402 protein-coding genes, 41 pseudogenes and 1 riboswitch (2 of these 444 only partly in view) are annotated in these 461373 nt (G+C 60.2%); of the genes and pseudogenes, 158 read left to right on the forward strand and 285 right to left on the reverse strand.

Going from position 1 to position 461373, the window contains the following annotated elements; all coding sequences use genetic code 11:
• Window positions 1–375, reverse strand: the 5' portion of a protein-coding gene (locus tag JO965_RS26295) for an aspartate aminotransferase family protein (RefSeq protein WP_203445057.1). 963 nt of this gene lie to the left of the window's left edge; the window shows 375 of its 1338 coding nt (coding positions 1–375); it begins with the start codon at window positions 373–375; its stop codon lies off the left edge, out of view.
• A 153-nt stretch (window positions 376–528) separates the two neighbouring features.
• Here JO965_RS26295 and JO965_RS26300 point away from each other — a divergent pair, with 153 nt between their 5' ends.
• Entirely contained in the window at window positions 529–1077 is a 549-nt protein-coding gene (locus JO965_RS26300) for a cupin domain-containing protein (protein ID WP_203445058.1), read from the forward strand.
• A 180-nt stretch (window positions 1078–1257) separates the two neighbouring features.
• Here the strand turns inward: JO965_RS26300 and JO965_RS26305 are convergent, their stop codons facing one another.
• The 24 genes from JO965_RS26305 to JO965_RS26420 all read right to left on the reverse strand — a co-directional run bounded on the left by JO965_RS26305 (window position 1258) and on the right by JO965_RS26420 (window position 26996).
• Window positions 1258–1398, reverse strand: coding sequence for a hypothetical protein (locus tag JO965_RS26305; protein ID WP_203445059.1), 141 nt, complete (start codon window positions 1396–1398; stop codon window positions 1258–1260).
• A complete protein-coding gene (locus JO965_RS26310; RefSeq protein WP_203445060.1) occupies window positions 1379–1843 on the reverse strand; it encodes a helix-turn-helix domain-containing protein in 465 nt (154 codons plus the stop codon). Before JO965_RS26310 ends, JO965_RS26305 begins: the two co-directional genes overlap by 20 nt.
• Window positions 1844–2245: 402 nt before the next feature.
• Window positions 2246–3229 (reverse strand): beta-ketoacyl-ACP synthase III, encoded by a 984-nt coding sequence (locus tag JO965_RS26315; protein WP_203445061.1) that lies wholly within the window; start codon window positions 3227–3229, stop codon window positions 2246–2248.
• Window positions 3226–4491: an adenosylmethionine--8-amino-7-oxononanoate transaminase gene (locus JO965_RS26320; protein ID WP_203445062.1), complete on the reverse strand. Its 1266-nt coding sequence runs from the start codon at window positions 4489–4491 to the stop codon at window positions 3226–3228. Before JO965_RS26320 ends, JO965_RS26315 begins: the two co-directional genes overlap by 4 nt.
• On the reverse strand, window positions 4488–5126 hold the full coding sequence (gene bioD / locus JO965_RS26325; protein ID WP_203445063.1) for a dethiobiotin synthase: 639 nt from the start codon (window positions 5124–5126) through the stop codon (window positions 4488–4490). Before bioD ends, JO965_RS26320 begins: the two co-directional genes overlap by 4 nt.
• Window positions 5123–6268 carry an 8-amino-7-oxononanoate synthase gene (locus JO965_RS26330; protein WP_203445487.1) on the reverse strand — a complete coding sequence of 382 codons (1146 nt, stop codon included), beginning with the start codon at window positions 6266–6268 and terminating at the stop codon, window positions 5123–5125. The genes bioD and JO965_RS26330 overlap by 4 nt, the downstream gene beginning before the upstream one ends.
• Window positions 6268–7275 (reverse strand): biotin synthase BioB, encoded by a 1008-nt coding sequence (bioB, locus tag JO965_RS26335; RefSeq protein ID WP_203445064.1) that lies wholly within the window; start codon window positions 7273–7275, stop codon window positions 6268–6270. The genes JO965_RS26330 and bioB overlap by 1 nt, the downstream gene beginning before the upstream one ends.
• A gap of 186 nt (window positions 7276–7461) precedes the next feature.
• Complete coding sequence (locus JO965_RS26340) at window positions 7462–8055, reverse strand: hypothetical protein (protein ID WP_203445065.1); 594 nt, start codon at window positions 8053–8055, stop codon at window positions 7462–7464.
• On the reverse strand, window positions 8052–8987 hold the full coding sequence (gene panC / locus JO965_RS26345; RefSeq protein WP_203445066.1) for a pantoate--beta-alanine ligase: 936 nt from the start codon (window positions 8985–8987) through the stop codon (window positions 8052–8054). The genes JO965_RS26340 and panC (JO965_RS26345) overlap by 4 nt, the downstream gene beginning before the upstream one ends.
• Window positions 8988–8996: 9 nt before the next feature.
• Complete coding sequence (gene panB, locus JO965_RS26350) at window positions 8997–9878, reverse strand: 3-methyl-2-oxobutanoate hydroxymethyltransferase (RefSeq protein ID WP_203445067.1); 882 nt, start codon at window positions 9876–9878, stop codon at window positions 8997–8999.
• Window positions 9879–10197: 319 nt separating this feature from the next.
• On the reverse strand, window positions 10198–10449 hold the full coding sequence (locus JO965_RS26355; RefSeq protein WP_203445068.1) for a hypothetical protein: 252 nt from the start codon (window positions 10447–10449) through the stop codon (window positions 10198–10200).
• Between the two features lie 101 nt (window positions 10450–10550).
• Window positions 10551–13271 carry a pyruvate, phosphate dikinase gene (ppdK, locus tag JO965_RS26360; protein ID WP_203445069.1) on the reverse strand — a complete coding sequence of 907 codons (2721 nt, stop codon included), beginning with the start codon at window positions 13269–13271 and terminating at the stop codon, window positions 10551–10553.
• Window positions 13264–14556, reverse strand: a complete 1293-nt coding sequence (gene gltA / locus JO965_RS26365; RefSeq protein WP_203445070.1) for a citrate synthase — start codon at window positions 14554–14556, stop codon at window positions 13264–13266. The genes ppdK (JO965_RS26360) and gltA overlap by 8 nt, the downstream gene beginning before the upstream one ends.
• A 636-nt stretch (window positions 14557–15192) precedes the next feature.
• Window positions 15193–15624 carry a hypothetical protein gene (locus tag JO965_RS26370; protein ID WP_203445071.1) on the reverse strand — a complete coding sequence of 144 codons (432 nt, stop codon included), beginning with the start codon at window positions 15622–15624 and terminating at the stop codon, window positions 15193–15195.
• A gap of 136 nt (window positions 15625–15760) precedes the next feature.
• The gene (locus JO965_RS26375) at window positions 15761–17248 is read right to left on the reverse strand and encodes an NAD-dependent succinate-semialdehyde dehydrogenase (protein ID WP_203445072.1); all 1488 of its coding nucleotides are present in this window, start codon (window positions 17246–17248) and stop codon (window positions 15761–15763) included.
• A gap of 119 nt (window positions 17249–17367) precedes the next feature.
• Entirely contained in the window at window positions 17368–18645 is a 1278-nt protein-coding gene (gene gabT, locus JO965_RS26380) for a 4-aminobutyrate--2-oxoglutarate transaminase (protein WP_203445073.1), read from the reverse strand.
• Window positions 18646–18703: 58 nt separating this feature from the next.
• A complete protein-coding gene (locus tag JO965_RS26385) occupies window positions 18704–19630 on the reverse strand; it encodes a LysR substrate-binding domain-containing protein (RefSeq protein ID WP_371826924.1) in 927 nt (308 codons plus the stop codon).
• A 284-nt stretch (window positions 19631–19914) separates the two neighbouring features.
• Window positions 19915–21189 carry an aspartate aminotransferase family protein gene (locus JO965_RS26390; protein ID WP_203445075.1) on the reverse strand — a complete coding sequence of 425 codons (1275 nt, stop codon included), beginning with the start codon at window positions 21187–21189 and terminating at the stop codon, window positions 19915–19917.
• A gap of 76 nt (window positions 21190–21265) precedes the next feature.
• The gene (locus JO965_RS26395; protein ID WP_203445076.1) at window positions 21266–22642 is read right to left on the reverse strand and encodes an amidase family protein; all 1377 of its coding nucleotides are present in this window, start codon (window positions 22640–22642) and stop codon (window positions 21266–21268) included.
• Between the two features lie 152 nt (window positions 22643–22794).
• Window positions 22795–23760 (reverse strand): agmatinase, encoded by a 966-nt coding sequence (gene speB / locus JO965_RS26400; RefSeq protein ID WP_203445077.1) that lies wholly within the window; start codon window positions 23758–23760, stop codon window positions 22795–22797.
• A 100-nt stretch (window positions 23761–23860) separates the two neighbouring features.
• A complete protein-coding gene (locus JO965_RS26405) occupies window positions 23861–24628 on the reverse strand; it encodes an amino acid ABC transporter permease (protein WP_203445078.1) in 768 nt (255 codons plus the stop codon).
• 2 nt (window positions 24629–24630) lie between these two features.
• Window positions 24631–25317 (reverse strand): amino acid ABC transporter permease, encoded by a 687-nt coding sequence (locus JO965_RS26410; protein ID WP_203445079.1) that lies wholly within the window; start codon window positions 25315–25317, stop codon window positions 24631–24633.
• Window positions 25318–25339: 22 nt separating this feature from the next.
• Complete coding sequence (locus tag JO965_RS26415; protein ID WP_203445080.1) at window positions 25340–26119, reverse strand: transporter substrate-binding domain-containing protein; 780 nt, start codon at window positions 26117–26119, stop codon at window positions 25340–25342.
• Window positions 26120–26183: 64 nt separating this feature from the next.
• A complete protein-coding gene (locus tag JO965_RS26420) occupies window positions 26184–26996 on the reverse strand; it encodes an amino acid ABC transporter ATP-binding protein (protein WP_305846605.1) in 813 nt (270 codons plus the stop codon).
• Window positions 26997–27242: 246 nt separating this feature from the next.
• Here JO965_RS26420 and JO965_RS26425 point away from each other — a divergent pair, with 246 nt between their 5' ends.
• On the forward strand, window positions 27243–27893 hold the full coding sequence (locus JO965_RS26425) for a GntR family transcriptional regulator (protein ID WP_246777008.1): 651 nt from the start codon (window positions 27243–27245) through the stop codon (window positions 27891–27893).
• A 242-nt stretch (window positions 27894–28135) separates the two neighbouring features.
• Here JO965_RS26425 and JO965_RS48110 read toward each other — a convergent pair.
• From JO965_RS48110 to JO965_RS26445, 4 genes and pseudogenes are all read right to left on the reverse strand, one after another.
• Window positions 28136–28410: pseudogene (locus JO965_RS48110) on the reverse strand (aldehyde dehydrogenase family protein); the annotation flags it as partial.
• 134 nt (window positions 28411–28544) lie between these two features.
• Complete coding sequence (locus tag JO965_RS26435; protein WP_203445082.1) at window positions 28545–28715, reverse strand: transporter substrate-binding domain-containing protein; 171 nt, start codon at window positions 28713–28715, stop codon at window positions 28545–28547.
• 382 nt (window positions 28716–29097) lie between these two features.
• The gene (locus JO965_RS49460; RefSeq protein WP_203445083.1) at window positions 29098–29328 is read right to left on the reverse strand and encodes a transporter substrate-binding domain-containing protein; all 231 of its coding nucleotides are present in this window, start codon (window positions 29326–29328) and stop codon (window positions 29098–29100) included.
• A gap of 851 nt (window positions 29329–30179) precedes the next feature.
• Window positions 30180–30863: a GntR family transcriptional regulator gene (locus JO965_RS26445; RefSeq protein ID WP_203445084.1), complete on the reverse strand. Its 684-nt coding sequence runs from the start codon at window positions 30861–30863 to the stop codon at window positions 30180–30182.
• A gap of 92 nt (window positions 30864–30955) precedes the next feature.
• Between JO965_RS26445 and JO965_RS26450 the strand changes: the two genes are divergently transcribed.
• From JO965_RS26450 to JO965_RS49465, 3 genes are all read left to right on the forward strand, one after another.
• Window positions 30956–32200 (forward strand): aminotransferase class V-fold PLP-dependent enzyme, encoded by a 1245-nt coding sequence (locus tag JO965_RS26450; RefSeq protein ID WP_203445085.1) that lies wholly within the window; start codon window positions 30956–30958, stop codon window positions 32198–32200.
• Window positions 32201–32551: 351 nt separating this feature from the next.
• Window positions 32552–33520, forward strand: coding sequence for an agmatinase (speB, locus tag JO965_RS26455; RefSeq protein WP_203445086.1), 969 nt, complete (start codon window positions 32552–32554; stop codon window positions 33518–33520).
• Window positions 33521–34236: 716 nt separating this feature from the next.
• Window positions 34237–34647: an amidase family protein gene (locus JO965_RS49465; protein ID WP_371826925.1), complete on the forward strand. Its 411-nt coding sequence runs from the start codon at window positions 34237–34239 to the stop codon at window positions 34645–34647.
• Window positions 34648–34856: 209 nt separating this feature from the next.
• On the opposite strand, the gene JO965_RS26465 is transcribed toward JO965_RS49465, so the two are convergent.
• Window positions 34857–35657, reverse strand: coding sequence for a transporter substrate-binding domain-containing protein (locus tag JO965_RS26465; RefSeq protein ID WP_203445088.1), 801 nt, complete (start codon window positions 35655–35657; stop codon window positions 34857–34859).
• A 564-nt stretch (window positions 35658–36221) separates the two neighbouring features.
• Window positions 36222–37634 (reverse strand): alanine racemase, encoded by a 1413-nt coding sequence (locus JO965_RS26470; protein WP_203445089.1) that lies wholly within the window; start codon window positions 37632–37634, stop codon window positions 36222–36224.
• A gap of 625 nt (window positions 37635–38259) precedes the next feature.
• Here JO965_RS26470 and JO965_RS26475 point away from each other — a divergent pair.
• On the forward strand, window positions 38260–38556 hold the full coding sequence (locus tag JO965_RS26475; protein WP_246777080.1) for a GntR family transcriptional regulator: 297 nt from the start codon (window positions 38260–38262) through the stop codon (window positions 38554–38556).
• A 360-nt stretch (window positions 38557–38916) separates the two neighbouring features.
• Here the strand turns inward: JO965_RS26475 and JO965_RS26480 are convergent, their stop codons facing one another.
• Window positions 38917–39726 carry a MerR family transcriptional regulator gene (locus tag JO965_RS26480; RefSeq protein ID WP_203445490.1) on the reverse strand — a complete coding sequence of 270 codons (810 nt, stop codon included), beginning with the start codon at window positions 39724–39726 and terminating at the stop codon, window positions 38917–38919.
• Window positions 39727–39961: 235 nt separating this feature from the next.
• On the opposite strand from JO965_RS26480, the gene JO965_RS26485 reads away from it, so the two are divergent.
• The 4 genes from JO965_RS26485 (at window position 39962) to JO965_RS26500 (ending at window position 44648) form a co-directional block, all read left to right on the forward strand.
• Window positions 39962–40990, forward strand: coding sequence for a transporter substrate-binding domain-containing protein (locus tag JO965_RS26485; protein WP_203445090.1), 1029 nt, complete (start codon window positions 39962–39964; stop codon window positions 40988–40990).
• 67 nt (window positions 40991–41057) lie between these two features.
• Complete coding sequence (locus JO965_RS26490) at window positions 41058–42173, forward strand: ABC transporter permease subunit (protein WP_203445091.1); 1116 nt, start codon at window positions 41058–41060, stop codon at window positions 42171–42173.
• A 41-nt stretch (window positions 42174–42214) separates the two neighbouring features.
• Window positions 42215–43258: an amino acid ABC transporter permease gene (locus tag JO965_RS26495; RefSeq protein WP_203445092.1), complete on the forward strand. Its 1044-nt coding sequence runs from the start codon at window positions 42215–42217 to the stop codon at window positions 43256–43258.
• Window positions 43259–43844: 586 nt separating this feature from the next.
• Window positions 43845–44648 carry an amino acid ABC transporter ATP-binding protein gene (locus JO965_RS26500; protein ID WP_203445093.1) on the forward strand — a complete coding sequence of 268 codons (804 nt, stop codon included), beginning with the start codon at window positions 43845–43847 and terminating at the stop codon, window positions 44646–44648.
• Between the two features lie 146 nt (window positions 44649–44794).
• Here JO965_RS26500 and JO965_RS49470 read toward each other — a convergent pair whose 3' ends face one another.
• The gene (locus JO965_RS49470; protein ID WP_371826926.1) at window positions 44795–45193 is read right to left on the reverse strand and encodes an IS630 transposase-related protein; all 399 of its coding nucleotides are present in this window, start codon (window positions 45191–45193) and stop codon (window positions 44795–44797) included.
• 352 nt (window positions 45194–45545) lie between these two features.
• Window positions 45546–46181, reverse strand: coding sequence for a TetR/AcrR family transcriptional regulator (locus JO965_RS26510; protein WP_203445095.1), 636 nt, complete (start codon window positions 46179–46181; stop codon window positions 45546–45548).
• Between the two features lie 202 nt (window positions 46182–46383).
• Here JO965_RS26510 and JO965_RS26515 point away from each other — a divergent pair, with 202 nt between their 5' ends.
• The 3 genes from JO965_RS26515 (at window position 46384) to JO965_RS26525 (ending at window position 50988) form a co-directional block, all read left to right on the forward strand.
• Entirely contained in the window at window positions 46384–48021 is a 1638-nt protein-coding gene (locus JO965_RS26515) for an electron transfer flavoprotein-ubiquinone oxidoreductase (protein WP_203445491.1), read from the forward strand.
• Window positions 48022–48070: 49 nt separating this feature from the next.
• Complete coding sequence (locus tag JO965_RS26520) at window positions 48071–48940, forward strand: 3-hydroxybutyryl-CoA dehydrogenase (protein ID WP_203445096.1); 870 nt, start codon at window positions 48071–48073, stop codon at window positions 48938–48940.
• 287 nt (window positions 48941–49227) lie between these two features.
• Entirely contained in the window at window positions 49228–50988 is a 1761-nt protein-coding gene (locus tag JO965_RS26525; RefSeq protein ID WP_203445097.1) for an acyl-CoA dehydrogenase C-terminal domain-containing protein, read from the forward strand.
• 759 nt (window positions 50989–51747) lie between these two features.
• Here JO965_RS26525 and JO965_RS26530 read toward each other — a convergent pair.
• A complete protein-coding gene (locus JO965_RS26530; protein WP_203445098.1) occupies window positions 51748–53103 on the reverse strand; it encodes a transposase in 1356 nt (451 codons plus the stop codon).
• 45 nt (window positions 53104–53148) lie between these two features.
• Between JO965_RS26530 and JO965_RS26535 the strand changes: the two genes are divergently transcribed.
• Entirely contained in the window at window positions 53149–53808 is a 660-nt protein-coding gene (locus JO965_RS26535) for a hypothetical protein (protein WP_203445099.1), read from the forward strand.
• Window positions 53809–53960: 152 nt separating this feature from the next.
• On the opposite strand, the gene JO965_RS26540 is transcribed toward JO965_RS26535, so the two are convergent.
• The gene (locus JO965_RS26540; protein WP_203445100.1) at window positions 53961–55472 is read right to left on the reverse strand and encodes a CoA-acylating methylmalonate-semialdehyde dehydrogenase; all 1512 of its coding nucleotides are present in this window, start codon (window positions 55470–55472) and stop codon (window positions 53961–53963) included.
• Window positions 55473–56091: 619 nt separating this feature from the next.
• Between JO965_RS26540 and JO965_RS26545 the strand changes: the two genes are divergently transcribed.
• Window positions 56092–56997: a LysR family transcriptional regulator gene (locus JO965_RS26545; RefSeq protein ID WP_203445101.1), complete on the forward strand. Its 906-nt coding sequence runs from the start codon at window positions 56092–56094 to the stop codon at window positions 56995–56997.
• A gap of 78 nt (window positions 56998–57075) precedes the next feature.
• Here JO965_RS26545 and JO965_RS26550 read toward each other — a convergent pair whose 3' ends face one another.
• The 3 genes and pseudogenes from JO965_RS26550 to JO965_RS26560 all read right to left on the reverse strand — a co-directional run bounded on the left by JO965_RS26550 (window position 57076) and on the right by JO965_RS26560 (window position 59614).
• Window positions 57076–57315 (reverse strand): hypothetical protein, encoded by a 240-nt coding sequence (locus JO965_RS26550; protein ID WP_203445102.1) that lies wholly within the window; start codon window positions 57313–57315, stop codon window positions 57076–57078.
• Between the two features lie 164 nt (window positions 57316–57479).
• A pseudogene (locus JO965_RS26555) lies at window positions 57480–58559 on the reverse strand (IS630 family transposase).
• Window positions 58560–58714: 155 nt separating this feature from the next.
• Window positions 58715–59614 carry a LysR family transcriptional regulator gene (locus tag JO965_RS26560; protein ID WP_203445103.1) on the reverse strand — a complete coding sequence of 300 codons (900 nt, stop codon included), beginning with the start codon at window positions 59612–59614 and terminating at the stop codon, window positions 58715–58717.
• Window positions 59615–59734: 120 nt separating this feature from the next.
• On the opposite strand from JO965_RS26560, the gene JO965_RS26565 reads away from it, so the two are divergent.
• Window positions 59735–61231 (forward strand): CoA-acylating methylmalonate-semialdehyde dehydrogenase, encoded by a 1497-nt coding sequence (locus JO965_RS26565; RefSeq protein ID WP_203445104.1) that lies wholly within the window; start codon window positions 59735–59737, stop codon window positions 61229–61231.
• 514 nt (window positions 61232–61745) lie between these two features.
• Here the strand turns inward: JO965_RS26565 and JO965_RS26570 are convergent.
• The 8 genes from JO965_RS26570 to JO965_RS26605 all read right to left on the reverse strand — a co-directional run bounded on the left by JO965_RS26570 (window position 61746) and on the right by JO965_RS26605 (window position 72315).
• The gene (locus JO965_RS26570; RefSeq protein WP_203445105.1) at window positions 61746–63053 is read right to left on the reverse strand and encodes an NAD(P)/FAD-dependent oxidoreductase; all 1308 of its coding nucleotides are present in this window, start codon (window positions 63051–63053) and stop codon (window positions 61746–61748) included.
• 139 nt (window positions 63054–63192) lie between these two features.
• Window positions 63193–63615 carry a methylmalonyl-CoA epimerase gene (gene mce, locus JO965_RS26575; protein ID WP_203445106.1) on the reverse strand — a complete coding sequence of 141 codons (423 nt, stop codon included), beginning with the start codon at window positions 63613–63615 and terminating at the stop codon, window positions 63193–63195.
• A gap of 30 nt (window positions 63616–63645) precedes the next feature.
• Window positions 63646–65811, reverse strand: coding sequence for a methylmalonyl-CoA mutase (gene scpA / locus JO965_RS26580; protein WP_203445107.1), 2166 nt, complete (start codon window positions 65809–65811; stop codon window positions 63646–63648).
• 11 nt (window positions 65812–65822) lie between these two features.
• Window positions 65823–67850 (reverse strand): methylmalonyl-CoA mutase subunit beta, encoded by a 2028-nt coding sequence (locus tag JO965_RS26585; protein WP_203445108.1) that lies wholly within the window; start codon window positions 67848–67850, stop codon window positions 65823–65825.
• Window positions 67850–69850, reverse strand: coding sequence for an acetyl/propionyl/methylcrotonyl-CoA carboxylase subunit alpha (locus tag JO965_RS26590; protein WP_203445109.1), 2001 nt, complete (start codon window positions 69848–69850; stop codon window positions 67850–67852). The genes JO965_RS26585 and JO965_RS26590 overlap by 1 nt, the downstream gene beginning before the upstream one ends.
• A 68-nt stretch (window positions 69851–69918) precedes the next feature.
• On the reverse strand, window positions 69919–70491 hold the full coding sequence (locus JO965_RS26595; protein WP_203445110.1) for a biotin transporter BioY: 573 nt from the start codon (window positions 70489–70491) through the stop codon (window positions 69919–69921).
• Window positions 70492–70545: 54 nt separating this feature from the next.
• Window positions 70546–70770 (reverse strand): hypothetical protein, encoded by a 225-nt coding sequence (locus JO965_RS26600; RefSeq protein ID WP_203445111.1) that lies wholly within the window; start codon window positions 70768–70770, stop codon window positions 70546–70548.
• 12 nt (window positions 70771–70782) lie between these two features.
• Window positions 70783–72315 (reverse strand): acyl-CoA carboxylase subunit beta, encoded by a 1533-nt coding sequence (locus tag JO965_RS26605; protein ID WP_203445112.1) that lies wholly within the window; start codon window positions 72313–72315, stop codon window positions 70783–70785.
• Window positions 72316–72446: 131 nt separating this feature from the next.
• Here JO965_RS26605 and JO965_RS26610 point away from each other — a divergent pair, with 131 nt between their 5' ends.
• On the forward strand, window positions 72447–73868 hold the full coding sequence (locus tag JO965_RS26610; protein WP_203445113.1) for a short-chain fatty acyl-CoA regulator family protein: 1422 nt from the start codon (window positions 72447–72449) through the stop codon (window positions 73866–73868).
• A 404-nt stretch (window positions 73869–74272) separates the two neighbouring features.
• Here JO965_RS26610 and JO965_RS26615 read toward each other — a convergent pair whose 3' ends face one another.
• Window positions 74273–75169 (reverse strand): DMT family transporter, encoded by an 897-nt coding sequence (locus JO965_RS26615; protein ID WP_203445114.1) that lies wholly within the window; start codon window positions 75167–75169, stop codon window positions 74273–74275.
• Between the two features lie 341 nt (window positions 75170–75510).
• On the opposite strand from JO965_RS26615, the gene JO965_RS26620 reads away from it, so the two are divergent.
• A complete protein-coding gene (locus tag JO965_RS26620) occupies window positions 75511–75933 on the forward strand; it encodes a helix-turn-helix domain-containing protein (protein ID WP_203445115.1) in 423 nt (140 codons plus the stop codon).
• On the forward strand, window positions 75897–76472 hold the full coding sequence (locus JO965_RS26625; RefSeq protein ID WP_203445492.1) for an IS630 family transposase: 576 nt from the start codon (window positions 75897–75899) through the stop codon (window positions 76470–76472). The genes JO965_RS26620 and JO965_RS26625 overlap by 37 nt, the downstream gene beginning before the upstream one ends.
• Before the next feature lie 386 nt (window positions 76473–76858).
• Here the strand turns inward: JO965_RS26625 and JO965_RS26630 are convergent, their stop codons facing one another.
• The 7 genes from JO965_RS26630 to JO965_RS26660 are packed head-to-tail and all read right to left on the reverse strand — an operon-like array spanning window position 76859 to window position 85217.
• Window positions 76859–77860 carry an ABC transporter ATP-binding protein gene (locus JO965_RS26630; protein ID WP_203445116.1) on the reverse strand — a complete coding sequence of 334 codons (1002 nt, stop codon included), beginning with the start codon at window positions 77858–77860 and terminating at the stop codon, window positions 76859–76861.
• Complete coding sequence (locus JO965_RS26635; protein WP_371826927.1) at window positions 77857–78867, reverse strand: ABC transporter ATP-binding protein; 1011 nt, start codon at window positions 78865–78867, stop codon at window positions 77857–77859. Before JO965_RS26635 ends, JO965_RS26630 begins: the two co-directional genes overlap by 4 nt.
• Window positions 78864–80363: a M81 family metallopeptidase gene (locus tag JO965_RS26640; protein ID WP_203445117.1), complete on the reverse strand. Its 1500-nt coding sequence runs from the start codon at window positions 80361–80363 to the stop codon at window positions 78864–78866. The genes JO965_RS26635 and JO965_RS26640 overlap by 4 nt, the downstream gene beginning before the upstream one ends.
• Window positions 80363–81295 carry an ABC transporter permease gene (locus JO965_RS26645; protein ID WP_203445118.1) on the reverse strand — a complete coding sequence of 311 codons (933 nt, stop codon included), beginning with the start codon at window positions 81293–81295 and terminating at the stop codon, window positions 80363–80365. Before JO965_RS26645 ends, JO965_RS26640 begins: the two co-directional genes overlap by 1 nt.
• A complete protein-coding gene (locus JO965_RS26650; protein ID WP_203445119.1) occupies window positions 81288–82229 on the reverse strand; it encodes an ABC transporter permease in 942 nt (313 codons plus the stop codon). Before JO965_RS26650 ends, JO965_RS26645 begins: the two co-directional genes overlap by 8 nt.
• Window positions 82230–82248: 19 nt before the next feature.
• Window positions 82249–83820, reverse strand: a complete 1572-nt coding sequence (locus JO965_RS26655; protein ID WP_203445120.1) for an ABC transporter substrate-binding protein — start codon at window positions 83818–83820, stop codon at window positions 82249–82251.
• A gap of 53 nt (window positions 83821–83873) precedes the next feature.
• Complete coding sequence (locus tag JO965_RS26660) at window positions 83874–85217, reverse strand: aspartate aminotransferase family protein (protein WP_203445121.1); 1344 nt, start codon at window positions 85215–85217, stop codon at window positions 83874–83876.
• A gap of 676 nt (window positions 85218–85893) precedes the next feature.
• On the opposite strand from JO965_RS26660, the gene JO965_RS26665 reads away from it, so the two are divergent.
• Complete coding sequence (locus tag JO965_RS26665; protein ID WP_203445122.1) at window positions 85894–86844, forward strand: MurR/RpiR family transcriptional regulator; 951 nt, start codon at window positions 85894–85896, stop codon at window positions 86842–86844.
• 123 nt (window positions 86845–86967) lie between these two features.
• Here the strand turns inward: JO965_RS26665 and JO965_RS26670 are convergent, their stop codons facing one another.
• Together JO965_RS26670 and JO965_RS26675 are read right to left on the reverse strand one after the other, a co-directional pair.
• Window positions 86968–87810, reverse strand: a complete 843-nt coding sequence (locus JO965_RS26670; RefSeq protein WP_203445123.1) for a 3-keto-5-aminohexanoate cleavage protein — start codon at window positions 87808–87810, stop codon at window positions 86968–86970.
• Between the two features lie 504 nt (window positions 87811–88314).
• Window positions 88315–88707, reverse strand: coding sequence for an HAD-IA family hydrolase (locus tag JO965_RS26675; RefSeq protein WP_371826928.1), 393 nt, complete (start codon window positions 88705–88707; stop codon window positions 88315–88317).
• A 284-nt stretch (window positions 88708–88991) separates the two neighbouring features.
• Between JO965_RS26675 and JO965_RS26680 the strand changes: the two genes are divergently transcribed.
• Window positions 88992–89147 (forward strand): DUF1127 domain-containing protein, encoded by a 156-nt coding sequence (locus JO965_RS26680; protein WP_203445124.1) that lies wholly within the window; start codon window positions 88992–88994, stop codon window positions 89145–89147.
• A 101-nt stretch (window positions 89148–89248) separates the two neighbouring features.
• Here the strand turns inward: JO965_RS26680 and JO965_RS26685 are convergent, their stop codons facing one another.
• The 4 genes from JO965_RS26685 to JO965_RS26700 form a co-directional block, all read right to left on the reverse strand.
• On the reverse strand, window positions 89249–90433 hold the full coding sequence (locus tag JO965_RS26685; RefSeq protein WP_203445125.1) for an MFS transporter: 1185 nt from the start codon (window positions 90431–90433) through the stop codon (window positions 89249–89251).
• A 345-nt stretch (window positions 90434–90778) separates the two neighbouring features.
• Window positions 90779–91897 (reverse strand): 1-aminocyclopropane-1-carboxylate deaminase/D-cysteine desulfhydrase, encoded by a 1119-nt coding sequence (locus JO965_RS26690; protein ID WP_203445126.1) that lies wholly within the window; start codon window positions 91895–91897, stop codon window positions 90779–90781.
• 2 nt (window positions 91898–91899) lie between these two features.
• A complete protein-coding gene (locus tag JO965_RS26695; RefSeq protein ID WP_203445127.1) occupies window positions 91900–92685 on the reverse strand; it encodes a YggS family pyridoxal phosphate-dependent enzyme in 786 nt (261 codons plus the stop codon).
• A gap of 28 nt (window positions 92686–92713) precedes the next feature.
• Window positions 92714–94282: a PLP-dependent aminotransferase family protein gene (locus tag JO965_RS26700; RefSeq protein WP_371826929.1), complete on the reverse strand. Its 1569-nt coding sequence runs from the start codon at window positions 94280–94282 to the stop codon at window positions 92714–92716.
• A gap of 75 nt (window positions 94283–94357) precedes the next feature.
• On the opposite strand from JO965_RS26700, the gene JO965_RS26705 reads away from it, so the two are divergent.
• The 3 genes from JO965_RS26705 to JO965_RS26715 are packed head-to-tail and all read left to right on the forward strand — an operon-like array spanning window position 94358 to window position 96547.
• Entirely contained in the window at window positions 94358–94990 is a 633-nt protein-coding gene (locus JO965_RS26705) for an FMN-binding negative transcriptional regulator (RefSeq protein WP_203444374.1), read from the forward strand.
• Complete coding sequence (locus JO965_RS26710) at window positions 94987–95622, forward strand: LysE family translocator (protein ID WP_203444373.1); 636 nt, start codon at window positions 94987–94989, stop codon at window positions 95620–95622. The genes JO965_RS26705 and JO965_RS26710 overlap by 4 nt, the downstream gene beginning before the upstream one ends.
• A 22-nt stretch (window positions 95623–95644) precedes the next feature.
• Window positions 95645–96547 (forward strand): dihydrodipicolinate synthase family protein, encoded by a 903-nt coding sequence (locus JO965_RS26715; protein ID WP_203445128.1) that lies wholly within the window; start codon window positions 95645–95647, stop codon window positions 96545–96547.
• Between the two features lie 1708 nt (window positions 96548–98255).
• Here the strand turns inward: JO965_RS26715 and JO965_RS26720 are convergent.
• The 3 genes from JO965_RS26720 to JO965_RS26730 all read right to left on the reverse strand — a co-directional run bounded on the left by JO965_RS26720 (window position 98256) and on the right by JO965_RS26730 (window position 99791).
• Window positions 98256–98645 carry a type II toxin-antitoxin system VapC family toxin gene (locus JO965_RS26720; RefSeq protein WP_203445129.1) on the reverse strand — a complete coding sequence of 130 codons (390 nt, stop codon included), beginning with the start codon at window positions 98643–98645 and terminating at the stop codon, window positions 98256–98258.
• Window positions 98645–98893: a type II toxin-antitoxin system VapB family antitoxin gene (locus JO965_RS26725; protein WP_203445130.1), complete on the reverse strand. Its 249-nt coding sequence runs from the start codon at window positions 98891–98893 to the stop codon at window positions 98645–98647. The genes JO965_RS26720 and JO965_RS26725 overlap by 1 nt, the downstream gene beginning before the upstream one ends.
• Before the next feature lie 535 nt (window positions 98894–99428).
• A complete protein-coding gene (locus tag JO965_RS26730; protein WP_246777009.1) occupies window positions 99429–99791 on the reverse strand; it encodes a DUF2958 domain-containing protein in 363 nt (120 codons plus the stop codon).
• A gap of 31 nt (window positions 99792–99822) precedes the next feature.
• On the opposite strand from JO965_RS26730, the pseudogene JO965_RS26735 reads away from it, so the two are divergent.
• Window positions 99823–100038: pseudogene (locus JO965_RS26735) on the forward strand (tyrosine-type recombinase/integrase); the annotation flags it as partial.
• 39 nt (window positions 100039–100077) lie between these two features.
• On the opposite strand, the gene JO965_RS26740 reads toward JO965_RS26735, so the two are convergent.
• Window positions 100078–100722 (reverse strand): ArdC family protein, encoded by a 645-nt coding sequence (locus tag JO965_RS26740; protein WP_203445131.1) that lies wholly within the window; start codon window positions 100720–100722, stop codon window positions 100078–100080.
• Window positions 100723–101180: 458 nt separating this feature from the next.
• On the opposite strand from JO965_RS26740, the gene JO965_RS26745 reads away from it, so the two are divergent.
• The 5 genes and pseudogenes from JO965_RS26745 to JO965_RS26760 all read left to right on the forward strand — a co-directional run bounded on the left by JO965_RS26745 (window position 101181) and on the right by JO965_RS26760 (window position 104401).
• Window positions 101181–101603 (forward strand): LexA family transcriptional regulator, encoded by a 423-nt coding sequence (locus JO965_RS26745; protein ID WP_246777010.1) that lies wholly within the window; start codon window positions 101181–101183, stop codon window positions 101601–101603.
• A gap of 111 nt (window positions 101604–101714) precedes the next feature.
• Entirely contained in the window at window positions 101715–101912 is a 198-nt protein-coding gene (locus tag JO965_RS26750; RefSeq protein WP_203445132.1) for a hypothetical protein, read from the forward strand.
• Window positions 101905–102189 (forward strand): recombinase family protein, encoded by a 285-nt coding sequence (locus tag JO965_RS48115; RefSeq protein ID WP_246777011.1) that lies wholly within the window; start codon window positions 101905–101907, stop codon window positions 102187–102189. Before JO965_RS26750 ends, JO965_RS48115 begins: the two co-directional genes overlap by 8 nt.
• Window positions 102096–103313, forward strand: a complete 1218-nt coding sequence (locus tag JO965_RS26755; RefSeq protein ID WP_246777012.1) for a recombinase family protein — start codon at window positions 102096–102098, stop codon at window positions 103311–103313. The genes JO965_RS48115 and JO965_RS26755 overlap by 94 nt, the downstream gene beginning before the upstream one ends.
• 294 nt (window positions 103314–103607) lie before the next feature.
• Window positions 103608–104401 (forward strand): annotated as a pseudogene (locus tag JO965_RS26760) (DUF4113 domain-containing protein).
• Here the strand turns inward: JO965_RS26760 and JO965_RS26765 are convergent.
• The 3 genes from JO965_RS26765 to JO965_RS26775 form a co-directional block, all read right to left on the reverse strand.
• The gene (locus JO965_RS26765; protein WP_203445133.1) at window positions 104388–104651 is read right to left on the reverse strand and encodes a hypothetical protein; all 264 of its coding nucleotides are present in this window, start codon (window positions 104649–104651) and stop codon (window positions 104388–104390) included. The pseudogene JO965_RS26760 and the gene JO965_RS26765 sit on opposite strands and share 14 nt — an antisense overlap.
• 154 nt (window positions 104652–104805) lie before the next feature.
• Entirely contained in the window at window positions 104806–105180 is a 375-nt protein-coding gene (locus JO965_RS26770) for a helix-turn-helix domain-containing protein (protein ID WP_203445134.1), read from the reverse strand.
• Window positions 105181–105189: 9 nt separating this feature from the next.
• Window positions 105190–105441, reverse strand: coding sequence for a type II toxin-antitoxin system RelE/ParE family toxin (locus JO965_RS26775; RefSeq protein WP_203445135.1), 252 nt, complete (start codon window positions 105439–105441; stop codon window positions 105190–105192).
• Between the two features lie 187 nt (window positions 105442–105628).
• On the opposite strand from JO965_RS26775, the gene JO965_RS26780 reads away from it, so the two are divergent.
• Together JO965_RS26780 and JO965_RS26785 are read left to right on the forward strand one after the other, a co-directional pair.
• On the forward strand, window positions 105629–106849 hold the full coding sequence (locus JO965_RS26780) for an IS4 family transposase (RefSeq protein WP_203445136.1): 1221 nt from the start codon (window positions 105629–105631) through the stop codon (window positions 106847–106849).
• A complete protein-coding gene (locus tag JO965_RS26785) occupies window positions 106842–107201 on the forward strand; it encodes a hypothetical protein (protein ID WP_203445137.1) in 360 nt (119 codons plus the stop codon). The genes JO965_RS26780 and JO965_RS26785 overlap by 8 nt, the downstream gene beginning before the upstream one ends.
• Before the next feature lie 77 nt (window positions 107202–107278).
• Here the strand turns inward: JO965_RS26785 and JO965_RS26790 are convergent, their stop codons facing one another.
• The 10 genes from JO965_RS26790 to JO965_RS26835 all read right to left on the reverse strand — a co-directional run bounded on the left by JO965_RS26790 (window position 107279) and on the right by JO965_RS26835 (window position 115755).
• The gene (locus JO965_RS26790) at window positions 107279–108616 is read right to left on the reverse strand and encodes a hypothetical protein (protein ID WP_203445138.1); all 1338 of its coding nucleotides are present in this window, start codon (window positions 108614–108616) and stop codon (window positions 107279–107281) included.
• Window positions 108511–109248 carry a ParB/RepB/Spo0J family partition protein gene (locus tag JO965_RS26795; RefSeq protein ID WP_203445139.1) on the reverse strand — a complete coding sequence of 246 codons (738 nt, stop codon included), beginning with the start codon at window positions 109246–109248 and terminating at the stop codon, window positions 108511–108513. The genes JO965_RS26790 and JO965_RS26795 overlap by 106 nt, the downstream gene beginning before the upstream one ends.
• Window positions 109249–110132: 884 nt before the next feature.
• Window positions 110133–110852 carry a hypothetical protein gene (locus tag JO965_RS26800; protein WP_246777013.1) on the reverse strand — a complete coding sequence of 240 codons (720 nt, stop codon included), beginning with the start codon at window positions 110850–110852 and terminating at the stop codon, window positions 110133–110135.
• Window positions 110853–111137: 285 nt separating this feature from the next.
• Window positions 111138–111581: a hypothetical protein gene (locus JO965_RS26805; RefSeq protein WP_203445140.1), complete on the reverse strand. Its 444-nt coding sequence runs from the start codon at window positions 111579–111581 to the stop codon at window positions 111138–111140.
• A 66-nt stretch (window positions 111582–111647) separates the two neighbouring features.
• Window positions 111648–111956 carry a DUF736 domain-containing protein gene (locus JO965_RS26810; RefSeq protein ID WP_203445141.1) on the reverse strand — a complete coding sequence of 103 codons (309 nt, stop codon included), beginning with the start codon at window positions 111954–111956 and terminating at the stop codon, window positions 111648–111650.
• 552 nt (window positions 111957–112508) lie between these two features.
• On the reverse strand, window positions 112509–112910 hold the full coding sequence (locus JO965_RS26815; protein ID WP_203445142.1) for a response regulator: 402 nt from the start codon (window positions 112908–112910) through the stop codon (window positions 112509–112511).
• Between the two features lie 509 nt (window positions 112911–113419).
• Window positions 113420–113671, reverse strand: a complete 252-nt coding sequence (locus tag JO965_RS26820; RefSeq protein ID WP_203445143.1) for a WGR domain-containing protein — start codon at window positions 113669–113671, stop codon at window positions 113420–113422.
• Window positions 113672–113843: 172 nt separating this feature from the next.
• Complete coding sequence (locus JO965_RS26825) at window positions 113844–114095, reverse strand: hypothetical protein (protein ID WP_203445144.1); 252 nt, start codon at window positions 114093–114095, stop codon at window positions 113844–113846.
• A 118-nt stretch (window positions 114096–114213) separates the two neighbouring features.
• Complete coding sequence (repC, locus tag JO965_RS26830; protein ID WP_203445145.1) at window positions 114214–115368, reverse strand: plasmid replication protein RepC; 1155 nt, start codon at window positions 115366–115368, stop codon at window positions 114214–114216.
• 174 nt (window positions 115369–115542) lie between these two features.
• Window positions 115543–115755 (reverse strand): hypothetical protein, encoded by a 213-nt coding sequence (locus JO965_RS26835; RefSeq protein ID WP_203445583.1) that lies wholly within the window; start codon window positions 115753–115755, stop codon window positions 115543–115545.
• Between the two features lie 664 nt (window positions 115756–116419).
• Here JO965_RS26835 and JO965_RS26840 point away from each other — a divergent pair.
• Window positions 116420–117667: a DNA repair exonuclease gene (locus JO965_RS26840; protein WP_203445146.1), complete on the forward strand. Its 1248-nt coding sequence runs from the start codon at window positions 116420–116422 to the stop codon at window positions 117665–117667.
• Window positions 117664–121242 carry a YhaN family protein gene (locus JO965_RS26845; protein WP_203445147.1) on the forward strand — a complete coding sequence of 1193 codons (3579 nt, stop codon included), beginning with the start codon at window positions 117664–117666 and terminating at the stop codon, window positions 121240–121242. Before JO965_RS26840 ends, JO965_RS26845 begins: the two co-directional genes overlap by 4 nt.
• Window positions 121243–121456: 214 nt before the next feature.
• Here JO965_RS26845 and JO965_RS26850 read toward each other — a convergent pair.
• Together JO965_RS26850 and JO965_RS26855 are read right to left on the reverse strand one after the other, a co-directional pair.
• Window positions 121457–121932 (reverse strand): annotated as a pseudogene (locus JO965_RS26850) (transposase); the annotation flags it as partial.
• A gap of 289 nt (window positions 121933–122221) precedes the next feature.
• Entirely contained in the window at window positions 122222–123379 is a 1158-nt protein-coding gene (locus tag JO965_RS26855; protein ID WP_203445148.1) for an IS110 family transposase, read from the reverse strand.
• 223 nt (window positions 123380–123602) lie between these two features.
• On the opposite strand from JO965_RS26855, the gene JO965_RS26860 reads away from it, so the two are divergent.
• Window positions 123603–125669, forward strand: a complete 2067-nt coding sequence (locus JO965_RS26860; protein ID WP_203445149.1) for an ATP-dependent endonuclease — start codon at window positions 123603–123605, stop codon at window positions 125667–125669.
• 397 nt (window positions 125670–126066) lie between these two features.
• A pseudogene (locus tag JO965_RS26865) lies at window positions 126067–127382 on the forward strand (IS5 family transposase).
• Between the two features lie 438 nt (window positions 127383–127820).
• On the opposite strand, the pseudogene JO965_RS26870 reads toward JO965_RS26865, so the two are convergent.
• The 4 genes and pseudogenes from JO965_RS26870 to JO965_RS26885 form a co-directional block, all read right to left on the reverse strand.
• A pseudogene (locus tag JO965_RS26870) lies at window positions 127821–128027 on the reverse strand (IS5/IS1182 family transposase); the annotation flags it as partial.
• Between the two features lie 186 nt (window positions 128028–128213).
• Complete coding sequence (locus JO965_RS26875; RefSeq protein ID WP_203445151.1) at window positions 128214–128510, reverse strand: hypothetical protein; 297 nt, start codon at window positions 128508–128510, stop codon at window positions 128214–128216.
• Window positions 128511–128669: 159 nt separating this feature from the next.
• On the reverse strand, window positions 128670–128921 hold the full coding sequence (locus tag JO965_RS26880) for a hypothetical protein (protein ID WP_203445152.1): 252 nt from the start codon (window positions 128919–128921) through the stop codon (window positions 128670–128672).
• A 142-nt stretch (window positions 128922–129063) separates the two neighbouring features.
• On the reverse strand, window positions 129064–130653 hold the full coding sequence (locus JO965_RS26885; RefSeq protein ID WP_203445153.1) for an isocitrate lyase: 1590 nt from the start codon (window positions 130651–130653) through the stop codon (window positions 129064–129066).
• Between the two features lie 1385 nt (window positions 130654–132038).
• Between JO965_RS26885 and JO965_RS49475 the strand changes: the two genes are divergently transcribed.
• Window positions 132039–132335: a LuxR C-terminal-related transcriptional regulator gene (locus JO965_RS49475; RefSeq protein WP_203445154.1), complete on the forward strand. Its 297-nt coding sequence runs from the start codon at window positions 132039–132041 to the stop codon at window positions 132333–132335.
• A gap of 449 nt (window positions 132336–132784) precedes the next feature.
• Here JO965_RS49475 and JO965_RS26895 read toward each other — a convergent pair whose 3' ends face one another.
• The 4 genes from JO965_RS26895 to JO965_RS26905 all read right to left on the reverse strand — a co-directional run bounded on the left by JO965_RS26895 (window position 132785) and on the right by JO965_RS26905 (window position 134589).
• Window positions 132785–133039 carry a WGR domain-containing protein gene (locus tag JO965_RS26895; RefSeq protein ID WP_203445155.1) on the reverse strand — a complete coding sequence of 85 codons (255 nt, stop codon included), beginning with the start codon at window positions 133037–133039 and terminating at the stop codon, window positions 132785–132787.
• 14 nt (window positions 133040–133053) lie between these two features.
• Complete coding sequence (locus JO965_RS26900) at window positions 133054–133743, reverse strand: hypothetical protein (protein ID WP_203445156.1); 690 nt, start codon at window positions 133741–133743, stop codon at window positions 133054–133056.
• Window positions 133744–134035: 292 nt separating this feature from the next.
• Window positions 134036–134167, reverse strand: coding sequence for a hypothetical protein (locus JO965_RS48980; RefSeq protein WP_256451927.1), 132 nt, complete (start codon window positions 134165–134167; stop codon window positions 134036–134038).
• A 125-nt stretch (window positions 134168–134292) separates the two neighbouring features.
• Window positions 134293–134589 carry a hypothetical protein gene (locus JO965_RS26905; RefSeq protein ID WP_203445157.1) on the reverse strand — a complete coding sequence of 99 codons (297 nt, stop codon included), beginning with the start codon at window positions 134587–134589 and terminating at the stop codon, window positions 134293–134295.
• A gap of 587 nt (window positions 134590–135176) precedes the next feature.
• Between JO965_RS26905 and JO965_RS26910 the strand changes: the two are divergent.
• Window positions 135177–136193, forward strand: a pseudogene (locus tag JO965_RS26910) (IS110 family transposase).
• 318 nt (window positions 136194–136511) lie between these two features.
• Here the strand turns inward: JO965_RS26910 and JO965_RS26915 are convergent.
• A complete protein-coding gene (locus JO965_RS26915; protein ID WP_203445158.1) occupies window positions 136512–136685 on the reverse strand; it encodes a hypothetical protein in 174 nt (57 codons plus the stop codon).
• On the opposite strand from JO965_RS26915, the gene JO965_RS26920 reads away from it, so the two are divergent.
• Entirely contained in the window at window positions 136684–136878 is a 195-nt protein-coding gene (locus tag JO965_RS26920) for a hypothetical protein (protein ID WP_203445159.1), read from the forward strand. The genes JO965_RS26915 and JO965_RS26920 overlap by 2 nt on opposite strands.
• Window positions 136879–136919: 41 nt before the next feature.
• Here JO965_RS26920 and JO965_RS26925 read toward each other — a convergent pair whose 3' ends face one another.
• From JO965_RS26925 to JO965_RS26965, 11 genes are all read right to left on the reverse strand, one after another.
• Window positions 136920–137375, reverse strand: a complete 456-nt coding sequence (locus JO965_RS26925; protein WP_203445160.1) for an aspartate 1-decarboxylase — start codon at window positions 137373–137375, stop codon at window positions 136920–136922.
• A gap of 26 nt (window positions 137376–137401) precedes the next feature.
• Window positions 137402–137542 carry a hypothetical protein gene (locus JO965_RS49480; protein ID WP_371826930.1) on the reverse strand — a complete coding sequence of 47 codons (141 nt, stop codon included), beginning with the start codon at window positions 137540–137542 and terminating at the stop codon, window positions 137402–137404.
• On the reverse strand, window positions 137535–137747 hold the full coding sequence (locus tag JO965_RS49485; RefSeq protein ID WP_371826931.1) for a pantoate--beta-alanine ligase: 213 nt from the start codon (window positions 137745–137747) through the stop codon (window positions 137535–137537). The genes JO965_RS49480 and JO965_RS49485 overlap by 8 nt, the downstream gene beginning before the upstream one ends.
• Window positions 137744–138268 (reverse strand): pantoate--beta-alanine ligase, encoded by a 525-nt coding sequence (gene panC / locus JO965_RS49490; RefSeq protein ID WP_371826932.1) that lies wholly within the window; start codon window positions 138266–138268, stop codon window positions 137744–137746. Before panC (JO965_RS49490) ends, JO965_RS49485 begins: the two co-directional genes overlap by 4 nt.
• Window positions 138269–138276: 8 nt before the next feature.
• Window positions 138277–139155, reverse strand: coding sequence for a 3-methyl-2-oxobutanoate hydroxymethyltransferase (gene panB / locus JO965_RS26935; protein WP_203445161.1), 879 nt, complete (start codon window positions 139153–139155; stop codon window positions 138277–138279).
• Window positions 139156–139623: 468 nt separating this feature from the next.
• Window positions 139624–140514: a LysR family transcriptional regulator gene (locus JO965_RS26940; RefSeq protein ID WP_203445162.1), complete on the reverse strand. Its 891-nt coding sequence runs from the start codon at window positions 140512–140514 to the stop codon at window positions 139624–139626.
• A gap of 155 nt (window positions 140515–140669) precedes the next feature.
• Window positions 140670–140900, reverse strand: coding sequence for a hypothetical protein (locus tag JO965_RS26945; RefSeq protein WP_203445163.1), 231 nt, complete (start codon window positions 140898–140900; stop codon window positions 140670–140672).
• A gap of 133 nt (window positions 140901–141033) precedes the next feature.
• On the reverse strand, window positions 141034–141453 hold the full coding sequence (locus JO965_RS26950) for a response regulator (protein ID WP_371826933.1): 420 nt from the start codon (window positions 141451–141453) through the stop codon (window positions 141034–141036).
• A 98-nt stretch (window positions 141454–141551) separates the two neighbouring features.
• Window positions 141552–141923 (reverse strand): PilZ domain-containing protein, encoded by a 372-nt coding sequence (locus tag JO965_RS26955; RefSeq protein ID WP_371826934.1) that lies wholly within the window; start codon window positions 141921–141923, stop codon window positions 141552–141554.
• Window positions 141924–141939: 16 nt separating this feature from the next.
• A complete protein-coding gene (locus JO965_RS26960; protein ID WP_203445164.1) occupies window positions 141940–142182 on the reverse strand; it encodes a hypothetical protein in 243 nt (80 codons plus the stop codon).
• Window positions 142166–142531 carry an integration host factor subunit alpha gene (locus JO965_RS26965; protein ID WP_203445165.1) on the reverse strand — a complete coding sequence of 122 codons (366 nt, stop codon included), beginning with the start codon at window positions 142529–142531 and terminating at the stop codon, window positions 142166–142168. The genes JO965_RS26960 and JO965_RS26965 overlap by 17 nt, the downstream gene beginning before the upstream one ends.
• Window positions 142532–143253: 722 nt before the next feature.
• Between JO965_RS26965 and panD (JO965_RS26970) the strand changes: the two genes are divergently transcribed.
• From panD (JO965_RS26970) to JO965_RS27005, 8 genes and pseudogenes are all read left to right on the forward strand, one after another.
• Window positions 143254–143706 carry an aspartate 1-decarboxylase gene (gene panD, locus JO965_RS26970; protein WP_203445166.1) on the forward strand — a complete coding sequence of 151 codons (453 nt, stop codon included), beginning with the start codon at window positions 143254–143256 and terminating at the stop codon, window positions 143704–143706.
• 32 nt (window positions 143707–143738) lie between these two features.
• Entirely contained in the window at window positions 143739–144470 is a 732-nt protein-coding gene (locus JO965_RS26975; RefSeq protein WP_203445167.1) for an energy-coupling factor ABC transporter ATP-binding protein, read from the forward strand.
• The gene (locus JO965_RS26980; protein WP_203445168.1) at window positions 144467–145099 is read left to right on the forward strand and encodes an energy-coupling factor transporter transmembrane protein EcfT; all 633 of its coding nucleotides are present in this window, start codon (window positions 144467–144469) and stop codon (window positions 145097–145099) included. The genes JO965_RS26975 and JO965_RS26980 overlap by 4 nt, the downstream gene beginning before the upstream one ends.
• Entirely contained in the window at window positions 145096–145653 is a 558-nt protein-coding gene (locus tag JO965_RS26985) for a biotin transporter BioY (RefSeq protein ID WP_203445169.1), read from the forward strand. The genes JO965_RS26980 and JO965_RS26985 overlap by 4 nt, the downstream gene beginning before the upstream one ends.
• The gene (locus tag JO965_RS26990; RefSeq protein WP_203445170.1) at window positions 145650–147128 is read left to right on the forward strand and encodes an AMP-binding protein; all 1479 of its coding nucleotides are present in this window, start codon (window positions 145650–145652) and stop codon (window positions 147126–147128) included. The genes JO965_RS26985 and JO965_RS26990 overlap by 4 nt, the downstream gene beginning before the upstream one ends.
• Complete coding sequence (locus JO965_RS26995; protein ID WP_203445171.1) at window positions 147125–148264, forward strand: thiolase family protein; 1140 nt, start codon at window positions 147125–147127, stop codon at window positions 148262–148264. The genes JO965_RS26990 and JO965_RS26995 overlap by 4 nt, the downstream gene beginning before the upstream one ends.
• On the forward strand, window positions 148257–148718 hold the full coding sequence (locus JO965_RS27000) for a MaoC/PaaZ C-terminal domain-containing protein (RefSeq protein WP_203445172.1): 462 nt from the start codon (window positions 148257–148259) through the stop codon (window positions 148716–148718). Before JO965_RS26995 ends, JO965_RS27000 begins: the two co-directional genes overlap by 8 nt.
• Window positions 148719–149024: 306 nt before the next feature.
• Window positions 149025–150056 (forward strand): annotated as a pseudogene (locus JO965_RS27005) (ABC transporter substrate-binding protein).
• 485 nt (window positions 150057–150541) lie between these two features.
• Here JO965_RS27005 and JO965_RS27010 read toward each other — a convergent pair.
• Together JO965_RS27010 and JO965_RS27015 are read right to left on the reverse strand one after the other, a co-directional pair.
• On the reverse strand, window positions 150542–150817 hold the full coding sequence (locus tag JO965_RS27010) for a hypothetical protein (RefSeq protein WP_203445173.1): 276 nt from the start codon (window positions 150815–150817) through the stop codon (window positions 150542–150544).
• Window positions 150814–151026 carry a hypothetical protein gene (locus JO965_RS27015; protein ID WP_203445174.1) on the reverse strand — a complete coding sequence of 71 codons (213 nt, stop codon included), beginning with the start codon at window positions 151024–151026 and terminating at the stop codon, window positions 150814–150816. Before JO965_RS27015 ends, JO965_RS27010 begins: the two co-directional genes overlap by 4 nt.
• A 618-nt stretch (window positions 151027–151644) precedes the next feature.
• On the opposite strand from JO965_RS27015, the gene JO965_RS27020 reads away from it, so the two are divergent.
• Complete coding sequence (locus tag JO965_RS27020; RefSeq protein ID WP_203445175.1) at window positions 151645–153075, forward strand: aldehyde dehydrogenase family protein; 1431 nt, start codon at window positions 151645–151647, stop codon at window positions 153073–153075.
• A gap of 355 nt (window positions 153076–153430) precedes the next feature.
• On the opposite strand, the gene JO965_RS27025 is transcribed toward JO965_RS27020, so the two are convergent.
• The 4 genes from JO965_RS27025 to JO965_RS27040 form a co-directional block, all read right to left on the reverse strand.
• Window positions 153431–153880 (reverse strand): aminotransferase class IV, encoded by a 450-nt coding sequence (locus JO965_RS27025; RefSeq protein WP_203445176.1) that lies wholly within the window; start codon window positions 153878–153880, stop codon window positions 153431–153433.
• Entirely contained in the window at window positions 153867–154466 is a 600-nt protein-coding gene (locus JO965_RS27030; RefSeq protein WP_203445177.1) for an aminodeoxychorismate/anthranilate synthase component II, read from the reverse strand. Before JO965_RS27030 ends, JO965_RS27025 begins: the two co-directional genes overlap by 14 nt.
• Window positions 154467–154475: 9 nt before the next feature.
• Complete coding sequence (pabB, locus tag JO965_RS27035; RefSeq protein ID WP_203445178.1) at window positions 154476–155858, reverse strand: aminodeoxychorismate synthase component I; 1383 nt, start codon at window positions 155856–155858, stop codon at window positions 154476–154478.
• A 496-nt stretch (window positions 155859–156354) separates the two neighbouring features.
• Entirely contained in the window at window positions 156355–156567 is a 213-nt protein-coding gene (locus JO965_RS27040; RefSeq protein WP_203445179.1) for a hypothetical protein, read from the reverse strand.
• A 479-nt stretch (window positions 156568–157046) separates the two neighbouring features.
• Between JO965_RS27040 and JO965_RS27045 the strand changes: the two genes are divergently transcribed.
• Entirely contained in the window at window positions 157047–157202 is a 156-nt protein-coding gene (locus JO965_RS27045; protein WP_203445180.1) for a DUF1127 domain-containing protein, read from the forward strand.
• Window positions 157203–157778: 576 nt separating this feature from the next.
• Window positions 157779–159458, forward strand: coding sequence for an MFS transporter (locus JO965_RS27050; RefSeq protein ID WP_203445181.1), 1680 nt, complete (start codon window positions 157779–157781; stop codon window positions 159456–159458).
• 125 nt (window positions 159459–159583) lie between these two features.
• Here the strand turns inward: JO965_RS27050 and JO965_RS27055 are convergent, their stop codons facing one another.
• From JO965_RS27055 to putA, 12 genes and pseudogenes are all read right to left on the reverse strand, one after another.
• Complete coding sequence (locus JO965_RS27055; protein ID WP_203445182.1) at window positions 159584–160465, reverse strand: 3-hydroxybutyryl-CoA dehydrogenase; 882 nt, start codon at window positions 160463–160465, stop codon at window positions 159584–159586.
• 139 nt (window positions 160466–160604) lie between these two features.
• Window positions 160605–160952, reverse strand: a complete 348-nt coding sequence (locus JO965_RS27060) for a hypothetical protein (RefSeq protein ID WP_203445183.1) — start codon at window positions 160950–160952, stop codon at window positions 160605–160607.
• Window positions 160949–161155, reverse strand: a complete 207-nt coding sequence (locus JO965_RS27065) for a hypothetical protein (RefSeq protein WP_203445184.1) — start codon at window positions 161153–161155, stop codon at window positions 160949–160951. The genes JO965_RS27060 and JO965_RS27065 overlap by 4 nt, the downstream gene beginning before the upstream one ends.
• A 286-nt stretch (window positions 161156–161441) precedes the next feature.
• A complete protein-coding gene (locus JO965_RS27070; protein ID WP_203445185.1) occupies window positions 161442–162083 on the reverse strand; it encodes a hypothetical protein in 642 nt (213 codons plus the stop codon).
• On the reverse strand, window positions 162080–163015 hold the full coding sequence (gene panC, locus JO965_RS27075; protein WP_371826935.1) for a pantoate--beta-alanine ligase: 936 nt from the start codon (window positions 163013–163015) through the stop codon (window positions 162080–162082). The genes JO965_RS27070 and panC (JO965_RS27075) overlap by 4 nt, the downstream gene beginning before the upstream one ends.
• 8 nt (window positions 163016–163023) lie before the next feature.
• Window positions 163024–163902 (reverse strand): 3-methyl-2-oxobutanoate hydroxymethyltransferase, encoded by an 879-nt coding sequence (gene panB / locus JO965_RS27080; protein ID WP_203445187.1) that lies wholly within the window; start codon window positions 163900–163902, stop codon window positions 163024–163026.
• 69 nt (window positions 163903–163971) lie between these two features.
• Window positions 163972–165402: an NAD(P)(+) transhydrogenase (Re/Si-specific) subunit beta gene (locus JO965_RS27085; RefSeq protein ID WP_203445188.1), complete on the reverse strand. Its 1431-nt coding sequence runs from the start codon at window positions 165400–165402 to the stop codon at window positions 163972–163974.
• 10 nt (window positions 165403–165412) lie between these two features.
• Window positions 165413–166984, reverse strand: coding sequence for a Re/Si-specific NAD(P)(+) transhydrogenase subunit alpha (locus tag JO965_RS27090; protein ID WP_203445189.1), 1572 nt, complete (start codon window positions 166982–166984; stop codon window positions 165413–165415).
• Between the two features lie 450 nt (window positions 166985–167434).
• The gene (locus JO965_RS48130) at window positions 167435–167629 is read right to left on the reverse strand and encodes a putative PEP-binding protein (protein ID WP_246777087.1); all 195 of its coding nucleotides are present in this window, start codon (window positions 167627–167629) and stop codon (window positions 167435–167437) included.
• Between the two features lie 3 nt (window positions 167630–167632).
• Window positions 167633–167926, reverse strand: a pseudogene (locus JO965_RS48135) (PEP/pyruvate-binding domain-containing protein); the annotation flags it as partial.
• A 154-nt stretch (window positions 167927–168080) separates the two neighbouring features.
• The gene (locus JO965_RS27100) at window positions 168081–168407 is read right to left on the reverse strand and encodes an ATPase inhibitor subunit zeta (RefSeq protein ID WP_203445191.1); all 327 of its coding nucleotides are present in this window, start codon (window positions 168405–168407) and stop codon (window positions 168081–168083) included.
• 179 nt (window positions 168408–168586) lie between these two features.
• Window positions 168587–172309 carry a trifunctional transcriptional regulator/proline dehydrogenase/L-glutamate gamma-semialdehyde dehydrogenase gene (gene putA, locus JO965_RS27105; RefSeq protein ID WP_371826968.1) on the reverse strand — a complete coding sequence of 1241 codons (3723 nt, stop codon included), beginning with the start codon at window positions 172307–172309 and terminating at the stop codon, window positions 168587–168589.
• 186 nt (window positions 172310–172495) lie between these two features.
• On the opposite strand from putA, the gene JO965_RS27110 reads away from it, so the two are divergent.
• Complete coding sequence (locus JO965_RS27110) at window positions 172496–172957, forward strand: Lrp/AsnC ligand binding domain-containing protein (RefSeq protein ID WP_203445192.1); 462 nt, start codon at window positions 172496–172498, stop codon at window positions 172955–172957.
• A 66-nt stretch (window positions 172958–173023) separates the two neighbouring features.
• Here JO965_RS27110 and JO965_RS27115 read toward each other — a convergent pair whose 3' ends face one another.
• The 10 genes from JO965_RS27115 to JO965_RS27160 all read right to left on the reverse strand — a co-directional run bounded on the left by JO965_RS27115 (window position 173024) and on the right by JO965_RS27160 (window position 184709).
• On the reverse strand, window positions 173024–174283 hold the full coding sequence (locus JO965_RS27115; protein ID WP_203445193.1) for a Glu/Leu/Phe/Val dehydrogenase: 1260 nt from the start codon (window positions 174281–174283) through the stop codon (window positions 173024–173026).
• 937 nt (window positions 174284–175220) lie between these two features.
• Entirely contained in the window at window positions 175221–176507 is a 1287-nt protein-coding gene (locus tag JO965_RS27120; RefSeq protein WP_203445194.1) for an FAD-dependent oxidoreductase, read from the reverse strand.
• Between the two features lie 187 nt (window positions 176508–176694).
• Window positions 176695–177318: a helix-turn-helix domain-containing protein gene (locus JO965_RS27125; RefSeq protein WP_203445195.1), complete on the reverse strand. Its 624-nt coding sequence runs from the start codon at window positions 177316–177318 to the stop codon at window positions 176695–176697.
• Between the two features lie 2 nt (window positions 177319–177320).
• Window positions 177321–178340, reverse strand: a complete 1020-nt coding sequence (locus JO965_RS27130; protein ID WP_203445196.1) for an Ldh family oxidoreductase — start codon at window positions 178338–178340, stop codon at window positions 177321–177323.
• 30 nt (window positions 178341–178370) lie between these two features.
• Window positions 178371–179234: an ATP-binding cassette domain-containing protein gene (locus JO965_RS27135; RefSeq protein ID WP_203445197.1), complete on the reverse strand. Its 864-nt coding sequence runs from the start codon at window positions 179232–179234 to the stop codon at window positions 178371–178373.
• Entirely contained in the window at window positions 179231–180217 is a 987-nt protein-coding gene (locus JO965_RS27140; protein ID WP_203445198.1) for an ABC transporter ATP-binding protein, read from the reverse strand. The genes JO965_RS27135 and JO965_RS27140 overlap by 4 nt, the downstream gene beginning before the upstream one ends.
• Before the next feature lie 9 nt (window positions 180218–180226).
• Window positions 180227–181123: an ABC transporter permease gene (locus JO965_RS27145; RefSeq protein WP_203445199.1), complete on the reverse strand. Its 897-nt coding sequence runs from the start codon at window positions 181121–181123 to the stop codon at window positions 180227–180229.
• On the reverse strand, window positions 181120–182037 hold the full coding sequence (locus tag JO965_RS27150; RefSeq protein ID WP_203445200.1) for an ABC transporter permease: 918 nt from the start codon (window positions 182035–182037) through the stop codon (window positions 181120–181122). The genes JO965_RS27145 and JO965_RS27150 overlap by 4 nt, the downstream gene beginning before the upstream one ends.
• Before the next feature lie 65 nt (window positions 182038–182102).
• A complete protein-coding gene (locus tag JO965_RS27155) occupies window positions 182103–183623 on the reverse strand; it encodes an ABC transporter substrate-binding protein (RefSeq protein WP_203445201.1) in 1521 nt (506 codons plus the stop codon).
• Between the two features lie 78 nt (window positions 183624–183701).
• Window positions 183702–184709: a dipeptidase gene (locus tag JO965_RS27160; protein ID WP_203445202.1), complete on the reverse strand. Its 1008-nt coding sequence runs from the start codon at window positions 184707–184709 to the stop codon at window positions 183702–183704.
• 436 nt (window positions 184710–185145) lie between these two features.
• Here JO965_RS27160 and JO965_RS27165 point away from each other — a divergent pair, with 436 nt between their 5' ends.
• The gene (locus tag JO965_RS27165; protein WP_203445203.1) at window positions 185146–186006 is read left to right on the forward strand and encodes a tyrosine-type recombinase/integrase; all 861 of its coding nucleotides are present in this window, start codon (window positions 185146–185148) and stop codon (window positions 186004–186006) included.
• A gap of 12 nt (window positions 186007–186018) precedes the next feature.
• Window positions 186019–187218: an IS91 family transposase gene (locus JO965_RS27170; RefSeq protein ID WP_203445204.1), complete on the forward strand. Its 1200-nt coding sequence runs from the start codon at window positions 186019–186021 to the stop codon at window positions 187216–187218.
• 5 nt (window positions 187219–187223) lie between these two features.
• On the opposite strand, the gene JO965_RS27175 is transcribed toward JO965_RS27170, so the two are convergent.
• The gene (locus JO965_RS27175) at window positions 187224–187442 is read right to left on the reverse strand and encodes a hypothetical protein (RefSeq protein ID WP_203445205.1); all 219 of its coding nucleotides are present in this window, start codon (window positions 187440–187442) and stop codon (window positions 187224–187226) included.
• Window positions 187443–187616: 174 nt separating this feature from the next.
• Here JO965_RS27175 and JO965_RS27180 point away from each other — a divergent pair, with 174 nt between their 5' ends.
• Both JO965_RS27180 and JO965_RS27185 read left to right on the forward strand, forming a co-directional pair.
• Window positions 187617–189227, forward strand: a complete 1611-nt coding sequence (locus tag JO965_RS27180) for a transposase (protein ID WP_203444369.1) — start codon at window positions 187617–187619, stop codon at window positions 189225–189227.
• A 69-nt stretch (window positions 189228–189296) separates the two neighbouring features.
• Window positions 189297–189917 (forward strand): C39 family peptidase, encoded by a 621-nt coding sequence (locus JO965_RS27185; RefSeq protein ID WP_203445206.1) that lies wholly within the window; start codon window positions 189297–189299, stop codon window positions 189915–189917.
• Here JO965_RS27185 and JO965_RS49495 read toward each other — a convergent pair.
• From JO965_RS49495 to JO965_RS27215, 5 genes and pseudogenes are all read right to left on the reverse strand, one after another.
• Window positions 189914–190593: pseudogene (locus JO965_RS49495) on the reverse strand (SDR family NAD(P)-dependent oxidoreductase). The gene JO965_RS27185 and the pseudogene JO965_RS49495 sit on opposite strands and share 4 nt — an antisense overlap.
• Window positions 190594–190711: 118 nt before the next feature.
• Window positions 190712–191572, reverse strand: coding sequence for a DUF1989 domain-containing protein (locus tag JO965_RS27200; protein WP_203445209.1), 861 nt, complete (start codon window positions 191570–191572; stop codon window positions 190712–190714).
• A 79-nt stretch (window positions 191573–191651) separates the two neighbouring features.
• A complete protein-coding gene (locus JO965_RS27205) occupies window positions 191652–193361 on the reverse strand; it encodes a biotin carboxylase N-terminal domain-containing protein (RefSeq protein ID WP_203445210.1) in 1710 nt (569 codons plus the stop codon).
• Window positions 193358–194956 (reverse strand): urea amidolyase family protein, encoded by a 1599-nt coding sequence (locus JO965_RS27210; RefSeq protein WP_203445211.1) that lies wholly within the window; start codon window positions 194954–194956, stop codon window positions 193358–193360. Before JO965_RS27210 ends, JO965_RS27205 begins: the two co-directional genes overlap by 4 nt.
• On the reverse strand, window positions 194949–195713 hold the full coding sequence (locus tag JO965_RS27215; protein ID WP_203445212.1) for a LamB/YcsF family protein: 765 nt from the start codon (window positions 195711–195713) through the stop codon (window positions 194949–194951). Before JO965_RS27215 ends, JO965_RS27210 begins: the two co-directional genes overlap by 8 nt.
• 101 nt (window positions 195714–195814) lie before the next feature.
• Between JO965_RS27215 and JO965_RS27220 the strand changes: the two genes are divergently transcribed.
• Window positions 195815–196483 (forward strand): GntR family transcriptional regulator, encoded by a 669-nt coding sequence (locus tag JO965_RS27220; protein ID WP_203445501.1) that lies wholly within the window; start codon window positions 195815–195817, stop codon window positions 196481–196483.
• A gap of 329 nt (window positions 196484–196812) precedes the next feature.
• Here JO965_RS27220 and JO965_RS27225 read toward each other — a convergent pair whose 3' ends face one another.
• Genes JO965_RS27225 through phnA form a run of 6 tightly spaced genes read right to left on the reverse strand, consistent with a single transcriptional unit; the run spans window position 196813 to window position 204403 of the window.
• Window positions 196813–198408, reverse strand: coding sequence for an ABC transporter ATP-binding protein (locus JO965_RS27225; RefSeq protein ID WP_246777016.1), 1596 nt, complete (start codon window positions 198406–198408; stop codon window positions 196813–196815).
• A complete protein-coding gene (locus JO965_RS27230; RefSeq protein WP_246777017.1) occupies window positions 198408–199316 on the reverse strand; it encodes an ABC transporter permease in 909 nt (302 codons plus the stop codon). Before JO965_RS27230 ends, JO965_RS27225 begins: the two co-directional genes overlap by 1 nt.
• Entirely contained in the window at window positions 199313–200233 is a 921-nt protein-coding gene (locus JO965_RS27235) for an ABC transporter permease (RefSeq protein WP_246777018.1), read from the reverse strand. The genes JO965_RS27230 and JO965_RS27235 overlap by 4 nt, the downstream gene beginning before the upstream one ends.
• An 11-nt stretch (window positions 200234–200244) precedes the next feature.
• Window positions 200245–201792, reverse strand: a complete 1548-nt coding sequence (locus tag JO965_RS27240) for an ABC transporter substrate-binding protein (protein ID WP_203445213.1) — start codon at window positions 201790–201792, stop codon at window positions 200245–200247.
• 20 nt (window positions 201793–201812) lie between these two features.
• The gene (locus tag JO965_RS27245) at window positions 201813–203108 is read right to left on the reverse strand and encodes an alkaline phosphatase family protein (RefSeq protein ID WP_203445214.1); all 1296 of its coding nucleotides are present in this window, start codon (window positions 203106–203108) and stop codon (window positions 201813–201815) included.
• Window positions 203108–204403, reverse strand: coding sequence for a phosphonoacetate hydrolase (gene phnA, locus JO965_RS27250; protein WP_203445215.1), 1296 nt, complete (start codon window positions 204401–204403; stop codon window positions 203108–203110). Before phnA ends, JO965_RS27245 begins: the two co-directional genes overlap by 1 nt.
• A 222-nt stretch (window positions 204404–204625) precedes the next feature.
• Here phnA and JO965_RS27255 point away from each other — a divergent pair, with 222 nt between their 5' ends.
• Window positions 204626–205513: a LysR substrate-binding domain-containing protein gene (locus JO965_RS27255; RefSeq protein WP_203445216.1), complete on the forward strand. Its 888-nt coding sequence runs from the start codon at window positions 204626–204628 to the stop codon at window positions 205511–205513.
• Between the two features lie 217 nt (window positions 205514–205730).
• Window positions 205731–206834 (forward strand): IS110 family transposase, encoded by a 1104-nt coding sequence (locus tag JO965_RS27260; protein ID WP_246777019.1) that lies wholly within the window; start codon window positions 205731–205733, stop codon window positions 206832–206834.
• Between the two features lie 274 nt (window positions 206835–207108).
• Here the strand turns inward: JO965_RS27260 and JO965_RS27265 are convergent, their stop codons facing one another.
• From JO965_RS27265 to JO965_RS27290, 6 genes are read right to left on the reverse strand one after another with little or no spacing between them, the layout of a single operon-like run.
• Window positions 207109–207621 carry a hypothetical protein gene (locus tag JO965_RS27265; protein ID WP_203445217.1) on the reverse strand — a complete coding sequence of 171 codons (513 nt, stop codon included), beginning with the start codon at window positions 207619–207621 and terminating at the stop codon, window positions 207109–207111.
• Complete coding sequence (locus tag JO965_RS27270) at window positions 207618–208229, reverse strand: hypothetical protein (RefSeq protein WP_203445505.1); 612 nt, start codon at window positions 208227–208229, stop codon at window positions 207618–207620. Before JO965_RS27270 ends, JO965_RS27265 begins: the two co-directional genes overlap by 4 nt.
• Window positions 208230–208231: 2 nt before the next feature.
• Window positions 208232–208840: a hypothetical protein gene (locus JO965_RS27275; RefSeq protein WP_203445218.1), complete on the reverse strand. Its 609-nt coding sequence runs from the start codon at window positions 208838–208840 to the stop codon at window positions 208232–208234.
• Window positions 208837–209601 (reverse strand): ABC transporter ATP-binding protein, encoded by a 765-nt coding sequence (locus JO965_RS27280; RefSeq protein WP_203445219.1) that lies wholly within the window; start codon window positions 209599–209601, stop codon window positions 208837–208839. Before JO965_RS27280 ends, JO965_RS27275 begins: the two co-directional genes overlap by 4 nt.
• Window positions 209598–210656, reverse strand: a complete 1059-nt coding sequence (locus JO965_RS27285) for a FecCD family ABC transporter permease (protein ID WP_371826936.1) — start codon at window positions 210654–210656, stop codon at window positions 209598–209600. The genes JO965_RS27280 and JO965_RS27285 overlap by 4 nt, the downstream gene beginning before the upstream one ends.
• A 3-nt stretch (window positions 210657–210659) precedes the next feature.
• Complete coding sequence (locus JO965_RS27290) at window positions 210660–211796, reverse strand: ABC transporter substrate-binding protein (RefSeq protein ID WP_246777020.1); 1137 nt, start codon at window positions 211794–211796, stop codon at window positions 210660–210662.
• A 228-nt stretch (window positions 211797–212024) separates the two neighbouring features.
• Here JO965_RS27290 and JO965_RS27295 point away from each other — a divergent pair.
• Window positions 212025–212536: pseudogene (locus tag JO965_RS27295) on the forward strand (IS6 family transposase).
• Between the two features lie 5 nt (window positions 212537–212541).
• Here the strand turns inward: JO965_RS27295 and JO965_RS27300 are convergent.
• Window positions 212542–214101 (reverse strand): MFS transporter, encoded by a 1560-nt coding sequence (locus tag JO965_RS27300; RefSeq protein ID WP_246777089.1) that lies wholly within the window; start codon window positions 214099–214101, stop codon window positions 212542–212544.
• Window positions 214102–214544: 443 nt separating this feature from the next.
• Here JO965_RS27300 and JO965_RS48140 point away from each other — a divergent pair.
• Window positions 214545–214728: pseudogene (locus JO965_RS48140) on the forward strand (ISKra4 family transposase); the annotation flags it as partial.
• A gap of 154 nt (window positions 214729–214882) precedes the next feature.
• Here JO965_RS48140 and JO965_RS27305 read toward each other — a convergent pair.
• From JO965_RS27305 to JO965_RS27365, 13 genes are all read right to left on the reverse strand, one after another.
• A complete protein-coding gene (locus tag JO965_RS27305; protein ID WP_203445221.1) occupies window positions 214883–216295 on the reverse strand; it encodes a Glu/Leu/Phe/Val dehydrogenase in 1413 nt (470 codons plus the stop codon).
• A gap of 233 nt (window positions 216296–216528) precedes the next feature.
• Window positions 216529–217938 carry an aldehyde dehydrogenase family protein gene (locus JO965_RS27310; RefSeq protein ID WP_203445222.1) on the reverse strand — a complete coding sequence of 470 codons (1410 nt, stop codon included), beginning with the start codon at window positions 217936–217938 and terminating at the stop codon, window positions 216529–216531.
• A 264-nt stretch (window positions 217939–218202) separates the two neighbouring features.
• The gene (locus JO965_RS27315) at window positions 218203–219606 is read right to left on the reverse strand and encodes an aspartate aminotransferase family protein (RefSeq protein WP_203445223.1); all 1404 of its coding nucleotides are present in this window, start codon (window positions 219604–219606) and stop codon (window positions 218203–218205) included.
• Window positions 219607–219704: 98 nt separating this feature from the next.
• The gene (locus tag JO965_RS27320; protein ID WP_203445224.1) at window positions 219705–221093 is read right to left on the reverse strand and encodes a CapA family protein; all 1389 of its coding nucleotides are present in this window, start codon (window positions 221091–221093) and stop codon (window positions 219705–219707) included.
• Between the two features lie 152 nt (window positions 221094–221245).
• Complete coding sequence (locus JO965_RS27325; RefSeq protein ID WP_203445225.1) at window positions 221246–222610, reverse strand: M20/M25/M40 family metallo-hydrolase; 1365 nt, start codon at window positions 222608–222610, stop codon at window positions 221246–221248.
• Window positions 222611–222686: 76 nt separating this feature from the next.
• Window positions 222687–223682 carry an ABC transporter ATP-binding protein gene (locus JO965_RS27330; protein ID WP_203445226.1) on the reverse strand — a complete coding sequence of 332 codons (996 nt, stop codon included), beginning with the start codon at window positions 223680–223682 and terminating at the stop codon, window positions 222687–222689.
• Window positions 223679–224659, reverse strand: coding sequence for an ABC transporter ATP-binding protein (locus JO965_RS27335; protein ID WP_203445227.1), 981 nt, complete (start codon window positions 224657–224659; stop codon window positions 223679–223681). Before JO965_RS27335 ends, JO965_RS27330 begins: the two co-directional genes overlap by 4 nt.
• Window positions 224660–224870: 211 nt before the next feature.
• Complete coding sequence (locus JO965_RS27340) at window positions 224871–225773, reverse strand: ABC transporter permease (protein ID WP_203445228.1); 903 nt, start codon at window positions 225771–225773, stop codon at window positions 224871–224873.
• Window positions 225770–226747 carry an ABC transporter permease gene (locus JO965_RS27345; protein WP_203445229.1) on the reverse strand — a complete coding sequence of 326 codons (978 nt, stop codon included), beginning with the start codon at window positions 226745–226747 and terminating at the stop codon, window positions 225770–225772. Before JO965_RS27345 ends, JO965_RS27340 begins: the two co-directional genes overlap by 4 nt.
• 73 nt (window positions 226748–226820) lie before the next feature.
• A complete protein-coding gene (locus JO965_RS27350) occupies window positions 226821–228458 on the reverse strand; it encodes an ABC transporter substrate-binding protein (RefSeq protein ID WP_203445230.1) in 1638 nt (545 codons plus the stop codon).
• Between the two features lie 44 nt (window positions 228459–228502).
• Entirely contained in the window at window positions 228503–229633 is a 1131-nt protein-coding gene (locus JO965_RS27355; protein ID WP_203445231.1) for a nickel/cobalt transporter, read from the reverse strand.
• A gap of 4 nt (window positions 229634–229637) precedes the next feature.
• Complete coding sequence (locus JO965_RS27360; RefSeq protein WP_203445508.1) at window positions 229638–230297, reverse strand: DUF1007 family protein; 660 nt, start codon at window positions 230295–230297, stop codon at window positions 229638–229640.
• Between the two features lie 66 nt (window positions 230298–230363).
• Window positions 230364–232088: an amidohydrolase gene (locus JO965_RS27365; protein ID WP_203445232.1), complete on the reverse strand. Its 1725-nt coding sequence runs from the start codon at window positions 232086–232088 to the stop codon at window positions 230364–230366.
• Between the two features lie 363 nt (window positions 232089–232451).
• Between JO965_RS27365 and JO965_RS27370 the strand changes: the two genes are divergently transcribed.
• Both JO965_RS27370 and JO965_RS49500 read left to right on the forward strand, forming a co-directional pair.
• Window positions 232452–233396: a LysR substrate-binding domain-containing protein gene (locus JO965_RS27370; protein ID WP_203445233.1), complete on the forward strand. Its 945-nt coding sequence runs from the start codon at window positions 232452–232454 to the stop codon at window positions 233394–233396.
• Window positions 233397–233610: 214 nt separating this feature from the next.
• Window positions 233611–233943, forward strand: a pseudogene (locus tag JO965_RS49500) (transposase); the annotation flags it as partial.
• A gap of 117 nt (window positions 233944–234060) precedes the next feature.
• On the opposite strand, the pseudogene JO965_RS27380 reads toward JO965_RS49500, so the two are convergent.
• From JO965_RS27380 to JO965_RS27405, 7 genes and pseudogenes are all read right to left on the reverse strand, one after another.
• Window positions 234061–234285 (reverse strand): annotated as a pseudogene (locus JO965_RS27380) (pantoate--beta-alanine ligase); the annotation flags it as partial.
• An 8-nt stretch (window positions 234286–234293) separates the two neighbouring features.
• Window positions 234294–235138, reverse strand: a pseudogene (gene panB, locus JO965_RS27385) (3-methyl-2-oxobutanoate hydroxymethyltransferase).
• Window positions 235139–235235: 97 nt separating this feature from the next.
• Window positions 235236–235454, reverse strand: a complete 219-nt coding sequence (locus tag JO965_RS48150) for a helix-turn-helix domain-containing protein (RefSeq protein ID WP_246777022.1) — start codon at window positions 235452–235454, stop codon at window positions 235236–235238.
• Between the two features lie 101 nt (window positions 235455–235555).
• Window positions 235556–235963 (reverse strand): hypothetical protein, encoded by a 408-nt coding sequence (locus JO965_RS48155; RefSeq protein WP_246777023.1) that lies wholly within the window; start codon window positions 235961–235963, stop codon window positions 235556–235558.
• A gap of 460 nt (window positions 235964–236423) precedes the next feature.
• Window positions 236424–236843: a hypothetical protein gene (locus JO965_RS27395; RefSeq protein WP_203445235.1), complete on the reverse strand. Its 420-nt coding sequence runs from the start codon at window positions 236841–236843 to the stop codon at window positions 236424–236426.
• Between the two features lie 92 nt (window positions 236844–236935).
• Window positions 236936–237271 (reverse strand): annotated as a pseudogene (locus JO965_RS27400) (3-methyl-2-oxobutanoate hydroxymethyltransferase); the annotation flags it as partial.
• A gap of 798 nt (window positions 237272–238069) precedes the next feature.
• Window positions 238070–238945 carry a MurR/RpiR family transcriptional regulator gene (locus tag JO965_RS27405; RefSeq protein ID WP_203445237.1) on the reverse strand — a complete coding sequence of 292 codons (876 nt, stop codon included), beginning with the start codon at window positions 238943–238945 and terminating at the stop codon, window positions 238070–238072.
• A gap of 380 nt (window positions 238946–239325) precedes the next feature.
• Here JO965_RS27405 and JO965_RS27410 point away from each other — a divergent pair, with 380 nt between their 5' ends.
• Both JO965_RS27410 and JO965_RS27415 read left to right on the forward strand, forming a co-directional pair.
• Window positions 239326–240162: a transporter substrate-binding domain-containing protein gene (locus tag JO965_RS27410; protein ID WP_203445238.1), complete on the forward strand. Its 837-nt coding sequence runs from the start codon at window positions 239326–239328 to the stop codon at window positions 240160–240162.
• A gap of 66 nt (window positions 240163–240228) precedes the next feature.
• The gene (locus tag JO965_RS27415) at window positions 240229–241446 is read left to right on the forward strand and encodes a M20 family metallopeptidase (protein WP_203445239.1); all 1218 of its coding nucleotides are present in this window, start codon (window positions 240229–240231) and stop codon (window positions 241444–241446) included.
• Window positions 241447–241645: 199 nt separating this feature from the next.
• Here JO965_RS27415 and JO965_RS27420 read toward each other — a convergent pair.
• A pseudogene (locus tag JO965_RS27420) lies at window positions 241646–241828 on the reverse strand (IS6 family transposase); the annotation flags it as partial.
• A gap of 270 nt (window positions 241829–242098) precedes the next feature.
• On the opposite strand from JO965_RS27420, the gene JO965_RS27425 reads away from it, so the two are divergent.
• Window positions 242099–243565: a transposase gene (locus JO965_RS27425; protein ID WP_246777024.1), complete on the forward strand. Its 1467-nt coding sequence runs from the start codon at window positions 242099–242101 to the stop codon at window positions 243563–243565.
• A gap of 223 nt (window positions 243566–243788) precedes the next feature.
• Window positions 243789–243977 (forward strand): annotated as a pseudogene (locus JO965_RS48160) (IS110 family transposase); the annotation flags it as partial.
• Here JO965_RS48160 and JO965_RS27430 read toward each other — a convergent pair.
• The 16 genes and pseudogenes from JO965_RS27430 to JO965_RS27500 form a co-directional block, all read right to left on the reverse strand.
• Window positions 243959–244863 (reverse strand): annotated as a pseudogene (locus tag JO965_RS27430) (3-hydroxybutyryl-CoA dehydrogenase). The pseudogenes JO965_RS48160 and JO965_RS27430 overlap by 19 nt on opposite strands.
• An 82-nt stretch (window positions 244864–244945) precedes the next feature.
• A pseudogene (locus JO965_RS48165) lies at window positions 244946–245116 on the reverse strand (succinyl-CoA--3-ketoacid-CoA transferase); the annotation flags it as partial.
• Window positions 245094–245435, reverse strand: a pseudogene (locus JO965_RS27435) (3-methyl-2-oxobutanoate hydroxymethyltransferase); the annotation flags it as partial. The pseudogenes JO965_RS27435 and JO965_RS48165, both read right to left, overlap by 23 nt.
• 166 nt (window positions 245436–245601) lie before the next feature.
• Complete coding sequence (locus tag JO965_RS27440; protein WP_203445242.1) at window positions 245602–246957, reverse strand: IS1380 family transposase; 1356 nt, start codon at window positions 246955–246957, stop codon at window positions 245602–245604.
• 180 nt (window positions 246958–247137) lie between these two features.
• Entirely contained in the window at window positions 247138–248568 is a 1431-nt protein-coding gene (locus tag JO965_RS27445; protein WP_203445243.1) for an NAD(P)(+) transhydrogenase (Re/Si-specific) subunit beta, read from the reverse strand.
• A gap of 10 nt (window positions 248569–248578) precedes the next feature.
• On the reverse strand, window positions 248579–250150 hold the full coding sequence (locus tag JO965_RS27450; RefSeq protein WP_203445244.1) for a Re/Si-specific NAD(P)(+) transhydrogenase subunit alpha: 1572 nt from the start codon (window positions 250148–250150) through the stop codon (window positions 248579–248581).
• Window positions 250151–250226: 76 nt separating this feature from the next.
• Window positions 250227–251891, reverse strand: a complete 1665-nt coding sequence (locus JO965_RS27455) for an electron transfer flavoprotein-ubiquinone oxidoreductase (protein WP_203445245.1) — start codon at window positions 251889–251891, stop codon at window positions 250227–250229.
• Between the two features lie 17 nt (window positions 251892–251908).
• Window positions 251909–252865 (reverse strand): electron transfer flavoprotein subunit alpha/FixB family protein, encoded by a 957-nt coding sequence (locus tag JO965_RS27460; RefSeq protein WP_203445246.1) that lies wholly within the window; start codon window positions 252863–252865, stop codon window positions 251909–251911.
• Window positions 252866–252879: 14 nt separating this feature from the next.
• Complete coding sequence (locus tag JO965_RS27465) at window positions 252880–253629, reverse strand: electron transfer flavoprotein subunit beta/FixA family protein (RefSeq protein WP_203445247.1); 750 nt, start codon at window positions 253627–253629, stop codon at window positions 252880–252882.
• Between the two features lie 42 nt (window positions 253630–253671).
• Complete coding sequence (locus JO965_RS27470) at window positions 253672–255144, reverse strand: amidase (protein WP_203445248.1); 1473 nt, start codon at window positions 255142–255144, stop codon at window positions 253672–253674.
• Window positions 255145–255159: 15 nt separating this feature from the next.
• On the reverse strand, window positions 255160–256404 hold the full coding sequence (locus JO965_RS27475; RefSeq protein WP_203445249.1) for an ArgE/DapE family deacylase: 1245 nt from the start codon (window positions 256402–256404) through the stop codon (window positions 255160–255162).
• A 54-nt stretch (window positions 256405–256458) separates the two neighbouring features.
• Complete coding sequence (locus tag JO965_RS27480) at window positions 256459–257241, reverse strand: ABC transporter permease (protein WP_203445250.1); 783 nt, start codon at window positions 257239–257241, stop codon at window positions 256459–256461.
• 8 nt (window positions 257242–257249) lie between these two features.
• Window positions 257250–258095, reverse strand: coding sequence for an ABC transporter permease (locus JO965_RS27485; protein ID WP_203445251.1), 846 nt, complete (start codon window positions 258093–258095; stop codon window positions 257250–257252).
• A gap of 29 nt (window positions 258096–258124) precedes the next feature.
• Entirely contained in the window at window positions 258125–259237 is a 1113-nt protein-coding gene (locus JO965_RS27490) for an ABC transporter ATP-binding protein (protein ID WP_246777025.1), read from the reverse strand.
• A gap of 39 nt (window positions 259238–259276) precedes the next feature.
• Window positions 259277–260329: an ABC transporter substrate-binding protein gene (locus JO965_RS27495; RefSeq protein WP_203445253.1), complete on the reverse strand. Its 1053-nt coding sequence runs from the start codon at window positions 260327–260329 to the stop codon at window positions 259277–259279.
• A gap of 52 nt (window positions 260330–260381) precedes the next feature.
• On the reverse strand, window positions 260382–261332 hold the full coding sequence (locus JO965_RS27500; RefSeq protein ID WP_203445254.1) for a glyoxylate/hydroxypyruvate reductase A: 951 nt from the start codon (window positions 261330–261332) through the stop codon (window positions 260382–260384).
• 162 nt (window positions 261333–261494) lie between these two features.
• Between JO965_RS27500 and JO965_RS27505 the strand changes: the two genes are divergently transcribed.
• From JO965_RS27505 to JO965_RS27525, 5 genes are all read left to right on the forward strand, one after another.
• Window positions 261495–262946, forward strand: a complete 1452-nt coding sequence (locus tag JO965_RS27505) for an FAD-binding oxidoreductase (protein WP_203445255.1) — start codon at window positions 261495–261497, stop codon at window positions 262944–262946.
• A gap of 316 nt (window positions 262947–263262) precedes the next feature.
• Window positions 263263–263652: a hypothetical protein gene (locus JO965_RS27510; protein ID WP_203445256.1), complete on the forward strand. Its 390-nt coding sequence runs from the start codon at window positions 263263–263265 to the stop codon at window positions 263650–263652.
• Window positions 263653–263911: 259 nt separating this feature from the next.
• A complete protein-coding gene (locus JO965_RS27515; protein ID WP_203445257.1) occupies window positions 263912–264454 on the forward strand; it encodes a helix-turn-helix domain-containing protein in 543 nt (180 codons plus the stop codon).
• A gap of 14 nt (window positions 264455–264468) precedes the next feature.
• Complete coding sequence (locus JO965_RS27520; protein WP_203445258.1) at window positions 264469–265026, forward strand: transposase; 558 nt, start codon at window positions 264469–264471, stop codon at window positions 265024–265026.
• Window positions 265023–265697 carry a hypothetical protein gene (locus tag JO965_RS27525; protein ID WP_203445259.1) on the forward strand — a complete coding sequence of 225 codons (675 nt, stop codon included), beginning with the start codon at window positions 265023–265025 and terminating at the stop codon, window positions 265695–265697. The genes JO965_RS27520 and JO965_RS27525 overlap by 4 nt, the downstream gene beginning before the upstream one ends.
• Before the next feature lie 352 nt (window positions 265698–266049).
• Here the strand turns inward: JO965_RS27525 and JO965_RS27530 are convergent, their stop codons facing one another.
• Window positions 266050–266268 carry a hypothetical protein gene (locus JO965_RS27530; RefSeq protein WP_203445260.1) on the reverse strand — a complete coding sequence of 73 codons (219 nt, stop codon included), beginning with the start codon at window positions 266266–266268 and terminating at the stop codon, window positions 266050–266052.
• 136 nt (window positions 266269–266404) lie between these two features.
• Here JO965_RS27530 and JO965_RS27535 point away from each other — a divergent pair, with 136 nt between their 5' ends.
• The 3 genes and pseudogenes from JO965_RS27535 to JO965_RS27545 all read left to right on the forward strand — a co-directional run bounded on the left by JO965_RS27535 (window position 266405) and on the right by JO965_RS27545 (window position 269588).
• Window positions 266405–267121, forward strand: coding sequence for a FadR/GntR family transcriptional regulator (locus JO965_RS27535; RefSeq protein WP_203445261.1), 717 nt, complete (start codon window positions 266405–266407; stop codon window positions 267119–267121).
• A gap of 659 nt (window positions 267122–267780) precedes the next feature.
• Window positions 267781–268550 (forward strand): annotated as a pseudogene (locus JO965_RS27540) (IS5 family transposase).
• Window positions 268551–268630: 80 nt separating this feature from the next.
• Window positions 268631–269588, forward strand: a protein-coding gene (locus tag JO965_RS27545) for an IS630 family transposase (protein WP_203445262.1) whose coding sequence is annotated in 2 segments (ribosomal slippage) — window positions 268631–268972 and window positions 268974–269588 — 957 coding nt in all. Because the reading frame shifts where the segments join, the coding sequence is not laid out codon by codon here.
• 133 nt (window positions 269589–269721) lie between these two features.
• Here JO965_RS27545 and JO965_RS27550 read toward each other — a convergent pair.
• A complete protein-coding gene (locus JO965_RS27550; protein WP_371826937.1) occupies window positions 269722–270621 on the reverse strand; it encodes a 4-hydroxy-tetrahydrodipicolinate synthase in 900 nt (299 codons plus the stop codon).
• Between the two features lie 802 nt (window positions 270622–271423).
• On the opposite strand from JO965_RS27550, the pseudogene JO965_RS49505 reads away from it, so the two are divergent.
• The 17 genes and pseudogenes from JO965_RS49505 to JO965_RS27630 form a co-directional block, all read left to right on the forward strand.
• A pseudogene (locus tag JO965_RS49505) lies at window positions 271424–271585 on the forward strand (hypothetical protein); the annotation flags it as partial.
• A gap of 132 nt (window positions 271586–271717) precedes the next feature.
• Window positions 271718–272341 (forward strand): MurR/RpiR family transcriptional regulator, encoded by a 624-nt coding sequence (locus tag JO965_RS27555; RefSeq protein WP_246777026.1) that lies wholly within the window; start codon window positions 271718–271720, stop codon window positions 272339–272341.
• Window positions 272342–272363: 22 nt separating this feature from the next.
• On the forward strand, window positions 272364–273458 hold the full coding sequence (locus JO965_RS27560) for an ABC transporter substrate-binding protein (RefSeq protein ID WP_203445265.1): 1095 nt from the start codon (window positions 272364–272366) through the stop codon (window positions 273456–273458).
• Window positions 273455–274579 (forward strand): ABC transporter ATP-binding protein, encoded by a 1125-nt coding sequence (locus tag JO965_RS27565; protein WP_203445266.1) that lies wholly within the window; start codon window positions 273455–273457, stop codon window positions 274577–274579. The genes JO965_RS27560 and JO965_RS27565 overlap by 4 nt, the downstream gene beginning before the upstream one ends.
• Entirely contained in the window at window positions 274576–275421 is an 846-nt protein-coding gene (locus tag JO965_RS27570; protein WP_203445267.1) for an ABC transporter permease, read from the forward strand. Before JO965_RS27565 ends, JO965_RS27570 begins: the two co-directional genes overlap by 4 nt.
• Complete coding sequence (locus tag JO965_RS27575; protein ID WP_203445268.1) at window positions 275418–276209, forward strand: ABC transporter permease; 792 nt, start codon at window positions 275418–275420, stop codon at window positions 276207–276209. Before JO965_RS27570 ends, JO965_RS27575 begins: the two co-directional genes overlap by 4 nt.
• A gap of 20 nt (window positions 276210–276229) precedes the next feature.
• Window positions 276230–277348, forward strand: a complete 1119-nt coding sequence (locus tag JO965_RS27580; RefSeq protein WP_203445269.1) for a Xaa-Pro peptidase family protein — start codon at window positions 276230–276232, stop codon at window positions 277346–277348.
• Window position 277349: 1 nt separating this feature from the next.
• Window positions 277350–278849, forward strand: a complete 1500-nt coding sequence (locus JO965_RS27585; RefSeq protein ID WP_203445270.1) for a M81 family metallopeptidase — start codon at window positions 277350–277352, stop codon at window positions 278847–278849.
• A gap of 120 nt (window positions 278850–278969) precedes the next feature.
• Window positions 278970–279308 carry a transposase gene (locus tag JO965_RS27590; RefSeq protein ID WP_246777027.1) on the forward strand — a complete coding sequence of 113 codons (339 nt, stop codon included), beginning with the start codon at window positions 278970–278972 and terminating at the stop codon, window positions 279306–279308.
• A gap of 151 nt (window positions 279309–279459) precedes the next feature.
• Window positions 279460–279550: riboswitch (glycine riboswitch) on the forward strand.
• 159 nt (window positions 279551–279709) lie between these two features.
• Window positions 279710–280858 (forward strand): glycine cleavage system aminomethyltransferase GcvT, encoded by a 1149-nt coding sequence (gcvT, locus tag JO965_RS27595; RefSeq protein ID WP_203445271.1) that lies wholly within the window; start codon window positions 279710–279712, stop codon window positions 280856–280858.
• A 23-nt stretch (window positions 280859–280881) separates the two neighbouring features.
• The gene (gene gcvH / locus JO965_RS27600; protein WP_203445272.1) at window positions 280882–281256 is read left to right on the forward strand and encodes a glycine cleavage system protein GcvH; all 375 of its coding nucleotides are present in this window, start codon (window positions 280882–280884) and stop codon (window positions 281254–281256) included.
• 16 nt (window positions 281257–281272) lie between these two features.
• Entirely contained in the window at window positions 281273–281749 is a 477-nt protein-coding gene (locus JO965_RS27605; RefSeq protein WP_203445273.1) for an OsmC family protein, read from the forward strand.
• 21 nt (window positions 281750–281770) lie between these two features.
• Entirely contained in the window at window positions 281771–283111 is a 1341-nt protein-coding gene (gene gcvPA, locus JO965_RS27610) for an aminomethyl-transferring glycine dehydrogenase subunit GcvPA (protein ID WP_203445274.1), read from the forward strand.
• Window positions 283111–284778: an aminomethyl-transferring glycine dehydrogenase subunit GcvPB gene (gene gcvPB / locus JO965_RS27615; protein WP_246777028.1), complete on the forward strand. Its 1668-nt coding sequence runs from the start codon at window positions 283111–283113 to the stop codon at window positions 284776–284778. The genes gcvPA and gcvPB overlap by 1 nt, the downstream gene beginning before the upstream one ends.
• Before the next feature lie 66 nt (window positions 284779–284844).
• A complete protein-coding gene (locus JO965_RS27620; protein WP_203445275.1) occupies window positions 284845–286206 on the forward strand; it encodes an L-serine ammonia-lyase in 1362 nt (453 codons plus the stop codon).
• A gap of 13 nt (window positions 286207–286219) precedes the next feature.
• A complete protein-coding gene (gene glyA, locus JO965_RS27625) occupies window positions 286220–287527 on the forward strand; it encodes a serine hydroxymethyltransferase (protein ID WP_203445276.1) in 1308 nt (435 codons plus the stop codon).
• A gap of 133 nt (window positions 287528–287660) precedes the next feature.
• Window positions 287661–288590: a glutaminase gene (locus JO965_RS27630; RefSeq protein WP_203445277.1), complete on the forward strand. Its 930-nt coding sequence runs from the start codon at window positions 287661–287663 to the stop codon at window positions 288588–288590.
• 274 nt (window positions 288591–288864) lie between these two features.
• On the opposite strand, the gene JO965_RS27635 is transcribed toward JO965_RS27630, so the two are convergent.
• Window positions 288865–290493 carry an MFS transporter gene (locus tag JO965_RS27635; RefSeq protein ID WP_203445509.1) on the reverse strand — a complete coding sequence of 543 codons (1629 nt, stop codon included), beginning with the start codon at window positions 290491–290493 and terminating at the stop codon, window positions 288865–288867.
• A 644-nt stretch (window positions 290494–291137) separates the two neighbouring features.
• Here JO965_RS27635 and JO965_RS27640 point away from each other — a divergent pair.
• A complete protein-coding gene (locus tag JO965_RS27640; RefSeq protein ID WP_203445278.1) occupies window positions 291138–291296 on the forward strand; it encodes a hypothetical protein in 159 nt (52 codons plus the stop codon).
• Window positions 291297–292213: 917 nt separating this feature from the next.
• On the opposite strand, the gene JO965_RS27645 is transcribed toward JO965_RS27640, so the two are convergent.
• The 8 genes from JO965_RS27645 to JO965_RS27680 form a co-directional block, all read right to left on the reverse strand.
• Window positions 292214–292936 carry a Crp/Fnr family transcriptional regulator gene (locus tag JO965_RS27645; protein WP_203445279.1) on the reverse strand — a complete coding sequence of 241 codons (723 nt, stop codon included), beginning with the start codon at window positions 292934–292936 and terminating at the stop codon, window positions 292214–292216.
• Between the two features lie 26 nt (window positions 292937–292962).
• Window positions 292963–295647, reverse strand: a complete 2685-nt coding sequence (gene ppdK, locus JO965_RS27650) for a pyruvate, phosphate dikinase (protein WP_203445280.1) — start codon at window positions 295645–295647, stop codon at window positions 292963–292965.
• Between the two features lie 592 nt (window positions 295648–296239).
• The gene (locus tag JO965_RS27655; protein WP_203445281.1) at window positions 296240–296620 is read right to left on the reverse strand and encodes a hypothetical protein; all 381 of its coding nucleotides are present in this window, start codon (window positions 296618–296620) and stop codon (window positions 296240–296242) included.
• Between the two features lie 12 nt (window positions 296621–296632).
• Window positions 296633–297568, reverse strand: a complete 936-nt coding sequence (panC, locus tag JO965_RS27660; protein ID WP_371826938.1) for a pantoate--beta-alanine ligase — start codon at window positions 297566–297568, stop codon at window positions 296633–296635.
• Window positions 297569–297850: 282 nt separating this feature from the next.
• Window positions 297851–299053: a M20 aminoacylase family protein gene (locus JO965_RS27665; RefSeq protein ID WP_203445511.1), complete on the reverse strand. Its 1203-nt coding sequence runs from the start codon at window positions 299051–299053 to the stop codon at window positions 297851–297853.
• 174 nt (window positions 299054–299227) lie between these two features.
• The gene (locus JO965_RS27670; protein WP_203445282.1) at window positions 299228–299971 is read right to left on the reverse strand and encodes an amino acid ABC transporter ATP-binding protein; all 744 of its coding nucleotides are present in this window, start codon (window positions 299969–299971) and stop codon (window positions 299228–299230) included.
• Window positions 299968–300942 (reverse strand): amino acid ABC transporter permease, encoded by a 975-nt coding sequence (locus JO965_RS27675; protein WP_203445283.1) that lies wholly within the window; start codon window positions 300940–300942, stop codon window positions 299968–299970. Before JO965_RS27675 ends, JO965_RS27670 begins: the two co-directional genes overlap by 4 nt.
• 57 nt (window positions 300943–300999) lie before the next feature.
• Window positions 301000–301890: a transporter substrate-binding domain-containing protein gene (locus tag JO965_RS27680; protein ID WP_371826939.1), complete on the reverse strand. Its 891-nt coding sequence runs from the start codon at window positions 301888–301890 to the stop codon at window positions 301000–301002.
• 369 nt (window positions 301891–302259) lie between these two features.
• Between JO965_RS27680 and JO965_RS27685 the strand changes: the two genes are divergently transcribed.
• The 5 genes and pseudogenes from JO965_RS27685 to JO965_RS27705 all read left to right on the forward strand — a co-directional run.
• Window positions 302260–303138 (forward strand): MurR/RpiR family transcriptional regulator, encoded by an 879-nt coding sequence (locus JO965_RS27685; RefSeq protein ID WP_203445284.1) that lies wholly within the window; start codon window positions 302260–302262, stop codon window positions 303136–303138.
• 217 nt (window positions 303139–303355) lie between these two features.
• Window positions 303356–304603 (forward strand): ArgE/DapE family deacylase, encoded by a 1248-nt coding sequence (locus JO965_RS27690; RefSeq protein ID WP_203445285.1) that lies wholly within the window; start codon window positions 303356–303358, stop codon window positions 304601–304603.
• A gap of 455 nt (window positions 304604–305058) precedes the next feature.
• Window positions 305059–306414: a Glu/Leu/Phe/Val dehydrogenase gene (locus JO965_RS27695; protein ID WP_203445513.1), complete on the forward strand. Its 1356-nt coding sequence runs from the start codon at window positions 305059–305061 to the stop codon at window positions 306412–306414.
• Window positions 306415–306490: 76 nt separating this feature from the next.
• Window positions 306491–306779 (forward strand): annotated as a pseudogene (locus tag JO965_RS27700) (transposase); the annotation flags it as partial.
• A 45-nt stretch (window positions 306780–306824) separates the two neighbouring features.
• Window positions 306825–307349: pseudogene (locus JO965_RS27705) on the forward strand (IS630 family transposase); the annotation flags it as partial.
• 454 nt (window positions 307350–307803) lie between these two features.
• Here JO965_RS27705 and JO965_RS27710 read toward each other — a convergent pair.
• Entirely contained in the window at window positions 307804–308352 is a 549-nt protein-coding gene (locus tag JO965_RS27710) for a cupin domain-containing protein (RefSeq protein WP_203445286.1), read from the reverse strand.
• A gap of 181 nt (window positions 308353–308533) precedes the next feature.
• Here JO965_RS27710 and hisD point away from each other — a divergent pair, with 181 nt between their 5' ends.
• From hisD to JO965_RS27740, 7 genes and pseudogenes are all read left to right on the forward strand, one after another.
• The gene (gene hisD / locus JO965_RS27715) at window positions 308534–309832 is read left to right on the forward strand and encodes a histidinol dehydrogenase (protein WP_203445287.1); all 1299 of its coding nucleotides are present in this window, start codon (window positions 308534–308536) and stop codon (window positions 309830–309832) included.
• A gap of 196 nt (window positions 309833–310028) precedes the next feature.
• The gene (locus JO965_RS27720; RefSeq protein WP_203445288.1) at window positions 310029–311234 is read left to right on the forward strand and encodes a DUF3422 domain-containing protein; all 1206 of its coding nucleotides are present in this window, start codon (window positions 310029–310031) and stop codon (window positions 311232–311234) included.
• A gap of 304 nt (window positions 311235–311538) precedes the next feature.
• A complete protein-coding gene (locus JO965_RS49510; RefSeq protein WP_371826940.1) occupies window positions 311539–312069 on the forward strand; it encodes a pantoate--beta-alanine ligase in 531 nt (176 codons plus the stop codon).
• Complete coding sequence (locus tag JO965_RS49515; RefSeq protein WP_371826949.1) at window positions 311991–312377, forward strand: pantoate--beta-alanine ligase; 387 nt, start codon at window positions 311991–311993, stop codon at window positions 312375–312377. The genes JO965_RS49510 and JO965_RS49515 overlap by 79 nt, the downstream gene beginning before the upstream one ends.
• A 253-nt stretch (window positions 312378–312630) precedes the next feature.
• Window positions 312631–312819 (forward strand): annotated as a pseudogene (locus tag JO965_RS27730) (type IV secretory system conjugative DNA transfer family protein); the annotation flags it as partial.
• Window positions 312820–313353: 534 nt separating this feature from the next.
• On the forward strand, window positions 313354–314679 hold the full coding sequence (gene ltrA, locus JO965_RS27735; protein WP_246777029.1) for a group II intron reverse transcriptase/maturase: 1326 nt from the start codon (window positions 313354–313356) through the stop codon (window positions 314677–314679).
• A 367-nt stretch (window positions 314680–315046) separates the two neighbouring features.
• Window positions 315047–315625, forward strand: a pseudogene (locus tag JO965_RS27740) (transposase); the annotation flags it as partial.
• A 261-nt stretch (window positions 315626–315886) separates the two neighbouring features.
• On the opposite strand, the gene JO965_RS27745 reads toward JO965_RS27740, so the two are convergent.
• Window positions 315887–317083 (reverse strand): Xaa-Pro peptidase family protein, encoded by a 1197-nt coding sequence (locus JO965_RS27745; protein WP_203445289.1) that lies wholly within the window; start codon window positions 317081–317083, stop codon window positions 315887–315889.
• Between the two features lie 371 nt (window positions 317084–317454).
• Here JO965_RS27745 and JO965_RS27750 point away from each other — a divergent pair, with 371 nt between their 5' ends.
• The 3 genes from JO965_RS27750 (at window position 317455) to JO965_RS27760 (ending at window position 321686) form a co-directional block, all read left to right on the forward strand.
• Window positions 317455–318129 (forward strand): transposase, encoded by a 675-nt coding sequence (locus JO965_RS27750; RefSeq protein WP_203445290.1) that lies wholly within the window; start codon window positions 317455–317457, stop codon window positions 318127–318129.
• Between the two features lie 507 nt (window positions 318130–318636).
• Window positions 318637–319989 (forward strand): transposase, encoded by a 1353-nt coding sequence (locus JO965_RS27755; protein ID WP_203445291.1) that lies wholly within the window; start codon window positions 318637–318639, stop codon window positions 319987–319989.
• Window positions 319990–320324: 335 nt separating this feature from the next.
• The gene (locus tag JO965_RS27760; RefSeq protein WP_203445292.1) at window positions 320325–321686 is read left to right on the forward strand and encodes a CapA family protein; all 1362 of its coding nucleotides are present in this window, start codon (window positions 320325–320327) and stop codon (window positions 321684–321686) included.
• Window positions 321687–321799: 113 nt separating this feature from the next.
• Here JO965_RS27760 and JO965_RS27765 read toward each other — a convergent pair.
• Window positions 321800–322142, reverse strand: a pseudogene (locus JO965_RS27765) (transposase); the annotation flags it as partial.
• 143 nt (window positions 322143–322285) lie between these two features.
• Between JO965_RS27765 and JO965_RS27770 the strand changes: the two are divergent.
• Complete coding sequence (locus JO965_RS27770; protein WP_203445294.1) at window positions 322286–322435, forward strand: transposase; 150 nt, start codon at window positions 322286–322288, stop codon at window positions 322433–322435.
• 165 nt (window positions 322436–322600) lie between these two features.
• A pseudogene (locus JO965_RS27775) lies at window positions 322601–323111 on the forward strand (IS6 family transposase); the annotation flags it as partial.
• A gap of 276 nt (window positions 323112–323387) precedes the next feature.
• Here the strand turns inward: JO965_RS27775 and JO965_RS27780 are convergent.
• The gene (locus tag JO965_RS27780; RefSeq protein WP_203445295.1) at window positions 323388–324620 is read right to left on the reverse strand and encodes an IS110 family transposase; all 1233 of its coding nucleotides are present in this window, start codon (window positions 324618–324620) and stop codon (window positions 323388–323390) included.
• 249 nt (window positions 324621–324869) lie between these two features.
• Here JO965_RS27780 and JO965_RS27785 point away from each other — a divergent pair.
• A pseudogene (locus tag JO965_RS27785) lies at window positions 324870–325064 on the forward strand (DDE-type integrase/transposase/recombinase); the annotation flags it as partial.
• A gap of 200 nt (window positions 325065–325264) precedes the next feature.
• Here JO965_RS27785 and JO965_RS27790 read toward each other — a convergent pair.
• Window positions 325265–326689 carry an MmgE/PrpD family protein gene (locus tag JO965_RS27790; RefSeq protein WP_203445296.1) on the reverse strand — a complete coding sequence of 475 codons (1425 nt, stop codon included), beginning with the start codon at window positions 326687–326689 and terminating at the stop codon, window positions 325265–325267.
• Window positions 326690–327029: 340 nt separating this feature from the next.
• On the opposite strand from JO965_RS27790, the gene JO965_RS27795 reads away from it, so the two are divergent.
• A complete protein-coding gene (locus JO965_RS27795) occupies window positions 327030–327416 on the forward strand; it encodes a transposase (RefSeq protein ID WP_203445297.1) in 387 nt (128 codons plus the stop codon).
• A gap of 50 nt (window positions 327417–327466) precedes the next feature.
• Window positions 327467–327655 (forward strand): hypothetical protein, encoded by a 189-nt coding sequence (locus JO965_RS27800; protein WP_246777047.1) that lies wholly within the window; start codon window positions 327467–327469, stop codon window positions 327653–327655.
• On the opposite strand, the gene JO965_RS27805 is transcribed toward JO965_RS27800, so the two are convergent.
• On the reverse strand, window positions 327612–327812 hold the full coding sequence (locus JO965_RS27805) for a hypothetical protein (protein ID WP_203445299.1): 201 nt from the start codon (window positions 327810–327812) through the stop codon (window positions 327612–327614). The two genes, JO965_RS27800 and JO965_RS27805, sit on opposite strands and share 44 nt — an antisense overlap.
• 204 nt (window positions 327813–328016) lie before the next feature.
• Here JO965_RS27805 and JO965_RS27810 point away from each other — a divergent pair, with 204 nt between their 5' ends.
• The 6 genes and pseudogenes from JO965_RS27810 to JO965_RS27830 all read left to right on the forward strand — a co-directional run bounded on the left by JO965_RS27810 (window position 328017) and on the right by JO965_RS27830 (window position 333763).
• Complete coding sequence (locus JO965_RS27810; protein WP_203445300.1) at window positions 328017–328898, forward strand: tyrosine-type recombinase/integrase; 882 nt, start codon at window positions 328017–328019, stop codon at window positions 328896–328898.
• Between the two features lie 10 nt (window positions 328899–328908).
• Window positions 328909–330105, forward strand: coding sequence for an IS91 family transposase (locus JO965_RS27815; RefSeq protein WP_203445301.1), 1197 nt, complete (start codon window positions 328909–328911; stop codon window positions 330103–330105).
• A 626-nt stretch (window positions 330106–330731) separates the two neighbouring features.
• Window positions 330732–331133, forward strand: a pseudogene (locus JO965_RS48180) (site-specific integrase); the annotation flags it as partial.
• Between the two features lie 194 nt (window positions 331134–331327).
• The gene (locus JO965_RS48185) at window positions 331328–331828 is read left to right on the forward strand and encodes a site-specific integrase (protein WP_246777030.1); all 501 of its coding nucleotides are present in this window, start codon (window positions 331328–331330) and stop codon (window positions 331826–331828) included.
• Between the two features lie 268 nt (window positions 331829–332096).
• Window positions 332097–332768, forward strand: a complete 672-nt coding sequence (locus tag JO965_RS27825) for a tyrosine-type recombinase/integrase (protein ID WP_371826941.1) — start codon at window positions 332097–332099, stop codon at window positions 332766–332768.
• Entirely contained in the window at window positions 332765–333763 is a 999-nt protein-coding gene (locus tag JO965_RS27830; protein WP_203445302.1) for a site-specific integrase, read from the forward strand. Before JO965_RS27825 ends, JO965_RS27830 begins: the two co-directional genes overlap by 4 nt.
• On the opposite strand, the gene JO965_RS27835 is transcribed toward JO965_RS27830, so the two are convergent.
• From JO965_RS27835 to JO965_RS48205, 5 genes and pseudogenes are all read right to left on the reverse strand, one after another.
• A complete protein-coding gene (locus tag JO965_RS27835) occupies window positions 333749–334672 on the reverse strand; it encodes a tyrosine-type recombinase/integrase (RefSeq protein WP_203445303.1) in 924 nt (307 codons plus the stop codon). The genes JO965_RS27830 and JO965_RS27835 overlap by 15 nt on opposite strands.
• Window positions 334669–335256 (reverse strand): tyrosine-type recombinase/integrase, encoded by a 588-nt coding sequence (locus tag JO965_RS48190; protein ID WP_246777031.1) that lies wholly within the window; start codon window positions 335254–335256, stop codon window positions 334669–334671. Before JO965_RS48190 ends, JO965_RS27835 begins: the two co-directional genes overlap by 4 nt.
• Window positions 335257–335620: 364 nt before the next feature.
• Window positions 335621–335920 (reverse strand): tyrosine-type recombinase/integrase, encoded by a 300-nt coding sequence (locus tag JO965_RS48195; protein ID WP_246777048.1) that lies wholly within the window; start codon window positions 335918–335920, stop codon window positions 335621–335623.
• Window positions 335869–336228, reverse strand: a pseudogene (locus JO965_RS48200) (tyrosine-type recombinase/integrase); the annotation flags it as partial. The pseudogene JO965_RS48200 and the gene JO965_RS48195, both read right to left, overlap by 52 nt.
• A gap of 63 nt (window positions 336229–336291) precedes the next feature.
• A complete protein-coding gene (locus JO965_RS48205; RefSeq protein WP_246777032.1) occupies window positions 336292–336798 on the reverse strand; it encodes a hypothetical protein in 507 nt (168 codons plus the stop codon).
• A 250-nt stretch (window positions 336799–337048) separates the two neighbouring features.
• Here JO965_RS48205 and JO965_RS27850 point away from each other — a divergent pair, with 250 nt between their 5' ends.
• A complete protein-coding gene (locus tag JO965_RS27850) occupies window positions 337049–338083 on the forward strand; it encodes an IS630 family transposase (RefSeq protein WP_203445516.1) in 1035 nt (344 codons plus the stop codon).
• Between the two features lie 122 nt (window positions 338084–338205).
• Here the strand turns inward: JO965_RS27850 and JO965_RS27855 are convergent, their stop codons facing one another.
• The 10 genes and pseudogenes from JO965_RS27855 to JO965_RS27900 form a co-directional block, all read right to left on the reverse strand.
• Window positions 338206–338631: a transposase gene (locus JO965_RS27855; RefSeq protein WP_203445304.1), complete on the reverse strand. Its 426-nt coding sequence runs from the start codon at window positions 338629–338631 to the stop codon at window positions 338206–338208.
• A 401-nt stretch (window positions 338632–339032) separates the two neighbouring features.
• Window positions 339033–340451, reverse strand: a complete 1419-nt coding sequence (locus JO965_RS27860; protein WP_371826942.1) for an amidohydrolase — start codon at window positions 340449–340451, stop codon at window positions 339033–339035.
• Between the two features lie 59 nt (window positions 340452–340510).
• Window positions 340511–340950: pseudogene (locus JO965_RS48210) on the reverse strand (IS110 family transposase); the annotation flags it as partial.
• A 105-nt stretch (window positions 340951–341055) separates the two neighbouring features.
• Window positions 341056–342750, reverse strand: coding sequence for an ABC transporter ATP-binding protein (locus JO965_RS27870; RefSeq protein ID WP_203445306.1), 1695 nt, complete (start codon window positions 342748–342750; stop codon window positions 341056–341058).
• The gene (locus JO965_RS27875) at window positions 342743–343633 is read right to left on the reverse strand and encodes an ABC transporter permease (protein ID WP_203445307.1); all 891 of its coding nucleotides are present in this window, start codon (window positions 343631–343633) and stop codon (window positions 342743–342745) included. The genes JO965_RS27870 and JO965_RS27875 overlap by 8 nt, the downstream gene beginning before the upstream one ends.
• Window positions 343634–343635: 2 nt before the next feature.
• On the reverse strand, window positions 343636–344622 hold the full coding sequence (locus tag JO965_RS27880) for an ABC transporter permease (protein WP_203445308.1): 987 nt from the start codon (window positions 344620–344622) through the stop codon (window positions 343636–343638).
• Window positions 344619–346133: an ABC transporter substrate-binding protein gene (locus tag JO965_RS27885; RefSeq protein WP_203445309.1), complete on the reverse strand. Its 1515-nt coding sequence runs from the start codon at window positions 346131–346133 to the stop codon at window positions 344619–344621. Before JO965_RS27885 ends, JO965_RS27880 begins: the two co-directional genes overlap by 4 nt.
• A 366-nt stretch (window positions 346134–346499) precedes the next feature.
• Window positions 346500–347654: a Xaa-Pro peptidase family protein gene (locus JO965_RS27890; protein WP_203445310.1), complete on the reverse strand. Its 1155-nt coding sequence runs from the start codon at window positions 347652–347654 to the stop codon at window positions 346500–346502.
• A gap of 880 nt (window positions 347655–348534) precedes the next feature.
• Window positions 348535–349245: an IS6 family transposase gene (locus JO965_RS27895; RefSeq protein ID WP_203445311.1), complete on the reverse strand. Its 711-nt coding sequence runs from the start codon at window positions 349243–349245 to the stop codon at window positions 348535–348537.
• Window positions 349246–349308: 63 nt separating this feature from the next.
• A complete protein-coding gene (locus JO965_RS27900; RefSeq protein ID WP_203445312.1) occupies window positions 349309–355974 on the reverse strand; it encodes a putative Ig domain-containing protein in 6666 nt (2221 codons plus the stop codon).
• 367 nt (window positions 355975–356341) lie between these two features.
• Between JO965_RS27900 and JO965_RS27905 the strand changes: the two genes are divergently transcribed.
• Window positions 356342–358657, forward strand: coding sequence for an ATP-binding protein (locus tag JO965_RS27905; RefSeq protein WP_203445313.1), 2316 nt, complete (start codon window positions 356342–356344; stop codon window positions 358655–358657).
• A 6-nt stretch (window positions 358658–358663) separates the two neighbouring features.
• Window positions 358664–359041: a response regulator gene (locus tag JO965_RS27910; RefSeq protein WP_203445314.1), complete on the forward strand. Its 378-nt coding sequence runs from the start codon at window positions 358664–358666 to the stop codon at window positions 359039–359041.
• On the opposite strand, the gene JO965_RS27915 is transcribed toward JO965_RS27910, so the two are convergent.
• The 4 genes from JO965_RS27915 to JO965_RS27930 all read right to left on the reverse strand — a co-directional run bounded on the left by JO965_RS27915 (window position 359038) and on the right by JO965_RS27930 (window position 361021).
• Entirely contained in the window at window positions 359038–359490 is a 453-nt protein-coding gene (locus JO965_RS27915; RefSeq protein ID WP_203445315.1) for a MarR family winged helix-turn-helix transcriptional regulator, read from the reverse strand. The genes JO965_RS27910 and JO965_RS27915 overlap by 4 nt on opposite strands.
• Before the next feature lie 291 nt (window positions 359491–359781).
• On the reverse strand, window positions 359782–360021 hold the full coding sequence (locus tag JO965_RS27920) for a hypothetical protein (RefSeq protein ID WP_371826950.1): 240 nt from the start codon (window positions 360019–360021) through the stop codon (window positions 359782–359784).
• A gap of 127 nt (window positions 360022–360148) precedes the next feature.
• Window positions 360149–360325, reverse strand: coding sequence for a hypothetical protein (locus JO965_RS27925; RefSeq protein ID WP_203445316.1), 177 nt, complete (start codon window positions 360323–360325; stop codon window positions 360149–360151).
• Between the two features lie 453 nt (window positions 360326–360778).
• Complete coding sequence (locus JO965_RS27930) at window positions 360779–361021, reverse strand: hypothetical protein (protein WP_203445317.1); 243 nt, start codon at window positions 361019–361021, stop codon at window positions 360779–360781.
• A gap of 163 nt (window positions 361022–361184) precedes the next feature.
• Between JO965_RS27930 and JO965_RS27935 the strand changes: the two are divergent.
• The 4 genes and pseudogenes from JO965_RS27935 to JO965_RS48215 form a co-directional block, all read left to right on the forward strand.
• Window positions 361185–361434: pseudogene (locus JO965_RS27935) on the forward strand (ParB N-terminal domain-containing protein).
• Window positions 361435–361828: 394 nt separating this feature from the next.
• Window positions 361829–362038, forward strand: a complete 210-nt coding sequence (locus JO965_RS27940; RefSeq protein ID WP_203445318.1) for a cold-shock protein — start codon at window positions 361829–361831, stop codon at window positions 362036–362038.
• Between the two features lie 112 nt (window positions 362039–362150).
• Window positions 362151–362378, forward strand: coding sequence for a hypothetical protein (locus JO965_RS27945; RefSeq protein WP_203445319.1), 228 nt, complete (start codon window positions 362151–362153; stop codon window positions 362376–362378).
• 378 nt (window positions 362379–362756) lie between these two features.
• A pseudogene (locus JO965_RS48215) lies at window positions 362757–362930 on the forward strand (cold-shock protein); the annotation flags it as partial.
• On the opposite strand, the gene JO965_RS49520 reads toward JO965_RS48215, so the two are convergent.
• Window positions 362911–362976, reverse strand: a complete 66-nt coding sequence (locus tag JO965_RS49520; protein ID WP_371826951.1) for a hypothetical protein — start codon at window positions 362974–362976, stop codon at window positions 362911–362913. The pseudogene JO965_RS48215 and the gene JO965_RS49520 sit on opposite strands and share 20 nt — an antisense overlap.
• 83 nt (window positions 362977–363059) lie before the next feature.
• Between JO965_RS49520 and JO965_RS27955 the strand changes: the two genes are divergently transcribed.
• Together JO965_RS27955 and JO965_RS27960 are read left to right on the forward strand one after the other, a co-directional pair.
• A complete protein-coding gene (locus JO965_RS27955) occupies window positions 363060–363248 on the forward strand; it encodes a hypothetical protein (protein WP_203445321.1) in 189 nt (62 codons plus the stop codon).
• Window positions 363245–363784 (forward strand): sigma-70 family RNA polymerase sigma factor, encoded by a 540-nt coding sequence (locus JO965_RS27960; RefSeq protein ID WP_203445322.1) that lies wholly within the window; start codon window positions 363245–363247, stop codon window positions 363782–363784. The genes JO965_RS27955 and JO965_RS27960 overlap by 4 nt, the downstream gene beginning before the upstream one ends.
• A gap of 122 nt (window positions 363785–363906) precedes the next feature.
• Here the strand turns inward: JO965_RS27960 and JO965_RS27965 are convergent, their stop codons facing one another.
• Complete coding sequence (locus JO965_RS27965) at window positions 363907–364146, reverse strand: hypothetical protein (RefSeq protein ID WP_203445323.1); 240 nt, start codon at window positions 364144–364146, stop codon at window positions 363907–363909.
• A gap of 113 nt (window positions 364147–364259) precedes the next feature.
• Here JO965_RS27965 and JO965_RS27970 point away from each other — a divergent pair, with 113 nt between their 5' ends.
• Complete coding sequence (locus JO965_RS27970; protein ID WP_371826943.1) at window positions 364260–365408, forward strand: IS30 family transposase; 1149 nt, start codon at window positions 364260–364262, stop codon at window positions 365406–365408.
• A 111-nt stretch (window positions 365409–365519) separates the two neighbouring features.
• Here JO965_RS27970 and JO965_RS27975 read toward each other — a convergent pair whose 3' ends face one another.
• The 3 genes from JO965_RS27975 to JO965_RS27985 all read right to left on the reverse strand — a co-directional run bounded on the left by JO965_RS27975 (window position 365520) and on the right by JO965_RS27985 (window position 367020).
• Entirely contained in the window at window positions 365520–365672 is a 153-nt protein-coding gene (locus JO965_RS27975; RefSeq protein WP_246777033.1) for a hypothetical protein, read from the reverse strand.
• 111 nt (window positions 365673–365783) lie between these two features.
• Window positions 365784–366107: a hypothetical protein gene (locus tag JO965_RS27980; protein ID WP_203445324.1), complete on the reverse strand. Its 324-nt coding sequence runs from the start codon at window positions 366105–366107 to the stop codon at window positions 365784–365786.
• A gap of 70 nt (window positions 366108–366177) precedes the next feature.
• Window positions 366178–367020 (reverse strand): LysR family transcriptional regulator, encoded by an 843-nt coding sequence (locus JO965_RS27985; RefSeq protein ID WP_371826944.1) that lies wholly within the window; start codon window positions 367018–367020, stop codon window positions 366178–366180.
• A 101-nt stretch (window positions 367021–367121) separates the two neighbouring features.
• Between JO965_RS27985 and JO965_RS27990 the strand changes: the two genes are divergently transcribed.
• The 12 genes from JO965_RS27990 to JO965_RS28045 all read left to right on the forward strand — a co-directional run bounded on the left by JO965_RS27990 (window position 367122) and on the right by JO965_RS28045 (window position 377562).
• Window positions 367122–368135, forward strand: a complete 1014-nt coding sequence (locus tag JO965_RS27990) for a zinc-binding alcohol dehydrogenase family protein (protein ID WP_203445325.1) — start codon at window positions 367122–367124, stop codon at window positions 368133–368135.
• 31 nt (window positions 368136–368166) lie between these two features.
• Entirely contained in the window at window positions 368167–368565 is a 399-nt protein-coding gene (locus JO965_RS27995) for a nuclear transport factor 2 family protein (protein WP_203445326.1), read from the forward strand.
• Window positions 368566–368862: 297 nt separating this feature from the next.
• Window positions 368863–369252: a hypothetical protein gene (locus JO965_RS28000; protein WP_246777034.1), complete on the forward strand. Its 390-nt coding sequence runs from the start codon at window positions 368863–368865 to the stop codon at window positions 369250–369252.
• Window positions 369253–369591: 339 nt separating this feature from the next.
• Window positions 369592–371102 (forward strand): transposase gene (locus tag JO965_RS28005; RefSeq protein WP_203445519.1). Its coding sequence is split into 2 segments (ribosomal slippage): window positions 369592–370477 and window positions 370477–371102, totalling 1512 coding nucleotides; the frame shifts between segments, so codons are not numbered across the junction.
• Between the two features lie 407 nt (window positions 371103–371509).
• Entirely contained in the window at window positions 371510–371962 is a 453-nt protein-coding gene (panD, locus tag JO965_RS28010) for an aspartate 1-decarboxylase (RefSeq protein WP_203445327.1), read from the forward strand.
• A 32-nt stretch (window positions 371963–371994) separates the two neighbouring features.
• Window positions 371995–372729 (forward strand): energy-coupling factor ABC transporter ATP-binding protein, encoded by a 735-nt coding sequence (locus JO965_RS28015; RefSeq protein WP_203445328.1) that lies wholly within the window; start codon window positions 371995–371997, stop codon window positions 372727–372729.
• On the forward strand, window positions 372726–373358 hold the full coding sequence (locus tag JO965_RS28020; protein ID WP_203445329.1) for an energy-coupling factor transporter transmembrane protein EcfT: 633 nt from the start codon (window positions 372726–372728) through the stop codon (window positions 373356–373358). The genes JO965_RS28015 and JO965_RS28020 overlap by 4 nt, the downstream gene beginning before the upstream one ends.
• Entirely contained in the window at window positions 373355–373912 is a 558-nt protein-coding gene (locus tag JO965_RS28025) for a biotin transporter BioY (RefSeq protein WP_203445330.1), read from the forward strand. The genes JO965_RS28020 and JO965_RS28025 overlap by 4 nt, the downstream gene beginning before the upstream one ends.
• Complete coding sequence (locus JO965_RS28030) at window positions 373909–375387, forward strand: AMP-binding protein (protein WP_203445331.1); 1479 nt, start codon at window positions 373909–373911, stop codon at window positions 375385–375387. The genes JO965_RS28025 and JO965_RS28030 overlap by 4 nt, the downstream gene beginning before the upstream one ends.
• A complete protein-coding gene (locus JO965_RS28035; protein ID WP_203445332.1) occupies window positions 375384–376523 on the forward strand; it encodes an acetyl-CoA C-acyltransferase in 1140 nt (379 codons plus the stop codon). Before JO965_RS28030 ends, JO965_RS28035 begins: the two co-directional genes overlap by 4 nt.
• Window positions 376516–376977: a MaoC/PaaZ C-terminal domain-containing protein gene (locus JO965_RS28040; protein ID WP_203445333.1), complete on the forward strand. Its 462-nt coding sequence runs from the start codon at window positions 376516–376518 to the stop codon at window positions 376975–376977. Before JO965_RS28035 ends, JO965_RS28040 begins: the two co-directional genes overlap by 8 nt.
• A 252-nt stretch (window positions 376978–377229) precedes the next feature.
• Window positions 377230–377562, forward strand: a complete 333-nt coding sequence (locus JO965_RS28045) for a dihydropteroate synthase (RefSeq protein WP_371826945.1) — start codon at window positions 377230–377232, stop codon at window positions 377560–377562.
• 20 nt (window positions 377563–377582) lie between these two features.
• On the opposite strand, the gene JO965_RS28050 is transcribed toward JO965_RS28045, so the two are convergent.
• Window positions 377583–378083 (reverse strand): IS630 transposase-related protein, encoded by a 501-nt coding sequence (locus JO965_RS28050; protein WP_246777035.1) that lies wholly within the window; start codon window positions 378081–378083, stop codon window positions 377583–377585.
• A 204-nt stretch (window positions 378084–378287) separates the two neighbouring features.
• Here JO965_RS28050 and JO965_RS28055 point away from each other — a divergent pair.
• A pseudogene (locus JO965_RS28055) lies at window positions 378288–379363 on the forward strand (DDE-type integrase/transposase/recombinase).
• Between the two features lie 113 nt (window positions 379364–379476).
• Here the strand turns inward: JO965_RS28055 and JO965_RS28060 are convergent.
• The 6 genes from JO965_RS28060 to JO965_RS28085 form a co-directional block, all read right to left on the reverse strand.
• Complete coding sequence (locus JO965_RS28060; RefSeq protein ID WP_203445334.1) at window positions 379477–380349, reverse strand: LysR substrate-binding domain-containing protein; 873 nt, start codon at window positions 380347–380349, stop codon at window positions 379477–379479.
• 70 nt (window positions 380350–380419) lie between these two features.
• Window positions 380420–381793 (reverse strand): amidase, encoded by a 1374-nt coding sequence (locus tag JO965_RS28065; protein ID WP_203445335.1) that lies wholly within the window; start codon window positions 381791–381793, stop codon window positions 380420–380422.
• Window positions 381768–382232, reverse strand: a complete 465-nt coding sequence (locus JO965_RS28070) for a RidA family protein (protein ID WP_203445520.1) — start codon at window positions 382230–382232, stop codon at window positions 381768–381770. The genes JO965_RS28065 and JO965_RS28070 overlap by 26 nt, the downstream gene beginning before the upstream one ends.
• A 5-nt stretch (window positions 382233–382237) precedes the next feature.
• Window positions 382238–383383: a M20 family metallopeptidase gene (locus JO965_RS28075; RefSeq protein ID WP_246777036.1), complete on the reverse strand. Its 1146-nt coding sequence runs from the start codon at window positions 383381–383383 to the stop codon at window positions 382238–382240.
• Window positions 383384–383397: 14 nt separating this feature from the next.
• A complete protein-coding gene (locus JO965_RS28080; RefSeq protein WP_203445337.1) occupies window positions 383398–384186 on the reverse strand; it encodes an aspartate/glutamate racemase family protein in 789 nt (262 codons plus the stop codon).
• Window positions 384187–384203: 17 nt separating this feature from the next.
• Window positions 384204–385547 (reverse strand): amino acid aldolase, encoded by a 1344-nt coding sequence (locus JO965_RS28085; protein ID WP_203445338.1) that lies wholly within the window; start codon window positions 385545–385547, stop codon window positions 384204–384206.
• A gap of 410 nt (window positions 385548–385957) precedes the next feature.
• On the opposite strand from JO965_RS28085, the gene JO965_RS28090 reads away from it, so the two are divergent.
• Together JO965_RS28090 and JO965_RS28095 are read left to right on the forward strand one after the other, a co-directional pair.
• The gene (locus JO965_RS28090) at window positions 385958–386755 is read left to right on the forward strand and encodes an ABC transporter substrate-binding protein (RefSeq protein ID WP_203445339.1); all 798 of its coding nucleotides are present in this window, start codon (window positions 385958–385960) and stop codon (window positions 386753–386755) included.
• A 103-nt stretch (window positions 386756–386858) separates the two neighbouring features.
• Window positions 386859–388370 (forward strand): amino acid ABC transporter permease/ATP-binding protein, encoded by a 1512-nt coding sequence (locus JO965_RS28095; RefSeq protein WP_203445340.1) that lies wholly within the window; start codon window positions 386859–386861, stop codon window positions 388368–388370.
• Window positions 388371–388675: 305 nt separating this feature from the next.
• Here JO965_RS28095 and JO965_RS28100 read toward each other — a convergent pair whose 3' ends face one another.
• Window positions 388676–390016, reverse strand: a complete 1341-nt coding sequence (locus JO965_RS28100) for an IS1380 family transposase (protein ID WP_203445341.1) — start codon at window positions 390014–390016, stop codon at window positions 388676–388678.
• 308 nt (window positions 390017–390324) lie between these two features.
• Here JO965_RS28100 and JO965_RS28105 point away from each other — a divergent pair, with 308 nt between their 5' ends.
• From JO965_RS28105 to JO965_RS28115, 3 genes are read left to right on the forward strand one after another with little or no spacing between them, the layout of a single operon-like run.
• Window positions 390325–391314: an ABC transporter substrate-binding protein gene (locus JO965_RS28105; protein ID WP_203445342.1), complete on the forward strand. Its 990-nt coding sequence runs from the start codon at window positions 390325–390327 to the stop codon at window positions 391312–391314.
• Window positions 391315–391344: 30 nt separating this feature from the next.
• The gene (locus JO965_RS28110) at window positions 391345–392232 is read left to right on the forward strand and encodes an ABC transporter permease (RefSeq protein ID WP_246777037.1); all 888 of its coding nucleotides are present in this window, start codon (window positions 391345–391347) and stop codon (window positions 392230–392232) included.
• A gap of 16 nt (window positions 392233–392248) precedes the next feature.
• Entirely contained in the window at window positions 392249–393022 is a 774-nt protein-coding gene (locus JO965_RS28115; RefSeq protein ID WP_203445343.1) for an ABC transporter ATP-binding protein, read from the forward strand.
• Window positions 393023–393027: 5 nt separating this feature from the next.
• Here JO965_RS28115 and JO965_RS28120 read toward each other — a convergent pair whose 3' ends face one another.
• Window positions 393028–393885 carry a LysR family transcriptional regulator gene (locus JO965_RS28120; RefSeq protein ID WP_246777051.1) on the reverse strand — a complete coding sequence of 286 codons (858 nt, stop codon included), beginning with the start codon at window positions 393883–393885 and terminating at the stop codon, window positions 393028–393030.
• 201 nt (window positions 393886–394086) lie between these two features.
• On the opposite strand from JO965_RS28120, the gene JO965_RS28125 reads away from it, so the two are divergent.
• The gene (locus JO965_RS28125; RefSeq protein WP_203445345.1) at window positions 394087–394872 is read left to right on the forward strand and encodes an aspartate/glutamate racemase family protein; all 786 of its coding nucleotides are present in this window, start codon (window positions 394087–394089) and stop codon (window positions 394870–394872) included.
• Window positions 394873–395187: 315 nt separating this feature from the next.
• Here JO965_RS28125 and JO965_RS28130 read toward each other — a convergent pair.
• The 7 genes and pseudogenes from JO965_RS28130 to JO965_RS28160 form a co-directional block, all read right to left on the reverse strand.
• A pseudogene (locus JO965_RS28130) lies at window positions 395188–395913 on the reverse strand (MFS transporter); the annotation flags it as partial.
• 957 nt (window positions 395914–396870) lie between these two features.
• Window positions 396871–397593, reverse strand: coding sequence for a Crp/Fnr family transcriptional regulator (locus JO965_RS28135; protein ID WP_203445346.1), 723 nt, complete (start codon window positions 397591–397593; stop codon window positions 396871–396873).
• A gap of 26 nt (window positions 397594–397619) precedes the next feature.
• Window positions 397620–400298: a pyruvate, phosphate dikinase gene (ppdK, locus tag JO965_RS28140; RefSeq protein ID WP_203445347.1), complete on the reverse strand. Its 2679-nt coding sequence runs from the start codon at window positions 400296–400298 to the stop codon at window positions 397620–397622.
• Between the two features lie 286 nt (window positions 400299–400584).
• Complete coding sequence (locus JO965_RS28145) at window positions 400585–401643, reverse strand: 3-carboxy-cis,cis-muconate cycloisomerase (RefSeq protein WP_203445348.1); 1059 nt, start codon at window positions 401641–401643, stop codon at window positions 400585–400587.
• Window positions 401644–401654: 11 nt separating this feature from the next.
• Window positions 401655–402668: a beta-ketoacyl synthase N-terminal-like domain-containing protein gene (locus tag JO965_RS28150; protein ID WP_203445349.1), complete on the reverse strand. Its 1014-nt coding sequence runs from the start codon at window positions 402666–402668 to the stop codon at window positions 401655–401657.
• Window position 402669: 1 nt separating this feature from the next.
• Window positions 402670–403341, reverse strand: a complete 672-nt coding sequence (locus JO965_RS28155; protein WP_203445350.1) for a 3-oxoacid CoA-transferase subunit B — start codon at window positions 403339–403341, stop codon at window positions 402670–402672.
• Entirely contained in the window at window positions 403338–404060 is a 723-nt protein-coding gene (locus JO965_RS28160; RefSeq protein ID WP_203445351.1) for a 3-oxoacid CoA-transferase subunit A, read from the reverse strand. The genes JO965_RS28155 and JO965_RS28160 overlap by 4 nt, the downstream gene beginning before the upstream one ends.
• 134 nt (window positions 404061–404194) lie before the next feature.
• Between JO965_RS28160 and JO965_RS28165 the strand changes: the two genes are divergently transcribed.
• Entirely contained in the window at window positions 404195–404953 is a 759-nt protein-coding gene (locus JO965_RS28165) for an IclR family transcriptional regulator (protein WP_203445352.1), read from the forward strand.
• Window positions 404954–405169: 216 nt separating this feature from the next.
• On the opposite strand, the gene pcaD is transcribed toward JO965_RS28165, so the two are convergent.
• From pcaD to JO965_RS28230, 14 genes and pseudogenes are all read right to left on the reverse strand, one after another.
• Entirely contained in the window at window positions 405170–406348 is a 1179-nt protein-coding gene (pcaD, locus tag JO965_RS28170; protein WP_203445353.1) for a 3-oxoadipate enol-lactonase, read from the reverse strand.
• Between the two features lie 12 nt (window positions 406349–406360).
• Window positions 406361–406512: pseudogene (locus JO965_RS48220) on the reverse strand (3-keto-5-aminohexanoate cleavage protein); the annotation flags it as partial.
• Window positions 406513–406534: 22 nt separating this feature from the next.
• Window positions 406535–407161, reverse strand: coding sequence for a protocatechuate 3,4-dioxygenase subunit alpha (pcaG, locus tag JO965_RS28175; protein WP_203445354.1), 627 nt, complete (start codon window positions 407159–407161; stop codon window positions 406535–406537).
• Entirely contained in the window at window positions 407161–407883 is a 723-nt protein-coding gene (gene pcaH, locus JO965_RS28180; protein ID WP_203445355.1) for a protocatechuate 3,4-dioxygenase subunit beta, read from the reverse strand. Before pcaH ends, pcaG begins: the two co-directional genes overlap by 1 nt.
• A gap of 136 nt (window positions 407884–408019) precedes the next feature.
• Window positions 408020–408982, reverse strand: coding sequence for a LysR family transcriptional regulator (locus tag JO965_RS28185; protein WP_203445356.1), 963 nt, complete (start codon window positions 408980–408982; stop codon window positions 408020–408022).
• Between the two features lie 210 nt (window positions 408983–409192).
• A complete protein-coding gene (locus JO965_RS28190) occupies window positions 409193–410056 on the reverse strand; it encodes a sugar phosphate isomerase/epimerase (RefSeq protein ID WP_203445357.1) in 864 nt (287 codons plus the stop codon).
• The gene (locus JO965_RS28195; protein ID WP_203445358.1) at window positions 410037–410957 is read right to left on the reverse strand and encodes an NAD(P)-dependent oxidoreductase; all 921 of its coding nucleotides are present in this window, start codon (window positions 410955–410957) and stop codon (window positions 410037–410039) included. Before JO965_RS28195 ends, JO965_RS28190 begins: the two co-directional genes overlap by 20 nt.
• 193 nt (window positions 410958–411150) lie before the next feature.
• A complete protein-coding gene (locus JO965_RS28200; RefSeq protein WP_203445522.1) occupies window positions 411151–411900 on the reverse strand; it encodes an amino acid ABC transporter ATP-binding protein in 750 nt (249 codons plus the stop codon).
• 54 nt (window positions 411901–411954) lie between these two features.
• Entirely contained in the window at window positions 411955–413010 is a 1056-nt protein-coding gene (locus tag JO965_RS28205) for an amino acid ABC transporter permease (protein WP_203445359.1), read from the reverse strand.
• Window positions 413010–414104, reverse strand: a complete 1095-nt coding sequence (locus JO965_RS28210) for an ABC transporter permease subunit (protein ID WP_203445360.1) — start codon at window positions 414102–414104, stop codon at window positions 413010–413012. The genes JO965_RS28205 and JO965_RS28210 overlap by 1 nt, the downstream gene beginning before the upstream one ends.
• A gap of 28 nt (window positions 414105–414132) precedes the next feature.
• Complete coding sequence (locus tag JO965_RS28215) at window positions 414133–415080, reverse strand: amino acid ABC transporter substrate-binding protein (RefSeq protein ID WP_203445361.1); 948 nt, start codon at window positions 415078–415080, stop codon at window positions 414133–414135.
• Between the two features lie 1074 nt (window positions 415081–416154).
• Window positions 416155–417270 (reverse strand): amino acid ABC transporter permease, encoded by a 1116-nt coding sequence (locus JO965_RS28220; protein ID WP_203445362.1) that lies wholly within the window; start codon window positions 417268–417270, stop codon window positions 416155–416157.
• A complete protein-coding gene (locus tag JO965_RS28225; RefSeq protein WP_203445363.1) occupies window positions 417270–418442 on the reverse strand; it encodes an amino acid ABC transporter permease in 1173 nt (390 codons plus the stop codon). The genes JO965_RS28220 and JO965_RS28225 overlap by 1 nt, the downstream gene beginning before the upstream one ends.
• A gap of 30 nt (window positions 418443–418472) precedes the next feature.
• A complete protein-coding gene (locus JO965_RS28230; RefSeq protein WP_203445364.1) occupies window positions 418473–419501 on the reverse strand; it encodes an amino acid ABC transporter substrate-binding protein in 1029 nt (342 codons plus the stop codon).
• Between the two features lie 454 nt (window positions 419502–419955).
• On the opposite strand from JO965_RS28230, the gene JO965_RS28235 reads away from it, so the two are divergent.
• On the forward strand, window positions 419956–421278 hold the full coding sequence (locus tag JO965_RS28235; RefSeq protein WP_203445365.1) for an FAD-dependent oxidoreductase: 1323 nt from the start codon (window positions 419956–419958) through the stop codon (window positions 421276–421278).
• A gap of 2 nt (window positions 421279–421280) precedes the next feature.
• Here the strand turns inward: JO965_RS28235 and JO965_RS28240 are convergent, their stop codons facing one another.
• Window positions 421281–422162 carry a LysR family transcriptional regulator gene (locus JO965_RS28240; protein WP_203445366.1) on the reverse strand — a complete coding sequence of 294 codons (882 nt, stop codon included), beginning with the start codon at window positions 422160–422162 and terminating at the stop codon, window positions 421281–421283.
• Window positions 422163–422318: 156 nt separating this feature from the next.
• On the opposite strand from JO965_RS28240, the gene JO965_RS28245 reads away from it, so the two are divergent.
• Genes JO965_RS28245 through JO965_RS28255 form a run of 3 tightly spaced genes read left to right on the forward strand, consistent with a single transcriptional unit; the run spans window position 422319 to window position 425283 of the window.
• Complete coding sequence (locus JO965_RS28245) at window positions 422319–423662, forward strand: chorismate-binding protein (RefSeq protein ID WP_203445367.1); 1344 nt, start codon at window positions 422319–422321, stop codon at window positions 423660–423662.
• 17 nt (window positions 423663–423679) lie between these two features.
• Window positions 423680–424450 (forward strand): amino acid ABC transporter ATP-binding protein, encoded by a 771-nt coding sequence (locus tag JO965_RS28250; protein ID WP_305846606.1) that lies wholly within the window; start codon window positions 423680–423682, stop codon window positions 424448–424450.
• A 32-nt stretch (window positions 424451–424482) separates the two neighbouring features.
• The gene (locus tag JO965_RS28255; protein WP_203445368.1) at window positions 424483–425283 is read left to right on the forward strand and encodes a shikimate dehydrogenase; all 801 of its coding nucleotides are present in this window, start codon (window positions 424483–424485) and stop codon (window positions 425281–425283) included.
• 24 nt (window positions 425284–425307) lie between these two features.
• On the opposite strand, the gene JO965_RS28260 is transcribed toward JO965_RS28255, so the two are convergent.
• The 10 genes from JO965_RS28260 to JO965_RS28305 form a co-directional block, all read right to left on the reverse strand.
• Entirely contained in the window at window positions 425308–427500 is a 2193-nt protein-coding gene (locus JO965_RS28260; protein WP_203445369.1) for an anthranilate synthase, read from the reverse strand.
• 335 nt (window positions 427501–427835) lie between these two features.
• Window positions 427836–428072, reverse strand: coding sequence for a hypothetical protein (locus JO965_RS28265; protein WP_203445370.1), 237 nt, complete (start codon window positions 428070–428072; stop codon window positions 427836–427838).
• On the reverse strand, window positions 428069–428725 hold the full coding sequence (locus JO965_RS28270; RefSeq protein ID WP_203445371.1) for a DUF4286 family protein: 657 nt from the start codon (window positions 428723–428725) through the stop codon (window positions 428069–428071). Before JO965_RS28270 ends, JO965_RS28265 begins: the two co-directional genes overlap by 4 nt.
• Before the next feature lie 326 nt (window positions 428726–429051).
• Entirely contained in the window at window positions 429052–429762 is a 711-nt protein-coding gene (locus tag JO965_RS28275) for a hypothetical protein (RefSeq protein WP_203445372.1), read from the reverse strand.
• An 80-nt stretch (window positions 429763–429842) separates the two neighbouring features.
• A complete protein-coding gene (locus JO965_RS28280; RefSeq protein WP_203445373.1) occupies window positions 429843–431528 on the reverse strand; it encodes an FAD-dependent oxidoreductase in 1686 nt (561 codons plus the stop codon).
• Window positions 431529–431532: 4 nt separating this feature from the next.
• On the reverse strand, window positions 431533–432384 hold the full coding sequence (locus tag JO965_RS28285; RefSeq protein ID WP_203445374.1) for a sugar phosphate isomerase/epimerase: 852 nt from the start codon (window positions 432382–432384) through the stop codon (window positions 431533–431535).
• 55 nt (window positions 432385–432439) lie between these two features.
• Window positions 432440–433510 carry an ABC transporter substrate-binding protein gene (locus JO965_RS28290; protein WP_203445375.1) on the reverse strand — a complete coding sequence of 357 codons (1071 nt, stop codon included), beginning with the start codon at window positions 433508–433510 and terminating at the stop codon, window positions 432440–432442.
• An 88-nt stretch (window positions 433511–433598) separates the two neighbouring features.
• Window positions 433599–434672 (reverse strand): ABC transporter ATP-binding protein, encoded by a 1074-nt coding sequence (locus tag JO965_RS28295; protein WP_203445524.1) that lies wholly within the window; start codon window positions 434670–434672, stop codon window positions 433599–433601.
• A gap of 26 nt (window positions 434673–434698) precedes the next feature.
• Window positions 434699–436432, reverse strand: coding sequence for an iron ABC transporter permease (locus JO965_RS28300; protein ID WP_246777038.1), 1734 nt, complete (start codon window positions 436430–436432; stop codon window positions 434699–434701).
• 77 nt (window positions 436433–436509) lie between these two features.
• Window positions 436510–437265, reverse strand: coding sequence for an SDR family NAD(P)-dependent oxidoreductase (locus JO965_RS28305; RefSeq protein WP_203445376.1), 756 nt, complete (start codon window positions 437263–437265; stop codon window positions 436510–436512).
• A gap of 290 nt (window positions 437266–437555) precedes the next feature.
• Here JO965_RS28305 and JO965_RS28310 point away from each other — a divergent pair, with 290 nt between their 5' ends.
• Window positions 437556–438698 (forward strand): LacI family DNA-binding transcriptional regulator, encoded by a 1143-nt coding sequence (locus JO965_RS28310; protein ID WP_203445377.1) that lies wholly within the window; start codon window positions 437556–437558, stop codon window positions 438696–438698.
• A 446-nt stretch (window positions 438699–439144) separates the two neighbouring features.
• Here JO965_RS28310 and JO965_RS28315 read toward each other — a convergent pair.
• A pseudogene (locus JO965_RS28315) lies at window positions 439145–439339 on the reverse strand (transposase); the annotation flags it as partial.
• 88 nt (window positions 439340–439427) lie between these two features.
• The gene (locus JO965_RS28320) at window positions 439428–440444 is read right to left on the reverse strand and encodes a 3'-5' exonuclease (protein WP_203445378.1); all 1017 of its coding nucleotides are present in this window, start codon (window positions 440442–440444) and stop codon (window positions 439428–439430) included.
• 270 nt (window positions 440445–440714) lie between these two features.
• Here JO965_RS28320 and JO965_RS28325 point away from each other — a divergent pair, with 270 nt between their 5' ends.
• Entirely contained in the window at window positions 440715–440924 is a 210-nt protein-coding gene (locus JO965_RS28325) for a cold-shock protein (RefSeq protein WP_203445379.1), read from the forward strand.
• On the opposite strand, the gene JO965_RS49525 is transcribed toward JO965_RS28325, so the two are convergent.
• Complete coding sequence (locus JO965_RS49525) at window positions 440870–441199, reverse strand: hypothetical protein (RefSeq protein WP_371826946.1); 330 nt, start codon at window positions 441197–441199, stop codon at window positions 440870–440872. The two genes, JO965_RS28325 and JO965_RS49525, sit on opposite strands and share 55 nt — an antisense overlap.
• Window positions 441200–441275: 76 nt before the next feature.
• Here JO965_RS49525 and JO965_RS28335 point away from each other — a divergent pair, with 76 nt between their 5' ends.
• Window positions 441276–441752 (forward strand): hypothetical protein, encoded by a 477-nt coding sequence (locus JO965_RS28335; protein ID WP_203445381.1) that lies wholly within the window; start codon window positions 441276–441278, stop codon window positions 441750–441752.
• A gap of 420 nt (window positions 441753–442172) precedes the next feature.
• Here the strand turns inward: JO965_RS28335 and JO965_RS28340 are convergent, their stop codons facing one another.
• The 6 genes and pseudogenes from JO965_RS28340 to JO965_RS28365 form a co-directional block, all read right to left on the reverse strand.
• The gene (locus JO965_RS28340) at window positions 442173–443885 is read right to left on the reverse strand and encodes a phospholipase D-like domain-containing protein (RefSeq protein ID WP_203445382.1); all 1713 of its coding nucleotides are present in this window, start codon (window positions 443883–443885) and stop codon (window positions 442173–442175) included.
• A 202-nt stretch (window positions 443886–444087) separates the two neighbouring features.
• Window positions 444088–445137: a DUF2278 family protein gene (locus JO965_RS28345; protein WP_203445383.1), complete on the reverse strand. Its 1050-nt coding sequence runs from the start codon at window positions 445135–445137 to the stop codon at window positions 444088–444090.
• Between the two features lie 312 nt (window positions 445138–445449).
• Window positions 445450–447660, reverse strand: a complete 2211-nt coding sequence (locus tag JO965_RS28350) for a tetratricopeptide repeat protein (protein ID WP_203445384.1) — start codon at window positions 447658–447660, stop codon at window positions 445450–445452.
• Between the two features lie 45 nt (window positions 447661–447705).
• Window positions 447706–447924: a hypothetical protein gene (locus JO965_RS28355; protein WP_203445385.1), complete on the reverse strand. Its 219-nt coding sequence runs from the start codon at window positions 447922–447924 to the stop codon at window positions 447706–447708.
• A 282-nt stretch (window positions 447925–448206) separates the two neighbouring features.
• Window positions 448207–448608: pseudogene (locus tag JO965_RS28360) on the reverse strand (transposase); the annotation flags it as partial.
• 74 nt (window positions 448609–448682) lie between these two features.
• Window positions 448683–449648, reverse strand: coding sequence for an IS5 family transposase (locus tag JO965_RS28365; protein ID WP_203445387.1), 966 nt, complete (start codon window positions 449646–449648; stop codon window positions 448683–448685).
• A 434-nt stretch (window positions 449649–450082) separates the two neighbouring features.
• Between JO965_RS28365 and JO965_RS28370 the strand changes: the two genes are divergently transcribed.
• Together JO965_RS28370 and JO965_RS28375 are read left to right on the forward strand one after the other, a co-directional pair.
• The gene (locus tag JO965_RS28370) at window positions 450083–450277 is read left to right on the forward strand and encodes a hypothetical protein (protein WP_203445388.1); all 195 of its coding nucleotides are present in this window, start codon (window positions 450083–450085) and stop codon (window positions 450275–450277) included.
• Window positions 450278–450399: 122 nt separating this feature from the next.
• On the forward strand, window positions 450400–450555 hold the full coding sequence (locus JO965_RS28375) for a hypothetical protein (protein ID WP_246777039.1): 156 nt from the start codon (window positions 450400–450402) through the stop codon (window positions 450553–450555).
• A gap of 89 nt (window positions 450556–450644) precedes the next feature.
• On the opposite strand, the gene JO965_RS28380 is transcribed toward JO965_RS28375, so the two are convergent.
• From JO965_RS28380 to JO965_RS28395, 4 genes are all read right to left on the reverse strand, one after another.
• Window positions 450645–450869: a hypothetical protein gene (locus tag JO965_RS28380; RefSeq protein WP_203445390.1), complete on the reverse strand. Its 225-nt coding sequence runs from the start codon at window positions 450867–450869 to the stop codon at window positions 450645–450647.
• A gap of 146 nt (window positions 450870–451015) precedes the next feature.
• The gene (locus tag JO965_RS28385) at window positions 451016–451288 is read right to left on the reverse strand and encodes a PilZ domain-containing protein (protein ID WP_203445391.1); all 273 of its coding nucleotides are present in this window, start codon (window positions 451286–451288) and stop codon (window positions 451016–451018) included.
• Entirely contained in the window at window positions 451285–451563 is a 279-nt protein-coding gene (locus JO965_RS28390) for a hypothetical protein (RefSeq protein ID WP_371826952.1), read from the reverse strand. Before JO965_RS28390 ends, JO965_RS28385 begins: the two co-directional genes overlap by 4 nt.
• 356 nt (window positions 451564–451919) lie before the next feature.
• Entirely contained in the window at window positions 451920–452189 is a 270-nt protein-coding gene (locus JO965_RS28395; protein WP_203445393.1) for a hypothetical protein, read from the reverse strand.
• A 909-nt stretch (window positions 452190–453098) separates the two neighbouring features.
• On the opposite strand from JO965_RS28395, the gene JO965_RS28400 reads away from it, so the two are divergent.
• Window positions 453099–454082, forward strand: coding sequence for a hypothetical protein (locus JO965_RS28400; RefSeq protein WP_371826947.1), 984 nt, complete (start codon window positions 453099–453101; stop codon window positions 454080–454082).
• A 296-nt stretch (window positions 454083–454378) separates the two neighbouring features.
• Here the strand turns inward: JO965_RS28400 and JO965_RS28405 are convergent, their stop codons facing one another.
• From JO965_RS28405 to JO965_RS28430, 6 genes are all read right to left on the reverse strand, one after another.
• The gene (locus tag JO965_RS28405) at window positions 454379–455035 is read right to left on the reverse strand and encodes a DUF1007 family protein (RefSeq protein ID WP_203445395.1); all 657 of its coding nucleotides are present in this window, start codon (window positions 455033–455035) and stop codon (window positions 454379–454381) included.
• 549 nt (window positions 455036–455584) lie between these two features.
• Window positions 455585–456991 carry an ABC transporter ATP-binding protein gene (locus JO965_RS28410; RefSeq protein WP_203445396.1) on the reverse strand — a complete coding sequence of 469 codons (1407 nt, stop codon included), beginning with the start codon at window positions 456989–456991 and terminating at the stop codon, window positions 455585–455587.
• Complete coding sequence (locus JO965_RS28415) at window positions 456988–457806, reverse strand: ABC transporter permease (protein WP_371826953.1); 819 nt, start codon at window positions 457804–457806, stop codon at window positions 456988–456990. Before JO965_RS28415 ends, JO965_RS28410 begins: the two co-directional genes overlap by 4 nt.
• A 2-nt stretch (window positions 457807–457808) precedes the next feature.
• The gene (locus JO965_RS28420; RefSeq protein ID WP_203445398.1) at window positions 457809–458762 is read right to left on the reverse strand and encodes an ABC transporter permease; all 954 of its coding nucleotides are present in this window, start codon (window positions 458760–458762) and stop codon (window positions 457809–457811) included.
• On the reverse strand, window positions 458759–460279 hold the full coding sequence (locus JO965_RS28425; protein WP_203445399.1) for an ABC transporter substrate-binding protein: 1521 nt from the start codon (window positions 460277–460279) through the stop codon (window positions 458759–458761). The genes JO965_RS28420 and JO965_RS28425 overlap by 4 nt, the downstream gene beginning before the upstream one ends.
• 110 nt (window positions 460280–460389) lie before the next feature.
• Window positions 460390–461373: the 3' portion of a hypothetical protein gene (locus JO965_RS28430; protein ID WP_203445400.1), read on the reverse strand. 327 nt of this gene lie beyond the right edge of the window; the window shows 984 of its 1311 coding nt (coding positions 328–1311); its start codon lies off the right edge, out of view — the gene reads right to left on this strand; its stop codon occupies window positions 460390–460392.

Consider the following 461373-nt stretch of genomic DNA (forward strand, 5'->3'; position numbering starts at 1 on the left):
CGTGTCGACGGATTCCGAACCAGAGCCGGTAAAGAACACGCGGTCGAGACCGGCACTCGGCCCACCCGGTGCAATGGCGGCTAGACGCTCGGCGAACTCGAAGGCGATCGGATGTCCCATCTGGAATGAGGGGGCGTAGTCCATGGTGAAGAGTTGCCGCCCCACCGCGTCTGCAATCTCGCGACGACCGTGACCGGCGTTCACGCACCACAAGCCTGCGGTGCCATCGAGGATCTGACGGTTGTCATCGCTCCTGTAGTACATCCCTTCCGCTCTCGTGAGCAGGCGGGGCGCTGCCTTGAACTGGCGGTTTGCCGTGAAGGGCATCCAGTAACTGTCGAGCCGGAAGCTGTTGTGCCGTTGAGGAGCGTTCATGACCGAGATCCTTTCGATGGAGGATCATGGCCATGATCGAAGGAGGCCAACAAGTCCTTTTCTTCTCTTTGCTAAGTGATTGATATTGCTCGGCGCAAAGCAGTGTGTTTGTCTTATCTCGAACAACTGAAACACACGGGTCACAGTGCTGCGATGGAATTCGATCTAGGCGGACGGCTTCGTTATGTTCGGGGGCTGCATAACCTGTCTCAGCGCGAGCTTGCCAAGCGCGCAGGCATCACCAACTCCACGATCTCGTTGATCGAGTCCAACCAGACCAATCCATCAGTCGGAGCGCTGAAACGCATTCTGGACGGCATCCCGATCGGGTTGGCGGAATTCTTTGCCCTGGAACCGGAGAAGCCGAAGCAGGCCTTTTATCGCTCCGACGAACTGGTCGAGATCGGGAAGGGCAAGATCTCCTTCCGCCAGGTCGGCAACAACCTGTTCGGCCGCGCCCTTCAGATCCTGAAGGAGCGCTATGAACCTAGCGCGGACACCGGCAAAGTTCCTCTGACGCATCAGGGCGAAGAGGGCGGCATCATCCTGAGCGGTCGGCTCGAGGTCACAGTCGAGGGCGAGCGGCGCATCCTTGGGCCGGGGGATGCCTATTACTTCGAGAGCTGGAGACCGCATCGCTTCCGATGCGTCGGCCCGGTGCCTTGTGAGGTTGTCAGCGCCTGTACACCGCCGACCTTCTGACTGTGTGAGGAATGTTTGGCCTTGAAGCGGCTGGCGTCAGGTGGGTTTACGCAGCTTGGAAGCGCCACTCGTCCCTGTAACGATCGACCGCGAGATCCTTGTGCGAAATCTGCGGTACCTGGCCGGTGATCAGATCGGCAAGGACACACCCGGAGCCGCAGGCCATGGTCCAACCGAGGGTTACTCGTAGTCCACCCGCGCGGAGCGGCCGGGCGCCACCGTTTGGGGAGCGCGTGTGTCGGCGAGCAGCTGGAACGGCAACTCGTCAAAGCAGACGACGGGCCGGTCCGTGCTGTAGGGCTTAGCATACAGATCCAGCACGTCCTCCATGCGCCAGACAAAGTCCGCTCCCACCGACGCGATGCACCACTGCTTGCGTTGCCACGACTTCAGTGTGTTTTTTAAGCGCCCGGCGCACTGTCTCGTCGCTGATGGTCTCCACCACCCCGAGTTCGACCAGGCGATCGGCCAGCAGTTGCAGGGTCCAGTGGCCCCGCCCTGACGGGGCATCGCTGCAGGCCAGCGCCACCAGGAAAGCCTGCTGCTTGGGATCGAGCTTGGGCCGGCCGCCGGGCCGCGGCTTCTCGTGCAGGGCACAGGCGGCGCGGCCCTCGACAAACCGATGGCGGGTACGCTCGACCGTGGCAGGGTGCACATGCAGGCTGGCCGCGATCTGGGCATCGGTCTTGCGCTCATCGGCGGCGAGCAGGATGCGAGCGCGGGTGAGCGTGCGGGCTGGGGCGATGCCCTTGTTGAGCAGGCCCAACAGTTCGGTGCGTTCGCGGCGGGTGAGAGGTCGACGAGATAGCGCTTCAGCATGGGAGAGCCCTCCCTCAGATTGGCTCAGTCTACACCTGCCCGATCAATCCCCCAGCTCTCCTGTGGCCTAGGACTAACAGTTATTGATCCGGCTTGGGTGCAGTTGAAACACCGGCGGTCATGGATAAGATCGGATAGCCCAGTCAGGCTCCGGGACTGTTCAAGTTCACCCTAGCCGTCTCTATAGTATGGACCATTGACCCAACCACTCTCATGTGAGGCCGTCGGGGGCGTCTACCATCACATCTTGCGCTGACTCCTACTGGCATCCATGTCATGGCTGCCAGGCAGCTTGCCGGCGATGAATTTGCGCACTCTCCCTCCGCTCTTCGATGGACGACCCGCGCGGCTACAGGCCCACCACGAGCGCACCGCCGGTCAGCCCGGCGCCGGCCGCGGCGAGGAGCAGCGTCTCGCCCCGCCGTAGCGGCTCGGCCTGGTGAGACAGGGAGAGCGACAGCGGGATCGTGGCAGCCGACGAATTGCCGTATTCCGTGACAGTGGTCATCGTCTTGCTTTTATCTATGGCGAGCTTGTCGGCCACGGCCTCGAGAATGCGGGCATTGGCTTGGTGCGGAACAAAGCGATCCACGGCCTGAACCGGAACCTCCGCTGCCGCCAGCGCCTCGGCTGAACAGCGCGCCATCATCGCAACCGCCTTGGTGAACACGGCACGTCCGTCCGCGATGGTCATGCGGGTTGCGGCAACGTCGAGATCTCCGGCAAACGGCCAGTGGCTGCCGCCCGCCGGAATCTGGATCAGGCCGTAGCCTGCTCCGTCGGAGTCCAGCGCGGCACCGAGGACGCCGTGGCCGGGATCGGACGATGGGGCCAGAAGGACGGCGCCGGCGGCGTCGGCGAACAGCACGGCGCTGGCGCGCTCGGAGGGGTTGATGCGGCGGCTGAGGATATTGGCGGCGATGACCAGCGCCGGTTTGCCCTGCAGGCGAACGAAGGCGTCGGCGAAGGTCAAGGCATAGATGAAGCCGGCGCAAGCGCCGGCGAGATCGACCGCACCGGCACGAGCCAGGCCGAGGCGGTGGGCGACCAGCGGTGCGCTGGGCGGCAGCAGATGATCGGGCGTCGAGGTTGCCAGCAGCAGCAGGCCGACCGTGGCGCGGTCAAGGTCTGCCATCGCAAGCGCCCTCTCGCCTGCCTTTGCAGCCAGCCCGGACAGGGTGTCGGACGGCTCCGCCCATCGGCGCGACAGGATGCCGGTCCGCCTCTCGATCCAGCCGGGGTCCAGGCCGAGGGAGGCCTCGATCTCGGCGTTGGGTACGGTCCGCGCCGGCGCGTGATGGCCGAGGCCGATGATCCTGGCGCCGCGGGTCACAGGGCCTGCCCCGCGAGGTCGGCGGCCCTGTCGACCGCGTCATGGAGCCGGTCGAGCTCGCTGGCGCTCACGCAGTACGGCGGCAAGAGATAGATCACATTGCCGAGCGGGCGCACCAGAAGGTCGCGCTCGAGGAAGAAGGCGCGCAGCTTCGGGCCAATCCCGGCGAGATAGCCGGGATTGGCGACCGCCAGTTCGAAGGCCGCGATCGTTCCGCTAACCCGGACCTCGGCGAAGCGGGGATCGCCCGCAAAGCGGCCGGCGCCTTCGGCCTGCAGGCGCGAGAGCGCTGCAATCCGTTCCATGACCGGCTCGTCTTGCCAGATCCGGACATTGGCCAACGCCGCGGCGCAGGCGATGGGGTTGGCGGTATAAGAGCTCGAATGAAAGAACGTCCGGCTGCGGTCCGGCGCATAATGCGCCTGGAAGATCGCATCGGTGGCAAGCGTCGCGGCAAGCGGGATCGCGCCACCGGTCAGGCCCTTCGACGTGCACAAAATGTCCGGCGAGATGCCGGCCTGCTCGCAGGCAAACAGCGAGCCGGTCCGGCCCCAGCCGGTCATGACCTCGTCGGCAATGAACAGCGTTCCCGACGCCTCGGCAATCCGCTTCAGCTCCGTGAGCACGCGGGCCGGATACATCCGCATGCCGCCCGCACCGAGCACCAGCGGCTCGACGATCAGCGCCGCCGCGTTGCAGTCGCGCGTGAACAACTCGAAGGCGTCGAGCGTCTCCTGCTCCCGGCCGGAGGCCGGAAACGGAATGGTGTCGACCTCAAAGAGCAGCGGCTCATAGGCCGCGTTGAAGACGCCGCGCGTGCCGACACTCATCGCCCCGATGGTGTCACCGTGGTAACTGTGCTCCATCACAATGACGCGCGAGCGAGGCCGGTCGGTATGGCGGAAGTAGCCGAGCGCCATCTTGAGCGCGACCTCGACGCTGGTCGACCCGCTGTCGGAATAAAAAACCCAGTCGAGGCCGGCCGGGGCCATGGCGACGAGGGCAGCGGCGAGTTCCACAGCCGGCTCGTGCGTGAAGCCGGCGAAGATGATCTGGTCGAGTTGCTCCGCGGTCGACCGAATGGCCTCAACGATTGCCGGGTGCCGATGGCGATGGGTCACCACCCACCAGGACGAGATAGCATCGAGGATCTGGCGGTCATCGATGCTTTCCAGGTAGGCCCCGTCGGTGCGCACGATCGTCGGCAGGGCCGGTTCAAGGGCGTGCTGCGTGAACGGGTGCCAAACCGCCGATCGACTCATGAGAGGACCTCATCAAACAAAGTTGCGTCGAAGCTGTCTCTCATGGCCGATCGCAACGCCTCCGGCGTCAAGGGATTAAGCCGCGGCAAGCAACCGAGAACCCGCACCCTCGCCAATTCCGCGATCATGCGCTGAGTGTCCTCCCTCTCGTCGCCGATGAAGACGACGCCCAGGATCGGGATCGCGCGCCGGCGCAGCGCCTCGATCGAGAGAAGCGTGTGATTGATCGTGCCGAGCGCGGTCCGAGCACACAGCACCACCGGCGCACCCCAGCAGGCAAAGACGTCGATGAAGAGCGTCGCGCGAGTCAGCGGCACCAGCAGCCCCCCTGCCCCCTCGACGACGAGCGGCCGATCCGTCTGAGGCAGGACGAGCGCATCGGGGTCGATCACGACGCCGTCGAGCGCAGCGGCAAGGTGCGGCGAGGCCGGTGTTGTCAGCCGCCACGCCTCCGGAAGGATCCGAGACGCGGGAAGGCCAGACAGACGTGCGACCGTCTCGGAGTCGGTCTCGTCCCCAAGGCCGGCCTGGACCGGCTTCCAGTAGAGGCCGTCGAGGAGCGCTGTGAGTCCTGCGGCGAAGACGGTCTTGCCGATACCGGTGTCGGTCCCTGAGACGACGATCTTGAGCGTCATGCGGCGAGCCCTCCGAGCTCTTCTGCGAGCGCTTCGGTCATGGCCGATACGGCGGCATGATCAACATTGAGCGTGAGCGAGATGCGCAACCGTGCCGTGCCTTCCGGGACGGTCGGGGGCCGCACCCCGCGGAGATCGAATCCGCGTGCCTGCAAGGCCGCGGCGAGCGCCATCGTGCGGCCATTGTCGCCGATGACGACCGGCAGGATCTGGGAGCCGCTCGGCATGCGACCGCAGCGGTCGACAAGTTGCTGCCCGGCGAAGGCGACGAGCTCCGCCAGGCGCTCGCGCCGTTCGGGCTCCTCGCGCAGGATCGCGAGTGCCTCCAGCGCGGCAATCGCCATCAAGGGCGGCGGTGCGGTCGCATAGATGAAGGGCCGGCAGCGATTGATCAGGAAATCGGCGAGCGTCCGCGGGGCCGTGAGGAGCGCGCCCGAGCCGCCGAGCGCCTTGCCGCAGGTATGAAGGACGACGACATTGTCGCGGCCCTCGAATTCGGCCGCAAGGCCTCGCCCGTCCGGCCCATAGAGACCGGTCGCATGGGCCTCGTCAACGAAGAGGAAGGCTTCGCAACGGTCGGCGAGCGCGACGAGATCGCCGAGCGGGGCGCGGTCACCGTCCATGCTGTAGAGACTTTCGACGACGATCCAGGCACGCCCCGTGCCGCCGGCCGCGCGATAGGCGCGGATCGCATCCTCAATTGCCGAAACGTCATTGTGCGGGGCCGCGACCACCTCGGCCCGGCCGGCCCGTGCTCCCTCATGCGCGCTCGCGTGGACGAGTTCGTCGAGGACGATGAGGTCGCCCTTCTGCGGAAGGGTCGTCAGAACGGCGAAGTTCGCCACGTAGCCGCCGCCGAAATAAAGCGCGCGCTCAGCGCCGAAGAAGGCGGCCGCCCTCTCCTCGAGCGCCTCGTGCTCGGGACAGTTGCCGCGCAGGAGCCGCGAACCACCGGCGCCGACCGGCGTGCCTTCGGCGAGCGCCTCCGCCAGCCTTGCCCTGAGCCGCTGCGCGGTCGCCAGGCCAAGATAGTCATTTGATGCAAAGTCAAACCCGACCCGCGGCAGGAGACCTCGGAGCCGGTTCTTGCGTGCAAGGCCCCTAAGCGTCGCCTCGTAGCGGTCGAGGAGTGCTGCGCCCATCATGAATGGCCGGGCTCCGCGGCTTCAATCGCCATCGGCTTGATGCCGAGGCGGCGGAAGAGGGTAGCATCCTTGTGCTGGCCCGGATTGTCTGCCGTGAGCAGCGTGTCGCCGATGAAGATCGAATTGGTGCCGGCGAAGAAGCAGAGCGCCTGCATCTCGTCGGTCATCGCCGTGCGGCCGGCGGACAGGCGCACATGCGACATCGGCATCATGATGCGGGCAAGCGCGATCGTGCGCACGAACTCGATCGGATCGATGGGGTCGGCGTCGGCCAGCGGCGTACTGGGGATCGGGATCAGCATGTTGATCGGGACGCTCTCAGGCGGCTCCGGTAGGTTGGCGAGTGTCACCAGCAGGTCAATCCGGTCGAGCGCAGTTTCGCCCATTCCGACGATGCCACCGCAGCACACCTTGATGCCGGCCTCGCGCACATGGGCGAGCGTGTCCAGCCGGTCTGAAAAGCCACGCGTCGTGATGATCTCGCTGTAGTAGCGCTCGGACGTGTCGATGTTGTGGTTATAGTAATCGAGGCCCGCCTCCTTCAGCTGTTCGGCCTGATGCCGGTCGAGCATGCCGAGGGTCATGCAGGTCTCCATGCCGAGCGCTTTCACGCCCTCGATCATGGCCGCGATCGCGACCATGTCACGGGCCTTCGGGCCGCGCCAGGCCGCGCCCATGCAATAGCGGGTCGCGCCGGCATCGCGCGCCTTTTTCGCCTCGTCAATGACCGTGTCCACATCCATCAGCTTCGACGCCTTGATACCGGACGCGTAGTGCGCCGACTGACTGCAATAGCCGCAATCCTCGGGGCAGCCGCCGGTCTTGATGCTGAGAAGGCGGCTGAGCTGCACGCGGTTAGGGTCGAAGTTCTGGCGATGGACGGCATGGGCCTGGAACAGGAGATCGTTGAACGGGGCATCATAAAATTCGCGTGCTTTTTTGCGTGTCCAAGACGCGCTTTCGCCGACACGCACGGGTTGGATGGGGGCAGTTTGCGCCGACATAGGGTCTCCTTTTAATGATCGCCGAGGGCAGGTTGCGGCAGATTCTGAAGTTGCCATGCGATCCCTACGGCAGCTGAGAGCATAAGTAGATGGCCGTGAACGCCGATGACGCGGCAGAGGCCACGAGACAAAGATCGATGGTTGCTCGTGGCCAATAGTTCACAATGCTGTTCAACATGACATCTCTCAAAAGATCCGGGTTATCAGATGCTTTCTCCGTGAAAACGGCAGTACGAGCTTGGAGAAAAACCTCACCTGCACGAGCGCGAGCGCTGTCCCGGTCGCGCTGCAGATCACAGCTTGATGCTCCAGGATGACATCTGATCGCGACCGGTTATCTGAGGCGCTGAGCCGCAACAGATCCTCGCGGGGATCAGCCGCGCGGGGCCGAACGTGCGCTACGAGGGCGCGACGGAAGGGACGGAACGAAGCAACGACGGTTCCAAACGGCACATCGGTGGCTTGCAGAACATCGTTCATGCCCGCCGCCAGGCGTCTGGGCACGGACCAATTCTCCGCCATCGCGAGCGGCAGAGGGCCACGCCTTAGTTGAACCTGCCGGAAATGGACGGTTTCCCGTGCGGCGGGAGCTAAAGCAACTCTAACCTCCTCCGACACGGCCGCGAGCACTTGTCGCGGACGGCACGCAATGCTGATCGGTCCCTGCGAAAGGCCATGCTCGTCGCACCAGGAGAGAAGGGTTTCAGTCGCCGTTGCCCCAGCGATCAGGCGGGTGCTCAGCTCCTGAATGAGAGCATCGGTGTCGGATCGTGCCGTCATAATGCTTGAGGCCCTTCCGCGGCGACCGTGGCCTGCCGACCGATCGCACGCGAGACCAACTCTAGCTCGTGATCGGACAGAGCTGTCGGCGGAGGGGTCAGGAGCACGTTGTCGATCAGGCGCGTGGTCCCGACATAGGCGGCAACACACAGCACCGCCGGCCGCTCAACTAGCTCTGGGATCGCCTCCAGCGTCTCGGCATTCCTCAACTCGAGATACTGCAGCCGGTTGACTTCCGTCATGGCGGCACGGGCAAGATCAACCAGTCGCTGGCTGTCGCGCTCTCCGGCTTGAAAGGCCGCGTGGGCCGCGAACAGGCCGCGGCTGAGGCAGCGGGCGCGCGCGCGATCGGCGGCGCTCAGGTAGCTGTTGCGGCTGCTGAGCGCCAGCCCATCGGCCTCGCGCACGGTGGGCACCGTCACGATCTCGACATTCAGGTTGAGGTCGCGCACCAGCTGCCGGATCACGGCGCATTGCTGAAAATCCTTCTGGCCGAAGAAGGCGACCTCCGGTTGCACGATGGCGAACAGCTTGCTCACCACGGTGGCCACGCCGCGGAAGTGCCCGGGCCGAACGGCGCCGCACAGCGGCTCGGCCACAGGTCCCGGCTCGACGTAGGTCTGGAAGCCGGGTGGGTAGATCTCGCTCGCGTCGGGCACGAAGATCAGGTTCACGCCGGCCGTGCGGCAGAGATCGTGATCGGCTTCCAGGGCACGGGGATAGCGGTCGAGATCCTCGTTCGGGCCGAACTGGGTCGGATTGACGAAGATGCTCACCACGGTGATGTCACAGCGGGCGACGCTCTCAGCAATGAGCGCGCGATGGCCCGCGTGCAGGAAACCCATGGTCGGCACGAAGCCGACCCGCAGGCCTGCGGTGCGGTAGCCTTTCAGGCACTGAGTCAGTGCTTTGATCGTGCGGAAGGTTTGCATCGGCGGGCCTCAGGCGCTGGCGGTGGAGGAGTTTGGTGCCCAGGCGGCGACCGCCTCGTGGGCCTCGGCCGGCAGGGCATAGGCCTCCGCCTGCGCTGGAAAGGCGCCGCGGCGCACGTCCTCGGCCCAGTGCGCCAAAGCCTGCTGCAGCAGATCAAAGCCATCGATGTAGGTGCGGACAAACTTGGGCCTGTGCTCCTGCGTCAATCCGAGTACATCGTGCAGGACCAGCACCTGGCCCGAGCAGTGTGGCCCGGCCCCGATGCCGACGGTCGGGATGCTGAGGGTGTGGGTGATCCGCGCCGCCAGCTCGGACGGGATGCCCTCGAGCACGAGCGCAAAGCAGCCAGCCTCCTGGAGCCGATGCGCATCCTCGAGGATTTGGACAGCGTCGTGGGCTCCCCTGCCCTGCACCTTGAAGCCGCCCATGGCATGCACGCTCTGCGGCGTCAGGCCCAAGTGCCCCATCACCGGGATCTCGCATTCCACGAGCGCCTGGACCGTCTCGACACGCTTGGCGCCGCCCTCCAGCTTCACCGCCGCCGCCCCGCGCTGGAGAAAGCCGCCGGCATTGCACAAGGTGTCGTCGAGGCTGAGGTGATAGCTGAGATAGGGCATGTCGGCGACGAGCAAGGCCCGGGGCTTGGTGCGGGCCACCGCTTCGAGATGATGGTTCATCATCGCCATGCTCACCGGCAGCGTGTTGTCGAAGCCGAGACACACGTTGCCAACGCTGTCACCGACTAGGAGCATGTCGACAACAGGATCGGCCAGGCGGGCCGTGACGGCATCATAGGCGGTGCTCATCACAAGCCGCCGACCGTCGCGAGCCTGCTCCTGAAGCAACGGGATGGTGACCGCTGGTGCATTCGATGAGGAGAAATGACTCATCAAGTTACCCTTTGCTCGATCAGCTGAACCAATCAGAAGCCACATTCTTGATCTCGATCACATCAAGGCAGCATCCGTCCCATCATCACCTTCATGAATCGAATTCACGTCTGCATCTGCCTAGCGCGGGAAAGACAGCGCGACATCGCTCGTAAGCCTGATTGACCCTGCCGTTGCAGCGAATGTCCGTACAGCAATTAAGTCAACGCACTCGCAGGGCGCTGGAAAGCCAGTAGTAAGGCATATTTAGTCGCCTGACTTACTACCGTAGCAGCCAATCAAACTTCAAGAGATATGTATTCTATAATTCCTCTCCGGCTTAGTGCTTTCTTCTCTTATCGGCCGTGACAAAGAATGCAGCCCAATCTGGCTTAGCGCCATGAGACGAGAGCGACTGAACTGACTTCGAGGTGCGACTGTGCTTGTCATGTTTATCGAGGACAGCAATGGCTGCTCGGGCCTCCTCGCGAAACTTCTCCTTGAGCCGCTCGGGTTCGCGATGCCAGCCCCATCCCTCCACTTGGATCTCGTAGAGGGCTCGGGCCACGGCTTCTACCTCCTGCAGGTTCATGGCTCCAGGTCTCCCTTGCTTTGATCGAGGACAGGTCAGTCTGCTCTCGCTTCAGATGAGTGCACCGCAAGCGCTTGAGGCGTCACGCGCTGTTCCACCGATCAGGCCTGACTCGCGGCCTTGTCGCCGAGCGCTGCCTGCGCGGCGGCCAAGCGGGCGATCGGCACGCGGTAGGGCGAGCAGGACACGTAGTCGAGTCCGACCGACTGACAGAAATGGATCGACGCCGGATCGCCGCCGTGCTCACCGCAGATTCCGAGCTTGATGTTGCTACGGGTTTTCTTGCCGCGCTCCACTGCCAGCTTCACCAACTCGCCGACCCCCTCCTGATCGATGGTCACGAACGGATCCGCCAGCAGCAGCCCTTTTTGCGTGTACGGGCCGAGGAAGGAGGCGGCGTCGTCGCGCGAGATGCCGAGCGTCGTCTGCGTCAGATCGTTGGTGCCAAACGAGAAGAACTCCGCCGATTCCGCGATCTCAGCCGCACGCAGGGCCGCACGCGGCAGCTCGATCATGGTGCCGACCTGATACTCGACGGCGACACCGCTTTCCTTGGCCACGGCTTCCGCCATGGCGACGATGCGCTCCTTCACAAGGTCGAGTTCCGCCTTCGTCATCACCAGCGGCACCATGACCTCCGGCACGACCGGCCGGCCCGTCGTCTTGCCGGCTTCCACCGCCGCCTCGAAGATCGCGCGCGCCTGCATCTCGGCGATCTCAGGGTAAGCGACGGCCAGACGGCAGCCGCGGAAGCCGAGCATCGGGTTGAACTCGTGCAGCTCGCGGGCGCGGTGCTTGAGCTTGTCGACGGAGGCGTTCATGGCCCTTGCCACCTCCTCCATCTCCTCTTCCGAATGCGGCAGGAACTCGTGCAGCGGCGGATCGAGCAGGCGGATCGTGACGGGCAGACCGCTCATGATCGAAAACAGCTCGACGAAGTCCTGGCGTTGCATCGGCAGCAGCTTGGCAAGCGCCGCCCGGCGGCCAGCCTCGTCGTCGGAGAGGATCATCTCGCGCACAGCAACGATGCGGTCGCCCTCGAAGAACATGTGCTCCGTGCGGCAGAGCCCGATGCCCTCCGCGCCGAAGTTGCGCGCGGTCTTGGCATCGAGCGGCGTTTCCGCATTGGCGCGCACCTTCATGTGGGGCACCTTGTCGGCCCAGCCCATGAGCGTGGCGAACTCGCCAGAGAGTTCCGGCTCCAGCATTTTCACCTGCCCCAGCAGCACCTGGCCGTTGGAACCGTCAATGGTCAGCACATCACCCTTCTTCAGCGTCTGCCCCGCCACCGTCAGCGTCTGCTTGGCATAATCGACGCGGATCGATCCGGCGCCCGAGACGCAGGGTTTGCCCATGCCGCGGGCCACCACGGCGGCGTGCGAGGTCATGCCACCGCGGGTGGTCAGAATGCCTTCCGCCGCGTGCATGCCGTGGATGTCCTCAGGCGAAGTCTCGACGCGCACCAGAATGACCTTGTGACCGGCCTTCTTGGCCGCTTCCGCATCGTCCGAGTTGAACACGATCTCGCCGGACGCAGCACCCGGCGAGGCCGGCAGGCCGCTGGCGAGGATCTTGCGCTCGGCCTTGGGATCGATGGTGGGATGCAGCAATTGGTCGAGGGCCGCCGGCTCGACGCGGGTGATCGCCTCCTCCTGCGTGATCAGGCCCTCGGAGGCGAGTTCCACGGCGATGCGCAAGGCGGCTTTCGCCGTGCGCTTGCCGTTGCGGGTCTGGAGCATCCAGAGCTTGCCCGTTTCGACCGTGAATTCCATGTCCTGCATGTCACGGTAGTGCTTTTCGAGAATGCCGTAGATGCGCACCAGCTCGCCATAGGCGTCCGGCATCGCGCCTTCCATCGAAGGCTTGTCGGAACCGGACGCAATGCGGGCCTTCTCGGTGATGTCCTGCGGCGTGCGGATGCCCGCCACCACGTCCTCGCCCTGCGCGTTGATCAGGAACTCGCCGTAGAGCTCCTTCTCGCCTGTCGAGGGATTGCGGGTGAAGGCGACGCCGGTGGCCGAGGTCTCGCCCATGTTGCCGAACACCATGGCCTGCACGTTCACCGCCGTGCCCCAGCTCGCCGGAATGCTGTGCAGCTCACGGTACTTGATGGCGCGGTTGTTCATCCAGGAGCCGAACACGGCGCCGATGGCGCCCCAGAGCTGCTCGTGCGGCTCCTGCGGGAAGGGCTTGCCGAGCTCCTTCTCGACCAGCGCCTTATAGCGCGGGAGAATGGCTTTCCAGTCCGCGGCGGTCATGTCGGTGTCGAGCGAGTAGCCCTTGCGGTCCTTGTACTCGTCGAGGATCTCTTCGAAGTGGTGATGCTCGATGTCGAGCACCACGTTGGAATACATGGTGATGAAGCGGCGGTAGGAGTCATAGGCGAAGCGCTCGTCGCCCGCGCCCCTGGCCAGCGCCTCGACGGTGACGTCGTTGAGGCCGAGATTGAGCACCGTGTCCATCATGCCGGGCATGGAGACCCGGGCGCCAGAGCGGACGGAGACGAGGAGCGGATTGGCGGCATCGCCGAAGGTGCGGCCGGTGAGCTTGCCGACATAGGTGAGCGCCTGCTCGACCTGGGCCTTCAGCTCCGGCGGATAGGAGCGGCCGTGGTCGTAGTAATAGGTGCAGACTTCCGTCGTGATGGTGAAGCCCGGAGGCACCGGCAGGCCTAAGTTGGACATCTCGGCCAGATTGGCCCCCTTGCCACCGAGCAGGTTCTTCACCCCCGCCTGGCCCTCAGCCTTGCCGTCCCCGAAGGTATAGACCCACTGGGTTGTTGTGCGGCTATCCTGCCAAGAAAAGAGATTTTGATTATCCACGAAGGGTCTCCAGAATGTACGGGCGCTGAGATGATCCGGTGTAGAGCTGGCGCGGGCGGCCGATGCGCTGGGACGGGTCTTCGATCATCTCGCTCCACTGGGCGATCCAGCCGACCGTGCGGGCCAGTGCGAACAGCACCGTGAACATCGAGGTCGGGAAGCCCATCGCCTTCAGCGTGATGCCGGAATAGAAGTCGATGTTCGGGTAGAGCTTCTTCTCGACGAAGTACTCGTCCTTGAGCGCGATCTGCTCGAGCTCCACGGCCACATCGAGGAGCGGATCGTCCTTGATGCCGAGTTCGTTCAGCACCTCATGGGTGGTCTTCTGCATGATGCGGGCGCGCGGGTCGTAGTTCTTGTAGACCCGGTGGCCGAAGCCCATGAGACGGAACGGGTCGTTCTTGTCCTTCGCCTTGGCGATGTATTCCGGAATGCGATCCGGCGTGCCGATTTCCTCCAGCATCTTCAGCGCCGCTTCGTTGGCGCCGCCGTGAGCCGGTCCCCACAGGCAGGCGATGCCGGCCGCAATGCAGGCAAACGGGTTGGCACCCGAGGAGCCAGCCAGACGCACGGTCGAGGTCGAGGCGTTCTGCTCGTGATCGGCGTGCAGAATGAAGATCCGGTCGAGAGCGCGCGAGAGCACCGGGTTGACCTTGTACTCTTCCGCCGGCACCGCGAAGCACATGCGCAGGAAGTTGGACGAATAGTCCAGATCGTTCTGCGGATACACGAAGGGCTGGCCGATGGAGTACTTGTAGGCCATCGCAGCGAGCGTCGGCATCTTGGCGATCATGCGCATGGACGCGATCATGCGCTGGTGCGGATCCGAGATGTCGGTGGAGTCGTGGTAGAAGGCCGAAAGGGCGCCGACGCAGGCGACCATGATCGCCATCGGGTGCGCATCGCGGCGGAAGCCGGTGAAGAACCGGTTCATCTGGTCGTGCACCATGGTGTGGCGCGTGACGCGGTAGTCGAAATCGGCCTTCTGGGCCGCGGTCGGCAGCTCTCCGTAGAGCAGCAGATAGCAGGTCTCGAGGAAGTCACCGTGCTCGGCGAGCTGGTCGATCGGATAACCGCGATAGAGCAGGATGCCCTTGTCGCCATCGATATAGGTGATCTTCGACTCGGTCGCCGCCGTCGAGGTGAAGCCGGGATCGTAAGTGAACATCCCGGTCTGGCCGTAGAGTTTCGAGATGTCGATGACGCTCGGGCCAATGGTGCCTTCTTTGACCGGCAGTTCCACGGACTTGTTGTCGACTGTGAGTGTGCTGGCAGTGTCAAGCATGGATCAGTCCTGTATGGATCGAGGGTCAACCGTGGCGACAAGGAGACTGGAATAGGCTCGTTGAACTCAAGGGTAACCACAGCCGTCATCGAATGGGCACTTCACCAGTCCGGCTGCGCGGTGCCGTGTAGGTGAGATAACCGTCTGCGTGCTCTGGGCCGAGATTTGTCATTGAGTCAGGGTCGAAGCTCGTGCGGATATCGCTGACACTGCCGCATACTGAGACATGTCGATGGCAGGATCATCCTAGCGGACGGTCTCAATGCCATAGGCGGCGGCCATCACGAACTGGAGGTCTTGAGGGCGCCAATGCTGCAGTCCCGCGAGATGATCCGGTCCGGAAGGAGTTTGGTCAGGAAGCCCAAGGTACCGACCCCCTGCCAGGAGCAGCCTGCGCCTGGGGTTGTATTGCGCGACGCGTGACACTCCTCTGAATCCGAAAAAGGGGCTCGCTGCGGCGATGCCGAGCGAGCCTAAGTTTGGGAGGACCGTCCCAGAGGACATCTCCCTGCCAGAGGGAGACAAGATGGCCGGAACGGAGGCCACCTCCTCCGCTGCCGGCGTGGCCGACAGGGAGACCGGCGCAAGCCCCTGGCCTGCGATTCACAAGATTGAAGACAATTCCGCCAGACATGCTCAAGCGCGCATCCCTCGGTCGCCGTGAGGTCTGAGGCGAGTCGCCGCAGCTACGGCATCAGCCTTTAGTGCTGTCTCATCTATCCTTTTGGCTTCGCAGATGAGCTCGGCAGCAGCGGCCAGTTCAGCTTCGTTGAACTCGAAGCACCCGCAGCTATCGATGATTGTGTGGGCGGTATGGGAGTATACCTCCAGCCAAAATGAAGGGATATGACGCCGCGTGTCTTCCATCTGCGTCAGCTCTGTCAGACGCACCTCCACTGATCCGAAGTTCGCCACCGTTGCTGTTCTCGCGCCGTTGACCTGGTCCGGCATAGCGGCCAGCTGCACGTAAGCGAGGAGGATGTTTTGTTCGAGCTGATCTGGCTCAAGGAGCAGGGCATTGGAGAGGCTGGGAGAGAACATTGGATAGAACGATTTGCGCCGCGCCATTGGAGTCTCCTTCAAGCCGCGTTGGAGCGGCCGCCGTTCAGAGCGATCTTGAACTCGGCCTAAGTCTTGGCCACGATCTCTTCGACCGCCACTCCATCAACCAGATTGATCAGGGCATGCCTTTTGTGACTGGTGCCTATATTCCACTAAGGCAGATGTACTTGATTTCGAGGAAGCCCTCGATGCCATACTTGGAGCCTTCCCGACCGAGACCGGATTGCTTGACCCCGCCAAACGGTGCCATCTCAGTGGTCATAAGACCTGTGTTCACCCCAACCATGCCGCTCTCGAGCGCCTCCGCCACGCGCCAGACGCGCGCCATGTCCCGGGCATAGAAATACGCCGCCAGCCCGAACTCCGAGTCGTTCGCCATCGCGATCACCTCCGCCTCGTCCGTGAACGATATGATCGGCGCCAGCGGCGCAAACGTCTCCTCCTTGGTCACCGTCATCGCTTGCGTCACCCCGGTCATCACCGTCGGCTCGAAGAACGTGCTGCCGAGGTCCGAGCGCTTGCCGCCCACCACCAGCGTGCCGCCCTTGGCCAACACGTCGGCGACATGCTCCTCCATCTTGGCCACGGCGCGCTCGTCGATCAGCGGCCCCATGCTCACCCCGGCCTCGGTGCCGCGGCCGAGCTTGAGCGCCTTGGCCTTGGCGGCAAGCTTGGCGGCGAAGGCCTCGGCCACGCCTGCCTGCACGTAGATGCGGTTGGCGCAGACGCAGGTCTGGCCGGCATTGCGGAACTTCGACGCCATCGCGCCCTCGACCGCCGCGTCGAGATCGGCATCGTCGAACACGATGAACGGCGCGTTGCCGCCGAGCTCGAGCGACAGCCGCTTGATGCCGTCGGCCGCCTCCTTCATCAGCCAGCGCCCGACCCCGGTCGAGCCGGTGAACGTGATCTTGGCCACCTTCGGGTTGTGGCAGAACTCCTCGCCGATCGGCTTGGCCTCGCCGGTGATCACCGAGAACGCGCCCTTCGGCACCCCGGCCCGCTCGGCCAGCACGGCGAGCGCCAGGGCCGAGAGCGGGGTTTGCGCGGCGGGCTTCAGCACCATGGTGCAGCCGGCGGCGAGCGCCGGGCCGACCTTGCGGGTGATCATGCCATTGGGGAAGTTCCACGGCGTGATCGCGGCGCAGACCCCGACCGGCTGCTTCAAGACCACGATGCGCTGGGACGGTGTGGCGCCGGGAATGACGTCGCCGTCGATGCGCTTGGCCTCTTCGGCAAACCACTCGATATAGGCCGCATTCGAGATCACCTCGGCCTTGGCCTCAGGGAGCGGCTTGCCCTGCTCGGTGGTGAGGATCAGCGCCAGATCGTCGGCATGGGCGAGGATCAGATCGTACCACTTGCGCAGGATCTGGCTGCGCTCCTTGGCCGTGCGCTTCGCCCAGTCCTTCTGCACCGCATGGGCCTTGTCGATGGCGCGCCGCGCCGCCTCGGGACCAAGGTCGGGCACGCTCAGGATCAGCGCGCCGTCGAAGGGATCGGTGACGGGAATGGTCCGGCCGTCCGGGGCATCGATCCACTCCCCTGCCACATAGGCTTGCCCTACCAGAAGCGACGGATCCTTTAGCCCGATAGTGCGGCGATCGGTTGGTTTATGGTGGGCTGTCATCGGAAGGCTCCACGAATAGTACGAAATAGGTGTAACGACGTGCCGACGGCTCTGCTGAACCGATGCTCAGGGTTAGCTGCGCGACGAAGCTCGGAAGTAGCCGCCCCTATACCAGCGCTTTAGGCTGCGAGAGCCTGCTCCAAAATTGCAAGCCCCTCATCGACAATCGTGTCCTCTGCGGTCAGCGGCACCAGAATCCGGATAGTGTTCGCATTGGTACCGCACGACAGAAGGATCAACCCGCTCTCGTAAGCGCGCTGCACCACGCGCTTTGTAGCTGCGGCATCAGGCTCGCTACTGACGCTGTCCTTCACGATGTCGAACGCCACCATCGCACCAGGGCCGCGAACATCGGCAATCGGTAGCAGATCATTCCTTCCCTGAAGCCGCTCCAGCCAATTACGCAGGCGCTGGCCGATCAACTCGGCACGCTCGAGCAACCGCTCCTCTTCGAATACGTCAAGAACAGCCAAAGCGGCGGCGCAGGCGAGCGGGTTGCCCGCATAGGTGCCGCCCAGACCGCCTGGGTCGGCCGCATCCATGATCGGAGCCTTACCAATGACGCCAGAGAGAGGGAAACCGCCTGCCAGGCTCTTAGCCACACAGATCAGGTCGGGAGATACATCGTAGTGTTCCATCGCGAACATCTTGCCGGTCCGGCCAAAGCCCGTCTGCACCTCATCGGCAATGAGAACAATGCCATTCTCGTCACAAACGCGTCGTAAGGCACGCATGAGCGCGGGGGGGACCTGGTGGAAGCCGCCCTCCCCCTGCACGGGTTCAACAATGATCGCAGCAATCCGCGACGGATCGGCATCGGCCTTAAAGATGAAGTTCAAGTACTTCAGCGCATCTTCAATAGAAACGCCATTCTGGACAGTCGGGAACGGCACATGCCAGACCTCTGGCATCGCCGGCCCTAGTCCCTTCTTGTAAGGCACGACCTTGCCTGTCAGAGCCGAGGCCATGATCGTGCGGCCATGGAAGCCGCCGGTGAAGGCGATTACACCCGAGCGACCTGTTGCGGCGCGAGCGATCTTCACGGCGTTCTCGGTCGCCTCAGCGCCAGTGGTGAAAAAAACCGACTTGAGCGGACCCGAGATCGGAGCCAGGGCATTGAGCCGTTCGGCTAAGGCAATGTAAGGCTCGTACATGACCACCTGAAAACAGGTATGAGTAAAGCGCTCCATCTGCTGCTGGACTGCAGCGATGATCTTGGGGTGACAATGACCGGTGTTCACTACGGCAATGCCGCCAGCGAAGTCGACATAGCGCTTGCCCTCGACATCCCACAGCTCCGAATTGCGCGCGCGCGTGGCTGAGAGGGGTGTTGAGTGCCCGACACCGCGAACAACAGCGGCATTGCGGCGAGTTAGAAGATCGGCGTTCGTTGTCATGGGGCTATCTCAAGTGTTGATGACACCGAAACTAAATCAATGCCGCCCCACCAAACCATCAGCTATTTGTCAGCATTGATGCATTTGAGGCATCAGTCCCGCCATCCTCGCGTAATATGCTTTTGAGCCAGGTGTGCAACACCTTCATCGCTGGGTCTCGCCAATGCCCCTGAGGCGCAATCAGGTAATATCCACCTAGCCGGACATCAGACGCTATGACCTCCACAAGACGGCCCGCTCGTAGATCGTCCTCCACTAAGAGTCTATTCGCAAGCGCTACACCCTGGCCGAGGCGGGCCGCCTCAATGGCCAGATGCGCATGCCACAAGCGTGGCCCGCGGAGGGGAGGTATTTCCCCAAGGCCCATTTGCCGGAGATAACGCTCCCATTGCTGGGTAGACTCTTCATGCAGCAGTGGGAGGCTAAGCAGGTCGCACGGGCCGGTGATGGCAGGGTATCGAACTCGAAGTGAAGGACTGGCGACTGCAAGGACTTGAGGCCGCGCGAGCAGCTCAGCCCTCACACTCGATTTTTCTTCAAGCTCGTCTATATAAACAATCTCAGCGTCTGCTTCCGCACGCGTGAAGTCTGGCCGCGAAAGCGTCGGTTGTAAGATAATCTCAGAGGTCTTGAGGTGTCTCTGCAATTCAGGCAGGCGGGGCAAGAGGCACCGGTTCGCAATGCCCGGGATACACCAAATGTGCAGACTTTCACGTTGGATGGGTCTGGCGTCGTGAACAGCTTGGCGTAAAAGATCGAACGCCCGGGTGAGTTGGGCATGAAACGCTTCACCGGACTTTGTAAGAGCTAATCCACGCCCGTGAGGTTCGACCAGATCGATGCCAATATCGCTCTGCAGGTTTTGCAGATGCCGCGATATCACGGTCGGGCTGACGGCTAACTCCTCTCCGGCAGCCCGCACACTGCGGGTTCGTCCCACGACTTCGAAGGCTCGCAGCGCACTCAGGGAAGGCAGACGTGTCATAATCACTGGCCCAACACTGTACGATGCTCCCGCCTTCCGTGATGGCCCGATCTCATTCGCACGGAGCAGGCAAGACTGTGGCGCTTCTGAGCATCATTGATTAACCGGCCAAAGTGTGTCGATGCGCACTAATCGTCTCACTAGCGCTGACGGCGGACACTAGAGTCGTGCGACCCATCAACGGCTAATGAAACGCCGTCGGCTCGACCCTTATCCAGTTCATACCCGGCGACCGCCCAGTTTACTTCCAGGCCGCAGGATATGCCCGGGATGCTCTGAATGGATCATCCACCATAATAATCTTCGGTGAATGTCTTGGGAGAGTTCCCAGTTTTTACATCATCGATCGCATTCCTCAGATCAGTGATGAAGGCCTCAACATGCTCACCGTGAGTGTAGTTGAGCAAGATATTGATACCTACAACGGGTTTTGCCAATGAGGCGAATCGCCAGCCTCGATCCATCAGGCCCTGACGCACCGCTCGCATGTCGATACCTTTTGCCGCCCCGATTCCAACGATTCCAGCGTGCGGCTCGCCAAGAAGGCAGACCTCATCCATTTGTGCTACCGCTCCAATGATAGCGCGGCGTGCTTCGATGATCTTTTGAGTTCGCTGCCGGTAGCCCGCCCGACCCATATAATTCATGACAGCCCATGCGGAAGCAACCGCTCCGCCTGGTCGGGATCCTGAGATTGTCGGTGTACCAAATTGGCCTGTGGGCCAATCCTCAACCACGAAGCGATGGTATTGCTCATGCTGCTTGTCCGACAGAAGAACAAGCGACGCGCCACGACTTGTGTAGCCGTATTTGTGAAGATCGACGGACATGGACCGTACGCCTTTCACAGAAAAGTCGAACGCCGGAATATCCTCAATCTCTCTAGCGAAAGGCAGGAAAAAGCCTCCAACACACGCATCAACATGGAGCCAAAGGTTATAAGCCTGAGCAAGCTCCGCAAGCTGCGTGATGGGATCGATGCACCCGACCGGATAGGCCGGCGCCGATCCGACAATCATGATCGTATTCTCCGTGATATGCTTGCGCATCGTCTCAACGTCAACCTGAAAGGACGAGGTTGGTGGCAGTCGTACCACCTTCAAACCCATCAGGTCGGCTGCCTTGTTGAAGGCGGGATGACATGTATACCCGACGACGATTTCGGGTACCGACTTGGTGGGCCGCTCCGACCGCGCCCAACCTCGAGCGGCCTTCACTGCCAAAATGATACTTTCTGTGCCGCCTGAGGTGATTGTCCCTCCCGCACCGCTCGGCGCTCTAAGCAATTCAAGCGCCATTGCGACGACGCCGGCCGACATTTGCGCAAGGCTAGGATAAAGCAGCTTTTGATAGAGCAGATTGTCGCCATGGAATGCCGCATAAGTCTCTCGGGCGATCCTAAAGACATCGTCACCGGCATAATACGCCGCCTTCATATTATGCGGATCATTCCAGACAAAATCGTTCTTTCGCAACTCGCCAAGGCGGTGGACGAGCTCCGATTCGGCCAAGCCATTTTCCGCGAAACGCAAATTGTCAGCAGCCTCAACTACCATCATCACCCTCCCTCGCATGCAATTACTGTAACTATGTAACTATCTTCGATCGAGCCAAACGGAGATAAACCGTCCGTGCTTATCCAAGCCCTCGCGCTCTGAACGTATTCTCAACGGCATGTGCGATAGCGAGGACCCGCCGGTCTTCACCGTTCTTCGCCATCATTAAGAAGCCGACTGGAAGCTCTCCCATGGGCTGGCACGGAACGGTTGCCGCGCAGCAATCGAAGAAGTTCGCCGGTTCATTATTCCGGCCAATCATCTGCTCGACCCGTGCCGCTTGCTCTGGATCCGAAAGCGTTGAAATTAGAGGTGCAACTACGGGAACCGTCGGCATTACCACTGCATGAAACCGGGATATGATATCGTGCGCGTCGAGCACTACTTTACGTCGGAATGCCAAGGCCTCAGTACGGTCCTGCGGCGAAATCGAGCGACCCGATAGTATGACCTCCAACGGTCTTGGCTCGATCAACTGACCGTTTTCCTCCGCGAAACGCCCGTGATTGGCGTACATTTCGCTGCGCGTGAATATCGTATAGACTTTCCGCCAATCCCGACGCTGAAGCTCGGCCCATGTGAATTCTGTAACCGTTGCTCCAGCCTCTCTTAAGACCCGAAGAGCATTCTCGAAGGCCGACGCGACCGAAGGATCCAGGTCGTCGAGCACGAGATCCTGAAGAACACCCAACGAAACCCCTTGAAGCGGATATTCGGGGAGTGGCCGCCATGTTTCGGCAGCGAGAACCGCATCCATGATCGCGCAACATTCGACAGAACGAGCAATCGGACCGAGTGTGTCAAGTGTCGTTGAAAGCGGTAGGACGCCTCTCGTAGAAACCCGTCCTTCTGAAGGTTTGAAGCCAACTAGGCCGCACAGAGCAGCTGGACCTCTGATTGACCCGCCAGTGTCTGAGCCAAGTGCAGCCACCATAGAGCCATCGGCAACCGCAGCTGCGGCGCCCGAGGACGATCCTCCAACGAGGCGAGACGGGTCACGCGGATTGGTCGGCGTGCCAAAAACCTCGTTGAACCCAGTGTTTGCGCACGCAAACTCTGACATATTCGATTTTCCGACGATGATCGCTCCGGCTGCTCGCAGGTGCGCCACGCAGTCTGCATCTCGTTGAGCAGGCAGCGCATTGCTAAGTGATCCTGAGCCGGCCTGCGTGATGTCGCCTCGAACGTCACAATTGTCCTTTACGACGATCGGCATGCCAGCAAGCAAGGACGGCGCAAGCACACCCTGGTCCTGCAACCGGTCTTCGTAGCGGGCAGCAGCAAGTGCCTCTTCGCGCCACACTCTTGTAAGCGCGTGGCTACCGGCACTTCTTAAGGCTTCGGCGCGATTAAGTGCCCGCTCGACCAGGTCTGCTGATTTCAGAGTATCCGAGCTACGTGCCTGTGCGAGCGCAGCTATCGTGTCGGATGGCCGGAGGGGCGTCTGAATCGTCATCGAGTTCTTCCGTCAAATAAAAAGTTCACCCAGCCCAGGCAATCGATTTGGACCGCATTGCTGAACCCGGACCTTGGCGGGGCGCAGCCCGCCCCTCATCCATTTCGGATATGCCGGCAGGCGATTTCTCCTCCTGCCGGCCTTCCTAGCTGTTAAGAGCGATTCCGAGATGCCACTGCGAGAAGGCACAGCAATTCGAAACCAAGATAAGCGGCATTGCGGGCTGTCATGTCCCCAACGTCGAGGGGCGGGCAAACCTCGACGACGTCGGCGCCGATGACGTCAATCCCTTGTAGCCCCCGAAGGATGACCAGAGCATCACGCATCGAGAACCCAGCCGGTTCGGGAACGCCCGTGCCGGGACAATGCGAATGGTCTAAGCCGTCAATGTCGAACGTGATATAGGTAGGCAGGTCGCCGACAACGGCCCGAGCTTCCGCAATGACAGCGTCGCGTCCCTTTGCTTCGAAGTCATCCATCGTGACCATGGTGATGCCGACCTCCCGGGCCCACTCGTTGTCGTCGGATGAATACGCCGTACCCCTTAGCCCGATCTGGATCACCCGTTTGGGGTCGATTAGGCCTTCCTCGACGGCCCGGCGGAATGGCGTTCCATGGCTGATTTTCATGCCTCGCGTCTCGTCGCTCGTATCGCTGTGAGCGTCGAACTGAATCATCCCGACTGCCCCATCGCGAGCTAACCCGCGCAGCACAGGGAGAGAAAGCGTGTGATCCCCACCCAACACGAGCGGCCTCACGCTACAATCACGGATCTGGTTAAACCAATCCGTGATGATCTCAAGACTCGCGTCAGTGCTCAAGGGGTGAACTGGTGTATCACCCAGGTCCGCAATTCGCGCGATTTCGAAGGGGGCGACTTTCGTATGGAAATTGACCGGTTTGATTGGCCGCGATTGCTCTCTGATGCTCGCCGGCCCATGCCGGCTACCGACACGGTATACCGTTCCAAGATCGAACGGAACGCCAACAATACCGACATTAATATCGCCTGCGTGCTCCAGCGGGAGGGCTTTCGATCGCATGAAAGTCGCAACATCTGCGAACCGCGGTGTGCGGTTGGCGTCGGCCGGAGCAAAGTCACTAATTGGTCTTTCCATTGCTGATTTTCCTTTTCAAGGTGTAAGGTGCAAGGCTGGCCGTGTGGGTGCCGACAATGGTGTGATCGCCGGAGACTTGAGGCAGAGCCCAATATTTTGCTCAGAGTTCAGTGAGTTTCGGGTTTTCCGGTACCGGTGAAATTTGAAGGTTGCTGACACTCTTGGGGTCGCTAGCGCCCGACTTCGACACGCCATGCATGTATGACCGCAAGAACCTGGCGCCCCATTCAACGATCTGAACGAGCACCACATAGAATATCCCGGCGGCAATCAGAGGTGTTAGGTTGTCGGAATAGACAGTGCCAATGCGCTGCGCTTCGCTAAACAGGTCGCGAACGGTGATGATACTGGCCACTGCCGATGCTTTGATCGTGAAGATGACCTCGTTCGCGATACCGGACAGGCAGTTGCGTAAACCCAATGGCAGTACGATGCGTTGAAGAACCTTTCGTCCAGACAGACCAAGGGCGTGTCCCGCCTCGATCTCACCCGGTTTGATCGCTCGGATGCCTCCCCTTACAACCTCGGCTAAGTAAGCCGCGTTGTTAAGGCTGAACGCTAGCACACAGGTCGCAAATGGCGAGCTGAACACATAAGTCCAAAGAGGTCCACTGCGTAGCAACGAAATCTGCGGAACGCCGAAGTATAGGAAGTACAGCAGGATCAGCAGCGGTACGCCTCGGAAGAAGAACACGTATGTCCGTGCAAACCAGCGCGCTGCGCTTCCGCCAAAGTGGTTCATCAGCGCGATAACAATGCCCCCGATCAGGCCGAACACAGTCGAGAGGATCGTGATAGCGATTGTAATCTGAACACCGCGAAGCATTCCGAGCCAGAGGTCAGGCGAAAGAAAAACATCGGTCGTCATGACTACGCAAGACCTCGTCCAAAATGGGTGCGTCGCTCGATGTAATGCTGCACAGCAGTCGCAATCGCGGTTACGATTAAGAAGCAGATTGCAGCCACGGCAAAGGCACCGAACGGCTCTCTTGTCGCCCCCGCTACGACTTTTGCGCGGCGTGTAACTTCCTCGAGTCCAATAACGGAAGCGAGAGCGGATACTTTCAAGATGACGAGGAAAATGTTGCCTAACGCAGGGGTTGCGTTGATGAACATCAGCGGAAGAACGATGCGCGTTCTAACCCTCGCTTCCGAAAGGCCAATGGCCTCACCTGCCTCAATCAGGCCAATAGGTATCGCCGTCCTGGCATCTCGAAAAATCTCTGCGCAATATGCCCCGAACTGGACCGCTAGAGCGATGGTCACCGCGACAAAAGGGGAAATTTCTAGCGGTGTGATGCCAATGCGCGCCGACAGTGCGCGCATTGCGATATCTAGTCCGTAGTAGACAACAAAAACGAAGAGCAGCTCCGGCAAAGCACGGAATACCGTGACGTAACCATTCGCCACCAAAGTCGGCAACTTGGTTGACCCAGAGACCAACGTCGAGAGAGCAGCACCGATGAGCATCGCTCCAAGAAAACCCACGAGTGTCGCGCCAACCGTTACCGTGAGCCCCTCAACGATGTAACCAAGGAATGGAATAGTAGCGAGCATACCTGTGTTCCCAAGAGTCCTTTTACTTGGCAGGCATCTCGGCACCGAACCACTTTTTGGTCAGCTGTGCATGAGTGCCGTCGGCGATGATGGCTGCCAGGCCCTTGTCGAAGGTAGAGGACAACGTTTTATCGTCCTTACGGATCGCCAACCCCTTTCCGCGGCCGGAGTATGTGGGGTCGGAAATTGGCTCTCCTACAATTTTGTATGCGCCTGGCTTCGCATTGATGTATGCCACCTGCAGCGAGACAAGTTCGCCGAGAACCGCATCGAGACGTCCTGAATCGAGATCCAGCACTGCTGCGTCCCAACTATCATACGTCGATACGTTCACCCCTGGGATCTTTTTGGCGTTGAGATACTTCTCAATCGCTGACGCTGCGACAGTTCCAACCGTTTTACCTGACAGTCCTTCATTTGTCCCATCGAGCGTAGAGGATGCAGTGACGATATATGCGAATGGGCTATTGAGATAAGGCCCTGGCATCGCGTATTTCTTCTGCCGCTCTTCGGTGATGTTCAGCCCTGCTGCGACAACATTGAGCTTGCCTGAGTCGAGCGCTGCAAAGATACCGTCCCATGGGATGTTCCGAAGTTCGCATTTCAGCTTCTCTACAGCGCAAATTGCGTTGACTAAGTCGACATCAAAGCCTTGAAGCTTGCCGCCTGCCCCGACAGAGGCGAACGGTGGATTCGATGCATCTAGACCAACAACAACATTTTCTTGAGCACTTGCTGGTCCATACAGAATCGCGGTCAGACCCACAGCGGCAAGTAGGACCTTGTAAGATGAGTTTTTCATGTCTTGTTCCCTCTTTTATTGTGACAGGTTTCGCCGGCTAGCGTCGGCAGCACGCCATCGGGCATCAAGCCCGAATTTCATTCCGCTCAAAGCGAGCAAGGAAGCTTCGGAGGCTATCTGAACGCGCGTCGCCTGAGAGGACCTCTTCAGGAGACCCGATCTTTTCAATCTGCCCCTGGTTCATAAAGATGACTTTATCCGCGACATCACGCGCGAAAGCGATTTCGTGCGTCACGACCAGCATAGTTCGTCCCTCTTGTGCAAGCGACTTCATGACAGCGAGAACTTCACCGACGAGTTCCGGATCAAGTGCGGAAGTCGGTTCATCAAAAAGCAGGACTTCCGGTTCGGTCGCCAGCATCCGCGCGATTGCAACGCGTTGTTGCTGCCCGCCAGATAACGCAGCAGGATAAACGTGCGCTCGGTGAGATAGCCCTACTCTCGCCAACAATTCCAGGGCGCGGGCCTCAGCTTCCTTCTTGCTACGACCCAGCACATGGATCGGCCCTTCCATAACATTCTCTAGTGCGCTTCGGTGCGGCCATAGGTTGAAGGACTGAAAGACCATCCCCATCCGGCGGCGTAGGCCCATAAGTCTTGTCCGAGAGCGAGTATTGGGACTAGCGAAATCAGCTGCCTCGAAGACGTCATTGCCGAGGGATACTTTTCCTGAGGTAGGCTTTTCTAGAAAGTTTAGGCACCGGAGAAGCGTACTCTTTCCGGATCCCGACGCGCCGATGATGCTGATAACCTCACCTGGCGCGGCAGCGAACGACACACCCTTCAAGACTTCCAATGTGCCGAAGGACTTGCGGATTTCTGTAACTGCAAGCGCAGGTTGGGAAGAATGAGACACAGCTTTCATCGAAAAATCCATTGATCCCCCATCCATTTTTTGAGATGCTATCCGTATACAGGGGCTGTGTACAGCTGTTTTTTCGGATTTTGAGCTTTTTGCGTAATTGTGGAAAGAAGCAGCAATGGCCCGCACGCTGGATATGACGGGATCTGAAGGAGCGGATTGTTGAAGCAGGATGGGAACCACGAGAATCTGGGGGGCTCAGAGAACCGGAGGGCCGGTGCCCCTGAAATTGCAAACACGTTGCTGCTTAGGATATGCAGTTTGCGCTACTTGCCCTCACAAAGGTTGAGTGAATCCGCACTGGCTGAGGAGTTCGGTGTAAGCCGCACCCCGATCCGCCAAGTGCTTCAACAACTTGCACTTTTCGGTCTCGTCGAGAGCCGCAACGGCGTCGGCACAGTGGTTACCGAGGTCAACTATGAGCGCGCTATGGACCTGCTGGCAATTCGGAGGCACATGGCGCTGCTCATGAGCGAGACGGTCGACCCCTCACGCTTCCCACGGGCGAATCGGCGGATGTCTGAACTTGAAAAGGTTGCGGTCGCTCGCAGTCACGAGCGAGACGTTCAGCAATACGCCACAATCGGGCTTAGGATTCACAAAATCATACTCGACACGATGTCATCGGCTGAATACCGGCGACTTTGGGAGGAATGCTATTACCGCACCTGCCGGCTTACTTACAGCATCGTCGAACATGATTGGGTGTCTACAAATCAGCTTCAACTGGAAGAAATTCGTGAATTGGTTGCCGTATTCGATGGCGGGGAGCCTAAGCAGTTGGCAAGCTTCTGCCATCGAAAGCTTGGCGAATGGATGGCTTTCATCCAGCGGATGCATGCTGCTCAAAACACAAGCAGGATCGATGAAAGCTTCAAGGAGCTTCTCCACGAGTTCAGTGCCCAAAATTGACCACCGCGTTGCGCGGGTGCTCGCGACGTCGTGATACGCGTCGTTTGTAGTTTCGTAGCCGAATGACCGGAGGTGCCGAAAGCGGCGCTGATCTCGTTGCTCCGCGTGGCGGCCGTGCAGTCGCATCGTCCATAGATAAGCTCTGATGCGCTTGTAACTGTCGAATAAAGCTGCCAGCCATTGCTTTCGAACGACTGAGCTGGTGCCGCGAAAAGCAGCATCAGCTGCACTGGGCACGGTGATCTCGTGGTTCGAGTAACGAACTTTGCGTAAACCTTAACACCGGATAGCCAGCGCGATGTAACTGCCTCGTTTCGGGATAGAATCGGAACGCATCAGGACTGTGCTGTCTCAGATCGCTGAAACCGGACGCCTTCTTCCCACCGAAGGTGTAGTATGCGACCAAATCTGGGATTGACGCATTCACACCGATCATGCCGACCTTCACCCTCAATGCGAAGTCTCTCACCGCACCGGCGTCCCGAGTAAAGATCGAAACGCCGTTGCCGAATTCGTGCACGTGGGAAGCCTTATTGCATACCGCCCGCGAAGATCGCGAGCGGTGCACCAGCGGGCGCCGTAACTCCTTCGACAGCACATGCCAAGTAAGTAGGAGTAGCCTTTCGGGAAACGGATTCCTCATGTGCCCCTTTACTTTGCGGGCATCTCGGTCCCAAACCACTTCTTGGTAAGTTCAGCGTGCGTGCCATTTGCGATGAGCACCGCTAGACCATCAACAAGGGCCTTTGCTAGAGTATTGTCGTCGAGCCGCACGGCGAATGCTTTGCCCTGACCGGCGTAGATCGGGTCGTTGATGGGCACTCCAACGATCTTGTATGCCTTGGTTTGGCTTGAATGTATGCTGGTTGAATTTGCGCCACTTCTCCAAAAGCACCATCGACGCGGCCGGAACTAAGTCTAAGACCGCGGCATCCATGCTGTCGTAGGTCGCCACTTTGATTTTGGATCCCATGGTGCCATTGAGGAAACGCTCAAAACTTGAAGCCGCGACAGTTCCTACGATTTTATCGGTGAGGGCATCACCCGCGCCATCGATGGGTGAAGACGCAAGAGTCATATATGCGAACGGGCTCTTCATATATAGCCCTGGCATCGCATACTTCTACTTTCGCTCATCCGTAATGTTGAGACCAGCTGCGACAACATCGATCTTGCGGGCGTCGAGAGCTGCAAAGATACCATCCTATGGGATATTCCGGAGCTCGCACTGCAGCTTTTCGGCAGCACAGACCCCTTTGACGAGTTCAACCTCAAATCCTTTGAGCACTCCATCAGCACCAACTGATGCGAATGGCGGGTAGGAACCATCAAACCCCACGACAAACTTCTGCTGAGGCTGAGCGTGCGCGGGCTGTACCAATGCTGTGACCAGAGCAGCCGTAGCGAAAAGGAGTGAGCAGTTCAAAGCTTTCATAATTTTTTCCCTCTGTTTGTTGGTTTCTGCGCCTGTTTGCGTCGGCGCACCACGCTCCCATGGCGTAGATTGCCAGGATTGATCGCCCCGAAGTGAATCTGACGCCGGCTCCTTCAAGGCTAGTCAGGAGGTCAAGACCCATTTCGACAGGTTGACACGCAAGTCCTGCTCCATTTTGAAGACTTTCTTAGGACCCTGCTCCCACGAAGGACTCGATCTGGGCGTTTTTCGCCAAAGACATCTTGCTCCAGTCGCTGGATTGAAATTCATATCAAAACCAATCCGACTCATCGGATTAGTGTGATTTTATAGCAGAGTGTCCCGGCTGGTTCCACATATAGAATTCTGTCCACCTTAGGGCTCTGAACGTCCACCGTTGGCATTTACCACAATTTTGTACTGGGAAATTTGAGGCCACAAATTAGCCTACTCAAGCAGCTTGTTACCTCAAGTTGGCGAACGGAGCCGGCTCACTCCGGTTTGTCTCGACATTCACGCACCGTCGGCGGCTCCATTGGGGTTCAGGAAGTGTATATTCCGGGCCCTCTGGAGGCGGCACCGCTTTGCATTGGTCGTAAACACAAGACGGCGGAGGAGCGATCCTCGGGAGCATGACTCTCCAGGGAAGCGACGCAATTTGGTTCTAATCTCTTTCGATTGGATCGCGTGATGGTCCGCCCGGTAGCAGTTCAGCGCTTTAGAAGCTTGCGGGGCCCCGAACCTCTATCTGTTCTGCCTTTGAGTGACGGACTATTGCGCGGCAGACGGATCCTCACTCAGTGTTGCAATATGCGCAGGTGCGACGACGGCAGGCTTGGTGGCTCGTCCGCTGTCAACAATCATTTGGAACACTACAGCGGACCTGATCTTTGAAGGCGGTCAACCATATAGCCTAATGCGTTGCGCAGGTCTGTCTCCACTGCCTCGGCAACTGCCATCGCATCACGCATCCGAAGTGCTTTACAAATGATGGTGCGAAGCTGCGGGCCACTAGAGTAAGGCAGATAATCAGGTATGAGATAATTGAGGTAAGGGCCAGATTGAAGCCATAAGCCCTCAATCACTCGCAAGGCTGTTGGTCGAGCAGCAGCTCTATAAATGCTGAAGTGAAATTCGACGAGATCAGCCTTGTGCTTAGCCAGGTCAGATGGGCTCTTGGTGTCTAATCTACGTGCAATTTCTGCAACTCTGTCAATTTCATCGAGAGTTATCTTCGAGGTCGCATAGGCGGCTTGCCGTCCTTCCAGCAGTATCCGAAGTCCCCTCACCTCTGAATAGGTTTCCCAGTTCGCCGGTGGGACGCTGATCGATCGCTGATGGCTATGTGTTAATGCTCCAGCTGCAACGAGTTGCAGTAGAGCCTCTCTTACGGGCGTAACACTCGTGTCTAAGGCCTCGGCCAAAGACCGCAGCTTAATTTTCTCCCCCGGCCCGTACTCCCCACAAATCAACCTCCAGCGGACCGCCTCAAAGACCCTCCAACGGCTGCGATTGTCGTCCATCTCCACGCTTTGACCTGAGTGAAATTCATCCATGGAAGGTCCTCTCGCATTTATTACATCTTGGACTTGACGTCGCCAATTTGAGGCCTCAAAGTGAGGCCTCAAACGATTGTAAGGATCCCATCATGGAATTGTCAAAAGGGCGCCCCTGGGAAGAAATTCGTGCACAGATGGAAGGATTCAAGCGCGAAGACTTCGCTTGGCGCGAAGGCAAGCTCCCTTCCTACATCTATTACTATGACGAACATCTGCTCTCGGTGCAGCGCGAGGCCTACGGCATGTACCTCGTAGAAAATGGTCTCGGCAAAAATCGTGCCTTCCCCAGCTTGAAGCGGATGGAGAGCGAGGTGGTCTCCATGGGGTTAAGCTTACTCGGTGGGAACGAGAACAGCGCTGGGATATTTGCCTCCGGAGGGACCGAAAGCATTATGCTTGCCGTGAAGGCCGCTCGAGAGCGCGCAAAATCGGTCGGCAAGGCCCAAAAACCATATCGCATCCTACTCTCTGAGACTGCGCATCCAGCCTTCAACCGGGCTGCGCAACTCATGGAAATAGAAGTGACGCGTCTGCCCATGCGTCCAAACGACTTCCGCTTCGATCTTGATGCACTGCGAGCAGCCATCGATGAGCATACCATCATGATCGTAGGTTCTGCGCCTAGCTATCCAGGCGGCACCTTCGATCCCATCGTAGAGATGGGCAAGATCGCACTTGAGAACGAGCTGTGGCTTCATGTTGATGCTTGCGTTGGCGGTTTCCTGGCGCCATTCGCCCGAAAGAACGGGCGCCCGATCCCCGATTTCGACCTGCGTGTCCCTGGCGTCGTGAGCCTTTCCGCTGACGTTCACAAGTATGGTTTCGCAGCAAAAGGCGCATCATTGCTTCTATTCGCTTCGGAGGACGATAAGCCTTATGCAGGCTTCACTTTCAGCTGGGCGCGTGGAACTTACACCAGTGAGAGTATGCAGGGAACGCGGGCAGGTGGCTCTATTGCATGCGCTTGGGCGATCATGAATCATCTTGGCGACGATGGCTACCGTCACTTGGCTAAGGTCACCACAGATACCATCGATCGATTCACTGATGGCATTGATCGTATCGCCGGATTAAAGGTAATCCGCCCTTATGAGCTTTGCATTTTCTCTTATGAGAGCACAGATCCAGCCGTCGAGATAAACGCTGTTGGCGACGCAATGGAAGAATACGGATGGTTCATCGGACGATCCCAGCGACCCGTCCCATCAATTCAAATGGCGGTTAATCCGGTGCATGAAAAGGTCGTTGACCAATATCTCAAAGAACTAGCAGCCAGTGTGGAAAAGGTCCGCAGGCTCGGATTGAGAGGAAAGTTCAATGATCGCACATACTGATGTGTTACGGGTCAAGTGTTCCTCGGGATTTCATCCTTGTTCCCAAGGGGCGTTCTGACGAGCCCTCGAGTCGGTTCGTACATGAAGAGATCGATCACGCGCCTTGAGTGAGCAAAAAATGAGAACGGTCAATTGAAGAAGGAATGCTTTATGGTTCATTATCGCTCCATTAGGTGCCACGATGAATCAGAATGCAACGTCACTGTGTTTGGTAGCTTCGCGGTAAGATGAATCCTTCGCACCTTACGTGGGTGAGTGGATCGTACTGCGGGCCGGCAGCGAGGGCCTAGCTACTACTCTCTTTCCATTTCACCTCTCATTTCTAGACGCACATCCGGAAGGAACCTTTGTATGGCCAAACCGATTACTGATTTCGCGCCGGCAGACGCGAGCCTAACGCCGCGTTTCGCAGAAGTTGCGACATTCATGCGAACACGCTCTCTGCCCATGGGGCAGGCGGGCGACGTAGATGTTGGTATCGTTGGTGTCCCCTTCGACCTAGGCACATCCTACCGCGCCGGGAGCCGACATGGACCAGCCAGCATCCGAGAGCAGTCTCGCGCGCTTAGGTTGATCAACGGTCACACAGGAACTGCTCCATTCGAGATTGCGCGTATCGCAGACCTCGGAGACACTCCAATTCATCCGCTGAACTTTGACGAGAGTCTCAAGATAATCACCGACTCTTTCCGCGACTTGGGCGAAAAGGGTGTTCGCCCGCTTGCGCTTGGCGGCGATCACACGATTTCGCTGCCAATCCTAAGAGGCTTGGTGCGCAACGGTGACGTAGGAATGGTCCACTTCGACGCCCATAGCGACACCAGCGACGAGACGCGTGGGATGAAGATCAGCCACTCTACGCCGTTCCGCAGAGCAGTGGAAGAAGGATTGCTTGATCCGAGGCGAGTGATTCAGATTGGCCTCAGAGGCCAGATGTACTCTAACGACGATTACGGGTGGGCGCGCGACGTCGGCATGACCATCATCACCATGGATGATTTCGAGACGCGTGGCCGCGCTGCGGTGATCGATGAAGCCCGAAGGGTTGTAGGAAACGCACCAACTTACCTGTCGTTCGATATCGATGGACTCGACTCCATTTATTGCCCCGGTACCGGTGTGCCTGAACCCGGTGGCTTCTCTATGCGTGATGCTATGGTTGTTTTCCGGGGCCTTCGCGGCATTGACCTGATCGGCGCAGATATCTGCGAAGTCGCTCCGCACCTCGATGTTGGCGGCATCACTTCGATCCATGCCGCTCATCTTGGCTTCGAGTTGCTTTGCCTCTTGGCTGAGGCAGCGCGTAGCCGCACGAAGTAAGAGCGTAGCCCTTGCCTCTTTCAGCTTCCGGGAAAGCGTTAGCGGAGGCGAAGCGAACTTTCCCGCGGGCGTCCCCCGCTCGCGGGTATTAATCAATCTTAATTGGATTTTCCTGAATCGATGCGATGGGGCAGATACTGCCTATTCGAATCTCACTATATCGATCGTTCTGTCCGCAGACATCCTGCTACGTGCAAAGGAAGCTAGGTGTTGGCAGGTATTTCTCGGTGGCCTTTTCGAAAGCGGATTTGGGCTTTCCTAAGGCCGGCTTGGAGCTCTTTGCGCCACTAACGAAAGCCGACGTCGATCGTTCCCTCGGGGCTGCCGAGGACGCCCTTGTTCCTACTCGCGTGAGGTTTCTTCAATGAACTTCGAAGACAGTGTCTTCGGAGCTGAGGACACAGTTGAGAATCTCGCAGCAGCCCGCACTCGGGGTTCTATCTGTTCTGCTAAGCTCGTTCGCCGCTCTCTCGCTCACGCGGCTTCGGTGCGCAAGCATGTCGGTGTCAGCCTGTTTGTGGCCTGAAGAAGCAATCGAGTTCGGTGAGCAGGAAGACAGCTTGGCAGCCGCAGGTACGCCGGCACCGTCCCCGCTTGCGGGCCTCCCGATTACTGTGAAGGATAACTGCGACGTTCTTAGGGATCACCCAGGCCGGCTCGATGGCATTTGCGACTTTGCTACCAGCCTCGCGTGATGCTACTTGTGTAGCCCGGCTATGGGTAGCGGGAGCAGGAATCATAGGCAAGTCGTCTGTGTGGGCATTGGCTTAGCTAACACCGGAGAGAATCCTACTTTCGGCACTCCGCGCAAACCCGTCGATCCGTCCCGCCTTGTTGATGGCTCCTCGTCCGGCGCCGCCGCTAGCGTGGCGGAAGGGTCCGTGATTGCGGCGCTTGGGACAGACACTGGCGGATCGATCCGACAACCGGCCGCACGTTATGGGCTCGCTGGCTTCAAACCGCTGGAGGGACGGATCTCAACTCAAGGCGTCACACCTCTGTCAACGACATTGGATACATTGGTCAATTCGCACGTACGATTAGCTGCTGCGCGATCATGGATGCCGCGATTGCAGATGAGCCATGATCGACCCTTGCTCACCATGTCTAATAGCCCATGCGACTGAACCGACCAATGCTGATCAATGAGACTTGGTAGTCTACACCGTCGCGATGAGAGAGAAATCTCCCAGATCGCCTGAGGCACCTTGTTGGCCGATAAGCATAACGCCCGCGAAGATCGCGAGCGTTACACTGATTGCTCCTATAAGTCCCTCAATGATACTTGCAAAGTAGAGAGGGGTGGCGTTCAGGGACGTCATTCCTCACGTACCCCTTATTGAGGGGGCATCTCGACCCCAAACCACTTCTTAGTAAATTCAGCGTGACTACCATTTTTGATGAGCGCCTCGATACCGCTGTCAATCGCCTTTACCAAAGCCTTGTCATCGAGCCGCACGGCGAGACCTTGGCCTTGACCGGTGTAGGTCGGATCGGTGAAGGGCTCTCCAACGATCTTGTATGTGCCTGGTTTGGCCTGAATATAGGCTGGTTGTATTTGCGTTGCTTCCCCGAGAATAGCATCGACGCGGCCGGAGTCGAGGTCTAAGACCGCGGCATCCATGCTGTCGTACGTCGACACTTTCACTTTGGAACCCATTTTGCCATTGAGGAAACGCTCCAGGCTCGAGGCCGCAACAGTACCGATGACTTTACCGGTCAGGGCGTCGCCCGATCCATTGATGGATGAGGACGCAAGAGTCATATAGGCCCATGGGCTTTTCAAATAGGGGCGTGAGAACGCAGCTCTTTTCTTTCGCTCATCGGTGATGGCCACGGTTGCAATTACATCGATCTTGCGGGTATCGAGAGCTGTAAAGATACCGTCCCACGGCATGTTTCTCAGCTCGCACCGCAACTTTTCAGCAGAACAAACTCCCTTGACGATGTCGACATCAAAGCCCTTGAGCTCTCCATCGGCACCGACTGAAGCGAATGGCGGATAGGAACCATCGAAACCTATGACAACCTTTTGCTGAGGCTGTGCATGCGCCGGCTGTGCCAAGGCTGCGACCAGAGCGGCGGTCGAGAGAAGAAGTGAGCAGTTCGAAGCCTTCATAATCGTTGTTCCCTTCATTTGCTGGTTTCTGCGCCTGTTTGCGTCGACGCAACACGCCCCCGTGGCGATGACTGCCAGGATTGCTCCCCCAAGAAGTGACGTTTCCGCTGGCTTCCTGACTGTTCAGGTGGCCAAGAGGCATGTTGATGACTTAATGCTCAGGTCACGATGCACGTTGGAGTAGTTTTCTTTGGAGTCCGTTCTCCACGAAACACGCGGTCTAGTGGACTTTCTACATGCGGAAGAGATCCTCCTTGAGCGAATAGACATAAGGTGATAGCCCTCCTGACTCCCGACGACGGTCATCTTTAACGAGCCTTAGATCCGTTTTGAGGCCTTCCAAGGGATTCTGTTTTTTGGAAGCACTTTCATGCCGCGCTCCTTCGTGCACCCCTTGGGAAGCTCAAATGTTGCAACTCGCCATTGAAATCCTTCAGTACTTGCGCCGAAGCCTCGGCGCTTGAGGTCAAGTACGGCAGGGCTACAGCGCTCGCGCGGCATGGTTCATGCGCTTTTGATCAGCGCAGAGGTGTTCACCTGAGAAAACTGGCAGCAAGAACCATGCAACACCGAGCACGAGTCCTATTCTCCCCGTAGTCGCTCAGGGATTTGGTGCAGGCGAAACACATCCTCAACTGTCTCTCGGGCCTTGATAAGTTCTGCGTCACCGTCATTGACCAGAACCGTTGCGGGCCTGGGCACGCCATTGAACTGCGTCGACGTCGTTTCAGAATACATTCCAGTGTCGAGGATAGCGAGTACATCCCCTGCTGCAAGATCCGGGATAGATTGATTGGCCGAAAAGACCGAGGGTATACACGTTAGGCCGACAATCAACGCGGGTTCCTTGAAAGAGCGGGTCATGCCAGTCGCGGGGAGTATGTGGTACCGGCTAGCGCTAGTATCGATTCGCATAAGAAGATTTGTGCTCGAATCGACATTCACCCAGATGCGGCCGAGATCACGTTTGATTGTCCCGATAGTGGTGAGTAAGACGCTGGCGTTGCCGATGATGTAGCGACCCGGCTCAAGCCATAAGGCAGGTGTCGGCAATCCGGTTGTCTTAAGATTGCTGAGCAATGCGCCGCATACAGTTTCGGCGTAATCGTCAATTTTGAGTTGATTCAGTGCAAGCTGTCGCGACTCGGGATCTCGTTCACGCGGTATCCCTCCGCCAATATCGACAATCCGCGGCCAGAACCCGGTTTGTTCATGAAGCCGCACTACGGCTTGAGCGAAACCCGAATACAGTTCCGTGATCACGTCCTTGCGTAACGAATAGCGGCCCACGTGATAATGAAAGCCTACATGATCAAGTTCTGGCAGATCTGCTAACCGTCGAGTAAGAGCTGCAGCCATGTCGGGCCCGAAACCGAACTTTATCGCTTCAATTCGATCGTAGATACCCGCTTCGTCCGAAATACCCATGTAGTCGCTGCCGACATTCCGAAGGTAGTCATTCAATATTTTTAGTCGCAGCATTACCTTCGCGCGGACGCCATACTTGCGTGCTGCAGCACAAACTTTGTCAATCTCGTCTTCGGCATCGATATTGATCGTGACCCCTCTGCGTACGGCTTCATCGATTTCCTGTGCCGTCTTGAGGCTGCCGTTCATGGCAATGAGTGCGGGATCAGCGCCGCCTTGAAACGTGGCGTAAAGCTCTCCCATCCCGAAACAATCGCCACCGCCGCCCTCTGCGCTCACGATAGCGCGTACGGCCAAGTTGTTGTTGGCCTTGATGGCGTACATGACATTGACGGGGGCGGGCCAGCGCTCCGAAAACGCTCGACGCACCGCTCGGAAATTTTGGCGCACCGTGCTCTCGGAAATGACGAATAAAGGAGAGCCGAATTCGGCTACAAGTCGATCCGCAGCAACGCCGCCAATAGTTAAGATGCCGCGCTGATCGACGTCCAAACAATCACTTCCAATTTGTACCGACTTTAAGTATTCAGCCCCATTTGCCGTCTTCTTGATGGACACACTGTTCATACCCAATCTCCAAGATGAGTGATGATTTACAACCGCATGAGAATGTAAATCATCTGTTCAACATGGTGTAGTGAAGCGTTGAAGATAAGATTAAGCTTACAACTACGTTCCTATACCTGCGAATGATTTACGGTTGGCCGCAATCGCGTTTACGACTGCTCTTTTGCGCGGTGAGTATTCTTGACCCCCACTCTCGCTGAAGACGCCTGAAGCTATCAGTGCGTCTACTTCGGCCTCGGTGTATTTCGGTTTCTGCGGAACCCGCCGAGTCGGCGGGCCGAATTTTCCACTGGCGACAAGGCGTAGATCCTTTGCTGCCGGACGAACCGCAAACGAGAGCAGCTTTCATTGGAAAATGATTGATCCCTCTCTACATTTCTGAGATGCTAGCCGTATACAGAGGCTGTGTACAGCTATTTTTCGGGCTTTCGCTTCTTTTGCGGATCTGTGGAGAACAGGTGGCCCACTCGCTGGATATGACGGGATCTGAAGGAGCGGATTGTTGAAGCAGGATGGGAACCACGAGAATCTGGGGGGCTCAGAGAACCGGAGGGCCGGTGCCCCTGAAATTGCAAACACGTTGCTGCTTAGGATATGCAGTTTGCGCTACTTGCCCTCACAAAGGTTGAGTGAATCCGCACTGGCTGAGGAGTTCGGTGTAAGCCGCACCCCGATCCGCCAAGTGCTTCAACAACTTGCACTTTTCGGTCTCGTCGAGAGCCGCAACGGCGTCGGCACAGTGGTTACCGAGGTCAACTATGAGCGCGCTATGGACCTGCTGGCAATTCGGAGGCACATGGCGCTGCTCATGAGCGAGACGGTCGACCCCTCACGCTTCCCACGGGCGAATAGCCACTTTGCTACAACTATTCGCAACATCACTCGACTCAGGGCAGTAACTAGACATTTGAGGTTGTCATGATAACGGTCTTTCGCCAGTGGGGTGCCTCACTTGATGAGATTGACCAGGCGTTCGTAGACCAAGGTTATATTACGATCTATGGTGGAGGTATGTCGCTCGTCGTTCCAGCCGGGCCGCGGCCACAGAACCGCAGAACGCGTCTTTCACTAGCTGCGCTGCTCCAGCAGCTTTTTAGGCAGGAGCAAAGCGACTCAGTTGAGGCAATTCTCCGTAGATATCCAGAGCAATCAAAAATAGTGTGCCGCGTCGCACCTTAGGCCGAATGGACACATTGGATCGAGCTTTGGGTGAGCGAGTTCCTAAACAATCGGGACCTTCAGTGCCCTTAAACGATGCTTACTGTGAGGTGTTGCTTAAGAGCTAGAACGTTGGTGGCGTATTGATCCACAGTAGCACCGTTTCACCGTCATGCCGGTTGCGCCACGAATGATAGCGGGAGCTTTCGAAATAGAGCGAGTCGCCAGGACCGAGATCGAATAACTGATCGGGCTCGAGGAAAATTTCCAGACGACCTGATAGAACATGCATGAACTCTTCACCCTCATGGCGATAGGCTCCCTCGCTGGTGGCGCCAGGCGCCAGCACGAAGCGGTGGCAATCCATCATTCTCGGACCTTCTGCCAACAATTGGACGGTTACGCCGGGCGAAGTATTGGGCCAACTGTGCCATTCCCCGGAGCGCACGACGGTGGTCGCGCCTTCGGTCTCTTCGCCGGACAGCCGCGAAACCGTGGTGCCGTAATATTTGGCGAGGTCGTGCAGTGTTTTGAAGCTAACACCGTGGGATGTACGCTCGAGCGTCGATAGCGTCGACGAGGCAACGCCTACGTTCCTGGCAACCTGTTCCAGCGTTTTGCCAGCCGCGTTGCGAAGACTGCGAAGCCTGCGGCCGATACTCGATGCGGCGCTGGTTTCGGGGTTATCGGCTGAATGGTCCTCGCTTTCTAGGGCCTCGCGAATGGCTGCCGGATTGAGCCCACGCTCGACGCGGTACCAGGAAATCCTCTTCAGGCGGGCTATATCATCAGCGCTATATTGCCGGTGGCCAGTTGCTGAACGGTCGGGCACCAGCAATCCCTGGCTTTCCCAGAGCCTGACGGTGGAGGGAGAGATGCCTGCCAGCCGTGCCGCTTCAGCTACCTTATAGCGCACCTGGCTTTTAGTGTTCATTTGCGAATAAATTCCCTGCTTCCGAAGTACCTGCTCAACTCGGCGCAACAGTATCCCCTAGCATGAGCACATGTCAAAAGGCCGACTCCGGTAAGCCGAAAAGCCGCTTGCAGTCTTTCAGAAAATATGTAGGGTTTTTTGTAATAACAAAAAAGCGAGAACTGCGGTGCATATTTGCTTCGACGCACCGCATGACTTCACCCCGACATTTACCAACCGAGAGCGGGAACGGAAGATGAGCCCTAAATTTCTCAAAGCTGTATTATGCGTGGCTGGTGTCACCATGGTGGCTGGCGCTGCCCATGCCGGAGCTATCCTGGACGGCATCAAATCGAGAGGTGAAATCAGATGCGGTGTCGGCGGCACATCACTTGCTTTTTCGCGCGTCGACGGAAAGGGCGAATGGCACGGCCTCGACGTAGACTATTGCAAGGCGCTGAACGCGGCTGTCTTCGGCGATCCGACCAAGCTCAAATTCAAGCCCGTCTCCCTCGAGCAGAGATTCATTGCGTTGAGGAATGGCGAGTTCGACGTGCTGGCACGCGACTCCGGGCTTTTTCTGACCCGCGACACTACGCTTGGCGTGTCGGTCGTTTTCCCGAACTTCTACACTCCGACTGGCTTCACCGTGCTCGGCGATACCAACATCAAATCGCCCGACCAGCTCAACGGCGCCACCTTTTGTCAGTCGCGCGGCGACGGCAACGCTGAAATTCTGGCGACCTATATGAAGCAGAGGGGGTTCAAATATAAGATCGTGCAGCATGAGCGGTTGGAGGAAGGCTTTAAGGCGCTGGAAGCGGGGCGGTGCGACGCAATGCTGGCATCGCTGGCTGACATCGCCGGCATCAAGACGACGCTGTCCAAAAATCCCGACAATATCGTTTTCCTGAAAGAGGTCCTGGGCAGCATTCCCTACAGCCCCTACGTCGCGAAGGGCGACGACGAATGGCTAGCCATCGCGCGTTGGGTGCTGATCGGACTCATACGCGCTGAAGAACTTGGCATCACAAAGGACAATGTAGAGCAACTCGCCGCCTCATCGGAAAACCTCAAGATCCGCGAGTTCCTTGGCGTCGACGGCAAGCTCGGCGAGAAGCTCGGTCTGCCTCGAGATTTCATGCGCAAGGCGATCGCTGCGACCGGGAACTACGGTGAGATCTATGAGCGTAATCTTGGTGCCAAAAGTGGCATCAATCTTCCGCGAGGCCAGAACGAACTCGCTGCAAAAGGCGGGCTCATGTACGCTTGGCCATTTCAGTAACATGACGCTCAAGCGGGCGGGACGCGTGTCCCGCCCTTCCAGACTCCATAACGAAAGCATACCGTAGATGCATGCCGCCGCACCGTCTGATGGTTATCGCCAGTACTGGCTTTATGCCGGCCTGCCTCTTCTTGCCTGCGCTGCAGTGCTGGCTTCGCAATCAACCGGTGTAGCCCTTGCTCGCTTTGAGCGTATCGTCAGCTTCTTTGGCGATCCCGCCTTCATAGCGATCGGCGAGACTTTCCTGCCCTATTCGCCGGAAGACAGTATCGCCTATGCCATCCTCGTGGGTATGGCCAACTCGATCGGCGTGACGATCGCCGGCATCGTACTCTCGACCGTCCTCGGCACGCTGATCGCATTCGGCATCTTGTCTTCCTCGACGCCACTCTCGCTGATCTGCCGCACCTATGTGCTGGTAATCCGCAGCGTGCCGCTTTTGGTGCAACTCCTGCTCCTCTATGCGCTCACGCAATACCTGCCGCAATTGCGGAATGCCGCATCGATCGGCGACGCCGTGCTCATCTCCAATCGCGGTATCATCATTCCCTCGGTAACGGTCGAGGGTTGGGCTTGGCTGCTAATCTGTGCAGGCATGGCCGCCGCAATGTTAGGCCGGCGCCTGCTGCACTTGGCTGTCCTGCGCGAGCGGATGCCTCGAGCAGCGGCGTGGGCTCCGATCGCGATATTAGTAGTAACTTTCGGCATCTCTATTGTCTTGGGCGTCTCGGTGGAAGTACCCGTGCGGGCTGGCTTCGGCTATCGTGGCGGATTCAGCCTGTCGCCAGAGATGGCCTCGCTCATCTTCGGCTTAACAATCTACTTTGCTGCCTACATCGCCGAGATCGTTCGGGGCGGTATCATCGCGGTGCCCCGCGGGCAGTGGGAGGGGGCAGCGTCCCTTGGCCTACCGAAGCTTCACACAACACTGTTCGTTATCACGCCTCAGGCAGTGCGGTTAATTCTGCCGCCGCTGATCAGCCAATTCCTCAACCAATTCAAGGCCTCTACCCTGGCTATCGCCATCGGCTTTCCCGACCTTAGCTCCATCGTCAACGCGCTCATCAGCCGTACTGGCCAGGCGCTGCTGCTAGTACTCGTGATGATGCTGATCTACTCGGCAATCAGCCTGCTCATCTCTTTCTCAGTTCAGAGATTAGAAGCGCGCCTTAGGCGCTACTGAGACAAAGCTCTTCTCCCGAAGGAAACCTACGGAGCAAATCCTTGACCAAACCGCCCCGTGCTAGGACCCGACTCAGCCCATTCAACCTCGCCTTATCAGCGCTGGCGCTTATCGTCATCGTGCTGGTGGGTACAAAGCTTGCAAACTGGGCCGTGATCAACGCAGTCTGGGGCAGTGGCGCTGATGCTTCGGAGCGCTGCCGCGACGCCCGCGGTGTCGGTGCCTGCTGGGCGCTGATCGGCCAGAAATATCGCTTCTTGCTCTTCTCGTCTTATCCCTATGCCGAGCAATGGCGACCGGCAGTCGCCTGCGCTATCCTTCTCGCGCTGGTGCTTGCGACGACCGTGCGGCGCTTCTGGACGCCGCGCTTGGCACTGGCCTGGGCGGTCGGGGGCGGCTTGTCAGTAGCGTTGTTGCGCGGAGGTTTCGCAGAGTTGCCGGCGGTAGCAGCGGATCAGTGGGGAGGTCTCGCTATCACCCTGATCCTGGCGCTTTCCGTTGCCGCGTTTTCTCTGCCTTGGGGCGTCGCGCTGGCGCTTGGCCGCCAGTCGAGCGGGTATCCCATCATCAGCCGCGCCTGCATTGCTTATGTTGAATTCATACGCAGCATCCCGCTGGTATCACTGTTTTTCATGGGAATTGTGCTCTTCCCGATCCTTATTCCCTCGGAGCTTGGCCTTGGACAGGTCGGACGTGCTCTCATTATCCTGACAATCTTCTACGGTGCCTATGTCGCCGAAGCCGTGCGCGGCAATCTTCAGAGTCTCGACGCGGGCCAGGCGGAAGCTGCAATCTCGCTCGGCCTCGGCTACTGGACGCGAACGCTACTTGTCATCCTTCCGCAGGTGCTTCGCGCCTCTGTACCGGCGCTGGTCGGCACCTTCATCGGGCTTGTCAAGGATACCTCCTTGGTATTTCTACTCGGAGTGTTCGACATCCTCAACACCGCCAAGTTAGCGACCGTCGACCCGCTCTGGCAGGCCTATTCCGTTGAGGCGTTGCTGTTTGCCGCCGCTCTCTACTTTTTCATCTGCGCCTCCATCTCGGCGATCGGCGGCAAGGCCGAGACGCAGCAGGCCCGCTAGATGCGTCTTAAACCCGCAACCTATAGGATGATGACAACTCAGCAGCGACGCATTCTCAGCCGCTGGCTAGAGTACCTTAATCCAGTCATGATCACCGTCTCCTGCCCTTCTAAGGCTCAGAATCCGGACAGCACAGAGTGCCGCGTATTCTTGCGGCTCGGCCTTGAAACAACGCTTGCTGCGGCCGCGCTGGCGCAACGGTCACCCGGAAGCGCAGCTGCTCTTCCGAGTATTCCTGTATCATTCATGACTACTATCGAGGTCGCGAACCTTGTAGCAAGGGCTGTAGCCCAAACCTACGAATTGAGCCGGCCAAAAGGCGCAGACGGACCGCTAGGTGCAAAATTCGCAGATGCCGGCGCACTCATTATTGGATACACCAAGTCGTTCGGGATGGCCCATTCTTCCAGCAGATTCAACCTGACCTGCGGCCTCACGTCCACACACGTGGTCGTGCCGCGGTCAGTCGCACTCCATTCCGTGAGCGTTATGGAAAGTTTGGCGACTGCCGGGCATGGGGCTCTCGTGCTGCCGCGGAGAGCGCTTCGGCACTAGTGTTTTGCATCAGGCGAAAAAGGATGTGGTGATGGCGATTGGGAATGCGTTTAGCGCCGAGAAGATCAGGGTGAATACAGGCAGGATGAACATCTCTGCGACGGACGTGGCCATCGAGATTGTGGCCATGCACAAATGGTACGGCGACTTCAACGTGTTGAAAGGTATAGATCTGAAGGTGATGCGGGGCGAGCGTATCGTCATCTGCGGACCTTCCGGTTCAGGCAAGTCAACAATGATCCGTTGCATTAATCGCTTAGAGGAACACCAGAAGGGGAAGATCATCGTCGACGGCAAAGAACTGACCGGCGATCTCAGGAAGATTGACGAGGTGCGACGTGAGGTCGGCATGGTATTCCAACACTTCAACTTGTTTCCGCATCTAACCATTCTCCAGAACTGCACACTCGCACCGATCTGGGTGCGCAAGATGCCGGCGAAGCAGGCTGAGGAGACGGCCATGCACTTCCTCGAGCGCGTTAAGATCCGTGATCAGGCACACAAATATCCGGGTCAGTTGTCCGGCGGTCAGCAGCAGCGCGTGGCGATTGCCCGCTCGCTCTGCATGAACCCGCGCATAATGCTTTTCGACGAGCCGACATCGGCGCTCGATCCGGAGATGATCAAGGAAGTGCTGGAAACCATGGTCGACTTGGCCGAGGAAGGCATGACCATGCTGTGCGTGACCCACGAAATGGGCTTTGCCCGCAGGGTCGCCAACCGCGTCATTTTCATGGACCAAGGCCAGATCGTCGAACAGAACTCGCCAGCGGAGTTCTTTGATCATCCCAAGCACGAACGTACAAAACTCTTCCTCAGTCAAATTCTCCGATGAGAATTGCAGGGCGAACCTTCTTCTCATAGTGAAGCTGCGCCGGCGCAGGAAACGCGAGAGCATCGCCGGAGCCGCCGCTCCGTGTTCCTCCAGCAGCTTTTTGGCGAGTTCAGGCATGATGACAGGCTCTGCCTCGACGGCCTGGTTCAAGAGAACCTCATACGCCGCCAGCTTGCCGCCTCCCGAGCGTGGTCTTGCCTAGCCGTCGTGAATGAGGCGGACTGTCGCTGGCGCTGCATCAGCTTGATGGCATGGTTGTCGCTCACCTTGAAGTGGCGGACCGCCGCCCGGCATGAACGGCCGGCCTCGACAAAGACCCCAACCTGCAGACGCAGATCCATGGAGAAGCTCTGGGTTGTGATCCACCTCCTGTTCTCAGAAGGGGATCTCACGTCAGTCCGAGCCGGAACCTCTTGAATCCGTTTTGGCGTTCGATGCTCTTGGCACCGCATCACAATTGTCTCTCCCCCGATGGTGTCTCTGTCTATTGCTCTCGCCCTCGCTGCTTTCGTGATCGGTCTCGATTGAATCTGCGATGGCCTCATTCCGGCATACTCCGACGAACGCGCGACCGGACGTCTGCGCCACTGTCGAGATACATGATTTCGGGCAATCCGGCTTGGCTAATGATCTTCACGAAAGCGGTGTAACATAGGGCGGTGTCGATACTTATGAGATGCGCGAGATCATCAGCTTCTTTCGCCACGCAAGCCTCTCCGTTTCAGGACTTCCGTGAAGATCTTAGGCGCTTTCGCTTCTGCTGAGCTTTACTTGGGCCGTTTCAGAGAGGGAATTCTCGGAGAGCATCATCCTCAATATCTACGTCATTGATTTCCCGATTGACGCCGGGTTCGGCCACACCCGCTGTAGATCAGGCTGTCATTTCCGCTGTTAGCCTCATTCTCTTCTGTTAACATTATGGCGAAATATTAGTGCGATCTGGCGACCGATCTCTTCCGGACTCATACCACCCTGCCGATACCAGCCACTAACATTGTTGAGTAGCGTTAGAAGCAGAAGGCGATAGACACCGCGGTCAAGTGACGGATCAAGAGGCAAATCTGCGATCAGTTCACGGAAGTTGACCTCGAAAGCGTCGCGCTTGACGATAAGGCGCTCGCGAATTTCCGGAGGGACCGAGCCGAAATCACTCATCAAAGGCATCGTCAGAGAGTGCGGATCAAGCTGGATTTCCATCATGGCGATACAGGCGGCCTCTAGCCTCTCCCAAGGAGCTACTTTCCCAGCGATGGCAGCACGGAGCCGAGTCTCGGCTACCTGTAAAGCCATGTCGTGAATCCTAACGAACAGCGCCTCCTTCGATTTGATGTAATGATAGAGTGAACCGCCTAGCAACCCGACCTTTTCACCAATGTCACGTACAGAGGTTGCTGCATATCCTCGCTGTGCAAACAAAGCCGCAGCGGCAGCCAGAATCTCAAGGTGCCGATCGCTCAAATCGCCACCAACGTGCGCGCCCGCAAGACGCTCCCGTACCGATTGCTCGACCCCTACGGCTTGGTTGTTGCTCATCGTGTCTCCTGGATACCTTTTAGGGGCTAGCGGACTTCCGTAATTCCTTCCGGAACTGAGCCTTACTCTACCCTTGTCTCGTCGGTAAAGTTTGTCATTGCCTATTGTAACGAACATTTGATATAGGTATTGTAACAATCATTAGGTACACAGTGCGGGCTGACACAAGGAGGCGTGTTTGAATGATAGTTCTCGCGAGTCGATGGAGTTCGACGTCGTCATCGTCGGCGCCGGCCCGGCCGGTCTCGCGACGGCGATCCGGCTCAAACAGCAGGCGGCGCAAGCCGGGGCGGACCTCTCCGTGGTGGTGGTCGAGAAGGGCTCCGAGATCGGCGCCCACATCCTCTCCGGCGCAGTGGTCGACCCGATCGGCCTCGACGGCCTCCTGCCGGAGTGGCGCTCCGATCCCGATCGCCCGCTCAAGACGGAAGTGACGGCCGACGAATTCATGTATCTGGGCCATGCCGGCGGCGTGAAGTTCCCCAACGTGTTCATGCCCAAGCTCATGAACAACCATGGCAATTTCGTCGGCTCGCTCGGCAACGTCGCTCGCTATCTCGGCCGCAAGGCAGAAGAACTCGGCGTCGAGATCTATCCCGGCTTTCCGGCCTCCGAAGTGCTGGTCGAGGACGGCAAGGTCGTGGGCGTCGCCACCGGGGACATGGGCGTCAGCCGCAACGGCGAGCCCAACGCCAACTTCACCCGCGGCATGGAGCTGCGCGCCAAATACACGATCCTCAGTGAGGGCGCCCGCGGCTCGCTGACCAAGCAGATGGTCGAGCGCTTCGGCCTCAATGCCGGCCGTGACCACCAGAAATACGGCATCGGCATCAAGGAGCTCTGGCAGGTCAAGCCGGAGAAGTTTCAAGCAGGCCTCGTGCGCCATTCCATGGGCTGGCCGTTGCCGAGCAATGCCGGCGGCGGCTCCTGGCTCTACCATTTCGACGACAATCTCGTCTCGGTCGGCTTCGTGGTGCACCTGAACTACAAGAACCCGACCCTGTCGCCTTTCGACGAGTTCCAACGCTTCAAGACGCACCCGATGGTGCGCGACGTGTTCGAGGGCGGCAAGCGCATCGGCTACGGGGCGCGGGCGATCATGGAGGGCGGCTGGCAGTCGGTGCCGCGCCTGAGCTTCCCGGGCGGCTGCCTGGTCGGCGATTCGGCCGGCTTCGTGAACGTGCCGCGCATCAAGGGCAGCCACAACGCGATTCTCTCCGGCATGCTCTGCGCCGACCATGTCTTCGCGGCGCTGCAGGCGGGCCGGGCCCATGACGAGGTCTCGGCCTACGAGGAGGCCTGGCGTTCCTCGCCGATCGGGTACGACCTCAAGCGGGTGCGCAACGTGAAGCCACTCTGGTCGCGCTACGGCACCGCGATCGGCGTGGCCTTGGGCGGACTCGACATGTGGCTGACCGAGATCTTCAACTGGTCGCCCTTCGGCACCATGAAGCACGGCAAGCCGGACCACGAGTGCCTGCTGCCGCTCTCTGAGGTGACGCCGATCAAGTACGACAGGCCGGACGGCGTGCTGACCTTCGACAGGCTGTCCTCGGTGTTTTTGTCCAACACCAACCACGAGGAGGACCAGCCGGTCCATCTCAAGGTCAAGGATCTAAGCCTGCAGAAGGTCTCCGAGTTTGAGGTCTATGGCGGCCCCTCGCAGCGCTACTGCCCGGCCGGCGTGTACGAGTGGGTCGAAGGCGAGGGCGGCCCCCGCTACCAAATCAACGCCCAGAACTGCGTTCACTGCAAGACCTGTGACATCAAGGATCCGAACCAGAACATCAACTGGGTCACGCCCGAGGGCGGCGGCGGGCCGAACTACGTCAATATGTGAAGACAGCACCCCGCTCGAGTGGCGGGAAGCGTGAGCTTAGGAGGATGGTATGCAGCAGATCGGAGTGGTCGGAGCCGGTCAAATGGGTACGGGTATCTCTCAGATATGCGCGATCTCTGGCTTTGACGTTGTATTGCTTGATCGAGAACCAGAAGTTCTCACTCGAGCAAGAGCATCAATCGAAAAAGCGTTCGACAAGATGATCGCGAAGAACGCACTTCGCGAGGACGAGCGAGCTGCTGTACTCGCTCGCGTCCGTCTAACGACTGATGTCAACAACATGTCATCCTGTGACCTCATCATTGAGGCGGCAACAGAAAACGAACGCGTCAAGCATTCAATTTTCAAGCAGCTCTGCCCGATCATGAAGACTGAGGCGATCCTGGCGACCAACACATCGTCGATTCCGATCACACGGCTTGCCGCCGCCACCGACCGGCCGGAACGGTTCATCGGCATTCACTTCATGAATCCGGTGCCGGTGATGCAGCTCGTCGAGCTGATCCGCGGGATTGTGACTGACGACCCAACGTACGAGGCTGCTAAGGAGTTCATCGCCAAGCTCGGCAAGACGTCGACGGCCGCCGAGGACTTCCCGGCCTTCATCGTCAATCGTATCCTGCTGCCGATGATCAACGAGGCGATCTACACCCTCTACGAGGGAGTAGGCTCAGTGGAAGCCATCGACACGGCCATGCGGCTTGGCGCGAACCATCCCATGGGTCCGCTCCAGCTGGCGGATTTCATCGGTCTCGATACCTGCCTCTCGATCATGCAGGTGCTGCACGAGGGCCTCGCCGATTCCAAATACCGCCCCTGCCCGCTCCTCGTGAAATACGTGGAGGCCGGCTGGCTCGGACGAAAAACGAAGCGCGGCTTCTACGATTATCGCGGTGAAAAGCCAGTGCCCACCCGCTAGTGATAGGCAGCGATCGCTCTGCGAACTCGAGCACCGAGTCAAAAGAGTGATCTTACGAGCACAGCTTCTCATCTCAGCGGCTGCCGGGCTTAGAGCGCATGAAAGTAGGGCATCTATGGGGATGATATCGGGTTCTCTGATGCCGCTGACTAAAGATCACCTCGTCACACTAGAACTGAAAGCTTTCATCAAACTCCTCGGAACGCCAGCAACTTTCAAATGCGTCCAGCATATGTTCGCGACAGGATAGCTGCTGGGCGTCTGACAACTGAGAAGAACCAAAACCAATGCCCGCCTACAACCCGCCCATCGGCGACATCGCCTTCCTTCTGACGGAAGTTTTTGACTTCGACGCAGTAATGCAATCTCTCCCAGGCCATGAAGAGGTTGACACCGAATTCGCCCTTTCGATTCTTGAAGAGGGCGGCCGGTTCTGTGCCCGTGTGCTCGAACCTTTGAACCGCTCCGCGGACGAACAGGGTTGCAAGCTCGAAAATGGCGTTGTTTCAACTCCTGAAGGCATCGCGGAGGCGTACAGATCCTTCGTAGCAGCAGGCTGGGGCGGGCTTTCTGGTGACGTTGAATTCGGCGGACAAGGCCTACCTCGCGTGCTGCAGATACTGTTCGACGAAATGCTATCATCAGCTAACATGTCCTTCGGTCTTTTCCCCGGACTGACCCGCGGTGCGGTTGAGGCGATCGCACATCACGCCAGTAAAGACCTCAAGGAAAAATATTTACCGAATATGACTTCCGGTGAGTGGACTGGCGCCATGGCACTGACCGAAGCCTCGGCAGGCACTGACCTCAGCCTGCTTTCAACCCGCGCAGAGCCGATCGGAGACGGATCTTACAGGTTACAGGGTACTAAAATTTTCATTTCGTCCGGCGATCACGACTTCGGCGGGAACGTCATCCATCTCGTCCTCGCCCGTCTCCCAGATGCGCCGAAGGGCATCAAGGGCATCAGCCTCTTCCTAGCTCCGAAGTTCCTTGTCAATGACGACGGCAGCCTGGGCGAACGCAACAGCATATCAGTAGGCTCGTTGGAACATAAAATGGGCATCCATGGCCAGCCGACTTGTGTAATGAACTATGACGGCGCGACCGGTTGGGTAGTCGGTGAGCCTGGCCGTGGCCTGAACGCCATGTTCACCATGATGAATGCAGAACGTCTGTTCGTCGGCATCCAGGCTCTCGGCATCGCCGAGGCTGCTAACCAGAAGGCTGCTAATTACGCCCGAGAGAGATTGCAAGGCCGCTCACTTGATGGCATCCAGACTCCGGTACCGATCATAGAACATCCCGACGTTCGCAAGATGCTGCTGTCCGGCCGTTCCTTCATCGAAGCCGCCCGCGCACTATCCATCTGGACGGCCATACAGATGGATAGTGCAGCACGGCACCCTGACCCGAAAATGCGCGAGAGGGCGGATGGTTTCGTTGCCTTACTGACACCGGTCGTGAAGGGCGCCTTCACCGATTTCGGGTTGGAGACAGCTGTTCTCTCCCAGCAGGTCTTTGGTGGGCACGGGTATATCCGGGAATGGGGTATGGAGCAGTTCGTCCGCGATGTCCGCATCACCCAGATCTACGAGGGCACAAACGGTGTTCAGGCAATGGATCTGGTTAGTCGCAAACTACCCATGGAAGATGGCGCACTTGTTCTGCGCTTCTTCGAGTTGATCAAACAGGAACTGCAAGCTACGTCGGTGGTGCCAGCTTCCGAACGGATCACAAAGGCGACGGAAGAGGCCCTAAGCCGTCTTGAGCGGAGCACTCGTGCCATTCTTGCCGGCAGCGCAGACCCAACTGTGGCTGGCTCCGCGGCAACCGACTATTTGCGCCTATTTGCATTAACCAGCTTCGGCTGGATGTGGGCCAAGATGGTTAGTAAAGCGGACAACATGGATGCCCCTATCAAATGCCGAAAGGTGGCTTTGGCAAATTTCTTTGCCGATCGGATGCTGCCGCAGACGCTTGCGCTCGAATCTGCCCTTAATCGAGGACCTAGATCTGTGATGGAATTGGATTCAGCCCTTTTCTGAGCAATGGCCGCGGGGATGTGGATTCAGGTGAACATGATGGTCCTGGCTTCCATCCGCATCACACTGTAACGCGGTATCACGAATTTATGTACTTTGATCTGGGTCTTTCAGATCGGAGAGGTGACCCGTGGATTGCACCGCCTCTTGGTGAAACTCACTGATCCGTGGAAACGTCCAACAAGAAGTTTGGTCGAGCACAGTTAAGTAAGCCGCGGATGCTCTAGGCTACGTGTAACAGCGCTCGCTCAACTTTGGGGGCTATTCTACCGCAAGGGTGTTCTGTAGAGGAGTGGTAGCTTGCACGCCAATCTTCCGATCGCGACCCCTATGAGACAGCTACAATAACCTGCAAGTGGACAAAGCCCAAGTGAATGTGGTTCAGCGGAGATAAAGCCCTCGCGCCAACGGCGCTCGCCATACCCTCGCTCAAGGCGGAGTGACCGCTCTGGCTCACCGTAGACAGGTGAACAGGCTGTCATCTCTCGCAGAACCGATCCACTAACTTTTCTTCAGGCTTTCTTACTGGAAGATAAAGGTCGCGACCTGCTTAAGGGTATTTCGCTCCTGGCGCAGGATCTTACTCTCCCGCTGGCGTTGCCTCGATTCAGCGGCCATATCTTCATCGCGCTCTCAAGATGGACCGACTATCTCGCGATCTCATCGGCGCACCACAAATTGGATCACGTGCGACGCTTTAATAACGGATTGTGCGGCAACCACACGTCAGCTGCGGGTGCACCTCAGCTCGAGTTTGGCCATTTATGCCGGGTAGCAGAGTGTCGCTGTCAATCGCTTCAGAACATCGATTTGGGATTTTGTCATGTTGGCGGGCCGGCGTGACGCATTGGAAACTACGGCGGCCCAGAGCGAGCGTCGGACGGCCGCCAGAGCATCGCTGAAGGTGATGGTGCGCTTGTCGTACCAGGCGGCACACCGCGGGCGCGCCAAGCGCCGAATGGCGGGATCATCGCTCCAGAGGCTGACCAGCGAGAACAGCCCCAGCAGGGCTGGTGTCGTGCGGGCGATCGCCTTGTCCGACCATTGGCGTTGCGTCTCCATCCCCAGGTGTCGGCGAGCCTCGGCAAAGGTCACCTCAGTGCTCCAGCGCCGCACGAACCAGCGCACGATCTTAAGAGGATCGGCCTCGAGGTCCGTGCACAGAAACGCCTGAGGCTTCAGCAAGCCGGTCACGTCCCGCACCAGAACATAGCGGATCGGCACATGCTTGCCGGGATGGTGCCAGATCGCCGTGCCGGAGATGAACTCGATCAGGCGTTCGCCACCGCCGTACCAGCCGTCGACCCAGACACGCCGCCAGGCCGTTTTGGGATTGGCTAGGCGTTCAGCCAGGCTCGGAAGACGGTGCCCGACAATGCGGGGGCGCCCTCGGGCTCCGGGCCGACGGCGCGGAGCCGGCGTGAACAGGCGCGCATCCAGACGCAGACGTGTGATCATGCACAGGCGATGCCGAACCGCGTTCAACAGGTCAATCGCCGCGTAACTCTGATCGGCCACCGCTACGATGCGCCGGTCCGGCAGCCAGCGGGCGACGTGGAGAAGAGCTTGCCGGGCCCAGTCCGTGAGCGCCTTGTGACGCTGGCGATGCTCGCGCGAGAAGCGCTCGGAGGGAGCCAACACGGTCAGGAAGGGCAAGGCCCATATGCGACCGGCCCACGGGATCGGGACGAGCAGCATGACGGACAGCCAGCGTAATCCCGAGGCTTTGACGAAATGGCCATGGGAGGAGCGGACCGGATCCCGGTCAATGCCACGAGCCTTGATCCGGCCACCCCAGCGGCGTTCGAGAGTGTCATCCAGCGCGATAATGACGGGCCCGGCCGGCACGAAGCTCGTCACCAGCAGGCCGAGCAGGCGACGCGCCACCTCGCGGCTGGACCACTGGTTGCGGTTGAGCACGCGGTGATAGTTCGTGAAGCTGCGGGTGCGGGCAAGGCCGACAACGGTGAGCATGGCCGTGACGGTGCGGCGCCCCGGGGTGAGAAGGGCGCCCAGAACGAGCACGAGGGCATGGCGGAAGGTTGGCCCGGTCAGGCCGGACCGGAACGGAGCCAGCCAGGTGGACAGGAGGTCAGGAACATGGGGCTGGACGGGCATGGCCACGATCTCCCACAATCAGGCTCAAGAGCCTGGGAGGTCGCCATGGCCGAAATGGGTCGGACCGAGATCCTGACGCGCTACCGTCATCTGCGCGCGATCAGCACCCACCATCACAACGAGGCCCTCCGCTTTGTGCCGGATTCGGCTCTGATGGAGCAGGCGCGTCGCTTAGGCCTCACGGTCGGCAAGATGCTGGTGGCCGAGAGCCTGGACGAGGTGACGTTGGCGTACGACCTGGCCCTCTACACCGCGCCGCCGGGCCGCTCGCGCGGGATGGACCGCTATGTCCGCCACGCTGCCGCGGCGCCCGGCTCGGATGAGGACGTGATGTTGCAGGCCCTGCTGCGGGCCCGCTTCTCGGTCTGGCGGGTTGAGCGCCGGCATGAGACGGCCGGCTTGGTGATGCTGGATCTCATGCGCCAGGACGAGGTTTGGCTGGTTGACGAGCATCTGCAGGAGACGGCTCATCCTGGCACCTCGCTCGCGATGCGACTGAGCACACCGGAAGCTTTTGCGATGACGTGCGGGATTGTCGTGCCCGTGGATGCGGAGATGATGGAGGAGGTGTTCGATACCATGCTGGAGCGCGTGCATGGTGATGCCGACGCGATTGCCAATGACCGCCGGTTCGCCACCGCGATCTACCGGATCGCCGTGATGGACGCGCTCATGAGCCTGGTGAGATTTGCCGATCCGGACTGACCCGCAGATGGCCTATAGGCCCGCCAGAAATGGCCAAACTCGAGCTCAGAACAAATTGCAATACTCTGTCCCGAAACTCGCTGCTAGACGGGGGTGGGTTAGAGACCCCTCCGGGTAATAGAAGGGTCTCCATTTTCTCGCACTAGAGACGACTAGCTGTTGCTTGGAAAATCAAGTGATAGCTTCGCGCTGGATACAACACCGATATCTGGTGCTGGCCAACGTTGCGAAACCGTCTTCATCTTGGTGTAGAACCGTGCTGCATCGGGTCCGAACATGTGAGCATCACCGAACTTTGACCGCCGCAAGCCACCGAAGTTATGATGCCCGACAGGAACAGGTACAGGTACATTGACACCCAGCATTCCTGCCTCGACCTCCGCACAGAAGATCTGCGCCGCGCCACCCGAGCGAGTAAAAATCACTGCTCCATTTCCATACTCATGGGCGTTGACGAGTTCGATCGCCTCGTTCAGGCCCCCAACGCGCATGATGCCGCGCACTGGTCCGAAGATCTCATCGCGCCAAAGCTGCATATCGCGTGTCACGTGATCGACGAGTGAAGGTCCGGTATAGAAGCCGTCTTCATGCCCTTTGAGCTTGAAGTTACGTCCATCAACAACCAGATCACCTCCCTCATCTACCGCCTGCTGAACGGCAGCTTCAACCGCGTCACGAGCAGCCTTTGTCACCACTGGTCCAAAATCAGCATCACCATCGTTATAGGGGCCGACCTTCAGTCGAGAAACTAGATCTGTGACGCGAATACGCATTTCATCGGCAGTATCATCGCCAACGCAGACCAGAAGAGATACCGCCATACAGCGTTGCGCCGCAGAACCGTAAGCCGCACTAACAAATGCTGACGCAGCGGCGTCGAAGTCGGCATCCGGCATCACAATCATGTGGTTCTTACCACCGGTGTAAGCGGCGACCCGTTTATTGTGCTTACAACCGTGCTGGTAGATGTATTCGCCGACGCGTGTCGATCCTACGAATGAAATCGCTGGAATACCCGGATGCTCCAGGATAGCGTTTACTGCTTCAACGTCGCCATTCACGACATTCCACACACCCGACGGCAGGCCAGCCTCGGCCCAAAGCTCGCTGAGTAGTGCAGACGCACCTGGCACGCGCTCTGACGGCTTCACTATAACTGCATTGCCTGTTGCCACTGCCATGGATGCCATCATTAGCGGCACCATGACCGGAAAGTTGAAGGGCGCGATGCAGCCAACAACTCCCACAGGCATGCGAATCGAGAATGTATCAATTCCGCCGCCTACGTTGCGAGAGTATTCGCCTTTGGTCACCTGCGGGGCATTGGTGGCAAACTCAACGGCTTCCAGCGCACGGCCGATCTCGCCTTTCGCGTCTGAAATCGTCTTTCCGTTTTCCAAGCCACAGATGTTGGCGAGGCGATCGGTATTCTGGACCAGCAGTTCCCGCATCCGGAAAATGACAGCTAGGCGTCGAGCTTGAGAGGCGTTGCCCCAATCGCGGCCCGCCTTTCGCGCAATGGAAACCGCTTCATCCACGAGCGCTCGGTCAGCATAGGCACATTGATAGATTTCATCCCCATTGGAAGGGTTGAAAACTGGGCCGCGACGGCCCGAGTCGTTGGTTATGAAGCTTCCGCCGATAAAATGCTTTGAGCCGTACATGTCTATCTCCTTGATACGAGTTACGGTGTGATGTCGGAGCCGGCCCTTGGATGGCGCGATGGACATCGTCACACTGAGTTCCTTGAGGGGCGCATCTGGCCTCGATTGCAGCGGCACCGGGTCTGGTGAGGGACGGTGCCCTAAAAATGCAGGGCGCTGGCTATCGCGTGCCCTATTCAACGCCATCATCAGACTTGTGCATGAGTTGCATTTAGAAGCCCTTGTCATACTCACAGATCGGCAGCTCCCGAGTTACAGTGCCGGAATGCAGCAGGCCCAGCAAAAACTCTGCATCTTCTAGCGCAGCCGCAGAGCTAGCACGGGTCCATGCTCGGCTCGATGCAGCCGAGGGTCCTGAAGGCATCCAGAGGGTGTAACTACTTTGCTAAATCCCAACATCTACGATGTTGCGAGCTATCGGCTGGCCGGCTGTACCAAGGCCGATCAAGCCAATCCTGGCCATTGTTCCTCCCGGAAATCCAGTCTGGGTGGCTCTGATTCCGCCCGAGCAGAGGGAATTTAGCTTCAGATCAGGCTTGGAGTAGAGTCCCAAGTTTCGTACATTCGCTGTGCAAAAATCGACAGCCGTCCCATCAGGGCGCACCAAGGGGGAGCCTATATGGACTGGGACGACCTAAAGTATTTCATCGAACTGGCACGGACCGGTACATTGACAGTCACAGCCCGCCGCCTGGGGGTGCAGCATTCCACAGTAGCACGCCGCATCGCGCGGCTGGAACGCGAACAGGGAAGGCCATTGTTCGTGCGCGATCCGGATGGCTACCACCTGAACCGCGCTGGGAAGAGCTTGTTGGTTCAGGCTGAAGAGATCTCGGCTGCCTTTGACCGGCTGCGCCCTAATCGGGGGCCGCAAACTGACCAGTTATCCGGAGTGGTTCGCATCGGATGTACCGAGGGATTTGGCACCTATCTTTTCGCTCCCTGTCTCGCCCGGCTGCGCGCAGCCTATCCGGAAATTGTCATCGATCTCTTAGTTAAGCAGCGCCCCGTGCACCTGTCGCGTAACGAAGCCGATATTGTCATCAACGTTGACCGCCCAGGGCGTGGGCCCTACCTGCTTTCGAAGCTGTTGGAGTACAAATTGGGACTTTTTGCTTCCAGCCAATATTTGGCCACGCATCCGGCGCCGAGTTGCACTGCTGAACTGCACGAACACCATTTCATCAGCTATATGGCCGAGATGGAGCCCGCTAAAGACTTAGCGACTATTGAGGCTGTACCTTATACCCGCCCAGCACAAATTCGGTCGACCTCATTGCTGGCACAAAAGGCAGCAGTGCTGGCGGGCTGCGGGATAGCAGTTCTCCCACACTATATGGCCGCAGGGGAGCCCGATCTGCACCCGCTCCTAGCGGATCAGATTGTCTTTCGGAAAGCCTACTACATGTCCATCGCCGAGGAGACCCGCTATGTACCCTGGATCGCGGCGGTTTGGAAGTTTCTGAAGGCAGATTTCTCAGTCTTGTCACGGCAAATGCAAACGGGCTCGGTAGAGGTGCGCTAGAGGAAGGAAATGCCAATGGTCACAGGCAGCATTTGGTAATGCTGTGGGATGCCAGTTGCGCCCCCTCGCCTGCTGCTCTTACAACGGAACTGTCGCAGCTTTGAAGCTCGCTCTGCCTGCGGCTTCAACCGCGGCAGGCGTTACCGTAAACGGAATTTCGAGCTCATTTTCTGCCGATCCATTCCTGGAAAGGGAGAGGCCCGCTGAACCGGTTTCGTCCATGGCTATGATCGCAAGTCGCAGCGCCGCATCATTGATGACCTGCGTCGACGGGGCGTTCAGGAAGAACAGGATCTGAGTGTTGTCCCAAAACGGCATTAGAGGTCCACATCCTTGCTGAGCGGATCAGCCCACGCAGCGAGTACGTGCTCGACTGGTTCCACATCACAATGCGTATTAGGGTTATGTGCCGGTTTGCTCAGGGTGTGGTGCACCAACACCCCTCACTCACAGACACGTCCATCGCGATCTGCCGCTCCTACCTAGCAGATGGAATCTAACGCTTGGTGCCCACGCCTGACGACAGCGATCATTTCATCCGGATCAGCCGTCCACGTGAAGGGCTTGGGGCGGGCATTGGTCTCGGCAACGTACCGGTTGATGGCCGCCTGAAGGTCAACCACTGAGTGGAAGATGCCTCGCTTGAGTCTCTGCCGGGTCAGTTTGGCAAAGAAGCCCTCAACCGCGTTGAGCCACGAGCATGAGGTTGGGGTGAAGTGGAAAGTGAAGCGCTCGTGGCGGTCGAGCCAAGCGCGAACCTCCGGGTGCTTGTGAGCCGCATAGTTGTCAAGGATCACATGCACGGCCTTTCCCGCTGACACTTAGGCCTCGATGGTGTTCAGAAAGCGGATGAACTCCTGATGCCAGTGGCGCTGCATGTTGCGACCAATCACGGTGCCGTCCAGCACGTTCAGGGCGGCAAACAGCGTGGTGATGCCATGGCGCTTGTCGTCGTGCGTCATGGTTCCAAGCCGGCCCTTCTTCAGCGGCAGCCCCGGCTGGGTGCGGTCGAGCGCCTGGATCTGAGACTTCTCGTCGACGGAGAGCACGATGGCATGAGCAGGCGGGTCGACGTAGAGCCCGACCACGTCCCGCAGTTTCTCGGCGAACCGGGGATCGTTGGAGAGCTTGAACTGGCGATAGCGATGCGGCTGGAGGCCATGCGCTCGCCAGATGCGCCGGACGGCACTGGCGCTGATGCCAGTCTCCTTGGCCATCATGGCGGCGGCCCAGTGGGTCGCCTCGACCGGCGGGTCGGCCAGTGTCAGGTTGACCACCCGCTCAGCAATGTCAGGGCCGAGCGGCTTGATCCGGGAGGGGCGCGTCTTGTCGCGCAGCAGGCCGTTGACGCCCTCATGCATGAAGCGCTCTTGCCAGCGCCAGACACAGGTCTTGGAGGTGCCGGTCCGACGCATGATTTCGGTGGTGCCGACGCCATCGGCGCTCAGCAGCACGATAACTGCCCGCCAGACGTGTTTCTGGGCCGAGTTCCGGTTGCGGGTGACAGCCTCAAGACAAAGTCGGTCGGACGGTGTAAGGGTAATCGAGATGCCAGGGCGCATGCCACAGCTTCGCATGCACACCGGCCAAGGGGAATCCACGGCCGGACTCTTCCGTTAGGCGCAGACCACTAGAGGCTACATCCCATTTCAGAACACCGTCTCCGCATCGAGTTCTACCAGCACCATCGCGATCAGCTCGGCGGCAAGACCAAGCTCTACTTCCCTCCTATGAAAAGCCTTCGGCGGGCATTGACCCGGTCGAGCATGAATGCATGCACTTCAGCAACGCGACGCAGGTTGCGTATCTCGGCGTGGGTGACGATCCAGTAGGAGCGAAGAAAGGAAATTTCAGGCAAAACGACCTGCAGCTCTGGATAATTTCGCGCTGCATAGTCGTGAAGGATCCCGGGGCCAACGCCCGCGCGCACAGCCTCCAGCTGGGCTACCACGCTGGCGCACTCGTAGTGACGAGGTCCATACTTTTCCAACCCCACGAAGTACTCCAGTGCTGGACTATAAATTAGATCCGCCACATAGGTGACCATGAGGCGTCCGGCCAGATCCTCTGGTAGCGCAGGAGCACCGTGCCGATCGATATAATCCTTCGAGGCATAGAGCCGGAGCCGGTAATCGGTGAGCTTGCGCGATACCACGCGCCCCTCGGTCGGCTGCTCCAATGTCACAGCTATGTCGACTTCGCGCTTGGAAAGCGAGAAGGTGCGCGGCAAAGCCACTAGTTGAAGCGTCAAACTCGGATGGCGCTCAGCCAAGGTGCCGAGTTCCGGGGCGAGGAAGTAGGTCCCGAAACCATCCGGTACGCCGATACGCACTGTGCCAGATAGGGAGAGGTCCGCACCGCCGAGCTCGCTTGCCACCGCTAGGGCTTGGCTCTCTATGTTCTCTGCATGGGCAAGTAACTGCTCGCCCTGCTCAGTCAAAGTGTAGCCTTGCGGGCTGCGCTCGAAGAACTTGGTTTTCAGTGCCGCTTCGAGCGCTAAAATGCGCCGGGAGACGGTGGTGTGGTCGGCTTCCAGCTGCCGCGCCGCCACGGTGAGGCGACCGGTCCGGGCTACCGCCAGGAAGAAGCGGAGATCATCCCAATTAAAGATGCCCATTAGCTCTCCAGATATTGGGGTTTCCGCACAATGGTGGTTCGGTTTCTCCCATACACGCGCGGCTTTCACAATGATAGGAGGATGGCACGAGAAACACCCCTACAGGAGGAGAGAGACGCCATGCGCGAGGTCGGACATTTCATCGGCGGCAAGCAGGTTCCCGGCAAATCGGGCCGTACCACCGAATTCTTCCAGCCCATGACCGGCGAGGTTCTCGGCCGGGTGGCGCTCGCCTCCAAGGACGAGCTGCGTCAGGCAGTCGAGAACGCCAAGGCCGCGCAGCCGGCCTGGGCGGCCACCAACCCGCAGCGCCGCGCCCGCGTGATGATGAAGTTCCTCGAACTCATCGCCAAGGAAACCGATACGCTCGCCGATATGCTCGCCCGCGAGCACGGCAAGACCATCCCTGACGCCAAGGGCGATATCCAGCGCGGCGTCGAGGTGGCCGAGTTCTGCACCGGCATTCCGCACCTCCTGAAGGGCGAGTTCACGGAAGGCGCCGGCCCCGGCATCGACATGTATTCGATCCGCCAGCCTCTCGGTGTGGTCGCCGGCATCACGCCGTTCAACTTCCCGGCCATGATCCCGCTGTGGAAGCTGTCGCCGGCCATCGCCTGTGGCAATGCCTTCATCCTGAAACCCTCCGAGCGCGATCCGGGCGTGCCGATGCGCCTCGCCGAGATCATGATGGAGGCGGGCCTTCCCGCCGGCATCCTCAACGTGGTCAACGGCGACAAGGAAGTGGTGGACGCGATCCTCGACGATCCGGACATCAAGGCGGTGGGCTTCGTCGGCTCCTCGCCGATCGCGCAATATGTCTATTCCCGCGCCACGGCGCATGGGAAGCGCGCGCAGTGCTTCGGCGGCGCCAAGAACCACATGATCATCATGCCCGATGCTGATCTCGATCAGGCGGCCGATGCGCTCATCGGCGCCGGCTACGGCTCGGCGGGCGAGCGCTGCATGGCGGTCTCGGTGGCGGTCCCTGTCGGCAAGGCGACGGCCGATGCGCTCATGGACAAGCTGATCCCGCGCGTCGAGAGCCTTAAAGTGGGCCCCTCCACCGATCCTTCCGCCGATTTCGGCCCCATGATCACCAGGGCGCATATGGAGAAGGTGCGTTCCTATGTCGATCTCGGCGTGCAGGAAGGCGCCAAGCTCGTGGTCGATGGCCGTGACTTCAAGATGCAGGGCTACGAGAACGGCTTCTACATGGGCGGCTGCCTCTTCGACGAGGTCACGTCCGACATGCGCATCTACAAGGAAGAAATTTTTGGGCCCGTCCTTTCGGTCGTGCGCGCCAAGAACTATGACGAAGCGTTGCGCCTGCCCTCCGAGCACGAATATGGCAACGGCGTCACGATCTACACCCGCGACGGCGACGCCGCCCGCGATTTCGCCTCCCGCGTGAATGTGGGCATGGTGGGCATTAACGTGCCGATCCCGGTGCCGCTCGCCTATTACACCTTCGGCGGCTGGAAGGCCTCGGGCTTCGGCGATCTCAACCAGCACGGCCCGGATGCGGTGCGCTTCTACACCAAGACGAAAACCGTCACCTCCCGCTGGCCGTCGGGCATTAAGGAAGGCGCGGAATTCTCCATTCCGACCATGAAGTAAGTCATCTGAGACATGGCCGGGGCTCGCTCCCGGCCATTTTCGTCGCCCCAGGTGCGCTGTTGAGCGCGCCGATACTTCCCTCTTGACCTCTCGCCGTTCTGGACCACCAGTCCGACCCCAGTCCCAATCTCCTGTTGATACTTTCCGATTTGGTCGAGCAATGATGGTGCGTCTGTTGGGGGACGACGCAACTGCTATATGGCGTGAGAGCACCGGCCCTAAGGACCAGCCGCTTGCCCAAGAGACAAGGCTCGTCGCGGAGGCCTTCTGCGCTACCCCTAATCGCTCTTCCCACGACGACCCTAACGAGTGGCAACCTCCTATCCGCGTATGGCTCAGCTATCCTGTTGGGCATGGGCAAGGTAGGAGCAGATATGCCGATCAATCCACAGACGTTACCTGCGCGAACGTCACCGCCACGCTCGCGCAGATCCTTGAGCGGTGATTGGTCAGCTGCGCTGTCGTCGGAGGCACAGGCAATGCACACTCTCGGCCCACTGTGAATTTGCGCCTGCTAATGGAACTTGAGCTTGGGTCGCACCACCCGGTTCACGTGCCCGACTAGAATGAGAGCCAGTCCCTTGAGCCATCCGTGGACCCCAATGAGGTGAATCCGATAGAGCGACAGGTAAACCATGCGGGCGATCCGACCCTCGACCGCCAAACGCCCGCCGACCAAATTGCCCATCAAACTGCCAACCGTCGAGTACCGGCTAAGGGACACTAACGATCCATGGTCGCGGTAGACGAATGTTTCCAGCGGCCTTTCACCAATCAGGGCGAGAATATTGCGATAGGCAGTCCTCGCCATCTGGTGAGCTGCCTGAGCCCGTGGCGGCACCGGCCGGTCGGCGTCATGCGGCGTGAAGGAGCAGCAATCACCAATGGCGAGGATGCGGTCGTCCCGCGTCGTCTGAAGGGTGAGACGCACGACAAGCTGGTTGTTGCGGGTTGTCTCCAGACCAGAGATGTCGTGCAGGACCTCTGGAGCCCGTACGCCGGCTGCCCAGACCTTCAGGTCAGCTGGGATAATCTCACCGGTGCGGGTCGCTATGCCCGTCGCGGTCGCTTCTACGATTGCGGTGTTGACGAGCACGCGTACGCCAAGCGCCTCCAGTTCTTTGTGAGCGGCTTCGGCCAAATCCTCGGGCAGAGCAGGAAGAATCCGAGGCCCTGCCTCGACGAGTGTCACGCGCAAGCGACTCTCGTCAAAGACTTCCAGTCCATAGTGCTTCAAAGCGGAGGCTGAATTGAAGAGTTCTGCAGCGAGCTCGACGCCGGTGGCGCCACCTCCAACGATGGTTACATCGACTGAGGCATTTGCACCGGGATCAACGCTCATCGTTCGTGAGACCCGCAGACAATGGTTCAGCAGTTTCTGCCGAAAGCGATCAGCCTGCTCTCGGCTGTCCAGGAAGAGACAGTGCTCTCGCACACCGGGGGTGCCAAAGTCATTGGACACGGCGCCGATGCACAGGATCAAATAGTCGTAGCGAATGCTGTGGCGCCCGATAATCTCGATGCCATCTTCATCGAGGATTGGCGCGACCACGACCTGACGTGCCTCCCGATCAATTGCCTCGAGGCTGCCGAGAAAGAAGCGGTATCGCCACCGATGCCCGTGACTGCGATAGCCGACCTCATCCAGGTTGGCATCGAGCGATCCGGCTGCGACCTCGTGCAGGAGCGGTTTCCAGATGTGGGTCTGGCCTCGTTCGATGAGGATCACGTCGAAAGCGTCCCGACCCAGCTTGGCACCAAGCCGCCGCACGAGCTCGAGTCCGCCAGCTCCGCCTCCGACAACAACAATCTGGGTCTTCATAGCTGTGCCTCACCTGCTTCATGATCCGTGGTGATGGAACTCTATTCGTTCAGATGAGCATCCATGCCATGCATGCCGCACCGGCCCGCGGTCGGTACTGTATCCAAGGCCGATCCTCGCGGTTCATCCGAGCATGGCACTACGAACTTGCTATCTGTTTGACTTCTTCAAGCTCAATCAACGTTCCGTCGAAGTCTTTTGGATGCAAGAACAGGACAGGAAGACCATGAGCTCCGATTTTAGGTTCTCCTGTTCCTAACACACGGGCTCCGCCCGCCACGAGTGCGTCACGGGCAGTGCGGATATCTTCCACTTCGTAGCAAACGTGATGCATGCCGCCGGAAGGATTGCGATCCAAGAAAGTAGCCACCGGTGAGCTCGATCCCAACGGGGTCATCAACTCAACCTTGCTATTTGGGAGCTGAACAAAACAGACAGTTACACCATGCTCATGCAGGTCGACTGGTAAGGAGACGTCCGCTCCAAGCAGCGTCATGTACCTCTCTCTGCTAATCGTCAGATCGGGCACGACGATAGCCACATGGTTCAGCTTTCCAATCACAAGATTGCTCCCGGCAAACACTCAACCTACTCAACTGGCCACATCTTCTGGCTTGAAGCCGAAGCGGGCATTCAGTTCTGCAATCAGGCTCACGGCCGCCTCGGCGATCACCGTGCCGGGCGGGAAGATCGCCGAGGCACCGGCTTCGTAAAGCGCGTCGAAATCCTGCGGCGGGATCACGCCGCCGACCACGATCATGATGTCCTCGCGGTTATACTTCGCGAGTTCGGCTTTCAGCTCCGGCACCAGCGTCAGGTGGCCTGCCGCCAGCGACGATACGCCGATGATGTGCACATCGTTCTCAATCGCCTGACGGGCCGCCTCCGCCGGTGTCGCGAAGAGCGGGCCGATATCCACGTCGAAGCCGAGATCGGCAAAGGCGGAGGCGATCACCTTCTGGCCGCGATCGTGCCCGTCCTGGCCCATCTTGGCGACGAGAATGCGCGGACGGCGACCGTCGTCATGCTCGAACTCTTCCACCAGATGGCGGACTTTCTCTATGGCTGGCGACGTCACGCCTATCTCCCGCTTGTACACGCCCGAGATCGACTTGATCTCGGCCCGGTGGCGGCCCCAGACTTGTTCCAGCGCGTCGGAAATCTCGCCGACTGTCGCCTTGGCGCGGGCTGCCTTCACGGCCAGATCGAGCAAGTTGCCTTCGCCGGACGCGGCCACCTGTGACAGGGCGTTGAGAGCGGCCTCCACATCGGTCTGATTGCGTTCGGCTTTGAGACGATTGAGCTTCTCGATCTGGCTTGTGCGCACGGCGACGTTGTCGACTTTCAGAATGTCGATGGAGGCTTCATCCGTCGTGCGGAAGGCGTTGACGCCGACGATCTTCTGATGGCCGGAATCGATGCGGGCCTGCGTGCGGGCGGCAGCCTCCTCGATCTTCAGCTTCGGAATGCCGGCTTCGATGGCCTTCGCCATGCCGCCCAGTTCCTCGACCTCCTGGATATGCGCCCAGGCCTTCTGCGCGAGCTCATAGGTGAGGCGCTCGACATAATAGGAGCCGCCCCAGGGATCGATGATGCGCGTCGTGCCGCTTTCCTGCTGCAGGAAAAGCTGCGTGTTGCGCGCGATGCGGGCCGAGAAGTCGGTCGGCAGTGCCAGCGCCTCGTCGAGCGCGTTGGTGTGCAGCGATTGCGTGTGGCCTTGCGTTGCCGCCATCGCCTCGATGCAGGTACGGGTGACGTTGTTGAACACGTCCTGCGCGGTGAGCGACCAGCCCGAGGTCTGTGAGTGCGTGCGTAAGGGAAGCGACTTCTCGCTCTGCGGATTGAAACCCTTCACGAGCTTGGCCCAGATGAGGCGCGCGGCACGCATCTTGGCCACTTCCATGAAGAAGTTCATGCCGACCGCCCAGAAGAACGACAGGCGCGGCGCGAACCGGTCGATGGTCAGCCCCGCCGCGATGCCGGCGCGGATGTATTCGACACCGTCCGCGAGGGTATAGGCCAGTTCGAGATCCTGCGTCGCGCCAGCCTCCTGCATGTGGTAGCCGGAGATCGAGATCGAGTTGAATTTCGGCATGTTCTGCGAGGTATAGCCGAAGATATCCGAGATGATGCGCATCGACCCTTTCGGCGGGTAGATATAGGTGTTGCGCACCATGAACTCTTTCAGGATGTCGTTCTGGATCGTGCCGGAGAGCTTTTGCGGCGGCACGCCCTGTTCTTCCGCCGCGACGATGTAGAGGGCGAGCACCGGCAGCACCGCGCCGTTCATGGTCATCGACACGCTCATCTGGTCGAGCGGGATGCCGGCAAACAGCGTGCGCATGTCGTAGATGGAATCGATGGCAACACCCGCCATGCCGACATCGCCCGCCACGCGTGGATGATCGGAATCGTAGCCGCGATGGGTGGCAAGGTCGAAGGCGACCGACAGCCCCTTCTGGCCGGCGGCGAGGTTGCGGCGGTAGAAGGCGTTGGAGTCCTCAGCCGTGGAGAAGCCCGCGTACTGGCGCACGGTCCAGGGCTGGTTGACATACATGGTCGGGTAGGGACCGCGCAGGAACGGCGCGAGGCCCGGATAGGTGTCGAGGAAATCGAGCCCGGAGCGATCCTCAGGGCCATAGGCTCCCTTGACCGCAATGCCTTCCGGCGTCAGCCACGGCTCGGAGGTGGCTTGAGAGGAGGATGCCAGGGGAGCGTCCGTGAAAGCGACGCTTGAAAAGTCCGGGATGCTGGTCATGAGGATTGTTCCTACTCGATATCTGAGGAGCGGACGTCCAGAGCCGAATAGATGCTGCCCATGATCGCTGGCAGGTCGCATCCGATGTAGATGAACTCCCGAATGCCAGCCGAGCGGAGTGCGTCCTCACTCATGATCGGACGCCCGGCCATATACACGAGTGATCCCCCTGCCCTCTCAATCCACCGAGCAACCTCTTCGACTGTGGTTTCATTTGGCGTGACCGCCGCCTCGGCAGGTCCAAAGTAGACCTCATCGGATGAACAGATGCAGGCGATCTGAGCACCCGATGCCGAGAACGCATCCGTGAGGGCATGAAGTGATGGAAACCCATTGTTCGTGACGGCTTCGATGCCACCCGCCTCGAAGAAGTTCTTGGCGAAGGTCGCCCGGGCCGTGAACGCCGCGATCGGCCCGAGATTGGCCAGGAACACCTTCTGGCGCTTGCCGGTCTTGGCCAGATAGGCATCCGACAGGTCCCGCAGGCGCTCGAAGGGTTCGGCCGTGCGGATAGACGGCAGGGGCGCGATGGCGACCGGCGACGGGCCGGCCGCGGTGCCGGCCAGCTGCTGCAGGGTCGCGCCCTGTCCGGCCATCCGCACAAGGACGCCGAAGGCCGTCTCAGTGGCCGTGGGGGACGGGGCCGGCGCGGCAGGAGCAGGGCTCGCATCGGCCGCTGGCATTGGCAGCAGCACGGCCACATCCGCCTCATTGATGTTCGGGAACTCGCTCGTGCCGGTGATCGGCTCCCGGCGGGTGGCGACGGCCTTCTCCCGCTGGGCGCGCACGGCGGCGATGCGGGACTGAAGCCGGTCGGCCTTGAGGCTCTCCAGGATTCCGCCCTCGCGCTCGATCTCCTGGAACAGCCCCCAGGCTTTGTCGCACAACGCATCGGTGAGCGCTTCGAACCCGCCGGCGCCGCCCGCCGGATCCGCCACGCGGGCCAAGTTCGACTCGTCGAGCAGGATCAGTTGCGTGTTGCGGGCGATCCGGCGGGCGAAGGCGTCCGGCAGGCCCAACGCCGCCGTGAAGGGCAGCACAGTGACCGCGTCCGCCCCGCTGATCCCAGCCGAGAATGCCGCCACGGTGGCGCGCAGCACGTTCACCCATGGGTCGCGCCTTGTGGTCATGCGCCAGGCGGTCTCCGCATGCAGGCGGATCGGTCTTGGTTCGAGGCCGCAGGCCTGCTCGACCCGCGCCCAGAGGCGCCGCAGCGCCCGCAGCTTCGCGACGGTGAGGAACTCGTCCGCATCGGCCACGAGGAGGAAGGACAGCGCCCGGCGTGCCGCATCGAGCGAATGGCCGTGTGCTTCGAGCGCTCGCAGGGTGGCGATGCCCGTGGCCAGCACGGCCGCGAGTTCCTGCGCCTCGCTGGCGCCGGCCTCGTGGTAGACGCGCCCGTCCGCCAGGAAGGCGCGGCCGGCAAAGCCCTGCGCATTCAGATGCGCGAGCGTATCGCCCATGCGCTGGGCCATGGCGTCCCAGGACGCGGACATCTTGCCTTGCGCGGCCATGGCCCCGACGGGGTCGAGACCGAGATCGAGCGAAAGGTCGGAGAGCCGGTGCCCGCGCCGCTCGGCGAGGGCGAGGATGAGCGCTGCCATCGGACGGCCGTGACCGCCCGCATCGACGCGCAGATGAATGAGGTCGAGCATCACGCCCGACAGCGCCCGGTCGAGATCGTCGAGGCTGTCGATCCGCAGGCCGAAGCCGTGGGCCGCAGGAGCCCGCTGGGCGACGAGCGTCAGCGCATCGGCGCCGCCTTTGAGATCGAGAAGAGCCAGCTCGGCGGCCTTGGCGGGATCGGGATGGTCGATCCGCTGCGACACAAGCCAGCGGCCGGCCTGCTCACGCGCGACGGGCGTCGATCCTTCCGCCTTCGGGTAGAGCGGCTGGATGGCGATGCCGTCATGGCTGCGGGAGACGAGCTTCCTCTCGAAGTCGACGCCCTTCAGCACGCCTTCGACCAGCCCGAGCCATTGCTCGCGGGTGGCTTCAGGGAAATCGGCGGCGAGGGTGACGTCGTCGACTGCCGCCATCAGCCAAACTCCATGATGGTAGCATCGACGGCGAGGCTGTCGCCTTCCTTGGCGTGGATCTTGGCGATGGTGCCGTCGCGCTCGGCGCGCAGCACGTTCTCCATCTTCATCGCCTCGACGATGCACAGCGCCTCGCCCGCCTTGATCTCCTGGCCGACGGAAACGCTGATCGCCTTCACCAGCCCTGGCATCGGGCAGAGCAGCTGCTTGCCCGTATCGGCCTCCAACCGTTCCGGCATCAGGGCCGCCAGTTCAGCCTCGCGCCTGGTATAGACCCGCACCTCGGCCGAGGCCCCGGCATGGGCCAGCACCACGCCGTTGAGGATCGTGCGCACCTGCACGGCGACCTCTTCACCGCCGACCGTGCCGGTCCAAACCGGCTGGCCGGGCACCCAGCCCGAGACGATGGGCCAGGCCTGACCGTCGATGACGACCGCAAAGCCGCCCTCGATGTCCTCGATCACGACCTCGTGTCTCTGGCTCCCCAGCAGCACCACGCGCTCGCGGTCGAACTTTACGCTGGAAACCTGGCGCATCTGGCCCGAGATGTGGCGCTTGCGCTCGTTGAGCAGATGGTCGATGGCGGCCCCCACGGCCGCCATGCGCAAGGCCACCTCGCCCTCCGGTGCCGGCGCCTTGAACCCTTGCGGGAACTCCTCGGCGATGAAACCGGTGGAGAGTTTTCCGCTTTGCCAGCGCGGATGCTGCATCAGGGCCGAGAGGAACGGGATGTTGTGGCGGATGCCATCGATGGCGAAGGCATCGAGCGCGGTGGCCTGCGCCTCGATCGCCTGTTCGCGCGTCGGAGCGTGCGTCACGAGCTTGGCGATCATCGGATCGTAATAGATCGAGATCTCACCGCCTTCGTACACGCCGGTGTCGTTGCGCACCGTGACGCCGTGATGCTCGCCTTCCTGCGGCGGGCGGTAGGTGACGAGGCGGCCCGTCGAGGGCAGGAAGTTGCGCACCGGGTCTTCGGCATAGATGCGGCTTTCCACCGACCAGCCGTTAAGCTTCACGTCGCTCTGGGACAGTCGCAGCTTCTCGCCGGCGGCGACCCGGATCATCTCCTCCACGAGGTCGATGCCAGTGATCATCTCGGTGACCGGATGTTCCACCTGCAGGCGGGTGTTCATCTCGAGGAAGTAGAACGACTTGTCCTGGCCGGCGACGAACTCCACCGTGCCGGCGGAATCGTAGCCGACAGCCTTGGCCAAGGCGACCGCCTGCTCGCCCATGAGGCGGCGGGTGGCTTCGTCGAGCAGCGGCGACGGCGCCTCCTCGATGACCTTCTGGTTGCGGCGCTGGATCGAGCATTCGCGCTCGCCCAGGTAGATCACATTGCCATGCTTGTCGCCGAGCACCTGGATCTCGATATGGCGCGGATCGGTGATGAACTTCTCGATGAAGACGCGGTCATCGCCGAAGGAGGACGCCGCCTCCGACTTGGCGCGGGCGAAACCCTCGGCGACCTCGCCGGCGGAATAGGCGATGCGCATGCCCTTGCCGCCGCCGCCGGCGGAGGCCTTGATCATGACCGGGTAGCCGATCTCGTCGGCGATCTGCACCGCCTGCTCCGGGCCCTCGATCACGCCGAGATAGCCGGGCACGGTCGAGACCTTGGCGGCGGCCGCCGCCTTCTTCGACTCGATCTTGTCGCCCATGGCCGCGATGGCGCCCGGGTTCGGGCCGATGAAGACGATGCCGGCTTCGGCGAGCGCCTTCGGGAAGGCCTCGCGCTCGGACAGGAAGCCGTAGCCCGGATGGACGGCCTGGGCGCCGGTGGCCTTACAGGCCTCGATGATCTTCTCGATCACGAGATAGGATTGGGCGGCGGCGGCCGGACCGATATGGACGGCCTCGTCGGCCATCTCCACGTGGAGGGCATCCCGGTCGGCATCGGAATAGACGGCCACGGTCTTGATGCCCATGCGCCGGGCGGTCTTGATGACCCGGCACGCGATCTCGCCCCGGTTCGCAATCAGGATCTTGGAAAACATTGCTTGGTCTTCGTCTTGGCCCTCCAATCTCGCTGAACTGGAGGGCGTTCCTCAGAAAGGGGTGGCGGCTAGAGGGCGCGGGCGGTCACCCTCGTCAGAGCCGTTGCCAGAGTGACTTTAAGAGCTTCCGCAGGAAGGAAGATCAGGAAGCCTGCAAAGAGAGCTTTCTCGAAGCCGATCAGGGTTGCGAGCCACGCTGTGCCAAGAACCATGATGATTGCATCGCCCAAGAGCAGCACTCCGAAAGCCGAGAGCATCGAGCGCATTGCGCTGCGCTCGCTCAAGGAGCCCACGACCCAGGTCGCGAGAACGAAGCCTGCAAGGTAGCCAGCCGTCGGGCCGCTGAAAGCCGTAAGACCTCCACCACTTTGGAACACCGGCAAGCCGACCGCTCCCTCGAGGAGGTACGCCACAACTGTAACAAGTCCGAGACAACTGCCGTAAGCCGTTGCCAGGGCGAGCACCATGAAGGATTGCATGGACATCTTCACGGGCCAGAACGGCACTTGAACATGAGCCGAGATTGCCAGCAGCACTGTTCCAAGGAGTGCGAGGGCTACAAAGCGCACGCGTGCATTAGCTGGAGTTCGCGTCCAAAGCCTATCCGCAAACGTCCGGGCGACAGTCTGAGCTGCAATCATGGTGCCTCTTTCCTTTCAGCGTCTTCGATTCCAGTGTGTCATTCGAACTGGGCTTCAGTCTGGGGTACGGGCAGCCAGATTAGCTACATAGTCGGAGTGTTTCAGAAGGTGTTCAGCCTCAGGATCAAGGCCGCTGACGGCCCACAGCAGCTGCGAAATCTCGTCAGTAAGATCCTCCGCCTGTCGGGACCTCATATCGGCATCGGCGACTTGGGAGTGGAGCTGAGCGATGTCATCGCTACGCGTCGCCTTCGAGACTGATTTGCGTGTGGTGGGCATCGACTGCTCCTCTCAAATCGGAATGTTGTCGTGCTTCTTCCAGGGCCGCTCGCTCTCCTTGTGGCGCAGCATTGCCAGCGCCCGGGCGATCCGCCGACGCGTCGAATGTGGCATGATCACCTCGTCGATGTAGCCGCGCTCGGCCGCCACGAAGGGCGACATGAAGCGGTCTTCGTATTCCTTGGTGCGCGCCGCGATCTTGTCGGCATCGCCGATGTCGGCCCGGAAGATGATCTCGACCGCGCCCTTGGCGCCCATCACGGCGATCTGCGCGGTCGGCCAGGCGTAGTTGATGTCGCCGCCGATATGCTTTGAAGCCATCACGTCATAGGCGCCGCCGAAGGCCTTTCGCGTGATCACGGTGACCAGTGGCACGGTCGCTTCGGAATAGGCAAACAGCAGCTTGGCGCCATGCTTGATCAGGCCGCCATATTCCTGCGCGGTCCCCGGCAGGAAGCCCGGCACGTCCTCGAAGGTGACGATCGGAATGCCGAAGGCATCGCAGAAGCGCACGAAGCGCGCGGCCTTGCGGGAGGCATCCGAGTCGAGCACGCCCGCCAGCACCATCGGCTGGTTGGCCACGAAGCCGACCGTGCGACCCTCGATGCGGCCGAAGCCGGTGATGATGTTCTTCGCGTAAGCTTCCTGGATCTCGAAGAAGTCGCCCTCGTCCACGACCTTCAGGATCAGCTCCTTCATGTCGTAGGGCTTGTTCGGGCTGTCCGGGATCAGGGTGTCGAGGCTGTCGTCGGTGCGGTTGGGATCGTCGAAGCTCGGGATTTCCGGCACGCCGTCCATGTTGTTGGCCGGCAGGAAATCGATCAGGCGGCGCACCTGCAGCAGCGCCTCGACATCGTTGTCATAGGCGCCATCGGCCACCGACGACTTGGTGGTGTGCACCTTGGCCCCGCCGAGTTCCTCCGAGGTCACGGTCTCGTTGGTGACGGTCTTCACCACGTCGGGACCGGTGACGAACATGTAGGAACGGTCGCGCACCATGAAGATGAAGTCGGTCATGGCCGGCGAATAGACGTCGCCGCCGGCGCACGGCCCCATGATCACCGAGATCTGCGGGATCACGCCGGAGGCGATGACGTTGCGCTTGAACACCTCGCCATAGCCGCCGAGCGCCGCCACGCCCTCCTGGATGCGGGCGCCGCCGGCATCGAACAGGCCGACGATGGGCGCGCGCATCTTGAGCGCCATGTCCTGGATCTTGATGATCTTCTGGGCATGCGCCTCCGAGAGCGAGCCGCCAAGGACGGTGAAGTCCTTGGCGAAGACGAAGACGGTGCGACCGTTGACGGTGCCCCAACCGGTGACGACGCCGTCGCCGGGGATCTTGACCTTCTCCATGCCGAAATCGGTGGAGCGGTGCTCGACGAACATGTCGAACTCCTCGAACGAGCCCTTGTCGAGCAGGAGCTCGATGCGCTCGCGGGCGGTGAGCTTGCCGCGGCCGTGCTGCGCCTCGATGCGCTTTTCGCCGCCGCCCAGGCGCGCCTGGGCACGCCGCTCCTCAAGCCGTTCGACAATTTTATGCATGAGCCCGGGCCCTCAACTTTGCCCACCACAGGTAAAGGTGGAAATAGTGAAGGTGTGGTGATCTCAAACTAACCTTGCAGGCTCAAGCGTTTTCGTGCCAATTTGTGAACTTGTGAATGTAGCAAATTAACATGAAGCGAAAAATTTTTGCCGGGTTGGCGATCCGCGAGTTGCGGGAGGCGAGAGGACTCACACAGCTTGACCTTGCGAGGCGGATCGGTGTGTCCCCGAGTTACATGAGTCAGATCGAGGCCAACCAACGGAGCCTCTCGGGAACCGTGATCATCGAGCTCGCGCGTGTTCTTCGTGTCGATGTGTCAGCGTTCTCGAGCGATGACGGAGTTCGGCTAGCCGCAACGTTGCGGGAGGTGCTCGGAGACCCTACGTTCGGCGGCCTCGACATGACCCAGCAGGAACTCAAGAACGCCGCCCTTCATGCCCCAAAGATGGCACGTGCGCTGGTTGACCTCCACCGGATCTACCGTCGCGTCGAGGAGCGATATCGCTCATTGGATGATGCGCTTCGAGCCAGTGACGGAACCGTTGGCAGCCACCAGTCAGCGTTCGAGGAGGTTCGGGACTATTTTCATTTTATCGGGAACTACGTCGATCCTCTCGACCGGGCTGCGGAAAGCTTGGCTGATCGGATCGGCGCCAGGTCCGAAGACTCGCTCAGTCGCCTTTCTCATCATCTTGAGACCATCCATGGCATTTCCGTGTCCCGTCACTCCACCGCGGATGGCGGTGGATTCGTCAGTACCTTGGACCGCGCTCGCCGGACGCTGTTGCTGAACGACAGTCTTCCCCAGGCAACGCTCGCATTCGCGGTCGCGCGCCATTTAGCGACCCTGACGCTGTCGGACGAGATTGATGCCGTCGTTCAAGCGGCCTCGTTTCGGGGCAGTGATGCGAGCGCCGTCTGTGCAGCCACTCTGGCGAACTACTTTGCGGGCTCTCTGCTCATGCCTTACCAGCAATTCGCCGAAGAGGCCCGCAGGATGCAACATGACATAGAGCGGCTGGCGACACAGTTCGGTGTCAGCATCGAGCAGGTCTGCCATCGGTTGTCCACGCTTCAGCGGCCTGGCAACGAGGGCATCCCGATCTACTTCCTGCGCGTCGATCGAGCAGGTAACATCACCAAGCGCCATAGTGCAACGCGGCTGCAATTCGCGAGGTATGGTGGTGCGTGCCCAATCTGGAACATCCATGAAGCCTTCGAGACGCCAGATCGCTTCCTAGTCCAAGTGGCCGAGATGCCGGATGGTGACCAGTATCTATCAGTCGCGCATGCGATCACAAAAGGAGGTGGGCGCTTCGATGCGGCCCGTCTCCGTTATGCGATTGGGTTCGGATGCGAATTGGCCTACGCAAACGAGTTTGTCTACTCAGACGTTATTGACACACGCAAGTCCTCCGCGGCGGTCAAAATCGGCGTCAGCTGTCGCCTCTGCGATCGATCTGATTGCCGTCAGCGCGCGACGCCTCCGTTTGATAGGAGGGTCACCGTTGACCCAGATCAACGGAACATTGTGCCTTACCAACTGGGATAAAGCTACGCGTTACACCAGGGGATAACGGATGCTGGCGAGGCCCGTTAAGCACCTTCAATGTTCCGTCATGTCAACGAGAGCGATGGCGAGTGAGCTGGACCATAAGCCCATGGCAGCTGATGAGCCCGGTCCACACCAATTGCGGTCAGCGCAATATACGTTGCGGTTTTGTATTTTGTGAGGAAGGGTCATTCACGCCTCCGCATGAATGGCCTTTCGGTTCTCCGTTCATGACATCGAAAGGCATGGCTTCGACGGCGCTCATACAACCACCAGCTGCTAGATGTAGCGAGACAAGCTTTGAGTGTGCCTAGACTTCTGCCGGATGGAAGACACACACCAAATGGAGGTTGAACACCCTCACCTGTTTCTGACGACGATGAGCACGGGCCTGTATGGCTGCTCTATTTGATAAGGGCAGATGTCACCCGAATTGTCCGCTCGCGATGGGCTGTGTAGAGTCCACTGGCGATGATTACTGTGGCGCCAATCAGGGTCCAGCGATCCGGCACATTGCCAAAGATCACATAACCCAACATCCCCGACCAAATGAGTTGGCTATACGAGAATGGCGCCAGCACCGAGGCGCGCGCCTGCTGGAAAGCCAGCACAACAAGCCATTGCGCGATGGTAGACGCCCCCCCGGTGATAAGCCCGAGCCAGATTTCACGCCACTCCGGCGTTACCCACGTGAACGGCACAAGAGCTGAGGTGATGAGCAAACCGATACCCGCTGCATAGACAAGGGAGACGAGAGTTCCGTCCGATCCGCTCATCTTACGCGTCACCACCAAGGCGACGGCCCAACTCGCAGCTGAGAGCAGGGGAAAGATCGCTGCTATGTCGAACGCTCCAACTCCAGGCCGCACAATAACGAGGACGCCGATGAGGCCGACCGCAACCGCACTCCACCGCCTCCACCCGACGGTTTCACCTAGGATTGGGATCGACAGGGCGGTCACAATCATAGGTGAGATGAAGGAGACAGCCGTAGCTTCCGCCATCGGCAGGAAAGCCAATCCCATGATGAAGAAGATTGATGAACCCAGCACAGCGAGAGCTCGGAGCGCCTGCAGGAAAGGTCGCTTGGAACGGAGTTCCTGCATCTGCCCCGTGAACGCTGCGGTTGCGAGCATCAAGAGCGTGAAAACGCAAAAGCGCAGCCACGCCACCTCAAGGGCCGGGAGGCCTGCGGTCAGGAGTTTAGAGGCTGCGTCTGAACAGGAGAAGAAAGCTAGCGCAGCCAGCATGAGGGCGATGCCTCGCAGCGGGCGGTCACGAGCGATGGAAAGATCAGTCATCGAAATTGTCGCCCGTCCCGCGCATCTTGCGTTTTCCCCGGTGGTGAGATCGGTGTTCTCGCAAAGGGAGTTATATACGCAGTCTAACTTCGCAGATCCAGGCATATAGGATGAAGGCAAAAGCAGCAATGGATCGGGGACGATCGCGAGCCGAGCTGCGGCATGATTCTCGGGCGAGTTGGAGCCGAGGTACTTACCGTGGGTCTATCCCAGAGTTGGCTTGGCCAAGACAGCGGCTTCAACATGGACGTCCACCTTGAGAACTAAAGCGCTTTTGATCTGGGCTTGAATCCATTCGGGTAGTCTGTGCGTTGATTGGGATATGGCCCGGGAGGCAAGTTATGCCCCAGCCCTATTCTCCCGATTTGCGCGAACGTGTTCTGATCGCCTGCGAGCGTGGCGACCTTCCTCAGGTCGAGATTGCCCACCGCTTCCAGGTCTGTCCCGCCACCGTGTCAAACTGGCGCCGCCAAGAGCGCGAGGAAGGCCGACGCTGCCCCAAGCCGCACAGCGGCGGTGTGCCCTCGCGCCTGGATGCAGCGGCTCTGGCGGTGCTGCGTCAGCTCGTCATCGAGGACAATGACGCGCTGCTGCGTGAGTACCGTGAGCGCCTGGCCGAGCGAACGGGCGTGACAGTGTGTCTGGCGGTGATCTGTGAGGCGCTCAAGCAGCTCAAGCTGCGTCCGAAAAAAAGACGCTTCGGGCGGCCGAGCAGGAGCGGCCCGAGATTGCCGCTGAGCGCGAGGCGTATCGCCAGCAGATGAGCGCGCTTCCTGTGGAACGCTTGGTGTTCCTCGATGAAAGCGGCGTGACGACCAAGATGGCCCGCACCCATGCGCGAGCGCCGTGTGGGCAACGCGCCTATGGATCCATTCCCCTTGGCTCCTGGCAACGGCTGACGGTGTTAGGCGCGCTTGCCTGTGAGGGCCTGGTGGCCACGATGAGCATCGAGGCATCCACCTCTACCCCGGTGCTGCTGGGCTATCTCGAGCAGGTGCTGGTGCCCAAACTCCGGCAGGTGAAGCCGGATGCGATCCTGGTGATGGACAACCTGCGCCCGCATCGCGCGACGGAAGTCGGTGAGATTCTCGCTCAGGCCGGGATCGGGGTGTTGTACCTGCCTCGCTACTCCCCTGAGTTCAACCCGATCGAGCAGGCCTGGGCCAAGATGAAAGAGCGGCTTAAGGCGAAAGCCGCACGCACTCTCGAAGCCCTGGAGGCGGAACTCAAACCAGCCCTCGACACCATCACCGCAAAAGATGCCAAAGGTTGGATCAGGCATGCCGGCTATGCCCTACACTGAGACCAAAAGCGCTTTAGCGCAGTTCTGTAGAGCAAGAACATCGACGGTCATACGGGATGGCTTCGGAAGCGCGTGCTTTGTAGCGCATTGAGGCCTCTTGCGGCATAGGAGCGTCGAGTTGTTCGAGGCGGTGGACTACCTTTACTCTGCATTCTTGGAGGACGGTTTTAGAACATATCCGGCCAACCTCTCAAGCTGAACCGGACTGCCATTATGGACCGTCGAATGACGCCGGACCAGGTTAGGACGAGCGCGTGATCATGGGACTCCTGCAGATTCCCTTTTGAGGGCTACAGTCGCCGAGCGAACGGCCCGCGCCGAGGCGTTGTCAGTGCACCACAAATCTAGGTCGATCACTAACCCCAGCGTGTAGATTAGGGCTCAACTCAAGTGGGCGGCATGAGTTTCGCGGTCGGTGCGAAATGGCACGCCGCCTGATGGTTAGGCAGCTTTTCGATCAAGGCAGGCTCCTCATCGGCGCATCTCTGTTGCGCCAGCGGACAGCGTGTGCGGAACCGACAACCACTAGGTGGATCAAGAGGTGTCGGCAGGTCTCCTGCGAGGATCACACGATTTCTTGCTGCACCTGGAATTGGCCGAGGTACCGCAGAAAGCAGCGCCTGCGTATAGGGGTGTAGTGGGCTATCGTAGAGATCTTTCTTGTGCGCGTGCTCAACGATTTTTCCCAGATACATAACCGCCACCCTGTCGGAGATCTGACGGACCACGCCGAGGTCGTGAGCGACAAAGAGATAGCTTACACCAAGATCCCGCTGGATGTCACGCAACAGGTTAATGATCTGCGCCTGAACCGAAACGTCCAATGCGGAAACTGGCTCATCGCAGATGACCAGCTGCGGAGAAAGCGCGAGAGCGCGTGCAATCACGATGCGTTGCTTTTGGCCACCAGAAAATTCGTGTGGGAACCGGTTCTTCACCTGCGGCCGAAGTCCAACCAGGCCGAGGAGCTCATCGATCCGCGCATTGATGCGATCTCGGCTCCAGCCTGATATTTCCATCGGCTCTGCTAGAACTGAGGCTATGCTCATGCGAGGGTCCAGCGAGCTCGCTGGATCTTGGAAGACCATCTGTACCTTTTTGCGTCGCTTTCGCAGCGCAGAAGGTCGCAAAGTAGCTATGTTCTCACCGTCCAGAATGATCGCACCCTCAGTAGGCGAGTTGAGTCTGATGATCGCGCGAGCAACGGTCGATTTTCCGCAGCCGGATTCACCGACGAGGCCGAGCGTCTCGCCAGGCCCGATTGCTAACGAAACGCCATCAACAGCCTTGACCGTGCCCGACTTTTGCCAAGGACTCTTTGCCTTGATCGGAAAATGAACCTTCAGGTCGCTGACCTTAAGCAGCATCTTGCCGGCATCGTCCGTCATGTGTGTGCCTCCGCAGCCTGCGCTGTCTGATAATTGACCTCTCTGATGCAGGCTGTCTGATGACCTCCCTCCACGCTAATCAATGGAGGATCGAATGTTCTGCATGGCGCACGGACATCCGGACACCGATCCGCAAAACGGCAGCCGGTCGGCATCGCATACGGCAAGGGCACCGTACCGGGAATGGTCGAAAGCCGCTCCACGTCAGTGTTGAGAGGGGGGACACTACGCAGAAGACCTTCGGTATAGGGATGACGCGGCCGTCGAAAGAGGTCGGCTGCAGATGAACGTTCGATGACACGCCCAGCGTACATGATGATCACATCATCAGCAATGTCAGCAACGACGCCGAGATCATGCGTAACGAGTATGATCGCCATACCGAACTCGCGCCCAAGCCGGCGAAGCAGCTCGATAATCTGAGCTTGGATCGTGACGTCGAGCGCAGTCGTTGGTTCATCTGCGATCAGGAGTTTTGGCTTGCATGCTAAAGCCATTGCGATCATGACACGCTGCCGCATACCACCCGACATCTGATGAGGGAAAGCGTCCATGCGCTGCGCAGGAGACGGGATGCCAACATGATCTAGCATCTCGATTGCTGCAGCGCGTGCAGCCTTCTTGCCAATCTGCTGGTGCGCCTGCATCGCTTCGATGATCTGGTCGCCGACGGTGAACACGGGATTGAGTGACGTCATCGGTTCCTGAAAGATCATCGCAATCTCGCCGCCACGTATTTGACGCATGCGGCGTGCATCTGCCTTGAGAATATCCTCGCCGTTAAAAAGGATTTCTCCTGCACTCGGCGCAATTGATGGATGGGTTATCCGCAACAGGGACAGCGCCGTCACGCTTTTGCCGCAGCCCGATTCTCCGACCACGCCCAAGACCTTTCCGTGGCCAACGTCAAAACTGACATCGCTGACCAGCGTGATCTCCTTAGGTCGCAACGTTAGTGTCAGACCGCGGACAGAAAGCAAGGGCACCTTCACTATCGATCCATTCACGTTCTATCCTCCGTGAAGGGATAGACCCGATCAAGCGGAACGTTCTTATAAGGCAAAGTCTGTAGATTTGCTGGTCCCCAGTCCGGAGTGTCAATAATGAAGATCGCAGCGCTTACGGGCTCGAAGAATGCGCGGAAATGCGTCTTCGAGCGTAGGACAACGAAATCAAACTCGTCCAGCGTGCGTCCAAACTGAGTGAGACAGTCATCGTCAAGAGCAGTAAGAGGCAGAGACGTCAAGGATACCATTGCTGATCCGGTGTCGATCACAGCAGTATCACCTAGTTCTACTATGCTCCCGGTGCCGACCGGCCCTGTCGCGCGATAGGTTACAGATTTGGCATGAGTCACCTTACCTTGAAGCGTGACTGGCCCACCCGCCCGCTCGTTGCTCTTACCGCCAACCTTCAGGTTGACTATCGCGCCGACACCGGCAGACACTGCCTCGGCAGCTGCGTGGGGATCCCACAAGTATGGAACGGCCGTCCGTGGCAGCTTCTGCCTCAGGACCTCACGGAGAATATAAGTCGAGTCATTCATCCGATCGGCATGTTCCAGTAGAACAATGGGACGTCTGCCTTCTAATACTAACTGTTTCGCAGCATTGATCCCGCTCTCTACCGAGTGGACCAGCTCCCGATGATTAAGGGCTTCCCGGTGCGCCCAGATTTGGGATGATAAATGATTAGCGACGTCGAGTGCCGCAGACCGATCGCCATCCGCCACCACGACTACAGAGAAGCCGCAATTCGGAACATCCGCGTAAGAAAAACCGGCGAATATTGAGACGTCGAGATATCGGTCACTCCGCTCGCCGACTGCGATTGACTCAAGAACGATCGACTTCAGGGGCTCCAGGTTGGTCGCACTGAAAATACTTGGAACCATAACACCAGGCTTCACGAGGATGCAGACAGGTGCAATCTCTCCTCGCAGGGTGCGAAACAGACACTCTGCTGCCCGCTCTCCGGTCGAGCCCATATCGGTATGAGGTGAGAAATGATAACCAAAGACGGCGTCGGCCGCCGCAATTGACTTCTCGTCGAGGTTTGCGTGATAGTCCAAAGCAACCATTATGGGGACGTCTGACCCGACAGCGGCCCGGACACGCTCCAGCGTCTCTCGATCGGCATCCAAGCGTGTCGGCGTCACCATCGCGCCGTGAAGATCCAGAACCACACCGTCAAGCGGGCCCGCTGATCTCAGGCCGTCAATAAGCCGGTTGACATAATGATTATACGCCTCATCGCTGGTTGGGCCGGCAGCCCCCCCCGAGGTGTAAAACAGTGGGATGATGTCAGCGTCTTCGCGCTCACAGACACGGATTATTCCCCCAAGAACTGTGTCGGTCTCTCTGAAACCTTCGAGTAGAGCCGGGCCCGACGTCTCCACAAGCCTGAAATCTTCGAGCGTTGTTTGCCCATCAATGAAGGTTACCGACTCCTGTTGGAATCCTGCGATGGCAACGCGACGCCTCGTATGACTGCTCGGAAGCATTATTTCTTTCCTTTTTCAGAAGCCGAGGACGCTAAGTCTCGAGGGTCGAGAAGGTCCCGAAGTGTATCGCCAACGATGTTAAAGGCTAAGACACTAACGGTCAGGCAAAGTCCGGGGATCAATGCTAGCCATGGCGCTTCGAGGATTGCGTTTACGCCGTCACGAATGAGATTGCCCCAGCTCGGCGTGGGTGGCTGAATGCCCAGGCCGAGAAAGCTCAGCGACGCTTCCGTGGTGATTGCTCCAGATATACTGAGCGTGGCCATTACGATTAGGGGACTGACGATGTTCGGCAGAATGTGCTTCATCACGATGCGAAAATCGCTAGCGCCAAAGGTTCGGCTCGCGGCAACATAATCGAGTTCCCGGACCAGAAGCGTCGAAGACCGAGCCAATCGCACGTAAATAGGAACGCTCGAGATGCCGATCGCACAGATCAAAACGGGAAGGCTAGTACCAATCAGCGTCACCACAAAAAGGGCCATCAGTATAGCGGGAAAAGACAGCATTGTGTCGACGATGGCAGTCACGGCCGTGTCAAGCCAACCTCCTTTGAACCCTGCCAACATCCCGAGTGGCACGCCGATCGCCATCGAGACGCCGACGGACAGCAAACCGACGATCAAGGCAGGGCGTGCGCCATACACGGCACGGCTGAAGACGTCGCGACCGAACTCGTCAGTACCAAACCAGTGCTCCAGGCTGGGTGGCAGGAGCGCGTTGACGACACTTTGTTCGGTCGGGTCATGACCGGCGATGAACGGCGCAAGCGCCGCCACGGCGATGATAAACAGAATAAAGCCAAGGCCGACGCATGCTCCCGGATCATAGAGCAGCATCCTAATCCCTGAGAGGCTGGGCCGTTCACCTGTGACTTCAGGCGTCTCGGCATTCACTGCCGTCGCTATCAAACTCGTGCGGGGATCAGGCATTTTTCACCCTCGGGTCCAGGAGTCCGTAGCTCAGGTCTACCAGAAGGTTGACCAGCGTGATCATAACAGCGAAGACGATCAATCCTGCTTGGATGAGATTGTAGTCGCGCTGTGCGATCGCACCGACCAGCAGCTTGCCTAATCCAGGCCGATTGAACACGGTTTCCGTCAAGATAGCACCCCCGAGAATGGTCCCCGTATAGAGAGCGGTGGCTGTCACGACTGGAATCAGGGCATTCCGCAGCGCGTGCCTAAAGTAAACTTCAGAGGGTTTCAGTCCCTTTGCGACCGCGGTCCGCACAAAGTCTTGGCTCAGCGTCTCAAGCATTGTCGAACGTGTCAGACGTGTGATGTAGGCCGCCTGCACGATACCAAGACTGAGTGACGGGAGGACAAGCTTTTGCAAATGCTCATTCAGCGAGGTTCCACGCGGGGTATGAATGATCGGAAACCAGCCCAGCCAGACCGAAAAGATCAATAACAGCACGATAGCCAGGTAAAACGCTGGAAAAGAGAATCCGAGCAGCGCCAGTATCCGACCGCTGAAATCGATCCAGCTGTTGCGGTGAACGGCGGTTAGCACGCCGGTCGGAATTCCTATGACGACGCCGACGAGCAGCGAGCCCAGAGCCAGCGACACAGTGTACGGGAAGAGATCGCCAATTTGTCTTCCGATCGGGGCACCGGTCACGAGAGACCTACCCAAGTCGCCGCGTCCAAGCGCGGTGACAAACTCTTGATATTGAACGAGCAGCGGCCTGTCGAGGCCGGCCTGCTGACGAAAGGCCGCTATCGACTCCGCCGAAGCCTGATCGCCTAAAACAACCTCAGCTGGATCAGCAGGAACAAGGCGCATCGCGAAGAACACGATCGTCGCGACCGCCCACACGACGAGGAGTGCGGTAAGCACCCTTCGAGTAATGAACATTGCCATAGTCTTAGCCCGTTCGATTTCACTTCGCGAGGAGGCGCGTCTTTTCGGTGATCAAATAGAAATTGCTGCGCTGCACGTGACCAAGCTCGATCAAGGTTGAACGTGCCATGGCAGCGTTCTGAGTATAGAGCGGGATTGAAACGGCAGCGTCTGCGATCTTTTTCTGCGCCTGTTCCCACAATCTGATCTGTTCGGCAGCGTCTGCGGAGGACTCCGCCTTCGTTAGCTCGTCATCTGCCCCAGGAATGACATCTCCGAAGTGACTGAAGTTAGTAACTGCGGTGGGTTTGCCTATAGCGGAACTGCCTTTGTAGAACTGATTGAGGTAGATTCGGCCCGTAAGCGGATAACGAAATGCGCCATAGATCACCACTGGGTTAGCGTCTTCGCGGATCAGCCGATGGTAGGTCGGATGATCGACAACCTTGAGGTCGATACTAATGCCCACTTTCTTCCACTGCTCCTGAAGCACTTGCATGATGGGCAGATAGATTTCGTTGTTACTCATGTTGACGGACATTGAGAAGCCGTTGGCAAGTCCGGCCTCTTTCAAGAGCATTTTCGCCTTGGCAATATCGTATCGGTACTGTGTAACATCATCGGTGTGCCCAACATAGCCTTTCGGGAGAGCCGATCGCTCTGGCTTGGCGATGTCGGCACCGATGTACTTGATCAGGCCTGCTGCGTCGGTCGCATGTGCAAGTGCTTGGCGCACCTGGATATTGTCGAATGGCGCCTTTTTAACATTTATGAATAAGTAGTAGGTGTTCGCCGGCGCCGTCAGGTTCACCTCCGCGAAGCGACGAACACGGTCTACAACATTTTGTCGCGCTTGCAGTGAAATTGCGTGTACCTCTCCTGTCTTCAGCGCTAGTTCGCGAGTGCTTGCCTCCGACATGAAGAGGTAGGAAATCTGCTCGATAATCGGTTTTCCGTTCCAGTAGCTTTCGTTCCCTATAAGGCTGACACGTTCTCGAACTTTGTACTCTGAGAACTTGAATGGCCCCGTGCCGACTGGCGATAGCTTGATTTTTCCCGCCTCACCCGCCTTCTTGCTGACGATATTGCCTGCATGGTAGTTGACCATCAGTTGGGGAAAGTTGGGGTCAGGTTCTTTCAGGGCGATCTTCACCACTCCAGGCAAGGCTTCCACGTTATCGATATTTGCTACTGCCGTGCGGAACGGCGATCCAAATTTAGGGTCAAGCACGCGCTCCAGCGAGTACTTGACGTCGTCCGATGTAAAATCACTGCCATCGTGCCACTTGACGTTCTTCCGGAGCGTGAAAGTCCAAATCTTTTTGTCTGGGCTCGCCTCCCACCTTTCAGCCAAACCCGGCTGGAGGTCTGTCACATCCATTGTGCCGTCCTTGAAAGCGACGAGCCCTTCGTAGATCTGCTGGAAAATTTCCGCCTCGCCCGCGACCGAAATATGCGGATCAAACGTGGCAATATCGTTTATGTCGAGGCCAATGCGCAACGTCTGCTCCGCAGCGAGCTCCTGTGTCCTTCCAAGGGTTGGGATAGTTGTGGCAAGGCCTGCTGCCAACACTCCACAGCCGAACGTTCTACGGTTCATCCACTTATTCATTATAGTACCCTCTTTCGTTATTCGGGCTATTGCCCATTGTTTGACCTTGGATGTTATCTTTGTGGGACAACGGTGCCTGCTACAGCGGCATCCAGAGCATCGCCCAGCCGATCAACGATTGTATCGACTTGGCCCGAGTTGATGATGAAGGGAGGAGCAAGTAGAATGTGATCGCCCTGCACACCGTCGATCGTGCCGCCCATTGGGTAAACCATCAACCCGCGTGCCATCGCTTCACGCTTCACCACAGTATTCAGCTTGAGCCTTGGGTCGAACGGAGACTTATCGGAACGGTCCGCTACGATCTCGATACCGCGAAACAGGCCACGACCGCGAATGTCGCCAACATGATGGTGATTGGCGAAGCGCTCGCGCAACCGCCGGTCAAGAAGTTCACCCATCTGTGTGACGTTGTCGAGAAGGCGTTGCTCACGAATTACATCCTGTACGGCCAGGCCAGCTGCTGCCGCCATCGGGTGCCCCATATAAGTGTGGCCGTGCTGGAAGAAGCCGGATCCCGAGGCGAAAGCGTCGTAAATATGGCTTCCCAACAGCACGGCTCCAATTGGTTGGTAACCGCCACCGAGGCCTTTTGCGATTGCCATGATATCCGGCACAACGCCTTCCTGCTCAAAAGCATGGAGCGTGCCGGTGCGCCCCATGCCGCACATGACCTCATCGAGGATTAACAGGACTCCATACCGATCACAGATCTCGCGGACTTTCTTGAAATATTTATCTACTGGCGGCACGGCGCCGGCTGTCGCACCGACGACAGTTTCGGCGACGAAAGCGATTACCTCGTCGGGTCCGAGTTCAAGGATCTTGGCTTCGAGCTCGCCGGCGACGCGCTGGCCATATTGATACTCGCTCTCGCTAGATAAGCGGCCGCGATATGCATAGCACGGTGCGATGTGATGAGTCTCAATCAGCAGTGGCCTGAACTGGGCTCGACGCCATTCATTGCCTCCGGCAGCAAGCGCCCCTAGAGTATTGCCATGGTAACTCTGCCGGCGCGCGATGACGTGTCGCCGCCGGGTTTCTCCCTTTTCAACGAAGTACTGCCGCGCCATCTTCAGCGCCGCTTCCATCGCTTCCGATCCGCCGCTTACGAGATAAACGCGATCAATTCCTTCTGGAGAGTCGGCGACGAGACGATCCGCCAACCGTTCGGCGATCTCCGTCGTGAAGAAACCCGTATGAGCGTAGGCGAGTTTGTCGAGCTGAGCGTGCAGCGCTGCGAGCACCTCCGGATGGCCATGGCCGAGACATGAGACGGCGGCGCCGCCGGAGGCGTCAATATATGCCTTGCCGTCGGCATCGAACAACTCGACTCCGCACCCGGCTACAGCCATCGGCAAATGTGCATGAATAGAGCGGTGCAGAATGTTGCTCATGATCATCTCTTGCAGGCGCTGCATACAGTATCTGCCCCGGATTACTGAGAAGCAGCGCAACGTCTACATCGTTATAACAGGGCTTAACAGGTCTTTACGAAGACGATAAGCACAGTTTAGCACATATGCAACACCTGTTTCAAAATTTAATTGGTAGACCGTTTGGTTCAAAAATAGGCAAGCACGCATCAATTGAAGGCAGTCGCCGACCGGATAGCCCACTTGAAATGAGTGAAATGGTGATCCAAAGCCTTAATCGTATCGAAAATGATCCGGATACCGTGGCTGATCTTCTGAAAACGTTGAGCCCGATCGAAGTCGGCTCGGACCAAACACTGTATCGCCGTGAGCCATACTGCGGGCCAGTTGACTGCGACTCGCCAGCGATGCTTGTGGTAAGATGCTGCTCTCGTGCTTCCAGTTTTTGTAAGTCGTCGCGGGCAAAACTGCCGCACCACTTGACCTGATCGGCTCTCCGCAGGACATCTCAATTAGGGTTAGCTGGGTGAACTCGTTGCGGACGTCGCGATAGCGGCCCTAATCTGCCAAAGTGGCTTTAGAGTGAGGAGTTGGCTAATGTTACATCCTTGAAACTGATCTAGCTTACCGGGACAAAGAGTTATAAATTATTCCTATCCAATCGCCTCTCTAGCTCAAGTATAGGATAAATATCGCAATGGAATTGCCCATAGCAACTGTCATCAAGGACAGCTATGAGCGCATGCCGCGGCAAATGAAAGCCGGCGCACGTTGGTTACTCGATCATCCAACGGAGGTCGCGTTATTATCGATGAGGGAGCAGGCGCGCCGTGCGGGCGTGCCTGCAGCGACGCTCACGCGGCTGGCGAAGCGGCTCGGCTTCGATGGATTTGACAGTTTGAAGGAGATATTCGCCGGCGCCATTAGAGAACGGCCAGAAAGTTTCGCTGGGCGTGCAGAGGAACTTTTAGCACGACGGGAAGCCGAGGGCGACGTCGCTCTTATTGGTGATACGATTGAATTTTTACACGGCCATCTAAGGGAGCTCGCACAGCCCTCAACGATTGCTGCGCTCGCAGCCGCCGCCGATGTCATGACGGACGCGCGACACATTTTTTGTCTTGGTCTCCGCTCAAGTTTTCCTGCAGCTTATCTCATGCATTATGTCGGTTCATTACTCGGCTCAAGTACAGTACTGGTCGATGGAGTGGGGGGAACAGCGAATGATGCGCTCCAAACTGTCGGTCCTCGAGATGTGCTGCTAGCGGTCACAGTTAGTCCTTACACGCGCCACACGTTGCAGGCCGCTGAGTTTGCAGTATCGCGCGGTGCGAAGTTGGTGGCCCTGACTGATAGTGAATTGTCTCCAGTCGCCAGGCTTGCCGAGGTCCTGATTCGCGTTCACACTGAAACGCCCTCGTTTTTCCACACCATGACTCCCGCGTTCGCGGCGGTAGAGTGCCTTGTTGAATTGATCGCAGCCAAGCGCGGCCGTTCCGCGCTTGAAGCATTGGCGAGGAACGAAGCACATCTCGCGGCGTTCGATACCTATGTCTTGAAGACACCGCGCAATAGCGAACTATTATCGATTGTGACAGAACCACCAATTCAGAAGGCGCCACGCCGATCAAGACGGCGAGGCACTTGAGAGCTGCAGCGACCTAGCGGCACAACAACGCAGCGATCAAAAAACATCGCAAGGAGCTGGCCGGAGATGCGTCCATGAGCACTCCGGCCGCGCCGCGTCATGGTGCATTGATAGCGTTCATCGCTAAGCGCTAGTCAAACAGGCTGTCCAAGCATGGCGCAACTCAGCCGCATTGGCGCGTTGGAGACCGAGTCCTGTAAGGCTCTTCGATACGGCAGCGACCAAGTCAGCATTGGAGGTGGCCCATTCTCCGCTGGGGAGATGACGATTGTTCTCGAAACCGACGCGCACGTGCCCACCAAATAGAGCTGCCGCAGTGACACAGGCGGCTTCCCTCGCGCCGAAGGCGCAAACGCTCCAATGGGCAAAACTGGGCTTTGATCGATTGAGAAACGGCAATAAGTCGGCTGGTGTCGATCTCTGCCCTTCCGTGTAACGTCCAAGCACGTAAAGAACCGGAACCTGATCCCAGGGGACAAGTCCACGGCGGCAATAATCTTCCAGACGCAATGTCTCATCCGTATCGTAAAGGATTATCTGAGGCGCAATTGCCTCCGCTCTGAGCCACCACAAGAATGACGCGAACTCAGTCTCGTGAGCTTCTGTTGGCACCAATTCCCGCAGCGCCAGCGAGACTGCCTCCGGCCGAGTTTCCTTTACAACTGCTATCTGTTCCTGTGGTGTGTAGATACCAAGAGACTCGCTCGTAATCTGAACAATCATCTCATCGCTAACTTCCCGGCCGATGGCTTCGATGACTTCCCGGTATCCGCTAGCGTCGAGCAGGTGGCGGCCGTGCCGATCTCGGATATGGACGTGAATAAGGCATGCCCCCGCATCAAGGCACTCGCGGGCAGCCCGGGCAATTTCCGCCGACCCAAGCGGCAAACCAGGATGGTCGGCCTTTGTCAGCCGTCCGCCATTTGGCGCAACGCAAATTGCGGTCGGCTGTTGGATGTCGATCATCTTTCACCTTCTGCTGAGCCACTCGTCTCGACTTGGATTGTAAGACCTTTAAGCCATGCATTGCTCTTACTTCACGCCTTGGATCCCACCGCCAACCCCACTTGTTTCATTCAGACCAAAACTACATTAATAAAACACATGTTGCAAACTCAAGCGAGTTCATTATTCTGCGCAAGGGCGCAGTCATCCCGCCTGACTGTCTCGCAACAAGAAAAGGCTGCTTCAATGGGTCCTCTACGGGATCTGGAACGGTATCGCCAAAGCTTGCTTGAACCAATGCCGCCAGCTAAGCGCAATGGTGCAGCAAATTGCATGTCGACTCCCGTCAAGCCATCGAGTCTCTCAAAGTCTAGGATCCTGTGCCAACACTTCCGCAAGATCTGAGGCGCGAAGCTCGCCGGTCGCAAGGAGCCGCCGGAGATCAGCGAGGGGTAGTTTTCGGACGCCTTGGCGTTCGGTGTGTCTCCGCGCGCGTCTCAATGAATTATGTGACAACCCCCGTCCTCAGTGGGGAAGGACAGGCTGTCGCGTCAGAGACGATGTAAGTTCGGTTGCCGAGCGCACTATGGTCGATGTACCGACTGCAAGAAGCCTGTCACTATGGCCTGTGATCCAGTGATCTCCAGCCCTGAATCCGATGACCTTCATTCGTGCGGCAACATCTGCCTTGACGCCGGCGATGCTGTCCTCCACGACCAAACAATGCGCGGGCTTAACGACCATCTGGGCTGCGGCGTCTAGGAAGAGATCCGGAGCGGGCCTGCCGGCGGCGACCGTGACGGTGCTATTTATGTGGTGTTCGAAGTACCGCCACAGACCCGTCAATCCGAGGGCGGGCCTGAACTTGTTGGGGTATTTGCTCAGACTAGCGTAACGCCGAAGCAGAAGCTCACGCAACAGGTCGCAGATCGTAAATCACCTCTCTCGCCTAAAGCCTGCCCATCCTTCTTCCTCACTCTCTTCCAGGGAAGGAGGCAGGAAAACTCCTCTACTGAATGCTCCGAACACGACACCGTCACACCCCCATTAAGTGTCTATGACGGCCGCATGCAATGTGAGCATGCCTGCCTCAATTTTAGCACGACTGCTAATTTTTGCGCCGCACAACTATGTAGGTTGCACGGCACACGCAAGAGCAAGAGCCGCCGGCGCTCATGCCGGCTAACTGACAGGAGTTCCTGATGTTTGTGCCCTACATCCTCGCGAAGATCCGCGCGTACGTGAACTATCGGAAAACGTTCAACGAGCTGTCCACGCTCTCGGATCGTGAGCTCAACGACCTCGGCATCAAGCGCTTCCAGATCGACAGCATCGCTCGCCAGGTCAAAGCCGGCTGAATTCTTGCCGCATGAGAGCGCCCGTACGCCTGCTCATATGGCCCTAAGGTCGAGTCGCTTATGGGCGCTCGTCGGCTGCTCCACCGGCAGCGGTTTAGACCTTACTGCGATGGGCTTGCCGCTTCTACTCCGACCACCAATGTAACTGCGGCCATCAAGCTCGTGACGACGATGAGCGACATGGACAGTGAAACCACAGTCAGGACCGCACTGGCGAAGATAACGCCGAGCGCGTTCGCGGTGCGCAGCAGGGCGAATACTTCAGGCCGCTTCTGCGGAGGGGCCAGCGTGTCAAGGATTAGCGAGTAGTACGTCCCCAAGGGGGCCAGGACGAACCCCACCAGGACGGCTCCGAGAATGGTCGTCTCGATCGATAGCTGGAGAGCGGTCAGGACGGAACCCAGCGACATGACGGTCAATTGGGCCAGCACGATCGTCCGCGTCGCCATGCGGTTGCGAATGCTCACCCACAGTCCTCCGACCACCGAGGCCAGGCACAGGGGCACCGTGAACAGGATTGCCAGGGCTGGTTGATACCCAAAGCTCAGTGCCAGCGCGACGGCGCCGATCTCAATTGCCGCAACGGTGGATCCACCCGCGGCGGCACACATAAGCCACAGCAGAATGGAGGGGCTGAGAACCGAGCCATCGGCAGGTGGCACGCCGTCAATGTGGGTTGAGCGGGTGCGTGGGACCAACAATGCCGGAATGGCGCTGAAGACTGTGAGCGCCAGGATGGCGAAGACCGGTGAGATGGTGCCCAGACCTGACGCTACCACGGGAGCCAATACGAAGATCAGCTCGTTGAGCGTGGCCGCAATGCCAAGCGCTCGCGGCAATCGCGAAACGGGTGCCAAATGGTTGAGCACGGAGCGAAGATATCCGAACGCCGCACCGTTGACGATTCCAGCGAAAGCCGCAAACAAGATGAGCCAAACGAAGGATGCTTCGTAAGCAACGCACAGCGCGATCGACGCCAAGGCCAAGGTGCGAAAGGCGACCAGCAGCTTCAGGAACAGCGCCGAAGGCAGGTTTCTGCCCAGCCGGGCTATTGGGATAACCCCAATCACTTGGGCAAGTGTCATGGCCAGGATCATGGCAGCGCCGCCACTGGTTTCGCCCGTGAGACTCAAGGCAACGAGCGAGAACGCGACCGGCCCGGCCGCCTGCGGTACGTTCAAGGTCGCAGACGAGATAAACCAGCGAATGAGCAGCCATAGGTCAGGGCGGCTCTCAGCGATCGGTGCATCTGAGCCGTTGGCGCGGGCGTGAGTTAGACTGGTCATCGGGATCAGATCTTCCTGCGAGCAAATCAAAAGCTCTCCCTATCGATACGATAAGACAGAAGCGATAGCCTTTTAAAAACTTCCCGACTGGTCGGGCCGAAGGCGAGCATGTCCGCTCGTTTCAACTCGCGTTGTCGTGGCGGGTTACCAACCGGGCGCACCGGCTCGCCGTCCACTAGCCAATTCGCCGCCTATGCGCATGAGAAATACGTGAACGCCGTCCTGCTTGTGAGCCGGCAGGCCCCTCAACCTTGTGCGCAAGCTCGTGGACGGGAACGGCGATCAGAGCCGGGTGCCGATCCGGCTTCCGACGGCCGGATAACAGCCCGCAGGTTCGAGGCAGCTCTATCCTGCGATTGCTCCGGTGATGCGCGGATCCTCGAACAGATTGCTGGTGTCACCCGTGTGGAGAAAGACGACCTTGCTCCCGGCCGGAACCTTCCCTTCGCGGATGTGGGTGAGCAGTCCTGCAAAGCCCTTGGCGGTATAGACCGGGCCGAGGAAGATAGCTTCGCTCATGGCGAGTTCCCTTATTGCCGCAGTTCCCTCCGTGGATGGCACCGCGTAGTCTTCCCCGATGAAGCGTTGGTCGATGTCAATCTCGGCCATGATGTCGCCCTCGGTCGGAGGGATCTGCCTGAGGCTACCGTAGATGGCCTTGACGCGATCGACAATGATGCCGTGATGGATGTAGTTGTCGGGGCGATACGAACTGATGGCGATCGACCTGACACGCGAGGCCCCTCCCGTCAGCAGATTGCCGGCAACGAACGCGGGCAGGACGCCACCGGTGCCGGTCGTGTGATACAGGTAGTCCGGCGTGAACCCAAGCGCATGGCTCTGCTCGCTGATCTCCTTGTAGGTCAGGAGATGGGCGGCAAGGCCGGAGGGGTGGATCGCGCCGGCCGCGGCGACCAGCACCTTGTTTCCTTCGGCCTCGAGCTGGGCCTTGCGAACTTCGACAGCCGGATAGAGCGTCTGGTCCCAAACCTTCTCCTGCGACTCGTCCGGCTTGCGGGGAAAGCAATGAACCTCGATCCCCATCACCTTGTTGAGCAGCAGGTTGCCGCGCCAGGCCGCTGGATAGCCCTCTCCCAGGTTGTCGTAGAGAAAGACAATCGGGGTGATCCCCGCCTGGATCGCCGCCGAGGCGAGCTGCGTCGCCGAATTGGAGAGGTAGGCCCCGACCGTCAGGATGTGGGTGACGCCTTGCTCGAGGGCTTCGCCGATGATGAACTCGGCGGGCCGCACCTTGCTGCCACTGATCGTTCCCGGGCCGGCCATGTCCTCGCGCTTGAAGTAGATGTCCACTCCGTACTTGCGGGAGATGTTCTCCGCCTTGTGCAAAGGGGTCGGATAGAAGCCGATGCGCCGCCTGGGGAAGCGTTCGATTGCGCATTCGATCTCGTCGAGGGTCATGTGGCGGGTCCTGATATCGGTGCGGGAATTAGGCTTGGGATCCATGGTCAAGTCGGTGCCAGCCCCGGCCAGTAATGACCGTCAGGCGTCGGCCGCTTGCCGAAGATCGCCTGGCCGACGCGTACGACATCGGCGCCTTCCTCGATCGCCACCTCGAAATCGCCCGACATGCCCATCGAAAGCTCGGCGAGTGCGGGATTGCGTTTGGAAGCTTCGTCGCGCAAACGGCGCAGCAGGCGAAAGCAGGGCCGGACCTTGTCCATGTCGGGACTGAACAGTGCCAGCGTCATCAGCCCCCGCGGCCGCAGGCGAGGAAACCGTTCGAGCGCGTCGACAAACGATGGCAGGGCGTCCGGAGGAAGGCCAAACTTACTTTCCTCCCCGGACGTGTTGACCTGGACATACACGTCGAGAAAGCGGTCCTCCCGCGCTAGACGTTCGTTGAGCAGATCGGCAAGGCGCAGGCTGTCGAGCGCATGGAATTCGTGGGCAAAGCGGGTCAGGAGTTTCACCTTGTTGGTCTGGAGGTGCCCGACAATGCTCCATCCGATCGGCAGATCCGCGAGCGTCGCGTGCTTGCCCTGTGCTTCCTGAACCCTGTTCTCCCCGAAGGAGTGAATGCCGGCTTGATAAGCGAAGCGCAGGACATGGGCGGGGACGGTCTTGGTAATCGGCAACAACCGCACCGACGCGCGCGGGCGACCCGCGCGTTCGCAGGCAAGGGCGATGCGCTCCTCGACGTTGGCAAGGTTGGCCTTGAACAAACCCAATGGATCACGACCGAACCGTTCGACATCTTCAGTGGTCAGCTCGGAGGGCAGCATGGGACTCATGATATGTCTGGCCGTGTGTCCCGAGGCATCACCTGTCGGCATCGTCCGTCCACTGTCGGCTCCTTTGGTCATTCCCCTCGCGACGTCCTCTTGCGTTGGACCCTGAATGGCTTCGGACACGCTCTCTGGAAACGTCCAGTTTCAAGGAATTGGACTGGGCCAGTACGTCAAGCACACTCGCCAGGCGCTCGACCCCCTGTTCAATCTCCCGTTCGCCGAGGCTGGCGTAGCCCATCACCAGACCGACGATGCCCGGATGGCTGGCGGGAACTGCCGGATCATAGAGGGGGCTGACCGGGTACAGGCCGAGGCCGGCGGCGGCTCTGGCGAGAAGCTCGTCCTCCCGCTCTTTGGGCACACGGTTCAGCCATGCGACAACGTGCAGGCCCGCGTCGGCACCGACAACGGCTACGTCGTCCCCGAACGTCTTCGACAGGGATGCCAGCAGCACGGCCCGGCGTTCGCGGTTCCTGCGCCGGGCGCTGCGGACATGGCGCTCATAGGCACCGCTCACGATGAGATCAGCCAGCGCATCCTGTTCGAGGGCAGGCGAGTGCCGGTCCGACAGCCGCTTCGCGCTGACGAACGCGTCCCGCAGCCCGGGCGGCACGACGAGGTAGCCGAGGCGGAGGGTCGGCGAGAGGGTCTTCGAGACGGTGCCGAGATAGAGGACGGTCTCGGCCCCGTCCAACGCCTGCAACGCCGGGATCGGCGCGATGTCGTAGCGGTACTCGCTGTCGTAATCGTCCTCGATCACGTAGGCGCCGCTCCGGCGTGCCCAGGACAAGAGCTCCCGCCGGCGAGCCGCCGACATCACGCCGCCGAGCGGAAACTGATGCGACGGCGTCACATAGGCCAGCCGCGCATCCCCGAGCCCGTCCGTCCGCATGCCCTCGCCGTCGACGTCGACCGGGATCGGCACCGCACCGACAGCGCTGAAGGTCTGGCGGGCCAGCCCATAGCAGGGGTTCTCCACGAGAACACGGTCACCGGGATCGAGCAGCAACCGGGCGCAGAGATCGAGCCCCTGCTGCGATCCGTTCACGATCACAATCTGGTCGGGATCGCAGCGCAGGCCCCGGGCCCGCCAAAGATAGCCTTGCAGCGCGGCCCGCAGCTCGAGCGACCCGGCCGGATCGCCATAGCCCAGACGCGCCGGGCGGCGCAGGATGGCGGCGCTGATCGCCTTCCTCCATGCCAGCGTCGGGAAGTCGGCGGCGGCCACGTCGCCGTACCGGAAATCGGCAATGAGCCGTCCCGGGAGCGGTGGGGACGGGATCGGAAGATCGAGAACTCTCTGGCCATAGGACGAGAGCCGGACCGTCACCGGCGCGGGCACTTCCCGCAGCTTTGGCACATCGAGGCCCAGCCCCTGCACCACGGTTGCCCGAGCACCCTGACGGGTCTCGAGATATCCTTCGGCGATGAGTTGCCCGTACGCGGCGGTGACCGTGGTGCGCGACACACCCCATTCGGCGGCGAGCGCCCGCGTCGAGGGCAAGCGGGCTCCCGGTCCATGAACGCCCCGCCGGATCTGGTCCTTGATCGCCTCGCAGATCTGGCGCGTGACGGTCATGTCTTCGGATAACTGGCCCACCAAATTGCTCTCGAACTGGCTATTCCCTGCGGGCCAGATTGCAGGCACTCCTCTGTGCAGGCAAGGAGACCCGCCGTGTACATTCCACCCGCCTTCCGCGACGACGATCCCGCCAGCCTGCATGCCACCATGCGGGCATCGCGGCTGTCCAACCTGGTCAGCGCGACCCAGCACGGCCTGATCGCCACGCCCCTACCCTTCGTCCTCGACGAGACGGAGGGAGAGCATGGCGTCCTCTACGGGCACGTCGCCAAGGCCAATCCGCAATGGAAGACCCCTCCCATCGGCGAGGCCATGGCGATCTTCATGGGACCGGACGCTTACATCACGCCCTCTTGGTATGCAACGAAGCAGGAAACCGGCAAGGTCGTGCCGACCTGGAACTACGTCGCGGTTCATGCCTATGGTCCGGTCGAGTTCTTCGAGGATCCCGAGCGGCTGCTCGACGTGGTGACCCGGCTGACGCGGCTGCACGAGGAGCCGCGGGCTTTTCCCTGGGCGGTCAGCGACGCGCCGGCCGACTTCATCGGCTCGCAGTTGCGCGGCATCGTCGGGGTGCGCCTGCCGATCACGCGCCTCGAGGGCAAGCGCAAGATGAGCCAGAACCGCTCGGAGGCCGATCGCCATGGCGTTGCCGCCGGCCTGGCCGAGAGCGAACGGCCCTTGGACCGTGACGTCGTGAAACTCATTCCGGTGGGGATGCCATGACTACGGATCTGCACCAGATCGGTCTCGTCTACACCGCGTACGTGATCGCGGCAGCCAGTCCCGGCCCCAGCAACATGGCGATCATGAGCATGGCCATGCGCCAGGGCCGTACGGCCGCCCTGGTTCTCGCGGCGGGTGTCGTCACGGGCTCTCTGTTCTGGGGTGTGCTGGCGGCAACCGGCATCTCCGCGCTCCTGGCACGCTATGCGCATGTGCTGGTGATCCTCAAGGTCCTGGGCGGTGTCTATCTGCTCTACCTTGCCGTCAGGGCGGCCCGGTCAGCCCTGACACCCGATGGCACCGGCTCCCCGTCCGCCGATCACGAGAAGGAATTGAGGTCCGCCCTGCTCTACCGCCGCGGGCTTCTGCTCCACCTGACGAACCCGAAGTCGGTGCTGGCCTGGATCGCCCTCATGACCCTTGGTCTCGGCCCGGGAGCGACCGGGCCCACGGTGGCGCTCATCCTGAGCGGCTGCGCCACCCTCAGCGTCACCATCTTCTGCGGCTACGCGGTGATGTTCTCGACCAGGCCGATGGTCAAGCTCTACGGCAGGGCGCGACGCTGGATCGAGGGAACCCTGGCGGCCTTCTTCGGCATCGCCGGCCTGCGCCTGCTGCTGTCCCGCTCCTGAACCAACTCGCCTGAGGTCTCATATGACACCATTTCAAGGATTGTCCGCCTTCCCGATCACGCCGACCGACGCCCGCGGTAGGGTCGACACGGACGCCCTGGGTCGCCTGCTGGAGCGGCTCCATGCGGCTGGGGTCGACTCGATCGGCCTGCTCGGCAGCACCGGCGGCTACATGTATCTCACCCGGGAGGAGCGGCGGCGGGCCATCGTGGCTGCCGTCGGCAGTGTCGGAGGCAGAACCCCTCTCATCGTCGGCGTGGGGGCGCTGCGGACGGACGAGGCGGAGACCCTGGCGCGGGATGCGGCATCCGAGGGCGCCGATGCGCTGCTGCTGGCGCCCGTCTCCTACACGCCCCTGACTGAGGAAGAGGCTTACCAGCATTATTGCGCCGTGGCGCGGGCAACGGACCTGCCGCTGTGCCTCTACAACAATCCAGGGACGACCCACTTCACGTTCAGCGATGCCCTTCTGAGGCGGCTCGCTGCTGTTCCGAACATCAAGGCGGTAAAGATGCCGCTGCCGAAGGACATGGAGTTCAAGGCGGAGTTGGACCGTCTGCGGCCAGACAGCTCTGGCGACTTCGCCATCGGCTACAGCGGTGACTGGGGCGCGGCCGACGCGCTGCTTGCCGGCGCGGACGCCTGGTACAGCGTCGTCGGCGGCCTGCTCCCGGACCCTGCCCTCAGGCTGGTTCGGGCTGCACAGGCCGGAGATGTGGCCGAGGTGCGCCGCATCAACAGCCACTTCCAGCCGTTGTGGGACTTGTTCAAGGAGTTCGGCAGCATCCGTGTGGTGTATGCCGCCGCCAACATCCTCTCATTGTGCGAAGCCCTTCCGCCGCGGCCCATCCTGCCCCTCACCGATGCCGATTGTCGGCGCGTGGCATCAGCGCTGGATGCCTTGTCAGGACTGATGCAGCGATGAACAGTTGAGCGTGCTCCTTGAGCGGTATGGGCTGGCTGTGCGGCCTTGAAAGTCTAGTGAGGCTGAGCTGACTTTGAACGGTGATGGCGCATGTATGCTCGTCGAGGACGGCAATGGCTGCTCGGGCCCTCCCGGAACCGTCTCTCTCGCCGCTCGGGTTCTCGCTCCCAATCTCATGCTCCCACCTGGATCTCATAAAGGGCTTGAGCTGCGCGTTTCGCGTGATCGTGAGCAGCGATTTCACCGCATCGTGAGCACGGATTTCAGGGGATCTTGAGCGACGGCTTCAATGTCCTAGTGCAAAGGTTTGCAGGCGGCGCGTCCACCTTTGCGGCTGCCTCGTCGGGGTCAGCACAAGATCTGTTCCCAATGATACGTTTCGGCATTATAAACCAAACACAGCAATCCTGGAGACAGGATCGCTTTCTCGGATCTTGGTCCGACGCATTTCGTGCTCAACCGCCTGAAGAGACGCACCGGCGGTGCGATGGAGCGGCAATAGCCGAAGGTGAGGCAAATCTGCCTTACGCCAGACCATCGCCGCAAGCAGATGCCAGCAATGGTCCTTATCTTGGAACGCCCTAGCCATGTCCGACATGGTAGTGATGCTCGCCACCGCCGACCACGAGGTCAGAGCCTCGCGCAAAGCCATAGTTCCCAAGGAAAAGCGGTCTTTGGTTTATAATGCCGATACGTTTAGCTAGAACGGAGCAGAAACCTTCTCAAGGTGGGCTTGCGGACTGATCCTGACTGCGAAGCCAGATGATACTCGCGTTGATCTGGTACCTATTTGAAACTGTTGCCTTAACTGCTTTGTCAAACCTGTGTCGGCAGCGCTACCCTCTCACCGACGTAACGTCGTAGAGCAGTAACCTCCTCCATTGGTTGATTAACCTTGGAATGATGGTTCGAACACCTTATTCGGCGCAAATGCAGCCCTCGCTGAGCACTCACCGTTAGGTCAAGAGCCTGTGTTCTTGCTACGCACTTCGTTACCGTGTCATTGGGAACAGATCTTGCGCTGGCCCCAAGAGCGCGTCCGATGGGAGACGCTCGTTCGGCCTGATCTCCTGTTGCAGACTCGGACGCTGGCGCTCCATCGCTCGGTCTCTCCCTACGATGTGCTTGAAGACGCCTTGAGCGTCTACTTGCGAGACGCCTTCCCCAAACGGTAACAGCCGGAAGAGAGACTGCTTCCCCACGTTATCTTCTTGTCAATGGAGCTTACCTTGTCGCGTCCCGCGTGACCCAACCCACGCCTGCACCCAAACGGACAGGCCGCCCGCCTCGGACAGATGAGGCCGAACGCGAGAAATGGGGAGCAAAGATCAGGCCCGATCTGCTCTTGGGCCTGCGCAAGCTCGCGTTGGATCGGGACATGTCCCCTTATGCCGTCCTCGATGATGCGGTTGAGGCTTATTTGCAAAAGGCGGCCTCGTCGCGATAGGACCGCGATCTGTGAATGAGATCTTCCTTACCCGCCACGAGCAAGAGTGAAACATGGCACGGCTCTCCGTGATGCGCCTAGAACCCGACTTGTTCGGGCCGATCGTGCTGGTGTGAGAATGGGAAAGGATCGGCGGCGTATGCCGCGCTTTGCGGGGGCCTTTCGCGACTGCAGAAGCCGCCGACAAAGCCCGCGCCGTTCCACAGTGCGGCAAGATCCGGCGTGTTGACCTTGAGGCCGGTCTAGCTCATGAGTGGTGCGCTAGCCCAAATCGGTATGCGGAAAGTCCTTCCCCTTATACAGCAAGGGGATGTTGTAGTTCTTCGCGCAGGCATAGGCGAACGTATCGCCCATGTTCAACTGAGCCGGATGCGGCTTGCCATACTGAACGCGTGCCCGGATCGCGCGCTTTCCGATCTCCGGCGTGAGGCTGACGTTCCGAACCTTCAACGCAGTCATGAACTCCGTCACAAGCTCCTCGGCAACGTCAATGCTGATGTTCTTCGCCTTGCTGACAGCAAGGACGCTTTCCATCATCGCAATGGGCGAGGTGGTGAGCGGGGTTGTTGCCGCGTCCAGCTTAGCGAGCAGAATTTCCTTGTCCTCTTCGTTCGCGAGAATACCGCACACAGCGGACGCATCCAAAAACATTACTCCTCCCCCCATTCCTCGTCAGAGGCGCGTTTGTGCTCTTCCCACGTCATAATGCTGCTAGTGCCGAGCCGCGCTGCCTTGTCGAGGACAGGGGCAAGCAACTCCCGAACGCTCTTCTTGCTGTTTTCCTTTTCCATGGCCCCATTCAGGGCATCCCTGATCACGTCCATTTTCTTGACCCGGCGCACCCGCGCCAAATGTTCAATCTGGCTGAGCAATTCGGGGTCTTTGATGTTTAGCGCCATTTTGGTACCCTTTTAAGGCCTTCTTGGTACCGTATAAAAGGTACCTTTTCAACATAAAGGTGACGCTCCCGTTGCCTTGGCGGTGGTCAGTCGACCAAAAGGAAAGCGGGAGTGCTGGTTGAGCCACGCAAAGCGCGATCGCTTGTGAAACCAGAACAGGATGACAAGTCTTGGATCAGGGCGCAGCTTGCGCGATATTGAAGCTCGGGGTTGGGGAAGGGTTTTCCCCTCTCTCCCGTTTCCTAGATCCAGAATTGGACCCGGATTGACAGCTGCCAGGCCGTTCGGGTCCTTTTCCATTCTAGGGCCAAGCTAATGGGTAGAAACCACATTGCTTTGTCCTCCGTTTGAGGGCGGAGCCGTCCGCCTCTGTCCAGGTGGCTCATCCTCCTGGATCGCGCCGCTGGCTCGGCGCTGCTGCTTTCGCCCTCAAAACTTGCTGTCTGGTCTACGCCACCTTCCGTTGTAGTTCGGTAAACCGAGTGGCCACAGCTTATGGAAGAATGAGGAATTGGGCGGCGGTGGCCGCCCATCGTCAGACCGCGATCTGCCTCGCAGCTCGCGCCTCGGCCGCCAGTTCGGAGAGCGTCTTGAAGCTGCGGAAATTCAGATCCTTGTAGACCGGCAGTATCGGATGGTTGGTGATCTCTGTCAGGCTCACCGAACCGATTTCGGGTTCACCCATGCCGAGATCGCACAGGCCAAAGGCTGTATTACCGTCCTCCGGATCAATCTCCGTCAGCAGCCAGACACAATCGGCATGCGGCGTCAACAGCGTCACGACCGGAACGGGATCGGCGCGTTCGCGGGTGGCCGGATCGGCGTTCTTGAGCAACTGGCTCCATTCGGTCTCGGTGAACAGCTTCGCGATCAGCGGGGTAGCGGCGGCAATGGTCATAGTGTGCCGCCTATGACTTGATCGATATAGTAGGCATAGCACGGCGATGGAACTGCTCCATCACGGCGTCGACCAATCCGTGATCGCGCTCTGGCTTGGACATGAATCCGTGGAAACGACCCAGATCTACATCCACGCCGACATGCGGTTGAAGGAGAAGGCGCTGTCTCAGGTCGTCAGACCGGAAGCCAATCCAGGGCGGTATCGTCCCAACGACGAACTGCTCGCATTCCTTGAATCGCTTTGATTATGCCGACCGCCGCATGGCCGAACCCCGGCAAGCCAGTCACCGCAATCGTCCATGCGGCATAATCCCGCTCACGGCATAATGGCCGAGTTCATGGAAGAGGGTTGCATAGTAGTGATCGGCGCTTTTGAACGTGACGAAATCCGGCATCATCACAAAGTCGGCGCTCGGACGGTAATAGGCTTGGCCCTCACCATGGCGAACGTCGGCGCGGGTCGCCTTCACAAAGTCCTCGGCAACCTCAATCCGCTGCTCGGGGTTCTGTGCCGGGATCTGGCTGCCAATGAAGGTCTCAGGCAGGTTCTCGATCTGATCGAGGTTGAAGACGGTAAACTCGCGCAGGAAGGGAATGCGGCGGGTCTCAGATTCTCCGCTGTCGGTGGCCTCCTCCTTCTCGAAGGCGTTCACATAAACGATCTTGTGGCCCTTCTCGCCCTTGCGCACGTTGCCGCCGAGTTCCTGCGCCTGTTTGAAGGTCATGAAACGGGGGCTTGTGAAATTGCCTGCGGCTTGCGCGATCCACAACAGGACGACATTGCAGCCGGAATAGGCGCGGCCCGTCGCGGCGTTGTGCGGCATCTGGGACCCGGTGTAGCCGCTCCACGGCTTCACCCAGGGCAGCGCGCCCTTTTCCATCTCTCCAAGAATGCGGTCGGTGACATCGCGATAAAGGTTCCGGTTCATGCTCTCTCTCTCTCTCTCTCTCTCTCTCTCTCTCTCTCTCTCCTGTTTGGGCGCAGCGCCAGCGCCTGCGCCCCTGCCTTCGTGGCGAACAGCGGGGGGAGAGGGGGGCAAGGCCGAAAACCGGAGGGATCACCCACCCGCAGGCCGCATTGCGGCTGGAGGGCCGCGTCAGCGGTCATGCAGGGCTGGCAGGCCCGCAGCCTGCCAGGCCGAATGATGGGGAGACCGGTTTTCGGGGTTGCTGGGGAGAGGGGGCCGCGCGCCCCTCTTCCCTCCCCTCAAGCAAGGTCATGGCAACCGTCGGCGCCGGCAACGGCGGCGGCGGCGGCTTTGTGAAGTCGGGAGGCATCGCCTCCCCCAAAGCGGTTGAGTGCTTGTCCATACTACTCCACAGGACCGATTTGACCAAGCAACGCTCTTGTATGTTCTCTATTTGTTCCTATAGTGATTTGGAGCGGTTGGGTGCTTGCGGACGTCGGGACGGTTCGGATTCCTCCGATGGGAGCCGCGCGCTCTGCGCTGGCTTTCCCTCCCCGGCCGACGACTATCTCGACGGCGGCCTCGATTTCCCGCTCTGGCTGGTACCGAACCCGCCAGCAACCGTCGCCTGGCGGGTGTCAGGCTCGTCGATGATCGAAGCCGGCATCCTCGATGGCGATATAGCCCTTATCGATCGCAGCCTGCGTCCTCGCAATACATCTGTCGTGGCCGTGGTGAACGGCGAACCCTCGCTCAAGCGGGTGAGCCGGATCCAGGGTCGCCTTTTCCTCACCTTCGAGAATCGAGACTTGCCGCCCTACGAGCTGCCGGACCTCGCTGACGTCACCATTTGGGGCGTGATCGCCCGTACAATGGTGCCAACAGCCGGTTTGACTGGTTGATCCTCTTGGACCGCTGTGACCTGCGTCCGGCGAGACGCATGGACGGGAGTTGTGGCAGGCTAACGCCGCGTCAGGCGGCGGGCGTCGGGAGCGCCGCTCAGGGAGGCGCCCATGACCCGGCAGACACGGCGTCCGCTCCTGCAGGTGCAGGAGGCCTTCGAGATCACGCGGTTCAGCCCCGAATGCCTGATCGAGGCCTACCGCCGCCTCGTGCCACCTCAGACAAAAGCTGCCCGGAGAAGCGCCGAGCATCCCCGATCGCAAATTCCCGTCCACACCACCCGAAGTCAGGGAGGTAAGCATGTTTGATCATCGCATCGCTCTCTACGCCCGGGTCTCCACCGAACAACAGGTTCGGGACCACACCATCGCAAGCCAGTTGGCCGCCCTGCACGAGCGGATTGCCGCCGACGAGCAAGCCCTGGCACCGGAGGATGCCTATGTGATGAGGGCTACAGCGGCTCCGTCCTGGTCCGTCCGGGCCTGGAGCGCTTGCGGGATGCGGTCGCCACCGGAGAGATCGAGCGGGTGTATGTTCTCGCTCCGGATCGGCTGGCGCGCCGCTATGCCCATCAGGTGCTCCTGATGGAGGAGTTCCACCGGGCTGGAGCGGAGGTAATCTTCCTCAACCATGCCATCGGGGGCACCGCCGAGGACGATCTGCTGCTGCAGATCCAGGGCGTGATCGCCGAATACGAGCGCTCCAAAATCCTCGAGCGCAGCCGCCGCGGGCGACGCCACGCGGCGCAATCTGGCCTGGTCAGCGCCTTCACCACCAGCCCCTATAGCTACCGCTACGTGCCCAAGGCCCTTGGCGCGGGTGTGGCACGCTTTGACGTGGTTCCGGAGGAGGCCCGTGTGGTCCGATTGATCTTTGCCTGGGTCGGACTGGAGCGGGTCAGCCTGCGGGAGGTCTGCCGCCGGTTGCAGCAGGCCGGTGTCATGACCCGCCGTGGATCAACCCGTTGGTATGCCGCGACGCTTGGCGGGATGCTCACGAACACCGCCTACATTGGACGCGCCATCTACGGGCATGCCCGCTATGTCTCAGGACCACCCAAGCTCCTGCGGCCCCTGCGGGGGCATCCCGATCCATGTCGCCGGCCGAGTGTGCGGGTGAAGGTGCCGCGGGAGGAGTGGATCGAGGTTCCGGTACCAGCCCTGGTGGACGCGGCGGTGTTCGAGGCCGCTCAGATGCAGTTGCAGGAGAACCGCCAGCGCAAGCGGGCGTCGTGGACGGGGCCGCGCTGGCTGCTGCAGGGTCTGACGGTGTGCCGCCGCTGCGGCTATGCCTATTATGGCAAGACAGCCCCGCAGTCGAAGCGGGATCCAGCCAAGGGGGTGTATTGCTACTATCGCTGCAGTGGCACCGATGGATATCGGTTTGACGGTCACGCGGTGTGCGACAATCTCCAGATCCGCGGCGATTATCTGGAGCAGGCCGTCTGGGATCGGGTGCGTGCGCTTCTGCAACATCCCGATCGCGTGGCCGGAGAATATCACCGGCGCCTGGCACAAACCCAGGCTCACGCCAACAGATCTGAGGATGTGCTGCAACTGGAGCGCCAGATCGCGCGTCTTGAGCGCGGCATCGGGCGGTTGATCGACAGCTATGCGGAGGGGGTGATCGAGCCTGACGAGTTCCAGCCGCGCATCACAGGCCTGAAGCGCGCCGAGCCCGGCTCGAAGAGCAGCGTCGGACGGCAGTAGAGGCAGCTGACGCTGAACGTGAATTGACGCTGATGATCGGTCGCCTCGAAGAGTTTGCCGCCCGGGTGAGGGACGGGCTGGACGATCTGGATTGGGCGGGCAAGCAAGCCCTGATCCGAACCTTGGTGCGACGGATCGAGATCGACCGCAACCACGTTGAAGTCGTCTTCCGCGTGCCACCGGCGACTCCTGCAACCTCAAGCTCGTCAGAACTTCCCCCAGACGGCGATTTTCGGCACCATTGTACGAGCGAGAGTCATGCACAGTCTGGTACGGATGGTCCAGCCATGAGTCATGGTGCTCGCCCTGATCGATGGCAACAGCTTCTACTGCTCCTGCGAGCGGGTCTTTGATCCTCGGTTGGAGGGGCGGCCCGTCATTGTGCTGTCGAACAATGATGGCTGCGCCGTGGCCAGGACGCCGGAAGCCAAAGCTCTCGGAATCAGAATGGGTGCTTCCTTCTTCCAAATCCGTGATCTCTGCAAGCGGGAGAAGGTATCGGTCTTCTCCAGCAACTATGCGCTCTATGGCGACATGAGCGCACGCATGAACCAGATCTACCGGCAATTCTCGCCGGATGTCGAAACCTACTCGATCGATGAAAGCTTTCTCGACCTGACAGTCGTGGCGCACGATCTGCGCTCCACCGTCCGCACCTGGACCGGCGTTCCGACCTGTGTTGGTCTTGGTCCGACCAAGACGTTGGCGAAGCTGGCGAACCATATTGCCAAGAAAATCCCTGAACTCGGCGGGGTGTGTGATCTGACCAATGAAGCGGAGCGGGATCATTGGCTGATCCGCGTTCCGTTCGAGGACGTATGGGGGATTACCGCTATGCCAAAGCCGGAGTCATGACGGCAGACCTGGTGCCGGATAGCAGAACGCAACTCGCGCTTTTCGAGGTGCGGGACCATGAACGATCCAAACGGCTCATGACGGCCATGGATGCCTGCAACCGCCGCTATGGGCGAGGGATTGTGAGACCGGGGTCAGTGGGTGTGGCGCGAACCTGGGCGACGAAGTTTGAACGGCGCTCGCCGCGCTACACGACCCGGCTCGACGAACTGCCAACCGTCAGGGCTGGATGATTCCGCCGTCCTCCAGTTTGTCCAACAGGCTATGGGCAGCCTCGTGGACCATCGTGGGCCAGTAGAGCTCGACATCCTGGGCAATCCGCTCGGCGCGTTCCTCCTCGGACAAGCCGGGAAACCATCCCAGGCGCTCGATCCTGCGCCACAGGATGGCCCTCGCCTCTGCCTCGATCTGTTCCGGTCCCAAGCTCGCCATGCCGCCGAAGTTAAGAAAAAGAGGGTGCGTGAGCACCTCGTCTTTCGGCAATGGGGGTCTGCGAAAAGTGGCCGCCGGTCGCGGCGGCGGCTGTGTGGATGTGGGGAGGCCTGCCCTCCCCTGCCGGTCTCAGGTCGCTGGTTCGGTTGTGCGCCATCTACCGGCCGACAATCCACCTTTGCGCCCTAGCTCGACTTCAGGGCGATCACGCAAGGTCGTCGAGCGACACCGACAAGGCTTGCGCGATCTTCTTCATGGTCTCGAAACTGCCGTCGCGATCACCAGTCTCAATTTGACTAATATAAGCCGGGCTGAGACCGGTCTTGGCGGCAAGGTCTTTTGCGCTCATGCCGCGATACTCGCGCCAAACCCGAACCGGGCTCTCGCCGTCGAGAATGCGGTTGGCGAACTCGCTCGGAACAAGCTCGTCTTCGCCGCTGGCGATCCGCCGCTTTGCCTCATCGTAGGCGCGCACGTCGGCAGACTGCTCCGCCGAGGCGACCAGGCTTTCATAATCCGCAAGCGGCATGATCGCCAAACGGTCGCCACTCGGGGTCGTAATAATGTCAGGCTTATTCATGCTCATCTCCTAGCCGTAAATTCCGCCCCTGGGGCCGATTTCCAGGATGGCCAGAACAGTGCCGTCCTCATCAAAGATCACGCGCCAATCCCCGACCCGTAACCGATAGCCCTCGCGCCCTTGTAGCTTCGTCACGTTGGCCGAGAGCGAGGCTGGATCGGAGGCATATTGCTCGATCTTACCTCTGATCGTGGCTGAGACATTTGCTGGAATCCGACGCAGGGTCTTCAGGGCCGATTTGCTGTAAGCAATCTTCTTCATAAGATTATATTAGCATATAGCTAATAGATGTCAACGGTGAAATAGCAAACCGCTAACCCAAACCCCTCGCACCGGGAGAGAGACGGCGCGAGGGCTTCGTGTGAGAGGCGGCCTTAGGCGCAATACCGTTGACTTAGGGGGTGTTCCGGGCGGATGCTCGGGGTGGGGGCGTGCGAAGGAGGCCCCGATGGCCCGCACTGCGGCACGTCTGCCGGACGGCACCCGGATCAGCGACCACGTCACCCTGGGCGTGCTCACCACCACCGTGCCGGCCGCTCTGATCGATGCGGTGCTCGCCGAGACCGGTCGGCAGAGCCAGCGCTACCGCCGGCTGCCGGCGCGTCTGGTGGTCTACTACGTCATGGCCCTCGCCCTCTATGCCCAGGCCTCCTATGCCGAGGTGCTGCGCTGCCTTGTCGAGGGCGTGCGCTGGCTGCGCCTGTCCGGCACGGACCCCGCCTTGGCCGACAAGTCCGCCATCTGCCGGGCCCGCACCCGGCTCGGTCCCGCCCCGCTCAAGGCGCTGTATGCGCGCATTGCCGCGCCGTTTGCCACCCCCGACACGCCCGGCGCCTGGTATGGCGGGCGCCGACTGGTCAGCCTGGACGGCACCACGATCGATCTGCCCGACACGCCCGAACTCGTGGAGCGCTTCGGCCGTCCGCCAGCCTCGCGCGGCCAGAGTGGCTTTCCACAGCTGCGCCTGTTGACCCTCGCCGAGACCGGCACGCATGCGCTGTTTGCGGTGGCGCTCGACCGCTACACCACCAGCGAGGTCGGGCTGGCGCCGCCGCTGCTCGCGCGCTTGCAGCCGGGCATGCTGTGCCTGGCCGACCGCGCCTTCGCAGGCTTTGAGCTGTGGCGCACGGCCGCCGCGTCCGGAGCCGATCTGTTGTGGCGGGTGCGTCGGAACCAGGTGCTGCCCTGCTGCGAGCGTCTGCCGGACGGCTCCTATCTGAGCCGGCTTTACGCCTCGCCCAAGCAGCGGCGGCACGATGAGGGTGGACAGGTCGTGCGCGTCATCGACTATCGCTTGGAGGGCATCGTGGACGCGGAACCGCTCTACCGGCTGGTCACCACGCTGCTCGACCCGGGCGCCGCGCCGGCGCCGGAATTGGCGGCGCTCTACCACAAGCGCTGGGAAAGCGAGAGTACGTTTGCCGAACTGAAGGTGACGTTGCCGGGGGAGCGCCTGATGCTGCGCTCGCGCCGGGCCGATCTTGTGGAGCAGGAGCTCTATGGCCTGCTGCTCGTGCACTTCGCGCTGCGGCGGCTGATGCACGAGGCCAGTCAGCGGGCCGGCTGCGATCCGGATCAGCTCTCCTTCGTGCATGCGGTGCGGATCGTGAGGCGGCATCTGCCGTTCCACGCCGCGTTTCCCCCCTCGGCAACGCCAGCGCATGACTGAGTGCGTGCTGATCGAGTTGATCGCGCTGCCGGCCGAGCAGAGCCGGGGGCGACACAACCCACGCGTGGTCAAGCGCAAGATGAGCGGCTTTCCGACCAAAGCCCGCGCCGCACCGGCCGTCACAGGCCGGATCATCGCGGCCGACCACATTCGGATTGTCGCGCCACCGCCTGACCCCGTGCTCTTGCCCGCAGTCGTGCCTCTTGCGGCCGGGCCCAAAGCCGCCGCGACGCCCTGCTCCGGCACCCAAGCCGGAGACGGTCTGGCGCGCCCACATTCGCTCTTGGCAGACGAGTGGGCTGTCACGACCCGCCTACTGCCAGAGCCAGGGTCTAGCGCTGCGCTCCTTTAACGCTTGGGTCGCCCGCCTGCGCAACATCCGCCGACACTCCAGAACGGCAACTCAGACCTAAGTCAACGGTATTGGCCTTAGGCGGCCTCCTCCATCTGCTGCTCCGGGGCGCTGATGGGCGCGACGTTCTCAGGCGTCCTGAGCACCGTCGGCAGCCAACTGCGGCCGGACACGGCGGCAACGGTGGCCTCAATGGCGTCCGCCTTCCCCAGCTTCGGCAGGCCCTTGGCGACGGCGCTGTAGCTATCGCCGGAAGCCTCGGTGATGGCGTCGGCCATGAAGGCTTTGCTGCGGCGGCGGAAGAAGGCCGCGTCCGGCTGCCAGTGCAGCGTCATGTCGCAGTTGATCGCCCGGGCGATCTGGTCGGCGTTGTCGTGGCGGGTGTGTCGCTTCTCGTGGCGCTGCTGCGTCGCGTTGAGGCTCAAGCCGGTCAGGACGGTCAGGAGGTTCAACAGCGTCTCAGGCGTTGCTGACGCGCACCAGTCCCAGAGGTCGGCGGCTGTCTTGGGCAGGCGCTCTTTCCACTCCGCTTCAAGGGATGCCAGGGCGAGGATGGCCGGGGTTTGCGCCATCTCATCGGAGGCGCGCGGCGGTGCCTCGCGCTTGATTTGAACCGCACTGATCGGTTTCGACGCATCGTAATAGCCGGAATAGAAATGCTGCAGGGCAAGGCTGTAGGTTGTCGCGAGAATGGCCACATCGGGACGCTTGGCGAGTTCCACGGCGAGCGCTGCGGTGCGCTGCACGGTCAGATCCTCGGTCAAGGCCGCCGACAGGGTGCTGGTCTCAACCTCCTTGGTAGCAACCGTTTCACCATCGATCTGTGTTACCTTCCCGGTGTCTTTCGTCCTGGTTTCGGCGGCGCGGTCCTGCGGCGCGATCAAGCCGCGCTCGATCCTGATCTCTCCGACGTGATCCAGGGTGATGACAGCTCCCGATGTCGCCTTCTGTTCATCGGTGTAGGCGTCCTCGCGGTCCTGGATAGCCTCGATGGCGCTGTTGACCCGCTTGTAGCTTTCGACAAGGGCCGCCTGCGCCTCTGTCAGGTCCTCAGCGTCCTCATCGCCGTAAAGGTCCTGCTCCTCCAACTGAGCGGTGAGCGTCTCAAGCTCGGTGTTGAACCGGTCCAGTTCGGCTTGATCCCCGGCCGGCAGTTCAACCTTCTCCGGATACACGCGGCCATAGTGGTGGCTGGTCTGGTAGGAGAAATCCGGAGTAACCGTAATCCATTTCCAGCCCTCGGCGGCAATGGCTTCGCGCTTTCCCTCGAGCTTCTGCTCTGCGAGGGTATAGGCAAGCTCCTTGTCGATCAGATAGACCTGCTCTCTGGTGGCAAACAGGTCGCTCTCGTAGGCTCCTCCGGCAGCCAGATACTCCTCGCGAATAAAGTGCGAGAGCTTGTCGGTTGGGTGCAACCGCTCCTCGGACAGACGCCGCTTGAGATGCTGCGGCTCCCGGTTCCACGCGTGCTGCGCTCCAAACCATGCCCCTCCTGGCGGTCGTGGTCGGACGTGAGGGTCAGTGCCTGAGCTTGTTCCAGGCTCATGGAATCCTGACGCAACTCCTCCAGGATGCGTGGCGAGAGGTCGGCAAGAGCTAGGCGGCGGCGAACGGTCATCCGGGAAATGCCGAACCGGGCTGCAATCTCCTCCGCCGAGAGGCTCTCTTCCTTGTTGAGTTTACCGAAGGCGGCGATCTCTTCGGCGGGGTGCATGGCTGAGCGCTGGAAGTTTTCAGCCAGCGAGATCTCCGTTTCGGTCACGCCCTCGGCAAGCCCCTGCAGAACGGAAACCGGAAAGTCCTTGGTCACCTTCTGCCCGAGGATGGAGCCGCCCTCGCTTTGCAGGTGCTTGAGCGCGCGCAGGCGGCGTCCGCCTGCCAGCACTTCGAACTTGCCCTTTGCAGCCGGTTTGACGTTGAGGCTCTGGATCAGGCCATGCGCGGCAATATCGGCAGCCAGGGCCTCGATCCCGGCGACGGACTTGAAGCGGCGAACGTTGGCCTCGCTCGGGATCAGCTTGGACAGGGCGATGGTTCCGATGGTCATGGTGTCTCTCCTTTGATGTCGGGCGCAAGCGTCTGCGCCTGCGCCCCTGCCACGTGGCGAACAGCGGGGAGAGAGGGGAGCCACCTGAAAATCCGGAGGGATCGCCCACCCGCCAGACGCCCTCTGCGGCAGGCAGGCCGCGGCAGCGGTCATGCAGGGCTGGCAGGCGACACGCCTGCCAGACCGAATGATGGGGAAACCGGATTTTCCGGTTGCTGGGGAGAGAGGGCCGTGCGCCTCTCTCCCCTCAAGCATGGATGGCAAAGTGTCGGCGCCGGCTACGGCGTCAACCTTGTGGATGGGGAGGCTAGGCCTCCCGCAAAACCTGTCCAGGTGCGAGAAGCGGTAGCCGCGCCCCGGAGCGTCAGCGGAGCAGGCCCGAAACCGCCGCGCTGTCATCTTGCGCTGTAGGAGAGCTGAGGGCCTCGTAGGTAGGTTTTAACCAGGCCAGCGGAGCGTTTCAGGAAAGTCTTTTGGCCAAACGACAGGACTCAAGCCCTACGGCTCTGCCAACTGGCATCGCGTCGCGATCCTTCCAAACACTTCACCATGAAAGTTAATCCAGTTCCATGGAGCGTCTTCGGAGCAATTTCGCCTATGAGGTGACCGAGATCACGTGTGTGCTATCGCACAGAGTCACACACGTCCTGATGATTATCTTCCCAGGCTCGGTACAACATCAGATGCGGGCGATCCGGGAAGAAATATGGCCTCCGAGCATGAAACTGAACGCGAGCTCGAAACCATCAGGGCCACGCTGGCGCTTCAAGGGCAGTGGCACAGTCTTATCCTAGTGCTCACGACAATTGTGGCTGTGGCTGTCCTCGGATTCCTTCTGCTGGAAATCTTGGACATGAGGCATCCAGAGCCCTATTAAGGCGGTCTCAAACCGCTCGGTAGCTGCTGCGAGGCTCATAAGGCTCTGTCTGCACGCCCCACCGACCTGGCGACCGCTCAGGAGCCTGCGTCGAGTCCTTTCGACCTGCGAGAACCCACGTCGCGCCGTAGCTGTCGTACGGCTCGGGCCCATTGGCGATCCGTTCGACCGCCGCAAGATGATCCAGCATCTCCTCCGTGCTTGCGATCAGAGCATGATCGGCCGCTTCAGAGTGCCAATCCGCCAGCACGTTAAAAGCCCACAGGAGCGTGGTCGCCACACTGCCGATCATGAGCCATGTCAGAACCGAATAGGTTACCCCCACACAAAACAGGCAGACCGCAGCAAACATTGTCAGGAGAAGAGCAGTTCCCGGCAGGGAATAACGCTCGATGCCTTTCATGAGGTCGACGAAGGGGGACGGCCTCAAGCGGATTGGAACATAGCCCTGCGGTATGGCGCAATGCTGGTCGCTGGTATGGTCGAGCACCCCAACGAGAGCACCGTTGTTGAACCCGGATCGTCGCAAGTAGACGAGCGACACTTCATGACCTGCCTCAATACGGATCCTCGGCTGCACGGTGATGCTGCGCCGTGTTCCGTTTCGTGCCTGGATCAGGATCTCACACGTGCGGCTAGTCCGGCCAAAGGACCGGACGGCACGAACACTTCCGCGCCAAGTGAAGAAGGTGAATTCCTGATCGGCAATGAGTGTTGCAATTTGCACTATACGTCCCGCTTCATCCAGCTGACTTATGGAGCCGGGGTCACTGCTATTAAAGGTTTGTTAAGGGTTTTCCACCGGGAATGGGAAGGCTCGCTCAGGCCAGCGAAGGGGGTCAGGCGCAGTGTGCAGGGATGGCGGGCCCTTCAGCTTGACGGACCAAATGACGAGAGGCCGGATTTTCTGGTTGCGGGGGAGAGGCGTGTCGGCTCGCGGGTCGTGGTCCTTGTCTCCGGTACGAGATGAAAAAAGGACCCCACCGGGAGGGCGGGGCCAAGTTGGGCGACGTCAGTGCGCTGGTGCCGGGATCCGGTCATCAATGCCCCAGGGGGCGGCCTCGTAGCCGTTGAGGTGCTTGTTGAGCGCCTTCGCCATCCGACAGGTGAAGGCATAGGCGAGGCTCGTCTCGTAGGTGTCGGTCTCACAAGACTGGTAGTCGAAGCAATCCAGGGCCTTGGCGGCCACGCCGGCCCGGATGCAAGGACGGTACCGAAACTCGTAGGTCTCCACGAGCTCGGTGTAATCAGAGGCCTCGGCACTGCCGGTCAGACGGTAGCGGTGGACGACGGAGCGGACGTTCTCGGCCAAGAGCATCTTGCCGAAGGCAATCGCCGTCTCGTGGCAGACCCGCTCGAGGGTGCCGTGGTCGGTGCGGGCGGCGAAGAGTTCCAGGTCGATGGCGGCGGAGACGATGGTGTCGATATGGGCGGCAGAGACAACGAAGGCGGACATGAGCGCTCTTTCAGGTACGAGGCTGAAGGGTGTGATGCCCCCGCTCGTGAGGCGGGGGCCTGAGGGTCATTCGCCAGAGCGGCGCGACCAGATGAGGCTGAACTCGTTGCCGTCGCCCTCGACCAGGGAGGCGAAGATCGGAGCAGGAAAGCTCGGATCGTCCATTCTGACCGAGAGATACTCGCGGCCGTCGCGGGAGGTTTTCAGCCAGGCGGCGCCGAATTCGGTCGGGCCAACGAAGATCCGGTAATCGGGAGCCTGATCGTTCGTCTTCGGGCTCTTGGTGATGTGGGTCTTGACCGTGAGGGTGAGGGTCTTGAGGGTACCGGTGTAGGAGCCTTTGTCGGTTTTCCTGAAGGTGCCGATGGTCGCCATAGGGATGTTCCTTTTTCCGTTGGTCGGGCCGCACCGCGCGGCCTCGATGGCGGTCGAAGGATCGTCAGGTGATCACGCCGCAGCCGCAGGCCCGCAACGCATGTGGAGGACGGCGCGGGGAGAGCTTTTTTGTCTCGCGAGGAAGGCCGAAAGGCCGGGGAAAAAGGCGCTCAGGACCGAGAGGTCCGGACCCGCTGTTGCGGGCAAGGGATCGAGGCGCAGCCGCCCTGCGATCAGACCAGCCCGTTGAGAGGCCGCATGCGACGCCCGAAGTCGCGACGGAAAAAGGTTGCATCTCTATCAGGGTGGCTCTTGCCAGCTGACACCGGGAGAAGAAAGGCGGTCGAGACAGGTGCACCATGACTGAAGACGCCGCATGCCAGGATCCTAAGGCACGACATCGGAATATGGCGTGATCAACTCCTCACGCTTCCGCTTCGCCTTGGCCGACACCGGCTGCGCGCTTGGGATGACGGTTTACCCGCCAGGGCAACTGAGCGATGGCTGTCCTTTGCGATCAATTATCTCCAAAGCGTCTGCGCTGTAGGCTTGTCAGGCTGCGTGCATTTCATACTCATCAAGACAGTGTCGGCTCGAGATTTGTCCGATGACCCCGACGAGTTGATGCGGATGATATGGCGTACGCATGCAAGGCGCGCCGCTAACCTTGTGCCGCTCATGAAGCTTGTAGGGCGCTCCACTGGTATAGATCACATGAATGCTCGGATCGGATCGGCGGGCAGTTTGCGCCAGTGCGATTCCGCCAGAATCCTTCTCGGGTTGGACGTCGACGACCAGGACGCTGACCCTCTGATGTACACGGAGGAGATCAAGCGCCTCGTCAGCGGTGCCCGCCACCAGGACATCGTAACCATACCCCTCGAGACCAGCTTGTGTGAGGGTACCGGTGCGGCGATCTGCTGGAATGAGAAGCACGAGCGGTCGTCTGGCCATCGCTAAGTCTCCCAAAGAAAGCATCATTGGGCCGCATGGTTAACAGTCGCTTAATTCCGGCGTGATGCCCTGACGCCATAGGCCCGTATCCTTGTAAAAGTCGCACAGAATCCAGGTCGGAGCGCAAGTGACAGTTTACGCGCTGTCCTCGAAGAGACGGTCCCATTCCGCAATGAATCAACACCCCGCCCCTATCGTGCGACAGGATGGCATGCCAGTCCGCCGGCTCCACTCGCTATGTCCCATCGCATCCCGTGCCGGTCACCACGGCGGCGGCTGTGTCAGGGGGAGACTCGCCCTTTCGAAAAAGTGGTCCAGGCGCGAAAGCAGTAGCCGCGCCCGGCGCGGAGCAGGTCGGAAACCTGCGCGCTCCTCATCAAACGCCGTAAGTGCGCTCTTCGATCCAAGATCAGTCAATTTGTAACCGCGTACAGGAACGTTAGCGCGTCGGGTCTCGCTTCCTCACTGTGTGACGTTTGAGACCGGGAGTTTCCCTGGCCCCCTTTGTCCTACCCGTCCCTGAGCAGATAGCCTCGTCGCCGCTTGCGCTGGAGCCAGGTCTCGAGGGCTTCTATTGCACCTGACTGGTTTTCGTAGAGTTCAACCCTGCGCTGGCCTAGTCGACCAATACGGCCCCACTCACGGATCAGTGTCGCATCACCAAACAGGCTGGGCTCGATTGAAAGGACATAGTAGCGCGCCATGTTGCAGGTGGGATCACACCGGTCGAGCACAAGGTACTGGATCGTGTCTTCGGACATGGCCCCATGGTGCGCAGAGCATGAAGCGAGGTCCAATCAAAGTCCTGAATCCATCGACCATGAACGATTCACATCAGTGATGCACCCGACCATCGAAATGTCAGCGTTAGCAATCTCGAGGCCTTGTTCGCTCGTATAGGGCCGTGCTTCTCCCCTACCCTCATCCACGTCGTTACTCTCTCCCCTGAGGAAGATTTCGCGCAACCTTTTCGAGCGCCATGACACGCACTTCAAGAGCATCGATCGAACTCAGTGTGTAGGCCAAGCTGCCGGCCGCAAGGACTACGGCAACAATGGCGGTGATCAGCGTGCCCGTCTCAATCGCCTTGTGCTGGACTTGGCTCCGATGCAGAGCCTTCCTCAGGTACCGCTCGAAGATCACGTAGAGAACGAGCCCACCCACGACGGTTGAAATCAACACCATACCTTTGCCTCTTCCTTGCCCGTCCCACGCCTCCAGCTTGAGCGAACGGAACATTCCAAACCTGCCGATCAGACACTCAGCCCGCCGACAAGTCAGTTGGAGCGCGCATGATCTCCCCTCATGTCATTCGTCGCCTCCGCATGGCGAGGAGCTCGACAGCGAGGTCGATCTTGCCGGATTTCACCATGCGGGTGAGCGCGCGGAAGTAGCCGCCCGGGTTCTTGATCCGGCTCTCCCCACCGTTCCGAGCCACATCATCCTCGTAGAGCTGCAGCACGTAGATCACTGCAATCGCCGCCCTGACGGTGCCGATGTCCTCCACCGCCTCGGACCAGGCGCTCTCATGCGCCCCCAGCGAAGCCCGCAGGTAGCGGCCGGCCGAGACGATGTCGGCCAGATCCTGCACCGGCTCGCCGTAGTCGCTTAAGGTGGGGCAGGCCTCAAGGATCAATTCCGGTGATAGGTGCTCCGAGGGTTGTTCGGTTGAACGAACCGCCTCAGCTTTCTTTGGAAAGCTCTTGTTACAAGACTCACTGGGAGATCCGTTGTTGTTATTATTGTGACGGACTCCGAGTCCGGCATTGCCCATTTCATAGAAGGTCTCTTCTGCCTCAGTTCTCAACAACTGCCAGGCGTCGAGAAGGTCCGCCGGCAGCGTGACCTGCGATCGGGTCGGCGTGGCGGCCTGCAGGCTCTTCAGGCGGGCTTCCAACTCCGAGCGGTCGAGGTCCGGGAAATGCTCCGCCAGCGCGTTCAGAGCCTCCTCGGTCGCCCGCCGGCAGATCGTAACCTCGTCAAAGGCGCGCTTGCGCACCTCACGCAACTGCTTCTGCTCCAGGAGCATCACCGCCCAATCGCCGCGGCGGGCATAGACCGGGGTCAGATCGAACCCGAAGGCGTCGACCACCTGCCCTGCCAGGTCCTTGACGGCATAGCGCTTGCCGTTGGGCGAGTCCTTTGGCGCGATCAGCTGCAGATCGACCAGCTGGCGCAGGATGCGCCGGATCGCCCGCTCGGTCAGGCCGGTGCGGCTGATCAGGTAGTCGTTGGACGGCCAGACCAGCAGCCGCTCCCACTCCTGCTCGCCCCAGCAGGCGACGAGCTCGGACAGCACCGCCCGCTGGGCCGGTCTGAGGTCGAGGGCCTTGCCGGCCTCCCGGGCTGCCGCAGATAGTTCTTTTCGTGTCACCGTGCGCCCGGTGTCGAGCGCAAGCTTCCTTGCGGCCAGAGCGGCATGTCTCAGCCGCCGGCCTCCAGACGATGCGAGTTGCATCGTACCCTCCATGTTGAGGGCAAAGCGGAAGCGTTCACCGAAACCGATGCTCTTGACAGTCAGTTTGTCGGGATGGCATAAGGAAGGTGCTTAATCTTTCCGAATGCCCACCCCTCGGTGGACTCCAAAGGCCCTCGAAGTTTCCAGCTTCGTGGGCCTTTTGCTTTGCCTGGTTTACGTCACGACATTTCGATCCTTTTGAGCGAACATGGTCTCAAGAGCATGGGTAATGACCTCTTGGCGTGTCTTGAACTGACCGCTCTCGACAGCGTGGTCGATGGCAGCCCCTAAGAGCCCAGGTATCCAGACATTCAATTCCCGATCGCCACGTTCACGACGAGACTTGCGGAAGCGTTGGACCCGCTCGATCCCTTTCACGTCAGGCATGGCACTCCACCCACTGCACCTGTGACGTATCGAGAAATGACCGATTCTGAGTTGGCTGTGGAGTCGCGCGTCAAGAATCCATTCACAATAGATCGATTCAGCAGTGGGAAACTTCTTTGCCAAGAATCATTTAGCTGGAAAGGCCGAATCAATTCGCATGTAAATCCCTGGTTCCGGGCTATTTCAAGTTACGCACTTGATTCGCAGCGACGTAGTATTCGCCCTGAAGTTCGATTCGCGATCCGGGATTATGATTCCAGGATGGGACGCATCTATGGTTAATGACTATTAACTGCGTCGATACAGCCTCTGGATATTTGAAATCGATTCTAGCACCAGAGTGAACAGGCGGAACGCCCCAGCAAGCCGAATGGCGCCTGCTTCTCGACTGGCGTCGATCAGATCCCAAACGGCGTTCGCGCTGATGCGCTGAATACGCGCTCGTCCAACTTGCTCGCCAGCTGAATCCGATAACGCATAGATACATCGAGCGGCCTCAAACCGTGCTGCGGCAAGACGGTGTCACCATTTGAGCACTCTCTAGAAGTTAGCGGTTGGGCGGGAGCACGGTTCCGTCTTTGTTCACTTGTCGCTGATATGTCCCCTGCCTCAAGCTGATCGTTGGGGCGGTAACAGTAAGCATCATGCCCCAGTGCGGGGGCACATGCGTTTCATTCATGCAGCAGATCTCCACCTCGATAGCCCGCTGTCGGGCCTGAGGGAGCGAGCCGGCGAGCAGGCGGAAAAGCTCATTGGCGCAACCAGGCGCGCGTTCGAGAAGCTGGTCGATTTCGCCCTCGATGAGCGCGTCGACTTGGTGGTGATTGCCGGTGATGTGTTCGACGGCGATTGGCCCGATCACGGCACGGGCCTGTTCTTCGTGAAAATGCTCGCCCGCCTCAACACCGCCGGAATCCCAGTCGCCATGATCCGGGGCAATCACGATGCCGCCAGCGTCATCAGCCGCAGATTGAGCTGGCCGAGCAACGTCCGGGAGTTCTCCAGCCGGGCACCTGAGACCTGGACGCCCCCCGACCTCGGTGTGGCCATCCACGGGCAGAGCTTTGCCGACCGCGCGATTCCGCACAATCTGGCGGCCACTTACCCTGAGCCGGTTGCCGGCCTTTTCAATATTGGTGTCCTGCACACGTCTGCGACGGGCCGCCCGGGGCACGACACCTACGCGCCCTGCGAGCTGCGCGATCTCGTCTCCAAAGGCTATGACTACTGGGCCCTCGGCCACGTGCACACGCGCGAGGTGCTGTGCGAGGCACCGCACGTGATCTTTCCGGGAAATCTGCAGGGGAGGCATGTCAACGAGCCGGGAGCCAAGGGCTTTACCCTCGTGACCATTGAGGGCGGGCGCGTTCGCCAGATCGAGCCGATCCCGGTCGACGTGGTGCGCTGGGCCCGCGTCGCGGTTGATGTGTCGTCCGCATCGACATTGGACGAGACTTGCCCCTTGATCGGACGGGCCTTGAAGGCGGCGGTTGACCAAGCCGATGGCCGGATGCTCGCGGTCCGCCTTGTCCTAACCGGCGCCAGCCCGGCCCACCGGGTTCTCGCCGGCGACCCGGAGCGCCTGGAGGCCGAGTGTTCCTCGCTTGCCCTCCAGGCACAGGGCGACGTCTGGATAGAGCGCGTTGAGGTTGAGACAGTTCTCCCTGAGACAGCTCAGGCCCCAAGCGAGGGATTCCACGACCTCGTCCAACTTCTGCGCGACGTCAGGACCGATCCTGACGAGTGCGCCGTGATCCGGGAGGCGCTCGAACAGGGCCTTGGCAAGCTTCCCACTGGCGCTCGTGTGAAATCGCGCCTTGACGACCTTGCTCCCGATCAGATGGAGCGCATCCTCGCCGATGCGGAAGCGCTGCTACTGCACCACCTCACGACCGAGCCGATTCAGCCATGAAACTCGAGACGCTTTCCCTCGAGCGATATGGGCGCTTCGAAGACCTGACCCTTGATCTGAACGGAAGCGACGTACGGCTGCACATCGTCTTCGGTCCGAATGAGGCGGGCAAGTCGACCCTGCTGTCCTCGGTCGCTGACCTGCTGTTCGGCATCCCGATGCGATCGCCTTACGGCTTTCACTTCGATTACAGCCAGATGCGCGTTGGGGCGACCATTACCAACGATGCCGGCGACCGCCTCTCGTTCAAACGCCGCAAAGGCAAAGGCACCTCCGGGACGCTCCTGTCGGACCAGGAGGCGGCTCTTCCGGACAATGCTCTCACCCGCTTCCTCGGAGCTGCCGATCGAGAGCTGTTCGAGCGGATGTTCGGTCTCGACCATCAGCGGCTGCGCCTGGGCGGCAAGAAGATGTTGGAGAACGGCGGTGATCTGACCACCAGTCTCTTCGAGGCCGGCAGCGGCCTCACAAGGGTCGGCGATGCCCTCCGGCGGATTGAGGACGAGATCGGCAAGCTCGGAGCCCTCGACCAGCGCAAGTCGGCGAGCAAGCCGATCTGGCAGCAGATCGACCGGTTCACGAAGGCGCAGCAGGCCATGCGGTTGGACGCCCTCAAGACCGACGAGTGGCGTCAGGCGGAGGCCAACCTGGAGACGGCGCGCGAGAGGCGCCGCAGTCTCGACGAGGCCATGACCCAGTTGCGGCGCAAAAGATCCCGGCTGGAGCGCATCCGTCGCGTCAATCCGATCCTGGCGGCGATCCTGCAGCGGGAAAGCCGGCTGACGGCATTCAGCCCGACAGCAGCAACCTTGCCGGAGACCTTCGAGCGAGAATGGCGCAGTCTTGACAGTGCCGTACGCGAGGCTGCCGCGGGAGCAAAGCGGGCAGAGGATCTCCTGCGGCAGCTTGAAACCGAGATCGCTGCAGAGCCGAAGCCCAACGGTCTTGCGGCGCGTACCGCCGAGATAACCGCTCTCAACGAGGCGTTGGGCGATTACCGCAAGAAGGTCGCAGATGAGCCGAAGCTCATGCGCGACAAGGCCAATGACGACAGCCAAATTGCCGGGCATCTGCAACAACTCGGGCTGGCATTGGACCCTGCCGCGGTTGAGGCACAGATGCCATCGGTGCCGCTGATCTCGAGGCTGCGCGAACTGGCTCGCGGCGGGCAAGCCGTCCTGAGCAAACTGGCAGTGCTGCAAGCTGACCTCAAAGAGGCCCGGGAGGCATTCGAGGCGGCACAGCACAAGCTCCAGGCTCTTTCCGGATCGACAGCGGATCCGGCTGGCGCAACTGAGTTGTTGAACGAGATCCTGCAGTTCGGTGATGTCTCGAGCTTGCTTGCCCAGGCGGAAGCGGCCAATGCGAACGCCAAACGGGATCTCGCCGAGGCCTTGAGCAGGGTTCCACGCTGGACCGGGACGGCCGAGGATCTGGCGGCACGACCCGTTCCAGGAATCGAACTCGTGTCGCAGTATGACCAGGCTTGGCGCAAGGTCGTGGACAGCCATGAGACTGCCGAGCGCAAGCTGATTGAAACCGACAACGAGCTGGAGCAGGTCAAGGCCGAGATCATCGGCCTGGCGGCGACTGGCGAAGTGCCCTCGCCGGCTGCCGTCAAAGCCGCTCGCGACCATCGTGACATGGGCTGGCGGCTGGTTCGTACGCGCCTTATCGATGCCCATGAGTCCATCGATGAGCTGACCGTTTTTGCCCCGAGTGGCGATCTTGCCGGCTCCTTCGAGACTGCGCTGCGCCACGCGGATGAGCTCGTGGACCGCCGTGAACATGAGGGGCACCGTGTCGCACGCCTCACCGACCTTTCCGCACAGAAGGAACGGCTTGCCGCCGCGTTGGACGCCGCGCGGTTAGCCGAGGAGCGTGCACAGACGGAACTGCGCTCGCTCCAGGACCGCTGGATTGCACTCTGGGCCGACTGCGGCACCGACCCGGGCACTCCCACCGAGATGCTGATCTGGCTCAGACAGCGGGATGAGGTTGTCCGCCTGCTGACAGCCTCCCGAAGGAGCGAGGAGGCTCTCGATCAGAGCCACGCCATCGCCGCCAATGCGCGCCGTCTCGCGACCGAGGCAGCGGGACTGCTCAGCGTATCGACTGATCATGACGAGACATTCTCCGTGCTCCTCCGCAGGGTGCAACAGGCTTATTCGGCAGCTCTGAAGACATGGACAGAGCGCCAAGCCCTGGCCGCGTCTTTGCAGGACATGCAGCACCGCGATGCCCGTCTGGAGAAAGATGTGGCCCGCGCAGCTGCCGAGCGAACGGGCTGGCTTGATCAATGGGCGGACGCCGTCACCCGCCTGCAACTCCCTGCCGACGCTTTGCCCGCGGAGGCGGAAGCCGCGTTGTCGATCTGGGATGCGATACGAGACCGCTCCACGAACCGGTCCCAAACGATGCGTCGACTCGACGGGCTGCGGAAGGACCTGCAGCAGTTCCGAACCGACGTGCTCGCCCTGCACGCCTCGCTCGGTGCGATGGCGGCTGACTTTGATACGACCGACCCGGAGAAGGCAGTCCGGATGCTGTACGAGCAGCTGCGGGATGACATGCTTCAGACCGAAAAGCTCGCAGAACTTGCCCGCCGCGTCGAGAAAGCGCGCAACTCCCATACCGATGCTCTTGCGTCCGCTCGTGTCGCGAGCGAGCGAATGGAACATCTCTTGCGGCAGTCTGGGTTGGTTGCGAATGCCGATCCGCTTGCCGTCGCCGCGGAGGCGCAGGAATATCGCACGATCGCGAGCGAATTGGCCGAGAAGCGCAACGAACTCGCAAAGGCCGGTGACGGACTTGATGAGGATGCATTGCGCCAGGAGGCAGGCTCTATCTCGCCCGATGAAAACGCTGCGGAACTGTCGGCGCTGGAGAACGACGAGGAGCGCCTCGTTGGCGAGAGCCAGGCCGCGGCCCAAGCCGAAACTGAGGCGGAACGGTTGCTTCGCGATCTCGCCGGGCGAAAGGGCGCTGCTGAGGCGGCTCAAGAAGCTCAAAACGCCGCCCTCGGGATCGGCATCTGCGCCGAGCGCTGGATGCGCCTGGAGGCAGCCCGGCGCATTCTCGAACGGGCCATGGAGCGCTACCGTGCCGCCAACGAGCACCCGCTGGTCCGCCGGGCGAGCGAGATCTTTGGGCTGATTGCCGGGACCGGCCCCAATCCGTTGGCGCGGCTGGCTGTCCGCTACCGGGATGGTGATGCGCCAACCCTGATTGGCCTGCGGGCTGACGGATCCGAGTGCGACGTCGAAGGGATGAGCGAGGGCACCCGTGACCAGCTCTACCTGGCTCTTCGCATTGCGACCATTGAGCGCCACGTGGCCGAGAACGAGGCGCTTCCCTTCCTGGCGGATGATCTTTTCATCACCAGCGATGACGAGCGCGTTGTACCGGGTCTTGCAGCCCTGGCTGAGCTCGGGCGGTCAACACAGGTCATCCTGTTCACCCATCATCGGCATGTGCTGGATGCGGCGTTCGGCTCTCTTCCGTCCGGGAGCGTGATGGTGCACCGGCTGCAGTCGCATGGCAGGCCAGTGAAGCTGCGGGCGGTCGCGAGTTGAGGAGCTGTCCGGTCGAGAGCGGAGCGTTGCCAACATCTGGGAGCCACCAGCCAATCCGACGACAGCGCCCTATGCAGCGCGTCAAGGCAGCCGGCCTTTCGATCCGCGGTCGTCACCTTGCCGTGTCACAACGCGGCAACCAGTCGGCCGTCGGTTAAACCATCACGACTACGAAGAAGGCACCGTGATCTTCGCACCCAAATCAGGATCCGCTTCGAATCTTAGCCTGAAGCTGCTTGCGAGCCATGCGCAGCATCCCTACCTCCTGCGCCGGCGGCGACTTGCAGTGGACAGAGCGGAACCAGCCCATGCGCAGCAGTTGGGCGATGCCGCGCGCATCGCGCCGGTCTGTCTTGACGATCATAGCCGAGAGCGCCGCCTTCACGTGTCGGGTCTCCAGCAGCACGACCTCGAACCCGGCTTGCAGACGGTCGGCATGCAGCCACTGCGAGAGTGGCCCGACCTCCAAACCGACGCGGGTGAGCGGCAGGTTCAGGCTGGCGAAAAAGATGGCAAGCGCCTCGGGCTCGCTGGCGACCTTCGCCTCGCGGAAAATCTGTCCGCAACCATCGAGAATACAGACGCTGCTCAGTTCCAACGAGACATCAATTCCGGCATAGTAGTCCATGGCTGTCCCTCATGATGCTTGGGGCCGATCCACTCGAACCCCGATCCAACACCATCACTCACATGGGCAGTTTCGGTTCAAGGGACTTGGATCAAAGCGTCATCTGCGGTCCTCCATGGGCTGTTCTGGCATCCGAGGTCTGAGCCCGATTGCATGACCCGACCGCTCCCGGCTCGTGTCAAACTCACATGCGGTCGCCGCATCACGGCTGCACCAATATCCCGCGTGCGGCGGGCAGGGCTCAGGAGGACGAAACCCTTCTCTGAGACGGCTGTTTAGGCCCTATGATGTGCTCGGTTCGTCCACCCGGATCCGCCGGGCTGATCAGGCCCAGGGAAGGCTGACCAATTCTCAGGCGGCTTTGATGACGGCTCCCTCAATCACAACTCCAGCCGTCATGTACTTCCATAAAGCAATGAGAAGCTTGCGGGCCAGCGCCACAATCATGGGCTTTTTGAGACGCCCACCGACCATCTTGACCCGCTCCTGGAACCACCGGCTCAGGGCCGAGCCCGGCTGGTGCCTGAGCCACAACCAAGCCAGCTGAACCATCGTGGTCCGTAGCCGCGGATTGCCAGCCTTGGACACGCCCTGCTCGCGATCAATGGTGCCGCTCTTCCATGGCGTCGGCGCAAGACCTGCATAGGCAGCCACCTGCCGTCGATTGTCGAAATGCCGGTAGAGCCCTTCGGACCACAGCACATTGGCGAATTCCGGACCGATCCCTTTCAGCTCCAGGAGCCGTACCGGCGCGGCTGTCGGGCTGGCGGCGGCGAGCAGGATGTTCCGTTCGGCCTCGACCGCCTCGATCTGCTCAAGGAGGAGCTCGAGGCGGTCGAGTTCTCGGATGAGCTGCGCCTTGAGGTGGCGGGGGAATGGGCGACCATCACCAGTCCGAAGCTCCTCAAGCCGTGCCCGGCGGCAGCGGTGCATCGGCTCGTAGTCGGAGACCCCTTGCGCGAACAGCAGCCCCTTGATCCGGTTGACATGCTCGACCCGCTCAGCCGTGAGCGTCTTGCGTTCACGCGAAACGCGGCGCTGGTCCTCCTCCTCCGGCGTGGGGGCTTTAACCATTGCACAGACCCGAGGCTCACCACGCTTGTAAGCGAGGAGCGCCCGCACCAAAGCTTCGCCATCGATCTTATCGGTCTTGGCCCGGCGGCGGCGGCGCGATGTCGCGATGGACGCTGGGTCGACGACATGGCTCTCGATTCCTTCGCTTTGCAGCACGCGATGGAGCCAGAAGCCATCCAATCCAGCCTCCTGAATGACGATGAGCGGAAAGTGCTTGCCGGTCCTCGCATGCGCTTTCGCCTGCAGGGTAGCAAAGCAGACCAGGAGACCAGCGACATCACCGCCGCGCACCTGATGCTTCGACATCTTCTCGGCTTGACCTGGGGATAAGGACGTTATCAGCCAAACCGAGCGGGAGAGTTCCAATGAGACGAAGATCGCTCCAAGGTTGGTGCGAATGGCAGCTTGTTGGAAGTTGGTAGCAGCGACTGGCATGACTGTCTCCAGAGCGGGTGATAGCCGACTCACTCTGCCAGAGGGTGGTCTGCTATCGATACCCATAGGATCTCTGGGGGACAGCCACCCCGCTCCGCTAGCTCGTGAGCGGCAGGCCCATTACGGCAACTAGGAATATCCGATAGTTAGGAATTTTTCGTCAATCCTTTGACAGTAAGTTGCCGCCGAACACCGGGCTGCGATCCGGATCTGTGGGGGCACAATGACCAATCGCTCAAAGTTGACAAAGATATTCATTCGCAACATCGGCTGCATAGGCGACGAGGGGCTCTCGGTCGATCTCGATAACATCGTTTGTCTTGTTGGTCGCAACAATGCAGGCAAATCGACGATCTTAAAGGCATACGAACTTGCCTGTGGAAAGGCATCCTTCGACGCCAGCGTCGACAGATGCCAATGGAGCCCTTCCGATGCTCCTTCAGAAATCATTCTGGATGTCCATATCCCTGAAGGAATCGGCAACGTCGATGCAAAATGGAAACAAGATCAAGATGGGCTCTTAATCGTTCGAAGCCGATGGCAATGGGCCTTGCCCACCTTCTCAAAGGTGCGCACTACCTGGGATCCGGACGCAAAGGATTGGGCGGTAGACGGCAAGGCAGGCGGCGCTGACCCCGTGTTCAATTCACGTCTTCCACGTCCTCTCAGGATTGGCTCGCTAGATGATGCGAAGACTTCAGAAGAGACCTTGCTTCAATTGGCGCTCAGTCCTTTTGTCCGGGAATTGAAGGCACTTGAAGGAGACCTTGGTTCTCCGTTGTCAAACGCGGTCGCAGAATTAGTTAATCTAGTAAACAAGCTTACAAATGGCCATGGCGATCGGTTCAACGAGATTGCTGACAAAGTAGGAAAGGGATTCCAGGGTGTATTCCCACGCTTGGGCGTGCGCCTTGACGTCAACATGGCGCGTCCATCGTTCAAGCTCGGAGATCTTCTCAAGGAAGGGTCAGGACTGAGGATCTCAGATGGAAAAACGGAAACGAGCCTGATCCAGCAAGGCACAGGCACACGTCGAGCACTCTTCTGGTCCATGCTCCAGGTTCATAACGAAATAAGCCGTGCGTCAGAGCTTGCTGAAGTCCGCCGCAAGGAACTGGATCGGCTTCAGAAAGATCTTGAGAAGGAGCAGAAGAAAGCCAAGCCAGATGAGACCAAGCTTATCGAGATCAATGCGCGCATCGAGGGTTTTGAGTCCACCGAAGGAAAATCAGATGCCGACGATCCTGCGCTCCCTGGATATCTCTTGCTGATTGATGAGCCCGAGAACGCGCTTCATCCTATGGCAGCGCGAGCAGCACAAAAACATCTCTACCGCCTTGCGGACGACCCGGACTGGCAAATCATCCTCACGACCCACTCGCCGTACTTTATTAACCCGCTCGCGGACCATACGACCATTGTTAGGCTAGAGCGAGCTTCCGAGGATGAAACCGCACCTGTCACGCCTCGGATTTTCCGAAGTGATACAATCGGCTTCGATGCGGATACAAAGCGCCGCCTACAGGCGCTTCAGCAGATGGACTCCAGTCTCGCTGAAATATTCTTTGGGTCGTACCCTGTCCTCGTTGAAGGTGACACGGAACATGCCGCATTCCTTGCAGCCGTATTGGAGACGAACCACGACCTTGCAGATCGGATCACGGTCGTTCGCGCCCGAGGAAAAGCAATCCTCGTACCGTTGATCCGCATCATGAACCATTTCCGCGTGCCGTTCGGCATTATCCATGATGCCGATACCCCCTTTAAGCTAGATGGGGTCAAGAATGGAATGTGGACTGAGAACGACAAGATTCGCTCGGCAATTACAGACTGCCGTGCCAATGGAATTCGCGTATATCATCGAGTGAGCATTCCTGATTTCGAGCGCTTCTTGGGCGGGGAGTCGCTCGGGAAGGACAAGCCGCTAGCGGCTTATGAGATGATTGCGGCCGAAGAGAAATTGAAGGTCCAAGTCCAAAGTCTTCTGTCCTCGCTGATGGAGGGCGAAGCAGTCGATCCTTTCGACGAGAACATCATGGCCTCCGGGGTATATCTTGACGTCCTGAAGGAGCAGTCGATCGTCTGGGCTAAGACCAACGGTGCCTATGATGACCCAAGGTACCAAGGCAAAACCCTAAAGGCTGCTGGAAATCTAATGAGTGCAATTCCGGAGAGCGACATTATTGTCCCCGAATTGTCGCAGGCCGTGGTGGACGTCGGGTTGGTTCACACAAGCGTGTCCCCGGGCCTAGTTCTCAAAGGGCGTGACGGCAGTCCTGAAGGGGCGTGACGGCCAAACTGCCGTCACGAGGAGCCTAGCTAGTTTCCGTCCACAAACGCCAAACTGTTGATTTGATTGGCTGAATTGCGGGTTTATACAAGCAAGGCCCGGCGGTTTCAGGTATCTTGGATCATGCCACTGAGTCCAAATCCTGCCACCGCCGGAGCCGACAATGCGCCAGGAACGCACCGTCCAACCCAGCATATTCGATCTTTTCGCCACGCGCACGAGATCGGCTGCGAGTTAACCGCTCTTATTCATGATGTGGTTGAAGAGGGTTGCGGGTGTAGCTTAGTCGGCCCTGAATAACCCACAACTTGTTGGGACAGAAGAATTCTTCGTCGTCACGAAGCATTGTAGAATGCCAGCATCTGGGGACGGCCCCGCTCAAACCTGGTGTTTTGCTATGGGACCCAAGCCGACGCTGCCGAGTTCCGGCGATCTCTACCGCAGCCGTCTCGACCAGATCCTCGACCACCGTCACGAGTTGTATCGGCTGGCCGGGCTGATCGACTGGGACAGGTTCGATCACGAGTTTGGCCGCTTCTATCGTCCGCTCGGACGGCCCGCGAAGCCGACGCGCCTGATGGTGGGCCTGTCCTATCTCCAGCATACCTTCAACCTGTCCGATGAGGCGGTGGTGCAGCGCTGGATCGAGAACCCGTATTACCAGTGGTTCTGTGGCTGCGAGTATTTCCAGCATGAGCTGCCGTGCGATCCGAGCTCGCTCACGCGCTGGCGCAAGCGGCTCGGACCAGACGGACTGGAGACGCTGCTGGCCGCCACCATCCAGGCCGGGCTGGAGAGCGGCACTGTGCGGCCCTCCAGTCTGGAGCGGATCAGCGTCGACACGACGGTGCAGCCCAAGGCGATTACCCATCCCACCGATGCAAAGCTCTATCTGAAGGCGCTGCAGGCTTTGGTCCGTCAGGCCAAGCGGCACGGCCTCGAGCTGCGTCAGGCCCACACGCGTCTGGCCAAACGCGCCGCCGTGCAGGTCGGCCGCTATGCCCATGCCCGCCAGATGCGCCGCGAACTGAAGCGGCTGAAGACCTATCTCGGACGTGTGTACCGCGATGTCGCCAGGAAAGTCGCCGGTGATGAGGTTCTCTCACGCCGGTTTGCTCCTCTGCTCGGCCTGACAGAGCGCCTCCTGATGCAGGAACGCACGAGCAAGAACAAGGTGTACAGCCTGCACGCGCCCGAGGTGGTGTGCATTGCCAAGGGCAAAGTGCATCGGCCGTACGAGTTCGGCTCGAAGGTCGCGCTGGCAGTGACCAACCGCGAAGGGTTCGTGCTCGCCAAGGCGCTGGAGGGCAATCCGTATGACGGCCACACGCTCGGCACGACGATCGATCAGGTCGTGGCCATGACGGGCGTCGAGCCGGAGCGGACTTATGTCGATCAGGGCTATCGTGGGCATGACTACGCCAAGACGGATCGGGTTTTCATCACCCGGCAGCGGCGGGGCCTGACGCCGACGATCAAGCGGGAACTGCGACGCCGGTCCGCGATCGAGCCGATGATCGGGCCATGAAGGCGGACGGGCGGCTGGGACGCAATCACCTGCTCGGAGCGGCCGGCGATGCGATCAATGCGCTCCTCGTGGCGGCCGGGCACAATCTGCGGCTGGTCCTGAACTGGCTCAGGCTTTTTGTCGCTTGGCTCATCGCAGCCCTGCTGGGTTCATCCGCGCAATCGGATACTTCTCAGGTCGCCTGAAATCCAGTGCGAGCCACGTGCAGCCGCATTATTCAGGGCCGACTATGATACGGGGATCAGTCTTCTCCAGGCATCCTCCGCCGCCCTAGGCGAGGCCCTGCAGAGAAAGAACACGGATCCGACCTCGATCCTCGTCACTCCTCTCGAATGGTGGTCATTTCAACCTCTCCAGGACAATCAGGTTCTCTTGTCCCTCCGGCAGCCCGGAGGCCTGGAGGTCCACCATATTGTCCAGAGAGACGCAATCGCTCACATGAGAGACGTACTGAATTCAGTTTTGGAGGACGTACCCATCGGGCTCCAGGTCAACTGAAAAACTAATTGCGCGCGAAGTATATCGGTCTCGACTTTCCAGTACGGTCATGGATCCCTCGCAATGTGGATGTGAAAAGGCCGCTCGAAAGCGGCCTGGTAGGGGATCCAAGTGGCGTGGAAAGTGTGCTGGAGATAGGACAGCCCGACCATCAGGCGCGTCGGCTTCGCGGGCCGTCCGAGCGGACGATAGAAGCGGCCAAACTCGTGATCGAACCTGTCCCAGTCGATCAGCCCGGCCAGCCGATACAACTCGTGACGGTGGTCGAGGATCTGGTCGAGACGGCTGCGGTAGAGATCGCCGGAACTCGGCAGCGTCGGCTTGGGTCCCATAGCAAAACACCAGGTTTGAGCGGGGCCGTCCCCAGATGCTGGCATTCTACAATGCTTCGTGACGACGAAGAATTCTTCTGTCCCAACAAGTTGTGGGTTATTCAGGGCTGCCTAATTACTTCTGTTGATTGTCCATTCATGGAGTGCGACGGTCATCTTTCTCTAATAGCAGGCAACGGATTTCGGTTATTTCACAGCTGAAACGACAGCCAGCACCTCTCCCATTGTGATTTCCGGCTCTCCGTTGATGACATCAACAAGACTTCCCCTGATCCAGGCGAGAGCCTTCTCGTTGGCCGCCAGAGCGGCCTCCTTGCTCTCGAACAGGGTCACAGAGCCACCGACTCCATCACCAGCATCAAACACGTAGTAGCCTAGAAACCCAGGAGACTGCTTGAGCAGTTGGCCAAGACCGCTTTCGGCCCGCCGAGCCGCCTCAGCGACGGAGCTCATGTGGGTGAACTTGCGGATGACCAGATACATGGCCGCCTCCAGCCGTTCCAAGGGGCCGCAATGCCACAAATAGGTCACGTCGTTGACAGACGCCGACGAGCAGGCAAGCGACGTCCCAGTCAGATCCGGATCGCAGCGGCGCGGACAGTTTTGCCTTTGACACCTGCCCGCGGCCAAGGAGCGGGGCACTTAGCCCCGCTCGTTGCTCTGCTTGACGATGACCGGCACGATCATATCGCCCCAGTACCCTGTCTCGGAATGGCAGCGCTTGACTCTCTGCAGCTCGATCGACAAGCCATGATTGACGCAGTTCATCACGGCCTCGTTCACCCGATGAAGTTCGTTCGCGAGGATGCGGATGGCCGCATCCTGGTCGGCAGACATCGAGCTGGCGTGGTCTTCAAAGCGGCTCTTCAGGTGCGGCTTGTCCGATAAGGTCATTTGCTTCACTCCCGTTCAAAAGGTCGACCGCATCATCTGCTTGACAGGAAGGCTGGCGGCCCGGTTTTAGACTGCGATGAGCCGCGGGCAAGAAGTACGAGCCTGTGGCGTCATGGTTCGTGGCCTTGCCCGCGGCAGATCTTCAGCCGAACTGATTCATGGTGTTGTGAGCGCCGCCTGCCTTGAGGGCAGCCTCGCCCGCAAAGTACTCCTTGTGATCATCGCCGATGTCGGAGCCGGCCATGTTCTGGTGCTTGACGCAGGCGATGCCCTGGCGGATCTCCTGACGCTGGACGTTGCGCACATAGCCCAGCATGCCCTCACTACCGAAGTACTCCCTTGCCAGGTTGTCGGTGGAGAGCGCCGCCGTGTGGTAGGTCGGCAGGGTGATGAGGTGATGAAAGATGCCCGCCCGCTTCGCACCATCCGCCTGGAAAGTCCGAATGCGCTCGTCAGCTTCCCGGGCCAGTTCGGTGTCGTCGTAGTCCACGCTCATCAGCTTGGCGCGGTCATACGGAGACACGTCCTTGCCGGCCTTCTCCCAGGCGTCAAAGACCTGCTGGCGGAAGTTGATGGTCCAGTTGAAGGACGGCGAGTTGTTGTAGACGAGCTTGGCGTTCGGAATGACCGCGCGGATGCGGTCGACCATGCCGGCGATCTGCTCGACATGCGGCTTCTCGGTTTCGATCCACAACAGGTCGGCGCCGTTCTGCAGGGCTGTGATGCAGTCGAGCACGCAGCGATCCTGGCCCGTGCCGGACCGGAACTGGAACAGGTTGCTCGGCAGCCGCTTCGGGCGCAGCAGCTTGCCGTTGCGGTTGATCACCACGTCGCCGTTGACACAGTTCTCCGGCGTGATCTCCTCGCAATCGAGGAAGCTGTTGTAGAGATCGCCGATATCGCCTGGTGTGCGGCTGAAGGCGATCTGCTTGGTGAGGCCTGCGCCGAGCGAGTCGGTGCGGGCGACAATCAGGCCGTCGTCGACGCCGAGCTCGAGGAAGGCGTAGCGGATGGCGCGGATCTTGGCGAGGAAGTCCTCGTGCGGAACGGTGACCTTGCCATCCTGGTGGCCGCACTGCTTCTCGTCCGAGACCTGGTTCTCGATCTGGAGGCAGCAGGCGCCGGCCTCGATCATCTTCTTGGCGAGGAGATAGGTGGCCTCGGCATTGCCGAAGCCGGCATCGATGTCGGCGATGATCGGCACGACATGCGTCTGGTAATTGTCGATGGTGTTCTGGATCTCCCGCTCCTTGACCGAGTTGGCGCTCTTGCGCGCAGTGTCGAGATCGCGGAACAGGAGCCCGAGCTCGCGAGCATCAGCCTGGCGCAAGAAGGTGTAAAGCTCTTCGATCAGGGCTGGAACGCTGGTCTTCTCGTGCATGGACTGGTCGGGCAGCGGGCCGAACTCAGAGCGCAGGGCGGCCACCATCCAGCCGGAGAGATAAAGATAGCGGCGCTTGGTCGAGCCGAAATGCTTCTTGATTGAAATCATCTTCTGCTGGCCGATGAAGCCATGCCAGCAGCCGAGCGACTGGGTGTAGAGCGAGGGGTCGGCATCATAGGCCGCCATGTCCTCGCGCATGATCCGGGCGGTGTAGCGGGCGATGTCGAGACCGGTCTGGAAGCGGTTCTGCAGCCGCATGCGGGCGACGGATTCAGGGTCGATGCCGTTCCAGGTGCTCTGGCCCTCGATGAGCTGCTGAGCTTGTGTGAGCTGATCTTGGTACGCCACGGTCGTATTCCTCGTTCTGTGAAGGTTGAACGATGAAGTACCGCGTGTGTTCGGAGCCGAGAAGGCAAGTTAAGGTTCAGGTGAAAAGTTTTACAACTTGTCACGTGTAAATCTGTAAAATATTTACAAGCATTAAGCGTTGATCCGGTTGCCAGCAATGCACTGGGACCATTGGTGAAAGGCCTCGAAGCCGTATCGATAGCGGCTATTCTACTGATATGCCTCGACAAAGGATTATCCCAAAGGCGAAGTGGTTCAGACGGGTTATAGTTGACGAAACTGTTGTGAGATCGTGACAAACGACATGTCACCAGCTTTACAGGTCGGTCTGATGTGCTGACATGGTTTTGAATACAAGACCTCACCGGCATGAGGCGCGCCTTCTCCAAGACGAGACAGGGAGAACGGTAGCGCCACACATTGTGGTTTTCTACGCAATCAACACGCGAACATACCGTGATGCAGGAAAGCCTCGGTTCTGTGCAAAGTCGAGCCGTCTATAGAATTTCCCTTGTTCGGTTCCCGGCTCACTGCACCTATGCAGCAGTTCTTCAATGGTGTTTTTCCGATGGTATCCCTGTCTGTTGCTTTTGCTGTCGCGTCGCTCACGGCTGGATTTGCAGTCGCCTTTGCGCTCGGGATCGACAGCTTCCGCAGCATTCGCTCGAGACTGAGCAAACGCATGTGATCCTCCTGACACAGCCGGCAAGCCGCTGCGAGGAGCGCCGTTGAGGACTCAGGTGGTTGGCTTTCGGGTTGCTCCATGAAATAGCGATGGTTAGCCAGATTAGTGTGTTCCTGCGGTGTCAGCTCCTGGGAGCCGCTCGCGCCCCAGCTGAGAGTCCCTGAACCCGATTCCTCAGCTGGGGCGCCGCAGCGCAATACCGGTTGTTTACCTCGTCCGGGCAGAATTCTCTTGCCGGGCGCGTTGCGTATCAGCCCGGACGAGGTGCGGAGCTCAACCCTCCGCTCAACGCCCGGGGTGAGGTTTCAGACAGCCCTCAGCCAGAGCGTTTTCCGTTCCCGCCTTTGGGGCGCCGATCGTGCGCCATGCTGCCGCGCCCCCCTCGTGCCGCTTGTCTCGTCCGGAAAATCACCTCACTCTGGCGTCAGCTGCCGATCGACGACAGCTATCGACGAGCCCCGGGAGCTGGCACGGATGGATTGCCCTTCCGGGCTCCTCGTCGGACGCCAGCGCCCGCTGCAGGATCGGCACCGGGCAAGCTAAGGATCCGTCCCTTCATTCCTCCCTGCTCTAACCCTCGGCATCACTTGCGCTTTCTCGGAAGAGTGAGCCGAGCGGATGCCTTACCTCCGAAGCACTATGGCGTTTTATCCTGCTCCACGGCAAAGTGTTACCAAAGGGTTGATCCGCAGGGGTAACAATGACGAGGGCCATTATTCAGTACCCTGGCGCAGAGGGGCTGCCATCAGCGGCCAATCTCAACCACTCCCGGAGCCGTTCCCTGACAGATCCTGAAGCTCACATTCTTCTGTTGTTGAAGGCCGGTAAGGCGAGAGCCGAGATTGCGACTGAAGTCGGCGCTGGCGAGGCGGCTGTGAAAGAGCACATCAAGGCCATCCTGCGAAAGGCTGTCGGTCCACATAGCCAGAGGCAGGATCCGAAGAGAATTGTCTACCTCGTACCGGAAGCAGGCCGTCCCGTTGTGGAACAATCTTAGCACCACACTGGGTGACAGAGGCTGAATGGGCTTCCCATTTCGAGCAAGACGCGAGGTTTCCTCCCCTTCGTGTCGTTCTCTCTGGAAGTTGAGACCTCCCACCTCAGGGCTACTGTTCCTAATAGCGGCCCTTTTTGTTGCCGAGCCATGGGGATCCTCCTGAGGGTAAGTGTTCGGTAAGCATGCCGAACTACTCAGGTCTGACCGAAGGCCGCTGCGTTGCCCCCTGTTTCTTGCATGCGGCTGAAGGGTTCCAAACTTCGGCCGCTGGTCCCAACAGCGGCCGCTGTGGCGCGTGCGGGCTCGTCTTCAGAATCTGTCGGATGCCCCGGCTCTCGCGGTTGCCGATCAGCACACTGCCACGCGCGGCAGGTTGCTCAGTAGGTACGCCGTCTTCAGCCGATTTGCGAACCGGGAATTTTGAACCCACAGGACGGCCCGAGGTCGTGTCAGAGGTCCGCAAAGCCCTTCTGTCGCTGGATGTCCGCCCAACGTTCCAACGCGTCCGCAGCCTTGGCCTCATTGGGAAAGATCTCGACCTTCTCCTGGCCTTTGGCGCCCACGAAGCCCCAGTGGCGCACCAGCCGGATCGTGCCGAACAGGTCACGCTCGATCATCAGGCTGAAGAACTTTGCCCGGCCCTGTTCCGGATCACGCCGATAGAGCACCAGATGGTGCCGTACGGGCGAATGGACCTCCGGCATTCCGGCAGCCGCTCCTACTCGGATCTGCTCTTCTGCAGCGTCTTCTCCATCTCGCGCATCATCGCCTCCTCGATCTCGTCGAGGTTGACCTTGACGGTCTCACCGCCGCTTTGTGCCCTGGCCCGGGTCACCGGCACCTGCTTGGCCTTGGGCCGGCTGATCGCCACCCGCGCCTGGGCCGGGGAGCGGCCGTCCAAGGTGTCGATCAGGCTGTTGAGGGCCGCATCGGACAGCGGGATCTCCGCAGCCTCATCGAGCCCTCGAAGCGCGATAGCCTGGTTGGTGTAGCGGGGATCTCCCGTCACCTCAGGCCCGAACCATTCCAGCGGCCGGAAGGCCTCCGCATCCGTCTTGGCCTCGAATTCCACGGAAACACGGTGAAGGACACGGGGCCGGATGATCTCGTCAACCAGAGCGTGACTCTCGCCGATCGGCAGGGCTGTGCGGGTGTAGTCGACCTCGCCGGCGCAGACCTCGAGCAGCGCATGGGCATGCCCCACCGGGATCTCAATCTCGTCCTCGGCCTCACTATCAGGGCCGTCCGTCTGGAGGATCAGCAGGCCCCTCTCCTCTTCCAGGCGAACCCAGGCGAAGCGATCCCGCTGCTCGAGGAAGAAGCCCTCGACGTGGCGCAGGCCGCCTCTCTCCCGCCGGATCAGACGGGCCAGGGACGAGGCGAGGAGAAAGCGGCGGCGGATGGTCATGACACCCTACGATCGAGCACACCGAAACCTGCTTCTGACGCCGTACAGGCCATGCGAAGGCAAGCCGGGAAGCGGGCTTCCATGGGGCACAGGGTTAAGGGCCTCATCGACATCGCTGCATCAACGCGTTTGACTTGCCTGTTCTGCCAAAGAGAAGCGCCTCGCGTGTGCAGAGGCGCTTGAGTTCCAGGGAGGACTGCCCGCCAGCCGCTCCTCGTGGACCGGATCAGAATGCCTGATGAATGAGGAGGTGGCTGTATCGCAAAGGACACAGGGGCCGAAAGATGCTCTCTCAGAGGCTGGCCAACAGGAGGCTCAGGCCGATCAACGCCGCGAAGGAGACGACGAACCGGACGGCGGCTTGCGTGAACGTCGGGGTGGCAGCAGGAGGAAAGTTAGAGGCTGCGACTTCTGTCTGCGGCATGGTGAGGACCTTCAATGAATTCAGCTGGTTCTGGACAATTGGCGAGAGGCGATCGATCGTGCCGCGCGGCCGGAGTTCATCTGCTCGATTGGCGCGCTGATGTCTGTAGCCTGCGGGACACAGGGCTAACCTTGATGCTGGTGGTGTGGGCCGTCTCGTCGCATCGATAGCCGCAAGGGTCGCAGCAGGACAAAGCGGTCCAACAGACCACGGCGCGGCCAATCCTTCGCGGCATCAACTTGTTTGGGGACTGTCGGCTGCCTTCGTGACTTGCGCGTGTAGGAGTTCGGCCGGGTCATCGGCTCGGGCGGATCTGCGGGTTTGGCCGAGTTCGGTTTCCGACCGCTGAAGAACACCATGCCGCAGGTCAGGACGAGCAGGAACGGCAGCACCAGGAAGGCGAAGATCTGAGTGTCCGTCATTCCAATCGATCGCGGCGTACTATGGGTCAAGGCTGTGTCCTTTCGCGCGCTGGTGTCATGGCGCTACGCCGGCCGGCGCCCGACTGGCATGCGAGTGTCAACCCCTGTGGGCGGCCTCCATTCAAGATGGGCGTCATTGCCTTGGCACACGGGCGCCCCGGTTGCGGTTTTCAGACAGCGCCTCAGCCGGGGCGCTGTCACAAGGTAGTGCGCACGGCTGAGCTGATGGCGTGATCAGGCGTGACGGGTCACCAAGCTCGCCTCAAAGTTGCTTTTCACCTCTGGCTCGCCAAGCCAGACGCGGAGCTCTTCCAGGGAGGGAAAGCTGTGCTCAATCTTAATGAACGGAGCCGGTCTCCTGCTTCGCGGCAGATCCTCGAGCAGCTCGGCCGTCCACGTGTAGGGCCGATGGGAGCTATGCCTTACCACGCTTCCCATGACGTCTCCATTCAAGAGCAGGTCATAGGCGCCCGGTGCGAGTTGAAGCAGATGGGATGGTTGCCGCTCTCCCCAGACGGCATCGCAGTGTGCCAAGAATGTGGTGGTTTCAGCCACCAAGCGGAGAGGACGGCAAAGTGAAAGATACAATGATCGGAGTGGATCTAGCAAAACATGTGTTCCAGCTCCATGGCGCATCAATGGCGGGGCACTTGAAGTTTCGAAAGAAGCTGTCACGTCCTCAGTTTCAGAAGTTTGTGACCGAGCATCCGTCGGCAGTCGTGGTGATGGAAGCCTGCGGCAGCGCCCATTATTGGGCACGGGAGATGGTCAAACTCGGCCATGAGGTGAAGCTGATCGCGCCGCAGTATGTGAAACCTTTCGGAACGCGCCAGAAGAACGATGCGGCCGATGCCGAGGCCATCGTGGTCGCAGCACAGCGCCCGGACATGCGCTTCGTCGAACCGAAATCGGAAGAACAGCAGGCCAAGGCAGTGCTGTTTCGGGCTCGGCAGCGCCTTGTCCGTCAGCGCACCGATCTGGTGAACGCGCTGCGTGCAGTTCTCTACGAATACGGCCACATCGTCCCCCAAGGGATCGTCCATCTCAAATGAATCGAGGCGATTCTCAAGACGCCAAACAGCGACCTTCCCGAGTTGGTCTGCCAGGAATGTCAGGATCTTATCGACCAGATTGGCCGGAAGACGGAGCGGATCGAGGCTAAGACAGAGCAACTCAAGAAGCTGGCAGAGCAGACCGGACCAGCGCGACGGTTGCAAACGATGCCAGGGGTCGGGCCGCTGACCGCGCTGGCAGTTGAAGCATTCGCACCCGACATGGCCAGCTTCAAGCGTGGCCGAGACTTTGCGGCTTGGCTAGGCCTTGTTCCACGTCAGCATTCCTCAGGCGGCAAGGAACGTCTTGGGCGTGTATCAAAGGAGGGGCAGGCCGACATTCGCCAGTTACTCATCGTTGGGGCGATGTCGCGGCTGAACTGGTTAGGTCGCAAATCGATTCGCGAGGGTTCGTGGCTGGCACAGATGCTGGCGAGAAAGCCGCGGATGCTCGTGGCGATAGCTTTGGCAAACAAGATGGCGCGGACGGTCTGGGCCATGCTCACCAAAAGAGAGGATTATCGGAATCCGGCGCCGGCTGTGGCTGCGTGATTGACCTGCAGCAAACAGCCTGTTGTCGGTGGGGGGTGTGAGAAGGCGACGACCTGAATGGGCACATTGATCGAACAGATCGGGATTAGGAAAACCAGCTATAGCCTAAGAGTCCGCGAACTCGCGAATCAGTTTTGGACCTAATCCGCGGATCACCATACCGGCCAGCGGCTTCTGCAAGCGCCGCAAGCAAAGGCCTGACAGAAGACCGCACTCGATCACACGTCCAAAGGGTCAGAAAATTCTTGCATCACGGGCGGCACCCACAGAAGGCTATAGGTCATGAGGGCTCATACCAGACCTCAGCTGAAGCTCAATTCACTCATGGGCCTTTGCGACGACAGACGTGCGATCTGGAGCCATGATCAGCGTTGGACGCTGCTTGGGGCGGGCCACGAAGGCCAGCCATTCCAGGCCACTCGGGCTGAGGCGGATCTGGTAGCCGTTGGATTCGACGAGGTCGGCTGTCTCAGGATGATGGGAATCAGGCATGGCTGTGATGGCAGGTGTTGGCTGTCTAGCGGCAGACATCAGCGGTCGTCTCGGCCTCATGCTTGGATGGGCCAGTGAGTGGTCGGCCTGGAGGGACTTGATCCTCAACCAGACCATTGAGCGGCCGGCCCTCACCCGTGAGCGACAGGCCCATGCCGCCTCCACCATGGCTGCGTCCAACGCCCTTCGCTAGGTCCAGAAAGCCACAGCCTCTCAGAAACCGCTCAGCACCTGCTAACGGCCAATCGCCGTGACGAGCGAAATGAGCTGGCTGACGTTGGCCTCATCGACGAGCGAGCAGCGGGATCGTCCCTGTGCATCCCGGAAAGTCGCATAGGTGAGACGCTCGATCACATGGTTGTCGCGGTCGAAGGTGAGGATCCTCGGGACTATGTCGGTGATATGGCTGTCGCGACTGGCGACGGGATTGCAGATGATCAGCGGATCGCCCGGCTGGCAGGTTCGCGCCGCGGCGCCGTCCACGATGCAGCAGCGGGATCCGCGCTCGCCCAGGAGCACATAGGCCGAGGTCCGGGCGCCGGTGGTCTTGTTCCAGATCTCCACGAATTCCATGGGGGCAAAGCCAACCGGCTCGCAGTGCTCGGGATCCAGCGTGATCGAACCTTGGCCGTTAACGGTTGCTTCCGTGACATGGACGCCATGGAGTTTGCCGGCAACAAGCGTCGTCATGGTCCTGCTCCGCCCAACCAGCGCCGTCAGGCCTCGTGCCGGCGTGCGACGGTCGCCGCCTCGGCGGGATCGAGAATGCCATTGTCGCTCAGGCGCGTGGGTCCGCCACAAGCCGCGACACAGAGCATGGCCGCTGACGCAACGGCTCCCCTCACCGCCTCAAGCATCCCGGCCTCCCGCACCTCGAGGCACTGCAGCTGATCGCCCACGGTCATGGGGCTCCAGGCTGTCTCGACCAGCCGCTGGCGGCCTGGGCCACCACCAGCCGCGGCCGCCCTCGCGCTCGGCGAGGCTCAGGAAGCGGTTGCGGCTGCTCAGCGCCAGCCGGTCGGCCTCATGCACGGTCGGCACCGTCACGATCGCGACGGTCAAGTCGAGATCCTGCCGATTCCGACGCGCTGCCGGCCATGCACCCACTGCCGGATCACGGCGCATTGCTGGAAGTCCTTCTGGCCGAAGAAGGCGACCTCCGGCTGCACGAGGTTAAACAGCTTGGCAACCACGGTGGCCACGCCGCGGAAGTGCCCGGGCCGGACGGCCCCGCAGAGCGGCTCGGCCACGGGGCCGGGCTCGACGGTGGTCTGGAAGCCGGGCGGGTAGATCTCGCCGGCATCCGGCACGAAGATCAGGTTCACGCCCGCCGTGCGGCAGAGCGCGTGGTCGGCCTCCAGGGCACGGGGATAGCGGTCGAGATCCTCGTTCGGGCCGAACTGGGTCGGATTGACGAAGATGCTGACCACAGTGACGTCACAGTGGGCAACGCTCTCCTCGATCAGCGCGCGATGGCCCGCGTGCAGGAAGCCCATGGTCGGCACGAAGCCGACCCGCAGGCCTGCGGCGCGGGAGCCTTTCAGGCACTGGGTCAGCGACTTGATCGTGCGGAAGGTCAGCATCGATGGCCTCACGAGCGGGTGGAGGGATCCGGCGTCCAGGCGGATACCGCCGCCCGGGCCTCGGCCGGCAGGGCATAGGCCTCTGCGGGTGACGGAAAGGCGCCGCGGCGCACGTCCTCGGCCCAGTGTGTGAGGGCCTGCTGCAGCAGACCAAAGCCATCGACATAGCTGCGCACGAACTTCGGCCGGTGGCCTTGGCTTAGCCCGAGCACGTCGTGCAGGACCAGCACCTGGCCCGAGCAGTGTGGCCCGGCCCCGATGCCGATGGTGGGAATCCTGAGGGTGTGGGTGATCCGGGCGGCGAGCTCGGACGGGATGCCCTCGAGCACGAGCGCACAGCAACCGGCTTCTTGCAGCCGGTGCGCGTCCTCCAGGATTTGGACAGCGTCGTGAACTCCCCTGCTCTGCACCTTGAAGCCGCCCATGGCATGCACGCTTTGCGGCGTCAGGCCCAAGTGCCCCATCACGGGGATCTCGCATTCCACGAGCGCCTGGATCGTCTCGACGCGCTTTTCTCCGCCCTCCAGCTTGACGGCGGCTGCCCCGCGCTGGAGAAAGCCGCCGGCGTTGCACAAGGTGTCATCGAGGCTGAGATGATAGCTGAGATAGGGCATATCGGCCACGAGCAGGCTCCGTGGCCTGGCCCGAGCGATGGCTTCGAGATGATGGTTCATCATCGCCATGCTGACCGGCAGGGTGTTGTCGAAGCCGAGACAGACATTACAAACGCTGTCGCCGACCAGGATCATGTCCACGACGGGATCAACCAGGCGTGCCGTCACGGCATCATAGGCTGTGGTCATCACCAGTCGCTGGCCATCGCGCACCCGTTGCTGCAGCCGAGGAATGGTGATAGCCGATGCATCGGCTGGGAGGTGATGGCTCATGCGTACCTGCGCAGCATTGCGGCCGGAAAGGCAGTCCGACTACGTCCTTAATCAGGTCAAAGGTAGGCTACTGTCACCAGCAGCCTGAGCTTGGGAGGAACGATTGTCCTCCGAAGAGCGATGTCACGGGTAGAAGTGAACCGCGCAAGCTGATTACCATTTATCGTGCTTGGTTGGAGTCCTGCTTCGTTCGTGTAATCGATTTCGCAGTTTTGTTTTACTAATCCGTACGTGAGCTGTGACTGAGGAGACACAGTTTGCTGAGATGTGTGACGCGAGCCTTCACGATGTTATGGATCTCAAAGCAAAGGCAACAATACGATCAGCGAAGGACAGACCTGACTGCTCTCTTGGCTCCTGATTGCGAGCTGCTCTCAATCGGCAAGGGACGCGCTCGTTGACGGTCCTGACCGATGCAGCCATCCAGCACTGGGCAGCGGGCAGATCGCTGAAAAGAGCGGCTCGCGCTCAATAGGTCCACCGCTGGGCCTTGGTGACGAGGAAATCCCGGAACACCTGAGCCCGGGCGACAGAGCGCAGCTCTTCCGGGTAAACCAGATAGCTGTCGAGCGTGGGCATCTCGATGTCCCGCAGAACCTGCGTCACCTTGGGATTGCCGGCCATGGCATAATCCGGCGCCACCCCGATCCCGGCTCCGGTCTCGATCGTGTGGCGAAGGGCCAGGCTGTCATTGGTCACAAGCCGGTTCGGGCGCGGGTCCTTCGGATCACGGCCCCAGCCTGTCAGCTGGTGCGGTTCCAGGATGAAGTCTGGCTGATCGCCACCCAGGGTGACGATGCGGTGGTGGTCGAGATCCTCCAGGGTCTCGGGCTCGCCGAAGCGTTCGACGTAGCTGAGCGCGGCATAGGCATGATAATGGATCGTGAAGAGACGGCGCTGAACCAGATCCGGCTGGGCGGGGCGGCGCAGGCGGATCGCCACGTCAGCCTCGCGCATGGCAAGGTCCAGCTCATCGTTGGTCAGGATCAGCTCGATGCGCACCTCGGGATAAAGGTCCATGAATTCCGTGATGCGCCGGGCGAGCCAGATACCGCCGATCCCAATGGTCGCCGTGACCTTGAGGCTTCCGGCCGGGCGCTCGCTGGTCTCAGTCAGGCGGTGGGGCGTTGCCTCCAGACGCTGACGGATCTCCCGCGCCGCTCGGAAGAGCACGTCCCCGTGCTCGGTCAGGATGAGGCCGCGGGCATGGCGATGAAAGAGCGGCACCTTCAAGTCGCGCTCGAGGGCGCTGATCTGGCGGCTGACGGACGACTGGTTCACGCCCAGTTTTGCACCGGCCCGGGTGAAGCTCTGGGTTTGCGCAACCTCATAGAACAGCCTGATCTTGTCCCAGTCCACGGCGGGTCCTCAATAGGATGGAGGTTTCGAAGATCTTACGTGAGCAGGCCTCTGGTCTTGTGTGTCAGCCCAGGATGTCTTCACCTTTGTGAAGCGACGATGACCAAGCTCCTGAACATGCTGTGCTCCTGATCAAGGTCTTACGTGTTATCTGATCAGGATCGTTTCTGATGGGGGTCGATTGTGATCACGATCCCATCATGGGGGCGAGCAGCGCTTCGGGAGGCGCGACTGCGGTGCTCAGCCTTGTCGAGTGCCGCAATCGCAGCCTGTACCTCCCTGCGAAACCGCGTCTTGAGCCGGAGCGGCTCCCGATGCCATCCGCGTGCGCCCTCCTGGATTTCGTACAGCGCTCGCGCTACGGCTTCGATTTCCGACTGGTTCATGGCTTTCAACCCTTCCCTGGAATGGTCTGTCCCGTCTGAAGCGTCTCGATAGGTTCAGCTCATTGTCTGCGGTTACCGCTGCTGCCTTAGGTCCTGCAGCCAAACGGCTCTTGATGTGGGCACGTCATAGCCTTCAGCGCGACGATCGGGCACAGCTGGGACCGTCATCTGTCTGCAGCGTCGATAAGTGCTGGACCATCTGAATGACGGTCTCGGGACGATAAGGCTTGGCCAGAAACGCAGCCCCGCCGGCAAGATCGTCAGGCCCCGGCCGAGCCCGGCCTGACGTCACCACGATGCCGATCCCGGGCCATCGCAGGTGGACGATCCTGGCCAGTTCAAGGCCGTTCATGGAGCCCGGCATCTCGATGTCAGTAATCACCGTCTGCACATCGGGGCGGGCTTGCAGGACCGTGATCGCCTCGTCGGCATTGACAGCCTCGAAGACCTTGAACCCGGCCTCCTCCAGAAAATCGGCCATGAAGATGCGCACCAGCGGTTCATCCTCGACTACAAGGATCGCTGTGCGTGTCGGGTGATTGGGTGCGTCCACACTGTCTCCAATCCAGAAGGTTAGTGCTTGGATCCCCGCTGCCAAGGCACGTGAGGGGTGAGAGAAACAACGCACGGAACAAAACGAGCGATATGCAATCAAACGCTACGAGCGAGAGGACCATCTGCCAAAGCGATGTTGGGTTTGGCCCTCGCGGAGCCGCAGCGCCTGTGCTGCGGCCAGAGGAACTTGACACCATGGCGGGTGCCGCCACTCCATGCCAAACGGACGTCCGCCCGCACAGAAAGACTGCGGATTTCCAGAACAAACTCCCGTGGGAGAGCGACAGTGCCCGCAAATCTGATGCAAGCGCCGCCGGCAGAGAGGTTGTCGACGGTGCACGTCAGGTCTGACATTCGGTCATTGACGATGACCCTGGCATGACAAGCCAGTGGCTGTCGGCGATGCCAGCGGCGATCACGTTCGCTCGCCAAAGTCTCCTCGATCGCCATTGACATCCTTTGTTCCATTGTGCCAATGACCCTCTCAGCCGCTGCCTGGAGTTTTCAGCCAGTTTCTGAAGGCTGCGACGCCTGTGAACAGGATGGCGCCACCCACAACGCTCGCCACCATCTCGCCAATGACATGCGTGTAGATGTCGTCCGGGATGTTGTTGAAGACGACGTGATGAACTTGGTGGAACGCCGCAACAGCAAGGCCCGCCAAGCCGCCGTAGATGGCGCTGCTCCTGAGGCTCCATTTCGGCGTCGGCTCAACACTCCGCTTCACAACGCTCGTCCTTGCGACGTCGACGGCCTTCCTCAAGAGAATTGCTTGACCGCGACGATGCGCGGTTGACGTGCGCTTTGAGGACCGGTGAGGCACTGAATGAAAGGGCACGACTGGGTGCGATGGGCACTTCCACGTTGGTCTTGGGATTGCGGCCGATGCGGCTGCCTTTGGTTCGCACAGCGGAAACCCCGAATGAGGATAGCTTTACGGGATCCCCTGCCTCGAGTGCGGAGCACATCGCCTCAAGAACCTGACCAACGAGATCTGAGGCAAACTCCTTCGTCACGGGTGCTTGCTGGTACACCGCCTCGGCCAGATCAGCTCGGGTTACGCTTTTCGGTGCCATGACGACAATCCAGGCAGTTCAAAGAACGGGCTGCCGTTGCCAGCAGTCCTAGTTTGGGAGGAACGACTTTCCTCAGAGGAGCGACCGCGGGGAGATGCAAGTCGCGCAACGCCATTAGCATTTCGCATCACATGTTGAAATCCCGTGTCGTGCATGTAATCGTTTGCGACATGCAATTGTTTGCCAGGAGCTCACGTTGTGTCGGGCAGAACACAAAACGCAGGTGCTCTATGGTTGCGCTATAAAGTCTTCGCGGTCATTCTCGTTGACCTGATTGCACTCGTTGCGCGTGCGCCTGATCGAGGCAGCATCGTCGCGAGGCCATCCACGTCATCACCGAGCACACCGCTCCTTCGCGAGGCGAGCAAGCGCACGCAATCCGGAGCTGGCGTTCGTGACGCGTTCCTGCGCTTGCGATCATCAGCGCAAGAAGAACAAACTGATTGCGTTTGGTCGCAGGACAGCAAGAATGATCTCAATCAAAGGCCAAATTTGGAAGATCTAACTCTTGAACCCAGGCTCGCTGCCGCGATAGAAGCTCGTGTGGAATAAGGGCTTTGCGATCGTTCACCTGAAGCCCATGGGCGGCTTTGATGTCGACACTTCCTGTCAGACCTGACGTCAACTCTCGCCGCACGCGTCTGATGACAACTGGCTTGCTGAAGCGGTGACGGTGCTGTGCCTGCGCCGTGGGCTCGACAGCTGGCACGAAGGATTGCCCCATGAGGAAAGTTGTTGCGGCCAAGTTGCACGGCCTTCATGTGACCGGCGCAAACCTGAACTATCATGGCTCGATCACCTTGGATCCGGATCATTGCGAGCAGGCCGGGATCGTCCCACTCGAGTTCGTGGAGATCTGGAACAAGAACTCGGGCGCCCGGATCTCGACCTATGTGATTCTGGGCGAGCGCGGATCCCGGTGTTGCATCCTGAACGGTGCGGCGGCGCGAACCTGCCAGCCGGGCGATCAGGTGATCATCTGTAATGCGATCTACATTCCCGAGAAGCAAATCAGCGACATGACTCCGAGGGTCTTGACCTTCGATCACGAGAACAATGTCATCGAACGCTTGAGCTATCAGGTCCGGGTCGATCCAACAGGACGCTATCAGTTTTCGATTCTCGATGAATCCGGTGTCCAGCAACCAATTCCCCTTCTCGCCAGCGCCGGATGATCTCGCACCCATGCTGGATGAGTCGATGACCGATGACTGAAGCAGCGCGGCCCGTGCTCCCTGACCCTCACATCATCTTCGACCAGGTGACCTACGCTCACGGGGAACACGTTGTTTTCGACGGCTTCTCGCTCGCGCTGCAAGAGTGGCGCGTGGGCCTTATCGGCGCCAATGGCTCGGGCAAGAGCTCGCTGCTGCGGCTGGCGCACGGCTTGGCTCTGCCGAGGGCCGGAACCGTCGCAACCGTTGGCCTGCACACCACGGCTCAGCGAAAGCAGATCCCCTCCCGCGTCGGCTTTCTGTTTCAGAGTCCCGACCGCCAGATCATCTTTCCGACGGTCGGCGAGGAGATTGCTTTCGGGTTTCAGGAACGAGGGGACACCCGCCGGGAAGCCATGCGCCAAGCCCTGGTTTGGCTCGACCGGTTCGGCCGAGCTGATTGGGCTGACCGGGTCGTGCACGAGCTGTCGGAGGGGCAAAAGCAGCTGGTCTGCCTGATCTCTGTCCTGGCGCTGGAGCCAAGTCTCATTCTGCTCGATGAGCCCTTCGCCAGCCTGGACCTTGCAACCCGGCTTGCCTTTGCGGATCAGCTGCAGGCCCTCGATCAGCCGATCGTCATGGCCAGCCACGATCTCGACTTTCTGGTTTCCTTCGATCGCATCGTGTGGCTGGAGCAGGGGCGGGTTCGGGCCGATGGATCGCCTCGTGAGGTCCTGGATGCCTACAGAGCCCAGGCGCACGGGGCGATGAGGGAGCTCGCATGATCGCGGGCTATCTCGCCGCTCCCACCTGGCTTCACCGTGTTCCGGCGGGTCTCAAGCTGGGAGCCGTCGCGGCCGTGAGCCTTCTCGTGCTGCCGGTGACGGATTGGCGGGTGCTCGGAACCGGACTGGTCCTGGTGCTGGGGCTCTACGCCAGCCTCGGGCGAGAGGCCCTGCGCCGCGTGGCCTTGCTCAAGCCCTTGATGCCGCTTCTGCTGGCAATCGCGCTGCTCCAGGGCTGGCTCGAGACGTGGCCCGCGGCCGCGGCCTCGATCACACGCATCCTCCTGATGGTGCTGGCGGCCAGTCTTGTGACTTTCACCACGTCGATGCAGAGCATGATTGACGCCGTGGCTCCTGTTCTGGCGCCGCTCAGACGGGTGGGGCTCAATCCCCGCGTGCCTGCTCTCGCCATTGCCCTGGTGCTCCGCTTCGTGCCGGTCCTGCTGTCCGCCTGGCAGCAGCGGGAGGAGGCGTGGCGCGCCCGCACCGGCCGCCGCGCCTCGCTCAGGCTCGTCCCGTCCTTCATCGCCGAAGCCCTGCGCATGGCCGACCAGATGGCCGAAGCTCTCGACGCGCGCGGCTTCAACACCCGTTCCTCCGCTCAACCCCATCCAGGAGACCAGCGATGACCACCCGTGAGTTCGTTCGCATTGCGCTGTTTGCAGCGATCATTGCCGCCCTCGGGCTTCTGCCCAAGATCGACCTGCCCTTTGCGGCCGGCGTCCCCGTGACCGCCCAGACCCTTGGCGTGATGCTGGCGGGGGTTCTGCTCGGTCCGCGCTCCGGGGCGGCGGCCGTTGTGCTCTTTCTCGCCGTCGTGGCGCTTGGAGCCCCGCTCCTGGCCGGCGGGCGCGGGGGGCTCGGGGTCTTCTTCGGCCCGACGGTCGGCTTCCTGCTGGGCTGGGTGCCTGGCGTGATGGTGACAGGGTTGGTCTTCCGGGCCCTGCCTCAGCGGCCCGCTGGCGTCTCGGCCGCCGCAGCGTCCATTCTGGGCGGCATCGGTGTCATCTATGCCTGCGGCATTGCCGGTCTTGCCCTGATGACCGGAATGCCGCTGGCGAAAGCGGCTCTGGCCAGCCTCACGTTCCTGCCCGGCGACCTGCTGAAAGCGATTGCCACGGGTGCTGTCGTGGCGGCCATGCCGGCATCCATGCGCTTGAGAGCCTCCGTCCCGCAGCCATGAACGTGACCGCGGCCCTCACGGACCATGCCCGGGCAGCCCCGGATCGCCTCGCGCTGATCGTTGAGGATGAGACGCTGACCTATGCGCAGTTGGAGGAAGCCGTCTCCCGTCTGGCCGCAGCGCTGTGCCAGGAGCCGGCGGGTGGCATTGCGCTGCATCTGCCCAACGGCCTGCCTCTGGCGCTGCTGAGTCTGGCCGCGGCCCGCGCGGGTCGCGAAGCCCAGATCCTGGATCCGGACTGGCCTGCTGAGATGGTGCAGAGAGTTCTCACGATTGTGCGCCCTGCCCGCGTGTTCACCGTCAGCCCAAGCGTCATGGGCGATCGGGCTGTTCTCGTTGATCCCTTAGCGCCGGTCCAACGTCTCGGCGTGTCTCTGACTCCACCTCGTCCCGGAGCGGTCCCAGAGACGGATCCCGGCACAGCCTTCTATGTCGGCTTCACGTCTGGATCGACCGGAGAGCCCAAAGGATACCGCCGCTCGCATCGCTCCTGGCTCGAGAGCTTCAAGGGCGATGCGATCGAATTTGGTCTTGGACCCTCCGATGTCGTGCTCGCGCCTGGGACGCTCACCCACTCCCTGTTTCTCTATGCCTGCATGAATGGCCTGCATGCCGGTGCAACCGTCATTTTGAGCCGCCGCTTCAAGCCAACCCAGGTTCTGCGCCTCATCACACAGCATCGCGCGACGGTGCTGTATGGGGTCCCCACCCAGCTCACCATGCTGGTTGAGGTGGCCGAGGAGAGGCCGCAAGAGCCGTTATCATCCCTGCGCTGGATCCTGAGCTCAGGCGCCAAGTGGGTCTCGGAGGCCCTGCCGCGCCTCAAAGTTCTGGCGCCCCATGCCCGCTTTGCCGAGTTCTATGGCGCATCCGAACTGAGCTTCGTGACCGTGGCGAAGGAGGGTGAAGCTGTGCCGGCGACGTCAGTCGGCCGGGCTTTTCCGGGGGTGACCATCACCATCCGCGATGAGGCTGGGCGGGTCCTGCCGGCGCGCCAGCCGGGACGCGTGTTCGTCGAAAGCCCCCTGGTGTTCATGAACTATGCCTATGGCGGGAGCGGCGGCTGCTGGCGCGCGGGGGCGGCGGTGTCGGTCGGCGATGTCGGCTTTCTTGATACCGACGGCTTTCTGCATCTCGTCGGCCGCGCCAACCGCATGATCGTCTCGTCCGGCAAGAACATCTATCCCGAGGAGATCGAGCGCGTGTTCGAACGGCATCCAAGCCTTGCCGCCGTGGCCGTGCTGGGCTTGCCCGATGCCCGGCGGGGCGAGCGGATCGTTGCGATGGTGGCTCTGCGCGATCACAGCGTCACCCGGTCGGCTCTCATCGCCCATGCCCGCCAGGCCTTGCCGCTGTTCAAGGTGCCCCGGCTTTATGGAGTCGTCCCCGACTGGCCGCTGACGCGCTCGGGCAAGGCGGATTTCGAAGCCTTGCGGCATGCCTGGCATCAGGGCCGCTACAGGGCGCTGGGATGAGTCGCGCCTTCCTGATTGCGGCCCGGCGCCTCGCCGTCGTTCCGCGCGGGGGCGCGTTTGCACGCTTTGAGGCGCATGAACTGGCAGCCGGGCCCATCCGCGCGGCGCTCGACGACGTCGGCCTCGCGGCCGCAGGGGTCGATGAGGTCATTCTGGGCAACGCTCTGTATGGCGGCGGCAACCCGGCTCGCCTCGCCGCGCTCGCCGCAGGCCTGCCCGAGACTGTCCCCGCCATGACGCTGGACACCCAATGCTGCGCCGGCCTGGACGCGATCCTGGCCGCAGCGGCCCGTGTTCGCGCCGGCGAGGCCGATCTCATTGTGGCCGGGGGTGTGGAGAGCTACAGCCGCGCGCCGATGCGGATCAGGCCTGCCAAGGGTCATGATGGTCAGCCCCGACCGTATGACCGACCTCCCTTCACGCCGTGGCCGGACCGGGACCCGGACATGATTCCGGCGGCAGCCGCCCTGGCAGGCGAGTTCGGGATCCGGCGGGCCGATCAGGAAGCATTCGCCGTGGCAAGCCACGCCAAAGCTCTGTCCGCACCGCCATCCGACGAGATCGTGCCTCTTGCGGGTGTCACACGCGACGCCTTTGCGCGCGCCCTCTCCCCCGCCCTTTGTCAGCGTTTGCCGGTGCTGGCCGGCGACCGTGAGCATGCCGTGACGGCGGCAACAGTGGCTATTGAGGCCGACAGCGCTGCGGTTGTCCTTGTCGCCTCCGCGTCCATCGCTCAGCACATGGACCGCACGGCTCTCGAAATTGTCGGTACAGCGCGGGTGGGCGGTGACCCAGGACGTCCCGGTCTTGCGCTCATCCCGGCGGTCCGCAGGCTGCTTGACCGCCAGGAGATGAACGTATCTGGGCTGTGGCGCGCGGAGATCATGGAAGCGTTCGCCGTGCAGGCGATGGCCGGGATCGCGGCCCTGGGCCTCGACCCAGCTCTGGTCAACCGGGGCGGTGGTGCCCTCGCGCGAGGGCATCCGATCGGCGCGTCGGGCGCAATCCTCGCTGTCAGGTTGTGGCACGATCTGATGCGCTCAAAACAGGACGGGTTTGGACTGGCGGCGATTGCAGCCGCTGGTGGGCTCGGCAGCGCCCTCCTCCTGCGCTCACCGGGAGATCATCATGGGTAACGCACTGCATGTCAGGCGCGCGTCGGAACTCAGCCACTATCTGCATCAGCCGCTTGGCCCCACCCGATGGTGTCAGGTGGACCAGGAGAGGATCGATGCCTTCGCAGCCCTGACCGACGATCCGCAGTGGATTCACGTTGATCCGCATCGCGCCGCTGAGGAACTTCCAGGCGGGCGAACGATCGTTCCAGGTCACCTGCTGCTTGCGCTCCTGCCCTCGTTGGTGCGTGAGACCTATCTGGTCACCAAGGCGCGGAGCAGTCGCCTCGCCGCCTTGCGGAATGTGCGCTTTCGACGGGCGATTGGATGCGATGTGCCATTCCGGCTTTCGGGCTGCATCCAGAGCGTGAAGACGCGAGGGGTCATCACCTTCGTTGAGATGCGGTGCATGTTGACGGTAGAACACGAAGACACTGTGGTTGAAGTCAGCCGAACCGATGCGTTCCAAGATTGACATCGTTCCACAAGAACCGAGAGGCGCCCTTTGTCGAGCAGGAACCGGAATGGATCTCGCGCGATCAAGCGTGCGAAAGCGATGCCGTTGCATTCACGATCTTGCGCAGCTGTCTACGATTTTCGGGCAATCCCGCGCAGCCAGTTATCTCTTCCCGAGCCGTTTTCTGAACTGGGCGGCTCCGCTCTTCCTCCTCGACCGCTCGGCACCAGCGGCCGCTTTCGTTTCACGACTGAATTTCTAGCAGGACATCTCATGACAGGCACACAGATGAATCGAGCAAACCTTACGAAAGCGACTACGTGGATGCGGCAATGGGCTCATAGGATGGGATTTCTGGCGGCTGCTCTCACCTGGGGCGCGGGAAGCGCCGTGGCGCAGCAGCCGCTCACGGAAGTGACCTTCGGCACCAACTGGCTCGCGCAAGGCGAACACGGCGGCTACTATCAGGCGCTTGCCGACGGAACTTACGAGAAGTACGGCCTGAAGGTCACCATCGTGCCGGGCGGCCCGCGCGCCGGCAACCGCATGCTCATGACCGTCGGCAAGCTCGACTTCTACATGGGCGGCAGCATGATCCAGGCTTTCTCGGCGGTGGAGAAGGACATCCCGACCATCGTGGTGGCGGCCCATTTCCAGAAGGACCCGCAGGTGCTCATGAGCCATCCCGGCCAGGGACTCGACACCTTCGCGGATCTGAAGGCATCCAACGATATTCTGCTCTCCAAAGATGCGGCCGCCACCTTCTTCCAGTGGATGAAGGCCGAGCACGGCTTCAGGGACGAGCAGGTGAAGCCCTTTGGCTTCAATCCGGCGCCCTTCATCGCCAACAAGCGAGCGGTGCAGCAGGGCTATGTCACGTCGGAGCCTCTCACCATCGAGAAGACCGCGGGCTTCAAGCCCAACGTGTTCCTGCTGGCTGATCATGGCTTCAGCACCTATTCCACCACGGTCGAAACGCGCCGCGAGGTGGTGGAGAAAAACCCCGACCTCGTGCAGCGCTTCGTCGATGCCTCGACCATCGGCTAGTACAATTACCTCTATCGCGACAACACGAAGGCCAAGGCTCTCATCAAGCGCGACAACCCGGAGATGACCGACGAGCTTCTGGCCTATTCCCACGCCAAGATGAAGGAACACGGCATCATCGATTCCGGCGACGCGCAGACGCTCGGCATCGGGGCCATGACGGATGCGCGGATGAAGAACTTCTTCGACAAGATGGTGAAGGCCGGGCTCTTCAAGCCGGATCTCGACTACCGCAAAGCCTATACGCTCCAGTTCGTGAATAAGGGCGTGGGCTTGGATTTGAGAAAGGAAACTGATGGAGTGAGGTAGCGACAAGCGTGGGCACAACGGACATCATCGCAGCTGGCGCCACGCCTGAGGCCTGAAGTGGCATCAAACGTCTTTGATACGGTCATGAAGACGATGTTCACTACGACAGTCGAGGACGTGGCACATCGCAAGGGCGAGGATTTCGGCGTGCCGGATCGTTGCGGGAAATCGACATCCTCGCGCAACGCCTGCAGTTCCCGCACTTTAATGACAGCATCAATTTTCGACAGCGCCCCGGCCTGGAGTTTCCGTTTCGGCGGGAGCGCTTTCTCGGCGGGAACCGACCGGCGGAGCACTGCGCCACGGTGCAGCGCCCTTTTGGTGCTGCTTGTCACGGGGGTCCGATCAGCTCGGTCTCCCAAAGTTGCCGATCACCAACAGCTGTCGACGGGCTCCGGGTTGGGCACGGATGCCCCGCCCTCACGGGCTCGTCGTGGGGCCTGAACTGGCGCTCAAGGTCCGGCCTCGGCCGCAAACCCTCCGGATCAGAGCCCTCGGGTCGAGCTCTGGGCAGCGCCATGCCGGTTGTTGGTCTTCACCCTTGGGTGGCCGAGCCAGGCGCACACCTCTTCCAGGGACGAGAAGTCGTGCTCGATCTCCCGGAAGGGCGAGGGCCTCTTGCTCCGCGGCAGGTCTTCGAGCAACTCGGCCGTCCAGGCGTAGGGCTGGCGCGAGCCGTTCCTGACCACGCTGGCGATGACGGTGTCATGCAGCAGGAGATCAAAGGCGCCGGGCGCCAGCTGGATCAGGCGGTACGTCATCGTGCCTGCTTCCCGGAGCGATCCTGCTCCTTGATCCACTCATAGGCCTTAGCGAGAGCCGCCTCGCGATCCGGAGCCAGGATCAGGGTGGGACGCTGCCTGGGCAGCGCGACAAAGGCCATCCAGTCCAGACCGCTCGGGCTGAGGCGGATCTGGTAGCCGTTGTGCTCCAGGAGGTCGGGTGCTGGACGGTGGTGAGGATCAGTCATGGCTGTGATGCAGGTTTGGCTCTCACGCGGAACGCACCAGGCGGGTGTCGCGATTAGTGTTTGCACGGCCAGTCTCTGGTGAACCTGAAGGAGCTTGAACCCTCAACAAGGCGGGTATGAGTGGTTGCCCCTAACCGTAGAGCGACAGGCCCGAGCAGGAGGATCTATGCCTGAATTCCACAACTATGGCTAGATCATCATCCAAGACAATGGCGCCTTTGTCGCACATCGCCTGTCAGAGACCCGGTGCTGGATCCACGAGTGCTTCGGTAGGAAGCTTTCAGACGATGCATCAATCCCAAAACTTACCCTCAACAATTCAGTTGTGTGTGCTAGCCGACCGTTCGGCACATGGCGTGCCCTCAAGCCGGAGCATCGCCCCGGTACGGGATCACGGTCCTCCAATTCAACGTCGCTCGTGTTGCAGCCTTTGGTCTGCTGGCGCTTGAGGCCAATGCACTCTTCGCTCTTGACGGCGGCGCGTTGCATGCGGGAAAGGTGCTCTGTCAAACGTCAGCCGCATCTCGTTCGGGTCGCATGACACCGGTGCCTCTCGCGCCTGGGGCTGACCCGGATCAACGGAGGTGCCGCTGCCGACGCAGCAAAGGGCGCAGGCCGGTGCAGCATCTTCACCAGCTCTACATCGACGGGCAGTGGGTTCCTCCAAACAACCCACATCTCGTCGACCTTATCAACCCAGCCACCGAGGCTGTGTTCGCAACCTTCGCGCCGGGCGACGCCACTGACATGGACCGTGCCGTCGCCGCAGCACAGCAGGCCTTTGCCGCCTATTCTCAAACGCCACGACCGGAGCGGCTCGACCTCCTGTGCGCCATCATCGACCGCTATCGGCAGCGCAGCGACGACCTCATCGACGCGGTGCGGCTGGAAATGGGAGCCCCGCTCATCCTGGCCCGCGAGCGCCAGGTGCCCGCCGGGCTGCGTCATCTGCAGCAGAGCCTCGCTGCCCTTCGCAGCTACCCGTTCGACACCCGGAACGGCGCAACCCTGGTCACGCGCGAGCCGGTGGGGGTCTGCGGCCTGATCACGCCGTGGAACTGGCCTCTGCTGCAGATCGCCTGCAAGATCGGACCGGCTCTCGCGGCCGGCTGCACCATGGTCCTCAAGCCGAGCGAGTGCGCGCCGGTCTCCGCCTCGATCCTGGCCGAGATCCTGCACGAAGCGGGAGTGCCGCCGGGAGTGTTCAATCTGGTTCACGGGGACGGTCCGACCGTCGGGCAGGCTTTGGCCTCCCATTCCGGCGTGGACATGGTGTCGTTCACCGGCTCCACCCGGGCCGGCATCCTGGTGGCCACGGCCGCGGCGGCCACGGTCAAGCGGGTGCATCAGGAACTCGGAGGCAAGTCGCCCAACATCCTGCTCGATGATGCGGATTTCGCCGCGGGCGTGGCTCACGGCACCGCAGCCTGCTTTGCCAACAGCGGGCAGTCCTGCAATGCGCCGACCCGTCTGCTCGTCCCGGCCAACCGGCACAGGGAAGCTGCCGAAATCGCCAGGCGGATCGCTCAGGAGACGGTGGTCGGCGACCCGCGCGCGCTCAGCACGCAGCTTGGTCCGGTCGCCAACCGCGCCCAGTTCGAGCGGGTGCAGGTCCTGATCGCCTCCGGTCTGCAGGAGGGTGCGACGCTGGTGGCGGGCGGTGCCGGCCGCCCGGCCCGCCTGGACCGGGGCTTTTATGTCCGCCCTACGGTGTTTGCGGACGTGCACAACCGGATGCGGATCGCGCGGGAGGAGATCTTCGGGGCGGTGCTGGCCATCCTGCCGTATGGCGACGAGGAGGAGGCGATTGCGATCGCCAACGACACTCCCTTTGGTCTCTCGAGCTACATCACGGCGGCGGATCCTGAGCGGGCCCGGCGGATGGCCCGGCGCCTGCGGGCCGGCATGGTGCATCTGAATGGCGTCGCGAGTGACCCGGCCGCACCGTTTGGCGGCTACAAGCAGTCAGGCAACGGGCGCGAACGCGGGGTGTTCGGCCTTGCGGAATTCCTCGAGGTCAAATCGATCTTCGGCTATGGGCCAGACTGACTGTCACTTTGCCTTTAACTTTGAGATTCGTCGCGTTGGGTGTCGAAAAGCGACATTCTTTGCCCTTAAAGGCGAGATGCCGATCAGGTTTGTTCACGGCTCTTTGATCCCTGCGTGTGAACGCGGTGCTGTATCTGGCGCGATACGATCGACGGTGGCGAGCAAACGGGCTTCCTTGTGATAGGTCCGGAGCAAGGCGACCTTGGCGAACTCTGTCAGGTTCCGATCCATCTGCATCGCAGCCAGCCGCACACCCCTGTAAACGCTGTCTCACATTAAGGGGGATAAATCTCGATCTTAAAGGCAAAATCTCGCATTTTGCAGCAAAGGATTGCCATTGATTTTGTTGAATTCCTTATCTCGCCTTTAGGGGCAAAGCGACATATCTCGAGGTTGGGGAAGAGGGATTGCGCCGGATCCGTGACGTCGCCATGCGCACCTCCGCAGCCGTCGGATTGGGCGACCATGGTGCGGACGCAGCCGCAAAGACGGTGGGCTGTTGGTGAGCCGGAGGCCGTAAGCCGCGGGGTCCCGCCCCTCGGGTCAGGGTCAGGCGGATGATGCCTCCGTCGGGGAGAGCGGCGGTCAGATCATCAACCGGCCGTCGCAGAGACTCTCGGTCCACGGGTATGTTCAAGGTAGCCGCGCCGGCGAGAAGACGATCGAGGTGCGCGTCCAGCATGAAGGCTCGGCCATTCGTGACAACCAGCGTTTCGAACAAGCCGTCGCCCAGCAGAAGCCCCCGGTTGCGCAAATCGAAACCGGTTCGCGGATCATCCGAGATGCTTCCATCAAACCACAGCATGGCGACTCCTCTCGGCTTGTGCAGCGATATCGAGGAAGTTGGACAGCAGCGTGTGTCCGTGCTCGGTTAGAATGGACTCCGGATGAAACTGCACGCCATAGGTTGGATGGCGCCGATGCTGCAGGGCCATGATCTCGCCCTCCTCAGAGCGCGCGGTCACCTCCAGCTCCGTCGAGATCCGATCCTCCTCGACAATCAGCGAATGATACCGCCCTGCCCGCAGCGGGTTGGGCAGGCCGTTGAAGAGGCCTTGACCGCTGTGATGGATGGCAGAGGAGCGCCCATGCATGGGCCTGCGCGCCCGTGTGACCCGCCACCCGTAGACCTGTCCGATGCATTGATGGCCGAGGCAGATCCCAAGCAGCGGCAGCGATCCCGAGAGCTGCCGGATGATCTCGCAGGACACGCCGGCCTCCGACGGAGAGCACGGCCCCGGCGAGAGCACGACCGCTCGCGGCGACAGGTGCCGGATGGCGCCGACATCGATCGAGTCGTTGCGGACTACCTTCACCGTCTCGCCCAATTCAGAGAAGTACCGCGCGACGTTGAAGACGAAGGAGTCATAGTTGTCGATGATCAGGATCATTCTGGTCGTCTATGCTTCAAAGGCTGCAAAAATGCACTGAGCTTTCGTCAAAGTTTCCTCGTACTCGGCCCGCGGCTCGGACAGCGCCGTAATCCCACTGCCGGCGTGAAACACCGCGGATCGGTCTTTCAGCATGACCGTCCGGATCGCGATGTTCGTATCGGCTGTCCCGTCGAAGCCAAAGTAGCCGATGGAGCCACAATAGACCTGCCGGGCACAGTGTTCGATCTGCGTGATGATCTCCATGGCCCGGATCTTCGGAGCGCCCGTGATTGATCCCCCAGGGAAACAGGCCGCCATCGCGTCGGTCGCCGTAAAGCCTGAATCGAGTTGACCCTCGACGACGGAGACGAGATGGTGGACGGCCGCATAGCTCTCCAGACCGCACAGCAGCGGGGCGCGCACGGTGTGGGGCTTGCACACCCGCGACAGGTCATTGCGCAAGAGATCGACGATCATGAGGTTCTCGGCCCGATCCTTGTCGGAGCGCAGCAGCGCCTCCGCCAAGTTTTGGTCGCGGCGCTGATCAGACGAGCGGGCAGTCGTGCCTTTGATCGGGCGGGTTTCGACACAGCCCCGGTCAACCTTCACAAAGCGTTCGGGAGAGCTCGAGGCAATCGTACTCTCGTCAAAGTTGAGAAAAGCGCTGAATGGCGCAGGATTCTTGCGGCGGAGGTGGCCGTAGAAGGCAAGCGCATCGAACTCATCGGAGACCCGAGCGGTAAAGCGCTGGGCAATGTTCGCCTGGAAGATATCTCCGGCCAAGATGGCGTCGATCACGGCCTCGACGGCCTCCCCGTAGCCACTGGCCGAGAAGTTCGACGTCCATGGACTCACCAGTTTGAAGCCACGGAGATAGCGCGGCATATGCGCGAGAAGCCTCCGAAAGTATTGAGCGCGCGCTGCGGCACGCTTCTGGCGTCTGTCGGGATCCTGCTCTGGCCAACCGGTTGAAAGCAGCCATGCGTCGCCGCTCCAGTGATCGAAGCTCACGACGACATCGTAGAATGGGAGCACGGCCTCCGGGCACGGGACGTCGACCGGCGCCGGTGTGAGCCTCTCGAGGGTGTGCCGGAAATCATAGGCCAGATAGCCTGCAGCACCACCTTGGAAGGGCGGCAGCCTGTCGACTCTCGATTGGTGGTATTGATCTAACAGTGAACGCAGTGCGGATAGTGGCGGTTGAGGTAAGGGGGCACCGTTCCAAAATGCTCGGCTACCCTGCACGAGGAACCGGCCGAACGGGTCCGCGGCGACGAAGGAGTAGCGTCCAAGCCCGGGATGGCGCAGAGCGCTGTCCAGGAACAGCAGATCGGGCAGATGCGACAACGTCTGCGCGCAGGTGAATGCGTCAAGGCTGCCAAGATGTTCAAGATGGATCGGGAGTCGCATGACCTCAGCCGTCGAAAGCAGATCAGGGTTGGCATTCTTGAAGAGCAGACCTCATCCAACAAGCAATGCCGAAAAGCAACGGCATGGGAAGCTGAGGCTGAGCTACGTTCTGTGTTACTTTACATAGCGTAGTGACGGATACGTTTTCATCTCGGATTTGTTGGTCCAATGCTCCAAGCCCTAAGGGCCGGACTGGATTTCGGTGTGACTTTATGACCAGGGACGATGGGCCACTAAGCTTTTCCCGAAATCGCTTTGCACCTCTGGTTCGCCAAGCCAGGTGGTTCGCCAAGCCAGGCGCGGAGTTCGTCCAGTGTGGGAAAGTCATGTTCGACCTGCTTGAACGGAGCAGGTCTCCTGCTCCGCGGCAAATCCCCAAGCAGTTCCGCAGTCCACGTGGAGGGCTGTCGTGACCCGCTTCTCACGACGCTTTCCATGAGCTCACCATTCAGCAGGAAATCATAGGCGCCCGGGGCGAGTTGGATCAGGCGGTAGGTCATGTCCGAGCCTCAGCTGAGGCGAGCTGCGCCTCGATCCATTCGCAGGTCTTTGCAAGAGCGGCCTCACGATCCGCAGCCATGATCCGGGTCGGGCGCTGCTTGGGCAGAGCCACGAAGGCCATCCATTCCAGGCCGCTTGGGCTAAGGCGGATCTGGTAGCCCTTGTGTTCGACGAGGTCGGCTGTCTCACGGTGATGGGGATCAGTCATGGCTGTGATGGCCGGTCTTGGGTCTCAGGCAGCATACATCAGGCGATTGACTTGGCCCTTGCTTGGATGGGCCAGTGTGAGAGTAGAGCATGAGGAAGAGCAAGGCAATAATGTCGCTGTGGCCTCGGCTCGGCTTGCACGGCTGGTGGTTGGGTTTACCCGCAGCCTTACGGAGGCGACCGTCGCTCGATGCCGACCGAGCTCGTGCTCCCGCAGCGCCTCCTCTGAGGCCTGGGCGCCTCCCCTTCTGCTCGCTCTCAGGAACGAAGAGCGGGCCGAAAAACCTTCTCCAGAATGCCCTATATATGTGACGTGAGCAGTCCGGTTAATGATTTGTGACAGCTGCATGCATCGTGAGCATGCCGGCCTCGGTGAGAGCACCCCTGCTCATTTGTGCGCCGCACAAGTATGTATGGTGCGCCGCACACGCCAGCACGCAAGCCACCAGCCCTCGGCTGGCGAACTGACAGGAGTTTCAGATGATTGTGACCCAAATCCTCGCGACACTCCGGGCCTACTTCCGATACCGCGCCACCGTCACCGAGCTGTCCCGGCTCTCCGATCGGGAACTCGATGACCTCGGCATCCGGCGCTTTCAGATCGACAGCATTGCGCGACAGGACATCGCGGCCTGACATCGTGCTGCACCGCGTCCCGTCGGCGCCCGCTCGTCAGCGGGCGTTTGCGTTCGAGGCGACATGCGGCGCATGAACGTCCCTCCCCTGCTCCTCAAGCCCGTCACCAGCCGGATTTTCGCAAAGCGCCAGAGTGTTTCCTCACGCGTCAGAGCTCTCGCCACGATTGGATCAGCGGCATTCTTGCAACCGTGATCGTCTGCCCGGTTGAATAAGCCCGGATCCAGCGAAACAGAGTCGTGTGGTCCACTTGCACGCCAGGATCAGAGGGCATGCGTTCGAGATCGCGATTGCTGAGTGCGAACTGCAGATTCCAACGCACCGCCCACAGAATGATCTCCGCTGTGAATGGCCGACGTGCGAACTGACTCTTAGCCCTCCTCACGTTACACCCCCTCCAGCCTCATCCGAGGTAGCTCACGCGCAATACGCTTCAAAACAGCAACAGATCCACGCCAAGTGGGGAACGTCGACGAGGGTGGAAAAAGCGCTTGCCCCCTGGCTAGCGGCCCAGTATCCCGGACTATCCCTGATCTGGTCCAGAATCAAGCCATCGCCGGCAAGGCAGGAGCCGAATTGACCGATCCGCTCAAGCCCCAGACGATCAGCGGCGACGGCGTCACCGCGCCGCTGCGCTATCCCGCCTTTCGGCGCATCTGGCTGGCGAGCCTGTTGTCCAATCTCGGCATCCTGATCCAGGGCGTCGGTGCGGCGTGGGCGATGACGCAGATCACGTCGTCGGCCGACAAGGTCGCGCTGGTGCAGACGGCCTTGCTGCTGCCGGTGATGCTGATTGCGCTACCCGCCGGCGCCATTGCCGACATGCATGATCGCCGCATCGTGGCGCTGGTGGCGCTGGCGATTGAGATTTGCGGCGCAACCGCGCTGACCGGACTCGAGTGGCTGGGGCTCACCACGCCGGATCTGTTGCTGGGCCTGTGCTTTGTGGTTGGCAGCGGCATGGCGTTGATGGGCCCGGCCTGGCAAGCCTCTGTGAGCGAGCAGGTCCCGGCAGACACGCTGCCAGCAGCCATCGCGCTCAACGGGATCAGCTACAACATCGCGCGCAGCTTTGGGCCGGCGATCGGCGGCGTTGTGGTGGCGACCGCGGGCGCCGTCGCGGCCTTTGCATTGAATGCGCTGCTTTATCTGCCGCTGATGCTCGCGCTTGTCCTCTGGAAACGCGTCGCCGCGCCCTCGCGGCTGCCCCGCGAACAGCTGCGCCGCGCCATCGTGTCCGGCGTGCGCTACATCACCAATTCACCGTCGATCAAGATCGTGCTGACCCGCACCGTGGCCACGGGCATGATCGGAGGCTCGCTCTCGGCGCTGATGCCGCTGGTGGCGCGCGATCTCTTGCAGGGCGGCGCGCAGACGTACGGCATCCTCCTTGGCGCCTTTGGCCTTGGTGCTGTTATCGGGGCGCTCGGCATGGGCGAGATGCGCCAGCGCCTGAGCGGCGAGGCCGCAGTGCGCGCCTGCACGCTGGCGATGGGGGGCGCGATGGCCGCGGTGGCGCTGAGCCACGAGCTCGTTGTGACCGCGGCGGCGCTGGTGGTGGCGGGCGCAGCGTGGATGCTGGCGGTCGCGCTGTTCAATATTGGGGTCCAGCTTTCGGCGCCGCGCTGGGTCGCGGGCCGCGCGCTGGCGGCCTACCAAGCGGCGATCTCCGGCGGCATGGCCCTCGGCAGCTGGGGCTGGGGCCGGCTTACCGATGCCGCTGGCGTCGAGACCGCACTGCTGGTGTCGGCCGCGCTCATGCTGCTCTCGCCGCTGCTTGGGTCCTGGCTGCCCATGCCGCGCATCAGCGCGCGCGGCGACGAGGCCGAGGGGCTGGCCGATCCCGAGGTGCGGCTACCGCTGACTGGGCGCAGCGGGCCGCTGGTGGTGGAGATCGAATATCGCGTCGCGTCGGAGAAGGCGCGGGTGTTTCACGCTCTGATGCAGGACGTCCAGCTGTTCCGTCAGCGCAACGGCGCCTATGGCTGGTCGCTGGCGCGCGACATCGCCGATCCTGAACTGTGGACTGAGCGTTATCGCTGCCCGACGTGGCTCGATTATTTGCGCCAGCGCAACCGCGCGACGCCATCGGAGCGCGCATTGGATCAGCAGGCGACGGCGTTCCACATCGGCCCTGAGCCGGTGCGCGTCCGCCGAATGCTGGAGCGCCCGTTCGGATCAGTGCGCCGGAAGGAACCCGACCGGGCCGCGAACGAGGTCCTGCCCGGTCATTACACGCGCGGCGGGAGGCAATAGCACTCGTCCGTTCAGAACCAGAAGATCCGACGTTTCTGATTGAAGCGGACGTCGCACATGCCGCGTGTCAAGGCACTGTTCTCTTATTCCGGCACTTGAGCGTGGAGCATGACCATTGTCGATCCCTAGCGGGTCGGAACCGGGTGCTCGCCGCGATAATCGTAGAAGCCGCGCTCGCTCTTGCGGCCGAGCCAGCCGGCCTCGACGTATTTCACCAGCAGCGGACAAGGACGGTATTTGGAATCGGCCAGGCCCTCGTGAATGCCCTGCATGATCGACAGGCAGGTATCGAGGCCGATGAAATCGGCCAGCTGCAGCGGGCCCATCGGGTGGTTCGTGCCGAGCCGCATGGCCGTATCGATGCCTTCCACCGAGCCGACGCCCTCGTAGAGAGTGTAGATCGCCTCGTTGATCATCGATAACAGGATGTGATGAACAATAAAGGCCGGGAAATCCTCGGAAACCGTCACAGTCTTACCGAGCTTAGTGATGAACTCCTTGGCGGATTCGTAGGTCGTTTCTGCCGTCGCAATGCCGCGGGTCAGCTCGACAAGCTGCATCACCGGCACCGGATTCATGAAATGAATGCCGATGAACTTCTCAGGCCGGTCGGTGGCGGCGGCCAGGCGCGTGATCGAAATCGAGGAGGTGTTGGTGGCCAGCAGCGCGTCGGGGCGCAGCGACGGGCTGAGAGTGATGAAGATCTTGCGCTTCACCGCCTCGGTCTCGGTCGCCGCCTCGACGGCGAGATCGCACAGGGAGAGGTCATCGTAGCTGAGGGCCGGGCGAATGCGCGCGAGCGCCGCCTGGCGCTCGGCGTCGGAGATCGCCCCCTTTGCAACCTGACGCGTGATGTTCTCGTTGATGGTGGCGAGCCCGGCATTGATCCGATCCTCCGAGAGGTCGTGGAGCCAGACGTTGAAGCCTGCGAGCGCGCAGACATGAGCGATGCCGCTGCCCATCTGCCCTGCGCCGATGACGCCAACCGTTGTGATGGAAACGGTCATCTTGACACCTCACGTGTTTCGCTGTGCCTCATCGTGCGCGGACATTGCAAAGCAACGAACTCAGAACCACGCTGGCCCCTCTCGGGGGACCACGCACCATAACCGTTCAGGAGGAGGGGGATCCGCATCAGGCCGTCCCTCAGGCGGCTTTCCGTCTGGCGTCACAGACGAGGTCGACAGCGGCAGCCAGTTCGGGTTCATCGAAGTCGAAGCAGCCACAGCTGTCGAGGGTTGTGCCGGTGGCATGGCAGTAAACCTCCAGCCATAAGGGCGGAATATCACGCGACTTATGTTCCGGCTGGGTCAGCTCTGTCAGGCGCACCTCCACCGGTCCAAACCTTGCCAACGTGGCGGTTTTAACGCCGCTGGCCTGATCCGGCATCGCGGCGAGCTGAACATAGGCGCGAAGGACGGCTTGTTCGAGCGCGTCAGGATCGGGGGCCATCGCGTCAGAGCGCGCGCGAGAGGACCATCGGGGCTGCGTCATTGAAGTCTCCATAAAGCCGCGTCGGACTGACCGCTGTTCGGGGCAACCTTGAAATCCGCCGCCGTCTTGGCCTTGATCCCGCCGACGGCGACGCCGTCGGCGGGATCAATCAGGCTCATGCCGGAGCCGCCCTTCCTGTCGATGGTGAGAGCGCTGCGGCTCCGCTCCACGTCATCCTTCGGTCTGCCATGGGAGGCTGGCATGCCGCAGCTCAACCTATGGCAGTTGCGAGCACAAGTAGACAACGGTGAATGCCGATGAAGTGGCAGAGATCATAAGACAAAGATCAATGACCATTCGTCGCCAATAGGTCAAAAAGTGGTTCACCATGGCATCTCTCGGAAGGTAAGGGGTCATCGGATGTTCACTCAGTGGCACCAACCGTTCAGCGGTGAAGTGCTAGCCCGCGCTCGACGTGAATGTCGCCTCATCTCTCGTGCGTGCTCTTGCAAGCATGGAAGGCGTGAGACGTCAGGTCAGGCTGGATTGTCATGGCTCAAGCCTCACAGACTGCGTCGCAGATCCCGCTTGCGGCCTTCCATCGTGGCTTGTGCTCAAAGGTGGCTTTGAGGCCGCAACCGCGATGAGGTCGGAGAAAAACCTTTCCGTCACGAGCGCGAGCGCCGTCCCGGTCTCGCTGAGGATCACAGTGGTGTGCTCGAGGATGACCTCAGGTTGGGAGTGGTGCCCTGAGGCGCTGAGCCGCGATGGATCCTCAGACGGATCAGCCGTGAGGGGCCTGATTTGCACAGCGAGCGTGCGCCGGGAGGGACGGAGCCGAGCAATGACGGTGCCGAACGGCAGATCGGTCGTTTGCAGAACATCCTCCATGCCCGCCGCCAGGCGTTGCGGCACGAACCAATTCTCGGCCGTCGCAAGCGGCAAAGGGCCTCGCAGGATTTGAACCTGCCGGAACTGGACGGTTTCAGACGCGAGGGGGGCTAACGCAGCTTTGACGTCGTCCGGCACGGCTGCCAGCACGTGCCGCTGACGGCACGCGACGCTGATCGGTCCCTGCGAGAGGCCATGCTCGTCGCACCAGGCCAGGAGCGTTTCCGTCGCCGTTGCTCCGGCGATCAGGCGGGCGTTCAGGTCCTGAATGAGAGCCTCAATCTCGGATCGTGCCATCATGACGGTCGTGGCTCGTTCGCGCTGGCCGTGGCCTGCCGATCAAGCGCATGCGAGACCAGCTCCAGTTCGTGATCGGACAGAGCTGTCGGCGGGGGGATCAGGAGCACATTGTCGATCAGGCGCGTAGCCCCCACAGAGGCGGCCACGCACAGCGCGGCCGGCTGCTCGACGATCCCATGAGCGGCTTCCAGCGTGCGAGCGTCCCGCAGCTCGAGATACTGCAGCTGGTCGACCTCGGTCATCTGGGCCCGCGCGATCGCGATCAACCTGCCGCTGTCGCGCTCGCCCTGCCCGTACGCCGCCTGGGCGGCCAACAAACCCTGGCTGAGGCAGCGGGCGCGTTGCCGATCGACTGGGCTCAGATAGCTGTTGCGGCTGCTGAGCGCCAGCCCGTCCGGCTCGCGTACGGTCGGCACCGTGACGATCTCGACCGGTAGGTTCAGGTCGCGCACCAGCTGCCGGATCACAGTACATTGCTGAAAATCCTTCTGGCCGAAGAAGGCGACCTCCGGCTGCACGATGTGGAACAGCTTGGTTACCACGGTGGCCACGCCGCGGAAGTGCCCGGGCCGGATGGCGCCGCACAGTGGCTCGGCCACAGGTCCGGGCTCGATCGTGGTCTGGAAGCCGGGCGGGTAGATTTCGCCCGCATCGGGCACGAAGATCAGGCTCACACCGGCGTTGCGGCAGAGCGCATGATCCTGCTCCAGGGCACGCGGGTAGCGGTCAAGATCCTCGTTCGGGCCGAACTGGGTCGGATTGACGAAGATGCTCACCACGGTGATGTCGCAGCGGGCGACGCTCTCAACAATGAGCGCCCGATGACCCGCGTGCAGAAAGCCCATGGTCGGCACGAAGCCGACCCGCAGGCCTGCGGCGCGATAACCACGCAGGGACTCGGTCAGGGACTTGATCGTGCGGAAGGTCAGCACCGATGGCCTCATGTAGTGGTGGAGGAGCGTGGCACCCAGGCGGACACCGCGTCCCGGGCATCGGCCGGCAGGGCATAGGCCTCGGCCGGCGCTGGAAAGGCGCCGCGGCGCACATCCTCGGTCCAATGGGCAAGAGCCTGTTGCAACAGATCGAATCCATCGACGTAGGTGCGCACGAACTTCGGCCGGTGGCCTTGGGTCAGCCCGAGCACGTCGTGCAGGACCAGCACCTGGCCCGAGCAGAGTGGCCCGGCCCCGATGCCGATGGTCGGGATATTCAGGGTCTGGGTGATCCGCGCCGCCAGCTCGGAGGGAATGCCCTCGAGCACGAGGGCAAAGCAGCCCGCCTCCTGCAGCCGATGCGCGTCCTCGAGGATCTCGACGGCATCTTCAGCCCCCCTGCCCTGCACCTTGAAGCCGCCCATCGCATGCACGCTCTGCGGCGTCAGGCCCAAGTGCCCCATCACCGGGATCTCGCACTCCACGAGAGCGCGGATCGTCTCGACCCGCTTGGCGCCGCCTTCCAGCTTCACCGCCGCCGCGCCGCGCTGGAGGAAGCCGCCGGCATTGCACAAGGTGTCGTCGACGCTGAGGTGGTAGCTCAGATAAGGCATGTCGGCGACGAGCAGGGCTCTTGGCTTGATCCGGGCCACGGCTTCGAGATGATGGTTCATCATCGCCATGCTGACCGGGAGCGTGTTGTCGAAGCCGAGGCACACATTGCCGACGCTGTCACCGACCAAGAGCATGTCGACAACAGGATCGGCCAAACGCGCCGTGACGGCATCATAGGCTGTGGTCATCACAAGCCGTCGACCGTCACAAACCCACTGCTGAAGCAGCGGAATGGTGATGGTCGGCTTATCGGGAGAAGGCACATGGCTCATGGCAGTTCTCTCGTTCCATGTGGCGCCAGAAGCCGAGAATTCAGCGTCGAATGCCCCACATCAGACGCTTCAGATGGCCTGCACCAGTTGATCGATGCTGGCTTTGGCATCGCCGTAGAACATGCGGGTGTTGTGCTTGTAGAACAGCGGGTTCTCGATGCCGGAATAGCCGGTCCCCTGCCCGCGCTTCGACACGAACACCTGCTTGGCCTTCCACACCTCCAGCACCGGCATGCCGGCGATCGGGCTGTTCGGGTCCTCCTGCGCGGCCGGGTTGACGATATCGTTCGAGCCGATGACGATCACCACGTCGGTGTCGGCGAAGTCCGCGTTGATCTCGTCCATCTCGAGCACGATGTCGTACGGCACCTTGGCTTCCGCCAGCAGCACGTTCATGTGCCCCGGCAGGCGCCCGGCCACCGGATGGATGGCAAAGCGCACGTCCTTGCCCTTGGCGCGCAGGCGGCGGGTCAGCTCCGACACCGATTGCTGCGCCTGCGCCACCGCCATGCCGTAGCCCGGCACGATCACGATGCTGTCGGCCTCCTCCAGAGCCGTGGCCACCCCGTCGGCATCGATGGCGATCTGCTCGCCGGCGATCGCCATCACCGGACCCGTGGTGTTGCCAAAGCCGCCGAGGATCACGCTGATGAAGCTGCGGTTCATGGCCTGGCACATGATGTAGGACAGGATCGCACCCGAGGAGCCGACGAGCGCCCCGGTGACGATCAGGAGGTCGTTGCCGAGCGTGAAGCCGATCGCCGCCGCGGCCCAGCCCGAGTACGAGTTGAGCATCGACACCACCACCGGCATGTCGGCCCCGCCGATGCCTAAGATCAGGTGATAGCCGATGAAGAACGCCAGCAGGGTCATCGCCACCAGGGCCCAGATGCCGGCCCCCTGCACGTACAGCACCAGCAGGATGAGCGAAGCCAAGGCCGCTGCCGCATTGAGCCCATGGCCGCCCGGCAGCTTCTTCGCCTTGCCGTCGACCTTGCCGGCGAGCTTGCCGAAGGCGATCACCGAGCCGGTGAACGTCACCGCGCCGATGAACACGCCGAGAAAGACCTCGACCCGCAGGATGGCGATCTCCACCCCGCTCTTGTGCGCCAGCACCCCGGCAAAGCCGGTGAGCCCACTCCGCGCGGCCTCGTCGAGGGCGAGCACGCGGGTGAGTTCGAGATCGGCGTTGACGCCGATGAACACGGCGGCCAGACCCACGAAGGAGTGCAGCGCCGCCACCAGCTGCGGCATCTCGGTCATCGCGACCGTCCTGGCCACGTACCAGCCGAGGGCGGAGCCGATCACCAGCATCACCGCGATCACCGCGTAGTTGCCGATGCCGGGGCCGAGCACGGTGGCCCCGACGGCGAGCGCCATGCCGGCCATGCCGTACCAGACCGCCCGCTTGGCGCTCTCCTGGCCCGACAGACCGCCGAGCGCCAGGATGAACAGGATGGCGGCCGCCACGTAGACGGCGGAGACAAGACCAAAGCTCATCTTCAGCTCCTTACGACTTCTGGAACATGGCCAGCATCCGGCGCGTGACCAGGAAGCCGCCGACGATGTTGATGGTGGCGATCAGGAATGACAGGGATGCCAGGCTGACCACCAGCCAGTGGCTCGAGCCGACCTGCAAGAGGGCGCCGAGCACCACGATGCCCGAGATGGCATTGGTCACCGCCATCAGCGGCGTGTGCAGGGAATGGCTGACGCCCCAGATCACCTGGAAGCCGACAAAGCACGCCAGTGCAAAGACGATGAAGTGGGCCATGAAGCTCGCCGGCGCATAGGCGCCCACCAGCGCGATCAGCAGGCCGCCGGCCATGAGCAGGCCGACCTGGGTGCGGGTCTGCGCCTTGAAGGCCGCCGCTTCTTTAGCCCGCCTCTCCTCCGGCGTCAGTTCCTTGGGCTTGTCCTTCGGCTTGGCGGCCGCGATCGCCGGCACCTTGGGCGGCGGCGGCGGATAGGTGATCGCGCCCGCATGCGTGACCGTGGCGCCACGGATCACGTCATCGTCCATGTTGTGGACGATCACCCCGTCCTTGTTGGGGGTCAGGTCGGTGAGGAAGTGGCGGATGTTGTTGGCGTACAGCGTCGAGGCCTGGGCGGCCATGCGGCTCGGGAAGTCGGTGGTGCCGATGATGGTGACGCTGTTGTCGGTGACGATCGTCTGATCCGGCACGGTCAGGTCGCAGTTGCCGCCGCGCTCGGCCGCCAGATCGACGATCACCGAGCCCGGCTTCATGGCCTGGACCATGTCGGCCGTCCACAGCTTCGGCGCTGGCCGTCCCGGGATCAGGGCCGTGGTGATGACGATGTCGATCTCGGGGGCGAGCTCGCGGAACTTGGCGAGCTGCTTCTCGCGGAACGCGGGGCTCGAGGGCGCGGCATAGCCGCCGGTGGCAGCGCCGTCCTGCGTCTCTTCGAACGCGAGGAAGACGAACTGCGCACCCATGGACTCGATCTGCTCGGCCACCTCGGGCCGCACGTCGAAGGCATAGGTGATGGCGCCGAGCGCGGTGGCGGTGCCGATGGCCGCGAGCCCCGCCACGCCGGCCCCGACGACCAGGACCTTGGCGGGCGGCACCTTGCCGGCGGCGGTGACCTGGCCGGTGAAGAAGCGGCCGAAGGCGTGGCCGGCCTCGATCACGGCGCGGTAGCCGGCGATGTTGGCCATGGAGGAGAGCGCGTCCATCTTCTGGGCGCGCGAGATGCGCGGCACCATGTCCATCGCAATGACGGTGGCGCCCTGCGCCCTCGCCTGCTCCAGAAGCTCAGAGTTCTGCGCCGGCCAGATGAACGCGATCAGGGTCTGGCCGGCTTTGAGACTCCTCGTTTCCGAAATCGAGGGCGGGCGCACTTTAGCGAGGACATCGACCGCATCGAACAGTTCGGCTGCGGTATTAATGAGTGTCACGCCGGCTGCTTCATAGGCTGCATCGGGAAAACCGGCCGCAAGACCGGCGCCAGATTCGATAAAGCATTTGTGCCCAATCTTTCGCAGCTGCAGCGCGGATTCCGGTGTCATCGCCACACGCGCCTCGCCCGAGTACGTCTCCTTTGGCGCTCCAATTTTCATCGCGCTACTCCAATTCAATTAGCAGATCTGGGCATCGAACCGGCTCTGTCGGAACGTCAATGACCTTTTTCAAGGCACACACACTTTTCAGAACTGGCAGTAGGACATCATGAGCCTTGATGGTGTCGAAGGGCGAGTTGACCACAGCTACTCTCACCAAGTCTGAGCGAAGGCTGCATGGCACACTGCCGCGGCGACGAAGCAGCTCCAAGCAGCACTCCAATTATTCCAATGAGACCTGTGCAATCGCATTCTTGCGTAGCTGAGGAGGAGTTTCTCATGCAAGAGTTCCAAATTCTAAATATCCGTCCAGCAATAGTGAATTCTTCTATTTCATGGATAAAGAACAGTAGCTCAGCTCCAAGCAGACGACATTTATACTATTAAGCGTCCGAACGGCAGCGGGAACGCAGTTCTCGTGACGGACCTCTTCACCTATCGCGATTTGCATCAGGCGGTCTTTCCGGTTCGCTGTCTAAGGCCCGCCTGCGCAGCGGCCGGGCGCGCGATCGGCACGCGGTAGGGCGAGCAGGACACGTAGTCGAGCCCGACCGCCTGGCAGAAGTGGATCGAGGCCGGATCGCCGCCGTGCTCGCCGCAGATCCCGAGCTTGATGGTGCTCCTCGTCTTCTTGCCGCGCTCCACCGTACCGGAGCGGACGGAGACCTGCAGCGGGTTGGCGCCATCGCCGAAGGTGCGGCCGGTGAGGCGGCCGACGAAAGCGAGAGCGTTCTCGACTTGGTCTTTCAGCGCCTGTGGATAGGAGCGGCCGTGATCGTAGTAATAGGTGCAGACTTCCGTCGTGATGGTGAAGCCCGGAGGCACCGGCAGGCCTAAGTTGGACATCTCGGCCAGATTGGCCCCCTTGCCGCCGAGCAGGTTCTTCATCCCCGCCTGGCCCTCGGCCTTACCGTCTCCGAAGGTATAGACCCAGTGTGACATCCTGTTAGCTCCCATCCAATGCGGAAGTGGTTCTTCAAGTGAGGTGTTCGGCATGGTCTCGGGAGCTGGTCAACGGCCTTCCTCAGTCAGCTGTCCGCGTCGACCTGGCGAAAGTGGTGATTGATCCCTGATGCCCGGATTGAGGTCGAGAGCTCTAGTCGGTGACAGCCAACTGCCGGAGCGCTTCCTGGTGGAAGTAGGAGACACGCTCAGACACTATGGCTTCGGCACGGCCGACGCCGAAGGAAGTTAAATCGGCGACAAGCCGCGAGACGAGCCTCTCATTGTCGCCGGATTGCTCACTCGTATCGAGGATGGTCTGCACGTAACGAGAAAGTGCCGCACCTTCTAAACCAATCTTCCCGCCGACCCAAAGACAGGCGAGCACATTGCGGCGCCTCACCGGGCTGTCGGATCCATCCCAATCTTCTATGTGACCGCTACCTGCGTCGAGGCTGTCCGATGCGTGAGGCTTCATCATTACCATTCTCAGTGTTGGATTGTAGACAAGTGTGCAGCGGCTTGTCCGCAGTGTCTGCTATCGGCCGAGTTGCTGCCCATCCGATGTCTTGATTGTCCTACCGACGCAGGCGATCCGCGTGCTTTCGGCAGTGCGAGAAAGCTGGCGCTGCCGAGATGACTTGCGGGCCAAGTCAGATTTCACCCGATCGTCATGAGACTTGCGTTTCCTCCGGCCGCTGCTGTGTTGATGCTCGTCGCAGACTCCTCAATGAGCCAATCCAGACAGTACTCCTCCTCGGATGTGGCGAGACCTGTGCTGGAAGCACCCTGGACAATGACGATCGGGCCATCGAATGCCGCAACACGGCAGTTCACCTGCCTCAGCTTTTCCGGATCTCCCTCGACCAGCACCGCGGCAATCGGGCCCACCTTCTCCCAGTCAGCTGTGACCGTCATCCGCTTGGCAAGATCAGGCGGCAGATTGGATACGGCCTCGGCCGCTTTGGACGCCGCATCGACCACAGGAGAGTTGCCGGTGGCCAGGGCCGCGCCGATCTGGAGGAACAGGCCGGCCTCGGTCTGCGGCACAAGCAAAACTTGGCCGCGCCGGCGTACCGCATACACGTTGTCCTCCCCGACAGGGCCAGGCAGCCGCATGCACCCGCCCAAAGGAGAGCGAACCAGATAGCTGCGGGTCCGCTCCGCTTCGCTCATGCGGCCGCTGGCGGCGAGCCAGTCACAATACGCCTTTGCCGGGGCGAGATCCTGCTCGGACGATTGAATGCGAAGACCGACATCGGGTCGGACGCTCAGGAGGCGCAGGAGGTACAGGCGCCCGCCAGCCTTCGGTCCTGTGCCCGACAGGCTGCGGCCGCCAAACGGCTGGACACCGACGATGGCCCCGATCACGTTGCGGTTGACATAGATGTTGCCGACCTCGATGCGCTTCGTCACCCGATTGACCGTCTCGTCGATGCGCGTGTGAAGGCCGAACGTCAGGCCATAGCCCGTGGCGTTGATATCATCGATGAGCTGATCGAGGTTCTCGCGCCGATAACGGATCACATGAAGGACAGGTCCGAACACTTCGCGCTTCAGTTCGGAGATGCTGCCAATCTCGATGATCGTCGGAGCCACGAAGGTCCCGTGCTCCGTCCCGGCGGGAAGTGGCAGAACGTGGGTTTTGTTGCCGCGTGCCACCATAGCCCGAACATGGTCGGTGATCGTGCGCTGCGCCTCCTCGCTGATGACAGGACCAACGTCGGTGGACAATTGATCAGGGTTGCCGATCCGTAGCTCCCGCACGGCGCCTTTCAGCATCGTGAGGGTACGATCGGCAATTTCCTCCTGCAGGCAGAGGATGCGCAAGGCCGAGCAGCGCTGACCGGCGCTGTCGAAGGCCGACGAGATGACATCGGCCACGACCTGTTCGGCCAGGGCCGAGGAGTCCACGATCATCGCGTTTTGACCGCCTGTCTCGGCGATGAGCGGAATCGGTTGGCCATTCGACAGAAGCCGCTCCGCGAGCTGGCGCTGGATGAGACGCGCCACTTCAGTCGAGCCTGTAAACATCACACCCCGCGTAGCGGCATGGGCCACCATGGCGGCTCCGACCTCGCCGGCGCCCAGCAGAAGCTGCAGCACATCCGCCGGGATGCCCGCTTCCCGCAGGATCCGCACGCCTTCGGCGGCAATCAGGGGGGTCTCCTCTGCCGGCTTGGCGAGAACCGGGTTGCCGGCCGCCAAGGCTGCCGCGACCTGCCCTGTGAAGATCGCCAGCGGGAAGTTCCAGGGACTGATGCAAACGACCGGCCCGAGCGGCTGGTGCGTCGCCGGGTCGAAGTCTTTCCGGACCTGAGCTGCATAGTAGCGCAGGAAGTCGATGGCCTCGCGCACCTCGGCGATGGCGTTCGACACGGACTTGCCGGCTTCGCGGACGATCAGGCCGAGCAGTGTCGGCATCCGGGCCTGCATCAGGTCGGCGGCGCGCAGCAGGCAGGCAGCCCGCTCGGATGGCGGAGTTGCAGCCCATTGGGGCGCGGCTGCTTCGGCCAGGCGGAAGGCAGCCTCGACAGTTTCCAGGCTCGCTTCCACAACGGTCCCAACCTGATCGCGGTGGTCCGCGGGATTGAGAACCGGTCTCGGCGTCCCCTGCCCTTCGCCGCTGCCGAGCAGCGGAACCGCCGTCCAGGAGACTTCGGCACTCGCACGCATCGCTTCGGAGAGCATCGCCAGCTCCCGCTCATTGGAGAGGTCAATGCCCGATGAGTTCAGACGCTCCGCCCCATACAGATCACGTGACAGGGATATCTTCGGATGGGGCGCTCCCAAAGGCGTGATGCCCTTTGCAACCGCGACCGGATCGGCGATGAGCTCGCTGACCGGAACGGACGCGTCGGCAATCTGGTTCACGAAAGAGCTGTTGGCACCATTCTCGAGCAAGCGCCGCACGAGATAAGCGAGCAAGGTCTCGTGTGTGCCGACCGGGGCGTAGATGCGGCACGGCCGGTTGAGCTTGGAGGCGCCCACCACTTCCTCGTAAAGCGGTTCGCCCATGCCATGGAGGCACTGGAACTCGTACTGTTCCGGACGATAGTTGTCACCGGCCATCTTCAGGATCGTCGCAAGCGTGTGAGCGTTGTGGGTCGCGAACTGCGGCAAGACCGCATCAGGGGCCGCGAGCAGTTTCCTGGCGCAGGCGATATAGGACACATCGGTGTACACTTTCCGCGTGTAGACCGGGAAGTCCTCAAGCCCGTCGACCTGGGCCCGCTTGATTTCGGCATCCCAATAGGCGCCCTTGACCAGACGGATCATCAGACGGTGTCCGCTGCGGCGGCCGAGGTCGACCAGGAAGTCGATCACGGCCGGGCAACGCTTGCCGTAGGTCTGCACCACGAAGCCGATGCCGTTCCAGCCGGCGAGCTCCGGGGCGAAGCAAAGCTCTTCCAGGAGATCGAGCGAGAGCTCAAGGCGATCGGCTTCCTCGGCATCAATGTTAAGTCCGATGTCGTAGCGACGCGCCAGCGCCGCGAGCGCCTTCACCTTCGGCAGCAGCTCTCCCATCACGCGGTCGGCCTGCGAGCGGGCATAGCGCGGATGCAGGGCCGACAGCTTGATCGAAATGCCCGGACCCGCATAGATCCCGCGGCCGGCCGCAGCCTTGCCGATGGCATGAATGGCCTGCTCATAATCCCGGTAATAACGGGCGGCATCCTCCGCCGTTGTCGCTGCTTCGCCGAGCATATCGTACGAGTACGAAAAGCCCTGCCCTTCCCGCTTCCTGCTCTTCTCAAGGGCCTCGTCAATGGTCTGACCCCTGACGAACTCCTCGCCCATCAGGCGCATGGCTGTGTCCACGCCCTTGCGGATCACCGGCTCTCCCAACCGCGCGACAAGGCGCGTAAGCGCGGAAGAGAGGTCCTCCTCGTTCGAGGCGCCGGTCAGCCTTCCGGTAACGATGAGACCCCATGTGGCGGCATTCACGAAGAGCGACGGGCTATTCCCGACGTGAGACTGCCAGTTCCCGGGTGCGATCTTGTCCCGGATCAACGCATTCCGTGTGGCCTTGTCGGGAATGCGCAGCAGTGCCTCGGCGAGGCACATCAGCGCCACGCCCTCCTGGGTGGAGAGGGAGTATTCATGGACCAGGCCCTGAACGCCTTTGCCGCTTTGCTTCTTCCGCAGGGCCAGCACCAGCGTCTCGGCCACCGTCGCGGTGGCATCGACGGTGACGCTGGGCAGCGTGGCCGCCGCGATCAGGCCCGGCAGGCACTCGGGCTCGGGACGGCGGTAGGCTTCCGTGATTTTTGCTCTGAGCTCGCTCTGTTCGCGGATCGGCGGCGCGAACCGGGCGAAGGGACGGTCCGCTCCGTCGCCGTGAGACACGATCGTTGCACCAGACTGCTGAGCCACACTTATTGGTCAAACTCTTTCATAACGAATGTCGCGCCCACGAATGCCTCATCGTTCCAGGTGTTAAGCTGGCGGCCGGAGCCAGTGGGCGGGCGAGTAGCAGGATTCTAAGGCCAGGTCAGCCGTATATCTATAGTTGATTTCACGCCTTTGCCGGATAAAATCAGGCTGATGTAGCTTGTAGACGTGCTTATGACGGATCTGGACAAAATCGACCGACGTATCCTCGCAGTCATGCAGGTGGAAGGACGCATACCCAACAACGAGCTTGCGGATCGCATCGGCCTCTCACCGACCTCGACCAGTGACCGGGTAAAACGCCTCCAGAAGGACGGCTATATCTCCGGGTTCAGCGCTCGGGTGGATCCTCATCGGCTCGGTTTTGGACTGTTGGTGTTCGTGGAGGTTCTCCTCGATAAAACCACGCCCGACGTGTTCGACAAGTTCGCCCAAGCGGTTCGTCGTGCGCCTGAGGTTCTGGAGTGTCATATGGTGGCTGGCGGCTTCGACTATCTGATCAAAACCCGCTTGGCCGACATGACCGCGTACCGTCGGTTCCTGGGCGACGTCCTGCTGTCGTTCCCGGGCGTCAAGGAGACGCGCACCTACGCAGTCATGGAGGAGGTCAAAAACGATGGACCTCTTCCAATCTGAAATGCTCTGGCGCCTCGTGAGGCAACGCTGCTATCTCCGAGCAAGCCGCATCAGCCCCCTTTGATCCTAAGGGAAGAGCCCTCGTGTTTGCTTGGCGCCGCGGACTTTCTCGACCCCAATGGCCATTGCGGCTTCGCGATTGGAGATGCCATCGCGAACAGCGCGGTCTGCAACGTGCTGGAACGACCGGTCAAGGATGCTGTAAAGGCGGTCGACAACCTCAGCCCGTCCCCAGAAAAGCTGCTGCAGATCCTGCACCCATTCAAAGTAGCTGACGATCACGCCACCCGAGTTGCACAGAATGTCAGGGATGATGAAGATCTCATCGCCGCGCTCAGCAAGGATCTTGTCTGCATCCGGCGTCGTCGGCCCGTTTGCGGCTTCAGCAAGGATTCGACACTTGAGCGAGCCGGCGTTTTGACCCGTGATCACCTGCTCCATCGCTGCCGGAACGAGGATGTCGCATGGCTGCAGCAGGAGCTCGTCCGGGTCGATGAGGACCTCAGTCGAGAATCCCGCAAGCGAGCCATGATGGGCAACGTGGTTCATCAGAGCCGTGACATTGAGGCCAGCAGGATCGTAGTAAGCTGCCGTATGATCGCTCGCACCGACGACACGGACACCTCGGCTGTGAAGGTTCTCCGCTGTGACGCTGCCAACATTCCCAAAGCCCTGCACGATGGCCGTCGCGCCGCTCGGAGAGACTCCCAGCCGATCAAGCGTTTTACCGATCAGGTGAGCGACACCAAGCCCGGTTGCCTCGCGTCGACCTTCCGTCCCACCGGACACGACTGGCTTTCCTGTGACGACCTCAGGAAATGTACGCCCCTGATACATGGAATAGGTGTCCATGAACCAAGCCATCACCTGCTCGTTGGTTCCCATATCGGGCGCCATCACGTCTGTATGTGGCCCAACAAACGGGATCATTTCCTGCATGTACCGGCGTGAGAGCCCCTCGAGCTCTCGCTTGGATAGGGCGGCGGGATCCACCGTGACACCACCCTTAGCCCCACCATAGGGCAATCCAGCCAAGGCGCATTTCCGGCTCATCCAAACAGCCAGTGCAGCAACCTCGCCGATGTCCACGTTCTTTGAGAAGCGCGTGCCGCCCTTTGTCGGCCCGAGCGTCAGATGATGCTGGACCCTGTAGCCTTGGAACACCGCAATCGATCCATCATCGCGGTGGATGGGGCACGACACTGTGACAGCCCGCTTTGGATATAGGATACGCGCGCGCTCAACCTCAGGAATATCCAAGTGATCCGCAATAGCAGCGAACTGCTGGCGGCACATCTCGAATACGGGTCCGGTATAAATCGTCACGACATCGCTCGCATTTTGTCAGGAGAAGTGTGGCTTGCCAGAGCCAATTTGGGTGGCCTTGGACCGGTGAGCAAGTTAATTGAGAGTGATCCGAACTTCGATAGCCGATTCCGCCGTTGCGCCGGATATAATGCGGTGTTTTGCGACAATTCCGAAAATTGCAACGGTCACCAGCCAATGACATTGGCCGATCTCAGCGTTCGCACCGCGATTAGAAGCATACAATGACGGCAGTGATCTGCATGCAAGCCCAATAAGAGAGGCCTACCTTCCCAAGGATAATAACGAGCACCTCACGCTGGCCTTTGAAATGACGAAGCTCGCAGCAGGCGAGATGGTGCACATCAGCGACTAGCGCATCGTGCGGAAAAGTGGACCCAGTTTTCCGCACCGAACGATGCTCTAAGCTGGGCAGCCCATCTGCCATGGCCGTTCGACCAGAGCCGTGCATTGCTCGGCGGAGACGAGCTCCGATGCATAGGAAGGCAGATAGAGAACTGCAAAATTCAGCGGGTGCGCCATGATGAACGTTGTGGCCGCTCTTCCGCATCAGATCTACTTTTATTGGCTGATCAACTTAGATCATCCCGGACGACTAGGCGATAACCACCACTCGGCTTGGAAGCAGATATATCTACTAAGTTTGATCAAAACGAATTGCGCTTACATATACGATATTTGCCGTGGCAGCTCGCTTGAAGTTTGGAGCACTGGGTGAGTTACTGGATTGGTGGAGGTGCTTCCGCGACCTCGTTCTCGTCCCTCTCTGCCGCATGCCGCCACTCCTGGACGGCAAGGGTGCTCTCTCGGTCGGGACAACGGCTGCCATCTTCGCGTGAGTAGCCAAGATCGGTGAACGACCGCAGACGTGACGGAACTGGCGAGAACCTATTAGTCTCCGTTACGAGAGAAGCTATGAACACCCGCATTAGCTATCTCAGACGTGCAGGAGCCAAGGGGCGTTGGCCGACACGTCAGTCAGTGACGGCTGTTCCCCCGTGATCCTCTGCGCTAGAAGCTCACCGCACCCCAGGGACATCGTCCAGCCGAGCTGCCCGTGCCCCGCGTTGATCCAGAGATTGTCGAACTTTCGTACTCGGCCCAGATAAGGAGGGCCTGCCGCGGTGGTGGGGCGGAGACCCGCCCAGAATTCAGGACTCTCTAAATCCACCGCATTCCCAAAGGAACGGCGCACATAATCGGCTATCTTCGAGGTGCGTGCTTCGGAAACAGAATAATCGCGCGTCGCAAACTCGGCAATCGCTGTCACGCGAAGCTTCCCGTTGTACGTGGCTACTGCCAACAATTTTGTCTCGTCAACATATGGCAGCGACGGAACTCCGAAAGGATCCGTGACCTTCCAGGTACCGGAATATCCCTTCACCGGGTATATATTGGTGAGGAAACCAAGAGAGCGGGTTATATCGGACGTTTCTACACCCGTTGCTAGGATTACTGCCTTGCAGGGTATGTCACCACGATTCGTGACGACCGCCTGAATAGTGCCGTTGGCGCGGCGGAAACCTGTGACACGGGTGTCGAAGCGCAGGGCTACGTTATGCGTCTCCTGCAAATAGGCAGCTGTGCGTCGGGTAAACAGCCGGCAATCACCCACCGCGTCTGATGCACTGAACAGCCCGCCAACCAAACGGTCAGACATCGCCGATAATCCCGGTTCGCGGACGACCAACTCGTCACGGCTAAGAATCTCGACTGAATCGTCACCATGGTCCCGGATCGATGTGACGTAGGCGGTGAACTGCGCTTTGTCCTGGAACAGATAGAGGCCCCCCTGATGGCGGGTTTCCTTCGGCAGGTTCATCGCGAACTCAGCCGCGGCAACGAGCTCGCGGCTATACCGGCTCAAACGCTGAAGCTTGCTGGTATTTTTTTGATGGGCCGAGGGAAGGCAGTTGAGTAGGAACTCCGTTCCCCAGCGCCAGAGTGCCGGATCCATGAGGCGCGTTACTTTCACTGAGGGGTCACGCCCGGCAATCGCCTTGATCATGGCCCCGAGTGCTCCCGGTCCCGCCCATGCCTTTGCGTGACCAACAGCGATGATACCTGCATTCGCACGGCTACACATTTCGGCCGGACCGGATAATGCGTCAACGACGGCCACGTTGAGGCCACGCCGCGCTAGGGCATATGCCGTCATAACCCCGGCCACGCCGGCGCCGATTACGACGATGGGCTCGCTGCCACTCCGAACTGCGTCACTCATGCGACAACCTTCAAGTTTCCGACACCACAGTCATTGGCGCTTGCCCAACCAGCACACGCGTTGCCGCGGTCCTTCAATCAAGACCGGACAACTTGCCTCCTCGATTGGGAAAATGCGCCTTCTCCTCAGCTTGCGGGAAACGCCTCCCACCGCGATCTAGTCCCTCTGCCGTCCCTGAACGCCGCTCTCAGCGGCTGGGGGGATTCTCCTGAACAAGGATCCCATGAACACGGGTGGCAATCCACAAGATCAATGCATCTTCGTCGCTTACCGAGACCAGTGCGTGTCCCATAGTTGAATCGAAGTAGCTGCTGTCGCCCGGAGAAAGACGAACAGGCGCATAATGTTGAGTATACAGCAGCACGTCACCCGACAACACATAGAAGAATTCTTCGCCCAGATGCCCCTCAATTTTGGGAAACTCTTTGATCGAGTGCGCACGCACACGCGTCAGCAGAGGAGTAAACTGCTTGGTTGAAAGCTCAGCGCCGAGCATCTCGTATTCGTAATGAGGGGTCTTTTGCAGAATGCCCTCGCCTGCCCTGGTCACGACCAAGCGCCCCGCTGCACCAGCCTTGGTGGTACTGCCGAAAAGCTCCGTCACATCGACGTCAAGGCCGGCAGCAAGCCGCAAGATGGTGTCGTAAGTCGGTGAAACTTGACCGTTTTCGATTTTCGATAATGCCGAAACGGACAGTCCCGATTGCTGCGCCAGATCATTCAGAGTGAACCCGAATTGCTTGCGCAGTCTTTGCACGGTAACGCCAATCGGTGGATATTTGTTCTCGTTCACATAATCCAATTGCGCCATCTTTATTTCGCTTTCATCGCATGGTCTGTCAGCCTTTCGAGAACGGCTGAGGATATCGATATGTGTGTTTTGCCTTGGATGCGCCACCGGCGCATTCCTGGATAGCTTTGCATTCCTGCCTCTCGAAGCATGACAATGAATTGACTGCTGCGATCGGAAAATCCGTCTGGCTCGGAAATAGCAGGATCGATTCCGATGATGATCTGTCCTGTATGCGGCGTCTGAGCGCCAGGATGAGCAGACCAGTCTACCTCTGAGGAGAACTTCCCCCCCGTCAATCCCGCGACCAATAGTTCGATCATCAGGGAAATTGCCGACCCCTTGTGCCCGCCGAAAGGCACGAGCGCTCCACCATTGAGGATCTTGTTCGGGTCAGTCGTGGCCTCGCCATTGCTGTCAACCCCCATACCAGGTGGCAACGTACGACCCTCGCGAGCCGCGAGCTGCACGTCACCATTGGCCATGGAGGTCGTTGCGAAGTCGAAGACCAGCGGAGCCTCTCCCCTAATGGGTGCAGCAAAAGCAAAAGGGTTGGTCCCGAGAAGTGGTTTCTTCGCCCCTACCGGGATTGAACAACCGAAACTGTTGACCATCGAGATCGCAATCAGCCCCTCTTGTGCGAAGGGCGTTACATCCGGCCAGAGTGCGGCGAGATGATGCGATCCACGTATTGACAGCAGCGCAATGCCACTTTCGCGGATGCGCTGAACGAAAAGGGCCCGTGCCGCATGCAGAGCGACCTGCGCGAAACCGTTCTTTGCGTCGACAAAAACATGGCCAGCTGCTTTCAGGTGAACCTCGGGCACGGCCGCACCATCAACCCAACCCGAACGCAGAGAGGAGACGTAGCCGTCGACACGGAATACGCCATGGCTGAACGAACCGGCCGCCTCAGCGCTGGCGCAATTGGCGGCGAGGATCGCAGCGGTTGTGGAAGAGCAGCCGTGGCTTTCAAAAATACGCGTCAGAAGTCCCTCTAACGCCTCCAGAGAAACGTCGACGGTGCCAGACTGAAGGTTCAATGCATTGTTCCTTATTCCAGATTATGGAGATCACTGGCAGACATAGGATGGATGCTCACGCATCGCCTCGCGGGCGGCAGTGTCGACCCTTAGATCGGGGACGCCGGCGCCTGGCGCGACCGTTAGGGTTGAGTTGAGCAAAAGCTGTGTATAGGGATGGCGCGGTTCTTCGAAGACACGCTCGGAAGCATTCATTTCCACAATCCGGCCAAGGTACATAACGGCCACGCTGGTCGTCATATGCTGTATCACGCTCATATTGTGGCTGATGATGACATACGTCAGGTTGAATTCCTCGCGCAGCTCCAAGAGCAGGTTAAGGACCTGAGCCTGGACCGATACATCGAGCGCAGAAGTTGGCTCATCACATATAAGCAACTTGGGACGCGTGATCAGTGCCCGGGCGATAGCAACACGCTGCCGCTGGCCACCCGACATCTGGTTGGGATAGGCATCGAAGAAACGCGATGGAAGCCCCACAACGTCGAGGATCTTTCGCGCGCGTTCTTCCCGCTCCGCCGACGTACCCTGGCCACGCAAATAGAGTGGATAGGCCACGATCTTGCCCACCGTCTGGCGTGGGTTCAAAGACGAATAGGGATCCTGGAAGATGAACCCAACGCGCTCCGCGATTTGCCGCCGTGTTAGGCCCGCGATCCGTTGGCCATCCAGAAGGACATCTCCTTCTGCGGGTGTGAGGAGACCGAGCATAATCTTCGCGAGCGTGCTTTTGCCGGAGCCGGACTCTCCCACGAGGCCGAGAATGTCGCCTTTGTCCACACGGATAGATACATTATCCGCTGCACGCACCGGCGCGCTTCGGCCGAAGATACCTCTTCGCCCAGTATATGCGTGCGAGACGTTACGCAATTCGAGAACGGGTTCGTCGCTCATGCCACAACCTTTCGCCGGAATTCGCCTTCGCCAATCCTTATGCAACGGGCCTCATGGTCGCTGTCGATCTTCTCAAGTTGAACCGGCTTACGGCAGGCTTCACAGGCGAGAGGACACCGATCAAAGAAATGGCATCCCTCCATGCGGTTCAGGAGCGACGGCACCGTGCCAGAGATGGAGGGCAGGGGCTTCATTCGCGGATGAGACGGGTCTGGTACCGAGCTGAGCAATGCACGGGTATAAGGGTGGGACGGATTGGTGAAGAGTTCTGCGGCAGGCGCCGTCTCTACCACTTGGCCAGCGTACATCACGATCACCCTGTCGGCGATGCGCGAGACAAGCCCTAAGTCGTGGGTGATCATGATCAATCCCATGCCGAATTTCTTTTGCAGGTCTATGAGCAGGCGCAACAGTTCAGCTTGGATCGTCACATCGAGCGCGGTGGTCGGCTCATCCGCCACGATCAACTCCGGTTCGCACATGAGTGCCATGGCGATCACCACGCGCTGACGCAGGCCGCCCGAGAGCTCGTGCGGGTATTGGTTCAGTCGCTGAGCTGCGTTCGCGATCCCGACCTGTTCGAGCAAATAGATTGCTCGCTCTTTGGCCTCTCCCCGGGAAGCATTGCGATGAGCACGATAGACATCCGACAGTTGGCGTCCGACCCTGTGCAGGGGATTGAGCGCCGTCATCGGCTCTTGGAAGATCATCGACATCCGGTTGCCTCGCAAAGCGCGAAGTTCGGATTTCGAAATCCTTTGCATGTCGACGCCACCAAAGGTCAATTGACGCGCCGTTCGCGTCGCCGCTTTCGGCAGAAGTCCCAGAAGTGACAGTGCCGTGATCGACTTCCCGCACCCGGATTCGCCGACGATGCATAGGGTCTCGCCCTTTGACACGCTGAAGCTGACGTCCTGCACAGCGGAAAGAGTTCCCGTTGCCGTAGCGATGTCGATGTTCAGGTTTTGGACATTGAGTAGCATTGGCTTTCCTTAGTTCCGTCCATGCGGCGACATCACATCGCGGAGGCCGTCACCGAGAAGATTCGTGCCAAGAACAAGGGTGAACAGAAACACTCCCGGAATGGTGATGAGCCAAGGCTCGAAGAGAATTGAGGCTTTGCCTTCAGAGATCATCAGCCCCCAAGAAGGAAGAGGTGCCGGCACGCCGAGACCGAGGAACGAGAGCGCCGCCTCGAGGATCATCGCCTGTGCCATTTCGAGCGTGGCCACCACGACGAGATTATTGACGAGGTTTGGCAGGATCTCGTGGCGGATGATCTGCGGCACCGTTGCGCCCTGCAACTCCGCGGCGGTCACGAACTCGGATGTCCGGAGCTGGATCGTTGTAGCCCTGGTCACGAGCGCGAAACGGTCCCAAAGCAAGAGTCCGAGCGTCAACATGACCACCGTAAGCGAGGATCCAACGAGCGCTACGACGGCCAATGCGACGAGAATAACAGGCATCGCCAGGCGCGCCGTGATGATGAACATCAGGACACTGTCGACCTTACCGCCGAAATAGCCGGCGCAGACCCCGATTGCAGTTCCGATAACACCTGACACGACGGCCGTCCCGAGCCCGATCACAAGCGAGATTTGGGCCCCATAGACAATCCGCGAAAGATAGTCGCGACCCAAATGATCCGTGCCAAGTAGGTGCTCCCAACCGCCGCCAGGCAGCCAGAGCGGCGGCGTGAACCGGCCTGTAAGCGACTGCAGATAGGGGTCATACGGTGCCAGCAGCGGCGCGAGTACGGCCATCATGATGACGACGCAAAAGATGAGGAGGCCGAGCATCAGGCCAATGTGAGATAGCCAGCGAGGCACGTGGACCTTCCCCACGAACGCCTGCGGGTTTCCTGCGGAATGTGCGGAGACTTCGGTCATTTCGTGCGCATCCTTGGATCCAGCATAGCATTAAGCATGTCGGCTAGAAGGGTTAGAAAGACATAGAAGAGCGAGAAGCAGAGCACGAGCGCCTGGACGGTCGGAAGATCGGCTCGCCCTATGCTTTCCCAAGCGAGAGCTCCGGCTCCATGAATGGCGAACACGTTTTCGACAACAACAGAGCCTGCCAGCATGAACCCGAATTGGGCCGAGGCGAGGCTGATAATGGGAAGCGCCGCATTGCGCAGTGCGTAGTCAAAAAGCACCCGGGTTTCGGAGAGACCCATGGCGCGAGCCGTGCGGGTATAATCTGCCTCCAGCGCCGTTATCATGCCCGAGCGGGTCAGGCGCATGATCGCGGGCATCGCAAAATAGCCCAGGACGATTGTTGGCATGATGTAGCCTTGCCAAGACGCGGTGCCTGAGGCGGGCAGGATCGCCAAGTTGACGGAGAACAGGATTATCAGCAGCAAGGCAAACCAGAAGCTTGGCATCGCCTGCCCCACGACGGCCAGGAGGAGAGCCAAGCGATCGGCGATGCTGTTGGGCCAACGGCCAGCCACCACGCCCAGAGGCACAGCAACGACGATCGCAAGAATGAGAGCAAAGAACCCGAGCTTCGCTGTCGTTGCGAAGCGCTCGAGAAGCAGCGTAGCGACTGGTTGGCCGAAGTAAAGGCTCGTCCCGAGATCACCACGGAGAACACCAGACAGCCAGTGCAGATATTGAACAACGATCGGCTGATCTAAGCCATAGAGCGCGCGAAGGCGATCTGCGTCGGCCGCACTGGAGGCTGCGCCAGCTAAGGCAGCAGCTGGATCACCGGCCGCAAAGATCAGCGCATAGGCAACGAAAGATACGAAAAGCGCAAGCAGGCACGCCATCAAAATCCGGCGGATTGCGTAATACAACATATCAATGCCCTTCGGCAAAATCCACAGACCGTCCAGCCGCCACCAGGCGGCTGGACAGCAGATGACTACTTCCATTGCGCGTCGTAGAACGGAATGAACTCGTCGGGATTGATGCTAAGGTCGAGATCCTTCGACATCGCGGTGTTCATGTTCCACACCCACAGCGGAACCCAGTAAGCCTTGTCGGCGATCAGCTTCAGAGATTTCGAATAGAGTGCCTTACGACGCTCTGGATCGATGATGTTGGAGGCTTCAGTGACCAGCGGGACGATCTCACGATCGTTGACAACGTCGTCGCCAGTACCTGCAAAGAAGGCACCGGTGCTCAGCGCGACATCGCCTATTCCATAAGAGCCCCAGTCGGCGGAATAGAGATCTTGTTTGTGGTTGCGCCACTGTTCCACGCCTGCGGCATATTGAAGATTGTTGATCGTGAGATCGATTCCAATCGCAGCAAGATTCGCCTTCACCGCCTCTGCCACTGCTACTCCATCTGGAGAGATGACCATGCTCAGCCTGAAGCCCTTTTCGTGTCCGGCTTCTTTCAACAATGCTTTCGCCTTCTGCGGATCGAAGTCATAGCTGGTGACATTCGTTTCACAGCCGAATTGCACTGGGTTGCAGGCGGAGTTGATGATTGGAGAACTCTCTCCTTTGAACGCGTTGCGGATCTCTTTCCGATTGATTGCATGGTTGATTGCTTTGCGGACGCGTACATCAGCCAGAGGGGAATTTGGAACGTTGGGATCCATGGCGATGTAGTCGAAGCGCATGATCGGCGTGCTCTGGACCGTTACGTTGGGACGCGTCGAGAGGCGCGCGACATCGTCTTTTGGAACGCGCCAGATCCAATCGATATTGCCTCCTAACAGTTCGGCGTATTGGGTATTGCGCTCAGGCAGAACCCGGAAATTGAGCGTCTTGATCTGAGGATTTTCCTTTTGGCCGCCTTTATAATAATCGGCAAATCGCTCAAGCTTGACGCCAACACCTGGAGTTAGTTCTACGAGTTTATAAGGTCCCGTCCCCACTGGCTTTGTCGCCATACCCTGCGCACCGACCTTTTCATAGTACGCCTTTGAATAGATCGGCAGATTGCCTGCAAGCATTTCAAGCGCCAGAGGGTAAGGCGCTTTCATCGTTAGCCGAACTGTGTCGTCATCGAGCTTCTCGGCCTTGTCAATCCAGTTAACCGCGATGGCATAGCGAGCGCCGAAATCAGGTCGAGATACGAGGTTGAGCGTGAAAACAACATCGTCCACTATAAGATTGGCGCCGTTGTGGAACTTGACGCCCTTACGGATTTTGAATTCCATCTGGGTGTCGGAAAGGAACTTGTAAGACTCTGCTAACTCAGGCACGAACTGACCTGTTTTGAAGTCTTTCGATACAAGGCCATCATAAAGGACACGGGCGACGGAGAGCGCCTCGCGACTTGTTGCCTTATAGTTCTCGAGAGTCTCGATTTCGCTACCGAACGCAACATTGAGTGTGTCGTTCGCCTTGCCGGCCATCGCTGGCTGGCTGAGTGCGGTGAGGGCGAGGAGCCCGAGAGCGACTTTGTATTTGGTGCCGGTGTTTTTCATGGCTGTTCCCTTCTCGTTGAATAGTTGTGGCGGATTCTCTGAATCACGCTGTTTCTGGCTGTCGGTGTGGCTTCGTCTTCAGTCCCCCCAAACGGTTTCGTAGATACGCAACAGATTCTCGCCGTAGATTTTTCGAATATCCGCTTCTGTGAATCCCCGCTCGAGAAGGCGTTTTGTGAGCGCTGGCATGGTCTTTGGGGTTTCTATGCCTGCGGGGTAGTAGTGCGGCGGTTCCGGATAGGCCTTGGCGGTCCAGATTCCCTCGGCAAGGTATTGCTGGTACTGTTTCATCGCGATAGCGTCGTCAACATACGGGAACTGTCCGGTGTAGTAGTCGATGCCGAGAGTGACGTGCTGCGTGCCGACAAGGTCACCCATATAAGCGATATGATCGATGAACTGATCGAGTGTCGGACGCTTGTCACTGGAAACGAAGCCGGGAAAGCCCACGACGCCGATAGTACCACCGTTCTCTGCGATTGCCTTGATCAGCTCATCGGAAATGTTGCGCGGTGATGGATGAACAGATTTCGCGTTTGCGTGAGAAATGATAACTGGAGCCGACGAGTGCTTGATCGCGTCCAGCGTGGTTTGCACTCCGGTATGGGCGCAATCTACGATGATGCGAGCCGAGTTCATGCGCTCGACGACCTGGACCCCGAATCGACTGAGGCCTGCATCGGTACGCTCTTCACAGCCGTCGCCAATCAGATTCTTCAGGTTGTAAGCAAGTTGAATAATGCCGACGCCGAGTACCTTATAGGCGTCTATCAGATCGACGCTGTCCTCAATTGCTCCCGGTCCTTGGAAGTGCATGATAATGCCCGTCTTGCCGGCCGCCTTGGCCCTCCGGATATCAGCGGCAGTCCGGATCAGCATCAGGTCATCGCGCTCACGCAGTAGCTTATGCCAAGCCCCGATTGTGCGGAGAGTGGTTTCAGCGTTCTCCAACGAGCTGACAGTCGGCGCGATGACGGTCACTCCGCCCGCCTGGTAATCTGCGATGCGCTCTCGGTCATCCAAGAGTGGGCATACAGCGTCGATGATGATTGCACTGTTATGAAGTTCCGTTGCGCTTTGGCTCATTTGAGCACCCGTCCCTTTTGTTCTTGAACTTGGCAATCAGCCAGGCGCTCTCGAGAGATGCCTTATGAGAGCATCGCCCGCCCAACCGAGCACCCATGGCTTCCTGTGAAAAATTATCTTAAAGGAAAAATTTTATCCGGCAATCGTAATTTTTCATTTTTTGGAGAAAGGAATGGTATGAGCCCCAGCGAGACAGCTTTTTGCCGAGGTGCCAGCGACTGACCTGTCGGTGGAGGGACGCCGGTTCATCATTCCGAAGCGGCCCAACGGCTGAGGCTGACATCTGTCGCACGGCCGGAAGCGTAACTGGGGCATTTTGGGGGGCAGGGATTGAACGAAGCCGCTGACGCGGCATTTGGTGCCCGGGGATGCGGATGATGCTTCTGTTTTGAAGGATTGCGGCTGTTGAAGCGCAATTCCAGAACAGGAGATCAAGATGGTCGAGATGAGCCCTCTGCGCCGTCGTATGATCGAGGACATGACGGTCCGCAATCTGTCGCCCGCCACGCAGCGATCCTACATCCACGCGGTAGCGAAGTTTTCGCGCTATTTCGGCCGGTCCCCGGCTCGGCTTGGCCTGGAAGATGTCCGCGCCTTCCAGGTGCATCTGGTGGCGAAGGGGATCTCATGGTCGGCGCTGAACCAGACGGTCTGCGCGCTGCGGTTCTTTTACGGCGTGACACTGGGCCATGCCGAGATTCCAGAACGGATTGCCTATGCGCGCTTGCCCCGCAAGCTGCCCGTGGTGCTGAGCGCGGATGAGGTTGTCCGGTTCCTCGAGGCGGTGCCCAGCCTGAAGACGCGCACCGCGCTGACCACGGCCTATGCCGCGGGCCTCCGTGCCTCCGAGACCGTCGGCCTGAAGGTCGGCGACATCGACAGCGAACGCGGTGTCATCCTGATCGCGCACGGCAAGGGCGGCAAGGACCGATACGTCATGCTGTCGGCGCAGCTTCTGCGCATCCTCCGGGTCTATTGGCGGCTGGCAAAGCCCAACGACTGGCTGTTTCCCGGTCGTGACGCAACCGCGCCAATCGATGTGCAGGTTCTCTATTCGGCATGCCGCTCGGCGTGTACCGCCGCCGGCATCGACAAACGCGTGACGGTCCACACGCTGCGGCACAGCTTCGCCACGCATCTGCTGGAGAACGGAACCGACATTCGCATCATCCAGGTTTTGCTCGGTCACAACAATCTGTCGAGCACGGCGCGCTATACGAAGGTCTCGAACGGCCTAATTCGCCGCACGGAGAGCCCGCTCGACCGTCTGAGGCTGGAGGTTGTTCCCCCAAACTGAGCCGGCGTCGTCATGTCGGCAAGACTGGAGGTGGCGGACATCATGCGTCGCCACGGCGAGGCCTATCGGCAGGCCCATGAGGGTCATCTCGGACGGGTCGAGCGCCGCACGATGAGCGCGATCGAGCTGTGCCGGACAGCCGCTCTCGGTGGCCATCTGGAGGGATGCCCCTCATGCAGGACAATCCGCATCTCCTACAATTCCTGCCGCAATCGGCATTGCCCGAAGTGCCAAGGACAGGCCTGTCGGGATTGGCTCGCCGCGCGGCAGGGTGACCTCCTGCCGGTTCCCTACTTCCACGTGGTCTTCACGCTGCCAGCGCCGATGGCCGGCATCGCGTTTCAGAACAAGGCCGCCGTCTATTCCATCCTGTTCAAGGCCGCTGCCGAGACGCTGCTCACCATCGCCGCTGACCCCAAACATCTGGGGGCGGAGATCGGTCTCGTCGCGGTCCTGCACAGTTGGGGGCAGAACCTGCATTATCATCCGCACGTCCATTGCATCGTGCCGGGCGGTGGCCTGTCGTCAACCCGCTTCGGGAGTCGATCCGGGGCCGTGCAGTGGATCGCGTGCCGGCCCGGCTTCTTCCTGCCCGTGCGGGTCCTATCGCGCCTGTTTCGCCGGCTGTTTCTGCAGGACCTGCAAGCCGCCTATGACGCGGGCAAACTGAGCTTCTTTGGCGACCTCGCCGGGCTGATGGCGCCCGCCGCGTTCCGCCGCCGGCTGGCAGAGGTCCGTCGTGTCGAATGGATCGTCTACGCCAAGCCGCCCTTCGGTGGCCCCGGGCAGATGCTGACCTATCTCGGCCGCTACACCCATCGCGTCGCCATCGCCAATTCCCGTCTTGTCAGTCTGGCCGACGGCAGGGTCGCGTTCCGCTGGAAGGACTATCGTCATCGCGGCAAGGCCAAGGTCATGACGCTCGATGCCCACGAGTTCATCCGGCGCTTCCTGCTGCACACCCTGCCGGACGGCTTCCACCGCATCCGACATTACGGCTTTCTCGCGAATGGCCATCGCGCCCAAAAGCTGGAACTGTGTCGCAGACTGCTGACCATCACGGCGCAAGAGAGCGCCGCCGACACCACGCATGATCGGCCCGCCGCAACTCCGGCCAGCCGGTGCTCCTGGTGCGGCCGACAGATGGTCACGTTCGGCATCTGGCGATGTGGGGAGGTGCCCCGCCGTCCCTTCTGGAGCGACAGTTCATGAGAGGATCAACCGCTTGCAGCATGGCCATAACCGAGCCGGCCGCCATGCGCGCCGCCCTGCATTTGTTTGCACCGCGTCCCGGGGTGAGAAAGATCCGGGTGCTCTACGGTGACCACCGTGCCGGCCGTATTCAACGCGATCATCGGCACCGAGCCGTCGCCGTCGGCACCATCAGGCACACGGATTGCGTTCCACATGCTGTCCGTCCGGCCCTCGTCGAGCAACTCACCTCACCAACCAGCCTACAATCCCCATAGCGCCATCCCCGTCTCGCGGCGTCGCTCAATCCGGCTTCAATGAGGTCCTTCCGGATGAGGGCCTTCACACGTTCCGTCGCGACCGGACCTCACAGAACCCTCCAGATTCCTCCAAACGGGCATTCATGATTCAATCCCGGCATGACATCGCCGCCCGGTAGGTCCAGCAAGCCTCTGTCCTCGACGGCCCTGCGCCAGTTGGTCTCGGATCTGGCCGGCAAGATCGATCGACTGGAGCAAGAAGTCGAGCAGCTGCGCCTCGACAACAGCAACCTGCGCCGCGACAACCAGGCCCTGAAGGATGAGATCGCAAGGCTCAAGCACCTGCCGCCACGCCCGCCGTTCAAACCGTCCGGTATGGAGAAAGCCACCGAGCCGCGGCCCACGGGTTCGGGACGGCGTCCAGGCCGCGGCGCCAAACGGGATCGGGTCACCCGCGAGGTCACGCTGCAGGTCGAGGTGCCACCTGGCTCGCGCTTCAAAGGCTACAAGACGGTGGTGCAGCGGGATCTAATCCTGACCGCGGAGGTCGTGCGCTACAAGCGGGAACGCTGGGTGACGCCCGAAGGCCAGACCATCATCGCGCCATTGCCAGTTGGCGTCACTGGCGGGTATGGGCCCGGCGTGCGCCGGTTCTGCCTCGCCCTGCACACGCAAGGTCAGGTCACCACCGAGCGCCTGACCGATCTGCTGAACGGCATCGGCCTGTCGATCTCCAAGCGGGAGGTGGTGCGTCTGCTGACCACCGATCTGGAGCTGTTCGAACAGGAGGACCGCGCGGTCCTGCAGACGGGCCTGACTTCCTCGCCGTACATCACGGTTGACGACACCGGTGCACGGCATGCCCGCCGCCCGGGTGTCACCACCCAGATCGGCGGCGAGCGCTTTTGCGTCTTCCGCACCAGCCGATCGAAATCGCGCCTGAACTTCCTGTCGCTGCTGCGGGCCGGTCATGAGGACTATGTCGTCAACGAGGCCGCGCTGGACTATCTGCGCGCACAATCTGTCGAGGCTGCCGTGGTCGCTCGGTTGTCCAAGCTCCAGGGCCAAGTGTTCCGCTCGGATCTGGAATGGCTGGAACAGTTGGCGCGGTGCTCAATCAACATCTTCGACCGGCCCTTGCTCCAGACGCTGAACGAAGCCGCCACCTGGGGGGCGATCCGGCATCACGGACTGATGGACAACACCGTCGTTGTCTCCGACGATGCCGGCCAGTTCCGCGTTGCCCAGCACGCCCTGTGCTGGGTTCACGCCGAGCGCCACCTGCAAAAGCTGATGCCGGCCTCGCCCAAGCAGGCCAAAGCGGTGGAATTGGTCCGCGAGACCATCTGGTGCTTCTATCGTAGCCTGAAGCTGTGGAAGCAGAGCCCCACAGCGGGCGCCGAGGCGTTATTCCGGCGCCAGTTCAACCGGATCTTTAATCAGCGCACGGGCTACAAGGAACTCGACGAACTGCTCGCCCGCCTGGCGCGGCGCAAGAGCGAACTGCTGCGGGTGCTTGAGCGTCCGGAAATCCCACTGCACACCAATGCGTCCGAGAACGATCTGCGGGCCTGGGTGACCAAGCGCAAGGTCTCCGGCGGCACGATGAGCGTGGATGGCCGACTGGCACGGGATGTGATGCTGGGGCTCTCGAAAACCTGCCGGAAGCTTGGACTGTCCTTCTTCGACTATCTCGGGGATCGACTTGGGCTGAATGGGGCTCAGCCAAAGATCCCACCCCTCGCCAATCTCGTAATCCGGTCCGCCTGAGGCCCCGGCCCCCCAAATTGCCCCGATTACCCGGAAGCGCTTGTGGGAAAAACAGGAGGAGTGGGCGGTATGGCCCTAAATACATCCAAGGTGCCCTACTTCAGCCAGTGGGAAACGCCGGACATGACGCTACCTGTCTACGCTGAGGGATCCTCAGCATTGAGGCGCGATCCACTCTGGCGACACTCTGGTGCAGAGACGATCGAGGAATATGCGCGTTGGGCGGTCAATGTTTGCGGGATGGCCTGCCTCAAGATGATCCTTGCGACGAGAGGCGAAGTTCACCCGACACTCTGTCTCGCCCGCGCTTGTAGCGCCTACGGCGGCTATGTCGTAAATGAGATTGATGCCTCGATCAAGGGCCTAATCTATGCGCCCTTCGTCACCTTCGTTAAGGACCGCTTCGGCTTAGTGGCTGAAACTGTGACCAAGGTCGACACGGCCAGCATTCCCGCCCTTCTTTCGAAGCGGGAGTTCTTCATTGCTTCCGTGAACAGCGACATTCGCTGGCCGGATCGGACGCCCCCATCGAAGGGTGGGCATCTGGTGCTGGTGACAGCGGCGACTGAAGACCAGATTTGCTTTCACAATCCGTCCGGCCATGATGCCGCCAGCCAAGTGGATGTAACCCTGCCGCTCGATGTCTTCGATCGATTCTTTGCCAATCGCGGCATCGCCGTCGGCTTTTAAGCATAAAGGAAATGCACCCGCGCGGTCTCCTCAAATGGGAGTTTAAGCTCTGCCGCTTCAACCTCGACCTGCCGCGCGACCAACGGTATAAGAACCCAGGCAGGGGATATCGCGTTGCAAGTTATTCCGAGTTGGGCGCCTTCCAGGGCGACTTCACGGGAAAGGCCGAGTACACCATGCTTAGCAGCAACGTATACGGCTTTGCGCATTTCCGCGGTCAGAGCGAGCGCCGAGGCCGTATTGATGATGCGGCCCCATCCTCGCGCCTTCATCTGAGGCCACACTGCTTTGATCGTCGCGAACGCTGCGGAAAGATTAACCGCTAGCAGACAGTTCCACTCGGTGTCTGGGAATGCATCAATGTCTACCACATGCTGTACGCCTGCGTTGTTGACCAGGTGTCGACTCTTCCGAAAGCAGCGGTCACGTCTGTAACGAGCTGACTGGCCTGTACCATGTCGGAAAGGTCATGATCGAAGTATCTTGCGGTTCTCCCAAACTCTCGGGTGATACCAGCGAGAATTTGTTCGATCTCGTCGGCTGAGGCAAAGCCATGAAGTGCAACATCGGCACCGTTGGACGCAAGTAGTCGAGCGGTTGCAAGTCCAATGCCGCTAGTCGAGCCGGTCACCAGCGCGACCTTGCCGTGCAACGGTACGGAGATGTCGATTGCCATGTTTCCCTCTTACATAAAGGAGTTTGCAGGTCATGAGAACGATCCAGCCCATGGCTGCTTCGCACTCACAGTGTGGTACGGAGCCAAGCAAGCGGTCCTTCGCTGCCCAATGTCGTCGTTACAAGCCGTGGGTGCCGTCGTAGCCGTTGATAGCCGGCGGGGTCCAGCCTTCGGGCAGGCGCTTGGCCTTGTAGATCTCGACAACCAGCGGATAGCAGGCCGCCGTATCGGACGAGTGCTCCGAACTGCAATCGCCGCCCGGGCAGGCGGAGAGCGCGCCCAGGAGATCGATCTCGGCGAAGAACTCCAGGTAGTCGCCCGGCCGAACCGGACTTGCCTTCATGAAGTACTGTCCCGTGTTGCGGGTGAAGCCGGTGCACATGAACACGTTCAGCACGTCGTGGATATAGGTCTCGGCCTCGCGCACCGGCTTCCCGGTCTTTTTGGCGAAAGCACGGGTCAGGTTCGAGTGGCAGCAATGATGGTACTGCCCACCGTGGCTGAGCAGGTTGTGGGTATACGGATCGCAGCGCGTGCCGATCACGTCATGCACGGAACCGCCGAATTCGTCGAAGCCGTACCAGTCCAGGGTATCGTGCGTGATCGTGGCGATGGAGCGGAGATAGGGGAAGTTGGAGAAAAGCTGGTCACCAAGACCGACATGGGTGCCGTTCAGCGCCCGTGTTTTGCCGCTGTAGAACTTTTCATTGAGGTCGTTGAGATTGAAGAGATTAAGGTCACCCACCTGCGATCCCTCGCTGCAGACGATGCGGAAGAAATGACCCGCCGGCACGGTCCATGTCGCGGCGTCCCGTGGTGGCACGATCACGGTCTCGGTGAGTTCAAGGTCGTCGCGCAGCGCACGGTAGGCAGAGAGATCCGGGCGCGGCAGGGTGTCGACCGGATAACAGACGATCGGCTTGATCGCCTTGCGGTTCACTGCATCCGCAGGCGCCTCGGTTATCGGGTTCGGTCTCATGTGCTCTCTCCATTTCGTTCTGCCGCCAGCGGCAGCGTTTGTTGTCGGGACTGTCCGGCCGGCTCTCTCATCCGCCGCCTCAATCGATCACCGCCAGTTCCACTCCGAGGCCGACCGCGTCGCCGGGTTTCGCCTTGATGTGAATGCAGCCAGCCTTTGGCGCGAGGACGCGCGTTTCCATCTTCATGGCCTCGATCAGCGCCACGCTTTCTCCCTCGGCCACAGTTGCTCCATCCTCGACCAGCCATTGCTGGAGCGTCCCGGGGATCGGGGCCGTCACCGCACCCTCGCTGGCCGGTGGGCTTGCAGCCGAAGCGGGCTGCGGTGCGGACACACCGGAGAACAGCGCGGCCGGCAGGCCGAGCGCATGACGCTTGCCGTCGATCTCGATGAAGGTGCGCAGGAATCCCCCCTCGACCGAATCCACCCGCGGCGCCGGCTCGAGGCCGCGGAAGGCCGTCTCGATCCAGTTGGTGTAGACACCAAAGCCGTCCTCGCCGGTGAAGTCGCGCTCCGCCAGCACGGCACGGTGGAACGGCAGCACCGAGGCGACGCCCTCGATCCGGAATTCGGCCAGGGCCCGGCGGGCGCGGATCAGCGCCTCCTCTCGCGTCGCGCCGGTGACGATCAGCTTCGCCATCATCGAGTCGTAGAGGCCCGGGATCTCCGAGCCGGTCTCCACGCCGGCATCGAGCCGCACGCCCGGACCGGACGGTGCGCGGAACCGGGTGATCAGTCCCGGCGTCGGCAGGAAGCCACGGCCGGGATCCTCGGCATTGATGCGGAATTCGAAGGCATGGCCACGCGGGACAGGCGTCTGCGTCACCGACAGCGGCAGGCCGTCGGCAATGCGCAGCTGCTCGATCACGATGTCGACACCAGTCGTTTCCTCCGTCACCGGATGCTCAACCTGCAGGCGCGTGTTGACCTCAAGGAACGAGATCACGCCGTTCTGCGACAGCAGGAACTCCACGGTGCCGGCGCCGGTGTAGCCGGCTTTCGCACAAATGGCGCGGGCGGCCTCATGGATGCGGGCGCGCTGGTCCTCCGAGATGAAGGGAGCGGGCGCCTCCTCGACGAGCTTCTGGTTGCGCCGCTGCAGCGAGCAGTCGCGTGTGCCCAGCACCACGGTGTGGCCGTGGCGGTCGGCGATGACCTGCGCCTCGATATGGCGCGGCTTGTCGAGGAACTGTTCGGCGTAGCACTCACCGCGGCCGAAGGCCTCGGTGGCCTCCCGCACGGCAGACTCGAAGAGCTCGCCGACCTCCTCCAGCTTGCGGGCCACCTTCATGCCACGTCCGCCGCCGCCGAAAGCAGCCTTGATGGCGAGCGGCAGACCCGCCTCCTTGGCAAAGGCAACGGCTTCCACTGCCGAGGCGAGCGGCCCGTCGGATCCCTTGACGAGCGGCGCGCCGACCTGGGCCGCAATCCGGCGGGCCTCGACCTTGTCGCCGAGAGCCGTGATCACCGCCGGCGCTGGCCCGACCCAGACGAGGCCGGCGTCAATGACCGCCTGCGCGAACTCCGCGCGCTCGGACAGGAAGCCATAGCCGGGATGAACGGCGTCCGCGCCGGCGCGACGGGCGATGTCGAGGATCTTTGGAATGTTCAGATAGGTGTCCGCCGGCCGGCCGGGGCCGAGGCCATAGGCTTCGTCGGCCAGCTCGGCGTGGAGCGAGTGGGCATCGGCATCGGAATAGATCGCCACAGAGACGACGCCATAGTCGCGTGCGGCACGGGCAATGCGAATGGCGATTTCGCCGCGATTGGCGATGAGCAGCTTTTTCATCGGTCGGTTTCTCTGACGAGCGGGTCGAAGGCAGCGGTGGCGTTGAAGCGGATGGTCGCGCCGATCGGGATCTGGCCGGCGAGGTCGAGGTGGTGGCGCGCGACAACCGCGATCACCGGATAGCCGCCGGTCAGGGGATGGTCGGCAAGGAAGAGCACCGGCTGCCCGCTGTGCGGCACCTGGATGGACCCAAGCACAGCGCCCTCGGACGGCAGCTCCGCCGTATCGCGTCGCTCCAGCGGCTCAGTACCAGAAAGGCGCATGCCAACCCGGCTCGACTCCGCCGTCACCTGCCAGTCCTGGGAAAGCAGGGTGGCGACGCCCTTTTCAGTGAACCAGTCCGTACGAGGCCCAAGCACCACATCAAGTGTCACGGTGCCGCCTGCCCTTGGCATGGTCTTGAGCACAGGCCGGAGAGGATCGACAGCGGCAGCCGGTTCGTTTGCCGGTACCAGGATGTCACCCGTCGTGATTGCCGGCGGGCCGACCTTTGCCAGGGTGTCGGTGGCCGCTGAGCCAAGGACGGGGTCGACGGCAAAACTGCCGCGCAGGGCCAGATAGCTGCGCATGCCGTCCGGTGGGAAGCCGAGCGTCAACTCGTCCCCTGTGTCGAGCGCGAAAGGCCGACCGAGAGGAGCCGGGACAATTCGGCCGTCTGCCGTGAGGATCGTAAGGGGTGCGGGCGCACCTGTGACCGCTAGCGTAACCGGCCGGTCAGCCTTCAGCGCAAAGCCGCCGAAGGTGATCTCAAGGGCTGCCGCTTCGCGTGGATTGCCAACGCAGAGGTTCGCCTCAATGAGGCTTGCGCGATCAACCGCGCCGGATTCCGAGATGCCCTGGTCAGCCCGACCGGGGCGCCCGAGATCCTGGTAGAGTGCCGGGCGGTCGGCCCGGGTGACCAGAAGGCCTGCGGCGGGAGTGACGGCTTTCGTCGTCTCCTCCGGGCTTGCCGAAACGGAGACAATGGCTCCCTTCGCCATCTCGCGGAAGCGGACGCGATCACCGGGAGCCAGGAGGGCCGCGCGGGGGCGGCTGGTGTCCCACATGGTAAGCGGTGTGTGGCCGAGAAGCTGCCAGCCGCCGGGGCTGTCGGAGGGATAGATGCCGCCGAATGGGCCAGCGAGCGCCACCGAGCCGGCTGGAATGCGCACGCGCGGGCTCTTGCGGCGCGGCACGTCGAAGGCCGGATCGTCGCAGGTCATGTAGGCGAAGCCCGGCGCAAAGCCCGTGAAGGCAACGGTATAGGTCGCCTCCGTATGGCGGCGGATCAGGTCCTCCACCGTCCAGCCGAGGATCTCGGCGACATCGCTGAGGTCCTCGCCGTCATAGACGACAGGGATCTCGAAGGTTTCTCCCTGGCGTGAGCTGTGGACCGACAGGTCGATCTTGGCGATAACCTCAACGAGATGCTCATAGCCCGTCAGCAGCGGATCGAAGCGGACCATCAGCGTGCGGGCGGCCGGCACCAGGTCGATGACGCCCGCCGGCCGGGCGGCGAGCAGGCTGTCGAGCAGGGTCAGTGTCGTGGCGAGATCCTCGAGCTCGACCAGGAAGGCGTCGGAGCCAGCGGGCAGGAAGCGCAGGCGCTCAGCCATTGGTAAAGGCCTTGAGCTCGATGCCCTGGCTGATCAGTGTGTCGCGCAGCGTGCGGGCGACAGCGACAGCCGACGGCGTGTCGCCGTGAACGCAGATCGATTGGGCCTCGAGCGCGATGTCCGTGCCATCGATGGCGGTGATGCAGCCCTCCGCGACCAGGCGCAGCATCCGCTCGGCGATTGCCTGCGGGTCGTGGATAACAGAGCCCGGCAAGCGCCGGCTGACGAGGCTGCCGTCAGCGTTGTAGGCGCGATCGGCAAAAGCCTCGCAGACGACCGTAAGTCCCGCCGCGCGAGCCTGGATGACGATCGGCGCGCCAGCGAGCGCCATCAGCACAAGTGAAGGGTCGATGGCCCTGATGCCTTCGATCACATCGGCCGCCTGGCGGGCGTCGTGCGCCATCGTGTTGTAGAGCGCGCCATGCGGCTTGACGTAACGCACCCTTGTCCCGGCCGCTCTCGCGAGGCCTCGGAGCGCCCCGATCTGATAGATCGTATCCGCTACCAGCTCCGCGCTGGTCGGCTCCATGTTGCGGCGGCCGAAGCCGACAAGATCGCGATAGCCGACATGCGCGCCGACCGAGACGCCCCGGTGCGCGGCGTCCTTGAGCACAGACAGGATCCCTGCCGGGTCACCGGCATGGAAGCCGCAGGCGATGTTGGCACTGGTGACGATCGCGAGCATCGACACATCGTCACCCATCGGCCACGGGCCGAAACTTTCGCCGAGATCGCTATTGAGGTCGATGGGTGTCATGTCATAGCCTGTCTCGACGAGGACGTATTTTGTTGAATAACATGATATAGATTGTTCAACAATAAGAATGTAGACCCAATAAAGCTGAGCTTGCAGGCATGATGGCAGATGACAGAACCATAGCGGCAGATGACCAATCGCTCGCCGAGATGGTGGCCGCTCGCATGCGCGAGCTGGTGATCGCGGGCGAGTTCGCGCCCGGCCAGAAGCTCTCGGAGCAGCAGGTTGCCGCCGGGTTCGGCATCTCGCGCAATACGCTCCGGGAGGTCTTCCGCCTACTCACAAGCCAAAGGCTGTTGCAGTACATTCCCAATCGTGGGGTCTTTGTTGCGGCACCGGACGAAGCCGCGGTCATCGACATCTATCGCGTGCGTTCGGTGATTCAGAAGGGCGCTGTTCAAGCCGCCACTTGGGGGCATCCGGCTCTAACCCGAATGCGCCAGCTGGCCGAGCAGGGGCGCGAGGTGGGCGCTGACGGCGATTGGCGGCAGGTCGGAACGATCAACATGGAATTCCACCGCGCCATGGTGGAGCTCTGTGACAGCCCTCGGCTCAGCGCCTGCTTTGACCTGATACTCGCCGAACTCCGGCTCGTCTTCGGGCAGCTGGAAGACACAGCTCATCTCCACGAGCCCTATACCGCCCTGAATGCCTCTCTTGTCGACGCGCTTGAGAAAGGCGACGTTCCGGCCGCGGGTTCGCAGCTGGAAGCCTATCTCCTCAAGTCGGAAAGAGCGGTGCTTGCAGCACTCCAGCGCAGACGAGGCTGAGATGAGTTGTTCGTGCCTATTGCACTCTGCATCATCGCTGGAACTGCCACACCTCAATGACACGCCACATGAAGGCAGGGTTGTGGCCAAGCGAGAGAAGGCGTGAGGTCGAGGGGCGCAGATGGCTCCCATGCGGCCCGGCTCTCGCTTCGCCTGAGCAGGGGGCGCGTCTTGACCTGGAGGACTTTCGCAGGGCTCTCCCGCTCTGAGGCAATTGCCGCCTGGCGGGCCGAACCGCGCCCAATCTGGCCGACTGAATCAACACAATCTGCCATTTACGGACATTCTAGCGCGACCTCAAAGCCAGCGTTGTGCGCCGTGAGGCGGCCTCACCGCGACAGTCCCGCCGCGAAAGGACGCGGCATCGCAGCCATGAAGGCGCGGGTGTAGTTTTCGCGTGGGGCTTCGACGATCTGGGAGGCCGGGCCCTGCTCGACGATCCTGCCGCCTCGCATGACTGCGATGCGGTCGGAAACCCAGCGCACGATTTCGATATCGTGGCCGATGAACAGCATGGCGAAGCCACGCTTCGCCTGTAGGTCCTTTAGCATCCTCAACACCTGCATCTGCACGGTCGCGTCAAGCGCCGAGACGATTTCGTCGCAAATCAGGAGGTCGGGCTCGGACAGGAGAGCGCGAGCGATGCAGACGCGCTGACGCTGGCCGCCCGAGAGTTGATGTGGGTAGCGGCCGAGATGCTCGGGCCCAAGCTTTACATCATGGAGCACCGCTTCAAGTCGGGCGCGGTCGTCCGCCCGTGAAAGCCCGAGCAGGTCCAGAGGCTCGCGCATTGCCTGCTCAATCGTGAGGCGAGGATTGAGGGCGCCGAAAGGGTTCTGGAAAACGATCTGGCAGCGACGACGCTGCTCGCGCGTCAGTCGGAAGCAATTGCGGGAAAGCAGTTCGCCGAAAAGCGTGATCTCGCCCGACATGGGCGCAGCGAGACCGACCACCAGCTTGGCGAGGGTCGACTTCCCGGAGCCCGACTCGCCAAGAACCCCGAGGGTCTCGCCCGCCTTGATCTTGGTCGAGACGCCATGCAGGGCCCGGAAAGGCCGTGCGAAGAGGCTTTTGACCGAGTAGTCATAGACGACGTTCTCGATAGCCAGCACCGTCTGTGATCCATGCGGCGGCTCGGGCGGTTGCGTCGTCAACATGGTGCGGGTGGAGACGAGGGTGCGGGTATAGGCGTCCGTCGGAGAGCGCAGGATGCGGGCCACAGACCCCTGCTCCACGGCCCGGCCCCTCTGCATCACGATGATACGCTCTGCGAGGTTGGCTGCTGCCGCGAGATCGTGCGTGATGAATATCATCGCATTGCCGAGCTTAGCCTGTAGGCGTTTCAAGAGAGCCAGGATCTCAGCCTGGACGGTCGCATCGAGCGCGCTCGTCGGCTCGTCAGCGATCAGCAGCTCCGGCTCTGCCGCGAGTGCCATCGCGATCATAATACGCTGCTGCTGCCCACCCGAGAGTTGGTGCGGGTAGCGGGCCGCAAGTCTGGGAGGTTCAGGAAGCTCGACGAGGCGCATCAGTTCGAAAATCCGGGCGCGGCGTGCGGTGGTACCCCGCATACCAATGCGGCGCAGCGACTCGTCAATCTGAGCGCCGACCGTCATGAAGGGGTTGAGACAGCTCATCGGATCCTGAAACACGATGCTCATCGTGCGGCCCCGGTGAGGGGCCATGGTCGCTTCGTCAAACGGACTGATCCGCTCACCCTTGAGCACGATCTTGGAGGTCTGCCCGATCGTCATGCCGGGCGGCAGCAGACCGAGGATCGCGGCCGCCGTTATCGACTTGCCGGAACCGGATTCGCCGATCAGCGCCACAGTCGCACCGGGCGCGAGAGAAAAGGACAAGCCATCGACGATCCTGCGTGAGCCGAACAGGATCTCGAGGTTTTGGACGTCAAGAAGGGAAGTCATCAGGAGCGCCTTGGATCGATCAGGCGGTGCAGGATATCGATCACGATGTTGATCAAAACGAGGACGAGGGCGATCACCGTCACGGCCGCCAGGATGACCGGATAATCGCGGCCGTGAATTGCGTTGAGCGTGAGGCTGCCGATCCCCGGCAGCCCGAACAGCACCTCCATGGTGAGCGAGCCGGCGACGAGACCGCCAAGGACGAGGCCTGACAGCGCCAGCATGATCGGGACCGCCGCCGGCAGCACATGCGCGGCGGCGATGCGCCAGCGCGACAGGCCCTTGGCGCGGGCGGTGCGCACATGCGGCAGCATGACGGCCTCCTTCAGCTCTTCGCGGAGGGATTTTACGATCTGCCCGGCGTTGTCGAGGCCGATGATGAACACGGGCAGGAGCAGACTGCCGATCACCGGCAACCAGCCGAGCCAGATCGAAAAAACCAGGATACCGGCGAAACCGGCGCAGAAGGTTGGTACCGCGATCGACCAAATATTGACCGTGTCGATGATGCCATCGAGCAGGCGTGACCTGAACGCCGTCGCTGCGACGGCGAGCAGCAGCGCGAGGCCCATCCCGAATGCGAAGCTCAAACCAGCGAGCTTCAGTGTCTCCGGCAGGGCCGTCGCCAGCATGTCGGCCACAGGCTGGTCGAAGCGCAGAGAATGACCGAAGTCACCGGCGAATGCGTTGCCGACCCATGTGACGAACTGCACGATCAACGGCTGATCGAGGCCGAGCTGACGGCGCATTTCGACCTGCTGTTCGTCCGGGAGACCGCCCTCGAGTCCCAGAACATCGACAACATCGCCCGGCATGACGCGACACAGGAAGAAGGTGAGCGCCACGATGCAGGCCGCCTGGACGAGGCCCCCCAGAATGGGCCAGAGGATGGAAAGAACACGCCTCACGGCACCACCTGCGGCAGCATTTTGAGTTGCGGATCGACCTCGGTCGTCTTCTCCGGCTCGCGTGACTCAGTCCGCAATGGATCGAGCCACCGGCGAAGATGACTGCCGATAACAGAGAGGCTGAGTGTCAGAAGCACGAGGGCGAAGACCGGCACAATGACATGGGGAGCACGTTCGATGAACTTGGTCGAGTCAGCGATCATGCGACCCCAGGTCGGCGCGTCGGGCGAAGATCCAACGCCGAGGAAACTCAGCACCGACTCCGTCACGATGCAGCGCGGCAGGATGATCGCGAGTTGCGTCACCAATGCGCCCGCAATGTTGGGCAGGATGTGCCGCCACAGGATGTGCAGCGGTCCACCGCCGAAGCTGGAGGCGGCTTGCACATAGTCGCGCGAGGCTTCGCGGTGATAGGCGGCGCGCGCCACATAGGCAACGAGCGGCGCGAATGAAATGCCGAGCGCAACCATGAGAGGGACCGTGCCGCTGCCGAGGCCAACGATCAGGAGCAAGGCCAGGAGAGTCCCCGGGAGAGCGCGGATGAGGTCGATCCCGGCATAAAGCGTCGCCTCGGCCCAGCGGCCAAGCGAGAGAGCAAGGAGTCCGAGTCCGGCACCGATCGCAAAAGCGAGGGCGGCGCCGACGAGCGAGATGCCAATCGTTGAGCGGGCCCCATAGAGCAGCCTCGCATAGATGTCGCGCCCGAGATGGTCGGTTCCGAGCAGGAAAACCGCGCTGGGCGCCTGGTTGATCGCGAGGAGGTCCTGGTCGAGCGGAGAATTCTCCGTCAGCCAGGGGGCTGCAACGGCCCCCGCCGCGATCAGCGCGACGACGAATATCGCCAGGATGAGGCCTACTGGCCAGCGGCGGTGATACCGCCGCACGGCCATGCCCGTCATGGTAGTGAGGAAAGCCACGATCCGGCACCTCAGGGAGAAACGGACGTCTGGGCGATGCCGCCACTCGCCCAATGAGAGGCCCAGGTAAAGCCCGGCTCGTAGCCCGAGACGCCCCTGCGAACCGCGATCAGGCTCGGCGCGTGACCGAGGACGTAGAAATAGCCCTTCGCCTCGATGCGCTTCATGGCTTCGAGATACTTGGCCTTGCGCTTTGCGGCGTCGGGTTCCTGCACCCCTGCCTCGATGAGGTTGTCGAGTTCAGAGTCCTGAATGCCGCCCCAGAGCGTCGGGTTGGGGCCGTCGCTCATCAGCCGCACAAAGCGCAGGAAGATATCGGATCGGGGCCCGGAGCCCATCGCGTTCATATCCCAGTCGTATTGACCCAGCCGCTTCTGAGCGCCGATGTCATCAAGCGCGACGTGATTCACCTTGAAACCAAGCTTGCGGACCATCTGGACAACGACCTGGGCATAGGCATCCTGCCAGGACACGAACTCGATGGTGTGCTCGACAGGGTTCACGCCGGCCTCGGCGAGAAGCCTTTTCGCTGTGTCGAGATCGGCCTTCTTGAACCCATCGGCATCGTGAAAGGCCTGGTCGAAATAGACATTGCCCGGCGCGACGATTTGATTGGTGACGACGCCCTTGTCGCCCCCCACGAATTTCATGAAGGCCGCCTTGTCGACCGCGAGAGCCAGAGCCTGACGCACCCGGATATCATCGAAAGGCTTGCGAGGCTTTCTGTTGTTGAAGGCGATGGAGTACCACGTCGTGTCCTTGAGGACCGTGATTTCAGCGGCGCCGGCCCCCTTCAGCGTCTCAACCTCATCGCGTTCGACAGAGATGATGTGCAGATCACCGGCGCGAAGGGCAAGACTCTTGTCACTGTCGTCCCGGAGGTTGAATTCGACCTGCTTGACCTTTGGCTGCCCGCTTTTCCAATAGTCCGCGAACGCAGGCGCCGTGAGCTTCACCTTCGGTTGCCAGGTTCCGAAAGTGAACGGTCCGGTGCCAAGCGGGGTCTTGATCGTCTCGTCCCAGCCCTCCGATTTCGGCGACAGGATCCAGAGTTCGGAGAGGAGGTTCAGGAAGGGGGAATACGGCGCGCTCAACCTGACGACGACCGTCCGGTCGTCGGGCGTTTCGATTGCGGTGACAAGCTTCATCGCGGTGACGAGCCATCCGCCTTTCACCTTCGACTTCACCCGCTCGAAGTTGGCCGCCACGTCGGCCGCGGTCATCACGTCGTCATTGTGGAACTTGACGTTCGGCCGGAGTTTGAAGGTATAGACGAGACCATCCGGCGAAACATCGAAGCTCTCGGCCAGGAACGGCTCCACGGCACCGTTGGCGGCAATCGAGGTCAGAGCCTCCACATAAGCCTGCTGGACCGCGATGCTGCCGGTATGGCGGTGCGGATCAGAGGTATCGAGGCCGAGAGTGGCATATTTCAGCACGCCTTTGCGGGTCGATTCAGTCGCCATGCCAGGAGACGCAACCGCGATCCCGATGACAAGGCTGGCGGCACCCGCCAGCAGTGCCCGGCGGCTGGCAGTCGAAGTGATGCGGTAGGTCATAAGTTGCTCCTTGCGAATGCTCAGAATTTCGATTGCAGCGGGCGGCCGTCGAGCGCGTCGGCCGGTTGCCCGAGATGGGTCAGAACGGTTGGGGCGATATCGATCGCTGAGGTCACGTCAGCGATGATGCGGCCCGGCGCAAAGCCGGCGCCGTCAAGGATCAGGAAGGGGGATTGCTCATAGCGGCCGAGCCCCCCGTGCTGGCCACAGCCCAAGCGATCCGCCTTGCCCTCGACCGGCTTCACGGCAAGGCTAAGCCCCGGTATGCCGAATTCGTTGGTTCCATCGTCGTCGGCCGCCATCGCGATGGCCAGGGTGAGCCCATCGGCTTCCGGAATGCCATGGATGGCGAAATCCGACCGCCGGATGACCTCGCCGACCCAGGTCTGTGCCTCGAGAAAGGCACGAATGGCCTCCGCCCGCTCAGCATGGCGGCGGTCGACATAGATCAACGCGGCAGTGCCATTCGGAGCGACGACCACATCGGCAGATTCCGGCGATGCTTTGAGTCCGGCCGCGACCAACTCGGCCGCGATATCGACAATGCCGGTCACTGTTTGGTGGCCATGGTCAGAACCGACGATCAGAAGGATGTCTTCGCCCGCGGCACGCGCATCGTCGACCGCCGCGATCACTTGGCCGGCATGGCCATCGACGATGTTCAAGGCTTTGAGGTGTTCGGGCGAGCCGAGCGGGCATTCATGCTGGGATGTGTCTGGATGGCCGAGCCAAGCGAGTGCGAGGGCAGGCTTTCTGGCATGCACGATCTCGTCAACGAAACGGTCGATGGTGACGCGGTCGCCAGCGATATCGCTGCCGACCTTCAGCGCGTCCTGCCCATCGATGGGAGTGCGGCCAGGGCCATAGGAGCCGGCACGGTGATAGACGTGTCCATGGCCGAGCGGGTCGTGCATGTACGCGGCCCCCGGCGAGACGTTGTTGAACACGATCACGCCGCCGTGCTCGGCAAGCCTCTCAGCCAGCGTCGGCTTTGCCAGCACATGGCCAGTGAGCCGCTGTTTATGCTCAAGGAATTCGGGCTTGCCAACATCATACAGATCGAGATCGTCGCCGTTCAGCAACGCGACCATGTTTCCAGCAAGGCCATGACGGGCAGGCAGACAGCCCGTCGCCATGCACGAGGAGACGACCCGCGTCACAGAGGGAAAAACCGAGCGGTGGCTGTTGCACCAGGTGGCGCGCGCTTTTAGCGCCACGAGGTTCGGCGTCAGGTCGGGCCGGATGAAATCACGGCGCAGACCGTCGAGAATGAGGACGACAACGCGCCGCCGGCTGCCCTGGACCGCGGCACTCATCACGCCTCTCCCCGCGTGCCGTTCAGCACGAAGTCAAAGATGTCGTAGTTGTAGAGTTGGTGATGGCGCGCTGTCTGGCGATAGTCGGCCTTAAGGGGATGCGAGACAATGAAGGGAACATCCCGTTCGGCGAGGCTCCCATGCGAGCGCAACCGCGTGCCGGCTAGCTCGCCGAGCGCATGCGCTCCCTTTTTGGTACCGAGCGCGACACCTTTGTTGGCGATGACGGTGACGTCACCCTCGCGCTCCATCGGTAAGTCGAAGCGGCGGCAAGCCTCCTCACGCAGGAGCGCATGCTGAATGCCAGGAATGCCGCTCAGGAACTCGCGCACCTCGTCATGATCCACATCGCCGAGAGCATGAATGCGCACGAAGCCGCCAAGCGCCCCGTGATGGCGCACGAAGGGATCGGTAATCGGGCAGATGACCTTGAGTTGTCCCTCGCCGAAGCGTTCATCCAGAAGATCGCCGAGGTAGAGAATGCTCGGCGTGCCGTCGGCGAGCGAGAGATCAGTCATCCCGTGATCGGCCACGATCCCGACGAGGGCACCGGCATCGAGCAGCGCCCCAATGCGGGCATCGACCGCCTGCATGAAGGCGTCGGATTCGGGCGCTCCGGGCGCATGGGCATGCTGCACGAAGTCCGACAGGGACAGATATAGCAGTTCGGCCCGGCCTGCCTTCAGGAGGCGGATCCCGGCATCGAGCACGAAGAGCGACAGCTCGGGCGAATATTGATCCGGCACAGGGGCCCCGCCCTGCGCCTCATCGCCCAGAATCCCGTGCTCGGCAAGTGTGCAGTACTTGGCCTTCTCGGCGGAGAAGGCGATCCCCTCGCATCCATCTCCGGCAAGTCCGACGGCCAGCGCCTTGCGCAGCTTGTCTTTGGCTGTGACGGCTGCGACCTTCACTCCTGCCTGAGAGAGCCGGGCCAGGATCGTCGGGGCGCTCAGTGGCCCCGCATCCGTCATCATGACCTCGGTCTTGGTGTCGCGATCGTACCAGTAGTTTCCGGAGATGCCGTGCACCTTTGGCGGAGCGCCGCAGATAATCGAGACGTTGTTCGGATTGGTGAAGCTTGGCATTGCAGAATGCGCATTGGCGTAGAAGCCTGTGCGGACCATGGCGGTGAGGCGCGGTGAGACGCCCCGAATGAGCCCATCGGCCACATACTCCGGATCGCAGCCGTCGAAGCAGACGACCACGGTCGGCTGTCGTGGCCATTGATAGTGCCGGCCGTTCACCAAAACCGGTTGATGCCTCGAGCTCTGACCGGTGCCTTGCGGATGATGCATCGTCTCCCCTTGTAATATTCATGTCATATGCATGCAGTATGATCTATAAATTTAAAGTATTTATTCTTTATAGATCAGTATATGGCAATAATACGCATTGATGAGAAGAATAAAAGTGAATATAAGCCACACTCAGTGTGAGCCAGAGGAACAGAACTTATGTCTCGATTGCCGCCGCCGAAGGCGATCATAGCGCTCGAGGCGGTGGTCAGGACCGGAAGCGTGACGGCGGCGGCCGAAGAGCTTTGCGTGACCCATAGCGCCGTCAGCAAGCAGATCCGCCAGATCGAGGACTGGATCGGCCAGCCGATGTTCGAGCCCAATCGGCGCCAGATGAACCCGACACCGGCGGCGCGGCGGATTTCCGAGGCTGCGGGCATGGCTTGGGCGCTCATAGCCGCCGCCATCGATCATGTTTCGCGCAGCCGGCAGGAGACCGAACTCAAGGTCATCGCGCCGGCAACATTCGCCATGCGCTGGCTGTTGCCGCGGCTGCCGGATTTCAACAGCAGCACGCCGTCGACGAAGATCCAGATCCGGCAAACGCACACGCCGGAGGACTGGCTGACAATGCCGTTCGATGTCACCATCCGCCGCGGCGGCCGTTGTCCGGCGCAGTTCGAACCCGTAACCTTGCTGAGCGAGCAGCTCGCGCTCGTGGCCGCGCCATCCGTTGTCGAAGACCTGGATGCCTCTGATCCGAAAGCGCTCGCCAACCTGGTCTATGTCGAGGCGGAAACCAGGCCCGGGGAGTTGCCGTCTTGGCTGCGCCATGCGGACGTCACGCCAGCCCACGGCATATTGAGGTTCCCGCATTTCTACATCGCGCTTGAGGCCGCTCTTGCAGGACAAGGTGCCATAGTGGCACCCATGCTTGTAGTCGAAGAACTATTGCACAAGGACTTGTTGTGCGATCTCACCCCTGCGCATCGCGTGCCTGGCCCCACCTATTGGGCGGCGGTCAATCCGGCGAGCCGGAATGCAGTCGCCGGTCGAGTGTTCATTTCCTGGCTAGAGCGGATGGCGAAAATTGCAATCTCAGACAGACAGTTACTTTCAGCTTCCAGCGCCTCGGATTCGGTGATCTTGGAAAGACAGCTACGCCAGTAGGCTTGACCGGTGATGACACGTTAACGGGGAATACTGCCGATACTCGTCAAGGGAACTTCCGTGCGGAAGGAAGCCAGCCACTTGGGCTATGCAAAAGCTGGCGTGGTCGGGCGTCTCAATGATTATACTCAATTAACGTGATGTCGTGGATGGCGCCCTCCACCAGCGTCGGACGTGCCAAAATGAGCAAGTCCAAGAACCGGAGAGGATCACTTCCATGCCTGAGATTGCCACGATCGGCCTTGATATCACAAAGAACGTCTTCCAGCTGCACGCGGTGGACAGGGGTGGAAAGATCGTCCTGCGCAAGGCGCTGCGTCGCAGCCAAGTCCAGGGGTTCTTCAGCAGGCTGCCGCCTCGCCTGATCGGGATGGAGGCCTGCGCGACCGCTCATCACTGGGCCCGCACGCTCGTGGGCTTCGGGCATGACGTCCGTCTGATCCAGCCCGCCAATGTCAAACCCTATCTGCGCCGGCAGAAGAACGATGCCGCAGACGCGGCGGCGATTTGTGAGGCCGTCACACGGCCGTCGATGCGCCTCGTCCCGGTCAAAAGTCCACAGCAGCAGAGCACCCTCATGGTGCACGGCGCCCGTGATCTTTTGATTGGGCAGCGGACGGCCCTGATCAATGCCCTGCGCGGTCACTTCGCCGAGTTGGGCATCGTGGTGGCGCAAGGGGCTCGCAACACGCGCCAGCTGACTGCTTTCCTCTACGGGGAGGCCAATCCAGACTTCCCCGCGGCAGCTCGAACTGCGCTTCAGCCTTTGGCTACGATGCTGCTCGGGATCGAGACGCAGATTGCCAGGCTAGACAAAGCCATTCTGGCGGCCCATCGCAGCGATCCAGTCAGCACGAGGCTCGCTGGCATTCCGGGCATCGGCCCGATTGTGGCTTCCTGCCTCTCGGCCAGTGTTCCAGACGCCAGGCTGTTCCAGGGCAGTCGGGAGTTTGCAGCCTCTCTCGGCCTCGTGCCCCGGCAGCATTCAACCGGCGGCAAGGCGAGGCTCGGCTCCATCTCCAAGATGGGCAATCGGCACCTGCGCAAGCTGCTCGTCGTCGGCGCACACGCGGCGCTCTACAGCATGAAGTCGGGGAAGACCAGGACGGCCCTGGCTGACCGGGCCCGGGGCCTCCTGGCCGAGAAACCGTTCAAGGTGGTGGCCGTCGCCTTGGCCAACAAGATGGCCCGGATCGCCTGGGCGGTCATGGCCAGGAGCACGGCTTACGAGCCCGGGACACTGGAGCTGCCGCGCCGGCGGCCTCATAGACGACCAGCTCAAAACCATTCGCCCCTTGGGGCAACCCAGTTGGCACGGTGACGATGAGATGATGTGAAGCCACCAGCGGACATGGACCGCCGGAACTGGAAAACCCGTGGTGTCGTCTTGCGTCAGTCGAGCGCGATAATGTGAGAGGGACCAGCTCCAGCGTAAAACATCAGGGCCCGCGGTCATGTAGCACCGCGTTCAAAGGCCGGAGACATGACTGCACCCGCCCCGCTAGGCCCAAACGTCAACAACAATCACATTGCCAAACGGGCGCCATCCAGACATGGCAGAGCCAACGCGCCTTCCCCCGATCTCGGCGACGCGATCAATCTGCGACCTCATAAATCTCGGATGCAGGTAGTGCGAGAAGCCGTTGGGTCATTTCGTTTTTGAGGAGAACCAGATGGGCCTCCTCATCAGGCGTCCGGTCCGCCTTTTGGCCGAGGGCTATGAAGTCTTCACGCACATGCCCGGGTTTGATCAGCACCGCGATGGCGCGATCACGATACGACAGGCTGAAGTAATATCCCTTGAGAACATCGCCCCGATGGGTCTGCGAAAGCATCGGGTCGACCGTAAAGCGGCCGTCTGTCACGGCTCGCGTCACCATCTCGAAAGCATCGCGGGCGCCCGGACCCGGGAACGGGGTGGTAATGCGGATTTCCCGCCGCTCGATCAACTTACCGCCGTCGAGAAGGGGGAACGCGAGTTCCATCACCTTGAGGGCATGAGCGACGCCGCCCGGATAATGCGGACCGTGATACTTCAGCAAGTCGTTGAAGCTGAAGGATATCGCAACTCCGGATTCGAGCACCGTGATGAGGGAAGATTCGCTCACATGACCTCCGCCCAATCACGAAGGTTAGGAAGAAATCGGTCGAGAAACCGCGTTGTTGCGGGCATGAAATGCGAGCCGTGATGATAGCAGGGATCGAGGCTGGTGATAACTAGGTGTCCGCCAAACGATATCCTGTCGGCATACATATGGGCGCGCCCTTCTGCATCGGCGATGAGCACATCGCTTCCAGCCGGTGTCTCGTACCAGCCATGCACGTGCCATGTAACCTCACGCTTACCGCATCCAAGCATGAGCGGATGACCGTTATTCGCCACAGCCATGCCGAGATCAGCGCCGGGCTCAAGCCACCACCAGAAGTTCGTCTCCAGCGGATGCATCGTGACACCGGGTATCCAGGTGCCCTGAAAGGTCTCCCCCATCGCGACAACGATGCCGCCGTTGCGAAGGAAGCGGATCAGCCGCTCGACAGAGGGACGCAGGCGCTCAGGGTTCGTGCGCGACGGGATGAGTAGGGCCTTCGTCCTGTCAAGAACACCGTTGTCGAGCTCTTCCGGCCGAACCAGAGAATCGAACAGGGACGCATAGCGCGGCCCTTCCAGCGTTTCGCAGAGATAGGCGGCTCCCGGGTGCAGGGCGATAAGTGTCATTTTCACGGTTCAAGCTCTCCCGCCGCCCAGGCGATCAGATTGTCAACGACCTTGGCGCCCTTACCCTCGCTCTCCGACATTCCCCAGAGGTCATTGCCCGCGTGCGAAAACACCACACCGCCTCCGGACCGATGCCAGACCCAGTCGATTGGTCTGTGCCCGGGTCCGATGCCGGTCAGCGCGATACCGCCCTCCGGCATCGGGTTGTGCCCGCGTCCGTAGAACCCGGCGACACCCTTTGATGTGCGCCACTCCAGCCGGTCAATGCCCGCAAAAATCGAATGAGGAGCGAGGACGTCGAAGCGTAGGTCAGCGAGCGATTGATGGGGAAGCGGCACATAAGACTCAAGGCCCACAATGAAGGGACGCGCCACATGTCCGTTGATGCCGACGCGCCCGCCCGCATTGAGGAGCACCTCGAACGCGTCGCGCCACCCCAGTGCTCGGATCTGGTCGAGATGCATCGTAGTGAGAACGCCCGAGGCTTCGCGGATATGACCCGGTTCGACCTCCCACTCGTTACGCGTAATCACGCGCCCTTCGGCGATCAGCTCGCGCACGCGTTTAGGCGGCTCTCCGAAGTGGGAGCGGATGAGAAGCGGTGGTCTCATGAGGGGAGCCGTTGCAGTTCGGGCATAAATTTGGGGACAACAATGCGGCGCGAGGTTTCGTCGCCCGCAAGTGAGCCGACCCGCATCGAGACATCGTAGAGCGCCTCGAGAGTTTCGGGCAGGATGACCGTGTCGACCGGACCCGTCAACGTCTTCCCGTCCGGCATCATCAGAACCGCCTCGTCGGCGATGGACAGCGCATGGTTTGGATCATGGGTCGTGAAGATAATCGCGTGTCCTTCTTCGCGGCGCAATTCAGTGAGGAGGGAAAGAAGGTTAATCTGGTTGCGAAGATCGAGCGCTGCCGTCGGTTCGTCGAGAATGAGGGCCCGCGATCCGGTCGCGAGCGCACGCGCCAGCAGCACCATCTGCTTTTCGCCTCCCGATAACCGGTCGAAGCTGGAATCCACGAGATGCGAAACCCCTGTGCGCCGCATGGCAGCAGCGGCCTTGTCGCGATCACCCCGGCCCGGCTGGCTCAGCCATCCGCGATGTGCGGCGCTGCCCATCACGACCACGTCGATGGCACGATAGGGATGCGCCAGGTTGATCGTTTGGGGCACATAACCGACGATCTCGGGCGCCGTGACGCTGCCGCCGCTCAGGCGTTGCTGACCGAGGAGAGCCCGCAAGGCAGTAGTCTTGCCGCGCCCGTTGGGTCCGAGGATGGCGAGCGTGCGCCCCTGCACGACCGAGAAGCTTACGTCCCTCAACACGTCGCGCGTGCCGAACTTAACAAATGCATGGGTGAGCGAGATCATTTGTGACGCTCTTTATAATGCTGTCGCAACAGGGTTGCGAAGGCGGGCGCACCGACGAGAGCGGTGAGAATACCGATCGGGATCTCAGTGGTCGTGACCGTGCGGGCCAACGTGTCAGCTAGGCCGAGGAAGGCCGCACCGAAAAGTGCGCAAGCGGGCAGCAGGCGCCGGTTGTCCGAGCCGACGATAAAGCGTGCGGTGTGCGGAATGACGAGGCCGACCCAGCCGACGACGCCGCTCACCGCGACCTGACTGCCGACGAGGACCGTCACCAGCAGGAACACGATCCAGCGCTCCCGATCAGGCTTCGCCCCGAGGCTGCGTGCCTCCGCCTCGTCAAGGGAAAGGATGTTAAGGCGAAACCGCATGGCAATCAGCATCAAGGTGGCGAGCGCGAGGCCTGGCGCCGCGAGCCCCAACCTTTCCCACGTGGCTGTCCCGAAGGAGCCCATCAGCCAGTAGACGATGGCTGGCAGCGAGCCGTTGGGATCGGCCATGAGTTGGATCACCGACACGAGGGCACCGAACAGGGCGCCGACGACAAGGCCGGCGAGAATAACGGTGACGATTTCGGTGCGACCGTCGATCCGCGCCAGAAGACCCACCACCGCGAGGGCAGCGAGGCCGAACGCAAACGACATCGACAGGAGCGCGAGCCCCCACCAGCCGAGCGCGATCGCGAGGGTGCCACCGAAGGCAGCGCCCGGCGAAATTCCCAGCACCTGCGCCGAGACGAGCGGATTGCGAAACACGCTCTGCAACGCAGCGCCCGCCACCGCGAGCCCGGCGCCTGCGGCCATCGCGAGGATGATGCGTGGCAGGCGCACCAGCAGCACGATTCGCTCGTCGAGAGCGTCGACTGTTGCTGCCGGTTGGGTGAGACCCCACCACAGGATCTCGAATGCTCGTGCTGGCGGCACGTGGAATCGCCCGGCACAAAGCCCGAACAGAGCGGAGACTACAACCAAGCCAACGAGACCCGTGAAGGCGATGCGGACCCGCCCGTGGTCTCGCCGGGACGCGGCAGGTGCCGTCATGGCAGCAGAGTGGGCCAAGGTTCAGCGGGCCCTGAACTGGGCGTAGTTGGTCGATCCTGCCTGCATGCCGATGCGCAGGATCTCATCCGTATCGGCATCGGTCAGGTCGTAGTTGTAGAGGGACTTGTAGGCTCGAGCCATTTCGGACCGCAGATCGTACTTGAAAACATCTGGGTGCAGGAGGTTCGCGAGCCACATCCAGGTCAGCGGCGACTCCTGGTTCGGTGGGTCCCAGCGATAGCCGCCAAGCGGCAGCTTGTAGACTCGCTTGTTCCGGGCAGCCTTCGTCAGCGAAAGGATCGGGTCCTTGTAGATGTCATCGACGGACAATTGTGGCTCGAAGCTCGTCAGCAGGATGACCTCCGGGTCCCATGCTGCCACCTGCTCGCGATCGACGGGCTTCGTCGACGTGAGGCCTTTTGCGGCATGCCGTCCGCCCGCGAGGGAGATAGTGAAGGCGGTGTAATCGGCTGGCCCTTCGCCCGCGGCCTGAAGGCCCGAGAGGACGCGGGCGAGATACAGCACGCTTGGGCGCTTCTCGATCGGAACCGCGGCGAGCCTCGACTCAATGTCCTTCTGGACGTCCTGCCGCCATGCCACCAGTGGCGCAATGCGGTCGGGACGGCCGAGCGCGGTCGCAGTCTTCTGCAGGAATTCGCGCCCCTTCTCCTCGGTCCCATAGAGAACCAGCATAGCGTTCATCCCTGCATTGACGATGGGTTGAACCACGTCGTTGCCAAGATCGCCCCACTGGATGACGAGATCGGGTCGGGTTGCCGCCAGCGCCTCGACATTGGGGACGAAGTTCGCACCCGCGATATCTGATGGGATGGTTTTCGCGTCAGGGAAGATACGCCCGAGGATACCCTCCTCGATTGCCTTCTTGGCGGACAGGTTCATGCCCGACAGCTTCGATGGGTTGCCCTCGATGGCGATGACCGTGGAGGCGAGAGGAATCACGAGGGACGAGACGCGGTCAGCGGGCTTGTCGAGATGAACTTGACGGCCGGTCATGTCCTTGAAGACGATGGGCTCTGCCAGCGACTTGGCGGACGTCAGGACGGTAATCGCTGCGGCGGCAAGAGCCATTGCGGTGAAATTTGCCCGAAATCTGGCGCGCCCAATCGCAGCTTTCTGCCCATCCACTGACACGCCCATTGCAAGCTCCTGTTGATCGGGCATTCGAATACTACGGAGCACAGAATAGTCAACAAGTAACGCAGATTATAAACTCTCTAATCAGGGATACTATTGGAAGTACTATAATCTAGCTTGCATTTGAACAATTCTAGGCTGACGAGTTCTGCAAGGATGCTGGCATCTTCGGATCTGCTGCAAACCGTTCAGAACTCAGTTCTGTACGGGCCTCCCGCGTGCCGGGGGATGATTTTCGAGGGCCACTACATTGACCGCTCGGTGATCCTGCTCTGCGTCCGGTGGTACTTGGCTTATAATCTGAGCCTGCGGAACCTGGAGGAGATGAGAGGGAATGCGGCATCTCCGTCGATCACGCGACCATTCATCGATGGATTGTGCGCTACTCGCCTGACTTGCTGGAGCGGTTCAATTCACGCAAGTGAACCCTCACAGCGGCAGGTGGCACGTCGACGAAACATCAAGATCCGCGCTCCGTGGACGTATCTGTACCGCGCCATTGACAGCAATGACGACACTGTTGAGCTCTGGCTCAGCGAGCGGCAGCAATCTGGCTGCCGCCAAGCGGTTCTTATGCAAGGCGCTCAAGCGGCATGGCCGCGCCGCTAGGACTGATGCTTGGCTTCCAGTCTCTGACCAGCGCTCGGGCTCTCCTGGGCGGGATTGAGGTAATCCGCATGATGCGAAGGACAGGCGCAATACGCCGACCCCTCGCACAGCAGGTTGATCTGCTCGCTGCATGAGCGCTTCACAGAGCATCAGCCACGTTCCCGCCCATATTTCGGACTTGCGGCACAACCGTCTGACGCTCGATCATGCGATGCACGCGGGGCCAATCCGGCCCCTGGTGGAGCGCCCGGAGCCTGTCACTGACGGCCGCGTCAGCATGGGTCATGCGCTGGTTGTGCCGGACATACTCCAGCCAAGTGGGAGTATGATAACGCTCGATCCACAGCTCAGGGTTCTCCAGGTCGCGCAGCAGGGTCCAGTGGCGCGCCCCGTCGCGGCGCCGGATCCGCCTACGTTCCGCCATAACTGCAAGGAACGCCACCACATCCGGCTCGCTGATAACGTATTCGATGGTGATCACGATCGGGCCGCTGCGGGGGCGAATATCGACCGCGACGGCGGGCTCGGTCCAGCGGTTGAGGGGATCAAGGTTTAGGGGCTTCATCTCCGGCAAGGCAAAGCGCAGGCCGAGCGCGGCTCCGGCGACCAGCACGGCAGCCGCGATCAGAAGAGCCTCGCCTGTGCCATACCGCTCTGCCGCCTCGCCCCAGATCCAGCTGCCAAAGGCCATCCCGCCGAAGGTCGCCATCTGATAGAGCGCAAGAGCCCGACCGACGACCCAGCGCGGTGACGACAGCTGGACGGTCGCATTGAAGCTCGCAAGTGCCAGGACCCAGCTGGCCCCTCCAATCGCCATCCCGGCCGTGGTCAGGGGCAGGAGAGAGCTCATCCCTGCCACCGCCGCGCAGATGGCGAAGCTGATGAATGTCAGGCGCACAAGCACCTCCAGCGACAGGGCCTGCCTCAGCCGGGTGCTAAGAAAGGCGCCGCCAACCGCCCCGGCGCCGAACGCGCCGAACAGCAGGCCATAGGTGAAAGGACCGCCGCCGACCAGATCGCGAGCCACGAGCGGCATCAGCGCCTGAACGGCAATGGCGGCAAGGCCGAAGACGGCCCCACGCAGCAGCACGACCCCGAGCTTCGGCGACATCGCCACATAGCGGATGCCTGCGGCCATGGCGCTGCCGAGGCTTTCGGGCGGAAGAACTCTGGGCGGACGTGCAGGCCGCCAGCGCGCAAGCACCGCGATCAGCCCGACCGAGCTGAGGGCATTGACGGCAAAGGCGCCGATGGTTGCCACGATCAGACCGCCGATCGCCGGTCCGACGCTGCGGGCGAGATTGAAGCCCATGCTGTTGAGGGCGATCGCAGCGGGAAGGTCCGTTCGCGGTACCATCTCGCCGACCAGCGCCTGCCAGGCCGGACCCTCGAAGGCAGCTCCGCAGCCGACCAGAAAGGTGAAGGCGAGCAGAAGCCCGGGCGTCATCAAGCCAAAATAGGTGCACAAGGTGAGAGCGACCGCGACAGTGAGCAGGAAGACCTGCGCGGCGAGCACCTGTCTGCGCCGGTCGAAGTTGTCGGCGATGGCTCCGGCCGCCAGTGAGAACAGCATGATCGGGAGCGTGGTCGAGGCCTGGACCAGAGCCACGAGATCGGCGGATGCGCCAAGCGCCATCATCAGCCAGGCCGCGCCGACCGACTGGATCAGCCCGCCAAAGCTGGAGACGAGGCTCGTCATCCAGGCGGACAGGAAAATGCGATGCCGGAACGGCGCCAGCGGAGACGCATCATTGACTAAAGTCGTGGTGTCCTGTTTCGGCACGGGCGGTTGAGTATGGCGAGCCAATCGGGATGGGAGGAGTGCGGCGATCAGGATGGTGATGAGCTGTCGCGATGGGGTCATGATTGTCGCGCCACGACAGAGATGCAAGAGCTTTCTTGGTTGTCGTTCCGCGCATCAATCCGGATGATATCTTGGTTTCCGCGCGGGTAGGCAAGAAAGCGGCTGGCGACGACAGTGTTACATGGATCAGTGGGTGAGTGTCCTCAGCCCACCTGTCAAGAGGTCCAAGAGAGTGCCGCGGGAGATCTGCTGGTGCGCAGAGCTGGTAGGGAAGGCCGTTCTCCCAGAAATCCGTCAACGCTCGGCTAAGCAACGCCGAGTGTCTCGACCTCATGCACTACTGGTCTTGTGAGCGGATCTCCTCGGCCTTTGTCGTGGCGACGGTGAACGCGGTCGCCAGCAAGCGCTTTGCCAAGAAGCAGCAGATGCATTGGAGTCGACGCGGGGCTCATCTGCTCCTGCAGATCCGAACCATCGGATGGCACGCTCCGTGCCACATTCGAGCACTGGTATCCTAGCATAATGAACGGCAATGTTAGGCGCGATAGCCGGGCAGTCGACCAGCTGTACCATACTTCCACATGCTCTCCTGGCTGGGATTTCGCAAGCGAACGCCGTAGGAATTGGCGAGTGTTAGCCATTGTAACGGCGTTCGCATAGCGGCTCGGACTAAGGTTCAAATCCCAATTGCCTCGTAAGCGTCAGCAATCTGTCGGATGGACACGACATAGGCGGCTGTCCTGTAGTCACCTAATTCCGGCTGTGCCTCAAGAATATCGGCGATGCGTGTCCAGGTGCTGCGCATAACATCTTCCAGACCAGATCGCACGAGATCAATCTCAGCGCCCCCTTCCAGAAATTCGTCACGGATATCGGCAGGAAACGGCTTCCCCGTCATCCGCTCGAGTGCTGCAGCGATCGTGTGGTTGCGTCGTTCGCGCCGCCGCCGTTCCATCAAGCCGAAGGGAATGTGCGTCAGGTTTTTTACCCATTCGAAATAGCTCACGACGACGCCACCGGCGTTGACATAAAGATCAGGCAGGATCGTCGCTCCCCGGGAGCGCAGGATTTTGTCGGCCTCGAATGTGACGGGGCCGTTGGCGGCTTCTACGACGAGATGCGTGTTGATACGCCCTGCGTTCTCCAGGTGAATAGCGTTCTCCATTGCCGCTGGGATAAGGACATCGCAGCGCTCCTCGATCCCCGTCATGTCGCCCGCAAACGACTGGGCGTTCGCAAAGCCGAGGATGCTGCCGGTGCGCAGTTGGTGCTCCTTCAGCGCCTCAATGGGCAGACCCTCGGGATTGGTGACATATCCATCGCGTTCAGCCACAATCGTGACTCGTGCGCCGTCCTCCTCGGAAAGAAACTTAGCCGCATGATAGCCCACGTTGCCGAACCCTTGGAGGGTCACCGAGGCGCCGTTGAGATCGCGCCGGCCGTTTAAGCCTGTCGTGCGGGCATCCCGGAGGTAGCTCTGGATGGCAAACTGTACGCCTCGCCCTGTGGCTTCCGTGCGTCCAGCAATGCCGCCCTTCGACAGCGGTTTTCCCGTCACACAAGCGCGCGCATTGACCACATCGGTGGGATTGGCGCGGCGGAACTCGTCCACCATCCAAGCCATTTCTCGCTCACCTGTGCCGACATCCGGGGCAGGAACATTGAGGCCGGGGCCGATCAGACCACGCTTGTTGAGTTCCTGAGTGAACCGCCGGGTGATACGCTCAAGCTCCTGAGGGGTCCACTCGCGTGGATCAATCTTGAGCGCGCCTTTCGAACCGCCGAACGGCACATCGACGAGCGAGCATTTGAGCGTCATCAGAGCGGCAAGTGCTTCAACCTCCTCAGCATCGGCATTGGGCGCATAGCGGATACCACCCTTCACGGGCTCGCAGTGCTCGCTGTGGACGGATCGCCAGCCGATAAAGCTGTACATGCGCCCGCGCAGTCTTACGCCAAATCGTACTGTGTAGGTCGAGTTGCACTGGATGATCCGCTCTGCCAACCCTTCGGGTAGGTCGAGAAACGACATAGCGTGGCGGAAATTTTGGTCAACGCTCTTCAGAAAGCCAGCGGATATAGCTTGCATTATTCACTTCCTATCGTTCAAACTACTACTGCGGCAGTTACAACCGCCCGTACTTCCTCACACAACTGCAATGTCCTCCCTCTACTCGTGGGAATGTCCCGATGGGACGTCGGAGCGAGACGCCTTCCTCACAGATTGCTTGCGCTGCGGCCAATTTTTCGCGGGCCGGAGCACATCCGACGTGAGGGAGTTATTCGGTACCGATCCTCGAAGTCGAAAGTTGAGAGCGGCCCTCACCTACGATTGATGCAGACCACCTTGGGTTGGGTCATGTCCTCGTAAGCGAAGCGCACGCCTTCTCTGCCCATGCTACCGTATTTGAAGCCTCCGAAGGGCATGGCATCGAACCGGTAATCTGACGAGTCGTTGATCATTACCCCTCCAGCATCGATCCGGCCTGCCGCTTCCAGCGCAGCAACCAGATTGTTGGTAAAGATGCCCGCATGCAGACTGTATTCCGGATCATTGGCCATCCCGATTGCTTCGTCGAGCGTACTGAACGAAGCAAGCATGGCCACAGGGGCGAAGACTTCCTCGCGCCAAAGGCAGCAGGTATGTGGGGTCCCCTCAAGTACCGTAGGGTGATAAAGAGATCCGTCACGGCGGTGTCCGCACAACAATTTGGCACCGGCGGCAATGGCGCCATTGACCGCTACTTCGGCTCGCTCTGCCGCTTGCTGTGAGATCATCGGACCGACGTCGGTATCTTGGCGGGAAGGATCCCCGGCTTTCAGCTTCTTTGTTGCTTCGACGAAGGCATCGCGAAAGCGGCCGTAGAGTTCAGCTTGCACTAAGATACGTTGGGCACCGATGCAGTTCTGGCCGGCGGCCCAATAGGCCCCAGAAACGCAGCTCTCTACCGCTTTATCGAAGTCGCAATCGTTCATGACGATGACTGGTGCGTTGCCTCCGAGCTCCATGGCCAGCTTCTTGAGCCCGGCCGCGCGGCTGATAGCCTCCCCGGTCGCAAACCCGCCGGTGAAGGACACCATGCGGACCTCGCGTGCAGAGACCAGGGCTTTACCGAGATCTGTCCCGCCGATCGCGACGGTTATGATCTCTTGCGGCAAACCGGCCTCAATAATTGCTTTGACGAGCCTGATTGCCGACAGCGGTGTCAGCTCCGAAGGTTTCAGCAGCACAGCATTGCCACCGGCAATTGCCGGGCCCAGCTTGTGGGCCACGAGGTTAAGCGGGTCGTTATATGGCGTGATGGCGGTGATGATGCCGAGCGGTTCGCGTGTGAACCAGCCCTGGCGCTGTTCCGATCCCGCATAGGAGTCGAAGGGCACAATCTCACCCGCATTGCGCTTTGCCTCTTCCGCCGACAGCTTCAGCGTGTTGACGCAGCGAAGCACTTCCTTTCGAGCCTGAACGATTGTCTTCCCCGCCTCAAGCATGATCGTTTCGGCGAAGGCATCACGGCGATTGTCAACAATCTGGGCAGCGTTGTCGAGAATGCTCGAACGCTGATGCCTTGGAAGGTTCCGCGAAAGAAGTGCACCACGCCGCGCTCGTGCGATAAGCTCATCGATTTCACTTGAATCGGTCAAGTCGACCGAGTCTATGAGAGACCCATCATGGGGACTGTACACGGGCATCGTGTCCGAGCCCTTTGCGACGCGAAGTTTGGCAGCGGTCATTCGGCAGTTTCCTCTTTATCGGTTTAGCGCACTGCGGGCGCGGCGGCCACCAATAGGTCAGTTAAGGCGCGGCTCGTTTGGCCACGCCCTACTCGGCTTCGTCAGAAACTCGGGCATCCAGAACTGTGTTCATGTCTTCGGCTAGCGCTAGCGCGCGCCTAGACGGAGGAGTTGGCGCGCCAATCACCGCTTCAACTCGGCACGCTCGCGACGCACGGCAGCGGCGGGCGGCGAGGCGACCCAAACTCTTTGGTTCCCAGTCGCTCAGGCCTTCTGGCCGTCACGGACGAGTTCATCCATGACTGAGCGAACGGCACCCTCCGCGATGGAGACGATCTCATCGACTTCCGCCTTGGTGGTGACCAGTGGCGGGGCAAACCCGAGAATGTCGCCATGCGGCATGGCGCGGGCGATCAGTCCGCGGTCGCGAGCCGCCTTGGAGATCCGGGGGCCAACCTTAAGCGACGGATCGAAGCGCTTCTTGCTCTCGCGGTCACCGACGAATTCGATGGCGCCCATCAGTCCAACGCCACGCACCTCACCGACGATCGGCAGCTGCGCGAACTTCTCCTTGAGCTGAGCCTGGAAGTAAGCGCCAACCTCGCGGGCGTTGCCGGGAAGGTTCTCCTTTTCGACGATATCGAGAACGGCATTGGCAGCAGCGGCGCCGATTGGATGGCCGGAATAGGTGTAGCCGTGCGAGAAAGCGCCGACCTTGTCGGCCCCCTCCTCCATCACCTTGTAGACCTTCTCGCCAACGATCGAGGCCGACAATGGGAAGTAGGCGGAGGTCAGGCCCTTGGCGACCGTGATCAGGTCGGGTTCGATCCCATAGTGCTGCGAGCCGAACATCGAGCCGGTACGGCCAAAACCGGTGATCACTTCGTCGGCGATCAGCAGGACGTCGTGCTTCTTGAGCACCGCCTGGACCGCCTCCCAATAGCCGTCCGGCGGCGGCGTAATGCCGCCCGTGCCCAACACTGGCTCAGCGATAAAGGCGCCGACATTGTCGGGACCGAGGTGCTCGATCAGCTGATCGAGCTCGGCAGCGCGGCGGGCAGAGAATTCTCGCTCGGTCTCACCGGGATTGGCGCCCCAGTAATGATGCGGAACACCAGTATGGACGATCTGCGGCAGCGGCAGGTCCATATGATCGTGGTAGAAGCTCATGCCGGTCATCGAGCCGGAGACGACGCTGCAGCCGTGATAGCCACGCTCACGCGAGATGATCGTCTTCTTCGTCGGCTTGCCGCGCAGGTTGTTGTAGTACCAGACGACCTTGGCCTGGGTCTCGTTGGCGTCCGAGCCGGACATGCCATAGAACACCTTGCTCATCTTGCCCGGCGCCATCTTGACGAGGCGATCGGAAAGGATTGCAAGCTCGTCCGTCGTGTGTGCGGCATAGGAGTGGTAATAGGCCAGGCGATAGGCCTGACGCGAGATCGCCTCGGCGACTTCGCTGCGACCGTAGCCGACGTTGACGCAATAGAGGCCGGCAAAACCGTCGATCAACTGGTTGCCATGGGCATCCTGGATGCGGATCCCATTTCCGGTCTCGACGATCGTCGGCTCTCCAAGCTTCCCGGTGGCAAAGTCTTTGAGCTGCGTGAAGGGATGCAGGACCGTGTTGCGGTCCTTCTTGCTGATTTCGTTGATATTGATGGTCATAAGATATTCTTTCGACCTGCTGCGTTAGGGCAGGCATTGTTGTGTGGAGGTGATCACCTCACAGCTCGCAAATTAAGTTTTTTGGCGCGCGGAGTCGTTCATAGGGATGAACTGGGCTGCAATCGGATAACGCCGATGGCATCCTCGACGTCAATTTGAGTCCCAAATGGCTTCGAGAGCTTTTGTAGCCGCTCCAGAATGGCAGTTGCTTGCGGCGGAGGAGCGAGCCGCGGCACGCCCCGGTTGGCAAACCTCTTCGAGAAACCGAGCTCGATTGGACAGAGCCGCAGCTCCGCAAGCTGGTTCTCCTCAAATCGGCTAACCGCCACGATGCTCTCATAGATAACCGGATCGTTAAATCCCTTTGCCTCTTCCGCGACTGTCACTTCGGCATCTGTGTCGATCCGTGGATCCTTACCGTAAACCTCGAACATATCAGCCCCCACGGGGGTTCGGAGGTCGTCATAGATGAAATTCCCCAAGCTATAAAAGATCGGCCGGCCCTTATAGATTTCGATGCCTCGCAATTGGTGCGGTCCGTGCCCGACATATGCGTCGGCTCCGGCATCAATTAGCTGGTGGGCAAACGACTGTTCGTAGTCAGGGGGCTGCTGGCTCCAGTTTCCGGGCTGATGACAGTGGCTGGTTGCGATGCAAAAGTCCGAGAACTGCTTGCCCCGACGGATGTTTCGGAGAATGTCGGTGACATCGCGCGGGTTGGGCTCGTAGCTGTACCCGGGCTTGTCGCCCGTTTCATACGTTACTCCTCCAAAGTAGGGATCGGGGGTGAATACGACCCGTTTTGGATCTTCGCGGGCCGGATTCGGAGCGGGCAAACTATCGCGTAGCTTCTTCAAGCTCTCAAGCATCGCCGGCGGGACCAATATTCTAACCGCTAGGCGAAGGGCGTTGATTCCCGGTCTGCCAGGCGCTTCTCCAGCGGGATCGCACGCTCGCGACATGGGTGTGTACCTTGCTGCAAATGACACCAATGCCACGCGACCACGTGCGGTCTCTAGAAAGCGGGCAGCGCTGGCTTGTGCGAGATTTTCGCCCGCACCTGCATGAACGATACCGTTCTGATCAAGCAAATGGCTCGTTTCGCGCATGCCTTCAAGCCCCCAGTCAAGGGTATGATTGTTCGCGCGACTGACAATGTTGAATCCCATCGCCTTCAGGTCTGGTCCGACCTCTGGTAGACTGGCAATATATGCACCGCCGTATTCAGCCTGCGGACTTCCTTTGAACGATCGGATATCGAAGATGTTGGTTTCCAAATTGCCAAACGTCACATCGGCGTCATGAAGGATCTTGAGGATGTCGCTGAATCCGGGATGCTGGCCTTTGGTCAGCGACCGCGACACGATAAGGTCGCCGACAGCAACCATCGTGAAGCCGTCCGCAACATTCGTCGCAATCGAACCGACTGTATCATAGCTACCTTGCCGGGCGGGATCATCGCCGGCTACGGGTGGATTGCTCTCCATAGCATTCTCCATTTGCTGACAGTGTTGTTATTAGCCAGACGAGCCACCACACAGCTAAGCGCTCAATCGCTCGACAAACTCATCTGCACAGGCTGTGCCTGCATGCCTACTTTGAGACGGGGCAAGTTGTATTGATCACGGTACTCACTAAGTCATATCGAGCCGAGCTCGTGCAATAATGCGGCGCCTGTGCGGATTCCGCTGTAAAAGCAGCTGAGCTCCAAGTTTTCATTCGGCGCATGATTTGCTTCATCATGGTTCGCATAGGGAGTGACAAAAGCCGGAATCCCGAGAATTTTGGTGAAAACGTAGCCAGGCAGACTGCCGAATCCGGCCGGGATCAGCAGAGGTTCCTCGCCTTGCGCGGCTACGAAGGCGCGCACGAGAGGCGCGGTAAAAGGCGAGGCAATGGACGTTTTCGACGGGTACATGTCCCCTAGAGGGATAAGCTGCACATCAGGCGCGTATTTATCGACGTGGGCAGCTATCTTGTCGAAGACGTCCTTGGGATTCTGCTCTTCTACGAGTCTGATATCACACTTGACGACAGCTTCGCTGGGCAAAACGGTCTTGCCACCGGGGCCGCCATAGCCGCCATGGAAGCCATTGATCGTCAATGTCGGCTGGAAGCAAAGGCGGTCGTAGAAGGGCCTTCTCTCCGGCGCGTCCAGCCGGGAAATATCGAGCTTTCGCTTCAAGGCCTCGATATCGATCGGCAGGCGCTCGACCGCGATCAAATCTTCTTGTGAAGGCGGTTCGATGTCGTCGTGAAAGCCATTGATCGTGATGTCTCCCTCGGCATTCTTCATGGTGCCGAGCAGATGCACTAACGTCCAGATCGGATTGGGCACAACGCCGCCGTAGTTTCCCGAATGCAGATCGCTGTTTGCGTGGCGGCAGCGCAATTCAAATGAAACCTCTCCACGCGAGCCGAATTTGATGACAGGTGCGCCACTGGCATGGCGCGGACCATCGGCCGTGACCGCAAGATCAGCTCTTAGCGTATCCTTGTTGGCCCGCACGAAATCGGCAATGTGCGGGCTCCCGATCTCCTCTTCGCCTTCCAGAAACAGAATGACGTTGCATGGTAATGTGCCATGCACTTTGAGGTGGGACTCGATCGCAAGGACTTGCGCGAAATGCTGGCCCTTGTTGTCGCCAACACCGCGCGCGTAGAGCCGTCCGTCACGAATGGTTGGCTCGAAGGGTGGCGAGAGCCATTGATCGATCGGGTCGGCCGGCTGCACGTCGTAATGACCGTAAAGCAGCACCGTTGGCTTGCCCGGCGCCTTTTCCCAGCGCGCAACCACCATCGGGTGCCCCGCTGTCGGTATCAGACTGGTCTCGAGACCAATATCCGTCAGCATTTCCACCAGCAGAGCGGCAACTTCGGCGATACCGACATTCTCGGCGCTGATGCTTGGATGCCGAAGGTAGTCCATCAGACGGTCGAGGAAGGGGGTGCGGTTCACCTCGATATGCTCGAAGACAGCGTTCAACGGATCAGAAGAAGACATTTTGTACCTGTAAAAAGAATGAAGGTCGGAGGATGCAGGGAGTTGTTGAGTGGCATGCCGCCATCGTGAGGGCATGCTACCTGTCATTCAGATGGCAGGCGCTCAGTCGCCCAGGTCCTACCTCCCGCAGGGCCGGTCGGTCCGTCTTGCAACGAGCAAAGGCGTGCGGGCATCGCGTATGGAAGCTACAGCCGGGCGGCGGCTTCAGAGGCGAAGGAATCTCGCTGTTGAGCGCGGAGAACTTCTTTTTCTTCGGCTCAAGCTGTGGGACTTCTGACAGAAGCGCCTGCGTGTAGGGGTGGTTTGGCGACGCAAACATCGCCTCGGTCGCCCCCAACTCAACGATGCGGCCGAGATACATGACGGCCACCCGGTCAGCGACATGGGCAATGACTCCGAGGTCGTGGCTGACAAACAGATACGTCAGGCCGAACTCCTCGCGCAATTCAACAAACAGATTGATGATCTGCGCCTGGATAGAGACATCAAGAGCGGCCGTGGCCTCGTCGCACACCAGCATGGTTGGATTGACGGCTAGCGCACGCGCAATGCCGATACGCGCACGCTGCCCACCAGAGAACTGGTGCGGGTAACGCCGTATGGCGGATGCGTCGAGACCAACACGGCCAAGAAGATCAGACACGCATCTTTCTTTTTGTCGCGCTGGGATTATTCCGTGTACGACAGGCGCCTCCCCAACGATGTCGAGCACCTTCATACGAGGATTGAGCGATCCCATTGGATCCTGAAACACCATTTGCACGGCAAGATTCGCGTGACGCCGTTCCACTTTGTTCATGCACGCGATGTCCTGGTCCTTGAATGCCACGACACCTTCTGACGGGTCCTGTATGCCCGCAACAATCCGGCCGAGGGTCGATTTTCCGCAGCCAGACTCGCCAACAAGACCGACGACCTCTCCTGGCATGATCGTCAGATCGACACAGTCGACGGCGCGTACGATTTGAGGTTCACGATGCGCACCCAGAAGATTGGCGATCCTCTCAGAGGCGTCGAGAGGCTTTACGAAGCGCTTTGAAACATTCGCAAGTGACAGAATTGGCGTGCTCATGCCCCGCCCCCCAGGTTTGACGACGGATGAAAACAACGCACGCGACGGCCACCGACGTGTTCCGTGAGGCCCGGAGCATCAAGACAAGTTTCTGTCGCTCTGGAGCATCGTGGTCTGAAGGCGCAGCCTTCAGGCAGGTACGCCAGCGATGGCGTCACACCGGGTATCTGTGCAAGCGGTGACCCGCGGCGATTGCGGCTCGGCACCGACTCGATTAGGCCCTTCGTATAAGGGTGTAATGGTTGCGTTAAGACATCGGCCACCTGCCCTTCCTCTACGAGGCGGCCAGCGTACATCACAGCGACGCGATCGGCCAATGAAGCGACGACGGACAAATCGTGGGTAATCCAGACCAGAGCAGTACCCGTTTCGGCTGCGAGCGTCTGCACCTCGGAGAGAATTTGCGCTTGAATGGTCACGTCGAGCGCGGTCGTCGGCTCGTCAGCAATGATCAGCGAAGGACCGTGCAGAAGTGCAATTGCGATAGCCACTCGTTGGCGCATGCCGCCGGAGAATTGGTGGGGGTAAGCGAGTAGTCGCTCGTCAGGGGAAGGAATGCCGACTTTGGCAAGGGCGTCGCGGGCGCGGGTACGGGCCGCCTTTTCGCTGACCTTCTCATGTGCCCGGATCGTTTCGATCATCTGCGTGTCGATGCGCAGTACCGGATTGAGCGTTGACATCGGATCCTGAAAGATCATCGCCATACGGTGTCCACGCAGCGCTCGCAACGTATCCTCGCCTTCGCCGACCAACTCCTGCCCTTCAAACTTGACAGAACCCCGCGCAATGAGGCCCGGAGCGTCGATCAGCCCCATGATCGCCAGCCCGGTGATGGATTTTCCAGACCCCGATTCACCGACGAGCCCCAGGACTTCACCGCGTGATACAGAAAAGCTCACGCCGTCGATGGCCTTCACAAGGCCATCGCGTGTCCCGAACGCTACCGCGAGATCCGATACTTCAAGAACCGCACTCATCGTTGGACAATCTCGTTCCTAAAAGGGTGTAGCGGTGTTCCATGACCTTGTTTGGTAATACTCGCCGGGACAGGCGCTTTCCTTTGGTAACTCATTGGCATTGAACAGCCTCCCAAATTTCATGTTCTTTTTTGACGGATGTACGACTTCATTTCGCGATCAGCGTTTTGTCATAACCCGTTTACCGGTACGTCAGGGTTTCAGCTGGCGCTCAGTGCGCCAGCCGCGGATTGAGCACATCGCGCAATCGGTCGCCGATGAGGTTGAGTGCGACAATGGCGACAACCAGTGCAATGCCTGGAAAGGTGGACATCCAGTAGGTTCCCGACAGGAGATACTGATATCCATTGGCAATCAGCATGCCGAGCGAAGGCTCGGTCACCGGCACCCCCACACCGAGAAATGACAATGTTGATTCAAGCGCGATTGCGTGCGCGACCTGCACGGTGGCGACCACGATTAGCGGCGGCAGGCAGTTCGGTAGCAGGTGTCGAAATACAATTCGATGCTTCGGCAGCGCCAGGCATCGCGCTGCCTCAATATATTCACGCCGTCGTTCAACGAGTGCGGATCCCCGCACCGTACGGGCATAGTAAGCCCATTGCACGATCACGAGCGCAACGATCACCTTGTCGGCACCGCGGCCGAACACGGCTAATAGGATGAGGGCGACCAGGATGGAGGGAAAGGAGAGTTGCAGATCGACGATGCGCATGACGATCGCATCGACCTTGCCACCGGCGTAAGCAGCGAGAACCCCGACCGTCGCGCCGATCATGCAGGCAAAAACGACGGAAACCGCGCCGACGCCGAGCGAGATACGCATGCCGTAGATGATAGCGGATAGCATATCCCGGCCCTGCTCATCGGTGCCAAGCCATGCCGTGAAGCCGGACGTAAGGCTTTCGCCTGGCGCCAACATGCCGTCCATGACGTCGAGTTGGCTGAGGTCATATGGGTTCTGCGGCGTAACCCACGGTGCAAGCAGCGCGAGCAGGAGTAGGACCGATAGCATTGCTAAACCAATAATGGCTGACGGACTTGCCAAAAATCCGGCGAGATGCTGGCGCCAGGGAGCTTCACTGCGATCCGAATCGGGAACTGGTTTATTCATCCCTTCGCCTCCACAAGTGAGACGCGCGGATCGATCACGGCGTAGATCAGATCGACAACGAAGTTGATCATAACGAACAGAAATGCCGTAAACATAAGATACGCAACGACCACCGGTCGATCGAGATGGGTGATCGAATCGATCAGTAGTTTGCCCATGCCCGGATAGGCGAAGACGCTCTCGGTCACGACGGCAAAGGCCAGGATCGAACCGAACTCGAGGCCGAGCACTGTAACAACGGGAAGCATGATATTTGTCAGGATGTGCACGAGAACAATACGCTGGCGCGAGAGACCTTTTGCTCTGGCGAAGCGTATATACTCCTGCATCACTGTCTCGCGCGTTGCGGCGCGCACTAGACGGATAATCAGCGCTGCCTTGTAGATCGACATCGTCAGAGCCGGCAAAAGCAGATGGCGCAATCCGTCCCAGGTCAGGAATGACAGGGGCACTCCGAGCATATTGACTGTCTCACCGCGGCCGCTTGCTGGCAACCATTTCAGCTGGACTGAAAAAAACAGGATTAGCATCATCCCGATCCAGAAATTCGGCAGCGAAAAACCGAGGATCGATCCCGACATGATAGTGCGAGAAAGCCAAGATTCCGATTTCAGCCCGGCATACAAGCCGAGTGGAAGTCCGATCGCGATGGCCAGCGTCAACGCCGCTACGGCGAGTTCGAGCGTTGCAGGCAGGCGCTGCAAGACGAGTTGCAGCGTCGGTTCATTATAGACAAAACTCTTACCAAGATCACCGTGCAATGCATTTCCGATGAAAATGAAAAACTGATCCCACAGCGGCTTATCGAGGCCGAGTTCGCGTGCAATCAGCAATTTTTCTGCGTCGGTGGCGTCCGGCGGCGCGAGAACGTCGACCGGATTACCCACGGCATACATTGCCAGAAAGACAACGCTGGCCATCACCGAGACCACAAGCGCGCCCTGCCCCAGGCGTCTGATTATATAGACAAGCATTTCCTCACCACTTCAGTAAAAGCTGCAACAAGCTCTGCAGAATAGTTGCAGAGCTTATCGCTGAGATTGATGATCAGTTTGCCGTCTCAGGCTTCACACTCATCGCGCGGGTCTGTTCGTCCGAACGAGCAGAATACGTAAATCCTTTGCGAAGGGCCCACGGACGGACTTCAAAGTAGAGCGGCAGTAGCGCCACATCATCCATGGCCGTCTTGGTCGCCTGCTGAAGCAGTTGCTCGCGATTTTGGTCGTCGACGGTCTGTTTGGCTCGGGTCACAAGCTCGTCTACCGTCGGATTCGAATAATGCGACAGATTGAGTGTTCCAGTTGCTTTGTCGGGGTTGCGCGTAAGCACAAGCGCATCTATTTTCTCGGACATTTCGCCGGTGGTCGATCCGTAACCAGCAAGGAAGGCGGAAAACTCATATTTATTGCGGCGCCCGAAGAAGGTTCCGGCCGTCATGGCATCGACATTGGTCTCGATGCCGATGCGCGCCCACATCTGACCTACTGCCTGTGCGACCTTATCAGCATTGATATAGCGGTCGTTAGGCGTTGCCAAAGTGATTTCAAAACCCTTCGGATAGCCGGCTTCAGCGAGGAGTTTCTTGGCTGCCTCAGGGTGGTGATCAGCAACCGGGAAGTCTTTCGTAGAGCCGAACATGGGATAAGGCAGGAGTTCGCCCGCTGGCGCCGCAAGTCCACCCATGATCCGCTCAGCGATCGCCTTACGATTAATTGCCATCGACATCGCCTGCCGTACCCGCCGATCACTCATTGGATTGTTGTCGGCACCTTTGACTGTCGGTGATTTCCAGGTTGGATCATTGTTCTGGTCAAGTTGGATATAGAGCAGGCGAGGAGTTAACGCCCGAGCGATGGTAAACCCCGCACTCGTGAGGCGCTCGAAATCCTGCGCCGAAGGCGCTTCGATCATGTCAACGTCGCCCGCGATCAGGCCAGCTACACGGGCGCCAGCGTTCGTCAGAGGCTTCATGATCACACGCTTCCAATGAGGCGCTTCACCCCAATAGTTCTCATTACGTTCGAGCACGATCTGCGAACCAGGAGTAAACTCCGCCAGCTTGTAAGGGCCAGCGCCTCTGGAGTTCGCCGGATTATTGAAGTCCGCGGGCTTCGGATTGTCGCCAAAATCCTCACAGCCGTCCTTTTTGTATTTGATGTTCTTGCCGCCACCAGACGCATCGGCATTGATAATAAACGCCGATATGAGCCTATTTGGTAGGATCGGGTCCGGCTTGCCGGTTTTGATAACTACGGTCTCCTCGTCGGGCGCTTCAATAGAGACGATAGTTTTCACCAAGTCGCTGAACGTACCAGGCGATCCTTCAACAAAAGGGATCCGGCAATAAGAATAGACGACGTCCCGCGGCGTCAGCTTTTCACCGTTGGCGAAAGTCGCTTTCGGCTGCAGTTTGAACTCCCATGTCGTGTCATCGAGCATCTTCCAGGACCGCGCCAGACCAGGAAGTAACTTTCGGTTCTCATCAGCGCTGACCAGCGATCCAAACAAATGCGCTGCGAGCGCGCTGTTCGGCGCGGAATCGAAGAACTGTGGGTCGGCTGATGTCGGCTCGGCAGAAAGTCCTATCCGCAGTTCCTGCGCGTGACTGACGCCAACCACTGACCCCACGAGCATGAGGGCAGACACCGTGCTTTTGAAGAAGTTCCTATAAGATTTCCAGATCATTTTCGTTCCCTTGTTTTAATCCTAAAGTCCCTGAAGAAGGCTTCCTATTGAGCGCTCAGCTTCGGGAGCCTATCGCCTCCATTAGCCAAGTCGCCGAAGCCGCCGGGCTTCGCCTCTAAGCTCGCCGTCAGCAGCAGAAGTCCCATGATCAGCACGAAGACTGCGCCTCCAATCTCGATTGTGCGATGGATGGGATCGCTTATGCGGCTGTCACCGGCCAGCACCACAGCCCAGTTCTTAGCCGTCACCGCGATCGTGGCGAGGATTGAGACAGTGACGCCCGTCCCGATCGCTATGCCGATCACCGATGATATGCCGCCCATCCAGAGCCCGTTGAGGAAGGCGAAGGTAAGCACAATTAGTCCACCGGAACATGGCCGCAGTCCCACGGCCGCGACGACCGACCATGCTGTGCGCCAGTCGAAATGATCGCCGGAGAGCAGTTTGGGGTCGGGGGCATGCGAGTGACCACAAGCCTCACAGACCTCGCCGTCGGCATGCGTGTGGCCGTGATGATCGTGCGCGTGGTCATGACCATGTGCACCATGATGATGGTCATCATGTGAATGATGGTGGTGCGCATGACCCTCGGCGCGCGCCGCTGACAGGCTGTGTGCGGGCCAGCTTGTGAATATGGGCCTGAGCTTCTGCCAGAGCAGCCAGGCGCCAAAGCAGGAAATCAGGGCATAGCTCACCACTTCGAGGAACCATGTCGCGTCGGTCATGGAGATCGAGGTGCCGCGCAGAACCAGGAAGACCAACGTCATGACGATGATCGCTGTCAATGCCTGCAGAAGAGCCGACACGAAGGAGAGCATGATGCCGCGGTGCAGCGCCACTTCGTTGGCGAGCATATACGAGGAGATTACCGCCTTGCCGTGCCCTGGCCCGGCGGCGTGGAAAACGCCATAGGCGAAGGAGAGGCCGATGAGCAGCCAAAGCTTGCTGCCGTCCGTGCGCATTGCCTTCAGCGCGCCGGTCAGGGCTCGGTAGAATTGCTGTTGGTGGACGTTGATCCAGTTGAACAGCGGCCCGAAGAAACCGGTCGACGGCAGCGTGGCCTCGTTCGTACCGATGCCGAGCGAGCTCTGCGCATGCGCGGGCGGCAGGAAATGCAACATTAGATAGGCGGTGAGCAGCAGTCCAGACACCACGTGGATAAACGTCTCTTTCATTGGCTCACCCCCTGGCTGTGCAGGCTAACTCGAGTTTGGTCGCGACGATCTTGCTGAGGTCTGTGCCGGTCGGATCGTTGAAGAAGGCGTCGGTCAGCGTGCTTTGGTTCTGGGCAATCGCTTCGTCCGGGTCGGGCCGGACGACCTGGCGCAAACAGTCGTCAGGCAACCGGTCAACGACGAAGTTTTGGTCCTCGGTGAAGGTGATCGCCGTATAGAAGGTCGGATCGTAAATGCCGAAATCGATCTTGCCGAAAAGTTTCAGCGGCTGGACTGGATCCGACTCGAACAGGACGATGAGCTGGCCGTTCTCGTACTTCGCCATCAGTCGCGTCGGCGGCTTCATGGCGACGTCTTTGCCGTTCTGTGTGACGATCTGGTAGTAATTATACTCGGCGAGCGCGTCGAAAACAGTCTTCGACACGCGGTGCAGTTCCTCATCGTCGAGCTTCAGGTCGGAATTTGTATCGAATTCCATGAGTACGGTTGAGGAAAATACGTCGTCGAAACGCCAGACGTGGCGCAGTGACTTGACCGTCTGGTCGGAGTTTATCGCCACCTCTAGATGGGCCTCTGCGAACACGTGCGGATGAGCGCGGGCCATACCCGTAGAAATCAAGACCGCCGCCAAGGCAAGCATCGCCTTTCGCGTCCAGATATTCATATCCGAAGGCTGGCCCACGATTTTTGCTCCCTTTGTTTCTATCTTAAAGCCGTCAGGCACCGGTTCCTATGGATTGCCCGGCTTCGGGAACCCATCGCTTTCATAGACCGGCTCGCCGTCGACGAGCGTGGCCAGCACCTTGGCCGTGGCAATCTCAGTCGGCGGGACTTTGGTTATGTCCTTGTCGAGCACCACGACATCTGCACGCTTGCCTTTCGTCAGCGTGCCGGCCTCCTTCTCATCGAAAGCCGCATAGGCGCCGTCCACCGTGTAGGCCTTGAGCATCTCCATCACCGCGAGGCTGTGCTGCGGGGAGAGAACCTCACTGTTTGGATCAGCAATATCCTTGCGGGTCACACCGGTCTGAATCGCTTCCAGCGGATTCATGGGCGCTACGTTCCAGTCACTGCTGCCCACAACCGTCGCGCCGGCCTTATGTAGCGCCCCGTACGGGTACAGCCACTCAAGGCGTTGCGGTCCTATTTTCTTCTCAGTATTGCGACGCCCGGAACGGACAAATAAGGGATTAACGTCAGCAATCACGCCGAGCTTTCCGAAACGACCAATATCAGCAGGATCGACAAGGCGTACATGTGCAATTATGTGGCGACTGTCGCGCACGCCATTCGCCTTTTGCGCTGCCTCGTAAGCGTTGAGCACCATGCGAATGGCGGCATCGCCGTTCGCATGAGTATGAAGCTGCAGGCCCGCCTTATCGACGGCAATGACGAGTTCATTGAGCTGCTGCTGTGTGAAGCCCAGAACGCCAGTTTGGTTTGAATCGACATAGGGTTGAAGCAGCGCAGCCGCATTGCCCGAGAATGACCCGTCGGCCAGCAGCTTCACCGACGTGACCTTGAGGTTGGGGCTAGCAAAGCGCTTTTGCAGGTCGAGAGCCCTGGCTACGGGTGCAGCTACCGTTGCTGGGCCGTTTACCAGACGCGCGAGCCCCCGCGCTTCAATGCCCACCGCAGCCGCGACGCGCAGATTGAGCTTGCCTGCTTCATCCGCCCGCTTATAGCCAGCCAGCTCCCATTCGGAGGTCCAGGCATCGATGATGCCAGTAATACCATAGCTCAGCGCCTCAGCCTGCGCTTTTGCCAACCCCACATCGACTTTGTCCTCAGCATAGGCCGGCATCACATCAGTAACGAGATTCATAGCTGCAGTGCGCAGCAAGCCGGTGGGATTGCCATCGGCGTCGCGCTCAATGCGACCGCCCTCAGGGTCCTTGGTGCTTGCATCAATTCCTGCCGCCTTTAGTGCAGCCGAATTGACCCAGGCGGTATGGCCGTTCACGTCCGAAAAATAGACAGGCCGGTCACCGACGATCTCGTCCAGAACTTTTGCCGACGGTTCCTTGAAAGTGTAGGTGCTCCAGCCCTGGCCACGAAGCCAGGCACCCGCCGGCAGATCTGTAAGGACGGGCTCAATCGCCGCGCGTAGGGTTTTCTCGTCGACGACTTTAGTGAGATCAACATGTGTGTTCTCGATCGTCCCGCTCGATAGCAGATGGGTGTGCGAATCCTGGAAGCCGGGCAGAACGAGCGCATTCGCAGGCAGGTCATAGACCTTAGCCCCGTTCAGGAAAGGCGCGACATCGTCGGTCGTACCGACCGCCGCAATGCGCCCGTCGACCAACGCGATCGCGGCGGCCTCGGGCTTGGCCTCGTCCATGGTGAGGATGCGCGCGCCGCGTAAGACGATCGTCTGGCTACCGGCGAAAGCCGTACCGGACAGGAGAGCAGACACAACGAGCGCCAGACCTATCTTGCACCGCATTTGCGTCATGGTCACCCCCCTCGTCAGCCCAATAAACTGGGCCGCCGTTGGGCTCGAAACTGGCGGGACTGTGGCGGCGGATCGGGTCTTCCTGGATATGCTGCACCTGCTGATCAATTCAAACCTCCCTCAACATGGCTTTCCTCGAAGCGAAAGCACCCAATGGCAGTGATTAATTTGTTATGCCGGCTAAGCTAAACCGTTGGAAAACATCGCTTTCGCCCGAAGCCTGAATTCCCGGTGGCAATAACACCGAAGATACTTGCCGGCTGTTCAGATGTTCTCCAAGCGGTGCTTCATGCATAAAGCGCTTGAACCCCACGTCGCAAACCAATATTCCTCTTGGTTAGCATCAATGAGATTGAGTCTAAAATGGTCCAGATTCTCCCGCCTCTACCGGCCTTGAGGGCTTTCGAAGCAGCCGCGCGACACCTCAGCTTCGCACGAGCAGGAGGGGAATTGAGGGTAACGCCAGGCGCAATTAGTCACCAGATTAAACAGCTGGAGGAATGGGTCGGAAGCCCTCTGTTCAAAAGAAAGGCCAATCGAGTTGTACTTACTGAAACAGGACGAATACTTGCAAATCGCGTTAATGCTATTTTCGGACATATTATATCCGCGGGGGCCGCCGCTCGATCAGCGGAGAGCAAAAACGTTGTACATATCAGGTGTCAGCATTCAGTGGCCGCCAAATGGCTCGCCCCTAGAATAAACAGGTTTCTTGATAGTAATCGGGGTATTGCAGTTACTGTGCAGGTTGGCCCTCATCGATGGAGTGCTGCCGAGAAAGTGCCTGACCTTTCCATTTATAATGCTCGGGGCTCGGTTCCCGGATATCGGGAAACTTTGTTGCTTTCCGGTCAGCTGGGAGCAGTCGCCGCTCCATCACTCATTCCGACAATGCCACCGATACTGACACCTGCCGATCTCTTGAGCGGTCCCTTGATCGCAGTGGATTTTAACGAACCAGGTTGGCATGATCAGGGCTGGGAGGCCTGGTTTGCTGCAGCCGGTTTAGGCCATACCGTACCCTCCATATCGATTTCATTTAGTCTGGTTCATCTAGCAATCGAAGCCTGCATTGCCGGCGCAGGCTTCGCGTTGGTTCCAAATTTTCTGGTAGAGCGCGAGCTTTTAGATGGAGATTTGGTTGATGTCTGCGGCTTCGCGTTGCCTAATACCCAACCGTATTATCTCATCGAGCCCGATCCGAAATCCGGCCGCGATGAGGTTGAGTTGCTAAAAAATTGGCTCTTGGAGGAGGCCATAGCGTTTTCTGATCAGTTCCCGTCAAACCGGCAGCTGAAAAGTAGATGAGCTTTGCCTATCACAGACTGCGGCGTCGATGATATGTCTTCATTAATCAACCGGGCAATATCTACTGGTGTACGTCCTTCGTCGGCGGTGTCGCTGACCGATCCTATATCAGCTATGGTCCATCTGTGGACATCGGGTAATCGCGGGTGGCGCGAGAGCTCTGGTGGAGATGCCGAACAGACGGCAGTCTGATTGGCCCAACAGAGCAAGAGCGATGATAACCTACTACGCCGGCCTGGATGTCTCGCAGAAGGAAACCACGATCTGTGTTGTGAATGAGCAGGGCCGCCGCCTCTGGCGCGGCAAGACAGCGACCGATCCCGAGGCTCTCGCCCAGATCCTGCACCGGCACGGTTGTGATCTCCGGGTCGGAGTTGAGACCGGCCCGCTGATGCCTTGGCTCGTGCACGGGCTGCGCGCCAAGGGTGTGGAGGTGATCTGTCTCGATGCGCGCCACGTCAAAGCCGCTCTGGCGATGCAGCTCAACAAGACCGACCACAACGATGCTGAAGGGCTGGCTCAGGTCGTCCGCACGGGCTGGTACCGCAGCGTCCATGTCAAGTCGTTTGAGGCGCATCGGCTCCGGGCCCTGCTGGGTGCCCGCCGGCGGCACCGTCAAGTTTTCGGAGAAGGAGGCATCTATGCTGGGTGTAGGTTTGGATCACAGGGCGCGTGGGTAGCGGTCGAGATCCTCGTTCGACCCGAACTGGGTCGGATTGACGAAGATGCTGACCACGCTGATGTCACAGCGGGTGACACTCTCATCGATGAGCGCCCGATGGCCCTGGTGCAGAAAGCCCATGGTCGGCACGAAGCCGACCCGCAGGCCTGCAGCGCGGTAGCCGCGCAGGCATTGGGTCAGGGACTTGATCGTGCGGAAGGTCAGCATCGATGGCCTCATGAGCTCGTGAGGGTGGCTGGCACCCAGGCGGATACCGCCTCCCGGGCATCGGCCGGCAGGGCATAGGCCTCGGCAGCTGACGGAAAGGCGCCGCGGCGCACGTCCGCGGCCCAATGTGACAGGGCCTGCTGCAGCAGATCAAATCCGTCGACATAGGTGCGCACGAACTTGGGCCGGTGGCCTTGTGTCAGCCCGAGCACGTCGTGCAGGACCAGCACCTGACCCGAGCAGTGCGGGCCGGCGCCGATGCCGATGGTGGGGATGCTCAGGGTCCGGGTGATCCGCGCTGCCAGCTCTGTGGGGATGCCTTCGAGCACGAGCGCAAAGCAGCCCGCCTCCTGCAGCCGATGCGCGTCTTCCAGGATCCGGATCGCCTCGTCGGCTCCCCTGCCCTGCACCTTGAAGCCGCCCATGGCATGCACGCTCTGCGGCGTCCGATCAGCGCGCGGATGGTTTCGACACGCTTGGCGCCACCCTCCAGCTTCACCGCGGCCGCCCCGCGCTGCAGGAAGCCGCCGGCATTGCGCAGGGTGTCCTCGAGGCTGAGGTGATAGCTGAGATAGGGCATGTCAGCCACGAGTCGGGCTCTCGGCCACGTGCGAACGACTGCTTCAAGATGATGGTTCATCATCGCCATGCTCACCGGCAGGGTGTTGTCGAAGCCCAGACAGACATTGCCGACGCTGTCACCCACCAGGATTATGTCGACAACGGGATCAGCCAGGCGTGCGGTGATGGCATCATAGGCTGTGGTCATCACCAGCCGCCGACTGTCACGGGCCCACTGCTGGAGCATTGGGATGGTGAGGGCTGATGAATCAGCTGAGGGGTGATGGCTCATGAGGGCTCGCGCTGCAAAACTGAGTGAGGTTTCCGTCTGGGGCGTTCACGGCGCACCCAATGATGGTATCCCCAAAGGCTGTCTGGTTCTGGCACCGTCAGGTTCGCACTTCCGACAGCTGACGCGGCTTCGACTGCTGACGGATGAGCTCATAGCATCCGCACACGGTCTGTTCGAGGCCGCGGCGATCGGTGACCGTGACGGCCCCGCGCCCCTGGCGGATCACACCGGCGGCCTGGAGGGCGTGCATGACCAGGCTGATGGTCGAGCGTTGCACCCCCATCATGCGGGACAACTGCTCGTGGGTGAGGGGCACGGTGGCGCGGTTCGTCCGATCCTGCATCGTCAGGAGCCAGCGACAGCAGCGCGCCTCGACGCTGTGTAGGGTGTGGCAGGCCTTGGCTTGTAGGGTCTCCGTCAGCAGCTCCTCCCCAAACCGCAGGAGGTGGTCACGGAGCGCCGATCGAGCCTCGAACGCTTGATGCAGGACGTCGGTGTCAAGCGCGAGGCCGTGCCGGTGCTCTGCACGACATAGCGCCCCAGCGAGCGGCGGGTGATGAGGGCCCCGGCGAGGCCGAACATGGCCTCGCCCCCGAGCTTCGCCATCTCGATGGTTTTGCCGTCCGCCAAAACGGTCACGAGGGAGACAATCATGTCGTGCGGAAAATAGATGAAGGGCATGCGGTCGCCGGCCTCATAGACCACCCTGCAGCGGGGCAGGTCGACCAGCTGAAGGTGTGGCTCAAGACAGGCGAAGTCGTCGGGGAGCAGCGCTGACAGAAGGCGATTGGCGCAATGACAGGAACGCTGCGAAGATCGTGACATGACCAGAGCCTATGACCTTGAGCGGCGGCGTCCGCCCCGGCGAGCATCAGCATCTTGGCGATCATGCGCTGCTGGGAATCGGAGATGTCGGTGGAGTCGTGCTAGAAGGCCGAGCGCGCGCCGACGCAGGCGACCATGCTGCAGTCCCTGCGAGATGATCCGGTCCCGAAGGAGTGTGGTCAGGAAGCTTAAGGTCCCGACCTCATGCCAGGAGCCACCTACGCCTGGGGTTGTGTTCGCGAGGCGTGTTCCTCCTCTGCGTCCGAAAAGGGGCTCGCTGCGGCAATGCCGAGCGAGCCCAAGTTGGGGAGGACCGTCCCAGAGGGCATTTCCCTGCCAGAGGGAGAAACGGTGGCCGGGACGGAGGTCACCTCCTCCACTGCCGGCGGCGCCGACAGGGAGACCGATGCAGGCCCAGGGCCTGCGTTCACAAGACCAGAAACACTTCCGCCCAACAGGCTCAAGGGCGTATCCCGCCGTTGCCGTGAGGTCTGAGGAGTGTCGCCGCAGCGAAGGCATGAGCCTCGGGCCCGGCCGCAGCGATCCTTTTGGCGTCGCAGATGAGCTCGGCACCAGCGGCCAATTCGGGCTCATCGAACTCGAAGCAGCCGCAACTATCGAGGACTGCGCGGGCGGCATGGGAGTAAACCTCCAGCCACAATGACGGAATGTGAGGCACCGTGTCTTGCAGCCGCGTCAGCTCTGTCAGACGCACCTCGACCGATCCGAAGTTGGCCACCATTGCTGTTCTCGCGCCGTTAGCTTGGTCCGGCATAGCGGCGAGCTGCACGTAAGCGCGAAGGATGGCATGTTCGAGCTGATCCGGCTCTAGGAGCAGGGCATTGGAGAAGCTGGGAGAGAACGATGTGCGCCGCGCCATCGAACCCTCCGTTACGCCGCGTTGGATGGGCCGCCGTTCAGGGCGACCTTGAACTCGGCCTGCGTCTTGGCCTTGATCTCTTCGACCGTCACGCCGCCAGCCGGCTCGATCAGGGGCATGCCGGTGTCATCCAAGCTGAGGTAGTGGCTGAGATACGGCACGTCGGCGATGAGCAAGGCCCTTGGCTTGGTCCGCGCCACGGCCTCGAGATGATGGTTCATCATCGCCATGCTGACCGGCAGGGTGTTGTCGAAGCCGAGGCACACGTTGCCGACGCTGTCGCCCACCAGGATTATGTCAACCACGGAATCAGCGAGGCGTCCAGTAACGCCATCATACGCTGTCACAAGCCGCCGTCCTTCACGAGCAGCTGTCTGAAGCAGCGGGATCGTGATCGCAGGCCTGTCAGGCGGAGGCAAATGGCTCATCAGGTTACCCCATGCTTCAGCAGCAGAACCAATGGGAGGTCAGTTTATTGATCTGGATCAGATCAAGGCAGCATCCGTCCCGTGATCACCTTCACGGATCAGATCAAACTCACGTCGGCATCTATCATGCGCGGTCAAGATAGTGCATGATATAGGTTGCTCGTCTTGCTCGTAAGCCTGATAGGTCCTGCCATTACAGCAATTGAACATATGACCGTTAAGTCCACGTCCTACTTCGCTTTGGGGCGACCAATAGTAAGGCATGTATATTTGCCCGACGTACTATCCTAGCAGGCTACTAAAGTTCAAGAGATTCATATTCTATAATTCTTCTCTGGCTTAGTGCTTTCTTCTCGCGTCGACCGCGACGAATAACGCATCCCAACCTGGCTGCGTGCAGCGAGACGGGAGCGGCTAGGCTGACCTCGAGGTGCGAATGTACCTCGCATGTTCATCGATGGCAGTAATGACAGCTCGAGCCTCCTCCCGAAACTTCGCCTTGCAGTGCTTGGACGTCCGATGCCAGTCGCGTGCTTCCTCCTGACCTGAATCTCGTAGAGGCGCGAGCACAGCCTCTATTTCCTTCAGATTCATTGTTCAAAACCTTACTTTATACTACAACCGGAGAGGGTAGTCAGCTTGGTTATATTCAAGGACTAGATCTGGCTGCAACGAAAAAGGAAGGTACGAATTTCCAAAGTGGGCGAGGTCGTTTAGCTACCGATTACTTTGCTTCGGTGTTGCCGGTGGGCGTCTCCAGGTCCACTGAACATATTAGCTTTAATCGAGCCCCTTCGATTATTGATCTTTGTCATTCGACGGAGGCTCTTTCCGACTCAGCAAGTCGAGCTTATACCGCTCCACTGCTTCGAGCCGTGGTCTAACCACCGACCAAAGGCGCCGATCCAACGCTAGGGCAATGGTTTCGACTATAGCGGTGAGACCAAGCAGGCTGTCCCAAGGTGATGAGGTTTCTACTTTAGCGCGAAAAACATAGGTGGCCACTTCGGAGGCTTCAGACATCCACTGGTCAGTGAATAGGATAACGGTACACCCTCTCTGAGAGGCAATACGAGCAGTGGCCACTACATCGTTTTGATAACGCCTAACGTCAAACAAGACCACAATGTCTTTTTTGCCAAGGTCGATGATACGATCAGCGCGCTCCTGAATAATCGTCGGCAACTCAATGACTGAACGCCTCATTTTGCGAAGGTGATATAGAAGGTGGCCGGCCACGGTGGTGGTTAAGTCTCCTCCCATAACGTTGATGTTGCGCCGCTCGTCAGCGAACAACTCAATCACTTGGTCCACTACTGCAGCTTCGATTTCCGACAATGTCGATCGAACAACCTCCAGCAGTTCATTCCCAAACTCGCTCCCCGCATCAAAATTCTCGGGGCGCGGCCTTGTTAGTGGAAACTTCCGACTCTCGTCGATCTCCTCCCGCAATGCCCGGCGAAAATCCGGATATCCCGTGAACCCAAGCTTGCTAATAAAACGCAACACGGTCGGGGCGCTAACCTCCGCTTGCTTCGCGAAAGCTGTTACACTCTCCAGGCCGATCACCGGGTATCTGGCCAGAAGCGCCCGGGCGACACGCTTTTCCGAGCTGGTCATTGAGCTCATGGCGGCAGAAATGCGGTCAGCGATTAGGATTTGCGACTCGGACATCTAATATAGCCTTCCATGCTCAAGCGAGACATGGGTTCCTGTTTAAACTCTTGATGGAGTATTCTGTAATATCCTTTACAGCTAGCGGTCAATCTTCCTTCCCGGGAATTTTGCAATCTGCTCTTCACGAGGCTGAGGCGACCCCTCGTTCAACATTCCATTCACACTCATAGGCTTTGGCTATTAGGCATTTGGCGCCACCGCCGCGTTATTTTCATGGTAATTAAATATTCAGATAATCGCCTTGACTCTTCAAGCTGAAAATTTCATATCAATGACGCTGCTGCGAATTGCGTGCCGGTGTTCGGCAGCCCCCGTGGCGCTGCTGCGGAGCGGATTCGGCTCGCACTGATACGGTCAATCAAAGGGGGAATAACGTTATGAACGCAATAGTGGGAAAGCTAGCTTTCGCAACCTTTGTGCTGACAGCCTCACTGGGCTCTAGCGCGAACGCTGGTGAGGTGCTTGACAAGATTCTCACCGCAAAGACCCTCATCGTGGCGGTGTCGCCGAATTATCCGCCAAGTTCGTTTCTAAATGACAAGGGTGAGCTTGTTGGCTTCGACGTCGATGTGGGAAGGCTGGTTGCCGAGCACATCGGCGTGGGGGTGAAATATGAAGCGCCAGCTTGGGACATCATTATCTCAGGAAGGTGGCAAGGGCGGTGGGACATCGTTGTTGCTGCAATGAGCCCGACCAAGGAACGAGCAAAAATATTCGATTTTCCTGCCATCTACCGATACGGAGCATACATCGCTGCCGTCCACAGGGACAGCAAAGCCACCAAGGTCCAGGACCTCGACGGCAAGGTGGTTGGTGTGTTGGCAGGCTCGATGGCATATGACTACCTTAGCCAAGACATCAAGAAAGACGAGCTAATTGGCGTTCCGCCGTTCGATTACCGATTCAAGGCTGGTCGGATCAAGACTTACGAGACGTCTAACAATGGCTTGGACGATCTGCGTATTGGCGATGGGAAGAGATTGGACGCATTCGTCGGTGGTGACGTCGTCATTCTCGACGCGATTAAGGCTGGATATCCAATCAGGCAGTTGGGCGAAGGTCTATTTTATGGACCGGCAGTCATTGCTACTTTGCCTGGAGACGCTGAACTCGACCAGAAGATCGCCGACGCGGTTAAGAGTCTGAAAGAAAGCGGGAAGTTGTCTGAGCTATCGATGAAGTGGTTCGGGCGAGACGTGACGACTGCAAAGTAACGGTATTTACCCATCGCGGACCGGCTTGTCGGTCAGCAGTCTGAAGCGCATTAGGGAGAAAACAATATGGATCCGAAATTGCTCGTGCAGCGGGTCGACGAGAAAGCATGCCTCGATTTTCTCGTGGCCATGGTGCGCCACAAGAGCTATTCCGAGACGGACGAGTGCGAGCTGGCTCGCTACATGGTGGCAAGCATGACGGAACTCGGGCTGGATGCCCAACTGCAGCCTTTCGATGACGGCCGTCGCTTCAACGCCATCGGCATCTGGAAGGGAACTGGCGGCGGCAAGAGCCTGCTCTTCAACGGTCATATCGACACCAATCCGGTCACGGAGGGATGGACCGTCGATCCATGGGGCGGTCTGGTGGACGACAAGTTCATCTATGGAATCGGCGTGTCCAACATGAAGGCAGGAGATGCAGCCTATTTCTGCGCAGTGAAAACGTTGCGTGACGCCGGCATAAGGCTGAAAGGCGACGTCATCTTGACCTATGTCGCCGGTGAATTGCAGGGCGGTCTCGGAACGATTGCCTTCATCGATGCAGGAATCCCTGCCGACTACTTCATCAACAGTGAGCCGAGCGATCTTCAGGCCGTCACCATGCATGCGGCCGCTCTACCTTTCGTTATCGAACTGACCGGCAATACCCGGCATCTGTCCAAGCGCGAACACGCGGTGGATGCGATTTTGGCGGCCTGCGACATCATTCCGCGCATCAATGCGATGACCTTTTCGGGTGCGAAGAGCCCGGAGCATCGGTCCATCAATCGTGCCCACGTCGGCGTGGTTCACGGTGCCCTCGGCAGGGATCTTGTTGAATCGCGACCGCCGCAGGTAGCCGATTTCGTGCGCATCCGCGGTTCGGCACGCTATGCACCAGGTCAGACGCGCCAAGGTGTGCTCGCCGACATGCGTGCCGAGCTCGACAAGCTGGAAAGCCGCTTTCCCGGCCTTCAGGCAAGGCTTGTGCCGGAGATGGTCGAGGGCATGCCGCTGATGCCGGCGTTCGAGGTTGACCGCAACTCCCGTATCGTTAAGGCTCTCAACGCAGCTTATGAGCAGGTTCGCGGCGAACCTCAGCCCACCGGTGCGATTACGCCGACTGGATATTATGGCACCGACGCTGGCCACCTCTACGAGAGGGCAGGCATGGAGGGCATCGTTTGCGGACCCGGTGGGCGCTACAACACAATGCCCAATGAACGCGTCGACATTCCGGATTTTCTCGATATGGTCCGTATCTACATGCTAACCATCCTCGATATCTGCGAGGTGATCTGAGGTGATCCTTTCCGTCTGTCCGGCGTCAGCGCTAACCAGATAAAATCGGCTTAACTGAGAGGGGAGGATTTCTGGCTCATCGAAGCCCTTAAAGGGAGCGAAGATGAGCCAGAAAGCCGAAACACGAAAAGCGTTAGCCGACCAGAAGCTGGCCCCTGTCACGTTATCGCGCTTGGCTCACGCAAGGCAACACCACAGGATAGTCTGGGCCGAACTTCAGAGCCCACCGGCGGACCGTCTCATAAGAGACGACAATGCCGCGCTCCAGCAGCATCTCCTCGACCAGTTGCAGGCTCAGTGGAAATTTGAAGTACAACCAAACTGCGTGAACGATGATCTCAGGCGGGAAGCGATAGCATTTGTAGCTGATGGGCTTGCTCATGTTAGACCATCTACACCGCTCGCCCTCACGCCCGAGTTAATGTGATGGAGTGGGAGCTATGACGGAATGTGGACGGGGCGGTAAAAAGTCGATTCATATCGGGTGCTGAAGCGTCTATGCTTAAGCATGATTACATTGCGTGACAGGCGGACCGGGGATTTGTTCGATCGCTGGCCGGAATTGGGCGAGAAGCGGCGCCGGCTGCTGGATCGTTGCTGGGCTGAGGTGTTCCGCCATCATCTTCTTGATGAGCTTCCGATTGAGGAGCTGTTGCCTCATTTTGATGAGCGCATGGGCCGGCCATCGAAGGATTTTCACATCGTCATCGGCGTTCTGCTTTTGCAGCAATTGCACGACCTGAGCGATGCGGCCACGGTCGAGGCATTGGCATTCAACATGGCCTGGCATCACGCGCTGGATGTGCGCACTGAGGCGGATTGTTATTTCTGCGAGAAGACGTTGCGGAACTATCGCCGTCTTTTCATTGCGCAAGGGCTTGATGAGGTTCTGTTCCGTCGCCTGACCGATCGCCTGGTGCGTGCCTTCGCCGTGGACACCAGCCGCCAGCGCATGGACTCGACCGCGCTGCGCTCGGCCATGCGCAGCCTGACGCGGCTCGGGATCGTCGTCGAGACGATCTCAAAATTCACGCGCGAGCTCGAGCGTTTTCATCCCGCGCTGCATGCGCTGGTCGATCGCGACCTGGTCCGGCGCTATGTTGATCGGGAAGGTCCGGGCTGCTTTGCCAATACGGCGCCGAGCGCGTCCAAGCGCAGGCTTGATGAGGCTGGGCAGGATCTGCTGCACCTCAGGGAGCAGTTCAGGACTACGGTTGCTGCGGACTTGCCTGGATACGTGTTGCTGGTCCAGGTCCTGCACGAGCAGTTCGAGATTACGGAAGGCCAGGATGACGATACGTCCTCTGCGATTGCCCTTCCGCGCAAACCTGGCGAGATGCCTTGCGATGGCATCAGCAGCCCTGCCGATCCGGATGCCAGCTATAACGCCCACCGCGGGTTGGGCTATATGGCGCAGATCGTCGAAACCTATGCGGAAGATGACGATCCCGCAGGCCCAACGGGTCCCCGGCCTCCCGATCTGATCACCCATGTGGCCGTGCACAAGATGACGGTGCATGACGGACACCGGGTGCCGGACGCCTTGGACGATCTGGCCGACCGCTCGCTCACGCCGAAGATGCTTCTGGCCGATTCCCATTATGGATCGGCTGACAACATGGCCTTGGCTCAAGGGCATGCCATTGACTTGGTGGCTCCGGCCCGTACGGCCAAGGGATGCTCTTCAGGGCGCCTGACCCTGGAGGACTTCAGCCTCGACGAGGATGGTCTGGTGGTGCGATGCCCAAACGGCGTTTCCCCGGTCTCGACCTCTGCCGCGCCGGCGAAACTGCAGGCCCGTTTCGACCTCGCTATATGTCGGCAATGCCCGAACAGGAAGCGCTGCCCGGTCCGGGCTGACAGCCGTGACGGCTTAATCGCCCGCTTTCAGTACACCCCAGCACGGGCCGAAAATCAGAAGCGCCGCCTTTACGAGAGCAGCGATGTATTCCGTGAAGCCTATCGTTGGCGCGCCGGGATCGAAGCGACAATGTCGCGCCTGAAGCATCAGATGAACCTGGCGCGCCTGCGCATTCGTGGCATGCCGGTCATGCGCTATACGGTAAATCTCCGCGCTCTTGGCTTGAATATCCGCAGATGTGCCGCGGTTCAGGCCTAAAGCCGAGCCTTTCTCTGAGACCTTCAGGCTCGCAGGGGAGCAAGGGGAGATATCGCTTCCGCAGCGTATGGAAAGCAGCACGAACAACGCTCGGTCGACTACTTTTTACCGCCCCGTCTAAAATCCGTCATAGCTCATGGAGTGGACACTCCCTGCTCACCGGCATCAAAGTGCCGAAGGGTGGCTGTCATGAAGATCGCCACAAGGAGAGGGAGCGCCCGCTATGCAAGTTACCACAGTCGGCCTGGATCTGGCCAAACACATATTCCAGCTGCACGCCGTTGATGCGGCCGGTCAAGTCGTGATCCGCAAGCGGTTGCGCCGGACAGAGGTGCTGTCGTTCTTCGCATCTATGCCACCTTGCCTGATCGGCATGGAGGCGTGCGCAACCTCTCACCATTGGGCTCGTGAGCCCCCGGTCGGGACCGGTGTGTCGCCGCGATAATCGTAGAATCCGCGCTTAGTTTTGCGGCTGAGCCAGCCGGCTTCGACGTATTTCACCAGAGGCGGACAAGGACGGTACTTGGAATCGGCTAGACCCTCGTGCAGCACCTGCATGATCGACAGGCTGGTATCGAGCCCGATGAAGTCCGCCAGCTGCAGCGGGCCCATCGGATGATTCGCACCAAGGTGCATGGCCGTGTCGATGGCCTCCACGGAGCTCACGCCCTCATGGAGGGTGTAGATCGCCTCGTTAATCCTCGGCGGCAGGATGCGGTTGACGATGAAGGCCGGGAGATCTGTGGAAGCAACCGGGGTTTTGCCGAGCCTGGTGCTGAACTGAACTCCCTGGCAGCTTCGTAGGTGGCATCATCAGTGGCGATACCGCGGATCAGCTCGACAAGCTGCATCACCGGCACCGGATTCATGAAGTGCAAACCGATGAACTTCTCCGGCCGGTCGGTGGCCGCAGCAAGCCGAGTGATCATGATCGACGACGTGTTGGTGGTGGGTATCGCATCGGGGCGCAGCGACGGGCTGAGATTGGTGAAGATCCTGCGCTTCACCTCCTCATTCTCGGTCGCGGCCTCGATGACGAGGTCGCAGGCGGACAGATCGTCGTAGGTCAGTGCGGGGCGGGTGTGCTCGAGTGCCGCCTGTCAGTCGGCATCGGAGATCTCCCCCTTTGCAACCTGACGCATGAAGTTCTCATCAATGGTCTTGAGACCGGCAATGATCCGCTCCTCCGAGAAATCGTTGAGCCGGACGTTAAACCCCGCCAGCGAGCAGACATGGGCGATGCCACTGCCCATCTGTCCCGCGCCGATGACCCCAACCGTTTTGACCGGGATAGTCATCTTGACACCTAAGGTGTTCCGCTGTGTCTGAACGGCGCGGGGAAGGCAAAGAATGATTTTCGCTGTGCCATCGAAACCTCCGTTAAGCCGCGCTGGACTGCTTGCCGTTCAGGTCAACCTTGAACTCAGCCTGGGTCCTGGCCTTGATCTTATCCACCGTCACGCCGTCAGCCAACTCAATCAGGGGCATGCTGGTGTTGCTCTTATTGTCGATGCTGAACACACCGAGATCGGTGACGAAGAGATCCTTTACGCCCGCCGGCATCGTTAAGGCTGAGATGGTAGCTCAGGTACGGCATGTCGACCACGACGAGAGTCCGGGGCTGCATGCGCGTGACCGCCTCGAGATGATGGTTCATCATCGCCAAGCTGACCGGCAGCGCGTTGTCGAAGCCGAGGTACACGTTGCCGACGCTGTCGCCCACCAGGATCATGTCGACGGCAGGATCAGCCAGGCGCGCCGTGACGGCATCATAGGCCGTAGTCATTACAAGCCGCCGACCGTCGCGCGCCTGTTGCTGCAGCAACGGGATGAGAGTGGTCGGCTTGTCGGAAGGAGGTACATGGCTCACGGTAGTTATCTAACCGTTCTTATTCACCAGGGTTTACTGCATTGACCTGATCTGCGGCGAGGCGAGCCAATCTGTTGCGTCTCTTTCACCGCAGCGAGCTCTGGAATGTTGGGAACGCGTTTGCAGGGATCGGCTGGCATGATCGGGGCGATGGCGGCCCCGTCGCTCAGGGCGAGGCTGCCCGCGGCCGGGGAACGAGAGCCCCGGCAAGACGACGGACGAGATCCGCTTCCGGGCAACAGGAGGCAAAGGCCAAGCGGATGCGACTGGCACTCTCCTGGACCCGCACGGCGATCTTGAGCAGGCGCAGCCGCAGCGTCGCAAACTCGGCCCGGGCCAGTTCTCGGACAGTTGGGATGGCCTCGCGCACCGCCAGCATCAGCCAGTAGGCGGCCGTGTGCAGCACCAGGCGAACCTGATTGGCCACCGCGCGCCGGCACGAGGTTCGGTCAGAGGCGAGTTGCGCCTTGTGGAACTTGATCCAGTTCTCGGCCTGGCCGCGCGCGCAGTACAGGCTCTCGTAGATGACACGCGGGCTGGTGCCGGTCAGGTTGGTGACCACAAAGCGGATATCAAGCCCCAGGCGGGTGGCCTCGATGCGGGCGATCGCGCGACGCTCGCGCGACCAGCTTTTGGCCCGGTGTGTCGTCTCGGCAAATCCGCGCACCACCTCGCGATCCTCGACCGCCCGCTGGGTGCGCACCGCATCCGCCACCTCCTGCACTTTGGCGGTGAGCGGCCGGCTGCCGGCCAGCCCGAACAGATAGCTCAGGCCGTGCTGCTCGCAGAAGTCCATGGCCTCGGGACGGGCATAGTGACTGTCGCCGCGGAACGTGATGCGCGTGGTCGGCCAGCGCGTGCGGATGCGGCGCACGAGGCGTCGCAGATGCGCCCGGACCTCCACGCCGGAGGGCGTCTTGCCCGGCCGCAGCACGATGGCAACCGGTCGGCCGGTGGCGCTGTCATACACATGGATCGGCAGAAAGCAACGCTCGTCATAGTGCGCGTTGAACAAGGACAGTTGCTGGTGCCCGTGCACGACATCGCAGGTATCGTCGATGTCCAGCACCACGCCGTCGGGCGGGGCGGCATAGCTTTCCATCCACTGCTCCACCAGAGCGTAGCTCAGGCGGATCGCATCCCGGATTGTCGGGGCATTCTCCAGGCGTGAGAGGGTCGGCTGCGAGGCCAGATCCGCACCCGTCTCGGGCAGGCGGCCGCAGGCGAGCTTGAACGCCGGATCCGCGCGCAGCGGACCGAAGTCGTTGCAATCCTCATAGCCACACGCAATCGCGAAGATGCGGGCGCGGAGCATGTCTGGGATCGCGTGCGTCACGCGGCCTGGATCGCGCTGATCCGGAATGACGCGGGCCAGCCGCTCGGCGATGCCGAGCCGGCGCTCGGCCTGGGCCAGGAGCATGACGCCGCCGTCGGACGACAGGCGTCCGCCATCGAACGCGGCGGTGATCTTCTTGCGGGACACGGCTGGAAACGGGAACGTTGCGGTTGTATCGTCCGGCATGGCGGGTGTGGCACAGTGCAATCGTGGCAGGGGTTGGTGTCAGCAACCAAATCCTACGACACGTCAGTCACTTAAGCTACGCTCGCCAACCCTCTTCAGCCACATCACGAATAAGAGCGGCTAATCCTTGTCGGGTGCAGGCAGCCGGAGCGCACCGTCGGCTAAATCGGATCAGCCGCTTCAGATGGCCTGCACGAGCAGATCGATGCTGGCTTTGGCATCGCCGTAGAACATGCGGGTGTTGTGCTTGTAGAACAGCGGGTTCTCGATGCCGGAATAGCCGGTGCCCTGCCCGCGCTTCGACACGAACACCTGCTTGGCCTTCCACACCTCCAGAACCGGCATGCCGGCAATCGGGCTGTGCGGATCCTCCTGGGCGGCCGGGTTGACGATGTCGTTCGAGCCGATCACGATCACCACGTCGGTGTCCGGGAAGTCCTCGTTGATCTCGTCCATCTCCAGCACGATGTCGTACGGCACCTTGGCCTCGGCCAGGAGCACGTTCATGTGCCCCGGCAGGCGGCCGGCCACCGGATGGATGGCAAAGCGCACGTCCTTGCCCTTGGCGCGCAGCCGGCGAGTCAGCTCCGACACCGATTGCTGCGCCTGGGCCACCGCCATGCCGTAGCCCGGCACGATCACGATGCTGTCCGCCTCCTCCAGGGCGGTGGCCACGCCATCGGCATCGATGGCGATCTGCTCGCCGGCAATCGCCATCACCGGTCCCGTGGTGGTGCCAAAGCCGCCCAGGATCACGCTGATGAAGCTCCGGTTCATCGCCTGGCACATGATGTAGCTCAGGATCGCACCGGACGAGCCCACCAGGGCGCCGGTGACGATCAAGAGGTCGTTGCCGAGCGTGAAGCCGATGGCGGCGGCCGCCCAGCCGGAGTAGGAGTTGAGCATCGAGACCACCACCGGCATGTCTGCGCCACCGATGCCCATGATCAGATGGTAGCCGATGAAGAACGCCAGCAGCGTCATCGCCACCAAGGCCCAGATCCCCGCGCCCTGCACGTACAGCACCAGCAGGACGAGCGAAGCCAAGGCGGCTGCAGCATTGAGCCCATGCCCGCCCGGCAGCTTCCTGGCCTTGCCGTCGACCTTGCCGGCGAGCTTGCCGAACGCGATCACCGAGCCGGTGAACGTCACCGCGCCGATGAACACGCCCAGGAACACCTCGACCCGCAGGATCGCGATCTCCACGCCCGTCTTGTGCGTCAGCACCCCGGCAAAGCCGGTGAGCGCCTGACGTGAGGCCTCATCAAGCGCTAGCACACGGGTGAGCTCGAGATCGGCATTGAAGCCGATGAACACGGCGGCGAGGCCGACGAACGAGTGCAAGGCTGCCACCAGCTGCGGCATCTCGGTCATCTCGACCTTTTTCGCCACGTACCAGCCCAGGCCCGAGCCGATCACCAGCATCACGGCAATCACCGCGTAGTTGCCGACGCCGGGTCCAAAGACGGTGGCGCCCACGGCGAGCGCCATGCCTGCGATGCCGTACCACACAGCCCGCTTGGCGCTCTCCTGGCCCGACAGGCCGCCGAGCGCGAGGATGAACAGGATGGCGGCGGCCACATAGGCAGCAGAGACAAGTCCAAAGCTCATCGGGCAATCCTCATGACTTCTGGAACATGGCCAGCATCCGGCGCGTGACCAGGAAGCCGCCGACGATGTTGATGGTGGCGATCAGGAAGGAGAGCGAGGCCAGTGCCGTCACCAGCCAATGGCTGGAGCCGACCTGCAGCAGGGCGCCCAAGACCACGATGCCGGAGATGGCGTTGGTCACGGCCATCAGCGGCGTGTGCAGGGAGTGGCTGACGCTCCAGATCACCTGGAAGCCGACAAAGCAGGCCAGCGCAAACACGATGAAGTGGGCCATGAAGCTGGCTGGCGCATAGGCGCCCACCAGTGCGATCAGCAGGCCGCCGGCTACGAGCAGCCCGACCTGGGTGCGGGTCTGGGCCCGGAAGGCGGCGGCCTCCTGGGCCCGCTTCTCCTCCGGGGTGAGCTCCCTCACCTTCTCCTTGGGCTTGGCGGCGGCGATCGCCGGCACCTTGGGTGGCGGGGGCGGATAGGTGATCGCGCCCGCATGCGTGACCGTGGCGCCGCGGATCACGTCATCCTCCATGTTGTGGACGATCACCCCGTCCTTGTTGGGGGTCAGGTCGGTGAGGAAGTGGCGGATGTTGTTGGCGTACAGCGTCGAGGCCTGGGCGGCCATGCGGCTCGGGAAGTCGGTGGTGCCGATGATGGTGACGCTGTTGTCGGTGACGATCGTCTGATCCGGCACGGTCAGGTCGCAGTTGCCGCCGCGCTCGGCCGCCAGATCGACGATCACCGAGCCCGGCTTCATGGCCTGGACCATGTCGGCCGTCCACAGCTTCGGCGCTGGCCGTCCCGGGATCAGGGCGGTGGTGATGACGATGTCGATCTCGGGCGCGAGCGCGCGGAATTTTTCCAGCTGCTTGTCGCGGAACTCCGGGCTGGACGGCGCGGCATAGCCGCCGGTGGCGGCGCCGTCCTGGGTCTGCTCGAAGTCGAGGAAGACGAACTCGGCCCCCATGGACTCGATCTGCTCGGCCACCTCGGGCCGGACGTCGAAGGCATAGGTGACGGCGCCGAGCGCGGTCGCGGTGCCGATGGCGGCGAGGCCGGCGACGCCGGCGCCCACCACCAACACCTTGGCCGGCGGCACCTTGCCGGCGGCGGTGACCTGGCCGGTGAAGAAGCGGCCGAAGGCGTTGCCGGCCGCGATCACGGCGCGGTAGCCGGCGATGTTGGCCATGGAGGAGAGCGCGTCCATCTTCTGGGCGCGCGAGATGCGCGGCACCATGTCCATCGCAATGACGGTGGCACCCTGCGCCCGGCAGAGTTCAAGAAGCTCATGGTTCTGCGCCGGCCAGAAGAACGAGATCAGGGTCTGGCCCTGGCGGAGCATCGTGGCTTCTGCCGCTTCAGGCCCGCGCACCTTCACCACCACATCGGCGGTGTCGAAGACGGCTTGCGCTGAAGGCATAACCTTGACGCCTGCTGCTGCATAGGCTTCATCCGAGAGGCCCGCCTTGGCGCCTGCACCTGTCTCGATCATGCAAGCATGCCCCAGCTTCTGCAGTTGAAGGGCGGATTCAGGTGTCATCGCCACCCGGCTCTCGCCCCCAAAGATCTCTTTCAGTACTCCTATCTTCACGGTCTCTCCGCTCGCTCTGTAGCTGGACTGCCAATGGTCGCCTGTCGGCGGCTCAAACAGGTCCTTGCCTTGTGTCTCACATGTTGACGTAGTTCGGCCCGCCGCCGCCCTCTGGGGTGACCCAGTTGATGTTCTGGTTCGGGTCCTTGATGTCACAGGTCTTGCAGTGGACGCAGTTCTGGGCGTTGATCTGGTAGCGCACGCCGCCCTCGCCCTCGACCCATTCATAGACGCCCGCCGGGCAGTAGCGCTGCGAGGGGCCGCCATAGACATCGTGCTCGGTGGCCTTCTGCAGGCTTGGATCCTTGACCTTGAGATGGACCGGCTGGTCCTCCTCGTGGTTGGTGTTGGAGAGAAACACCGAGGACGGCCGGTCGAAGGTGAGCACGCCGTCGGGCCGGTCGTATTTGATCGGGGTCACAGACGAGAGGGGCAGCGTGCAGGCATGGTCCGGCTTGCCGTGCTTCATGGTGCCGAAGGGCGACCAGCCGAAGAGCTCCGTCAGCCACATGTCGAGCCCGCCGAGCGCCACGCCCGCCGCCGTGCCGTAGCGCGACCAGAGCGGCTTCACGTTGCGCACCCGCTTGAGGTCGTAGCCGATCGGCGAGGCGCGCCAGGATTCCTCGTAAGCCGCGACCTCGTCGTTGGCCCGGCCCGCCTGCAGGGCCGCGAACACGTGGTCGGCGCAGAGCATGCCCGACAGGATGGCATTGTGGCTGCCCTTGATGCGCGGCACGTTGACGAAGCCCGCCGAGTCGCCCACGAGGCAGCCGCCCGGGAAGCTCAGGCGCGGCACCGACTGCCAGCCGCCCTCCATGATGGCGCGCGCGCCATAGCCAATGCGCTTTGCGCCCTCGAACACCTCGCGCACCATCGGGTGCGTCTTGAAGCGCTGGAATTCGTCGAAGGGCGACAGGGTCGGGTTCTTGTAGTTCAGGTGCACCACGAAGCCGACCGAGACGAGATTGTCGTCGAAATGGTAGAGCCAGGAGCCGCCGCCGGAATTGTTCGGCAACGGCCAGCCCATGGAATGGCGCACGAGGCCTGCTTGAAACTTCTCCGGCTTGACCTGCCACAGCTCCTTGATGCCGATGCCGTATTTCTGGTGGTCGCGGCCCTGATTGAGGCCGAAGCGCTCGACCATCTGCTTGGTCAGCGAGCCGCGGGCGCCCTCACTGAGGATCGTGTATTTGGCGCGCAGCTCCATGCCGCGGGTGAAGTTGGCGTTGGGCTCGCCGTTGCGGCTGACGCCCATGTCCCCGGTGGCGACGCCCACGACCTTGCCGTCCTCGACCAGCACTTCGGAGGCCGGAAAGCCGGGATAGATCTCGACGCCGAGTTCTTCTGCCTTGCGGCCGAGATAGCGAGCGACGTTGCCGAGCGAGCCGACGAAGTTGCCGTGGTTGTTCATGAGCTTGGGCATGAACACGTTGGGCATCTTCACGCCGCCGGCATGTCCCAGATACAGGAACTCGTCGGCGGTGACCTCGGTCTTGAGCGGCCGGTCGGGATCAGAGCGCCACTCCGGCAGGAGGCCGTCGAGGCCGATCGGGTCGACCACCGCGCCGGAGAGGATATGCGCGCCGATCTCGGAGCCCTTCTCGACCACGACCACCGAGATGTCCGCTCCAGCCTCGGCCGCCTGCTGCTTGAGGCGGATGGCAGTGGCCAAGCCTGCGGGACCCGCGCCCACGACGACGACGTCGAACTCCATCGATTCACGGGCAGGCAGATCGGACATGGTGTTCTCTGTCACCATCAAGCTGCTTGCCCAGTGGCGGCTTTGGTCAACTCCTCCTTGAGTTCAGGAAGGATTGTGAAGAGGTCGCCGACGAGGCCGTAATCGGCCACCTGGAAGATCGGGGCCTCCTCATCCTTGTTGATCGCCACGATCACCTTGGAGTCCTTCATGCCGGCCAGATGCTGAATGGCGCCTGAAATGCCCACCGCAATATAGAGATCGGGCGCCACCACCTTGCCGGTCTGGCCGACCTGCCAGTCGTTCGGCGCATAGCCGGCATCGACGGCCGCGCGCGAGGCGCCCATGGCCGCGCCGAGAGTGTCGGCGATCGGCTCGATGTACTTGGTGAAGTTCTCGGATGAGCCGAGCGAGCGGCCACCCGAGATGATGATCCGGGCCGAGGTCAGCTCGGGCCGATCCGACTGGGCGATCTCCTCGCCCTTGAACGACGACACACCCGGATCCTCGGCAGGGCCGACAGTCTCAATGGCGGCAGAACCGCCCTCAGCCGCCGCCGGGAAGGCGGCGGTGCGCACGGTGATCACTTTCTTGGCATCGGTGGCCTGCACGGTCTGGATCGCGTTGCCGGCATAGATCGGCCGCTCGAAGGTGTCGGGTGACACCACCTTGGTGATGTCGGAGACCTGCATCACGTCGAGCAGGGCCGCCACGCGCGGCATCACGTTCTTGCCGGTGGTGGTGGCCGGCGCCACGAGAGCGTCATACGAACCGGCGAGCGACACGATCAGCGCCGCGGTGGGCTCGGCGAGCTGATGCTCGTAAGCGGTGGCGTCAGCCAGCAGCACCTTCTCCACGCCTTCGAGCTTCGTGGCGGCTTCCGCCGCAGCCTTGGCAGTGGAGCCGGCGACGAGGACATGCACCGGCGCACCGAGCGCCTTGGCGGCGGAAAGCGCCTTGTGGGTGGTGTCTTTCAGGTGAGCATTGTCGTGCTCGGCGATCAGCAAGGTGGTCATGGGTGTTGGTCTCCTTAGAGCACGCCGGCTTCGACTTTGAGCTTCTGGACCAGCTCGGCCACGGAGCCGACCTTGACGCCCGCCTTGCGACCGCCGGGCTCGGCGGTCTTGAGCACCTTCAGGCGCGGGGCCACGTCGACGCCGAGCGTCTCCGGGCTCGTCTCGTCGAGGGGCTTCTTCTTGGCCTTCATGATGTTGGGCAGGGACGCATAGCGCGGCTCGTTGAGGCGCAGGTCCGTGGTGACGATGGCCGGCAGCTTGAGGCTCACCGTCTGCAGGCCGCCGTCGACCTCGCGGGTGACGTCGATCGAGCCCTCGCCGACAGCGACCTTGAACGCGAAGGTGCCCTGCGGCCAGCCGAGGAGAGCCGCCAGCATCTGGCCGGTCTGGTTGGCATCATCGTCAATGGCCTGCTTGCCCAGGATGACGAGATCGGGCTTTTCCTGTTCGACCACCTTGGCCAGGATCTTGGCGACGGCGAGCGGCTCGATCGCTGTGTCGGTCTTGACCAGGATGCCGCGGTCGGCGCCCATGGCGAGCGCCGTGCGGATCGTCTCGGCGGCCTGTTGCGGGCCGATGGAGACGGCGACGATCTCGGTGGCCTTGCCCTGTTCTTTCAGGCGCACGGCCTCCTCGACGGCGATCTCGTCGAAGGGGTTCATCGACATCTTGATGTTGGCCAGTTCCACGCCCGACCCGTCCGGCTTCACCCGGATCTTCACGTTGGAATCAACCACCCGCTTCACACACACAAGAAGCTTCATCGAACTCATCCTTGCTGATCGGCGGCTGCTCGGGCGCGGTATTCAAGTGCATGGCGGCGGTGGCATGAACCTGCGAAATGTCTGCTCCAGGAGACGAGCAAAGGCGAGACAGGTCCGGTCGTTGAATTCTGCCGAGATGATCTGCACACCAATCGGCAAACCGTCGGACGAGATCCCGACCGGAACGACCGTTGAAGGCAGATAGGATGCACCCGACATTACGGCCCAGATGAGCTGATCGGCTTCGGGAACGGGCGAACCATTGATTGACAACATTCGTTCGTATCTAGGGATCTCAGCACTGTGAACCGGGGCTGTCGATGCCGCCGCCGGACAAAGGACGATATCCACGGATTCGAAGAGCTTCTGCCAAGCCTGGCGCATGCGGGCTCTCGCTTCATTGAGCTCAAGCCAGCGGCGATGCGTCATGGTCGTGCCGCGCGTCATCCGTGCCAGGTAACTCTCGTCCTCAGGCTTGAGCGTGTCAGCCAAGCGGTGCTGTGCGTCGAACTGGTCCGGAAGGATCCTACTGGATGTCGCTGCACGCAGAAGAGAGACGCCTACGTCGAACATTTCAGACAAGCTGTGTGGCAAGACCGGATCGATCGCGACGGAGGCCGCCCGTGGTGACAGGAAGGCCGCCAGTTCGTCGAGGGCCCTTACAATCTCCTGGTCAACCTGAAACCTCGGCTCACCACGCAGGACGGCCACCCTGAAACCCGACAAGTGTTGCGATCTCGGGGGAGGCAGGCGAAGCGACCAGGCGGAAGCTTCAGGATCAATCGGCCCGGCGATCACGTCCAGCACGAGGCTTAAGTCGTCAACACTTCTGGCGATCGGCCCGTTCGACGATATATCGACCGCCGCTTCGGTTCCAGGGAATGTCTCACCGGCCTGCGGGATGATGCCGAACGTAGCCTTGTGGGCCATAACCCCGCAGTAGTGAGCCGGGTTACGGAGCGAGCCTCCAATATCACTTCCGATCTCGATCGGGCTCATGCCGCTCGCGACGGCCGTCGCCGCTCCCCCGGACGAACCGCCGCAAGTCCGCTTCGGGTCCCAGGGATTATTCGTAGTCCCATAAAGTCCGTTGGCGGTCTGCCAGTCTGCGAGGGCTTCGGCAACATTCGTCTTGCCGAAGATAATGGCGCCCGCCTGGACGAGGCGTTGAACGACCGTGCCGCTTCGGGTCGCGACGTTCGAGCGGAACCGAGCCATACCCCATGTCGTCGGAAGACCCTCCACGTCGTAAGATTCCTTGACCGTCATGGGGATGCCATGGAGTGGTCCCCAGACCACACCCTCCGCGAGGGCTTTGTCCGCCTCGTGCGCGTGGCGGCGAGCAGCCTCGAAATCTCGAACGACGACAGCATTCAAGCGCGGATTGAGTGCCTCCACCTGCGCGATGTGCAGTTCGAGCAAATCGGATACGGATATGGCTCGACGAAGCACCTCGTCGCGCATGGCAACAGCACCGGAAAGCAGCAGCGATGGTGACGCCGCACAGGACCGCATGTGGCACATAGTTCCTTAGCCCGATAGGTAGTCAAATGCCGCCAGGGTGTGCGTCTTCGCGATGTGCATGAACTCATCGATGCGAACGAGTTCATCGACCGTGCCCATCCCGCTCGGCGACGGCCCATACACGAAAGCCGGAATGCCGGCATGCCGCCAGAGCCGCGCATCCGTTCCGCCGAGGCCGATGATCGGCGCGGGCTCGATATTTGACACCCGCTTGGAATTTCGGATCAGTGACTCGACCATCCGGTGATCAGGCAGAGAGGCATTCGCCGCACCATGGTTCACGACCTCGAATGTGGCTTCGGGAAACGGCGCCATGACGGCGCGTAGGCGATTCATCACGTCGTCGTGGCTCACGCCGGGTGGAATCCGGATATCGACTTCGAAATCGCATTCCGCCGGAATCATGTTGATCTTCACCCCGCCTTTGATGGCGCCGACGTTAACGGTGGTGGAGGAAATGATCTTGGACGCACCAGCGCCATAGGCCTTGTCGATGGCGGCCGCATGCCGTTGAAGCGTGATCGAAAGCGGGGTCTCCTCCGGACTCCTGAACTCTTCGAGTGAGTGAAGTCCGACAATGACGTCCGCAGCGACTGCGACGGCATTGCGACTTAGATGAACATAGGCACCGTGGGCGCCCGGAGTGCGGATGCGGCAGTGAAGCCACAAGGGCCCCTTCTCGCCGAAGCGCAGGGCATATGGGCTGGTCGGTTCGCTGTTGAGCAGACAGTCACCAAGAACATCCTTGCGATGCTGCAGAAGATACCGGGCGCCCCAGGGGCCGAATGTCTCCTCATCTGATACGATGGTGAGGACGAGCGTTCCTCGCAGGTGCCGGCGCAGAGCGTGAAGCTCCGCAAAGCCGAACAATAGCGCTGTGGTGCCGGATTTCATGTCGCAGGCTCCCCGGCCATAAATGCAGCCATTCTCTTGGATCGCCCCCCAGGGATCGTGAGACCACTTAGCGGCATCGCCCGAGGGGAAAACATCGAGATGGCCATTCATCACGAGCTTTGGGCCGTCATTAGCGCCCGCAAACTGCGCGACGAGATTCGGCATGCTTGGGTTTGGTGCGACGATTTCGTAGGCTATACCGCGATCCGAGAGAAACTGTTCAACCAAGCCCATGGCAGCCCGTGTGTCGCCGGGCGGGTTTGGGGTGGGCGATCGGATCAAGCGGCACAGAAAATCCACCATCTCGTCGTGACGTTCGGACAAGCGGCGAAGGAGTTCACTTTTGATATCTGTCATCAGCATCCCCTCGAACGGCTGTGTTCGGTTGCGGGTTTGAACGGACTAGTCGGATCATCGCAGCGCCCTGGCGAGACCGACTGTCCTCTCGAGGATGAGAACAATGAGAACGGACAATGTGACAAGGATCACGGACAGGGCGGCGACTTGCGGATCCGCGCGAAGATCCACGTATCGGAAGACCTCAACGGGCAGTGTCGTCAGCCGCGGGCCGACAAGAAATAGCGAGATTACGACCTCGTCAAAGGAGACCAGGAAGACGATGGCCGAGCTCGCCAGGACGGCAGGTCGAATGAGCGGCAGCTGAACCCTCAGGGCCACCTGGGTAGGGGACGCACCGAGAGTGGCGGCGGCTTCGGAAAGAGCGACCGGAAGGTTTTTGTAAGCGGTCACCACGATTCTCACCATGTAAGGGAGTGCGATGATAGAATGGCCGACCACGAGCCCGAGATAAGTTGCGATCAGCTTGAGCTTGACGAAGAGAAGCAGGATCCCGAGCCCGACGACAATTGTGGGTAGCAGCAACGGCGCCGTCAGGACGGCAAGAACGACGTCCCTTCCCGGAAAGCGGGAGAACGCGATTGCATAGCCGGCAGGCAGACCCGTCACAGCGCAAAGGAGTACCACGGACACTGCGATGACAAAACTGACCCCGAAGGTCGCGATGAATTGTTCGTTCCCGAAGATCGCGACATAGGCGTTAGCTCCCCACTCTTCCGGAGGGAAGGCGATCACCGGATCGTTGCTGAAGGACATAGCCATCGTCAGAAGGATTGGCGCAAGCAGAAACAGATAGAGACAAGCGACCGTCGCACGTTGAAAGAGAGATACTTTCATTTCCGACCTCACATCCTTTCGATCGAGCGCGTAATCTTGCTCATACCAGCCAGAGCCATTAGCAACAGGGCAAGCAGGAACACGGACTGGACCGCCGCGCGCGGCCAGTTCAGCGAGACCATGGCGGAATCATAGATCTCCGTGGCAAGGACGAAGATGCGGCCACCCCCAAGAAGCTGTGGGGTCACAAAAGAGCTCATCGCGAGAGCGAAGCAGATTAGCACGCCCAATGCGACGCCAGGCAGGCTGAGTGGAAAGGTTACGCGCCAGAAGCGCTGCCAGGGGGTAGCCCCTAGCGTAACGGCCGCCTCCTCGCAGACTGGATCAATCCGCCCGAAGCCGGATATGAGGGCAAGTGCCATGTAAGGCATAAGGATTTCCGTCAACGCGATCACCACGCCGGTCGAATTGTTTGTCAGAGCGATCGCGTCTGGAATTAGCCCTAATGTCAAAAGGGCTGAATTCAAGAGCCCCTGATCGCCGAGAATGATCATCCAGCCGAAGGTGCGGACAACGGAGCTTACCAAGAGAGGCGATATCAGCAGGACTGAGAGAACACCACGCCATTTCGGCTGGATCCGAACGAGAAACAGCGCGATCGGATAGCTTGCGATGAGCGTGAGAGCCGTCACGAGCACGCCCAGCCAGACCGTCTGGGCAACGATCCACCATGTAAACGGATCCATGAGGAAGGCTTGATAGTTTCGAACTGTAAGAGCGCCGGTTAAAGCGCCCGACGCTTCCACCTCAACAAAGGATGTCCCGAGTAACCACGCCAATGGCGCAAGAAACCCGATCGTCGCCAGCGTGATGGCAGGCGCCAAGAGTAAAACCGGTACGATTCGCGGAGACATGTGGCGATATCCTCGGTGCAGTATTGAGATCAGGCTGCTTCGAAACAGTGGACGTCCTCTTCCTTCCAGCGCAATCGAACCTGTGCGCCAACCGCCGCCCGGACGGCACTCATACCGGCCGACACTTCCGAGATAATGATCGTTTCTCCGACACGCACGTGATACTGAGTTGTTTCGCCGCTGTAGAGCGCCTTCTCTACAAGTCCCACAGCAGCGTTGGGCTCCCGCGCGCTCTCCGTGCTTTCAATGACGTCGTTCTGCCTGTTCACGTCGATAGACATGTCGTGGGGCCGAATCATCACCTCCACCCGTTGTCCATTGGAGAAAGCATGCCTGCTCGTGAATCCGAAACCGTCCTCGGACACGAGGAGGCTGACGCCGGCGCGCCGTTCTGCCCGTGCGACGAATACATTCATTCGTCCCACGAAGCGGGCGACGAAGGACGACTCCGGCTTCCGATAAATGTCCGTTGGCGTGCCGAATTGCGCGACAGAGCCGCCATGCATCACAGCGATCCGATCGCTGACGGTGAGAGCCTCAGTCTGATCGTGTGTGACGAAGACTGTCGTTATTCCGAGTTCTTGTTGGACGCGACGAATCTCGTCTCTCATGGTTTCGCGTAGCTTCGCATCGAGATTTGACAGCGGCTCGTCCAGCAGCAGGAGCGTCGGCTCGAACACGAGAGCCCGGGCGAGCGCAACCCGTTGCTGCTGTCCGCCGGAAAGCTCGCGCGGCTTGCGGCCGCCGAACTGCTCGAGATGCACGAGGGACAAGGCGAACTCGGCCTTCTTCCGGCATATGTCCCGCGCGACGCCTCGGATGCGGAGCCCGAACGCGACATTGTCAAGGACCGAGAGATGAGGAAACAGGGCGTAGCTTTGGAAGACAACGCCGATGTCTCGCCGATGGGCGGGAACTTTCGTGATGTCGCGTCCATCGATCACTACCGAACCGCTCGTCGGCTCGACGAGCCCGGCGATCATGCGCAGAGTCGTCGTCTTGCCGCAGCCGGACGCCCCGAGAAGCGAGACGAGTTCACCCTTGCGGATCGAAAGATTGAGATCATGGACCGCCGGCGCTAGCCCTACATAGCTCTTGGTGAGATGCTTCAGTTCTAGATATGATTTTGACGCTTGATCCATAGAAATCATCCGAAAAGCAATGTGAGAGGCCGGGAGGGGTCAGCGACCACCTATGACTTCGCGCCGCCAGCGCTCAAGCCACCGATCGCGAACCTCGGCCACATAGCCCCAATCCGCATCAATGGCTGCGCTAGGCGGTGCCGTGAGGGCCGCGTCCTCCGGTGCCCCTGACGTCTTCGAATTCGCGGGTGAAAAGTGCAGGATCTTCATCAGTGCCGCCTGCGCTTCGGAGCTGAGAGCGTAGTTGATGAAGACCTGGGCGGCAGCCGAATTCTTCGCTCCGGCCACCAGATTGATCGTGTCGATCTGCTGGACGGTTCCCTCCATTGGGATCACGACACCCATCTTGCCCCCGGATTGCAGCCTGTAGAGCTGTGAGAATGAGTTCCAGCCCGTTCCGAGCGCAGCCGTTCCGTTCGTCACAAGCGTATAGGCATCAGGACTCGGCGACCAGCTTTGTACGTCAGGCGCCAAGGTCGTTAAAAGCGCAAGACCGGGTTCGATCGACTTTTTGTAGTCACCGCCTTCCATCTTGGTGGCAATGATCGTCAATGCCAAGCCTTGGATGTTCGGCGGAGCATTGATCACCACCTTGCGCTTGGCGCGCGCGTCCCACATAGCGCGCCAGCTCTTCGGAGGCTCGTTGAACTGGTCGCGATTATAGATCAGTGCCAAGCTGTCAAACGTGAGAGCGGGGCCGTAATCCCCGGCGACTTTCGCATTCGGCGACAGCTCGGCGAGGTTTGGAACCTTCGCGGGATCGATCGGCGCAAACAGACCCTCGAAGTTCCCGGCCCGCGCGACGCTGACATCCATAATGGCGACGTCGATCTGCGGATCGCCCTTCTGCGCGCGCAGCGTTCCGAGCCGCTCGGCAGAACTGCGCTGGGCGAAGTAGTTCACCGTGATGTTCGGAAACTGCCGCATGAACGGCTCCACGACCGCCTTCGTGAAATTGTCTTGGTAATAGCTGGCGTAGGCGGCGAGCGTGATCTCTCCTGACGGCTGATCGGACTGTGCCGACGCGCATTCCCACGCCACGGGAAACATGGCGACTAAGCATGCGAAAAAAATGTGCCTTGCTGATTTCATGATGCTTCTCCTCTCGATTGTACGATTGTTGGTTGTCAGGCGAAACGATTGATCAGTACCCGTGCGCCGGGTCCACCTGATGCTGTAGCGGCTCTGCGGCCAGAGCGCGTCGTATGTTAACAATCACTTGGTCGAGTGCAGTTGCCGGATTGGTGGCACTCGAATTGTGTGGGGTGATGGTGATTTTCGGATGATCCCAGAACGGATGATCAAACGGCAGAGGCTCTGTGCGGAACACGTCCAGAATGGCGTGCCGCAGTAGGCCGGCATCGAGCGCCCTGATGAGTGCATTGTCGACGACGAGCTTGCCGCGGCCGACATTGATCAGGGCAGCTCCGCTCTTCACGGTCGCGAGAAAACTCTCATCAACGAGATCCTCTGTCTCACGGGTGAGCGGTAGAAGAAGCACAATGATGTCGGCCTGTTGCTTGAATTGGTCAAGCTCCTCCAGGCCGGCGTAGCTCGGAAAATCCAACCCTTCCTTCCTGGACCTGCTCCAGCCGACGACGGTGAAACCAGCCGAGGTCAGGGCTCTTGCGCAACTCGTTCCAAGAACCCCAAGCCCGAGAATTCCGATGCAAGTTCGCTCCGGCGGCGTCGGGTGAATGAAGGTCCAGCGGTGCTCGCGCTGAGCGCGCTGCAAGTCTGGCATCTGCCGATGCAATGCGAGGCTATGCATTAGGACGTACTCGGTCATTCTCGCTGTCAATCCCGGATCGACCAGGCGAGCGATTGGCACCCCCTTCGGCAGACGATCATCGGACAGGAATTTGTCGACGCCGGCGCCGAGAACTTGGATGAGGCGAAGACCCGTGAGGGCTTCAAACATACCGGGTGGTGGGTTCCAGACAACAGCCGCAACCACATCGGTTGGCACCGCATCGGAGAGCTGCGTGCAGACCCTGAACTCGGGGAATGCCTTCTGAAGTTCAATCGGCCAAGCCTTATCGCTGACCTCGCTATGGAACAGAATGGTTCCGCCTTGCTTCCCGACGCCTGTCATTTCCTCTCCTATGAGTTCGGCAACTGCTTCTTGACTGTTGTTAGGCTACCGGGTTATCAGACAAGCAGTTGACGGTCAAGTCCCAAGCATTCCTTAAGCTCGAGTGGTTGCGATTTGGCTGATCGGCGTCAGAAGTAGTCATTAGAGCAACGGAGCTGTGGCGTGTCGATATCTTACGGTCAGGGTAGCGAATGCCGAACTGCAAAACTTGTTTTAGCCCTCCGGGGAGTTGTTGGGGCCGAGAACTGCATCGTAGATGATGAGCACAAGGCGCGGTATCTGGTGGACTGGCGAAAGCTATATTCCGGGAAGACGCTCGCCGTAATCCGCCCGGGGACGACCGAAGAGGCGGCTGCTGTGGTTAGAGCCTGTGCTGCTGCGAACGTTGGTGTGGTGCCCCAAGGCGGGAATACCGGGCTCGTCGGCGGTGCCATACCTATCAGTGACGGCGAAGAGATTATCATCAGCCTCGAGCGGATGAATCGGATTCGTGCCCTCGATAAGGCGAACTACACGGTGACAGTCGAGGCCGGATGTGTACTTTCGCGCCTGCACAATGTCGTGGCGGAGGCGAGCCTGTTCTTTCCGCTCAGCCTTGGAGCTGAAGGATCATGCCAAATCGGTGGAAACCTTGCTACGAACGCAGGCGGAAACGCGGTCCTGAGATACGGAAGCATACGAAACCTAGCACTGGGATTGGAGGTTGTGCTTCCGAACGGCCAGATCTGGAATGGTTTGCGCGCCTTGCGGAAGGATAATGCAGGCTACGATCTGAGAAACCTATTTATTGGAAGCGAGGGAACCCTCGGACTGATCACAGCTGCAGTACTGCAGCTCTTTCCTCCGCCGACACACATCACAACGTGTGTTCTTGGATTTCCCTCATTGGAGCGCCTTCCTGATATCTACGGATTTCTTCGCGAGCGGCTGTCTTACGGGCTGAGCGCCTTCGAACTGATGCCGGGGCATGCAGTGGATCTCGCATCGGAGACCCTTAGGGGCATCAGGAGGCCAATGCGGGCATCGCATCCGTACTATGCCCTCGTCGAGGTTTCTGATTTCTCGCAAGATGCTGTTGGGAACTCCGCAGTCGAAGCTACCACTATGGAGCTCCTCGAGCGGCAGCTCATTTCTGATGCAGTAATCGCCGCCAGTGCCGCACAGAGAAGAGATTTCTGGAAAGCCAGGGAGGGCATAGTAGATATGCAACCCCTTTTAGGAGCCGTGGCGAAGCATGACATTTCCGTTCCCGTTTCCAATATCGGCTCTTTCATAAGTCAAGCGGCTGAAGTGATCGACAAAATTGCACCCGGGGTCCTGCAGATTGCTTTCGGGCACGTCGGGGATGGCAATATTCACCTCAACTTAATTGAGCGGGAGAACGAAAAGATGTCGGCATTCCGTGCTCGTGCCCAAGAGATCGGTGTGGCCCTCTATGATCTCGTGGATGCATTTGAAGGAAGCTTCAGTGCAGAACACGGGATCGGGCAATTGCGGCGCCAGGACCTTATCTCTCGACGTTCCTCCATTGAGATCGATGTGATGCGCGCCGTGAAACGGACAATTGATCCACAAGGCTTATTCAACCGGGGTAAGCTCTTCGCCACTCCGTGAATGCAGCGTCGCTTCATCCGGTGGGGCGACCATAATTTCAGGCGTCGACCAGCGGTAGATGCGCGCCGGCTGCTGTCCTTGGACTTCAACGATCTGCTATTCCCCGTTCACATTGCGTTGCCTGAATTGCTCGCCGTTTTTGGATCGTTGCCTCGTTTAATTTGCTCCCGAGCTCGGGCGAGCTTCCGGCGACGAAGGTGAGGCAGATGGGTATGACGACACGCAATGAACTGAACGCAATGCACTAATCTGGGCGATTTCGGCGTGGCATCAGCAGAGCGCTCACCCTGACAAGGGCTGCATTATTGATAAGTTCGTGGCTGTAACAGGATTGCGCCGCGAGCATGTGATGCGTGTCCTTCGGCAAGGCTTGCCGAATAAGGCGCATCGGGTGCAGCCCAATCCCCGGATCTACGACAATGCGGTTCGCGAGGCTCTCGTCGTGATCTGGGAAGCCTCGGACCCGATCTGCGGCAAGCGCCTGGAGGTTCTCGTGCCAGTTCTGCTCAAGGCAATGGAACGCCATGGCCATCTTCGGTTGGTTCCGGAAGTGCGAGAGCGCTTCCTCGGCATGAGCGCGGTCACGATCGATGAGCCTTACAAGCGATCAAGCAGCAGGCTACCGCTGACCGGCCCAAGCGCCGGTCAGCGCCCTCTTAGCGGTGCGGCGCAGCATTCCGGCGCGAACGTTCGCCAACTGGGATGATCCCCTCCCGGCTTTGTGGAAGCTGATCTGGTCGCCCATGGTGGCCCAAGCGTCAGTGGCAGCTCCGTCCAGTCCCTGGCTGTGACCGATATTGTCTCAGGCTGGACCGAGTGCGCGCCGCTGCTCTTTCGCGAGCAGCGGCTTCTGACGGAGGTCCTCTGCGGGATCCGCAAGTTCCTCCCCTTTGTGCTAAGTGGTGCATCCGGCATGTTCAGGGGGTATAATCGCGGCTTGCTGGCCTGCTGGCGGGGGGTGACCCATGACACCGATCGGCTTACGGGATTTGACCGTTGAGGAGCGTGCACGGATCCAGACGTTGGCCTACGCGCGCACCGCTCCGGCTCAGATGGTGCAACGGGCGCAAATCATCTGGCGCGCCAGTCACGGCGAGAGCGCATCCGCCATTGCCTCTCGCCTGGGCCTGGATGACGAGACCGTGCGCAAGCGCATCCACCGCTTCAATGCAGAAGGAGTGGAGGCCCTCAAGGACAAACATCGCTCCGGACGCCCGCCCACCTATCCGCCTGAGCAAACCGCCACCGTGATTGCAAGTGCACTGACCAAGCCAGAGACGCTTGGGCTGCCGTTTGCCGCCTGGACGCTGGATCGGCTGGCCGCTTACCTGCACGAGCACAAGGGGATCACGATGCAGCGCAGTCGCATTGACGAGATCCTGCTCCACGAGGGCCTGCGCTGGCGCAAGCACGAGACTTGGTTCGGTGAGCGGGTCGATCCGGCCTTCGCGGAAAAAAGGGGGCGATCGAAACGCTCTACACGGCGCCTCCTGCGGGCCGTTGTGTGATCGGCCTGGACGAGATGGGACCAGTGAGCGCCAAGAGCGACGCGGGTCGGGCGCTGGTGCAGACAAAAACACGGCCGGCCGAACGGGCGAAGCAGGAGATCGACTATGGTCGGCGCGCCAAAGGCTCCATCTTCGGGGCCTTTTGTCCGGCCACCGGTGAAGCCTTCACCCATCCCTATCCAGCACGCAGCGGCGCGCATTGGGTCGACTTCCTGGAGCACGTTGAGACTTGGGTCCCGAGCACGACCCAGCGGGTCTACGCCATCATGGACAACCTGAGCTCCCATCGCACCACGGACGTGCTGCTGTTCCTGCTCGCCCATCCGCGCTGGGAGATGGTGTTCCAACCCAACTACGCGGCTTATCTCAACCTGATTGAGCCCTGGTGGAAGATCCTGCGTTCCCTCGCGTTAGCCGGCCGGCGCTTCGAGAGCTGGGACGAGATCACCGCTGCGATCCACGGCGCCACCGTCTACTGGAATGCGCATCGCCATCCCTTCGTCTGGGGCCAACGCCGCCGGCATCGCCCACGCCGCTCGCCCGGCATCGCCCTCCTGCCGAGGGCCGCATGACCTATCGGATGCACCACTTAGTGGGATCTGATACAGATAATGACAGCGTCTTCATGAACGAGACGGTGCGGGACTATTGCCGGCATCAGGAGATCGCCTTCACCCGCAGCCGGCCTTACCGCAAGAATGACCAAGCCTTTGTCGAGCAGAAGAACGGGGCCATTGTCCGCCATGTTGTCGGCTATCGCCGGTTCGAGAGGATCCCGGCGGCTGCGGCGCTTTCCCGCCTTTATGCCTCTCTTCATCTGTTCGTGATCTTCGTCCAGCCCTCGTTCAAGCTGGCCGGCAAGGAACGGCAGGGTGCCCTGGTGCGCAAGCGCTGTCACCCGCCTGCCACACCGTGCCAGAGTCTGCTGGACGATCTTCGCGTTCCAGCCGAGGTCAAAGCTCAGCTGAAGGAGATGCTTGTGACCTTGGATCCAGTCCGGCTGCTGCAACAGATCCGTGATGGTCAGGCCCGCCTGGTTGAATTGGCCGATGAGCCAGTCACTCCTGTGTCATCCTCGGATCCCGCAATACTCGACCCATTCCAGCAGGGTCTGCGCACGGCCTGGAATGCAAGGTGGAGTTCGCCCAACCGCCCGCCCCAAACAGCTGGTTCGGTGCGACCGGCGACGTCCGGATCCCTTGGCAGCGGTGACAGCACACCTGCAGGACTGGTTCAAGGCTGAGCCATGGCGCACCGGCCGCGAGTTGCTGGCCAAGCTCCAAGGGACCTATCCTGACCAGTATTCCGAAAAGCACCTGTACGCGCTCGAGCGGCGCCTGAAAATCCGGCGTCAGGACGCGGCTCGGACCTTGGTCTTTAGATCATCTGATCAAGGTCCGGAGCTCGCACAGCCCTTAGATCCGCCAGGAGCATGAAAGTGAGGCAACGACCATCTGGGTCGGGAACATTCCCCAGTGAGGCAATACGCGCCATCGGTTTTGAGTGTCGCGCAATACTCTGGCATTCTCCTCCAACAAAATCCTTGCCACCAGGGAACATCCAATACACGGGGTCAGCGACGGCGTCGTTCATGGCTATCCCGCCGCGCCCGGCTGGCGGGACTGAGCTGACCGCTGCCTGACGGGCTCGATGACGAGGCGCTCGAGCTCCTGCTGTTTCGGCGCCATCCTCGGCTCGGAACGACCAGCGCCCATTCCACTAAGCCACTGGCCCAGCGGGACTGCACCGATGCGACACCCAGTCACGGGCGAGCGCACAATGAACATCACCATGCCGAGTAGTCGATTTGACATGAGTTCGCTCTGGACACTTCCTCCCTTGTCAGGTAAGCAGGTTCACCTACAGGCAGCTGGTTCTTGGTGAGGACTAGTTGCTTGCACCGCATGGATCGCCACATCGCCATCGCAGAGACGAGTAGGACCAACGATTATGGGCCTGGATGTCCCCTCTTTTCAAAAGGCACCGGGTCTCGCACATGAGATCGCCCGATATCTTCGAAGTGCCATTGCCGATGGCAAATTCAAGCCGGGGGAAAAACTCCCGGCTGAGCAGACACTTGCGACTAGCTTCGGCGTGTCGCGCTCGGTCATCCGAGAAGCGGTTTCACAGCTGCGCTATGAAGGCCTGATTAAGTCCTATCAAGGCCTCGGCGTGTTCGTCTCCGAAACGGGTAGTCCGAGTTCGTTCGTGATTGACTCGGCTGCATTGGCCGAATCTGGCGCCTTGGCGCAGATTTTCGAACTTCGCATGACTCTCGAGGCTGACGCCGCAGCCCTCGCGGCAAAACGGCGAACGAAGAAGCATCTCGATGCAATGAAAGGGGCGCTCGCCGAAATGGCGCTCGCGATAGAGAGGGGCGAGGACGGTGTCGCCCCCGACATCGCCTTTCATCGTGTGATCGCGGAGGCAACGGGAAACACCTATTTCGCTGCGCTCGTCCGGATCCTGAACGACAACATCAGGACTAGTATATTCGTCGCAAGATTGAACACGGCTCGCGAAGGACGATACATCGCAGATCTGGTGCAAGCCGAGCACGCAGCCATCTATCAAGCCATCTTGAACAGAGACCCAGTGAAAGCACGTGAGGCATCGCGTACCCATCTGGAGCATACAGCCAAGCAACTGAAGCTTGTGCTCGACTAAGTGTTCAGATGGGGTTGTCTAATCGCAGCTCATTGATCAAGTCCTTTCTCGTAATTGCTCAACGATGGCATTGCCGGTTTTTTGACCGGCAATGCCAGGATGCTGATATTGCGGCTGTGTTGCTTATTCGTTTGGTGCCATTGACGGACAGCTGCCGGGAGCAGGGTTGTCTTCGCGGTCGACACCTGGTCGCCGCATGATGGTCTTTGCAGGCGGGGCCTTCCAATGTATTCGACGCAGTCTGCGGGTCGATGACGCGCACCTGCAATCCCATCAACGGAATGGTCGAGGGTATGGCACAACAGTCGGCGAGACGGGGCTGGAAGAACCAAGCAAACTCAGAGCGCTTCGAGCGCGCGAATGTGATTTGGACTCAGTCCGCTAACTCTCATACAGGCCCGCAGCGTTCATACTGTACTCCGAGGCCGGACAGATGGCAGCATCCGACTACGTGTCTATAGCCTCTAAAAGCCGCTTGCGTCGGCCGGGACGTCCACAGATCAGTTTGAACCGAGCCGGCACGGCGCGCGTCATGCAACGGCTCAGGCCCTGGACCATGTCTCATCAACAGGAGGCGACCCAATGAATGTCTACGGCCTGTTAGCTCTTGAACCCTTTGTGCGTGGAGGCGTTTTGCTTGTCCTGACTGCGGAGGAGCCATGCTGACGGATACTCAATGGGCGATGCTGGATCCGCTGGTGGAGCAGTGCCGCCCCAAGGGCAAGACACCGCCGCAGGATCTGCGTCGGGCACTGGATGCCATTCTCTGGCGGCATGAGAACGGCGCCAAGTGGCGGGCCATCCCGGCGGAACTGGGCCCCTGGTGGCGGGCGGCCCAGACCTTCATCCGCTGGGCGCGTCTCGGGGTCTGGGAGCATCTGCTCGCCCTGGTGCAGGAGCGCGGCATCCAACTCGGCATGACCTTCCTAGACGGGACGAGCGTGCGCGCGCACCAGAAGGCCGCCGGGGCGCGCCGAAAAGGGGCTCTCAAGCTCAACGAGACGATCGTGAAGCACTTGGTCGCTCTCGTGGCGGCTATGGCACCAAGGCTTGCGTGATTACAGACGGCGTGGGACGCGCGATTGCTTTCCGCATCGCGCCCGGTCAGGCCCATGAGCTGCCTGAAGCCATTCCGCTGCTCGACAGCTTACCAGGTGTGCCTGCTTGGGTGGTGGCCGATCGCGGCTATTCCAGTCACAGCTTCCGCAATTACATCTGGAGCATCGGTGCGAGACCGGCGATCCCGGCAAGGGCCAATGAGGCGCCGGTCGCTTGTCCGGACTGGATTTATAACAACCGTAATGTCGTCGAGCGGCTCTAGGCCAGGCTGAAAGAGTGGCGAGCCGTGGCAACGCGCTACGAAAAGACCACCTCATCTTTCATGGGCATTCTCTGCCTCGCCGCTACACTCGATTGGATCAAGCGCTAGAGCATCGGACTAGAAATCCGACTCCCGGGGTTTTTGGCTGGCGCGATCCGTGATTCACTTCGTCGGACGGGAGGTGGATTATGGGTCATTGCTATTCTCTCGATCTTCGGGTGCGGGTGGCCGACTTCGTCGAGGCGGGCCATACCTGCCGGGCGGCAGCCGAGCACTTTGACGTCAGCGAGAGCTTCGCCATCAAGTTGGTGCGGCGAACGCGGGACACCGGTTCGCCGGCGCCAGCCCGCCAAGGTCGCCCGCCCGGAGGCGGCAAGCTGGTGCCTTATGAGAGCTTCCTGATCCAGACCGTCGAGGCAAGGCCTGCCATCACGATGCCCGAACTCGCGGCTCGGCTGCTGGAGGAACACGGAGTGATGGCGGCCCCCGCCATGCTCTCTCGCTTCCTGTGCCGGTGCGGCTTCTCATATAAAAAAATGCCTGATGGCGGCGGAGTGCGCACGCGCCGACGTGCGGGATGAGCGCCGGGTCTGGCATACCCACCGTCAGCCCCGCATGCGCCAAGAGCCGCACCGCTTGGTGTTTTTTGATGAGACCTACGTCAACACCAAGATGACCCGCCTGCGGGGGCGCTCGCGCAAAGGCCAGCGGCTGCGTATGAGCGCGCCCTTCGGCCACTGGAAGACGCATACCTTTGTGGCTGGGCTGCGTTGCAGCGAGTTGAGCGCGCCCTGGATCATCGATGGCCCGATCACCCGATTGACGTTCGAGGCTTACATCGAGACGCAGCTCGCGCCGACGCTGCACGAAGGTGACGTGGTGATCCTCGACAACCTGGCGGTCCACAAGAGTGAAAAGGCCGCGCAGTGTCTGAAGCGACGCGGAGCCTGGTTCCTGTTCTTGCCGGCTTATTCGCCCGATCTTAATCCAATCGAACAGGCCTTCGCCAAGATCAAAGCCCACCTGCGCAAGGCCGAGGCCCGAACGTTCGACGCGCTTTGGCGAGCGCTCGGGGGCATCTGCGATTTGTTTGAGCCGCAAGAATGTTGGAATTACCTCAAAGCCGCCGGCTATGCGTTCGTTTAACCGTCCGATGCTCTAACAGACCGTAATCCGTCAAACTTGACTCATCCGTGCCCATGTGAATGCTCTCCAATTCTCCGAAGTAAGTCCACAAGCCTCTTTACACTGGCAGCAGCATAAGCCACCCTAAACTTCCTCATTCTCCCCAAGTTACCATCGCCTGGTCGATTCTTGACGCCAGCTCAGCGGTGACAGGCACCATTGGCAGACGCATCTCAGGGCTATCGACCAAGCCTGCACGCCAGAGCCAATACTTAATGGGCCCGGGGCTCGGCTCGGCAAACAGCAATCGCGGCACATCGGCAAGACGCTTCCAATCGGCCAGCGCACCGGCTTGATCGCCACAGAGCAGCTTGCTGCGGATGGCAGCGAACGCCGGCGTCAGCACATGAGCGGAGGCCGTAATACCGCCATCGGCACCATGGGCCAGGGCAGTGTAGAACTGGTGGTCTTCGCCGGTGAAGACCGCAAACTGCGCTGGCTTATGACGCAAAAGGTCAAACGACTGCACGGGATCGGCCGAGCAATCCTTGACGCCCACGATGTTGGTGCGTTCCGCCAAGTGCAGCAGCGTCTCATTGCCAAGATTGACGCCGGTGCGATACGGGATGTTGTAGAGCAGGATCGGCCGTTCGGTGCTGTCGGCCAGCGCCGAAAAGTGGCTGAGCAATCCCCGCTGCGATGGCCTTGTGTAGTAGGGACAAGCGATCAGGTAGCCCGTGAGATTCCAAGGCGCCGTACGTTCCAGCGCCTTGACCAGCTTCCGCGTGTCGCTGCCGGAAAGGCCGAAATAGACTGGGACGATCTTGCCCGCGGCGTTCAAGACGTCGTTGGTGATCGAAACCAGCCGCTCGCATTCCTCGTCGTCCAGCGCCATGCCCTCCCCGGTGGTCGCACCCAGAATAAGGCCGTCGATCGGCTGTCCTGCGTAATGCTTGACGAGTCTACGCAAGGAGCGCTCGTCCAGCCTGCCATCGCGAAACGGTGTGACAAGTGGCAGCCAGAGGCCGCTCAAGAGTGAAGGTGTGGCTTCCATGAATTCCATCTCCTCAAGGCCGGAGACGGAGCGCGCGCAGGAACCCCGTCCGAACCGGCGGGGTCAATCTGATCGGAGTGCTAGCTATCTTCTGCGCGCGATGACCGAGAGCCCCTAGTGCGGGGCTTTTTTCGAGCTCGTAAGTTTGGGGTGGCGCTGATTCATAGATTGCCAGTCACACATCCTCGATAATGTGTCAAGGTAGGGCGGTTATTTTCCTGTCGGAGGGTTCTGATCTGGGCGTCGAGACGGTTGTAATTGACTTTCATTCACCGAAGTTGCTGCGCAGCGGTTGCGTTCAGGGGTAAGAACAAGGTCTGCGCCCAATGAAATGTTCGATTAGAACGTATCAGCAAGTTTCCTGAAGCGGCTTACGGACTGACCCTCAATGTGAAGCCAGATAATACTCATATCAATCTGGTAATTCCTTGGACTTATTGTATTAACTCCTTTGTCGAACCTATCCGGGCAGCACTATACTCTCCGGACGACGCTTCGGGGAAAACAGTACTCTTCTCTGTCTGTTGCTCTGCCCCGGAATGATGCTCAGACACCTGGATCCAGGCCGTATACTGCCATCGGGGAGGTCTCCCGGCAGGCTCAGGGATCCTCGTTCTTGCTACGTACTTCGTTACCGTGCCATCGAGCACAGATCTTGTTTTGACTCCGGCCATTGACCTTCAGATAGGCTTCCAGCGCCTCGAAACAGGCGGAGGTGGTCTCGACTCCATAAAAATCAGTTGCATTTAGTTTGATGTTGCGTAAGCTACATTCAATACCACCGGATGTAGCGGTCACAACAATGAGAGCGCCTGAGCAAATTAGGAGGAACCTTAGTGAGTTGACGTCCGCCCAGCAGGCGATCGCGCAATTCATTATAGAGAACAGTGACGCAGTCGCTTTCATGACGGCAAGGCAGCTAGCGTCTGCTGTCGGGCAAAGTGATGCGGCAGTTGTTCGGTTTGCCAGAGCGATTGGCTATGGAGGCTTCTCCGAGTTACGGGACGCACTGCGAGGTGACCTGCTTGACACCCAAGGGCTAAGCGGAATGCAGGCTCAGACTGCGGGTCAAGCGCCCCAGGAGATACATCACCAAGTGGCGGCTGTGTCCGATGAGCTGATCAAGAAGACATTTGAGATGAATTCCGCGCAGGTTTTCGAAGCCGTCGTCAAGGCCTTCATCAACGCTGAGAGAATCTCTGTCAGCGGGCACGGCACCTCATATCCCCTTGCTGTGTACCTCTCGATGCACTTGAATCAATGCTTTGATAAAGCTCAAATCTTCAACATCGATCACGGTGACCTCGCAGAGCGGTTCCGCTCGGTAGGAAAAACCGATGTTTTTGTTGGAATTGGTTACGTTCGATATCTTCCTTACACTATCGAAATCCTGCGCCATGCCAAGCAGTCGGGCGCCACAGTCGTGGCAATCACGGACAAGCTTTCGTCACCGTTGGCAGAGTTCGCTGACTTAGTTCTGTTGAGCGCTCGCAGCGGCGCATCCGTATGGTGGAGCCAAGCCGGGACCTTCGCCATCGCTGACACTCTCATCTCAATATGTGTCCAAGCGGAACAGCATACTGCGCATCATATGCGACGTTCTGACGAGATGCTGAAAAGGCTTGGTTACTGGGAATCCGGCGGTGGCGGCAGCCGCGCCCGCCCACCTTTAGCCCACACTGGTGACGTCTCAGCCGCCAACAAAAAAAGAACTATCTAACGATCAAAAGAAGGGACCTTCCATGACGGAAAAATTGATGTCCAACCATGCAATAAGCCGGCGCGACTTCCTTAAAGGCACCGCAGCCTTCGGTATCGCAGCTGGCACCACCACCCTCTATGCACCCTATGTAAAAGCCGCTGCTGGGCAAATCGTCGTTAGAGGCCTAGGTGGTGCGTATGAAGCTGCAATGATGAAGGCTGTGTACGAGCCATTCACTGCAGAGACGGGTATCAAGGTTGCGGTGCAGCCGGCAACCGCTGCACAGATCCGTGCAATGGTGGAAGCCAAGAGAGTCCGCATAGACGTCGTTGACTTGCTCGACGTTGCGCAGCTGTCACTGGACAGGATCGGCGCATTGGACGCCATTGCGTACGATAAGATGACATATACGAGGCCCGACGACATTCAGGCCTCTGTGCGCAGGCCCAACATGGTCGGTAATCTCTTCTTCGCCACCGTCCTTGTCTACAATACAGAAGTTTTTCCCGCTGGTGCACATCCAAAGGGCTGGAGCCAATTTTGGGACGTCAAGCGCTTCCCAGGGGCTCGTACCCTAGCCGATCAGAAGTCTGGTGCGGCTGAGCTGGAGTTCGCACTTCTCGCTGATGGCGTTGCAAAAGATGCACTATACCCTCTGGATGTAGACCGTGCATTCAAGTCTCTCGGCCGGATCAAATCAAGTGTCGTGAAGTGGTGGGACACTGGTGCCGTATCCGCTCAGATGTTGGAACTAAAGGAGGCCGTCATTGGTGGAATATGGAACGGTCGCGCTCAAGCGTTGATTGACAACGGGGCGCCGTTGGCCATCGACTGGACGGAAGCAAAACAACAGGTCCAATACTGGGGCATTGTCAAAGGAGCTCAGAATTCGGAGAACGCTCAACGCTTCATCGATTTCGCTCTGCAGCCAGAAGTTCAAGGGAACCTCACTCAGGTTATCGCATACGGTCCAACTAACACTAAGGCTTTCGAATACGTGCGGCCTGAGGATTTGGCCAAGCTGCCGAGCGCGCCCGACTACTTCCCCCTGACATTCCAGCAGAACCCGGAATGGTGGACTGATCATCTCTCCGAGATTGGTTCCCGGTGGCAGGCTTGGGTGCTCAGCAAATGACTGCTAATCGTTCTCCATCGGGTAAGGGGGCAGAGCTGCAGCTTACCCAAGTCACTAAACTCTACGGCACGTCTGCAGCCGTCGATAATCTGGACCTGCATGTGGCGCCTGGGAAGTTCGTCACACTCCTTGGTGCAAGTGGCTCCGGTAAAACCACCACGCTTATGATGTTGGCTGGTTTTACCTACCCTTCGACCGGCACGATCAAAATCGGCGGAACCGAGGTTACGAACCGTCCTCCCAGCAAACGTAATCTGGGAGTCGTTTTTCAGAACTACTCGCTTTTCCCGCATATGACCGTAGCGCAAAACCTTGCATTCCCCCTGGAGATGCGAGGCCGCAGCAAATCTGAAATTGCGACGCTTGTCTCCCGGACTCTTGAGCTCGTTCACCTTGGAGCCATGGCGGATCGTTACCCTCGGCAGCTATCGGGCGGACAACAGCAACGCGTGGCTTTAGCGCGTGCTATCATTTTTGAGCCCCAGGCGCTGCTCATGGACGAGCCGCTAGGAGCGCTCGACAAAAATCTTCGCGAGCACATGCAGATGGAGATCAAACGTCTCCATGCCTCGCTTGGAGCCACTATCATCTTTGTGACTCACGATCAGGAAGAAGCTCTGACGATGTCGGACGAGATCGCGGTCATGCAAAATGGTAGAATTGCCCAAAAGGCTGATCCTAAATCTATCTACGAGCGGCCTGATAGCAGTTTCGTCGCGAGTTTCATTGGCCAATCGAATTTTCTGCCAGGCATCGTCGAGCAGGCGGCTGGTCCGGTCTCGTCCATCCGCCTCAAAAATGGCGAAGCTGTACGGTGTCATGCTCGACATGACATGAAAGCCGGCGATCGGGCTTTAGCAGTTCTGCGCCCAGAGCGAGTTTCTATCGCGACAGACGGCGGCCGATTGATCAACGGGAACGGGATCGTCGGCCGCGTCTCGGACGTGCTCTATCTGGGACACACCATAAAACTCGCAATAAAGCTGAGTGATGGTACTGAAGTTATGACGCAATCGGGCGCAGCTGTGTTTACGAAGCTGCCCGAAGTCAATGATGAGGTTGCAGTCAGCTGGGGTATAGACCCGCTGTGGTGCGTTCGAGATGATCGGATACCTGCATGACTGGGAGAACCTCTTCTAAAACCGGCGTGTGGCTCTTGCTTCTTCCTGCGCTTTGCGTACTATGCGTCTTTTTCGTCTACCCCCTTGAGCAGATGCTAACACGTAGCGTGTACGATCCGGATTTCACGCTGCGGCACTACAAACGTCTTCTGGCAGAGCCTGCCTATTTGCAAGTTCTGCGCGCGACCTTCGAAATATCGGCGATCGTCACGCTGTGTTCGTTGATCCTCGGCTACCCTCTTGCCTACCTGCTTTCACAGATCAAACCACGTCTGGCGGCGTTGTTGATGGTCATCGTGATCGTACCTTACTTCACCAGCGTTCTAGTCCGGACTTATGCCTGGATGGTGATCCTGGGATCGCAAGGTATTATCAACCAGTTCCTATTGTGGACCGGCATCATCGATGCGCCATTGCCGATCATGTACTCCCGAACAGCAGTGACGATAGGGATGACCTATATCATGCTGCCGTACATGGTCCTTGCGCTTTACAGCGTCATGCGCGGTATTGACACCAGCTTGATGCTGGCCGCAGAGAGCTTGGGAGCGACACGCACACGTGCGTTCTGGCGAATTTTCGTGCCGCTTTCCTTCCCGGGTGTCGCTGCCGGCAGCCTTCTCGTTTTCATCCTTGCACTCGGCTTTTTCATCACCCCTGCTTTGATGGGTAGTCAGCAGGATAGCATGATCTCGATGCTCGTTGAAAGCCAGGTGGAGACCTACTTCGATTGGGGCTTTGCATCGGCGCTCGCCACCGTGCTGCTCATTTGTACTCTCGTTCTCTTCGCAGTCTATGAACGGCTCGTTGGGTTGAATAGGTTGTTCGAGGCGAAGCTATGAATGCTAGAACTCTAGGTTGGGCAACCAAAACTATCGCCACCATTGTCCTACTCTTTCTGGCGGTGCCGATCTTGATCATTGTTCCGCTGGCCTTTAACAGCGCCAACTACCTGAGATTTCCTCCGGAAGGCTTATCATTTCGGTGGTTCGACGCAGTCTTGTCTGACACTAACTGGCTCGATTCAGCATGGATCAGTTTCCAGGTAGCGATCGGATCGACAGTTCTCTCTGTCGCTCTTAGCCTCCTGGCTGCCATCGCGCTGGTCCGAGGTCGGCTTCCGGTGAAGCAGGCTATCTACGCCTTGATCCTGCTTCCGATGATTGTTCCGAACATCATCGCAGCCATTGCAATGTTCTTCTTCTTCTCTGAGGTGCCGCAAGTCCCATCGGTACTTGCAATCGTGATTGGTCACACTGTTCTTGCAGTACCGATAGCAACGATCATCCTCTCGTCGACGCTACAAGGCATTGATACGCGCTTGGAGAATGCCGCGCTCAGCCTCGGGGCGAGCCGTGTCACCGCGTTTCGCCGTATCACCTTGCCGCTTATAACCCCTGGAATGGCATCGGCATTCGTTTTCGCGTTTCTCTCGTCATTTGACGAGTTGTTGATCGCCATGTTTATGGCCGCAACGACCGCGCAAACCTTGCCGGTAAGGATATGGAATAGCGTGTTGTTCCAACTTGATCCGACGATTGCGGCGGTAAGTGTCATCCTGATTATCGTTTCGGTGGCTTGCCTCCTCCTCGTAAACCTTGTTGCCGGTCGCTCAAAACACGGCGCCTGAAATTCTACAGCGGTAAAAACATGATATTTGAAAAATCGGAATACAGTGCACGTCTCGATAACGTGCGGGCAGCGATGCGTGCGCGCGAGATCGATCTCCTTATCGTTGATCAGAGTGAGTTTCTGATCTACTTAACCGGGTTTTCGATTTCTGAGAACATGTACCGAGCCTGCTTGGTACCGCTAAATGGCGAACCCGTTATGGTGCTCCGAGCAGTCGACCTAGGGCCGTTTGAAGATAGTTCCTGGCTCGATCAAGCGGTTGCGTTCGCAGATTGGGAGCACCCGGTCGCCGTCATGGCGAAGACCATCCACGATATGGGCTTCGCTGCCAGGCGGGTTGGCATCGATGAAGAATCCTACTGCATGCCACTGAAGCGCTTCAGACAGCTCGAAGGTCTGCTACCGGATACCAAGTTTGTGGACTTTTCGGGTGTACTCGAATGCCTCAGAGCTCGGAAGTCAGACGCGGAGATCGCCTTGATCCGCCAGGCTGCCAGGATTGCTGATCTAGGAATCAGTGCTGCTGTCGAGGATGTGGGCGAAGGCCGTTCAGCGCGGGACGCTGCAGCTGTTGTGCACCAGGTCTTCATGAAGGAGGGGGCGGACACCAGTCGGGCCGGCATCATTACCGCCGGCGTTGGAAACAATTTTCTCCACGGCTACTTGACTGATACCTCGCTTAAAAGTGGGGAGATTCTCCATCTTGAGCTGCTGCCGTTCGTACAAGGATACAGTGCCCGCATCATGCGGCCGGTGGTCATCGGACCTCTCGGAGAACGCGCACGCGTGGCCGAACTGCTCCTCGAGATCCAAGATCGGCAATTCGCGGCTATGAAGCCTGGTGCAACGGCCTGCGATGTGGATGCGATCGCTCGAGAGGGCTTGCTCGCTGCTGGCCTTCGTCCGGATTATCTGAACATTACGGGGTACAATCTCGGCCTCTACCCCATCCATACCCCGCGAACGAGCGATTTCACTCGGATCTTTCTGCCAACGTCAAAATGGCAGCTTGAGCCAGGGATGGTGTTTCATATGTACGTCTCTGCCTCTGGCCTTGCTTTCAGCGAGACGATCCTCATTACGGAGCACGGTTTCGAGCGGCTTACGCAGTCGCCACGCAAGGTATTCGAGGCGTGAAATGGCGCGCATAGCCGTCGGCGGATTTCAGCACGAGACCAACACCTTCTCGCCTCATCCTGCCAAGTTGGATCATTTTCTGGTCGGAGCTGGATGGCCCGGTCTCCTACGTGGAGACGACATAGAGCGAGTTGCAGCAGGAATGAATCTCCCCGTTGCGGGGGGGATTCAGCGCCTGCATGCTCTCGGTCATCAGGTGGTGCCCCTTATATGGACTGCGGCGACTCCATCGGGTCGAGTCACCGACGAAGCTTTCGAAGCGATTACGTCGGAGTTCCTCACAACGATATCGCGACATCTAACAGAGATTGACGGTATCTACCTCGACTTACACGGGGCCATGGCCACTGAACGTCACGACGACGGTGAAGGCGAGTTTCTACGGCGTGTGCGGGAGGTCGTTGGCCCGGATTTGCCGATTGTCTGTAGTCTCGATCTGCACGCCAACCTGTCGCCCGCCATGTTTGAATATGCGACAGCTTTGGATGCTTACCGAACCTATCCCCATATCGACATGCGCGAAACCGGTTGCAGGGCAGTGAACCTTCTTGACCGGGTTATCGCCGGGGAAAAGCTTTACAAGTGCATGAGGCGGGCATTCTTCACCTTGCCCCTGACGTCACAATCGACCCTCTCGGGCGCGCCAAACCGGCTCTACGAGGAATTGGAGAGAATGATCGACGCCGATGGTCTTGCCGCAGCCAGTTGGCTCGGCGGATTTGCGTTGGCAGATGTTGAGGACGCTGCTCAAGCCGTGGTTTGCTATGGTGCTGACGAGTCCATCGTCTGCGGCGCAGCTGATCGTCTTATTCAATCGATTGCCGCAGCCAAAAGCGAATTTCATACCGAATTGGTGACGCCGGCAGCTGCGGTCAGGCGTGCTGTCGTGCTGACGAAAGAAGCGTCAAAGCCGGTAGTGATCGCAGATGTTCAGGATAATCCTGGTGGCGGCGGGAGCGGTGACACCACTGGTCTTTTAGCCGAGCTCCTTGCACAAAACGTTGAAAACTCGGTGGTCGCGATGATCCGTGATCCGGCAGCTGTTGAGCTTGCTCAACAGGTCGGCGTTGGTCACGCGACGCAGTTTTCACTTGGCGGCAAGAGCAAAGCGATTGGCGCTGAAGCGACGGCTCCCGTTAAAGAAGAATTCATAGTTGAGAAGTTGACCGATGGGCTGTTTGCTGGCACTGGCCCAATGTGGGGCGGCTCCCCAATAAATCTAGGCCAAACAGCTCTTTTGCGAAAGAGGGGTGTTTGGGTCATCGTAGTCTCTAATGCCATGCAGGCGGCAGATCAGTCGATCATTGAGCATGTAGGACTTAATCCGCGTCAGCTTTCGATCATCTGCCTAAAGAGTTCCGTGCACTTCAGGGCGGACTTCGATCGTATAGCATCTGAGACCATTCTTGTGTCCTCTCCGGGTCTCGTTCCGAGCGATATATCGATACTGAGTTACACAAAGCAAGGTGGCCGATCGTCGTCCCCCAATGCACAATGCTAAATCACTAAAGCAGTCTGTGGCTGCGTGGAATCGGCGGAACCGATCCCCTGGAGCTGGTTGTGGTTAGCCGGGAGGCCTTCTATACCGACCCCTCTGTCCCGAGACTTGCGTGAGCGGATCATGCGTGCCGTGGAAGGTGGGTCTTCAATTCGGCAGGCGGTCTTCGCACGAGAGTACCAGCAGCGCATTAGGATTGAGGGCACGATCTCGGTGGGCGTCAGGGTCCTGCACCTGCGGCGCTCCCGCTACGTCGGTCGCGCCAAGACGCATGTGCAGCATGTCCTGACGGCGGCAGCCATGAACCTCATCCGGATCGGTGCCTGGCTCAGCGGCGCAGCACTCGCGCGAACTCGTCAACCGCATTCACCAAGCTCATGGCGCTTCCAATCAGCGCATGAGGCATTCGCCAGCAGTATCGCTTTTGAACCAAGGCTAGCAGCTTCTTCATTAGCTGAATGAGCCGAGACCCTAGTTTACGCACTCTATCACGCCGCTTGATTGGCCAAATTCGAGCTTGGGCTACGTCCTACAATTTTCCGCCGTCCCCGATTTTAATTACGCTCAACAGACATTGACTCATTCAAATTTGTCATTACACAAGTCTTCGTCATTGATCCCCGCGGAAGAGACCGGGCTTTGAGCCCGGCGCCGAAGGCGCAACCGCCCCGGAAACGCTCAGGCCAAAGGACCGCGTGGGAGCTGGCACTCTGGAAAGCGGCGACGTTTCGATAAGCGTCGCCCACCGACGGGCGTAACCTGCCGCAAAAGCGCCAGGGAAATCTCTCAGGTCTCGGGACAGAGGGGGCGCACAGCAACGGGCCACAAGGCTCGATGGAACGCGCACCTTTTGAGGGAACCCGATGGCCGAGCATGCGCATAGCGACGAGCCGCTCCTGCAAACCCCGCTCCATGCCGAGCATGTGGCGCTTGGCGCCCGCATGGTGCCTTTCGCCGGCTACGACATGCCGGTGCAGTACCCCGCCGGCATCCTCACCGAGCACAACTGGACCCGCGAGCATGCGGGGCTCTTCGACGTCTCCCATATGGGCCAGGCCTTCCTCATCGCCGAGGACAAGAGCCACGAAACCGTGGCGAAGGCGCTCGAGGCGCTGATTCCCGCCGATGTGCTGAACCTGAAGCCCAACCAGCAGCGCTATTCGCAGCTTCTGGCCGATGATGGCGGCATCCTCGACGACCTCATGGTCACCCGCGTCGGGGCCGCGGGCCACGAGGGCTGGCTCTATCTCGTCGTGAATGCCTCCATGAAGGAGCAGGACTACGCCCATATCCAGGCCCGCCTGCCGAAGGGCATTGCCTTGCGGCGCAAGGACGATCTCGGGCTGATGGCGCTGCAGGGACCGTCCGCGGCGGCGGTTCTCGCCAAGCTCGCGCCCGAGACGGCGGATCTCCCGTTCATGATGTCCGCCGATGTGCAGATCGAGGGCATCTGGTGCCATGTGTCCCGCTCCGGCTACACCGGCGAGGATGGCTTCGAGATCTCCTGCCACGGTGAGGATGCGGCCAAGCTCTGGACCAAGTTCCTCGCCGATCCGGAGGTGAAGGCCATCGGCCTCGGCGCGCGCGATTCGCTGCGGCTCGAAGCTGGCCTGTGCCTTTATGGCCACGATATCGACACCACGACCTCGCCCATCGAGGCCGGCCTGATCTGGTCGATCCAGAAACGCCGCCGCGAGGAGGGGGGCTTCCCCGGCGCCGAGCGCGTCCAGCGCGAGATCAGGGACGGCGCTGCCCGCGTGCGCGTCGGCATCAAGCCGGAAGGCCGTGCGCCGGCCCGTGAGGGCACGATCATCACCACGCCCGACCGGCGCGAGGTCGGCATCGTGACGTCCGGCGGCTTCGGCCCCACGGTCAACGGTCCCGTCGCCATGGGCTATGTGGCCAAGGACGTGTCCGCCATCGGCACCGATCTGCATCTCGTCGTTCGCGGCAAGCCGCTGCCGGCCAAGGTCGCGGCCATGCCGTTTGCTCCCCATCGCTACAAGCGCTGACAACTCACAAGAGGGAATTCATTATGACCACGCGCTACACCAAGGATCACGAATATATCCGCGTCGAGGGCGATGCCGGCATCGTTGGCATTTCCGATTATGCCCAGAGCCAGCTCGGCGACGTCGTGTTCGTGGAGCTGCCGAGCGTCGGCAAGACCCTGTCGAAGGGCGACGAAGCGGCCGTCGTCGAGAGCGTGAAGGCGGCGAGCGAAGTCTATGCGCCGGTCTCCGGCGAGGTGGTCGACGTCAACCGCGATCTCGAAGCGTCTCCCGGCACGGTCAACGAGGATCCGGCCGGCCGCGGCTGGTTCATGAAGATCCGCCTGACGAACCCGAGCGAGCTCGACGGTCTTCTGACCGAAGAGCAGTACCAGGAATTCGTGAAGTCGATCTCGTAAAAGAGACGGCACGGCAATGGCGCACGAATACAAGGCGACAGTTCGCTGGAGGCGTGGAGCGGACGAGGTCTTCTCCGACAACCGCTACAGCCGCGGGCATCGCTGGAGCTTCGATGGCGGCATCGAGGTGGCCGGCTCCGCGTCGCCCTCCGTCGTGCCGCTGCCTCTCTCACGGGAGGATGCGGTCGATCCGGAGGAGGCATACGTTGCAGCCATCTCCAGCTGCCACATGCTCACCTTCCTGTCGATTGCTGCCAAGAAGCGCTTCGTCGTCGATTCTTACGAGGATGAAGCGCTTGGCATCATGACCAAGAACGAAAACGGCAAGCTCTTCGTCTCCAGGGTTACCCTAGATCCCAAAATCGAATTCTCGGGCGACAAGGTTCCGACGCCGGAGCAGATCGCCGACATGCATCACCTCGCCCACAAGGAATGCTTCATAGCCAATTCCGTTCTCACGGACATTGTCGTGGCCGGCATTCCCTCGCACTAACTCACCCAAGGTTTTTTGCCGATGCGCTATTTGCCTTTGTCCGATACCGACCGCGGCGAGATGCTCGCGCGGATCGGCGTCAAACATGTCGACGAACTCTTTGACGATGTGCCGACGAACCTGCTTCTGAAAGAGCCGGTGGATCTGCCGCGCCGCAAAGGCGAACTGGAGGTGGAGCGCATCCTCTCCCGCATGTCCGCGAAGAATATCTCGGCTTCCTCCGTGCCGTTCTTCGTCGGCGCCGGCGCCTACAAACACCATGTGCCGGCGACCGTCGATCATCTGATCCAGCGCTCGGAGTTCCTGACGAGCTACACGCCGTATCAGCCGGAGATCGCGCAGGGCACGCTGCAATATCTCTTCGAGTTCCAGACTCAGGTTGCAGCGCTCACCGGCATGGATGTGGCGAATGCCTCCATGTATGACGGCTCCACCGGCACGGGCGAAGCAGTGCTCATGGCGCATCGCGTCACCAAGCGCCGCAAGGCCGTTCTCTCCGGCGGATTGCATCCGCATTACACCGATGTGGTGAAGACGCTCTCCGACATGGCGAGCGACGAAACCGTCATCATGGCGCCGGATGTGAGCGGCACCGAGGACATCCTCGCGCAGATCGACGACACGACATCTTGCGTCGTCGTGCAGTCGCCGAACGTGTTCGGCAATGTGCGTGACCTGAAGCCTATCGCCGACAAGGCGCACCAGCATGGCGCGTTGCTGATCGCCGTGTTCACGGAAGTGGTGTCGCTCGGCCTGTTGAAGTCGCCCGGAAGCCAGGGCGCTGACATCGTGGTGGGTGAGGGGCAGTCGATCGGCAATGCGCTGAACTTCGGCGGCCCCTATGTCGGCCTCTTCGCCACCCAGTCGAAATATATCCGCCAGATGCCGGGCCGCCTCTGCGGCGAGACGGTGGATGCGGACGGCAACCGCGGCTTCGTGCTGACGCTTTCGACCCGCGAGCAGCATATCCGCCGCGACAAGGCGACCTCGAATATCTGCACCAATTCGGGCCTCTGCTCTCTGGCCTTCACCATCCACATGACGCTGCTCGGCGAGAAGGGCCTCTCACGCCTCGCCCGCATCAATCATGCCAATGCGGTGAAGCTGGCGGATCAGCTTAGCGCCGTGAAGGGTGTCGATGTGCTCAACAAAACGTTCTTCAACGAGTTCACCGTGAAGCTGGCGAAGCCTGCGGCAGACGTCGTCGAACGTCTCGCCGAGAAGGGCGTGCTCGCGGGCGTGCCCGTGTCGCGCCTCCTGCCGAATGCCGGCCTCGACAACCTGTTGCTCGTCGCTTCGACCGAAGTGAATACCGATGATGATCGCGCGGCCCTCTGCGCCGCCTTGAAGGAGGTTCTGTGATGTTGAACCGCCAGGGACGCCCCTCTTCCGCCGGCGAAGCCGGCACCACAACGCATCCGACTTTCACCGGCAACAAGGCGCTGGCGCAGATCGAGCCGCTGCTCTTCGAGATCGGCCGCTATGACACGACCGGCGTCGATTTCGACGAGCCGGAGGATTTCAAGCCGCGTCTTGGCGGTTTGGAGCGCAAGGAGCCCATCGGTCTGCCGGGCTTGTCCGAGCCCGAGACCATGCGCCATTACGTGCGCCTCAGCCAGCAGAACTACGGCATCGACACGGGGCTGTTCCCGCTCGGCTCCTGCACCATGAAGCACAATGCGCGCCTGAACGAGCGCATGGCGCGTCTGCCGGGCTTCTCGGATGTGCATCCGCTGCAGCCGGTCTCCACCGTGCAGGGCGCGCTGGAGCTGATGAACGAGCTCGGGCGCTATCTGATCACGCTCACCAACATGACCGCCGTCGCGCTCTCGCCGAAGGCCGGCGCTCATGGCGAGCTCTGCGGCATGATGGCGATCAAGGCCGCCATCGAGGCGAAGGGCGAGGGCAAGACCCGCAACGTGGTGCTCGTGCCTGATTCGGCGCACGGCACGAACCCGGCTACCGCCGCTCTCATCGGCTTCAAGGTGAAGCCGGTGCCGGCGCGCGATGACGGCTTCGTGCACGTGGAGGACGTGAAGGAGCGTCTCGGCCCCGACGTGGCCGCGATCATGCTCACCAATCCCAACACCTGCGGCCTCTTCGAACCCCAGGTGGCCGAGATCGCCAAGGCGATCCACGATGCGGGCGCGTACTTCTACTGCGACGGCGCCAACTTCAACGCCATCGTCGGCAAGGCCAAGCCCGGCGATCTCGGCGTCGATGCCATGCACATCAATCTGCACAAGACCTTCTCGACGCCGCATGGCGGCGGCGGTCCGGGCTCCGGCCCGGTGGTGCTCTCCGCGCGCCTTGCGCCCTTCGCGCCGGTGCCGTTCGTGCGCGCGGGCAAGGACGGCTTCGAGCTGGTCGAGCAGGAATCGAATGCGGCTGAAAAGCCTTTCGGCCGTATGACCGCCTTCCACGGCCAGATGGGCATGTATGTGCGCGCGCTGTCCTACATGCTCTCGCATGGCGCGGACGGGATGAAGCAGGCCTCGGAAGATGCAGTGCTCAACGCCAACTGCATCCGCGCCGGCCTGTCGGATCTCCTCTCGCTGCCCTTCGGCGACAAGCCGTGCATGCACGAGGTGCTGTTCGACGATGCGTGGCTGAAGGACACGGGCGTGACCACGCTCGACGTGGCCAAGGCCATGATCGATGAGGGCTATCACCCGATGACCATGTACTTCCCGCTGGTGGTGCATGGCGCGATGCTGATCGAGCCGACGGAATCCGAATCGAAGTCCTCCCTCGACCTCTTCATCGCAACCCTGCGCGACCTCGCCATGGCAGCGAAGAAGGGTGATACGGACCGCTTCACCGGCGCGCCCTACCACGCCCCGCGCCGCCGCCTCGACGAAACCCGCGCCGCCCGCAACCCGGTCCTCAAATGGACCCCGCCGTCCCCTGTGGCTGAACGGGCTGATATTGGGGAGGTCCTTTCATTGCCAGCACGGCTGACGACGTTGAAGTCCGCAGAACTAGCACTGACACGGCGCGACGAGAAACTGTCGAAGCGAAAAGTCTGAAGTGATGGCCAAGCCCATTGCGCGCTCTGCAAGCACGCGCTGTCTCAAGGATCTTAAAGATAAGTCATGATAGGTTACAATGAAATCTTCAAGATCGGTATCGGTCCTTCATCGTCCCACACCGTGGGGCCGATGAAGGCGGCCCAATCGTTCATGATGGGCCTTATGGGGCAGCTGGATGAGGTCGAACGTGTCGAGGCCATCCTTTACGGCTCTCTCGCCTGGACCGGTCGCGGCCATGCGACGGACCGTGCTGTGCTCCTCGGGCTCGCGGGCGAACTGCCTGAAACCTACGACCCGGATCGGGCCGCGTATGTCCTGTCCCAGGTCTCTGTGGGACGCATCCCCCTCCTGGGCCGCTGGACCGTTGCCTTCGATCAAGAGCGAGATCTCGTCTTCGATTGTGTCAACCAGCCGCCGCGCCATCCCAACACCATGCAGATGACAGCCTACGGATTGGGTGGTCGCGTGCTGGCGCAGGAGCGATGGTGCTCCATTGGCGGCGGCTTTGTGTTGCGGGAGGGCGAGGCCGTGGGTGCGATCGAGCGCGGAGTCGATGTACCCCATCGCTATGGGAACGCTCGGGAGCTCCTCGAGATTGGGAAGCGCACCGGATTATCGATTGCCGACATCGTCGCTGGAAACGAGCGAGCGCTGCACCCGCAGGACGAGATCGAGATTCACCTGCGCCGGATTGCGAGAGCGATGCTGGATTGCATCGACCGAGGACTGGCGACCACGGGCGAGCTTCCTGGCGGCCTCAAGGTGAAGCGCCGGGCGGCCGACATCTTCACTCAGCTGCGTAACGAGCAACGCGCTAATGCGCACACGCCGCATAAAATCATGGACTATGTCAGCGTCTTTGCCATGGCGGTGAACGAGGAGAACGCAGCGGGCGGACGGGTTGTCACCGCGCCGACAAACGGTGCCGCGGGCGTCATCCCGGCAGTCCTGCGCTACTATCGCGACTTCATTACGGGGGCTACGGAAGAGGGCATGGACGTCCTCCTTCTCACGGCCGCGGCCATCGGGGGCCTGTTTAAGATGAATGCCTCGATTTCCGGTGCGGAGGTCGGATGCCAGGGCGAGGTGGGCGTCGCATCCTCAATGGCGGCGGCCGGACTCGCCGCGGCGCTCGGCGGCACCAATGCGCAGATTGAGAACGCGGCCGAAATCGCGATGGAGCATCATCTCGGCATGACGTGCGATCCGGTCGGCGGCCTCGTCCAGATTCCCTGTATCGAGCGCAATGCGTTCGGTGCAATAAAAGCCATCAATGCGGCGGCCCTGGCGTTGCGCGGCGACGGCACCCACAAGATCACCCTCGACCAGGTGATCGCCACCATGCGCCAGACAGGCGCAGACATGAACAACAAATACAAGGAAACCTCCCAGGGCGGCCTCGCCGTGAACTGGGTCGAATGCTGATAAGGGAACAACGATGTCGAGTGCAACTAACCTGAACCGTCTGTCCAACAGCTTTTTCTCGGCAAGCCTCGCCGACAGCGATCCTGAGATCGCCCGGGCCATCGGGCTCGAACTCGGCCGCCAGCGCGACGAGATCGAGCTGATCGCCTCCGAGAACATCGTCTCCCGGGCTGTCCTGGAAGCCCAGGGCTCGGTGATGACCAACAAATACGCGGAAGGTTATCCGGGCCGCCGCTATTACGGCGGCTGCCAGTTCGTCGACATGGCCGAGGAGCTTGCCATCGAGCGCGCCAAGCGCCTGTTCGACTGCAAGTTCGCCAATGTGCAGGCCAATTCCGGCTCGCAAGCCAATCAGGCCGTGTTCATGGCCCTGATGAAGCCGGGCGATACGTTCATGGGCCTCGATCTGGCCTGCGGCGGCCACCTGACCCACGGCTCCCCGGTCAACATGTCCGGCAAGTGGTTCAATGTGGTCAGCTACAAGGTGCGCGAGAGCGACCAGATCATCGACATGGATGAGGTCGCGCAGCTCGCCCGCGAGCACAAGCCGAAGGTGATCGTGGCTGGCGGCTCGGCCTATTCCCGTTTCTGGGATTTCGCCCGCTTCCGTGAGATCGCTGACGAGGTCGGTGCCTTCTTCATGGTGGACATCGCCCATTTCGCGGGCCTCGTGGCCGGCGGCGCGCACCCATCGCCGTTCCCCCATGCCCATGTGGTCACCACCACCACCCACAAGACCCTGCGCGGCCCGCGCGGCGGCATGATCCTCACCAATGAGGAGGACATTACCAAGAAGGTCAATTCCGCGATCTTCCCCGGCCTCCAGGGTGGTCCGCTCATGCACGTGATCGCGGCGAAAGCCGTCGCGTTCGGTGAGGCGCTGCGTCCCGAGTTCAAGCTCTATGCCCGTTCGGTCGTCGACAACGCCAAGGTGCTGGCCGACACCATGCTTGAAGGCGGCTATGCCATCGTCGCCGGCGGCACCGACAACCACCTGATGCTGGTCGATCTGCGCCCGAAGAAGCTCACCGGCAAGGCGGCCGAGGCGGCCCTCGGTCGTGCGCACATCACCTGCAACAAGAACGGCGTGCCGTTCGACCCGGAAAAGCCGATGGTCACCTCCGGCATCCGTCTCGGCACGCCGGCCGCCACCTCGCGCGGCTTCGGCGTTGCCGAATTCAAGAAAGTGGGCGAGCTGATCGTCGAGACCCTGGACGGCCTCGCCAAACACGGCGAGGAGGCCAATGCGGCGGTTGAGGAATCGGTGAAGACTCGCGTCCACGAGCTGACCCGCCGCTTCCCGATCTACGGTCAAAATTGAGGGAGATGAACATCTACCCCCATGCTTATTGTAAGAACTTCTCAAGGGAGAATGATCAACAAGCCCCAGGGCCCCGTAGGACCTCCCTGCCTCAGCTCGACCCCGAGTACGATGCTAAATGTGGAGAATTCTCTTGCCCAGCCTAAAAGCCGTGTTGGCGGAGATTGTACAAGAGATGGCGGCCCAAACCGACCGGGGCACAGTCGCAAGCTATATCCCAGAGCTGGCTCGGGTTCCCGTCCAGCACTTCGGGATCGCGGTTGCGACCGCTGATGGGCAGGTCGTTTGCGCGGGTGATGCCGACACAAGCTTTTCAATCCAGAGCATCTCGAAAGTGTTCACGCTCACGGTCGTTCTGGGCCAGATCGGTGACGCTTTATGGCAGCGCGTCGGACGGGAACCGTCCGGGAATGCCTTCAACTCCATCGTGCAGCTTGAACATGAGCGTGGTATTCCGCGCAATCCCTTCATCAATGCCGGAGCCATCGCCGTCACCGACGCCTTGCTGGGTGAGAGCCTACCGCGCGAAGCCCTCGGGTCGATTCTGAGCTTCATCCGGTTTGTGGCTGGTGATGAACGGATCTCCATCGACAAGGATGTCGCCCGGTCGGAACAGGAAACCGGCTTTCTGAATGCAGCACTCGCCAACTTCATGCGGGCCTTCGGAGTGCTCAAGCATCCGGTTGAGCACGTGTTAGGGGTCTACTTTCACCACTGTGCTATTGCAATGACCTGCAGACAGTTAGCGATGGCTGGCCGGTATCTTGCCTTTTCGGGACGACTTCCCGCCTCCGATACGTCTGTCGTGAGTACGGATCGCGCACGGAGGGTCAACGCACTGATGCTGACATGCGGGCATTATGATCAATCCGGCGACTTTGCGTTCCGGGTTGGGTTGCCCGGCAAAAGCGGGGTCGGGGGCGGTATTCTGGCTGTCGCCCCCGGAACGGCCTCGATTGCCGTCTGGTCGCCCGGCCTCAACCAGCAAGGTAACTCTCTGCTGGGGACGCTCGCTCTCGAGCGTCTGGCCAAGGCGATGCAGTGGTCCGTGTTCGGCGCGTGACCGGCGGGGCAGCCTCGACAACGCGATCAGATCATGAAACGCTTCAAGTCAGCGGGTCAGGCGCTACGCTTTCTCTCTGCCCATAATCCGGTTTCAAACTTCTTCCGCCACCCTTCCAACGCCAATGCCGCAGACCGTGGTCATGCCCGTCCTCAGGCCTTTCAGAGTTGGACGGAGGTGACTGGTATTGCGAGTGCCGCCTAATCCATGCCTGAACAGGGATCAACACGTCCCTCCCCAACAACTTGACGCTGTCGGCGTTGCGGCCTTCCCCTCAAGTTCTGTGCAAGTGAGGCTTGAGCGGCATGTCGTCGTGGACCCGCTCGGCCTGCCGTTCAATCTTGTGATGGATCTTGGGCGGGCCCTCGCCCCGATGCAGGGCTTCCAGGCGTGCCACAATTTCAGCGTCGGCATGCGTCTGCCTCTGATTATGACGCACGTATTCGATCCATGTTGGGACATGGTACCGCTCGGTCCAGAGTTGAGGCTCTTCCAGGTCGCGCAGAAGCGCCCATTGTCGAGCCCCATCCCGCAGGCGGGCGCGTCGCCGCAGGGCCATCACGCTGAGGAATTCGGCAACATCGTTCTGATCAATGCGATAATCGACCATCACCATGATCGGCCCGCTGCGCGGCCGCAGGTCGAGCTGCAGCGTCGGTTCGCAAAACTTGTTGGTGGGATCGAGATTGAGGGTCTCAAAATCCGGTTGGCGCAGAACCAGGCCAATCAGCCCACCGACGACAAGAACAAGGCTCGCCATCACCAAGGCACCCGCAACACCCTGCGTGTCCGCGACCGCGCCCCAGAGCCAGCTGCCCGCCGCCATGCCGCCAAACGACGCCGTTTGATAGAGGGACAGGGCGCGTCCAACCACCCACCGGGGCGTCGACAGCTGAACCGTCACGTTAAACAGCGACCAGGCCTGCACCCACGCCATACCGGCTGGCACGAGCAGCAGGCAGCTGAGCCAAACGTGGGCGCTCCAGGCCAGACCGACGCAGCTGATGGCCAGCGCGAAGAAGGCGCCGCGAATGATCCCTTCATGGCTGAGAACGTCTCGAATCCGTCCGATGAGCAGCGCGCCTAAAATCGCCCCGAGGCCGAAAAAGCCCAGCATGATGCCGTAGGTGACCGCCGTGCCCGCAACCTGCTCCTTGGCCACGAGGGGCAGCAGCGCCAGAATGACGACGGCGGTGAGACCGAACACGAGGCTCCGGCCCATCACCTTGAGAAGGTTCGGCGACAACAGCACGTAGCGGAAGCCCGCTGCCATCGCACTCCCGAACGGTTCCCGCGGCAGCAACTGTGGCGCAGGTCCCGTCTTCCATTGCCAGAGCGCGATGAGGAGGGCGAAGCAGCAAACGACGTTGAGCAGGAACGCAAAGGTCGCACCGGCAGTTGCGACGATGAGGCCGCCAATCGCCGGTCCGATGCTGCGCATGAGATTGTAGCTCATGCTGTTGAGGGCCACCGCACTAGGCAAGTGTTGACGGGGAAGGATCTCGCCCATCGAGGCGTACCAGGATGGGTCGTGCAACGCCCACCCGCAGCCGATCAGGAAGGTCAGGCTCAACAGCATCCAGGGGGTCACGGCCCCTGCATAGGCGAGAATTGCCAGGGACGCTGAGACGCACAGCATCAGCAGCTGAGCCGCCATCATGACCCGGCGGCGATCGAAGTTGTCGGCGAGCGCTCCTGCGGCGAGCGAAAACAGCATGACCGGCAGGGTAGCCGATGATTGGACGAGGGCCACCATGTCATGGGACGTGGCCAGGCTCGTCATCAGCCACGCCGCCGCCACGCCCTCGACCAGGCTGCCCAGGTTCGACACCAGAGACGCTGACCAGAGGGAGCGGAAGGTCTTGTAGTGGAATAGGACGAGTGGCGATGTTCTGTTCGGCATGGTCGCGGACCTTGTCATGACATCGTGTTGGCGCAACACGAGCCTCTGGAATGGTTGTGGGAAGAGGGCTGGATGATCGCTCACTCCGAACGCGGAACTGGTGGCTAGGGCATTTCTGACTGTTCTGTCTTAGGTCTTTTCCCCGCCTCACGCGATGGTGCCGACTGGTTTGCGAGGCGAAGAAACCCTCGCACAGCTCCGTATGGGCGCGCCGCTTCAATCGAGAATAGGTTTGAGCCCGCATGTTCGGAAAGCCCGCGCCATTTGAGAAGGTTCGACTGGGTGTCCGCGGCCTGGAGAGCCACGACTGGCCGAGAGGCGTTGCAGGCGCGCTCTCCGCGGGACAATCCCATCGTTAAGTGTGACATCGGGCATATGCGGAAGCGGGATGAAGCCACGGGTGGAGGCATGCGAGAGATTTCGGGAGGTCAATGATTTCTGCACGAATACTGCCGCATCAGCCGACGAGCGTCTAGCTTGTGGCTCTGCTGCATCGCCGAATTTATATGTGAAGTGCTCCCTTGACAGAGACCGCCCTGCCGCTCTCCGCACAATCTGCAGCCCTATCTCGCCTCCGTGCACAGTTCGCATGGAACTCCTGGCACCAGAACTGGGCGTGCTTTGATGCGGAGCCTTCAGGCGGCATGTCGATTGCTCTATCACAGATCTTCATGACCGCGCTTCAAGGGGACCTGCAGTGGCACGACGCCTGGCGTCAATGCGCGCGCAAGCGTCTCGCCGCATCGGCGCACGATCGCCAGCTGTTGGCACTGAGCGGCACAGTGCACGTCGGCCAAGACTGAAGTCGGAATGCTTGCAGGCCAACGTTTCGCTCCGACGCATCATCGCTCACGCACAGAACAAAAAAGCCGGGCCTAAGGCCCGGCTTGAAGTTGAGGTCCGACAATCGGGTCAAAACCTTCCAGAGGGAACGGCCGAGACGGCAGCGCGTGAGGAAAGAGGCGGTGCCGTGGAAACTCAGCCGCTGCCGATATGGGCTGCATCGCGCCGCATTGCTATGCAGCATGCCTCATGAAAGGGCTGCGTCTTGCGCATGCTGCGGATGGTGCAGCCAACGCGGAGAAGAATCTTCTTCATGGGCTTTTATCCACCAAACTACAGCGGCTGTGGATGTATTAGACGTTCTCATCTGTCACACAGAATGACGGCACGGGAGGTGTGTCCGCCCTCCGTGCTCGGCCAGACCGGCGCCACCAGAGCCATATCGGCTATGCGCATGCCGCAGCACAAAGCGGACCCACAAGCAAAAGACCAACTCACCAGAGCGGACGTTTCATACGGTCATTGAAGCTAAGCTTTAGCTCCGCTCCACGACGGGCAGACGTGTGCCATGGAAGGCTGGCATGCAGCTGTCCCAATCTATGGCAGCTGGCAGCAGAGATAGATGGCAGTGAACGCGGATGAGGCGGCAGAGGCGATAAGAAGATCAATGACCGCGTGCGGTCGATGGATCAGAATTCGGTTGAGCGTAAGCTTCCTCTACGCTAACAGAAGACCCGTCGGGGACAGCCGAGTGTCAAGACATGAATGTCTGTCAGTCTAAGGCATTTGGACAGTCAGATAGATCGCACCGGCTATACCACTCACCACCATTACAAAATAAAGCAACCGAGACCCTCTGGACGGCCTGCGTCGGACCCATCGATGCTCATCGACATGCAGAAGATCATCGTCATCCTCTGGGCGCATCATGGGTCTCTCAGCTCTGTGCGGGTGCGCGTTGCTGTGAGCGCTGGCGCGCGATCCCGTAACACCCGCATGCGATCTGTTCGAGGCCGGAGCGGTCGGTCACCGTAATGGCCCCGCGGCGTTGATGGATTAGACCGGCGGACTGAAGCCCGCTCGTGACCAGACTGACCGTCGACCGCTGGACCCCTAACATCCGGGACAGATGCTCGTGCGTGAAGGGCAAGCTCGCCTGATCGGCGCGATCCCGCATGGTCAGAATCCAGCGGCAGCAGCGCGCTTCGACGGAGTGTGCGATGTTGCAGGCCATCGTCTGAAGAGCCTCTGCCAGCAGGGCCTCTTCGTAGCGCAGGAAGAGATCCCGCAGAGTCGGTCGCTCCTCGAACGCACGATGCAGGACCCCAGTGTCAATGCGGGAGGCACTGCCGGTAATGTGAACAACATAGCGCCCCAGAGATTGGCGTGTCACAAGCGTGCTAGGCGAGCCAACCGTCGCCTCACACCCAAGCACCGCCATTTCGATGGTTCTGCCGTCGGGGAGAGCCGTCATGAGTGAGACAATGGCCTCATGCGGGAAGTACACGAACGGCGTGCTCTCGTTGGTCTCGTAGAGTACGGTGTCCTTCTTCAACTCGACCCACTGAAGGTGTGGCTCAAGATGCCCGAAGTCGTCCGGCTGCAGGGCTGACAGCAATCGGTTCGCGCGATGGGAAGGCTGGCGCGAGGATGATGACATGGCAACGCTCCTGAGCCCCCTTGCTTTTATGCCTGGCTCGCGGCCTTGCCGCCGAGCGCCGCCTGCGCGGCAGCCAGGCGGGCGATCGGCACCCGGTACGGCGAGCAGGACGCGTAGTCGAGCCCGACCGACTGGCAGAAATGGATCGAGGCCGGATCGCCGCCATGCTCGCCGCAGATCCCGAGCTTGATGTTGGCCCTCGTCTTCCTACCGCGCTCGACCGCAAGCTTCACCAGTTCGCCCACGCCCTCCTGATCGATGGTCACGAACGGGTCTGCCGGCAGCAGCCCTTTTTGCGTATACGGGCCGAGGAAGGAGGCGGCGTCGTCGCGCGAAATGCCGAGCGTCGTCTGCGTCAGGTCGTTGGTGCCGAAGGAGAAGAACTCCGCCGATTCCGCGATCTCGCCGGCGCGCAATGCGGCGCGCGGCAGCTCGATCATCGTACCGACCTGATATTCGACCGTCACGCCGCTTTCCTTGGCGACCGCCTCGGCCATGGCGACGATGCGCTCCTTCACGAGGTCGAGCTCCGGCTTCGTCATGACGAGCGGCACCATCACCTCCGGCACGACGGGCTGGCCCGTCGTCTTGCCGGCCTCCACCGCCGCCTCGAAGATGGCGCGCGCCTGCATGTCGGCGATCTCAGGGTAAGCCACCGCCAGACGGCAGCCGCGGAAGCCGAGCATGGGGTTGAACTCGTGCAGCTCGCGGGCGCGGTGCTTGAGCTTGTCGACGGAGGCGTTCATGGCCTTCGCCACCTCCCCCATCTCCTCTTCCGAATGCGGCAGGAACTCGTGCAGCGGCGGATCGAGCAGGCGGATCGTGACCGGCAGACCGCTCATGATCGAAAACAGCTCGACGAAATCCTTGCGCTGCATCGGCAGCAGCTTGGCGAGTGCTGCGCGGCGGCCCGCCTCGTCGTCGGAGAGGATCATCTCGCGCACAGCAACGATGCGGTCGCCCTCGAAGAACATGTGCTCCGTGCGGCAGAGTCCGATGCCCTCCGCGCCGAAGTTGCGCGCGGTCTTGGCATCGAGCGGCGTTTCCGCGTTGGCGCGCACCTTCATGTGGCGCACCTTGTCGGCCCAGCCCATGAGGGTGGCGAACTCGCCCGACAGCTCCGGCTGCAGCATCTCCACTTGGCCCAGCAGCACCTGGCCGTTGGAACCGTCAATGGTCAGCACATCACCCTTCTTCAGTGTCTGCCCCGCCACCGTCAGCGTCTGCTTGGCATAATCGACGCGGATCGATCCGGCGCCCGAGACGCAGGGTTTGCCCATGCCGCGGGCCACCACGGCGGCGTGCGAGGTCATGCCACCGCGGGTGGTCAGAATGCCTTCCGCCGCGTGCATGCCGTGGATGTCCTCAGGCGAAGTCTCGACGCGCACCAGAATGACCTTGTGACCGGCCTTCCTGGCCGCTTCCGCATCGTCCGAGTTGAACACGATCTCGCCGGAAGCAGCACCCGGCGAGGCCGGCAGGCCGCTGGCGAGGATCTTGCGCTCGGCCTTGGGATCGATGGTGGGATGCAGCAATTGGTCGAGGGCCGCCGGCTCGACGCGGGTGATCGCCTCTTCCTGCGTGATCAGGCCTTCGCTTGCGAGCTCCACGGCGATGCGCAAGGCGGCTTTCGCCGTGCGCTTGCCGTTGCGGGTCTGGAGCATCCAGAGCTTGCCCGTTTCGACCGTGAATTCCATGTCCTGCATGTCACGGTAATGTTTCTCGAGGATGCCGTAGATGCGTACCAGCTCGTTGTAAGCCTCGGGCATCGCGCCTTCCATCGAAGGCTTGTCGGAACCGGATGCAATGCGGGCCTTCTCGGTGATGTCCTGCGGCGTGCGGATGCCCGCCACCACGTCCTCGCCCTGAGCATTGATCAGGAACTCGCCGTAGAGCTCCTTCTCGCCTGTCGAGGGATTGCGGGTGAACGCCACGCCGGTGGCGGAGGTCTCGCCCATGTTGCCGAACACCATGGCCTGCACGTTCACCGCCGTGCCCCAGCTCGCCGGGATGGCGTGCAGCTCGCGGTACTTGATGGCGCGGTTGTTCATCCAGGAGCCGAACACGGCGCCGATGGCGCCCCAGAGCTGCTCCTGTGGCTCCTGCGGAAACGGCTTTCCGAGTTCCTTCTCGACCAGCGCCTTGTAGCGCGGGAGAATGGCCTTCCAGTCCGCGGCACTCATGTCGGTGTCGAGCGAGTAGCCCTTGCGGTCCTTGTACTCGTCGAGGATCTCCTCGAAGTGATGGTGCTCGATGTCGAGCACCACGTTGGAATACATGGTGATGAAGCGGCGATACGAATCATAGGCGAAGCGCTCGTCGCCGGCGCCCTTGGCGAGCGCCTCGACGGTGACGTCGTTGAGGCCGAGATTGAGCACGGTGTCCATCATGCCGGGCATGGAGGCGCGGGCGCCGGAGCGGACGGAAACGAGGAGCGGATTGGCGGCATCGCCGAAGGTGCGGCCGGTCAGCTTGCCGACGAAATCGAGGGCCTTGGCGACCTGGGTCTTCAGCTCCTCGGGATAGGAGCGGCCGTGGTCGTAGTAATAGGTGCAGACTTCCGTTGTGATGGTGAAGCCCGGAGGCACCGGCAGGCCCAGGTTGGACATCTCGGCCAGATTGGCCCCCTTGCCACCGAGCAGGTTCTTCATCCCCGCCTGGCCCTCGGCCTTACCGTCCCCGAAGGTGTAGACCCACTTCCATTCGGCCATTACTTTGTTCCTGTCATCTGTTCGCGGTCCGCAGCGTGCTGCTGCCTTCGGGGCGTCCCATTGACGATTTCGTTCGGCTCTTTGATGTCGCAGGCCTCGGAGCCACCTGATCCGACCCTCAATGCAGCCTTCTCTAAAGCCTCCCAAACGAGGTCGACGGCGACAGTCAACTCAGTTTCGTCAAACTCAAAGCAGCCACAGCTGTCGAGGGTCCACAGCTGTCGAGGGTCGTGCCGGTGGTATGGCAGTAGACCTCCAGCCAAAACGGGGCATGGTCGGCAGACGATCTGTTAGCTGAAGCATCTCGATCAGGCGCACTTCGATGGCATCGAGCCGCGCCAATGTCGCGGTGCGCATGCCGTTGGCCTGATCCGGCATCACGGCCAGCTGTACATACGCACGAAGGATCTCCTACTCGAGGTGGGCAGGCCCAGTGGCATCGCATGGAAGCGATCCAGAGGGCGGCAACCTGAGCTGCGGCATTGTGGTTTCCAGGATGGAGGAAGTCCGGCTGTCCGGGCGCGCTGGGGGGCGCTGTCGGTGGGTAGGGAACGATTGCATGGAATATTCTCGTTCGTCTCACATGTTGGGGTCATTCGGACCGCCGCCCTCGGACGAAACCCGATTGATGTTGTGGTTTGGATGCTTGGTTTAGACCAAGTCCATTCTGGCCCTGTTGCCACTCAACGGATCGAGGATCCTCGCTGGCCCCTCGTCGTGGACTGAGTTCGGGTTGAGATATCTCTCGGGCAACAATCATCGGAACCGAGGCTTTCAGCAAATGCTGGCGGCGCTCGTTCCGGACTGTGACCCGCACATGCAGAACCCCGAGTTTGATCAACTGGTGACGAGCAATCTCTACCGCACTCCGGGTGGCTTCGTGATCAGCGGCCTCCAAGGTCACCAGCTCAAGGCCCGTGTGATCCGGCAAGCAATTCGTTCCTAATTGGACATCGAAATAGAACAGAGGCATGCGTGATCTCCTTCAAGAAGCGGCGCGATGCTGCGCCAGGACGAGGTCTGCTCTGCTGTTAGAAGCGATATCGAGGAGCACGTTGTCGATCAGGCGGGTCGTTCCGACATAGGCGGCGACACACAGCGCAGTAGGACGGTCGACCAAACCTGGGACGGGTTCGAGCGCCCGTGCATCCACCAGCTGCAGATACTGCAGCTGGTCGACCTCACTCATGTGAGCCCGAGCCATCGCGATCAGCCTCTCGCTGTCCCGCTCCCCCTCCCCGTATGCCGCCTGGGCGGCCAACAAACCCTGGCTGAGGCAGCGGGCGCGCTGCCGATCGACGGGGCTCAGGTAGCTGTTGCGGCTGCTCAGGGCCAGCCCATCCGGCTTGCGCACGGTCGGCACCGTCACGATCTCGATCGGCAGATTCAGATCCCGTACCATCTGCCGGATCACGGCACATTGCTTAAAATCCTTCTGGCCGAAGAAGGCCAGATCTGGCTGCACGATGTTGAACAGCTTGGTGACCACGGTCGCTACGCCACGGAAGTGTCCAGGCCGCTCCGCGCCACACAGTGGCTCGGCCACAGGCCCGGGCTCGACGGTGGTCTGGAAGCCTGGTGGGTAGATCTCGCTCGCATCCGGCACGAAGATCAGGCTCACCCCGGCCGTGCGGCAGAGCTCATGATCTTGCTCCAGCGCGCGCGGGTAGCAGTCGAGAACCTCGTTGGGCCCGAACTGGGTCGAATTGACGAAGATGCTGGCCACGGTGATGTCACAGCGGGCGACGCTCCCATTGATGAGCGCGCGATGGCCCCCGTGCAGGAAGCCCATGGTGGGCACTAAGCCAACCCGCAGCCCTGCGGCGCGGTAGCCACGCAGGCACTGGGTGAGCGACTTGATCGTGTGGTTTGCATCATCTGGCCTCCGACTGGTCGCGGGATGGCTACTGCATCCAGGCACATATTGCCTCCTGGACGTCCACCGGCAGCAAATAGGACCCCGTCTGCGCTGGAAAGGCACCTATGCTCTTCAGGCGCTTCAGAGTATCGACGAGAGTAGTTGAAAGACGATACCGTTTACGCGTCAAACCGCTTGAAGATAATAAGGTGAGAAAGCGAACAAGATAATTCCTTTGATAGCCGCACAAAAAGGTCGCCCTCTTCTGGTGAGTAGGGCGGTACCGCAGTCTGACAATCTCTGCGTCGCCATCACCAAAGGAGTTCACCCTGAGCCTTGTATCGGTCACCGGGGCTCGGCGCTTAGCCACCTGCGTGCCAACTCGACCCAGTAGGTTGATCCAACACCAAGGATGGCATCGTTGAAGTCGTAGCTTGCGTTGTGAACGACGCAAGGACCTGCTCCATGACCCGCATCACGATGTTCTCCGTATCCGTTACCGATGTACGCGTAGGCGCCAGGCCGGGCTTGGAGCATAAACGCAAAATCCTCGACACCTAAGTCTGGATCCACGTTGGGGTTTACATTCTCGGCCCCAACTATAGATCTCATAACTTCTGCTGCGAAGTGCGCTTCATCTTCAGAATTAACTGTGGGGGGAACGCTTCTATCAAACTCGAGTCTCGCTTCGCATTCTTGAGACTTAGCTACGGCTTCTACGATCTTGCGCATGCGTGACTCAATCAGATCGAGAGTCCTGAGGTCTAGTACACGTACGGTGCCGCCCAACACTGCATCGCGGGGTATCACGTTTCTAGCTTGACCCCAGCCGTTGACCTGTGTGACCGAGATAACTGCGGGCTCCAGCGGTGCCTTGTTGCGGGAAATAATGCCTTGGAGCGCATTGTAAATCTGCACAGCAGTGAAAATCGGATCTTTGCCTTCGTGAGGGTAAGCGGCATGAGCATCGACACCTTCCACAGTAATGCGAAATTCACCACAACCCCCAAGAATGGGCCCTGTCTTGATCCCAAAACTGCCCACCGGCATGCCCGGAAAGTTATGCAGCCCGAACACCGCATCGACCGGGAACTTTTCAAAAATTCCCTCGTCAACCATCACTTTCGCACCGTTGCCCGCCTCTTCCGCCGGTGAGAAAATAAAGACGATAGTGCCATCAAAATCTCGCGTGCGCGCCAGAAAACGGGCGGCGCCCAGAAGCATCGCCATATGGCCGTCGTGTCCGCAGGCATGCATTTTACCAGGATAATGCGACCGATGAGCGAACTCGTTGACTTCATGAATCGGCAACGCGTCCATGTCTGCACGCAATCCGATTGAGCGTTTACTCGTTCCCTCCCGCAGCACTCCAACAACGCCGGTGCCACCAAGTCCACGATGAACTTCGATCCCGTAATCAGTCAGAGTCTTCGCTACAAGGTCCGCAGTCTGCGATTCCTCGAAACAAAGCTCCGGATGGGCATGCATCCAACGTCGTAGCGACTGGATCTCATCCTGTGCCGCTGCAATCTCTGGTATAACTTTCATTGGATTACCTTCATTCTGAGCAAGGGTTCCATTCAAGCAGCGTCTGTTCACACGCATCTTGCTTTGTGACGCAGGAAGGATCGTCAAAGCAGTTGCCCGTATGAGCGGACCTATGGAATCCTAGGAGTGACACCTGCGCTGCCAGTTGACATTGTGTCGATGTGCGATCTGTCTTCAGTGCCTCAGGATTTGGCTCAAAAAGAGCTTTGTCCTGTCATGCCGTGGATTGGAGAAGAACTCATTGGGCGGACCTTCTTCCACGATCCGCCCCGCATCCATGAAGATCACACGATCGGCTACCGCTCGTGCGAAGCCCATCTCATGCGTCACGCAAACCATTGTCATCCCTTCGCGTGCGAGGGCTGTAATGGTCTCTAGCACCTCCGATACCATCTCCGGATCCAAGGCTGACGTCGGCTCATCGAAAAGCATGACCGTCGGCTGCATACAGAGAGACCGGGCGATAGCAACGCGCTGTTGTTGCCCCCCTGAGAGTTGAGCAGGATATTTGTCGGCTTGTTCAGGAATGCGAACTTTCTCGAGAAAGTGCATTGCTCGACGCTTGGCTTCTTCCTTGGGGACGCCTTTGATCCACATTGGACCGGCCATGCAGTTCATAAGAACCGTCATGTGCGGAAAAAGATTGAAATGCTGGAACACCATACCGACGTTCCGACGCACTTCAGCAATATCGCGCATTTTGTTGTGGAGGGGGATACCATTGACGATGATCTCACCCTTTTGGTGCGCCTCAAGTCGATTGAAGCAGCGTATCAGCGTTGACTTGCCGGAGCCGGAGGGACCACAAACAACGATCCGCTCTCCCTTCCTTACGGTCAGATTGACGTCGTGCAGCACTTGAAATGTACCAAACCATTTCGAGACGTGCCTGACCTCGATAGTGTTTTCGCCATTCATCTGATCTTGCTCCTGGCGTAGTGGCGTTCGATGCGAAGCTGGACGAACTCCATGCAGATCGAAAGAACCCAGTAAATGAGGGCGACGGCTATCAACATTTCCATGTGCTTGAAGGTCGCTTGACCGAGCGAGCGCGCCAGGAACATCAATTCCCAGACACCGACGATCGATACCAGAGAACTATCCTTCAGCATCGAAATAAAATGGTTTCCGGTTGGAGGAATAATAACAGGAAGCGCTTGCGGGAGGATGATCTTGCGCATGGTCAGACCAAATCCGAAGCCCATGGATCGGGACGCTTCCCATTGTCCTCGGTCGATGCTCTGAATGCCGGCGCGAAAGATCTCCGTCATGTAAGCACCGTAGCAGAGCGAAAGTGCAAGCACCCCAGAAGGCACGGCATCAAGGACGATCCCTAATTGCGGGAGCCCGAGATAAATGAGGTACAGCTGCATAAGCAGAGGCAGACCGCGAAAGAACGACGTGTAGAAACTAGAGATTGCAAATGCGAAGCCATTGCCGGAAAGTTTTGCAACGGCGCCAACAACGGCAAGGATAGTCGCAAAGAAAATTGACACTGCCGCCACGTATACGGTGGTAAATAATCCTTGAGATAACAAGATGGGTAAATTCTGCCAGATGAAGGGTAAGCTCAAATTGAAAGCATTGAAGAACCCTAAGAACAACAGCAGAAGTTCAAGCCATACAATGATCACCTGCGCCTTGAACGGCGCAAAGCCGATCAGGACAACATTCATGCAGAAGAGCACAGCGATCACCACACCCGTGGCGAAGCGCCCATAGAGGCCACTTGCCAAAGGATCGCCGATCACAGGACGCATCAGTTCACCCATCACGGTGCCTGTTAAGTTAGCTGTGATGGAAAGGGCTAAGACGAGCGCGAAAACGATTCCCACAAACCACGGCTTGTGAACCAGAACCTCCGACTCGACAGTATCGTTGTACAACATCAGGCAACATCCAAGAAACGGCGGACCGGCAAGCCGGCCCGCGATGGGTAAATACCGTCACTTTGCAGTCGTCACGTCTCGTCCAAACCACTTCATCGATAGCTCAGACAACTTCCCGCTTTCTTTCAGACCCTTAACCGCATCGGCGATCTTGTTGTCCAGTTCAGCGTCTCCAGGCAAAGTAGCAATGACAGCTGGCCCATAGACTAGAGCATCTCCCAACTGCCTGATGGGATATCCAGCCTTAATCGCGTCGAGAATGACGGTGTCGTCCCCGACGAATGCGTCCAACCTCTTCCCGTCGCCGATACGAAGATCGTCCAAAGCATTGTTAGACTGATCGTACGTTTTGATCTCACCAGGCTTAAACTTATATTCGAATGACGGAACACCAATAAATTCATCTTTCTTGATGTCTTGGTTAAGGTAATGATACCCCATCCCGCTCGCCAACACACCAACACGCTTACCGTTAAGGTCCTCGATCTTAGTATTCTTGCTGTCCTTGTGGACCGCAGCGATGTACCCGCCGTACTGGTAGATCGCCGGAAAACTGAAGATTTTTGCTCGTTCCTTCGTCGGCGCCATCGCAGCGACAACGACGTCCCAGCGCCCCTGCCACTTTCCTGAGGTGATGATGTCCCAAGCGGGAGTCTGATACTTCACCCCCACGCCGATGTGCTCGGCGATCAGCTTTCCCACATCGACGTCGAAGCCTACGAGCTCGCCCTTGTCGTTCAGAAACGAACTTGGCGGATAGTTTGGCGAGACTGCCACGGTGAGGGTTTTTGAGGCGAGTGCTCGGTTAAGCACTTCGCCGGCGTTTGCAGATGAAGCTAGCGACATCGCTGCGACGGACGCCGCAATTGCCAATTTTCCCAACACTGTTCTCATAGCTGAGTTCCCTTCTTTGATGATTGTTTTGGCGCCGACCGATTTCCGCTTCACGCGATGGCCCCCGGTCGCGGTGGCCGCGCAGCAGCGAACGTATCCGCGCTAACTCCAGTGTTATCAAATGTTCATAGACCTGTGTCAACCTAATTCTGTGGAAAGTTTTTACCGTGTCTATGATCCCTGTCGTGGGGCTAAGATACATCGTCCGGTTTTGGCTAGTCTGTCCCACCCTCCGCAGCCGAGTGCAAATGCCCGTTCATGCAACGAGTGAGAGCAAAGGTCACTAGAGGCCGCGCTACACAGACCGTGAACTTTCAAAAATCGACCTATTGACTACTATCTGTAAATTACATTACAGAGATGCCCTGGTGTTGACGGACAGGGCTTTGCCGAGCCGTGCCATGCGCAGGAGAAACTGACCCCGTGGCGAATTCTCAGACCCTGATTGCGGACCGCATTTCTGCGGCTATGAGCTCGATGACCAGCTCAGAGAAGCGTGCTGCCCGAGTGCTTTTGGCAAGATACCCTGCCGCCGGCCTCGAAAGCGTGACCGCATTTGCAGAAGAGGCTGAAATCAGCGCCCCCACTGTGTTACGCTTCATCACCAAGCTTGGATTCACCGGCTATCCAGACTTTCGCCGCGCGTTGCGGGACGAAATCGACGAGAGCCGGAAGTTCCCGCTGACAAGGCCGCGCCCCGAGACGCTGGACGCCGGGAGCGACTTCGGTAACGAACTTTTAGGTGTTGTGCGATCGACCCTAGCGGAGCTCGATGCCGAGGTGGTTGAACAGGTAATCGAGCTATTTGCTGATGAACGGCGCAGTATCAACGTCTTGGGAGGCGACCTAACCACGACTGTCGCCGGTCACCTCCTATATCATCTGCGCAAGATGAGGCGCTCAGTGTTCGAGCTGCCGGCCGCCGTTCAAGAACGCGCTGACCGTCTCATCGATCTTGGCAAAAAGGACATCGTCGTCTTGTTTGACGTCCGTCGTTATCAAGCTGACGTCGTCACGACCGCTCGTATAGCGGCTCAAAGAGGATGCACCATCATCGTCTTTACAGATCAGTGGATGTCTGAAGCCTCCGAAGTGGCTACGCATGTCTTTCGCGCGAAGGTGGAGACATCCTCGCCCTGGGACAGCCTCCTGGGCCTGACTGCCATTGTTGAAATGATCGCGCTCGCTCTGGATCGACGCCTTTGGTCAGTCGTTCGACCCCGGCTCGAAACGGTAGAGCGGTACAAACTCAATCTCTTAAGCCAAGAAAAAGAACCCCCTTCGGCTGAGAAAGATCGGTGACGCAATGCGCTTGATGCGCGCTTCATTCTCCATTTGGCCACTACAGGACGTCAGCGGCGATACCAAAGGAACAGGAGCGAACGCAGTGCGCAAGCCTGTTCGCCAGCGATAATACAACGCCAGACTGGAGCAACGCGCCCCGGGGAAAGATCCTGGCTAAGTTGCGTTCCCGATCCGACCCTTTGACCAAAAAATTTGCGGAAATGAGAACAAGACGATGACGAACCTTAAGGATCAGCTTCTCCTCAGTCTTTCGGAGCGCGAGAGCGAAATGCTGGATTTCTTGCGCCGCCTGATTCAGGCGCCGACGCCGAATCCGCCCGGGAACACCACAGCTGCCATGAATCTGGTTTCGCAGTTTCTGTCGGAGCGCGGGATCCCGTATGAAATTGTGGAGCCCAATAAGGGGATGCCTAACCTTATCGCCGAGTTTAGTGGTGGCGAAGGCGAGGGCCCGCGACTCGTCTTGAACGGACATCTTGACGTCTTCCCAGTCGGCGACCTTACTCAGTGGTCACACGATCCGTGGGCCGCAATTCAGGCTGACGATTGCATCTTTGGCAGGGGCGCTTGCGACATGAAGTCTGGCACGACCGCGCTTCTGTTCGCCTTCGCAGAACTTCACGCGGTGCGAGAGCATCTCAGAGGTTCGCTAGTTCTCACCGTGGTTTCGGATGAAGAAACGTTTGGTCCGTGGGGAGCTCGCTATCTCGTCGAACATAGGAAAGAAGTTCTTGGAGACTGTTTGCTGAGCGGCGAACCCACCAGCCCCTACGCGTTACGGTTCGGTGAGAAGGGCCGCCTGTGGATCAAGATCCGCGTCCGCACCCCCGGCGCTCACGGGGCCTACGTTCATATGAGCCGAAATCCAATCGCGATCGCCGCCGATCTGATCGCGAGGCTTCAGTCGCTTGAAGAGATACGCAGCCCAGCGGATACTCCCCTCACGGCTACGCTCCAGAGGAATGCCGCGACCATTGACAAGGCTTACGGGCCAGGCGCGTCAGCTATTATTTCATCGACCACCTTGAATGTGGGGGCCATCAAAGGCGGCGTGAAGATCAATATGGTGCCCTCAGACTGTGAGTTCGAGGTTGATATACGCACGCCGCCGGACGTGCCTCACGCGGAGGTGATGGAGCGTCTAAGAACCATCGTATCCGCCTTCCCTGAAGCCGAGGTCGAGGTCTTGGACCAAGATGCCGCGAGCACCTCTCCCCCGGATCACCCGATGGTCCGGGCATTGATTCAGAATGCGATGCATGTGTCTGACGTCGAACCAAAGCCGATCATTGCGCTTGGTGGATGTGACGCGCGTCTCTGGCGCTACGCGGGAATACCAGCGTTCGTCTACGGGCCATCGCCGACGGGGATGGGCACCGCGGATGAGTTGGTGCGTGTTGACGAGTTTTTGCACGTTGCAAAGACGCACACCTTGGCAGCCTTTGACTATCTATCGAAGTGATATGGCAGAGCTAGATTGCGGTCGCTCAGGAACTCTTCGCAGGCGCCGCTGCAGAAAGTTTCAGCTGGCGGCGGATGGATGAATACTGGACAATTCTAGATCGCTGGGTTCTGCCACGCTGGCGACTGCAGTGGCGCTGAGCTTGTCGGACCGTATTTGGTACTATGCTTTTGCATCCAGAGCGAAAGAGCCGAACTCTTAAAGAGAGAGTATCTCAACGAAATTGCTTGCCAGAAAGGACAGAGCGCGCCGGCCGATCACGCTGATTTACCCGATGCTCGCGCGCGATGGCCTCATCAAATTTTGCCGAGCGGAAGCAGATACTCGGCGCTCGCAAAGTTCATCGAATTCAAAGGAAGTACCAAGTGAATGCTACGCCACAATCCAACAATTTCGGCAGTCAAGCGACCTCCGCTAACTTCCTCCAAAGCGTCGACCAGAACTTCCGCCATGCCATGACATTCCTCGACCTGCCAGAGGGTTTGGCGGAGCGGATCATTCAGTGCAATTCGACCTACACCGTCCGCTTCGGCGTTCGGCTGCGTGGCCGCATGTACAGCTTCATCGGCTGGCGGTCAGTGCATAGCGAGCACTGCGAACCGGTGAAGGGCGGCATTCGCTACGCGCCCAATGCCGATGCGGAGGAGGTCGAAGCGCTTGCAGCTCTGATGACGCTCAAATGCTCGCTTGTCGACGTGCCGTTCGGAGGCACGAAAGGCGCTCTCAAGATCGATCCAGGCGAATGGACGCCGCAGGAACTCGAGCGGATAACCCGCCGTTTTACCCAGGAACTCAATAAGCGGGGGCTCATCGGCCCCGGCGTCAACGTTCCGGCCCCCGACATCGGGACGGGTGAACGGGAAATGGCCTGGATGATGGACGAGTTCCGCCGTGCCAATCCGACCGACGTCATCAATGCCCGCGCTTGCGTGACCGGCAAGCCGCTATCGAAGGGCGGGATTGCCGGGCGCACTGAAGCAACGGGGCGGGGCGTGCAGTTCGCCATCCAGAGCTACCTCCGCGATCCTCGCACCACAGGTCTGAACGGCCGACGCGATCTCAAAGGCGCCGCCGTGGTCGTCCAGGGGTTCGGCAATGTCGGCTATCACGCCGCAAAGTTCCTCTCCGAGGAGGACGGTGCGCTCATTACGGTGGTTGCGGAACGCGACGGCTATGTCGCCAACCCAGACGGCCTGGCAATCGATGCGCTAAAGCAGCATCAGGTCTGCACAGGCAGCATCCTCGGTTTCGATGGCGGCAAGTCGTTTCCTGGCGATATGACGGGCATCGAACAACCGTGCGATATGCTCATCCCGGCAGCGATGGAAAATGCCATTCATGCCGAGAATGCGGAGCGTATTAAGGCGCATCTCCTCGTGGAAGCGGCCAACGGCCCTGTGACATTTGAGGCGGACAAGATCCTTCGCTCGTGTGGTGTGACGATCCTTCCGGATCTCTACGTCAATGCCGGCGGCGTGGTCGTCAGCTACTTCGAGTGGGTGAAAAACCTAACGCACATTCCCTTCGGCCTGATGGAACGGCGGCGTCGCGAGCGCCGCAACCATGCGATAGCGACGGCGCTCGAACGGATGACCGGCAAAGACTTCCCGGCCGACATGCGCGATGAGTTTCTCGAAGGTGGCGCCGAGATCGACCTTGTGCGCTCCGGACTGGAAGATGTCATGCGCAGCACGTGGGCGCGCATCGCCGACCTGATGCAAGAGCAACCGGAACTCCGTGATTACAGAACTGCAGCATACGTAGCGTCCATCCGACAGATCGCTGACGCCTACGAAGCGATCGGGATCTAGCAGGCTGCTGAAAAACCCACTGGCATTTGGATTGGGCAAATGATCTCCTGCGGTTGCAACAGGGGGACTGACTTGGATGCGCGGTAGGGATGAATGGACGGGGTGCAGTTTTCGTATGTCGACCTTGAGGCGCATTTTCCGGCAAAGCATCCGCTTCGGCTGATGCGCGAGCTGGTGAATGCTTCGCTTTCGGCGCTGGATGGGCTTTCGCGGTTCTCTATGCGAAGACGGGTCGGCCACTGTTAGCGCTGGAACGGCTGCTGCAGATGCTCTAGTCGGTCTGCTCCGAGCGTTAGTTGATGGAGCAGCTGGAGTTCGACCTGTTGTTCCGCTGGTTCGTCGTGCTTGGGATCGAGGAGGCGGAATAGGATGCCTCGTCGTTCTCGAAGAACCGAGAGCGCTGCTGACGACGGAGCCAGCCCGGGCTGCCACTCAAAAAGGGGCACCTCGGGACCATGACGCACGACGACAAGCGCCATGGTACCACAACGCTGTTTGCTGTCCTGAACGTGCTGGACGGCACCGTGATTGGACGCAACATGCAGCGTCACCGGCATCAGGAACTCATCCGCATCCTGAACACCATCGAGGCTCAGGTGCCGGCGGGCAAGGCCGTGCACGTCATCCTCGACAACTATGGGGCGCACAAGCATGCCAAGGTGCGCGCCTGGCTGGAGCGCCATGAGCGCTTCACCTTCCACTTCGTCCCGACCTCATGCTCGTGGCTCAAAGCGGTAGAGGGCTTCTTCGCTAAGCTCACGCGCCAGCGGCTCAAGCGCGGCGTCTTCCATTCGGTGATCGATCTCCAGCAGGCCATCAATCGCTATGTCGCTGGAAGCAATGCGCGTCCCAAGCCCTTCATCTGCACCGCCGATCCAGATGACATCATCGCCACCGTTCGGCGCGGGCACCAAGTGCTAGATTCCATCCACTAGGCCTCGATCTTCTTACACGCTTTGAGTCTTCCTCCTCCCAAGATGACCAGAACAACGACGATCACCGTCCCGCAACAAAAACGGAAGGCAGTTGCGGCGATGCCGGGTTGATTCTCTCGCAGTTACCTGAAACATTTGCTGCTCCAGCTCCCGGTGACTGGGACCAGTAACGAAGAGTGTCACCAGGAGTTCATCAAGCGTCATCAAAGCAAATGCAGCCCCTGAAATGAGCCTCAGAACTGACACGGTCCAGGCGACGTATGGCATGAAACCAAGGCTCGCGACCGCTGGTTCCACGAGAATGGTAAGTACGGTCATTGTAGCGCTCAGGGATTTCATGGGGCTGCCCTATTGTCTCCTGCGATTACCAGATAAGAAGGCACATTTGCGTCAGTTTGGGAGCGACGCTATACCACTCGGTGACTATTCTCACCCTAGTTGCAGCTGCCGCGGGTCAGTAGGTGGGCGGCGTGATCGCACTAAGGATTTCGCTATGACCATCGTGAACGTTCCGAAAGCGATGCGGTAAACGGCTGTCAAAATAGTAGCCATCACCGGGCTTGAGGATTCGCTTTTGATTTCCTACGGTGACCTCGACGGTACCGGCTAAAACCATGCCAGCTTCTTGCGCTGCGTGAGTGAATTCCTCACCACTATCTGCGCGCGGTGCATATCGTTCGTGCAACATCAGCATCTGACGGTTGGGATGATCGAAGCCGATGACGCGATACGAAACTGTATCCACCTTTCCAATCTCAACGAGGTCCGTAGAGGAATAGAACGGTGAATATGGAAGGCTTGATTGCAGATCGGAGAAGAAGCCGGGAAGCGTCGTACCTAGCGCATCGAGCACAGCAGCCAGCGTGTCGATCGATGGGCTCATGCAATCGCGCTCAATGAGCGAAATGGTCGAATGAGATAGTCCCGACCGAGCCGCTAACTCTCTTACACCGAGGTCCCGTCGCCGACGCAGTTCACGCAGTTTGCTCCCAATGTTCGGCATTCGTAGCTCCCTTGTGTGATATGATGCACGGATAATGAGATCCTCCCAATGAAGAGAACACCAAGAGGAGGCAGATAACCGCGCAGGCGGTTATTATAATGAACAGGCGGTTTGCGATCAATTGCCTGAATGACGCGGGTGCACGATGTTGGCTTTAATCATCCCACATTAGGAGGTCTCGATGACATCGCGTCTTGAAGCGCTGAAAGGCAAATTTACCCAAATCAAGCAACCCTCTCGGGATGCCGTCTCCGATACGGCCCCGGTCGAGAAAACCGTCAAGGACATCATCGCGAACGTTCGCGAGCGTGGGGACGCTGCGGTTCGCGAATACTCGCTTGCCTTCGACAAGGCTGATGTCATCACCTTCGAAGTCACCGAGCAAGAGAAGCAGAAGGCTGTCGCCGATCTCGATCCGCAGACGCGCGAAGACACCGAGTTTGCCATCGCCAACGTACGCCGCTTTGCAGAGGCCCAATTGGGCACCATCCTGCCGCTCGAGATCGAGAGCCTCCCTGGCCTTCACCTCGGTCACCGGGTCATCCCGATTGAGACGGTCGGCTGCTATGTGCCGGGTGGCCGCTACCCGCTCCTGTCGGCGCCAGTCATGACCATCGTACCGGCCAAGGTCGCAGGCTGTGACCAGGTCATCGCCTGCCTTCCGCCCAATGCACATCCTGCCATGATCGCAGGCTGCCATCTTGCCGGCGCCGACCGCATCTTCCGGGTTGGGGGAGCCCAGGCAATCGCTGCCATGGCGTACGGTACCGAGACCATCCCAGCGGTCGACAAGATTGTCGGTCCGGGGAACGCCTTCGTCAACGAAGCAAAGCGCCAGGTGTTCGGCCAGGTTGGCATCGACCAGCTGGCCGGCCCCAGCGAAATCTTTATCGTTGCCGACGAGACCGGAAAGGCAGCCACAATCGCGACCGACCTCCTCGCACAGGCCGAGCACGACGTCCGCACCCGCGTTGGCGTCGTAACAACGGACCGCAAGCTCGCTGAAGACGTTCTTCAGGAAGTCGAAAAGCAGTTGGAAGACCTGCCGACGGCTCCGGTAGCCGGGGCCGCCTGGAAGGATTACGGCGAGATCACTGTCGTCGAAGACGAAGCCACCATGATCGCGTATGCCGATTACATCGCAACCGAACATCTGCAGATCCATACGCGCGATCCGCACGCAACCGCTAAAAAGATCAGGAACTATGGTTCGCTCTTCATCGGCGAGCTGGCGAGCGTGGTCTACTCGGACAAGTGCTGCGGAACGAACCACACGCTGCCGACCATGGCCGCGGGCCGGTACACCGGCGGTCTATGGGTCGGCTCCTACGTCAAAATCGCCACGCATCAGTGGCTAGACGAGCGCGGTGTTGCTGCTGTGGCACCGGCCGCAGTCCGTCAAAGCGCAACTGAACAACTCGAAGGTCATCGTCGCGCTGCGGCTCTGCGTCTGAGCCCCCGACAACTCGCCGCTGAGTGATCTGTTTCATTCTAAGGAGCTGCTGCGAAAAGGGCCGTTGAGGGATGTTCTCGGCCCTTTCTTCACGCCATCCAGCGCAATTTGGGATGTCAACAGAATGCATCGATGGGGAAGACGCATTTAGCACTTGTTTCCATTGTCGTGACACAGCGGTCCAAAACTGCGAACGCCCGCTTTGGTTTGAATCGACTAAACGATGTCAACAGATTTCAATGCTGAACTCCACGCACGTCCATCCATCTATTTCTCTGGCCCTGCATTGGTCGAGCATGTCGCCCTGATGCCTGCTTATGGGACCGGCAAACAGCAAGGCGGCTCCATATCCTTCGATCAGAACGATACGGAGCGGGTAGAGACCCGTGTCGAGTATCATACGGAGTTTGTCACCGTCACACGCGTGACATTGTTGACCGAAGCAGCTGAGCGATGGCCGCAGCCGACTTTGTCCTTATCCGCGATTGCCGAGTTGCTCGGCATGTCCTCTCCGACCCTCATCTGCCAGGTCAGCATCCTCGTGATAGGTGAGGCCCCTGAGGACCTTGGCGACACATTGTCGAGGTTCGGATTTGCCGACACTGCGGCGTCGTCGATCGGGGCAGCAGCCGGGCAGGTGTGTTCCGACTTTCGGGTTCGGCCGAGCGGGTGGAGTCACATCCTGCTGTTCAACAAGAACCTCAATGCCTATCGGCTCGGCCGGATGGTCCGCAGGATCTACGAGATCGAAACCTACCGTTCGATGGCATTGCTCAGCCTTCCGCTGGCGCGCAACCTAACTCCGCGACTGGCGGAGTTCGAGGCGAGCCTCGGAGAACTGGCTGGCCGCAATCAATCGACACCAGCAGCTCAGCACAAAAGCCTTCTCAACGAGATCTCGGAGCTTTCCGCCGCCGTCATCTCCGCTTCGGCCGAAACCCGCAGCCGGTTCGGCGCCACTGCGGCCTATGCGAAGATCGTCGAGGAGCGGATCAGTGAACTCCGTGAGGCGCATGTGCCGGGCTTCCAGAGGTTTGGCGTGTTCGTGACCAGGCGGTTCAAGCCGGCGGTCCGGACGTGCGAGGCGGCATCTGTCCGGCTCGAGCAATTGTCACACGCCACCATGCATCTTCTCAATCTTCTTCAAACTCGCATCCAGGTGGAGATTGAATTCCAGAATGCGGCTCAAATCCAGGCGATGGCGGAAAGGGCCGCGACACAGGTCAAAATCCAACGCGCAGTGGAAGGTTTCTCGATCATCGCCATCAGCTACTATCTGATTGGTCTCATAAAGACGAGCTTCGAAGCTACTCAGCATGCCGGTGTGCACGTTAGTCCCTTCCTCATGCTCGGCTCAATACCATTGGTCATGGGAACGGTGACTATCGCTGTGCTTCGCGTAAAGCACGCGCTCACAGCGCACGTGTAGAGGGGACCGGTTTATTCGGGCCGACAAGTTCAGAGGAGCAATTCGTGATGACAAGTAGTTCCAAAAGATTCAACGAGAACGACGAGATCTTGAAATACTACCGGACGATTGGAATACGAGCCGTCGCCGCAGCTTGCAACGTTGCGGCACCCCGCCAAGCCCAAAAGGCGCCTTCGGTTGTACGCGCTGTCGATGAAAATAAGGTAAATGGGCCACAGACTAGTAGTAGTTTTGAACACCTCTCAGCGCCAGAACGGGGCCGCGAGTCAAGAGATCCTACGTGGGCTGCCGGCGGAGTGCCCGTATGAACACACCTCTCGCCCGCACAGTCGAAGAATTGCGCAAGACCATCGGGCGCGTGGCGATCGTACCCACTTTGGGCGCCCAGAATGAGTGCCATCTGAGCATTGTCCGCGCGGCGCTAGCCCGATCGCAATGCTTTATGGTTACGCTGTTCGTTAATCCGAAGCAATTCGACAATGAAGGCGACCTTGCCGCCTATCCTCGGACCTTCGACGAGGACTTGACCAAACTCGCTTCTCTTGGTGTGCATTTGGTCTACGCGTCCGACATCAGGGAAATGTATCCAGACGGGTTCTTTACGACCGTTTCCGTCAGCGGCGTATCTCACGGACTCTGCGGCACTCATCGACTTGGGCATTTCGACGGTGTCGTGACCGTTGTTACGAAACTCTTCCTGCAGACCGGGCGGATATTGCGTTTTTCGGAGAAAAGGATTTTCAGCAGTTGCAGGTGGTGCGCCGCTTGGTACGCGACCTTGATCTTCCGATCGAGATTGCCGGCTGCCCCACTGTGCGTGAGACCGACGCCCTAGCGATGCCGTCGCGGAATGCGTGTCTGTCGACGACTGAGCGGCAAATCGCACCGCTACTGGCCACTGTGCTTTCCGAGACGGCCCGCCAATTGGCCGGTCACGTTCTGCCCGAAGATGCTATCTCCAAAGCCAAAAGCAAACTTCTCGGCGCTGGATTTCGCAATATTGAGTATCTGGAACTGCGGTACGAAGATGACCTCACACCCCTTGCAACGCTTAACCGGCCCGTTCGCCTTCTCGCGGCACTCTGGCTCGGACAAACACGTCTCATCGACAACGTCCCTCTTCGACCTCTCTCAGTAGACTAAGACGCGGTATCATCGACGGGCGGCGCTTCCTGACGTGACGGCCGCTGGCGCCGGGACGATTTCTTCTGTTCGCGGCCAACGGCAGCGCGAACGTCAAGGCTCATCAGCATCTCAACCGATGTACTAGCCGGTCGATCGGTCTTCTCGAAGACCGATTCTTTGACAGCGTTGGCGCCGCGGCCGCGATCTTCGCCGGAATATTCGCAATGCGCTTTGCGATGAATGGCAATGCTGTCTTTGCGAGCCCCGAGGGACAGACGAACTCGCAAAGGGCGGGTCCCATATCTTCATCGTGCTTGATCTGAAAGTGCTGGAGGCACATCCTGATCTCGCTCGCGTCGTGATCGGCGCATTCCTGAACGCGCCCTACAAGCGCAAAGGCAAGTCCGCGGGCCGGACACTCTTCCTACTCGACGAGGTAGCGCGTCTCGGTTTGGTTCGGAGAGTGTTGCGCCTTGCAAGCGCGTTGAGTCCAGTCGCCTGAGATGGCGGCCGCGGTAAAGCCTAGCAAGCAGCCGCGTACCGAGTCTTGCGTGGCGCCCGGTAACGGGCGTTGCGAAGCGTAGACAGGGAGGTTGTAGGCCGGAATGAAAGTGAACGGAAAGATAGCCCCGAAATCGAACGTGATCGGAGTAGCCGACCCTATCTCTCTAAGGGGAAGGCGGAATCGCGGGCCGCGCCAGCGCGAGTGGTCCGAGGTGCTCCCGGGGTTCGTACCGCCAGCATGCAACCAAAGGAACCAACGGGAACAAGGGAGATCCATCCGGTTCAAGCGCAAGCTTGTAGGACCTGACAAGCCGAGGAGGTGAGGAAGGTCCGATGATCGGGTGGAAGTCAGACTGACTGATAGTACTCCGAGGACGGGAGAGCCGGCCACATGGGGAAGCGGTCAGCGGCAGTTGAAATGTTCTTGGGCAACATGGGCTCCATTCAACGGGAGTCACAGCCTTCTATTCAAAGAGAAGATGAGCTGACCATGGAAACAGAACTTGAACGTATAGCAGCGAAAGCTCGGTGTGAGCCGAAACTCCGCTTTACGTCGCTTGCCCATCATATCACGCGCGACCGGGTGCAGAGGAATCTGGTGAGGATTCCGCAGCGCTCGGCCGCCGGGGTGGATGGTCAGACGGCGACAGCGGCGAAGGAAAGCTTTGAAGGATGGATCGAGCCGATGCTCCAATCCATTCACCGCCAGGGATATCGCGCGCCGGCAGTCCGGCGCGTTTACATCCCCAAGCCCGGCAAGACGGAGAAGCGCCCCCTGGGCGTGCCAACGATCTCGGACCGGGCCCTCCAGCGCAGTGCAGCCGAGGTGCTGTCCGCCATCTACGAGCAGGACTTCTTGCCCTGTTCGTTCGGCGGGCGGCCTGGGTTGAGTGCTCATCATGCCCTGGCGACCCTCACCGAGGTCATCGCAGGTGGCAAGATCAGTTGGGTGCTGGAGGCGGACCTGAAGAACTTTTTCGGGAGTCTGTCCCATGAGTGGATGCTCCGGTTCGTCGAACATCGAGTCGGGGATCCGCGCCTGATCAGCTTGATCCGGCGCTGGTTGAAGGCGGGCGTCCTGGAAGATGGAGCGGTCCATCCAAGCGACGAAGGCACTCCACAAGGTGGGTCGATCAGTGTGCTGTTGAGCAATCTCTACCTGCACTATGTGCTTGACCTCTGGTTCGAGCGCGCGGTGAGGGTCCGGTTGCGGGGCGAAGCCCGGCTGGTACGCTATATCGACGATTTTGTGATCTGCTTCCAATATCGCGAAGATGCCCTCCGCGTTCAGGAAGCCCTACATCAGCGGCTGGGGAAGTTTGGCCTCAGCCTGGAGCCGAACAAGACCAAACTGGTCGAGTTCGGTCGATTTGCGCAGAGAGATGCGCGTCGGAACGGCAGACGACGCCCGGAAACCATCTACTTCCTGGGTCTGACGCTGTACTGCACGCGCAACCAAAAAGGCAACTTCAAGGTTGGGATGCGCACGGAGAAATCTCGTCTGCGGCGCAGCCTTATCTCTCTGCGAGACCTCATGCGAGAAATCCGTCATTACGGGATTAAGGACCAGGCTGGCGCGATCAACGCCGTCCTGCGCGGCCATTATGCCTACTATGGGATTGCTGGAAATCTCCGGTCCCTGATGAAGGTGTATCGGGTTGTGGAGCGATACTGGTTCAAGATGTTGCGTAGCCGCAGCCGGGATGGCGGAGGCCTCACTTGGGATGCCTTCAATCGGATCAAAGAATGGGCTCCGCTACTGCGACCTAAACTGCGGCTTCCTTTCGGGAAGTTGCAGGCACTCGCAGTGCTGTGAATCGACTGCCGAAGAGCGTTGGTGCGGGAAATTCGCACGCCACGTTCTGTGGGAACCGGGGGCGGGTGACCGCCTCCGGTGACCCGGTGACACGAAGGCCTGCGTAAAGCCTTCTTTATACTTCCGTGAGAGGGAGATACCGTGAAGCCGGGTAACACGTCGCGTCGGCGTCAAAATCGTCCAGCAGCCTGACCGCAGTACTTGATCCGCAAAGCGAATGTCTTTTCCACACATTGGGTAATCGCGGAGCGAGTCGCCCTCGGGCCAGACGGTCAGTGCATTGAAGAGCGGGTGGTTGTTCCCCGATAAGATGGAAAGACGGGCTCTCGACTGGACGCCGGGCCCAAGCATCGAATGGAGAACAACCATGGGTGAGTATATCGGTCTTAAGGTGTCGTTGAAAGAGACGGCGATCTCGGTGCGCCGGGATGGCAAAAGGATCTGGCGCGGCAGATGCCCCTCGGATTCGAGCCTGATCGCGGAGATCGTCCGCAAGCGTGCGTCCGAGCCTAAGCGGGTGGTGTTCGAGACCGGGCCTTTGTCGGTGTGGTTCTATCATGTGCTGAGCGCTGAAGGGCTGCCGGCGATCTGCATTGATGCGCGCCATGCCAAGGCCGCCCTCGACATGGCGCCGAACAAAACTGACGCTAATGATGCCGATGGCCTGGCCCATCTGGCCGAGGTCGGCTTCTACCGCGCGGTGCGGGTGAAGGGCTATGACAGCATGCTGATCCGCACACTGGTGGCCGCGCGGGCCCGATTGGTCCAGATCACGACCGAGCTGTCGAACCAGATCCGCGGGCTCATGAAGACGTTCGGGTTGGTCGTTCCTCGCGGCAAAGGCGGCACGTTCGAAGCCGAAGTCCAGCGCCTGCTGGCTGGTCAAGACGAACTTGCCCGGATCATCCTGCCGATGCTGGAGGCCTGGCGCAGCGTGCGCAGCCGGGTTAGACGACAGAGTTGAATAGTGAGGTGGAAACCATCCCTGCCCGCTAAGGTAGGTAGGTTACGATTGGAGCGGTCCCTGGCGGGCGCCTAAGGAACCTACCATGCAGCCTAAATCTTCTCATCCAGCCTGCTCAGCGGCGAGCTGCATTGCGTAATGCGGTGTTGGGCTGGACCCGCTCGCAAAACATTAGCGAGCGGGTTTTGGTTTGCTCACGCGGCTGGTGCGGCCGCATAAAATCCCGACGTGGATCGTCCGCAGTCAGGTCAAGCTGAGCGGCGTGGCCGACAGCCGCTCGCAGCCGGTTCCGGTAACGACAAACGGCTCGCCCAAGCACAACTCCGTCGTCACATCGCCATCTTTGACAGCCCAATAAGAAACTAGGAAGAAAGTCATGTTTCGTTCAAACACATGGCGGTCGCTTTCCATGATGCGCAGGGTGTCGAGCCAAGTGGGAGGGTAACCAAGCCCCGTTCCGTAGCCACTATGGATTCCCGGCTTGTACAGCTCAAACTGCTTGAGGACGCGATTGATCTCACGCGCCGCGTCTGCCGTAGAAGCGCCCGGTCGTATCATAGAAATGGCTGCTTTTTGAGCTTGGACAAGCTCGTCGAACGTCTTTTGAACTTTTGTCGTCGGCTCGCCACCAACCCACCGTGTCTGTACACCGACTGCATGATATCTGTAGCGTGAACCGCCGGGTTCGATACACACTGCCTCATTCGGCAGTATCCGGCGATCCACGGCGTGGCCATGGGTCCATGAAGGCAAGCGGGGTCCGCTAGCGAAAGGAGGAACGATGGCTGGGACGTGACCGCCCGCCCTGAACATGCCGGTGAGCGCTGCAGCAAGAACTTCCGTTTCAAGCACACCCGGACGCAGAGCCTCGAACGCGCCTGCGTAAGCGGCATCGAGTACTTTTCCCGCTTGCCGCATGTAGACCACTTCAGCGTCTGATTTGCGGATTCTCAGTTCAGTTATCAGTTCAGAAGCGTCCACCAACGAAGGCAACGCCTCGTTCAGCCGTTTATGGTAGAAGGGCAAAAGAGCGTGCGTTTTTAGCTCAATACCGATGCGCTTACGGTCCCCTAAGACGCCCCGTTCCCGAAGCAAATCAACTGTCATCGCAATCGGGTCGTTCGCTGAATCGTCTTTCCACGTGCGAACATCCTTAACGTATGGCAGTCCCCGGACCATATGTTCATCGGCGGTACGAACAAATACCGTAATCTCTGGACTATCGGCAGTTAGGATTGCAGTCTGGTAGATCCAGTAGCCTGTCTGCTCGTAACCAAAGAGGTAAAACATGCTTTCTTGATGAAATATCAGGAGAGCGTCGAGGTTCTCCTCGACTAACCGCTTGCGCACGGCATCAATCCGCTGCCTGTACTCGCCATTCGTGAACGGCAGCGGCATTCCGATTATCGATGACGTCTCTTCCGGTGCAAGTGTTGTCATTGAGTTCTCCAACAGTAGACTATAAACTCCAGTTCCTCGCGCTCGAGAAAATGCAAGATGATGAGACGATAGGGGGTCCTCCGCCAATGGGAAAGCTAGCCGGCACTCGCCGGTGATAATAATCACCGCGCATGACTCTTATGTCGGAGCATGGCACTGCATTGGCGTAGGGAGCGCAGAGGGGTTCTGGCGTCGCGTTGACGAAGGAGCCTGTCAATTTTTCCACAAAACCATATTCGACCTGTGAGAAAATCCTCTATGGCTTAACTGTGCTAGAATAGCGGAGCTCTGTTAGGGAGCTCGGCGATGGAACTCGGCGGACAGCATTCTTCGAATGAGGTGATCTCGGCCCCGTCAAGCGCGTTCGGCTGGTGCGCGCGGATCGCCGCCAACTGTGCTGGACCATGCTGGATGTCGAGCGACTGGTCGACGAGGATCATCCCGTGCGGGCGATCTGGGAGCTGGCAGGCCGGCTTGATCTGTCAGCCTTTGTGGACCGGATCGGCTCGCTTGAAGGTGGTGCGGGGCGCCCCGCCTTTGATCCGCAGCTCCTGGTGAGCTTATGGATCTACGCCTACAGCCGCGGCATCGGCTCGGCGCGAGAGGTCGAGCGACGCTGCGAGCACGATCCCGGCTTTCGCTGGCTGACAGGGCTCCTGATCATCAATCATCATACCTTGTCCGACTTTCGCCTGGCCCATCACGATGCCTTGGACGAGGTGTTCACGCAGGTGCTCGGGATCTTGAGTGCGGAGGGGCTGATTACCCTGCAGACTGTCATGCACGACGGCACGAAGATCACCGCGCAGGCCGGGCCGAGTTCGTTCAAGCAAGAGGAGCAGATCAGGAAGCATCTGGCTGCGGCTCGGGAGCATGTCGCGGCCATGGGTGATTCCCGCAACGAGGAGACACCCCGGCAGGCAGCCGCTCGCGAGCGAGCCCGGAGGGAGAGGGGCGAGCGGCTCGAGCAGGCCTTGGTCCATGTCCAGCAGATCAGCCAGGCCAACCCTTGTTTTCGATTCACATCGGATCGAAATCCGCTTTAGCGTGACGAAGTTGACCTCAACTTCGAGAGACGCGGCAATCTGTTTGGCGGTGTCCACGTCATAGCCAACGAGCTCATGGTTTTCGTCCAATGTGAGATCGGCCCCAGTCCGTCCCTGCGGCAACTGTCATCGTCTTTGTCGCGAGTACACGATCAAGCACGGCGCCAGCATTGGCCTGGCTCGACAATGCTACGGACGCAGCTGCCAGGCGAGCCGCAGCCATCAGCATCTTAATGAACTTGCTCACTTACCGCGTCGATTTCGGGCCATTCACTATGGCCGTAGCAAAAATTGTCAGCGCGATCACGCCACCTGCCAACCCGGGGCAGCTGCAACGCCGGTGACAATAGCAACCGCACGGCATAACAACGCTCTTGTTGTCATCGCCGGGTTTGAGAATTCACTCTTAGCTGGACTTTGGCCATTTCTAACGGGTGATGTGGGAGCGAGGGGCGGCGAAGCGAACAATGCGGTAGGCTGGCGGAGTTTCCGCCAAGAGACGCCGCCATGCCGGACCTGCCCGCCCGCTTCGCCGCGATCATTTTAGCCTTTGCGCCACTCTTTCGCCACCGAACCTGGCACCATGCCGAGATCCTGCTCGTCGGGGCCCTTCTGGCGCCTGGCAAGCGCACTGTGACCAGCATTCTGCGCATCACTGGCCTCAGCCGCGAGCGCCACTTCGTCAACTACCATCGCGTGCTGAGTCGAGTTCGCTGGAGCGGGCGCGAGGCGGCCCGGCTGCTGCTGGGCTTGCTGATCCACACCTTCACCCCAACCGGTCCGGTGATCCTCGGCCTTGACGACACGATCGAGCGCCGCCGCGGCACGCACATCAAAGCCAAGGGCATTTATCGGGATCCGGTGCGCTCATCCGATGCTCATTTCGTCAAGGCCTCGGGCCTGCGCTGGATCAGCCTCATGCTCCTGGCTCCCATCCCATGGGCGGCCCGCACCTGGGCCTTGCCGTTCTTGACCACCCTGGCGCCCACCGAGCGGTACTGCCGTGAGCGGGGACAGCGGCACAAGACGCTGACCGACTGGGCGCGCCAGTTGGTGCTGCAGGTCCGGCGCTGGCTGCCCGAACGCGAGCTGGTGCTGGTGGCCGACATGGGCTTTGCCGCTCTGGAGCTGCTGGCGGCGCTGTCTCGCCGCGGCGTGATCTGCATCACGCGGCTTCGTCTCGATGCTGCCCTCTATGAACCAGCGCCACCACGTCGTCCGGGGACGAACGGCCGCCCCCGCACCAAAGGTGCGCGCTTGCCGACCCTTTCTGATGTGCTGATCCGGACGAGCACACGCTGGCGACGCGTCACGGTGCTCGGCTGGTACGGCGAAGGAGACCGCGTGATCGAGTTCTGCTCCGCGACCGCCGTGTGGCGCCATAGCGGAAGACCCATCGTTCCAATCCGCTGGGTGCTGCTGCGCGATCCCCTCGGCCGGTTCTCGCCGCAGGCCCTGCTGTGCACCGATCCCACGCGGGATCCCTTGCAGATCATCCGCTGGTTCATCCTGCGCTGGCAGATCGAGGTCACCTTCCAGGAGGCCCGGGCGCATTTGGGTGTAGAGACCCAGCGGCAATGGTCGGATCGCGCCGTGGCCCGCACGACACCGTGCTTGTTTGGACTGTTCTCAATTGTGACCCTGCTGGCCGCACAACTCGGTCAGCGCGCCCGAACGCATGTTCTCGTCGATAGCTGGTACCGCAAGTCTCATCCGACGTTCGCGGATGCGCTCGCGGCCGTGCGGCGGCAGATCTGGCGCGAGACAGGTTTACTCACATCCAGGCACCGGCACAAAACGCCAAAACCTTCACAGGCGCTCCAGCGGTGCTTGGCCTATGCCCTCTGCCATGCCGCATGATTGGCCAAACTCGAGCTTAGTTTCCTTGCGCCCGAGCATCAGTAAATCCTTGCCGCTATCGCCAAGAGGGCCGCCTGCCCGATCTCTCTGACAGAGAATCGGATAAAGAAACCAACAAGCCTAAAACCAAGCGTAACCAGCACGCATCTGGAACGCGCCAAAGTCGCACCGGCGATGTGGTTTACTCCGTCTCTTCACAGGACGGCGATTATAATGAACGATTGGTTGGGCTGCAATTGCGGGACTGCTGAGATTGATATACCGCCTTGGTCATCCCACAGCGGGAGGGTTTTGGTGCATACGCACAAACTGCACGGAGCAAAGGTTTAAGAGCCATGGCGCAAGATGGAAAGTTTGATAATGTCGGTTCGACAGCTACAAACGTCGCCGACGGCTTCACGATGGTTGCGGTCGGTGACCTCATGATGAGGCGGCCGGTAACTACGAATCCGCGCAACGGCTTCGGCCAAATTGTCGAAAGACTTCGGAATGCCGATGTCACATTCGGCAACTTGGAGACGAACATCTTCGACATCCGTTCGTTCAAGGGAAGCCCACAAGTCAACGATGATTCCTATCACGTTGCTACACCGGAGCTTGGACCCGAGTTGAAAGCAATGGGATTTAACGTCCTGTCTTATGCAAACAACCATACATTTGACTGGGGGCTTGAAGGTATGCGCGAGACGGGCCGAGTGCTCGATCAGAATGGAATCATTTACGCGGGCGCAGGTGAAAATCTTGCCCAAGCCGGCGCCGCCCGCTATCTCGAAACCGCACGTGGTCGGGTGGCGTTGGTATCCTTCGCTGCAACGTTCACGCCGATGTCGCGCGCAGGCGATCCGGCTGGAGAGGCGCCAGGTCGCCCAGGCCTCGCCGCCCTTCGTTTAGCGAATAGCGTTGTGGTCCAGCCGGAGATGCTCGCGAGCCTCAAGCGGATACGCAATGAGTTGCCCGACCCCCTGTACGGTGAGGAGGAAGACCAAGTCGTGATCGCCGGGACAACATTCAAGGCTGGTGACAAAGTCGGCTATAGCTTCGAACCCAACCCGCACGATGTTAATGAAATCCTACGAAATGTTCGCGGAGGCAAGCAGTATTCGGACTTCCTAATCGTCAGTAACCACGGTCATGAGCCGGGCGAATGGAGCGGTGAGCCGCCCGATTACGAACAGTCATTCGCGCGTATGCTGATTGATGCCGGGGCTGATGCATATGTCGGGCACGGACCGCACCGGTTGCGAGGCATCGAGATCTATAAGGGCCGACCAATCTTTTATAGCTTGGGGCATTTTGTCTTCGACAACCTACAGTCGGTCCAGGGAGCTGACTACTTCGCTCGGTACCGAAAAGACCCCCGAGTCGACACGGTTGCTGAGTTGTTGGCGGAATCGATGAAAGATTGGCCTCGGGTTGACACCTTTGAGAAGGAGCCTCCAAGCAGGGAGGTCTTCTATGAAAGTATTTTCACCGTCAGCCGATTTGAGCAAAATCGGCTCGCTGAACTAAGGCTCTTTCCGGTTGAGCTTGGTTACTCGGAAAGGTTGGCCAATCGCGGCGTGCCGCGTCTTGCGGCCGTGCCGGAGGCTGAAGCTATTCTGGAGCGTCTACAGAAGCTCTCCAAGCCATTTGGAACCGATATTACGATCGAGAATGGAGTTGGGATCATAAGGGTGGCGAGCAGTTCGCCACAATAGTTTCATCGCGACCGCGGTTGTGCTGATGACGAAGCCTAGATCGCTGGCTCATAAGTTGGCAGCCAAATTCGCCTTGCCGCAAGTTTGATGAGCGCGAGGAAGTTGGCGTGCTATTCGTAACGGGTTGCGATCGCCCTGGTGTGCTTGATCTTGTTGAAGAAGCGCTCGACGTGGTTCCTGTAGCGGTACAGGAAGGGGCTGAAAGCTGAAAGATTCACCCGGTTCGGCATGGGCCTGATCTTGGGCCCATGCCCCTGGATCGGCCATGGCTTTGCGGAGGGCGTTGCATAGGCCCGATCGGCCGTGAGGATCTGGCCTTTGCAGAGCTTGCCGATCATGTCCTGGGCGCTCTTGCCGTCGTGGGCTTGCCCTTCCGAGCTTGAGCCCGACCGGCGGGCCGGCGGCATCGACCAGCGCATGGATCTTGGTGGTCAGTCCCCCTCGCGAGCGCCTCATGCACTGGGCTCGAGCGGCGGCAGGCGTCGCGCGGCCTCCTTTTGACGTTGCCGCCATGCTGATGAACCGTAAGCACTCGGCGTGTGCCCTCTTGCGAGAGCGCTGTTTGCGCGTGACGTTTTGACCTTAAGGTCAGCAGATCGATGAAGATCGAAGTTCTCGGCACAGAGCGCCGGCGGCGCTGGAGCCTCCAGGACAAACTCCAGATCGTGGAAGAGACGCTGCAGCCGGGCGTGACGGTGACCGAAGTTGCCCGTGGCCACGGTCTCGCGCCCAGCGTCGTCTTCACCTGACGCCGGCTGGCCTGGGAATGACGGCTCGGTGATGCCGGTCCGGCCTTCATGCCGGTCGAGATCACGCCCGTTCCAGTGCAGACCACGCCGGTAGCCGGATCTGTCACAACAACTTGTTTCAGAGTTTCAGCTACTATGATCGAAGTTACAGTTGCGGAGGCCGTGGTGTTTAAGGGCAGGCATTTCGACCGATCGGTAATTCTGCTCTGCGTCAGGTGGTATCTGGCTTATAGCCTGAGCCTGCGCAATCTCGAGGAGATGATGGCCGAGCGCGGGATCTCCGTCGACCATGCCACCATCCATCGTTGGACACTGCGATACGCGCCTGAACTGCTGGAGCGCATTTAACCAGTGCAAGAGGGCCGTCACTGGCAGATGGCACATCGACGAGACCTACGTCAAAGTACGAGGCGAGTGGCGTTATTTGTATCGCGCCATCGATAGCAGTGGCCACACGATTGAGTTCTGGTTCAGCGAGCGGCGAAACCTCACAGCTGCCAAACGGTTCCTGCGCAAGGCGCTTAAGCGGCATGGCCGACCGGAGCGGATCGTGATCGACAGGAGCCAGACCAATCGTGAGGCAATCCTGTCTTGTGACACGACGAACCGACTTCAGGACCGATCCCGACGTCAGCTGAAGCCGATCCGCATCCGTCAAAGTCGCTACCTCACGGACGGATGTATTTGACAAGGCGTTTTCAACATCGGTGGGAGCATTCTACTTATCGTCTGGTGGCCTAAGGCGGGCACTGTCTACGTGTTGACCGGCAGAAACTGGGTTTGAGCGCCGCATCGCGTGACGAGGGCTCGCCAGTCTACCTGGGCAACGAGAGTGCGTACGGTACTTCCCCTACCGGCGAGTGGATCGGCAGGGCTGGTTCTGCTATCGTTGACGGGCTCGGGTGCCCCGGAGCGAAGAGCAGGGCGTGAGGTTGCAACCCTGCCGCGCAGCTTAGGATCGTTGCACCTCATTGGCGGCACCCGAGCACCCTTTCGGGTTTCGCTGTTTCCAGCTGGCCACAAAGCGCCGGTAGGCTTCTTCGGCCTCACCGACCATCTCTCGCTCCGCCTCACGCACCGCCTTGTGGCTGTACGCGGCAGCGGGTCCTTTTTGCCTGCCACCGCGGCGCGATGGATACCCCGCTGCCAGTTCGAGATGTCGGATTTTCCACTGCAGCAGCGCCGGCCGGCTCCAGGTGTAGTCCTCGTCCTTGCTCAGCATATGCCAGACGATGACCGCCAGCTTGCGTGCCGTTGCCACGGCTGCCACAGACTTGCCGCGCTTGTTCCTGATGCGCACGAAGAAGGCCCACAGTGGGCCAGGCACGCCGGAGATCACCCAAGCTGCTTCAACCAGCATTGAGCGGGCGTGGGCCCGTCCCTGTTTGCTGATGCGGCCATGGTAAGCGGGCTTATCACCCGACTGCCGCACCTTCGGATTGAGGCCGAAGTAGCTCACCAGCTTCGGCGGCGACGAGAAGCGCTTGATGTCACCGATCGCCGCCAGAACGCTCATAGCCACCGTGACGTTGACTCCTGTGATGGTCATCAGTCGCCTGACCTGCGGATCGTCGAGCGCCTTCTCGGCAAGGCTCTTGTCCAGTTCGGCAAGCTCAGCGCCAAGACGATCCAGCTCACCGGCATGGCGCAGGATCACACGGCGCTGATCTTCGGCGAGCGGGAGGGCTTCCAACCAAGCCCTCCCGCGTTTCGAGAACAGGCTGCCTTGATAGGGTGGGATCAGGTGAGCATGCAGAACCGCGTGGATGCGGTTCTTGAGGCGCGTCATCTGCGCGACCAGCTGGGTGCGTTCCGCCGCGACACGGCGGCGGGCCTCGGTCTCCTCATCCGGCATCCAGACCTCAGGCAGGAACCCGCTCGCATGGAGCTTCGCCAGCGTCCACGCATCGATCTTGTCGGTCTTGACCTTAGCCCAGGCGATCGCCCGCACCAGGTTGGGGTTGGCGATCACCACGCGCGCCACGAACGGCGACAGCAGGCGCACGATGGCGCTGGTGTTGCCGGTCGCCTCCAGGACGACCTCGTCGTCAGGCCTCAGGGGCTGGGCGAACCGCAGCAAGCGGCTGCGGTCGAGATCGACCTTGCCGGCATCCCGGAGTGTCCCATTCTCCACGATGGCCATCTGGGCAAAGGACCGATGAACATCGAGAGCAATGATCCTCATCTCCGGCTCCTGTTCGGTTGCATACCCTCGGGAGCCAGCGGGCCACACGACAACGACGGAGCCGCGCTCGCAGCGCACCCGGGCCAGTCGAAGGGGCGGCCAGATAACAACACGAGCTCTCAGCTCAGAGATACTTTCGGCCTGCCCACCTTACGTGCTCCCGACACCCCTATCCCGGTACGCCGAGGATACCTGATCCGTCAGCCTTCAGAAACCTGATTGGAGGTGTCGCGCCTGTTCATGCCCGATAACAACCGCATCGAACAGGATCATCGCGCTATCAAGCGGCGGATCCGCCCGATGATGGGGTTCAAGTCCGCTGACAGTGCCCGCGTGATCCTGGGGGGGATCGAGTTGATCGACATGATGTGCAAACACCAGGCGAAGTATGCCTGCAATCAGCAGCTATCCCTTGCGGATCAGTTCGAGCAGCTCGCTGCATAAAAGCAACTGGGGAATGTTCCCATTTCGTCGGCTCAAGTCTGGATTTGCGACAGATCCGACATGGTTGGCATTCCGGCTTTAGCCGGAATGCAGGAGCCGTCGGTCCGCCAGAGGCGACCCCTTCTTCAGTGGCGAAGTCGAGTTCGGCAAGGCGGTCCATTCTGGCAGACTGAACCGGGCGAACTCGTCGACGGGGCAGCTCATGACGGGCGACCTCTGTCGGTGACCTCGATAAGGTCGATGACGGGCGACAGTTCCTTGAGATCAGCGAGACCCAGAAGAAGATGTTGCAGCCTAGCGGCGTCTTTGGCGCCGAGCGTCGGCTCAAGGCAGGACGCGAACTTCTTTTCCAGGCCGCCGACCGGCCAAGGGCTACTCACGCCTCCACAGGCTACGGGAACCCGTCGTTCGACTGACCATCCTGTCGCCGTACGAATGCGAACTGCAGACATTGACTTCCGCTCGTCACTGAAGTGACGCCTCTGCGCTTCCTCGTCGACCCGCAGGGTGACCTTGTCAGCGATCGCGTGTAGTCGCGGGTCGGATAGGGTCTGGCGCGAATACCAGTCGGGGCCTTTCGGCAGGCCGGCTACGATGGCAGCGACGCCCCAAGGCACGCTGAACTCGGCGTCGATCATGGATGCAGGCCGGCGGTCGGCGAAGTTCTCGACGACCTCGGCGAAGGTGGCGACTTCGATCTCGAGGATGTCTTCTGCCCGGATGGACTGGTCCGCAACGGCGTCCTCGAGAGCTTCCAACGCGGCATGCAGCCAACGACAGGCAGGGTAGGGCTTGAGGCTGACCTCCTCGATCGTCCATCGCGATCCGAGGCGATCAGTCAGGAGATCGAAGTCGCACCTGTCGGATCCCGCCATGATCCAGAAACCCTTCTCTCCGTCAAGGATATCCCGGCTTCCCTGCCAGCCGGCGGCCGCGAGAATGGCTGCGCGGACGCCGGTTTCCGCCGCCGGGGCGACAACGTCCTTCAGGCTGGAGAGCGGACGTGTCGTCCAATTCCACTTGCGGGCGGCAGGAACGCTCGCGAGGCTGCCCGCAAGGCCGAAGGCGTTCCGAAACGCGGTGAGTTCGAGCCCGAGGAGCTTGCCGGCGGCGACTGCGGCCCCGAAAGACTGGTGGACGGCAACGCCCCACACTTGCCCGTGCCGTGCCGGCGTCGGCTGGATCGCCTCAATGACGCGGTCGGCGGCCTCATAGCCAGCGACAACCGCTGCCAGGAATTCCTTGCCGCTGGAGCCAGCGACCTGCGCCGCGGCGAGAGCGGCCGGAACGATCGTTGAGCCCGGATGCCCCATGCCCTTGCCGTCTCGCTCGAAGGCGTCGTCGTAATCGAGGGCGTTGGCCTGGACCGCGTTAATGAACGAGGCAAGCGGAGCCGAGGTGCGAAAAGATTGTCCGACCACAGCGCACTGCGGAGTGCCGCCCCATTGCCTGACGACATCGGCCGTCTGGGCGGCGAGCTCGGTCCGCGATCCCGCTACCATGCAGGCAATATTGTCGGCGACGGCATTCAGAACCGCGGCCTGGGCACTGGGCGACACGTCCGCCCACTCAAGACCATGAACGAAGTGGGTGAGACGTGCCGTCGGGCCTTCGAGATTCTTCATGAGGCATTTCCTCCTGTCCAGTAGCCGCTTGTCGATGTAGTGTGGATCGTCTAACGAATCAGAGGCGAGCGAATTTAGGCATCCCGCGCAGGCTGATGGCGAAATGGATTTTCCGTTGAGAGCCGTCCGCAGGGCGCAGGTCATGTCGAACCGCGCCCTGAGATCTCCCGTTGCGGATGGCGATAGCATGCGGGTCAAATTGAGCGAGTGCAATGCATCGAAACCGCGTGTCTAGAATTCTCACCAATAGTCCGCTATAAGTGGTGATGAGTTGGCCTTGTCGTAAGCATCCGCCGAGGGCCGCCTTGCGGAACTGATCGCTTCCGCGCTGACTGTCGATATGGATATCCGTACTGACAGTCATCCCATCAGTCGCCTTGAGATCATCGACACCGGCCGGCGCTGGCGCTGGTCCGAGAGCGAGAAGGTGCGCATCGTTGAGGAGGGCCTGTCGGCTCCCCGCCTGGCCTCGGCCACCGCGCGCCGGCACGGCATCTCGAACCAGCTCCTGTTGGCCTGGCGCAAGGGCTATCGTGAGGGGCGGATCGGTGACGATCCGGGATTCGTGCCGGCCCGGATCGTGCCGGATCCGCCGAAGACCAAGCCAGAGCCCGTCTGTCACCCCATCGAGATCGTCAGCCCAAACGGCTGGCATGTCCTGGTGAACCGGAATTTCGATGAGCAGATGCTCGGGCGGGTTCTGCGCCTCCTGGAGGGATTGCGATGATCCCGGTCCCCACCAGCGTGCGCGTGTGGCTGGCCACCGGCCACACCGATATGAGGAAGGGCTTTCCCGGTCTGGCCCTGCAGGTACAGGAGATCCTGCGCCGCGATCCGCTCTTATGCGTCGTGGGAGATTATGTGGCGGCGGCAGAGCCGATGGCGGCATCCCAGCGTTTTGCGGCTCCACGCCGCCACATAATTATAGGCTCTCGAGCAGTTGGAGCACTGCGTCCTTTGCCTTGAACCGAGTGGGCTGCTTGCCCGAGATGGCGGCGTGGTCGAGACCGCGGCGCATCATCTCGACATCGGCGGCCGCAAAGCGGTGCGTCGTCGCGACCTGCGCATGACCGAGCCAGGCCTGGATGGTGAGCAGGTCGACACCCGATTGCAGCAGCGTCATGGCGAGGGTGTGCCTGCTATGTCTTGATCGATATAGGCGGCATTGGACTAACCCGCTCCGCAATGGCGGAGCGGCAAGGAAGGTGTAGCCGGCGGCGCAATCCTGATGCCGTCGTTTGCCGTGGTGGTCATGTGTTCAACAGGCGCCCCAACTGCGCGAGGATCGGCTGTTTGCAGCCCATTCCATCGGACAGAGGAGCTTGTCATGACCCAACTTCGCAAGCGCATGAGCGAGGATATGCAGGTGCGCAATCTTTCGCTCAATACCCAGCTCTCGTATCTGCAGCAGGTGTCGCTGTTTGCGCGTCACTTCGGCAAGTCGCCGGACTTGCTCGGGCGGGAGGAGATTCGGACCTATCAGGTCTATCTGACCAACGAGAAGAAGCTGTCGCCCGGCTCGATCCACACCGCCATTGCGGCGCTGCGCTTTCTCTACAGGGTGACGCTCGAGAGAGACTGGGCGCCGGAGGAGGTCCTGCCGTTTCCCAAGAAGCCACAGAAACTGCCGGTCATCCTCAGTCCGGAGGAAGTGCAGCACTTTCTCGGCTGTGTGCTCGAGCTCAAACACCACGCCATCCTGACGACCTGCTATGCTGCCGGTTTGCGCATCTCGGAGGCGGTTCAGCTGAAGCCTACGGACATCGACAGCCAGAGGATGGTCATCCGTGTCGAGCAGGGCAAAGGCCAGACGGATCGCTATGTCATGCTGTCGCCCAAGCTTCTGGAGATCTTGCGCGACTATTGGAAGGTGCGCCGGCCAAAGGCGTGGCTTTTCCCCGGCGATCGCGCCGGCGAGCCGATCACCAGGGGTGCGGTGGGGCAAGCCTGCGCGAAAGCGCACGAACTCTCCGGCTTGTCCAAACCAGTGACGCCGCACAGCTTGCGGCACGCCTTCGCCGTCCATCTCCTGGAAGCCGGTGCCGATGTGCGCACCATTCAACTACTGCTCGGTCACAGGAGCCTGGCGACCACCGCCCATTACCTGCGGATCGCCACCAACAAGGTCTGCGCCACGTCGAGCCCGCTCGAGCTCTTGCCGCACCCGGCGCCCACCTTGCCGCCGCCCGTCAAGCTTCAGTACTTCTGAGCTCGCGCCGATGGCCCGTTCGGGGCCGGAAGTGGCGGACGTCTTCCGTCGCTACGGCGAGGCCTATCGTGCCCAGCACGCATCGCTGTCAACTGCCCAGCGCCGCGTCATGACGGCGATCGAACTGTGCCGGACTGCCGCGCTCGGGGGGCACGTCGAAGCGTGCGATCAATGCGGCCACAGGCGGATCGCCTTCAACAGCTGCCGCGATAGGCATTGTCCCCGCTGCCAATCCCTGGCCCGTGCGCAATGGCTGGAGGATCGTCGCGCCGAGCTTCTCGACACCCAGTACTTTCACGTCGTCTTCACGCTGCCGGAGCCCATGGCCGCCATCGCCTATCAGAACAAGGCGCTCGTCTACGGCCTGCTCTTCCGCGCCACCGCCGAGACGCTGCGCACCATCGCCGCCGACCCCAAGCATCTGGGCGCCGAGATCGGCTTCTTCGCCGTTCTGCACACCTGGGGGCAAAATTTGCTGCACCATCCCCACCTGCACTGCGTCGTCCCGGGTGGCGGGGTCTCGCCGGACGGCACGCGATGGATCGCCTGCAAGCCCGGCTTCTTCCTGCCCGTCCGGGCTCTCTCGCGCCTGTTCCGGCGATTGTTCCTGGAGCATCTCGAGAAAGCCTTCGACGCCGGCCAACTGCAGTTCTTCTCTGGCTTGCAGGCCTTGAGCGAGCGCGACGCCTTCCGGCGCTATTTGGCGCCGCTGCGAAAGGCAGAATGGGTCGTCTATGCCAAGCCGCCCTTCGCCGGACCCGAGCAGGTTCTCGACTACGTCGGTCGCTACACGCACCGTGTTGCCATCTCCAACAACCGCATCGTCGACATCGAGGACGGTGTGGTGCGTTTCCGCTGGAAAGATTATCGGCACGGCCATCGGCAGACGGTCATGACCGTCGCGGCCGGCGAATTCATTCGCCGCTTCCTGCTCCACGTCCTGCCCGAGGGCTTCCATCGCATCCGCTACTACGGCTTTCTCGGCAATCGCTATCGCGCGCAAAAGCTCGCGTGCTGTCGTGACCTGCTCGGCATGCCGGTTCCCGAGCCGTCGGAGGGCCGATCCGCCAAGGACTATCGCGACCGCTACGAGGACCTCACCGGGCATTCCCTCAGGCAATGCCCGGCCTGTCGTCAAGGGCAGATGGTCATCATCGAAACATTCGATGCCGTCACCGGGCGCCCCCCATACCAGGACACGTCATGAAAGAAGCGCACCGCTTTCGTCGTCACCGCATTGGACGGGCTCGCTCGGCCGGAAAACCGAGCCGGTCCCATGAACGTGCGTGCCGTCACGCCTCCCAGCCTGTTCCGGCAAGGCACGGCGTCAATCGGCACCGTTGCCGAAATCGATTTCCGTGTCGGTCCCCTCGCATCCGACGCCGGCAATCGCACATCCGCGTGGCACACGCGGTATCCGTTTGTCGGTTGCGTTTCATTAAACGCCCATAGCTCTCGGCCGCCCGTGCCGGCGGCTTAGTCCAACACGTTTTTAGCTCACCGTCGCGATCGACCGCAACGCGCGCTCGTCACCCCCCGTTCCGTCGCGACGCCAAGCTAAAAACGCTCTGCACTATCTACCCCGCCCGACTATGTCGAGTAGCTAGAGTTCTGCCCACGATTCCAAGGGTTTATGCGATAGCATGGAGAGATAGTTTGTAGCCCTTCCGGCAATCCAGCTGGGAAAGGGAGCAAACAGTGAAGTGTTTCATCAAAGATAATTTGGCGTTGTCGCGGCTACCAGAAGGCCCGGTGGCGAGCTACATTGTTCCGTTCGCCGAATGGCTCGGTGCTCGAGGCTACGGTCTTGTTTCCATGAGGAACCAGGTGCTGATGGCGGCAGGCTTCAGCAAATGGCTCGGGCACAAGGGAATTGAGCTAAGCGACATCAGTGAAGATCACCCTGGGCGTTATTTGCTGGATCGAACGCAGCGGCCAAAGCTTGGAGATGCCGCCGCTCTTCGACATCTATTAGCTTTTCTGCGAAGCCAGAGCGCAATCGCAGAAGAGATTGAGGCCGATCACAACCCATCGCCGGTAGAACAACATGTGCAGGCATATGAGCGGCACTTGCAACATGCCCGTGCGCTATCTCGTCAAACGATCATAAATTACCGGCCAGTTGTCCGGGACTTTCTCAATTTTCGTTTCAGTGATGATGAGGTCTCGCTCGCACAATTGCGTGCCGTCGACATAACCGATTTCGTGCAAAAGAGGGTTTCGCGTCTCAACATGCGGCGCGCCAAAATCATGACCACCGCACTGCGGTCTTTTCTCTCCTATGCGCGTTATCGTGGGGACATCACCGCGGACTTGGTCGAAGCGGTTCCGATCGTAGCCAACTGGTCGCTCTCGTCTATTCCTCGTGCGATCGGCCGCGACGAGGTAACTCGCTTACTCGCCAGCATCGATCGCGATACGCAGGTCGGGTGCCGCGACTATGCGATGATCCTCGTGTTGGCGCGGTTGGATTGCGGTCGGGTGAGGTCGTTTCGCTCGAACTCGACGACATCGATTGGGTCGCCGGACAGATCCATGTGCGTGGCAAGAGCGGTCAACGCCACGACCTTCCGTTGCCAGCGGATGTTGGTGAGGCGATTGCCGACTACCTGCGGAAGGCGCGCCCGCGCAATGCCAGCCGCCGTGTCTTTTTGCGCGACAAAGCTCCGATCTGCGGGTTCAAGGGGCCGAGTGGACTTGGATCGATCATCCGACGCTCCCTCATGAGGGCCGGCATTGAGTCTCCCACAAAGGGAACGCACCAGTTCCGACACGGCCTGGCCTCAGAGATGCTGCGTGGCGGCGCCTCGCTGGGTGAGATCGGTGAAGTTCTGGGACACCGTCATCTGCAGACAACGGCGATCTACGCCAAGGTCGACCTCGACGCGTTGCGAACATTGGCTTTGCCATGGCCGGGAGAAGCCCAATGAGCACACTCCGACAGGCTGTTCACGACTACATCGAGATGCGGCGAGGGCTGGGGTTCAAGCTGCGAGAGACAGAAAGAGGATTGATCGATTTCGCCACCTTTCTGGAGGCCCATGATACGCCATATGTCACGACAGAACTGGCCCTCGCCTGGGCTCAGCGACCGTCGCGCACGCAGCCTTCGTATTGGGCGATACGGCTGGGCTACATCCGCGGATTTGCCCGTCATCGAGCAGCCGCTGATCCGCGGACCCAGATCCCCCAGACGGCTTGCTGCCCTTTCGCCCGAAGCGGGCACGACCGTATCTCTACTCAAATGACGACATCCAGCGTCTCCTGTCCGCAGCGCTTGAGATGCCGTGCCGATATACCCGCTGCACGCTCAGGCCCTGGACATACTATTGCCTGTTCGGATTGCTGAGCGTTTCCGGCCTGCGCCTCGGCGAAGCCCGGAACCTCAAGCTTTCGGACATCGATTTCGATGCTGCTGTGCTGACGATCCGCGGCACGAAGTTCGGAAAGTCCCGTCTTGTGCCGATGCACGCATCAACGTGCGCAGTGCTCCAGGATTATCTCAAACGCCGCCGACAGCATTATGCAGCCCAGGCGGCATCTCCTTATTTGTTCACTTCCCGGTTGGGCAACCGCCTTGATGTCGGAGACATTCATCGAACATTCTATACTCTGTCTCGCCAGATCGGCCTGCGAGGCGCAACTGACAGCCACGGCCCGCGCCTGCATGACATGCGGCACGTGTTCGCGACGAACACACTGGTGCGGTGGTACGAAGCCGAGCAAGATCCCGAGCGGCTCCTGCCCATTTTGTCCACCTATCTCGGTCATGTCCACGTGGCCGATACTCAATGGTACCTCACCGGTTCACCCGAGCTGATGAAAGAAGCAATGCGCCGCCTTGAGCGCCGCTGGGAGGATCGGACATGACCAAGCCTGCCAGCCTGGCGCTCCTGTTGGAGCGCTTTTTCACCCAACGCCTGATGCAACAGCGGCAGGCAAGCCCCCACACAATCAGTTCCTATCGCGATACATTTCGGCAGTTGCTGAAGTTCGCCGAACGAACATTGCATAAGCCGCCGTCTCGCTTGAACTTCGCGGAAATCGATGCGCCGTTGATCGTTGCCTTTCTTGATGACCTGGAGAACCATCAGGGTATCAGCGTCCGCAGCCGCAACCTGCGCCTCACGGCGATTCATTCGTTCTTTCGCTACGCGGCCTTCGAGGCACCCGAGCATTCCGCCCAAATCCAACGCGTGCTTGCAATCCCCAGTAAGCGCTTCACTCGAACCCTCGTTAATTTCCTGACCCGCCCAGAGGTCGATGCCTTGCTGGCCGCACCGGATCAATCGACCTGGTCCGGGCGGCGCGATCACGCGTTCCTGCTGGTCGCGGTGCAGACCGGATTGCGGCTATCGGAGATCACCGGTCTCAAACGGGACGATCTGTTCTTCGGCACAGGCGCTCACCTGCGGGTCATTGGCAAAGGGCGCAAGGAACGCTGCACCCCGTTCGCTAAGTCTACGACCGCAGTCTTGAGAAGCTGGCTGAAAGAACCTCAGCGCGGAGACGAAGGTATCCTGTTTCCCAGCGCCAGAGGTGAGCGGCTGAGCGTTCATGGCGTTCAGTATATACTGAACAAACACCGCCAGACCGCGTCTGCCATGTGCCCATCGCTGAATGGAAAGCGCGTCACTGTTCATCGTTTGAGACACACGATGGCCATGGACCTCCTGCAGGCGGGTGTCGACCGTGCCGTCATCGCCTTGTGGCTCGGCCATGAATCGGTCGAGACGACACAGATCTATCTCGAGGCGACGTTGGCGATGAAGGAGGCGGCGTTGGCAAAGACGTCCCCATATTCCGGTAAGTCATCCCGATTCCGGCCCGACGACAATCTGCTGGAGTTCTTAAACAGCCTGTAGATCGCGCTGACTATGTCGGGTGGCCCGGGTGTTTCTGTGAGAAATCTCCTTCTTCCTCAGACATTTACCATCACAGTCAGAGCTACTCGACATAGTCGGGTGGGGTAGATAGTGCCTCAGAACATGGGGCGACACGACCTTACGCGTCAACTCCGGCTGCGCGGCCGCGGCAGCGGCCACCGCACGTCGGACGACATGCGTCACACCGAACCGGGTCATTCGCTCACCATGGGCGCCGCGGAATATAGGACCCTGCGGATCATGGTTGAGGCCATGTTCGGCGATCAAGGCTCTGAGAGCTTGAGCGAGATCGGCAGAGACGGGCACAACACGTTCCCTGCGCCCCTTGCCACGCAGAAGCACCTGAGGCCTGGTCCGGTCGAGCTGGAGATCGCCGATATTGACGCCCACTGCTTCCGATACCCGAGCGCCGGTGCGTCCGAGAAACAGCAGCAGGGTTCGGTCGCGGCGGCCCCTCCTCGTCCGCTGATCGGGCGCCGCGATGAGCGCATCCAGCTCCGCCCGCGTGAGGTGATGCGTTATCTCGGTGTGCACCCGCTTCAGCGGGATGGCGAGGATCCTATGGGCGATGCCAAGCGAAGCGGGGTCGTTGGCGGCGACGTGCTGAAAGAAGGATCGTATCGCCGCCAGCCGCGCATTGCGCGTCTGGACCTTGTTCCCGCGCGTGGCCTCCAGGTGATCGAGGAAGGCAAGGATGGTGTCGCGATCCAGGTCGTCGATGGTGAGATCGCATGGCCCACATCCGGTTCTATCGGCAGCAAACAGAATCAGCATGCGAAGAGCATCCCGATAACTGGCGATCGTGGGCGGCGTGGCATTGCGCTGCTTGGCCATGCGATGGCGAAAGAAGGACTTCAGCAGGGATGGAAAGGACGAGCGACTGGTCATGACACCTCTCCCCAGGCCAAGGCCCGTTCGGCGGCCATGGCCAAAAGTTCGGCGTCCGCGGTAATGTAATAGGCGGTGTCGCTGTAGCGGCCATGGCCGAGATAGGTCGCGAGCAGCGGCAGCATCGCCTGTACATCGGCACGTTGCCGGTGCCAGATCGCCAGCCGCCTGACCGCAAAACGGTGACGCAGGTCGTGGAGACGCACCGGCTTGCCGCGATCGAGGCCGGCGAGGGAGCGCGCCGCGCCGAAGGCTATACTCAGACCGGACTTCGACAATCGTATCCCACGCGAGCTAACGAAGAATGCTGGGGTGTCCAGCGTTGGAAAGGTCCTATCCCGGTGTCTTACATAGTCGCGCAGGACAGCCAGCGTCGAAGGATGGACGGGAACCAGGCGATCCTTGCCCTTGCGGAACTTGGTCCTTCGAATGTGGAGAATTCCCTGAGCGAGATCGGCATCACCGCGATCGAGGCGCAACGCCTCGCCGGACCGCATACCGGTGCTCGCGAGCAGGCCGACGAGCGGCGCCAAGAACCGGGCGCGCTCGGGATAATCGGGCGATACCGAGTGGCAGGCCGCCATGAGCCGTGCAAGCTCCTCGTCAGTGAGGATCCGTCAGTGAGGATCCGAGGCGGCGGAATGGCTCGGTTCCTGGGAAAGGCCTTGGGGTCAAGCGCTTCGGTGCGTGGATCGAAGATGGCGAGATACTCGCTGAATCTGCGAACCACGCCGTAGCGAACGGCCCGTCCGTTCGCCGTGCCCGCCCAGGAGCCTATGAAGCCGAGCACTGTTCGGCGGCAGAGTGGACCATCGAGCTGTTCGGCATCGACGTAGCTGACAAGCGCGCGCAGGATTGCGGCCTGCTTGCTAAGCGAGAAGCCGAGCGAGCGTCGAAGTGCGATATAGGCCTCGACATGCTCGCCGAGCCTGCTGGAGAAAGTGCTCATTACGCATCTCCCGGAAAAGGAAGGGCGACTTCGGCGAGTTGCGACACCGCGACCTTCACGTAGATGGCGGTCGTATCGATGCTGCGATGGCCGAGCAGGTCGGCGATCTCGTTGATCGGTCGTCGCCGGTTGACGAGATGGGTCGCCAAGCTATGCCGGATGAGATGGGCGCCGATGGGACGTTCAGCGCGATGCCCGCGCGCTGCAAGGCCGAGCGGACGATGCGGGAGATGGTGCTGCTGCCGTCGATCGGGCGCACTGGGGGGAGGTGAACCAGGAACACGCGACGGCTGCTGCAATCGGGCCGGGCCCGCAGGACATAATCGGCGAGCGCTTTGCCCGCCTCCTGCGTGAGCGGCACATTCCGATCGCGCCTCGCTTTGGTGCGGCGTATCCGAACATGGGCCTCGCGCCAGCGAATATCGTCGAGGACGAGCGAGCGAAGTTCCTTGTTGCGGATGCCGGTTGTGGCCAGCAACAGGAGGATGGCCCGATCGCGGCTGCCGGTGGGGGGCGCAGGGTCGATGGCCTCGATTGCCGTCCTGATCTCTTCCCAACCCAGTTGCCGCGGCAGATGCGCGAGACGGTAGCATGGCGTTCGCGGCACGAACCGCGCCAAGCCCTGGTCATTGAGGTCGGCCCAGTGCAGGAATCTCAGAAACCGCCGAACCTAGGACCCGATCGCGGCCCGCGTGTTGTCCATGGACGACAGACCCATGAGATGATTGACGAGCGCCAGCACATGCTCACCGGTCATGGCCGAGAGCGGCTCGCTGGCGCGATGCTGATCCCACCAGGCAAGCATCCGCCGCGCGGCGAGAACCTGGCCCTCCTGCGTCTTCACGGCCAGACCGCGCACCTCACGCAGATAGCTGGAATAGCTCGTCAGCAGGGGCTCATGTGGGCCTGGCTCCCGATGGAGAACCTCGAAGCGGTGAGGCACGGCTCTTCGGGCTAGGGCGATCGTGGTCCACGCAGCGATACGTGAGGCTTTGGTCGGGCAAGCGGCGACAAAGCCATCAATCAGGACTTGGGTGATCGGCTTTGCGCGTGATACGCAGCCACCGAACCGTGCCAATCGGCTCAGATAGATCTTCGCCGAAGCGGACCGATAGCCATTCTCAAAAAGATACGTTGCGATGCGATCGAGATCATCGCCCAGGCCACCGCCTCTCAAGCGACGCAGGACCCTTGGCTACTTGAAATAATGTTCGAGCATGTGCGTTCTCCATGGGCGCGAGACGTCCTGTGCCCACTGGAGAAATGGTTCAGATTATGTGGCGGCGTGGAGCCGCAAAACGCTGGGATACCGCTATCGGCTCCGCCGCCGCCACATAATCTCCTACGACGCATAAGAGAGGGTCATGCTTTATAGATCCGGCTTGGGTGATCTTGAAATCCACGGTTCGCCATTCCAGTTCGGCGGGATGAAGCATGTGGACATGCGCAAGCTGCCAGCAGCCGCGCAAGAGGAGCGTCGGCGGCAGGTGGTGGGACTACGCGACAGCGGCCTGACCTATGAGGCCATCGCGGCGCAGGTGGGTCTGACCCGCACCGGCGTGTTCGATATCTGCCGCCGCTTCGCCGAGCAGGGCCTGGCGGGATTGGCCAGCGGGCCGCGGGGCCCGGCACCCGGCATGGGGCGGTTTCTCGCGCCCCAGCAGGAAGCGCAGATCCGCGCTCTGATGAGCCAGCACACGCCCGACGAACTCGGTCTGCCCTTCGCCCTGTGGAGCCGGGCGGCGGTGCGGATGCTGATCGAGCAGCACTGTGGGGTCCGGCTGGCGGTGCGCACTGTCGGCACCTATCTGGCGCGCTGGGGCTTCACGGCCCAGAAGCCGCTCCGACGGGCCTACGAGCAGTCGCCGAAGGCCGTGCGGCGCTGGCTGCGGCAGGACTATCCGGCCATTGCAGCGCAAGCCAGAAAGGAGAAGGGTATGATCTTCTGGGGTGACGAGACCGGCTTGCGCTCCGACGATGTTCGCGGCCGCAGCTTCGCCCCACGCGGCCGGACGCCTGTCGTGCGCCCCAGCCACAAGCGCGCAGGACTGGGCCTGATCTCGGCTGTGACCAACAAGGGCGAGTTGCGCTGGATGGTGCTCGATGGTGCGCTCAAGGCCCCGAGCCTGATCCGCTTTCTCGGCCGGCTCATCCAGGAGGCCAACGGCAAGGTGTTTCTGATCTGGGACAATCTGCCGGTCCATCGGGCCCGGGCGGTGCAGGATTGGTTGGCTGAGCGCAAGGAGCAGATCGAGGTCTTCTACCTGCCTCCCTACAGCCCCGAGCTCAACCCGGACGAGGGTCTGAACGCCGACCTGAAGCACGCCGTGACCCGCAAGCCGCCCGCTCGCAGCAAGCCCGAACTCAAGCGCACCGTCATCAGCCACATGCGCCGGCTAACAAAGCTGCCCGAACGAATCCGGAGCTACTTCGGGCATCAGCCTTTCCACTATGCCGCGTAGTTCAAGATCTCCCAAGCCGGATCAATAAGACCTCCTGCACCTGCAAGGCCAACGATGGAAGCCACGTCTCATATCGGTATAGCCCGTCGCCAGCCACACTCGAACACCTGTTGGGATTGGTATCATCGCAGCGCCTCAAGGCCCCGGATGAGCCGCAGCAGCGCATCGACATCGACATCCCGGTCGACGATCACATGCCGCCCGTTCGCGGTGACAACGTCCATACGACCGAGGCCGCGTGGGGGATGCTGCACCGGCGCAGTCGGCACAGAAGGCTCCAAGGCCGGGTGAGAGTCTGGAACGACCAGGGCGGGCACAAACCCATCCCATGAACCACCACCAAGCCGTCCTTCTCTTTGAGCCTTGCGCCAACTGTTCAATTGAAAGCGGGTGATCCCGTGCCGGCGAGCCGTGGCCGACACCTGCTTCGGCCCGCGATAGCTCTCCGCAACAATCGCAAGCTTCGCTTCATCACTGAAACGGCGACGACGGCCACTGTCGACCACGTCCAGGCGGCTGACCGGCCCACGATCTCTGATAATGTCCATGGCTAGAACACCGTCCATATCGACGTCGATATAGCCAGTGCTCTTCCAAATGCCTCAATTCCACCAGACGGCCCAGCTCGGATGTGTACCTTGCAGGTGACGATATTCTTCATGTTGATCTCGGGGCCTAATGCGTGCTGGGCGTGACGCATCTCAATACCCCGCCACTTGCCGAACGCTGGAAGTCTGAGCTGTACGGTCATTTCACCTTTGCGGCGAGACTCTCGATTGTTGCCTCCGCTAAGTGAATGTACAGGCTCGCGACCACTCTCGAGACGCGGCGCATCAATGCCGAACGATCTTATCCATACTGAGATCGTTCGGCATACGGATCTGATCCATCATAAGCTCCCCATCAAATGGCTATTGGCTTTGGGGGTTGGCCATTCGATATAAGCATCTTAGGGCAGAGGTGGATTGATGCTGTCCGGAATTGGGCAGATATACGGCTCCAATTGCAGGCTCTTCACATGGATTTCCTTTGCTTCTGCCAGTAATTCCGGCTGCTCGAAGAGGTCACGGGCGGTAGCTGCCATTATTTTTGCAGCATGGATCATGCCCTTGTGAGCGTAGGGAATCTTTCCTTGCGCGGTCATTTGCCAACTATGAAGGGGGGTTCCTACAGCACAGGTGGCGACATATGCCTGAACGGTAGGAACTACCCAACTTACATCACCAACATCGGTAGACCCGGTCGGAGCCAATGGTGCGGAACCCAAGGGAACTACAAAGTTGGCAAGCGCCAGCGACTTGTCAGGCGCCCTCCCCGCGCGACGAAAGGTGGAGATGATATGTTCGTCCGTCAAAGTCGCCTGTATCTCGGCGGCGAAGGCGTGATCCGCGGCATCGAAATCAGGTGGCCCCAGTCGGACGATGTTCCGGTCCATCAACTTGTCCAAGGCCGGATTCCCAAGTAGGCACGACACTGCAGAAACAATCCGCTCAGTGAGCGATGTCTCGGTCATCAGAGCAGCGCCCTGTGCGATCTTTCTGACACGTTCCACAAGCGATGCAAGGTCGCTGTTTCTACGAGTGCGAATAACATGCTCAACCGAAGCGCACGACTGGACAACATTAGCAGCTCGACCACCAGCATCAATATAGGCATAGTGAAGGCGAGCGCCTTCGGGTATATGCTCACGAAGATAGTTGACGCCCACACTCATGAGTTCGACAGCATCAAGTCCGGAGCGCCCAAGCTCGGGATTTATCGCCGCATGAGAAGCACGCCCGGTGAAGCTAAACTGCACACGTGTGTTGGCCAGATCTGTGGCCTCCCAAACCCCGGTATAGTCATATGGATGCCAACTAATCGCCGCATCGACATCGTCGAATAAACCGTGGCGGACCATGAACGTTTTTCCCGCACCGCCTTCTTCGGCCGGGCAACCATAATATCTGACACGGCCCTCCGTTCCGGTTTCTCTCAGCCAGTCTGCAACTGCATGGGCAGCTTGCATCGACGCCGCCCCCAGCAAGTTGTGCCCGCAAGCGTGTCCGGCTTTGCCCTTCGGCTGAAACTTTGTGACCCCCGGCTCTTGCCCTAGGTCCGGTAAAGCATCATATTCGCCAAGAATCGCGATAACTGGGCCGCCCTCGCCCCACTCGCCGATGATGGCTGTTGGCAGCCCCGCTACGCCTTTTTCGACACGTGCTCCCGCCGCCTCCAGTTGCGACGTATGAAATGCGCAAGAGTGGACCTCCTGAAACAAAAGCTCTGGAGTATCGAAGATCGTATCTGCGAGTGAGACATACTCTTCAGCGTGGCTGTCGACGAGCCTACATATGATGTCGGAGTTTCTGATACTCATCTCATCCATTTTGCGATCCCTCATTCGTGAAGATTGCGATGGGCTACTTACGGCTTGACAGCCTCGGCGGAGGTAAACGTCGCTGCAGTCAGCGCGCCAACGCCTGGCACACTCATCAGCTGCCAGCAGACATCGTCGCCACGCGAGATCGTCAGTATGGCACGATGTAACCGGGCGAACTTCGTCTGCAGCACCTCTCAGGCCCGCAGCATCGCCCCGGCAATCTTCTCCAGCATCGCGTGATCGGCTGTGAGCAATGGCGCGCACGTGGCAAACTGGCCCTTGCTGATCTCGCCGATCTTCAGGCCGAAGCCGCGCAAGAGACCGCGCAGACTGAACTCGACATCCCGCATCTTGGCCTGCATCTGCTTGCGAGCCGTCAGCAGGACCCGCACCTCCTGGGCCGGGGGCGACTCGCAATACACGGGGCCGAACTGGCCCATGTGCAGCGGCTGGGCGATGCCGCGGGCTCGCGCCGGTCAGTCTTGACGATCACGGCCGAGACTGAATCTCATTGTGCATGACAGGCTTCATATTGTTCACTTCCTTTCCTAACTCTAGCGTGGCTCGTTGATATTCGTAGCGCAAATGGTGTCGATTGCAGATGTCGGATCTAGGTGCTGGGTACATCCGGCGGCCTTCGGTGCTTGACATACGAAGCCCGATGGTCGTGGTTGTTGAGACTTCTGCCGGGGACAGCCGCGATCAATTCCCTAACATAGGGGTGATTGTCGAGAGCAAACAAGGCGTCGACGTCGCCCGTGTAGCAGATCTCCCCCCGAAGCAGAACGACCGCACGATCGGCGACCTGCCGGACAACGCCAAGGTCATGCGTGATAAATAGGTAGGATAGGCCGCGTTCCGCCTGAAGCCGACGCAGCAAGTCGAGGACGGTTGCTTGGACGGACACATCCAAGGCTGAAACCGGTTCGTCGCATACGATAAGATTCGGCTTAGACGCCAGCGCTCTAGCAATGGCGACACGTTGCTTCTGCCCACCACTCAGCTCGCCGGGATAGCGATCGAGGAAGTCGCCAGACAGTTCAACACTTTCAAGCAGCTCGACCGCTTGACGTGCCGCATCACGTCGATCATTGGCGAACTTGTGAATCAAGAGTGGACGGGCCAAGGAATACCCAATGGTCCGTTTGGGGTTGAGGGAGCTGTCTGGGTTTTGAAAGATAATCTGAATCCGTCGCCGAAGTTCCAGTGAGCGCTCGGACAACTTCCCGGGCAACAGGTCACCCGTAAACTCAATACGTCCGCCAGTCGGAGCCTCGAGCCCCAGAACACACTTGGCGAGCGTCGATTTACCTGAGCCGCTTTCCCCTATCAGGGCCAGCGTTTCTCCTCTAGCTATGGAGAAGGAAATCGCATTATTGGCAGGGTACTTGGCGTTGTGCCGATAGTCTTTACAAAGCCTTTCTATCCGCAGAATCGAACCTGCAGGCTGCTTTTCAGGAACTTGAATGGTGATCTCGGACAACGGCTTTTGGATATAGATGTCCGGGATGGCAGCAACAAGCTTGCGAGTGTAAGACTCAGATGGGTTGCTGAGTACTTCACGGGCTGCGCCACTTTCGACGATCCGGCCTTTGTTTAGCACGATGACACTGTCACAAACGTCGGCGACGACGCCAAGGTCGTGACTAACATATAGGATAGAAACACCGGTGCGTTTGCGCAAGTCAGCCACCAGTCGCAGGATGCGCGCCTGTGTGGTGGTATCGAGCCCGGTCGTCGGCTCATCCATCACCACGAGGTCGGGTTTTAGCGAGAACGCCGCCGCGATGACCACACGCTGCAGTTGCCCGCCGCTTATCTGATGCGGATATCGATCATAGATGGTCGAAGGTTCGGGAAGCCCGACCTCTTCGAGCCACCGCACTGCCTCCGTTCGCGCGGCCGATTGAGACAGCCCGAAATGAAAGCGCAGGCCCTCAGCCACCTGCTCTCCGACTGTATAACTTGGATTCAGGGCTTGCTGAGGCTCCTGGAATACGAACCCGATCCGCCGACCATAATAACGTGTGCTGATTTCTTTCTGCCTCAGGACCATCAGGTCGGCGCCATCGAACAGGATCGATCCAGCGGTGATCCGGCCCGCCCCGAGATGCTGCATGATTGCATAGCCGATCGTGCTTTTGCCAGATCCGGACTCGCCGACAAGCCCCATGATCTCGCCACGCTTGAGATCGAACGAAACACCACGGACCGCTGGGATGGGATGCCAGATCGGGCCGTAACAGACCTCCAAGCCTTTCACTGAAAGGATGTGATCTGCTTGGAATCCTTCCTGCTTAGACATGGGACACCATACGCCCTCTTCCGACACCACCGAGCCACTCCTGAACGCTGTCACCCAGAAGATTTACGCAAATGACTGAGAGGATGATTGCGAAGGCAGGCGCCAGAATCATCCAGGGCGCGATGCTGAAGTATGGCGCCGCTTCCGAGATTGCGATCCCCCAGTCTGGTGTCGGTGGCTGCACGCCGAGGCCGAGATATCCCAGTGAACTAATTAGGAGAATCGCGTAGGAAAATCGCAGACACGCTTCCACGAGAATGTTGGGCCAGACATTCGGCAGTATCTCCCGAAACAGGATTCCTGCCGTACTTTCCCCCATCACGGCTGAGGCGGAAACGAAGTCGAGATGAACCACGTTCAGCACAGCGCTGCGGACCACGCGAGCGGCGCGTGGTATAAATATAATCGTGATGGCGACGACAACTGCGAGTGAGCCCGCTCCGACGACAAGTACGATGAGCATCGTGAGTACCAAGGACGGCATCGCCATCATCGTGTCCGAAAGGCGCATCAGGACCTTGTCGACAAGACCTCCATAGAAGGCCGTCACCATTCCCAGGATGGTCCCGAGCCCGACACCCAGAATCGTTGCCGACACTGCGAGAGCCAGGGTGCTTTGGCCTCCCAAAAGAACCCGGACGAACACATCACGCCCAAGATGATCCGTTCCTGCCGGGTGCGACAAGCTCGGCGGAGCCAAGATCGCGTCCGCCGCCATTGTCAATCCATCGAGCGTCACGAACATTGGGAGGAGGTAAATAGCTCCGATAATAACCAGAAACAGAGCCAGGCCGAACAGAAAGCTAATCCCGAACTTTAGGAACAATGCTCCCGCACCACGGATTGTGGCCGCCTGTTTAACTGTAGTCACAACTGCGGTCACGCTCACCTCCCCCTGAGGCGTGGGTTGAGAATCAGATAAGTAACGTCGGTCAGAAGGCTGGCTCCGATATACGTCGCTGCCATTGCAAGAGTGCAAGCCTGAATGAGAGGAATGTCCCGGTTCTGGATTGCGAAGACGGTGAGCCGCCCGATGCCTGGAACACTGAACACAGTCTCAACAATAACGACGCCACCAATGAGATAGCCAACGTTGATGCCAAGTACGGTGATCGTAGGCAGAAGAGCATTCCGCAGCACATGCTTCACAACAATAGTGCGCTTCGGCAGACCCTTGAGCACAGCAGTTCGAGTATACGGCGCCGCTAGAGCCTCGATCATGGAAACACGGCTCGTTCGCAGCACATGTGCAAGCAGGATAAGCGTCAAGGTAGCAACTGGCAGCACCATGTGCAGAAAGTATTCATGGATGCTAGCGCCCTCGCCGGCAAAGCCAGACGTGGGAAGGACACCTGCAAATAGGATGATCAGGATCATGCCCGTGACGAACTCTGGCGCGGATATGCCAGCCAGCGAAGATATACTGATCAACCGGTCGAGAGGACGCCCTTGATACAGCGCAGCGATGGAGCCAAGCGTCGTTCCCAGAATGAAGACGAGGATGAATGCGGCCCCAGCCATCGGCAGTGAGATGGCCAGGCGATCCGCCAATACGGGTCCAATCGGCACATTCATTCGCATGGATGTGCCGAAGTCGCCTTGCAGAACGCCGCTCAACCAATTCCAATATTGGACAAGAAGGGTTCGGTTCAGGCCGAGTTGCTCTTCCAAAGCCTTCACCGCCTCAGCAGTTGCCATAGTATCAAGCGTAGCACGCGCTGCATTACCCGGCATGACATGCGTCAGCAAGAAGATGAGTACGGACGTGAACAACAGCGTGAACCCGGCCCAGCCGAGTTGAACCAATGCTTTCCGCAAAGTTTCGAGAAAATCCCTGGTGCCCTTGGCACCGCCGCGCGCCGCCTCGGTCATGACGTTACCAAGTCAGCGCCCCGAAGTTCCACCCACTTGTTAGGCATAGGCGGAACACCTTTCAGCTTCTCTGACTTCGCGCATGCATAGTTCATGAAATAGGGAATGATTGCGGGACCATCGAAGGCTAGAATTTCTTGTACCTTCGCGTACAACTCCTTACGCTTTGCAAGGTCCGTGGCTCTCCGAGCGTCATCAAGCAATCGATCTACCTCGGGATTCGAGTAACTGTATTCATTCCATGACCCCGAACTGTGATAGAACGGATAAAGTTGCTCATCTATTGTGATGCGGCCAAGCCAAGTACCAACAAAGAAGTTTTCCTTCTTCCAAACTTCCGCAAGAAAGCGGTCCCAGGGCCGCTGCTGTATGTCGACCCGGACGCCGATAGCCTCGATCATCGGCTTCACCACCTGGGCCGTCTCAAGGCAACCCGCCCGCTCGTTCGTGGCAAACAAGGTGAGCGATAGATCCTTGATACCGGCCTCTTCCAGCAATGCGCGCGCCCTCGCAGGATTGTACTCAGGCGCCTTGCCTCCGGCAAAAAACGGACTTGCCTGCCCCACCGGTAGATCCTGAGCGATTGTTCCGTGTCCCTGCAGCACGATTTTCGTGACCAGCTCACGGTTGATCGCGTGCTTCATAGCCAGACGCACTTTTGGATTGTCGAAAGGCGGGCGGTCGCTCCGCATGCAGATTGGCTGAAATGCGGTGGTCGCTACCTCCTCCAACACAAGTCCAGGCAGGCGCGATACTACTGGTATGAGCGAAAGCGGAACATCCCACATCATGTGTGTTTGGCCAGAAGTCAGCGCAGCCTGCTCGCCGGTCTGGGTGGGGTAAGTGACGAAGCGGACGTTGTCGATCTTCGGAGTACCAACCTCCCAGTAATCTTCGTTGCGCGTCAGCTGAATTTGCTGACCCGGCATCCAGTTTACGAACTTGAACGGTCCGGTCCCGATCGGCTTCGTATCGAGGTTTCCGGCGTCTTTGGGAACAATTCTGGCGAAAGTCTGAGTCATCAAAAGCGGGAAGTCGGCGAGCGGCGAAGTCAGCTTGAACTCCACGACGTTCGGCCCCGCCGCGGTAACAGTTTCGATAGGGCCGATGGCATTTCGACCAGCCGATCCAGTGGCCTTATCGAGGATCCGCCGAATGCTGTAGACGACATCTTCCGCATCCATATTGCGACCGGAGTGAAATCTCACGCCGCTACGCAATTTGAAGCGCCAGTGATCGGCTTCTCCTATTGTTTCCCACGATTCAGCCAAGCCAGGCTTCGCTTGTAGATCGGGTCCCAATCGAACAAGATTGTCATAGATCGCCTGGGTTACGGCGTACTCGTCGCCGCTGATGGTGAACGCGGGATCAATTCGGTTGATTGATGAGCGGAAACTGATTGCCACATCCTTTTTCGTCGCACCAAAACTGAACGACGGCAGCATAGGTACAGCTGTCACGCTGCCTAGAAGCCGCACAAAGTCTTTGCGAGTCATAGTCCTGATGTTCATTTTGTTTCCCTCCGTCTTCCCTGTTTGTTACCGCTGACCAACATCAAGCTATTTATCTTACCGTTCAAGCGCTGGTTCGATTTCGTAGCTTGTACTTCGGTATAGTAGAGTGCCGTAGATACTGTTCTGCCGGCAAATATTAGCGTCGGTAAGCACCCTTGGCGCCCAAGCTGTCGTGGGCAGAGCCGCCCGCGGCTCCGACCCGAACTCGCCCGCCCGCACGGGGACGGATTGCGAGAAGGCGATCGTTGCAGGCAGGTTGAGACTGGTTGTAACAGCTCCGACGACGAAGGCTCGGCGTGAGATCGTAGTCAATGCCAGATCCAAAGTTCTGGCTCCTCTGCTCTTTATAGACTATCCACAGGTTCAGGTCAGGCTGAGCGGAGCGGATGACAGTCTCTCACAGCCGGATTGCGTCACAATGAATGGCTCTCCCAGGAAAAGCAGGACTGGAAAATCGCAAACATCTCTGACTGTCCAGCGAAACAGCAGGAAGAAAGTCATGTTTGGTTCAAGCACATGGGTGTCGGTTTCCTTGATACGAAGATTGTCGAGCCAAGTGGGAGGATAGCCGATACCCGTACCGTAACCATGATGCGTCCCCGGAACATACATCCCGAACTGCTTGAGGGAGCGGTTTATCTCCCGAGCAACGTCCGCTGCGGAAACACCCGGTCGAATGACAGAAAAGGCCGCCTCCTGAGTCTGGACAAGTTCGTCGAAGACTTTCTGAACTTTCGCCGGCGGCTCGCCCATCCATCGTGTCTGGACCCCGACCGCGTGATAGCGATAACGCGAACATCCGGGTTCGATGGTCACCGGCTCGTCTGCCAATATGCGACGATCCACGGCGGGACCATGGGTCCGAGACATGGTGCGAGGTCCGCTAGCGAACGGAGGAACGATGGCCGGCACGTGACCGCCAGCTTTGAACATGCCCGTCAGTGCGGCAGCAAGAACCTCGGTTTCGAGCACGCCCGGGCGCAGCGCTTCGAATGCGCCTGCGTAGGCAGCATCCAGAACCTTTCCCGCTTCCCGCATATAGACCACCTCTGCATCCGACTTGCGAAGCCGCAACTCGGTAATGAGATCGGAGGCGTCGACCAACGAAGGCAGCGCCTCGCTCAACGGCTTGTAATAGAAGGGCAGGAGTGCGTGCGTCTTCAATTCTATCCCGACGCGCTTGCCATCCGCCATGAGGCCTTTCTCGCGAAGCAAATCGACAGTCATTTCTATCGGATTGTCCGCCGAGTCATCCTTCCACGTCCGAACTTCATCGATGTATGGAAGACCCACAATCAGGTTATAATCAGCGGTACGGCTGAGTACGGTGATCTCTGGACTGTCGGCGGTTAAGATCGCGGTTTGATAGATCCAGTAACCCGTCTGTTCATAACCAAAAAGATAAAACATGCTTTCCTGATGAAATATCAGAAGAGCATCGAGCTTCTCCTCGACCAGCCGCTTGCGGACAGCGTCGATCCGCCGCCTGTATTCGCCATTCGTGAACGGCAGCGGCATTCCTATCATCCATGAGGTCTCTTCTGAAGCGAACCTTGTCATCTGAACCCTCTGACTGGCAATCTGCACTCCCCGTCGACGAGGATGCGCCTGATTGAGAACGATAACGGGCGGTTCCGCCCTAAGCTAGCTGGCTAGACTTCGGTGGTGATAATATTCATCGCACACGGCTAGGATGTTGGGGGATTAGTCGCGCTTGTGATCTTGCTCAGCTCACGTTGGGTAGCGTCCCAGGACGTGGTGTAGGAGCGAACCGCCCGAGAGGTGGTCATCGCCAGTCTTCGGTTAGGGTTCGGATTGCGGAACCGGTGCGGCAAACGGCTGTCGAAATAATATCTCTCTCCGGCGCTCAGATGCGAGTTTCAGTGCTAACGGCTACTCGAACCGCGCCTCGGATGACGAGGCTATCGTCCTGAGCGGTGGGAAAGGAGGCTTCTCCAGAGCGGCGTCAACCGCGTAGGTCGCATGCAGGAGTTGCACGTTCTGGTTGGGAAACTTGATACCCCGAGTGGAAGGGCCAACCGACCGCTTGCGCCTGTAGGCCATCGCCGATCGTATCAAGCTTTGGCAGCGCGGTTTAAACTTTTCTATAGGAGCGGTGAGAATACTGGACAAGAGGTAGGCCGTACATTGGAATGATCTGCTACGGAATAACTGTCGGGTCTTGGGCAACCCGCTGATAGGCGCCAATGACTGAAGTTGGAGTCCCCGGTCCCAGCTCTCCCGCACTTTGCGTGGATGAGTCGCAGCAACGTGACCTGATCCCGCCGATTTCCATCGGCAGAGCGGCGCATGAACTCGCTCTCGCTCATTCCCGGCTGCCGGAGGTACTGTCAACTTGACGCTGATGAAGGCAACACTGCCGCCAGGTCAGTCCACATCATCCTCTCAAGGCAACTCCGGTCGCATAACGCCAAGAAACGAAAGCGCTCTCGCGGGCGGCGCAGTATTCACTGGCGGATAAACAATGACGGCGGAGCTGGAAATGATTGTGGATCGGAACATGGATGGCGAGAAACTGCTGCGCATGCCGAACTAACTTGAACTGCCGCATGTGGCGTTCCCGCCGTCGGGTGGGTTGATGCGAGACTTCGCAGCAATTGTTGAGATACCGGCTCTGCCGATGCTCAACACCCGGCAGGACCTCGCGTTTAGCAGCGCCATAGGAGCCGAGTTTATCGGTCACGATCACCCTCGGCACGTAGCACAGGCCCTTCAGCAGCTTGCGAAAGAAACGCTTAGCAGCCTTCTTGTTGCGGCGGCTCTGAACCAGAACGTCCAGCGCGTTGCCGTGCTGATCAACGGCTCGCCAGAGATAGTGCAGTTTGCTGCGGATGCGAACAAACACCTCATCCAAGAACCACTTGTCGCCGGGCCGCGGCCGGGACCGCTTGAAACTGTTGGCATAGGTCCGTCCGAAACGCAGGCTCCACTCACGAATAGTCTCATAGCCGACCACGATGCCTCGTGCCGCGAGGATCAGTTCGACTTCTCGCAGGCTGAGGCTGAAGCCGTGATACAACCAGACCGCCTGGTTGATGATCTCGGCTGGGAAGCGGAAGCCGCGGTAAGGATTGGATCTCGTGCTCATGCCCGCGACACTGCCACAGTCCCCGACCTCTCGCCAACCTGTCAATACCGCCCCACATGGTCCTCAGATCACGAAGAAATCCTTGTAGGTCATCTTCAGGTTCTTGGAGAGCGTTGCGATCTTCACCTGCGCCGCCGAGCCTGTTCCGTCGACATCGTAGTAGAGGGCGCCGCTCTTCTTATCGTAAATCACCCGGTCGTCTTTGTCGTGAGCCTTGGTCCCGGACCAGAACATCTTCGCGCTGAGCTGGGCTGGCTTCGTCAGCGTGCCCTTTGAGCCGAGCGCCTTGAACACCACGTTGTCGAGCCAGACCGAGTCGTCGCTAACGTTGAAGTCCACGATTCTGTCGACGTTGGTGGTTTTGTTCGCTTTGGTGTCGAACACGAAGGCGTCCTTGTCGCGCCCACCATAGAGGCTGTCGTTGCCGAGCTTGCCGGACAGCACATCATTACCGGCATCGCCCTTAATGGTGTTCTTGCCGGTGTTGCCCTTGATAGCATTGGCGGCCGCGTTGCCGGTCAGGCTGACAGGGGCGCTGCCGGTCGCGGTGATGTCCTTGCCGTCGGCCGGAAGGACGTAGCTCGACGATACCACCACCACAGGCGGGGTCGGCGGCGCCTCGAATACGTCCGACAGCGAGAGGGTGAGGACCTCGTCGAAGGTCGCCCCGGCGCTGTCAGTCACGCGCACCGTCACGTTGTGGCTCGCGGCCTGCTCGTAGTCGAGCACGGCCCCATTCGCCACCACAATCTTATGACCTTGAATGGCAAAACGACCGCCGGCGTCGTCAACAAGGCTATAGGTGAGCGTTTCGCCTGCAGGATCGAGCATATCGGCGTCAATCGCGTAAAGCGTGCTGACCGTCGTTCCGTTGGCGCTGCTCTCGGCAACGACTCCGCCAACCTGATACAGATTGGTTGGAGCATCGTTCACCGGAGCGACCGTGAAGGTGAAGGTATCCGACGCGGAAAGGCCGGCGCTATCGGTCGCCGTCACAGTCAGATTAATGCTGCCATTGTAATTGGCTGGCGGGGTGAACGTGAACTGCCCATACACGGGGTCACGACTGAACCAATACGGCAGCGGACTGCCATCCTCCAGGGCGATCGTATAGGTAAGAGGCCCCCCGTCAGAGAACGCCCCGGGAGGTATATAGAAGTTAACAGGCGCGTCCTCTTGGATTGTTATGTCAGGCAGCGCGATGCTCGGCACGGGAGGCGTCGTGTCGACAGGCTGGTCGCCCGTATCAGGTCCGGGTTTCAGCTGCAACAGGGTCTGATTGTAGCCTGAAGCAGCAGCGATGAAGTCGGCCGTGGTGTAGCTGCCGGACAGGATCAGTTCCTTATCGTATCCGGCCACCTCATCCACACCCCAGCGAAGGGCCGTGCGCCCATCTCCGAGATCGGAAACGGCAATTTCGCCAAGTGCGACACTTGCTCTGGCTCCCTCAACCAGACCGCTGAAATTCCAGCCGTTGTAGTTTTTCAGGAGAAGCGAATCGTCGCCCGAGAAGTCGAGAATTTCGTCAGTCTGAATCGCCGTGACAGCGCTACCCGTCCACAGAACCTCATTGATATTGATGACGAATGTGTCCCGCCCGCCGCCTCCGACAAGACGATTGGAGGCGATGCTCTCCGCAATGACGTTGTCGGCCGCATTACCTGTGCCGTTCCGCGCGTCGATGCCGAACAGCCACAGTTCCTCGACGTTTTCCGATAGCCCGTAGTCAATGAAGGCGTTGACAACATCTTGCCCGCCTCCAGTGGCTTCGATGATCTGATCATCCGCACTGAAGATAGCGAAACTGTCCCCAGCCGAGCCGCCATAGGTGATGATGGTTTCGACGCTGCTGAACTCAAGCCGCGGCTGAAACCAGTCTTGGCCGATGCTGACGTTGCCAAAGCCCCATGTTGTGGCCTTCCCGGTCTGGCTGTCCAAGTACAAGCTGTGGCTGACATAAACCGCCGTGCTGAGGCCACGCCCATCGATGACGAGCGTGTCGGTTCCCTCGCCACCTGAGAACGCATGGCGCGCCTCGGCATCGTCGAGATCGGCTTTAAAGGTATCATTGCCATTGCCGCCGCTGAAGCTCATGCCCCTGGGGGTAGTGCCGCGAACATCGAGCGTGTCGTTGCCGTCGGTCGTCGCGAGCTTGAGGCGCTCGAACCCCTCCATGGTGACGGTGCGATCCGATCCGGCAATCTTAACTGGTCCGGCGAGCTGGTCGGCCCAAACAATGGAGAAGCCTTCGCCCGATGTGTTGATCTGCAGGTCGAGTTCATCGAAACCGGCGCCGCCGTCCAGCGTATCATTGCCGATGCTGGACGAGACGAAGTCGTCTCCACCACCGGCGCTGATCCGCTCGTTGCTGCCGAGGTCCTGAAGGTAGTCGACCTCGTTTCCTGAAATCAGCGTGACATTCTCGATGTTACGCAGTCCGAGGGAGAAGGATACCGTTCCAGGATTGCTGCCGTCCAGATAGTGGTCCGAAAGGCTGACGCTGCCGTAGTCGCTGCCGGCGCCAGTCGTACTGACACGCACGCGAAACTGCGAGAAGTCGATGACGGCACGATCTGTACCATCCTCGCCATCAAAGGTGACGTTACCATGAATATAGGTCGCTTGCGCGCTGATCCCAGTGTCGTCGATCTCGAGAATATCGTTGCCGCCACCGGCATAGTAGGTCGATTGAAGCCCCGTGCTGTAAGTGTCCGTCGATGTACGGGCCAAGAGGTTGGCACCGCGAAGGTCGAACCGGTCCACGGCGGCGCCCGTGACAAGCGAGATATCTTCGATATTGCGGATGGTGGTGCTGTTCTGCCCCGTGCCCAGCACGATGTCGGTCGTCTGTGCTTGCCTCAGCGAAAAATCGACAGCGGCATCGGATATTTCCAGAGCGATGGAGTCCCAACCACGACCGCCGTCATAGACATCGGTGCCGCCGGTTTCGGCCAACATGGCGTCGTATGAGCCACCGCCTCCCGAGAAGAAATGCCCGGTCCTGTTTTTCACACTCAAGAAGTCGTCGCGCCCATCACCGCCGAAATAGTTATTGTTGCCTACTGTGCCAGAGAAGAAGTCTCCTGTTGCAGATCCAGTTAACGTCAGGCTTTCGATTCCGCGAAGAGAAATCCGGGTAGACTCGAATCCATCACTGTTCTGATAGAGTTCTTCCCGCAGGGTTCCGTCAGAAGGATCAAAATAAAGGTAGAAATAGGCACGGAACTCCGATCCAGCGAAGCTGGCGGAAAGGGTGTCGGCCCCCTCACCTCCGTCAAAGGTCGACCGGCTGTTCATGGTAACGGTGCCAAGCTCGAACCGATCGTTGCCTTCCTCACCGGAATAGGTGCCCGAAGTCGCGCCGCCGGGACGGATAATGTCGTCGCCGTCCCGCCCGCTGATATTTCCGCCAAGACCGTTGCCGATCAGAACGTTACCCTGGGCGTTGCCGGTCAGTTCGACGAGACCCGCGGTGCTCTTTGCCCAGAGATTCTCGATATTGGCACCCCAGGCATTGTCGATGCTGAGGGCGAAGGGGTCTGCTTGGCTGCCATCATAGATGATGGTGTCCATCCCCGACATCGTTCCGGCATCCTCGACCACACGGTCGCCTAGGCCGTCGAAGATGTAGAGGTCGTTGCCGGCCCCACCGCGGAGATCGTCGGCTCCTGCCGCCCCATCCAGGGTGTCGTCGGCGGCGGTGCCGACGATCAGGTTGTCCAGCGCGTTGCCGGTGCCACGACGAGCGTCGCCGACGAGCTCGAGCTCCTCGATGTCGGCCCGGTCGGACGATCCGGACAGCGAGTAGTCGATCGAGGCCACGACCCGATCGCGGCCGCTGGCCTGGCCATCACCGTTCTCCTTGACCACGTCGGACTGGCTGTCGACGACGTAGACGTCGTCGCCGAGTCCGCCGTACATCACGTCGTAGCCGACGCCGCCGTCCAGGGTATCGTTCCCGGTGCTGCCGACGAACACGTCGTTGTTGTCGCCGCCCGTCAGGCTGTCGTTGCCGTCAAGGCCGACGAAGATGTCGACGCCGGTCCCGCCCGTCATCAGATCGGACAGGCGTGAGCCCTCGATGATCTCGATGTTGGCGAAGGTGTCGCCCTCCGCATCGCCGCCGTGGTTCGCGTCGGCCGCGAGGTCAACGACGACGCCCTCCTGCGAGGTCGCATAGCTGACGATATCGATGCCGGCGCCGCCGTCGAGCGAGTCCGCGCCAGCCCCGCCGGTCAGCACGTCGTCGCCAGTGCCGCCCAGGAGCGTGTCGCCGCCGCCTCGGCCCTCGATGAAGTCACGCTCAGCGCCGCCGTCGATGCTGTCGCCCGCCGCGCCGCCGTAGAGGAGGTCGCCTCCGTCGCCGCCCGACAGGGTGGCAGAGACGTTAAGGTCCTCGGCGAGGACGATGGCATCGTCACCGGCGCCGCCACTCCCGACGATGCCCAAAACGTCGCCGACGCGCTCCGAGTGGCCGAAGCCGACGACGGTGACACCGCCCGGCCCGTTGCCGATCTGGACGGATTCGGAGCCGTCCAGATGGTCGGAGATGTCGCGCTCGCTGGCCCGGCCACCGATGTTGAGGACGAGGGCGCCGTCGATGAGGTCGGCCAGCCCCGGAGGCGGCGGCGGCGCCCCGGCGACATCCACGGTCGGGTTGTCCGAGACCGTGAAGCTGCCGACGACGATGCGTGGGGAGTTGTAGCGCCAGACGTCCCAGCCGGCCACGTTGACGTAGGCGGCAAAGCCGGCCGTGATCTGGCCCGAGGCGTCAAAGATCGCGAACGGGTTCGTCAGCAGGGCGTGCGCCATCTCGTCGAGATAGATCCTGCCGTCATTCGGCGATCCGTTCACGTGGTCGTTGAGGTTGAGAAGGATCTGTCCAGCGATGTTGCCGCCGCCGCCAATCGAGGCGAGGTAGATCGTGGCCTCGATCGCGAGCTCCACGGCCGCGGACAGAGTCAACTCGGGCAGATCGACGCCGTCGACCACCTGGTCGCTGACGTAGAAGCCGTTGAGGATCGCGGCATAGTCCTGGAAGCCGCCCTGCACGAATTGCAGCAGGCCGCGGGTGTCGTACCCGAAGGCCATGTCGATCGCCAGCTCGAGCGCGCCCGAGAACTTCACGTTGATGCCGGGAATGATCGGATAGGCGCCGAGGTTGACGAGCCCGCCGCTCGGATTGCCGTAGGAGTCGAAATCGCCGAAGCCGATGTTCAGCGCCGGCAGGTCGAGGCTGAAGAGGCTCGCGTTGCCGCCGAGGAGCAGCCTGAAGGCCTCCATCGGGTTCTTGAGGATCGGGAAGGCGAAGCTCGATCCCGAGAACATGTCCTGGAGGATCTGCTGGCCGGTCTCGCCGGTCTGCGGGTTCTGCGCGCCGAAGCCGCCGGTGCTGAGACCGGCGAGAAAGCTGGAGAGATCGGCGGCACCGGTGATGGTGGGAATGGCCTTGCTGAGCTCGAAGGCCGCGTCGCGGACGTCCGCCAGGATCTGGAAGGATCCCAGGTCGTAGGCATCCGCCCCGAAGTCCTTGCCCTGGAAGAACTCCGCCCACTGGATGATGTCGTCGACGATCTGGATGAACTGGAGGGCCGGACTGAGATGCTGGTCCGGGTTGGCAAGCTTGACGAAGTCGAGGAGGGTGATCTTGTCGTCCCCGACGTCGTGACCTCCTTCCGTCTTGCCCGCCTTGTCGAGCAGGTTCTGCCAGTCCGGGACGACCTTCAGAAAGGTGAGGTCCGTCTTGAAGACCGCCAGCGCCTGGTGAATCGGCTGCAGCACAAGGTCGAGCTGGTCGAGGATCGGGCGGATGAAATCCTCGACAAAGGTGCCGAAGTCGTACTGGACGTTGTTAAAGGCGACCGTCGGCACACTGCCAAAGTTAGAATTGGTGTCGGTCGGGTTGACGAGGTTGGCGCTGAACGCCCAGGCGACGGCGAGGTCCGTGCTCATCTTCGGTAGTGAGGCGGCGCCCATGTCCGACGAGAGGTGAAGGTCAAGGTTGGCGTTGCCGGAGACCCTGGCGTCGAGCACGTCGTTGCCGAGCTCGGACAGGCGCAGCTTTCCGTCGCCGTCCTTGATGTCGACCGCGAAGCTGCCACTCAGCGAGGATCCCTGGTCGACGGCGTCGAAGTTCAGGAAGCCCAGGGTTGCGTTCGCCGCCAGCCCCGGCGTGGCGACGGAAAGGCCGAGCGCGAGCTCGGGGCTGCCGCCGTTTGTCTGCAGGAAGAAGCTGTCGGGCGTCGTCCCGTCCACTCCGACAGTGAAGTCGAAGCTGTAGGAGACCTCCGCCTGCGCCACGCCAGTCGTCTGGGCGTTCAGGCCGAGGCCGGCAAGGCCGAAGTCGGTGGCCAGGGATTGGGTGTAACTGATGATCTTGTCCGTCGTGAAGGCGAGGGTCACCTGCCCTCCGTTGATGACCGTGTCGACCGCGGCGTCGACGAAGCCGGCCTTGGCCATGGCCTCGTTGATCTTCGCCTCGACGGCTTCCTCCACGTAGGTCTGGGCGTTGGCCAGCTCATGGATCGCGCCGGTGATCGAGTCCTTCAGGGCCGTGATAGTGTGGAGCGCCTGCTCACCTTGGTCGAAAGCTGCCTTCAGCCTGTCGCCGACGATCGGAATATCCTCGGCGTAAACCTTGAGGGCCAAGGCGCTCTCGATCTTCGCCAGCACCTGGTCGATGCCCGTCTCGAGCGCCTGGAGGTCTCCAGCCGTTAACATGCCCGTCATATCATGCCCCCCGGCGGCTCCGCTGCGCGGGCCGCTTCAACTCCGTCGTTCTTGTTCGGCGCACCGTGCTCGATCTGAGGGTCCGCCTGATCTTATCCAGCTGGGTTGCCCTCTTGAGGCTCAGCACCCGTAACTCGGCGATGGCTTGCTCGGCTTGGGCAGCCGTTGCGGCATGCCGGCGTTCGCAGCGAGCTCCTGAAATGCCGCTCCTGCGCCGATCCGTCCTCGGCAAGCCGCCACCCGGCCCAAATCGCCATAATCACCATTGGCTTTTAATTAGCTCAGTGAGCTATAAATCCCGCGCGCTCTTGGCGTCAAGTCGCTAGCCTCGTAGGGTGCGGGCCCGTTCCGCCGCTTGGGTTTCACGATGGGATCACGGTTCTGGCCACCACAGGCCCCTGTCTATGCGTTGTTCGCTCTGGCCCTCATGATCCTGGCCGCCGCAGCGCTTTCAGGATCGGCTCCGACGCGGTCTTCAGTGCAGCCATTTCAGCCGGAGAGCCTGTTCATCGGCTCCATCGCCGATCATTTTGTCGACCCGACAGGACAGTTGACGATCGATATGGTCGCGGCAAAGCCCACCCTCTTCATGCCGACGAACGGACGGGCGGCCAACCACGGGGTGAGTCCCTCAACCGGTGCGGCGCTCTGGCTCCGGCTGAAGTTGCCGGATCTTGATCCTGCCCTTGATTGGGTTCTATCGCTTCATGAATCCCGCGTTTCGCGGTCAGATCTCTTCCTGGCGACGGAGGCAGGGTGGCGTTCATTCGAGTGGGATCCGAAGGCCGATTATGCGGCGGGCCGCCCGCTCCTGCGCTATCCGGCCTTTCACCTGAAGGCTGCGGAGATCGCTGGACAGGTGGTTTACATTCGCATCGAGACAACATCTTCGATGCGGGCCTTGCTCTGGCTGGAGTCGGACCGGGCTTACACCGCAACTTATGGGCAACAAGCCCTCGCCTTTGGCGGCCTTATTGGCGCACAGTTTGCTCTGTTCGCCTATCTGCTCGCCATCAGCTGGGCTCTGAAGGATGGCGCGCTCCTGCGCTTGAGCGCGCTTGTTCTCGCGTTCGTGGCGTATGTTGCGGCTGATCGGGCGATTCTCGAGACCATTCTGTTCCCGGGTGCTCTCGATCTTTCGCGTATGGTCTCGTTGTCGAGTTCGCTGCTCATCTTTGCCGCCTGGCTCTCGTTTGAAGCATGCTACCTGAAGGTCCAGATCCATTTACCGGTCTTGTACAGGGCCAATCAGACAGCCATTGTGCTCATCCTCGCTTGCGCCGTCCAAGTCGTTCTGGAGTTCATGACGAACACACGCCTGATCCGGCTCTATTCGTCCTATGTTGGGCTCGCCGCCTTGGCGACGGGCGTGGGCGTCGCGCTGGCGATGATGCGTTACGAATGGCGGCGTGCCACCGCGTTCCTTCTGTGCTGGCTCCCGGCGATTGCCGGCGGCGCAGCGCGGCTTTCTCTTGACGCTGCAGGTGGCATCAGTCCTCACCCGGTCGCGGTGAACGCTGTCTATTGGGGGGCGGGCCTGTCGCTTTTGATCTTCGGCATCGCGACCTCTCTCGACATTCAGGCACGCGAGCGCAGGCTCCTCCGTGCAACGCAGTCCAGCGAAGCCCGCTTCCGCAGTTTCGCTGATAGCGCCTCCGACAGCTTTTGGGAGACGGACGCGGTCGGGCGCTTGGTCTATCTGACCGGGCGTCTCGACGATGATAAAGTCGGACTTACCACCGGTTCGGACTTTATCGAGAGCCTGCGTCGAGTGGCGCGGGATTCCGATCAACAAGGCCTCGTCCTTCTGGAAAGAGCCTTTGTCGAACACCATGCATTCCGCTCCGTTCTGCTGGCGCTGCGGGGGCCATCCGGGGGCAACCGGGATCTTGCCTTTGGCGGAGCGCCCTGCTTTGAGGCAGACGGCCGCTACTGCGGGCATCGCGGCGTCTTCAGCGACGTGACTCGGGAGAGGCTCCTGAGTGAACGTCAAGTGCAACAACAGAAGATGGCTGCTCTTGGACAGCTTGCCGGTGGAGTCGCCCATGAGATCAACAACCTGCTCCACCCGATCATTAACTTGAGCCGCCGGGTCCGTGGCGGTTTCGATGCCGGCGATGAGCGCTGCTATCAGATGGGAATTGTCGAGGATGCGGGCCTGCGCGCGCAGGAAATCGTTGCCAGCATCTTGGCAACCGCGCGGCCTGCGCTGCAGAGGAGTCCGATTATCCCCGCCGGTGAGGCCCTCATGAAAGCGGTCGACGCAGTGCGGCCGGTTATTCCAGCAGCGGTCGAGCTCGACCTGAGAATCGATCCAATCAACGGCCTTCCTGTTCCGGCCGGAGAGGTGCTCCAGGTTATTAGCAATCTGGTCAGCAATGCCGTTCATGCCGTCCATGGCGCTGGTCGCATCGAGATCTCGCTGGCAACCGAAGAAGACGGAGGAGCCGTGCTATGCATTGCCGATAATGGCGAGGGTATGGACGCCGACACCCGCCGACAGGCAATGGAACCGTTCTTTACCACGAAGGGGTCGAGTGGCGGCACCGGCCTCGGCTTGCCGCTGGTTTACGGGATCGTCACAGGATGGGGGGCATCTATCGATATCCTATCAGAGCCGGGACAGGGCACGAGGATAGTCATCACGCTCCCCGGCAAATTGAGGACCCAAGAGAGGGAATGAACCACAATGCAGAACTTGCACCGGGTTTTGGTGATCGATGACGTCCTGGGGGTGCGCGAGTCGATTCGTATCGCACTGACTGCTGCGGGCTATGCGACCACTGTGGCCGAGAACGGTCAACAGGCCCTGGACATCCTGTCCTCCGGCTCTTTCGATGTAGTCGTGACCGATCTCTGGATGCCGGGGATTGATGGAATTTCGCTCATCAAGCGGCTCAGAAGCGAACAGCCGACCCTGCGGGTATTCGCTATGACTGGTGGCGGGCCGCGCATGACGATCGAGACGGCGACCTCGCTGGCCGAGATCTGGGGTGCAGAAAAGGTTCTTATGAAACCGTTCGATGAGGCGCTTCTGATTGCCGCCATAGACCGAAGCGGACCTTAAGAAGTTTCCTCGCCGTCGTCGGCCTGATCGGATTGAACGCGGCGCAGGATATGCTCAAGGGCACTGGCGAGGGCGAGCCGTTGCTCGCCATTAAGCTCCTCGATTATCTTGGAGATCAGGTTGAACGGATCCTCAGCGAGAAGGGCGCGCCCGGCTTCGGTCAGCTCAACGCGTCTGGACCGGCCCCGCACTCGCCCTTCGACATTCGCTACATAGCCCTTGGCCATGAGGGTGCGAACGGTTCGTGTCACCGGGCCAACGGCAAGGCCTTGGAAACGTGCGAGCGCGCTCGCCGTTCGGTGGGCCGGCTCGGCCCAAGCGAAGTAGCGAAGGGCCGCCCATTGCGCCGGGAACAGATCAGCCGCGTATCCCAGGGAGTGCAGGGCCCGGGAGGTCTGATCGAGAAGGCGCGCAAGGGCTGGCGCTGGAATCAAGCGTCTTGCTGACACGATCAACTCTGAGTTCAAGGAGGCGCATTGCTACTCTGCCTAGGCAGCGAAAGCAACAGTATCACGACACGCTCTTGTCAATTCCTCATGATGCTTGGGGCCGATCCGCTCGGCCCCCGTTTCCACAACATTACTTTGAGGGACGGCCACCCTGCTACGCTACTTCGCTAGCGTCAGGCCCATTCACCGCCCCTGCAGCGCGGGTATGCCTGTCATATGAAACCATGTGAAGCCTTTCATGCGCAGTGACGGCCTGCCTGCGTTCAGGTTCACATGTGCGGAGATCCGGACCTATGGCCCCAGCGTCTCTATCATGAGGGAAGTGAAGCTGAAGCTATAGCAGATTGAGTTGCCAGGAGACGCCGTATCGATCGTTGACCCATACGAATTGCCGACTGAATCCATAGTCTCCCATTGGCATGACGACTGTTCCCCCTCGGCCAACCCCGAGGAGAGGTGAGAGATCTGATCCTCCGTGGCGCATTCGACGAAAAGGGAAAAAGCGGGCGTGAAGCTAAAATCGTGCTTCATAACGCTGTCGGTGCATAAAACGGTTTTGGCCCGCGATTGGCAACCATTCGCACCGCTGAAGGAAACCGCGCGACCATAGCGGGACGTGGTCACAAGCGTTCAGTCTGCCGAACAGAGTCGGTCAGGGTCAAGGAATCGGATTATGGGGCCCTTGCGAAATCACCATGAAGATGGCGGAGAGCACGGCGGCCAACATCAACCCGCCCAGCACCAGCGTGCCCGTGGGGATGTGCCGGCTCTTCCAGGATAAGCGCCCGGCTTCCTTGTGCTCTGCCCGGCGTGGGTCTGGCTTTCTCTCGGCCATGGTTGCCTCCATCCTGCCGGATAGGTCCCACTTTGCAATCACAACTGCCAGCACTAGGCTTTGTTGCGACAGGAGCGGCTTGGACACAGGAACCCTATCCATTGATCAAAGGCGGAGTTGAGCTGAGCTACCGATGTCCTGCCTGTGGTTCGACCCGGGCCGTCGTGGCCCGGAAGCCTCAGGACGGCTCGATCGTCCGTTGCGTTGACTGCAATCAGGCGCTTGGCTGCCTCAGTGACATCCGGCGGGAGCTTGCGGCCAAGGCCCGAGAAGACGCCGGCGCTCTCGCCAAGCGGATCTACCGGCAAGGCAGAGGCGACAAGCACTCCTGATCCGCCGACTTGGCGTTCCCGGACAGGAAACAAGAGAGCGAGCGCTGTTTGATCCCTGCGCTGGACAGGGGCAGGCGCTGGGGCCGAGGTGGGTTGAGCGAGCGATCCAAGCCCCGGCGCGTTATTTGTCACCGCTGGAAAGCTGACACTCGCCCTTCATGTGGCGCGCGATGGCTGTCATTGCGTCATGGAGAGACGGGAAGTTGGCCGTCCCTAGTCCGGACAGCCCGGAACTGCCGTTTGCATCGATGACGAACAGCGATGGAGAGACCTCGGTAATTATCCCGAGAGGCCGCCCAAGTCGATCGCTCAACATCCAGGTCGCTGCTGGTTTGAGCTCGGCCAGTGTCACCACCACATCCATGGTAACTTCTCCGCTCGATGCAGAACAATGACATTTGTCTTGCGTCGAGAAGCAGGCTGTCAAGCAATGTCCCGACGGGGGTCATGGGATCCCCTCCGTGAAGGCAAGCCACCTCGTGCTGGATAAGCTTCGAGGGACCATGACAGGGGCTGGAGCAGTCGAGATGATGAAGCGGCAGACGCTCGCAGGCCAAGACATCTATGTGCCGGTGCAGCGGCGGCAAACGCTTGATCCCAGGAAAGTTGAAGCCGTTGCAGAGAGCATCATGGAGAAGGGACAGGACGTCCCCCATTCTTGTGCGGCCTGATGGCAAGCGCTTTGTTCTGGTCGAGGGCCTGCATCGACTGGAGGCCCGCAAGGCACTCGGTGAGACAACCATCCCTGCCTACTTGGTTCAGGCGCGGAAGCATTGATCGGCGCTCCGTGCGGCACCGGAGCAGGGTCTTGGATGGAACTGGACAGGGTCTAGGGCAGATCGCGCTCAAACCGGGGCCGCGGGCCTTTGCGAGGGGCTCGGAGCTTCGGCCCTGAAGAGCTTGAGGGGCGACAGGAGCGGAGGGGTCGTTCACAGGGGGATGGGCTGCATCCACACTCGATCTTGCCCTTGCGCCTATCATCCCCTGAAGCACAGCCTTGTAAGGGGCATCATGCCACCCTATCGTTCCGGCATCGAGATTGGCCGACGACTGAGCTGCTGCGCTTGACCGTGCACCTGCACGGACGACCTCACCAAGCATCGATGCTCATCAAGCCGAGGCGCTGATGCATCTCGGCCCAACCTGATCATGAACAGGGAAGGAACCCACCATGGCAACCGGCACAGTGAAGTGGTACAATGAAACAAAGGGCTATGGCTTCATCCAGCCTGACACCGGCGGCAAGGACGTCTTCGTCCATGCCTCGGCCCTCGAGCGCGCCGGCCTGCGTGGTCTGGCTGACGGGCAAAAGGTCTCCTATGACGTCGAATCTGACCGCCGCACCGGCAAGGAGTCAGCCTCAAACCTGAAGACGGCCTGATCAAGCCCTCTGGTCACATATTTTGGGACAGAGGCCGCCTCAGCTGAGGCGGCCTCTGCGCTTTGCACCTGCCGGATCCTGGCGCGTTGAGCCACAGAAAGGAATACGAACAGTGGCTCACAAGAAGTCAAAGTCCGTTGAGAGCGCCTATGCCCTCTTCGACATCCTCTACGAGGATGGCTCCCGCAGCTCGAACCGGCGTGTCCCACGCTCTCTTCTGGGCGGGCTCGACGGCGATGAACCGGCCAGGAGAGCCATCGAGGAGCAGGACAATGCCATCGCCGGGAAACTCGGTCGTCCCCGCATTCCGATCAAGAAAATCACGCGCTCACCATTCTAACGTAAAGCGGCCTGCCGCACGGCAATTCCTGCCCGTGATCAAAGTTCTTTCTGATGAGATTGGCTGATTTCGGACTTCCATCGGAAAGTCTCCTGGCGGCATGTGGAAGCAAATCGTTCTGGGGCACCCTATTCATTCACCGTTGCGAAGCGACTCTCTTGTAAAACTCAGATTGTGCCTTATATTCCTACTATTGACATTTGGCCGGACAATCGGGCCGTTTCGCTGGTGGCTTTGCCAGACGCATGTTCAGACGCTCTCTCCAAAACATCGACGAACCGGGTTGAGGTCGCGCTTGCGCGCCTCTGCCCACGTGCATCCACAGCAACCGCGAAAGGTTACCCCCACGATCATGGGCATTGAAAGTTCTACAACGACATGAAGGGCTTCGGCTTCATCCAGCCGAACGATGGCAGCAAGGACGTGTTCGTCCACGCTACCGCCCTCAAGCGCGCCGGCGTCAGCGGTCTGGTCAAAGGCCAGAAGGTTTCCTTCGACACGGCCGAGGATCGCCGCAGCGGCAAAGTCGCCGTCAACAACATCCAACGAGCCGCCAGCGGCCTCCTATCCTCCTGTTCAAGGCGAGCCGCGATTGCACCCGCCACTGGCATGGTGCGGTTTCATGGGAAATTCATGTTTTGGACGTTCCACTAAAGAGCCGCGAACAAAAGGAGCCGCGAAGTGCCCTCCTCCCACAACGATGGGCCGAATGGAAGCGGTCACGGTGGTGGAACGATGAGCCGGGTCGTTCAGGATCGCATCGGCGAGCCGCTGCGGGTCATGCACGACGACGTCACAGAGGAGCCGGTCTCAGATCACCTCGACCTGCTGAAGCAACTGGATAAGTCGCGGTCGGACGAGAGCGCATGATCGGACCTCCTGACGCGAAGGCAGACATCCTCGGTGCTATTCCGCACCTACGCGCCTTTGCGATCTCTCTGACCAGCGATGTGGATCGGGCCGATGATCTGGTCCAGGAGGCTCTCGTGCGGGGGTTAAGCCATCTCGACTCATTCACCTCTGGCACGAACATGCAGGCATGGCTGTTCACGATCCTGCGCAACCAGTTTCATACGGTGTACCGCAAGCGGCGGCGCGAAGTCGAAGATCCGGACGGTGCTCTGGCGAGTGGGCTCTCGATTCCTCCAGAGCAACATGGCCATCTCGATTTGCAGGATCTGCAAACCGCCCTGATGCAATTGCCGTTTGAGCAGCGCGAAGCCCTTCTGCTCGTTGGGGCCCAAGGCTTTAGCTATGAGGACGCGGCGCGCATCTGTGGCGCGCGGATCGGGACGATCAAGAGCCGGGTCAACCGCGCTCGCATGGCTCTGGCGGACCGGCTGGGAGTGGAGGACACGGGCGATCTTGGCTCTGACTGGACGACCAAGTCGGCCATCAGGAGATAGATCAGTGCCGTCCACACCAGCCATCGGCCTCTGGCGGGCGAATGTCGGTCAGCAGGGCATCGACCGCAATCCCGGCCTGCAGGCCGCTTTGATGACCTCGTAGCCGGCTTCTGCTAATCCCGTCACAGTGCATTGTGGATTTCAGGATCTCCAAGCCATGCCCGAGCTTCCTCTAGTCTCCGGAAGGCGTGCTCTATCTCGATGAAAGGCTTGGGCCTTTCCTCTGGAGCCAGATCCGTCAGCAGCTCGGCTGTCCAAATGGTGTTGTGAGGGTCGCCATTGCTAATCAAGCTGGCGACAATCACCCCATCGAGCAGGACGTCATAGCTATCAGGTGCAAGGCGAGAAAGCTTGTAGGCCATCCTAGCCCTCCCCTTTGCCTTTACGGCGCACGCCTGGCCGCCCGTGGTTTAAGAACTCCACGCCGGCAGCCTCTCGAGCAGATGGCACGGCCCTAACAGTGTCCAGCCCGCTTATGAGGGTTTCTGCCTTCCGCGCCACCATTGCTCGAATGGTGTTGGCGCTCACAGCTGACAACCTCGCCAGCGTGATTTGCTCCATGTCCACGAGCCCCCTCGCCGCTCGCGCAGCCACCCGCAGCGGCGGACTAGAGTACCGTGCAACGACCGCCCAGTGGCATGCCGAGCGATCAGCCCGGCGCCCGAAGCCGACGAAGCTTGCCCTCAACGCGACCTTGCGCACTTATGTCGAGGAGAGATTGGCTGGCGCCGTCGTCGCTCCAAGCGGAGTTTCCATTCCCGGTCCTACTGTCGCCTGGAAGGCCCGCCGGCATGGCCAGCGGCAAGATCGGCGGTGGGCCAGAGCCTGGAGCCCGGAGCAGATTGCCCAACGCCTGCCGGTTGACTTCCCGGACGACAAGACCATGCGCATCAGTCACGAAGCGATCTATCAGGCCCTCTTCGTCCAAGGCAAAGGAGCGCTGCGCCGTGAACTCACGGCCTGCTTGCGAACAGGGCGGGTGCTGCGGGTACCGCGGGCGCGGGTCCGCAGGCGCGGCAAGAGTTTTGTCGCGCCTGAGATCATGATCAGCCAGCGTCCTGCCGAAGCGGCCGATCGGGCGGTGCCAGGGCATTGGGAAGGAGACCTTATCTTGGGCCTTGGCAGCTCGGCGATCGGCACTCTGGTCGAGCGCACCACCCGCTTTACGATGCTGCTTCATCTTCCCCGTTTGGCAGGCCACGGTGATTGGCCGCGCATCAAGAACGGGCCTGCGCTGGCTGGCCATGGGGCCGAGGCTGTGCGCGACGCAATCACGCGCACCATCGTCACCTTACCCGAAGAGCTGCGCCGATCGCTCACCTGGGATCAGGGCGCCGAGATGGCCCAGCATGCCCGTCTCAAGATTGATGCGGGCGTCCAGGTCTACGTCTGCGATCCGCAAAGCACATGGCAGCGTGGTACCAACGAGAACACGAACGGGCTGCTGCGTCAGTACTTCCCGAAAGGCACTGATCTGAGCGCGCACAGCGCCGCGGAGATTGCTGCCGTGGCGGCCGCCCTCAACGCAAGGCCGAGAAAGACGCTGGGCTGGAAAACCCCTGCAGAGGCGCTTGACGAGTGGCTGCGGCAGGTCAACAGAATCCCTGTTGCGACGACCGTTTGAATCCGTCCAAGCAGCGCGATCGCAGTATCGACTTTCTGTTCGCGAGCGGTCGCAAGAGCAGCAATGGTATTGTCGAGCAATTTCAATAAAGGACTTGATCAAGAGCTGCGATTAGACAACGCCCATGATCCGGTCGCCATCGTAGGAGGTGATCGCCCCGCCTTCGGCCCGCACGATCCGCGCGGCGCAGTAGAGATAGGTCTTATAGATCTCCGCCGAGAGCGTCCAGGTGTCGTCGTGCACGAAGCTCGTCGAGCCGGACAAGTCGGCATTGAGGATGGTCGCCCGCTCGAACTCAATGGCGTCGTTTCCGAGCCGGATGGCTTTCGGTGAGATCGTTTGTGCGCGCGACGGCGATCGCGAAGTCGCAGCTATCTACCTGGGCCTCGAGGTCCTGTAGGTGTCGTGCGTCGCGCGGAACACGCCGTCGGTCCAGAGGGCCGGCAGGATGGCGTCGTGTGCGAAAGCCTCCTGGATCTCGCGGGCGATCGGCATCGCCTCGGCCGACGAGATGATGAAGACGCAGATCCGCTCGCGGTGGGCGCCGACCAGCGCGTTCCGCGGCATGAGCCGGCGGGCCAGCTCCTGGGCGATGGTCCGGTACATGTCGGGGTGGCGCGAGGCCAGGTTGGCGAAGTCGTGTTCCGCCGTCGCAGTCATTGCATCCAGCGGGAGCTTGGAGCGACAGGGGAAATCCATCTGGTCAACAAGCTGTTCGGTCTTGCCCCTGCCAAGGCCCGTCGGTTGGGTTCATTATGCTCCGCCCCAGTTACTGCGACAGCGCCTGTGTGAGATGGTCCGCGATCAGGCGCACACGCCGCGAGCGTCGGATATCCGGATGCATCACTAAAAACACCGGGCGCACCGGTGGACGGGTTTCCGCCTCCAGTGGCCTCAGGCTCTCGTGTGGGGAGGCCAAAAATTCCGGGAGAAGGGCAATTCCCAGCCCGCCCAGAGCTGCTTGCAGCATGGTGGCCATGTCATTGGATTTTATGCTGAAGCGCCGCCCACCCACATACTCGTCAAGCCACAGTTTCTGCGGCAGGTCCGGCATGCTGTCGTCGAAGCCGATGTAGACCTGCTCCGCCCTCGGCCGTTCGACCTCCGCAGCAAGGCCGTAGAGGCCGTAAGAGATCTCGCCAAGCGAGCGCACCACGAGGCTCGCTTCGCTCGGACGACCGAGGCGGATCGCTATATCGGCCTCGCCGCGAACCAGATCCGCTTCCCGTCGCTCACCGACCAGTTCGAGCCCGATGCCCGGATGAGCAGCTGAAAACAGACATAAACCCGGCAGGATCAGATGACTGAGAAGCAGCGGCGGTGCCGAGATTCGGACCGTTCCGGAGAGCATGTCCACGCCGGTTGCGGCGCGGCGCAAAGCGAGCACCTCCTGCTCGACCGCCTCCGCACGGCTGAGGAGGTCTCCTCCCTCGGTCGTCAGCGTCCACCCCCGCGCCAGCCGATCGAAGAGCCGGACTTCGAGCTCGGATTCCAATTGGCTGACCCGGCGCGCCACGGTCGAATGCTCCACGCCGAGCGCGCGGGAGGCGCCTGACAGGCTGCCGCTGCGCGCAAGGGCAAGAAAATAGCGAATGTCATCCCAAAGCATCATGGGACTCCCGTCTGATCATCCACGCACACACGCTGCCGATAAATTCCAACTTCCGATCATTCATACGCACGGTAGGCTGCCATCGCCATAAGGGAGTGACCATGAAGTCGATCGGATTGTTCAAATCTTTGCCCATCAAAGACCCGAACTCGCTCATTGATCGCGATCTTCCCGAGCCGACGCCTGGAGATGCTGACCTCCTGGTCCGTGTCGCGGCGATCGCGGTCAATCCGGCCGACTGTCGCGTACGGCGCCACAAGGCGGACGACGGGCAGTTTGCCGTGCTGGGCTGGGATGTCGCGGGCGAGGTCATCAAGGTGGGGCGCACGGCCTCTGGCTTCTCGGCCGGCGACGCCGTTTATTATGCGGGAGATCTGACGCGTCCCGGCGGCAACAGTGAATTCCAGGCCGTCCACGCCGCCATCGTAGGACATCGGCCGAAATCGATCACGCCAGCCGAAGCGGCGGCGTTACCCTTGACGGCGCTAACCGCCTGGGAAGCCCTCTTCGAGCGGTTGGGACTGTCACTGACCGGGCTGGCCGGAGACCGAACGCTGCTGATCGTCGGCGCCGCCGGCGGGGTTGGTTCGATGGCCATCCAGCTCGCCCGCCTCGTCCCCGGACTCACCGTCGTGGCGACGGCCTCGCGGCCGCAGTCGCGCGCCTGGTGCGAACGGCTGGGAGCCCATGCGGTCATCGACCATTTTGGCGACATGGCGGCCCAATTGACCGCACTTGGGCGTCCGGCGCCGGAGCTGATTCTCCTCCTCAACGACCCGGATCGCCATTATCCGGTGCTCGCTGAGGTTCTGGCCCCCCAAGGTCGGATCTGCTCGGTCGTACCGTTCGACCATCCGCCCGACATCAACCTGATCATGCGCAAGAGCGCGGGTTTCATGTGGGAGTTCATGTTTACGAGACCGATGTTCGCGACCGCCGACAGGGCGCGGCAGGGCGCAATCCTGAATGCGATCGCAGCAATGATCGATGACGGCCGCCTCGTCTCGACCGCAACGGAGACGCTTGGTCTGATCAACGCCGCAAATCTGCGCGTGGCCCATGCCCGGCTCGAAAGTGGCCGCACCCTTGGCAAGCTGGTGCTGTCCGGCTTCTGACCCATCACCTCAACCTTAAGAGAACATGCCGATGAGCACGCAGACGATCATTCAGACTTTCCTGCAGCATATCTTTTCCGGAGCGACGGATCAGGCGCTCGCTCTGGTCGATCCAGAAGCGCGTTTTATTTCGACTCGCCCTGTTCCCAATCCGAACAACCCGCTGCACGGCACATTTGTCGGGATTGAGGGCGCCCGGCGGTTCTTCAGCGGCTTTGGTGAGCTGCTTGAACCGGGTGAGTTCAACATCGAGGCTTCTTTCGCCGAGGGTGAGCACGCCGCAATGTACGGCACACTCCGTCACAGGAGCCGCACGACCGGAAAGCCCTTCCCCAGCGATTGGGCACTGATCTGCCGTGTGAAGGATGGCCGTATCGTTCTTTACCACTTCTACGAGGACACCGAAGCCTTGAGAGACGCTCTCTCGTAATGGTGCGCGCCAGCCCACTCAGTGGTGCATGCGGCAGGTAGAGGGAGATATTGGCGGCCCGTTCTGACCTGCTGCGGAGGTGACCGGGGACGCTGCGTCTGCCCTATCAAATCCGGAACTGACCTACAGATGGCTGGAAAACCAGAAGCCTGACTCGCTGAGGATCGTGGCGGGGCACGGCGGCAAGATCATCGGATCGGCGGGATGACACCGATATCCTGGGCGCCGTTCTCACGCGGCCGCACTCGGGATGGGCGTGCATGACGACTACCCTGCAAAGGGATTGGAACGACTTTGTTGCGAGAACTGGTTGATGCCGCCGACGATTGGCTGGGGCTCAGGCGGATGGAGTTGACGGTCTACACCGACAAGGGCCGAGCCATTCGCCTGTATCAAAGGTTCGGCTTCGAGACCGAAGGAACTCCTATTGGCTCGAATGGCTCCAGCGGAAAAACCCATCACCCCAAGCAGGACGAGCGTCGAAGGCGCGTCCTCCCTGCCCTGCTCCTCTTGCCGGCTTCGGTAAACGGCATCGACGAGGTTTGTCCAGATCACATTCTTGCCTGTCATCGCCGCACTCCAGCGACGTCAAAGAAATGGGCTGCCGTTGCCAGCAGCCCTAGTTCGGGAGGAGCGACGCCGCCTGTTGCACAAGGGGAGCGGGTCGCGAAAGCTCCTTACCGTTAGGCGCTCTCGTTTGAAATCCCCTGTCGCCTATGTAATCGATTACGACATTATATTTTCCAAGCGGACCTATTCTATGACCGGGGAGACACAGGCCGAATGTGCTCTGTTTCGCCTTCACGGTGGCTGTTGCCTGCGCAATCTCTTTGCTCTTGCCGCTAAGCGGGACGACGTCAAAAAAACCTAGGACGGCAAAGCTGGCTGTCTGGTAGAGTGCGGTGGTGGGGGTCTTCTGTACCTGATGAGAGGTGCGGGATGACCAGAATCTCAGGGCGCCAGCCGCCCGACCGCGAGCGGGTGCTGCGTCCCGCCTGTCGGCTGTGCCCGGCCTGCGGATTGCCGATGCGGATCCGCTACCAGAACCACCGCACCCTTGTGACGCTGACGGGCTCGGTGCGCTTGCGGCTCAAGATCCGCTGGTGCGAGACCATCGGCTGCGCCCGCTTCCACAAGCCGTACCGGCCCGAGGCCGAGGGCGCCCTGGCCTTGCCCCAGCACGAGTTCGGACTGGACGTCATCGCCCTTGTCGGGGCCTTGCGCCACCGCGAGCATCGCAGCGTGCCCGAGATCCATGCGGTGCTCATCGCGCGGGGTGTCGCGATTGCTGAGCGCAGCGTTACCAACCTTCTCGACCGCTATGATGAGCTGCTCGCCACCCGGCTGATGGAGCGCCGGCCGCTGCGGAAGCTGCTGGCCCAGCAAGGGCGGGTTATTCTGGCGTTGGATGGCGTGCAGCCGGATGTCGGCCATGAGGTGCTGTGGGTCATCCGCGACTGCCTGTCCGGCATCATCGTGCTCGCCCGCAGCCTGCTCTCCGGCCGGGCGAAGGATCTTGCGGTTCTGCTGCGCGAGGCGGTGGATGCGGTGGACGTGCCGGTCGTGGGTGTGATCAGCGACGGTCAAACCGCCATTCGCCAGGCGGTCGCCCAGGTGCTGCCAGGCGTGCCGCATCAGCTGTGCCAGTTCCATTTCCTGCGCGAGGCTGCTCATCCGATCTTCGAGGCCGACCGGCATGCCAAGAAGGAACTCAAGAAGCAGGTGCGCGGCATCCGCCGGATCGAACGCACCGTGGAGGAGCGGGATGATCCGAAAGCGGCGATCATGCAGGGATATTGTGCGGCGGTGCGCAGCGCGATCACCGATGACGGTCGGGCACCGCTCGCGGCCGCGGGCCTCAAACTGAAGCAACGGCTGGAGAAGGTCGCCGGCAGTCTGGACCGGGTGCAGCAAAAGGGGGCTTCGCGCCGGCGCTCACGCGACTGCACCAGATGATTGACCGAGCGTTGGAGCGTACGGCCGCCTTATGGCCGGACGTGGAGTATGCCTACCGGTTCGTGCACGCCGTGGCGCATTGGCTCGGCAACCCGCACGAGGAAAGCGCCACCATGATACGGCGGCGGGTAAACGGGGTGCTGGGCGCAATGTGGCGGCATCGGGCCAGGGCCGGGACGCTGGCCGAGGCCTTCGATCATTTCCTGAAGGTCACGCGCAGCTATCGCCCTGGGCTGTTCCACACCTATGCGGTACCGGACCTACCGCGCACCAACAACGATCTCGAACAGCTGTTCGGCTCCCAGCGCTATCACGAGCGGCGCGCGACCGGCCGCAAGACCGCCGCGCCCAGTGCGGTTCTGCGCGGCTCGGTCCGGCTGCTCGCCGCCACCGCGACCCGCGTGCAGGCTCCCACGGCGCGAGATCTGGGCGCCGCGAACCGAGAGCACTGGAGGAGCCTGCGCCAGCGTCTCGAGCGAGGTCGCCGCGCGCGAACTCTACGCACCCGCTTTCGCCATGATCCTGCCGCCTACCTGGCCGCTCTCGAACAGCAGGCCTGCCAGTTAACTTTGCCGTCCTAGAAAAAAAGGCAATCACATGATCTCGCGGCATTGCTTTCTGTCACGGGCCGAGGGAGTTTGCTCCATCCGGCTCTGTCACGAACGGGTCGCTTCTTCGCGCGCTGCAATCGCTTCAAAAGGACAGATTGACTGTCTGTGATCCGGAGGAAGAATAAATGATCTCTATCGATGGATGAAAAGAGAAGATCTAACCCTTGAACGCAGACTCATGGTCACGCTAGAAGCTCTCGGAGAGATGGGGCGTTCTGTTCGTTCATCTGGAGTCGGTGTGCAGCGTTGATCGCGGCGCTCCTCTTGAGACTGGACGTCGTTCTTGCCGCTCGGAATTGATCATGACGGATCTCCGAAGCGATGACGCTGCCTGGCATCTAAGCAGGTCATCAACAGCCTTCACGAAGGATCACGCCATGAGGAAAGTTGTTGCGGCCAAGTTGCACGGCATCCATGTGACCGAGGCCAACTTGAACTATCATGGCTCGATCACCCTGGATCCGGATCACTGTGAAGAGGCCGGGATCTTGCCACTCGAGTTCGTGGAGATCTGGAACAAGAACTCCGGCGCCCGGATCTCGACTTATGTGATTCTGGGCGCGCGCGGATCCCGGTGTTGCATCTTGAACGGGGCTGCGGCGCGAACCTGCCAACCTGGGGATCAAGTCATCATCTGCAACTCGATCTACATTCCGGAGGGGCAAATCACCGAGATAGCTCCGAGGATCCTGACCTTCGACCAGGCGAATAACGTCGTTGAACGTCTCAGTTATCACGTCGGGGTCGATGCAACGGGACGCTATCAGTTTTCGATTCTCAATGAGGCAGGCGACAGGCAGCCGATCCCCCTTCTCACGGGCGTCGGGTGAGCTTGCACACGTTGTTGATGAGCGGATGACCGATGACTGAAGGAGTAGCGCGGCTCGTGCGCCCCAAGCCTCACATCGTCTTCGACCACGTGACCTTCGCGCACGGGGAGAAAGTTGTTTTCGACGGCTTCTCCCTCTCGCTGCAGGAGCGGCGCGTTGGCCTCATCGGAGCCAATGGCTCGGGCAAGAGCTCGTTGCTTCGACTGGCCCACGGCTTGGCTCTGCCGACGGGTGGGACCGTCACGACCGTCGGTCTCAATACGGCCACGCACAGGAGGCAGATCCCGTCCCGCGTCGGTTTTCTGTTTCAGAATCCTGATCGCCAAATCATCTTTCCCACCGTGGGTGAGGAGATCGCGTTCGGCTTTCGGGAGCGCGGGATTCCACGCCGGGAAGCCATGCGTCAGGCTCTGGTTTGGCTCGATCGGTTCGGGAGAGCTGAGTGGGCTGACCGGGTTGTGCACGAGCTGTCGGAGGGACAAAAGCAGTTGGTCTGCCTGATCTCCGTCCTCGCCCTCGAGCCCAGTCTGATTGTGCTGGATGAGCCCTTCGCCAGCTTGGATCTTGCCACCCGGCTCGCCTTTGTGGACCAGCTGCGGGCGCTCGAGCAGCCGATCGTCATGGCCAGTCATGATCTCGATTTCCTGGCACCCTTCGATCGCATTGTGTGGCTGGAGCACGGGCGGGTTCGGGCCGATGGACCGCCCCGGGACGTCCTGGAGGCCTACACAGCCGGGGCCCATCGGGGGATAAAAGAGTTCGCATGATTGCCGGGTATCTTGCCAGTCCCACGTGGCTGCACCGTGTTCCGGCCGGACTCAAGCTTGCAGCGGTCACGGCCTTGAGCCTTCTCGTGCTGCCGGTGACGGATTGGCGGGTGCTCGGGGCGGGATTGGTCTTGGTGCTGGTGATTTACGTCAGCCTGGGGCGCGCGACCTTGCACCGCTTGGCCTTGCTCAAACCGTTGATGCCGTTGCTGCTCGCGATCGCGCTGCTCCAGGGCTGGTTGGAGACGTGGCCCGCGGCCGCGGCCTCGACCACCCGCATTCTCCTGATGGTGCTGGCCGCAAGCCTGGTGACCTTCACCACGACCATGCAGAGCATGATCGACGCCTTAGCTCCTGTTCTGGCGCCGCTCAGACGGCTGGGGCTCAATCCGCGCGTGCCCGCCCTCGCGATCGCCCTGGTGCTCCGCTTCGTTCCGGTTCTGCTGTCCGCGTGGCAGCAGCGGGAGGAGGCGTGGCGCGCCCGCACCGGTCGCCGTGCCTCGCTCAGGCTGATCCCCTCTTTCATCGCCGAGGCCCTTCGCATGGCCGACCAAGTCGCCGAAGCGTTGGATGCGCGCGGCTTCAATACCCATTCGCCCGCTCACCACCCTCCAGGAGACCAGCTATGACCACCCGCGAGTTCGTTCGCATTGCGCTGTTTGCAGCGATCATTGCCGCCCTCGGGCTTCTGCCCAAGATCGACCTTCCCTTTGCGGCCGGTGTCCCGGTGACTGCCCAGACCCTCGGCGTGATGCTGGCCGGCGTTCTGCTCGGTCCGCGCTCTGGCGCCGCGGCGGTTGTGCTGTTTCTCGCGGTCGTGGCGCTGGGGGGGCCGCTCCTGGCCGGCGGGCGCGGTGGGTTCGGGGTCTTCTTTGGCCCGACGGTCGGTTTTCTGCTGGGCTGGGTTCCTGGCGTGATGGTGACCGGGCTGGTGTTTCGGGCGCTGCCCAAGCTGCCCGCCGGTGTCTCCGCCGCGGCCGCGTCCATCCTGGGCGGCATCGGTGTCATCTATGCCTGCGGCATCGCCGGTCTGGCCCTGATGACCGGATTGCCGCTGGCGAAAGCGGCCCTGGCCAGCCTCACTTTCCTGCCCGGTGATCTCCTGAAGGCCATCGCCACGGGTGCAGTTGTGGCGGCCATGCCGGCGTCCACACGCTTGCGAGCCTCCGTGCCGCAGCCATGAACGTGACCGCGGCCCTAACAGTGCACGCCCAGGCCGCCCCGGATCGCCTCGCACTGATCGTCGAGGACGAGGCGCTGACGTACGCGCAGCTGGAGGACTGCGTCTCCCGCCTGGCCGCATCGCTGTCCCAGGAGCCTGCCGGCGGGATTGCGCTGCATCTGCCCAACGGCCTCCCTCTCGCCCTGCTGAGTCTGGCCGCGGCCCGCGCGGGCCGCGAAGCCCAGATCCTGGATCCGGATTGGCCGGCGGCGATGACGCAGAGGGTTCTCACCAGTCTGCGGCCGGCCCGTGTGTTCACCTCCGACCCGCGTGTCACAGCCGATCAGGCCGTTCTCATGGATCCATCGGCGTCGCCGCAAACGCTCAGCGCGTCTCTGGTTCCTCCATGTCCCGGAGCGGTCCCAAAGACCGATCCTGGCACAGCCTTCTATGTCGGCTTTACGTCCGGGTCGACCGGGGAGCCCAAAGGGTACCGCCGCTCGCATCGCTCCTGGTTGGAGAGTTTTAAGGGCGATGCGCTCGAGTTCGGCCTTGGCCCCACCGATGTCGTCCTCGCCCCCGGGACGCTCACGCACTCCCTGTTCCTGTATGCCTTCATGAATGGCCTGCATGCCGGAGCAACGGTCATCTTAAGCCGTCGCTTCAAGCCGACACAGGTTTTACAGCTCATCGACCAGCATCGGGCGACGGTGCTGTATGGCGTGCCGACACAGCTTACCCTGGTGATCGAGGCGGCCGAGGAGGGGCAGCACGGACCATCGTCGTCCCTGCGCTGGATCCTGAGCTCGGGCGCCAAGTGGTTCTCTGACACCTTGCCACGCCTCAAAGCCCTGGCGCCCCATGCCCGCTTTGCCGAGTTCTATGGCGCATCCGAACTGAGCTTCGTGACCGTGGCGAAGGGCACCGAGCCGGTGCCGGCGACGTCAGTGGGCCGGGCGTTCCCGGGCGTGACCATCACCATCCGCGATGAAGATGCGCGTGTCCTGCCGGTGAGCCAGCCGGGACGCGTGTTCGTCGACAGCGCTCTGGTGTTCATGAACTACGCTTATGGCGGCAGCGGCGGCTGCTGGCGCGCGGGAGCGGCAGTCTCGGTGGGGGATGTCGGCTTTCTTGATGCCGGCGGTTTTCTGCATCTGGTCGGCCGCGCCAACCGCATGATCGTCTCGTCCGGCAAGAACGTTTATCCGGAGGAGATCGAGCGGGTCTTCGAACGGCACCCGGGCATTGCCGCCGTGGCTGTGCTCAGCATGCCCGATGCCCGGCGGGGCGAGCGGATCATTGCGATGGTGGCTCTGCGCGATCAGACCGTCACTCGGTCTGCTCTCATCGCGCATGGCCGCCAGGCATTGCCGCTGTTCAAGGTGCCGCGGCGCTATGGGGTGGTCAGCGACTGGCCGCTGACGCGCTCAGGCAAGACGGATCTTGACGCCCTGCGTCAGGCTTGGCGTCAGGGCCGCTACGAGCCCCTGCGATGAGCCGCGCGTTCCTGATTGCGGCCCGGCGCCTCGCCGTCACCCCGCGCGGGGGTGCGTTGGCCGGCTTTGAGGCGCACGAACTGGCAGCAGGGCCGATCCGCGCGGTGCTCGCCGACGTCGGCATCTCGGCCGCACAGGTCGATGAGGTCATTCTGGGCAATGCTCTGTACGGCGGCGGCAACCCGGCCCGCCTGGCCGCGCTCGCCGCGGGCGTGCCGGAGGCGATCCCCGCCCTGACGCTCGACACCCAATGCTGCGCCGGCCTGGACGCAATCCTGGCGGCAGTGACCCGGGTTCGCGCGCGCGAGGCCGACCTGATCGTGGCAGGCGGCGTCGAGAGCTACAGCCGCGCGCCGATGCGGATCAGGCCGCCCAAGGGCCCTGACGACGCGCCCCAGCCGTATGACCGCCCTCCCTTCACACCGTGGCCGGGTCAGGATCCAGACATGATCCCAGCGGCGGCAGCCTTGGCGGAAGACCTTGCGATCCGGCGTGCCGATCAGGAGGCGTTTGCCATGGCGAGCCACGGCAAAGCCCTGAGCGCGCCGCCATCCGATGAGATCGTGCCACTCGGTGGGGTCGCGCAGGATACCTTCTCACGCCGGCTGACACCGGCGCTCTGTCGTCGGCTGCCGGTGCTGGCCGGCGACACGGCGCATGGCGTGACGGCGGCGACCGTGGCCGTTGAGGCCGACAGCGCCGCCGTTGTTCTGGTGGCCTCCGCGTCCATCGCAAAGCACATTGATGGCACGGTTTTAGAAGTGGTCGGGGGAGCCCGGGCGGGCGGAGACCCTGGTCGTCCGGGGCTGGCGCTGGTCCCGGCAGTCCGCAGACTGCTTGACCGCCAGGCGGTGATGGTATCTGAGCTGTCGGGCGTGGAAATCATGGAGGCTTTTGCCGTCCAGGCGATGGCCGCGATGGCCGCTCTGGGCCTCAACCCAGCTCTCGTCAACCGGGGTGGCGGCGCCCTGGCACGGGGTCATCCCATTGGCGCTTCAGGCGCCATCCTGGCCGTTCGGTTGTGGTATGAGATGGCGCGGTTGCGAGCTGGTGGCTTCGGGCTCGCCGCGATTGCGGCGGCCGGAGGACTGGGAAGCGCCCTTCTCCTCCGCTCTTCCGGAGATCGTCATGGCTGAGCCCTTGCGCGTCAGGCAGGCATCGGATCTCGGCCAATTCCTGCATCAGCCGCTCGGTCCGACCGCTTGGCGCCGGGTGGGGCAGGATGCCATCACTGCCTTCGCGGCGCTGACCACCGATCCGCAATGGATTCATGTTGATCTGGCTCGCGCTGCTGATGAACTGTCCGGCGGGCGAACGATCGTTCCCGGTCACCTGCTCCTCGCCCTCCTGCCTTCTTTGGTCCGGGAGACGTATGTCGTGACAGAGGCCCGGAGCAGCTGGCTGGCAGCCCTGCGCAATGTGCGCTTCCGGCAGGCCATCGGATGCGACGCGCCGTTCCGGCTGTGCGGGCGTCTTCTGGCCGTGCGTCAGCGAGGGCTGACAACATTCGTGGAGATGCAGTGCGAGTTGGTGTTAGCCGATCGCACTGTTGCAATGGAGGTCCATCGCGTCGATGCATTTCGGAGCTAACAGAGTTTAGCCGCTAAACCGCTCTGCGAATACACCTCATTGATATCGCCCATTGCGACGAGCGCCAGCCTCTGATGTCCCTGATCCCTCAGAAGGCTCGGTGCGCGCCATGTTCGTAAAGAGCATCCGAGCCGAGGTTTACCGAAAAGGCGGCTGGCTGCGAGCAGTGCTTCTTCATCCTTCTATCAACCAGAGCTCGACTTCCGGCGCAAACCACGACACAAGAAGGCTCTTCATCAACTCAAGTGCGCTATGACAGCGATCCTGAAAGACCTCGGCACACGCACCCTGGTCATGGGTGTCCTGAACGTCACGCCTGACTCGTTTTCGGACGGAGGTCTGTTCAGCGATCATGCCGCTGCAGTCCGACATGCCCGCGAGATGGAACAGGCCGGCGCCGACATGATCGACGTCGGCGGGGAGTCCACGCGCCCAGGCCATACGCCCGTGGGCGCCGAGGAGGAGCAACGGCGCGTGATCCCGATTGTTCGGGAGCTTGCACAGATCCTGACGGTGCCAATTTCCATCGATACCTATCGGGCATCCACCGCCCGGGCTGCCCTCTGCGCATCTCGCGGATCGTGAGCAGCCGTTTCACGCGATGGTCATCTTGGTGGAGGTGCCGGTCTCATCGGGACCCGAAGGGCCGCGAAGCGAAACACCAGCCGATGCGGCTCCTGGCGCATGCGGGGCTGACGCTTCGTGCGCCAATGCTCGCGGGCCTGGCGCACGTCGCAGCGTCCTTGTTCGCTGGCCCGCAGCGTTTTTTTGAAGCTGTAGCCCTGGCGGATGAACCAGCGTGCGATGGAGGCGGGCAGGATCTTGGTGCCACGGGCCGCCAACTCAGCCGCGAGTTGCGGCATGGTGATGTCGCCCTTCTCAGCGACACGATGGAGCAGGAACTCACGATGCGGATCGAGCTTGGAATAGCGCCAACCGCCCTCTGGTTTGGCGGCCAGGCTGCCGGTGGCCCGGTAGGCCGCCATCAGCCGGACCACGAACGCGACCGAGACCTCGAAGTGGCGGGCTGCCTCATGGCAGGAATGGCCCGCCTCGACAAAGCGCGCCACCCGACGGCGCAGATCCAGTGAATAGGACTTGGTCATCGCTCATCTCCTCCTGGAAAGAGGGCTGAGACAAATGAATCACGAAGCCGCCACGCCGAAAAGCCTTCGATTCTGTCAGAACCGACGTTGCTCTAGCTGTTTAGTGGCGGAACGTTGTTGGGATCGGGTGCGTTGCGCGATTGAGGAGTATGCTTGGCGCTTTGACGGCCTGCGGCGCCGAGCTGCTCACCGCAGGAGGCCATGATGCTGGCCATCCATCCCCAAGCCCGCGCCCCCGGCCGTCCGACTGGAGATCGCCCGCTCCGCCGAGCCCACGGGCGTGCTGGCCAACCGCTTCGGCGTGAACACGGAAACCATCCGCAAATAGCGCCAGCGCGGAGCCAAGGACTGTCAGGACCATAGCAGCCGACCGCACAAGCTGCCCTGGAACGCCACCGCGGAAGAGCGGGCGATCGTCTGCGCCCTGCGGCAGGCCATCGAGGCTTTCCGCTCGATGACCTCACCTTTGTGGTCACGCATTTCCTGCCGCATCTGAACCGGGACGCGGTCCATCGCATCCTCAAGGCTGAAGGTCTGGGCCGCCTGCCGCCGGCGAAGCAGCGCAAGCGCCGGAGCGGCACGTTCAAGGACGACGATCTTGGCTTCGTGCACATGGACATCAAGCATCTGCCGAAGCTGAGAACCGCCAATGGCCAGCGCCGCAAGCGCTATCTGCAAGCGCTATCCGTCTGTGGCTATCGACCGCTGCTCACGTTGGGTGCACCTGGCCGTCAAGGACGATGAGCTGACGGGCAGCGCGATCGCCTTGCTCAAAGCGGCGATCCGCGCTGCCCCCTTCAAGATCACGCACGTGCTCACCGACCGCGGCTCCTGCTTTACGGCTGATGGCTTCGAGGCGGCCCGCCGCAAACTGAAGGTGGAGCACCGCAAGACGAGGCCCTACACGCCGCAAACCAACGGCTTGGCCGAGCGCTTCAACGGGCGGGTGCAGCGTGAGGCGGTGGGGATCACGATCTCCAGCCATCGGGATCTCGAGAAGTTGCTCAAAGGCTTCAACCAGGCCTACAACATGAGAGCCAGCGCGTGCTCAAGGGGGCTTCACCCGAGCAGGACGTGCAACGGCCCTGGCCGCGGAGTCCAAACTCACCAACGCGCGCTTCAAGCCGCCCGATCCCGATGCTCTCCCTCAAGCTCTGCAAGTCGTTGCGGCTGCCAAGGAGGTTTCGCATCCAGACAGCTACTCCTTCATTGCGATAGACTTGCACCATCTACTCCTTACCGGTCTCCCGGCGCACCTTGTTCCGACCCCTACTACCTGAAGCTGGAGGTTGAATATGGTGCTGGCAGTCGGGCTCGAACCGACATATCGATTAGTACAGTGTATTCCAAATTCCCTGCGTCTACCACTTCGGCCAGGCAGCTCATAGCCGCTCTACGCATTACGATCCGAACACGCGGCTACGAACCAGTCGCAGAAGGCACGCAACCCTCGGTTCGCATTTTTATCCGTAATCACATAGTACCCCTGGTCGGAAAGTGTAGATACATTTGACAGGATTATCAGGTCGCCCTGCGTCAGTTCACGGCGAAAAACTTCTATCGGGCACAGCGCGACGCCATGGCCTGCGATTACTGCCGTCGCGAGCAAATTGAAATCTTGATAAACGGGGCCGTGGATCAGCCCCTCTGGACGGAATCCGGCCTTGTCAAACCAGTCTTCCCAGGCAGACGCCACTTCATCATGCAAAAGGGTAGCGCCATTCAGCTTCTCGTCGACTCCGCTTTGTTCAAGATAGTGGGGGCTTGCGACGGGCTTATTCGTCCGCGAAAATAGGAGGGTCGAAGATAATTCCTCCGAGGCTGCGTTCTGATGTGTGATCAGCACATCCTGGCGTTCAACATCGAAATGCTCATGCGCGCGAGCATAGGCCACCTCAACGGTGATCTCGGGATGTAGCGCTGAGAACTTTGGCAAGGCCGGAATCAGCCAGCGGGTTGCAATTGACGGTATGCACGCTACGGAGAGACACTTGCGCTCCCGACGGATGCGTAGCGACTGCGAGACGGCGGAAATCGCGAGTAGCGCCATCTGTACGGTCTGCAGGAACTCCTCTCCTGTTGGAGTTAGGACAATGCCTCGACCTGACCGCTCAAAAAGGCGTCGCCCAAGCCAAAGTTCCAGCTTCCTGATTTGCCCGCTGATTGCCGCATGGGTTACATGCAACTCTTCCCCCGCTTTGGAAAGGCTCGATAGCCGTGCCGCAGCCTCAAATGCTTGAAGCGTATTTAATGGCGGAAGAATCACTCAGGATGACCATGCTTTCTTAGTGCGCAAATCTACCGGCCAAGCCTTTGGAAGGAAAGCCATGAGGTGCTCAGAGCAATACGCTAATCGTTTCGGCCAAGGCAAGAAGCTCCGCATCGTAATTCTTGCGTCCCATTAGCATGAGGCCTGTAGGTGTGCCGTCAGCACATCTTAACGGCAAAGACACCGCACAGAGGTCGAGCACATTCGCAAGCTGGGTGTTTCTTAATGCGAGCGCGTTCAGGCGTGCAAATTCTGCAGGATCTGTTAAGTCGTCCAATCGGGGCGGAGCGATGGCGACCGTTGGTAACACCATCGCATCTATACCGTCGAACAGGGCGTCCGCAACCTCACGTTGCTGCGCCATGCGCATCTGTGCTGTGACGTATTCGACCGCGGGATGAGTCAGTGCTGCGAAAAGACGCTCAGCTACGATCGGATCGTACTCTGATCGGCGATCGAAAAGTGCTCCATGGGCCGCTAAACCTTCAACGGCAGTGATCCGTCCCGACATCAGCACCCGAATTGGCTCAGCCCAGTCGACGTCCTCAAGGAATGACAAACTTACACCTGCCGTAGTGAGGCGCATCAGTGCTGCTTCGAAAGCAGCCAAAACCGGATCGTCATGGGGCCCAATCGCTAATGGCGGAACGACCCCCAGCCGCAATCTTTCCTGTGCAGGAGCCACAGTTTCGAGGGACACGCCACACAAAACTTCCGTCAGCAATCTACAATCCGCCACATCCCGCGCCATTGGAGCCACGGTGTCGAACGAAGCCGCGAGAGGAAAGCTCCCTTGAGTTGGAATTCGCCCGCGCGTCGGCTTGAAGCCGGTTATACCACAGAATGCAGCCGGGATCCGGCCGGAACCACCCGTATCAGTCCCAATCGTGGCTAGGGCCATGCCATCGGCGACGGAAACCGCACTGCCCGACGATGACCCACCTGGGGCCCGGCCCAGGCGCTCGTCGCGCCGCCAAGGGGACCGCGGCGTACCGAAATGCGGATTAAGTCCTAGTCCCGTGAAGGCAAACTCTGACATTGACGTGTGGCCGATGATCACGGCGCCCTCGGCCCTGAGACGCGCGACCGCCGTGCTGTCGACCAACGATGGCGACTTTTCGCGCAGCACTGCCGCTCCTGCATGGGTCACCTGTCCCTTTACGTCGAACAGCGCTTTGACGGAAATGGGAAGTCCGAGTAAACGGCCACGTCCACAGCCGGCCCTTAGAAGCCGGTCGGCAGCCTGCGCCTCGGCTCGAGCAGTTTCGCGGAAAACTGCGGTGAAGGCCGTGTGCCCCTCGCCCGCCGCTGCATCAATCTGCGCGAGGCAAGCATCCAAAAGCGCTTCAGCCGAGACTGTGCCCTGCACCAGTTGCTGAGAAGCTTTGTATAGGGTCAGACAAGAGTGAGTCATTTCACGCAACTTCCAGTACTGCCTCAATCTCGACAGTCATGCCATTCGGGAGCGACCCCATGCCGATCGCAGATCGCGCATGGCGCCCGACATCCCCCAACACCTCGACCAGCAGATCGGAGCAACCATTGATGACTGCAGGATGTGCAGAGAAATCGGGCGTCGCATTAACCATACCGAACAGCTTAACGACGCTGCGCACCCGAGACAAATCTCCGACAGCCTCTTTCGCTACTGCTAGCAGGTGAAGGCCTGTCAGGCGTGCGTCCTGATATCCCTGTTCAATGCTTGTGTCGCGACCCAGAACACCGCTGCGGTAGCCGCCATCTGGCTCGCGGGGACCTTGCCCCGACAGGAATAGGAGATTGCCAACAAGTCGAAACGGCACATACGTGAAAAGCGGGCGGGCGGTGGGCGGCAATTTAATTCCGATCTCAGCAAGACGCGCTTCCGGCGAAGGACTCATAGTCATCACCATTCCTTCCAGCCAAGATAGCTGCACGCGATGCGCTCAAAGATGCGGGTTGAGGCTTCAAGTTTTTCGAGCACAACATACTCATCAACCGCACCGCTCATTCCGACCTCACCAGGTCCGACGATGACCATTGGCAACCCGAGCTGAGGTGCGATTACGGCACCGTCTGAATAATATCCGACACCGCCTGGACCAGGGTTGGTCACCCCTTGGGAACGGCATGCTTCGACGCATAATTTCACGAACGGATGGTCGTCGGGTGTATCAACCGGCAGCTTGAGGTCGAGTTGTTCCACTGCAACGTGCGGCCCAGCGATCGCGCGAAATGCGTCGACGACAGACTCGGCAGATTGACCTGGGACCAGCCGCACGTCGATATCGGCGGATGCTAAAGGAGGCACCAAAGGAGTCGAGAGCCCACCACGGATAACACCGATGTTTACCGTTGGCGGCTTCACGTGACGGTGGGCAGGCGCATCAAGTCTTAAATCGTGGACCTTATCCAGGTAGCGCGCTAGGCGAACAATAGCATTGCCGCGGTCGCCACCCCGGCCCTCTGAGAAGGCGTTGTGGCCGTATTCGCCTGTCGCGGTTGCACGTAGCCACAGTGCGCCTTTCTCCGTGACAAATGCACGGTTGCCGGTCGGCTCAGATACCAGAAGGGCCCCCACGCCGTCGAAATGCCCATCCTCAACTAAACGGCGTGCACCCAGACAATTCGAGTTCTCGGCCGCGGAGAAGGTTAGCAGTAAATCGCCCTTGAGCTTCTCGCCCGAACGAAGAATGTTGAGTGCGGCCACAGTCATCGCTGCCATGCCGCCTTTCATGTCAGTCGCTCCTCGGCCATACAGCAGACCGTCCCGGATCTCTCCCGCAAAAGGATCGACACTCCATTTCTCAAGCTCGACATCGATTGTGTCAAAATGCGCTGAGAAGGCTAGACTCGGATGCCCCTTTCCGCTTCCCGGGATACGAGCGACCAGATTGGTACGGCCAGGAGCTACCTCATAGACTAGAGGCTCAATGCCCTCGGCGCGCAGCTTCTCAGCGACGATCATCGCTGCTAGACGTTCATTGCCAGGCGGGTCGACAGTATTCTGTGCTATCAAAGCCCGGGTTAGCTCAATGGTTTCTGATGTCATGTTACTCATTACATTCACCACACATCGTGAAGCAGCCGACCATATCCAGGAATGGTCGTCGACCAGCCGGTTAAGCTGAGAGCATGCCAAAAGGCTGCTTGATTGCTCACCACAGTCGGAAGCCCCGTTGCCGTCTCAATTCGTTCGATCACGTTTAGGGCCTTGGTACCAGTACAGGAAATGAAGATCGCGTCCGCCCTTTGGAGATCAGATGCCATCGCCGCCTCGACGAACACCTCCGCTGGGATTGAGCCAATCGCATGATCTGTATCAAGGCCCATTGCACGGACTGAAGTGAGCTCAATTCCATTCTCGATCAGAAAACGCATAACGTTACCGGTCATCTGGAGCGTGTACGGCGTGACAAGAGCGATTCGACGCGCATTCAGCCGGCGTAAGGCGGCGAGAGCTGCGGTCGCAGGATTTGTGCATGCCACTCCGGGGCGGCCGCGCTGAACCAATTCTGCAATCCGGCAGGGACCAATCAGTGTTGAGGCGGACGTGCAGCCAAACACGATGGCATCCAGACGCGAATCTGGGATGAGAAGTCGCGCTGCAGGTTCAAGCTCATCAGCCAGCGCAAGAAAGGTACGGTCGCTGTTTGGAGTCTCAAGAGGGATGCGAGTTGAAAAGACGCCAATCTCGTCTGAAGGTACCAGACAGTGGAAATCGCGCTCTATGACAGGATCCGTCGAAAGTACTATAAGACCAATCCGTGCCTTCCATCCATAGGGCTCTTCAAGCGGCAGATGCGTCACGTGTAATTGCGCTTCGACCGATCTGTTTTCTTTAGCTGCTGTCATACGACTGTTCCTGGTACTCAGAAGAAGGTGCGAATTGCTCCAGTGACGCGATAGTTGTCGTCCACAGTCAGGAGGCAACGCCATTTATCGAATGTAGTGCAGACATGCGAGACCCCGAAACCAACCATGTCACCCACTGCCAGTGGACTGCCAACAGGAACTTCTAAATAGGCATGCTGATCGTTTAAACGTAAGACACGATGGCCCGGCGGTAGGGGTTGAGGTACAAGCATCTGGCCAGGACGTAACCAGCGCAACGGCAAGGGCATGTCCCAATCGTGCGAGATGTCTCGCTTACCCAATGTCGCAAACGCAAGCCCCGGTTCCGGCATTGACTGCACCGCGGCCCAGACCTCGAGCGCTGCTTCAGGGCGTGAGACAGCGAGCGCAGCTGCTTCCGGAGAGCGCTCGCAGATACGTCGAAAGGCGCGATCATAGGCGATGCTGTCATGGGTAATGTAGCAGCCGGAGCGAATCACCACTCGGTGCGGACGCGATCCCGCAAATCCCATGAGGCCGCGGCTGCACAGATCGAAAAACTCTGTTCCGCCAGCTGTCAGCAGGATTTCGTCACAGCCCCAAAGTCCCTCCGAATCACTGACCTGAGCTAACTCCAGGATGGACTGCATCATTGCAGAAACTGCAGCCTCTCGCGCGGCTTGGTCGGCGCCCGGCACGATGCCTTCATACCCTTCAATTCCGGCGAGCAACACGCCGTCAGCCTGGCTAATGTGCCTCGCGAGATCCAACGCACGCTTTACGTCACGGACGCCAGTGCGCCCACCAGTGACTCCGACTTCTATTAGAAGTTTAAGCGGGGCAATATCGGAGCGATGAACCCATGCACTTATTAGCGCGGTGACGTTTTCGTGGCTGTCAACCAATGTATAGAAGTTGAGATCCGGATGAGTCGCAGCGCAGTCGAGGGCAATTGCGATATTGCCGTCACCTACCAGTTGATTAGCAAGAATCACCCGGCGAATGCCGATAGCGGCAAAAAGCGCCAGTTGCTGCGCGGTAGCGGCCGTCAAACCCCAGACACCGTCCTCCATCTGCATACGAAACAGTTCCGGTGCTAGCGAAGTCTTGCCATGAGGTGCGAGATCTACGCCCGCGCTCTTCAAATACTCCGCCATCCAAGTGCGGTTACGCATCATCGCTGTTTCCCGCAACAACGCCACGGGCAACGGCAACCGCCTATCTCCCAGAAAGAATCCCGCCTGCCCTACATCTGCAAATTTACCGGCGAACGAAGCAGGTATTCCCTTGCATAAAATCCCGGGAGACTCCTGTCCGAGTTGCTCCAGTGTATGCGCCATGACCGAGGAGTCATAGGGCTGGGAACTTAGGGATATGGACATGATACCAATCTCTTTTAGGCCGGGCCGCTATGCCTTGATATGCGCCTATCGGACAATGATAAGGCCTGACTTGCTGGAAAGAAAAGCAACATTCTATTTCAGATCTGTTAGCAAGAATTACAGGTCGTGTCGAAGCGCTGCACTCGTATGTGCCCGCTATCTCTGCACGCCTTTAGGTATGTATATGCATGACAGGTCTTTGAATGCGGCTTCAAACTGTAAGTATTATATACATATCTGTAAGAATTTTCAGGTTGTTTGGGCGAGATTTCTGACTGATTGTTTCCTGATCGGCTGCCCGGATAATCAAAAGCACAGGCCCAAGATTTAGGAAGCAAGCGGCCAAAAAGCAGAAAAAATTAAGGTGCAGCGACAACCTTCAAGCCATTGTGAAATAAAGGGAGCCAAAAATGAATCGTATGCTGAAGACAGTTCTCGCTATTATGCTTTTGTCGGGAGCTTCAAATGCACAGGAGGCGAGTACTAAGTCCTTGCGTGTTGGCAGCGACATCACGTCTCCTCCATACATTTTCTTTGATAACAGCAAAAAGCCCGCGGGATTCGACGCAGAATTTATGGAAGCACTCGCAAAGGCAGGCAATTTCAAGCTGGAATTTCTTGATACTCGTTTCGAGAACCTTATTCTTGGTCTTAGCGCTAACAAGTTTGATGTCATTGCGTCGTCAATGTTCATCAAACCGGAACGCGCGAAGCAGATCGACTTTATACCTTATGCGAATGCTGGTCTCGGCATCGCTTCCGTCGCAGCGGCGGAGTTCCAGCCGGAGACTGTCGATAAACTCTGCGGTAAGCGCGTCGGGTTGATTAAGGGAGCGGCTTATCGCGACACTATCCAGAAGATTTGTGCGGAAAAGGGCGAGGGCGTTGACATTCGTGAGTACCCGACCTCGGCTGAAGCAACGCAGGCGCTGCTCTCTGGGAATGTCGATGCCCAAGCAGATGATGCCGCTGTGCTCAAGGTTGCCGTTGATAAGACTAACGGCCGTGTGAAGATCAGCAGCAAGGAAGTTCTATTTCCAGTGGTCTTGGGGCTAGGTGTCTCCAAACAGCATCCTGAGATCAAAGGTACACTGGAGCAGGCGTTCGAGACTATCAAGAGTAACGGCGTCTATAAGGCATTACTTGCGCGTTACAACCTGAGTGCTCCGTCTGAAGCGCAGTTCAAGGCAGCTACAGGGGAGAAGTGATCTGCTGCTCCTCATACGGCCTGCCAATCTGGCGGGCCGTATAGCCCTGACTGGTCGTATTGGGAATAGAGTCAACAAATTAACTGCGAAGGTAAGCATTTGAATGGGCGCCATCGATTGGTATTATGTCTTAGACCTGATCTTGGACGCCGACTTCTGGCGAGCAAGTGCTATGGTCGTCGTTCTTTCAGTGCTGACCTGGAGCGCAGGGCTAGTTCTCGGTCTGGGTGTCGCTCTGTGTAAGGATTCTCCGGTTCGTGTAGTCAGGACTGGCGCCGAGATCTATGTCTGGTTTTTCCGAAGCTTACCTTTGCTCGTGCTGCTTATATTCGTTTACAACCTGCCGCAGCTCTGGCCGCAAGCCGGCCCCATGCTTTCGAACCCATTTACCTCGGGCCTGATTGCTCTCATCATCAGCGAAACCGCCTATATCGCCGAGATCCATCGCGGTGGGTTGCTCGGCGTCCCGAAAGGGCAGCATGAGGCAGGACACGCGTTAGGAATCCGCTTTTTAGGGCGGCTGCGCCTAATCATTGTCCCACAGGCCTTTCGCATTGCCCTGCCAAGCCTTTCTAACGAGTTTATCACTATCGTTAAGCTCACGTCGTTGGTCTCTGTGATCTCGCTTAACGAGATCCTGATGGTCGGCCAGCGCCTCTATACTCAGAACTTCAAGGTTATTGACACGCTCATTGTAGTGGCCCTCTTCTACGTAATGATCGTGTCGGCTTTCAACGCACTGCTTTCAATTCTCGAGCGAAGGCTGGATGTATCGCGCACTAACCAGAGTACCGTCGATTCTGCACTACCCTCACAAGTCACCTCGTTATCCAAGGTAGAGCGTACTCCGCTTAGCCCTCATGCACCTGCCGTAGTCTCAATCGACCGTGTGTCGAAATCGTTCGGTGCAAAGCACGTATTGCGCGATGTCTCGCTGCAGGTGCGCGAGGGTGAGGTCGTATCGATCATAGGCCCATCAGGTTCGGGCAAGACGACTCTCATCCGGACCGTCAACATGCTTCAAGATATCGACGCAGGCGCGATTAGGCTTTACGGGAAGGACTGGATCAAGGCATTTGAAGGCAAGTCTTGGCGTGCAGCAGATTTTGACAGGCGTATTACGGAAATCGGAATGGTGTTCCAAAGCTTCAATCTTTTCCCGCACTTGAGCGTACTTGAGAATGTGATGCTTGCGCCTCAATACCACAAACGCGGTGGTCGAGTTAAGTTGAAGGAGAAGGCGATGGCTGCGCTTCGCCGCGTGGAGATGCAGGCTCACGCACTGAAGTACCCTCACCAGCTCTCTGGGGGGCAACAACAGCGTGTCGCAATCGCTCGGGCAATAGCGATGGAGCCGCGCATCATGTTATTTGACGAGCCGACCTCAGCGTTGGATCCGGAACTGGTGAACGAAGTTTTGCGGACGATCGAGAGTCTAGCTGCTGACGGAATGACGATGATCATCGTCACTCATGAAATGCGCTTCGCTCGCCGTATATCAGATCGGATCGTATTTATGGAGAATGGTGTCATCGAAGCGGACGATTCCCCTGAAGCCCTATTTGCTGCCAAAGAGAACCGGGTAGCGACCTTCCTCCTTCAATCTATGCATTAGGCACGGCTCAACCGTAGCTGTTGTTTCCTCATGCGCTATGAAAGCATGGGCGGGCCCATCCGGCATTCGCCACGGCGGAAAGTTTGATCATCTGTCACGATCATCGCAAGCATTTTGTTGCGGCGTCTAGCCCGGTTAATTCACGGCGGCTCTTTTAAGGTTGGCTGTGCGAGCCTTACTGGTAGGTCTGACCGGATTTCAGGCATGTCCTCCCCGTCTCCGAGCTGTCTGCTTGGCGGATGAGGGCGGCGGGTTTGTCGGTGGACGGGACAGGGCTCGGGTCAGGGGCGTGTGCGCCCCTTCGATCAGGTGACGAGGCGTGGTAGACGGCCGATGACCACCCGCAGGATCGTCTGATCGGGGCAGGCGCTCGGCAAGTGCAGTCGGATCTGGGTCTTCAATTCAACCACCCGGGCAGCGATCTTGATCAGACGCAGCCGCAAGGTGTCGAATTGCGCAACACGCCAGAGCGAGCGCTTCGGCATCATCGCGCGCAGGCCCCACATCAGCCAATAGGCGCCCGCATGCAGAAACAAACGGAACTGGTTCGCCGTCGCCCGAGGGCAGGACGTGCGGTCGGCCGCCAGGTGGGTTTTCCAGGCCTTAATGTGATTTTCCGCCGTGCCGCGCCGACAGTAGATCCGCTCATAGAGCGTTCTGGCTTTACCGCCGGCAAGATTGGTGACGATGAACCGCGTGTCGCTGCCCTGCTCGCCTGCTTCCACACGAGCGATGATACGCTCAACCCGGCTCCAGCTCTCGGCGCCGTCGAAGAACTCCATGAAGCGCCGCACCTTGCCTGTGGTGGGAGCCGCGGCAAAGCGCGTCTTGGCGCTCGCCTCCAGACCCACGATGTGCCGGCGCAGGGTGGAGGTTGTCGCCACGCCGAGAATGAAGTCGATGCGATTGGCGCGGCACCAATCGATCACCAGCGGACCGCAATAATGGCTGTCGGCCCGGATCAGGATGCGGGTGGTGGGCCAATGACCTCGGATGGCTCGGATGAGCCGGCGCAGATGAGCCCGGATCTCGCGGCCCTTGGGCCGCCGGGCCGGCCGCAGCACGGCCGTGATGAAGCGACCCTCGCTGTCGAACACGACCATGGGTTGGAAGCCGTATTCGTCATAATGGGCATTGAACAGGCGCAGTTGCTGGCCGCCGTGAACGGCATCGAAGGTGTCGTCGATGTCGAGTACGATCTGCTTCGGCACCTGTCGGAACGAGGCGCAGTACAGCTCGATCATCGTGCGTCCCATGCGCAGCAGCGACCGCGCATCGGGCACATTCTCCAGGCGCGAGAGCGTGGGTTGCGAGGCGAGATGGCGATCCGATGGCAGCACGTCTTGCGCCATCTTGAAGATTGGGTCGGCGCGCAGGCTCGTGGCGTCGTTGCAATCCTCATAACCGGCGGCGATCATCAACAGCCGGAAGCGGATCAGATCAGCCAGGCGATGAACGACCTGATCCTGCGATCGTGGGTCATCAATGCACGCGGCGAGCCGCTCGGCGACACCCAAACGCTTCTCCACCTCGCGCAGGGCGAGAAGGCCAGCATCAGACGACAGCAGGCCGCCGTCGAACCGAGCCACAACGGTTTTGCCGCCAACAGATGACAGGCCCGGCAGCGGAAGTGTAGAATGGTGCATGGCGGGTGGGTTCTCCCAGAAACGGCGCGGATCGGCTTCAACAACCAAATCCTAAGTCATCTCAGGGCCTTGAGCTACGCCCGCCAACCCTCCATGAATTTTCCAGGCTAGCTTTGAGCAGAAATGATCAACGCGGCCCATCTATTCCCATCTGTCATAAATTGATGAAGATCATTCACTGTTCTCGATAAAGCATTTGTGATCCCAATTGATGGCAGAGCCGTGTGACCTATCGGAACTTCAAATACGTCAGAGGGGAATGACAAGGTAGCCACTCGGTTCATGCACATCGGGAATTGGAGGACAAAATGCTTAGAAACTTGATCGCGGCGCTTGTCGCAACTGTCTCAACCGTGCTGGTGACTGTCTCGCCAGCGCAGGCACAGGCGCGAAATCCGCTCAAAGTAGCGCTAACAACATGGGTTGGTTACGGCCTGCTGCACCTTGCCGATCGCAAGGGACTCTTTAAGGCCAACGGCGCTGACGTAGAGCTCATTACAGTTCAGGACAAGCCATCTACCGCCGCCGCAATCGCAACTGGCCGCCTTGATGGCTGGGCAACGACAGTTGATACTTTCATCTTCTATAATGCACAGAAAATCGGGGCCAAGCAGGTTCTTGCGGTTGACTTCTCTAAGGGCGGTGAAGGGATCATCAGCACGAACGACGTCAAAGATGTAAAGGACCTCAAGGGGCACTCAATCGGTGCTGAGGAAGGGTCCAGTACCTATTTCTTTCTCCTGAATGTCCTTGCTGACGCTGGTCTCAAGGTCAGTGACGTCAAGTTGCAGAACATGCGGGCGGGCGATGCAGGTGCAGCGTTTGTTGCCGGGCGTCTTGACGCGGCCGCAACGTGGGATCCTTGGCTGTCCCAAGCCGGCAAGCGCTCCGGCGGACGCGTCCTCGTTGACACCAAGGCAAAGCCGGGGCTGATCGTTGACACCGTCGCGTTCCGGGCAGACGTGCTCGAGAAGCGACCCACCGATGTCGCTGGCGTAATCAAGGGCTATTTTGCTGCCTATGATTATTGGAAAGCAAACCCCGAAGAGTCCAACAAGATCATGGCCGAAGCTCTCGGAACGAAGATTGAGGACTTCAATTCTTCGTTGGCGGGTCTTGAGTTCGTCTCCCGGGAGGCAAACAAGCAGTACTTTGGAACACCCTCCACACCTGGTGAAATCGCTGGCGTTATCACGCGCGGAATCGAGTTCTACCGCAACCTCGGGCTTGTTAAGGACGCCATGGATCCGAAAAGCGTCGTTGATGCTGCGCCGCTCAACAATGTCCTCAAGAATTGATCAACCGCGCACACACCTGGAGCAAAGCTGATGACCTCCCACTCCAGCCAGCAAGTTGCTACCGCGTTTCGCGGTAGCAACAAAGGGCGTCCATCCCCGGTAGAGGCTCACCCAATGTCTTTGTTTAACAACCTCTTTGCCGTGCGACAAACGCTCCCCCGGAAAACGGCGGCAACACTTTCGCTGACTTTTTTCATTGCGCTCGTTCTACTATGGTCCCTCGCATCCGGGACCGGATGGATTACGGAATTCTTCTTACCGTCACCTTATACAGTAGTCACATCTGCATGGCGTCTCTACGTCCACGAGGGCATGCTGGGCGATCTTGCCGTCAGCATTTATCGGGTAGCAATCGGCTTCCTGCTGGCCGCTGCCATTGCGGTCCCGCTAGGTTTGCTTATGGGATCTCTTCAGTTATTCCGCTCCCTTCTTGAGCCATTCCTAGCCTTTCTCCGTTACATGCCGGCCACAGCGTTCATCCCACTTCTGGTATTGTGGCTTGGAATTGATGACGCACAGAAGTTCGCGGTCATCTTCATTGGCACATTCTTCACGCTGTGTCTGATGGTAATGGCAAGTACACTCACCGTACCGGTTCCGCTGATCGAATCTGCAATGATGCTGGGTGCATCCAAGCGCCAACTCATTACAAAGGTGATCTGGCCGGCCGCAAAGCCGGCTATCTTTGACAACCTGCGGATCGTGCTAGGTTGGGCTTGGACCTACATTGTGGTGGCAGAGATCGTGGCAGCCTCGAGCGGTGTTGGCTACGTTATCCTTTCGGCATCCCGCTTTTTGGACACAGGTACGATCTTCGTTGGCATCCTGTCGATCGGGATCGTTGGTCTAGTCAGCGACCTTGCTTTCAACGTAGCCGCACGCTGGCTCTTCCCCTACATTCAACGCTCCCGCGCTTAAGCAAATGAGTTGCACAATGTCCAGTTTAATCGAAGTAAACGCGGTCGCAAAAACCTTTTCATCCCAGAACGGATCTGTTCTCGCCCTTGATACCGTATCGCTCGACGTAGCAGAAGGCGAGTTCGTGGTCTTCCTCGGGCCGTCCGGTTGTGGGAAATCAACGCTACTGCGTATCATTGGCGGTCTTACAAGTTCTTCCAGCGGCTATGTGAGAATTGGAGGCCGGAACATTGCGGGTCCAGATCCGGCTGTAGGCATGGTGTTCCAGTCTTACACTTCGTTTCCATGGCTTACCGTTGAAGATAACGTCGCATTTGGTCTTGAGCTTTCTGGGTCATCGAAGGCTGGTCGGCAGCGCCGGGCAACGGAGATCTTGGGGCGGGTTGGACTGACCAAATTCGCAAGGGTCTATCCATCACAGCTATCGGGAGGCATGCAACAACGTGTTGCCATCGCCCGAACGCTTGCACTTAACCCGAAGGTGCTCCTGATGGACGAGCCCTTCGGTGCGCTCGACGCTTTGACGCGGGTCGAAATGCAGTCCTTCCTGGTTGATCTTTGGATGCAGGAGAGAAAGACCGTGGTTTTCGTCACGCATGACATCGATGAAGCAATCCTACTCGGTGATCGGATCGTAGTTTTGTCGCCTCATCCCGGCCGGATCTCGGAAATTGTGGATGTTCCTATTCCGCGTCCTCGTACCATTGAGATGACGGAGGAGCCCGAGTTCGTGCGCATGCGTCATCGCCTTCGAACCAAGATTTTCCAGATGGCTTCGGCAGCGGCCTAGCGAGGTCAACGCTCCACGTCACCATGCTTCTGCTTGAGAACGTTGGCTATTGTACGGGCAAGCGCCCGCGCAACCAGCGACGGTTCTCCTTCAGCAAAGCGGATAGTCAGAGAAGACCGAGGCAATTGTGGCAATAATCCGTCGCTTGGAGCCGCAATGACTCCACCACGAACGTCACCCTCTGTTACGACCGATACTGCCATGCCTGCCTGCACTACAGCCAAGACGCCCTCCAGACTGGTGCAGCTTACGATGCATTTCCATGGAAGTCGTCGCTCATCTAGCGCGGCAATGGCAGTTCGCCGGTAGTTACAAGCACCCGCGACCAAAGCCAGCGGGATGACACCATCCCGTGGGGGCGTCCAATATTCTGACGTAATCCAAACCAAGTTGTCCGTGATCAATGACTCTGCAGGGCTAGCGGCAGGCACCTTTCGGAGAACCGCTAAGTCGATCTTTCTCTCATTGAGATCCCGCTGAAGGTCAGCTGATAGCCCTGCACGAACTTCGATAGCAACGCCTGGCTTACTCTCCATAAATCCTTTGAATGCTTGCGTGAGGGGGAGGAACAGGTGGTAATCGTCCGAAACGCCGATCACGACGGTTCCTCGCAAAAGGCTGGGACGAAAGCACTGCTCCATTTCGTCAACGATGCGGATCACCCTCGTGGCAAACTCGACGAGTTCCCGTCCCTCTGCCGTCAGACGGCACGATCGAGTCGTTCGCTCAAACAGTTGCTTACCAAGGTGATCTTCAAGACGGGCAATCTGATGGCTTACCGTCGACTGTGTGATGTTGAGCCGGTGGGCCGCTGACGAGAAGCTTTGTGAGTTGGCAACAGCTAGGAAGCTTTGAAGTAGCATTGTGTCCAAAAGAACACCTCCCTTACCGGGATTGAGAGATGAATTCGATAAATCTATGACGAAAAATAGCTTCTAACAATCAATTAATGAGTCGAATATCGGACCGACAGTTTCGATATGTCAGACATGACGCTCCGGCCCGAACTGACTCAAAGCTCGACCGTGCGCTTCCTGTGAAAGCTGACAAGGGGAGAAAACACGATGACAATCGGAACAACAATGCCGGAAATCCGCCAAGTTCCTGTTCCCGGTGGAAAGATGGAGGACAATTACGGTGAAAAGGTTAGGATTGGACTGATCGCACTTTGCGATGATGTCGCCGTGGATCGCGACTTTGCCCGAATGGTACCCGATGATCGCGTTGCACTTGTGACATCGCGCCTTTTCTTAGAGCAGCCAAATTCACAGCGCACGTTTCTCAACATGGCCGACCGCATCCCCGACACGGTTCGGCTGCTCTGTCCACTACTCCGTCTTGACTCGGTTGTCTTTGGCTGCACGTCGGGAACTTCGTTCATCGGCGAAGCCCGCGTGACGGAGCTCGTTCATAGCGCGCGGCCGAGCGTCAACGTTACTAATCCCGGCAGCGGCGCCATCGCTGCCCTGAGCGCCTTGGGTGCGAAACGCGTGTCAGTTATAACGCCCTACACAATCGCAAACACAGCGAATGTAGTTCGCATGCTGGCAGAGGGCGGAATTGAATCAGTCCAAGTGTCATGTTTTGGTTTCGATACCGACATGGACATCGGCTCGGTGCCGCGAGAAGCTTATCTGGAGGTAGCCCGCAACACAGATCATCAAGACGCGCAGGCGATCTTTATTTCCTGTACAGCAACGAAGGCTTTGGACGCAATTGAAGATATAGAGGCAGCAGCCGGTCTACCCTGCGTGACATCAAATCAAGCTGCATTTTGGCACGCTATGCGGCTAGCAGGTTGGAATGAATCGATCTTAGGTTTCGGACGGCTCATGCGGGATTGTTGGTGACAAATCCCTGCCTTAGACAAGGCGCGGCAGTGCAAGGAGTTGGGACACACTGGGCGATCACAAACGCTTTCGCAGTCCGAAGCGCCAGATCGTTCACCACGCCCACACTCAAATTCGGACAGCGTCTCCGCCTCAGGGCCAAGTGCAGTCTGTGATGGACCGTACAGTTTCTCAGCTTCTTCTGCGCTGGAGCGCTGCGAGCACAGCCCTCTCCGACTTGAGGAGATATGCTTCCAGCTTTGAGACTGCCGCTGCGATCTCGCCCTCTTCGACGGCGCGCACAAGAGACGCATTCAGGTCGATATAGGGTTCGTGGAGAATGGCGATGCTGGTCAGGCCAAAGAGGGTTCCGCGGGCGATCGCCGCCTTGATCTCCGAGGACATCGCCGTAAAGCGCAGCCCGTCATAGATCGCCGTGCGCATCGACTCGCGCGGGAGAGGCAAAGAGCGAACCTTCCACTTGCAGCGCCAGAGGGTGCCCAGAGGAACCAGGTAGCTGAGGGTGGTGACGGTGAGAGCTGTCAGAAGGCCAAATGAGGCCACCACGAGGCCGCCGAGCGCCGGACCCACGGTCCGGACCGTGTTGAAGCCGACGGACAGGAGGGTCACGGCCGCGGGAACATGCCGTCGGCTCACGATGTCGCCGACCGAGGCTTGCCAGGCGGGATCGTTGAGAGCGGCGCCAGATGCGATCAGGAAGCTGAAGCCGAGGATCATCCACGGGTCGACAAGGCCCAGCGCCACAAAAAGGGTCAGCATCGCCGATGTGATCGTCATCAGGCCCCAGCCGGCGAGCATGATCCTGCGACGGCTGTAGTTATCGGCGACCGCCCCGACGAACACAGATAAAATGAACTCCGGCAGGGTCGATGAAGCCTGCACCAATGCAACCATCAGATCGGACGTTGAGATCGTCGCCATCAGCCAGCCGAGATTGGAGACCTGCATCGCGAGCCAGATAAAGCGAAAGGTCCGGTTCCTGAGTAGCGCGAACGTCGTTGTCGCAACTGGACCCGCATCTTCACTCGCCACACTCCTCATTGTGATGGCCGTTCCCGCCGTGCGCTTCATCTGCTCCTGCTTGGTCCAGAGGTTCGGTTCCGATCAGTTTTGCCACCACGGGAGTGGATCTGTATCGATTGTGATTGCGGTCAAGAGCACCTCCCTCCCCTGCAAGGTCACCACTCCACGCTGCGTCATGCGTCAGCTCGCCATGGGATGCCTGCAGGCCGCTGTCATAACCTATGGCAGCTGAGAGCATAAGTAGACCGCCGTCCACGCAGATGAGGCGGCAGAGGCCACAAGAAAAAGATCAATGACCATTCGTGGCCGATTTTTCACAATTCGGTTCAACATGACATCTCTTGATGGGTAAGCGTTCAATCGAAGCTCTTCGCCTGCGACCCAGCTTGAATATCGCATCCTGTCTCACGCGCGCTCTCGCAAGCACAGCTTGTAAGGACGATCCACTTCAGGCATCGCTCCGGGCCGCCTTCGGTCGAGGTGCAGCAATGCGAGACGGGCCGATGGATCCACCAGTGACCTCATCCCTGGGCGGAAAGCGCGTAGCAGAATCAACCGTGGTGCGTGGACATGCTTCTAACTTGATCAATCTTCGTTGTTCAAGGGGACGAGTTTCTATTTTCTACCCGGCCGCTAGAAGATTGTTTCTCCTAAAACATCCAAGCGGCAGATACATCCTCATGCGAGACGAGGGTGACTTGCGAGAGCGAGAATGATTTGTCTGGAATCATCCTTTAAGATGAAACAGCAAGTTTCATCGCCCATCCGATTCAAGCTCCAACGTTCTTCAAAGCAGACCAAGTCTGTCACTCGGCTTGGATTCATCAAACGGTCAGATAGATCGCACCGGCTATGCTGGCCAGTCCTAGGACCAGACATAGCAACCGAAACCCCATCGATTGTCGGCGTCGGATCCACTGATGCTCATCGACATGCAAAAGGTCATCGTCATCCTCTGGGCGCATCATGAGTCTCTCAGTTGCGTGCGGGTGAGAGTTTCTGTGACCGCTGACGCGCGACCTCGTAACATCCGCATGCGATCTGTTCGAGGCCGGAGACGTCGGTCACGGTGATTGCACCGCGGTCCTGGCGGATCAAACCCGTTGACTGGAGCCCACACGTGACAAGACTGACCGTCGACCGTTGGACCCCTAACATCCGGGACAGATGCTCGTGCGTGAAGGGCAAGCTCGCCTGGTCGGCGCGATCCCGCATGGTCAGGATCCAGCGGCAGCAGCGCGCTTCGACGCCGTGGACGATGTTGCAGGCCATCGTCTGAAGCGCCTCCGCCAGCAGGGCCTCTTCGTAGCGCAGGAAGAGATCCCGCAGGGTCGGTCGCTCCTCGAACGCACGATGCAGGACACTAGTGTCAATGCGGGAGGCCCTGCCTGTGATGTGAACAACATAGCGCCCAAGAGACTGGCGCGTCACGAGCGTGCTGGCCGAGCCAACCATCGCCTCACACCCGAGCACCGCCATTTCGACACTTCTGCCATCGGGGAGAGCCGTCATGAGCGAGACAACGGCCTCATGCGGAAAGTAGACGAACGGCATGCTCTCGTTGGTCTCGTAGAGCACAGTGCCCTTCTTCAGCTCGGTCCGCTCAAGGTGTGGCTCAAGATGCGCGAAGTCGTCCGGCTGCAGGGCTGACAGCAACTGGTTCGTGCGATGGGAAGACTGGCGCGAGGATGGTGACATGGCAACGCTCCTGAGCCCCCTTGCCTTTAAGCCTGGCTCGCGGCTTTGCTGCCGAGCGCTGCCTGCGCGGCGGCAAGGCGCGCAATCGGCACGCGGTAGGGCGAGCAGGACACGTAATCGAGCCCAACCGATTGGCAGAAATGGATTGAGGCCGGATCACCGCCATGCTCACCGCAGATTCCGAGCTTGATGTTCTGCCTCGTCTCCTTGCCGCGCTCGACCGCGAGCTTGACGAGCTCGCCCACGCCGTCCTGATCGATGGTCACGAACGGATCCGCCGGCAGCAGGCCCTTCTGCGTGTATGGACCGAGGAACGAGGCTGCATCGTCGCGCGAGATGCCGAGCGTCGTCTGCGTCAGATCGTTGGTGCCGAACGAGAAGAACTCCGCCGATTCCGCGATCTCAGCCGCACGCAGGGCCGCGCGCGGCAGCTCGATCATGGTGCCGACCTGATACTCGACGGCGACGCCGCTTTCCTTGGCCACTGCTTCCGCCATGGCGACGATGCGCTCCTTCACGAGGTCGAGTTCCGCCTTCGTCATCACGAGTGGCACCATGACCTCCGGCACGACCGGCCGGCCTGTCGTCTTGCCGGCCTCGACCGCCGCCTCGAAGATCGCGCGCGCCTGCATCTCGGCGATCTCAGGGTAAGCGACGGCCAGACGGCAGCCGCGGAAGCCGAGCATCGGGTTGAACTCGTGCAGCTCGCGGGCGCGGTGCTTGAGCTTGTCGACGGAGGCGTTCATGGCCCTTGCCACCTCCTCCATCTCCTCTTCCGAATGCGGCAGGAACTCGTGCAGCGGCGGATCGAGCAGGCGGATCGTGACGGGCAGACCGCTCATGATCGAAAACAGCTCGGCGAAGTCCTGGCGTTGCATCGGCAGCAGCTTGGCAAGCGCCGCCCGGCGGCCAGCCTCGTCGTCGGAGAGGATCATCTCGCGCACGGCGACGATGCGGTCGGCCTCGAAGAACATGTGCTCCGTGCGGCAGAGCCCGATACCCTCCGCGCCGAAGTTGCGCGCGGTCTTGGCATCGAGCGGCGTTTCCGCATTGGCGCGCACCTTCATGTGGCGCACCTTGTCGGCCCAGCCCATGAGCGTGGCGAACTCGCCCGACAGCTCCGGCTGCAGCATCTCCACTTGGCCCAGCAGCACCTGGCCGTTGGAACCGTCAATGGTCAGCACATCACCCTTCTTCAGCGTCTGCCCCGCCACCGTCAGCGTCTGCTTGGCATAATCGACGCGGATCGATCCGGCGCCCGAGACGCAGGGTTTGCCCATGCCGCGGGCCACCACGGCGGCGTGCGAGGTCATGCCACCGCGGGTGGTCAGAATGCCTTCCGCCGCGTGCATGCCGTGGATGTCCTCAGGCGAAGTCTCGACGCGCACCAGAATGACCTTGTGACCGGCCTTCTTGGCCGCTTCCGCATCGTCCGAGTTGAACACGATCTCGCCGGACGCAGCACCCGGCGAGGCCGGCAGGCCGCTGGCGAGGATCTTGCGCTCGGCCTTGGGATCGATGGTGGGATGCAGCAATTGGTCGAGGGCCGCCGGCTCGACGCGGGTGATCGCCTCCTCCTGCGTGATCAGGCCCTCGGAGGCGAGTTCCACGGCGATGCGCAAGGCGGCTTTCGCCGTGCGCTTGCCGTTGCGGGTCTGGAGCATCCAGAGCTTGCCCGTTTCGACCGTGAATTCCATGTCCTGCATGTCACGGTAATGCTTTTCGAGAATGCCGTAGATGCGCACCAGCTCGCCATAGGCGTCCGGCATCGCGCTTTCCATCGAAGGCTTGTCGGAACCGGATGCAATGCGGGCCTTCTCGGTGATGTCCTGCGGCGTGCGGATGCCCGCCACCACGTCCTCGCCCTGAGCATTGATCAGGAACTCGCCGTAGAGCTCCTTCTCGCCTGTCGAGGGATTGCGGGTGAACGCCACGCCGGTGGCGGAGGTCTCCCCCATGTTGCCGAAGACCATGGCCTGCACGTTCACCGCCGTGCCCCAGCTCGCCGGAATGGCGTGCAGCTCACGGTACTTGATGGCGCGGTTGTTCATCCAGGAGCCGAACACGGCGCCGATGGCGCCCCAGAGCTGCTCGTGCGGCTCCTGCGGGAAGGGCTTGCCGAGCTCCTTCTCGACCAGCGCCTTGTAGCGCGGGAGAATGGCTTTCCAGTCCGCGGCGGTCATGTCGGTGTCGAGCGAGTAACCCTTGCGGTCCTTGTACTCGTCGAGGATCTCTTCGAAGTGGTGATGCTCGATGTCGAGCACCACGTTGGAATACATGGTGATGAAGCGACGGTAGGAGTCATAGGCGAAGCGCTCGTCGCCCGCGCCCTTGGCCAGCGCCGCGACGGTGACGTCGTTGAGGCCGAGATTGAGCACCGTGTCCATCATGCCGGGCATGGAGGCCCGGGCGCCGGAGCGGACCGAGACGAGCAGCGGATTGGCGGCATCGCCGAAGGTGCGGCCGGTCAGCTTGCCGACGAAATCCAGGGCATTGGCGACCTGGCTTGTCAGCTCCTCGGGATAGGCGCGGCCGTGGTCGTAGTAATAGGTGCAGACCTCCGTCGTGATGGTGAAGCCCGGCGGCACCGGCAGGCCTAAGTTGGACATCTCGGCCAGATTGGCCCCCTTGCCACCGAGCAGGTTCTTCATTCCCGCCTGGCCCTCGGCCTTACCGTCCCCGAAGGTATAGACCCACTGCGTCATTGTTAGTTATCCTCGAAATTGTGAAAGTATCGAGCTAACCGGCCGCTCCCGCATTCCGTTTAGCACCAGCCCACACCAACGAGTTGACTAATGCAGGGGGGCTCAATGCTAGCGCCACCGAACTTAGTGTCTGACTCAAAACGCAGCCGCTGTGCCCCCGGCTGTCTTCCCCCCGCTCCTCGCAATAAAAACGGTGGGAAGCGGTCCAATCTGGATCTGATTGAGCTCAGTAACATGATTGGAATGGAGTCCATTGGATGCGCCCTGAGAGTTTTCAGCGAGGCTCTTAGGCTTCCCCTGACGAGACAATCTCAATCCCTTCGACAAGGGTCAGAGCTTTCTTCAATCCTGCTGCGGCCGAAACCACCATTTGCGGCAGGACGATCCATTCGAGTGTCCAGGCAGCACCGGAGCGCTCGTTCTCATGCACGAGCCCCTGATGCAGCGTGCCGAGGAGGCCTGCATTGAGGCGGGCCAACGTGACGAGCACTTCCGCCAGAACAGGATTGGACTTGTGCGCCATCGCCGACGAGCCGCCGCCTGAGGCAAGGTGCACCTCACCGAGTTCGTTCTGTGCCATGAGAGTGACATCCTGCCCAATCTTGCCAAGCGTTCCCGAGACAAGCGATAGGAGAGCCCCGAACTCGCCGATCCGGTCGCGCTGCGAATGCCAGGCGGGAACGGAGCCCAGACCGAGAAGACCGGACATGGCATCGGCCACCGCATCGCCGTGGCCCCTCATCTCGCCGCGTGTGCCGATAGGGCCGCCGAGCTGAACGACCAACAGGCGTGGCGCGAGATTTTCCAAAGCCTCCCTGTGCCGTTCCAAAGGCTGGATCCAAGTCTCGATCTTGTCGGCTGCCGTGAAGGGCAGCGCCTGCTGCATCCGGGTGTGGGCCATCAACCGAATGGAGCCATCCCGCGCCTTCATGGCGTGAAGATCGCCAATCAGCGCATCAAGGCGCTGCCCAAAGACGTCGATCACGCCTTTCAGGCGCAGCATGAGAGCGGTGTCGATGATGTCCTGGCTGGTAGCACCGAAATGAACCGCTTTGGCATGGGGCTCTCCGACGGTGGCCCGCAACTGCTTCACGAAGGCGGGGACGATCACGCCATCCTGCGCGAGTCCCTCCGACAGCGCTTTCCAATCAGGACGGAACGCGCGACAGGCTTCCGCGATCCTCTGTGCGGCATCCTTCCCGATCAGCCCGATCTCGGCCTGAGCCCCCGCAAGGGCGGCTTCCACATCGAGCATGGCCGAAAGCTCTTCTTCCTTTGAGAAGAAGGTGGCAACCTCCGCGTTGCCGATGAGAACATGCAGCAGGGAATGAGGAAGCGCTTCCATCGCCAAACTCCTCAAACGGTCTCGAGGGCAATCGCGATGCCCTGGCCGACGCCGACGCACATGGTGGCGAGCGCCCGCTTCAGGCCCGTCAGCTTCAGCTCCAGCGCCGCCGTGCCGGCAATCCGCGCCCCGGACATGCCGAGCGGATGCCCGAGCGCAATCGCACCGCCGTTCGGATTGACATGCGGCGCATCCTCCGCGATCCCCAGCTCCCGCAGCACGGCGAGGCCCTGGCTGGCGAACGCCTCGTTCAGCTCCACCACGTCGAAATCCGTGGGCTTGAGCCCCAGCCGCGCGCAGAGCTTCCGGGTGGCCGGCACAGGCCCGATGCCCATGATCCGCGGCGGCACGCCGGCCGCGGCTCCGCCCACCACCGGATTGCCCTTGCGGCGCGGGATCGTCACGGGAACGATCTCCTGCGCCAGACGACCATTCTTCTGCGCGGCCGCCGCCTTCGCTTGAGAGCGCAGGGCGAAGGCGTCCTGATCGGCCCGCGAGACGCCGAACTCCGCGGCCACGTTCTCGCCGGTCTCGGGCATGGAATCGACGCCGTATTGTTGCTTCATCAGCGGGTTGATGAAGCGCCAGCCGATGGTGGTGTCGTGGATCTCGGCGGCACGGGAGAAGGCACTCTCCGCCTTCGGCATGACGAAGGGGGCGCGGGACATGGACTCCACCCCGCCGGCGATCATCAGGTCCGCCTCGCCCGCCTTGACCGCGCGGGCGGCAGTGATCAGCGCATCCAGGCCCGAGCCGCACAGGCGGTTGATGGTGGTGCCGGAGACGGATCCGGGCAGCCCGGCCAGCAGCACGGCCATGCGGGCGACGTTGCGGTTGTCCTCGCCAGCCTGGTTGGCGCAGCCGTAGATCACGTCGTCGACGGCCTCGAAGTCGAGGCCCGCATGGCGCTCCAGGAGCGCTTTGAGCGGCACGGCGGCGAGATCGTCGGCGCGCACGCCCGCCAGGGCTCCGCCATAGCGGCCAATCGGCGTGCGCACATAGGCACAGATAAAAGCTTCCCGCATCTCACAGCTCCGGAACAATCAGATCGGCCACTTGATCCTGGATGAGAAGCTCGGCCCCGGTCTGCGCCTGCAGCGCGTCCAGCGACAGGGCGGGCAGCTTCTCGCGCAGAACGAAACGGCTGCCTTCGATGTCGATCACAGCCAGGCTGGTATAGACGCGGGTCACGCAGGCCACCCCCGTCAGCGGGAGAGTGCAGCGCTTCACCAGCTTGGGCCGGCCATCCTTGGTCACATGGTCGGTGATCACCGCCACGCGCTTGGCACCGTGGACCAGATCCATGGCCCCGCCCACCGCCGGAACACCCTTGGGCCCGGTGCTCCAGTTCGCTAGGTCGCCGGTCTCGGCCACTTGGTAGGCCCCGAGGATCGCCACGTCCAGATGCCCGCCCCGCACCATGGCGAAGCTGTCGGCATGGTGGAAGAAGGCAGCGCCCGGGTTCAGTGTCACAGCCTTCTTCCCGGCATTGATGAGGTCCCAGTCCTCGCTCCCCTCCGCCGGGGACTCGCCGAAGTTCAGGATGCCGTTCTCGGTGTGAAAGATCGCCTGGCGCCCAGGAGGCTGGTACTGGGCCACCACTTCGGGGAAGCCGATGCCAAGATTGACATAAGCGCCATCGGCGATGTCCTGCGCGGCGCGCCAGGCGATCTGGGCATTGGAAAGCTTGAGGCTCATGGATAGTGCGCTCCGGCGCGGTTCAGGACTTCTTCCTGTTGAGGGTCGGGCACTTCGACGAGTCCTTGCACGAAAATTCCGGGCGTGACGACCTGCTCGGGGTCAATATCGCCCGGCACCACGATGCGGCTGACCTGCACGATGGTGATTGCCGCTGCCATACACATCAGCGGATTGAAGTTCCGTGCCGCCTTGCTGTAGGTCAGGTTCCCGTGCCGGTCGCCCAGATGCGCCTTCACCAGCGCGAAATCAGCCTTCAGCCAGCGCTCCTGCACGTAGGGATGGCCATCGAATTCGGCGATCACCTTGCCCTTGGCGAGTTCGGTCCCATAGGCCGTGGGCGTGTAGAAAGCCGGGATGCCCGCCCCGCCCGCCCGGATGCGTTCGGCGAGTGTGCCTTGCGGCACCAGCTCCAGCTCGATCTCTCCGGCCAGATACTTCTCCGTGAACACACGCGGGTCCGCGGAGCGGGGAAACGAGCAGATCAGCTTCCGGACCATCCCGTGTTCGATGAGCGCCGCAAGGCCGACATGGCCATTGCCTGCGTTGTTGTTCACGACTGTCAGGTTTCTAGGGCTGCCGGTCGCACGGAACCGGTCGATCAGCGCATGGATCAGCTCGATCGGCGAGCCTGCGCCGCCGAAACCGCCGATCATTACCGTTGCACCATCACCAATTCCCGCGACGGCCTCAGCCCGATTAGGGATTGTCTTGTCCATCGGCGCTCCTCTCGCGCCAGAGGATGAGTTCATCCTCTAGCTGCGAGGGAGACATAGGCCGATCCAAGCTAGCGTGCCAAACGATTTGTGCGATATACTGCATTTGTTACGATAGCGCACAGAACGAGACAACAATGACCATCTCCCAACGCGACACGATGGGCGGCTTGGCCAAAGGATTAACGGTGATCGAAACCTTCACCGCCCAACGTCCCCGCCAGTCAATTACCGAGGTTGCCGTTGCCTCAGGGCTTGACCGCGCGACGGCGCGGCGCTGTCTCCTGACGCTCGCGCAACTTGGCTACGCCGATTACGACGGCAAGTTCTTTACCCTCACTCCACGTGTGCTGCGCCTTGGCACCGCATGCCTCGCCACCATGCCTTTGCCACAGCTGGTGCAGCCCTGGCTTGACCAACTCTCGGAGGAGCTCGGCGAAAGCTCCTCTGTCTCGATCCTTGATGGCAGCGACATCGTCTATGTCGCCCGTGCGGCGCAGAAGAAGGTGATGTCGATCAGTCTGATGCCCGGCTCGCGCCTGCCTGCCTATTGCACCTCGATGGGCCGCGTGTTGCTCGCAGCCCTGCCCGAGGTCGAGGCGCAAGCGATCCTGATGCAGGCGCCGCTGCCCGCCCGTACACCCCACACGATCACCGACGTCGAGGCTTTAATGGGCGCGCTTGCTCGTATTCGCGCCGAAGGTTTTGCTGTGGTTGACCAAGAGGTCGAACTAGGCCTGCGCTCCATTGCGGTGCCGCTTCTGAACGCGCGCGACAAGACTGTGGCGGCGCTCAATCTCGGCCTGCCGGCCATTGGTAGTGGGGATGACCTCGTCGCCCGCTATTTGCCCGCCCTGCTGAAAATTCAACGCGAGGCCAAACGTGTGATGCGCTGAGGCACCATCACTGCATTGGAGGTTCCTCAGCCATGTGCCGGTTCCATGTCGTCCGCCATGACAAGCAGAGCGCATGGCTGATTCCGTCCGCCAGCATGCAGTGCCGGGCGGTGATCTTCCCCGAAGGGACGAGGAAAGATCGTCAGAATGTCCATACGCCTTTGTGGACGCATCAGAGCTCCTGATGAACAATCACTATTGATGGTTGGTTCGCGCCTATTCGTCGCCGAGCACCTCACGGACCCAGCGGAATGCCGCGTTTGCGGCCGGCACGCCGGCATAGATCGCGCTCTGCAGCAAAAGCGACTGCAGCTCGCCGACACTCACCCCATTGCGCAAGGCTGGCCGGACATGGAGCTTGAACTCCTCTTCCCGGTGCAGCGCCACCATCATGGCGAGCGTCACCAGCGAGCGAGTCTTCCATGGCAGGCGCGGGTCACCCCACACCTCGCCCCAGGCCGTACGCGTGATGAAGTCCTGCCAGGGCTGCGCAAAGGCACCGGCCGTGGCGAGCGACCGCTCCACATGGTCCTCGCCCAACACGCTCTTGCGGTTCTGGAGCCCCACCTCGAACGGCGTCGCACCGGGAGCCTCTTCGGTGCGAACCTCCCGGTGCTGGTCCAGGAACGAGGCCAGAGAGGCACCTGTCCTCTCGGCCTGTTCGACGGCGAGCAGGTGCGCGGCCCGTGGAAGAACGATCATCTCGGCGTCAGGAACCAAGGTCCTGATTTCCTCCGCCATCGCTACCGGAGTGGCCGGATCATCCGCTCCGGCGATGACGAGCGTCGGGGCCGCTATCTGGTGAATGACAGGTCTCAGATCCATGCAGCCGATGGCATTGCAACAGACGGCATAGCCCACCGGGTCGATGCTCAGGAAAGCATCCCGAATGGGTAAGACGCACGCCGGCGCCTGGGCCGGGTAGCCCGCCGTAAACCAACGTCCCATCGTGGCCTCGACAATGGCCCCCATGCCCTGCGCCCGCACCAGGGAGGCCCTCTCATTCCACGATTGCTGGCTCGGCATGTAGGCCGAGGTGGCCATCAAGGTGAGGCTGATCACGCGATCGGGATCACGGCTAGCCAGCACTTGGCCGGTCATGCCGCCGAGCGACAGCCCGACCACGTGAGCCCGTGAAATCCGGAGTGCATCAAGGAGGCCGAGGAGATCATCGGCCAGATCGTCGACTGTAATGGGCTCGTCGAGCACCTGCGAGCGCCCGTGTCCGCGCGTGTCGTAGCGCAGAATGCGGTAGCGCCCGCGCAGAGCCGGAACGACCCAGTCCCACATCGCCATCGTTGTGCCGAGCGAGTTCGAAAACACCACCACGGGAGAGCCCGAGGGGCCACTGAGCTCATAGGAGAGTTCAACGCCATTCACCTTGATCCAGGGCATCAGTCAGATCCAATCGTTGCGCACGTGAATGTGGACGAGGCTGGCGCCTGCCTCATAGGCCTCGTGCTCTCCACCTGCTCGGGCGGCAGGATCGGTGCCGCAGGATTATCCTTCTTGCGCGGCACCGAGCCGGTGATGGCAACGGCAGTGACAACAAGCTTCATCGCAATGATCCGAAACTGACAATCAAATGTCAAAAAACACGGTTTCGCTCTCACCCTGCAGATGGATGTCAAAGGTATAGATGGGCATGCCGTTCTCCTCCATGCGGGATGCAATGAGGGTTAGAACACGGACCTTGTGTTCGATGCGGGCCAGAACGGGGCATTCCGCATTGGCCGCCTCCTCGTCGCCGAAATACAGCCGCGTGTGCAGCCCGATATTGATGCCGCGCGCCACAATCCAGACCGTGATGTGCGGCGCCATGAGACGGCCGTCCTTGTAGGGCACCCGGCCCGGCTTGATCGTCTCGAAGCGGTACTCGCCCGTGGTGCCGTCCGTCGGCTGGCGGCCCCATCCGACGAAGTTCGGATCGGCTTGGCCGCGCTTCTCCTCGGGGCTGTTGTAGAGCCCCTCCGCATCGGCCTGCCAGATCTCGAGCAGGGCGTCCTTGATCGGGTTGCCGCTGCCGTCAAAGATACGGCCCTTGACGATGATCCGCTCGCCCTTGGTGTCGGGACCGACCAGGACGAGGCCGAGATCCTCGTCCCACACGCCGGTGATCTCGACCCAGTTCGGCGTCGCGCCGATATGGACGTAGGGGCCCGCCGTCTGGGAGGGCGATTCCTTGAGCGTTGTGAGCTTCTGAAACATCAGTTCCCCTCCATCCGGTTCTCGAACATGGTCGAGCGGCGGCCGCGCAGGACGATGTCGAACTTGTAGGCGAGCGCGTCCATGGGCAGCGTGGCGTTGCGGTCGAGCACGGCGGTGAGCTGGTCGATGGCCGCCTTGTCCGAGATCGTCGAGACGATCGGGCATTGCCAGATCATCGGGTCGCCCTCGAAATACATCTGCGTGATCAGGCGCTGGGCGAAGGCGTGGCCGAAGAGCGAGAAGTGGATATGCGCCGGGCGCCAGTCGTTGACGCCGTTCGGCCAGGGATAGGCGCCGGGCTTGATGGTGCGGAACCAGTAGCGTCCCTCCTCGTCCGTGATCGTGCGCCCGCAGCCGCCGAAATTGGGATCGATGGCCGCAAGATAAGTTTCCTTCTTGTGCCGGTAGCGGCCGCCCGCATTGGCCTGCCAGAACTCGACCAGAGCACCCGGCACGGGACGGGCGTTCTCATCCAGCACGCGGCCATAGACGATGATGCGCTGGCCGATGGCCTCGCCGGTCTTGGCGAAGTTGCGGATCAGGTCGTTGTCGAGCGGGCCGAGTTTATAGTGACCGAACACCGGCCCCGTCATCTCCGAGATCGTGTTGTCGAGCGAGAGCAGCGGATATTGTGGGGAGCGCAGGATGGAGGTCTTGTATTGCGGCGTGAAAGCCGGCGGGTGCCAGTTCCTGTCCCGTTGATAATATATGTCTTCTCTCATCTCTTTTCCCGTAACGCCGAACCTCGGCGCGGTTCGCTCCCGTCCATCACCTCTGAGGCTCGGGATTGGCTTCCAATTCAACCAAGGTCTCCGTGACGATCTTCTTCTGCACCCTTGTACGCGTGGTGGAGTGCGACTAAGGCGCGAGGCTCGTAGCTGCCATGCGGCTGTCGTTTTTAGGAGGTGCCAGTTTCAAATTGGCCGCCACTTCCTCCAACACGCCTTGAAACGCTGTCAGGGCCGGGCGAGCCGAACTCGTCTCGCGAATTGCAAAACATACGGTTCGGTCCGTCGAAAAGTCGGCCGGACGGCGAAACACGACACCTGGTGGCGCAAACAAAGTAGCCAAGCCCGGCACCAACGCTAACCCGCAGCCGTTTGCGACCAAAGCGAGGCTCACGCCGAAATTGTCTGTTCTATGGCGCACATCGGGCCGAAAGCCGCCAAACGTGGAGCAGACATAGGCGTGCAGTTCGGAAAATTCGCTGCCGGCATTGGTGCTGATCCAGACCTCACTTGCAAGATCGCCAAGATTGAATTCTTGCTGTTCTCCAGCGAGGACATGCTCCACCGGAAAAGCAATCAGGATGGGATCGGAGCAGAGAGGAAAGAGGATCAGTTCCGGCGGACGCGATCGCCGCATATATCGATAGTCATCGATCAGGATGGCATCGAAGCTTCCCCGAATAAGAGCGGGAATTGCAACTTCAGGGTCCATCTCTTGGGTTTCGATCTTCAGGTTCGGATAGCGTCGTTCCATCACAGGTAACGCTTTTGGAAGAACCGTGCCGAGTGTCGTTTCCAGCGATGCGATGCGCAGCACTCCGCTCACTGAACCGGACAGCAACTCCAGTTCGGTTTCGGCCTCCTCCATCTTTGCAAGAATGCCCGTGGCATGCGCCACCAAGCGCTGTCCGGCTTCGGTCAACAGCAAACGGCGCCCGACGCGCTCCGTCAGAGGGACGCCCGCTGCGATCTCCAACTGTGCCAAGCGTTGCGAAATTGCCGACAAGGAAAACGCCAGCGCCTCAGCAACTGCCGTGATGGTGCCACGGGAATTCAGTTCAACGAGTATTCTGAGACCCTTGGGATCCAACATTGCAACCTGTCCTCCCTTCCCACAGATGGCACTTTGAGGAAGGTCTGCGCCATCAGTCTCCGCATCGAAACCAAAAAAGGTAGACATATCTCGAAAGTGTGTCGCCGACCCAACGAGAGAAGAGCCCGGTGCGGTCGGCAGGGCCGCGCCTACCGTAGTCAGCCAGTCTGGATGAAGCCGGCGCACGCCGCCGACCACAAAGCTACGACCTCACGCCAAAAGTCCCTTCGATTTTAACCACTGTCCGGTCTGATCCCAGTAAGGCGCGCGCTTGTCCGGACTGCAGAACAGTTCGACAGTGACCGGGTACGCAAACTCGTCGCGAATCAGGCGGTCGACCACACCGTCTACATCAACGATGCCCTGGCCCAAGGGCACAGACACGAATCCCCCTCTCTCAGGATCGACCATGATCCGCTTTGTTTCCTGATAGGGAAGCGTACAGGAGGCTTGGGGCAGTGTATCCTTGAGATGCACATATTTGATCCACGGCTTCAGAGCTTCGTAAGGGTGGGGATGGGTGCTTTCTCCGTTCACAGCGAAGTTGGCTATATCCCAGCAAAGAGCGAAGTTATCTGACCCCACCCGCTCAAGGAGCATTCGGGTGCCCTCGACGCTGGCGGTCGGATCCCGTGCTTCGTCACGATTGAAAACGTTCTCAACCAAGAGTGTGACGCCGAGTGTCTCTGCTCTGCGAACAATCGGGCTGATCAGTTCCACATAGCGATCCACCGCCTCGGCCGTGCTGAGCTTCGTCGGGCCTGCCATGCTTTCGGAGAAGCCCGCTCCCAATTGACCCGCGTGCTCAAGCGCCTGTGAGATAACTTCAAGCTGCTCGGTCACGTCGAGCCGCTGCGAAAGTGGAATTCCGCGCGTACTGATAGAATGAACCTGGACATCGTACACGCGCGACAATCGCCTGACCTCATCGACATCAAAGTCGACGTAGTTGACCTTGTAGTAGAGGTCGACGTGCTTGAGACCCCATTCCGCCGTCGTCCGGAAGATCTCTTCCAACGACAGGTCAGGCATATCCAGCGCGATTGCGCCAAGGCTAAGCGTGTGCCCGGACATTGTCCCCTCCGGCTAGATGAGCAAGGCCAGGAACGTCCCGGTAGGAGCGCGACGGTCTCCATCCGAACAGGTCGAAGCAGCTTTGAGTGCTGATCAGGGACGCATTTTCACCAGCCACTTTCTCGAGCGACTGAACTTGCGCCAGCCGCTGCGGGAAATGCTGCGCAACGAGATTACTCAGCGATTCCTTGCCCACAGCCGAATCAGGGGCGGCGAGGAGAACCCGCTCATAGCCAATCTTAGGCGCGCGAAGGCTGCGTTCGATGGCCTCGAGAGCATCTTCGCTGCGCAAATATGACCACAGCCGATTCACGAGCTCACCGTGTGGATCCGAAAGCCATTTCTGATAGCGCTCGATAGACTCCGGTTTGTCCGGGAACAGAACACCTGTAAACCGCAGGCAGACAACTTCCATTCCAAAGCGGACGTGGAAGCCGCGAGCGAGAGTTTCACCCATCAACTTCGTCGCACCGTAGTTATCGTCGGGCCGACGCGGATGATCGTCGTCCATGGGAAGATAATCTGGCGTCCATGGTTTAGTCCAGGAAATCGGGCCAATCGCGCATATCGAGCTCGCGAAAACGATACGCTTGATGTTTGCGCGCCGCGCTGCCTCGAACACATTGAACGTTCCGACAACGTTTACATCGATGATCTCCGGATAGCGCTCCCATTCGATCGGGTCGGAAATAGCACTCAGATGAACGACAGCGCCGAATCCCTCCATCAGCATCGAGAGTTTTTCGAGATCGCTCAGATCGCCTTGAACCCAGACGTTCTCAAGACCGGCCGGTGCCGGTGCCAGATCAAGGCAGGTGATTTCGTGGCCTTGCTTCAATAGCCCTAGGGCCAACCGTTGCCCAATCTGGCCGGCCGCGCCAGTAATGAATACCTTCATCATCTTCTCCATCTGAAGAGTGGTTCTTGCAAACTACGGCGCTTCACGAGCTAAGAAAATCGCAAATAGATGGGGCTTATCTTTTCGAATTCGTGAAGCATTCAGAAGAGACGGACCTCGCAGTCACTCTTCGGAGGACCACGGCGATGTCATGCGGCACCACTGTTTTCCTCCTCGAAGAGCCGCGTGTGGTGCTTCAGTGTAGGATCTGACCAAGAAACGCCTTGGTGCGTTCATTCTGGGGATGGTCGAAAAACTCGCCTGGCGACGCGGATTCTACAATTTGACCACGGTCCATGAAAATGACCCGGTCTGCGACACGCCGCGCGAAACCCATCTCGTGCGTGACACAGACCATTGTCATCCCATCCGCCGCTAGTGCGACCATAGTATCAAGAACCTCGTTCACCATTTCGGGATCGAGTGCCGAAGTAGGCTCATCAAACAGCATGATTTTCGGGCGCATGCATAAGGCGCGCGCGATCGCAGCTCGTTGCTGTTGACCGCCCGAAAGTTGGCTCGGATACTTGTCGGCTTGATCGGCAATGCGTACCTTCTTCAGATGCTCGAGCGCCAGGGGCCGCGCCTCCTTAGCCGCCATCTTTCGCACATGAACAGGGGCAAGCATGCAGTTTTCAATGATGCTGAGGTGCGGAAACAAGGCAAACTGCTGGAACACCATGCCCACTTCACGCCTAGTCGCATCCATCGCCTTCGGCTTATCGCTTACATGGATGCCATCAACCAGAATCTTCCCTTGCTGATAACTCTCCAACTGATTGATGCACCTGATCAGGGTGGACTTTCCTGATCCTGAAGGACCGCAGAGCACAACGCGGCTGCCTTTTGGGACGGTTAGGGAAACATCACGCAGAACCTGAAATTGGCCGTACCACTTGCTGACACCAACGAACTCTATCGCTGGTCCTCGATCATCTGTTCGCATCAAGATCTCGCCTCCTGTTTGAGAAGATTGCGTCGGCCATGCCAACAAATTCTCTCAGCGCCTTTTTCCCTTGTTCACGTGGTTCTCGGTCAGCTCTCCAAACGTGATAACCGACCAGCACATGACGAAGTAGATCGCGCCGATGAAGATGAAAGCCTCGTTCGAGTACCCGGTCCACTGCGGATCTGCGACAGCCAGCCGGGCCGTACCGACCAGGTCAAATTGCGACACGATGACGATCAGTGTCGTGTCCTTCAACAAGCTAACGGACTGGCTCACTAGCGGTGGCACCACCAGTGAAAAGACTTGAGGGAGGATAACCAAGCGCAGCCGCTGCAGCTTCGAAAGGCCGAGACTATGAGCAGCTTCATACTGCGATTTGGGGATACTGTTTAAGCCGCTGCGAACGATCTCGGAGAAATAGGCTGCCGCCACAAGCAGCAACCCTATTAGGGCGCGGAATAGATTGCTGATATTGATTTGGAATGGGAGAAACAACGGTACAATGATCGTGGCAATGAAAAGGACCGCGATGATTGGCAGAGCCCTCATCACTTCGACGAAGCCAAGGCAAAGCATACGTACGACGCGAATTCCGGAAGTTCGGCCCAACGCAATGAGTGTTCCGAGCGGCAAGCCGAGGAGGATCGTACACACGGAGAGTACCAATGTGAGCGGCAGGCCACTCCAAAGTCGATCGGGAACAGGAGCGAGGCCGAGCAAGCCGCCCTTCATAAGCAAGAAGGCTCCGACAAGTTGGGTCACCCAGATGATTGGAACCCACCGCAACAGAGCCTGCTTGCCTGTCGCAATCGCAAATAGGGAAAAGAGGATGCACGCTGCAAAGATTCCGCAGACCGCGACCACCCTTCCTATCTCCTCCTGTGGGAAAAATCCGAAAAGGATGAAGCTGATTTTGTTGGTGAGGAAAGGCCAGCAGGCGCCACCGACGTTTGCCCGGCAGTCTGACGCGGCACCTTGCCACGTCGCCTCTATGACCGCCCAGTTGGCGAGCCACCAAAAAGATGCAAGAGCAAGCGCTCCCAATGTGGTGGTCGTCAGAAGTCTGGCGGGAGAGCCAAAGTAGATCTGGATCTGCTGTTTGATCATCAACGTCCCCTATCCAACCCGTTGAGGAGCGCCGAACAAGCGGCATTTATGGCCATGAAGATGATCGCGAGGACAATAACCGACTCGATCGCCCGGCCGGTGTTCTGCATAATCTGATACGTCACCGTCATGATCTCGGCATAGCCGACGGCCACACCCAATGGCGTCGACTTGATGATGTTGACGTAGACGTTGATCGTCGGTGGGATCGCAAGCCGAAGAGCTTGCGGGGCGATGACCAGACGGAAAGCGGCGCTTCGACGCAGACCGAGGGCGGCCGCTGCTTCTGATTGCGCGCGCGGGACAGACAGAATGCCGGCTCGGATGACTTCGGCCATCTCGGCACCAAAATAGAAAGCGATGCCGAAAGCCATGGCGGCGAATTCATTACTGAGTGTCGCTCCGCCCTTGATACTGAACCCGACAAGCGACGGGACTTGGTAACGAGCTGTACCCAGGATTATTACGACGGCCACGCTAAACATCGTGGAAATCAGCAGTCTTGGCCGTGAGGGCATGAACCGCGCGCAAAGACAGATGAGGAGGAGGAGGAAGCCAACAGCCGTCCACAATGGAGAGAATTCGGGGCCGGGAACAACAATTCCGCGGTTCGTGAAATAGAAACTACCCAATATTGGAGCTGCCACGCGTGGCGAGGGCAGACTCAGGAATGCGAGGTAGAGAAAAACCAGAAACACGAGCAACGGGACGTTGCGGACGACGTTCACATAAAAGCGTCCTATACGCGCCGCGAGTGGGTTGCTCGACAATCGAGCAAGAGCTGCCAAGAGCCCGAGCAGTGTCGAGCCAATGATTGCCACAAGTGCGACAACCATTGCATTCGCAAGTCCCACGCCAATCGCCGCCAGATTGGATGAACCTGGAGGCAATGGGATGATGCTCTGCGCGAGGCTGAACCCTGCTGGGGCGAGAAGATAATCGAAGCTGACGCCGAGACCGATTGCACTCAACCTTTGCTGAATGGATGAGGCAAAGAAAAAGATGAGAGCGATCGCGAAGATGACTGCCGATATTGTGACAACATGGCTTCGCAACTGCCCCTTGGCGACAGGGCTCGGCGTCATAGAGGTCATGATCATTCCCCTTCGATCTCAACCGTTCTCAGCGCCACGGTGGCGAGTAGAGGAGGCCGCCATTTGACCAAAGGTTGTTGATGCCACGGGGAATCTTGAGAGTCGAGTTAGCACCGAGGTTTCGGTCGTAGATCTCGCCGTAGTTGCCGACCGCCTTGATGACCTTAGCAACCCAGTCATTCGCCAGATGCATCTTGGAGCCAAGGTCACCTTCTGCTCCAAGCAGCCGCCGCACTTCGGGGTCTTGACTGGTTTTGGCAATCTCTTCCACGTTTGTGGAGTTGACGCCCAACTCCTCTGCCGTGATTGTGGCATTGATGATCTGACGGACAAGATTGACCCAATCGGGATCGGTTTGAAGAACAACTGGCGCGAAAGGCTCCTTGGAGATCGTCGTATCCAGAATGACATGCTCATCCGGATTGCCGAGAGACGCACGGAAGGAGGCGAGTACCGGCGGTTCTTGGCTGATCGCGTCGCATCTATCCGATTTGTATGCGTTGAAGGCGTCGTCGATCTTATCGAAGTTGACCGGCGTGTATGTCATTCCGTTCTTGCGAAAATAATCGTCGACACTTGACACATTGGTGGAGCCGGTGATGTTGCAGATCGTCGCGCCGTTTAAATCTTTAGGGTTAGTTACATTCGCGGCTTTCTTGACCATGAATGCATTGCCCGAGTAGAAATAAACTCGCGGGAACTCAAGCCCAAGCACAGCGTCACGGGAAACCGTGTAGGTCGTTGACGTTGTGATGATGTCGACCTCACCCGTTTGCAAGGCAGTAAAAGTCTGCACGAACGACATCGGCTTGTAGACGAACTTGCTTGAATTGTTAAACAATGCCGTAGCAATCGCCTTGCAGTAGTCGACGGCAAAGCCTTTCCAGTTACCGCTCGGATCTGGCGTATGAAAGCCAAGCCCTTCTGCCTGACCGCCACAATGAACTTCGCCACGCGCCTTAATCTTGTCGATCATCGCACCCGCATTGGCCTGAGATGCGGCCAGGAGGAGTGGCACGGCGGAACCGACTAACAGTGTGAGTATTCTTCCCATCGTTTGTTCCCTTATGCTTATGTGAGAGCGTTTTAGCGATGCCCGAGCTAGTGGGCGTGGGTATCACTTCGCGGCTCTCTCAACCGAGATAATCTCTACAGCTGGAGAGAGTTGATCGAAGAGTATGGGCAGAATTGCTTCAAAAAAAGCGCAAAATCCCGTAGGTGATCATTCGCGTTTCCTGAAGGTTCCAATCATTTGCTGGCGCAAGTCTTCGCGTGCCGGCTTCGACCCGACTGGGCGGAATTGGCCAAGCTGGTTATGAGGATTGACCTGGAGCAAGGTGCCCAAGCAAGCACCGCTGGTGCATTGAGGCATTAGGCACGGAGGGACCTGACCCAGTGGTACGTTGCCACGTCGTCAATCCATTAAGCCAATGCCCAAGTATGCTCACCATTCCTTTATCAAGGCCAAGTATCGCGTCCGACAGGCCTGAGTCCGAAGCCAGGCTCATATAACGCGTCGATTTGAACTTCTGGTTGGGCGAAGCTGCCATTGCTGAATAGAATCCCCCACGGTGACTCACCCCAAGAGGTCTGGGTAGCCAGTCACAATCGTCCCCGGCCGCACGCCACCGCCGGTTCGCCTTGCCGACTCCGGGCAGGTGCAGCAGAAACAAAACCGCCTCTCCATTGGCCATGAACCGACCGTGGCCAGCTCTCGGATTTGGCCCCGTCGATCGATGGTTGGGCAAAATCGAAGCTGGCCGGAGAGCGGCAAACGTTCAGGGCACTGCCTCTCAGTTTCCGGGCAATCCGCCTGATGCCCTAGCCCAATGCCTTCAACAGCAGCCTCGCCGCCACGTCATCCTGCGTTCGCATCACCTCCCCTCGCGGGACCTCCGCCTAGGGAGAGCTCTGACAATTCCTTATCCGCCTCGCGTGCTTTTGGAGGCGCGAGGGGTCCAGTTCTTCATATCATTCGAGGTCTCGAGTTTCATGTCACCTCGATCTTCGAGATAGGCAGCGGCTGGGCCTGAAAAGGACCGCTAGGGCGTCACACGGCCCTCGTTCGATAACGATTGGCATAGTTCTCAATGCGTGTGCCGACTGAGGACAACCCGTAGCAGATGAGAAAGTAGACCAAACCTGCGAAGGCGTATCCTTCCCAGAGCACATTACCCCATGTGACATCCGCCATTGCCAGTTGCGTCGAACCGAGAAAATCGTGCATGCCAACGATAATGATCAGGGATGTATCCTTGACCAGAGCGATCAAGGTATTGATGACGCCCGGCAGCGAGACGATCAGCGCCTGCGGGAAGACGACAAGCTTCTCGCCATTCCAGCGTGACATGCCCAAAGCGTAGACGGCTTCCCGACTTCCCGGAGAGACCGCATTGAGGCCTGCTCTGATCGCCTCAGCCATATAGGAAGATGTGTAGAGACATAAACCTATCAAGACTCGCAAAAACATGTTGGCCTCTGCGCCACCAGGTAGGAACAGCGGGAGGAGAACGACGGCAATGAATAGGATCGCGATGAGGGGAACCCCTCGCATAAACTCGACATACACAGAGCAAACGCCCCGTATCAACGGACGTTTGGAGCGTCTGCCCAGCGCCAGAATCCCACCAAAGATAAAGGAAATCCCGGTTCCGATCGTGAACAGGAGAAGAGTGATCGAAAGTCCGCCCCACTTTTCAACCGGGACAGAGGTCATGCCGGGGAAGGCGCCGCCGACGACTTCAAAGCTGACAAAGACGGTGGTGAGATAGGCTATAATCGATCCGACGATCTGATATCTTTGGGCAAGGGCAAACGCCCCTGCGCAACCAAGAACGATGACGATCAGGGACAAGTTGACCTGCCACCAGAGGTCGGCGGGATAAAAACCATAGATGAGCTGGCCGAGTTTTTCCCAAACAAAGACCCAGCACGCACCTTCACGATGGCAGTCCTGTGGCCGAGTCCCAATAAAATCTGCATCGATTAGCGCCCACTGCAAGAAGGGCACGATCACGCCCAAGAAGATGGCGGCGGCAAAAAGCGTTGCGATAGTACTCTTGGTATCGGCGAACATTCTGCGAAACAACTTCGAGATCGCAGCGACGATGGTGACAGGGGTCCGTGTGTCGTTCAGAGACGGTTTGAACTGAGGTGTGGTCACCATCAACGCCTCCCCTGGATATGCAGGCTGCGGTCGTAAACGTGCATCATTCCGGCGCAGAGCAGGCTTATAGAAAGGTAGACGCTGGTCACGATCGTTAGAACCTCGATGGCCTGACCGGTTTGAGTAAGAACGGTTTTACCGAAGATGAGCATGAGGTCGGGAAATGCGATCGACGCGACGATTGCTGTCTGCTTGATCATGTTGACGTACTGATTGGTCAAGGGCGGGATCACCATCCTGACGGCCTGGGGGATGATGACGCGTCTCATAATGACGGTCTTGGAGAGCCCAAGCGCCTGACCCGCCTCGGTCTGTCCTTTGTCAATGTTGACGATTGCACCCCTTAGCAGCTCAGCTATGAAGGCCGAGGAGTAGATCGACATTGCGACAAGAACCGCCAGCAGCTCCGGAATGATTACCAGCCCTCCCCGGATGCCCAGACCAGCGCGAACCGGCACGTCCCAGGATTGAACAGCGAAGGCAATCATCAGACAGAACAGCAATAGGCTGATAACAAGGCTGACGTCGAGGCGGGCCATCGGTGATGTCGGGCGCAGCTTTGCAATGTAGCGGCTGGCAATCACCGGTGCTGTGGCCGCAAGAATAGCAAGGATCCAGACCCACGACGCGACGATTGGTGAAGGAATGAAAAACCCTCGGTTGTTCAAAAAGATTGAACCCCATATTGTGAAGCCATCTCTCACGCCGGGTAACGCCGAAAAGACCGCGAAATACCAGAACAACAAGTGGAGAAGAATGGGCGTATTCCTAAACAGCCCAATATAGCCAGCAGCGAGACTGGAAGCGGCGGGGCTTGGTGACAGCCGGAGAGAAACGACGAGCAGTCCAAGCAGCGTGCCAACGATGGCGCCTAGCACAGCGAGAAAAAGCGTGTTGGTGATACCCACCAGCAACGCCATCCAGATTGGACTCGCCGATGAGAATGGGATTAATGAAAACGCGATATCAAATCCGGCCGGCCGAAACAGAAAGCCAAAGCCTGTGGTTATCCCCCTGGCGTTCAGATTAGCGAGAGTCGACGAGATGACATACCATCCTCCCCCAAGCAGACAGGCTGCAAGGATGATTTGGGTGGCGATACCCCCCAAATCATTGCTTTGCCTGCGGCGCCGCAGGCCGGTTGCTTGTGACTGAGCGACTTCAGAGAACATTTTGCATCGCCAGGTTTGAGCGCTATTGTCTTATTGGAAGGAGGGGGCGATCATGGCGCCGCCATTCTTCCAAAGAGCGTTCAGCGTCTTTTCGCGTGGGATCTGGACCTTACTGCCGGCGCCAAGGTTGCGCTCGTAAATCTCACCGTAGTTACCGACCGCTTTGATCACCTTGTAGGCCCAATCGTTGGGGAGGCCGAGCATTTCGCCAAAGTTACCCTCGACACCCAACAGACGCCGAACTTCAGCAGGGGATGCAGGATCGGCCTTCTTGGCGTCGAGGTTGCCCGCCGTCACGCCAAATTCCTCGGCGGCGACGAGTGCATAGCCGGTCCAGCGGACAATATCGGCCCAGTTATTATCGCCATGGCGGACGGTTGGCCCATTCAAGGACTTCGAGATCGTATCGTCCAGCACAATGAAGTCGTTCGGGGCCTTGAGCGCGGACTTGTAGGCAAACAGAGTGGAGCGGTCTGAAGAGAACACATCGCATCGGCCGCTTTCGAATGCCGCCAGCGCCTGATCGCGCGAGTCGAATACGACCGGTTTGTAGGTCATGCCGCTCGATTTGAAGTAATCAGCGATGATGACTTCCGTCGAAAGGCCAGTCTGCGTGCAGACGTTGGCGCCGTCCAGATCTTTTCCGGATTTGGCCCCAAGTGCCTTGGAGACCATCAGAGCGTGACCATCGTAAAATGTCACGATCGGGAAATCTAGGCCGAGACTGACATCGCGCGTAAAAGTGTCCGTGACGGCACGGGAGAGAATATCGACCTGACCTGACTGAAGCTGGGGAAAGCGCGCTGATGGTGTGGCAGGCAGAAATTTCACCTTCTTTGGATCCCCGAAAATCGCTGCTGAAACGGCATGGCAGAAATCAACGTCGAATCCGGAATATTTGCCGCTTGCATCGGGAGAGAAGAAGCCTGGAAAGTTCTCACCAACACCGCAAAAAAGCTCTCCCCGCGCTTTGACTTGAGCAAGGGTCCCATCAGCAAAAGCAACACTGTTCCAAGCTGTGAGTATGCCAAGTGCTGCAACGATAGATTTCAGTCGCATGGTATCCACCCTTTCGATCTACCGGAAGTTCTCCGTTCCGGATGCCACTCAAGAAGATCACTTCTGGATCACGGCGTCACGATTAAAAACCGGGATGGTATATGTCCTCAAAGCATAGGGTTGGTGGGCGTCGGCCTTGAGATGCTCCTTACGGCCGCAGGGAAAAGCTCTTGTGAATCAATGTCATGCTGGAATTGCTAAGGCGTCAGCAACCTAGAATGAAGTAGCTCTGTCGCTCATTGCTGCCGGTCGTGGGCTCGAAGCACCAAAAACCGTGCAGACATTACATGCGTACTGACATGCATACTGGCTTGTCGGAATTTTGGCCCGGGGCATAGCCTAAAGGCATTTCTCATCGCGATCTTCGCATTGGTGAGTTCAGCGAGTTTCGGTCCAAGACAGTAGTCGAGGAAGAGCTTACAGCGTCCCGGCGACGCAAGCATCTGGTGAAACGATGGACAGCACAACACCGCAAATCTGCTCCGAAGTCGAATATGATGTCGTGGTTCTTGGGGCCGGATCGGCAGGGGTCGCGGCAGCGGTTGGAGCTGCTCAAGCCGGGGCGCGGACCCTTATCGTCGAACGGTATGGGTTTGCTGGTGGGGCAGCCACGGCATCATCCGTCCTCGCCTATTGCGGCCTGTTTGCCAACCGAGCGAATGCCGAGCTAGTTGTAGGTGGAGTCGCATCTGATGTTCTCCTGCAGATGCGACGCCTTGGAGTCTCCACCGATCCAACTCGCCTGAAAACCACAGGCAACTGGATTGTAACGCTGAATCCGGAGGCGTTGAAGGTGGCGCTCGACCGCGTGCTGATCGAGGCAGGGGTATCAGTTCTCTACCATGCGGCCCTCTCGGGCATCGCGATGGCAGACGACAATGTCACAAGCCTGCAAGTCAGTGGTCACTTCGGGAGCACTTGCATCAGGGCAAATTCATTCGTCGACGCGTCCGGGGAAGGCACCCTCTGCTTTCTTGCCAACCGCTCCCGCGTGACCTCGCCGGCGAAAGTTCAGCCAGCCTCCTTTCCAGTGAGAATTGGCGGGATAGACCCGGATTGGCGACTGAGCCGCGATCCATTCAGAGCTGCTACAGCGGAATACAATTCCAGTGCTCCCGCCGTCCCCGCTCGGGAAAATGGTGGCGTGGTGTTGAGAGTCCCCGGCACTTCGGAAATTTGGTGGATGGCCCTGGATTTGGACACGGACCCGTGCGCGGGCGAAGCGTTTAGCCTTGATGAAATCAAGTCGCGTGATGCCGCTTGGCGCCTCGTCGACATCCTCAAAACCACCGACAGTGCGTTCAGGCACTGCTATCTCGCCACCAGTGGACCGCAGATTGGCGTTCGCGAAAGCCGGCACCCCGAGACGATCACGCGCATCACGAGTCAACATATTATACAAGCGGTGCTTCCCAACGACACGATCGGACTTGGCGGTTGGCCCATGGAAATCCATCACGCTCCTGGAATACAGGAATACATCTCCGTCGGTGGGGAAGGTTACTTTGGAGTGCCGTTTTCGGCCCTTCAGATCCCAAATCTGCGGAATGTGCTTGTAGCGGGGCGCCTTATCGGTGCAGACAGCCGAGCTTTCGGCTCTGTTCGGGTGATGGGCACCGCATTTGCAACGGGTCAGGCCGCTGGCATCGGAGCAGCGCTGATGGCTCGATCCAAAAGCAGCCTCACCATCCAAGACCTCCAGGGCGAGTTAGTCTCTCAGGGCGCGATCATCCACTCCACGGCCCGCACACAGACTCGTCAGCATTTCAGGGGCTGATCTTAGGCTGTTAAGCTCGCGAGCCACGTGCGAGCCTCCTCCACCTCTGAGCGCAAGCTATTTCGAAGATATCGCCCAAATGACGAAAGGCCGCGCTCTAAATGCGTGTGAACGTAGACGCTCATACTTGGAGGATTCGGCAACCGCCGGATCGAGATATTGCGTCCGGCGAAACCAGAGGCCGTGAAACTGTCAACGAACGCGGAACCTAGGCCGACATCGACCATTTGGCAGGCCGTTTCAGCAAAGCGAACGATCGTCGTCGGCTCGTAACGGAGACCCTTGCTGGCAAGATACTCGGAGATTGGGCGGCCATGGGGAGTGCTGTCCTCGAACCCAATCAGGTCTGCGGACGCCATTTCAGCCAACTGGTCAAAGCCCATCAATCCGGCCCTGTCATCGGATGACCTCGGCGTCACGGCAACGATCTCACCTGATCCCAGGAGCTGGGTTGATAGGGACGGATGATCCTGCTGAAAAACACCAACGATCATCTCGCCCTCGCCGAACACAAGATAATCGGTAACCTGCGAGACGGACAGCACGTCGAGGCGCATGATGAGCTTCGGGAATCGCTTTCGCAGCCGTAGCATGGCCTTTGGAACCAGGTGCGCCGCCAGACTCGGTGACGCGCCGACGCGGAACACCATGTCCTCCCCAACCGCCATCCGCCTAAAAGACTCCTGAAGACTCCGGACGTTCTTGAATATCGTGGAGACTTCACTGAACAGAATTGCGGAATGCGCTGTAGGTTGAAGCCTTCCTTTCGCGCGTTCGAAAAGCGGAACTTTCGCCTGATCCTCCAGATGGCGAAGAACCCGGCTAACGACAGGCTGTGAAACGTTGAGAATCTTTGCCGCCCCGACGACCGATCCCGTTTCCATCACGGCATTGAAAACCTCGATCTGTCGTAGCGTGAACATTAACTCGACCCTAATGTCTTGCCATCAGGACATATGGTAGAGACCAAGTAGTCATTGTCAACAACACACCGTGATCCTACGACTACGCGTCAGGAACTGCAGGTTGGAGACAGTGCCGTGCCAAGTCGACCGTTTAACCGTGTCATAGAGCGCTTCACCCTTGATCAGAATACAGTCGAGATGTTGTCTGCTCATGCGTGCGCCGTAAGCAAGTTCAGTCTTCAGCGCTCTGCCGGCGGTGGTGCCCCCCCTGATTTCACATATTTCGGGCTCGAGGTGACCCCTATCACCCAAGAACAGGCGTCGGATTATACCGACGGGACCTTCGACGGTGGCGCTGAGTCTGACCCTGATTTTAGGAAGGTGCCCTTCCAAGGCGGGGTATTTACCTATCTTCCGTACGACGCAACGGCCGGGTCGCGTGAGGATGCGAAGGCCGTATTTTGGCTCGTCACCAAACTGCTGATCATCGATCACACAAAGGCGCAGGCCTTCATCGTCAGCATTCAGGCAAACGAGACGGAGTTCGACTCAGGAGGCACCCAGCGTAGCTGTAAAAATTTGGTCGATGAAATCATACGATCCCCCGCCCCTCTTCCTAGCGCAGTTGATGGAACCTCGCGGAAGGCGATCGACTGGGAGGTGGACACCTCCATCGATGAATACCAGGGCAAGATCAGAGAAATCCAGACGCGCATTGCCCGTGACGAGCTGCATCAGGCTATCCTGTCGGTGGGCCTCTCGAAGACGACGAGCGCGACAGCCGACGCTGTCTTCAACGTGATGCGCCGGCGCAATTCTTCTCCGCACATCTTCCTCGTCCGCAGTGATGACATCACACTGATCGGCGCGTCACCCGCAATGCACCTCCGGAAATCGGGCCGCCTACTCACGGTCGAAACCGATGCGGGGACGCGCCGTCTCGGAGAAACGGAGGACGAGACGCAAGCGATCATGAACGAACTTCTGAATGCTGAGAAAGATCTTGAAGAGCAGAAGATGATTGTCGATGAGACAATAGCTGATTTGAAGGCAATCGCAGCTGACGCGAAGGTCGAGATGCCTGTTGAACTCGAAGTGCGAAAGCTCGGCAGCGTCATGCATCTCTACACGGTGCTTGAGGCGCAAATCAAGGAAGGGCTCAGCCCAATCGAAGCGGTTCTATCGTGCTTTCCGCCGTCAGCTGTCACCGGCGCTCCACGGCACCAGGCGATGAAAGTCATTCAACAGGTTGAGGGCACGCCTCGCGGGCCGTACGGCGGCGTGCTCGGACTGATCGGGTTTGATGGATCGGTTGACACGGCAATCATATTGCGTTCGGCCTGGGTTAAAGGCGACCGGATCACCATGCGTTGCGGCGGGGGGATCACGCATGCATCCGATGCCATGGACGAGTACAATGAGTGCATGAATAAGGCACAATCGATGATCGATTGCGTCCGAGAAGCGGAAGCCTTCTAGAAGCGGGTGGATTGATCATGTCGAAATCTGCATCCTCGCCGGCGCCTGGCAAGGGACCGACCATTATCGAACTTGACAACGTCGAGAAGTACTACGGCACCTTTAAGGTCCTTCGGGGCGTGAGCCTCAGTGTTCGTACCGGCGAAAAAATCGTTGTCTGCGGTCCCTCTGGCTCCGGAAAGTCGACATTGATCCGGTGCATTAACGGCCTGGAGGACTATGACGGCGGGCGGATCGTGGTGGCCGGGCGTCAGCTGTCAGCAACGTCTCGAGACGAAGTTCGACGCAAGGTTGGCATGGTCTTCCAGCAATTCAACTTGTTCCCGCATCTTACGGTTCTCGAGAACTGCACGCTTTCACCGATCTGGACACTTAAGATTGGCCGCAAGGAAGCTGAAGAAACAGCGATGCACTTTCTGGCCCGTGTCAGGATCGCGGAACAGGCCAGAAAGTACCCAAGTCAGCTGTCGGGAGGTCAGCAGCAGCGCGTTGCGATCGCAAGGGCACTTTGCATGCAGCCTGATGTGCTCCTTTTTGATGAGCCGACATCGGCGCTCGACCCTGAGATGGTCCAAGAGGTTCTCCAGACAATGGAGTCACTCGCGTTAGAAGGACGAACAATGGTCTGTGTCACCCATGAAATGGCGTTTGCCCGCTTGGTGGCGGACAGGGTGGTCTTCATGGACCACGGCAAGATCGAGGATGAGGCGCCGCCGGAAGAGTTCTTCACAAATCCGAAGAGCGAACGGGTCAAACAGTTCATCGGACAGCTCAGCCATTCTGCTTGAGCGATGTTGGTCGCATATCAGGAGAAATTTCAATGGCACCAGCGATTGACGGCGCCACGCGTCTGAACGTCATCATCGGTGACCCGATCGCTCAAGTGAAATCGCCGGCCGGCATGACTGCGGCTTTCGCACGCGATGGCCGCAATGCGGTGATGCTGCCTGTCCGGATCGCGAGCGCCAATCTTGAATTGTTTTTGAAAGCTTCTGATCGCGTCTCCAACCTTGACGGCATCGTCGTCACCGTTCCCCATAAGTTCGCATGTTTTAAGCACTGCAAAACGATCTCCGAACGAGCCGAAATCTTGCGAGCGGTCAATATCATGCGACGCAATAAGGACGGCAGTTGGCACGGTGACATGGTCGATGGTCTAGGGTTCGTGAAGGCCACCGAGCGAAAAGGGTTCAGTTTCGTGGGAAAGCGAGCGCTCCTGATTGGGGCTGGTGGGGCTGGCTCGGCCATCTCTCTTGGCCTTCTTGAAGCCGGTGTGGCGAGTCTATCCATCCACGACACCGACAGCGTGAGGAGAGATGCGTTGATTGCGAAGCTCGAAGCCATCAGCGGGAATGTTCACGCTGGCAACTCAAATCCGGCTGGTTTCGACCTGATCGTCAATGCGTCGCCATCCGGCATGCCAACGTACGAGCCTCTCCCCATCGACACCGCAAGATTGACCAGCGATATGTTCGTTGGGTGTGTCGTCACCGACCCAGCACTGACACCGTTGATAGATGCGGCGCGCACTGCCGGTTGCCTGACTGTTACCGGAGTCGAGATGTACCGGGCACTGGAAGACATCATGGTCGATTTTCTATCCGACGGCGCAACCGCGTGACGGTGCCCTCAACAGCGTCTCCGCTCATTGTATGGGCGGACGAGGCTTGGTCCGGGACAGGTGTGCGACGACGTTCTCAATCATTCGCAATCCGGCGTTGCCGCCAAGTGTCATGATCGACTCCGGATGAAATTGCACCGCAGCCATAGGTTCACTGGCATGCTCGATCCCCATGATTGTTCCATCGTCACTTTCCGCCGTGATGATGAAGTCTCGCGGCAGTGTCGATCGGTCAACGAACACCGAGTGGTAGCGGCCGACAGTTACCTCGCGGCCAAGTCCGGAAAACACCCGGCCTGGTTCCAATATGCGGATGCGGGACGGCTTGCCGTGCATTGGCGACGGGAGTTGCCGCAACTCGCCGCCACAGGCTTCAGCGAGCGCCTGTAGCCCTAAGCAAACGCCGAAGATCGGCAGGTTTCGCGCCCGCGCCATTTTGATGGTCGCTTCACAGTCGAAATCTTTTGGGCGTCCGGGCCCCGGCGAAAGGACGACGAGATCTGGGTTGAATCGATCAAAAGTATTTTCCGGCACCGGCGTGCGAATGGTCGAAACGGTTGCGCCCGTCTGGCGGAAATAGTTCGCAAGGGTATGAACGAAGCTGTCCTCGTGATCGATCAACAGAACATTAATCCCGTCGCCGACGCGGGCTGCTTTCCGCTCACCAGTCCTGGCATTCCCGGCGTCCACATCGCAGATTGCGGAAAGCATGGCGGACGCCTTGAGTTCGGTTTCAGCTTCTTCCTCATCGGGGATCGAATCGTTCAGCAGTGTCGCCCCCGCTCTCACTTCAGCAATGCCATCCTTGATACGTACGGTTCTCAGCGTGAGGCCCGTATTCATGTCGCCATTGAAGCCGACCATGCCAATCGCCCCTCCGTACCAAGCCCGTGGGCTCTTCTCGTGGTTCTCAATGAAGCGCATGGCCCAGAGTTTCGGGGCTCCGGTCACGGTGACAGCCCAGGCATGGGACAGGAAGCCATCAAATGCGTCCATGTCATCGCGCAAGCGTCCTTCGATATGATCGACCGTGTGAATGAGACGCGAATACATTTCGATCTGGCGGCGACCAATAACCTTGACTGAACCCGTCTCGCAGACTCTGCTCTTGTCGTTGCGGTCGACGTCGGAGCACATCGTGAGTTCGGCTTCTTCCTTCTTTGAATTCAATAGCTTTAGGATCTGCTCGCTATCAGTGATCGGATCATTGCCTCGTTTGATTGTGCCTGCAATCGGGCAGGTCTCGATGCGTCGGCCCGATACACGCACAAACATCTCCGGTGAGGCGCCGACAAGATATTCCTGATGGCCGAGATTTATAAAGAAAGAATAGGGTGACGGATTGGCCGCTTTCAGCCTCCTTGAGATCTCGGACGGCTTGCTCTCGCAACGCATCATGAATTTCTGGCTCGGTACGACTTCGAAGAGATCGCCTTTGCGGAAACTCTCTTTGGCCTTAGTGACGAGTTCGGCGTATTCGCCGGGCTGGTGATCACTCCTGGGCGGAATGATGCCAGTGGGCATGAACGGTTCGGCTGCGACGTCTGTCGACTTACCGTTCGTCGTCACCCCGTCCTTGGCGAAATCGTAACGGTCGACCCAGGCCTTGGCGGAGTAGTTGTCGACGACGAGGACCTCGCCCGGAAGGTAGAGCACCATGTCGCGCTGATCCGATGGACGCGTGAGCTTTAAGCTGACGGCGTCGAACTGGAAGGCCAGATCGTAGCCGAATGCGCCATAAAGTCCGAGGCTCGCATCTGCCTGCGAATGGAAAAGATCCGTGATAGCACGCAGTACCGTGAATACCGTCGGGACTCTCGAGCGCTCTTCCTCGGTAAATAACTGGTCTGGAAGCTTTACCTTCAGGTCGAGGCGGCTGCCTGTGACAACACCAATTTCCAACGCCGAAACTGTCTTTAGACAGTCGGTGATAAAGCCGAGCAGTACTTTGCCGCGTTCGCTGTAGGCCTCGATCCAGATATTCCACCCGAAGGAGGAAATGCCAAGTGGGGGATCAATGATTGCTGTATCCCAGCGTGTGTATCGGCCAGGGTACTCGTAGTTCGAGGAAAAGACAGCTCCACGCCGCTCGTCAAGCTTATCGACATAGGAAGAGACAGCGTCTACGTAGGGAACTTCCCTGCGCTCCCGCGTTACGGTGATGCCCCCTCTGGTTTCGTATGTAATAAAATTAACGTCACACATACTCGCTACCATCGTATGCCTCTACGGTCGTCCGCTCGCCAAAGAATTCAGTCATTGCGTCTTTAGATGTGCATTTCGTTCTCAGAGGTGAAGCACTATCAGTCAAGGCCATGTGATGTGGCTCCTTATGTCCTAAGGACATATTCTGGGCTAATTGACCTGCCACTGAAGTTTCATCCTGCCGCCGTTAGAGTCTCGGTGGAGAACGGCTTTCTCGACCATCCTTGCGCACGTTAAGTCGCTCCAGAGCCTCGTGGATCTCATCGGCCGGTCTTGATCCGCCCCCATCGAGTGGTCCGGTTGGAACGTTAAAGCGATTTTGATCGCGGCAAGGCGGATGGGGGCATTCACTGCACCAAAGCCCTGTATCCGCGACGCTCCACAAGCTCGAAGAAAAACCCGTTCTCACGTGTTCTCGTATCGACTTGAAAGAACTTGACCGTGCCCTCCCGACCGTAAAGGATGTTGCCGGCCCGCAGCCGTTCGATCTCTTCCTCCGAGAGATCCGTGCACGCCTTACCTGCCGGTCGGCCGCGCGGTCGATCGGTGAGCCGTCCATCGACCTGAGTATTCTTCTCAGTCATGCGCTTAGGAAATACGAATGCCGGTAGAGGCTCCGCTGAACAGTCTCGACGAGCGGCCTTATCTCAGCGAGTGCCTTCATAACGGCAGCCTCAAGAGAGGGCAACGCGTGCCCATCGAGGAGCAGCAGGTAATCGAAGCCTCCTTGGTTTTCTCCCCTGCGAAGTCGCTTTTCTTCCGTATCCTGCGCACTGACGGCGCTGTTGAGAGCGGCCAGCCGCACACGCGTTGCCGCCTTATCCGACGTCAGCGTCTCTAGCATAGACGTAAATTTCCGCGGCAGCTGACCCATCAGGTTGAAGCGCAGGCATTGGGTAAACGGTGACACTCCCCTGCCCTTGTCGCAAACAAGTTGGCAAAGCGAGCGATGAACCTTGCTGTAGTGTGGCATCATTCGACGCGTCCACTCGGTCGGGGAGTTTAGGCGTGCCAGATAATCCTCGCCTTGGAAGTCGGTTAGGTCTCTCACCTCGATAACGCAGAAGAACTGCTGGCCGGGTCCACTTTCCAGTTCAAGGCGATGAGCCCGCAAGAAGCCCGGAAGCGCGATACGCTCAGGCAGGTGTTCAAACGTGTGCCAAGCGATGTAGTCGTCCACAGCCTCCGGGTCGACATCGTGCCAAATGGCGAGCAAAGCTTTGGCAGGCGTGCTCACGATCTCCTCCTTCGGGTTTTTCCAACTTGACCAACGGAGAGACGCTCGTTCTCGACGGCTGTGGGTGTTTCCCAGCGTGGATCGTCGGCTAGGATCCATCCTCTTCCAGACGTCAACGCTGGAGATCCGGAGCGGACGTGGGGAAGTTCGGTTGCAGCGGCCATCAGCCGTTCGGCCAATTCGAGCATGATGTATATGCTTTGGCAGTCATCGATGGTGCTGGTCGCCCGCAGGATGCGCGGCTTTGTTGGCGTTATCGTCGCTTCCATTAGGACTCCGCGAGAGCCATGATGCTTGGGTGCGGCTGCCATCATTCCTCTTTGGCCTCAGTTTGCCTGCTCAAGCCGTTTCATTTGATCCAGCTCTTCGAAGTCGACTGCGAGGCTCAGGGCATAATGGCCCCAGCGGGGTGTATCGATGGCAACGCCTTCAGCGCCTAGACGCACACTCACTCCCGATAAGGCGTGAGCCAAGTCAAACCGATTGAATCCTTCGATGACAAGGATGCCAACCGGCTCCTCCTCTTGCTGTCGAGGCGGCGGCTCGCCGCCAACCGCTGTCGGGACTAGCGGATCCGCCCTGCCAAAGTGCGCTGCGGTGATCGCATTGGTATTGAGCAGGTCGTCAACGAGAGCTTGCCCAGCCTTGCCATCGGTTGCGGCGCGCTCAGACAGCTTGAACAGCAGCGTACCGATGCAACCCGCCGTCCCTGCTCCGCTACGGGCGAGGACATGGCAATGATGACGAATGTGATCGCGGTAATGCGGCCGTAGCGCCATAAACCAGAGAGATTGGGCGACGCGCATATCCTGGTGCTCAGCGTCGGTGAGAATGTCAAGACTACTCATGTCATAGAAAGAGAAGAACGGGGGCAGCGAACCCACACCGTCGCAATGGCGCCTCACAGACAGAATTCCGTTCGGGCCGAGGTAGCGGACATGATCAAGCGTGTGATTGCGCGCATGCATGAGGTTAAACTCGGGTAAATGTGACGGATCCATCCCGTTCCACATGGCGTAAAAGCCCTTGCCGCGCATCGCTCTCTCCTCGCGTTTGGTTCGTCGTGCCTCGTCCGGGTTCATGAACCCGCAGAAAGTTTGGTCATCAAAAGCGGCCCTCAATTCGGTTGGCTGGCGAGATGTCGTCCAGCAATGAAGCCGAACGTCAGGGCAGGGCCAAGGTTGATGCCACCTGCGGGGTAGTGACCGCCCATCACATTCGCCATGTCAGTGCCAACAGCATAGAGGCCTCGAATGGGTCGATCAGTCGAGTTCAGGACACGGGCACTGCCGTCCGTCTTGAGCCCTGCGAAGGTCCCGAAGCTGCCTGGCACAACCTTGACGGCATAGAACGGGCCGCGCTCAATGGGAGCAACACATGGGTTTGGCTTATGGTCGGGGTCCCCTTGAAGCCGGTTATAAGGGGTCGAACCTCGGCCGAACACGGGATCCCTGCCCTCTCGTGCATGTTTGTTGTACTCGGCCAACGTTCGCTCCAGGCCGTCGGGATCGATTCCGCAGATCAAAGCGAGTTCGGAGATCGTCTGACCGACCTTGATATAGCCGGACTTGATGAGGGGCTCGACGGGCACAGGTGCTGGCCGGGCGATCCCTAACCCGTACCGGCGCTGGAAGGCACGCGTGCAGATCAGCCAGGAAGCGACTTCCTCGCCCTTTGGCACAGCGGCCAGCATGGCGGACACGTAGTCGTGGTAGCCATTGCCCTCGTTGCAGAAGCGCCTCCCGTTCGCGAGGACGCCGATGATCCCTGGCTTACCGCGCTCGATGATATGGGGGAAGCGTCCGATCGATCCATCGGGGAAGGGTACGAGCGAAACCGGACACCATGCCCCCGGAGCTGCGAGTGTCGTGTCAACAATCCCGCCCACCGACTCTCCCAAACGCAAGCCGTCGCCGGTCGCGGATAGAACCGCCAGTGCCAGGTGCTGATCATTGGCTGGAAACAGAGCCTGGCGACGCTCGGGGTCGTGCGGGAAGCCGCCCGCGGCAAGGACAACACCCCGGCTTGCCCTGACCTCCACCTCGCCTTGCCGAGTCCTGAGAACCGCTCCTCGTACCGAGCCGCTCTCATAGATCAGCCGGATCGCTGGTGACGACTCCCGCAGGTCTACCCCCAGATCAGCGGCCGAGCGCAACAAGCGCCCGACAAGGGCCAATCCATTGCGAAGCTGCATGCCTCGGCGGTAGACGGCAAGGTCGACAACATGACGACCCAAGCGCCGGGCAACGTATCCCAAGGCGCGAGGGGATCTCGTCACGCTCATGAAGGCACCCAGGTCTGCTCCGGCCTGGAGCGTCATGCCCAAAAAGGTGGTCTCGCGCAGTGGGTGCCGAAGGCGCTTGACGAGATTGCCCAAACCACGCGCGTCATAAGGGGCTGCGATGACGGACCGGCCCCCGGTCCCGGCGCCTGGAACCGTTCCATACGTGTCGCAGATCCTGTTGCCGTCCTGGAACTGAAGCGCGGTCTTCTCCTCGAAGAACGCAACCATCTGGGGGGCGGCTTCAAGAAACGCATTGACACGCACCTCGTCGAAATTGTTGCCGAGGACATGCCTGAGATAGGTTCTGGGGGCGTCAATGTCCTCGACGATGCCGCTGCGCTTCGCCAGAGGGTTGAGCGGCGCCCAGATCCAGCCGCCTGACCAGGCCGTCGTGCCGCCAAACACCGCCTCCTTCTCAGCAACCACAACCTTCAACCCGTGCCAAGCCGCTGTGACGGCGGCCGAGAGGCCGCCGGCACCAGACCCGATCACCAGGACATCGCACCTCTGCACGCTCATGCCGTCACGCCCGCATCAGCTGCCGATCAAATAATACCTTGGCGTTATCAGCCGCTGTCTTGAGGCGCTCGTCGATCGACCAGGCGGCCTCCGCAGCCACTGGCGTTTCGATTACAAGCGGCGTGCCGTCGGGCAAAAGATCAAGAATTTCGTCGAGCGGGATCACGCCGTCGCCGAGGTGTAGACGGTCTGTGCGCGCCTCGGTGGGAAGCTCCTCCAAAGCGGGAGACCGGTCAGTTGCGTCGCAGAGCTGGGCGTAAGCGACCCGGTCAGCCGGGATCTTCGCGAGATCGGCAGGAGTCGTGTTTGCCCGGAGGATGTGGAGCAAATCGAGGATCAGGCCCGCATTCGGCCGACCGGCAGCCTCGATCAAGGACAAGGCCTCCTCCCAGGTGCGGATGTCACGATAGAGCATGAACTCGACGCCAACATGAAGGCCGAACTGCGCTGCCTCATCGCAGAGGCGGCCGAAGAGATCGACCCGTTGCGCCGGCTCGAGAAGTTGAGTGTTGCCCATGAACTCGGTGCCGATCGACGAAATATGGGTGGCGCCCAGTTCCGCGCCAGCCGCCAACGCCGGCCGCATGCGCTCAAGATCGGTCTGCGGTGACAGAATGAAGGCCTCGATATCAAAGACACGCATGCCGTTGGTGACTAAAGCGGATTTTACAGCTCGCATGACCTCGGGGCGGCCGACGATTTCATGCTGAAGCGGCTGGGATGTGGCGCTCATCACGAGAAGGCCAACCGCGCCAAATCCTGCAGCGGCGGCCTTTTCGATGAACTCTACCGGGTCGACCCTTCCGACCGTAAGGTTAGCAACCGAAAGCTGACGTAGATTGATCGCTCTGTTCATCGCATGGTCTTTCAATGTCGAGATCTCGGTTGCTGCTGATTTTGCAGATGGCGGTTTAGCGATAGTTGAAGCCGGTGCTGGATGACCACCAGTTCAGGATGGTCTCACGGTCCTTGAGCGCCTTTTCCAGGTCCAACTCCATCAGTTTGACCTCGGTGAGCACCGGCAATCCTTTGGGCGAGGCAATGCCAGTGCGCACCGGATAAACCCCAGCCTCCGAGAAGATCGTCTGCATGTCGGCGCTTAATGCGAAGTCCGCCAAAAGACGGGCCGCGTTCGGATGGGGTGCGTTCTTGCTGATGCCGATGGCATTGAACTGGGCAACGCCACCTGATGCAGGGACGGTCATGGTAACCGGGGCGCCCTTATTGATGATACCCGAAACCGCATTCGTGATATTGAAGAAGTCGAGCGGACGTTCGCCCGTCTGCAGCTTCGTTGCCATGACGCCCATCGATGGGTTCAATTCGCCCTTGGCGCTACGGAAGCCCTTCAGGATGGCGCCGCCCTTGTCGGCCCCATAGTTCTGGTAGAGGGCTGCCACCGTTGCAAATGTCGCTGAGGACGAGCCTGGGTTCGACATCGCGCCGAGACCCTCCCATTCCTTTGGGGGATTGACGTAGTCCGTCCAATCCTTCGGAGTTGGCTTGTTGGCCATCGCTTCGTGATTGTAAGCAAACAAGATCAGATTGCCGTTGCCACGCGCGTAGCCACCACCTGGCACTTGGCCGAGTTTAGTTAGATTACCGGCTTCGCTACTGGTGAAATCGGCCAGATATCCGGATGTCTTGGCTGTGATGACGGTGTCCTCAGCCTGATACATAATATCCATTATCGGCCTGCCCGCGGTATTCTCCGCGACAAAGCGATTATAGATTTGCCAGCCGTCCCCGGTGGCTGATGTCACCTTGATCTTCGGGTACTTGGCACTGAACGCCTTCACCAGGAGCGGCACGGTGAAGGGATCTCCGTAAAGGACGACCTGTCCTTCCTTCTCGGCTGCAGCGACCAGCGCAGCATCGGCAGCAATGGCTGGCTGAATTGTCGGACAAGCGGCCCACAGAGCCATGGTACTGATGATGGCAGCTCCACGCAGCAGGCTGCGACGCGTCTTGGTGATCTTCATGGTGTAACCTCCCTAAGGCTTGCCGTGATTGCCCCGCACATACTTTCCCTCTGAGGGCTCCGGGCGGGTGGAACGGAGCACAAACGTCTCAGGCCTCGCTTTGAAAGAGATGCGCCTGGTCAGCCGCAACGGACAGGGACAGCCGGTCACCGATCCGGAAGCGCTCATAACCGTATGTGACAACCGTCTGAGGTCCGATCGGCGTTGCGACCCGCAACTCGCGCCGGTCGCCGACAAACATCACTTCATTGACTTCGGCGGGCAGGCCGGGCTGATCGCTGCTGCGTACGTTCCAGGACTCCGGACGTACCATGCAGAGCGCTTCGCGTGAGATATGGGCATCACGAATGTTGCCTTTCGCGATCACCTCGCCAGAGGGCAATGCGGCGATAGCCGCCCCCTCGCCGTCCAGCCTCACTGAGACCCGGAACAGGTTCGCCTTACCCAAGAATTCCGCGACGTAACGGACCACGGGACGGAAGTAGAGATCCTCGGGTGCCCCTTTCTGAACGACCTGGCCTTTGTCAAAGAGGAAGATCTCATCGCCCAGCGACATGGCCTCTTCCTGGTCATGGGTCACGAACAGAATGGTCGCACCGATCCGCTCTTGCAGATGTCGAATTTCCTGACGCATTTCGACACGAAGCTTCGCATCCAGGTTGCTAAGCGGTTCGTCCATCAGGATCAGCCGCGGATTTCCCACAAGACAGCGCGCGATCGACACGCGCTGTTGCTGCCCGCCGGACAGTTTCATGGCGCTCTTTTCGGCATGAGCCAACAGGCCAACGATACCGAGCGTCTCCTTGACCCGGCGTGCGATCTCATCACGCGGGACTTTTTGGGCCTTCAAAGGCATCGCGACGTTGCCTTCAACCGTCAGATGCGGCCAGATGGCGTAAGACTGGAACACCATCCCAAGCCGCCGCTTTTCCGGCGGCTGATCGATGCCGCGCTCCGAAGCGTAGACAGCTTCATCGTCGATGAGGATTTCGCCTTTATCGGGATGTTCCAATCCGGCGATGCAGCGCAACGTCGTTGTCTTACCGCAACCGCTGGCTCCGAGCAGCACGGAGATCTTTCCCGATTGAAACGTCACGCTGAGATTGTCGATCGCACGCAGCGGACCAAAGGTTTTGGTCAGTCCTTCCACCCGGACGCTCATTGTTCCTCCTCCCCTGCCTTGTAACTTTAAATTGCCGCAGCCTGCCGTTGCTTCGTCATCAGCGTGACAACCCACATGACGCCCGCCCCCAACACCAACTGCAGGAAGGAAAGAGCGGCCACTTGGGAAAACTCGCCGACAGCCCAAGTATCGAAGCTCAAGATCGAGAGGGTCCGTGTGCTGGCCGTGTAGAGCGGCAGAACCATCGACAATTCAGAGATGAAAATCGAGTAAACCATCACCCAGCTCGAAATGATCGCGGGGAACACCAGCGGCAAGGTCACCCGAAGCATGGTGCTGCCCCAGCCGAAGCCGGAGATGCGGGCGCTTTCTTCGAGCTCTGGGTGAATTTGGACCAAGCTGGACGTAATGGTCCGGACGGAATAGCTGACATAGCGTCCGATCAGGCCGATGATAATGATCCAGATGGTCCCATAGACCGTCCATGGCATCCACAGCCAAAAGAAGCTGACGCCAAGAGCAAAAGCGAGGCTTGGCACTGACATCGGCAGCAATACGACATGCTCAAGCAGATGGCGTCCGCGCATCCGGGTGCGTGTCGAAATCCAGGAGACGGCAAGTCCAAGCACTGTCGCTGCAGTCGCAGCGATAAGGGTAATGAGCAGACTGTTGACGAGGGTCGCGCTCACGTCGTCCGACTGCCAGAGGAAAGTGATATTCGCCCAGGTCCATTTGCCGGACCACGTATAGGTCGAGAGCGCAGCTGCGATGATGATGATGATCGGGCCGATCACGGTCAGGAGCAGGTAGAGCCAGATGATGCCCGCTACGACGTACCGCCCGGCCGCCAGATGAATAATCCGCGGGCGAAACCCCTTTCCGGTCACCGTGACGAAGGAGCGTCCGCGCAAGGCCCAACTTTGGAGAAGGTTAGCGATGACCGATAGGATCATGAGGTAGATCGCGAGCACCGCAACGATTCCAAAGCTCGGCGGGAATTGCTGGAGCTCCAGATAAATACGAGAGGTCAGGAGGTAAATTTCCTTCGTCATGCCCAGCAAAACCGGCGTGCCGAACAGGCCGATGCTGATGACGAACGCGAGCACGGCGCCCGACAGGATCGAGGGGGCGACGACAGGCAGAGTGATCTGCAGCATTGTCCGCACGCGACTGAGACCCGAAACCTGTGCGGCCTCCTCAAGGCTTGGATCCATGTTGCGCAGCGCAGCCGCCACGATCATCATGACGTAGGGCGCAATGTAGATCCCCGTGGTCCAAATGATGCCGGTGTAGGTGTAGATATCGAGCGGTTCGGCGAGGCCCAGTCCGGTTGCCGGCAGGTTGAACAGACCGATGCGCGGGGCACCGATCAGCACCCAGGCAAACGCGCCGACAAAGGGCGGGATGAAGATCGGCATGGTGGCGAGCTGTTCGAGCGTCCGGGCGAACGGCACGTTTGTGCGAACCAGACACCAGGCCAGAACCACGCCGATGACGGCCGCCAGCACCATGGATCCGATCGAGATGACAACGGTATTCCATGCAGCGAGCCAGTATCCGGATTGTCCCATCACGGTTCTGATGGCGTCAAAAGTGAGGACGAGCTTTCCGCCCTCAGTCTCAACGAAGCCCCGGAGGATAAGAGCAACAAGGGGCATCAATGAGAAGATTGCCAAGACGATGCAGGCGATCGTCAACCAACCGGCCTGCTGGGCGGACCGGGATCTCAGCCTCTCGAACAGCAGTGGAGCACTGCGCGGAGGTGAACCGGTCTGAACGGTTGCGTTAGTTGCCATCATTCCTCCCATCGTCTTTCGGGTCTTTTTGACCTTGTTTTTGCCGGACGCACTTCTTGCGCCGATCTGGAGCCTCGTTCTCAGTAGGTCGCGCGACCCCCTGTCAGATCGAATGTAAAGCCGGTTGTGAAACTGCAAGCCGGGCTTGCAATCCAGGCGACCATTTCCGCCACCTCATCGACGCGCACGATCCGGCCCATCGGGATCTTTGCCTTAATGGTCGAGATGAACTCAGGGGTCATTTCCTTCAACAGCTCCGTCTCTGCCATGGTGGGCGCGATGCAATTCACCGTGACACCAGACGTGGCGAGTTCCTTTGCAAGCGACTTGCTGAAGGCAATGACCCCACCTTTTGCAGCTGCATAAGCGCTGCCGCCCGGATTGCCTTCTTTGCCCGCAATCGACGCAACATTGATGATCCTGCCATAACCCCTCTCGCGCATGTGCGGGGCCGCGACCCGGCAGCCATGGAAGACGCCGTTTAGATCAATCGCCAAGACCTTCTGCCACGCGTCTAAGGGGTAATCCCAGGTAGAACGGATCGGCCCGTTGATGCCGGCGTTGTTGACGAGGATCTCGACCTGACCCGTTTTGGCGATGACATCAGCGAAGGCGCTTGCGACTGCAGCGGCGTCGGAGACATCGACTGTCTGCTTGAGGATTGGCGAGAAGCCAGCCGTACTCTCCTCAAAGCCGTCGAAATTCACATCCCAGAGCACCACACGGCAGCCAGCGCGTGCAAGCCTCTGAGCGATCCCAAGACCCAAGCCCCGTGCGCCGCCGGTGACGATAGCGGTTTGGCCTGACAAGTCCGTTAGATTGCCGGAGCTAGGCATATTGAGTGCTTTCTTTCGTGGTTAGGCGGCGTAGTCACGGTTAAGCGTTTGCAAAGCTTGCAGCTCGCAAGTCGATCCTAAAGTTCAACGGCGCTATACTATACGCGATACTGTATCTAGGCTTAGTGCTCGATTTCCTCAACCTAAGCTTCTGCGCTATTCATCCAGTTGGAAGCGCTTCCATATTTAATATGACGCGGAAATAGAGGCTGTCAAGTGCACTCTTAGCTTGCCTGCAAGCCTCTCCTGAAATATGGTTTCGGTTCAACAGATGACCTTAGGAGAAATCAGTGGGCGTAACGATTGCCGACGTTGCACGACGAGCCAATGTCGGAGCGGGCACGGTCTCACGCGTTCTCAACGGCTCTAAGAATGTGTCCAAGGAGACCCGTGAAAGGGTCGAAGCCTGCATCCGCGAGCTCGGCTACGTACCCAACTTGGTCGCTCGGGGCTTGGCCGCGAACCGGACGGGGATGATCAGCGCGATCATCCCTGCGATCGGCTACACGCAGCACGCTGAAGTCATGCAAGGCTTGGGCGACGTTCTGCACGAAAACGGCATCCAAATCATGATTGGCCATTGCGGCTACTCGATTGAGCGAGAGGAGCAGATCGTGGCCGACTTTTTGGAGCGGCGGCCCGATGCTTTCTATCTCACCGGAGGATGGCACACCGAACAGACGAGGCGCTTGCTCCAAGCCAGTGGTTTGCCGGTCGTCGAGGGAGCTAACCTTTTTTTCGACGATCCGATCGACTCCGTGGTTGGGTACGACAACTTCGAAGCGGGGCGTCAGATCGTGCACCTTCTTCACAGGCGTGGACACCGGCGCATGGCAATCGTCACCAGTTCGCGTGAGCCGAATGATCGTATAGCGGACCGCCTCAGGGGCTATCTGGCTGCGGCGCGCGAACTCGATATCGACATGCATGAGCTGGTTTTTTACTGTGAGAACAGCTTTCTGGGCGGTGCCGAAGCTGTTGATCGCGCCATGAGCCTGTCGAACCCCGTCGACCTGCTGCTTTGTTCCACAGACGTGATGGCAGTTGGCGCCGTCTTTCAATGCCAGCGGCGCGGCGTGTCGGTGCCACGCCAGCTTGCGATCTGCGGATTCGACGACCTGCCGATCGCACGTTCGCTGACTCCAGCGTTGACGACTGTTAGCGTTGATCGTGTCGGAATGGGCCGGAGGGCTGGTCAGTTGCTGTTGCAGAGGATCACCGGCGAAGCCGCGCCTTGCAAAAAGATTGATGTCGGGTTCGTGATCTGTGAGCGCGAAAGCACGTATGCGTCGTTCGGCGGGGCAGAGGCGCGTGAGCAGTTTACAGCAACGAATGGTGAGTTCGATCGAGTCGAGGCTGGCAATCGTCAATCAACTGGCCTGCTCGAGGGGTCGCGAGCTCAGCCTCGCCAGCGGCGCGCCGCGCGGAAGTAACCCAGGCTGAACCGTTGCTTCAGTCGCATCTTTGACGAAAACCGTGACATGGGACGTGTCCTTGCGTGGCTCGATCCCCCACAGCTTACGAGCAAGCGGGGCAGGAGCACGGCTGGACCATTCCATTAGCAGTCGTTCTCGTGTGGCTTCTCCGAAGTTCCTTGGCCTCTCCACAGTTCGTCATCGTGTCATTGAGCTCATGGCGCTCACCGACGAGTGATCTGCGATTGGATCGCGGCAGCTCCGGCTTAGGTACGGCAATCCAGTCTCAATCCAACATGCTCGACCGCAGGGCGCAGGTGCATCAGCTCATTCAGCCGCTCAATTGGAATTGTTTGTCGAGCGCGTAGGCTAGGTAGGTAATTAGCAGACGTCCGGATGCAGCAACGGTGCTTCCTTGATTGCCGCGCGGCGATCAGGCTGGAAGTTCCTCAATCCAGATCGTCGCGCAATAACACGCTATTCCAGGAACCGAACGCCTCGGGCAGGTCGCGCCAGGGGGCCCCGGTGCGTACCATCCACAGCACCGCCTCGACGAAGAGCCTGTTATCAGACCCTGAGCGGCCGGGATCGCCGGCCTTCCCGGGCAGCAATGGCGCGATCCGCTCCCACTGCTCGTCCTTCAGCACCAAACGATTCAAGGCTGACCTCCTGTTTCCCAGCCTTGAATCAAATTTCAGCCAGTGCGGGAAGCCTTCAGGTCCCTTAATGTCCACAAGCCTTAGAGGACTAGAAGCGGAAGCGCTCGAACGCCGTAATCTTCTGGATGAAAGGCTCGAGCTCCCGCCGATACACCTCGTCCCGCAGAAATGCGACCTCGGCCTCAAGGGCCTCCTCGCCGACCTCGATCCACCATGACTTCGGCCGGCCATTGCTGCCGTCGTTCCAGCGGTACGACCTTCTTTTCAGGACGTCCTTCTGCTCAAAAGGCGTGCTCTCGGCCCAGATCCGGAACCGCGGCTTACGGGCCGTGTTCAACAGACGGGCGAAGGGTGAGCCCGCCTCATCCGGTAGAGGATGACACAGGACCTCCAGCAGAGCGTGGCAATCATCGGTGGCGCGATGTCCATGATGGAACCAGCCGCATTGCCCTAGCAGATAGGCGAGCTTGGTCCCCTCGAAGCCATGTTCCGCCCACGCGATCTCCGAATTGGAGCAGGCCCAGGCCTTGACGCTGAAGCCTCGGGCCAGACGCTCGCAAAACGGGCGATCGAAGCTGGCGTTGTGAGCGATCAGCAGATGTGCCGGCTCCAGAAAGCGCTCCACCTCGTCCAGGTCCAGCACATGGCCCTTGACCATCTCGGGCGTGATCTTATGGACTTTCATGGCCTCCGGGCTGATCGGGACCGCAGGCTGACGCAAGGCGTTGAACACGCCGATGACATCGCCGATCTGGCCCGCCTCGTTGAACGTGAAGGCCACCATCCCGAGCTCAATCACCTCGTCGGTCGCATCCTTGCCGGTTGTCTCAGTGTCGACAATGATGCCGATCCTCTCACCGTCATCCATGGTCCGATCGGATATGATCGGACGCGGCATCAGCTCCCGCAGGACACGGTATCGACCCGTCTCCTGCAAGGCCTGGGCCGCGGCATCATAATGGGCAGGATTGAGCTTGAAGGAACTCGCTTCCGCAAGTTCATGCCTCGGCTGCCGACGCACCGGCGCTGGTCCCCGAGAGCGTTGGGTCTCGATCGGCACTAACGGAGCGTCAAACCCGAGAAACAGGTCTGCCTGCCCACTCATACCGCCCCTCCTGACCTATCGCCGGACCACCTGGGCCCAGGATCAGGATACGGAGGGCACGCTTACGGGATACCCGTCGCCATAGGGTGAGCCGCCGGTATCAACAGAAAACGGATAATATTCTCTTTTTGTTCACGGCGGCATTTCGGCGCGATGCCGGCTTGCCAAACGATCTCGACCCATTAGCTTGGTCGTCCGCATCGATCGGACCCCTGCTTTCCAGCAGGGTCCGCTTGTGCGGTATCCTCGAACTGACCAAGAGAGACTTTGATGCCGACCGGAACCGTGAAATGGTACAATGAAACGAAAGGATATGGTTTTATCCAGCCTGATCATGGCGGGAAAGACGTGTTCGTCCATGCCTCCGCGCTGGAACGCGCAGGCCTCCGCGGTCTCGCGGAGGGTCAAAAGATTACCTACGAAATTCAAACGGATCGCCGGTCCGGCAAGGATTCCGCAAGCGATCTACGAACCGTCTGATTGTTATAATTGCAATACCGAAGCCGCCCCAGGGCGGCTTTTTGCATGCTCACGCACTCTCGGCAAAAGCCCCTCATCCTCCAGAAGGGCCAGACCGCCATCAAACGGTTCCGGTCGATGGATCGCAAAACCCTGGCGAAATCGATGCCAATGGCAGAGACCATCGACAAGCTCTCGCGGTTCTCAATGAACCCGGCCACTGTTCCAGCCCGCAACTCACGGGCGATCTGGTGGATCGACTTGACGATATGCCGGTCAACGCCCTTCCCCACCATGCTCCGCACGAAGCTGCCGTCAATTTTGACGATGTCGACCGGGGTTACCTCTCGAACCTGCCTCAGGATATCTCCTATGACCGACCAGAATGACCGCGCGCGCCGGATCGCAGACGCTGTGCTCAGCCCAAAGCCCGCCGGTGCGGACGAGCCGCGGAACGCGAGCCCGGCGGAGCAGGAGCTGATACCGCTCCGCACCCTGATGCTCGGATTGGCCGACGAGCTTCGAACCCGGCGCTCAGTGGCGGCGATCACGGCACTCGAGGCCAGAGACATTTCAGGCCAGTTCCGGAGTGAAGACTACTCCCTGCACAACAACGCCGGGCGGCATAAGACACTCCGGATCACCTTCATGTTCAAAAACCCTGGCATGATTCCGCTCCTCACCGTGCACGGCCTGGATGATGAAGGGCGCGCAGAGATCGCGCCGCTGATGCAGGACGGTCGCATCCCGGCGCATCGCATGGATCAGATCCTTGATGTCTTGGAATGTTTCCTGACGCGGTTCCTTGCGGCGCCTCAGGCCTCAGCCAACCGGTCTGAAAGAGGATAAAACGGCGTCTTGGGTTGGCGGTTTTTCCAAATCGGGGGAAAACCCCTCGGTGACCGCCCGGGGGTCGTTACTAACTCTGCCGCGTGCAATGATGGCTCCCACCTGTCGCAAAACACAAGCCCTGCCGCGGCCTCCCGGCACATGCCGAAGCGGGCGCCGATTACGCAGCTGTCCCTCGGGTCCTGGTTGACATGACAAAGCCGATGTCCGAGCTCCGGCGCTTCCGGTCCCTCGGCTGGCCAAAACACAGCCGCAGCCCGTGATGACGGCGGCGGCCATGACAATCATCCGGTTGGGTACATGGCTCATGGCACGTCGCGCTCGCAAACTCACCAATCCGCCTTCACCGGACTCATGGGGACATCGACGCCGGACCGATGCCGTCGCCCGGAGACTCTTCAGCGATGCAAGTTCATCCCTTCATTGCATGAAGAAACGTCGACGCTTTTCCTTCGGCCCAGGCTCGAAGTGCGATGGCAGCCATTCGGATGTCTTCTCTTTCAGGTAACCGGCGTCGGGGTCATGCTGGCCGCCCGCCTTCAACTTGGCAATCACATAACGAACGTAGTGATGGTCGAAGATCCGCATGAACTCGCCGAAGTAGATATCGGCGACACGGGTGTCTCCTCGGATCACAAGCATGTTTTCGTCATTCTTCTCCTGCGAGGGCTCGCTGAAGTTTGCTGTGCCAGTCACGACAATGGGATCATCACCGAGTGGATCAACGAGGAGGAACTTGTCGTGGATGTAGCGGTTTCGGTTAAACCCGGTCAGAACCTCGCCGAGAAAGTTCTCCAGATCGCCTTTTTCGAGCTTGGCGCCTGCCGCGATGATGGTATTGCGGTTGCGCCGCACCTCCGTTTCTCGCGCCTCGTCCAAGGTCTTGTCGAAGATGAGATAACTGAGGGCATCCGACTCGCCCTGAACGGCGGTTTGGAACACCGGGTCGAAATTGAAGGCAAAGGTCATGCAGGCAATCCTCTGCGCCGAGGCGAGAAGATCGGCAAACCAGGCTAGTGTCGGCGTGGTGGTGTCCGGATCCTCCTCGTCGCGCGGACTGAACAGGGTCAGAAGGCGATCGGCCGGAGGCCATTCATGCAGCGCCGGGGTTGCCTCCACGGCCTGATTGCGTGTCCGAAGCCGGCTTGCAGTGACGGATGGGGCGGCGAGTGCCTCCCAATAGTCGAGGTAACGCTGAGCAATGCCACGGTCCCAGACCGCATGGCCAACATTTGAGTGCCCAAAAAGTCCACCCGCCGAGATGTTGGTTGACCCGGTCCAAACAGCGACCGGCACGTCATGGTGGAGCAGCACGATGAACTTGTTGTGCCGAATGCCGGCACGGGATTTCTGCGGCGTGCAGATATGCTCGATGCCAACCGCCGCAATCATTGCCTCGTTCTCATCCTTGTAGGACTGCGCCTCGTAGCGGATGTCGACATCGGCACCGGCGGTGGCGGCCGCCTTGAACGACTCGCCAATGGCGGGATACCGGAACTCGTAGAGCATGGCCCGCAGCTTATAGTCGGCGGCATCGGGTCCCGCAGCGCGGGCGATAAAGCCAGTGAGCGCCTCGAAGAGGCCGCGCGACAGCCACTTCATCGGCTCAGAGGCCGGGTCGTTCTCATCGGGCTTGGTCTTCCCGAATTTGCGGACATAGGCTTGAGATCCGGCGACCCCACGATTGAAGAAGATGTCGTGACGGATGCGATGGTCATCGGCTTCGGCGCCCTCCTCGCATTCGGTGGTAATCTCGACCGTTGTGGCGGCGGCAGTGTCCAAATCCAGGAGCTTTGGTTTGCCGTACACAGGCACCACGCGATACTGGTAAGTCACGCCTGGCTTTACTGTGTAGTCTCCCCACTGAAAGGTTTGGATCGGGTGCTCGGATGTCGGCACGGGCGCGCCGGGAGGGAGCCCCTCGTCCTTGATTCTGAAGCGCTTGACCCCACGCAGCCAGTATCGCTCGACGAGGCGACCGTCCTTGGCCAATTCACTCCGTTCCACGGCAAAGCCGAGCAACCCCTCGCGTTTGTCCTCTTGGCCCTCGATAAAATCCCAGGCAAGGGTGACGACGTGGAGCCCGCCAATGGCACGCACCGTGAGCACGGGTCCTTCAACAATCTTGCGCATGGATGCTCCCTCTTCGTGATCGCAAATTGGATTGATCCGACTGCCTTTGACATTCGAATGCTGCGAGGGAGGTCGTCCTTCGCCTGTTCCCATCGCAAAGCCACGGCGTTCAATCGCGGGGCACGGCGGCAGGGCTGCGGACGCTGGTCGCTGCGGGAGGCCTAATCGAGCCTCCCGAATGCCCTTTACCGCGCCGCCTCACTCATGACTGGAACGGGATTGTCCGCCCGGGTTGTCGGGCCTGCTCCTTCGTATAGGACACGCCATGGACCTTGATTCCACGAGCGTCGAGCAATGAGATGATCCCGCCCTTGTTTGACAGCTTGACGGGATCCTCCATCACGATCACCCGTGTCGAACCGGCTTCGATGGCGCCGGACAGCGAGAAGCGGTTCTTTTGTTTGTCGGCGATCTGCCATCCGGCCAGGTCGACCGCAACGTCGGCCGTGTTCAGAAGGGTGACCGTCTCGCGCTCCGGAGTCCGCACGTCGTTCACGTACGCTGCGATGATGCGAACCAGCCCATCAGGCACATCGAATGGTGGGATCCGGTTGGGATCAACAGGTATATGGGGCAGGTTAGGGTGATCGGGATCGGGCTGCCCGATGACATCGCCGCTTGCGTCATCCGAATGCCAGGCCTGTGTCTGGAACTTCAGAAAGATCGCGGTCCATTGCCGTTGTCCAGGAAACTCAAAGATGAGACCGCCATCCTGCCAGGGGCCATTTTGCGCGGCAAAGCGTCCCGGCGGATTGCCTTGATTGTAATGGATGTCGTGCACCCCCCGGCCCGGCTTGAAACCGAAGTACTTATCGGCCTTATCGTTTTCGGGACCCCACGTCTCCCCGAAGGCATAGATCATCGCCAGTTCGTCGGACATAGCGCGTTGAACATAAGCATCGATCTTCTCGTTCAGGTCATTATCCGGTCCGCTCGCCGAGAGAGGAAGTGGTCTGAACTCCCAGGGTTGAGCAATGTTCCCGCGGATAAAGTCCAGGGCAACGCCGCCTGGGCGGCTTGCGATCGGATGAAGCCCCTCCGGCAGTTCTGTCAGCATGTCGTTGATCGGATGCTCGAAGCGTGAGCGGACAAGGAACTCGACCTCGCTTCCGTCCTGCGATCTGACATTGATCGCGATCCGATGGAGCGTGCCGTTCTCGGACACGAGCACTTGGTAGTGGGGACTGGCGCCCGTCGCCAGACGGTTGTTGATGGGCCGTCCCTTGAGGACGGCGTAGTTCTTCAATGGCATCGTGTGCTCCATCCGGTCGTGGTGAGAGGACGAGCCTCAGAGCAGTCAGCGCTGAGGCGGTGGACTTGCCGTTGTGGCCTCCTGGGCCAATTTCGAACTGGTCTGAGAACGATTTCCAGAGCTCACTGCAGTGAACCGATCAGCATATGCACAAAATTCGTCACGGTAAGGTGACAAGATCAGCAACCTAGGACGAGCCGTTGACCCGACCCTGTTGATTTGGGCTATCGTAGACCACGAGGAGTTCCCTTCGATCGCCACGATCCATGATGCACATGCCCTCCGGCTTCAGCGTTAACGCATTGTAACTATCTAGCGATGCCTGTTTTCGCTCATGGCGAGCTTTCGCACTGCATCTCGATTTGCGGCGAACACAGGGCTCTGGCCGTATGCGACGGCATGCTCTGCGTGCTCCAGAGCTTCGTCGTACAATCCGAGAGCCGCGAGTTCGGCGGCCAAATTGTTGTGCGCCTCTGCATGACGCGCATTCAGCTCAAGGGCGCGTCGCAAATGATACAGGGCAGCCTGTCGATCCACCAACTCCGAATAACAGAGACCGATGTTGGCGTGGAGGTCCGCATCACCCTCCTCGAGCACTAAAGCAGCCCGATACAGCACGACCGCGGCAGCCGGATCCCCTGCCTGAAGCCGTACGTTCCCGAGTTCCCGCATCGCCCTCCATTCCTGCGGCTTGATCTCAAGAACGCGTTCGAAGTCAGCAACAGCGCCATCATACTCACCCATCTGTGCTCGCAGACAGCCCCGGTTCATGTGCGCTTCGTAGTAGGGTGGCGAGAGTGCAATCGCCTGCGCGTAAGCGGCAAGCGCTTCGTGCTCCCGTCCAGGCGTCCTGGTCAGAAGATTTGCGAGATCGTTGTAGTATTCACCATAATAAGGATCGCAGTTGATCGCTTCTCTCAGTTGTGTTTCTGCCCGAGTGTCATCGCCAGAAAGTTCATAGACTTGGCTTGTGTTGTAGATCAGAATGGAGCGATGGAGCTTGAACTGGCTGTCTCCGTAGACCTCAAGCATTTTGTGGTTGCCGCAGTCGCAGATATCAAGGGCTTCCTGGAGCTTACCCTGACGCGCTTTGATATAGGCGTAGGCATTCTCTGCGAATATCTTAATGTAGTTGTATTTGGGATGCGCTCGGAAGGCGCTCTCGATCAACTCAAGATTTCTGATCGCAAAGGTTTCTGCCCGACCGAGATCGACAGGGATACGATATCGCCCATACGTCATCGTCTGGGCGTAAAGAGCAGTTGGCAGAAAGCGGCTTTGGGGAAACCGGTCGCAGAACTCCTCCAGAAACGGGACCGCGGCCGGCGCACCGCCCATCGCATATAAAACGAAGGCCGCGTTGATGAAAAGTCCGTTAACGGGTTCGTCTCCCGTTCCATACGACCTCAGATCGGGATCGGCATACAGAGGAGAGAAAAATTGAAACCAGGTGTCGTAGAGGCCAATGCCCATAAGGACTTCGCAGGGTTCGGCCAGCGCTTCCGCTCGACGAAATTTATCTCGGAGACCGAGCGCATAGGCCGTGACGAGAGGACCCTCACCGCGCCTAAACGCGGCAAGCGCCGTCTCGTGCCGCTGTACACGATAACTCTCAATCGTCTCTGTCCGAAGCGTCTCTGCACTACGTCGCGCAATCATATCGCCAGTTAGCCCACCCCCGATGTAGTCGAGGGCAAGCTCTTCCCGGCGTGCGAGGGTCTGCGACGCTAAATAAAAATCGATCGCCACCTCTGCACTCGAGTGGGGATCGATCAGAATGCCCGCTTTCCAGCACGTTCGCAGCGCACGGCCGATGTTCGGATTGCCGCGGCTCAGTGCGTAAATGTGGTCTCGCTGAAGCTTGGGAATGTCAGCAAGATCGAGCTCTTCCTCGAACACTGCCTGTGACAGGACTGGCCAAGCGATGACCGAATCGGTCTGTACATCAAGCCTCAATGGAGCCGCTACGAGCACCAGCACAAGAGCGTCGCTGCGTCGTCTGAGCCGAGCAAGGACATCGATCAACCGGCGGGATGTACTCGACATCTGATCCGCGTCGTTAATCAACAGGAGGACGCGTCTGCTGCTTGCGCTGAGCGCTTCACACAAGAACTCAGCCAAGCCGACGAGCAGCTTCATTTGGTATTCGTGATGATAGAACCGCGTGCGCTCCTCCCAGTTTGAGCTATTGGTCAGGTCACGTGGAACAGAGAACGCGGCTGAATCAATCGTCGGAAGGATACGTTTGAGCGTTTGCTCGTGCTTAGAGACGAGCGAAGGGTGACATAATTCAGACCAGCGCAGCAAATTGATCACCAGATCGTGGAAACCCGAAAGGTAACCACCAGTCATCAAGCGGCCATCTGTTGAAAGGAACTCACGTCCGAGGCGTTCACTGACCAATCGAACCGCAGCGATTTGGCCTTGCCCGGGATCTCCCGCCACAATGGTGACGAAGGAGCTTGCGACGGCTGCCTGTATTCTGTCGACGAGCTCAGCGCGAAATGACTCGGCAGGGCGCACCTGGGAAGCCTTATGGGAGGTTACGGCCGAAGCTATTACAACTGATCAGACTGTACCTGTGTACGGAGTCGTCGTCCTTATTCTTGTTTTCGTTAACGTCACTGTTTTAATGATCGAAGTTCCTTTCGGAGCCCCGGTCTCGTATACGAGCTTTTGCTCCTCGGTCGACTCTTTCTTTTCCTCTGTTTCAGTTTCTGTAACAATCTCTGGATACTTTAGATTGTGTGGGTTCACACGTTCCTCGAAAACCTTGTCTTCGGCCATTCTAAGCCTCCAAGCTAATCGTTTCCAGATACCCGCTGTTTACATTCCCATTGTTCATCCATTGTCTCTGCGGGTCAAGATCACTTAGTAGAACTCGCATAAAAATTCTTCCCGAGCAGCTGTGAGATCTCAAGAGGCAGTCCGGTTCTGTCACAATTTCGCAGTATGATCTAGAAAATCGAAGGATTTCGGGGAGGTCTGATGGGGGTGTTTAATCGCGGGCCATTTTGCCGGGATTTTTTTAAGTAAGAGCCAGCTCGAGCCGCCCTCGAACTGGCTCTAGCCGACAATATGGCGGACAATGGCTCCGTTCTTCTGCTCGACAAAGGTTTGGTCGTTCTTGCAGCAGGGCCTGCTGCAGGTGAAGGCGATCGCCTGATGCAGGCAATAATCCCGCATCCTCTCGTTCATGAAGACGCTGTCATTGTCCGTATCGAACCGCAGGAGCGCAAAGGGAAGGAGCTTGCGGATCTCGGAGAGAACTTCTGTCAACAGCTGCTGCGCGCGAAAGAGCACCGGCGCGCACTCGGTCCAGCCCGAGGCCATATCGGTCAGAACCAAGGTCAGGATGAAGCTGCCGCTGGCGCCCGGATCACCATGGGCGACCAGATCGGCTTTCACAAAGCCGGGAGGGGGATCATGTCAGTCGGCAAAGATTCGCACCGGAACACAGCGCCGCACGGCCAGGGAGGGCACGGACCGGGACCGTGTTGCATGGATCAGTTGGCGAACGTACTGAGTCCACCGCATGCATTTGTTCAGGTAGTGCGAATGGACTTCGGGCGTCCAAACTCAAGCATGCAGTTCAGGGCATGAACCGCGATAGCGACCTCGGTGGCGCGGCGGGGTTCCGTCCGCGAGCCCAGCGCATCCCCGATCACGCGTTTGAACCGGCTGATGGAGGTCTCCACCAGGGCCCGTCGAGTGTACCCGGACCTCTGCTGCCAGCCCATACGTCCACGCTCGGCGATGCTTTGGAGGTGCCGGTCGCGCTGGGTCGGCGTGCTCTCTGCCATGTCGCTCGGCACCGCAGTTGATCGCGGTGGAACAACCACCTGGGCCTCAGGATGGCGCTGGTCGACAGTGCCGTAGACGCCGGCCTGATCGTCAGCCCCATCACCGGTAAGGGAAGCGAGGGAGCCCGTGATTTGGTCGAGCAACGGTTCGATCTGCGATCCATCGTCGACATCATGGGGCGTCAACTCTGTCGCGAGGATCTGGCCGGTCTCCGCGTCGACCCCGATGTGCAGCTTGCGCCAGGATCGGCGCCTGCGGGTGCCGTGCTTCTCAGCCAGCCACTCACCGGATCCACACAGCCGCAATCCTGTGCTGTCGACCAGCAGGTAAACAGGCTCGCCGCGAGAAACGGGTCTTGGCATCTCCAGCATTTCGGCCCAGCGGCTCAGGGTTGAGTGATCCCGCACCGCCAGATCGAGACCGAGGAGTTGGAGGATCGAGCCGATCAGACCTTCGGTTTGGCGCAGCGCCAACCGGAACACCGCCCGCAACGTCAGGGCCGTTCTGATGGCGAGGGCAGAATAGTGAGGCTGACCGCCTCGCGTCGTGCGGGGCTCGGCACGCCAGGCTGCGATTGCTTCCTCGGTGAACCACACCGTGAGGCTCCCCCGCTGGCGCAGGGCCGTGTCATACTCGGCCCAATTTGTAACCCGGTGCCGCTGCTTCGGAATACGGTGGCGGCGAGCGGCATGAGCCTTGAAGGGCATGACAGGGATCTTTGCTCAGAAGCCGAATGGGCCTCTACGCTATCCAGCCGCGGTTACCAACTCACTCATCCATGCAACAAGGCCCCAAGGAGCCGCGCCCCGTCTTTGCAGCTTGTCAGCTTCCTTTAATCAGCTCAGTCTCACCCCAGCTACCTTGCATCGGCAGCTGTCGGCGAGCCCGGTATCGGCACGGATGTACCGCACCTCTGAGATCCTCGCCAGACAAACAGCGAGACAGCCCCCCTCATCCCCCGCCATACCTCCGGCGTGGCCTGCTCTCAGAGTGCAGTAGCTGAAGCCGCCAGCCTTAACCCTGACACGGCTTTGAATTGGCAGTTTGCGACTTATGTCTTAAAAGTCAGCCTACAAGCTGTTCCGTGAGAGCGCTCATGATGAGCGGCTGGAGCCCAGCACGATAAACTGCACAGGGGCTCATGATGAGCGACTACACTGGGCATGATCGCCCTTTTCCCGACTGGTATCCGTACGTCTTTTTAGCTGTCATGATCGCTGGCGCGGCACTCTGTGGGCAGATGATCTTCGGCACGACATCTTCGTCACCTCAGCCGCCTGAAGAGATCAGCATCGCTCGCAATAAGCCGGCCGGCATTACTCACCGGCGTTCTTGAGCCGCATTGGCCTCGTCCGAGGCGGTCTTAAACTTGGAAACAAGAGTGCACCTGGCGGACCTTGCCGGTGACGCGCCATCTCTCACGGGGCAGCAATGATTTACGGACACAATGAGACGGATATGGCATTAGATCAGAAGCGACACGAGGTGGACGAGCGCTTGGCTCGGGAAACCCGAATTGGCTGGCTCACAGTGGCTGTCACTACCTTTCTCGTCATCTTTGGCGCAGTCATCGTCACCTACCTCTTCCTCAATGCCGGCATCATTCGCTGGTAGCAAGATTGCCCGGCTCGAAGTGCGGCGCCCGGCAGATCAAGATGACGACCAACATCCATGACTCTACACAAGGACGCCCGGTACTGCCTTCAGATCGAAGGAGCCGATCCTCTTGCTGCCTGCGCATTGCCCTTGGGCGGCAAGTCCTCCGGCACGACTTCCTCCAGTGGCTCCAGAAGCGACCGCAGGAACTCGATTGTCTCGACAGTCTCGATGAGGAGGGCCTGTCCCTCGTCGAGAGGGAGATCGCCCTCGTGCTCTGACGCTGCCTTGAGCCGATCAACGATATCGAGCCTGGATATGCGCCCTCCCATCGTCTTCGCTGGGTAATGTCTGAGATCATAATGAGCCCTACCAGCCTAAGCCAGTCGGGCACCAACCGCCGCCGAGCTCACCGGCGAGCCCGTCAACACCTATTCTGAGAAATAGTGGGCCGACTGTGATGTTAGGATTTCGCGGTTCAGCGATATCCAGCCTGCTGCGGCCAAATAAAAGTGACGCCGCACTCCTCGCCTTCGCGCCATACCATGCGGGCTTCAACATTCAGAGCCAATTGCGGGATCTCTAACTCAAACTCATGCGGCAGATCGACAGCGGTCGCAAACGTCAGCTTTGCCCCGCCGGCAGTGATATTCTGCACGTGGCACTGAAAGGTTGTGGCCCCGTCGCAGCTGGTAGCCGTTGCACGAAGAGCCGACTCTCGTCGGCAATACCGACGGCGATCGCTCATCATAGCATTCTCGTAACGACCCGCGCCGATCCACCGTCGTGTAGATTGGCCTCGGCGGGCAGCATGTCGAGCTGGATTGCCATGAGAAGGTTGCCGGCCTCGTCTACAACGTTGAGCTGCCAGTCGCGCCAATCTTCCTCGTCAAACCCTACCCCCTGGCGTAATTCCTCTATGGTCTGCATCACTTGACGCTGCATTTCCACGAGATCAGCAACCTCAATCCCAGTGCTATCCGGGATGCTCTCGTGCCTGCTCGCCAAGTGAAAGTAGCACCGCATATTCACCAGAGCTCCACGGTAAGGTTTTTGTTGAGTTTCGAGCCTTATTAGGACGGCACGCAGATGCCCATTTGTGCTCCCGGCTGGTACGCAGCCTCGGCCAAAAGTGCCCCGATTACGCTTCCGCACCTGGTCTACGCACTCTAAGACAGGTTAAAAAGGGCTGCCGTTGCCAGCAGCCCAAGTTGTGGGAGGAACGACACCCCTCAGAGTGTACGGTGCTGCGGATCGATGCAGGCCGCGCAGCGCCATTACCATTATGGCCCTGAGCAGGAAATACTCTGTTGCAGATGTAATCGTTTACGTAATTTTATTTTTAACAGAATTGTGTCTTTGTGTTAGTAAAGTCACAGTAACTAGATGTTTAATACGTATAAAAGTGTTCTCTGCCCGACATTCGCCCGAAGGAAAGGCGCCGTTGAGCCGGTCGGACCCGCCTCGTAGCAGAACAACAATTCGCTGTGCTGGCTCGCCAGCTTGTGGACCAGACGCCGGACCGCCTCGGGCGTGTTGTCGATGTCGCCGAGGAAGGGGATCTCGCCCTGGCGGCCATCTTCGGCCACGGCGACGGAGTTCTTCAGTTTCGAGGTATCCAGACCGACAAACACTTTGCTATTCTGCAGCATCGCTCGTCCCCTGTGCGGGAGGCTCGGCACCGGGCCATCCGGCGCAACCCTCGCAATCGCACAGCTTGGGACGAGCCACCTCCGCCAGCAACGAACATAAACATACGGTCTGCCCATGTAAGACGGCTTCGGGATTCCCCCTGCCCTCCTCCATTCCGACTAACGCGATGATCTTCCTGGCATTGATGCGCGATTTAAACACTGCGACCGTTTGTTGGCCAGCTGGGTTCAACCCCTTCCAAATTCAAGCAACGTTTGTGAGCGCGCATCTCACGTTAACTGCCCAGAGCTAACGAGAATCTCAGGTTTAGTGCCCAAACTTTCGTCTCAGCACCCAAGCTAAGTCACTGAAATGATTAGATCGCCTGTCTCACGCCAAAATGCCCAGTGACAATGAGGTTCTGTGGGGCCGCTTGCGAGCGGGTATTCCAAGAAGGTGGCGACCAAGCCCGTTCAGCGGCAGATTCAATGAGAGCTCAGACTGCGAACAATAGCGTTGCCCCACAACTCCTTATGCTCTCCAATGTGGTGGCGGCGGGTGGTGTTATGTTTGAAGGGCATGATGGCAGGGTGCTCGCTATTGCAGATCCCGCTCGCTTACCTCGACCGGATGAATGGATCCCTGCACCAACTCTCCGCTTGGCTCGTTCTTGCGGGTCAGCCTCATGAAGCATACAAGTGAACCGCGCCTATCTTCGCCAATGGTGATATGGCCAGACCAGCGGGCTCGGTCTCATGGGCCGATGGCGACGGTGCACTTGCCTGAGCCGCGGTCCACCAATCGCTGATTGGACACGAGGCCATGAGCGCGGCACCGGCAGTGTGGACTCGACGACGGATGCTCGCCCCAGGTAATCTCGTTTTTGAAACCTCCCCGAGAAGATGGGGTTAAAATGGGAGAGTTGTCTTTTGACTCATGACTGGATATCTCGCCTTAGTCTCATCGCCCTCGCCCTCCTCGCATTGCAGCACTCGGTTGTGGCGCAGCCGACATCGAATCTTCCAGCGTGGCTCGAGACGCATGTCGGTGAGGGAGACGGCCAGATTGCAGCCGTGGTGCTGCAAAGGGCGCGGGCGCTCTATCTGCGGAAAGTGAGCGAGGGCAGGGTGAGGAATCCATGCTACTTCGCCATGGACGCGACCCGTCCCGCCAATCTGAGCAATGGCCGTTTGGGACGCCGGTTCTACATCATCTGTGAGGCTGAGAGGTATTTTCGCGCGGTGGCTTCCGGTCATGGAAGCGGTCGTATCCTGAAGGGTCTTGCAGATTTCTCCAATGGAAGACAGTGCGCGAAGAACTTTGGCAATGCGCAAGATTCGCTGCTAACTGCCGGCGGGGCCTATGTGACGGCCGAGACGAAAACGTCCTTCAAAGGTTATTACCGCACCTCGACGGGCAAGGACGCGGTTCTGATGCGCTCCTTCGTGCAGTTCGACGGCGAAGGCGAGACGGCAAGCGCCAGAGTGAGGGCGATCGGCGGGCATGCCGCTCATGTGTTGAGAGCAACGTGCCGTCGCAAAAGACCGGACAGTCCGTACGCCGGTAATGACGGCTATGTCCCGGTTGGAAAACTGGTCGACTACGCCGCCGGTCGCAGCAACGGCTGCACAAGTTGGTCTGTATCGGATGCCGAGCAGATCGTTCCGATGATGAACAGACCGGCCACTCTTTACATCTATCCTGAATCAGCTGACATCGATGCCGTCGGGCGCGTCGCAGGGGCTGGCCGCTCGCTGTCGCACGCCGGTCTCTACTGGAACGCATCCTGCCTGAAGCAAATCGGGGCGCCGAAATTCTGGTCGGCAGTGAGTCTCGAGCCGATCATCGCCCGCTATGAGAAGGCGCGCCCGGCACCAGCACCGCAACCGCTACCGATCTGCGAGGAGCCGTAACGAGGCTTACATGGTCTAATCGAGCGGCGTGACCGTCTTGCTGGCAACCAGCTTGGACGGCGTCGATGGCACGCTCGCTGGTGATCTGCAGTGCGTCCTCTCACGCCAGCGCAGTGCGCCCGATGCATGACAGTCTCAAACACTCCAGCATGACGTCCTGGTTGCCTCAAGCAAACAAGGTTTCGCCGCTATTCAGGCTGTCGAGCAGCCGGCCGTGGGAAGGACCGCCACCGCGGCAAGAACGATACGAGGCAACACATGGCGTCCAGGATCTGACGCCGGAAGCGAAACACCACTCAGGGGCATACGATCCGTACTCGATGGGCAAATTGCTCACCATAGCCTGCGGCGGAAGTCAGAGCCTGAAAGAAGGCTTCCGAAAGCTGTTGCGGCTTTTGGGCTGTCAAGGGTTTCTGAGGCGTTGGTCCGGTCACCGCGACGGCACAGCTCTTGGGTGACCCCTTGAGTGTGACGGCATCCTCCGCGGCCATACCAATTGAGACGAAATAGGTTGGGTCGTAGATCTCGAGCGAGACGGTCTTACCGGCAACCGCTGGGGTCTTGAGCGGCAGGACAAAGGTGAGAGTCAGAGCGTCGTCGGCAAAGATCATGCCATAGTCTGTCGGCTCTTGGAACTCCTGCTTGTGACCGTTCCACTTAAGAACGGTGAAGTAGTCGAATTCTGTGAGCGACAGAGTGTTCTGCCGCGCCAGGTCCCGAAGCTCGTCCGGGGTGAGCTTGCCATCGTGGTCCGCATCAAGGCCCTGAGTCATGAAGGTCGAGTTCCCCGGATCGAAGGTCCAGGCGTGCCGTACCCCTGACACCTTTCCATCAAGGGTGAATAGAACCTCGGCCCGTGCCATCACCCATACATGCGGATGGGCCCAAGCCGAATTTGCCATCACGAAAGTGGCAAGACCGAGAACCCGACACCACAGGCCAATGTGTCCCATGAGAAGTCACCTCAGGGAAGACACCGACCGCATGATGGATGGTTTTGCGAAACTTCCCGCGCGGCTCTGGATCAACGACAATTGCGGCAGCAGAGAGGCTGAGCCTTCCGATTGGCTCAGCCATGGGCAGCCATTCGCTAGCTCGTGAGAGCCGCATAAGGCCGGCACGTTGTTGCGGATTATGTCAATGTCAGTGCTAGCCGGCTCGCCCGGCTCCAGCAGTCGCCGAGCAGATCTTCTCACCGATGCGGGCCCCATCCGCTGTATCAGACCAGTGATCAGCTCCTGCGTCAACGAGAGGCATGGCAGGAAAACCCGTCTCTCAGCGAGCCAGGGCTGCTTTGACAGTGACAAAACCGAGCGCGGCGGGAGAGTGCGAGGCCGGCGGTGGCGCCATCCCCGGCCTCGTAGGCGCTCGCGACCCCAGATCATTGAGAGGCATCCCGACGCTCCCGCCGCCCCGCAGCAGAACCCGCACTTGATCGCCACCCGGAACGACCACGACCGGACGGATCCAAACCTACCGACCCCTCCCTGGATTGAGACCGCTCACTCTCTCAGGCCTAGCGTTCGTGTCGATACCTTAAGGGCGACATCCCGGTCGTGGGTTACCAGCAAAACCGCGAGGCCGGTTTCGGCAACGATCTCCTGCAGGAACGTGATCACGTCCTTCTGGCTGACGGGGTCCAGCCGGGAGGTGGCCTCGTCCGCAAAAAGAAACGCCGGATCGAGCAGCAGAGCTCGCAGCAGCGCGAAGCGCTGCAACTCACCGCCGGAAATCTGGCTCGGCAGACGATCGAGCAACGCGTCCGGCAATCGTAGGCGCCGGCACAGCGAGTCGACGGTTGCCCAGTCCTTGCCATGCAGGCGGACCAGATCTCGCAATCCCTTGCGGATCGTCTGATGCGGCGCGAAAGCTGCAGGCGGATCCTGGTAAAGCTTCTGGAAACGAAGAAACGAGAGTTCTCGCGTTCGCTCCACTGTCCCCGCATCAGGCGCGACCAGGCCGAGCAGAATATTGCCGACCGTCGTCTTGCCGCAGCCACTCGGGCCGAAGATCGAGACGATCTCGCCGGCTGCAATCTCAATATCGAGACCGGAGAACAGGACCTTGTCACCGTATCTCTTTTCCAGTCCGCGACCAACAATCACCGGCTCGCCGGATGGCGTCGGTGCACGCTGCTCCCAATGGGAAGGCTCGGCGGCAAGAAGCGCCTTCGTATAGCCATGCTCGGGCGCTTCCAGCAGCTTATGGGCCGGACCATATTCGACCAGCCGACCGTCCAGCATGACGCCAATCATCCCTTCGAGCGCTCTTGCCACCCCAACATCATGGGTGATGGTGAAGAGCAACCGCCCCATCTCCACTTCCTGCCTCAAGCGGGCCGTCACGGAGTCCTTGAGCGCGGCATCGAGACCCTTGGTCGGCTCGTCGGCGATCAGCAATTCGGCGTTTGCGGCATGCGCCATGGCGATGGCCACCCGTTGCCCCATGCCGCCGGACATCTGAAACGGATAGAGCGCCGCAGCTGACGCCAGCGACACTTCAGAAAGATTGTCCATGGCGGCTTCCACGCTCTCGGCAGCCGTCTTCCCTTTCACATAATGATGGATTTCGGCCACTTGCGGCGCCACGCGCATAGTCGGATCGAGCGCGAGCCACGGCTCCTGCGGCAGGAGGCAGATGCTTCGGCCCCAACGACGGCGCCGCTCGGGGGGCGTTTCGCCCAGAAGATCCAAGCCCTCGAAGATCACGCTGCCTGTGGCATGCAGTTCCAGCGGCAGATTGCCCATGATCGCCTGAGCAACCAGAGATTTTCCGGAACCGCTCTCGCCGAGAAGGGTCAATGGCCGCCCCCGACCCAGATCAAACGAAACGCCAGAAACAATGCTGCCCTCTCGCGACAGGATGGACAGGTTCGAGACCGAGAGATCGGAACACACATGGATGTTCATGCCCGATCTCCTTGCGCGAGCAGTTGCAGGCCGAGAACGAGCAGAAAGATCAGCAGTGCTGGAAGCAAAACGTGCACGGGCGCCTCCGCGTAGTAGGGCAGTAGCTCGACGATCATGCTGCCGAGCTCCGGCGTGGGCGGCTGGAGGCCGACGCTGACTGCACTCAGTGTCGATACGGCGATGATCGCGGTCGCCATGGCAAATGCCGAAAGCGTGGCGATCATCGGTCCGATCACCGGCAGGACGTAATGCACGAGGATATAGCGCGAGCCGAATCCGAGCATGCGCGCCGCCTCGATATGCGGCTGGGCCAGCACCGTTCTCGTGGTCGCCTTGGTGACGCGATAGAATTCCACCCACAAGGTGAGCGACAGGCCGAGGAACAGAGGGCCGTAGTTACCCGGTGAAAAAGCGAGCAACAGAAGCACCAGCATGAGTCCAGGCAAGGCAAGGACAACGGTCGCCACGAACTCGAGCGCGCGCTCCGCCCACCCGCCTCGCCATGCGGCGAGAAGACCGAGCAGGACACCGGGTATGGCGGCCGCAAGCATGGTCAGGAAGGCCATGCCGAAGGAGAGGCGCGCGCCGTGGGCCAACCGCGCCAGCAGGCTGCGCCCATAATGATCGGAGCCCAGCAGGTATTCGCCGCCAATCGGCGCGAGGCTCGCACCGAAATCCTGCGCAGCAGGGTCTGTGGGAATGAGGACAGGGCCTATGACGGCAAAACAGGCGAGCAGCACGAGGAGGCCGCCTCCGGCGATGCGCGCCGCTCCGATTCCCATCGTCGGTCTCGTGTCTAAAGCCTGGTCGATCATGCTCATGCCGATCTCCCCACACGCGGATCGAGCCAGACGGTGAGACCATCCACGATCGCGCCAATGGCGACGAACATCAGCCCCATCATCAGCGCCGTTCCCTGGACCATCGGGATGTCCCGTTCGACGATCGCATGAACCAAGGCGTGGCCGATGCCGGGATAGGCGAACAGGGATTCCACCACCACGACTCCTTCGATCAGATAAATCGCCTGCAGGCCGAGATAGGAGACGACGGGAATCGCCGCGTTTCTCAGTCCGTGCCGCCTGACGACGACGGCTTCGGGAAGCCCCTTGGAGCGAGCGAAGGCAAAATAGGGGGCTCGGGCCACGGCTGCGACGGCGTTGCGCGTCACACGGCTCGACATGGCCGCAAGCCCGAGCGCCAGCGTCAGCGCCGGCAGCAGGATTTCCCGCGGCGACCCGAAGCCGGCCGGCGGCAACCAGCCGAGCTGCCGGGAAAAGACGAGCATGAGGATGAGACCGAGCACGAAGGGCGGCACGGCGCGAAAAACGACGGCGCCCATGAGGCCGATCCGATCTGCCGCTCCGCCGGGCTTCAGGCCTCCGAACAGGCCGACAATCGGGCCGATCAGCAGCGACAGCAGAAGAGCTGCAGCCGCAAGCCAGATCGAGGCGCCGAGCTGCACCTGCAGTTCATGGGCCACGGGGCTTCCCGTGACCAGAGAATGGCCGAGATCGAATTGGGCGAGATTGCCGAGCCATTCGATGAACTGCACAGCGATCGGCCGGTCGAGCCCGAGCTCAAGCCGAACCTTTTCCGCCGCATCGGCGATCCGTGCGTCCGGGCCGTAACGTCCCGCCGCAATGCGCATGGCCGGGTCACCCGGCAGCACGCGCATCAGGACAAAGCACAAGGCCCCGACGACGATCGCCACAAGGCCGGCCTGCAGCAGGCGTGCCACGAGAAAGTTTTTGATCACCGCCCCCGTCATTCGGCCCATCGGATCGCTGAAAGGCCGTAGTTCACTTCGAGCGGATCCACCTCAACGCCGGTGATGCGCTTGCTGGAAACGATGGCAAGTTCGGACCAGGTGACGGGAATGCTCGGCAGTTCCTGTTGCAGGATTTCGATCGCGCGCGTCTGGAGCGGCGCACGAGCGTCCGGGTCACTCGTCGCCGCGAGCTTTTCGACGATGCCCTGCATCTCCTTGTTGTCCCATCCCGTGGAACCCCAATCGCTGCCGCCCGGGCCATAATCCTGCAGCAGGGTGCCGACCGGGTCGGGGACGATTGAATAAAGGCGTGAGATCAGCCCCATCTCCAGCGTTCCATCCTTGTGGCGGGCCGGAATCTCCGAACTGTTGCCGACGGATACCTTGGCTTCAATGCCGACCTGCCGAAGCTGCGCCTGAAGCGCGGTGGCAATCGGGGGCAGTTCGGGCCAGCTGGCATAGGTGAGCATCGTCACGGAAAAGCGCTTGCCGTCCTTCTCCAGAATGCCGTCGCTCCCTGGCCGCCAACCGGCGGCCGCCAAGAGCTCCTTTGCCTTTGCGACATTCCGCTCCAGAGGCCGAACGGTGGCGACATTCCATCCCTTCATGGCTGGTGGGAAAAGCTGGGTCGCGGTAAGATCGGGATTGCGCAGGATGACTTTGGTGATGCCGACGCGGTCGATGGCGGCGCTGACCGCCTGCCGCTCCTCGACCTGGTCGAAGAAGGGCGAGGCCGCATTGACCTTCAGGATCCGGGTACGAGGAATAGTGGCGATCCGTACGTCCAGTTTCGGATTAGCCCTCAGCCGATCAACCGAAACTGGGAGCATCGAGAAGACGAGGTCAGCCTCACCGCTTTCCGCCATCAGCGCGCGGGTTTCTCCTTGCCCAACGGCAAGGTAGCTGACCTCGTCGATACCGGGCTTGCCGCCCCACCACGATCCCGAGGCCTGCAACTCAAGCCGTGCCGGCGGCGTAAGGGCTTTGACCTTGTAGGGACCGGTACTCACGATCTGCGTGACCTTGCCTGCAGCATCGAAGGATGACGACGCCAGGATGATCGTGCTGAAATGCACGAGATAGGCGGGCAATGCGGAAAACGGCTTGGTCAACCGTATCCGGACGTCGCTGCCGTCGCTCGTAATTTCAGCGATCGGAGCCTGAGCCAGGACACCGACTCCCGCCAGCGCCCGCTTGAGGCTGGCAGCGACAGCCTCGGCGGTTACTGCGGTTCCATCATGGAATGCAGCGTTGCCGCGGAGCTTGAAAGTCCAGGTGAGGCCGTCATCCGAAACGGCCCACTTTTCCGCAAGGCCAGGAACGAGCGCTCCCTGTTTGTCGGTCGTCACGAGGGTCTCAGCGACCTGAAGTCGGCTGAAGACATAGCCAGTCTGTGCCGGCTCGATGCCAGTGATTTCCCATGGTCCGGCCACTTTGAGCGCCTTGGCAGAGGCGGAGCTGACCGACAGGGGCGCTGCGAGCGCCAGCGTGAGGAAAAGCGCTTGTATGGTGCGCATTGCATTCTGCCTTGTTGATTGGACGTGATGACGACTGGTCAATCTGTTCTCTGATATTCGCGGGTTGCGAACGGCTCCGGGCATATGCCCAAAACCGTCAGGAGAGACGACTAGCTGCCGCCGCCGCTGGCGAGGTTCGCCGGCATGCCGTCGACGGGAAGATCGAGCCCTTGCTGGAGGCTGCCCAGGTTGTACTCGCGCACGCGCTTGTTCACCGGATCGCTGACGAAGGCGCTCTCGCCGACAACAGCGAGGTTGGGCGTCGGCGTCCTGGCGCCATAGGCGCAATCAAAGGCAGGGACGGCGTCGAACTGCGCCACCTGCTTCCAGGCTGGAGCCGCATCATAGATCCGCAGCTTGCCGTCAGCGGTCAGGTTCGCCACGCGTTTGCCGTTGGAGGCGACTTCGAACTGGCAGACCGCCTGTCCGTCGGGAACCTGGAAGATGTCCTCCGACTTAAGGGTTTCAGCTTTGGGATCGATGCGAAGAAGCGCATCATAGGGACCCTTGTTGCCATAGTTCGCGATCAAGTATTGGCCACCCTCACGCGCCTTGATGGTGGAGGAGCGACGATTGTCCGGATACGGCACGCGGCGTGACGTCCACTGACCGTTGGTCTTGGCAAGGACCAGTACGCCGCCAGCTTTGGCGTCGCCCTCGGGCCCCTGTGCGCAGCCGAAGACATGGACGTTGTTCAAGGACGCGTGACCGTGGAATTCCTTGCACGACTTCTGCGGGTCGGACAGATCCTCGAAGGAGGCCACGACCTTCCAGTCCTTGCCTTGGACAGCCTTGAACCCGTTCGAGCGAGAGCTCGCCTTCTGGTCGCCCTTGGCATACGGCTCATTGTGTGTCGAGACGATCCACTCGTCAGAGCCGAGCGCAAACGCAATCCCGTGCTGGGGTGCGGGACTCTTCCACGCGAGTGTCGTCGGCTTGGCCTCGCTCAAGGTGTCGAGCTTGATGAACGTGGCCTTAGGCTCGCTTGGACGTACCCACGGCCGTTGTCCGTCGAAGAACACGGCGAGCCAGCCATTCTCCGAGACCACGTGAGCCGGCACATCGCCGGTAAGCGTGTAGTCGAGCAGTTTGAC

Origin of the sequence: Microvirga sp. VF16 (genome assembly GCF_016864375.1) — a bacterium.
Lineage (GTDB): Bacteria > Pseudomonadota > Alphaproteobacteria > Rhizobiales > Beijerinckiaceae > Microvirga.

What these genes read in the sequence shown, in the direction of transcription:
- JO965_RS26300 (WP_203445058.1), top strand. Translation starts at nt 529, where the DNA reads ATGGAATTCGATCTAGGCGGACGGCTTCGTTATGTTCGGGGGCTGCAT.
- JO965_RS26320 (WP_203445062.1), bottom strand. Translation starts at nt 4,491, where the DNA reads ATGAGTCGATCGGCGGTTTGGCACCCGTTCACGCAGCACGCCCTTGAA.
- bioD (WP_203445063.1), bottom strand. Translation starts at nt 5,126, where the DNA reads ATGACGCTCAAGATCGTCGTCTCAGGGACCGACACCGGTATCGGCAAG.
- JO965_RS26330 (WP_203445487.1), bottom strand. Translation starts at nt 6,268, where the DNA reads ATGGGCGCAGCACTCCTCGACCGCTACGAGGCGACGCTTAGGGGCCTT.
- bioB (WP_203445064.1), bottom strand. Translation starts at nt 7,275, where the DNA reads ATGTCGGCGCAAACTGCCCCCATCCAACCCGTGCGTGTCGGCGAAAGC.
- JO965_RS26340 (WP_203445065.1), bottom strand. Translation starts at nt 8,055, where the DNA reads ATGACGGCACGATCCGACACCGATGCTCTCATTCAGGAGCTGAGCACC.
- panC (WP_203445066.1), bottom strand. Translation starts at nt 8,987, where the DNA reads ATGCAAACCTTCCGCACGATCAAAGCACTGACTCAGTGCCTGAAAGGC.
- panB (WP_203445067.1), bottom strand. Translation starts at nt 9,878, where the DNA reads ATGAGTCATTTCTCCTCATCGAATGCACCAGCGGTCACCATCCCGTTG.
- JO965_RS26355 (WP_203445068.1), bottom strand. Translation starts at nt 10,449, where the DNA reads ATGAACCTGCAGGAGGTAGAAGCCGTGGCCCGAGCCCTCTACGAGATC.
- gltA (WP_203445070.1), bottom strand. Translation starts at nt 14,556, where the DNA reads ATGCTTGACACTGCCAGCACACTCACAGTCGACAACAAGTCCGTGGAA.
- JO965_RS26370 (WP_203445071.1), bottom strand. Translation starts at nt 15,624, where the DNA reads ATGGCGCGGCGCAAATCGTTCTATCCAATGTTCTCTCCCAGCCTCTCC.
- JO965_RS26375 (WP_203445072.1), bottom strand. Translation starts at nt 17,248, where the DNA reads ATGACAGCCCACCATAAACCAACCGATCGCCGCACTATCGGGCTAAAG.
- gabT (WP_203445073.1), bottom strand. Translation starts at nt 18,645, where the DNA reads ATGACAACGAACGCCGATCTTCTAACTCGCCGCAATGCCGCTGTTGTT.
- JO965_RS26385 (WP_371826924.1), bottom strand. Translation starts at nt 19,630, where the DNA reads ATGACACGTCTGCCTTCCCTGAGTGCGCTGCGAGCCTTCGAAGTCGTG.
- JO965_RS26390 (WP_203445075.1), bottom strand. Translation starts at nt 21,189, where the DNA reads ATGATGGTAGTTGAGGCTGCTGACAATTTGCGTTTCGCGGAAAATGGC.
- JO965_RS26395 (WP_203445076.1), bottom strand. Translation starts at nt 22,642, where the DNA reads ATGACGATTCAGACGCCCCTCCGGCCATCCGACACGATAGCTGCGCTC.
- speB (WP_203445077.1), bottom strand. Translation starts at nt 23,760, where the DNA reads ATGGAAAGACCAATTAGTGACTTTGCTCCGGCCGACGCCAACCGCACA.
- JO965_RS26405 (WP_203445078.1), bottom strand. Translation starts at nt 24,628, where the DNA reads ATGACGACCGATGTTTTTCTTTCGCCTGACCTCTGGCTCGGAATGCTT.
- JO965_RS26410 (WP_203445079.1), bottom strand. Translation starts at nt 25,317, where the DNA reads ATGCTCGCTACTATTCCATTCCTTGGTTACATCGTTGAGGGGCTCACG.
- JO965_RS26415 (WP_203445080.1), bottom strand. Translation starts at nt 26,119, where the DNA reads ATGAAAAACTCATCTTACAAGGTCCTACTTGCCGCTGTGGGTCTGACC.
- JO965_RS26420 (WP_305846605.1), bottom strand. Translation starts at nt 26,996, where the DNA reads ATGGATTTTTCGATGAAAGCTGTGTCTCATTCTTCCCAACCTGCGCTT.
- JO965_RS49460 (WP_203445083.1), bottom strand. Translation starts at nt 29,328, where the DNA reads ATGAAAGCTTTGAACTGCTCACTCCTTTTCGCTACGGCTGCTCTGGTC.
- JO965_RS26445 (WP_203445084.1), bottom strand. Translation starts at nt 30,863, where the DNA reads ATGGATGAATTTCACTCAGGTCAAAGCGTGGAGATGGACGACAATCGC.
- JO965_RS26450 (WP_203445085.1), top strand. Translation starts at nt 30,956, where the DNA reads ATGGAATTGTCAAAAGGGCGCCCCTGGGAAGAAATTCGTGCACAGATG.
- speB (WP_203445086.1), top strand. Translation starts at nt 32,552, where the DNA reads ATGGCCAAACCGATTACTGATTTCGCGCCGGCAGACGCGAGCCTAACG.
- JO965_RS49465 (WP_371826925.1), top strand. Translation starts at nt 34,237, where the DNA reads ATGGGTAGCGGGAGCAGGAATCATAGGCAAGTCGTCTGTGTGGGCATT.
- JO965_RS26465 (WP_203445088.1), bottom strand. Translation starts at nt 35,657, where the DNA reads ATGAAGGGAACAACGATTATGAAGGCTTCGAACTGCTCACTTCTTCTC.
- JO965_RS26470 (WP_203445089.1), bottom strand. Translation starts at nt 37,634, where the DNA reads ATGAACAGTGTGTCCATCAAGAAGACGGCAAATGGGGCTGAATACTTA.
- JO965_RS26480 (WP_203445490.1), bottom strand. Translation starts at nt 39,726, where the DNA reads ATGAACACTAAAAGCCAGGTGCGCTATAAGGTAGCTGAAGCGGCACGG.
- JO965_RS26485 (WP_203445090.1), top strand. Translation starts at nt 39,962, where the DNA reads ATGAGCCCTAAATTTCTCAAAGCTGTATTATGCGTGGCTGGTGTCACC.
- JO965_RS26490 (WP_203445091.1), top strand. Translation starts at nt 41,058, where the DNA reads ATGCATGCCGCCGCACCGTCTGATGGTTATCGCCAGTACTGGCTTTAT.
- JO965_RS26500 (WP_203445093.1), top strand. Translation starts at nt 43,845, where the DNA reads ATGGCGATTGGGAATGCGTTTAGCGCCGAGAAGATCAGGGTGAATACA.
- JO965_RS49470 (WP_371826926.1), bottom strand. Translation starts at nt 45,193, where the DNA reads ATGAGGCCATCGCAGATTCAATCGAGACCGATCACGAAAGCAGCGAGG.
- JO965_RS26510 (WP_203445095.1), bottom strand. Translation starts at nt 46,181, where the DNA reads ATGAGCAACAACCAAGCCGTAGGGGTCGAGCAATCGGTACGGGAGCGT.
- JO965_RS26515 (WP_203445491.1), top strand. Translation starts at nt 46,384, where the DNA reads ATGGAGTTCGACGTCGTCATCGTCGGCGCCGGCCCGGCCGGTCTCGCG.
- JO965_RS26520 (WP_203445096.1), top strand. Translation starts at nt 48,071, where the DNA reads ATGCAGCAGATCGGAGTGGTCGGAGCCGGTCAAATGGGTACGGGTATC.
- JO965_RS26525 (WP_203445097.1), top strand. Translation starts at nt 49,228, where the DNA reads ATGCCCGCCTACAACCCGCCCATCGGCGACATCGCCTTCCTTCTGACG.
- JO965_RS26530 (WP_203445098.1), bottom strand. Translation starts at nt 53,103, where the DNA reads ATGCCCGTCCAGCCCCATGTTCCTGACCTCCTGTCCACCTGGCTGGCT.
- JO965_RS26535 (WP_203445099.1), top strand. Translation starts at nt 53,149, where the DNA reads ATGGCCGAAATGGGTCGGACCGAGATCCTGACGCGCTACCGTCATCTG.
- JO965_RS26540 (WP_203445100.1), bottom strand. Translation starts at nt 55,472, where the DNA reads ATGTACGGCTCAAAGCATTTTATCGGCGGAAGCTTCATAACCAACGAC.
- JO965_RS26545 (WP_203445101.1), top strand. Translation starts at nt 56,092, where the DNA reads ATGGACTGGGACGACCTAAAGTATTTCATCGAACTGGCACGGACCGGT.
- JO965_RS26550 (WP_203445102.1), bottom strand. Translation starts at nt 57,315, where the DNA reads ATGCCGTTTTGGGACAACACTCAGATCCTGTTCTTCCTGAACGCCCCG.
- JO965_RS26560 (WP_203445103.1), bottom strand. Translation starts at nt 59,614, where the DNA reads ATGGGCATCTTTAATTGGGATGATCTCCGCTTCTTCCTGGCGGTAGCC.
- JO965_RS26565 (WP_203445104.1), top strand. Translation starts at nt 59,735, where the DNA reads ATGCGCGAGGTCGGACATTTCATCGGCGGCAAGCAGGTTCCCGGCAAA.
- JO965_RS26570 (WP_203445105.1), bottom strand. Translation starts at nt 63,053, where the DNA reads ATGAAGACCCAGATTGTTGTTGTCGGAGGCGGAGCTGGCGGACTCGAG.
- scpA (WP_203445107.1), bottom strand. Translation starts at nt 65,811, where the DNA reads ATGACCAGCATCCCGGACTTTTCAAGCGTCGCTTTCACGGACGCTCCC.
- JO965_RS26585 (WP_203445108.1), bottom strand. Translation starts at nt 67,850, where the DNA reads ATGGCGGCAGTCGACGACGTCACCCTCGCCGCCGATTTCCCTGAAGCC.
- JO965_RS26590 (WP_203445109.1), bottom strand. Translation starts at nt 69,850, where the DNA reads ATGTTTTCCAAGATCCTGATTGCGAACCGGGGCGAGATCGCGTGCCGG.
- JO965_RS26595 (WP_203445110.1), bottom strand. Translation starts at nt 70,491, where the DNA reads ATGATTGCAGCTCAGACTGTCGCCCGGACGTTTGCGGATAGGCTTTGG.
- JO965_RS26600 (WP_203445111.1), bottom strand. Translation starts at nt 70,770, where the DNA reads ATGCCCACCACACGCAAATCAGTCTCGAAGGCGACGCGTAGCGATGAC.
- JO965_RS26605 (WP_203445112.1), bottom strand. Translation starts at nt 72,315, where the DNA reads ATGCATAAAATTGTCGAACGGCTTGAGGAGCGGCGTGCCCAGGCGCGC.
- JO965_RS26610 (WP_203445113.1), top strand. Translation starts at nt 72,447, where the DNA reads ATGAAGCGAAAAATTTTTGCCGGGTTGGCGATCCGCGAGTTGCGGGAG.
- JO965_RS26615 (WP_203445114.1), bottom strand. Translation starts at nt 75,169, where the DNA reads ATGACTGATCTTTCCATCGCTCGTGACCGCCCGCTGCGAGGCATCGCC.
- JO965_RS26620 (WP_203445115.1), top strand. Translation starts at nt 75,511, where the DNA reads ATGCCCCAGCCCTATTCTCCCGATTTGCGCGAACGTGTTCTGATCGCC.
- JO965_RS26630 (WP_203445116.1), bottom strand. Translation starts at nt 77,860, where the DNA reads ATGACGGACGATGCCGGCAAGATGCTGCTTAAGGTCAGCGACCTGAAG.
- JO965_RS26640 (WP_203445117.1), bottom strand. Translation starts at nt 80,363, where the DNA reads ATGCTTCCGAGCAGTCATACGAGGCGTCGCGTTGCCATCGCAGGATTC.
- JO965_RS26645 (WP_203445118.1), bottom strand. Translation starts at nt 81,295, where the DNA reads ATGCCTGATCCCCGCACGAGTTTGATAGCGACGGCAGTGAATGCCGAG.
- JO965_RS26650 (WP_203445119.1), bottom strand. Translation starts at nt 82,229, where the DNA reads ATGGCAATGTTCATTACTCGAAGGGTGCTTACCGCACTCCTCGTCGTG.
- JO965_RS26655 (WP_203445120.1), bottom strand. Translation starts at nt 83,820, where the DNA reads ATGAATAAGTGGATGAACCGTAGAACGTTCGGCTGTGGAGTGTTGGCA.
- JO965_RS26660 (WP_203445121.1), bottom strand. Translation starts at nt 85,217, where the DNA reads ATGAGCAACATTCTGCACCGCTCTATTCATGCACATTTGCCGATGGCT.
- JO965_RS26665 (WP_203445122.1), top strand. Translation starts at nt 85,894, where the DNA reads ATGGAATTGCCCATAGCAACTGTCATCAAGGACAGCTATGAGCGCATG.
- JO965_RS26670 (WP_203445123.1), bottom strand. Translation starts at nt 87,810, where the DNA reads ATGATCGACATCCAACAGCCGACCGCAATTTGCGTTGCGCCAAATGGC.
- JO965_RS26680 (WP_203445124.1), top strand. Translation starts at nt 88,992, where the DNA reads ATGTTTGTGCCCTACATCCTCGCGAAGATCCGCGCGTACGTGAACTAT.
- JO965_RS26685 (WP_203445125.1), bottom strand. Translation starts at nt 90,433, where the DNA reads ATGACCAGTCTAACTCACGCCCGCGCCAACGGCTCAGATGCACCGATC.
- JO965_RS26690 (WP_203445126.1), bottom strand. Translation starts at nt 91,897, where the DNA reads ATGGATCCCAAGCCTAATTCCCGCACCGATATCAGGACCCGCCACATG.
- JO965_RS26695 (WP_203445127.1), bottom strand. Translation starts at nt 92,685, where the DNA reads ATGAGTCCCATGCTGCCCTCCGAGCTGACCACTGAAGATGTCGAACGG.
- JO965_RS26710 (WP_203444373.1), top strand. Translation starts at nt 94,987, where the DNA reads ATGACTACGGATCTGCACCAGATCGGTCTCGTCTACACCGCGTACGTG.
- JO965_RS26715 (WP_203445128.1), top strand. Translation starts at nt 95,645, where the DNA reads ATGACACCATTTCAAGGATTGTCCGCCTTCCCGATCACGCCGACCGAC.
- JO965_RS26720 (WP_203445129.1), bottom strand. Translation starts at nt 98,645, where the DNA reads ATGTTTTTGGATGCGTCCGCTGTGTGCGGTATTCTCGCGAACGAAGAG.
- JO965_RS26725 (WP_203445130.1), bottom strand. Translation starts at nt 98,893, where the DNA reads ATGGCGCTAAACATCAAAGACCCCGAATTGCTCAGCCAGATTGAACAT.
- JO965_RS26730 (WP_246777009.1), bottom strand. Translation starts at nt 99,791, where the DNA reads ATGACCATTGCCGCCGCTACCCCGCTGATCGCGAAGCTGTTCACCGAG.
- JO965_RS26740 (WP_203445131.1), bottom strand. Translation starts at nt 100,722, where the DNA reads ATGAACCGGAACCTTTATCGCGATGTCACCGACCGCATTCTTGGAGAG.
- JO965_RS26750 (WP_203445132.1), top strand. Translation starts at nt 101,715, where the DNA reads ATGACCCGGCAGACACGGCGTCCGCTCCTGCAGGTGCAGGAGGCCTTC.
- JO965_RS48115 (WP_246777011.1), top strand. Translation starts at nt 101,905, where the DNA reads ATGTTTGATCATCGCATCGCTCTCTACGCCCGGGTCTCCACCGAACAA.
- JO965_RS26770 (WP_203445134.1), bottom strand. Translation starts at nt 105,180, where the DNA reads ATGAATAAGCCTGACATTATTACGACCCCGAGTGGCGACCGTTTGGCG.
- JO965_RS26775 (WP_203445135.1), bottom strand. Translation starts at nt 105,441, where the DNA reads ATGAAGAAGATTGCTTACAGCAAATCGGCCCTGAAGACCCTGCGTCGG.
- JO965_RS26780 (WP_203445136.1), top strand. Translation starts at nt 105,629, where the DNA reads ATGGCCCGCACTGCGGCACGTCTGCCGGACGGCACCCGGATCAGCGAC.
- JO965_RS26785 (WP_203445137.1), top strand. Translation starts at nt 106,842, where the DNA reads ATGACTGAGTGCGTGCTGATCGAGTTGATCGCGCTGCCGGCCGAGCAG.
- JO965_RS26795 (WP_203445139.1), bottom strand. Translation starts at nt 109,248, where the DNA reads ATGACCATCGGAACCATCGCCCTGTCCAAGCTGATCCCGAGCGAGGCC.
- JO965_RS26805 (WP_203445140.1), bottom strand. Translation starts at nt 111,581, where the DNA reads ATGTCCGCCTTCGTTGTCTCTGCCGCCCATATCGACACCATCGTCTCC.
- JO965_RS26810 (WP_203445141.1), bottom strand. Translation starts at nt 111,956, where the DNA reads ATGGCGACCATCGGCACCTTCAGGAAAACCGACAAAGGCTCCTACACC.
- JO965_RS26815 (WP_203445142.1), bottom strand. Translation starts at nt 112,910, where the DNA reads ATGGCCAGACGACCGCTCGTGCTTCTCATTCCAGCAGATCGCCGCACC.
- JO965_RS26820 (WP_203445143.1), bottom strand. Translation starts at nt 113,671, where the DNA reads ATGTCCGAAGACACGATCCAGTACCTTGTGCTCGACCGGTGTGATCCC.
- JO965_RS26825 (WP_203445144.1), bottom strand. Translation starts at nt 114,095, where the DNA reads ATGGTGTTGATTTCAACCGTCGTGGGTGGGCTCGTTCTCTACGTGATC.
- repC (WP_203445145.1), bottom strand. Translation starts at nt 115,368, where the DNA reads ATGCAACTCGCATCGTCTGGAGGCCGGCGGCTGAGACATGCCGCTCTG.
- JO965_RS26835 (WP_203445583.1), bottom strand. Translation starts at nt 115,755, where the DNA reads ATGCCTGACGTGAAAGGGATCGAGCGGGTCCAACGCTTCCGCAAGTCT.
- JO965_RS26840 (WP_203445146.1), top strand. Translation starts at nt 116,420, where the DNA reads ATGCGTTTCATTCATGCAGCAGATCTCCACCTCGATAGCCCGCTGTCG.
- JO965_RS26845 (WP_203445147.1), top strand. Translation starts at nt 117,664, where the DNA reads ATGAAACTCGAGACGCTTTCCCTCGAGCGATATGGGCGCTTCGAAGAC.
- JO965_RS26855 (WP_203445148.1), bottom strand. Translation starts at nt 123,379, where the DNA reads ATGCCAGTCGCTGCTACCAACTTCCAACAAGCTGCCATTCGCACCAAC.
- JO965_RS26860 (WP_203445149.1), top strand. Translation starts at nt 123,603, where the DNA reads ATGACCAATCGCTCAAAGTTGACAAAGATATTCATTCGCAACATCGGC.
- JO965_RS26875 (WP_203445151.1), bottom strand. Translation starts at nt 128,510, where the DNA reads ATGTATCTGGTCATCCGCAAGTTCACCCACATGAGCTCCGTCGCTGAG.
- JO965_RS26880 (WP_203445152.1), bottom strand. Translation starts at nt 128,921, where the DNA reads ATGACCTTATCGGACAAGCCGCACCTGAAGAGCCGCTTTGAAGACCAC.
- JO965_RS49475 (WP_203445154.1), top strand. Translation starts at nt 132,039, where the DNA reads ATGACGAGGGCCATTATTCAGTACCCTGGCGCAGAGGGGCTGCCATCA.
- JO965_RS26895 (WP_203445155.1), bottom strand. Translation starts at nt 133,039, where the DNA reads ATGCCGGAGGTCCATTCGCCCGTACGGCACCATCTGGTGCTCTATCGG.
- JO965_RS26900 (WP_203445156.1), bottom strand. Translation starts at nt 133,743, where the DNA reads ATGACCATCCGCCGCCGCTTTCTCCTCGCCTCGTCCCTGGCCCGTCTG.
- JO965_RS48980 (WP_256451927.1), bottom strand. Translation starts at nt 134,167, where the DNA reads ATGCCGCAGACAGAAGTCGCAGCCTCTAACTTTCCTCCTGCTGCCACC.
- JO965_RS26905 (WP_203445157.1), bottom strand. Translation starts at nt 134,589, where the DNA reads ATGACGGACACTCAGATCTTCGCCTTCCTGGTGCTGCCGTTCCTGCTC.
- JO965_RS26920 (WP_203445159.1), top strand. Translation starts at nt 136,684, where the DNA reads ATGGCTGTGATGGCAGGTGTTGGCTGTCTAGCGGCAGACATCAGCGGT.
- JO965_RS26915 (WP_203445158.1), bottom strand. Translation starts at nt 136,685, where the DNA reads ATGCCTGATTCCCATCATCCTGAGACAGCCGACCTCGTCGAATCCAAC.
- JO965_RS26925 (WP_203445160.1), bottom strand. Translation starts at nt 137,375, where the DNA reads ATGACGACGCTTGTTGCCGGCAAACTCCATGGCGTCCATGTCACGGAA.
- JO965_RS49480 (WP_371826930.1), bottom strand. Translation starts at nt 137,542, where the DNA reads ATGCTTGAGGCGGTGAGGGGAGCCGTTGCGTCAGCGGCCATGCTCTGT.
- panC (WP_371826932.1), bottom strand. Translation starts at nt 138,268, where the DNA reads ATGCTGACCTTCCGCACGATCAAGTCGCTGACCCAGTGCCTGAAAGGC.
- panB (WP_203445161.1), bottom strand. Translation starts at nt 139,155, where the DNA reads ATGAGCCATCACCTCCCAGCCGATGCATCGGCTATCACCATTCCTCGG.
- JO965_RS26945 (WP_203445163.1), bottom strand. Translation starts at nt 140,900, where the DNA reads ATGAACCAGTCGGAAATCGAAGCCGTAGCGCGAGCGCTGTACGAAATC.
- JO965_RS26955 (WP_371826934.1), bottom strand. Translation starts at nt 141,923, where the DNA reads ATGGAACAAAGGATGTCAATGGCGATCGAGGAGACTTTGGCGAGCGAA.
- JO965_RS26965 (WP_203445165.1), bottom strand. Translation starts at nt 142,531, where the DNA reads ATGGCACCGAAAAGCGTAACCCGAGCTGATCTGGCCGAGGCGGTGTAC.
- panD (WP_203445166.1), top strand. Translation starts at nt 143,254, where the DNA reads ATGAGGAAAGTTGTTGCGGCCAAGTTGCACGGCCTTCATGTGACCGGC.
- JO965_RS26975 (WP_203445167.1), top strand. Translation starts at nt 143,739, where the DNA reads ATGACTGAAGCAGCGCGGCCCGTGCTCCCTGACCCTCACATCATCTTC.
- JO965_RS26980 (WP_203445168.1), top strand. Translation starts at nt 144,467, where the DNA reads ATGATCGCGGGCTATCTCGCCGCTCCCACCTGGCTTCACCGTGTTCCG.
- JO965_RS26985 (WP_203445169.1), top strand. Translation starts at nt 145,096, where the DNA reads ATGACCACCCGTGAGTTCGTTCGCATTGCGCTGTTTGCAGCGATCATT.
- JO965_RS26990 (WP_203445170.1), top strand. Translation starts at nt 145,650, where the DNA reads ATGAACGTGACCGCGGCCCTCACGGACCATGCCCGGGCAGCCCCGGAT.
- JO965_RS26995 (WP_203445171.1), top strand. Translation starts at nt 147,125, where the DNA reads ATGAGTCGCGCCTTCCTGATTGCGGCCCGGCGCCTCGCCGTCGTTCCG.
- JO965_RS27000 (WP_203445172.1), top strand. Translation starts at nt 148,257, where the DNA reads ATGGGTAACGCACTGCATGTCAGGCGCGCGTCGGAACTCAGCCACTAT.
- JO965_RS27010 (WP_203445173.1), bottom strand. Translation starts at nt 150,817, where the DNA reads ATGACGTACCGCCTGATCCAGCTGGCGCCCGGCGCCTTTGATCTCCTG.
- JO965_RS27015 (WP_203445174.1), bottom strand. Translation starts at nt 151,026, where the DNA reads ATGACTGATCCTCACCACCGTCCAGCACCCGACCTCCTGGAGCACAAC.
- JO965_RS27025 (WP_203445176.1), bottom strand. Translation starts at nt 153,880, where the DNA reads ATGCTGTGGTTTGATGGAAGCATCTCGGATGATCCGCGAACCGGTTTC.
- JO965_RS27030 (WP_203445177.1), bottom strand. Translation starts at nt 154,466, where the DNA reads ATGATCCTGATCATCGACAACTATGACTCCTTCGTCTTCAACGTCGCG.
- pabB (WP_203445178.1), bottom strand. Translation starts at nt 155,858, where the DNA reads ATGCGACTCCCGATCCATCTTGAACATCTTGGCAGCCTTGACGCATTC.
- JO965_RS27040 (WP_203445179.1), bottom strand. Translation starts at nt 156,567, where the DNA reads ATGACTGATCCCCATCACCGTGAGACAGCCGACCTCGTCGAACACAAG.
- JO965_RS27045 (WP_203445180.1), top strand. Translation starts at nt 157,047, where the DNA reads ATGATTGTGACCCAAATCCTCGCGACACTCCGGGCCTACTTCCGATAC.
- JO965_RS27055 (WP_203445182.1), bottom strand. Translation starts at nt 160,465, where the DNA reads ATGACCGTTTCCATCACAACGGTTGGCGTCATCGGCGCAGGGCAGATG.
- JO965_RS27060 (WP_203445183.1), bottom strand. Translation starts at nt 160,952, where the DNA reads ATGACGCAGCCCCGATGGTCCTCTCGCGCGCGCTCTGACGCGATGGCC.
- JO965_RS27065 (WP_203445184.1), bottom strand. Translation starts at nt 161,155, where the DNA reads ATGCCAGCCTCCCATGGCAGACCGAAGGATGACGTGGAGCGGAGCCGC.
- JO965_RS27070 (WP_203445185.1), bottom strand. Translation starts at nt 162,083, where the DNA reads ATGATGGCACGATCCGAGATTGAGGCTCTCATTCAGGACCTGAACGCC.
- panB (WP_203445187.1), bottom strand. Translation starts at nt 163,902, where the DNA reads ATGAGCCATGTGCCTTCTCCCGATAAGCCGACCATCACCATTCCGCTG.
- JO965_RS27085 (WP_203445188.1), bottom strand. Translation starts at nt 165,402, where the DNA reads ATGAGCTTTGGTCTTGTCTCCGCCGTCTACGTGGCGGCCGCCATCCTG.
- JO965_RS27090 (WP_203445189.1), bottom strand. Translation starts at nt 166,984, where the DNA reads ATGAAAATTGGAGCGCCAAAGGAGACGTACTCGGGCGAGGCGCGTGTG.
- JO965_RS27100 (WP_203445191.1), bottom strand. Translation starts at nt 168,407, where the DNA reads ATGATGAAGCCTCACGCATCGGACAGCCTCGACGCAGGTAGCGGTCAC.
- JO965_RS27110 (WP_203445192.1), top strand. Translation starts at nt 172,496, where the DNA reads ATGACGGATCTGGACAAAATCGACCGACGTATCCTCGCAGTCATGCAG.
- JO965_RS27120 (WP_203445194.1), bottom strand. Translation starts at nt 176,507, where the DNA reads ATGAGTGACGCAGTTCGGAGTGGCAGCGAGCCCATCGTCGTAATCGGC.
- JO965_RS27125 (WP_203445195.1), bottom strand. Translation starts at nt 177,318, where the DNA reads ATGGCGCAATTGGATTATGTGAACGAGAACAAATATCCACCGATTGGC.
- JO965_RS27135 (WP_203445197.1), bottom strand. Translation starts at nt 179,234, where the DNA reads ATGAGCGACGAACCCGTTCTCGAATTGCGTAACGTCTCGCACGCATAT.
- JO965_RS27140 (WP_203445198.1), bottom strand. Translation starts at nt 180,217, where the DNA reads ATGCTACTCAATGTCCAAAACCTGAACATCGACATCGCTACGGCAACG.
- JO965_RS27145 (WP_203445199.1), bottom strand. Translation starts at nt 181,123, where the DNA reads ATGACCGAAGTCTCCGCACATTCCGCAGGAAACCCGCAGGCGTTCGTG.
- JO965_RS27150 (WP_203445200.1), bottom strand. Translation starts at nt 182,037, where the DNA reads ATGTTGTATTACGCAATCCGCCGGATTTTGATGGCGTGCCTGCTTGCG.
- JO965_RS27155 (WP_203445201.1), bottom strand. Translation starts at nt 183,623, where the DNA reads ATGAAAAACACCGGCACCAAATACAAAGTCGCTCTCGGGCTCCTCGCC.
- JO965_RS27160 (WP_203445202.1), bottom strand. Translation starts at nt 184,709, where the DNA reads ATGAGCCAAAGCGCAACGGAACTTCATAACAGTGCAATCATCATCGAC.
- JO965_RS27165 (WP_203445203.1), top strand. Translation starts at nt 185,146, where the DNA reads ATGGTCGAGATGAGCCCTCTGCGCCGTCGTATGATCGAGGACATGACG.
- JO965_RS27170 (WP_203445204.1), top strand. Translation starts at nt 186,019, where the DNA reads ATGTCGGCAAGACTGGAGGTGGCGGACATCATGCGTCGCCACGGCGAG.
- JO965_RS27180 (WP_203444369.1), top strand. Translation starts at nt 187,617, where the DNA reads ATGACATCGCCGCCCGGTAGGTCCAGCAAGCCTCTGTCCTCGACGGCC.
- JO965_RS27185 (WP_203445206.1), top strand. Translation starts at nt 189,297, where the DNA reads ATGGCCCTAAATACATCCAAGGTGCCCTACTTCAGCCAGTGGGAAACG.
- JO965_RS27200 (WP_203445209.1), bottom strand. Translation starts at nt 191,572, where the DNA reads ATGAGACCGAACCCGATAACCGAGGCGCCTGCGGATGCAGTGAACCGC.
- JO965_RS27205 (WP_203445210.1), bottom strand. Translation starts at nt 193,361, where the DNA reads ATGAAAAAGCTGCTCATCGCCAATCGCGGCGAAATCGCCATTCGCATT.
- JO965_RS27210 (WP_203445211.1), bottom strand. Translation starts at nt 194,956, where the DNA reads ATGGCTGAGCGCCTGCGCTTCCTGCCCGCTGGCTCCGACGCCTTCCTG.
- JO965_RS27215 (WP_203445212.1), bottom strand. Translation starts at nt 195,713, where the DNA reads ATGACACCCATCGACCTCAATAGCGATCTCGGCGAAAGTTTCGGCCCG.
- JO965_RS27220 (WP_203445501.1), top strand. Translation starts at nt 195,815, where the DNA reads ATGGCAGATGACAGAACCATAGCGGCAGATGACCAATCGCTCGCCGAG.
- JO965_RS27225 (WP_246777016.1), bottom strand. Translation starts at nt 198,408, where the DNA reads ATGACTTCCCTTCTTGACGTCCAAAACCTCGAGATCCTGTTCGGCTCA.
- JO965_RS27240 (WP_203445213.1), bottom strand. Translation starts at nt 201,792, where the DNA reads ATGACCTACCGCATCACTTCGACTGCCAGCCGCCGGGCACTGCTGGCG.
- JO965_RS27245 (WP_203445214.1), bottom strand. Translation starts at nt 203,108, where the DNA reads ATGAGTGCCGCGGTCCAGGGCAGCCGGCGGCGCGTTGTCGTCCTCATT.
- phnA (WP_203445215.1), bottom strand. Translation starts at nt 204,403, where the DNA reads ATGCATCATCCGCAAGGCACCGGTCAGAGCTCGAGGCATCAACCGGTT.
- JO965_RS27260 (WP_246777019.1), top strand. Translation starts at nt 205,731, where the DNA reads ATGCCTGAGATTGCCACGATCGGCCTTGATATCACAAAGAACGTCTTC.
- JO965_RS27270 (WP_203445505.1), bottom strand. Translation starts at nt 208,229, where the DNA reads ATGACACTTATCGCCCTGCACCCGGGAGCCGCCTATCTCTGCGAAACG.
- JO965_RS27275 (WP_203445218.1), bottom strand. Translation starts at nt 208,840, where the DNA reads ATGAGACCACCGCTTCTCATCCGCTCCCACTTCGGAGAGCCGCCTAAA.
- JO965_RS27280 (WP_203445219.1), bottom strand. Translation starts at nt 209,601, where the DNA reads ATGATCTCGCTCACCCATGCATTTGTTAAGTTCGGCACGCGCGACGTG.
- JO965_RS27290 (WP_246777020.1), bottom strand. Translation starts at nt 211,796, where the DNA reads ATGGGCGTGTCAGTGGATGGGCAGAAAGCTGCGATTGGGCGCGCCAGA.
- JO965_RS27300 (WP_246777089.1), bottom strand. Translation starts at nt 214,101, where the DNA reads ATGACGAGCCTCGTCTCCAGCTTTGGCGGGCTGATCCAGTCGGTCGGC.
- JO965_RS27305 (WP_203445221.1), bottom strand. Translation starts at nt 216,295, where the DNA reads ATGCAAGCTATATCCGCTGGCTTTCTGAAGAGCGTTGACCAAAATTTC.
- JO965_RS27310 (WP_203445222.1), bottom strand. Translation starts at nt 217,938, where the DNA reads ATGACCGCTGCCAAACTTCGCGTCGCAAAGGGCTCGGACACGATGCCC.
- JO965_RS27315 (WP_203445223.1), bottom strand. Translation starts at nt 219,606, where the DNA reads ATGACCATCAATATCAACGAAATCAGCAAGAAGGACCGCAACACGGTC.
- JO965_RS27320 (WP_203445224.1), bottom strand. Translation starts at nt 221,093, where the DNA reads ATGGAGAGCAATCCACCCGTAGCCGGCGATGATCCCGCCCGGCAAGGT.
- JO965_RS27325 (WP_203445225.1), bottom strand. Translation starts at nt 222,610, where the DNA reads ATGTCTTCTTCTGATCCGTTGAACGCTGTCTTCGAGCATATCGAGGTG.
- JO965_RS27330 (WP_203445226.1), bottom strand. Translation starts at nt 223,682, where the DNA reads ATGAGCACGCCAATTCTGTCACTTGCGAATGTTTCAAAGCGCTTCGTA.
- JO965_RS27335 (WP_203445227.1), bottom strand. Translation starts at nt 224,659, where the DNA reads ATGAGTGCGGTTCTTGAAGTATCGGATCTCGCGGTAGCGTTCGGGACA.
- JO965_RS27340 (WP_203445228.1), bottom strand. Translation starts at nt 225,773, where the DNA reads ATGAATAAACCAGTTCCCGATTCGGATCGCAGTGAAGCTCCCTGGCGC.
- JO965_RS27345 (WP_203445229.1), bottom strand. Translation starts at nt 226,747, where the DNA reads ATGCTTGTCTATATAATCAGACGCCTGGGGCAGGGCGCGCTTGTGGTC.
- JO965_RS27350 (WP_203445230.1), bottom strand. Translation starts at nt 228,458, where the DNA reads ATGATCTGGAAATCTTATAGGAACTTCTTCAAAAGCACGGTGTCTGCC.
- JO965_RS27355 (WP_203445231.1), bottom strand. Translation starts at nt 229,633, where the DNA reads ATGAAAGAGACGTTTATCCACGTGGTGTCTGGACTGCTGCTCACCGCC.
- JO965_RS27360 (WP_203445508.1), bottom strand. Translation starts at nt 230,297, where the DNA reads ATGAATATCTGGACGCGAAAGGCGATGCTTGCCTTGGCGGCGGTCTTG.
- JO965_RS27365 (WP_203445232.1), bottom strand. Translation starts at nt 232,088, where the DNA reads ATGACGCAAATGCGGTGCAAGATAGGTCTGGCGCTCGTTGTGTCTGCT.
- JO965_RS27370 (WP_203445233.1), top strand. Translation starts at nt 232,452, where the DNA reads ATGGTCCAGATTCTCCCGCCTCTACCGGCCTTGAGGGCTTTCGAAGCA.
- JO965_RS48155 (WP_246777023.1), bottom strand. Translation starts at nt 235,963, where the DNA reads ATGTCACGATCTTCGCAGCGTTCCTGTCATTGCGCCAATCGCCTTCTG.
- JO965_RS27395 (WP_203445235.1), bottom strand. Translation starts at nt 236,843, where the DNA reads ATGGCGCGGCGCACATCGTTCTCTCCCAGCTTCTCCAATGCCCTGCTC.
- JO965_RS27405 (WP_203445237.1), bottom strand. Translation starts at nt 238,945, where the DNA reads ATGTCCGAGTCGCAAATCCTAATCGCTGACCGCATTTCTGCCGCCATG.
- JO965_RS27410 (WP_203445238.1), top strand. Translation starts at nt 239,326, where the DNA reads ATGAACGCAATAGTGGGAAAGCTAGCTTTCGCAACCTTTGTGCTGACA.
- JO965_RS27415 (WP_203445239.1), top strand. Translation starts at nt 240,229, where the DNA reads ATGGATCCGAAATTGCTCGTGCAGCGGGTCGACGAGAAAGCATGCCTC.
- JO965_RS27440 (WP_203445242.1), bottom strand. Translation starts at nt 246,957, where the DNA reads ATGCCGGACGATACAACCGCAACGTTCCCGTTTCCAGCCGTGTCCCGC.
- JO965_RS27445 (WP_203445243.1), bottom strand. Translation starts at nt 248,568, where the DNA reads ATGAGCTTTGGACTTGTCTCTGCTGCCTATGTGGCCGCCGCCATCCTG.
- JO965_RS27455 (WP_203445245.1), bottom strand. Translation starts at nt 251,891, where the DNA reads ATGTCCGATCTGCCTGCCCGTGAATCGATGGAGTTCGACGTCGTCGTC.
- JO965_RS27460 (WP_203445246.1), bottom strand. Translation starts at nt 252,865, where the DNA reads ATGACCACCTTGCTGATCGCCGAGCACGACAATGCTCACCTGAAAGAC.
- JO965_RS27465 (WP_203445247.1), bottom strand. Translation starts at nt 253,629, where the DNA reads ATGAAGCTTCTTGTGTGTGTGAAGCGGGTGGTTGATTCCAACGTGAAG.
- JO965_RS27470 (WP_203445248.1), bottom strand. Translation starts at nt 255,144, where the DNA reads ATGCGGTCCTGTGCGGCGTCACCATCGCTGCTGCTTTCCGGTGCTGTT.
- JO965_RS27475 (WP_203445249.1), bottom strand. Translation starts at nt 256,404, where the DNA reads ATGACAGATATCAAAAGTGAACTCCTTCGCCGCTTGTCCGAACGTCAC.
- JO965_RS27480 (WP_203445250.1), bottom strand. Translation starts at nt 257,241, where the DNA reads ATGAAAGTATCTCTCTTTCAACGTGCGACGGTCGCTTGTCTCTATCTG.
- JO965_RS27485 (WP_203445251.1), bottom strand. Translation starts at nt 258,095, where the DNA reads ATGTCTCCGCGAATCGTACCGGTTTTACTCTTGGCGCCTGCCATCACG.
- JO965_RS27490 (WP_246777025.1), bottom strand. Translation starts at nt 259,237, where the DNA reads ATGGATCAAGCGTCAAAATCATATCTAGAACTGAAGCATCTCACCAAG.
- JO965_RS27495 (WP_203445253.1), bottom strand. Translation starts at nt 260,329, where the DNA reads ATGAAATCAGCAAGGCACATTTTTTTCGCATGCTTAGTCGCCATGTTT.
- JO965_RS27500 (WP_203445254.1), bottom strand. Translation starts at nt 261,332, where the DNA reads ATGACAGGCGTCGGGAAGCAAGGCGGAACCATTCTGTTCCATAGCGAG.
- JO965_RS27515 (WP_203445257.1), top strand. Translation starts at nt 263,912, where the DNA reads ATGACACCGATCGGCTTACGGGATTTGACCGTTGAGGAGCGTGCACGG.
- JO965_RS27520 (WP_203445258.1), top strand. Translation starts at nt 264,469, where the DNA reads ATGGGACCAGTGAGCGCCAAGAGCGACGCGGGTCGGGCGCTGGTGCAG.
- JO965_RS27525 (WP_203445259.1), top strand. Translation starts at nt 265,023, where the DNA reads ATGACCTATCGGATGCACCACTTAGTGGGATCTGATACAGATAATGAC.
- JO965_RS27530 (WP_203445260.1), bottom strand. Translation starts at nt 266,268, where the DNA reads ATGTCAAATCGACTACTCGGCATGGTGATGTTCATTGTGCGCTCGCCC.
- JO965_RS27535 (WP_203445261.1), top strand. Translation starts at nt 266,405, where the DNA reads ATGGGCCTGGATGTCCCCTCTTTTCAAAAGGCACCGGGTCTCGCACAT.
- JO965_RS27550 (WP_371826937.1), bottom strand. Translation starts at nt 270,621, where the DNA reads ATGGAAGCCACACCTTCACTCTTGAGCGGCCTCTGGCTGCCACTTGTC.
- JO965_RS27560 (WP_203445265.1), top strand. Translation starts at nt 272,364, where the DNA reads ATGACGGAAAAATTGATGTCCAACCATGCAATAAGCCGGCGCGACTTC.
- JO965_RS27565 (WP_203445266.1), top strand. Translation starts at nt 273,455, where the DNA reads ATGACTGCTAATCGTTCTCCATCGGGTAAGGGGGCAGAGCTGCAGCTT.
- JO965_RS27570 (WP_203445267.1), top strand. Translation starts at nt 274,576, where the DNA reads ATGACTGGGAGAACCTCTTCTAAAACCGGCGTGTGGCTCTTGCTTCTT.
- JO965_RS27575 (WP_203445268.1), top strand. Translation starts at nt 275,418, where the DNA reads ATGAATGCTAGAACTCTAGGTTGGGCAACCAAAACTATCGCCACCATT.
- JO965_RS27580 (WP_203445269.1), top strand. Translation starts at nt 276,230, where the DNA reads ATGATATTTGAAAAATCGGAATACAGTGCACGTCTCGATAACGTGCGG.
- JO965_RS27585 (WP_203445270.1), top strand. Translation starts at nt 277,350, where the DNA reads ATGGCGCGCATAGCCGTCGGCGGATTTCAGCACGAGACCAACACCTTC.
- JO965_RS27590 (WP_246777027.1), top strand. Translation starts at nt 278,970, where the DNA reads ATGCGTGCCGTGGAAGGTGGGTCTTCAATTCGGCAGGCGGTCTTCGCA.
- gcvT (WP_203445271.1), top strand. Translation starts at nt 279,710, where the DNA reads ATGGCCGAGCATGCGCATAGCGACGAGCCGCTCCTGCAAACCCCGCTC.
- gcvH (WP_203445272.1), top strand. Translation starts at nt 280,882, where the DNA reads ATGACCACGCGCTACACCAAGGATCACGAATATATCCGCGTCGAGGGC.
- JO965_RS27605 (WP_203445273.1), top strand. Translation starts at nt 281,273, where the DNA reads ATGGCGCACGAATACAAGGCGACAGTTCGCTGGAGGCGTGGAGCGGAC.
- gcvPA (WP_203445274.1), top strand. Translation starts at nt 281,771, where the DNA reads ATGCGCTATTTGCCTTTGTCCGATACCGACCGCGGCGAGATGCTCGCG.
- gcvPB (WP_246777028.1), top strand. Translation starts at nt 283,111, where the DNA reads ATGTTGAACCGCCAGGGACGCCCCTCTTCCGCCGGCGAAGCCGGCACC.
- JO965_RS27620 (WP_203445275.1), top strand. Translation starts at nt 284,845, where the DNA reads ATGATAGGTTACAATGAAATCTTCAAGATCGGTATCGGTCCTTCATCG.
- glyA (WP_203445276.1), top strand. Translation starts at nt 286,220, where the DNA reads ATGTCGAGTGCAACTAACCTGAACCGTCTGTCCAACAGCTTTTTCTCG.
- JO965_RS27635 (WP_203445509.1), bottom strand. Translation starts at nt 290,493, where the DNA reads ATGCCGAACAGAACATCGCCACTCGTCCTATTCCACTACAAGACCTTC.
- JO965_RS27640 (WP_203445278.1), top strand. Translation starts at nt 291,138, where the DNA reads ATGTCGATTGCTCTATCACAGATCTTCATGACCGCGCTTCAAGGGGAC.
- JO965_RS27645 (WP_203445279.1), bottom strand. Translation starts at nt 292,936, where the DNA reads ATGTCATCATCCTCGCGCCAGCCTTCCCATCGCGCGAACCGATTGCTG.
- ppdK (WP_203445280.1), bottom strand. Translation starts at nt 295,647, where the DNA reads ATGGCCGAATGGAAGTGGGTCTACACCTTCGGGGACGGTAAGGCCGAG.
- JO965_RS27655 (WP_203445281.1), bottom strand. Translation starts at nt 296,620, where the DNA reads ATGCCTCTGTTCTATTTCGATGTCCAATTAGGAACGAATTGCTTGCCG.
- JO965_RS27665 (WP_203445511.1), bottom strand. Translation starts at nt 299,053, where the DNA reads ATGAAAGTTATACCAGAGATTGCAGCGGCACAGGATGAGATCCAGTCG.
- JO965_RS27670 (WP_203445282.1), bottom strand. Translation starts at nt 299,971, where the DNA reads ATGAATGGCGAAAACACTATCGAGGTCAGGCACGTCTCGAAATGGTTT.
- JO965_RS27675 (WP_203445283.1), bottom strand. Translation starts at nt 300,942, where the DNA reads ATGTTGTACAACGATACTGTCGAGTCGGAGGTTCTGGTTCACAAGCCG.
- JO965_RS27690 (WP_203445285.1), top strand. Translation starts at nt 303,356, where the DNA reads ATGACGAACCTTAAGGATCAGCTTCTCCTCAGTCTTTCGGAGCGCGAG.
- JO965_RS27695 (WP_203445513.1), top strand. Translation starts at nt 305,059, where the DNA reads ATGACATTCCTCGACCTGCCAGAGGGTTTGGCGGAGCGGATCATTCAG.
- JO965_RS27710 (WP_203445286.1), bottom strand. Translation starts at nt 308,352, where the DNA reads ATGCCGAACATTGGGAGCAAACTGCGTGAACTGCGTCGGCGACGGGAC.
- hisD (WP_203445287.1), top strand. Translation starts at nt 308,534, where the DNA reads ATGACATCGCGTCTTGAAGCGCTGAAAGGCAAATTTACCCAAATCAAG.
- JO965_RS27720 (WP_203445288.1), top strand. Translation starts at nt 310,029, where the DNA reads ATGTCAACAGATTTCAATGCTGAACTCCACGCACGTCCATCCATCTAT.
- JO965_RS49510 (WP_371826940.1), top strand. Translation starts at nt 311,539, where the DNA reads ATGAACACACCTCTCGCCCGCACAGTCGAAGAATTGCGCAAGACCATC.
- ltrA (WP_246777029.1), top strand. Translation starts at nt 313,354, where the DNA reads ATGGAAACAGAACTTGAACGTATAGCAGCGAAAGCTCGGTGTGAGCCG.
- JO965_RS27745 (WP_203445289.1), bottom strand. Translation starts at nt 317,083, where the DNA reads ATGACAACACTTGCACCGGAAGAGACGTCATCGATAATCGGAATGCCG.
- JO965_RS27755 (WP_203445291.1), top strand. Translation starts at nt 318,637, where the DNA reads ATGCCGGACCTGCCCGCCCGCTTCGCCGCGATCATTTTAGCCTTTGCG.
- JO965_RS27760 (WP_203445292.1), top strand. Translation starts at nt 320,325, where the DNA reads ATGGCGCAAGATGGAAAGTTTGATAATGTCGGTTCGACAGCTACAAAC.
- JO965_RS27770 (WP_203445294.1), top strand. Translation starts at nt 322,286, where the DNA reads ATGAAGATCGAAGTTCTCGGCACAGAGCGCCGGCGGCGCTGGAGCCTC.
- JO965_RS27780 (WP_203445295.1), bottom strand. Translation starts at nt 324,620, where the DNA reads ATGAGGATCATTGCTCTCGATGTTCATCGGTCCTTTGCCCAGATGGCC.
- JO965_RS27790 (WP_203445296.1), bottom strand. Translation starts at nt 326,689, where the DNA reads ATGAAGAATCTCGAAGGCCCGACGGCACGTCTCACCCACTTCGTTCAT.
- JO965_RS27795 (WP_203445297.1), top strand. Translation starts at nt 327,030, where the DNA reads ATGGATATCCGTACTGACAGTCATCCCATCAGTCGCCTTGAGATCATC.
- JO965_RS27800 (WP_246777047.1), top strand. Translation starts at nt 327,467, where the DNA reads ATGAGGAAGGGCTTTCCCGGTCTGGCCCTGCAGGTACAGGAGATCCTG.
- JO965_RS27805 (WP_203445299.1), bottom strand. Translation starts at nt 327,812, where the DNA reads ATGACGCTGCTGCAATCGGGTGTCGACCTGCTCACCATCCAGGCCTGG.
- JO965_RS27810 (WP_203445300.1), top strand. Translation starts at nt 328,017, where the DNA reads ATGACCCAACTTCGCAAGCGCATGAGCGAGGATATGCAGGTGCGCAAT.
- JO965_RS27815 (WP_203445301.1), top strand. Translation starts at nt 328,909, where the DNA reads ATGGCCCGTTCGGGGCCGGAAGTGGCGGACGTCTTCCGTCGCTACGGC.
- JO965_RS27830 (WP_203445302.1), top strand. Translation starts at nt 332,765, where the DNA reads ATGACCAAGCCTGCCAGCCTGGCGCTCCTGTTGGAGCGCTTTTTCACC.
- JO965_RS27835 (WP_203445303.1), bottom strand. Translation starts at nt 334,672, where the DNA reads ATGACCAGTCGCTCGTCCTTTCCATCCCTGCTGAAGTCCTTCTTTCGC.
- JO965_RS48190 (WP_246777031.1), bottom strand. Translation starts at nt 335,256, where the DNA reads ATGGCGGCCTGCCACTCGGTATCGCCCGATTATCCCGAGCGCGCCCGG.
- JO965_RS27850 (WP_203445516.1), top strand. Translation starts at nt 337,049, where the DNA reads ATGAAGCATGTGGACATGCGCAAGCTGCCAGCAGCCGCGCAAGAGGAG.
- JO965_RS27855 (WP_203445304.1), bottom strand. Translation starts at nt 338,631, where the DNA reads ATGGACATTATCAGAGATCGTGGGCCGGTCAGCCGCCTGGACGTGGTC.
- JO965_RS27860 (WP_371826942.1), bottom strand. Translation starts at nt 340,451, where the DNA reads ATGGATGAGATGAGTATCAGAAACTCCGACATCATATGTAGGCTCGTC.
- JO965_RS27870 (WP_203445306.1), bottom strand. Translation starts at nt 342,750, where the DNA reads ATGTCTAAGCAGGAAGGATTCCAAGCAGATCACATCCTTTCAGTGAAA.
- JO965_RS27880 (WP_203445308.1), bottom strand. Translation starts at nt 344,622, where the DNA reads ATGACCGAGGCGGCGCGCGGCGGTGCCAAGGGCACCAGGGATTTTCTC.
- JO965_RS27885 (WP_203445309.1), bottom strand. Translation starts at nt 346,133, where the DNA reads ATGAACATCAGGACTATGACTCGCAAAGACTTTGTGCGGCTTCTAGGC.
- JO965_RS27890 (WP_203445310.1), bottom strand. Translation starts at nt 347,654, where the DNA reads ATGCCGCTGCCGTTCACGAATGGCGAATACAGGCGGCGGATCGACGCT.
- JO965_RS27895 (WP_203445311.1), bottom strand. Translation starts at nt 349,245, where the DNA reads ATGAGCACGAGATCCAATCCTTACCGCGGCTTCCGCTTCCCAGCCGAG.
- JO965_RS27900 (WP_203445312.1), bottom strand. Translation starts at nt 355,974, where the DNA reads ATGACGGGCATGTTAACGGCTGGAGACCTCCAGGCGCTCGAGACGGGC.
- JO965_RS27905 (WP_203445313.1), top strand. Translation starts at nt 356,342, where the DNA reads ATGGGATCACGGTTCTGGCCACCACAGGCCCCTGTCTATGCGTTGTTC.
- JO965_RS27910 (WP_203445314.1), top strand. Translation starts at nt 358,664, where the DNA reads ATGCAGAACTTGCACCGGGTTTTGGTGATCGATGACGTCCTGGGGGTG.
- JO965_RS27920 (WP_371826950.1), bottom strand. Translation starts at nt 360,021, where the DNA reads ATGAAGCACGATTTTAGCTTCACGCCCGCTTTTTCCCTTTTCGTCGAA.
- JO965_RS27925 (WP_203445316.1), bottom strand. Translation starts at nt 360,325, where the DNA reads ATGGCCGAGAGAAAGCCAGACCCACGCCGGGCAGAGCACAAGGAAGCC.
- JO965_RS27930 (WP_203445317.1), bottom strand. Translation starts at nt 361,021, where the DNA reads ATGGATGTGGTGGTGACACTGGCCGAGCTCAAACCAGCAGCGACCTGG.
- JO965_RS27940 (WP_203445318.1), top strand. Translation starts at nt 361,829, where the DNA reads ATGGCAACCGGCACAGTGAAGTGGTACAATGAAACAAAGGGCTATGGC.
- JO965_RS27960 (WP_203445322.1), top strand. Translation starts at nt 363,245, where the DNA reads ATGATCGGACCTCCTGACGCGAAGGCAGACATCCTCGGTGCTATTCCG.
- JO965_RS27965 (WP_203445323.1), bottom strand. Translation starts at nt 364,146, where the DNA reads ATGGCCTACAAGCTTTCTCGCCTTGCACCTGATAGCTATGACGTCCTG.
- JO965_RS27970 (WP_371826943.1), top strand. Translation starts at nt 364,260, where the DNA reads ATGAGGGTTTCTGCCTTCCGCGCCACCATTGCTCGAATGGTGTTGGCG.
- JO965_RS27980 (WP_203445324.1), bottom strand. Translation starts at nt 366,107, where the DNA reads ATGGATTTCCCCTGTCGCTCCAAGCTCCCGCTGGATGCAATGACTGCG.
- JO965_RS27985 (WP_371826944.1), bottom strand. Translation starts at nt 367,020, where the DNA reads ATGATGCTTTGGGATGACATTCGCTATTTTCTTGCCCTTGCGCGCAGC.
- JO965_RS27990 (WP_203445325.1), top strand. Translation starts at nt 367,122, where the DNA reads ATGAAGTCGATCGGATTGTTCAAATCTTTGCCCATCAAAGACCCGAAC.
- JO965_RS27995 (WP_203445326.1), top strand. Translation starts at nt 368,167, where the DNA reads ATGAGCACGCAGACGATCATTCAGACTTTCCTGCAGCATATCTTTTCC.
- panD (WP_203445327.1), top strand. Translation starts at nt 371,510, where the DNA reads ATGAGGAAAGTTGTTGCGGCCAAGTTGCACGGCATCCATGTGACCGAG.
- JO965_RS28015 (WP_203445328.1), top strand. Translation starts at nt 371,995, where the DNA reads ATGACTGAAGGAGTAGCGCGGCTCGTGCGCCCCAAGCCTCACATCGTC.
- JO965_RS28020 (WP_203445329.1), top strand. Translation starts at nt 372,726, where the DNA reads ATGATTGCCGGGTATCTTGCCAGTCCCACGTGGCTGCACCGTGTTCCG.
- JO965_RS28025 (WP_203445330.1), top strand. Translation starts at nt 373,355, where the DNA reads ATGACCACCCGCGAGTTCGTTCGCATTGCGCTGTTTGCAGCGATCATT.
- JO965_RS28030 (WP_203445331.1), top strand. Translation starts at nt 373,909, where the DNA reads ATGAACGTGACCGCGGCCCTAACAGTGCACGCCCAGGCCGCCCCGGAT.
- JO965_RS28035 (WP_203445332.1), top strand. Translation starts at nt 375,384, where the DNA reads ATGAGCCGCGCGTTCCTGATTGCGGCCCGGCGCCTCGCCGTCACCCCG.
- JO965_RS28040 (WP_203445333.1), top strand. Translation starts at nt 376,516, where the DNA reads ATGGCTGAGCCCTTGCGCGTCAGGCAGGCATCGGATCTCGGCCAATTC.
- JO965_RS28045 (WP_371826945.1), top strand. Translation starts at nt 377,230, where the DNA reads ATGACAGCGATCCTGAAAGACCTCGGCACACGCACCCTGGTCATGGGT.
- JO965_RS28050 (WP_246777035.1), bottom strand. Translation starts at nt 378,083, where the DNA reads ATGACCAAGTCCTATTCACTGGATCTGCGCCGTCGGGTGGCGCGCTTT.
- JO965_RS28070 (WP_203445520.1), bottom strand. Translation starts at nt 382,232, where the DNA reads ATGAGTCCTTCGCCGGAAGCGCGTCTTGCTGAGATCGGAATTAAATTG.
- JO965_RS28075 (WP_246777036.1), bottom strand. Translation starts at nt 383,383, where the DNA reads ATGACATCAGAAACCATTGAGCTAACCCGGGCTTTGATAGCACAGAAT.
- JO965_RS28080 (WP_203445337.1), bottom strand. Translation starts at nt 384,186, where the DNA reads ATGACAGCAGCTAAAGAAAACAGATCGGTCGAAGCGCAATTACACGTG.
- JO965_RS28085 (WP_203445338.1), bottom strand. Translation starts at nt 385,547, where the DNA reads ATGTCCATATCCCTAAGTTCCCAGCCCTATGACTCCTCGGTCATGGCG.
- JO965_RS28090 (WP_203445339.1), top strand. Translation starts at nt 385,958, where the DNA reads ATGAATCGTATGCTGAAGACAGTTCTCGCTATTATGCTTTTGTCGGGA.
- JO965_RS28095 (WP_203445340.1), top strand. Translation starts at nt 386,859, where the DNA reads ATGGGCGCCATCGATTGGTATTATGTCTTAGACCTGATCTTGGACGCC.
- JO965_RS28100 (WP_203445341.1), bottom strand. Translation starts at nt 390,016, where the DNA reads ATGCACCATTCTACACTTCCGCTGCCGGGCCTGTCATCTGTTGGCGGC.
- JO965_RS28105 (WP_203445342.1), top strand. Translation starts at nt 390,325, where the DNA reads ATGCTTAGAAACTTGATCGCGGCGCTTGTCGCAACTGTCTCAACCGTG.
- JO965_RS28110 (WP_246777037.1), top strand. Translation starts at nt 391,345, where the DNA reads ATGACCTCCCACTCCAGCCAGCAAGTTGCTACCGCGTTTCGCGGTAGC.
- JO965_RS28115 (WP_203445343.1), top strand. Translation starts at nt 392,249, where the DNA reads ATGTCCAGTTTAATCGAAGTAAACGCGGTCGCAAAAACCTTTTCATCC.
- JO965_RS28120 (WP_246777051.1), bottom strand. Translation starts at nt 393,885, where the DNA reads ATGCTACTTCAAAGCTTCCTAGCTGTTGCCAACTCACAAAGCTTCTCG.
- JO965_RS28125 (WP_203445345.1), top strand. Translation starts at nt 394,087, where the DNA reads ATGACAATCGGAACAACAATGCCGGAAATCCGCCAAGTTCCTGTTCCC.
- JO965_RS28135 (WP_203445346.1), bottom strand. Translation starts at nt 397,593, where the DNA reads ATGTCACCATCCTCGCGCCAGTCTTCCCATCGCACGAACCAGTTGCTG.
- ppdK (WP_203445347.1), bottom strand. Translation starts at nt 400,298, where the DNA reads ATGACGCAGTGGGTCTATACCTTCGGGGACGGTAAGGCCGAGGGCCAG.
- JO965_RS28145 (WP_203445348.1), bottom strand. Translation starts at nt 401,643, where the DNA reads ATGGAAGCGCTTCCTCATTCCCTGCTGCATGTTCTCATCGGCAACGCG.
- JO965_RS28150 (WP_203445349.1), bottom strand. Translation starts at nt 402,668, where the DNA reads ATGCGGGAAGCTTTTATCTGTGCCTATGTGCGCACGCCGATTGGCCGC.
- JO965_RS28155 (WP_203445350.1), bottom strand. Translation starts at nt 403,341, where the DNA reads ATGAGCCTCAAGCTTTCCAATGCCCAGATCGCCTGGCGCGCCGCGCAG.
- JO965_RS28160 (WP_203445351.1), bottom strand. Translation starts at nt 404,060, where the DNA reads ATGGACAAGACAATCCCTAATCGGGCTGAGGCCGTCGCGGGAATTGGT.
- JO965_RS28165 (WP_203445352.1), top strand. Translation starts at nt 404,195, where the DNA reads ATGACCATCTCCCAACGCGACACGATGGGCGGCTTGGCCAAAGGATTA.
- pcaD (WP_203445353.1), bottom strand. Translation starts at nt 406,348, where the DNA reads ATGCCCTGGATCAAGGTGAATGGCGTTGAACTCTCCTATGAGCTCAGT.
- pcaG (WP_203445354.1), bottom strand. Translation starts at nt 407,161, where the DNA reads ATGTTTCAGAAGCTCACAACGCTCAAGGAATCGCCCTCCCAGACGGCG.
- pcaH (WP_203445355.1), bottom strand. Translation starts at nt 407,883, where the DNA reads ATGAGAGAAGACATATATTATCAACGGGACAGGAACTGGCACCCGCCG.
- JO965_RS28185 (WP_203445356.1), bottom strand. Translation starts at nt 408,982, where the DNA reads ATGTTGGATCCCAAGGGTCTCAGAATACTCGTTGAACTGAATTCCCGT.
- JO965_RS28190 (WP_203445357.1), bottom strand. Translation starts at nt 410,056, where the DNA reads ATGTCCGGGCACACGCTTAGCCTTGGCGCAATCGCGCTGGATATGCCT.
- JO965_RS28195 (WP_203445358.1), bottom strand. Translation starts at nt 410,957, where the DNA reads ATGATGAAGGTATTCATTACTGGCGCGGCCGGCCAGATTGGGCAACGG.
- JO965_RS28200 (WP_203445522.1), bottom strand. Translation starts at nt 411,900, where the DNA reads ATGCGAACAGATGATCGAGGACCAGCGATAGAGTTCGTTGGTGTCAGC.
- JO965_RS28205 (WP_203445359.1), bottom strand. Translation starts at nt 413,010, where the DNA reads ATGATCAAACAGCAGATCCAGATCTACTTTGGCTCTCCCGCCAGACTT.
- JO965_RS28210 (WP_203445360.1), bottom strand. Translation starts at nt 414,104, where the DNA reads ATGACCTCTATGACGCCGAGCCCTGTCGCCAAGGGGCAGTTGCGAAGC.
- JO965_RS28215 (WP_203445361.1), bottom strand. Translation starts at nt 415,080, where the DNA reads ATGATCGACAAGATTAAGGCGCGTGGCGAAGTTCATTGTGGCGGTCAG.
- JO965_RS28220 (WP_203445362.1), bottom strand. Translation starts at nt 417,270, where the DNA reads ATGGTGACCACACCTCAGTTCAAACCGTCTCTGAACGACACACGGACC.
- JO965_RS28225 (WP_203445363.1), bottom strand. Translation starts at nt 418,442, where the DNA reads ATGTTCTCTGAAGTCGCTCAGTCACAAGCAACCGGCCTGCGGCGCCGC.
- JO965_RS28230 (WP_203445364.1), bottom strand. Translation starts at nt 419,501, where the DNA reads ATGCGACTGAAATCTATCGTTGCAGCACTTGGCATACTCACAGCTTGG.
- JO965_RS28235 (WP_203445365.1), top strand. Translation starts at nt 419,956, where the DNA reads ATGGACAGCACAACACCGCAAATCTGCTCCGAAGTCGAATATGATGTC.
- JO965_RS28240 (WP_203445366.1), bottom strand. Translation starts at nt 422,162, where the DNA reads ATGGAAACGGGATCGGTCGTCGGGGCGGCAAAGATTCTCAACGTTTCA.
- JO965_RS28250 (WP_305846606.1), top strand. Translation starts at nt 423,680, where the DNA reads ATGTCGAAATCTGCATCCTCGCCGGCGCCTGGCAAGGGACCGACCATT.
- JO965_RS28255 (WP_203445368.1), top strand. Translation starts at nt 424,483, where the DNA reads ATGGCACCAGCGATTGACGGCGCCACGCGTCTGAACGTCATCATCGGT.
- JO965_RS28260 (WP_203445369.1), bottom strand. Translation starts at nt 427,500, where the DNA reads ATGGTAGCGAGTATGTGTGACGTTAATTTTATTACATACGAAACCAGA.
- JO965_RS28265 (WP_203445370.1), bottom strand. Translation starts at nt 428,072, where the DNA reads ATGACTGAGAAGAATACTCAGGTCGATGGACGGCTCACCGATCGACCG.
- JO965_RS28275 (WP_203445372.1), bottom strand. Translation starts at nt 429,762, where the DNA reads ATGCGCGGCAAGGGCTTTTACGCCATGTGGAACGGGATGGATCCGTCA.
- JO965_RS28280 (WP_203445373.1), bottom strand. Translation starts at nt 431,528, where the DNA reads ATGAGCGTGCAGAGGTGCGATGTCCTGGTGATCGGGTCTGGTGCCGGC.
- JO965_RS28285 (WP_203445374.1), bottom strand. Translation starts at nt 432,384, where the DNA reads ATGAACAGAGCGATCAATCTACGTCAGCTTTCGGTTGCTAACCTTACG.
- JO965_RS28290 (WP_203445375.1), bottom strand. Translation starts at nt 433,510, where the DNA reads ATGAAGATCACCAAGACGCGTCGCAGCCTGCTGCGTGGAGCTGCCATC.
- JO965_RS28295 (WP_203445524.1), bottom strand. Translation starts at nt 434,672, where the DNA reads ATGAGCGTCCGGGTGGAAGGACTGACCAAAACCTTTGGTCCGCTGCGT.
- JO965_RS28300 (WP_246777038.1), bottom strand. Translation starts at nt 436,432, where the DNA reads ATGATGGCAACTAACGCAACCGTTCAGACCGGTTCACCTCCGCGCAGT.
- JO965_RS28305 (WP_203445376.1), bottom strand. Translation starts at nt 437,265, where the DNA reads ATGCCTAGCTCCGGCAATCTAACGGACTTGTCAGGCCAAACCGCTATC.
- JO965_RS28320 (WP_203445378.1), bottom strand. Translation starts at nt 440,444, where the DNA reads ATGAGTGGGCAGGCAGACCTGTTTCTCGGGTTTGACGCTCCGTTAGTG.
- JO965_RS28325 (WP_203445379.1), top strand. Translation starts at nt 440,715, where the DNA reads ATGCCGACCGGAACCGTGAAATGGTACAATGAAACGAAAGGATATGGT.
- JO965_RS49525 (WP_371826946.1), bottom strand. Translation starts at nt 441,199, where the DNA reads ATGGTGGGGAAGGGCGTTGACCGGCATATCGTCAAGTCGATCCACCAG.
- JO965_RS28335 (WP_203445381.1), top strand. Translation starts at nt 441,276, where the DNA reads ATGACCGACCAGAATGACCGCGCGCGCCGGATCGCAGACGCTGTGCTC.
- JO965_RS28340 (WP_203445382.1), bottom strand. Translation starts at nt 443,885, where the DNA reads ATGCGCAAGATTGTTGAAGGACCCGTGCTCACGGTGCGTGCCATTGGC.
- JO965_RS28345 (WP_203445383.1), bottom strand. Translation starts at nt 445,137, where the DNA reads ATGCCATTGAAGAACTACGCCGTCCTCAAGGGACGGCCCATCAACAAC.
- JO965_RS28355 (WP_203445385.1), bottom strand. Translation starts at nt 447,924, where the DNA reads ATGGCCGAAGACAAGGTTTTCGAGGAACGTGTGAACCCACACAATCTA.
- JO965_RS28365 (WP_203445387.1), bottom strand. Translation starts at nt 449,648, where the DNA reads ATGCCCTTCAAGGCTCATGCCGCTCGCCGCCACCGTATTCCGAAGCAG.
- JO965_RS28370 (WP_203445388.1), top strand. Translation starts at nt 450,083, where the DNA reads ATGATGAGCGACTACACTGGGCATGATCGCCCTTTTCCCGACTGGTAT.
- JO965_RS28375 (WP_246777039.1), top strand. Translation starts at nt 450,400, where the DNA reads ATGGCATTAGATCAGAAGCGACACGAGGTGGACGAGCGCTTGGCTCGG.
- JO965_RS28380 (WP_203445390.1), bottom strand. Translation starts at nt 450,869, where the DNA reads ATGGGAGGGCGCATATCCAGGCTCGATATCGTTGATCGGCTCAAGGCA.
- JO965_RS28385 (WP_203445391.1), bottom strand. Translation starts at nt 451,288, where the DNA reads ATGATGAGCGATCGCCGTCGGTATTGCCGACGAGAGTCGGCTCTTCGT.
- JO965_RS28390 (WP_371826952.1), bottom strand. Translation starts at nt 451,563, where the DNA reads ATGCGGTGCTACTTTCACTTGGCGAGCAGGCACGAGAGCATCCCGGAT.
- JO965_RS28395 (WP_203445393.1), bottom strand. Translation starts at nt 452,189, where the DNA reads ATGCTGCAGAATAGCAAAGTGTTTGTCGGTCTGGATACCTCGAAACTG.
- JO965_RS28405 (WP_203445395.1), bottom strand. Translation starts at nt 455,035, where the DNA reads ATGGGACACATTGGCCTGTGGTGTCGGGTTCTCGGTCTTGCCACTTTC.
- JO965_RS28410 (WP_203445396.1), bottom strand. Translation starts at nt 456,991, where the DNA reads ATGAACATCCATGTGTGTTCCGATCTCTCGGTCTCGAACCTGTCCATC.
- JO965_RS28415 (WP_371826953.1), bottom strand. Translation starts at nt 457,806, where the DNA reads ATGATCGACCAGGCTTTAGACACGAGACCGACGATGGGAATCGGAGCG.
- JO965_RS28420 (WP_203445398.1), bottom strand. Translation starts at nt 458,762, where the DNA reads ATGACGGGGGCGGTGATCAAAAACTTTCTCGTGGCACGCCTGCTGCAG.
- JO965_RS28425 (WP_203445399.1), bottom strand. Translation starts at nt 460,279, where the DNA reads ATGCGCACCATACAAGCGCTTTTCCTCACGCTGGCGCTCGCAGCGCCC.